371 protein-coding genes, 3 tRNA genes, 2 pseudogenes and 3 riboswitches (1 of these 379 only partly in view) are annotated in these 461,373 nt (G+C 42.1%); of the genes and pseudogenes, 196 read left to right on the top strand and 180 right to left on the bottom strand.

All coding sequences use genetic code 11. The features are described 5' to 3' along the window. Positions 1-245: 245 nt before the first annotated feature. The 3 genes from ACQ4LT_RS03095 to ACQ4LT_RS03105 are packed head-to-tail and all read left to right on the top strand — an operon-like array spanning position 246 to position 3,461. A complete protein-coding gene (locus tag ACQ4LT_RS03095; RefSeq protein ID WP_445664554.1) occupies positions 246-1,760 on the top strand; it encodes an acyl-CoA dehydrogenase family protein in 1,515 nt (504 codons plus the stop codon). A 34-nt stretch (positions 1,761-1,794) separates the two neighbouring features. Continuing rightward, complete coding sequence (locus ACQ4LT_RS03100; RefSeq protein ID WP_445664555.1) at positions 1,795-2,481, top strand: SIR2 family NAD-dependent protein deacylase; 687 nt, start codon at positions 1,795-1,797, stop codon at positions 2,479-2,481. A gap of 29 nt (positions 2,482-2,510) precedes the next feature. Further along, on the top strand, positions 2,511-3,461 hold the full coding sequence (locus ACQ4LT_RS03105; protein WP_445664556.1) for an SGNH/GDSL hydrolase family protein: 951 nt from the start codon (positions 2,511-2,513) through the stop codon (positions 3,459-3,461). Here ACQ4LT_RS03105 and ACQ4LT_RS03110 read toward each other — a convergent pair whose 3' ends face one another. Further along, positions 3,462-4,139, bottom strand: coding sequence for a hypothetical protein (locus tag ACQ4LT_RS03110; protein WP_445664557.1), 678 nt, complete (start codon positions 4,137-4,139; stop codon positions 3,462-3,464). Positions 4,140-4,211: 72 nt separating this feature from the next. Beyond that, positions 4,212-4,904, bottom strand: coding sequence for an SDR family NAD(P)-dependent oxidoreductase (locus tag ACQ4LT_RS03115; protein WP_445664558.1), 693 nt, complete (start codon positions 4,902-4,904; stop codon positions 4,212-4,214). Positions 4,905-5,089: 185 nt separating this feature from the next. On the opposite strand from ACQ4LT_RS03115, the gene hisC reads away from it, so the two are divergent. The 4 genes from hisC (at position 5,090) to ACQ4LT_RS03135 (ending at position 13,523) form a co-directional block, all read left to right on the top strand. After that, entirely contained in the window at positions 5,090-6,202 is a 1,113-nt protein-coding gene (gene hisC, locus ACQ4LT_RS03120) for a histidinol-phosphate transaminase (RefSeq protein ID WP_445664559.1), read from the top strand. A 37-nt stretch (positions 6,203-6,239) separates the two neighbouring features. Continuing rightward, positions 6,240-8,342, top strand: a complete 2,103-nt coding sequence (locus ACQ4LT_RS03125) for an alpha-ketoacid dehydrogenase subunit alpha/beta (protein ID WP_445664560.1) — start codon at positions 6,240-6,242, stop codon at positions 8,340-8,342. A gap of 199 nt (positions 8,343-8,541) precedes the next feature. Further along, positions 8,542-10,368 (top strand): histidine kinase dimerization/phosphoacceptor domain -containing protein, encoded by a 1,827-nt coding sequence (locus tag ACQ4LT_RS03130; protein WP_445664561.1) that lies wholly within the window; start codon positions 8,542-8,544, stop codon positions 10,366-10,368. Between the two features lie 92 nt (positions 10,369-10,460). After that, positions 10,461-13,523, top strand: a complete 3,063-nt coding sequence (locus ACQ4LT_RS03135; RefSeq protein WP_445664562.1) for a two-component regulator propeller domain-containing protein — start codon at positions 10,461-10,463, stop codon at positions 13,521-13,523. Positions 13,524-13,534: 11 nt separating this feature from the next. Here ACQ4LT_RS03135 and ACQ4LT_RS03140 read toward each other — a convergent pair whose 3' ends face one another. The 9 genes from ACQ4LT_RS03140 to ACQ4LT_RS03180 all read right to left on the bottom strand — a co-directional run bounded on the left by ACQ4LT_RS03140 (position 13,535) and on the right by ACQ4LT_RS03180 (position 21,904). Further along, positions 13,535-14,233 carry a DNA alkylation repair protein gene (locus ACQ4LT_RS03140; RefSeq protein WP_445664563.1) on the bottom strand — a complete coding sequence of 233 codons (699 nt, stop codon included), beginning with the start codon at positions 14,231-14,233 and terminating at the stop codon, positions 13,535-13,537. A gap of 15 nt (positions 14,234-14,248) precedes the next feature. Continuing rightward, positions 14,249-15,010 (bottom strand): enoyl-CoA hydratase/isomerase family protein, encoded by a 762-nt coding sequence (locus tag ACQ4LT_RS03145; protein ID WP_445664564.1) that lies wholly within the window; start codon positions 15,008-15,010, stop codon positions 14,249-14,251. Positions 15,011-15,136: 126 nt separating this feature from the next. Next, a complete protein-coding gene (locus tag ACQ4LT_RS03150; protein WP_445664565.1) occupies positions 15,137-15,472 on the bottom strand; it encodes an endonuclease domain-containing protein in 336 nt (111 codons plus the stop codon). A 97-nt stretch (positions 15,473-15,569) separates the two neighbouring features. Beyond that, on the bottom strand, positions 15,570-17,621 hold the full coding sequence (gene paaZ, locus ACQ4LT_RS03155; RefSeq protein ID WP_445664566.1) for a phenylacetic acid degradation bifunctional protein PaaZ: 2,052 nt from the start codon (positions 17,619-17,621) through the stop codon (positions 15,570-15,572). Between the two features lie 105 nt (positions 17,622-17,726). Further along, a complete protein-coding gene (locus tag ACQ4LT_RS03160; protein ID WP_445664567.1) occupies positions 17,727-18,326 on the bottom strand; it encodes an acyltransferase in 600 nt (199 codons plus the stop codon). 76 nt (positions 18,327-18,402) lie between these two features. Beyond that, positions 18,403-18,771, bottom strand: a complete 369-nt coding sequence (locus ACQ4LT_RS03165) for an endonuclease domain-containing protein (protein WP_445664568.1) — start codon at positions 18,769-18,771, stop codon at positions 18,403-18,405. 163 nt (positions 18,772-18,934) lie between these two features. Beyond that, positions 18,935-20,140 (bottom strand): 3-oxoadipyl-CoA thiolase, encoded by a 1,206-nt coding sequence (pcaF, locus tag ACQ4LT_RS03170; RefSeq protein WP_445664569.1) that lies wholly within the window; start codon positions 20,138-20,140, stop codon positions 18,935-18,937. A 79-nt stretch (positions 20,141-20,219) separates the two neighbouring features. Beyond that, positions 20,220-20,666, bottom strand: a complete 447-nt coding sequence (paaI, locus tag ACQ4LT_RS03175; protein WP_445664570.1) for a hydroxyphenylacetyl-CoA thioesterase PaaI — start codon at positions 20,664-20,666, stop codon at positions 20,220-20,222. Between the two features lie 74 nt (positions 20,667-20,740). Further along, positions 20,741-21,904: a 3-hydroxyacyl-CoA dehydrogenase NAD-binding domain-containing protein gene (locus tag ACQ4LT_RS03180; RefSeq protein ID WP_445664571.1), complete on the bottom strand. Its 1,164-nt coding sequence runs from the start codon at positions 21,902-21,904 to the stop codon at positions 20,741-20,743. 149 nt (positions 21,905-22,053) lie between these two features. Between ACQ4LT_RS03180 and ACQ4LT_RS03185 the strand changes: the two genes are divergently transcribed. Both ACQ4LT_RS03185 and ACQ4LT_RS03190 read left to right on the top strand, forming a co-directional pair. After that, complete coding sequence (locus ACQ4LT_RS03185) at positions 22,054-22,293, top strand: FitA-like ribbon-helix-helix domain-containing protein (protein WP_445664572.1); 240 nt, start codon at positions 22,054-22,056, stop codon at positions 22,291-22,293. After that, entirely contained in the window at positions 22,290-22,709 is a 420-nt protein-coding gene (locus ACQ4LT_RS03190) for a type II toxin-antitoxin system VapC family toxin (protein WP_445664573.1), read from the top strand. The genes ACQ4LT_RS03185 and ACQ4LT_RS03190 overlap by 4 nt, the downstream gene beginning before the upstream one ends. Here the strand turns inward: ACQ4LT_RS03190 and ACQ4LT_RS03195 are convergent, their stop codons facing one another. From ACQ4LT_RS03195 to paaA, 5 genes are all read right to left on the bottom strand, one after another. Next, positions 22,710-23,492, bottom strand: coding sequence for an enoyl-CoA hydratase-related protein (locus ACQ4LT_RS03195; protein ID WP_445664574.1), 783 nt, complete (start codon positions 23,490-23,492; stop codon positions 22,710-22,712). It lies immediately after the preceding gene. Positions 23,493-23,582: 90 nt separating this feature from the next. Next, entirely contained in the window at positions 23,583-24,092 is a 510-nt protein-coding gene (gene paaD, locus ACQ4LT_RS03200) for a 1,2-phenylacetyl-CoA epoxidase subunit PaaD (protein ID WP_445664575.1), read from the bottom strand. 34 nt (positions 24,093-24,126) lie between these two features. Next, positions 24,127-24,912, bottom strand: a complete 786-nt coding sequence (paaC, locus tag ACQ4LT_RS03205; protein ID WP_445664576.1) for a 1,2-phenylacetyl-CoA epoxidase subunit PaaC — start codon at positions 24,910-24,912, stop codon at positions 24,127-24,129. Further along, positions 24,909-25,226: a 1,2-phenylacetyl-CoA epoxidase subunit PaaB gene (gene paaB, locus ACQ4LT_RS03210; protein ID WP_445664577.1), complete on the bottom strand. Its 318-nt coding sequence runs from the start codon at positions 25,224-25,226 to the stop codon at positions 24,909-24,911. Before paaB ends, paaC begins: the two co-directional genes overlap by 4 nt. Positions 25,227-25,307: 81 nt before the next feature. Then, positions 25,308-26,252 carry a 1,2-phenylacetyl-CoA epoxidase subunit PaaA gene (gene paaA, locus ACQ4LT_RS03215; protein WP_445664578.1) on the bottom strand — a complete coding sequence of 315 codons (945 nt, stop codon included), beginning with the start codon at positions 26,250-26,252 and terminating at the stop codon, positions 25,308-25,310. Between the two features lie 201 nt (positions 26,253-26,453). On the opposite strand from paaA, the gene hppD reads away from it, so the two are divergent. The 3 genes from hppD to ACQ4LT_RS03230 all read left to right on the top strand — a co-directional run bounded on the left by hppD (position 26,454) and on the right by ACQ4LT_RS03230 (position 31,579). Beyond that, on the top strand, positions 26,454-27,602 hold the full coding sequence (gene hppD / locus ACQ4LT_RS03220) for a 4-hydroxyphenylpyruvate dioxygenase (protein WP_445664579.1): 1,149 nt from the start codon (positions 26,454-26,456) through the stop codon (positions 27,600-27,602). A 92-nt stretch (positions 27,603-27,694) separates the two neighbouring features. Next, positions 27,695-28,876, top strand: coding sequence for a homogentisate 1,2-dioxygenase (locus tag ACQ4LT_RS03225; RefSeq protein WP_445664580.1), 1,182 nt, complete (start codon positions 27,695-27,697; stop codon positions 28,874-28,876). Between the two features lie 468 nt (positions 28,877-29,344). Further along, positions 29,345-31,579 carry an IGHMBP2 family helicase gene (locus tag ACQ4LT_RS03230; protein ID WP_445664581.1) on the top strand — a complete coding sequence of 745 codons (2,235 nt, stop codon included), beginning with the start codon at positions 29,345-29,347 and terminating at the stop codon, positions 31,577-31,579. Positions 31,580-31,591: 12 nt separating this feature from the next. Here ACQ4LT_RS03230 and ACQ4LT_RS03235 read toward each other — a convergent pair whose 3' ends face one another. Together ACQ4LT_RS03235 and ACQ4LT_RS03240 are read right to left on the bottom strand one after the other, a co-directional pair. Then, a complete protein-coding gene (locus ACQ4LT_RS03235; RefSeq protein ID WP_445664582.1) occupies positions 31,592-33,283 on the bottom strand; it encodes a S8 family peptidase in 1,692 nt (563 codons plus the stop codon). 45 nt (positions 33,284-33,328) lie between these two features. After that, entirely contained in the window at positions 33,329-34,144 is an 816-nt protein-coding gene (locus ACQ4LT_RS03240; RefSeq protein WP_445664583.1) for a hypothetical protein, read from the bottom strand. A 267-nt stretch (positions 34,145-34,411) separates the two neighbouring features. On the opposite strand from ACQ4LT_RS03240, the gene ACQ4LT_RS03245 reads away from it, so the two are divergent. Then, positions 34,412-36,013 (top strand): sensor histidine kinase, encoded by a 1,602-nt coding sequence (locus tag ACQ4LT_RS03245; RefSeq protein WP_445664584.1) that lies wholly within the window; start codon positions 34,412-34,414, stop codon positions 36,011-36,013. An 18-nt stretch (positions 36,014-36,031) separates the two neighbouring features. Here the strand turns inward: ACQ4LT_RS03245 and ACQ4LT_RS03250 are convergent, their stop codons facing one another. Continuing rightward, positions 36,032-36,838, bottom strand: a complete 807-nt coding sequence (locus tag ACQ4LT_RS03250) for a protein-L-isoaspartate(D-aspartate) O-methyltransferase (protein ID WP_445664585.1) — start codon at positions 36,836-36,838, stop codon at positions 36,032-36,034. A gap of 137 nt (positions 36,839-36,975) precedes the next feature. On the opposite strand from ACQ4LT_RS03250, the gene ACQ4LT_RS03255 reads away from it, so the two are divergent. The 3 genes from ACQ4LT_RS03255 (at position 36,976) to ACQ4LT_RS03265 (ending at position 39,951) form a co-directional block, all read left to right on the top strand. Further along, the gene (locus ACQ4LT_RS03255) at positions 36,976-38,631 is read left to right on the top strand and encodes a class I adenylate-forming enzyme family protein (RefSeq protein WP_445664586.1); all 1,656 of its coding nucleotides are present in this window, start codon (positions 36,976-36,978) and stop codon (positions 38,629-38,631) included. 122 nt (positions 38,632-38,753) lie between these two features. Beyond that, a complete protein-coding gene (locus tag ACQ4LT_RS03260) occupies positions 38,754-39,086 on the top strand; it encodes a four helix bundle protein (protein ID WP_445665058.1) in 333 nt (110 codons plus the stop codon). A 148-nt stretch (positions 39,087-39,234) separates the two neighbouring features. Further along, complete coding sequence (locus ACQ4LT_RS03265) at positions 39,235-39,951, top strand: hypothetical protein (RefSeq protein WP_445664587.1); 717 nt, start codon at positions 39,235-39,237, stop codon at positions 39,949-39,951. Between the two features lie 50 nt (positions 39,952-40,001). Here ACQ4LT_RS03265 and ACQ4LT_RS03270 read toward each other — a convergent pair whose 3' ends face one another. Beyond that, complete coding sequence (locus tag ACQ4LT_RS03270) at positions 40,002-40,358, bottom strand: four helix bundle protein (RefSeq protein WP_445664588.1); 357 nt, start codon at positions 40,356-40,358, stop codon at positions 40,002-40,004. 125 nt (positions 40,359-40,483) lie between these two features. Further along, entirely contained in the window at positions 40,484-40,912 is a 429-nt protein-coding gene (locus ACQ4LT_RS03275; RefSeq protein ID WP_445664589.1) for a hotdog fold thioesterase, read from the bottom strand. A gap of 142 nt (positions 40,913-41,054) precedes the next feature. Here ACQ4LT_RS03275 and ACQ4LT_RS03280 point away from each other — a divergent pair, with 142 nt between their 5' ends. The 5 genes from ACQ4LT_RS03280 to ACQ4LT_RS03300 all read left to right on the top strand — a co-directional run bounded on the left by ACQ4LT_RS03280 (position 41,055) and on the right by ACQ4LT_RS03300 (position 47,905). Further along, the gene (locus tag ACQ4LT_RS03280) at positions 41,055-42,860 is read left to right on the top strand and encodes an AMP-dependent synthetase/ligase (protein WP_445664590.1); all 1,806 of its coding nucleotides are present in this window, start codon (positions 41,055-41,057) and stop codon (positions 42,858-42,860) included. A gap of 79 nt (positions 42,861-42,939) precedes the next feature. Continuing rightward, positions 42,940-45,312: a 3-hydroxyacyl-CoA dehydrogenase/enoyl-CoA hydratase family protein gene (locus ACQ4LT_RS03285; RefSeq protein WP_445664591.1), complete on the top strand. Its 2,373-nt coding sequence runs from the start codon at positions 42,940-42,942 to the stop codon at positions 45,310-45,312. 208 nt (positions 45,313-45,520) lie between these two features. Next, positions 45,521-45,760, top strand: coding sequence for a four helix bundle protein (locus ACQ4LT_RS03290; RefSeq protein WP_445664592.1), 240 nt, complete (start codon positions 45,521-45,523; stop codon positions 45,758-45,760). Between the two features lie 46 nt (positions 45,761-45,806). Beyond that, positions 45,807-46,994 carry an acetyl-CoA C-acyltransferase gene (locus tag ACQ4LT_RS03295; RefSeq protein WP_445664593.1) on the top strand — a complete coding sequence of 396 codons (1,188 nt, stop codon included), beginning with the start codon at positions 45,807-45,809 and terminating at the stop codon, positions 46,992-46,994. A gap of 50 nt (positions 46,995-47,044) precedes the next feature. Further along, positions 47,045-47,905, top strand: coding sequence for an SDR family oxidoreductase (locus ACQ4LT_RS03300; RefSeq protein ID WP_445664594.1), 861 nt, complete (start codon positions 47,045-47,047; stop codon positions 47,903-47,905). Here the strand turns inward: ACQ4LT_RS03300 and ACQ4LT_RS03305 are convergent. The 6 genes from ACQ4LT_RS03305 to ACQ4LT_RS03330 form a co-directional block, all read right to left on the bottom strand. After that, positions 47,902-48,753, bottom strand: coding sequence for a hypothetical protein (locus tag ACQ4LT_RS03305; RefSeq protein ID WP_445664595.1), 852 nt, complete (start codon positions 48,751-48,753; stop codon positions 47,902-47,904). The genes ACQ4LT_RS03300 and ACQ4LT_RS03305 overlap by 4 nt on opposite strands. A gap of 87 nt (positions 48,754-48,840) precedes the next feature. Next, positions 48,841-49,023: a PspC domain-containing protein gene (locus ACQ4LT_RS03310; RefSeq protein ID WP_322576555.1), complete on the bottom strand. Its 183-nt coding sequence runs from the start codon at positions 49,021-49,023 to the stop codon at positions 48,841-48,843. 53 nt (positions 49,024-49,076) lie between these two features. Next, positions 49,077-49,760: a CDP-alcohol phosphatidyltransferase family protein gene (locus ACQ4LT_RS03315; RefSeq protein WP_445664596.1), complete on the bottom strand. Its 684-nt coding sequence runs from the start codon at positions 49,758-49,760 to the stop codon at positions 49,077-49,079. Between the two features lie 131 nt (positions 49,761-49,891). Further along, positions 49,892-51,547, bottom strand: a complete 1,656-nt coding sequence (locus ACQ4LT_RS03320; protein ID WP_445664597.1) for a TonB family protein — start codon at positions 51,545-51,547, stop codon at positions 49,892-49,894. Next, positions 51,547-51,930, bottom strand: a complete 384-nt coding sequence (locus ACQ4LT_RS03325; RefSeq protein WP_445664598.1) for a BlaI/MecI/CopY family transcriptional regulator — start codon at positions 51,928-51,930, stop codon at positions 51,547-51,549. Before ACQ4LT_RS03325 ends, ACQ4LT_RS03320 begins: the two co-directional genes overlap by 1 nt. A gap of 108 nt (positions 51,931-52,038) precedes the next feature. Further along, positions 52,039-52,524 (bottom strand): TIGR00725 family protein, encoded by a 486-nt coding sequence (locus tag ACQ4LT_RS03330; RefSeq protein WP_445664599.1) that lies wholly within the window; start codon positions 52,522-52,524, stop codon positions 52,039-52,041. A gap of 77 nt (positions 52,525-52,601) precedes the next feature. Between ACQ4LT_RS03330 and ACQ4LT_RS03335 the strand changes: the two genes are divergently transcribed. From ACQ4LT_RS03335 to ACQ4LT_RS03345, 3 genes are read left to right on the top strand one after another with little or no spacing between them, the layout of a single operon-like run. Continuing rightward, a complete protein-coding gene (locus ACQ4LT_RS03335; protein WP_445664600.1) occupies positions 52,602-54,176 on the top strand; it encodes a cryptochrome/photolyase family protein in 1,575 nt (524 codons plus the stop codon). A 20-nt stretch (positions 54,177-54,196) separates the two neighbouring features. Next, positions 54,197-55,180: an aldo/keto reductase gene (locus tag ACQ4LT_RS03340; protein WP_445664601.1), complete on the top strand. Its 984-nt coding sequence runs from the start codon at positions 54,197-54,199 to the stop codon at positions 55,178-55,180. Positions 55,181-55,203: 23 nt separating this feature from the next. Beyond that, entirely contained in the window at positions 55,204-56,667 is a 1,464-nt protein-coding gene (locus tag ACQ4LT_RS03345; protein ID WP_445664602.1) for a hypothetical protein, read from the top strand. A gap of 217 nt (positions 56,668-56,884) precedes the next feature. Here ACQ4LT_RS03345 and ACQ4LT_RS03350 read toward each other — a convergent pair whose 3' ends face one another. From ACQ4LT_RS03350 to ACQ4LT_RS03400, 11 genes are all read right to left on the bottom strand, one after another. Then, positions 56,885-57,676, bottom strand: coding sequence for a purine-nucleoside phosphorylase (locus ACQ4LT_RS03350; RefSeq protein ID WP_445664603.1), 792 nt, complete (start codon positions 57,674-57,676; stop codon positions 56,885-56,887). Between the two features lie 2 nt (positions 57,677-57,678). Further along, the gene (locus tag ACQ4LT_RS03355; RefSeq protein ID WP_445664604.1) at positions 57,679-58,470 is read right to left on the bottom strand and encodes an MBL fold metallo-hydrolase; all 792 of its coding nucleotides are present in this window, start codon (positions 58,468-58,470) and stop codon (positions 57,679-57,681) included. 1 nt (position 58,471) lies between these two features. Next, complete coding sequence (locus ACQ4LT_RS03360; protein WP_445665059.1) at positions 58,472-59,458, bottom strand: PhoH family protein; 987 nt, start codon at positions 59,456-59,458, stop codon at positions 58,472-58,474. Between the two features lie 102 nt (positions 59,459-59,560). Then, positions 59,561-60,247, bottom strand: a complete 687-nt coding sequence (gene rpe, locus ACQ4LT_RS03365; protein ID WP_445664605.1) for a ribulose-phosphate 3-epimerase — start codon at positions 60,245-60,247, stop codon at positions 59,561-59,563. Between the two features lie 5 nt (positions 60,248-60,252). Then, a complete protein-coding gene (locus tag ACQ4LT_RS03370; protein ID WP_445664606.1) occupies positions 60,253-61,074 on the bottom strand; it encodes a PASTA domain-containing protein in 822 nt (273 codons plus the stop codon). 322 nt (positions 61,075-61,396) lie between these two features. Further along, positions 61,397-61,633 carry a hypothetical protein gene (locus ACQ4LT_RS03375; protein WP_445664607.1) on the bottom strand — a complete coding sequence of 79 codons (237 nt, stop codon included), beginning with the start codon at positions 61,631-61,633 and terminating at the stop codon, positions 61,397-61,399. A 239-nt stretch (positions 61,634-61,872) separates the two neighbouring features. Then, positions 61,873-62,982, bottom strand: a complete 1,110-nt coding sequence (gene porV, locus ACQ4LT_RS03380) for a type IX secretion system outer membrane channel protein PorV (protein ID WP_445664608.1) — start codon at positions 62,980-62,982, stop codon at positions 61,873-61,875. Positions 62,983-63,164: 182 nt separating this feature from the next. After that, entirely contained in the window at positions 63,165-64,346 is a 1,182-nt protein-coding gene (locus ACQ4LT_RS03385) for an acetyl-CoA C-acyltransferase (protein WP_445664609.1), read from the bottom strand. Positions 64,347-64,393: 47 nt separating this feature from the next. Continuing rightward, entirely contained in the window at positions 64,394-65,533 is a 1,140-nt protein-coding gene (locus tag ACQ4LT_RS03390) for a cystathionine gamma-synthase (protein ID WP_445664610.1), read from the bottom strand. Between the two features lie 12 nt (positions 65,534-65,545). Beyond that, entirely contained in the window at positions 65,546-66,766 is a 1,221-nt protein-coding gene (locus ACQ4LT_RS03395; protein ID WP_445664611.1) for a tetratricopeptide repeat protein, read from the bottom strand. Between the two features lie 41 nt (positions 66,767-66,807). Next, complete coding sequence (locus ACQ4LT_RS03400) at positions 66,808-68,136, bottom strand: tetratricopeptide repeat protein (RefSeq protein ID WP_445664612.1); 1,329 nt, start codon at positions 68,134-68,136, stop codon at positions 66,808-66,810. Positions 68,137-68,290: 154 nt separating this feature from the next. Here ACQ4LT_RS03400 and ACQ4LT_RS03405 point away from each other — a divergent pair, with 154 nt between their 5' ends. Beyond that, complete coding sequence (locus ACQ4LT_RS03405; protein ID WP_445664613.1) at positions 68,291-69,094, top strand: alpha/beta fold hydrolase; 804 nt, start codon at positions 68,291-68,293, stop codon at positions 69,092-69,094. Between the two features lie 13 nt (positions 69,095-69,107). Beyond that, entirely contained in the window at positions 69,108-69,485 is a 378-nt protein-coding gene (locus ACQ4LT_RS03410; RefSeq protein ID WP_445664614.1) for a RidA family protein, read from the top strand. Positions 69,486-69,546: 61 nt separating this feature from the next. Here ACQ4LT_RS03410 and ACQ4LT_RS03415 read toward each other — a convergent pair whose 3' ends face one another. The 4 genes from ACQ4LT_RS03415 to rplU form a co-directional block, all read right to left on the bottom strand. Continuing rightward, on the bottom strand, positions 69,547-71,481 hold the full coding sequence (locus ACQ4LT_RS03415; protein WP_445664615.1) for a M23 family metallopeptidase: 1,935 nt from the start codon (positions 71,479-71,481) through the stop codon (positions 69,547-69,549). 3 nt (positions 71,482-71,484) lie between these two features. Further along, positions 71,485-72,141 carry a fumarylacetoacetate hydrolase family protein gene (locus tag ACQ4LT_RS03420; protein ID WP_445664616.1) on the bottom strand — a complete coding sequence of 219 codons (657 nt, stop codon included), beginning with the start codon at positions 72,139-72,141 and terminating at the stop codon, positions 71,485-71,487. Positions 72,142-72,213: 72 nt separating this feature from the next. Next, entirely contained in the window at positions 72,214-72,471 is a 258-nt protein-coding gene (gene rpmA, locus ACQ4LT_RS03425; protein ID WP_445664617.1) for a 50S ribosomal protein L27, read from the bottom strand. 20 nt (positions 72,472-72,491) lie between these two features. Further along, complete coding sequence (gene rplU / locus ACQ4LT_RS03430) at positions 72,492-73,007, bottom strand: 50S ribosomal protein L21 (protein ID WP_445664618.1); 516 nt, start codon at positions 73,005-73,007, stop codon at positions 72,492-72,494. A gap of 154 nt (positions 73,008-73,161) precedes the next feature. Between rplU and ACQ4LT_RS03435 the strand changes: the two genes are divergently transcribed. Continuing rightward, a complete protein-coding gene (locus ACQ4LT_RS03435; protein ID WP_445664619.1) occupies positions 73,162-73,368 on the top strand; it encodes a hypothetical protein in 207 nt (68 codons plus the stop codon). A 24-nt stretch (positions 73,369-73,392) separates the two neighbouring features. Then, a complete protein-coding gene (locus tag ACQ4LT_RS03440; protein WP_445664620.1) occupies positions 73,393-75,453 on the top strand; it encodes a peptidylprolyl isomerase in 2,061 nt (686 codons plus the stop codon). On the opposite strand, the gene ACQ4LT_RS03445 is transcribed toward ACQ4LT_RS03440, so the two are convergent. Then, positions 75,433-76,053, bottom strand: a complete 621-nt coding sequence (locus ACQ4LT_RS03445) for a Dph6-related ATP pyrophosphatase (RefSeq protein WP_445664621.1) — start codon at positions 76,051-76,053, stop codon at positions 75,433-75,435. The two genes, ACQ4LT_RS03440 and ACQ4LT_RS03445, sit on opposite strands and share 21 nt — an antisense overlap. A gap of 152 nt (positions 76,054-76,205) precedes the next feature. Between ACQ4LT_RS03445 and ACQ4LT_RS03450 the strand changes: the two genes are divergently transcribed. Genes ACQ4LT_RS03450 through ACQ4LT_RS03460 form a run of 3 tightly spaced genes read left to right on the top strand, consistent with a single transcriptional unit; the run spans position 76,206 to position 78,355 of the window. Next, positions 76,206-77,414 carry a 2'-deoxycytidine 5'-triphosphate deaminase gene (locus ACQ4LT_RS03450; protein WP_445664622.1) on the top strand — a complete coding sequence of 403 codons (1,209 nt, stop codon included), beginning with the start codon at positions 76,206-76,208 and terminating at the stop codon, positions 77,412-77,414. A gap of 20 nt (positions 77,415-77,434) precedes the next feature. After that, positions 77,435-77,653 carry a hypothetical protein gene (locus tag ACQ4LT_RS03455; RefSeq protein WP_445664623.1) on the top strand — a complete coding sequence of 73 codons (219 nt, stop codon included), beginning with the start codon at positions 77,435-77,437 and terminating at the stop codon, positions 77,651-77,653. A gap of 3 nt (positions 77,654-77,656) precedes the next feature. Further along, positions 77,657-78,355, top strand: a complete 699-nt coding sequence (locus ACQ4LT_RS03460) for an RsmE family RNA methyltransferase (protein WP_445664624.1) — start codon at positions 77,657-77,659, stop codon at positions 78,353-78,355. A gap of 53 nt (positions 78,356-78,408) precedes the next feature. Here the strand turns inward: ACQ4LT_RS03460 and ACQ4LT_RS03465 are convergent, their stop codons facing one another. The 4 genes from ACQ4LT_RS03465 to ACQ4LT_RS03480 form a co-directional block, all read right to left on the bottom strand. Further along, a complete protein-coding gene (locus tag ACQ4LT_RS03465) occupies positions 78,409-80,295 on the bottom strand; it encodes a S41 family peptidase (RefSeq protein WP_445664625.1) in 1,887 nt (628 codons plus the stop codon). Between the two features lie 142 nt (positions 80,296-80,437). Beyond that, on the bottom strand, positions 80,438-81,889 hold the full coding sequence (hslU, locus tag ACQ4LT_RS03470) for an ATP-dependent protease ATPase subunit HslU (RefSeq protein ID WP_445664626.1): 1,452 nt from the start codon (positions 81,887-81,889) through the stop codon (positions 80,438-80,440). Then, on the bottom strand, positions 81,889-82,437 hold the full coding sequence (hslV, locus tag ACQ4LT_RS03475) for an ATP-dependent protease subunit HslV (protein WP_445664627.1): 549 nt from the start codon (positions 82,435-82,437) through the stop codon (positions 81,889-81,891). The genes hslU and hslV overlap by 1 nt, the downstream gene beginning before the upstream one ends. Positions 82,438-82,477: 40 nt before the next feature. Then, positions 82,478-84,250, bottom strand: coding sequence for an Rne/Rng family ribonuclease (locus ACQ4LT_RS03480; RefSeq protein ID WP_445664628.1), 1,773 nt, complete (start codon positions 84,248-84,250; stop codon positions 82,478-82,480). Positions 84,251-84,872: 622 nt separating this feature from the next. Between ACQ4LT_RS03480 and ACQ4LT_RS03485 the strand changes: the two genes are divergently transcribed. Next, positions 84,873-85,670: a DUF5694 domain-containing protein gene (locus ACQ4LT_RS03485; protein WP_445664629.1), complete on the top strand. Its 798-nt coding sequence runs from the start codon at positions 84,873-84,875 to the stop codon at positions 85,668-85,670. Positions 85,671-85,723: 53 nt separating this feature from the next. Here ACQ4LT_RS03485 and murA read toward each other — a convergent pair whose 3' ends face one another. From murA to ACQ4LT_RS03505, 4 genes are read right to left on the bottom strand one after another with little or no spacing between them, the layout of a single operon-like run. Next, positions 85,724-86,995 (bottom strand): UDP-N-acetylglucosamine 1-carboxyvinyltransferase, encoded by a 1,272-nt coding sequence (gene murA, locus ACQ4LT_RS03490; RefSeq protein WP_445664630.1) that lies wholly within the window; start codon positions 86,993-86,995, stop codon positions 85,724-85,726. Then, positions 86,988-87,497, bottom strand: a complete 510-nt coding sequence (locus ACQ4LT_RS03495) for an acetyl-CoA carboxylase biotin carboxyl carrier protein subunit (RefSeq protein ID WP_445664631.1) — start codon at positions 87,495-87,497, stop codon at positions 86,988-86,990. The genes murA and ACQ4LT_RS03495 overlap by 8 nt, the downstream gene beginning before the upstream one ends. 2 nt (positions 87,498-87,499) lie before the next feature. Beyond that, the gene (locus ACQ4LT_RS03500) at positions 87,500-87,769 is read right to left on the bottom strand and encodes a hypothetical protein (protein WP_445664632.1); all 270 of its coding nucleotides are present in this window, start codon (positions 87,767-87,769) and stop codon (positions 87,500-87,502) included. 56 nt (positions 87,770-87,825) lie between these two features. Continuing rightward, positions 87,826-88,374, bottom strand: a complete 549-nt coding sequence (locus ACQ4LT_RS03505) for a hypothetical protein (protein WP_445664633.1) — start codon at positions 88,372-88,374, stop codon at positions 87,826-87,828. Positions 88,375-88,481: 107 nt separating this feature from the next. Here ACQ4LT_RS03505 and ACQ4LT_RS03510 point away from each other — a divergent pair, with 107 nt between their 5' ends. From ACQ4LT_RS03510 to ACQ4LT_RS03525, 4 genes are all read left to right on the top strand, one after another. Beyond that, complete coding sequence (locus ACQ4LT_RS03510) at positions 88,482-89,300, top strand: DUF3108 domain-containing protein (protein ID WP_445664634.1); 819 nt, start codon at positions 88,482-88,484, stop codon at positions 89,298-89,300. A gap of 3 nt (positions 89,301-89,303) precedes the next feature. Further along, positions 89,304-89,747 (top strand): dUTP diphosphatase, encoded by a 444-nt coding sequence (dut, locus tag ACQ4LT_RS03515; RefSeq protein WP_445664635.1) that lies wholly within the window; start codon positions 89,304-89,306, stop codon positions 89,745-89,747. Between the two features lie 201 nt (positions 89,748-89,948). Then, on the top strand, positions 89,949-91,214 hold the full coding sequence (locus tag ACQ4LT_RS03520; RefSeq protein WP_445664636.1) for an MFS transporter: 1,266 nt from the start codon (positions 89,949-89,951) through the stop codon (positions 91,212-91,214). A gap of 163 nt (positions 91,215-91,377) precedes the next feature. Next, positions 91,378-92,646, top strand: coding sequence for a hypothetical protein (locus ACQ4LT_RS03525; RefSeq protein WP_445664637.1), 1,269 nt, complete (start codon positions 91,378-91,380; stop codon positions 92,644-92,646). A 470-nt stretch (positions 92,647-93,116) separates the two neighbouring features. On the opposite strand, the gene ACQ4LT_RS03530 is transcribed toward ACQ4LT_RS03525, so the two are convergent. The 3 genes from ACQ4LT_RS03530 to ACQ4LT_RS03540 form a co-directional block, all read right to left on the bottom strand. Then, positions 93,117-94,412 (bottom strand): PQQ-dependent sugar dehydrogenase, encoded by a 1,296-nt coding sequence (locus tag ACQ4LT_RS03530; protein ID WP_445664638.1) that lies wholly within the window; start codon positions 94,410-94,412, stop codon positions 93,117-93,119. A 263-nt stretch (positions 94,413-94,675) separates the two neighbouring features. Next, positions 94,676-97,027, bottom strand: a complete 2,352-nt coding sequence (locus ACQ4LT_RS03535; protein ID WP_445664639.1) for a DPP IV N-terminal domain-containing protein — start codon at positions 97,025-97,027, stop codon at positions 94,676-94,678. Positions 97,028-97,429: 402 nt separating this feature from the next. Further along, positions 97,430-97,957, bottom strand: coding sequence for a hypothetical protein (locus tag ACQ4LT_RS03540; RefSeq protein ID WP_445664640.1), 528 nt, complete (start codon positions 97,955-97,957; stop codon positions 97,430-97,432). 157 nt (positions 97,958-98,114) lie between these two features. Here ACQ4LT_RS03540 and ccsA point away from each other — a divergent pair, with 157 nt between their 5' ends. The 6 genes from ccsA (at position 98,115) to ACQ4LT_RS03570 (ending at position 102,997) form a co-directional block, all read left to right on the top strand. Next, positions 98,115-98,783: a cytochrome c biogenesis protein CcsA gene (gene ccsA, locus ACQ4LT_RS03545; RefSeq protein ID WP_445664641.1), complete on the top strand. Its 669-nt coding sequence runs from the start codon at positions 98,115-98,117 to the stop codon at positions 98,781-98,783. Further along, positions 98,780-99,052: a CcmD family protein gene (locus ACQ4LT_RS03550; protein WP_445664642.1), complete on the top strand. Its 273-nt coding sequence runs from the start codon at positions 98,780-98,782 to the stop codon at positions 99,050-99,052. Before ccsA ends, ACQ4LT_RS03550 begins: the two co-directional genes overlap by 4 nt. Beyond that, positions 99,049-99,447, top strand: a complete 399-nt coding sequence (locus tag ACQ4LT_RS03555; RefSeq protein ID WP_445664643.1) for a cytochrome c maturation protein CcmE domain-containing protein — start codon at positions 99,049-99,051, stop codon at positions 99,445-99,447. Before ACQ4LT_RS03550 ends, ACQ4LT_RS03555 begins: the two co-directional genes overlap by 4 nt. A gap of 10 nt (positions 99,448-99,457) precedes the next feature. Continuing rightward, positions 99,458-101,944 (top strand): heme lyase CcmF/NrfE family subunit, encoded by a 2,487-nt coding sequence (locus ACQ4LT_RS03560; protein WP_445664644.1) that lies wholly within the window; start codon positions 99,458-99,460, stop codon positions 101,942-101,944. Positions 101,945-102,103: 159 nt separating this feature from the next. Continuing rightward, on the top strand, positions 102,104-102,853 hold the full coding sequence (truA, locus tag ACQ4LT_RS03565; protein ID WP_445664645.1) for a tRNA pseudouridine(38-40) synthase TruA: 750 nt from the start codon (positions 102,104-102,106) through the stop codon (positions 102,851-102,853). Positions 102,854-102,925: 72 nt separating this feature from the next. Then, a tRNA-Asn gene (locus ACQ4LT_RS03570) sits at positions 102,926-102,997 on the top strand. A gap of 47 nt (positions 102,998-103,044) precedes the next feature. Here ACQ4LT_RS03570 and ACQ4LT_RS03575 read toward each other — a convergent pair. Beyond that, on the bottom strand, positions 103,045-103,305 hold the full coding sequence (locus tag ACQ4LT_RS03575; RefSeq protein ID WP_445664646.1) for an aldo/keto reductase: 261 nt from the start codon (positions 103,303-103,305) through the stop codon (positions 103,045-103,047). A gap of 111 nt (positions 103,306-103,416) precedes the next feature. Continuing rightward, a complete protein-coding gene (locus ACQ4LT_RS03580; RefSeq protein ID WP_445664647.1) occupies positions 103,417-104,367 on the bottom strand; it encodes an NADP-dependent oxidoreductase in 951 nt (316 codons plus the stop codon). Positions 104,368-104,700: 333 nt separating this feature from the next. Here ACQ4LT_RS03580 and ACQ4LT_RS03585 point away from each other — a divergent pair, with 333 nt between their 5' ends. Then, positions 104,701-105,450, top strand: coding sequence for an SDR family oxidoreductase (locus ACQ4LT_RS03585; RefSeq protein ID WP_445664648.1), 750 nt, complete (start codon positions 104,701-104,703; stop codon positions 105,448-105,450). 354 nt (positions 105,451-105,804) lie between these two features. Here the strand turns inward: ACQ4LT_RS03585 and ACQ4LT_RS03590 are convergent, their stop codons facing one another. Both ACQ4LT_RS03590 and ACQ4LT_RS03595 read right to left on the bottom strand, forming a co-directional pair. Then, positions 105,805-106,653: a universal stress protein gene (locus ACQ4LT_RS03590; RefSeq protein WP_445664649.1), complete on the bottom strand. Its 849-nt coding sequence runs from the start codon at positions 106,651-106,653 to the stop codon at positions 105,805-105,807. Positions 106,654-106,995: 342 nt separating this feature from the next. Next, entirely contained in the window at positions 106,996-107,847 is an 852-nt protein-coding gene (locus tag ACQ4LT_RS03595) for a universal stress protein (protein WP_445664650.1), read from the bottom strand. A 576-nt stretch (positions 107,848-108,423) separates the two neighbouring features. On the opposite strand from ACQ4LT_RS03595, the gene ACQ4LT_RS03600 reads away from it, so the two are divergent. The 4 genes from ACQ4LT_RS03600 (at position 108,424) to ACQ4LT_RS03615 (ending at position 112,312) form a co-directional block, all read left to right on the top strand. Further along, a complete protein-coding gene (locus ACQ4LT_RS03600; RefSeq protein WP_445664651.1) occupies positions 108,424-109,701 on the top strand; it encodes an NAD(P)/FAD-dependent oxidoreductase in 1,278 nt (425 codons plus the stop codon). Positions 109,702-109,721: 20 nt separating this feature from the next. After that, positions 109,722-110,171: a DNA-binding protein gene (locus ACQ4LT_RS03605; RefSeq protein WP_445664652.1), complete on the top strand. Its 450-nt coding sequence runs from the start codon at positions 109,722-109,724 to the stop codon at positions 110,169-110,171. 87 nt (positions 110,172-110,258) lie between these two features. Next, on the top strand, positions 110,259-110,759 hold the full coding sequence (locus ACQ4LT_RS03610; RefSeq protein ID WP_445664653.1) for a hypothetical protein: 501 nt from the start codon (positions 110,259-110,261) through the stop codon (positions 110,757-110,759). Between the two features lie 380 nt (positions 110,760-111,139). Beyond that, complete coding sequence (locus ACQ4LT_RS03615) at positions 111,140-112,312, top strand: ferredoxin reductase family protein (RefSeq protein ID WP_445665060.1); 1,173 nt, start codon at positions 111,140-111,142, stop codon at positions 112,310-112,312. 346 nt (positions 112,313-112,658) lie between these two features. Here the strand turns inward: ACQ4LT_RS03615 and ACQ4LT_RS03620 are convergent, their stop codons facing one another. After that, a complete protein-coding gene (locus ACQ4LT_RS03620) occupies positions 112,659-113,195 on the bottom strand; it encodes a YciE/YciF ferroxidase family protein (RefSeq protein ID WP_445664654.1) in 537 nt (178 codons plus the stop codon). Positions 113,196-113,411: 216 nt separating this feature from the next. Here ACQ4LT_RS03620 and ACQ4LT_RS03625 point away from each other — a divergent pair, with 216 nt between their 5' ends. The 7 genes from ACQ4LT_RS03625 (at position 113,412) to ACQ4LT_RS03655 (ending at position 122,525) form a co-directional block, all read left to right on the top strand. Then, positions 113,412-114,839, top strand: a complete 1,428-nt coding sequence (locus tag ACQ4LT_RS03625) for a PAS domain-containing sensor histidine kinase (RefSeq protein ID WP_445664655.1) — start codon at positions 113,412-113,414, stop codon at positions 114,837-114,839. A gap of 11 nt (positions 114,840-114,850) precedes the next feature. Then, on the top strand, positions 114,851-115,519 hold the full coding sequence (locus ACQ4LT_RS03630; protein WP_445664656.1) for a response regulator transcription factor: 669 nt from the start codon (positions 114,851-114,853) through the stop codon (positions 115,517-115,519). 292 nt (positions 115,520-115,811) lie between these two features. Continuing rightward, the gene (locus tag ACQ4LT_RS03635; protein WP_445664657.1) at positions 115,812-116,264 is read left to right on the top strand and encodes an Hsp20/alpha crystallin family protein; all 453 of its coding nucleotides are present in this window, start codon (positions 115,812-115,814) and stop codon (positions 116,262-116,264) included. Between the two features lie 101 nt (positions 116,265-116,365). Continuing rightward, a complete protein-coding gene (locus ACQ4LT_RS03640; protein ID WP_445664658.1) occupies positions 116,366-116,590 on the top strand; it encodes a YgaP family membrane protein in 225 nt (74 codons plus the stop codon). Next, the gene (locus ACQ4LT_RS03645) at positions 116,587-117,345 is read left to right on the top strand and encodes an SDR family oxidoreductase (protein WP_445665061.1); all 759 of its coding nucleotides are present in this window, start codon (positions 116,587-116,589) and stop codon (positions 117,343-117,345) included. Before ACQ4LT_RS03640 ends, ACQ4LT_RS03645 begins: the two co-directional genes overlap by 4 nt. Positions 117,346-117,373: 28 nt before the next feature. After that, entirely contained in the window at positions 117,374-119,782 is a 2,409-nt protein-coding gene (ppsA, locus tag ACQ4LT_RS03650; RefSeq protein ID WP_445664659.1) for a phosphoenolpyruvate synthase, read from the top strand. Positions 119,783-119,801: 19 nt separating this feature from the next. Further along, entirely contained in the window at positions 119,802-122,525 is a 2,724-nt protein-coding gene (locus ACQ4LT_RS03655) for a cation-translocating P-type ATPase (RefSeq protein ID WP_445664660.1), read from the top strand. Between the two features lie 343 nt (positions 122,526-122,868). Here ACQ4LT_RS03655 and ACQ4LT_RS03660 read toward each other — a convergent pair whose 3' ends face one another. Further along, a complete protein-coding gene (locus ACQ4LT_RS03660) occupies positions 122,869-124,101 on the bottom strand; it encodes a cation:proton antiporter (RefSeq protein WP_445664661.1) in 1,233 nt (410 codons plus the stop codon). A gap of 267 nt (positions 124,102-124,368) precedes the next feature. Here ACQ4LT_RS03660 and ACQ4LT_RS03665 point away from each other — a divergent pair, with 267 nt between their 5' ends. Continuing rightward, positions 124,369-125,349, top strand: a complete 981-nt coding sequence (locus tag ACQ4LT_RS03665; RefSeq protein ID WP_445664662.1) for a Gfo/Idh/MocA family protein — start codon at positions 124,369-124,371, stop codon at positions 125,347-125,349. Positions 125,350-125,480: 131 nt separating this feature from the next. Next, positions 125,481-127,238 (top strand): DNA polymerase/3'-5' exonuclease PolX, encoded by a 1,758-nt coding sequence (gene polX, locus ACQ4LT_RS03670; RefSeq protein WP_445664663.1) that lies wholly within the window; start codon positions 125,481-125,483, stop codon positions 127,236-127,238. 533 nt (positions 127,239-127,771) lie between these two features. Here polX and ACQ4LT_RS03675 read toward each other — a convergent pair. The 6 genes from ACQ4LT_RS03675 to ACQ4LT_RS03700 form a co-directional block, all read right to left on the bottom strand. Beyond that, on the bottom strand, positions 127,772-128,551 hold the full coding sequence (locus ACQ4LT_RS03675; protein ID WP_445664664.1) for a universal stress protein: 780 nt from the start codon (positions 128,549-128,551) through the stop codon (positions 127,772-127,774). Positions 128,552-128,903: 352 nt separating this feature from the next. Next, a complete protein-coding gene (locus tag ACQ4LT_RS03680) occupies positions 128,904-129,110 on the bottom strand; it encodes a dodecin family protein (RefSeq protein WP_445664665.1) in 207 nt (68 codons plus the stop codon). Between the two features lie 60 nt (positions 129,111-129,170). Continuing rightward, entirely contained in the window at positions 129,171-129,479 is a 309-nt protein-coding gene (locus ACQ4LT_RS03685) for a hypothetical protein (protein ID WP_445664666.1), read from the bottom strand. 277 nt (positions 129,480-129,756) lie between these two features. After that, on the bottom strand, positions 129,757-129,960 hold the full coding sequence (locus ACQ4LT_RS03690) for an amphi-Trp domain-containing protein (protein WP_445664667.1): 204 nt from the start codon (positions 129,958-129,960) through the stop codon (positions 129,757-129,759). Positions 129,961-130,017: 57 nt separating this feature from the next. Next, positions 130,018-131,694: a hypothetical protein gene (locus ACQ4LT_RS03695; protein ID WP_445664668.1), complete on the bottom strand. Its 1,677-nt coding sequence runs from the start codon at positions 131,692-131,694 to the stop codon at positions 130,018-130,020. 29 nt (positions 131,695-131,723) lie between these two features. Next, positions 131,724-132,899 (bottom strand): c-type cytochrome, encoded by a 1,176-nt coding sequence (locus ACQ4LT_RS03700; RefSeq protein WP_445664669.1) that lies wholly within the window; start codon positions 132,897-132,899, stop codon positions 131,724-131,726. 513 nt (positions 132,900-133,412) lie between these two features. On the opposite strand from ACQ4LT_RS03700, the gene ACQ4LT_RS03705 reads away from it, so the two are divergent. From ACQ4LT_RS03705 to ACQ4LT_RS03720, 4 genes are read left to right on the top strand one after another with little or no spacing between them, the layout of a single operon-like run. Beyond that, positions 133,413-134,915 (top strand): GNAT family N-acetyltransferase, encoded by a 1,503-nt coding sequence (locus tag ACQ4LT_RS03705; protein WP_445664670.1) that lies wholly within the window; start codon positions 133,413-133,415, stop codon positions 134,913-134,915. After that, the gene (locus ACQ4LT_RS03710) at positions 134,875-135,171 is read left to right on the top strand and encodes a hypothetical protein (protein WP_445664671.1); all 297 of its coding nucleotides are present in this window, start codon (positions 134,875-134,877) and stop codon (positions 135,169-135,171) included. Before ACQ4LT_RS03705 ends, ACQ4LT_RS03710 begins: the two co-directional genes overlap by 41 nt. Positions 135,172-135,182: 11 nt before the next feature. Further along, on the top strand, positions 135,183-135,797 hold the full coding sequence (locus ACQ4LT_RS03715; RefSeq protein ID WP_445664672.1) for a flavin reductase: 615 nt from the start codon (positions 135,183-135,185) through the stop codon (positions 135,795-135,797). A 10-nt stretch (positions 135,798-135,807) separates the two neighbouring features. Next, on the top strand, positions 135,808-136,968 hold the full coding sequence (locus ACQ4LT_RS03720) for a M20 family metallopeptidase (protein WP_445664673.1): 1,161 nt from the start codon (positions 135,808-135,810) through the stop codon (positions 136,966-136,968). 137 nt (positions 136,969-137,105) lie between these two features. Here the strand turns inward: ACQ4LT_RS03720 and ACQ4LT_RS03725 are convergent, their stop codons facing one another. The 14 genes from ACQ4LT_RS03725 to ACQ4LT_RS03790 form a co-directional block, all read right to left on the bottom strand. Next, positions 137,106-137,657 carry a hypothetical protein gene (locus ACQ4LT_RS03725; protein WP_445664674.1) on the bottom strand — a complete coding sequence of 184 codons (552 nt, stop codon included), beginning with the start codon at positions 137,655-137,657 and terminating at the stop codon, positions 137,106-137,108. Positions 137,658-137,808: 151 nt separating this feature from the next. Continuing rightward, complete coding sequence (locus ACQ4LT_RS03730; RefSeq protein WP_445664675.1) at positions 137,809-138,594, bottom strand: phosphorylase family protein; 786 nt, start codon at positions 138,592-138,594, stop codon at positions 137,809-137,811. Between the two features lie 296 nt (positions 138,595-138,890). Continuing rightward, the gene (locus tag ACQ4LT_RS03735; protein WP_445664676.1) at positions 138,891-139,517 is read right to left on the bottom strand and encodes a class I SAM-dependent methyltransferase; all 627 of its coding nucleotides are present in this window, start codon (positions 139,515-139,517) and stop codon (positions 138,891-138,893) included. A gap of 135 nt (positions 139,518-139,652) precedes the next feature. Continuing rightward, the gene (locus ACQ4LT_RS03740; protein ID WP_445664677.1) at positions 139,653-140,795 is read right to left on the bottom strand and encodes an NAD(P)/FAD-dependent oxidoreductase; all 1,143 of its coding nucleotides are present in this window, start codon (positions 140,793-140,795) and stop codon (positions 139,653-139,655) included. Between the two features lie 42 nt (positions 140,796-140,837). Then, on the bottom strand, positions 140,838-141,662 hold the full coding sequence (locus ACQ4LT_RS03745; protein WP_445664678.1) for a sterol desaturase family protein: 825 nt from the start codon (positions 141,660-141,662) through the stop codon (positions 140,838-140,840). 21 nt (positions 141,663-141,683) lie between these two features. Continuing rightward, entirely contained in the window at positions 141,684-142,031 is a 348-nt protein-coding gene (locus ACQ4LT_RS03750; RefSeq protein ID WP_445664679.1) for a DsrE/DsrF/TusD sulfur relay family protein, read from the bottom strand. A gap of 40 nt (positions 142,032-142,071) precedes the next feature. Then, on the bottom strand, positions 142,072-142,335 hold the full coding sequence (locus ACQ4LT_RS03755) for an SHOCT domain-containing protein (protein WP_445664680.1): 264 nt from the start codon (positions 142,333-142,335) through the stop codon (positions 142,072-142,074). A 70-nt stretch (positions 142,336-142,405) separates the two neighbouring features. Further along, positions 142,406-143,062 carry an ArsR/SmtB family transcription factor gene (locus ACQ4LT_RS03760; RefSeq protein ID WP_445664681.1) on the bottom strand — a complete coding sequence of 219 codons (657 nt, stop codon included), beginning with the start codon at positions 143,060-143,062 and terminating at the stop codon, positions 142,406-142,408. A 409-nt stretch (positions 143,063-143,471) separates the two neighbouring features. Then, a complete protein-coding gene (locus ACQ4LT_RS03765; protein ID WP_445664682.1) occupies positions 143,472-144,083 on the bottom strand; it encodes a Tll0287-like domain-containing protein in 612 nt (203 codons plus the stop codon). Between the two features lie 91 nt (positions 144,084-144,174). Continuing rightward, on the bottom strand, positions 144,175-144,552 hold the full coding sequence (locus tag ACQ4LT_RS03770; protein ID WP_445664683.1) for a hypothetical protein: 378 nt from the start codon (positions 144,550-144,552) through the stop codon (positions 144,175-144,177). Between the two features lie 687 nt (positions 144,553-145,239). Continuing rightward, positions 145,240-145,641: a TraR/DksA family transcriptional regulator gene (locus ACQ4LT_RS03775; protein WP_445664684.1), complete on the bottom strand. Its 402-nt coding sequence runs from the start codon at positions 145,639-145,641 to the stop codon at positions 145,240-145,242. Positions 145,642-145,982: 341 nt separating this feature from the next. Then, positions 145,983-146,082, bottom strand: a riboswitch (TPP riboswitch). Between the two features lie 313 nt (positions 146,083-146,395). After that, entirely contained in the window at positions 146,396-147,811 is a 1,416-nt protein-coding gene (locus tag ACQ4LT_RS03780; protein ID WP_445664685.1) for a nicotinate phosphoribosyltransferase, read from the bottom strand. Between the two features lie 11 nt (positions 147,812-147,822). After that, a complete protein-coding gene (locus ACQ4LT_RS03785; protein ID WP_445664686.1) occupies positions 147,823-148,434 on the bottom strand; it encodes a phosphoribosyltransferase in 612 nt (203 codons plus the stop codon). Positions 148,435-148,641: 207 nt separating this feature from the next. Beyond that, positions 148,642-149,790, bottom strand: coding sequence for a hypothetical protein (locus ACQ4LT_RS03790; RefSeq protein ID WP_445664687.1), 1,149 nt, complete (start codon positions 149,788-149,790; stop codon positions 148,642-148,644). A 464-nt stretch (positions 149,791-150,254) separates the two neighbouring features. Here ACQ4LT_RS03790 and ACQ4LT_RS03795 point away from each other — a divergent pair, with 464 nt between their 5' ends. The 4 genes from ACQ4LT_RS03795 (at position 150,255) to ACQ4LT_RS03810 (ending at position 163,416) form a co-directional block, all read left to right on the top strand. Then, on the top strand, positions 150,255-150,581 hold the full coding sequence (locus ACQ4LT_RS03795) for a DUF5335 family protein (protein WP_445664688.1): 327 nt from the start codon (positions 150,255-150,257) through the stop codon (positions 150,579-150,581). A gap of 12 nt (positions 150,582-150,593) precedes the next feature. Beyond that, positions 150,594-159,290: a GH36-type glycosyl hydrolase domain-containing protein gene (locus ACQ4LT_RS03800; protein ID WP_445664689.1), complete on the top strand. Its 8,697-nt coding sequence runs from the start codon at positions 150,594-150,596 to the stop codon at positions 159,288-159,290. 225 nt (positions 159,291-159,515) lie between these two features. Continuing rightward, positions 159,516-160,670, top strand: coding sequence for a chemotaxis protein CheB (locus ACQ4LT_RS03805; RefSeq protein ID WP_445664690.1), 1,155 nt, complete (start codon positions 159,516-159,518; stop codon positions 160,668-160,670). A 31-nt stretch (positions 160,671-160,701) separates the two neighbouring features. Continuing rightward, complete coding sequence (locus ACQ4LT_RS03810; protein ID WP_445664691.1) at positions 160,702-163,416, top strand: cation-translocating P-type ATPase; 2,715 nt, start codon at positions 160,702-160,704, stop codon at positions 163,414-163,416. Positions 163,417-163,822: 406 nt separating this feature from the next. Here the strand turns inward: ACQ4LT_RS03810 and ACQ4LT_RS03815 are convergent, their stop codons facing one another. From ACQ4LT_RS03815 to ACQ4LT_RS03825, 3 genes are all read right to left on the bottom strand, one after another. Beyond that, positions 163,823-164,038 carry a GDCCVxC domain-containing (seleno)protein gene (locus ACQ4LT_RS03815; protein WP_445664692.1) on the bottom strand — a complete coding sequence of 72 codons (216 nt, stop codon included), beginning with the start codon at positions 164,036-164,038 and terminating at the stop codon, positions 163,823-163,825. Beyond that, positions 164,035-164,496: a MerR family transcriptional regulator gene (locus tag ACQ4LT_RS03820; RefSeq protein WP_445664693.1), complete on the bottom strand. Its 462-nt coding sequence runs from the start codon at positions 164,494-164,496 to the stop codon at positions 164,035-164,037. The genes ACQ4LT_RS03815 and ACQ4LT_RS03820 overlap by 4 nt, the downstream gene beginning before the upstream one ends. 79 nt (positions 164,497-164,575) lie before the next feature. Continuing rightward, positions 164,576-164,722: a hypothetical protein gene (locus ACQ4LT_RS03825; RefSeq protein WP_445664694.1), complete on the bottom strand. Its 147-nt coding sequence runs from the start codon at positions 164,720-164,722 to the stop codon at positions 164,576-164,578. A 152-nt stretch (positions 164,723-164,874) separates the two neighbouring features. Between ACQ4LT_RS03825 and ACQ4LT_RS03830 the strand changes: the two genes are divergently transcribed. From ACQ4LT_RS03830 to ACQ4LT_RS03860, 7 genes and pseudogenes are all read left to right on the top strand, one after another. Next, entirely contained in the window at positions 164,875-165,306 is a 432-nt protein-coding gene (locus ACQ4LT_RS03830; protein ID WP_445664695.1) for a hypothetical protein, read from the top strand. Between the two features lie 58 nt (positions 165,307-165,364). Continuing rightward, positions 165,365-166,603, top strand: a complete 1,239-nt coding sequence (locus tag ACQ4LT_RS03835) for a TolC family protein (protein WP_445664696.1) — start codon at positions 165,365-165,367, stop codon at positions 166,601-166,603. Positions 166,604-166,608: 5 nt separating this feature from the next. Beyond that, a complete protein-coding gene (locus ACQ4LT_RS03840; RefSeq protein WP_445664697.1) occupies positions 166,609-167,175 on the top strand; it encodes a hypothetical protein in 567 nt (188 codons plus the stop codon). Positions 167,176-167,398: 223 nt separating this feature from the next. Beyond that, positions 167,399-169,066: an efflux RND transporter periplasmic adaptor subunit gene (locus tag ACQ4LT_RS03845; RefSeq protein ID WP_445664698.1), complete on the top strand. Its 1,668-nt coding sequence runs from the start codon at positions 167,399-167,401 to the stop codon at positions 169,064-169,066. Between the two features lie 253 nt (positions 169,067-169,319). Continuing rightward, positions 169,320-172,418 carry an efflux RND transporter permease subunit gene (locus tag ACQ4LT_RS03850; protein ID WP_445664699.1) on the top strand — a complete coding sequence of 1,033 codons (3,099 nt, stop codon included), beginning with the start codon at positions 169,320-169,322 and terminating at the stop codon, positions 172,416-172,418. A 141-nt stretch (positions 172,419-172,559) separates the two neighbouring features. Continuing rightward, complete coding sequence (locus tag ACQ4LT_RS03855) at positions 172,560-172,916, top strand: DUF3147 family protein (RefSeq protein WP_445664700.1); 357 nt, start codon at positions 172,560-172,562, stop codon at positions 172,914-172,916. Positions 172,917-173,116: 200 nt separating this feature from the next. Then, positions 173,117-173,307 (top strand): annotated as a pseudogene (locus ACQ4LT_RS03860) (efflux RND transporter permease subunit); the annotation flags it as partial. A gap of 91 nt (positions 173,308-173,398) precedes the next feature. On the opposite strand, the gene ACQ4LT_RS03865 reads toward ACQ4LT_RS03860, so the two are convergent. From ACQ4LT_RS03865 to ACQ4LT_RS03895, 7 genes are all read right to left on the bottom strand, one after another. Further along, a complete protein-coding gene (locus tag ACQ4LT_RS03865; protein WP_445664701.1) occupies positions 173,399-173,851 on the bottom strand; it encodes a nuclear transport factor 2 family protein in 453 nt (150 codons plus the stop codon). A gap of 33 nt (positions 173,852-173,884) precedes the next feature. Next, positions 173,885-174,955: a DUF2231 domain-containing protein gene (locus tag ACQ4LT_RS03870; RefSeq protein ID WP_445664702.1), complete on the bottom strand. Its 1,071-nt coding sequence runs from the start codon at positions 174,953-174,955 to the stop codon at positions 173,885-173,887. Positions 174,956-174,973: 18 nt separating this feature from the next. Further along, positions 174,974-176,182 carry a permease gene (locus ACQ4LT_RS03875; RefSeq protein WP_445664703.1) on the bottom strand — a complete coding sequence of 403 codons (1,209 nt, stop codon included), beginning with the start codon at positions 176,180-176,182 and terminating at the stop codon, positions 174,974-174,976. Positions 176,183-176,249: 67 nt separating this feature from the next. Continuing rightward, a complete protein-coding gene (locus tag ACQ4LT_RS03880; RefSeq protein WP_445664704.1) occupies positions 176,250-177,716 on the bottom strand; it encodes a multicopper oxidase family protein in 1,467 nt (488 codons plus the stop codon). A gap of 6 nt (positions 177,717-177,722) precedes the next feature. Next, positions 177,723-177,938 (bottom strand): SHOCT domain-containing protein, encoded by a 216-nt coding sequence (locus ACQ4LT_RS03885; protein ID WP_445664705.1) that lies wholly within the window; start codon positions 177,936-177,938, stop codon positions 177,723-177,725. Between the two features lie 50 nt (positions 177,939-177,988). Continuing rightward, complete coding sequence (locus tag ACQ4LT_RS03890) at positions 177,989-178,753, bottom strand: copper resistance protein B (RefSeq protein WP_445664706.1); 765 nt, start codon at positions 178,751-178,753, stop codon at positions 177,989-177,991. 57 nt (positions 178,754-178,810) lie between these two features. Continuing rightward, positions 178,811-180,610 carry a copper resistance system multicopper oxidase gene (locus tag ACQ4LT_RS03895; RefSeq protein WP_445664707.1) on the bottom strand — a complete coding sequence of 600 codons (1,800 nt, stop codon included), beginning with the start codon at positions 180,608-180,610 and terminating at the stop codon, positions 178,811-178,813. Positions 180,611-180,763: 153 nt separating this feature from the next. Between ACQ4LT_RS03895 and ACQ4LT_RS03900 the strand changes: the two genes are divergently transcribed. From ACQ4LT_RS03900 to ACQ4LT_RS03935, 8 genes are all read left to right on the top strand, one after another. After that, positions 180,764-181,486, top strand: a complete 723-nt coding sequence (locus ACQ4LT_RS03900) for a response regulator transcription factor (protein WP_445664708.1) — start codon at positions 180,764-180,766, stop codon at positions 181,484-181,486. A gap of 4 nt (positions 181,487-181,490) precedes the next feature. Next, positions 181,491-182,927 carry a sensor histidine kinase gene (locus ACQ4LT_RS03905; RefSeq protein WP_445664709.1) on the top strand — a complete coding sequence of 479 codons (1,437 nt, stop codon included), beginning with the start codon at positions 181,491-181,493 and terminating at the stop codon, positions 182,925-182,927. A gap of 185 nt (positions 182,928-183,112) precedes the next feature. Continuing rightward, entirely contained in the window at positions 183,113-183,856 is a 744-nt protein-coding gene (locus ACQ4LT_RS03910) for a cytochrome b/b6 domain-containing protein (protein WP_445664710.1), read from the top strand. Between the two features lie 11 nt (positions 183,857-183,867). Further along, a complete protein-coding gene (locus ACQ4LT_RS03915; protein ID WP_445664711.1) occupies positions 183,868-184,377 on the top strand; it encodes a helix-turn-helix transcriptional regulator in 510 nt (169 codons plus the stop codon). A gap of 87 nt (positions 184,378-184,464) precedes the next feature. Beyond that, on the top strand, positions 184,465-185,211 hold the full coding sequence (locus ACQ4LT_RS03920) for a Crp/Fnr family transcriptional regulator (protein WP_445664712.1): 747 nt from the start codon (positions 184,465-184,467) through the stop codon (positions 185,209-185,211). A gap of 163 nt (positions 185,212-185,374) precedes the next feature. Then, positions 185,375-185,980 (top strand): DUF6448 family protein, encoded by a 606-nt coding sequence (locus tag ACQ4LT_RS03925; protein ID WP_445664713.1) that lies wholly within the window; start codon positions 185,375-185,377, stop codon positions 185,978-185,980. Between the two features lie 38 nt (positions 185,981-186,018). Then, positions 186,019-186,234, top strand: coding sequence for a heavy-metal-associated domain-containing protein (locus ACQ4LT_RS03930; protein WP_445664714.1), 216 nt, complete (start codon positions 186,019-186,021; stop codon positions 186,232-186,234). A 14-nt stretch (positions 186,235-186,248) separates the two neighbouring features. Further along, the gene (locus tag ACQ4LT_RS03935; protein ID WP_445664715.1) at positions 186,249-188,213 is read left to right on the top strand and encodes a heavy metal translocating P-type ATPase; all 1,965 of its coding nucleotides are present in this window, start codon (positions 186,249-186,251) and stop codon (positions 188,211-188,213) included. A gap of 14 nt (positions 188,214-188,227) precedes the next feature. On the opposite strand, the gene ACQ4LT_RS03940 is transcribed toward ACQ4LT_RS03935, so the two are convergent. From ACQ4LT_RS03940 to ACQ4LT_RS03955, 4 genes are all read right to left on the bottom strand, one after another. Then, positions 188,228-188,854: a class I SAM-dependent methyltransferase gene (locus ACQ4LT_RS03940; RefSeq protein WP_445664716.1), complete on the bottom strand. Its 627-nt coding sequence runs from the start codon at positions 188,852-188,854 to the stop codon at positions 188,228-188,230. A gap of 29 nt (positions 188,855-188,883) precedes the next feature. Then, on the bottom strand, positions 188,884-189,108 hold the full coding sequence (locus tag ACQ4LT_RS03945) for an SHOCT domain-containing protein (RefSeq protein ID WP_445664717.1): 225 nt from the start codon (positions 189,106-189,108) through the stop codon (positions 188,884-188,886). A 35-nt stretch (positions 189,109-189,143) separates the two neighbouring features. Beyond that, positions 189,144-189,626 carry a hypothetical protein gene (locus ACQ4LT_RS03950; RefSeq protein ID WP_445664718.1) on the bottom strand — a complete coding sequence of 161 codons (483 nt, stop codon included), beginning with the start codon at positions 189,624-189,626 and terminating at the stop codon, positions 189,144-189,146. 123 nt (positions 189,627-189,749) lie between these two features. Further along, complete coding sequence (locus ACQ4LT_RS03955) at positions 189,750-190,034, bottom strand: P-II family nitrogen regulator (protein WP_445664719.1); 285 nt, start codon at positions 190,032-190,034, stop codon at positions 189,750-189,752. 346 nt (positions 190,035-190,380) lie between these two features. Here ACQ4LT_RS03955 and ACQ4LT_RS03960 point away from each other — a divergent pair, with 346 nt between their 5' ends. The 3 genes from ACQ4LT_RS03960 to ACQ4LT_RS03970 all read left to right on the top strand — a co-directional run bounded on the left by ACQ4LT_RS03960 (position 190,381) and on the right by ACQ4LT_RS03970 (position 194,439). Continuing rightward, positions 190,381-191,508, top strand: a complete 1,128-nt coding sequence (locus tag ACQ4LT_RS03960) for a sensor histidine kinase (protein ID WP_445664720.1) — start codon at positions 190,381-190,383, stop codon at positions 191,506-191,508. Between the two features lie 157 nt (positions 191,509-191,665). Next, positions 191,666-192,673 carry an ABC transporter substrate-binding protein gene (locus ACQ4LT_RS03965; RefSeq protein ID WP_445664721.1) on the top strand — a complete coding sequence of 336 codons (1,008 nt, stop codon included), beginning with the start codon at positions 191,666-191,668 and terminating at the stop codon, positions 192,671-192,673. Continuing rightward, positions 192,670-194,439, top strand: a complete 1,770-nt coding sequence (locus ACQ4LT_RS03970) for a sensor histidine kinase (protein WP_445664722.1) — start codon at positions 192,670-192,672, stop codon at positions 194,437-194,439. Before ACQ4LT_RS03965 ends, ACQ4LT_RS03970 begins: the two co-directional genes overlap by 4 nt. A gap of 27 nt (positions 194,440-194,466) precedes the next feature. Here the strand turns inward: ACQ4LT_RS03970 and ACQ4LT_RS03975 are convergent, their stop codons facing one another. Continuing rightward, positions 194,467-195,459: an ABC transporter substrate-binding protein gene (locus ACQ4LT_RS03975; protein ID WP_445664723.1), complete on the bottom strand. Its 993-nt coding sequence runs from the start codon at positions 195,457-195,459 to the stop codon at positions 194,467-194,469. A 309-nt stretch (positions 195,460-195,768) separates the two neighbouring features. On the opposite strand from ACQ4LT_RS03975, the gene ACQ4LT_RS03980 reads away from it, so the two are divergent. The 4 genes from ACQ4LT_RS03980 to ACQ4LT_RS03995 all read left to right on the top strand — a co-directional run bounded on the left by ACQ4LT_RS03980 (position 195,769) and on the right by ACQ4LT_RS03995 (position 201,740). Then, the gene (locus ACQ4LT_RS03980; RefSeq protein WP_445664724.1) at positions 195,769-196,176 is read left to right on the top strand and encodes a sensor histidine kinase; all 408 of its coding nucleotides are present in this window, start codon (positions 195,769-195,771) and stop codon (positions 196,174-196,176) included. A 138-nt stretch (positions 196,177-196,314) separates the two neighbouring features. Beyond that, positions 196,315-198,726 carry a choice-of-anchor B family protein gene (locus tag ACQ4LT_RS03985; protein ID WP_445664725.1) on the top strand — a complete coding sequence of 804 codons (2,412 nt, stop codon included), beginning with the start codon at positions 196,315-196,317 and terminating at the stop codon, positions 198,724-198,726. Positions 198,727-198,755: 29 nt separating this feature from the next. Next, positions 198,756-199,871, top strand: coding sequence for a beta-propeller fold lactonase family protein (locus ACQ4LT_RS03990; protein WP_445664726.1), 1,116 nt, complete (start codon positions 198,756-198,758; stop codon positions 199,869-199,871). Between the two features lie 63 nt (positions 199,872-199,934). After that, positions 199,935-201,740: an FG-GAP repeat domain-containing protein gene (locus ACQ4LT_RS03995; RefSeq protein WP_445664727.1), complete on the top strand. Its 1,806-nt coding sequence runs from the start codon at positions 199,935-199,937 to the stop codon at positions 201,738-201,740. Position 201,741: 1 nt separating this feature from the next. Here the strand turns inward: ACQ4LT_RS03995 and ACQ4LT_RS04000 are convergent, their stop codons facing one another. Then, on the bottom strand, positions 201,742-202,326 hold the full coding sequence (locus ACQ4LT_RS04000; RefSeq protein ID WP_445664728.1) for a DUF6940 family protein: 585 nt from the start codon (positions 202,324-202,326) through the stop codon (positions 201,742-201,744). 139 nt (positions 202,327-202,465) lie between these two features. Here ACQ4LT_RS04000 and ACQ4LT_RS04005 point away from each other — a divergent pair, with 139 nt between their 5' ends. Then, positions 202,466-202,837, top strand: a complete 372-nt coding sequence (locus tag ACQ4LT_RS04005) for an STAS domain-containing protein (RefSeq protein WP_445664729.1) — start codon at positions 202,466-202,468, stop codon at positions 202,835-202,837. A 139-nt stretch (positions 202,838-202,976) separates the two neighbouring features. On the opposite strand, the gene ACQ4LT_RS04010 is transcribed toward ACQ4LT_RS04005, so the two are convergent. From ACQ4LT_RS04010 to ACQ4LT_RS04030, 5 genes are all read right to left on the bottom strand, one after another. Next, positions 202,977-203,168 carry a histone H1 gene (locus tag ACQ4LT_RS04010; protein WP_445664730.1) on the bottom strand — a complete coding sequence of 64 codons (192 nt, stop codon included), beginning with the start codon at positions 203,166-203,168 and terminating at the stop codon, positions 202,977-202,979. 186 nt (positions 203,169-203,354) lie between these two features. Beyond that, positions 203,355-204,023 carry a hypothetical protein gene (locus tag ACQ4LT_RS04015; protein WP_445664731.1) on the bottom strand — a complete coding sequence of 223 codons (669 nt, stop codon included), beginning with the start codon at positions 204,021-204,023 and terminating at the stop codon, positions 203,355-203,357. Positions 204,024-204,038: 15 nt separating this feature from the next. After that, positions 204,039-204,746 (bottom strand): cytidine deaminase, encoded by a 708-nt coding sequence (locus ACQ4LT_RS04020; RefSeq protein WP_445664732.1) that lies wholly within the window; start codon positions 204,744-204,746, stop codon positions 204,039-204,041. Then, on the bottom strand, positions 204,746-207,718 hold the full coding sequence (locus ACQ4LT_RS04025; RefSeq protein ID WP_445664733.1) for a glycoside hydrolase family 3 N-terminal domain-containing protein: 2,973 nt from the start codon (positions 207,716-207,718) through the stop codon (positions 204,746-204,748). The genes ACQ4LT_RS04020 and ACQ4LT_RS04025 overlap by 1 nt, the downstream gene beginning before the upstream one ends. Before the next feature lie 98 nt (positions 207,719-207,816). Further along, the gene (locus ACQ4LT_RS04030) at positions 207,817-210,258 is read right to left on the bottom strand and encodes a penicillin acylase family protein (protein WP_445664734.1); all 2,442 of its coding nucleotides are present in this window, start codon (positions 210,256-210,258) and stop codon (positions 207,817-207,819) included. 216 nt (positions 210,259-210,474) lie between these two features. On the opposite strand from ACQ4LT_RS04030, the gene ACQ4LT_RS04035 reads away from it, so the two are divergent. After that, on the top strand, positions 210,475-211,329 hold the full coding sequence (locus ACQ4LT_RS04035; RefSeq protein WP_445664735.1) for a 3-hydroxyacyl-CoA dehydrogenase family protein: 855 nt from the start codon (positions 210,475-210,477) through the stop codon (positions 211,327-211,329). Positions 211,330-211,463: 134 nt separating this feature from the next. Here ACQ4LT_RS04035 and ACQ4LT_RS04040 read toward each other — a convergent pair whose 3' ends face one another. Continuing rightward, entirely contained in the window at positions 211,464-211,784 is a 321-nt protein-coding gene (locus ACQ4LT_RS04040; protein WP_445664736.1) for a hypothetical protein, read from the bottom strand. Between the two features lie 176 nt (positions 211,785-211,960). Between ACQ4LT_RS04040 and ACQ4LT_RS04045 the strand changes: the two genes are divergently transcribed. From ACQ4LT_RS04045 to ACQ4LT_RS04055, 3 genes are all read left to right on the top strand, one after another. Beyond that, positions 211,961-215,410, top strand: coding sequence for an amidohydrolase family protein (locus ACQ4LT_RS04045; RefSeq protein WP_445664737.1), 3,450 nt, complete (start codon positions 211,961-211,963; stop codon positions 215,408-215,410). Positions 215,411-215,504: 94 nt separating this feature from the next. Next, entirely contained in the window at positions 215,505-216,491 is a 987-nt protein-coding gene (locus tag ACQ4LT_RS04050) for a threonine ammonia-lyase (protein ID WP_445664738.1), read from the top strand. Positions 216,492-216,621: 130 nt separating this feature from the next. After that, positions 216,622-217,641 carry a threonine aldolase family protein gene (locus ACQ4LT_RS04055; RefSeq protein WP_445664739.1) on the top strand — a complete coding sequence of 340 codons (1,020 nt, stop codon included), beginning with the start codon at positions 216,622-216,624 and terminating at the stop codon, positions 217,639-217,641. Positions 217,642-217,651: 10 nt separating this feature from the next. On the opposite strand, the gene ACQ4LT_RS04060 is transcribed toward ACQ4LT_RS04055, so the two are convergent. Then, positions 217,652-218,095, bottom strand: coding sequence for a hypothetical protein (locus ACQ4LT_RS04060; protein WP_445664740.1), 444 nt, complete (start codon positions 218,093-218,095; stop codon positions 217,652-217,654). Positions 218,096-218,151: 56 nt separating this feature from the next. Continuing rightward, entirely contained in the window at positions 218,152-219,330 is a 1,179-nt protein-coding gene (locus ACQ4LT_RS04065; protein WP_445664741.1) for an aspartate aminotransferase family protein, read from the bottom strand. A 111-nt stretch (positions 219,331-219,441) separates the two neighbouring features. On the opposite strand from ACQ4LT_RS04065, the gene ACQ4LT_RS04070 reads away from it, so the two are divergent. After that, entirely contained in the window at positions 219,442-220,689 is a 1,248-nt protein-coding gene (locus ACQ4LT_RS04070) for a hypothetical protein (protein WP_445664742.1), read from the top strand. A gap of 1,168 nt (positions 220,690-221,857) precedes the next feature. On the opposite strand, the gene ACQ4LT_RS04075 is transcribed toward ACQ4LT_RS04070, so the two are convergent. Further along, positions 221,858-224,032, bottom strand: coding sequence for a Tex family protein (locus tag ACQ4LT_RS04075; protein WP_445664743.1), 2,175 nt, complete (start codon positions 224,030-224,032; stop codon positions 221,858-221,860). A 113-nt stretch (positions 224,033-224,145) separates the two neighbouring features. On the opposite strand from ACQ4LT_RS04075, the gene ACQ4LT_RS04080 reads away from it, so the two are divergent. Further along, complete coding sequence (locus ACQ4LT_RS04080; protein ID WP_445664744.1) at positions 224,146-224,919, top strand: inositol monophosphatase family protein; 774 nt, start codon at positions 224,146-224,148, stop codon at positions 224,917-224,919. A gap of 127 nt (positions 224,920-225,046) precedes the next feature. Here the strand turns inward: ACQ4LT_RS04080 and ACQ4LT_RS04085 are convergent, their stop codons facing one another. Further along, complete coding sequence (locus ACQ4LT_RS04085; RefSeq protein WP_445665062.1) at positions 225,047-226,051, bottom strand: alcohol dehydrogenase; 1,005 nt, start codon at positions 226,049-226,051, stop codon at positions 225,047-225,049. Positions 226,052-226,262: 211 nt separating this feature from the next. Here ACQ4LT_RS04085 and ACQ4LT_RS04090 point away from each other — a divergent pair, with 211 nt between their 5' ends. Further along, complete coding sequence (locus tag ACQ4LT_RS04090; RefSeq protein WP_445664745.1) at positions 226,263-228,599, top strand: hypothetical protein; 2,337 nt, start codon at positions 226,263-226,265, stop codon at positions 228,597-228,599. Between the two features lie 232 nt (positions 228,600-228,831). On the opposite strand, the gene ACQ4LT_RS04095 is transcribed toward ACQ4LT_RS04090, so the two are convergent. Together ACQ4LT_RS04095 and ACQ4LT_RS04100 are read right to left on the bottom strand one after the other, a co-directional pair. Further along, the gene (locus ACQ4LT_RS04095) at positions 228,832-230,133 is read right to left on the bottom strand and encodes an ABC transporter permease (protein WP_445664746.1); all 1,302 of its coding nucleotides are present in this window, start codon (positions 230,131-230,133) and stop codon (positions 228,832-228,834) included. 3 nt (positions 230,134-230,136) lie between these two features. Continuing rightward, complete coding sequence (locus ACQ4LT_RS04100) at positions 230,137-231,057, bottom strand: ABC transporter ATP-binding protein (protein ID WP_445664747.1); 921 nt, start codon at positions 231,055-231,057, stop codon at positions 230,137-230,139. Positions 231,058-231,220: 163 nt separating this feature from the next. On the opposite strand from ACQ4LT_RS04100, the gene ACQ4LT_RS04105 reads away from it, so the two are divergent. Both ACQ4LT_RS04105 and ACQ4LT_RS04110 read left to right on the top strand, forming a co-directional pair. Then, positions 231,221-232,660 carry a glycogen synthase gene (locus ACQ4LT_RS04105; protein WP_445664748.1) on the top strand — a complete coding sequence of 480 codons (1,440 nt, stop codon included), beginning with the start codon at positions 231,221-231,223 and terminating at the stop codon, positions 232,658-232,660. 24 nt (positions 232,661-232,684) lie between these two features. Next, positions 232,685-233,956 carry a glucose-1-phosphate adenylyltransferase gene (locus ACQ4LT_RS04110; protein WP_445664749.1) on the top strand — a complete coding sequence of 424 codons (1,272 nt, stop codon included), beginning with the start codon at positions 232,685-232,687 and terminating at the stop codon, positions 233,954-233,956. 226 nt (positions 233,957-234,182) lie between these two features. Here the strand turns inward: ACQ4LT_RS04110 and ACQ4LT_RS04115 are convergent, their stop codons facing one another. Together ACQ4LT_RS04115 and ACQ4LT_RS04120 are read right to left on the bottom strand one after the other, a co-directional pair. Beyond that, complete coding sequence (locus ACQ4LT_RS04115) at positions 234,183-234,893, bottom strand: ribonuclease H-like domain-containing protein (protein ID WP_445664750.1); 711 nt, start codon at positions 234,891-234,893, stop codon at positions 234,183-234,185. Between the two features lie 2 nt (positions 234,894-234,895). Continuing rightward, a complete protein-coding gene (locus ACQ4LT_RS04120) occupies positions 234,896-235,894 on the bottom strand; it encodes an asparaginase (protein ID WP_445664751.1) in 999 nt (332 codons plus the stop codon). A gap of 233 nt (positions 235,895-236,127) precedes the next feature. On the opposite strand from ACQ4LT_RS04120, the gene ACQ4LT_RS04125 reads away from it, so the two are divergent. After that, positions 236,128-238,254 (top strand): elongation factor G, encoded by a 2,127-nt coding sequence (locus ACQ4LT_RS04125; protein ID WP_445664752.1) that lies wholly within the window; start codon positions 236,128-236,130, stop codon positions 238,252-238,254. Positions 238,255-238,293: 39 nt separating this feature from the next. On the opposite strand, the gene ACQ4LT_RS04130 is transcribed toward ACQ4LT_RS04125, so the two are convergent. Genes ACQ4LT_RS04130 through ACQ4LT_RS04145 form a run of 4 tightly spaced genes read right to left on the bottom strand, consistent with a single transcriptional unit; the run spans position 238,294 to position 242,643 of the window. Next, on the bottom strand, positions 238,294-239,775 hold the full coding sequence (locus tag ACQ4LT_RS04130) for an OstA-like protein (RefSeq protein WP_445664753.1): 1,482 nt from the start codon (positions 239,773-239,775) through the stop codon (positions 238,294-238,296). Further along, positions 239,776-240,357: an LPS export ABC transporter periplasmic protein LptC gene (gene lptC / locus ACQ4LT_RS04135; RefSeq protein WP_445665063.1), complete on the bottom strand. Its 582-nt coding sequence runs from the start codon at positions 240,355-240,357 to the stop codon at positions 239,776-239,778. After that, complete coding sequence (gene upp, locus ACQ4LT_RS04140; RefSeq protein ID WP_445664754.1) at positions 240,326-240,961, bottom strand: uracil phosphoribosyltransferase; 636 nt, start codon at positions 240,959-240,961, stop codon at positions 240,326-240,328. The genes lptC and upp overlap by 32 nt, the downstream gene beginning before the upstream one ends. An 11-nt stretch (positions 240,962-240,972) precedes the next feature. Beyond that, a complete protein-coding gene (locus ACQ4LT_RS04145; protein WP_445664755.1) occupies positions 240,973-242,643 on the bottom strand; it encodes an alanine/glycine:cation symporter family protein in 1,671 nt (556 codons plus the stop codon). 218 nt (positions 242,644-242,861) lie between these two features. On the opposite strand from ACQ4LT_RS04145, the gene ACQ4LT_RS04150 reads away from it, so the two are divergent. Next, positions 242,862-243,161: an HU family DNA-binding protein gene (locus ACQ4LT_RS04150; protein WP_445664756.1), complete on the top strand. Its 300-nt coding sequence runs from the start codon at positions 242,862-242,864 to the stop codon at positions 243,159-243,161. 293 nt (positions 243,162-243,454) lie between these two features. Here the strand turns inward: ACQ4LT_RS04150 and ACQ4LT_RS04155 are convergent, their stop codons facing one another. Beyond that, positions 243,455-244,105, bottom strand: coding sequence for a hypothetical protein (locus ACQ4LT_RS04155; protein ID WP_445664757.1), 651 nt, complete (start codon positions 244,103-244,105; stop codon positions 243,455-243,457). Positions 244,106-244,163: 58 nt separating this feature from the next. Between ACQ4LT_RS04155 and ACQ4LT_RS04160 the strand changes: the two genes are divergently transcribed. The 6 genes from ACQ4LT_RS04160 (at position 244,164) to ACQ4LT_RS04185 (ending at position 257,739) form a co-directional block, all read left to right on the top strand. Continuing rightward, positions 244,164-245,756, top strand: a complete 1,593-nt coding sequence (locus ACQ4LT_RS04160; RefSeq protein ID WP_445664758.1) for an NFACT RNA binding domain-containing protein — start codon at positions 244,164-244,166, stop codon at positions 245,754-245,756. 2 nt (positions 245,757-245,758) lie between these two features. Next, positions 245,759-246,319: a shikimate kinase gene (locus tag ACQ4LT_RS04165; protein ID WP_445664759.1), complete on the top strand. Its 561-nt coding sequence runs from the start codon at positions 245,759-245,761 to the stop codon at positions 246,317-246,319. Then, positions 246,303-247,394, top strand: coding sequence for a 3-dehydroquinate synthase (aroB, locus tag ACQ4LT_RS04170; protein ID WP_445664760.1), 1,092 nt, complete (start codon positions 246,303-246,305; stop codon positions 247,392-247,394). Before ACQ4LT_RS04165 ends, aroB begins: the two co-directional genes overlap by 17 nt. Positions 247,395-247,407: 13 nt before the next feature. Then, complete coding sequence (locus ACQ4LT_RS04175; RefSeq protein ID WP_445664761.1) at positions 247,408-252,084, top strand: AsmA family protein; 4,677 nt, start codon at positions 247,408-247,410, stop codon at positions 252,082-252,084. A gap of 89 nt (positions 252,085-252,173) precedes the next feature. After that, positions 252,174-254,351: a ribonuclease R gene (gene rnr, locus ACQ4LT_RS04180; RefSeq protein ID WP_445664762.1), complete on the top strand. Its 2,178-nt coding sequence runs from the start codon at positions 252,174-252,176 to the stop codon at positions 254,349-254,351. Between the two features lie 19 nt (positions 254,352-254,370). Continuing rightward, positions 254,371-257,739 (top strand): peptidase MA family metallohydrolase, encoded by a 3,369-nt coding sequence (locus ACQ4LT_RS04185; protein WP_445664763.1) that lies wholly within the window; start codon positions 254,371-254,373, stop codon positions 257,737-257,739. A 101-nt stretch (positions 257,740-257,840) separates the two neighbouring features. Here the strand turns inward: ACQ4LT_RS04185 and ACQ4LT_RS04190 are convergent, their stop codons facing one another. Genes ACQ4LT_RS04190 through ACQ4LT_RS04205 form a run of 4 tightly spaced genes read right to left on the bottom strand, consistent with a single transcriptional unit; the run spans position 257,841 to position 261,833 of the window. Next, the gene (locus tag ACQ4LT_RS04190; protein ID WP_445664764.1) at positions 257,841-259,148 is read right to left on the bottom strand and encodes a type IX secretion system plug protein; all 1,308 of its coding nucleotides are present in this window, start codon (positions 259,146-259,148) and stop codon (positions 257,841-257,843) included. Then, a complete protein-coding gene (gene dapF / locus ACQ4LT_RS04195) occupies positions 259,120-259,956 on the bottom strand; it encodes a diaminopimelate epimerase (protein WP_445664765.1) in 837 nt (278 codons plus the stop codon). The genes ACQ4LT_RS04190 and dapF overlap by 29 nt, the downstream gene beginning before the upstream one ends. Then, positions 259,956-261,158 carry a DNA polymerase III subunit gene (locus ACQ4LT_RS04200; RefSeq protein WP_445664766.1) on the bottom strand — a complete coding sequence of 401 codons (1,203 nt, stop codon included), beginning with the start codon at positions 261,156-261,158 and terminating at the stop codon, positions 259,956-259,958. The genes dapF and ACQ4LT_RS04200 overlap by 1 nt, the downstream gene beginning before the upstream one ends. A gap of 6 nt (positions 261,159-261,164) precedes the next feature. After that, positions 261,165-261,833 carry a heme exporter protein CcmB gene (locus ACQ4LT_RS04205; protein WP_445664767.1) on the bottom strand — a complete coding sequence of 223 codons (669 nt, stop codon included), beginning with the start codon at positions 261,831-261,833 and terminating at the stop codon, positions 261,165-261,167. A 148-nt stretch (positions 261,834-261,981) separates the two neighbouring features. Here ACQ4LT_RS04205 and ACQ4LT_RS04210 point away from each other — a divergent pair, with 148 nt between their 5' ends. From ACQ4LT_RS04210 to folD, 4 genes are all read left to right on the top strand, one after another. Beyond that, positions 261,982-262,452, top strand: coding sequence for a PTS sugar transporter subunit IIA (locus ACQ4LT_RS04210; protein ID WP_445664768.1), 471 nt, complete (start codon positions 261,982-261,984; stop codon positions 262,450-262,452). 30 nt (positions 262,453-262,482) lie between these two features. Next, positions 262,483-263,952 carry a D-alanyl-D-alanine carboxypeptidase/D-alanyl-D-alanine endopeptidase gene (gene dacB / locus ACQ4LT_RS04215; RefSeq protein ID WP_445664769.1) on the top strand — a complete coding sequence of 490 codons (1,470 nt, stop codon included), beginning with the start codon at positions 262,483-262,485 and terminating at the stop codon, positions 263,950-263,952. Between the two features lie 7 nt (positions 263,953-263,959). Beyond that, positions 263,960-265,333, top strand: coding sequence for a sigma-54-dependent transcriptional regulator (locus tag ACQ4LT_RS04220; protein WP_445664770.1), 1,374 nt, complete (start codon positions 263,960-263,962; stop codon positions 265,331-265,333). 95 nt (positions 265,334-265,428) lie between these two features. Next, the gene (folD, locus tag ACQ4LT_RS04225; RefSeq protein ID WP_445664771.1) at positions 265,429-266,322 is read left to right on the top strand and encodes a bifunctional methylenetetrahydrofolate dehydrogenase/methenyltetrahydrofolate cyclohydrolase FolD; all 894 of its coding nucleotides are present in this window, start codon (positions 265,429-265,431) and stop codon (positions 266,320-266,322) included. Between the two features lie 85 nt (positions 266,323-266,407). Here the strand turns inward: folD and ACQ4LT_RS04230 are convergent, their stop codons facing one another. Continuing rightward, complete coding sequence (locus tag ACQ4LT_RS04230; protein WP_445664772.1) at positions 266,408-268,459, bottom strand: glycoside hydrolase family 97 protein; 2,052 nt, start codon at positions 268,457-268,459, stop codon at positions 266,408-266,410. Between the two features lie 262 nt (positions 268,460-268,721). Between ACQ4LT_RS04230 and ACQ4LT_RS04235 the strand changes: the two genes are divergently transcribed. Both ACQ4LT_RS04235 and guaB read left to right on the top strand, forming a co-directional pair. Beyond that, positions 268,722-269,051, top strand: coding sequence for a hypothetical protein (locus ACQ4LT_RS04235; protein ID WP_445664773.1), 330 nt, complete (start codon positions 268,722-268,724; stop codon positions 269,049-269,051). A gap of 146 nt (positions 269,052-269,197) precedes the next feature. Beyond that, positions 269,198-270,676 (top strand): IMP dehydrogenase, encoded by a 1,479-nt coding sequence (guaB, locus tag ACQ4LT_RS04240; RefSeq protein WP_445664774.1) that lies wholly within the window; start codon positions 269,198-269,200, stop codon positions 270,674-270,676. A 7-nt stretch (positions 270,677-270,683) separates the two neighbouring features. Here the strand turns inward: guaB and ACQ4LT_RS04245 are convergent, their stop codons facing one another. Beyond that, positions 270,684-271,766, bottom strand: a complete 1,083-nt coding sequence (locus ACQ4LT_RS04245) for an LptF/LptG family permease (protein WP_445664775.1) — start codon at positions 271,764-271,766, stop codon at positions 270,684-270,686. Next, positions 271,759-273,198 (bottom strand): LptF/LptG family permease, encoded by a 1,440-nt coding sequence (locus ACQ4LT_RS04250; RefSeq protein WP_445664776.1) that lies wholly within the window; start codon positions 273,196-273,198, stop codon positions 271,759-271,761. Before ACQ4LT_RS04250 ends, ACQ4LT_RS04245 begins: the two co-directional genes overlap by 8 nt. Before the next feature lie 295 nt (positions 273,199-273,493). Here ACQ4LT_RS04250 and sov point away from each other — a divergent pair, with 295 nt between their 5' ends. Beyond that, positions 273,494-280,657: a T9SS outer membrane translocon Sov/SprA gene (sov, locus tag ACQ4LT_RS04255; RefSeq protein ID WP_445665064.1), complete on the top strand. Its 7,164-nt coding sequence runs from the start codon at positions 273,494-273,496 to the stop codon at positions 280,655-280,657. Positions 280,658-280,759: 102 nt separating this feature from the next. Here sov and lnt read toward each other — a convergent pair whose 3' ends face one another. Together lnt and rsmI are read right to left on the bottom strand one after the other, a co-directional pair. After that, on the bottom strand, positions 280,760-282,337 hold the full coding sequence (gene lnt / locus ACQ4LT_RS04260) for an apolipoprotein N-acyltransferase (RefSeq protein ID WP_445664777.1): 1,578 nt from the start codon (positions 282,335-282,337) through the stop codon (positions 280,760-280,762). Continuing rightward, positions 282,334-283,017, bottom strand: a complete 684-nt coding sequence (gene rsmI / locus ACQ4LT_RS04265; protein WP_445664778.1) for a 16S rRNA (cytidine(1402)-2'-O)-methyltransferase — start codon at positions 283,015-283,017, stop codon at positions 282,334-282,336. The genes lnt and rsmI overlap by 4 nt, the downstream gene beginning before the upstream one ends. Before the next feature lie 206 nt (positions 283,018-283,223). Here rsmI and ACQ4LT_RS04270 point away from each other — a divergent pair, with 206 nt between their 5' ends. The 3 genes from ACQ4LT_RS04270 to dnaJ all read left to right on the top strand — a co-directional run bounded on the left by ACQ4LT_RS04270 (position 283,224) and on the right by dnaJ (position 285,582). After that, complete coding sequence (locus tag ACQ4LT_RS04270) at positions 283,224-283,616, top strand: VOC family protein (RefSeq protein ID WP_445664779.1); 393 nt, start codon at positions 283,224-283,226, stop codon at positions 283,614-283,616. Positions 283,617-283,798: 182 nt separating this feature from the next. Continuing rightward, positions 283,799-284,401 carry a nucleotide exchange factor GrpE gene (locus ACQ4LT_RS04275; RefSeq protein ID WP_445664780.1) on the top strand — a complete coding sequence of 201 codons (603 nt, stop codon included), beginning with the start codon at positions 283,799-283,801 and terminating at the stop codon, positions 284,399-284,401. Between the two features lie 26 nt (positions 284,402-284,427). Continuing rightward, complete coding sequence (gene dnaJ, locus ACQ4LT_RS04280; protein WP_445664781.1) at positions 284,428-285,582, top strand: molecular chaperone DnaJ; 1,155 nt, start codon at positions 284,428-284,430, stop codon at positions 285,580-285,582. Between the two features lie 125 nt (positions 285,583-285,707). Here the strand turns inward: dnaJ and ACQ4LT_RS04285 are convergent, their stop codons facing one another. From ACQ4LT_RS04285 to ACQ4LT_RS04315, 7 genes are all read right to left on the bottom strand, one after another. Then, positions 285,708-286,601, bottom strand: coding sequence for an ATP-grasp domain-containing protein (locus tag ACQ4LT_RS04285; RefSeq protein WP_445664782.1), 894 nt, complete (start codon positions 286,599-286,601; stop codon positions 285,708-285,710). A gap of 72 nt (positions 286,602-286,673) precedes the next feature. Further along, positions 286,674-287,288 carry a class I SAM-dependent methyltransferase gene (locus tag ACQ4LT_RS04290; RefSeq protein WP_445664783.1) on the bottom strand — a complete coding sequence of 205 codons (615 nt, stop codon included), beginning with the start codon at positions 287,286-287,288 and terminating at the stop codon, positions 286,674-286,676. 6 nt (positions 287,289-287,294) lie between these two features. Continuing rightward, on the bottom strand, positions 287,295-289,391 hold the full coding sequence (locus ACQ4LT_RS04295) for a heavy metal translocating P-type ATPase (protein ID WP_445664784.1): 2,097 nt from the start codon (positions 289,389-289,391) through the stop codon (positions 287,295-287,297). A gap of 7 nt (positions 289,392-289,398) precedes the next feature. Then, a complete protein-coding gene (locus ACQ4LT_RS04300; RefSeq protein WP_445664785.1) occupies positions 289,399-289,749 on the bottom strand; it encodes an ArsR/SmtB family transcription factor in 351 nt (116 codons plus the stop codon). A gap of 142 nt (positions 289,750-289,891) precedes the next feature. Next, complete coding sequence (locus ACQ4LT_RS04305) at positions 289,892-290,077, bottom strand: RNA recognition motif domain-containing protein (protein WP_445665065.1); 186 nt, start codon at positions 290,075-290,077, stop codon at positions 289,892-289,894. 252 nt (positions 290,078-290,329) lie between these two features. Continuing rightward, positions 290,330-290,818, bottom strand: a complete 489-nt coding sequence (locus tag ACQ4LT_RS04310) for a GNAT family N-acetyltransferase (protein ID WP_445664786.1) — start codon at positions 290,816-290,818, stop codon at positions 290,330-290,332. 27 nt (positions 290,819-290,845) lie between these two features. Further along, positions 290,846-291,355: a Fur family transcriptional regulator gene (locus tag ACQ4LT_RS04315; protein ID WP_445664787.1), complete on the bottom strand. Its 510-nt coding sequence runs from the start codon at positions 291,353-291,355 to the stop codon at positions 290,846-290,848. A gap of 189 nt (positions 291,356-291,544) precedes the next feature. Between ACQ4LT_RS04315 and ACQ4LT_RS04320 the strand changes: the two genes are divergently transcribed. Then, complete coding sequence (locus tag ACQ4LT_RS04320) at positions 291,545-293,419, top strand: AMP-dependent synthetase/ligase (protein ID WP_445664788.1); 1,875 nt, start codon at positions 291,545-291,547, stop codon at positions 293,417-293,419. Between the two features lie 155 nt (positions 293,420-293,574). Beyond that, entirely contained in the window at positions 293,575-293,922 is a 348-nt protein-coding gene (locus ACQ4LT_RS04325; RefSeq protein WP_445664789.1) for a hypothetical protein, read from the top strand. 5 nt (positions 293,923-293,927) lie between these two features. On the opposite strand, the gene ACQ4LT_RS04330 is transcribed toward ACQ4LT_RS04325, so the two are convergent. Beyond that, positions 293,928-294,488 (bottom strand): LOG family protein, encoded by a 561-nt coding sequence (locus ACQ4LT_RS04330; RefSeq protein WP_445664790.1) that lies wholly within the window; start codon positions 294,486-294,488, stop codon positions 293,928-293,930. Then, positions 294,485-295,648 (bottom strand): cysteine desulfurase family protein, encoded by a 1,164-nt coding sequence (locus tag ACQ4LT_RS04335; protein ID WP_445664791.1) that lies wholly within the window; start codon positions 295,646-295,648, stop codon positions 294,485-294,487. The genes ACQ4LT_RS04330 and ACQ4LT_RS04335 overlap by 4 nt, the downstream gene beginning before the upstream one ends. 156 nt (positions 295,649-295,804) lie before the next feature. Between ACQ4LT_RS04335 and ACQ4LT_RS04340 the strand changes: the two genes are divergently transcribed. The 3 genes from ACQ4LT_RS04340 to ACQ4LT_RS04350 all read left to right on the top strand — a co-directional run bounded on the left by ACQ4LT_RS04340 (position 295,805) and on the right by ACQ4LT_RS04350 (position 300,380). Then, a complete protein-coding gene (locus ACQ4LT_RS04340; protein ID WP_445664792.1) occupies positions 295,805-297,268 on the top strand; it encodes a hypothetical protein in 1,464 nt (487 codons plus the stop codon). 48 nt (positions 297,269-297,316) lie between these two features. Further along, the gene (locus ACQ4LT_RS04345) at positions 297,317-298,510 is read left to right on the top strand and encodes a phosphoglycerate kinase (protein WP_445664793.1); all 1,194 of its coding nucleotides are present in this window, start codon (positions 297,317-297,319) and stop codon (positions 298,508-298,510) included. 184 nt (positions 298,511-298,694) lie between these two features. Next, on the top strand, positions 298,695-300,380 hold the full coding sequence (locus ACQ4LT_RS04350; protein WP_445664794.1) for an acyl-CoA dehydrogenase family protein: 1,686 nt from the start codon (positions 298,695-298,697) through the stop codon (positions 300,378-300,380). Here ACQ4LT_RS04350 and ACQ4LT_RS04355 read toward each other — a convergent pair. Continuing rightward, the gene (locus tag ACQ4LT_RS04355) at positions 300,377-302,131 is read right to left on the bottom strand and encodes a DUF2207 domain-containing protein (protein WP_445664795.1); all 1,755 of its coding nucleotides are present in this window, start codon (positions 302,129-302,131) and stop codon (positions 300,377-300,379) included. The genes ACQ4LT_RS04350 and ACQ4LT_RS04355 overlap by 4 nt on opposite strands. Positions 302,132-302,322: 191 nt before the next feature. Here ACQ4LT_RS04355 and ACQ4LT_RS04360 point away from each other — a divergent pair, with 191 nt between their 5' ends. The 5 genes from ACQ4LT_RS04360 to ACQ4LT_RS04380 all read left to right on the top strand — a co-directional run bounded on the left by ACQ4LT_RS04360 (position 302,323) and on the right by ACQ4LT_RS04380 (position 308,808). Next, a complete protein-coding gene (locus ACQ4LT_RS04360) occupies positions 302,323-302,763 on the top strand; it encodes a single-stranded DNA-binding protein (RefSeq protein ID WP_445664796.1) in 441 nt (146 codons plus the stop codon). A 126-nt stretch (positions 302,764-302,889) separates the two neighbouring features. Further along, positions 302,890-304,260 carry a hemolysin family protein gene (locus tag ACQ4LT_RS04365; protein ID WP_445664797.1) on the top strand — a complete coding sequence of 457 codons (1,371 nt, stop codon included), beginning with the start codon at positions 302,890-302,892 and terminating at the stop codon, positions 304,258-304,260. A gap of 34 nt (positions 304,261-304,294) precedes the next feature. Next, positions 304,295-305,347 carry a UDP-N-acetylmuramate dehydrogenase gene (murB, locus tag ACQ4LT_RS04370; protein ID WP_445664798.1) on the top strand — a complete coding sequence of 351 codons (1,053 nt, stop codon included), beginning with the start codon at positions 304,295-304,297 and terminating at the stop codon, positions 305,345-305,347. Beyond that, positions 305,334-307,226 (top strand): DUF2779 domain-containing protein, encoded by a 1,893-nt coding sequence (locus ACQ4LT_RS04375; protein WP_445664799.1) that lies wholly within the window; start codon positions 305,334-305,336, stop codon positions 307,224-307,226. The genes murB and ACQ4LT_RS04375 overlap by 14 nt, the downstream gene beginning before the upstream one ends. A 91-nt stretch (positions 307,227-307,317) precedes the next feature. Next, positions 307,318-308,808: a M48 family metalloprotease gene (locus ACQ4LT_RS04380; RefSeq protein WP_445664800.1), complete on the top strand. Its 1,491-nt coding sequence runs from the start codon at positions 307,318-307,320 to the stop codon at positions 308,806-308,808. Positions 308,809-308,818: 10 nt separating this feature from the next. On the opposite strand, the gene ACQ4LT_RS04385 is transcribed toward ACQ4LT_RS04380, so the two are convergent. Genes ACQ4LT_RS04385 through ACQ4LT_RS04395 form a run of 3 tightly spaced genes read right to left on the bottom strand, consistent with a single transcriptional unit; the run spans position 308,819 to position 312,538 of the window. Next, positions 308,819-309,397 carry a hypothetical protein gene (locus ACQ4LT_RS04385; RefSeq protein ID WP_445664801.1) on the bottom strand — a complete coding sequence of 193 codons (579 nt, stop codon included), beginning with the start codon at positions 309,395-309,397 and terminating at the stop codon, positions 308,819-308,821. Next, a complete protein-coding gene (locus ACQ4LT_RS04390; RefSeq protein ID WP_445664802.1) occupies positions 309,397-310,854 on the bottom strand; it encodes an AGE family epimerase/isomerase in 1,458 nt (485 codons plus the stop codon). The genes ACQ4LT_RS04385 and ACQ4LT_RS04390 overlap by 1 nt, the downstream gene beginning before the upstream one ends. A gap of 19 nt (positions 310,855-310,873) precedes the next feature. Further along, complete coding sequence (locus ACQ4LT_RS04395; RefSeq protein ID WP_445664803.1) at positions 310,874-312,538, bottom strand: hypothetical protein; 1,665 nt, start codon at positions 312,536-312,538, stop codon at positions 310,874-310,876. A 186-nt stretch (positions 312,539-312,724) separates the two neighbouring features. Here ACQ4LT_RS04395 and purB point away from each other — a divergent pair, with 186 nt between their 5' ends. The 3 genes from purB (at position 312,725) to ACQ4LT_RS04410 (ending at position 316,350) form a co-directional block, all read left to right on the top strand. After that, on the top strand, positions 312,725-314,020 hold the full coding sequence (gene purB / locus ACQ4LT_RS04400) for an adenylosuccinate lyase (protein ID WP_445664804.1): 1,296 nt from the start codon (positions 312,725-312,727) through the stop codon (positions 314,018-314,020). A gap of 91 nt (positions 314,021-314,111) precedes the next feature. Further along, on the top strand, positions 314,112-315,113 hold the full coding sequence (locus tag ACQ4LT_RS04405; RefSeq protein WP_445664805.1) for a LuxE/PaaK family acyltransferase: 1,002 nt from the start codon (positions 314,112-314,114) through the stop codon (positions 315,111-315,113). Between the two features lie 157 nt (positions 315,114-315,270). Then, positions 315,271-316,350, top strand: coding sequence for an acyl-CoA reductase (locus ACQ4LT_RS04410; protein WP_445664806.1), 1,080 nt, complete (start codon positions 315,271-315,273; stop codon positions 316,348-316,350). A gap of 87 nt (positions 316,351-316,437) precedes the next feature. On the opposite strand, the gene ACQ4LT_RS04415 is transcribed toward ACQ4LT_RS04410, so the two are convergent. The 4 genes from ACQ4LT_RS04415 to ACQ4LT_RS04430 all read right to left on the bottom strand — a co-directional run bounded on the left by ACQ4LT_RS04415 (position 316,438) and on the right by ACQ4LT_RS04430 (position 322,230). Then, positions 316,438-319,680 carry a VPS10 domain-containing protein gene (locus tag ACQ4LT_RS04415; protein WP_445664807.1) on the bottom strand — a complete coding sequence of 1,081 codons (3,243 nt, stop codon included), beginning with the start codon at positions 319,678-319,680 and terminating at the stop codon, positions 316,438-316,440. Positions 319,681-319,972: 292 nt separating this feature from the next. Next, positions 319,973-321,034, bottom strand: a complete 1,062-nt coding sequence (locus tag ACQ4LT_RS04420) for a flavin monoamine oxidase family protein (RefSeq protein WP_445664808.1) — start codon at positions 321,032-321,034, stop codon at positions 319,973-319,975. Positions 321,035-321,131: 97 nt separating this feature from the next. After that, entirely contained in the window at positions 321,132-321,473 is a 342-nt protein-coding gene (locus ACQ4LT_RS04425; protein ID WP_445664809.1) for a hypothetical protein, read from the bottom strand. Between the two features lie 112 nt (positions 321,474-321,585). Continuing rightward, positions 321,586-322,230: a class I SAM-dependent methyltransferase gene (locus ACQ4LT_RS04430; protein ID WP_445664810.1), complete on the bottom strand. Its 645-nt coding sequence runs from the start codon at positions 322,228-322,230 to the stop codon at positions 321,586-321,588. A 182-nt stretch (positions 322,231-322,412) separates the two neighbouring features. On the opposite strand from ACQ4LT_RS04430, the gene ACQ4LT_RS04435 reads away from it, so the two are divergent. The 3 genes from ACQ4LT_RS04435 to ACQ4LT_RS04445 all read left to right on the top strand — a co-directional run bounded on the left by ACQ4LT_RS04435 (position 322,413) and on the right by ACQ4LT_RS04445 (position 328,125). Continuing rightward, complete coding sequence (locus ACQ4LT_RS04435; protein ID WP_445664811.1) at positions 322,413-324,152, top strand: Na/Pi cotransporter family protein; 1,740 nt, start codon at positions 322,413-322,415, stop codon at positions 324,150-324,152. 254 nt (positions 324,153-324,406) lie between these two features. Next, positions 324,407-327,007 (top strand): leucine--tRNA ligase, encoded by a 2,601-nt coding sequence (leuS, locus tag ACQ4LT_RS04440; protein WP_445664812.1) that lies wholly within the window; start codon positions 324,407-324,409, stop codon positions 327,005-327,007. Between the two features lie 176 nt (positions 327,008-327,183). Next, positions 327,184-328,125 (top strand): sodium:calcium antiporter, encoded by a 942-nt coding sequence (locus tag ACQ4LT_RS04445; protein ID WP_445664813.1) that lies wholly within the window; start codon positions 327,184-327,186, stop codon positions 328,123-328,125. Positions 328,126-328,244: 119 nt separating this feature from the next. Here the strand turns inward: ACQ4LT_RS04445 and ACQ4LT_RS04450 are convergent, their stop codons facing one another. From ACQ4LT_RS04450 to ACQ4LT_RS04475, 6 genes are all read right to left on the bottom strand, one after another. Then, complete coding sequence (locus tag ACQ4LT_RS04450) at positions 328,245-329,672, bottom strand: GH3 family domain-containing protein (RefSeq protein ID WP_445664814.1); 1,428 nt, start codon at positions 329,670-329,672, stop codon at positions 328,245-328,247. A 93-nt stretch (positions 329,673-329,765) separates the two neighbouring features. After that, complete coding sequence (locus tag ACQ4LT_RS04455) at positions 329,766-330,929, bottom strand: citrate/2-methylcitrate synthase (protein ID WP_445664815.1); 1,164 nt, start codon at positions 330,927-330,929, stop codon at positions 329,766-329,768. Between the two features lie 206 nt (positions 330,930-331,135). Beyond that, positions 331,136-331,912: a nucleoside triphosphate pyrophosphohydrolase gene (gene mazG, locus ACQ4LT_RS04460; protein ID WP_445664816.1), complete on the bottom strand. Its 777-nt coding sequence runs from the start codon at positions 331,910-331,912 to the stop codon at positions 331,136-331,138. 96 nt (positions 331,913-332,008) lie between these two features. After that, the gene (locus ACQ4LT_RS04465; RefSeq protein ID WP_445664817.1) at positions 332,009-333,280 is read right to left on the bottom strand and encodes an asparagine synthetase B; all 1,272 of its coding nucleotides are present in this window, start codon (positions 333,278-333,280) and stop codon (positions 332,009-332,011) included. Position 333,281: 1 nt separating this feature from the next. Next, complete coding sequence (locus tag ACQ4LT_RS04470; RefSeq protein WP_445664818.1) at positions 333,282-335,225, bottom strand: tetratricopeptide repeat protein; 1,944 nt, start codon at positions 335,223-335,225, stop codon at positions 333,282-333,284. A gap of 7 nt (positions 335,226-335,232) precedes the next feature. Continuing rightward, the gene (locus tag ACQ4LT_RS04475; protein WP_445664819.1) at positions 335,233-335,841 is read right to left on the bottom strand and encodes a Maf family protein; all 609 of its coding nucleotides are present in this window, start codon (positions 335,839-335,841) and stop codon (positions 335,233-335,235) included. Positions 335,842-336,108: 267 nt separating this feature from the next. Here ACQ4LT_RS04475 and ACQ4LT_RS04480 point away from each other — a divergent pair, with 267 nt between their 5' ends. From ACQ4LT_RS04480 to ACQ4LT_RS04505, 6 genes are all read left to right on the top strand, one after another. After that, positions 336,109-336,351: a hypothetical protein gene (locus tag ACQ4LT_RS04480; protein ID WP_445664820.1), complete on the top strand. Its 243-nt coding sequence runs from the start codon at positions 336,109-336,111 to the stop codon at positions 336,349-336,351. 20 nt (positions 336,352-336,371) lie between these two features. Next, the gene (locus tag ACQ4LT_RS04485; RefSeq protein WP_445664821.1) at positions 336,372-337,181 is read left to right on the top strand and encodes a DUF92 domain-containing protein; all 810 of its coding nucleotides are present in this window, start codon (positions 336,372-336,374) and stop codon (positions 337,179-337,181) included. Beyond that, positions 337,178-338,488: a dicarboxylate/amino acid:cation symporter gene (locus ACQ4LT_RS04490; RefSeq protein WP_445664822.1), complete on the top strand. Its 1,311-nt coding sequence runs from the start codon at positions 337,178-337,180 to the stop codon at positions 338,486-338,488. Before ACQ4LT_RS04485 ends, ACQ4LT_RS04490 begins: the two co-directional genes overlap by 4 nt. Positions 338,489-338,597: 109 nt before the next feature. Then, entirely contained in the window at positions 338,598-339,494 is an 897-nt protein-coding gene (locus ACQ4LT_RS04495; RefSeq protein ID WP_445664823.1) for a tetratricopeptide repeat protein, read from the top strand. A 126-nt stretch (positions 339,495-339,620) separates the two neighbouring features. Next, the gene (locus ACQ4LT_RS04500; RefSeq protein ID WP_445664824.1) at positions 339,621-342,608 is read left to right on the top strand and encodes a lamin tail domain-containing protein; all 2,988 of its coding nucleotides are present in this window, start codon (positions 339,621-339,623) and stop codon (positions 342,606-342,608) included. Between the two features lie 308 nt (positions 342,609-342,916). Beyond that, entirely contained in the window at positions 342,917-343,735 is an 819-nt protein-coding gene (locus tag ACQ4LT_RS04505; RefSeq protein WP_445664825.1) for an aldo/keto reductase, read from the top strand. Positions 343,736-343,798: 63 nt separating this feature from the next. On the opposite strand, the gene ACQ4LT_RS04510 is transcribed toward ACQ4LT_RS04505, so the two are convergent. The 5 genes from ACQ4LT_RS04510 to ACQ4LT_RS04530 all read right to left on the bottom strand — a co-directional run bounded on the left by ACQ4LT_RS04510 (position 343,799) and on the right by ACQ4LT_RS04530 (position 353,931). Beyond that, positions 343,799-344,530, bottom strand: coding sequence for an acyl-[acyl-carrier-protein] thioesterase (locus ACQ4LT_RS04510; RefSeq protein WP_445664826.1), 732 nt, complete (start codon positions 344,528-344,530; stop codon positions 343,799-343,801). Between the two features lie 122 nt (positions 344,531-344,652). Further along, complete coding sequence (locus ACQ4LT_RS04515; RefSeq protein WP_445664827.1) at positions 344,653-347,685, bottom strand: efflux RND transporter permease subunit; 3,033 nt, start codon at positions 347,683-347,685, stop codon at positions 344,653-344,655. A gap of 18 nt (positions 347,686-347,703) precedes the next feature. Further along, entirely contained in the window at positions 347,704-350,991 is a 3,288-nt protein-coding gene (locus tag ACQ4LT_RS04520) for an efflux RND transporter permease subunit (protein WP_445664828.1), read from the bottom strand. A gap of 37 nt (positions 350,992-351,028) precedes the next feature. Beyond that, positions 351,029-352,084: an efflux RND transporter periplasmic adaptor subunit gene (locus ACQ4LT_RS04525; protein WP_445664829.1), complete on the bottom strand. Its 1,056-nt coding sequence runs from the start codon at positions 352,082-352,084 to the stop codon at positions 351,029-351,031. 182 nt (positions 352,085-352,266) lie between these two features. Continuing rightward, the gene (locus tag ACQ4LT_RS04530; protein ID WP_445664830.1) at positions 352,267-353,931 is read right to left on the bottom strand and encodes an amidase; all 1,665 of its coding nucleotides are present in this window, start codon (positions 353,929-353,931) and stop codon (positions 352,267-352,269) included. Positions 353,932-354,100: 169 nt separating this feature from the next. After that, positions 354,101-354,319, top strand: a riboswitch (cobalamin riboswitch). A gap of 27 nt (positions 354,320-354,346) precedes the next feature. Here ACQ4LT_RS04530 and ACQ4LT_RS04535 point away from each other — a divergent pair. The 6 genes from ACQ4LT_RS04535 to ACQ4LT_RS04560 all read left to right on the top strand — a co-directional run bounded on the left by ACQ4LT_RS04535 (position 354,347) and on the right by ACQ4LT_RS04560 (position 365,285). Continuing rightward, positions 354,347-355,537: an ABC transporter substrate-binding protein gene (locus ACQ4LT_RS04535; protein WP_445664831.1), complete on the top strand. Its 1,191-nt coding sequence runs from the start codon at positions 354,347-354,349 to the stop codon at positions 355,535-355,537. Continuing rightward, a complete protein-coding gene (locus ACQ4LT_RS04540; protein ID WP_445664832.1) occupies positions 355,537-356,613 on the top strand; it encodes an iron chelate uptake ABC transporter family permease subunit in 1,077 nt (358 codons plus the stop codon). The genes ACQ4LT_RS04535 and ACQ4LT_RS04540 overlap by 1 nt, the downstream gene beginning before the upstream one ends. Beyond that, on the top strand, positions 356,613-357,650 hold the full coding sequence (locus ACQ4LT_RS04545; RefSeq protein WP_445664833.1) for an ABC transporter ATP-binding protein: 1,038 nt from the start codon (positions 356,613-356,615) through the stop codon (positions 357,648-357,650). Before ACQ4LT_RS04540 ends, ACQ4LT_RS04545 begins: the two co-directional genes overlap by 1 nt. Before the next feature lie 26 nt (positions 357,651-357,676). Further along, positions 357,677-357,912, top strand: a riboswitch (cobalamin riboswitch). A 127-nt stretch (positions 357,913-358,039) separates the two neighbouring features. After that, the gene (locus ACQ4LT_RS04550) at positions 358,040-360,241 is read left to right on the top strand and encodes a TonB-dependent receptor plug domain-containing protein (RefSeq protein WP_445664834.1); all 2,202 of its coding nucleotides are present in this window, start codon (positions 358,040-358,042) and stop codon (positions 360,239-360,241) included. Between the two features lie 388 nt (positions 360,242-360,629). Continuing rightward, positions 360,630-364,259 carry a vitamin B12-dependent ribonucleotide reductase gene (locus ACQ4LT_RS04555; protein ID WP_445664835.1) on the top strand — a complete coding sequence of 1,210 codons (3,630 nt, stop codon included), beginning with the start codon at positions 360,630-360,632 and terminating at the stop codon, positions 364,257-364,259. Positions 364,260-364,625: 366 nt separating this feature from the next. After that, positions 364,626-365,285: a BON domain-containing protein gene (locus ACQ4LT_RS04560; protein ID WP_445664836.1), complete on the top strand. Its 660-nt coding sequence runs from the start codon at positions 364,626-364,628 to the stop codon at positions 365,283-365,285. Positions 365,286-365,364: 79 nt separating this feature from the next. Here ACQ4LT_RS04560 and ACQ4LT_RS04565 read toward each other — a convergent pair whose 3' ends face one another. The 4 genes from ACQ4LT_RS04565 to ACQ4LT_RS04580 are packed head-to-tail and all read right to left on the bottom strand — an operon-like array spanning position 365,365 to position 370,206. Next, positions 365,365-366,198, bottom strand: a complete 834-nt coding sequence (locus ACQ4LT_RS04565) for a 1,4-dihydroxy-2-naphthoyl-CoA synthase (protein ID WP_445664837.1) — start codon at positions 366,196-366,198, stop codon at positions 365,365-365,367. Between the two features lie 42 nt (positions 366,199-366,240). After that, the gene (gene menH, locus ACQ4LT_RS04570; protein WP_445664838.1) at positions 366,241-367,056 is read right to left on the bottom strand and encodes a 2-succinyl-6-hydroxy-2,4-cyclohexadiene-1-carboxylate synthase; all 816 of its coding nucleotides are present in this window, start codon (positions 367,054-367,056) and stop codon (positions 366,241-366,243) included. Between the two features lie 2 nt (positions 367,057-367,058). Further along, complete coding sequence (gene menD, locus ACQ4LT_RS04575; protein WP_445664839.1) at positions 367,059-368,756, bottom strand: 2-succinyl-5-enolpyruvyl-6-hydroxy-3-cyclohexene-1-carboxylic-acid synthase; 1,698 nt, start codon at positions 368,754-368,756, stop codon at positions 367,059-367,061. After that, positions 368,749-370,206, bottom strand: a complete 1,458-nt coding sequence (locus tag ACQ4LT_RS04580; protein WP_445664840.1) for an isochorismate synthase — start codon at positions 370,204-370,206, stop codon at positions 368,749-368,751. The genes menD and ACQ4LT_RS04580 overlap by 8 nt, the downstream gene beginning before the upstream one ends. Positions 370,207-370,423: 217 nt before the next feature. Between ACQ4LT_RS04580 and ACQ4LT_RS04585 the strand changes: the two genes are divergently transcribed. After that, a complete protein-coding gene (locus ACQ4LT_RS04585; protein WP_445664841.1) occupies positions 370,424-370,972 on the top strand; it encodes a GNAT family N-acetyltransferase in 549 nt (182 codons plus the stop codon). A 24-nt stretch (positions 370,973-370,996) separates the two neighbouring features. Here the strand turns inward: ACQ4LT_RS04585 and ACQ4LT_RS04590 are convergent, their stop codons facing one another. Further along, the gene (locus ACQ4LT_RS04590) at positions 370,997-371,260 is read right to left on the bottom strand and encodes a DUF4290 domain-containing protein (protein ID WP_445664842.1); all 264 of its coding nucleotides are present in this window, start codon (positions 371,258-371,260) and stop codon (positions 370,997-370,999) included. 194 nt (positions 371,261-371,454) lie between these two features. On the opposite strand from ACQ4LT_RS04590, the pseudogene ACQ4LT_RS04595 reads away from it, so the two are divergent. The 15 genes and pseudogenes from ACQ4LT_RS04595 to ACQ4LT_RS04665 form a co-directional block, all read left to right on the top strand. Then, positions 371,455-372,435, top strand: a pseudogene (locus tag ACQ4LT_RS04595) (PLP-dependent cysteine synthase family protein); the annotation flags it as partial. 45 nt (positions 372,436-372,480) lie between these two features. Then, on the top strand, positions 372,481-372,804 hold the full coding sequence (locus tag ACQ4LT_RS04600; RefSeq protein WP_445664843.1) for a DUF3467 domain-containing protein: 324 nt from the start codon (positions 372,481-372,483) through the stop codon (positions 372,802-372,804). Positions 372,805-372,816: 12 nt separating this feature from the next. Further along, complete coding sequence (locus ACQ4LT_RS04605; RefSeq protein WP_445664844.1) at positions 372,817-373,671, top strand: peptidoglycan DD-metalloendopeptidase family protein; 855 nt, start codon at positions 372,817-372,819, stop codon at positions 373,669-373,671. 7 nt (positions 373,672-373,678) lie between these two features. Next, entirely contained in the window at positions 373,679-374,173 is a 495-nt protein-coding gene (locus ACQ4LT_RS04610) for a bactofilin family protein (RefSeq protein WP_445664845.1), read from the top strand. Further along, positions 374,170-374,382 carry an AtpZ/AtpI family protein gene (locus ACQ4LT_RS04615; RefSeq protein ID WP_445664846.1) on the top strand — a complete coding sequence of 71 codons (213 nt, stop codon included), beginning with the start codon at positions 374,170-374,172 and terminating at the stop codon, positions 374,380-374,382. Before ACQ4LT_RS04610 ends, ACQ4LT_RS04615 begins: the two co-directional genes overlap by 4 nt. Positions 374,383-374,785: 403 nt before the next feature. Continuing rightward, positions 374,786-375,820, top strand: coding sequence for a F0F1 ATP synthase subunit A (gene atpB, locus ACQ4LT_RS04620; protein ID WP_445664847.1), 1,035 nt, complete (start codon positions 374,786-374,788; stop codon positions 375,818-375,820). Between the two features lie 63 nt (positions 375,821-375,883). Beyond that, on the top strand, positions 375,884-376,102 hold the full coding sequence (gene atpE, locus ACQ4LT_RS04625; RefSeq protein WP_095604927.1) for an ATP synthase F0 subunit C: 219 nt from the start codon (positions 375,884-375,886) through the stop codon (positions 376,100-376,102). Positions 376,103-376,128: 26 nt separating this feature from the next. Next, positions 376,129-376,644 carry a F0F1 ATP synthase subunit B gene (gene atpF, locus ACQ4LT_RS04630; protein WP_445664848.1) on the top strand — a complete coding sequence of 172 codons (516 nt, stop codon included), beginning with the start codon at positions 376,129-376,131 and terminating at the stop codon, positions 376,642-376,644. A gap of 5 nt (positions 376,645-376,649) precedes the next feature. Next, a complete protein-coding gene (gene atpH, locus ACQ4LT_RS04635; RefSeq protein WP_445664849.1) occupies positions 376,650-377,195 on the top strand; it encodes an ATP synthase F1 subunit delta in 546 nt (181 codons plus the stop codon). 33 nt (positions 377,196-377,228) lie between these two features. Beyond that, a complete protein-coding gene (atpA, locus tag ACQ4LT_RS04640) occupies positions 377,229-378,854 on the top strand; it encodes a F0F1 ATP synthase subunit alpha (RefSeq protein WP_445664850.1) in 1,626 nt (541 codons plus the stop codon). A 3-nt stretch (positions 378,855-378,857) separates the two neighbouring features. Beyond that, a complete protein-coding gene (gene atpG, locus ACQ4LT_RS04645) occupies positions 378,858-379,745 on the top strand; it encodes an ATP synthase F1 subunit gamma (RefSeq protein ID WP_445664851.1) in 888 nt (295 codons plus the stop codon). An 18-nt stretch (positions 379,746-379,763) separates the two neighbouring features. Then, positions 379,764-379,850 (top strand) — tRNA-Ser (locus tag ACQ4LT_RS04650). Between the two features lie 95 nt (positions 379,851-379,945). Further along, entirely contained in the window at positions 379,946-381,334 is a 1,389-nt protein-coding gene (locus ACQ4LT_RS04655; RefSeq protein ID WP_445664852.1) for a TolC family protein, read from the top strand. 4 nt (positions 381,335-381,338) lie between these two features. Next, the gene (locus tag ACQ4LT_RS04660) at positions 381,339-381,950 is read left to right on the top strand and encodes an MlaC/ttg2D family ABC transporter substrate-binding protein (RefSeq protein ID WP_445664853.1); all 612 of its coding nucleotides are present in this window, start codon (positions 381,339-381,341) and stop codon (positions 381,948-381,950) included. A 52-nt stretch (positions 381,951-382,002) separates the two neighbouring features. Further along, positions 382,003-383,019: a hypothetical protein gene (locus tag ACQ4LT_RS04665; RefSeq protein ID WP_445664854.1), complete on the top strand. Its 1,017-nt coding sequence runs from the start codon at positions 382,003-382,005 to the stop codon at positions 383,017-383,019. Between the two features lie 13 nt (positions 383,020-383,032). On the opposite strand, the gene ACQ4LT_RS04670 is transcribed toward ACQ4LT_RS04665, so the two are convergent. Then, positions 383,033-383,926 carry a hypothetical protein gene (locus tag ACQ4LT_RS04670; protein WP_445664855.1) on the bottom strand — a complete coding sequence of 298 codons (894 nt, stop codon included), beginning with the start codon at positions 383,924-383,926 and terminating at the stop codon, positions 383,033-383,035. A 6-nt stretch (positions 383,927-383,932) separates the two neighbouring features. Further along, positions 383,933-384,292 (bottom strand): hypothetical protein, encoded by a 360-nt coding sequence (locus tag ACQ4LT_RS04675; protein WP_445664856.1) that lies wholly within the window; start codon positions 384,290-384,292, stop codon positions 383,933-383,935. A gap of 143 nt (positions 384,293-384,435) precedes the next feature. Here ACQ4LT_RS04675 and ACQ4LT_RS04680 point away from each other — a divergent pair, with 143 nt between their 5' ends. Then, positions 384,436-385,854 (top strand): capsule assembly Wzi family protein, encoded by a 1,419-nt coding sequence (locus tag ACQ4LT_RS04680; protein WP_445664857.1) that lies wholly within the window; start codon positions 384,436-384,438, stop codon positions 385,852-385,854. On the opposite strand, the gene ACQ4LT_RS04685 is transcribed toward ACQ4LT_RS04680, so the two are convergent. Both ACQ4LT_RS04685 and ACQ4LT_RS04690 read right to left on the bottom strand, forming a co-directional pair. After that, positions 385,851-386,861 carry a hypothetical protein gene (locus ACQ4LT_RS04685; protein WP_445664858.1) on the bottom strand — a complete coding sequence of 337 codons (1,011 nt, stop codon included), beginning with the start codon at positions 386,859-386,861 and terminating at the stop codon, positions 385,851-385,853. The genes ACQ4LT_RS04680 and ACQ4LT_RS04685 overlap by 4 nt on opposite strands. A gap of 29 nt (positions 386,862-386,890) precedes the next feature. After that, complete coding sequence (locus tag ACQ4LT_RS04690; RefSeq protein ID WP_445664859.1) at positions 386,891-387,676, bottom strand: glycosyltransferase family A protein; 786 nt, start codon at positions 387,674-387,676, stop codon at positions 386,891-386,893. A 315-nt stretch (positions 387,677-387,991) separates the two neighbouring features. On the opposite strand from ACQ4LT_RS04690, the gene ACQ4LT_RS04695 reads away from it, so the two are divergent. Both ACQ4LT_RS04695 and ACQ4LT_RS04700 read left to right on the top strand, forming a co-directional pair. Continuing rightward, positions 387,992-388,693 carry a DUF3047 domain-containing protein gene (locus ACQ4LT_RS04695; protein WP_445664860.1) on the top strand — a complete coding sequence of 234 codons (702 nt, stop codon included), beginning with the start codon at positions 387,992-387,994 and terminating at the stop codon, positions 388,691-388,693. A 76-nt stretch (positions 388,694-388,769) separates the two neighbouring features. Then, positions 388,770-391,274, top strand: coding sequence for an efflux RND transporter permease subunit (locus tag ACQ4LT_RS04700; RefSeq protein WP_445664861.1), 2,505 nt, complete (start codon positions 388,770-388,772; stop codon positions 391,272-391,274). A 103-nt stretch (positions 391,275-391,377) separates the two neighbouring features. On the opposite strand, the gene ACQ4LT_RS04705 is transcribed toward ACQ4LT_RS04700, so the two are convergent. Next, positions 391,378-392,892, bottom strand: coding sequence for a TrkH family potassium uptake protein (locus ACQ4LT_RS04705; RefSeq protein ID WP_445664862.1), 1,515 nt, complete (start codon positions 392,890-392,892; stop codon positions 391,378-391,380). Further along, positions 392,892-394,241: a Trk system potassium transporter TrkA gene (trkA, locus tag ACQ4LT_RS04710; RefSeq protein ID WP_445664863.1), complete on the bottom strand. Its 1,350-nt coding sequence runs from the start codon at positions 394,239-394,241 to the stop codon at positions 392,892-392,894. The genes ACQ4LT_RS04705 and trkA overlap by 1 nt, the downstream gene beginning before the upstream one ends. Positions 394,242-394,446: 205 nt before the next feature. Between trkA and ACQ4LT_RS04715 the strand changes: the two genes are divergently transcribed. The 5 genes from ACQ4LT_RS04715 (at position 394,447) to ACQ4LT_RS04735 (ending at position 401,938) form a co-directional block, all read left to right on the top strand. Beyond that, positions 394,447-395,808 carry an acyclic terpene utilization AtuA family protein gene (locus ACQ4LT_RS04715; RefSeq protein ID WP_445664864.1) on the top strand — a complete coding sequence of 454 codons (1,362 nt, stop codon included), beginning with the start codon at positions 394,447-394,449 and terminating at the stop codon, positions 395,806-395,808. An 88-nt stretch (positions 395,809-395,896) separates the two neighbouring features. Then, positions 395,897-396,931: an NAD(P)/FAD-dependent oxidoreductase gene (locus ACQ4LT_RS04720; RefSeq protein WP_445664865.1), complete on the top strand. Its 1,035-nt coding sequence runs from the start codon at positions 395,897-395,899 to the stop codon at positions 396,929-396,931. A 52-nt stretch (positions 396,932-396,983) separates the two neighbouring features. After that, a complete protein-coding gene (locus ACQ4LT_RS04725; RefSeq protein WP_445664866.1) occupies positions 396,984-398,786 on the top strand; it encodes an ABC transporter ATP-binding protein in 1,803 nt (600 codons plus the stop codon). An 85-nt stretch (positions 398,787-398,871) separates the two neighbouring features. After that, on the top strand, positions 398,872-400,140 hold the full coding sequence (gene rnz / locus ACQ4LT_RS04730; protein ID WP_445664867.1) for a ribonuclease Z: 1,269 nt from the start codon (positions 398,872-398,874) through the stop codon (positions 400,138-400,140). Between the two features lie 13 nt (positions 400,141-400,153). Then, a complete protein-coding gene (locus tag ACQ4LT_RS04735; protein ID WP_445664868.1) occupies positions 400,154-401,938 on the top strand; it encodes an ABC transporter ATP-binding protein in 1,785 nt (594 codons plus the stop codon). Positions 401,939-401,941: 3 nt separating this feature from the next. Here the strand turns inward: ACQ4LT_RS04735 and ACQ4LT_RS04740 are convergent, their stop codons facing one another. The 3 genes from ACQ4LT_RS04740 to ACQ4LT_RS04750 form a co-directional block, all read right to left on the bottom strand. Continuing rightward, positions 401,942-403,117: an aminotransferase class V-fold PLP-dependent enzyme gene (locus ACQ4LT_RS04740; protein ID WP_445664869.1), complete on the bottom strand. Its 1,176-nt coding sequence runs from the start codon at positions 403,115-403,117 to the stop codon at positions 401,942-401,944. A 151-nt stretch (positions 403,118-403,268) separates the two neighbouring features. Further along, on the bottom strand, positions 403,269-404,948 hold the full coding sequence (locus ACQ4LT_RS04745; RefSeq protein ID WP_445664870.1) for a DUF5343 domain-containing protein: 1,680 nt from the start codon (positions 404,946-404,948) through the stop codon (positions 403,269-403,271). A 118-nt stretch (positions 404,949-405,066) separates the two neighbouring features. Beyond that, positions 405,067-405,465, bottom strand: coding sequence for a response regulator (locus ACQ4LT_RS04750; protein ID WP_445664871.1), 399 nt, complete (start codon positions 405,463-405,465; stop codon positions 405,067-405,069). Between the two features lie 349 nt (positions 405,466-405,814). On the opposite strand from ACQ4LT_RS04750, the gene ACQ4LT_RS04755 reads away from it, so the two are divergent. From ACQ4LT_RS04755 to ACQ4LT_RS04770, 4 genes are all read left to right on the top strand, one after another. Further along, positions 405,815-406,231, top strand: coding sequence for a response regulator (locus tag ACQ4LT_RS04755; protein WP_445664872.1), 417 nt, complete (start codon positions 405,815-405,817; stop codon positions 406,229-406,231). A gap of 388 nt (positions 406,232-406,619) precedes the next feature. Beyond that, positions 406,620-406,704 (top strand) — tRNA-Leu (locus ACQ4LT_RS04760). Between the two features lie 33 nt (positions 406,705-406,737). Continuing rightward, a complete protein-coding gene (locus tag ACQ4LT_RS04765; RefSeq protein WP_445664873.1) occupies positions 406,738-407,214 on the top strand; it encodes a DUF411 domain-containing protein in 477 nt (158 codons plus the stop codon). A 27-nt stretch (positions 407,215-407,241) separates the two neighbouring features. Further along, positions 407,242-407,814: a TlpA disulfide reductase family protein gene (locus tag ACQ4LT_RS04770; protein ID WP_445664874.1), complete on the top strand. Its 573-nt coding sequence runs from the start codon at positions 407,242-407,244 to the stop codon at positions 407,812-407,814. 133 nt (positions 407,815-407,947) lie between these two features. Here ACQ4LT_RS04770 and ACQ4LT_RS04775 read toward each other — a convergent pair whose 3' ends face one another. From ACQ4LT_RS04775 to purK, 4 genes are all read right to left on the bottom strand, one after another. Beyond that, positions 407,948-408,307, bottom strand: coding sequence for a hypothetical protein (locus ACQ4LT_RS04775; RefSeq protein WP_445664875.1), 360 nt, complete (start codon positions 408,305-408,307; stop codon positions 407,948-407,950). Between the two features lie 10 nt (positions 408,308-408,317). Continuing rightward, positions 408,318-408,767: a hypothetical protein gene (locus tag ACQ4LT_RS04780; protein WP_445664876.1), complete on the bottom strand. Its 450-nt coding sequence runs from the start codon at positions 408,765-408,767 to the stop codon at positions 408,318-408,320. Between the two features lie 6 nt (positions 408,768-408,773). Beyond that, on the bottom strand, positions 408,774-409,265 hold the full coding sequence (purE, locus tag ACQ4LT_RS04785) for a 5-(carboxyamino)imidazole ribonucleotide mutase (RefSeq protein WP_445664877.1): 492 nt from the start codon (positions 409,263-409,265) through the stop codon (positions 408,774-408,776). Between the two features lie 84 nt (positions 409,266-409,349). After that, on the bottom strand, positions 409,350-410,510 hold the full coding sequence (purK, locus tag ACQ4LT_RS04790; protein WP_445664878.1) for a 5-(carboxyamino)imidazole ribonucleotide synthase: 1,161 nt from the start codon (positions 410,508-410,510) through the stop codon (positions 409,350-409,352). Between the two features lie 172 nt (positions 410,511-410,682). Between purK and prfA the strand changes: the two genes are divergently transcribed. Then, a complete protein-coding gene (gene prfA / locus ACQ4LT_RS04795; RefSeq protein ID WP_445664879.1) occupies positions 410,683-411,765 on the top strand; it encodes a peptide chain release factor 1 in 1,083 nt (360 codons plus the stop codon). A 64-nt stretch (positions 411,766-411,829) separates the two neighbouring features. On the opposite strand, the gene pckA is transcribed toward prfA, so the two are convergent. The 3 genes from pckA to ACQ4LT_RS04810 form a co-directional block, all read right to left on the bottom strand. Next, on the bottom strand, positions 411,830-413,428 hold the full coding sequence (gene pckA / locus ACQ4LT_RS04800; RefSeq protein WP_445664880.1) for a phosphoenolpyruvate carboxykinase (ATP): 1,599 nt from the start codon (positions 413,426-413,428) through the stop codon (positions 411,830-411,832). A gap of 529 nt (positions 413,429-413,957) precedes the next feature. Further along, positions 413,958-416,597: a protein kinase domain-containing protein gene (locus ACQ4LT_RS04805; protein WP_445664881.1), complete on the bottom strand. Its 2,640-nt coding sequence runs from the start codon at positions 416,595-416,597 to the stop codon at positions 413,958-413,960. 94 nt (positions 416,598-416,691) lie between these two features. Continuing rightward, positions 416,692-417,270: a sigma-70 family RNA polymerase sigma factor gene (locus ACQ4LT_RS04810; protein ID WP_445664882.1), complete on the bottom strand. Its 579-nt coding sequence runs from the start codon at positions 417,268-417,270 to the stop codon at positions 416,692-416,694. Between the two features lie 444 nt (positions 417,271-417,714). Here ACQ4LT_RS04810 and ACQ4LT_RS04815 point away from each other — a divergent pair, with 444 nt between their 5' ends. The 4 genes from ACQ4LT_RS04815 to ACQ4LT_RS04830 all read left to right on the top strand — a co-directional run bounded on the left by ACQ4LT_RS04815 (position 417,715) and on the right by ACQ4LT_RS04830 (position 423,781). Then, the gene (locus ACQ4LT_RS04815) at positions 417,715-419,433 is read left to right on the top strand and encodes a DUF1565 domain-containing protein (RefSeq protein ID WP_445664883.1); all 1,719 of its coding nucleotides are present in this window, start codon (positions 417,715-417,717) and stop codon (positions 419,431-419,433) included. A 125-nt stretch (positions 419,434-419,558) separates the two neighbouring features. Beyond that, positions 419,559-420,719, top strand: coding sequence for a DUF5050 domain-containing protein (locus ACQ4LT_RS04820; RefSeq protein ID WP_445664884.1), 1,161 nt, complete (start codon positions 419,559-419,561; stop codon positions 420,717-420,719). A 116-nt stretch (positions 420,720-420,835) separates the two neighbouring features. Then, positions 420,836-422,506, top strand: a complete 1,671-nt coding sequence (locus ACQ4LT_RS04825) for an IPT/TIG domain-containing protein (protein WP_445664885.1) — start codon at positions 420,836-420,838, stop codon at positions 422,504-422,506. A gap of 78 nt (positions 422,507-422,584) precedes the next feature. After that, complete coding sequence (locus ACQ4LT_RS04830; protein WP_445664886.1) at positions 422,585-423,781, top strand: DPP IV N-terminal domain-containing protein; 1,197 nt, start codon at positions 422,585-422,587, stop codon at positions 423,779-423,781. 409 nt (positions 423,782-424,190) lie between these two features. Here ACQ4LT_RS04830 and ACQ4LT_RS04835 read toward each other — a convergent pair whose 3' ends face one another. Continuing rightward, a complete protein-coding gene (locus ACQ4LT_RS04835; protein WP_445664887.1) occupies positions 424,191-424,739 on the bottom strand; it encodes a hypothetical protein in 549 nt (182 codons plus the stop codon). Between the two features lie 185 nt (positions 424,740-424,924). Here ACQ4LT_RS04835 and gatB point away from each other — a divergent pair, with 185 nt between their 5' ends. The 4 genes from gatB (at position 424,925) to purD (ending at position 429,971) form a co-directional block, all read left to right on the top strand. After that, complete coding sequence (gatB, locus tag ACQ4LT_RS04840; RefSeq protein ID WP_445664888.1) at positions 424,925-426,376, top strand: Asp-tRNA(Asn)/Glu-tRNA(Gln) amidotransferase subunit GatB; 1,452 nt, start codon at positions 424,925-424,927, stop codon at positions 426,374-426,376. Positions 426,377-426,418: 42 nt separating this feature from the next. Further along, positions 426,419-427,792: a TlpA family protein disulfide reductase gene (locus tag ACQ4LT_RS04845; protein WP_445664889.1), complete on the top strand. Its 1,374-nt coding sequence runs from the start codon at positions 426,419-426,421 to the stop codon at positions 427,790-427,792. Continuing rightward, positions 427,789-428,568 carry a triose-phosphate isomerase gene (tpiA, locus tag ACQ4LT_RS04850; protein ID WP_445664890.1) on the top strand — a complete coding sequence of 260 codons (780 nt, stop codon included), beginning with the start codon at positions 427,789-427,791 and terminating at the stop codon, positions 428,566-428,568. Before ACQ4LT_RS04845 ends, tpiA begins: the two co-directional genes overlap by 4 nt. Positions 428,569-428,690: 122 nt before the next feature. Continuing rightward, entirely contained in the window at positions 428,691-429,971 is a 1,281-nt protein-coding gene (purD, locus tag ACQ4LT_RS04855) for a phosphoribosylamine--glycine ligase (protein ID WP_445664891.1), read from the top strand. A 16-nt stretch (positions 429,972-429,987) separates the two neighbouring features. Here purD and ACQ4LT_RS04860 read toward each other — a convergent pair whose 3' ends face one another. From ACQ4LT_RS04860 to ACQ4LT_RS04870, 3 genes are read right to left on the bottom strand one after another with little or no spacing between them, the layout of a single operon-like run. Further along, the gene (locus ACQ4LT_RS04860; RefSeq protein ID WP_445664892.1) at positions 429,988-431,502 is read right to left on the bottom strand and encodes an AMP-binding protein; all 1,515 of its coding nucleotides are present in this window, start codon (positions 431,500-431,502) and stop codon (positions 429,988-429,990) included. Positions 431,503-431,504: 2 nt separating this feature from the next. Further along, entirely contained in the window at positions 431,505-432,578 is a 1,074-nt protein-coding gene (gene menC, locus ACQ4LT_RS04865) for an o-succinylbenzoate synthase (protein WP_445664893.1), read from the bottom strand. Continuing rightward, positions 432,575-433,471, bottom strand: coding sequence for a 1,4-dihydroxy-2-naphthoate polyprenyltransferase (locus tag ACQ4LT_RS04870; RefSeq protein ID WP_445664894.1), 897 nt, complete (start codon positions 433,469-433,471; stop codon positions 432,575-432,577). The genes menC and ACQ4LT_RS04870 overlap by 4 nt, the downstream gene beginning before the upstream one ends. Before the next feature lie 281 nt (positions 433,472-433,752). Between ACQ4LT_RS04870 and ACQ4LT_RS04875 the strand changes: the two genes are divergently transcribed. The 17 genes from ACQ4LT_RS04875 (at position 433,753) to ACQ4LT_RS04955 (ending at position 454,899) form a co-directional block, all read left to right on the top strand. Beyond that, positions 433,753-435,936: a glutamine synthetase III family protein gene (locus ACQ4LT_RS04875; protein ID WP_445664895.1), complete on the top strand. Its 2,184-nt coding sequence runs from the start codon at positions 433,753-433,755 to the stop codon at positions 435,934-435,936. Between the two features lie 189 nt (positions 435,937-436,125). After that, on the top strand, positions 436,126-437,454 hold the full coding sequence (locus ACQ4LT_RS04880) for an amidohydrolase (RefSeq protein WP_445664896.1): 1,329 nt from the start codon (positions 436,126-436,128) through the stop codon (positions 437,452-437,454). Between the two features lie 221 nt (positions 437,455-437,675). Further along, positions 437,676-438,305 (top strand): rhomboid family intramembrane serine protease, encoded by a 630-nt coding sequence (locus tag ACQ4LT_RS04885; RefSeq protein ID WP_445664897.1) that lies wholly within the window; start codon positions 437,676-437,678, stop codon positions 438,303-438,305. 59 nt (positions 438,306-438,364) lie between these two features. Then, the gene (locus ACQ4LT_RS04890; protein WP_445664898.1) at positions 438,365-439,231 is read left to right on the top strand and encodes a rhomboid family intramembrane serine protease; all 867 of its coding nucleotides are present in this window, start codon (positions 438,365-438,367) and stop codon (positions 439,229-439,231) included. A gap of 74 nt (positions 439,232-439,305) precedes the next feature. Further along, positions 439,306-440,565, top strand: a complete 1,260-nt coding sequence (gene ispG, locus ACQ4LT_RS04895; RefSeq protein WP_445664899.1) for a flavodoxin-dependent (E)-4-hydroxy-3-methylbut-2-enyl-diphosphate synthase — start codon at positions 439,306-439,308, stop codon at positions 440,563-440,565. Between the two features lie 23 nt (positions 440,566-440,588). Continuing rightward, entirely contained in the window at positions 440,589-441,221 is a 633-nt protein-coding gene (locus tag ACQ4LT_RS04900; protein ID WP_445664900.1) for a hypothetical protein, read from the top strand. A 63-nt stretch (positions 441,222-441,284) separates the two neighbouring features. Continuing rightward, entirely contained in the window at positions 441,285-442,055 is a 771-nt protein-coding gene (locus tag ACQ4LT_RS04905; protein WP_445664901.1) for a tetratricopeptide repeat protein, read from the top strand. Positions 442,056-442,147: 92 nt separating this feature from the next. Then, a complete protein-coding gene (gene pfkA / locus ACQ4LT_RS04910) occupies positions 442,148-443,122 on the top strand; it encodes a 6-phosphofructokinase (protein ID WP_445664902.1) in 975 nt (324 codons plus the stop codon). 22 nt (positions 443,123-443,144) lie between these two features. After that, on the top strand, positions 443,145-444,920 hold the full coding sequence (locus ACQ4LT_RS04915) for a glycoside hydrolase family 13 protein (protein ID WP_445664903.1): 1,776 nt from the start codon (positions 443,145-443,147) through the stop codon (positions 444,918-444,920). Positions 444,921-444,922: 2 nt separating this feature from the next. Next, the gene (locus ACQ4LT_RS04920; protein WP_445664904.1) at positions 444,923-445,471 is read left to right on the top strand and encodes a peroxiredoxin family protein; all 549 of its coding nucleotides are present in this window, start codon (positions 444,923-444,925) and stop codon (positions 445,469-445,471) included. Further along, entirely contained in the window at positions 445,455-446,333 is an 879-nt protein-coding gene (locus tag ACQ4LT_RS04925; RefSeq protein ID WP_445664905.1) for an aminotransferase class IV, read from the top strand. Before ACQ4LT_RS04920 ends, ACQ4LT_RS04925 begins: the two co-directional genes overlap by 17 nt. A 5-nt stretch (positions 446,334-446,338) precedes the next feature. Then, positions 446,339-447,619: an aminodeoxychorismate synthase component I gene (gene pabB, locus ACQ4LT_RS04930; protein ID WP_445664906.1), complete on the top strand. Its 1,281-nt coding sequence runs from the start codon at positions 446,339-446,341 to the stop codon at positions 447,617-447,619. A 159-nt stretch (positions 447,620-447,778) separates the two neighbouring features. After that, a complete protein-coding gene (locus ACQ4LT_RS04935) occupies positions 447,779-448,798 on the top strand; it encodes a LacI family DNA-binding transcriptional regulator (protein ID WP_445664907.1) in 1,020 nt (339 codons plus the stop codon). Positions 448,799-448,851: 53 nt separating this feature from the next. Then, positions 448,852-449,514, top strand: coding sequence for a beta-phosphoglucomutase (gene pgmB / locus ACQ4LT_RS04940; RefSeq protein WP_445664908.1), 663 nt, complete (start codon positions 448,852-448,854; stop codon positions 449,512-449,514). A gap of 38 nt (positions 449,515-449,552) precedes the next feature. Further along, entirely contained in the window at positions 449,553-451,874 is a 2,322-nt protein-coding gene (locus ACQ4LT_RS04945) for a family 65 glycosyl hydrolase domain-containing protein (RefSeq protein ID WP_445664909.1), read from the top strand. 32 nt (positions 451,875-451,906) lie between these two features. Beyond that, the gene (locus ACQ4LT_RS04950) at positions 451,907-453,289 is read left to right on the top strand and encodes an alpha-amylase family glycosyl hydrolase (protein WP_445664910.1); all 1,383 of its coding nucleotides are present in this window, start codon (positions 451,907-451,909) and stop codon (positions 453,287-453,289) included. 44 nt (positions 453,290-453,333) lie between these two features. Further along, positions 453,334-454,899 carry an MFS transporter gene (locus ACQ4LT_RS04955; protein WP_445664911.1) on the top strand — a complete coding sequence of 522 codons (1,566 nt, stop codon included), beginning with the start codon at positions 453,334-453,336 and terminating at the stop codon, positions 454,897-454,899. A 166-nt stretch (positions 454,900-455,065) separates the two neighbouring features. Here the strand turns inward: ACQ4LT_RS04955 and ACQ4LT_RS04960 are convergent, their stop codons facing one another. The 3 genes from ACQ4LT_RS04960 to ACQ4LT_RS04970 all read right to left on the bottom strand — a co-directional run. Further along, positions 455,066-456,928 carry a glycoside hydrolase family 13 protein gene (locus ACQ4LT_RS04960; RefSeq protein ID WP_445664912.1) on the bottom strand — a complete coding sequence of 621 codons (1,863 nt, stop codon included), beginning with the start codon at positions 456,926-456,928 and terminating at the stop codon, positions 455,066-455,068. A gap of 354 nt (positions 456,929-457,282) precedes the next feature. Beyond that, positions 457,283-460,168: an alpha-amylase family glycosyl hydrolase gene (locus ACQ4LT_RS04965; protein WP_445664913.1), complete on the bottom strand. Its 2,886-nt coding sequence runs from the start codon at positions 460,166-460,168 to the stop codon at positions 457,283-457,285. 74 nt (positions 460,169-460,242) lie between these two features. Beyond that, a protein-coding gene (locus ACQ4LT_RS04970; RefSeq protein ID WP_445664914.1) for an alpha-amylase family glycosyl hydrolase crosses the window boundary here: on the bottom strand, positions 460,243-461,373 show its 3' portion. It continues 267 nt past the right edge of the window; the window shows 1,131 of its 1,398 coding nt (coding positions 268-1,398); its start codon lies off the right edge, out of view; it ends in the stop codon at positions 460,243-460,245.

Raw genomic sequence — 461,373 nt, forward strand, 5'->3', positions numbered from 1 at the left:
TGACACCCGGCAGCGCCGATGGTACTTCCCGACTGGGAGGAAGCGTAGGTCCCCGCCCGCTCTTTTTTTTGTATAAGGTGATCCTCTCGGGGGTCACCTTTTTTATTTTAAAGTGTAAAATCAATGAATAAGACGCCTACTACGTTTTTACCAAGGAATATTATTCGGTATATTGAGATTTATAAGGACATTTCATTTAAAAGGGTAGAGGTGTTTTTTAACTCTCTCAAAATTTGTTAATGGCTATGGATTTTTCTGAATTTATCAATCAATATAAAAATAAGTTGCACAGTCTCTTCAATGTGCAAGGCGATATCGATGAATTAAGTTTAAGTCGTGGTTTGCCCGATGAAATTTTCAATGAAGTAATGGATTGCAAACCATTGAGTGTATTTATTCCTGAAGAGTATGGTGGGCGTGGAGCAGAAACACATGAAGCGTTGTCAATGTTAGAAGCCAGTTCGTATGAGTCGCTTCCGCTTTCATTGATGATGGGAATTAACGGAGCACTTTTTTTACAGCCGGTGGCAAATTACGGACGTGAAGAAATTAAACAACCTATATTTGATCGGTTCTTGCATGAGAATAATATGGGTGGATTAATGATTACGGAACCAGACTTTGGCTCTGATGCCTTACATATGGAGACGTCTTTTAAAAAGATTAAATCAGATGAGGGCGATGCATTTCAAGTTCGTGGAACTAAGCATTGGGCAGGCTTAACGGGAGCTGCTGATTTTTGGTTGATAACAGCTCGTAAAGAAGGTAATAACGGCGATTTAGGTCGCGATATTGGGTTCTTTATCCATGATAGTAAACGCGGAGGCATTGAAGTAGAAGAATATTACAAAAACTTAGGGCTGTACATGCTGCCATATGGCAGAAATAAGATTGATATTACGGTACCGGAGGAGTATAAATTACAGCCTAAGTCTATAGGTATTAAGATGATGCTGGATGTACTGCACCGGAGTCGTTTGCAATTTCCCGGAATGGGCATTGGTTTTTTGAAGCGATTAATGGATGAAGCTATTACGCACTGTAAAGAGCGCTATGTTGGCGGACAAAGTCTATTTAATTATGATCAGGTGAAGAAACGATTAAATAGGTTGCAATCTTCATTTACAGTCTGTTCTGCAATGTGTGCCTTTACCAGTGAAAATGTTCCGCTTACAAAAGATGTGTCGAACATGAGTCTTACGGCCAATACAATTAAGACCTATACTACGGATTTAATGCAGCAAGCAGCTCAATCTCTGTTACAGTTGACCGGAGCTAAGGGATATCGATTGGATCATATTGCCGGTCGAGCGTTTATTGATAGTCGCCCTTTCCAGATTTTCGAAGGATCTAATGATATTCTTTATCAGCAAATTTCAGAATCGGTATTGAAAAGTATGCGTAAAATGAAGTTTAAAAATCTTCATAAGTTTTTGAGTGAATTCAAGCTTACAGAACGTTCAGCTGATTATTTTTCTGATCTGTTGGATTTTAAAATTGATCACACGTTAGCTCAAGACCGGTTAGTTGAACTGGGAAAAATATTAAGTCGTGTAATTTCTCTTGAGTTTACACTACGTCTTGGTGACAAAGGTTTTAATAAAGATCTGATCAATAATGCTATAAATGTACTCAAAACAGATGTAGAAAGAATGGTGGCGTCTTTTGCTAACGAGAAAGTTCCGAGTGTTGTTGAGGATTATGAAGAGTCAAGTTCTTGGTTGGAATCTATTTTGCCCCAACAGGCTCATAGTCAATAATAAGCGTTCTGCCAATCCAATATAAACGCACGCTATGGAGAAGGTGATAGTTTTAACCGGTGCTGGCATGAGTGCCGATAGCGGATTGAAAACCTTCCGAGATTCTGATGGCCTTTGGGAAGGTCATGATATCCAAGAAGTGGCTACCCCACAGGCTTGGGAAAGAGACAAAGAACTTGTTTTAGAGTTTTATAATGAGCGTAGAAAGCAATTGCATGCCGTAGATCCCAATGCCGGGCACGAGGCTTTGGCTGAGTTAGAAGGGCAGTATGATGTGACGATCATTACACAAAATGTAGATGATTTGCATGAACGTGCTGGGTCATCCGATGTGGTTCATTTGCATGGTGAGCTCTCAAAGGTTCGCAGCGAGGAAGATCCATCACTGATATATGATATTGGTGGTGATGCCATTGAAGTTGGAGACACAGCCGAGGATGGAGCACAGTTAAGGCCTCATGTTGTTTGGTTTGGTGAACCTGTTCCGAATATGCGAAAAGCTGCGAATATAGTTCCTGAGGCCGATATATTAATTGTAATTGGTACTTCGCTTGTCGTATATCCCGCAGCGGGATTAGTCGACTTGGTAGATCAAAATATTCCCAAATATATTATTGATCCGGCCACTCCCGAGCTTCGAACGTTTAAAGGGTGGGAACATGTTCAAGCCCGTGCAGCGGAAGGGACGCCAAAGTTAGTTCATGATTTGATAGAGAATTAGAAAAGTAATTATCTGAGGTAACGTATTTTATGAGTGAGCACAAAGCAAGTAAAGAAGAGAAAGAAGTTTTAGAAAATTATTTATTACAATTTCTAAACCTGGAAAAACGGTATCCATTGCTTCCCGGCATTGAAAATGAAGAAGCTATGGCCGGATTAATGGGATTAGAAAAGGAGGAGCTAAAAGAGCTTCGTGATCGTTTTTCTTCTAATGCCAAAGAAGCTGCAATTGAGTTATTGGAAGATGGCGAAGTAGCGGAATGGATTGAAGATCTTCCCTTTGAACAAGGGGATACCATTGTTGCTATTGGAGATTCCCTGACTGATGATCTGCAAAGTTGGTTTAATATTTTTCAGCATGTTTTGGAAATTGGTCTCGAGGATGCCGACTTAAATTTTGTAAATAGTGGGGTATCATACAATACTTCTACCGATGCACTCAAACGGTTAAATCGTGATGTATTAGATCACGATCCGGACTGGGTAATTGTGGCGTTAGGTACGTTTGATGCGCAGCGCCTGCACGTATCGCCGGATCGTACATTGGTGCCACTGGCTGATTTCTGGGAAAATCTGAATACGATCGAAACAGTTGTCAATGAGGTGACAGATAATCCGCTTATTTGGCTTACTCCTCCGCCGGTTATTACCGAAATGCAGCAGCAGATGCGACTTTTCCATTTTGATTTGTTTGAGGAGGATTTGAGTCAGTATCGAGAAATATTGACGGGTAAAAAGGGATATATCGTGGATCCTCTTGGAGAACGGATGAAGGATAAAGATGACAGCGTAGAAGAACAGGAGGAGGAAGAACCCGGTCCGGCAGCGTGGAATTATTTGAGTGATGGATTACATCCGTCACTTTCGGGCCATTCCAATACCGTCAAAGAGCTTATCCGTTATTTGGCGCTGGCTAAAGAACCCGAAGAAGGAGCCCAGTTTGATACTCCTGATGATTATAATGCGGAAGTTGAGGATTAGTTAAAGATTGATCTTTAGTTCAACAACATTTAGAGAGGGTTCATAACTGGTACTAAAATGCTTGCTGGAAAGGTGTTTCTGTTCAATAAATTCAGGATTTACCATTCCTATTTGTATTGATTGGTCAGCATTGCTATAGGTTATAAGACCATTAACGTTTTGTTGTGGCTGAGAAATCGTAGAGGCCTGTAGGTTTGCAGGCCTTTCAGCAAGCATAAAGGTATCGATCAGTCCAAAGCCCATACCAATCCAAGCGCCGGCACCTGCTCCGTATTGTAATCCCTTTTCAATTCTTTCTTGCAGGATTAAGGTAACTGAGGATCCAACCAGCATCCCACCGACTGCTCCATAAACGGTATCGAGTAATACGAGGATTGATCGGTTCGTACCGTCATTAAATGTGCCTGAAATATAAAACTGTTGTCCTTTGTCAATTTGGGACATATCATAGACGCCCATTCCAATACCGTAAAGGGTTCCCGCGCCAAGTCCTACTTCAACAGGTCTAAAATTATTGGAGTTTTGAAGAGCCATCGTAGCTCCGCCGAGCAGAACACCATTCATTGCCCCGTTTAGAGTGCTGCTGCCTAATAGTTCAATGGACTGTGCTTTTACTTCGTTTTGAGATAATGTAAAACCGAAAATAATTATGAGTAGTAGTACGAAATGTTTTTTCACGACCCTTGATTGCTATATAATTAAAATTACAGCGTTAATGTAGAAAATATAGGCTAAGAATCCCATTCGCTATTATTCGGGATCTTCGAGTGCAACCGGAAGAATTTTTCCGTTATAAAATGCAGATTCCTCTATGGCAAAATTGGCAATATAGTTCCCCATTTCTTTTGCAGTTAAGGGAGCTTCAATGCCGGGGAAAGCTTCTTCAAGCATTTCGGTTTGTACCGCTCCAAGACAAAGGGCATTAGCTTTAATGTTTTTGTCTGATAACTCAACAGAAAGGCACTCCGTTAAGATGCTTAGTGCCCCCTTGGAGACACTGTAAGCCGCAAGCCCCGGAAATTTAGCGCTGCCCTGAAATCCTCCCATACTGCTTATATTTACAATATGAGCATCATTGCTAAATAAGGGGAGCATCTTTTTTGTTATGTGCACAGCGCTGATCAGATTACTTTCGAGTTGTGATCGCCAATCATCCAGAGTAAGCTCCTCGAACGATTTATTAATTAAAGCTCCTGCGTTGTTGATTAGAATATCAACGGTGTTAAAATCCTTTTTTAGTTGTGTTATAAGTTTGTCAACATCCTTTTGATTGGTAAGATCAGCAGGAATAGCAGAAATATCCAGATAAGAATTGGCCAACTCGTTTAATGGCTGTTCCGATCGGGCAACACCTACTGCATGATGCCCTTTATCAGCAAACTCTTTACAAATTTCGCGACCTATTCCACGACTCGCACCAGTAACAACAGCAACTTTTGACATAACAACAGTTTAATTTTTTAATGAATGTACAAATCCAAATTAGACCTTACAACGAAGATTTACTTTAAAAAGTTTTGACCTCATTGCGTTGTTAAAGTGACCTAATTTATTCATATTTATAGCCGAAAATTATGTGTACTTACTCCTGAATTGAAGTTTAAATTTCAGTTACAAATTTGGTAGTTATGGCTGATTCCAGTGAGCGTTCTTTAGTGCCAGTTAACATTCGCGATTTATCTCCCTATGTGGCAGGTAAAACCATTGCAGAAGTCGAGGAAGAATATCAACCGCCGCAAATATCCAAGCTGGCATCTAACGAAAATAGATTGGGATGCAGCCCTAATGTAAAGCATGAAGTTGTGAAGGCTATGCAGGAAATCCAAGACTATCCGGACCCGATTTCCCGGCAGCTTCGCGAAGTATTGGCAGAGCAGAATAATGTACAGCCGGAAAATATTATGATTGCAGCTGGATCTGAAAGTGTTATTGCAAATCTCTGTCGTACTTTTTTCTTGAATCATGAAGAAGCTATTACCGCCGACGCTACGTTCGTCGGTTTTTTTGTTCAGGCAAATATTCGAGGAGTTTCTATTAATAGGGTACCTGTAACCGACGACTATCGGTTTGATCTTGAAGCTGTGGCAGACTGCATCTCAGACCGGACAAAAATGATTTATATCGCCAATCCCAACAATCCCACCGGCACGTATATTACTGATTCAGAATTTGAGCGCTTCATGCGCAAGGTTCCGAGGGATGTTTTAGTGGTCATGGATGAGGCTTATTACGAATATGCAAAAGAGGTGGCAGATTATCCCCATTCGCTTGATTATGATTATGATAACGTGATTACCCTTCGCACTTTTTCGAAAGCCTACGGTCTGGCTGGGTTTCGAATTGGTTATGCTATTGCATCTGAGAAAATTATTAGCGAGATGATGAAAACAAAGTTGACCTTTGAACCGACAACTCCGGCACAGGCGGCGGCACTGGCGGCACTTGGGGATCAGCAGTTTCTAAAGAAGACGAAAGATGTAGTTGAAGAAGGAAAAAATAGGCTTTACCAGTTTTTTGAAAAACACCATGTTAATTATGTGCCGTCTATTTCGAATTCTGTGATGATGATTTTGCCCGATGAACAGCAGGCTATCGACTTTACCCAGGCTATGTTGGAAGAGGGTGTTATTTTGCGACGAATTAATGCTTTTGGATTACCGAACTGTGTGCGGATTACGATCGGACGAAAAAAGGAGATGAGCCATTTTGAGCGCAGTTTTAAAAAAGTGATGAACGCATAGAAATTATTAAAAATAAGCTGATAACAAATTAACAGTTATGCCGACTAAAAAAGAGCAACAGAAAGAAATGCCCGAAGTAATATCATCGATCGATTGGAATTGGCTGGCAAAGCTGATGTTGACCTCTCGAGCCATGGATGATAAAGAGGAAAATGAGCTTGTCCCCAACAAGGATGTCTTATATCAGTTTTCGGCCCGGGGACATGAACTCGGGCAGATTCTATTGGGATCCCAACTCACACATAAACATGATGCGGCCAGCGCCTACTATCGCTCGCGTCCTCTGATGCTCTCACTGGGATTAGACCTGGAGGATGCCATGGCAGCGCCTATGGGCAAGTCTGGCGGATATAGTGACGGCCGTGATATTGGTGTAGTTTGCAATAAGCCCGGTATCGATGGTCCTACAGTATTGCCGATGGCCGGCGATGTGGGATCACAGTACACCCCGGCCGTTGGCTGGGCTCAGGGTATTCAGTATCACCAGAACCAGCTGGATGTAGAAGAATATGAGCGAGCAATTTCTGTTGTTTTGGGCGGTGAAGGTTCGGTTGCTACCAATGGGTTTTGGTCAGCATTGACCATTGCTACAACCCAGGATTTACCCATGCTATTTTATATTGAGGACAATGGTTATGGGATTTCGGTTCCGGGTGAATTGCAAACACCGGGCGGTAACATTGCTAAAAACCTGTATTCTTTTAAAAATATCAGAATTTTTGATGGTGACGGAACTGATCCTGTGGAAGCAGCTGATCTTATCAGTCAATCGGTAAATTATGTGCGGGATAGAAAAGGACCGGCCTTAATTCACTTAACGATGCCTCGATTAAATGGTCATTCGTATCAGGATAACCAGGCATACAAACCTGATGAATTGATTGAAGAAGAACAGCAGGATGATCCGCTGGATCACCTAAAAACATTTTTGATTCCCGATCGGCTTTCTGGTGATGATTGGAAGGAACTGGGAAAACAGGCAGATGAAGATATTGAAGAAGCCGCTGAAGCAGCTTTGGCACGTCCCGAACCTGATCCCCGGAAAACAGAACGTTATGCTTTCTCAGAAACGGATGCCGACGGAAATGTAGATACTCAGCTTGTTGGTGGTTTGGCTCCATCAGAGCACTCTTTTCCCGAAAGTTCCGAAACCCCCAGTCCTGGGAAACAGCGAATTAATATTGTAGAAGCTATTCGAAAAACGTTGGATTATGAGCTTGAGACTAATCCCAAACTGATGGTCTTTGGGGAAGATGTAGGGGCAAAAGGAGGGGTCCATGCCGTGACGATGGGACTCCAAACCAAGCACGGTGAATCCCGTGTTTTTGATACCAGTCTTTCTGAAGAGGGGATCATCGGTCGTTCGGTAGGTTTGGCGTACTCCGGATTGATGCCTGTAGCCGAAATTCAGTTTCGCAAGTACGCCGATCCGGCCACCGAACAGCTTAATAATTGTGGAACAATCCGTTGGCGAACGGCGAATCAGTTTGCAGCGCCCATCGTGGTGCGCATGCCCGGCGGTTTTGCAAAATGTGGTGATCCCTGGCATAGCCTCAGCAACGAAGTCTTTTTTGCTCATGCTGTGGGGTGGCAAATTGTGATGCCCAGCAATGCGCAGGATGCTGCAGGACTGCTCCGATCCGCAATGCGAAGTAATAATCCTACCATCTTTTTTGAGCACCGTAATTTGCTGGATGCCAAGTATGCGCGTAAACCCTATCCGGGTGACGAGTTTGTAGTGCCAATTGGCAAAGCGAATAAATTACAGGAAGGAGAAGACCTTACTGTTGTAACGTGGGGTGCCATGTGTGAACAGGTGGAAATGGCTGTAAATGAAATGGATATTTCTGCTGATATCTTGGATCTTCGCTCCATCATGCCATGGGATAAAGAAGCTGTGTTGCAATCTGTCCAAAAGACCAATCGTTGTTTGATTGTTCATGAGGATACGAAGACGGCCGGCTTTGGTGCTGAAATAAGTGCTGTCCTTTCGCAAGAAGCATTTAAATATTTAGATGCTCCCATTGAACGGCTTACCATGCCTGATATTCCTGTACCATATAATGTTGAATTGATGGATGCAGTGTTACCAACATCCGAAAAGATTGTGGGTAAGATAAAAGCGTTGGTGGCTTTTTAGGATAACGATTTTCAACAATAGGGTAGATTAACTTCCTTTGAAATCTATTGCTGGTTAGTGTGGTGCGTTTGTTCGCTGCATGATACTATCAATGAATCAATTTATTGGGTGGGGTATATAGCAAGTTCAGTGACTTTGGCATATCTGCCCTTGTTGGATAATTATGTAAAATTGTGAGACAGTTAACTTTATAACTTTTATGAAGCTCAGTACGAAACTAATAGGCAGTTTTTCAATTGTAGTCCTTGTTGTAGGGGGTATTGGATTGACTGCTTCTTATTTTAATGATGCAGTTAAAGATCAGGTAACATTCGAAAGTGATAAAGCTATTCAGGAGGTTACCTTAGCCGGTGAATTGGGTTTACAGCTTTTTAAAAGCCTGACAAGAACACAATATTTGTTGGAGGATAGCTATCGCGAAACTCTCTCGATGGATTATAGCAGGAGCAATAGAACCAAGGAGGTTCAAATCGCAAAGATTGAAAAATCGCTTGGAGAGTTTGAGAAAAGCCTAAAAAAGTTGAAAATCCTGGTGAAGTCCAACCAGAAAAATATTTTTAACCCACCCAAAGACTCATCAAAAGTTCTTAGCCTGTTAAAAAAATTAGAAAAGAAATATAGAAATTATTCATCACTTCTTATCCAATTCCAAAACATCAGTACCGAAAACTACCAAGATCGTAAAGAGTTTTTTACGGTAACAATAGAGCCTTACTTTCGATCGAATTTATTGCCGGAAATTGATCGACTGCGAAATCACATCCAGCAAACCCACCAACAACAAATTGCCGGGTTAAATAGCCAGCTTGACAGGGTCGGCTATATATTGGTGATTGCCACCGGCATTGCTTTAATTGTTGCAATTGTTCTATCCCTGTTTATTTATCGATCGATAGCAAATCCTATTGCAAAGATTGCAGATGCAGCCCAGAGTGTAGGGAAGGGCAATTTGCAAAATCGGATCAATTATAACTCTAACGATGAGTTAGGACAGCTGAGTTCTACCTTTGATCAGATGGCGGAAAATCTCAGCAAGACGACGGTTTCACGCGACTACGTAGATAGCATTATAGAAGCTATGGCTGACCTGCTGGTTGTTACCAATAAAGATTTTAACATTACCCGTGTTAACTCAGCGGTATCTGATATCCTTGGATATACAGAGAATGATCTGTTAGGTAAATCGATTGATGCATTATTTAATGAGATGCCAGAAAATATTTTCACAAAACAAAATACGGATAGCAACAGAACATATACCGGTGAGCTAATAGGGAAAAGTAAGGATATTATTCCGGTTAGTATTTCCCGAGGTAAAATTAATGGCAAAGAGGAAGCGACAGAGGGGTATGTTTTTGTCGCCAGTGATATAAGTGCCGAAAAGGAAGCACAGAAGAAGATTAAACAGTCGCTAAAAGATAAGGAAGTGCTATTGGCCGAGGTGCATGATCGTGTAAAAAATAATTTGGCGGTAATTACCGGGATGTTACAAATGCAGATTTGGGAGGCTGAAAGTGATCTTGTCGTTTCTGCTCTTCAGCAGAGTAGGCTTCGTGTTCAGAGCATAGCACTTGTTCATGAAAAGCTATATCAGTCAGATAGTCTTTCTTTTATTGAATTTGATAAATATGTCCATGATTTACTTGAAAGTATACGTAGTACGTATTCAAATAAGAAATCAGATATAAAAATAACTACCGAGCTTGATAGGATCGTGTTGAATATTAATCAAGCTATTCCCTGTTCATTATTAATTAACGAACTGGTGGTAAACTCATTAAAACATGCATTTGAGGATGGGCAAGAGGGACATATTAAAGTTTTATTCAAAACGTTCGATAACAAAGTAGTTTTAACTGTAAAGGATAATGGGATAGGATTTCCTGAGAAAGGGGATCCGGAATCTTTAGGAATTACTTTGATTAAAACATTGGCTAAACAGTTAGAGGGAGCTGTTACTTTCAAAAATAAAAATGGTGCGGAAATTTCTGTATTATTTAAAGCAGAAAAAGTTTTGAATACTTAGTTCCTGGGTACTTATAAAGATGGTTAGCGAGAGTATGTAAATAACCGTACCTTCTTCTTGTAAAAAAAGATAGTTTGCTTTAGGTGTTTTTTATGGGATACAAAAGAAATTATGCCATTTGTGCATTTCTTAATTTACTACTCATACTGGTATTTGTATTGCCTGCCGAGGCTCAGCGATACAACTTCAAGTCTTATTCCGTAAATAATGGTCTTCCGCATTCCCAAGTACATGGATTGTTCCAAACTCATGACGGTTACTTATGGGCCGGAACCTATGGCGGGGGACTGGCTAAATTTGACGGTGAAGAGTTTACAACCTATACCACAGAAGATGGCCTTAAAGATAATAGTATTGAAATTATCTTTGAGGATAGTAATGAAAACCTATGGGTTACTACCTATCAGAGCGGTATAGCAAAAATGGAGGGCGATGAATTTATTTATCCTTTTGATAACAGCACCTTAGATACTGCTGATGTTTTTGCCGTTGATGAAATGAGGAATGGCGACTTGTGGATAGGTACTTATGATGCAGGGATATTCATTTACGATGGTTCAGAACTTAATCGGATAACTACTGAGGATGGATTAGTAAATAATTCTATCTGGGATTTCTGGGAAGCTGAAAATGGAGATATCTGGATTGCTACGAGTGGTGGAATTTCCATATTAAAGAACAACCAGCTTAAGGAGGGTAAAGAGTTCCAAAATTTCACTACTGAGGACGGTCTTAGCGGAAGTGAGATTTATCGTGTTATTCCCGACTCTGAAGGTAGTTTATGGTTTGCAACCAGTAATGGTATTACGGTGTGGGATGGATCCTCGTTTTCGACGATAACAGAATTAGCCGGTACAGAGCTTGGCTACATTTATGATATCATCTCTGCATCTGAGGGTAGTATATGGGTAGGAACATATTCAAAAGGGGTATTTGTATACTCTGACGGTACAGCGAAACATATTACGGAAAACAATGGATTAAGCAGCAACTATATTTATGATCTGTATGAGGATGACGATGGGAATGTCTGGATAGCTACTGATGAGGATGGTATCAATCGGTATGAGGGTGAAGCATTTACTTTTTACGGAACAGAATCAGGAGTTACATCACAAAAAATATATAGTTTACATGAAGATCGCGAGGGTAATATTTGGGTGGGAACATCCGAAGGGATATTTAATTTTAAAGATGGAAGTTTTAAGTCAATAGGTTTTCCGGAGGGCTATGAGAGTTCCAAAGAAGTCTGGGCTATTGAGGAGCTTGCCAATGGTGACCTCTTATTTTTAATGCCTGACAATGCCATTTATAGATATGATGGTAAAGATTTCAGCAATTATTCAGAAACTCATAATCTCGATTTATGGTTCACCTATGATTTGTATGTAGATCAGGATAATACATGTTGGGTTACTACAGAGTGGGGAGTATTTCAAATCGATAATGAAAAAGTTACTCATTATACAGCGGAAAATGGCTTGCCCTCTGATGTTGTTTACCAGGTCTATAAGCATAACGGGTATTTATGGTTTGCCACATATAGCGGTATTAGTAGGTTTGATGGCTCTTCTTTTAAAAATTATACGACTGCAGACGGAATAAATCACAGGTATATTTCTTTTATCACTTCAGATGGAAAAGGAAATTTGTGGTTGGGTACCGGGGGAGGAGTTAGTCTGTTGGATTTAGATGAAAATGGCGATGTAGTATCGATTGATAATTTCGGGAAAGAAATTGGGATGAAATCATTGACCACACAAGTTTTGTGGTTCGACGAATCAGGAACGCTTTGGCAAGGTACCAATGGCGGCATTCATCGTCTGGATGTTCCCGGTTATTGGGAGACGGGAAACATGGAATTGATGCACTATCGGTTGACTGATAATGGTATTGGTATTGAAACTAATCAAGGGGCTGTATTACCTATTGATGATAATCGAGTTCTCTTTGGTACAATGGAAGGAGTTCTGGAACTGGATCCGAATAAAATTGAAGAGCAAACAAAGGATTTGAATCTTCATATAACGAATGTCCAACGTAATTCGCAGGAAATTGAATGGGACCAGTATGTAGATTCCCTATCTTATAAATTTGGCAGACTTTTATTTCCTGAAGTCACTTTTCCCTATGGGCAACATACCTACTCTATTAATTATAAGGCCCCATTTTTTGGCAACACATCCAACGAAAAATTTCGATATAAACTGGAAGGTTTCGATGATGAATGGTCTGGACCGACCAGCTCTAAGACTGCAATATTTACCAATCTGGATCCGGGAGACTACAATTTTATTGTACAGGTAAAGGCTAATGACTCAGAATGGTCGCAAAATGAAGCTCATTACCAATTTGCAATAGCCCATCCTTTTTGGCAGACGTATTGGTTTTACGGTTTAATTGCTTTATCGACTATCGGTTTAATATATGGGTATATTAGATTTAGAGTAGGAAGCTTGGAGAAGCAAAGGCTCGAGGAACTTGTGGATGAACAAACTAAAGATTTACAGGAGGCCTTAGCTGAAAAGGAAGTACTCATTAAAGAAATACATCATCGGGTAAAAAATAACCTGGCAGTTATATCAGGATTACTGGAACTGCAAAGGGGTTATGCAGAGAATGATTTTGTAAACCGAGTTCTTTCGGAAAGTCAACGCCGTGTGCAGTCGATCTCAATGATACATGAAAAACTATATCAAAATGAGCGGCTGGCAGAAATAGATTTCGAAAAATATATTCGTGAGCTTGTAGATATTATAGCATATTCATTTAATTATACGGATAAAGAAATTGAGGTAGATATCGATATTGATGATTTTAAGCTGGGAGTCAGCCAAGGTATTCCTTGCGGTTTGATGCTCAATGAACTTGTCAGCAATTCCTACGAACATGCTTTTACAGATCAAGAAAATGGAAAAATAGAAATATCTGCTGAACACAAGCAGGAAGGCAAGATAAAACTTGTTGTAAAAGATGATGGAAAAGGATTACCCGAAGATTTCTCTATTGGGGAAAATGGATCATTGGGATTAACACTTATAGATACATTGAGTGGCCAGTTACAGGGAGAATACGTACTGGAGAATACCGAGAATGGAATGCAATTTATCCTCGAATTCGAAATGGAAGAGCCCCAGGAAAAAGTACCTGTATAAGCGGGAACTTTTTACTTTGATAAGTACTTCTGCCGATCAGATTCGGGCAATTTTTCAATAGCATATCGCAGCATTGTTCTTGGCATAAAACTAATGTGCTCATCCAGAAAACGTTTCAATACTTGTTCATTGCGTTTTCCGGTTTCACGCAGCATCCAACCGGTTGCTTTATGGATGAGATCGTGCTCATCTTCCAGCAGGAGTTTGGCTATAGCCAAAGTATCATCAAAATCGTCATTTTTGATAAAGTGAAAGGTGCTCAAGATGGCGATCCGCCGCTCCCATAAATTGTCAGACTTAGCCAGCTCGTATAAAATAGATCGATCCTTATCTGAGAGGTATGCACCTACGATATATTCTGCAGAGGTGTCTACCAGATCCCAATTGTTGATGTATTCGGTATTGTCCAGATAGAGGTCGGATACTTTTTTTAGCTCGTCTTTCTCTGCCTTTTTGGATTTGTTTACGAGGATAATTAACGCACAAAGGCGCTCCTCGTGATAATCGGAATGAAGCAACCGTTCAGTTTCCTCAAGAGAGAGTTGCTTAAATTTTCGCGCGACCTTGCGTACTTTGGGAACGCGGATACCCAGGAACCGGTCCCCTTCTCCGTATTCTCCGAAACCAGTTTTAAAAAACTGGGTAGAGCTTTCCGCTACTTCAGGATCTGCCATTTTCCTGAGGGCCTCCTGAACGTTGGTATGATCCATCTTTAAAATAAATTGTTAGGAGCTTTTAAACTCTTCGATAAAGTTTTTGGTAAAATCAGAAAGTACCAGCCGCCCACTTATTTCTGCTCGTTCTTCCAGTAGCTTATCCCAGTCTTCCGTTCCTTTCCAGAGCACTTTCTTCAATTCTTTCATCGCATCGGGACTGTAATCTGCGAGCTGTTTAGCCAATGCGTTCACTTTTTCATCCAGATCAAAGTGATTTTCGCAGACTTTTGAAAAGAGTCCATTTTCGCGAGCCCATTCGGCTGAGTTCCAGCTCGAGGCATCAACCGATAGTGTGCTAAACGCTGAGGTACCTACCTTGCGCTCAACGGCGGGCCCTACTACAAATGGACCGATACCCAATGCAAGCTCACTTAGCTTTATAGCGGCAGATTCGTGGGCTATGGTGTAATCTCCCGCGGATGCGATACCTACTCCTCCGCCTACCGTTTTGCCCTGTACACGGACGATAATAAGCTTTGGACACTGACGCATGGCATTGAGTACCAGTGCAAATCCCATAAAGAAATGTTTGCCTTCTTCGTAATCGTCGATGTTAATAAGTTCATCAAACGAAGCTCCGGCACAGAAGGCACCATCGCCCCGACTTTTTAAAACAAGTACATGAGCTTCGGGATTATTGCCCATTTCGATAATAGTATCAGCTAAATCCCGCAGCATTTGTCCCGGCAGGGAGTTTCCTTTTGGGTGGTAAAATTCAATGGTTCCGATGTTGTTTTGAATGTTGGTCGTAATTTCTCCGTTTTCAGGCATGATATCGAGCAAATATTTTTGTTAAAGTTTTGAAGTAAAAGAAATCGGTACTCAGGAGTCAGAATTCAGGATTATTCCACGGTAAATAACTTGATTTCCCCTCCGGGGAGGGGATTAAGGGGTGGGTTAATCTTTATGTTTTAAAACCCACTGTTCAATAACACGTAATACATTATCAATATCATTTAAAACTTCTTTTTCTGAAAACCTGAGAAACTGAACTCCAAATGATTCGAGTCTACGTTGTCTGGACAGATCATATTTCTGTTGATGGTCATGATACTCTCCATCAATTTCGATAGCAAGTTTCAGTTTTTTACAGTAGAAATCAACGATATAATGATCAATAGGTTTCTGCCTGTCGAAATCAAACTGGTGCATTTGTTTTCTTCGAAGATATTTCCAGAGCCTTTTTTCAGCAGGCGTACTTTTCTTTCGAAGTTCCCGGGCTTTCTCAACCAAGTGTGGAGCGTAGGGAATGATATCAAGTTTTTTTCTTGGTCATGACGAACCCACCTCTTGTTCTCCTCCCATGGAGGAGAGACTCTTTTATTATCTACTACTCTTCCTCAAAAATATCCATATCCAAGACTTCACGGCGTTTTATTAGCGTCAGAATTGTATATTCTGCTACCAATTCGTCATCTTGGTTTGTGACTTCGACATCCCAATAAATAATTCCAAACGGGAATTTATCCTTGGCCTTTTTCTGGCGGACGGTCTTCCGCTTTACAATCAGCTTCGCCTGGATGGTATCACCGGGCGCAACGGGATTAGTGAAACGGAGGTTTTCCAGTCCATAATTAAGTATTATAGGACCTTCATCAGGATGAACAAACAGTCCCGCTGCCCTTGAAAGCACAAAATAACCATGGGCTACAATTTCGCCGAATAGTGAGCGTTCGGCAGCCTCCGGATCGGTATGAGCATAGAATTCGTCGCCCGATAGGTCGGCAAATTGCTCAATATCCTCTTCAGTGACTGTGTGCGTGCCAGTTGTTCTTGCTTCGCCCACTTCCAGATCTTCAAAATATTGTTGGAAGGGGTGTGTTTCTGCCTCTTCGGTATCCGCACCTTTGATATATTGTTTCGTAATATTTTTTAGGGTTGTCGGTGATCCTTGCAAAGCCACCCGCTGCATATTGTGGATGACGGCACGTGCGCCCCCCAGTTCTTCTCCGCCTCCGGCATGACCGGGTCCGCCGTGTACCATATGCGGCATCGGCGAACCGTGTCCCGTTGACTCGTCGGCACAATCTCGGTTCACCACCATAAAACGTCCGTGATAAGGTGCACATCCCAGCGTAATTTCACGGGCAATATCGTCATCCGCCGTAAATAGTGAGCCTACCAAAGAGCCATCTGCTTTATTGGCCAACTTGATTGCTTCTTCGTTTGATTCGTAGGGCATTACCGTGGTCATCGGTCCAAAAGCCTCGACTTTATGCACTTCATCTACTTCCATTGGTTTATGGCACAGCAATACTTTGGGACTGGTAAATGCTCCTTCATGTTGTCCATTTCCATTTGTGTAAACCGACTCAGTTGTTTCCATCAGCGAAGAAACTTGTTCCTTAAACCGTTCAGCCTGCTCCGAGCTGGCCAGCGGACCCATTTTTGTTTCCTTTTGGGCGGGATCCCCAATAGAAGTCTTATCCAGTCGGTCTTTTAATGCATCAATCACATCATTCACGCGCTCTTTGGGGATGATCGTACGACGAATAGCCGTACATTTTTGTCCCGTTTTGACCGTTATTTCATCGGCCACTTCATCCACAAACAGATTGAACTCCTCCATGTCTGGAGTAACATCAGCGCCGAGAATCGAGCAGTTTAGTGAATCGGCCTCCAGGTTAAAACGCACATTGTTGGCGACAATATTGGGATGTGATTTGAGCTTTTGCCCCGTAGTAGCCGAGCCGGTAAAAGAAACGGAATCTTGGCTGGTAAGATGATCAAGCAGATCGCCCGGCACATCGGCGGCAATAAACTGGACTGCGCCATCGGGAAGCAAATTCGATTCCAGCATATCTTCAAAAACCTTATAGGCCAAGTACGAACCTGTGGGGGACGGTTTGATGATAGCTGGCATCCCGGAAATAATACAGGGGGCCAATTTTTCCAGCATTCCCCATACCGGAAAGTTAAAAGCGTTGATGTGTACGGCGACACCGTGACGAGGTACGCAGATATGCTGTCCTACAAACGTACCTTCACGCGAAAGCCGCTCGTGGTCTCCTTCTACGTGATAGGGTAGATCAGAAAGTTCAATACGTGACTTGCTGGACAGGGTAAACATACTGCCGATTCCGCCCTCGATATCGATCCATGAATCCTGTCGCGTAGCGCCGGTGTGGGTTGATAGCTCGTAATAATCTTCCTTTCGATCGAGCAGATACTGAGCCAAAAACTTGATTTTAAAAGCCCGTTCGTGAATGGACATTTTGCGAAGTTTTGGCCCGGCTTTTTTTCGTGCATATTCGCAAGCACCCTTGTAGTCCAGATCCGCTTCCAGCATCTGTGCTACCGGTTCGCCGGTTACTGCGCTAATGAGATCTTGTTCTTCACCTTCATTAACCCATTTTCCTTTGATATAGCTTCGTACTTTCATGGTGTTTGCATCTTATTTAAGTAGTCATCTCGACAACGGGAGAGATCTTTGTCTCACATAGAACAAAGATTTCTCGCTTACACTCGAAATGACATATCATTAAAGTTATTTCTTCTTAGCTTTTCCCCAAGTTTGATATTTTTCCGATTGACTTGGTCGGTCTTTAGGCTCCTCCCGAAGCGGTTCACATTCTTTCAGAGAATCATGAAGCTGTCCCGGTAATTGTTGATACAATTCCGTCCCCTTTGTTTTCCATTGAATCATCTCATCGGAAACATCTTTGACAATTTTCGCCGGATTACCAACCACCAGTTTTCGCTCGGGAATTTTCATCCCTTCCTTTAAAAATGACATGGCCCCGACAATACATTCATCTCCCAACTCCACATTATCCATTACTACGGAATTCATTCCTACAAGGCAGTTGCAGCCAATATGTCCTCCGTGAATAATGGCACCGTGACCGATATGGGCACTTTCTTCTAACACAACAGTTACCCCCGGAAACATGTGGATTGTACAATTTTCTTGTACGTTGCATCCGTCTTTAATTACGATCTTGCCCCAGTCGCCACGAATGGCTGCACCCGGAGCGATGTATACATCCTTGCCAATTACCACATTGCCCGTCACCGCAGCCTGCGGATGGACATAGGCGCTTTCATCAACTACCGGTTTATATCCTTCAAATTCGTAGATTGCCATTTTTGGTTTTAGTTAAGATTCGGATTTTCTATACAAGTGCCCCCTCCTTATGAAGGAGGGGACAGGGGTAGTTGAACTACCAGTAGTCTTCACGCTTCTTAAATATATTTGCTACATGTTGAACGACGCCATCCAAATTATCATAAACTTCTGAAGTAGGGATTCTGATTATTTCAATTCCTTTATCCCGAATAAAAGCATCTCGCTTTTTATCGTGCTCTTCTCCTTCCCGGGTGTAATGAGACTCACCGTCAACTTCAATGGCCAGTTTTAATTGAGGGCAGTAAAAGTCCACGACATAGCTGCCAACTCCGTATTGTCGTCGGATTTTATACCCTGTAATCTGTCTGCCCTTTAATTTACCCCAAAGGATAACTTCAGTTTCTGTCATATTATTTCGGAGGTGTCTTCTGATATTTTTACTATATTTAGGATTTAAAGACATAAGGCAACCTCCCCTTAATCCCCTCCTTGATAAGGAGGGGAAATATTTAGTTCGTAATTATACTATGTGTTATCATAATAGAACACTGATTTTGCGAATCTTACAGATTTTCGTTGATATAGTATCTGTGATTATCAATTAAATCTGCCTAATCCGCGTTCTGTTACACTTTTTCTAAAATGACAGCCATTCCTTGTCCTACACCGACACAGAGCGTGCAAAGCGCATATTGTTTATCCTGCTCATGAAGTTCAATGGATGCTGTTTGAAGCAATCGTGCGCCTGACATGCCCAACGGATGTCCCAAGGCAATGGCTCCACCGTGCGGATTCACGCGCGGGTCGTCATCATCAATGCCCAGCTCGCGTAGTACTGCCAGACTCTGGGCCGCAAATGCTTCGTTGAGTTCGATAATGCCCATATCATCGAGTGATAAATCGGCTCGTTTTAAAACTTTCTTGGAAGCTCCAACTGGACCCATGCCCATAATTCGTGGCTCTACTCCAACGACGGCCGAAGCGACAATTCGTGTCATCGGTTCTAAATCAAAATCTTTGATGGCATAATCTCCGGCGACCAGCATAGCGCAGGAACCGTCATTGATTCCACTGGCGTTTCCGGGAGTCACGGTTCCACCATCTCGAAAAACAGCCGGCAGTTTACTTAGAACTTCTGCCGTAGTATCAGGACGAACAAATTCATCTTTTTCAAAAATTTTAGGATCACTTTTGCGCTGTGGGATTTCCACCGGCATAATTTCTTTAGCCATTCGCCCACTTTCGGTAGCCTGACCAGCTTTCTGTTGCGACCATGCTGCAAACTTGTCCTGATCTTCGCGGCTTACGCCGTATTTCTCCACAATATTTTCGGCGGTTTCTCCCATTGCTTCACTGCCGTACTGCTCATCCATTTTGGGATTAACAAAACGCCATCCAAAAGTAGTGTCATGCATTTCGGTATTTCCGGAGTAGGGCGCTTCCCCTTTACCCAGAACCATTGGCCCGCGTGTCATATGTTCCATGCCACCCGTAATAAACAGGTCGCCTTCGCCCACTTTGATTGACTTATAGGCCTGGACAGCACTGCTCATTCCGGAAGCGCAGAGACGATTTACGGTTTCACCGGGCACAGAGGTTGGAAGTCCTGCCAGCAGCGCTGCCATCCGGGCTACGTTGCGATTGTCTTCACCCGCCTGATTGGCGCAGCCAAAAATGACATCCTCAATGCGTTCTGGATCAATAGTAGAATTTCGGTTCATTAATTCTTTGATGGTTAAGGCCGCCAGATCATCGGCCCGGATAGGAGATAACGATCCTCGATATTTACCGATGGGAGTTCGAATGGCATCAATAATATAAGCTTCTGACATAATTTTAGTCTTGAGTTTTAGGCCGTGAGTTACGAGTTAAAACCAATAGAAACTAATAAATTTGCTGAGGACTCAATACTCACGATTTGTTACTATTTTCCTTAAAATGATATTCTTGAGTTCTAAAAACGGTTCCACGAAAAAGTGCTATCTGCGCATCATCCTGATTGGTAATACTAATGTTATAGACACCAATGCGTCGTCCGATGCTTAGTTCATCTGTTTTGGCCGTAAGCGTATCCCCCGGCACTACTTTCTTCATGAAAGAAATGTTGTTTTCCATTGCTACTGCCACTCGTCCATAGCTATTAGAAGCAAACGCCAAGGCGCTGTCGGCCAGCGAAAAAGCAATTCCGCCATGTGAGACATTAAATCCATTGACCATTTCGTCTCGGACCGTCATTTCAAGCTTTGTATATCCCGGTGTAATATCGACGACTTTGATACCCAGCCATTGACTGAAGGCATCATCCGCCATCATTTTTTTTACTATTTTTTTTGCTAATTCTTCTTTTTGCATTGTCATATAGCTATCAGTCGTCAGCTTACAGCTTTAGTTTAATTATTTTCTGAAAGTTAAATGCTGACAGCTTTTTATTATCAATAAAACGTTTCTCCATTTCGCACTTTTCTCTTCAACAGCGGATTCGGCCGGTATCGATCTTCACGATATTCAGTCTGTAATTTACTGATTCGATCAAGCACTTCCTGCAAGCCAATCTCGTCGGCCCACTTCAGCAACCCTTTGGGATAATTAACACCCTTGGTCATGGCCAGATCCACATCCTCAACTGTAGCTACATTCATAAATATGGCGTCGGCTGCTTCATTGATAAGCATTGCCACAATACGATCTACTATTCTTTGACCAAGTTCTTTGTCTTTAGTTGGTTCGGGATTGTCAGTGTTATCACCGTAATCGTAAAATCCCTTTCCTGATTTTTTACCCAGCCAGCCAGCTTCAACCATCCGCTTTTGTGTAAAAGACGGCTTGAATCGTGGGTCGTAAAAGAATTCTTCAAAAACGGTTTCGGTTACTTTGTAATTGACATCATGACCGATGAAATCCATGAGTTCAAAGGGCCCCATTTTAAAACCGCCGATTTCTTTCATGGCCCAGTCGATAGTAGGTACGTCGCCGATACCTTCTTCATACATACGAATAGCTTCGCTGTAAAACGGTCGCGCTACTCGGTTAACAATAAAGCCGGGTGTATCCTTAGCTAATACGGTAGTTTTGTCCCAGTCGTCAATTTGTTGTCGAGCTGCTTTTTGGGTTTCGCCAGAAGTAGCAATACTTGGCACAATTTCTACCAACGGCATAATCGGTGCCGGATTGAAGAAGTGAATGCCCAGAAATCGTTTGGGTTTTTTAAGGGCTGATGAGATCGAAGCAATCGATAGGGAAGAGGTATTGGTTGCTAAAATACAATCGCGTGAAACAATGCCCTCCAAACGCTGAAAGACATCTTTTTTGATTTCTAAATCCTCTACAACAGCTTCGATGACTAAGCTGCATTCGTCATAATTAGTTAAATCTTCTACAAAGTGGATACGGTCCATAACGCCGTCCACTTCTTTCTGTGTCATGCGGTCTTTTTCGACTTGTCGCTGGAGAATTTTTCGAAGGGCATGCATGGCTTTGCCCAACTGATCGGGATAGGCATCATACAAATAAACTTTATGATTATTTTGGGATGCAATTTGGGCAATGCCTTGTCCCATCGTTCCCGCTCCCACTACACCAATAATCTCATCATTCATTTTTTGGATCTTTATTTTCAAATTCTTGCACTCTGAAAATAATGATTTCAATCCTAAAACCAACTTGTTTAAGAGCAGATAGGCCATTTGTTATATGCAAGTAAAAGTGATATCATGATGATATCGTCAATAGAAGAAAAGGTAATGCTATGAGTAAAAATGTATTAGTTAGAAATATTGATAAAGAAACGCTTAAAAAGCTGAAGAAGAAAGCTGCAGCCAACAATCGATCACTGCAGGAAGAGCTCAAAGAGCTTCTTGAAATGCATGCCGGTCCTGATATCGAAGAGGTTCGTCAGATGGTAAGAGAAAATTTGGAAAAGTATAGGAAGCAAGGTCGAAAATTTTCTGATAGCACCAAAGATATAAGTGAAGACAGAGAGCGATGAGCCTTGTTATTGACTGTTCGGTAGCAGCAAAGTGGCTTTTTCTCGAGGAGGGTTCATCGAAGGCTGAAAGTATTTTGAAAGAGTTGTCCTTCTTTTTTGTTCCGGATTTATTTGTTGTTGAGATTGATACTGTTATCTCAAAAAAAGTACGACAGCGGGAAATATCGAGTGAGGAAGCATTCCAGAAAATTGTTGAACGGAAAAAATTACCATATCAAACTTTGAATTATACTGATATTTCTAAATTAGCACTGGAAATATCAGTATCTCTACCTCTAACACTGTACGATGCAACCTACATTGCTACGGCCATTGAAAAGCATGCTGTAGTATATACTGCTGATCAACGATTGGTAAATAGTGTTTCAAAGTCCTCGCTTAACAAATACGTAGAAAGTATTTGGGATTTGGGTTAGTTACTTCCCTTGAAATTCCGGCTTTCGCTTTTCTAAAAAAGCTTGTACACCCTCGTGGTAATCATGAGTGTTACCGGCCTCGGTTTGCAGATCAGCTTCCAGCTCAAGATGCTCATCTAAATTGTTGGATAGGGATTGGTTGATAGCTTCTTTATAGAGCGCAAAACCTTTGGTAGGCATTTGTGCCAACTTTTGACAAATGGATTGAGCTTCATCCATCAACTGATCTGCTTCTACCGCTTTATAAATAAGGCCAATTTCTTCAGCTTTTTGGGGGGATATTTTCTCATCCAGCAAATACATGGCATTAGCTCTTTGCAGACCAACTAATCTCGGCAGAAAAAATGTACCGCCGCTGTCGGGAATGAGTCCGATTTTGCTGAATGATTGTACAAAAATGGCTTCGTTTGATGCGAGCACAATATCGCAGGCCAGTGCGATGTTAGCGCCGGCTCCCGCAGCGGTTCCATTTACGGCGCAGACAACCGGTTTGTCTAGCTCTCGAATGAGGTTGATGATGGGGTTATAGCTTTTTCGGACGGTGTCGCCGAGTTCATAATCTTGACCTTTATCGACGACTTCTGGAAGATTCTGACCCGCACAAAATGCTTTGCCGTTGCCTGTTAATAGTACACAACGTATGTCTTCATTTCGCGTTGCATCGGTAAGTTCCTCTTGGAGCTCTTTAGCCATAGGCTCAATAAAGCTATTGAGCTTATCAGGGCGATCTAAGGTAATAGTCAGAATCTTATTCTCAAGAGATGTAGAAATAAATTCACTCATAGATAAATATTTTAGGCCACAGATATGCACAGATTTTAACTATTGAAAATTACCCTTATTGGTTCTAATCTGTATAAATCAGTGGCTATTCTAAATACACTTAAAATGTTCAAAAGGCTCATCACAATCATGACAATAGTATTGCGATTTGCAGGCAGTAGAACCAAATTCGCTTTGTAGTTCGGTATTGGTTGAATCGCAGTAGGGACAGGAAATAACTCGGCTTGATCCCTTTAAATTTTTCAGAAAATCGTCATCTTTATCCGTCTTTCCGGGAGGAGCAATTCCGTACTCTTTCAATTTCTGTTTGGCTTCATCCGGCATCCAGTCTGTAGTCCAGGTTTCAGAAAAATCCTTGACAACTTCAAAATTCTGAATGCCGTTTACTTGCAGCGTTTTCTCAATTTCCTGCTCGATGGCTTTCATTGCCGGACATCCGGAATAGGTGGGAGTAATACGTACTATAACCTTGTTATCATCAATCGTAACTTCTCGAGCAATGCCAAGTTCAATGATAGACAATACCGGAATTTCGGGATCTTTTACCTCTGAAAGTAAGTCCCAGATATCTTCTTTACTATATGTTGTTACTGAAGCCATGACATTTTATTAACTAATAACCAATAACAAGAAATTACTCCCAATCCGCATCAGGATACGAGCGACGCAGGTGCTGCATTTCTGCCAGCAGGTGCCCAAGGTGTTCGGTATGTAATCCTTGGCGACTGCCTTCCACCATAAATTGATCCCAATCGGGAACTTCTAAGGTTGCTTCTTCAAGGGTATCGGTAACTAAATCTTTCCAGTCTGGTTTGAAGGTTGCGGTATCAGCAGCCAAATTTTCCTTATGCAGTAATTCGTCAACCTCATCCTGATGAAACAGTTCACCAATGTAAGTCCAGATGTCGTCAAAAGCATCCTGGATGCGCTCGTGACTTTCTTCTGTGCCATCGCCGAGTCGGAGTACCCATTCGCGGCTGTGCCGCAAGTGATATTTAACCTCCTTAAAATGCTTCTCAACCATGCCGCGGAACTGCTCATCTTCAACATCCGACAATAATTGGTATAAATAATAGCTGTAAGAAGAGAATAGAAATTGTCGAGCAATAGTAAATCCGAAATCACCTTTAGGCAGTTCAACCAGCTTTAAGTTCTTGTATTCGGGATCATTGCGGAAATAAACCAAATCGTCACGGTGGCGATCTTCCCCTTCGATTTCAACAGCGTATTCATAAAGATTGGCTGCGTGACCGATGTAATCCAATGCAATATTAGCCAGTGCAATATCCTCTTCGAGAATCGGACCGTGTCCGCACCATTCCGAAAGGCGATGGCCTAAGATAAGACGGTCATCGGCCAGACGTATGAGATATTCAAAAAGGGCTTCTTGTTTTGTTAATTCTTTGGTAGCTGTACTCATGATCGTCGTTTTGAAACTCGGGGTACACTGTAAAATTGGGGGTGGCGATATGGTTTGTCATCCGCAGGATCGAAAAAAGGTCCTTGGTCTTTTCCTTTGGATGCAACAATTTGATCACTGGGTACCACCCATATATTGACCGCTTCCTTACGGCGCGCATATACGTCACGGGCATTTTCCAGCGCTTTTTCTGCATCGGGAGCATGCAGGCTGCCGGCATGTTCATGAGGTTTGCCATCCCTGGGCTGGGTAAAGACCTCCCAAAGCGGCCATTGTGTGTCTTCGTTGTTATTTTTCTTATCGTTGTTGCTCATAATCTCTGTTTAATGTTGGATAATGAGTATTGAGTGGGAAGAGATTTCTCTTACGACTTCGGACTCACTACTCACAACTATTTATGATGCTTTTTCCTTACTCAATTTCTGTTTACGGGCATATTCTTCAGCTGCTTCACGGACCCATTTGCCATTTTCATGTGCTTCGCGACGTGTCTTCATGCGCTCCTTGTTCATGGGACCATTGCCTTTTACAACATTCCAAAACTCATCCCAGTCAATTTCACCAAACTCCCAGTGACCAGTTTCTTCATTGTATTCCAGATCATCATCAGGGATTTCAAGTCCTACTTCATGAGCTTCAGCGATATGACGATCAACGAAACTTTGACGAAGTTCGTCATTGGTTTTTGACTTTACACCCCATTTTATAAGCTCAGCACTATTGGGCGAATCCTCATCGTGTGGACCAAACATCATTAACGTTGGCCACCACCAGCGATTGACAGCGTCTTGGATCATCTCTTGTTGTTCAGGAGTACCATCGGCCATTGTAGCAACCATTTCATAGCCCTGCTTCTTGTGAAAACTTTCTTCTTTACAGATGCGAACCATGGCGCGCGAATAAGGTCCGTATGAACTGCGAGCCAGCATGGTTTGGTTGATGATCGCAGCCCCATCCACGAGCCAACCAATAACTGCCACATCGGCCCATGTAAGTGTAGGATAATTAAAAATGCTGGAATATTTTGCCTTGCCTTCCAGAAGCTGGTTGATGACTTCTTTTCTACTTGCCCCCAGCGTTTCAGTAGCGCTATAGAGATAAAGTCCGTGTCCCGCTTCATCCTGTACTTTAGAAAGCAAGATCATTTTTCGCCGAAGAGAAGGGGCACGGGTAATCCAGTTGCCTTCGGGCAGCATACCTACAACTTCGGAATGAGCATGTTGCGACATCATCCGGATAAGTTGTTGCCTGTAGCGATCCGGCATGTCGTCTTTGGGTTCAATCGTTTCGCCATTGTCGATGCGCTCTTGAAACGATTTCTGTTCGGATTGGTCACTCATAGCTGGTTAATTTGGTGAATTTTGTTGCATGAAGAACATATACATGAACATTAAATTAAACAAATACATTCAATAAAACCCATGGAACTCATTAATCTTATAAGTAAAATGGAAGAGTAATTAAATAATTTGAGACGTAATACGCTGGATACTATATTAACTTATGTTAAATATAATAAAACGAAAGAGGTAAGATACGGGATGGGGACACAAGAAGATCAATCCGCTACGTTAGAACGACCTGTTGAAGAAGAGTTTGATGACCATCTTGGACTTCAGGATGTTGACTTTGTAGAGCATTATGTAGGCAATGCCAAACAGGCCAGTCATTTTTATCAAACAGTTTTTGGATTTGAGCTTAAAGCGTACAGTGGATTGGAAACCGGAAATCGGGATCGGGCTTCTTATCTGTTGCAGCAGGGAAATATCCGCTTTTTAGTTACCTCGTCGCTTAATAGTAATTCACCAATTGCTGATCATATTGCCAATCATGGAGATGGCATCCGCGATATAGCCATGCATGTTGAAAATGTAGACCGTGCTTATAAAGAAACGGTCAAGCGCGGAGCCAAAGGTGTTGAGGAGCCTCAAGATCTGGAAGATGAGCATGGTACCATTCGCAAAGCCGCCATTGCTACTTATGGTGATACTCTCCACACATTGATTGATCGATCGAACTACGATGGAATATTCATGCCGGGTTTTGAACCTGCAGAATCACCTATCCAAAATATTGAGCCGGTAGGAGTCCAATATGTAGATCACTGTGTGGGAAATGTGGAGAAAGGAAAGATGAACGACTGGGTAGACTTCTATCGCGATGTAATGGGCTTTACACAGTATATCCATTTCGACGATGAGGATATTTCCACGGAATATTCGGCGCTGATGTCGAAAGTTATGGCCGGTGGGCGTGGTATGATCAAGTTTCCGATCAACGAGCCGGCTGATGGTAAGAAGAAATCCCAGATTGAAGAATTTCTTGATTTTTACGAAGGGCCCGGCGTTCAGCATATTGCATTGCTAACGGGAGATATCATCAAAACAGTGAAAGAGCTTAAGGGTCGTGGATTAGAGTTTTTACACGTGCCAACGACCTATTACGAAGAGCTGGAAAATCGCGTTGGAAAAATTGATGAACCCATTGATCAGCTGGAGGATTTAGGTATTCTCGTGGATCGCGATGATGAAGGGTACTTACTACAAATTTTTAGCAAGCCGGTTGTAGATCGACCTACCTTCTTTTTTGAGATTATTCAGCGTAAAGGAGCCCGCGGATTTGGGAAAGGGAATTTTAAAGCACTTTTTCAGGCTATTGAACGTGAGCAGGATAAACGAGGAAATCTTTAAAAACAGTCGAAAGTCCTGAGTTGTGAGTAAAAATTGGGTTACAAACTCATTACTTGAGACTTTCTACTTATGACTAAAACGAGGTGTTAGCCATGATTTATCATCAATTAGGAAAGATACCACAGAAACGGCATACGCAATTCCGTCGGCCCGATGGTGAACTTTATCAGGAGCATTTATTTGGTGCTGAGGGATTTCATGGTGTGTCATCGTTGATGTATCATCACAATCCACCAACAAAAACATTTAAAGTGGAAAAGGGGGAAGAGGTGAAGATTGAAAAATGGGATGAGGGCATGCTTCGGCATCATCACCTGCGAACTGCAAATCTTGAAGAAGGAGGCGATCCAGTAGTGGGACGTAAAGTACTTCTCTACAACAATGATGTACAGATCGGTGCTGTGCGTCCAACTGAATCCATGGATTACTTTTATAAAAATGGTGAGCACGATGAGCTGCTGTTTATCCACGAGGGGGAGGGATACGTGCAGACCATGTTCGGAAAGCTTGACTTCGGTTGGGGCGATTATATCTACATCCCGCGCGGCACGATTTATCAGATGGTTTTTGAGACTGAGAAAAATCGCATGCTCACAGTGGATTCGACGGGTCCGGTGGATATTCCTGATCGGTACTTGTCAGATCAAGGACAGTTCCTGGAAAACAGCCCGTATTGTGAGCGTGATATTCGTCGTCCTGAAGGACCAATTTTCGTGAATAAGGAGGGCGAATTTGAGGTTCGTATCAAAAAACAGGGACGATATACCTCGTATTGGTACGAGCATCATCCTTTTGATGTGGTGGGTTGGGATGGTTATTTGTATCCCTGGATTTTTAACATCAAGGATTTTGAGCCCATAACAGGACGAGTTCATCAGCCGCCCCCCGTGCATCAGACATTTGAGGGGAATAATTATGTGGTGTGCTCATTTTGTCCGCGTAAGTTCGACTATCATCCAAAATCCATTCCGGCGCCTTATGCTCATTCTAATGTTGACTCTGATGAGGTGCTATACTATGTGGAAGGCGATTTTATGAGTCGGAAAGGAGTAGAAGAAGCCAGCATTACGCAGCATCCCGGCGGCATTCCACACGGACCGCATCCTGGAAAGTACGAGGGAAGTATCGGCAAAGAGTCAACTGATGAATATGCTGTGATGGTTGATACTTTTCATCCACTGCATTTGACGACTGAAGCAAAGAAACTGGATGATGAAAGTTATCCCTATTCCTGGAATGAGGAAGTCGAGAAGAAGGAGGAAGCCGAAGAATAATTGCTTTTTAATTATCGAATGAGAAAAGCCTGTCAGGTGAAAGCTTGACGGGCTTTTTTATTGAGAAAACATTAAATAAGTTCATATACAAGTATAGGAAAGTCAGTAGGTTATCTGAGATATAGGCCAGTGTATATATTTCTATCTCAGGGAGAGTCTCGTGATGAAATAGAGTTTTGTAGTCAGGAATATCATTTAAAACAAGTGAGTTTTTATAGATGATTTAAATCTGATTATTCTCGTTTTGAAATTATACCTGTCCCTTTTACACCGTAGGATTGAAAAGCCCGGCATCAAATGGAATGATCAATTTCTTTTGATGCTTTTCGATATTTTACCGTCTTCTAAAGCCTGTGGATATATGCGTTTTATTTCATAAGTATTTTGGAATTCCTGTCACTTTTTTTTGTGTTTAGATGAAGCTAAATCAAACAAAAAGTCGAAGGTAAGCAGAGATTATAATAGGCTATGAGCAATATTTTAATCACTGAACTGAAAAATCAGGGTCCGGGTGATATTCTTGGTGCTATTGGTGGAGAAACGGATATCGATCCTGGAATTATCGGAAATATTGATATTAATGGTTCGAAAGCTTTAGTAGAGGTAAATGAGGGAAAAGCAGAAGAGCTGGCTAATCAACTGAATGGAAAAAAAGTAGGCCATTCCCGGGTATCGGTCCGGAATATAGAAGAGGAAGATTTTGAAGATATAGAAACCATATTTGATTATGTAAACCGATTTGAGCGATTGGTTGAGCTGGAGCGCGAAAAGGAAATGCGGGAGCATGAAGAAAGTATTCGTACCCTTTCCGGTGAGCAGCGAGAGGCTGAAGGAAAAGCTATTCTTCATTTGAGGGGCCGTGACGAAGGCAATGCGCTTGAAGGTAAATTGGTGAAATTTATGCGACAGTACAAAGGGGAATCGCTCCCGGAGACAGAAATAGCTGTTGGCGATCTGGTGATGATTTCGCGCAGAGATCCGTTGCTCAGCGACAATCCCACGGGTACGGTAGTGCAGAAAACCAACTATTCTGTGACCGTTGCTTTTGATCAACCCCGCAGCTTTATCTTTGGCAAAGGATTACGGATGGATCTATATGTTAATGATATTACCTATCAGCGTATGAAAGATGCATTGACGCGGGCGGAGGAAGCAACCGGACGACTGGCGGAACTTCGGAATATTATAGTGGGATTGGATTCGCCGGAAGAGCCAGAGAAAGCAGAGGTAGATGAGTGGTTCAATAAGGAGCTGAATGAATCCCAAAAAGAGGCAGTAGCCTACAGTTTGGGTGCCGAAGATGTGCATCTTATTCACGGACCGCCGGGTACCGGTAAGACAACAACAGCCATCGAAGTGATTGAACAGGCGGTGGCTGATGGACAAAAAGTACTTGCTACGGCGGCATCAAATATTGCCGTTGATAATATGCTGGATTTCCTACTGGATCGTGGGGTAAAAGCTGTTCGCGTAGGACATCCGGCGCGGGTAACGCCCCAGTTAAAAGACCATACTTTGGACAGCTTGATCGAGCAAAATGAAGAGTATCAAAAGTCGGAGGAGTTGCGCGCTCAGGCATTTGAGAAAAAAGAAGAGCAGGAGGAATTTACGCATCCATCTGGTAAATATCGACGAGGTATGAGTAATACCAAGATTAAAGAGCTTGCTGAAGAGGGACGCGGTTCGCGTGGAGTATCCGAAGATAAAATTCAGGAGATGGCCCGCTGGATTGAGCTACAGGACGAGATTGAAGAGCTTTTTGAAGAAGCAGATCAACTTCGGGAAGAGGCCGTTAATGAAATTCTGGAGACTAAACAGGTTATTTGCACAACGAACAGTACGGCAGGCAGTGAACTGGTAGAAAGTCGAGAATTTGATCTCGTTGTGATTGATGAAGCTACGCAGTCGACTGAACCGAGTTGCCTGATCCCTATTACACACGGCAAGAAGGTGGTAATGGCCGGTGATCATCGGCAATTACCTCCCACGGTGAAAAATCGGAAAGCTGCTGACAAAGGATTGGAAGACACCCTTTTTGAACGACTGGCTGAGAAGCATTCCAGCATTAAAAACATGCTGGAGGTACAGTATCGCATGCATGAGAACATTATGGCATTTTCAAATGAGCAATTCTATGATGGGATACTTTCTGCCGATGAAAGTGTAAAGGATCATACGCTTGAAGATTTCCAGCTGGATGTCAATTTGTTTGATAACAACCTGACGGAGATTCTTGATCCGCATGAACCGGTTATATTTGTGGATACGGCCGGACGCGATGCTGCGGAACGAATACGGCAGGGTTCAACATCCAAAGAAAATCCCGAGGAAGCTCTGCTGGTAGCACAGATGGCGGATAACTTACTGCGTTCAGGGATGCAGCCGGAGAATATCGCTGTTATTAGTCCGTATAAAGATCAGGTTGATTTGCTGGATCGTAAAATTGATACGGAAAACCTGGAGATAAAATCAGTGGATGGGTTCCAGGGACGAGAAAAAGAAGTGGTTATTATATCACTGACGAGAAGCAATAAAAATAGACGCATTGGTTTTCTTGAGGATGTCAGAAGGCTCAACGTATCGCTAACCCGAGCCAAACGAAAGCTTATTGTAGTGGGAGACAGTTCTACCATAGCATCCCATGAGATCTACGCCAATTTTATAGATTATGTGCGAGACAGAGGAAAAGTGATAGAGCTATAATTTTTCATACAATTATCTTTTACTCGTCTGCTCCGCTGCCCGCAATGCTTTGTAAACATTTACCACACCATCAGAAACAGATAACTCTGCAAATGCAGCCTGTTGGGCTTCCTGGGGATTGCCTTCGCTCGGTACAATTACTTGCTGATTAGGATATTGGGTGGTGTTTTCGAGAATAATTTGCCGAACTTGATTGGTAGTTAATTCTGGATAATAAGCCATAATCAACGCTGCAGTTCCTGCTACAACCGGAGATGCCATACTGGTTCCCTCCTGAAACTTGTATTCATTGTCAGGCATGGTGGAAAAAATATCCACGCCGGGAGCAAATAGGTCGACTGTTTGGTTTCCGTAATTGCTGAAGTTAGCGACAAACTCTTGGTTGGGTTTCCAGCTTGTTGCCCCCACACTGAGCCAAAGAGTGGCAGCAGAATCGCTTATGGCACTACTATATTTATCAGTGGGATAGTTTGCAGTTGTATCAGTATTTTGAGCACTGTTTCCCGCCCCGTGTACCATTAGCACATTGTTTTTATTGGCGTGAGCCACGGCTTTATCAACAATTTCTTTATAGGGTGAGTAGCTTTTTCCAAAGCTCATATTGATGATATCCGCTCCGTTATCGACGGCATAGCGGATGGCATTGGCCACGTCTTTGTCTCGCTCATCACCATTGGGGACGGCGCGAATCGCCATAATTCGTACGTTTATAGCAACGCCATTTACTCCGATTCCATTATCTCGTTCGGCTCCAATAATTCCGGCTACATGCGTTCCGTGAGAAGGATCGGGACCCGCTACATCGTTGTTACCATAATATCGCTCCGACTTGTCCTCGTAATCATCGCCCACAATACCGCGTGGATTGAAGTCAGGGTTATAGCCGTATTTTGCGAACTCATAAATCTGTTTTTTCTGATCAGCAATAAGCGTAGAGTCGATATCATTCTCCATCACATACAGCATCACATTTTTGGCAAAGTTCAGATCCTGGCTGGTGGGCTGTAGATTTTGGAGATCCTTATAGGAGTAAGAAGAGTCGGAAAAATGTTTATTTAAAATCTTCTCAGCTTCTGCCTTGCTCTGTTCTATGCTTTGAATATTTTTGTACTGTTGACTGAGTTCTCGGATTTTATCTTCATAATCCGATTTAATTTCGCGGTAATAGAGATATTCGTCTCTTTCTTCGGCAGTTAAAGAAGATGATTTCATCTGCCCATACTTTGCCTTCAGTTTTCGATAAAGACGGGTCAGTTCAAAGGTATCATGATTTACATTCTCTCCGTCCGCACCGCCAATGAAATTCCATCCATGTACATCATCAACATAGCCGTTGCCGTCGTCATCTTTTCCGTTGTTCGGCACTTCATCTTCATTGGTCCACATGACATCATCAAGATCCTCATGATCGGTATCCACTCCTCCATCTATAACAGCAACAGTGATTGTTTTCTGGGGGGATTTATCAGCCAATAATTCGTAGTAAGCCCTATCACTGCTGATGCCCCGGAATCGAGTGGTTTCTTGATCCCAGTGGTGCCATCCTTTGGGCGGTTCCAACATAGTTTCAAAATTTACTGAATCCGGAGCGGCTTCCTGTTCATATTGTTCAGTGGCTTTATCATCAGAAGCGGTTTGCTGTGTTGTAGAGCAGCTGTAAAAGGAAACAGCAAAAGCCAGTATGATTAAAAATCGCTTTTTCATATAGGTAATGGTTATAAAATTATGACAACTAAGTGTGATGTTTGTTTACAACGCTTCAACGTTTGAGATAAATCGGTCAGAAGCTTCCTGAAAAGCAGTATGAATAGCTTTATTCAGAGATTTCTTAAATTCAGTTCCCGCTTCGGAAGCATAAAAATCCGCATATTTTGTGATTCGGTCATCTTCCAATCCGTGATACATAACCAAATAATTGTTGACTAACTCATCCTCTAATTGCATCTGCAGGCGGTTGTTAAAATTATTGACAACACCGTCAATCTGTGTCTCACTTAAGCTGAGTTTACTGCTAATTATATCGGTGCCTATAACCAACGAGCGGAATAGGATGGTTTGAGATTCTATTTCAGATTCTTTTGCCGAGCTATGTTCAATAATGTCTTCGATAATTGAAACTCGCTCTTGAGACGGCTTGTTCTGGTCAAGTTCATATTTTGTGACAATCTGTTTGCGTATTCCCTGCACGGTATAAAAATCAGCCTCGGTATTTAGAATAGGTTTGATCGATTCTGATTCGAGAACAGCAAGAACTGAGTCGGAATAACTGTGGTTGAAGGTTTCTTTAAAACTTTTGTGAGCGGTCTTGGAAAGCGAATCAGCGTTATATGCTTTGCTAAAAAGTTTTATCAGCTGCTCATTCTTAGAAGCGGATATACCAAACGGATTCTGTGTGAATTGGCTTTTTAGCTCTTTGGGAAGTTCGTTTAAAGTTTGTTTGACAGGAAGTAAGTCCAAAATCCGATCACTGTCATTTTCATTTTTGACATTTGAAGAATTTTGAGCAAAGCCCCAAAAAGGAATTAAGAAGCAAAAAATAAAGATCGTTGACCGCATATATTTCATGGCTATTATCGTTTATAATAATGAGTAGAAGAGTAGACAAATTTTGAAAAATTCAAGCTAACAATAATTTTCAACGCTCAAAAGTTTCATATGATTTATTGATCATTAATTTTTTTTAATTGAGGCGCAATTTTTTTGTGTTCACAAAAAGTTATGATAGAATCAAGACAAGAATTGATAATTTAATAAGTGAGGGGTCAAATAAAGTTTTTTAAAAGGGGGTATTAGGGTATTCTGGCTAATTTTAAACATAAAAGGGTTATTTAGATGAAAGGAGAAAGAGGGAGTGGGAGAGATCAAAAAAAAGGGTATTGGCGTCCACTACCATTGGGCTATTTACTGGAAGAATATGGGCTGCTTAATAAAAAGGTAGGGCTATTACTGGTTTTATGGCTTGTATTATTTGTTCTCAGTTTTCTCTCCGTAATTTATTGGATTCCTTCAGACTGGGATACATTAGATAGTACCAGACAGGCCATTTCGCTGTTTTTATTGTTTTATCCTCCGCTTTTGATATCCAATTTATTGCTTTTTTGGTTGGGGTTTGAATGGGGCTTTATCCCTGCATATCTTTCAACTTTTATGGTAGCGCTGGCTTTTAATATGCCAATGCAGTGGTCTATATTATTTGGTATAGCCGTTGTTTTAGGGATGGGTATTTTTGCAGTCGTATATTACAGTACTCATTTTAATTATACCTTAAACAGTGTTACGCATTTTGCGTTTTTTGTGGGGGTTGCATTGGTAGCATCAATGGCTTCTTCTATGGGATCTTTGATATGGAGTCATGTGCAAGAATTGACAATTGAAGAGACACTTATTGCCTGGCAAAGTTGGTGGACTGGTACATTTCTTCAGCTCGTATTTATTAATGCTCCTATTCTTTTTTTAGTTGGCAATAGAGTAGAGCATGTTAAGGATAGATATTTTGATGTCCCCGAACGACCCGATATTTCACTGGGATGGGTGTATAGCGCTATTATATCTGTAGTGACCGTACTGGTTATTTTTATACTTTCTGCCGAGCAGTTGGGTACCCTGCGTATGGAGGAAGCACTAAGGAATACTTCCTCGAATTTTGCAAGTGAGATTTTAAGTGCTTCTCAGACGTTTGAATTAACAGCTTGGATTGCCATAGTGATTCTACTTGCTGCGGGATTAGGTGGAATTCGATTGGTTGAAGGGTGGAATAAAACACTTAAAGATCAGGTGCGGGTAAAGAGGTCATTAATAGCAGAAATCCACCACCGGGTCAAAAATAATATGCAGTTAGTTTCAGGACTTATTGAGCTTCAGCTTCAAAATACTGAAGATCAGGTTGTAGAAAATGAATTGCGAAAAAGTCACTCCCGTATTTATTCTATGGGTAAAGTTCATGAGCAGACCTATCAGCACGAAGATGCTGCCGATGTTAATGTTGATATGTATGTAGAGAGCATAGTTGAACAGATAGAAACAAATTTTGGAGAATTGAATGACGTCCGGGTCAAATTATTTTGTCCCCCTTTTAAACTGACGATCAGTCAGGCTGTGACATTTGGATTATTACTTAATGAGCTGCTTACTCTTGTATGCAGACATGAATACAAAAATAACAGTAAGGCTACCGAAATTTCTATAACAGTTGAAGAAAGTGATGAGGCTGTTAAAACTATATTTCAGGGCATTTCTTCACCTTTTGATATTGCGGTCTCTGGATCTCTGGACGAGATATTAATTAATAAACTTACCAAGCAGCTAAAAACTGAATTAAATAAGACAGAAAACCAGGGAAAATATACAATGTTAGCATTTACGTTTGACAAAAAAGACAGCCCATCGTATTTCACTTCCTGGGAGCCTTCCAAAAAACAACAAGTGAAAATTTAGAATAGTATTTAAGAAGAACTACTGGTTTTGACTTTTACCAGTCATAGGAACAAATCGTACCGGCATTTTTTGGTCCCTTTTTATTTTACCGTCTTTTGTTTTGGTAATTTTTGTTAAAACTTGGTTGTCATTAACGTTGCCAACCGGAGCTACCAATATCCCTTCCGGAGCCAGCTGATTGATTAACGGTTTTGGGATTTCCTCAGGGGCCGCTGTTAAAATAATCGCATCGAACGGCGCATGTTCTGGCCATCCTTTGTAGCCATCGCCAATTTTTGTTTGAATGGTATTATACCCCAGTATTTCAAACCGCTTAATTGCCTGATCAGCCAGTGGTTTTACAATTTCTATAGTATAAACATGCGGGGTAAGTTCAGATAAAATAGCCGCCTGATAGCCACTGCCCGTGCCAATTTCCAGGACCTTTTCACCGGGTTCAATATCGAGTAGGTCTGTCATGTAGGCCACGATTAAAGGCTGTGAAATGGTCTGGTCATGTCCGATTGGAAGTGGACGATTATCGTAGGCATGTTCCTGATAGTTTTTTGGAACAAAAAAGTGCCGGGGTACATGGCGCATGGCCTCCAGTACTTTTTGGTCATCTATAATACCCCGGTCTTCAATGCCTTGTTTGACCATCTCGTATCGTTCATCCTGGCGCTGATCAAAACGAGGTCGTTCCCATTGCACGGTATCAGTCGTTACAGTATCTACGACTTGTGGTGATGGTAAATTGTCAGCTGACTGAGGGATAGGGTTGTTGAATGTTAACCATATTCCGACAGCTGCTATTAGGAAAAGGAGAAAGCTATTTAGCGTTTTCATAAAAGTGGTTTTGGTTCGCATGTGTTATAAAAACATGCTTTTCATTACAGTTCGTTCAAAATAGGGAATGGATTTGCCTTTCCGCCCTTCAAAACCTAAAATTGAGCACAGATCAATGGTCAATAAATAGGTGTTTTATGGATTTTAAAGAACTTCAGCAAAAAATTGATTACGCGCGTAAAACCTCTAATCGGTTGCCTCCTTTGCCGGTTAAGGATATCCCCGAGTTGTTACAGCAACGCTCGGATAACGAAGACAACTATTTGACCTATATTGATGAAAATGATAATAGGACCGAGGTTGATTATGCTGAATTTTATCAGCATGTAATAAATTGTGCTCGGTTCATGCAGAGTCATGGACTTAGCCACGGTGATCGTATTGCTACAATCTCACATAATCACTGGCACACCGTTGTGCAATATTTTGCTGCTTGGCTATTGGGATTAGTAGTTGTACCAATCAATTTGGGCGAAGATGATGAGCGCATTGCATACATCCTTGAAAATGGCGAAGTAGAGCTCGCGTTTGTACGCACCGAATACCGGGAGCGATTTCGGGGAATTCTGGAATCGTACAAGTATTTGAAAAATGTTGAGTGGATTATCTGCGAAGGAGAGATCGAAAATTTTACCAGGGAGAAAGGAGAACTCGAAATTCCTGATGATTCTTTGGATAATTCCGAAGCCCTGATTGTATTCACATCCGGTACGACAGGTGCACCCAAGGGGGTGATGTTGAGCCAGCGTAATTTGCTTGAAGATGCCCGCAGTATTGCTGATTGGCACGATATCGATGAGCAAACGCGCATGATGTGCGTGCTTCCGATCCATCATGTAAATGGTACCGTGGTTACATTGATTACACCATTTTTTGCCAGCGGATCAACGGTTTTGAATCAAAAATTTAGGACCAGCCGGTTTTTTCCTATCATCAAAGAAGAGAGTGTCGATATTGTGAGTATGGTGCCCACCTTGCTACAGTATCTCAATAATCACTATACGGACGAGAATATCCCCGATACCTCAACCTTAAAGCATTTGATTTGCGGAGCGGGTCCGCTGACCGTTAAAGTGGCGAAAACTTTTGAAGAGCGCTTTGATATCCCCATAATTCACGGCTACGGACTTTCGGAAACTACTTGTTATTCCTGTTTTCTTCCCGTTGACCTGAATAAAGAGGAGCACAAAAAATGGATTGCTGATTATGGCTATCCAAGCATTGGCGTGCCTATTCCGGCGAATGAGATGGCAATTCACGACGAAGATGGTAATGAGCTGGAAGAAGAGGAGCGTGGCGAAATTGTGATCCGCGGGGCGAATGTGATGATCGAATATTATAATAACCGGGAGGCCAACGAAGAAACTTTTAAATATGGCTGGTTTCGCAGTGGAGATGAGGGATTTTATGTCAATGACGAGAAAGGACGTCCGTATTTTTTTATTACCGGACGGTTGAAAGAACTGATTATCCGTGGCGGCGTAAACCTGGCACCCCTTGAAATTGATGAGGTGATTAACAAAGCTCCGGGTGTAAAAGCGGGTATAGCCGTCGGATTTGAAAACGATTGGTATGGTGAGGAAGTGGGTGCCTATGTAGAACTTAAAGAAGGTGCAGAGGAAGATGAGGAAGCTATTTTGGAGTATTGCCGGGAGCATCTGCCATTTTCGAAGTCTCCCAAGGTTGTTGTTTTTGGGGATGAAATTCCGGTCACCTCAACGGGTAAGTATCAACGACGAAAAGTGAAGCACTATTTCGAGCAGTGGAAAGATGTGCAGTTTCGGAATGAATGATGGCATGGGGTTTGGTGCATAGAGAGTGGAGCGTGGGGACACATAAATAAACTTTAAATTCTATTTAAAATTTAAATTAAGAGAGGAAATCTATGAGTCAATTTCGATTTTAGGATTTTACTATATGGAAAAATGCAATAGAGCTGACAGATGAACTTTTCGATTTAGCAGATGCTTTAGAAGCTGATAAAAAGTTTAGGTTTGCTGAGCAGTTATGGGGTGCTGTTATGAGTATTACAAATAATATATCTGAAGGTGCAGGATCGACTTCGAAGAAAGATTTTGCTCGATTTCTTAGTTATTCCAGAAAATCGTGTTTTGAAACTGCAAATATTTTAATTCTCATGGAGAAACGAAATTATGTATCTCAAATAATTCTACAGATTAAACTTGATGAAATTGAGATCCTTAGTAAAATGATTACCAATTTTAAGAAGTCATTGGTCAAAAAATAGTGATAGGATTTAATGTTTTTTACTCTCTGCCCGATACCCCAAGCTCCCAGCCACTGCCCAAACAATAAAACTTGCTCCTCTCTTCGTTATTAATTAAAGTTGAGAAAAGGATATCATCTTCACTACGGTATAAAGGCAGGAGGTCACTATGGCTCATTCACTTGATCTTGATCTTTTTACACACCTTCAATCTGATTTTGAATCTCAGCAGTACAAAATATTAGCGGGACTCAAATCGATTTCGGATGATTTTCAGATGAATAAAATCTATCCGCATCTGAGTCATTTGGTAGAACTCTATACTACGCTGGATGATATCCTAAATCGGCTGCGGGACCTTCGGGATGAATTTCCAAAGCGTATAAAAAAGATCGACTTTGTGAATGAGGTTATTGAGCATGAAGTGGTCTTTGTGGATGGATCAGACTTGTCAAAGGTTGAAGATCTGATTGACTGGGGACTGCCATTAATTAAAGCAAAAATCGAAGAGGGAAAAACGATTTATGAGTTTGTAAATGATGAGATTAAGCTCGAAGAAGTCGGTATTATTCCCAATTACACGGATGAAGGATACTTTTTTGTTCCGGATAATGAGGAGTCGAAATTGTTGCTTTTCCAGTATGAGCTCACTGTTTTCGAAAGTTCACAGGATAAATATCGATCTCTGAAAACAGCTTTTCTGAGAGGGTTAGAGCAGGGAGGGGCGCATCGATCTCCTAATGCGATTAAGTTGGATCTCATTGATGAAAATAGAGAATTGCCTAACCCAGCTACCTTTGCTTTTAATACTGACTTGGACTTTCCGTTTCGGGAGACGATTTTTCCCGTCACTAAACGTAAATTATTGCAACAGCTTTATGAGTAGTATTGAGTAGTGAGATGTGAGTATTGAGATTATTTGGCGGCGGCTTTTTTTTACTCAGAAGTTAATTTTTTGGAGAAGGTAAATATCATCTTTTGGAGTTGCTCAATCTCATTTGATAGAACTTCACTTGTATCAGCAGGCAATAAATTTAAGCTTTTTGAAATGATTAGTTGAATTTCTAATTCGCAGTATGAGGCGTATGCAATACTTAAAAAGTGCTTAAAGTCTTTATTAGTATTTCGTCCCGCTCCTTCTGCAATGTTTGATCCTATAGATACAACACATCTTCGCAGTTGAGAAACTAACCCAAATTTTTCTTCAGTTGGAAATTTTGTAGCTACCTCGTAGATATGAGTTGCTAAAGAGATTGCCCGTTTCCAGATATCTAACTTTTTATATTGATGCATAATAGAAGGTTGAATTAATTTTGAGTCAAACTTACTAGTATGACCGCATAGTCAGATTATCCTTACAGGTTATTTTGAGAGGAAATTGTTATAGAGTTTCATATCTCAATACTCACTACTCAAAACTAAACATCTACAACTGCCAACGTACACCGAGATACGCACACTAATTTCTCATCCTCATTGAAAATCTTTGTTTCCCATACTTGGGTTTGACGTCCCTTGTGGATAGGTTTTGAAACGCCGTACACTGTTTCTCCTTTTTTTGCAGCACGTACATGATTGGCATTGATCTCAACTCCTACCGCTGTTTTCCCCTCTTCTTCAATATTTAGCCAGGCTCCGATGGACGCCAGTGTTTCGGCAAGAGCAACAGAAGCTCCTCCATGAAGCAATCCGAAGGGTTGAACGGTATTCTCATTGACCGGCATGGTGGCTTTTACCTCATCAGATTTAAATGAAGTGAAGGAGATACCGAGAGCGTCTCCCATATTTTTCTCAGAGACAGAGAGAAATTTTTTAACACGTTTTTCAATTTTAGGTTGGATATACATAAATGATTCTGTTACAATTGATTAGTGGATGTGAAGTTAATTATAATTTTGGAAGAAAAAATTTAAATAGGCTTTTAAATCATCTACAATCGTTTAAATTATTAAGTAAAGATTGTTATCAACAATTAAATAGAGTAGCGTTATGGCTTACGATCCGACAACTATTGTTTCAGAGATTGAAAAGGGTATAAAAAGGCATGATAAAGATGTATTTATTTCTACGAAACGAAATGGAGAATGGGTAGAAACGGGTAGAGAGGAGTTTCAGGAAAAAGTTCGTAATTTAGCACTGGGATTATATGAACTTGGGGTACGTGCGGGTGATAAGATAAGTCTCCATTCCGAAAACAGTGCCGAGTGGGTGATTTGTGACCAAGCGATCCTTTCTATTGGGGCGGTGAATGTGCCCATTTATACCACTCAACCGGGGGATCAGATCAAATATATTCTCGAAAATTCAGAGGCAAAAGTTCACATTGTTTCAAATGATGAACTTTTTGCTGACACGAAGCCAATTATTAAAGAGATAACGAATGTTAAAGCCATAATTTCCATTTTCGGTTCCAAGCATGAGAAGCTCAAAGAGTTTGATGATATTCTTGAAATGGGAGCGGAAAAGCACCAAGAAAATCCGGAGCTCTTTGAAGAGTTGCGATCGAAAATAGAACCAGATGATTTGGCTTCTCTGATTTATACGTCGGGTACTACTGGAGATCCCAAAGGAGTAATGCTTACGCACAATAACATTGCTTCGAACTTATTGGCATCACTGGAACGTGTACCGTTTGATGAAACCGTTCGGGAGCACGAAAAAATGTTGTCTTATCTGCCGCTATCACACGTGTTTGAGCGGATGATTACCTATATGTATCTGAGTATGGGATATCCTATTTACTACATCGAGGACGTTGATGAAATCCGCGACGATTTTGAGTATATAAAACCCTATTACTTTGCCACAGTGCCTCGGTTGCTCGAAAAAATTCATACGGGTATTAAGGTAAAGGGACAAGAAATGAGCGGACTTAAAAAGCAGCTTTATTACTGGGCGATAAATAGGGCAGAAGAATATGATCCCGAAAATCCGCCCAGTGGGTTGGAAGCTATAAAACACAAAATTGCCGACAAGTTGGTGTATTCAAAAATTCGCGACCTATTCGGTGGAAATCTTCTCGGTATGGTAAGCGGTGGCGCGGCTCTGTCACCCAATTTATTCCAATTTATGAATGCCTTGGGGCTCATTTGCATGCAGGGATACGGGCTTACAGAGACATCACCAGTGCTTTCGGTCAACGATAAAGACCACATGCGGGTAGGCAGTTCCGGAACACCGCTTTCCAATGTGGATATTAAAATCGCTGATGACGGGGAGATTCTTGCCAAAGGTCCTAATGTGATGGAAGGGTATTATAATAATCCGAAAAAAACTGAAGAAGTATTTAACGATGACGGCTGGTTTATGACCGGTGATGTAGGAAAGTTAGAGGATGATTACCTGTATATCACGGATCGTAAAAAGTCTGTTTTCAAGCTTTCTACAGGGAAATATGTTGCACCTCAAACTATCGAAAACCTACTCAGCGAAAGTGGATTTATCGATCAGGCGATGGTAGTCGGTTATCAACGAAAATTTTGCTCGGCCTTAATTGTCCCTGATTATGGAAATGCCAAAAAGTGGTTGAAGGGGCGTGGTAAATCCGTTTCGGATCCCGTAAATGAAGATCCTGAAGTTCAAAGACTTATACAGCGTGAAGTTGACAAAGTGAATAAGAAGCTTTCTCCTTGGGAAACAGTTAAGAAGTTTGTTCTGCTGGAGACTCCTTTCTCTATCGAGTCTGGTGAACTTACGCCCACCTTAAAGGTTAAACGTCCGGTCGTGAAAGAACGTTATGAAGATGAAATCGAATCGATGTACGAAGAGGAAGAGCGAAAGGAGGAAACTAACTAAATAGATAGTTCTCAGTTCCCGTCGACTTTGCGGGATTAATTTAGTAATCAAAAACTTATTACACAGAGCATAGATATTTATGTCCACAAGAAAATACAATATTCAGAAAGTAGCGGTACTTGGGTCAGGAACGATGGGGAGTCAGATTGCGGCACATTGCGTAAATGCCGGGATGGAAGTTTGGCTGCTCGACCTTAAAGATGAGGAGAGTGAGAATCCCAATCAGCAGGTACTGGATAACATTAAGAAACTTAAAGAAATGAATCCCTCGCCGCTGGGGTTACCAGAATATGCCGACCATATTAAGCCCGGAAATTTTACTGATGATCTGGATATCATCGAAGAAGTTGATTGGGTTTGCGAGGCCATTATTGAAAAGATGGACATTAAAAAAGATATGATGTCCAAAATTGAGGATGTCCGTACTGAAGGAACCATCGTCAGCTCTAATACCTCCGGTTTACCAATTAGTGAAATTAGTGAGGATTGTTCCGATGAATTTAAGGCGCACTTTCTGGGTACGCACTTTTTTAACCCACCCCGGTATATGAAGCTGCTGGAGGTAATCCCCACAAAATCGACTGCTGATGAGGTTGTTGAATATATGAGTTGTTTTTGTGAACGTGATTTGGGTAAAGGGGTGGTGCAGTGCAAGGATACGCCGAACTTTATTGCTAACCGCATCGGTATTTTTTCGATGGCCAGTATAATGCCGTACTTTTTTAACGGAGATTTTCGGGCTGAGGAGATCGATTATCTGCTGGGTACGCTCACCGGCTATTCCAAGGCGGCTACGTTTCGCACGGCCGATATGTCAGGCCTTGATGTGATTCACCATGTGGCTACGAATTTGTACCCGTCTATACCTGACGACGAACGGCGCGAAGTGTTCGATCTGCCCGATACTTTTGAGCAGATGGTGGAAGATGGAAAGCATGGCAATAAAGCGGGCGAAGGCTTTTATAAGAAAGTTCGTACAGATTCGGGTAAAGAGTACAAAGTTATTAACCCTAAAACTGGCGAATATGAATCGCAGATAGATCCCGAATTTGAAAGTGCTACCGAGGCCAAGAAGAAATTTGATACGCCCGAAGAACGACTCAAGTTTTTGGTCAATAGTGATACAGAAGTCGGGCAGTTCTTATGGAAAGTGCACTGTGATTTACTGTTATATTCTGCCAACCGGATACCTGAAATCAGCAACTCGGTGGAAGCTATCGATCGCGCGATGAAATGGGGCTTTAACTGGGAGCTTGGACCCTTCGAACGCTGGGATGCGATTGGTGTTAGAGAATCAGTGGAGCGTATGCAGGATCAAGGACTGAATGTACCGCAGAATGTTCTCGATATGCTCAATAGCGGACGGGATCAATTTTATGATAAAGAGAAAGGAACGGTCTATAATTTGGCAACCGGAGAAATCGAAGAGCTAAGTCCGCCTGCAAAAGGAGCTATTCAGGTTTCTACTTTGAAATCCAACAATAAGGAAGTGTTTGGTAATGATAGTGCCGGTTTGTACGATTTGGGGGATGGTATTGCCCTTTTTGAGTTTCGTACCCGTAAATATACCCTTGGATTTGAGCTCATTGAATCGTTGGATAAGGCCTGTGATATTGTGAAAAATAAATTTGATGCGCTGGTAATCAGTCATGATGGCGATAATTTCACTTATGGTGCCAACTTGATGGAAGCGATGGGTGCCTGGAAGGAAGGGGATAAAAAACGCGTCCGAAAGGCAGCGAAGAATTTTCAGGATGTTGCCGTTGGATTACGTTATCAGCCGTTTCCCGTGCTTGTGGCGCCATTTGGGCGATCACTCGGCGGTGGCGTTGAGTTTATCCTTCATGCGGATAAGGTAGTGGCTCATCATGAATTATATGCCGGACTTGTTGAAGTGGGCGTTGGACTGCTGCCAGCCGGTGGTGGGACTAAAGAGATGCTTTATCGAACAATGCAGCAGATTATCGATGATGAGCAGTCTGATCCGATGCCAAATATTAAGGAAAAGTTTAAAACCATTGGTATGGCTAAAGTATCTGACGGCGCGCCCAAGGCCAGAGAGTATGGGTATTTGCGCGATTCGGATTCCATCATTATGAATCGAGATCTACTGATAGCCGATGCTAAAGCAGAGGCCAAGCGAATGGCAGATGCCGGGTACTATCCACCCGAAAAACCAATGATTAAGGTGCTTGGAAATGAGGCTTTAAGTTCATTGAAGATGATGCTTCATATTATGCATGAGGCGAATTTTATTACCGATTACGACAAGGTGGTGGCTGAGAAAGTAGCTTTTGTGATGAGCGGCGGGGATCTCAGCGAGCCGCAGGAAGTACCAGAGGATTATATCTTGAGACTCGAACGCGAAGCCTTTATGGAACTGCTGGAGGACGAACGAACCCAAGCTCGAATCGAGCATATGCTTAAGAAAGGAAAACCACTTAGGAATTAGTTGTTTAGTAGAAAGTTAAAAGTAGAAAGTTTGTAAGTTGCTTCAGGTATAACAGTCTTACTTGTAAGTAAGCATAAAAATAAAAGACTGTTTGCTATGAATAATTTTAGAAATTTAGATGTTTGGAATAAAGCGGTAGAATTAGCGACTTATATATCAGATAACTGAAAGTTTTCCTAAAGCAGAAAAATATGGACTTATAAGTCAGATGAGAAGAAGTGCTGTTTCGATAAGTTCTAATATTGCAGAAGGTGCAGGCAGAGGTTCTAAGAAAGAGTTTAATCAGTTATTAAATATTTCCACCGGCTCCTGTTATGAATTGAAAACTCAACTCACTATTTCACAAAACTTAGATTTTCTGGATAAAGATGAATATGGAAAGATCAGAGATAAACTTGTTGAAATTCAAAAAATGATTTATGCATTGAGACAGAGTTTAACAACATGATTTTGCTATATTAAATACCAAACTTTCTACTTAATACCTTTGACATATGACTACCAAAGAACCCGTAATTGTTGCTGCTGCACGAACGCCAACCGGAAAAGCGAATAAGGGATCACTCCGATTCACTCCGCCGGATACATTGGGTGGAGAAGTAATCAAAAACCTGTTGGAACGAGCCCCAAATCTTCAGCCGGAACAGGTGGATGACGTAATCATGGGTTGTGCCTTTCCTGAAGCCGCGCAGGGACTTAATATAGCTCGTCAAGCTGCCGCTTTAGGTGGACTTCCACCTTCTGTCCCTGCCGCTACAATGAATCGTTTTTGCTCATCGGGACTGCAGACCATTGCTCAGGCCGCAGAACGTATTATGGTTGGCGGAGCTGATGTGATTATTGCCGGAGGTGTGGAGTCGATGTCGCTTGTACCCATGGGCGGATACGTATCGCGGCTAAATCCCGAATTAGTGGACAACTATCCAGAAATCTATATTAATATGGGGTTAACAGCTGAAAATGTAGCGGATAAATATGACGTAAGTCGCGAAGATCAGGATGCCTTTGCTTATCGCAGTCATCAGCGAGCGCTAAAGGGTTGGGATGAAGGCTATTTTGATGAACAAATTGTGCCCATTGAAGTCAAGGAAAAGAAAGTAACGGCCGATGGTAAGGTCGAAGAGACCGAATTTGTTTTTGATACGGACGAGGGGCCGCGGCGCGATACGTCAGAAGAAATTTTAGCAAAACTAAATCCCGCTTTTAAGCAGGGAGGTTCTGTGACAGCGGGAAATGCATCCCAGATGAATGATGCCGCTGCTGCGGTGATATTAATGAGTCGCGAAAGGGCAGAAGAACTTGAGCTCAAACCCATCGCAAAATTCCATGGCTTTTCGGTAGCCGGTGTGCCGCCCGAAATTATGGGCATCGGTCCGGTCGAAGCGGTGCCAAAAGTACTTAAACAGACTGGATTTGACTTAGATAATATTGATTTGGTTGAATTAAATGAAGCGTTTGCGGCACAGTCGTTAGCTGTAATTCGCGAACTTGGGCTGGATGAAGATATCGTTAATATCAATGGTGGAGCCATTGCAATGGGACATCCGCTTGGCTGTACCGGAGCGAAACTTTCGACACAAATTCTGCACGACCTTCAGCGGCTGGACAAGCAGTTCGGCATGGTGACTATGTGTGTGGGCGGAGGCATGGGTGCTGCCGGTATTTTTGAGAATCTAAATTAACTTTGCAATGCAAGGACTTACCATGGTAAGCCCTTGGAAAATATATCTTTATGTTTACATCTGATACGTTAGCAGATCAAACAATTTTAATTACAGGTGGTGGAAGTGGCCTAGGATTAGCTATGGCCAAGAAATTTGCTTCTTTTGGCAGCAACATCGCTATTTGTGGTCGGACTGAAGAAAAACTTAAAAATGCCGTCGAGGAAATTGAAGAAGCCGCTAATGATAGCACGGCAAAATACTACGTGGCTGATGTGCGCGATTATGATCGCATCGAAGAGATGACTGGAGAAATTGTATCCGACTTTGGAGAAATGACCGGACTTGTAAATAACGCAGCTGGGAACTTTTTGTCAGCCTCTGAAGATCTTTCTCCCGGTGGATTTAAAGCCGTAGTCGATATCGTATTGCATGGCTCGTTCAACTGTACGCATGTATTTGGCAACTATCTAATTGATGAAGAACGTGAAGGCAATATTTTAAATATGGTAACGACCTATTCAGAGGGTATAGGATCAGCGTTTGTGTTGCCATCCGCATGTGGAAAAGCGGGGGTGTTGGCTATGACACGATCACTGGCTTACGAATGGGCAACATACGGCATCCGATTAAATGCTATTGCGCCAGGACCGTTTCCCACCAAAGGAGCATGGGAGCGATTAGTTCCTGACGAAAGTGCTGAGCAAAAATTTCTGTCTAAAATTCCAGCGGGACGATATGGAGATAAAGAAGAGTTGGCCAATCTTGCCACGTTCTTGATGTCGGATATGGCTCCGTATATTACCGGAGAATGTGTGGTAATTGACGGAGGAGAACGTCTTTCTGCCGGACAGTTTAATTTTATTGACAAGTTGGGATCACGCGAAGAGCTGAAAGGATTCTTTAAGATGATGCACAAAAAAGAAGACTAAACACGGGTCAGCCTTTTTTTAATCTTATCGATCGTTTTGTTTAACTCCCATAGATGGTAGGCATTGTAAATTGTTTCGCGATTAAGTTGTATAGATTTCAGAAAGCTCAATGCTGCCAATTCGGCTGCTCTACTGGCATCGAAAGATTTACTGTTGAAAAATAGGTGGCCATCTTTATTTTCTTCTCCTAACCGCACGGTCTGTTCTAACACATCGCAATCCAAAATAAAATGATTGTTTGCAGCAAGCCGGTGATGGCGGGAGTTCGTTGCTGTTACATTGACGAAAATATTGGCTGTTGCGCCACTCTCAAAGCGTAATAGCATATGCAAGGCATATAAATGCTGTTCTGAAAGTTCAGCTGTTTTTAAGTCGATATGATGCACTGACCCATTAATCCACCGCAGGCAGAATGCAAGCTCATCAATCCAGTAATACTCAAAAGGATGGTCTGACTCTACAAATTTTGAATAATTTAGCTCCCGATTAATTTGCAGAAATGAAGGTTTTTCAATCTTTTTTGCCATCCATTTTGAAGCGGGAGCAAGGGTGGGCCAGTGTGAAAATTGTACAAGAACATTTGATTCCTCCGCCGCATGGTAAATTTTTTCAACCTGTTTGGTGTGGTTGGGGATAGGAGCAATTAAAAAAGTATGGTATCCCGCCTTTACTGCTGTGAGTAAGTGATCGAGATTTTTGGAGCGCTCATCCATTAGTAGGCACGCATCAACATCACCGATCTCAGAGAGTTTGCCGGCAATGACAACTTCTGAGACCGTGCGATGGGGACGCAAATGTTTTTCCCATGCAACAGCTCTGTCGGCTGGACCAACGATGCCTATTCTCATAACTGGATTATTAGTTAAAGTGAATAACTATCCATAATTATGAAATAGGGCTATAATTTCAAAACTGATTACACCATTCAAGGAAAGTTATTCCGGCATTACCAAAGCAAGGATAAAATAGAGGAGAACAGGGCTGCCCCATCCAAGAAAAGTGGTTATCACAAAAATAATTCTGACAATTGTAGGATCCCATCCCAAATATTCAGCAATGCCTCCACAGACACCGGTAATCATTTTATCAGTTCGAGACTTTTTTAAACGAGCTCCCATAAGCAATATCAGTTAATGGTTTTGTTGATCTTTGTGGAAATAATACGGTAGAGTTAGTGGGATGTTTCAGGTGATTTAATATTTACAAAAAAGGAAAGTCCAAAGTAATAGAACGGAAATAGAAATGAACTATAAATTAACCACGGTGGGGACTGATCAAAGTAATATAGTAATGCAATAAGTTGCAGGGTAAAGATACCGCCGAGGATTAAAGTAAAAGGACGCAAATATTTTGTCCGAGATGGATAAACAAACTTGACAGGCAAGAATGTTACGATTGCAAATAGTAGTAAAATTACAGAGGAAAAAGTTACAGGCAGTTCAAGTAAAAAAATATAGAATACTACAATATTCCAATAGGATGGGAAACCGAGAAAAAAGTGGTCTTCAGTTTTGGCCTTAGTATTGGAAAATCCAAAGATGCTCGCTATGGCACAAATCACCAGTACCCATGTGGGAATGTTCATTGTTGCAAAAATCCAGAGCAAGGGAGCAATGGTCCAGGTAATAAAATCAACGATGTTGTCCATTAGGGCACCGTCAATAGCTGGGGCATGTTCTTTTGTTTGAGTAAGTCGTGCGAGTGTTCCATCAACAGAATCGATGATGGCAGCCACAGCAAGTACCCAAACTGTTTCTTTATAAAACCCGTTATATGTTAAAATGAGTGCCCACAAGCCAAGCCCTGCACCTAAAGCAGTGAATAAATGGACCCCATACGCCGCTGCTTTTTTCACAAACAGTTTTTGTTATTAATGGTATCCTTCTTTTAATCACCCTTAATAAAATAAAAAAAGCGGAACCTATGAAGTCCCGCTTTTAATCGATCAGAAAAATGCAATGTTTTTACATCTTTAAAAATATTAGGTTATGAATCGTTATTATCTGTCGAAAGTTGAAAGGTAATAGGTAATGAGTATTGCACTCGAACGGGTTCGCCTTTAACTTTGCCGGGGGTAAAATCTGCTTGTCTGACAACACGCAATGCTTCTTGATCTAAGCTATCGTGAGCTCCTTTTATAATTGTTGGATTTTCAACATTCCCGTTTTTGTCAATAATAAATTGTACAATTACGCGTCCTTCAGCTCCCGCTTCGCGAGCTTCTTCGGGATAGTTGATCATTTTTTGTAGTGAGCCCAGTCCACCGACCAATTCGGGCATGTCTTCCACAGCAACGTAATAATCTCCGTCATCTGTTTTTGACGGCGTTGGAGGCGGCGATATAGCTTCATCCTTGAGATCAGTAAAGGCTTTATCCGGATTATTTACTTCCATCATAATTACGCCATCCTTGCCGGCATCACCGTATTTGTTTTTAGCTTCTTTTCCCTTAAGGATATCGACGGACTTTATATATTTGGGTTTTAAACGAGATAGTTTTTGTATTGATTCGTTATTTTTTGGCCACTGTTCGCCATTGATAATATATAAAGGTAACATAGAAGCATCAGGCGGGTTAGGAGAAGCCATTTGAGATTGTGTTTCTTCAAATTCACTTTTCGTAATGTTATCATCAGCGATATCAGTACAAGAGATGGTGAGTGTTAACAGCGACGCAGCGAAAAAAGTGATTAGAAAACTCGATCGAAAGTTCATAGATAGATTATTTTGGTTAGACATGATTTGAATACGCTTTTTAAGTGAAGAAGGATTAACGGCCATACTCAGCGCCAATTTTTGTTGATGATCTCGTTTAGCAAGTTCAAAGAGGAGAGAGGCATATTTCTTTTGGGAAAATTGCTTGTTGGCCAGAACCTCACTGTCGCATATTACCTCTCTGTATTCTTCCCGCGATGTGTAGAGATTATGGATTAGTGGATGAAACCAGAAGAGGGACTTTATAACTACGAGCAGACTGTTCAGGAGAAAATCACGATTTTTGATGTGTATCAGCTCATGCTGTACAGCCATGGCAAGTGAAGATTTTTGCTTTTTTAGATCAGCCGGAACAACAATCTTCGTGGTAAGCCATCCATAAGTAAATGGGATGTTTGTATTGTCAGAGTAGGCAATTAATGTGTTTCGGCACCTGTTACTTGCGGATGGGAGATCTTTCATCAGGCCTTTGTCACTTGCAAGTGGAGAAAAATCTAAGTCTTGCTCCATATTTCTAAGTTGAACAAAATCCAAAATAAGTTTAAAGAAAAGTACGGCTGCAGCTAACAAAACGAACGTGCTAGCAGCTCCTATCCAAAAATTTGGATTACTCAATCCACTTAGTACAGAAGGTTCTGCAGCAGTTCTGGATACAGCTATCGGATTTTGAACAACAATAAACATGCCTTTATTTGCTACTTGTGTGGCACTGCTGATAAAATCCACCAGGTAAGCTCCCAGTACTCCGAGTGGAAGCACTAAGAGAAGCGCTGTGCGGCTGTGATACTGATAGATAGGTTGGAGCGATTCACTTTTGTGCAAAAATAACGCAATGGGAGCGGCTACTAAGGTCCAAACTACCACCGGAAGCCAAAAATGCTCGATCAGTTGGTCGCCAAACGATTGAAGTAGGTTTACGAATTCCATTATTGATTAACCTCCATGTTATCGATCATAGATTTAATTTCATTAAGGTCCTTCGATGTCAAGTCATCACTGTTAACTAACGCTTGCACTAGCTCTTTGGGGGATCCCTTAAAAGCTTTTTCCATTAAATTGTTGATAAGGTTTGAACGGACGGACTCAGGTTTTTGGGCAGGGCTGTAGACGTATGTAACACCTTCTTTACGATATTTGAGCAAGTCCTTCTCGGCCAGATTTTTCATGACAGTCATGATGGTGGTATACGCCACTTCTCTGTCTTCTAAAATCCGCTTACGAACTTGTTTTACCGTAGCTTCGCCCATGTCCCAAACATGATTGAGTACTTCCATTTCAGTTTCTCCAAGTGGAGTCAGTGATTTTTTCATCTTCTTATTGTTGAATTAAGATTGAAAATGCTGTTGACCGTTACGTCCTAATCAGTTAATACTAATATAGTAGTATTAATCTTTTTGTCAAATTGGAAAGCAAATTATCTAAATATGTTGACGAATTTGGTCAGTAGCATTTTGTGGAGAAGAGGCTACTTTAGGCTTAGGATATGAAAACTCATCCAAGAGTTTTGTTACGTTTCCGGAAGGATTCAACAGGATTACGGGTTTCTTCGCTTTAAGAGCAAGCATAATTTCAGAGGTGGTTCCTGCACCGGTTCCACAAGCTACGATCGCATCCGATGAAAGTACATTTATATTGTTTCGTGCACTGCCCATTCCGGTAGCTATAGCAATATCAAGATGTTTTGAAGCATCTGACTTATCTTTTGAAGGGAGTATGCCTACCGTCAGCCCACCTGCTTCCTGGGCTCCTTTTGAAGCAGCATCCATTACGCCCACATTTCTTCCGCCTGTTAATAGAATCCAATTCTGTTCGGCAATTAATTTTCCAAGTTCACAGGTGTTATTTATATCTTCTTGGGATGCACCTTCGCCGGGACCCATAACGCCGATAATTGGTTTTGTCATAGCATATAGACTTTATTGGAACTTAGTTGTGATTAAATATATTGATATAACTCATTCAATAAATACAATTCTGATAGATGTCATTTAGGCCTTATTTAAAAGAAGTTGATAGTCGCATACATAACCTTGACCCGGATGATTTTGGTGAAGCAATTTTTGTATTGCATGATCAGCTAAACTTGTCGGTTTGGCCGGATTGGATATGCGAAGAAAAGCCCCTGTTAATATTTATAGAGGCGAAAGCAAAAGGCGACTCATTACCTTATCATAAAAAGAAATTGACCTCTGTGCTCAGTTCAATGCGTCACTTTGCGATCGAATGCTACGAGAAAGATTACCCTGTTTATTATCACCCTACGGAGGGAGGTTTTGATGGAGGGTTAGCCGAGATTTTAACCGAGTATTCTGATCTCTATACTACTTTTATGACACCATCGGAGTGGGGTATTCGAAAAAGGCTACGTAATCTAAAAAAACAATTTGGGGATCGCATTACAGAAGTACCCAATAGGTTCTTTTTTGCTGATACTGATCAGTGGAAAGAGAATATTGGGCCTGGATATCGCATGGAATATTTTTACCGGGATATGCGCAGGAAAACCGGTTATTTAATGAATGGTAATGATCCTGAAGGAGGAGAATGGAACTATGATGAGGATAATCAGGAATCGCTGCCTAAAGATTATTCTATTCCCGAGATAACAACCTTTGAACCGGATGCAATTACCAAAGAGGTTATCAATCTTGTAGCAGAATGCCATCAGAATCATTTTGGTAAGCTTGAAGGATTCCAATATGCAGTAACCAGGGAGCAGGCTCTTCAACTGCTTGATGAATTTATCGAAGAGCGGTTGACCGATTTTGGTCCCTATGAAGATGCCATGGCCACGGATGAACCAACGCTTTTCCATACTGCCTTATCACTTTACTTAAACAATGGATTGTTACTGCCATGGGAAATTTGTGAACGGGCAATTGAAGCTTATGAGGATGGAAAGGCCCCCGTCAATTCGGTTGAGGGATTAGTTCGGCAAATATTGGGATGGCGGGAATTCGTCCGAATCTATTATGAAGCCATGATGCCGGAGGTTCGGGAGGCTAACTTCATGGATTTCGAAGAGCAGTTGCCTGAACTATTTTGGTCGGGTGATACAAAAATGCACTGCATGCAGCAGAGCTTAAAACCGGTTATTGAGCATGGATATTCACATCATATACAGCGACTGATGGTGTTAAGTAATTTCAGTAATCTTACAAAAACTGATCCGCGTAAGCTTAATAAATGGTTCTGGTTTGCCTATGTGGATGCCTATGAATGGGTAGTTTTACCCAATGTGTTAGGGATGGCAACGTTTGCTGATGGAGGTATTCTTGCCTCAAAGCCATATGTTAGCAGCGGGAATTATATTAACAAGATGAGCAATTATTGTAGGTCATGTGAATACAGTGTTACTAAGAAGACGGGTGAAGGAGCTTGTCCATTTAATTATTTGTATTGGAATTTTGTAAATGAGCAGCGTGAAGCTTTTGAGACAAGTGGCCGCAATAGTTTTATGGTGAATATGTACAACAAAAAATCGGACGAGAATAAAGAAGCGATAGAAGAATCGACCAATCAGTTTTTAAATCGATTAGATCGTTATTCATATTAACTTTAAAATCATTATTAAATATGAAATTTACGAAAGTAAGTGATTTAAATTTTAATATTTCGAGAATTACGCTGGGAACATGGGCTATTGGCGGCTGGATGTGGGGTGGATCCGACGACCAGCTGGCGGTAGATACGGTGATAGAAGCCCTTGAAAAAGGGGTAACGACTATTGATACCGCTCCGGTATATGGATTTGGTAAGAGCGAAGAATTGGTCGGGCAGGCTGTGCAGGAGTTTGGTAATCGGGATGAGATTCAGATTGCTACAAAATTTGGGCTGGAATGGGATAATGGTGGCAATATACAACGGAATTCAACCCGGGAACGGATTTTAAAAGAAGTAAACGATTCGCTTAAAAGACTGCAAACCGACTATATTGATATTTATCAAGTGCACTGGCCGGATTTGGATACGGATTTTGTTGAGACGGCTAAAACCTTGCAAGAGTTGTTGGAAGAAGGAAAAATTCGAGCTATTGGGGTATCTAATTTTTCTCCGGAACAGATGGATAGATTCCAGGAAACGGCGCCTATTCATGTTTGTCAGCCACCATATAACTTATTTGAGCGTGGCATTGAAACGGATATAATCCCTTATTGCAAAGAAAATGATATTACGCTGTTAACGTACGGTGCGCTTTGTCGCGGATTGCTATCCGGAAAGATGAGCAAGGATCGCACGTTCAACGAAGGGGACATGCGACGTAATGCAGATCCTAAATTTCAGGGAGAAACGTTTGAAAATCATTTACAAGCTGTTGAGAAGTTACAAGAATATGCTGATAGTAACTTCAGTAAAGAAGTTATTCACTTGGCGGTCCGCTGGATATTAGATAAAGGCGTTGACTCGGCTATCTGGGGCGCCCGAAAACCGGAACAAGTCACATTTGAGAACGTATTCGGATGGGAGCTCACCGATCAAGAGGTTCAAGAAATTGAGCAGATTGTTGGACAGACCGTTGAAAATCCGGTAAGTCCTGCTTTTATGGCTCCGCCTGAGTAACGATTAATATTTAGGAATCTGTTATGAAAAATATCAACAGCAGGCGTGTTTTTAAGCGAAACGAACAGGAGCTAAATCCCGGTGGTGATTATGTACTGTATTGGATGCAGATAAATCGTCGCTTTCAATACAATTACGCGCTGGAATATGCTATTGGGTGGGCGAATAAGTTAGAGAAGCCGCTGTTGATTTACGAAGGATTGAGTTGCGATTATCCGTGGGCTTCTGATCGTTTTCACCATTTTTTGATGGAGGGGATGGAGGAGCATCTGAAGATTGCAAGGGAAAAGGACCTGAATTATTATTCATATCTGGAAGTTGAATCGGGAGCCGGTAAGGGATTACTGTATGAGTTAGCTCAAAATGCCTGTACTGTTATTTCGGATGAATTCCCGGTGTATATCATCCGTGAGCATAACGAAAAAGTCGGTCCCAAATCAGAGGTTCCCTATATTACTGTAGATTCTAATGGCATTATTCCATTGGGATTAACGGATAAAGCGCCCTATAACGCCTACTTTTTCCGGAAAATAATGCAGCGCAATTTTATCGAATGTTATACGCATCCACCTAAGAAAAATCCGTTGGATGATTTGGAAAATAGGGATACTGTTTCTTTGGGGGATGACTTTCTGGAAAAGTATCCGCCGTCGGATAAAAAGCTTAATAACCGAGAATCATTTATCAGCTCGTTGTCTATTAATCACGAAGTCGGCAAGATTGACTTGCAAGGAACACGTCAGGCGGGCCTTGGCAAACTGGGACAGTTTATCCAATATGGTTTATCAAAATATGATGAAAATCGAAATGATCCTGATATCAATGCTACTAGTGGATTGAGTCCGTGGCTGCATTTTGGCAAGATATCAGAATACGAAATAGTTGATGCAGTGCTCGATCATCAACCCAAAGGATGGGATTTGGATAATATCACCTTTAACAAGGGATCTACGGGCGGATTTTTTAACGGTGATCCCAATGTAGATGCCTTTTTGGATGAAGTGATAACGTGGCGTGAAGTTGGTTTTCATTTCGCGCATCATGAGTCTGATTACGATCAGTATGAAACATTGCCGGATTGGGCGTTGAAGACGCTTGAAAAACACAAAGATGATCCCCGAGAATACCTTTATGAGCTGGAAGAGTTTGCTCAGTCTCAAACGCATGATGAGATCTGGAATGCTGCCCAGACGCAGCTCAGGGTGGAGGGAGTGATACATAATTATTTGCGCATGCTTTGGGGTAAGAAGGTGCTGGAATGGACGCCCAATCCCGAAGTTGCGCTGGCTTATCTGATTGAATTAAATAATCGCTATGCTATTGACGGACGTGATCCAAACAGCTATTCAGGTATCTTTTGGATTTTCGGTCGCTTTGATCGTGCTTGGCAGGAGCGTCCCATTTATGGCAAGGTGCGCTATATGACAAGCGATTCTACGCGCAAAAAATTAAAGCTTAATCAGTATCTGAATAAATATGGTAGCTAGGAGTCATTAGATATGTAGAGCTCTTACGCCTAAGATATTGTATTATCCTGAACTTGTTTCAGGATCTTAAACATTATATTTCGCAGCAGAGCTACGAAACAAGATTAAAATTTAGTACAGGTTCTATCTGTTTTAAATCTGTGTAGAAAGATCGGGACGATAAATTGAAACAAAGGAATGTGATTACTACGGCTGGATGAGTCAACACCTATTGGAACTATAATTTTTCAATAAGGGCTTTAACCAGTTTTGCGAAATCCTCTTTTCGGGCATCGGCAGCTATTTTCACTTCTTCGTGATCGAGTTTTTCACCAGTTACACCGGTTGACATATTTGTTATCAGTGAAATAGCCGTGCTTTTCAGATTGAGACGGGCGGCCTCAAAAAGTTCGGTGGCTGTGGACATTCCTACAGCATCCGCGCCCATTTTTCGGAAGGAGCGAATCTCAGCTTTGGTTTCATAATTAGGTCCGGTAACGTACATATAATTACCAAGTTGTGTAACAAGGCCGAGCTGTGCAGCAATATTACGAACTTTAGGAACCCATTGATGGTGTTGGTACCGATGCCTTTGATTGCCCAGCGGAGATATTGCTAAATTATTACGTATTACGCTCTCGATGACCATTAAGTCCCCAACTGAAAAAGAGGTATTAATGGCTCCGGCAGCATTGGAAACTATAAGTTTGTTTGCTCCAAGGTGATTAGCAATATATACCGGCGTAGCAGTTTCCTCGAAAGAAAAGCCTTCGTAGTGATGAAACCGTCCCGAAAACGCCATCATTGAACGTCCATCGATTTCTCCGAAAATTAATTCGCCGGCATGTCCCTCGACAGAAGAAACCGGCATTCCGGGGATGTTATGGTAAGAAATTGTTGATGGGCTTTGGATTTGATCGGCGAAACCGCCCAATCCTGATCCCAAAATTACCGCTGCTTCGATATTATTGGGAAGGTCCTGTTTATCAAGAAAGCTGAAAATATCGTTGGTAAAATCAGGTAATGACATTATTAAATAGCTTCAATTTTGTATCCTTGTTGCTCTTCATAGTCGATTAAATTAAAAAGGGAATGGTGCGAATCGTGGTATCCCATTACCGTGTATTGTTCTTCATAGGCTTTTTGGGTTAGTGCTTTCCGCGCTTTCATACTTTGATCCGCATCAAAATCATATTTTGCTGCAAAATTTCGATTTACTTCGCCGCGGGTGGCTAAGACATCACCGGCCATCAGATATTTTTGGTGACCATCATCAAAAAGTAACACTTGCGAAAATTCGGTATGACCTCCGATTTTTTCAACTTTTACTTCAGAATAGGGCTGGTCTTCCTCGTCCAGAAATTGGAGGTTTGCTTTTGCATCTAAAAAATGAACAAACTCTGTTTTCTCATCGTCGTAATACTGATCCATACCCATCACTTTCTGCCACCCCTTTTTAGATACCCATACATTTGCTTCGGGGAAAGTGAGCTCCCAATAGCCCGATGACCGTCCTGCAAGTCCGCCTATGTGATCGTAGTGTAGATGGCTGGCAAAGATATCGGTGATGTCGTATTCTGTTAGTTCTAACTCTTCGAGATTTTTCTTTATGATATCGGTGTTGGTATCTTCACCAAAATCGCCGATTCCAACATCAAAAAGAATGTTTTTGTCACCCGACCGAATCAAAAAGGGATTGAGTGAAATTTTTAGGGCACCCTTGGCAGGGGAGGCATCTCGATCAATTCGGTTAAATTTTTTATCTAGGCCAACGCTAAAGGTTCCTTCGTAAAGAGGGTGGGCAATGAGCTTTTTTGTCGCCATTTTACGATTTTTTATTCTTTTTGCTTTCGTATTTGTCGTAAGCTTCGATAATATCACGTACTAATTTATGGCGAACGACATCGTTTTCATCCAAATAAACAAACGAAATACCATCAATATCCTTAAGAATTTTTTGGATGGAGATGAGCCCCGATTTTTGTTTGTGGGGTAGATCGGTTTGAGTAATATCTCCGGTGATGATGGCTTTACTATTATACCCAATACGTGTTAAAAACATCTTCATCTGCATATTGGTAGTATTTTGAGCTTCATCCAAAATTACAAATGCGTTGTTGAGCGTTCGTCCACGCATGTAAGCCAAGGGTGCAATTTCGATGCTGTTTTTAGCCAGATGAAGTTCCAATCGATCATATTCAATCATATCTTCCAGTGCATCATATAATGGACGCAAATAGGGATCGATTTTTTCGCGCAGATCGCCGGGTAGAAATCCAAGTGTTTCGCCAGCTTCAACGGCGGGACGTGCCAGCACAATTTTTTTGACCTTTTGTTCTTTAAGAGCTCGTACAGCCAGGGCTACCGAGGTATAAGTTTTACCCGTTCCCGCAGGACCAATTGTGAATACAATATCATTGGTGTTGGTAGCTTTGACAATCTCTTTTTGTCCTGGTGTTCTAGCTGTAACAGCATCGCCCGTATGGGTGTTGAGAATAAAATCACCCGAAATTCGGGTATCGTGCAGTGGATTAGGCTTTTCACTTTCGTGGTCGCTGTGCTTTAGAGCAAGAACTGTTTCGAGATCACTCTCAGTAAGATCCTCATTGCGCGCAGCCATGCGTTCCAGTTCACTGAAAATCTCCAACAGTTCTTTACAATCTTCTTCTGGGCCCGATATTTTTATAGTATTACCGCGAGCTGTAATCTTAGAATCAGGATAAGCCTCCTCAATTTTTTTCAGATATTCGTCCTGAAAACCTAAAATCAGGACGGGCTCTACATCATTTATTTGATAGGTTTCTTCGCTAATGGTCGATTGATCTGCGATAAATGGCCTCTACTTTAATTAGAAATCTGAAAGCCTAAAATAAGGAAATAGTATGAATTTATTGTAAATCAGCTAAAAGCTATTTTAAGCAATTGTTCCTTTGCCCATTTTTGCTTTCTGTGTCAGGTTTTCAATTCGTTTCGGGATATTTTTGGCTTTAAATACAGCACTTCCGGCTACAAGAACATCGGCACCGTATTGAGTGACTTTCTGGATATTATCAAGATTTACGCCACCATCCACTTCGATAAGAAAACCGGCACCGTATTCATCACGCATAGCGCTCATTTTTTGCAAGCGGCGATAGGTATTTTCGATAAAGGATTGTCCACCAAAGCCGGGATTTACGCTCATCAGAAGAACTAAATCTATATCATTAATAACAGGTTCAACTGTTTGCAAGGGGGTAGCAGGATTTAAGGCAACTCCTGCAATAATTCCCTGATTGTGAATGTTTTGAATAGTACGATGCAAATGGGGACAGGCCTCTTGGTGTACTGTTATCTGATCGGCGCCTGCATCTGCAAAACGTTCGATATATTGATCTGGATTTTCAATCATCAAATGAACATCTAGGAAGGCATCAGTACAACTCCCCGCTGCTTCTACTAATTTGGGACCGTAGCTGATGTTGGGAACAAAATGGCCATCCATAATATCACAGTGTAACCATTGAATATCAGCTTGATTACACTGGTCGATCTCTTCGCCAAGACGCGTATAGTCGGATGCTAAAATTGAGGGGGCTAAAATAGGTAATGTAAAATCCATATCAATTAATTGTTGTTTTCTTCTGGTGAGGATACGTTTGAGGTGTCAATAACGGCTCCGGATTCATCTTCTTCTTTTACTTCAAATCGTTCAGAAACAATAAGTTTTAGTGTTTCTCCTTCGGTGACTTGATCTTTTTGTGGCTCGTAATTGATGATGACATTGGGATCAAACTCTTTACTTGGTTGAAATCGTATTTCACCAATACGCAACCCTACTTTCTGTAATTTCTGTTGCGCTTCAGAAAGTCGCAGGCCCTTAATATTTGGGACATCTACCATTTTTTCACCAAGTCCGTCACTTACCGCTAAATCAACCATAGTACCTTTGGGCACAACTTTTTCGGCCGGTACCGACTGGCGTAGCACAACATTTTTAAATCGGGATGATTCGTAGCTGATGGTGCCTACCCGCAGCCCGTAATTTTCCAGTTGGATACGAGCATTACGGAGTGATAGATCTACTACCTTCGGGACTTGAACGGTGGGGTTCGCTTCTGTATTAACAGTTAGATAGACTTTGCGGTTAGGTTTTACAATTTCTGCTGCTGCCGGCATTTGGTCGATCACATAATCAGCTGGATAAGCTGAATTGGAGCGGCGTTCGGAAACTTCGTATCGCAGCCCGTAAGAAGTAAGGCGTTTTTGGGCTTCATCTAACGAAACCTGAGTAATATCGGGTACGGTAACGCCTTCGTTATAGTTGGTATAGGCGGGCATAATTACAAAATCGAGCAGTGTCAGAAACAGTGCTCCGATAACAATTAAACCACCTAATCCCAGGTAGAATATTTTATTTGTGAGTAATGATTTTATTTGTGACCACATATATTTTTTAAAATATGATTCTTTGGATATTACTTAAAAATGTAATTTTAGTGCAAAGATACGATGCTGATTTAAAAGATTTGTTTCCGTTTCAAATTTTGGGGTTTCAATTTTGACTGTTGAATAGGGATCAAAGGTTGATACAATATGATTTAATTTCAGAAACGAAGCCATGTTTCCATCTAAGCGATAGCTGTCATTAAAATTTATGGCCATGCATGATCAAAGTAGGAATTTATCCGGCATTCCGCTACCGTCCCAGTTTAGCTTGTATTAAGCTATAAAATGATTCCGGCCCGGGCGGCTGTACTGATAATATTTGCTAATAGTGATATTGTTGTGAACTGGAGCTGGGTATAATATGCGAAAAATTATTACCAATATGTTTTGGGTAAACAAACGGGATATTACGTTCTACATTGCGCAGTGGTTCAATATTTACTTTCGACCAGTCGCTGTTGAAATTGTAATCAGCGGTTTTTTCGATATGTTCTCTAAGATTATCAATAGTTATTTTCTGTGTATTTTTCGCTTTTTGAGTAGTTGTGCTGCACATCATTATTCCCCAAAAGGATACCTGATCGTCTTATTTTTTTAATCATGGTTGGGGAGATCAAAATCAAATGTTAATCCAAAATTGAAATAAAGCCTCGTTATAATTTGCAAACTGTTTAGATTGTTCCCTTTGGGTGTTAAAAGGTGTTATGAAGTCCAAATAATAAGAGCATGCTAACAAATAGCATGCTCTTATCTAAACAAGTAATTGTATAAAATATCATGAACCCACAGCTGCTCGGGTTAGAAATTTAAGAGCAAACCAAAGCGGGTTGTATTGGCAAGAGGATGGTTTTCAGCTCCGAGTGTGTTAATATAGCTAAAATCCACTCCTATAAACTTGTATCGAATTCCGGCCCCCAAGGTCATATATTGTCGATCACCGTTGTTGGGATCTTCATAATAGTATCCGCCTCGTACGGCAAATAGATCGTTATACCAATATTCGGTTCCTACAGCATACATAAGTTGTTGGGGTAGTGAGAGTGTCACTTCTCCTGCTCCGGTATTGCGGCTAAAGCTGCCCCAGGATGAGAAAAGGGAACTGATAACTCCTTTAGGTTCCCCATCAGAATCAAGGCGTGCCATCACCTTCGAGATATCGTTGGCAATCGTTAATTTGTGGATGCCGTCCTTATCAAGATTGGTATTGAATGCCCATCCAATACGGAACATCGTTGGGAGGGGATCCTTTTGAGCGTTATCGGTATAGTTTATGCCAGGACCGATGTTCGAGATATTTAATCCCGCATTTACATTGGCATCGTTCCCGATAAATTTAAAATTATTTGATTTATACATGGCTGATAAATCTACGCCAAAACTCGAACCCGGATTTATTTGAGGAAGATTGGGATTTGCGTAACTATCAGCCAAACTGCTGTATATAAAACGTAACCCGGTGCCAACAGACCAATTTTTATTTAGCTGAAGACCGTATGCTAAACCTATTGCTAACTCATAACTATTGAATCTACCTTGGTTTAACCCATCTCGATCCACTCGTTGTTGTTCACCTAAGTTGAGGTATGTTATATGTCCGCCAAAAGTACCGATATTTTTGACGTGATATTTGCCTCCCAAGTAATCATAAAATAGATCGGCATTGAACTGTGGCAACCACTCACTATGCGTAAAGTTGATTTGGTTTCCTGTTTGGAAAGCAAGTCCGGCGGGATTCCAAAAGACGGCTGAAGCATTATCAGCAATGGCAACACCGGTATTGCCCATTCCTGCAGCGCGGGAATCGGGTTCGATCTGTAAAAATGGCACTGAAGTAATGCCAACCTGGGCATAGGATAAACTGGTCAAAACCAGTAGAAGGGCAAAAGTAGATAATACTTTCTTAATCATAATAAAATCGGTTGATAGAGTACATTCAGGGGTAACAGAAAACAGTAAGTTATATTATAGTAGTACTATTGTTCTAAGAACGTATTTTTGTTAATTATCTTAATACTAAAGTTATCAGAATAAATGAAAAATAAAAAAGCAGGATGAAATAGTTCATCCTGCTTTTGGGTTCTTAAAGGATTCTAATTAAGCATCTCCAGAACCATGGCTGATGCTCCACCGCCACCGTTACAAATGCCTGCACATCCATAACGTCCTTTTGTACGCTTGAGAGCGTGCAGGAGCGTTACAATAATACGTGCTCCCGAGCAGCCGATAGGGTGACCAATACTGACTGCTCCACCATGAATGTTTACTTTTTCCGGATCGAGCTCTAAAATCTGCTCATTAGCCAGCGATACCACTGAAAATGCCTCATTAATTTCAAAAAGATCAATCTCATCTTTTTCAAGGTTGGCTCTTTTCATAGCTTTAGGCATTGCATCGGCAGGTGCCGTGGTAAACCATTCGGGCTTTTTGGCTGCGCTGGCCTGACTTATAATGCGAGCCAGCGGAGTAAATCCAAGTTCTTCAGCTTTTTCTTCACTCATCAAAAGAACTGCTGCAGCTCCGTCATTAATACTGCTGGCGTTAGCAGGAGTAACGGTACCATCTTTTTGAAAAACAGGATTGAGCTTCGGGACTTTGTCATAATTGATCCGCTTAAGCTCTTCGTCCATTTTAACCTTGGATACATTGCCCTTGCGATCTTTTACTTTCATCTCGATGATTTCGTCATCAAAATAACCTTCTTCGTGAGCTTTAATAGCTCGTTTGTAAGAAGTGATGGCAAACTCATCTTGTTCTTCGCGGCTGATATTACATTCTTTTGCACAAATTTCTGCCGCATTGCCCATATGAAAATCATTATAAACATCCCACAGGCCATCTCTGATGATTCCGTCTTGGGCTTCGGCATGTCCCAACTTAGATCCAAACCGGTGTTTGTTTAGATAGTAGGGAACATTACTCATGCTTTCCATACCACCGGCAACCATTATATCAGCTTCTTCGAGCTGAATTTGATTGGCGGCAATCATGATAGCTTTCATTCCTGAGGCACAGACCTTGTTAATGGCCGTTGCGGGAGTAAGCTCAGAGAGACCAGCTTTTAGGGCGGCCTGTCGCGCGGGAGCCTGACCAACGCCGGCTGTGAGCACGTTTCCAAATACCACTTCTTGAATCTGTCTGGGTTTAACACCGGAAGATTTCATTAACTCTGTAATCGTAGCAGACCCTAATTCAGGTGCTGAAAATGAGGATAAGCTTCCGCCGAAAGAACCCACTGGCGTTCGTTTAGCATCAACAATAACTACATTGCGCATAATTTAATCTGTTTTGAGGTTATACATTTTGTTCATATATCTGGAATCTATTCAAAAGCCTGTTCCAGGTCGTCTATAAGATCGTCAGCATCTTCAATACCTACCGATAGTCGGATTAACGAATCTTTGAGTCCCGCCTTTTCTCGAACTTTTTTAGGAATCGATCCGTGGGTCATTGAAGCGGGATGGCTGATTAATGATTCAACACCTCCAAGGCTTTCAGCTAACGTAAAAACCGTTGTTCTGCTCATAAATTCCTGAGCTTTTTCCATAGAGTCATCCTTCAAGGAGAATGAAACCATACCGCCAAAGTCACTCATCTGTTTTTTTGCAATTTCGTGTTGCTGATGGCTCTTTAATCCGGGATAAATAACTTCTTCAACATCCGGGTGATCATCCAAAAAGGAAGCAACTTTTTTTGCATTATCCACTGATTGCTGCACGCGTACCGATAGCGTTTTTATGCCTCGTAAAGTCAGATAGCAATCCATCGGACCGGGAACGGCTCCCGTAGTTTTCACTTGAAAACGAAGTTGTTCCATGATGGCCTCGTTAGACGTGGCAACAGCTCCACCAATGACATCAGAATGGCCCCCCAAATATTTGGTAGTCGAGTGGAGTACCATATCTGCTCCCAACTCAAGCGGCTGCTGTAAGTAAGGAGAGGCGAATGTGTTATCAACCAGTGATAAGATATTCTGTTTTTTTGCAAAGTCTGTGAGTCCTTCAATATCTACTACGCGTAATAGGGGATTGGTTGGCGTTTCAATCCAGAGTAGCTTGGCATCGTCGGTGGCAGCTTCTTTGACATTGTCAATATCCGTCATATCTACAAAGGTAAAGTCGATGCCATATGGAGCAAATACTTCGGTAAACAGTCGGTAGGTACCGCCGTAAAGATCGTTCGAGGCAATAATTTGATCTCCGGGGCGAAACATTTTGAGAACTGCATCCATTGCAGCACAACCGCTGGCAAAGCAGGCACATTCATCGGCATTTTCCAATCCGGCAATAAGTTTTTCAAGAGCTGTGCGAGTAGGATTGCCCACTCGAGCGTAATCATAACCTTTGTGTACGTTAGGCGCTTCTTGTGCGTAGGTTGATGTTTGGAAGATTGGGGGCATTACAGCTCCAGAAGTTTCTTCCGGTTCTTGTCCTGCGTGAATTGTTTTGGTATTGAATTTCATTACTAAAATATATTATAGATTAGCTTTTGCATTCTCTGCTTCCTGCTCCATTCCTAAAATAGAATAAGCCTGAAAAAGTTTCTGCCAGATTTCTTGATTCTGCTGGTCTTGTTCTACGAGGTTTTCAAAAAGAGGAACAGAAGCTGATACATATTGCTTGATTTCCTCTTGTAGTTGCTCTTGGTATTCATCCGATACCAATGGAACAAGCTTTTGATATTGCGATGCACTATTGTAGTAAAAAGTAGCTGTGCGTTCCTGAATATCGAGATTTCCGGGATTTGCCTCAGCAATCTGATTAAACTGTTCTTCTGCCTTGCTTAATAGGGTATCTACACTGTCAAAAGCTGTTTCGTTAAATGAATCACCGTTTTTTAGGGCGGCAGCAACAGAATCAAGTTTTGACTTTCCCAGAAAATATAATTCGGTAGCCAATGATTGACCGTAAATTAAATTCTGTGGTTCGTTCTTGATTAATCGTTCCAGCAGTGCTATTGCTTTCTGATGGTCTCCTGCATTAATATAAGCGTTTGAGAGCCCGTGCAATAGATTTAGATTTTTATCTGAGAATGATTCGGCCTGTTCATAAACTCTTATTGCTTTTCGGGGATTGTTATTTTCGAGATATAAATAAGCCAGTTGTTCTAAAAGAAGAGCTGGTGGATTATCAATTTTTTGCTGGGCCTTTTCTAAGGTTTTAATCGCTTGTTGCGGCTGTTGACTTTTGTACAATGCACGGGCCTTCATTTTGTAAGAAATAGCACTATCGGGAATGACAATAGTTGCATTATTGAAATGAGCAACAGCTTTATCGTAGTTGGGCTGTTGTATATTTTCTCCCTGTAACCATTTAACGCCCTTATTGTGTTCTAAACTCCAGGTTATCTTAAGCAAGTTGCTTACTTTATTCTCTGGGTTTGGGGCATTATTATATAATTCTGATGCTCGGTCCAAAACCTGACGAGCATTTGTATATGGGGATACTCGTTCAGAGGGGTTTTCCTTCTTTTGGGCAAGCCTTGTGAGGAGGTTACCCTTTTGGAAGTATAAATCAGCTTGCCCCGGATTTGAGGAAATATCCTCATCCAGAGATTTTATTTGTTGTTGGATCTGCCGTTCAGAAAGGGGTTCAGTTGTCGTAGATTCTTGGTTCGCAGATTGTAATGTAGAGCAACTAATAAAGAACCCGAATGCAAGCACAAAGCTTGCTATTCGGGTAATGTGGTAAATCATAAAAGTAAGTAAATTAGTTAATGCGAGTAAGTAGATAGTTATTAACTGTCCATGCCCGCTTCTTTCATTGCTTCTTCAGCTTTTTCATCCATACCTAAGAAGGTGTAAATCTGGAATAGACTTCTCCAGTAATTTTCATTCTCCGGATCAAGTTCGACAGCTTTTTCGTAATACTTCATAGCTTGGCGAATGTCCTTTTTACCTTGTTCATCAAACTTAGCCGCCTTTTTATTATCAGAAGTTCTGTTACGACGATCGAAATGAGTTTTGGCTCGGTTTTGATAAATAACACCCAGTGTTTCATAGGCAGCTGGATCATCAGGGTTAATTTCCAGAGCTTTTTTAATTTCTTTCTCAGCACGGTTAGTGAGTTCTTCTTTTTCAGCTAACAGTTTTTCATTTTCATTGCTGAGTTCATTGATTTGACTTTTAATTTCTTCTTTTTTGGAAGAATTAGCCTGATTAAACTTTTTCTGTAACTCCATGATTTCTTGAGAGTTGGTACCCGTCGAATCTTGCAGTTCCAGAGCCTGTTGATAAATTTTCGTACCCATCACTAAGCGATATTTGGGGTTGTCAGGATCTTGCTGAACAAGTTCATTAAGCGTAGCAATTGCTTTTTCTTGTTTTCCTGCTCTGCTATAAGCATCAGCAAGGTTTGTAACAATAGGTTTGCTTTCGGGGAATCGTTCTTTTCCTCTTTCAAAGACTTCAACAACCTTTTCATCATTTCCTAAGTTGAAGTGATAATTCCCTAAGTGCAGGTAATCAACGGTATCAATCTCTGATTCGGAAATCATGTTCATGTACTTCTCCTTGGCAGAAACCGCTTCTTCAAATTCTTTGTTTCTGGCTGATATTTGAGCATAAACATTCCAGGAACTAGCACTGTCTGGTTGTAGATTGGTTGCATTTCTCAGATGCCCCATGGATAGCTTCATCGGGTTTTCGACTGTGCTTCTAACGCTGTCGTTTGTAGCAAGGTCAACGCCTCGTTGAAACTCGGTCTGCCATAAGGCAACCTTTACGCCGGATATGTTATTGATTTCACCGGGTACATTTTCAGAGGTATCAGCAACGCTTTTAGCTGTTTCAAAAGCCTCATTCATTCGTTTATAGTAGTCAGCACGCTCTGTGGGATCGTCTTGAGATCTGGCAAGTTCACCCAATGCAACGGCTTTATAATAATATCCCAGGGGATCGCCCGGATATTGCTCAATGGACTTTTCTGCTGAAGCGATAGCGGCTTCAAAATCTTGAGTTTTAAGATTACTTTGTGCTTCGTCGGCTAACGGATTTGAAGATCCGCATCCTATCAAAATTGCCGCGAGCAATGCTACAAGTAGATGAGGTAATTTTTTAATAAACATGGTTTCTGATTGCTATAAATTCAATGTTATTAGAATATCCGTTCGTGATTTCAGAAAGTAATCATATATAGTCCTTTCTGCAATATTTATGCATAATTTTATTATATTATGCACTTAAAAAAATAACAGTCTATTAACCCAGATATCAATTTATATGTTCGGCAGCAGTCATTTCGAAAGTCATCATTATAACGATTTTGAATATCTCAAAATTTCAAAGGGAACAGAGGATTCTGCTAATCTGGTTTTTTTGCATGGTATGTTTGGGGGATTAAGTAACTATGATGCGTTGGTTGAATATATAGATGACTATAATATTTATGTGCCAGCTATTCCTCTCTATGAGTTTAAGGCCAGAAAGCTGACGTTTACGAATATGGCCAAATGGCTGCACTCTTTTATGGAGGCTTTGGAAATTGATAACCCTATCCTGTTAGGCAATTCTATGGGTGGACATTTGGCTCTCGAGTATACCGTGCAGCACCCAGAGAATGTGGCGGGATTGATTTTAACCGGAAGTTCTGGATTGCAGGAAAGAGATTTTGGATCCACATTTCCTCGCCGTAACGACCGTGATTATGTGCGAAAGCAGGCGGCAATTACATTTTATGATGATGACTTTGTGACTGAAGAACTTATGGATGAAATCATGGAGGTAATCAATGATCGATCAAATTTGTTGAATGTGCTGGCTATTGCTCGAGAGACGCACGAGTATAGCATGGAAGATTACTTGCCGGAGATCGATCAGGAAGTTCTGTTGATTTGGGGTAAACAAGATGAAATTACGCCCCCGAAAGTTGCTGAAGAGTTTCATAAAGCATTGCCCAATTCTCGACTTAAATGGATTGATGAATGTGGTCATGCTCCCATGATGGAACATCCCGAAAAGTTTGCTTTTCATCTGAATGAGTTTTTGAGCGAATTGAAAAATAAAAGTACAACTACAATAAAATAACATTTACAGAATCATGAAGAAGATAATTCATACTTCAAAAGCACCGGAAGCTATAGGTCCATACAGTCAGGCTGTCGTTCATGACGATTTGGTATATTGTTCAGGACAAATAGGATTGGATCCCGATAGCATGGAGTTTGTGGGAGATGATGTTAGTTCTCAGGCTAAACAAGTCATGAAAAATTTAAAAGCCGTTTTGGATGAAGCCGGATCTGGTTTTGACAAAGTTATTAAGTGCAGCATTTTTCTGGATGACATGGATAACTTTGGAACGGTTAATGAAATTTACGGCAATTATTTTGAGAATGATCCACCAGCACGGGAAACCGTTGCAGTTAAAACGTTACCCAAAAACTGCAAGGTTGAGATTGGCTGTATTGCACATCTTTAATTATCAGGATTGTTTTATTAAAGAGTGGGGAGAAGCTGTACATCAGTTTCTCCCTATTTTTTTACTTCCTATTTTCTAATTCAAAAATCTGTTTTGCTTTGTTTCCCATCTTATCGAAGGCTATAACTTTAACTTTTATAGATGAAGAGGGAACAAAATTGGGATGGTAGTAAACAAAGCGATCATTCTCGGGCTCAAATTCTGCAATTCCCTGATTTCCATTAGCGAATATTTTTGACTTGGAATAATCAATGCCGGAAAGATTATCCACAACATCTATATAAATAACCCATTTGTCATCGGGCCGCTGCCGTATACGTGGATTTTTTATTTGAGGAGCTGTTTGATCCTTTTTCAAAGAAAAGTGACCAAGGGTTTCGGCTTTGCCAATGATATGAGAGGTCGTAAAATTTGTAGGAATTAATTCCCATTCCTTATCCTCTTGGTCAAAACGATAAAACGAGAGTTTGGAGGTATCGGTTAACGCGCTATCGCGAGAGGTGTAAAATGGATATTCTTCCTTAACCGGATAGGCGTTTGGGATGAAATCAACAGTTAAGGAGTCTTTGGTAAAATTATTTACATACATACCCACCGAAACGGTATCATAAAACGTTTGTTTGGGAAATATGGCAAAGTGTTTTTGATCAGCGGAGGAGATAAAAGAGGTGGATTGTGGAGTAATTCGGTAGAGTTGTAGTGGACCCGAATTCGGTGTATTGACGAAGAATGACTTTTGGCCTTCTACATTAACTACAATACCGTTGGCATATTCAATAAATTGTTCTTCATCAGTCAAACCAATTGTGGTGTGTTCATATTGGTCATATGGAATGGTAACCCAATCCGAAAACCAGTTCCACTGATTGGGAGAAATAGTACTGATATTTGAGCTACGATTCCTGAATGATCGATGATTTTGTTTTTGTTGCTGGTCTTCAGGGATGTTAAGTGTGAGTTTAGCTGTAGAAGTATTATTGTAATAATCTTTCGCCGTTATCGTAACTTGATGTATTCCTACCGGTAAATTTAGAATACCTTTTTGACTGTTGGTTTTATAAAATGGGAGGGAGTTCCCATCTGCTATATAAAGTCGCTGAAATCCCTTGTCTGTATTTTTTAAAAGAGGATGTACCCGATCAATGAACATCTGGTGAGTTTCGCTGTACGAAAAGCTGTCTACCTTGGAAGTGAAAAACTCTTCGCCGTTTATATTAAGACTGAGCTCATAAACAGCATAACTGTTATGAACATTATCGGACTGGTCAAAAGCATTCAGGCCTAAACCAATAGGTCCTTTGGCTGATATAGTACCAAAGCTGTATATTCCGTGTTCGAGCTTTGCTCTTTTGGTATATATGGCATTTTCTCCTTCAACATTGGATCTGGGACTAAGTGGTTCCACAGAAAGTCCTCTAATTTGCGGCGGAATATTATCTTTAACGGATAAATTTGTCAACAGGGGATTAAATGGTTTGTGTGAAGGAGTTCGAAGTTCAAAATGAAGATGGGGTGGACCAATACCTGATGCGCCACTGTATCCGATGAGATCACCCTGTTTGACTTCAATATTTCGCCATCCCCAGAATTTCTCAATTTCAAATTGGTAGTTCTCGGCAAACCGAACAGAATCAGCCAGCTGTTGCAGCTTATCATTAAAAGAGAGTAGGTGAGCATATACCGAATAGGAGCCATCGTCGTGTTTTAAATAGATGACTTTGCCGTAGCCTCTTGGACCAATGGCAACGCGATCAACAATACCATCTCGAGTGGCATAAACTTCATATCCTTTTTGTCCCCAGGTTTTGATATCCAGGGCAGCATGAAAGTGTGCTGCTCGTGTTTCTCCAAAAGTGGAAGAAAGATATCGGCTGGCTTCAGTTGGCCACACATAGTGTGCTCGGGTTGGATCAAAGTTATCCGACTCCTGTGCTGATAATGGATGAGTAGCAATCCCTATAAAGAAAGTAATGAAAAGTAGAAGGCGAATATTCATTGTTTAAGCTACAGTTATAGAAAGTGTTGCCAGTCCATTGTTTAAAGAAGCTTCTATTTTGTCTCCTTTGGTTATAGATGATACTCCTTTGGGCGTGCCGGTTAAAATGATATCGCCGGGTTGCAGGGTAAAAATAGTCGATAAATAGTGGATTAGATCAGCCACAGTAAAAATCATCAGCTTGGTACTGTCCGATTGACGAACTTCGTTATTTACTGAAATTTGTAAATCCAGATTTTGGGGATCTTCGATCCGATCTTTTTCGATGAACGTACTCAGTGGGGCGAATGTATCAAATCCCTTGGCAACGGTCCACGGATGTCCTTTTTCTTTGGCCTTTTGTTGAATATCGCGAGCGGTTACATCAATACCAATACCATAACCGCCAACATGTTTTAAAGCTTCATCCTTTGGAATATTTTTGCCAGCCCTATCAATAGCAACTGCCAACTCTACTTCGTGATGGACATCTTCGCTTTGGGGAGGGATCTGAATTTTACCACCATCAAAAATGATGCTGCTGGTCGGTTTTAGGAAAACAAGCGGCTGAGTTGGGACTTCATTGTTGAGTTCTTTGGCGTGCTCAACATAGTTGCGACCGATGCAAAAGATATTACGAAATTGTAGGTGGGGCAGGCCCGGGATATTATTCTTTTTCATAGAGAGTAATATAAAAAAAGCCTTGGTTTCTTTAGAAACCAAGGCTTAAAAAATTTGGTAAAAAAAATGCTGTTATGAAACAGGATCAACACTTACATATTTACGTCCACCTGAGCGAACGCGGAAGGTAACCTCTCCGGCAGCTTTGGCAAAGAGCGTGTCATCGCCGCCACGGCCTACATTATCGCCGGGGTGGAACTTAGTACCACGCTGACGTACGATAATATGACCGGCTTTAACAACTTCTCCGCCGTATTTCTTAACTCCAAGTCGTTTCGAAATCGAATCACGACCGTTCTTTGTAGATCCTTGTCCTTTCTTATGCGCCATAACAATCTAAAATTTCTGAATTATCCTTCTTGCTTACTGTCCCATGCATCCAAAACGGTAACCCGCTCTTCATCATCGGGAACAAATCCTTTGAGATCTTCAAGATCAGTATTTCGGATATGACTGATGGCCTCTTTGGCCGTCATATCAGTAGATACTTGTCCTGTATCTTCAGACTCAGAAGTATCTTTTGCTTTTTCAGCTTTTTTCTTACTTCCACTGCCGGAAGTAGAAATACTGTTAATCTCGATTTGGGACATCGGTTGGCGGTGTCCGCGCTTAACTTGATATCCCTTGCGACGTTTCTTCTTAAAAACGGTAACCTTGTCGGCTTTTACATTATCAAGCAAAGTGGCTTCAACAGCAGTGCCTTCAACAACAGGTTGACCTACTGTTACATTACCGTCGTCATTTGTTAATAAAACTTCATCAAAAGTAAGCTTTTGATCGGTTTCATCACTTTGTTTGTCAACAAACAGGACATCGCCTTCTGAAACGCGATATTGATGTCCACCTATCTTTACTACTGCGTACATCTAATTGTGTAATTTTATGTTGTAAATTCTTTTGGCTACAGAATGCCAAATATAAGCTTTTCGAAGCTTAAAGCAAAGCTAAAAATCTTATGAATTATAGTCGTTAAAATTGTATTATTGTCAATGCATCACAACCAACAAAAAAGAAATTGTTATGGAGAAGGACTTACCCGATTTGCACGAACAAGCTTTTATGTTTAAAAATGAGAAACGCTTTCAGCATGACGGCGGACGAGCATGGATTAAGGATTCGCAACTTCACGAAGCTCGCAAAGATGGGAATGGTAAATTGAAGACCATTCACTCAGAAAAGGATGCCGATCGCGTTGAAGAAGCTGAGGATCACAAGCCTTCTCTTTAATCTTTTGCAATTCAATTATTGAAAATGAAATATGTCCGTCTTCGATCTTGGATAGTGTTAATAACCCTGGGAATCGGTGTTATTATACTATTCAGTTATTCGACCGGTGGATCGGGACCCTATAAAAGTGTAAATCCCATTACAGATTCACTGCTTACTGCAACCTATCTGGATTTGTATGAAGCTGTTACACAGCGGGATGCAGAAGCCCTCGAGCCGTTTTTATCTCATCAACATCCCCAAGTACGAAAGCAAGCATGGCGGGCGTTTGCCAACACTTCAGTAGATTCTGTTGACCAATTCATTAATCTCGCTAAAGAACAGAATTCTGATGCTTCTTGGTTTGGAATAAGCAAGCACGAACTTGCCGAAAATGAGCTGAGAGAGCTCGAACAAAGCTGGATAGAAGATGCCGAATTGCGTTCGGGAATTTCCAGAGTGCTTGGCCAGCAGGGAGATGGACAGACCCTTTCCTTTTTTATCAATCAACTGGATAAAAATTTAGCGGATAGTGAATATCAGACTGCGCTGGCAGTGGGACGCTTAGTTCAACAATTTGATATAACTCAGGATCGGCAAATCCGGGTTATGCAAAAGGCATTTGACACAGAAAACTATGAAACTACCCGCGCTTATTTGTATGGATGGTATCGTGGCGATGAATCTGAATTAACTGCTGCTGCACAGGATACGCTATTTGATCGATGGCAGCTGATGGGCATTGGGATAAGTCGGGATGTCGATCAATATATGAATAAGATTCTTCCTGAGCGTACGACTCATACCATGACCATTTTCTATAATGGTGAGCAGATGCTGGACCATGAAATCCAGCTGGCATATGAGTTGGCTACATCTATCGGTAAAGTGTCTCTGAATGATAAACATTCGTTGGCGGCTAAAATTTTATTGACGAACGACAATCCGCATGTTCAGGTGCGAACGCTGCAAAGTTTGCATGGAAATATCGAAGAGGGGGATGATCTGTATCAATACATTCATGATGAAATGCTAACGGATGAACGTTTAGCTGATGCTGTTTGGTTGCAGGCGTTAGCGGAGGTTCAACAAGTAGATGCTCAGATTGTAAAAGAGTACCAAAGCCGGCTTGCAACTATTCCTGAAGAAAATGCCTATTTATGGCCCGAGGTGTTGGGAATTTATCGGCAATATGAATCCCCTAAAAATTACCTGAAGCGTATTGAGGATTTAGTAAGTGAGGGTGAGCAATTGCCGACAATGTATGCGCTGCAAAGTTTAGGAAGTTTTGTGCAGGATATCCAGGATATAGGAGAGCATAGGCAGCAAATTCGAAATATTGTTTTTGATGCACTCGATTTGGGTGATCGAGGCGTGACCTATATGGCAGGTTCGTTATTGGAGAATGAATCCCTTTTTAAATCCGAAGATTTTGACCGTATAAATGGTAGTTTATCAGCTTTTTCACTACCCGGTGATATCGAAGTTTATCAGACCTTTGGCTCGTTGTATAAAGAACGATTTGAAGAACAGGCCAAGTCGGTTATCGATTCACTTGCTTCTAAAAATTATGTACCCCTGAATCGCTCGTTGGCCGATGCCGGATGGGATGTTGAGGTGCCGGAAGATTCAAAAACTGAATTTCGTTTACCTGACTGGGATCGACTTTGGGAGCTGGGGCCCAATCCCACACTGCTTATGGAGACAGAGAAAGGGAGGATCCATATTGAGATGAATACGCTTAGTGCTCCCGCTACGGTGTCAATGATCGACAGCTTGAATAGTGCGGAACATTATGACGACGTACCGTTTCATCGTGTGATTCCCAATTTTGTAATACAGGGCGGGGATATTGAACGACAGGATGGTTTCGGCGGTCCCGATTTTGTGATTCCCACCGAGGCATCAGAAAAAGAATTTGCACGTGGTGCGGTAGGTATTGCCAGCGCAGGTACCGATACTGAAGGCAGTCAGTATTTTATGATGCATCAATGGAAGCCGCATCTAAATGGAAGTTATACGCGTTTTGGCAAAGTTACTGACGGGATGGATGTAGTGGATAGCATTGTGCAAGGTGATAAAGTGTTATCGACTACCTGGTATTAGCGGTTGATTATCCAGTGTTTCGGGGTCTTTGAATATGACTTTGGTATGAAATTCTCCGTTTTCGCCCATAGGATCTATTTCATTAAGGCGCTGAAGCTGCATGACCAATTTTTGATCGAAGGATTCTCCTTTTTTTAGCAGTGACTGGAAGTCTTCTTTTACTGCGCTAATTTTTATTTCTATCGGTTTCAGAAGTAATATGGGGAGCAGGTCGTTCAGGTCTTTTTTCCATATTGGAAAAATACAAGAATAGCCCATTTCGCCGAACGCTTCTTCGCGCCACTGCCGAATATCTTCTAAATACCAGTCGCCAAAAATGAGATTTTCGATGGGTTGCTCTAATTCATTCAGGGCATTTTCAATCCGTTCTAAATAAGTCTCATTGGGGCAGTTAGAGGGAAGGCCTACAGAGATTAAATCTAAACCAAGATGATCTGTCTGTTCCTCTATATCGGAAAGCGGAATGTTTTGATGAGGCACAATGTCGTTGGACTCATCATAGGTTGTAAGCAGTTTTAGATCTGCCTCGGGGTATGATTCCCTGAAAAAGTGAAGAGCCAAGTAGGCATCTTTGCCGCCGCTCCAAAAAAGAATATTCATTCTGTCTGTATAAAATTGATTAGAGAATCAGTGTTTGGAATTAAAGTAAGATCGATTCTGAATTCTGATCACTGAATTCCTATATTAGGGCGCAAGTTCAGATGCCATAAGATACAAATATTCATTAACGTTTTAATTTAAGATAAGTTTTGATGAGCAGCGAGATCCAAAAAGTACATCTGCGAACCAAAGGCATACTACCCGTTCAAAAATTGCGTGTATTGGCCAATGCGGGTATTATTTCTCATGCTGATGGATATCCGTTGAAGGATGATCAGTTTCAGCCTAACTCAATTGATTTGCGTTTAGGAGAAAAGGCTTACCGGGTGAGATGCAGTTTTTTGCCCGAGGATGAGTCGGTAAACCAGAAGCTGGACAAACTTAGCCAGTACGAGTTCTCGATTACTGACGGTGCTATCCTGGAACCTAATTGTGTGTACATCATTCCACTGCTCGAAGAGTTGCATTTGCCGTCCCATATCTCACCACAGAAAACATTGTTTAATGGGAATGAAAACGGAGTAGATTACCAGATTGTATCCGGAGAGCATCTTTCCGCCAAAGCCAATCCCAAAAGTACAACAGGCCGGCTCGATGTGTTTACACGTGTAATTACGGATTATTCTCACCGTTTTGAAGAAATACGATCAGGTTATAAAGGGAGAATGTATTTGGAGGTTGTTCCCAAGTCTTTTCCAATAAAGATTAAAACAGGACACCGGTTGAATCAGCTGCGAATTCGCCACGGTTATACTGTGCTTTCTGATCAGGATATTTTGCGAACGCATAGTTCCGACCCGCTGCTCTTTACTGAGAGCGGAGATCCGGTTGACGTAGATGAACTAAAAGTTAATAATGGGCTCTTTCTGAGTGTAAACTTACATGCCAAAGAAGGAAAAATTGTAGGGTATAAGGCCAAAAAGCACCGCGATTATATCGATCTCGATAACATTGACTACTATGACGTTTCGGAATTTTGGGAGCCCATTTACCACCAACCTGATGATCACCTTATTTTAGAACCGGAGGCATTTTACATCTTCGCTTCTAAAGAGCGTTGTCGTATTCCCGAATATTTGGCCGCCGAAATGATTGCTTATGATACGGGATCAGGGGAGCTGCGTACGCATTATGCTGGCTTTTTTGACAGTGGTTTTGGCGGACGTGTAGAGGATAAAGGAGCACGAGCTGTGCTCGAAGTGCGTTCACATGATGTACCTTTTTTGATTGAAGATGGACAAACATTTTGTAGCATGAAATTTGAACCGAATACCGAAGTTCCTGATTTTGTGTACGGTGATGACATCGAAAGTAATTACCAAGGACAAGAACTTCGTTTAGGAAAACATTTTAAACAATAGTGGTTAAGCGTTGATTTATTATGGCTCCAAATAACGTAACAGAGTGTATTTGTCACGACCGGGAGTTTATCGAGATAAAGCAGTATGCCAATCAAAATAATGTGACGTCACTTGATGAGCTTCAGAACCAGAATTATTGTAGCAACAGCTGTGGACTTTGTGCTCCATATGTAGAAATTGTTTTGGAAACTGGTCAGACTGAGTTTGTGCCGGGAGAACCGTTTCGAAAAAAGCGATAAGCGATGAATAATTTTTATGCACCACCGTCGCAGATAAATAATGGATTTGCCGAGCTACTGGACCAGGAGGCGATTCATGCCTCTAAGGTGATGAGGGCTCGGGAAGGGGATACGTTAACGATTGTAGACGGAGTAGGCGGGTGTTATGAGGGAATTATCCGCCGGATTACAAAGAAGTCGGTGCAAGTAGAAATTAAAGATGAGGAGCACCGGTCCCGTTCGAAGCCAGAACTTGTTTTAGGGATGGGAATCATTAAGAAAAGAGATCGATTGGAATTTGCTGTGGAGAAAGCTATTGAGTTGGGGGCAGCTCAAATATGCCTATTTCGAAGTGAGCATACTATTAAAGAAAATGTGCGAATGGACCGGTTGGAATCCTTGGCTATTTCGGCTATGAAACAGAGTCTGCAATCACACCTTTGTAATGTAGAGGTCTACCATTCGTTGGATATGATGCTTGATACTGTTTCAGTTGATAATATGTTGGTTGCCCACGAAAAAGTTGACGAAACCAACGGAGATATTGACTACAAAAGTGTTCGTAACTCTGAGAGAACACTGTTATTGGTTGGACCGGAGGGAGGTTTTTCGGAAACTGAAATTAGTAATCTTACAGATAAGGGGGGAGAGTTGGTATCACTTGGTCCCAATAGATTGCGTGCAGAAACGGCGGCAATAGCCTTTATGAGTCAGTTTTTATAAAAAAAAGCCCGACTCATCGAGCCGGGCTTGCTACATTTCGCTTGATAAAGCGTTTAGTAACGATCAGTCGAAGGCGTTGTATGCGTGGCCGCATATTCCTCCAGCTTCGCTACTTCATGCCACATTTTCATTGCTTTATCAATGGTTTCGTCAAGCTTGTTTCTTACGGGATAATATTTTTTAAGTCCCCATACTTGTCGCGCCAACTCCGCTTTTATGAGTCCGCGAGGCATCCATTCGATTTCTTCTAAATGTCCTTGAGGTACGAATAGAGTATCAGATTTAAAGTCAGGTTTTGATAAGGTATCGGTTACAACCATATTCTTCTCTTTAAGACGGCTAAAAACCTGATCCATCTGTTCTTCCGACCATTCGAACTCTTTGTTAAAGCGATCATAGTTGTCCTCCCATTTCTGTCGGAACTCATCTCCATTTTCATCCAAATAGTCGCGAACGAAATTAAATCCCACCCGATTACGAAGCATATAGTTAGCTACAATTTTGGATTGTGCTGTATCGGGTTGAACAATATGATCGGGAACAATTCCACCGCCGCCGTAAACCGTTCGTCCGGCATCAGTAGTGTATTTCAGGGAGTCGGGAACATCGGATACAAATTCCATGGCATCACCCTTGGCATCGACCCCACGCTGATAGATTTCATAGGCGTATTCCTCACCACCTTTTTTGTTATATGGTTTCTGTATCAGCCGTCCAGAGGGAGTATAATACTTGGATATGGTAACACGAATTTTACTGGAATCAACCAGTTCGTATTGCTGCTGCACCAATCCCTTGCCAAATGTACGTCGCCCTACAATCCATCCGCGATCGTGATCCTGAACAGCACCACTTACAATTTCACTTGCCGAGGCTGATCCCTCATCAACAAGAATCATGAGCGGTTTGTCCTTGAAGAAACCATCACGGCGCGAGTAATAGGCCGAGGTAAATCGGGTATGGCGGCTTTTTGTTGAAACAATTTTTGTGCCTTGGGGAAAGAATTCCTCTGTAATGGCAACGGCCTGACTAAGATAACCACCGGGGTTCCCTCTCAGATCTAACAACAGGCGTTCCATACCCTTATCCTGGAGGTTTTTCATAGCCTCCATAAATTCTTGATGCGTAGTTTGGATAAACTTATCCATTTTGATATAGCCGGTCTTTTCGTCCATCATATAAGCGGCACCGATGGAGTAAAGGGGGATATCATCGCGGACGATGGTAAACTCGATTGGATCTTTTACATTTGGTCGTTTGATCGTGACATCGACCTCAGAGCCTTTAGGGCCGCGAAGAGTATTGCGTACATCTTCATTAGAAAAGCCTATCGCACTTTCGCCATCAATTTTGATGATACGATCTCCGGAACGAATGCCCAGCGCGTCGCTGGGGCCCCCGGCAATAGCTGTAATTACGGTAATTGTATCTTGAATTACGTTAAACTGAACACCAATACCTTGAAATTTGCCTGAAAATTCATCGTCGATATTCTCACTAAGTGATGGCTCGATATAAACCGAGTGCGGATCCAATCCCTTAAACATGGATTCCAAGGCATCTTCAGTACGCTCAGTCATATCTTCATCAGGATAGTTATTGGTGACATAAAGATATGCCTGCTCAAACTTGTCGACCGATTCGCCAAGGTTTTTGATTTGTAAATCCTTAAAAGTAGTATCAGCCGGAGTATTTTCAAGATTTGCCGTACTGTCTGATAGATTTTTCACCAGCCCTTTTACACTGTTTTTATACAACTGGGTTACATCAACTTCATCAACATAATTGTCGACTATTCGTCGTTGTGTTTGGACATATTTTTTGATGTTCTTTTGCAGCGTATCATTTCCAGGAACAACAGATTCAACGCCGGCAAACCAGAAAGAGGATAGTACAAATAGGGTTACTATGTTGGGGATGATAAACTTTTTCATGCTCATGGTGCAAAAGATATTGGTGATTATATTGCAGAAATTACTTCTTGGATATACTGCGTAAGAAACAACCTATTAAAATAGGCAAATGAGTATTTGGTATTTAACTTGTAAGTAGTTGATTAATTTGATTTTTGTCAACGTGCAATTAAAGAATATATTGACTTAGATCTTTATCCTTAACAAGATCATCAAGTTGTTTGTTCACATAGTCTTTGTCGATCGTAATATCGCCGGAGCTAATATCATCGGGGACTGCAAATAACAGCTCATCCAACAGTGATGACAAAATAGTATGAAGCCTTCGCGCACCGATATTTTCTACGCGATCGTTTACCTGAGCGGCAATAGAAGCAACTTCTTTAAGGGCATCTTCGGTAAACTCAATATCCACGCCTTCGGATTTTAACATAGCTTGATATTGTTTTGTTAACGCATTTTTTGGTTGCGTTAGAATATCAAAGAAATCCTCTTCAGTAAGGGAGTTAAGCTCTACCCGAATAGGGAAACGTCCCTGTAATTCCGGAATAAGATCGGAAGGCTTGGAGACGTGAAAAGCTCCTGAGCCAATAAACAGCATATGATCGGTTTTCACCATACCATGCTTGGTAGAAACATTGCTACCTTCAACAATAGGAAGCATATCGCGTTGTACGCCCTGGCGACTTACATCGGGTCCGCCGCCGCCACCACCTTTGCTATTATTGGATGATTCGGCCACTTTGTCAATTTCATCAATAAAGATGATGCCTTGTTTCTGTACGCGTTCAAGCCCTTCTTGTACAGCTGATTCGTGATCAATCAGCTTCTCCGCTTCTTCTTCCAGCAGTATTTCGCGGGCTTCTTCAATCGTTACCTTTCGGTTAGTTTTTTTCTGTCCACCTAAATTGCCGAGCATATCCTGCAGGTTGATACCCATTTCATCCATGCCACCCTGCGGACCAAAAACTTGCATCATTGGCGAACGGCTGGACTTTTGAACCTCAATCTCAATTTCACGCTCATCAAGTTCGCCGTTGCGTAGCTTTTCGCGAAATTTTTTGCGTGTGCGTTCATTCAGCTCCTCATCAGAAGCGCTTTGTGGATTAAAATCCTGATCACTTGAATTGGCATCAAATCCGGGTGAACTGTTATTACTATTACCTTTGTTTTTCTTTACAGGAGGGATGAGGATATCTAAAATGCGTTCTTCGACGATCTCACGGGCTTCTTCTTCCACACGATCGCGCATTTCGGTTTTTACCATGTCGATGGCTATATCTGCCAGGTCGCGAATCATCGATTCTACATCGCGCCCCACATAGCCGACTTCGGTAAATTTACTTGCTTCAACTTTGATAAAAGGAGCTTCTGCGAGCTTTGCCAGTCGACGAGCAATTTCTGTTTTACCAACGCCGGTAGGGCCAATCAATAAAATATTATTGGGCAGTATTTCATCTCTGATTTCCTCATCAGCATTCATGCGTCGCCAGCGGTTTCGCAAGGCAATGGAAACCGACCGTTTGGCGTCGTCCTGACCAACAATATATTTATTTAATTCTGCTACAACTTGTTGTGGTGTAAGGTTTTTCTGTGTAACTGTCTTTTGTAAAGTACTCATCAATCTTCAATTTCTAATATACTCAGGTTATGATTCGTATAGATACAGATATCTGCCGCAATATCGAGTGCTCTTTGCACTATCTCATGGGCTGATAAATCGGGGGCACTCTCCTTTAATGCCCGAGCAGCAGCAAGTGCATAACTTCCGCCGCTGCCGATAGCTAAAATTTGATCATCGGGTTCTATAACATCACCCTGACCCGAAATCAGCAGAGCCTGATCTTTACTCATTACGACTAAAAGAGCTTCAAGTTTTCGTAAAAATTTATCTTGTCGCCACTCTTTAGCCATCTCAACGGCGGCGCGTTTCAAATTACCGTTATACTGTTTCAGCTTCTCCTCATATTTCTCAAAAAGAGTAAAGGCATCAGCTGTAGAACCGGCGAAGCCTGCAGCAATTTTTCCTTCATAGAGGTGTCGCACTTTGTTAACGGTAGCTTTCATCACTGTATTTTCCATGGTTGCCTGTCCGTCGCCGCCCAGGGCAGCTTCTCCGTTGTGAATAATGCCTAATACAGTTGTTGCTTTTATTTCAGGTAAACTCATTAAATTCTGTTCTGTTTCAATTCTCTTTAGTATTCATCAGTTAGGAATCAGATTTGTAGTACTTCGACTTTGAACTATCTCCAGAACGGGATGGACGCGGCTTTCGTTTATCTCGTTTTCGACGTCCTCCCGAATTAGATCCACTTTCTTTTTTGTAATAATCCAAGTCGCCTCTACCCGGACGGTCATCCAGATCATCCAAATCATTTGTTTCGTTTGCAATAAGCTCATCGATGTTGTTCTCCTGCATAACTACATCTGTAATATCGATGTCGGATCCCGCGATGGTAGCTTTATATTCATTTAGAGAAATAGAATCATCGCCAACGAGCGTAATTTTCAGCCAGTAGCGGAACATCCATTTTCGACGAATGCTAAGCAATCCTTTTTCAAGGTACGCTTTGAGATACGGATTGATATAAATATCAACGGCGCGATAATCAGTCGTAGTACGGAACTTACTTAACCATGCATCCAGATCAGCAATAATGGTATTCTTGGTAACTACGCTGCCTGATCCACCACAAGTAGGGCATACTTTAGATACTGAATTAACTACACTTGGCCGGATACGCTGACGCGTAATTTGTACCAGTCCGAAATCGCTCATACCAATTACATTGGTCTTGGCGGGATCCTTCTTGAATTCTTTCTTAAGCTCGTCGTAAATCTTTTTGCGATTTTTATCATTGCGCAGATCAATAAAGTCAACAACAATAATTCCACCAATATCACGCAGACGAAGCTGTTTTGCTACTTCGCGAGCTGCTTCAAGGTTCGTTTTTAGCGAGTTATCTTCCTGCTTCTCCTTAGCGGCGTAGGGACCAGAGTTCACATCTACAACATACATTGCTTCGGTCTGTTCAAATATCAGATAACCGCCGGATGGCATGCGTACACGCGGACTAAAGATGGAATCCACATCTTTGGCAATTTTCATGAAATCGAAGATGTGTTCACGCCCATTATATAGTTCTACATTGGGAAGCATCTGGGGAGCAACCTGGCTTACATACGACTTGATCTTTTTGTGCATGTCCGGATCGTCAACGAGCACGCGGTCATACTGCTTGGCGAAAAGGTCACGGACCAAACTTTCGGTCATATCAAGATCTTTGTAAAGAAGCTCAGGGGGCTCAGCCGTTTCAAGTCGCTCCAGAATGCGTTCCCATTTCTTGAGCACATCGCGCATATCATCTTCAATAGATTGCTCATCTTGTCCCTTGGCAACCGTTCGAATGATAACACCAAATCCATCGGGAACCATTGAGCTTACGATACTCTTAAGGCGGCGACGTTCTTTGTAGTTATTTATTTTGCGGGATACGGCTACATAATCACCCATGGGAATGAGCACGAGAAAACGTCCCGCTACGGTGATATCTGTAGAGATACGGGGACCTTTGGAACCAATTGGTTCTTTAACAATTTGAACCAACAGTTTTTGACCGGGATTTAAAATTTTGCCCGCCCAGTTCTGTTTTTCGTAATTGGATATTTGATTGAAGTCCGTCTTTTTAAGCTCTTTGCGCACATTCTTATGAATGGCGTCGCGTCCGTTGAGCATCTGAACATATTCTTTCAGATGGTCGCCGGCGTCAGAAAAGTGCAAAAAAGCGTCCTTCGGAGTACCCATGTCAATAAAAGCTGCACGGATACCGCTCATCACCTTGTGGACCTTCGCCAGGTAGATATTACCTACCGTACGCTGGTTTTCATCAGATTCTATAAAAAGTTGGGCAAGTTCGCCGTTTTCCAGCAGAGCTATCCGGGTCTGCTTTCCCGAAGCGTGAATAATGATTTGATTTTTCATTGAAATATTCTTCTTTCACGCAGTTGCTGGCCTCCGGACGTATAATCCTGATCAGTAAATCAAAAACTTTCATAATAATAACAGTCTTACAGTTCGTTCGTCTTAGCGGGATTTCAGCAACCGCTAAATTAAAATTCCTGTTAGGAGAAAAATTTGGTTGTGTAATTTGGTCGTATTCAGAGGAGGATATATCTTGCAGAAAGTGATCACAAGAAATCAGCGAGTTCATAAACTTCGCCACATTCTTCAAAAAGATGTTCAAATGCTTTCGAAAAGTGAATAAAACCTTAAATAGTGCTTGTGAATAAATAATATGCTGCAAAAGGTAAACCTAAACTTTTTTAAATCTCTGAATACTTGGTACAAAGTATCACACTAATATACAAGTAGTTTTGCTATTATGTAAACGGTAAATTTTGTAGTAGAGTTCGCGAAGCGCCCTTAATCATGAGGTATGAAAAGGAGAATCAGATGGCTACAAATAGAATATTCTTAACATTTTTGTTTTTCATTCGTACGGATAACACACTTTTTTAAAAAAGAAAAACTCTACAGAATGATTTCAACGCTGAAATTTCTGACTTTGCTTAATAGATCTAAGTTATTAGTTATTTTAATATCATTGCTCACTATCTCTGTATTGCCGATGCAGGCGCAAGATCGGGAACCAATCAAAGTGATGTTTTTGGGAACTACTCACCTCGATAATCCTGGCAGGGATGCGATAAATATGGACGTCCCTGACGTACTTACAGATCAAAAGCAAAAAGAGTTGGAGAGTATTCGGGATGTCTTGGCTGAGTTTAATCCCAATAAAGTTGCCTTGGAAGTTCAAAGGAAGCATCAGTCTGGTTTTGATTCCTTGTACCAAAAGTTCCGTGCTGGCAAACTTGATACGTTTTCAACGGGGGATTTTGTATCCAGGCGCAGCGAACAGTACCAGATTGGATTCAAGTTGGCAGATCGACTGGACCATGATCATGTTTATGCAATTGATCATTATATACCTATGAAAATGGGTAAAATGATGGAGTTCGCCCAAAAATATCAGCCCGAATTCTTAGAATATTTTGAAGAGTACAAAAGTAGTCACCATATAATGATGAAAGACAGTTTGTTACAAAACGGAACCTTGCTTGAGCTCTATCAATACATGAATACCGAGCAAAGTGTAAAGAAGTATCACGAACCTTATGTGCGGTCCCTATCATTGGCAAATGACAGCTCTTTCGTCGGGGCCGATGTAACGGCCGATTATCATCGGAGAAACTTGCGCATTTTTGCTAACCTGATGAAAATTGCCGAACCGGGCGACCGCATTTTTATGATGTTTGGTGCCGGACATTCGCCCTTTATACGTCCACTGCTCAAAGATTCGCCACGCATCGAATTTGTTGATCCGATGGATTACTTGGAGTGAAAGTGAAGGATAGTGTATCTGGTTACGTAGATATTTCGCTACGTAACTAATAATTATTCTTTCTGCTGGGTACGCGTGATCTTAGCACCAACATTGGTAAGCTTCTCCTCCAGATCCTCATAACCGCGATCAAGGTGGTATATACGTAGCACATCGGTTTCTCCTTCGGCGACCATTCCAGCCAAAACCAAACTTACGCTGGCACGCAGATCCGTACTCATCACCGAGGCCCCTTTAAGCTTCGTTTTTCCGCTGATATGTGCCGTGTTTCCATTGACATCAATATCTGCCCCCAGTCGTACCAGTTCGGGCACATAGCTAAACCGATCATCGTAAATGGTATCCGTCACTTTTGATTCACCCTTTGCCTGCGTCATCATCGTGGCCCATTGTGCTTGTAAGTCGGTAGGGAAGCCTGGATATACTTTCGTTTTGATAGATGTTGGATTAAGCTGTTCAGGCGCTTTAATATGAATGGAATCGGCATTAATACTCATCTCAGCACCAATTTTATTAAACGTCTCTGGAAAATGACCAAGATCGTCTACATCCACATTCGTCAATGTTACATTGGATTGCGGGTGCATAGCTGCGGCGATCATAAAAGTACCGGTCTCAATTCTGTCAGAAGCATTGCGGGCGGTAATACCCTGCAGGCTGTCGACTTTTCGGATCGTTAGGGTACGTGTGCCAATTCCCTCAATATCTGCGCCCATTTCTGCCAGCTTTTCGCAAAGCAGAACTACATCGGGTTCCTTGGCAGCATTTTTTATCGTAAATTCTTTAGCACGAAGCACTGCTGCCAGCACTAAATTTACAGTCGCTCCAACACTGCTGGGCTCCAGGGTAAATGTACCCCCTTCCAATTCTTCGGGAGCGTTGGCGATTACATATCCCTCGTCGAGTTGTATATTAGCCCCCATTTTGCGCATGCCATCAAGGTGCAGGTCAACGGGACGCGGTCCCCACGCGCAGCCACCGGGCAGTGATACTTTGGCTTCCCCGTATTTACCGAGCAGGGCGCCAAGCATATAGAATGAAGCCCGCATCTTTCGAACGAGATCGTAGGGGGCTTCGTAATGATTTAAGTTTTTAGGGTCGATGGTGAGAATCCCTTGATCCTCATCAAAATCTACGCGGCAGCCCGTTACGCGAATAACATTGTTAAAAGTATAGATGTCGCGCAGTTTGGGGATGTTGGTAATAGTTGTCGGCGAATCACCTAAAATGGCCGCTGCCATAAGGGGGAGGGCCGCATTTTTTGATCCGCTGATTGGAATAGTGCCTTGGAGAGGGGTAGGTCCTTCAATTACAAATTTATCCACTTGCTTCGATTTCTAAGATTAGAGCGTCTTTTTCGAGTGAGTCTCCCTGTTCAACAGCGATAGATGATATTACCCCTTTGATGGGAGCTTTGAGTTCGTTTTCCATTTTCATGGCTTCAAGAATAGCAACAGGATCGCCGAGTTCTACTTCGTCACCTTCGTCGACGAGTACTTCCAGGATTTTACCGGGCATGGGGGCATTTAGTTCGCCTTCGCCAATTTCGCCGGCCGTTTTGAAACCCATGCGATCCAGTAACAGATCCTGCTCATTGCGAACATCCACCGTGTGCCAGTTGCCATTCAGGGTAAAAGTAACGTTATGCTTATCGTACGATACATTATCGATTTTATAGAGTTTTGTTCCCATCCGGAGCAGGTAACGCCCGTTGTCCTGACGGTGAAACTCGTAGGACTGTTCGTCGTCATCAAAGATAACCTCGTTGGCATCCTCTATAATTTCCAGCTCGGTTATGTTATCGTCTAATATGGCTTCAAATTTCATAATCAGTTCGATTTAATTTCTGTAAGGCCCTTGCTTGTAGCTTGAAAAGTAAAATCCTGCAGGTTATCAGTATCATAAAAACTGGTGAGGGCAATTTTATTGCCGCTACGTTCATAGGCTTCCACAAAACCAAAACTTAACAGGTTGATCAGGTCGTCGCGCAGCTCCCCCTGCAATAATCCCGTTTCTTCCAAAATATCTTGGAATTTTTCCGGGAAGATGAGTCGTTCGAGAACTCTTTTTTCGGTTTTGGTTATTTTATGCTTGCCCATAGTGTTTCTGTTTTTGAGAGAGCTTGAAAATAGGAGGGAGATCGCTTTTTAACAACTTACTCTGCACCAATTTTTATATCGCCGTAAGTAATCACATTTAAATTCCCATCGAGGATGCGAATACGGTATAACCCGTTGGCTTGACTTCCGCCCGATTTTCCGGATATTTCTTCTCCGTTTAATCGGATTGGTGTTACGAGAGATGGTGATGTGATATCATCACGAACTGCTAATAGAGTTTTTCCGGCATCTGAAGGATGTTCAAAGGAGTAGACTTTTATACGGTCAAGATTATCAATTTTACTGAGGTAAATATTGATTGTTAGTTCCTGATTAAAACCCATGGGATTCGGATAGGGAGGTTCAAAACTTGATATTCCCGTACCGATATTAATGAATCCTCGGTACATAGGACTAATGCGCCAGTCATCGGGATCATTATCTGTGATTTCTCCTTCCGTTGGAGTTACCGTATAATCGTTTGGAGCAGATAATGATTGGTTCTCAAATTCCCGCTGATCGTCACTTTTTGAGCATCCTGCAACAAACAGGAATCCCGCTAAAAACAAAACAGTCAGATATGGAAAAAATCTATTGGAAAACATGAACGAAATTCCTGTAAGATACTTTTAATAATATTTCAATTTCACCTATATAATAGGGAACTTTGGACGCTTATTTAAAACAAAATTAAGACTTTATTTTGAGGCTAATGAAGCAGTTGGGAATTACTGGATTTTTTGTCATCTGTATGTTTGCAGGCATGGTATTTCCATCGGCGATACAGGCACAGGATTCACTGTTAACTTACGATCACCCCGACAGGCCGCCCGCTATGGAAGAATTGTTGGAGTGGAAGGAGGTGTTTACCTACAAAGTAAAGTTTGGCTTTTTTAAGCTCGGGGAAGTAAAAACAACAATCATTAAGGATACTACTTATCAGGGAGAGAAAATATGGTGGCTGCGCACAGTTATAACATCAAATTCGGGGATCCCTTTTGTCGGGGAAGAAGAAAATCACTATAACACTTTTATGGTAGAGACCGACAGTACGCCTTATACAACACTTTATTGGCGGGATAATCTGGATGAGAATGAGTTTGAGGCAGAGGTATATGAGTTTGATTACGAAAACGAGAAGGTGTACGTCTCGGAGAATATGACTCCCGTTGACACGCTGGCATTGACTGAGCCTTCAAGTTCGGGTCAGCTTATCTTCTATTATTCCCGGTTGTTTGCAGGCACTAATAAGGATTATCGTCTGCCGGTATATTTAGAGCGTGAAAAGGGATATATCAACGCGACGAACAGTACCAAGATTGAGATGCGTGATTACGATGCTTTTGAGGATCCGGTAAAGACCTACTTTAGTGAAGGGGATGCCAATATTGACGGGCCGTTCGGATTTCGCGGAAAATATAAGGCATGGTATATCGCTGACGATTTGCGGGTGCCTGCCGAAGCTCATGCCAAGGTTTGGCTGGGTAATGTTAAAGTGCAACTTATTGATTATAAAAAAGAACGCAGATAACCAATGCAGATACAGTTTAAGAAATTACCTCATGCAGAAGATTTACCGCTTCCTTCGTACGAATCAGAATTTGCGGCGGGAATGGATATTCGTGCAGCTCTTGAAAAACCGATTACTCTGCAGCCCGGCGAACGGCAGCTTATTCCATCGGGCTTAAAAATGGCCATGCCGCAGGGATATGAGGCGCAAATGCGTCCCCGGAGTGGATTAGCTTACCGTAATGGTATCACCATGTTGAATACGCCCGGAACTATTGATGCGGATTATCGTGGTGAGCTTAAAATGCTGACGATAAATCTGGGAGATGAGAAATTTACCATTAATCACGGAGACCGCATCGCCCAAATGGTCATTGCGCCTGTTATTCAGGCGGAAGTAGATGAAGTTGAAATCCTTTCAGAAACCGAGCGCGGCGACGGCGGCTTTGGCAGTACGGGAGTGAAGTGATTATTAGTTTATGCCATATAAAACTAATAACAGATAACTAAGGGTTTGCTGGATAAGATAATTTTCATGTTAAAAGTCTGGCGTTCGTATCGCCTGAAGATAAATAATCAGGCTAAAAATAGCTTTCGGAAGCTCACTTGAAATGAGCTTTAATTACCATAGACCACAGTTCTTTGTGGATAATTAATTTGTCTTACAATTTTGCTCGATAAGATACGTCCTTATATAGATTTAGTATCCAACAACCAAGACTATCGCCGGTTGTGGCTTAGCCAGATTATATCCAATTTTGGAGATTGGTTTGGCATACTGGCTGTATATGCGCTTATCACCAAGTATTCCGACTCCGAATTTTTGTTGGGATTGATTATCGTTGTCAAGATGATGAGCCTGGCCACCTTTTCACCCTTTGCCGGATACATTACGGATCGTTTTGACCGGCGTCATTTAATGATTCTTTGCGATATGCTGCGGGGAGTTATTGTTTTGGGACTGTTGCTCGTAGTATCATACGAGACCTTGTGGTTAGCCTATGTACTTACTGCATTGCAAATGATGCTATCGGCTATTTTTGAACCTGCCAAAACCTCATCTATTCCCAATGTCACCACAGAAAAAGAGCTGGTGGATGCAAATGTGTTATCAGCTGCAAGCTGGAGCATTATTTTTACCATCGGCATGGGTATTGGGGGACTGGCAACAGCCGGACTGGGCACGGACTTGGTGTTTATCATAAATGCAATCAGCTATGTGTTATCTGCATGGTTTATCTATCGCGCTGTAATTCCGCAAAAGAAAATGGATGCAGCCGAGCGCAAGCGAACCCGGAATCCACTGACGGGAATAAGAGAAGGCTTTCAGTACCTGTTTCGCACGCATAAAGTATTGCGTCCCACGCTGGCTAAAGGATGTTTTACTATGTTTCTGGGTGCGCTGACTTATATGCTTATTTTGGTTTCTGAGGATGTACTGATGATGGGCAGTGTCGGACTCGGACTGCTTTATTCAGCCCGGGGTATGGGAACCGGTATTGGTCCTGTCATCGGGCGACGTATTTTTAATCAGGAAAGTGACTGGGTACGGGCGATGGGATTTTGTATGATCTTTGCGGGCCTGATGTATTCAGTTGTTGGGTTGACGACCAGCTTAGGTATAATGTTGCTCTTTGTCTTTATAGCACACGCAGCCTCCGGAGCCAACTGGGTGATGAGTACAGTGTTGTTGCAGCGTCGCACGCCTGATACTTTTCGCGGTCGGATTTTTAGTACCGAATGGTTGCTTTTTACACTTGGGCAATCGGCCTCGGTAATGGTAGCCTCATGGATTTTAGAAAATGATTTGCTGACTATTCAACAGGCGATGGTAGTATTTGCGTTGGGGCTTTTCGTAACGGGAATTGTTTGGCACTTTACGATATCAGAGCAAGAACAGCTGTATCAGGAGAGAAAAAAAGAACTGAGAAATTAAAACATATACTTTTTCAATTTACGGAAGCACTTCGGAATCAATATGTCAGGTTTTATTTATCGCAGGTATAATGGGAGAATGGTCCGTTTTTGTATATATTAAAAAAAATTAATATTCACCTCTTCGGGAAGTTCCCATTTGCAAAACAAATATCATATTTACTATGGATGTTTTTAAAAGAAATCTATTTCTTTGGTTTTCATTAGTTTCTGTTGTACTGGTATTTACAGCTTGTTCTGAATCAAACGATAGCAGCGCTCCCTATGAAGTTATTAATGATGACTCCGAACTTGAAAAGCGCTATACTGAAAAGAATTCAACTATAAATATTGATTCAACGGATGGGAGTGGCTACAAAAGCAGATATAAACAGAAAAAGGCCAAATTTTCTTTAACGCTTACCGCTGAACTGAGTGCTCCTTCTGTTGGAACGGATGGCATTCAGGCAACGATGGTTAGTATTAATGGTAATAGCTCTCGTGCTACCGTCAGCTATAATAAACAGGGCTCATCGTACCAGGGTAGTATTGATGTACTACAGGTTACTTCCGGAAATGCGAAATCTATGCGTATTCGCTCGAGCGTAGAGTTTTTCGATTCCGATGTAAATGCCGTGTTTGCTGGTGACAACAGGGTATGGGGAGCACTGGCAACTGAAAACCCAGAATTGTCAAACAGCAGTGATCGGTCTGCGCTCCAGGGATTTGCGTTTAGTGGGTTTGATATTGAAGCTATTGATGACCTTTCTGTTTCGTTACCGAGTTTTGCGGCCAACGCTGTAAAAGAATATGACAATCGGATTTTTGCTACCAGCGGTACCGATGGCGGACTTTCGGTTTATAGCCAAGATTTAAGCGAAGAACTTAATTACACGGAACTGCGCGATGCTCGCTGGGTTGATGTTAACGGTGATTATCTGGTTGTTCTACTGGGAGATTCCAACGATGACGGAAAAGGCGAAATTGTAGTAATGAATCCAAATACGTATGACATTCAAAACCGCTATCCATTTGTGGGAGCCAGTACGCCCGAGGCAAAAAATACAGTAGAGGTCATTGAGCACCTTGCCTTTATTGCCGCCGGGGTGGAAGGGATGAAAGTGATGGATCTTACTACCGGAGAAATTGTTGCTGAAATACCGCGCCCGGATCCGTCCGAGCTGGGAATAAGTGATCAGCGAGTGATGACCAATGCCGTTTCTGTGGATGAGGATAAGATTTTTATTTCAAATGGGGAGGCAGGTGTTTACGTGGCAGAAGCAGATCAAAACATTGATCGTTATAATCCCGGAGAGCAGCTTAATATCACTGTGCTTGGAAAGCTTACATTTGATGATCTGGAATCCGTCAATCATGTAAGCTACCGTTCAAAAATACTGGTTGTAGCTGCTGGAGCGGGCGGAGCAAAAATTGTGCGACTGGACGCCAAGTGACTTTTTCTTGAAGAATATAAAATGCTCGGCACTCCTGAGGTGCCGAGCATTTATTATTAATTCTACCTACTCACCCCATCAATTGCTATTATCTTCGGGGATGTTGTAACTGGTTTTACCCGGTCTGTAATCGCCTAACTAATGGTCGGCAAAATAGCACCAGGGAAGCCATTCGAAATTGGTGGAATAATTCTCCAAACGATGTCGCTGCCCGGATAGCATCATCGTCCCCTTTACTTTGTACAGAACCTAAGATCTTAACTAAAACCGTGAAGCTGGCAGGCTATTGTTTTCCCCTCGAAGGGAGAGAGGTGTACAGTTTAGTTATAAATTATGAGCTGCAGATGTTAGGTTTGAATTTCTTTATCCTCTGCTTGCAATTCTTACAAGTGTAAGTGTTTAAAAAAACAAACCCTCAGGATTTTGCAGAACCTGAGGGTTTGATAATTGATTAAATTAATAAGTAAATATTAGTTCCCGGTATAGACGATGCGCCATACTTTTCCTTCGACCGAATCAGAAATATAAAGGGATCCGTCCGGTCCTATTGCTAATCCCATTGGTCGGTGATCGGCATCATTTGGGGATTCTATTTCTTGGGTTCCTGCAAAGCCACTGGCAAATGTCTCATGCTCACCGGCTGGTTTTTCTCCATCAAAAGGAAGAAAAGAAACTCTGTATCCTTCCTGCATTTTGGGAGCTCTATTCCAAGACCCGTGAAAGGCAATAAAAGCCCCGCTGCGGTATTTTTCCGGAAATTGGTCTCCGTTATAGAAGAGTAAGTCGTTAGGGGCCCAGTGAGCAGAAAAAGCGTAAATCGGTTCTTCAAAATCTTCGGCTCGCCCTGTTTCTTCACCGTCGCCGCCGTATTCCGGAGCTAAAACCCGTTTTTCCTGAAAATGATCATAATAGGAATAAGGCCATCCGAAATTATCACCATCTTCGATAGCAAAGAACTCTTCAGCAGGAAGTTGGGCGTTTTCTTCTTCATCAAAAAGATCTGGCCAAAGTGCATTTAGTTGGTCACGTCCGTGTTGAACAGCATAGAGTTTCTCCACTGAGTTATTCCAGTCGAGTGCCACAGCATTGCGGATACCTGTTGCATAACGATGACCATCTTGTCGTTGATTCTGGCCGGATTCATCTGCTGAAAATTGCCAGATTCCTCCATGCCGTTCCAGCTGTGGACAGGGATCCTGTCCTGGTGATCCGGGGGTTCGCATTTCTTCTTGACAGGCATTAGAAGGGCCTCCGATGTTTACATAAATATTCCCCGCTTGGTCAAATGTAAATGACTTGGCGGCGTGTTGATTCTGCTCTGGCAGGCTTGTTACAATGGTTTCGGGTTTTTCATCGGGAACGAGCCCTTCATTGGGAAGGGGATATCTGAAAACTTCCAGATCAGAGCTTCGATAGAGATAGCCGTCGCGAATATCTACGCCGGTACCTGTATATTCCCCGAAATATTCAGTTTGATCGGCTATCCCATCTCCGCTGGTATCACGCAGAGCCGCGATGCCACCTTCTTGTTGTTTTTTACTCAGCGCCACGTAAATATCACCGTTATCACGAACGGTAATATGACGAGCTGGTCCAACATCTTCAGCGACAACAACGGCCTGGAAGCCGTCGGGCAGCTCCAACCCCCCGTTATTATCATCAAAAGCAAGTTCAGGCTGACTGCCCGAAGTGTTGGGCTCTGCGGTACAGGACATCAGCGCTAAACTTATCCCTAAAATAATTCCAATATGAGCTAATTTATGCATGAGTTACCCTAATTTTATTTTAATAAATAGTTTGTTTCAGCTTATTGATACGCTAACTAAAATTTAAAGAGCATCCAAAACATTCCGTTAGAAACGTATTCTCCAGAAAGTCGTTGGTATTATCTGACATAAGTAGACCATACATTGGAGAAGAGATAAATAGTAACGAACGAAATATCTACACGAATTAGGATATATAATAATAAACCCCTCCAAGATTTCACGCATCTTGGAGGGGTTTGTAGAAAGATTGGGGGACTCTTTTAATCTTCGGGAATATTGTAATCAATTTTATTGGGGCGATAAACACCTAACAGATGTTCGGCGAAATAGCGCCAGCGGAGGCGTTCGAAATAGGGGGAGTAATCCCTAAAACCATGTCGCTGACCGGGCAGCATCATAAAGTCGAACTTTTTGCCATTTTTAATTAATGCATTGGCCAATCGGATGGTATTAGCCGGGTGCACATTGTTGTCGATGGTACCGTGGACCAACAAAAGATGTCCTTCAAGATTTTGTGCAAGATCAATATTTGTTTCAATTTCCGACTGGAAGTCAGTTTCCGTTTTAACTGAATCGGATGAGGTGCTGTCGGCCTCTACTTCTTTTTCCACACCCTTAACGCCGTGATGGATTTCGCTCCACCATATATTATAGATATTGTTATCATGATTCCCGGCCGAAGATACGGCGACGTCATAAAAATCAGGATACGTAAACAGTGCCGCTGTACTCATAAAGCCACCGCCGGAATGTCCGTATATGCCTACTTTGTCTAAGTCGATAAAAGAGTGACGGGCCGCCAGTTGCTCTAATCCATATTTGTTGTCCTTGAGTGGATAATCACGTAAATCACCGTATCCATAATTATGGTAATACTTACTTCGGATAGGGCTTCCGCCGCGTTGTCCCATAGCTACGACCACAAACCCAAGCTGCGCCAGGGCCGTTTCATCGACGTGGCTAAAGCCAATAGGAAAGGGTTCGACTTGGGGACCGGGATAAACATAGGTGATGATTGGATAGCTTTTGGTGGAGTCGAAGTCGAATGGTTTCCACATGACGCCGTAAATATCGGTAGCATCATCGCCTGCTTTAACTTTAAATTTTTCCGGAGCTTGCCATCCGGCTTCACGCAGCCTGCTTACATCCGTTTGTTCAAGTTGAGTTATGATGTCTCCATCTCCATTTCGAACAACAGATTGTGTTGGCAGATCAACGCGTGAATAATTATCGACAAAGTAATTGCCGTTGTCAGAGGAACTAATTTCATGGGTTGCATTTTCGGGCGTGAGTCGCTCCATGTCAGAGCCATCAAAATTGACTTTGTAAAGCTGTGAATAGTAAGGATTCATATCGGCTTCACGGCCGTAGCCTTCGAAATAGAGGGTCTGCTCGGTAGTATCGATTTTTGCAATATCACCGGCAACAAAATATCCGTCGGTAATCTTGTTTTTGAGATTCCCATTTTTATCATAGCGATAAAACTGTCCCCAACCGGTACGTTCCGACCACCATATGTATTCTTCGCCCTCATTAATAATGGCCAGGTTAGCCAGCATTACATTAAAATAGGGATTACTTTCTTCGCTAAAGAGGACTTCAGTTTCGCCGGTATTAGTATTTGATTTTAAAACGTCGATCTTATTCCATTCGCGATTTCGACGCAACATATATAAATAGTCAGAGCCTGTTCCGGTGTAGATACCTCCGTTGTTAAAAAAAGCACCGCCAATGGCTTCGTCTTTCCAATCCTTTCGATCAGTATTAAGTTTAACTCCATTGGTTTTACTGAGCGTATCTGCTTTAAATGTCCATATTTCGTCTTGAGGTACGTTTTCTTCACCGGGCATGGGATATTTATAGGTTTCGAGCTCCGGACGTTCTTTTAGAGAGTTAATAACCCAAAGTTCCTCAACATCTCTTTGGTCAGTACGTTTGGCGTAAAGCTTATTGGAATCTTCGAACCATTCAGCCACCGATCGTAATTTCTTGTTACTGGTAGTATCACCGGCTTCGGCCTGAAAACTGTACCACCGTTCGCCGTCATCAGTAAGCTGATATTCGGTGCTGTCGGGGTCATCAGCTTTCAATAAATAGAGGTCGTGATTTTTTGCATAGGCAATCCAGCTGCTGTCGGGAGAGTAGGTTGCCCAGCGTTTATTGGATTCCTCTTTAAGCGAATCGCCCTTGATAAGTTCGTTATTTTCGAGCTTGTATTTAAAGTTAATGCTGTCGACGTGAAAGGTGAATAAGCCATTTTTCACGTTATATTCAAATTCGTTGAGCTCCAGTTTTTTGTGATTGAACGTCTTGCTAAAGTTTTCTGACAGTTGTGCGGCCATTTTTTTACGATCAAAAAGGGAACGTTTTTCTCCTTCTTCGGCATCTACAAAATACCAGTGTGTACCGGATGGATTTTCGTAGCTATACCAAAAGCGATCCTGATCCTCAATCCACTGGGGATTTACTTGGGTATCACCGGTCATTTTTTCCATACGATCTTCGGTGAATTGCTCGGCTGCCTCAAAGTTGGCTTGTTGGGCAAAAGCTCCAGTTGCAAAAGATAGGATGAATAGAAATAGTAACAGCGTTCGAGATAGATGTGTGAACATAGCTTTATTTGTACCTGTATTTTATTTTCGATCAATATTTATAAAAAGAAACTACTAATGCTAAATGTGAGGCCGTAAAAGAAAGTAAAAAGAAGGTGTCTACCCGGATTAAAATGCAAAGTATAGGAATGAGAGTAACGAATAGGTTATGGTAGAGATGAGGTTACCAGTACAAGTCAACTATAAGCAATGGTTATCCTGCATGATATTAATGTTATTCCTCCTGTCCTCCTTTTCCCGCCGAATGGCTCGGGGCAGGGAAGGAGGAACTTTTATAATGCTTTTAGAGTAAATAAATGAAATCCCTCTTGGCGAATAGGAATTTAGGGAGATTGGAAGAACATATATTCTTGGGTTTCAAATATTTTACGAATGAAACTATGGCCTTATGTAGTTTAATTTCTACTCAAAATGTTTTTTCTCTTTTTTGAAATCCTTATCTGACACGAGTCCCTGTTGCCACAGTCCCGTCAGGTAATCCATACGTTCCATTGTCCCAGGATCGCGATCAGGCTGTTCCGGCTTCGTACTTTCTTTCTTCTTTTGGCGCTCCTTTTGGATAGATATTGCTTTTTCAAGCATATCCTTTAAAACGAACGGATCAGCTATGCCGCGAAGGGTCATTGAGGTAGCCGTAGTTTCAAGCTTAATATCTCCAATGGAAGCTTTCTTTTGTAGCCAGCTCTGTTGTACAGAAACACTTTCGATATTTATCAGATCAATATTACGCTGGTATTTGTCATCGCGCGACGAAATCTGCGTGTCGCTAAAAGTATAGCTGTATTTTTTTTGTCTCTTGTAAATCCAGTAGAGTCCCAGTAGGCCAACTCCAAAAAGGGGGATAAATAATACCGAAAGGGTATATCCGAGTAAATGGTTTTTCCAGCTGGGCTGCAGTGTGATGGTTTTATCTGAAGTTTGATCGGCCATAATAGTTGAGCTTAATACCAGTTTATTGATCTGTTGTAAACTTAGTTAAAATTCTGGAAAGACTAAGGTGAAAAGACTAATTTTTCCAAAACAGATTTCGTATATTATCAGGCTTTCATAATCATCCGTCTCGTATTGAGGCAAGTTTTTTTTATTCATGAGACTAAAACCCTGGAAATATATTGTCGCTGTCTGGATGACCGTTGTTATCAGTGTCGGTTTTCTGATCCCCATTCCGGACATCCCTATTCTTAAAGAATCGGCGCGCAACCTGTTTTTGCATGTGCCCATGTGGCTTACCATGTCGGTCTGCTTTGCAGCGGGACTCTATTACAGTATTCGGTATTTGAACAACCCGATCATGAAGTTTGATCACAAAGCGGAAACCGCAACGCAGGTAGGACTCATTTTTGGTATTTGTGGATTGCTAACCGGATCCATTTGGGCGCGTTTTACATGGGGAACATGGTGGACATTTGCTGAACCGCGGATGAACCTTTCGGCATTGGGAATGATGATTTATGTAGCTTACTTTGTGCTGCGCACCGCTTTCGACAATCCCGAAAAAAGAGCTAAGATCGCGGCGGTATTTAACGTATTTGCTGCCACTACCATCCCATTTTTGCTGTATATCATTCCGCGCCAGTTGCCAAGTCTGCATCCGGGCGCAGATGGGAATCCTGCTTTCAGTGAGATTACGGCCCCTGAGCTGCGATATATTTTCTATCCTGCGGTAATTGGTTTTATTGGGTTGGCCGTTTGGCTGAACAATATTCTGAATCGCTACAAAACTGTAAAGTATTTAACTGATCAACAACGAACATGAATTTTTTACCAACTCAGGCACAAGAAGATACTGTTGCTGCCGTTGATACATTGACAGAGAGTTACTCCCAAAAGTGGGATGGTACTTCCGGATTGGATGAGGCAAGTCCGTTAATTCAAACGGTGGCCTCGTACGACCTTATTTTTATTGTATTGGGCGTTAGTCTTATTATTTGGTTTGTGCTTCTGTTTTTTATTATCAGGGTAGATAAAAAAGTGAGTAAACTGGAAGAAGAAATTGAAAAATCAAACGTAGAAGGAACTTCATGAAACCTAAACTGATCATTGGAATAATTGCTATAGTCGGATTTACATCACTGCTAATGTACAATTTTGGAAACAGCATTAGCACGTACGTAAATTTTGAACAGGCTGCCGGAATGGAAGGGGCCCACGTGGTAGGCAAGTGGGATGACTCTCAAGAGTATGGGTTTTCTATGGAGACCAAGCAGTTCTCTTTTTATATGGAAGATAAGGCCGGCAATGTTCATCGGGTGGTGTATCCCAAGCCTAAACCCAATAATTTCGAAGAGGCCGATCAGCTGGTTGTAATCGGTGAGATGCAAAACGGTGTTTTTTATGCCAACGATATGTTGATGAAATGTCCCTCGAAATATAACAATACCGATGGAGCTGAATTTGAAAGAGCAACGGCCTCAAAATAGTTAACATTTCATGATTGGATTTTTAGGAGACCTTTTTATCAACGCCGCATTTGTGAGTGCGATACTGGCGGCTATTGGATATTTTATATACGCCCAGAACGATACTTATAAGCACTTTAAAATATCGAATTGGCTATTCGGCTTACAGGGATTCTTCCTGTTGATTGCATCGGGATTACTGCTCTATGTTATTCTTACCCACCAGTTCAATTTTTATTACGTCTATAATTATACCAGCAGTGACCTGCAGCTCAAATACCTGATATCTGCCTTTTGGGGTGGTCAGGAAGGTAGTTTTATGCTCTGGATTTTGTTCTCCATCCTGATAGGGCTGGGCCTGATGAAATGGACTCGTGAGCCTTATCGCGGGCCGGTGCTCTTTTTCCTGACCCTCACACAGATTTTCTTACTGTCGATGGTATCTGGTATTTCTGTTGGCGATTTCCAGCTGGGCGCCTCCCCATTTCGTTCGTTGGCCGAGGCTATGCCCAACGCTCCGTTCTTGCAATCCAATCCCGATTTTGTACCGAAGGACGGTAAAGGGTTGAACGATCTGCTCAAAAGTCCCTGGATGATGATTCATCCCCCCATCTTATTTGTGGGATTTGCGATGATGACGGTGCCGTACTGTTTTGCGATGGCTGCCTTGTGGAAGCGTAAATACAATGAATGGGTAGATCCCGCACTGCCGTGGACACTGGGTGCCAATGTAGCACTGTTAACAGCTATTTTCTTGGGCGGATATTGGGCATATGTCACGCTTTCATTCGGCGGATACTGGGCTTGGGATCCTGTTGAAAATGCTTCGTTTGTACCGTGGCTGTTGGGTACCGCAGGTATTCATACGATGATTATACAGCGCAAGAGCTCGACTTCGCAAAAGGCCTCCATCATTTTTGCGATTTTGGCCTACGTAGCTATTGTGTACGAAACCTTTTTGACGCGTTCGGGAATTCTGTCCGACTCTTCGGTGCATAGCTTTGTTGATCTTGGACTATATAATCAGCTCGTGGCATTCATGGCGGCTGTTACTATCATTGGGTTGGGTCTATTTTTCTATCGATATAAAGAATTGCCATCCCAAGAAAAAGAGTCCAAATTTTTAAGCCGCGAGTTTATGACGTTTGCCGGAGCCATGATGCTTTTTCTGATTGGGCTTGTCATTATTCTGGGAACGAGTTCACCGATTATCGGGCGCCTGTTTGTGGAAAATCCTACGCCTCCCGAAGTCAGCTTTTACAACGAATGGACGATGCCGCTGGCTATCATTACCGCTATCATGACCGTGTTGGGGCAGTATTTATTCTGGAAACGTCAAGATGCAGAATCACTGGCCGCTGATCTTTTATGGCCGGTTGCTGTAACTTGCGTTGCAACATTGGGTACAATCATAATAGGAGATGTTCGCAATATCTATTATATGGTTTATCTATTGGCGGCATGGTTTGCTGTAATTGGTAACTCCGTGATTATGTATCGCTTGGTTCGTCAAAAACCGATACTTATTGGCGGAACACTTAGTCATATTGGTTTTGGAGTGCTTCTGTTGGGGATATTGGCTTCATCTGCTTATAACGAAATGTTGTTAGACGAATCCGTGAAAAAATATAATGCAGCCATTGAACGAGGAGAGGTAACTGATGAGCAAGGATTTCAGAAGACGCAGAAGGTGGACTTTCTGGAACTGAAGCTCAATCAGCCAAAAGTTATAGATGACCGTTATAAAGTTACCTACGAGGGATATACTCTTAAAAATCAGGAACGTCCGGGACAACAGGAGTATCGCATTAAATTTGAACCTGCCGATGGGGAAGGAGAACAGTTTGTGTTGAACCCCCAGGTATATCCGATGTTGTCATCGTCTTCGCAATCTGATATTCAATGGTCGGTTGATCCCGATGTACGTACGGGATTAATGAGTGATATATATTTATACGTTGCAGGAAGTTCATTTGTAGAACGACGAAATGAAGAGGCTAAAGAAGCTGCAGCAAAGAAAAGGGGCAATGCATCAACAGAAGAAGATTCCATTCAGGTGCAAGAAGTAAGCATTGGCCGTGGAGAAACTATAAAAGTGGGAGAATTTGATCTTACTTTTAACGACTATGTTGAAGTGGATAATCAACAGTTGAAAGACAGTACGATAGTAGCTATCCGGGCCAATCTCGAGTTAACACAGCGTGGGAGTGATTCGTCGGTACCACTCCGACCGTTGTTTTCTATTTACGTGCAAGAGGGAGAAAACTGGACCTATGCTCCGCCTATTGCCATACCCGGTTATGATGATGCGAGCATACAGTTTACGAGTGTAGATCCCTCAAACGGCGGTATTGACCTTAAAATACGGGGTATTGATACCCAGGTCGAAGAGCAATGGGTGCTACTCGTTGCCGAAGAAAAACCGTTTATATCTGTCGTGTGGTTGGGTACGTTTTTACTGATGGCTGGATTTAGCATTTCTATTTTCCGACATTGGGATAGAGAACGACAAAAATAAGCTTAACTATGCGTCGGCATATGGGATGTTTCCTTTCATCAATGGTTGACGTGTATTGCGGCTATCACAGAAAATTTATGATAATAGCTGGAATTCTAAATAACATTTTTGAAATTTTTAGTAGGATTTGATGTCAATCTAAAACTGGGGTTTTAGCTAATGCCGCAATATAAAATTTCGATAGAATTTGAGGGTACTCGGTATAGCGGCTGGCAAAAACAGCCAAACAGTAATACTGTTGAGGAGGAGATTGAATCTGGATTGTCGCGTATTTTGCCACAGCCGGTGGATGTAATCGGGCAGGGGCGTACCGACAGCGGGGTGCATGCCGAGGAGCAAGTCGCTCATTTTTACCATTCCGACGAGCTTGATCCGGATAAAGTGCTGTATGCACTCTTGGGGGTACTACCACACGATATTGCAGTTTGGAATATGCAAGAAGTGGCTGATGATTTCCATGCCCGATTTGATGCGACGGCGCGTCGCTATCGATATCAAATAATTCGCCGACCGGCTCCACTATTGCGATCCTTCTCCGAAATGGTGCTCGATGATCTGGATCTGGATGCGATGCATCATTGCGCACAAAAGATAAAGGGAACGCACAACTTTGACAGTTTCACAAAGCCGGATAACGAAAACCCGGATTCTGTTTGTAACGTGGTGCATTCATCATTTGCTGAAGATGAGTATCTGCTCTGTTATCATATCGAAGCCAACCGCTTTGTCCGCCACATGGTTCGCAGACTGGTAGGTACAATGATTGAGGTAGGGAAAGGAAAGCGAAAAGTAGAAAACTTTGTAGATATGATTGAAAAACCCAGCAAACAAAAAAACGGTCACGGTGCTGCTGCACAGGGACTTATTCTCGAAAAAGTTAAGTACGAAAAAAGCCAAAAAAATTCTTGACTTGAGTTACCTTAATCTATTATATTTGTGCTCTCTTTGAAACGGTTGAAAGATTTTCAAAAGGAGATATATTCCTCGGTAGCTCAGCGGCAGAGCAATCGGCTGTTAACCGATGGGTCGTAGGTTCGAATCCTACCCGGGGAGCTTTAAAGAAAAGAAGAACTAATCAGTTATAGCTGGTTAGTCCTTCTTTATTTTGTGGTATTTTGCTTCCGGCTGATTGTTAGGATCTCCCCCAAAGTCCCACGGACTTTTGTAGCGATAATAAGCTTTTCGCGATAAGACCCAGATTTTAATGCTATTGCCCCAGAATTGCTTCTGATTGACCAAAAGGAGTAGATATTGGCGGTATCAATAAAATGGATTCCCGAGCCAACTGCTTTTTTGATAAGTTTATCGGCTTGGTCTTGTTGATCGATGGCTTTCCAGTATGCTTCACCGCCGAAGGTCATGGTTCCGAAACAAGTAGTCCCGCATTTTCCAGTAAATTGTGCTTCATAATACTTATAACACTTTTAATGAGTAATAATTTATATGTAATCAAAATTCCTTGCTCAGTTCTTTTAAGGAGTAATAACGGTTTTTCCCCGGGTATGTAGCGACTCAATCTCTTGCATTGCTGTTGGCACCTCATCTAAATCGAAGGTTTTGGAAACGGGAACCTTTATTTTGCCCTCATCAGCCAGCTGTTGTATGTGCTTTAGCTGCTTGGCATTGGGCTCAACAAATACGTACTGAAATTCAATATCGTCCGGTATTTCCGGATCACTGTTGGTAATAGATATTAACTGCCCGCCACTTTTTAAGGTGTTAATACTTTGTTCCAACGAATTACCGCGCGAACAGTGGAAAATAAAATCTACGCCATCGGGAGCCACCTCTTTGACCGCTTCACCTACATTACTGACGCTGTAATCAATGGTTTCATCGGCACCGAGCTCTTTCATATAATCCTGATTTTTATCACTCGCAACGCCAATGACTTTCGCCCCAATCGTTTTAGCCAGCTGTATAGCCATCGTGCCAACACCACCGGAACCACCCAGGATTAGTAGCGTATCACCCTCTTTAAGATTCCCAAATTGAAATAGCGACTGGTATGCCGTCAATCCTACCAAAGGAATTCCACCGGATGCCTCTATCGAAATCTGTTGCGGTCGTTTAGCCAGATAACTTTCAGGAATAGATACGTACTCGGCAAAGGTTCCGTCCTGGACGGTGGGGCGACGAGCATAAGCATACACTTCGTCTCCCTTTTCAAATCGACGGGCGGCATAACCACGTTCTTTAACTACCCCCGCCATGTCCCAGCCCGGAATAGCGGGAAACTCTGCCGGGATAACCTCATTGAGCATTCCCCGAGCTACGGCGGCATCTACAGGATTTACCCCTGCTGCTTTCACGCGGACGAGGACTTCGCCTTCCCCGGGCTCAGGTCGCTTTATCGTTCCGGTTTTAATGTGATCCAGTTCTCCAAATTCTTCAAAATAAGATGCCTTCATTTGTGTGCTCATAAATACAAGTTGTGTTAAATATCCTTTAAATGATTGTGTAATGCCGAACGTCAAATAGCAAAGATACGTTTCGAAATACCTCTTGTTGATAGCATTATTGCTCACACCGTAGTTGATGGATTAAGCCATGAAAAAATCCTAAATATTGCTAATTACTTTATGATCGGGCAGGGATTCCCTTACAATAGCGTAATAAAATATGCGCTATTGTTCTAACATTGATGAAGATGGAACGGAATGGTTGAATTCCGTAGCAGATGAAGAATATAATAGCATCAACTAATAAATGTACTTTTTGAAATTCTAAATAGAATCAAAAATCAAACTAATATTATGAGTAACAACAATATTGAAGGAAAAGTCGTCGTCATTACCGGAGCAAGCAGCGGATTTGGAGAAGTTACCGCTCGTCATCTTTCAGAGCAGGGAGCTGCTGTAGCGCTCGGTGCGCGACGGACCAATCGAATAGAATCATTAGCAAAAGAAATAAATAATAATGGTGGCAAAGCCATTGCAGCAACCACCGACGTCACCGAACGTGATCAGGTAAAAAATCTGGTGGACCAGGCCGTAGAGGAATTCGGGCGCTTAGACGTTATGATTAATAACGCCGGAGTAATGCCACAAACACCGCTTGAAAATCTTAGGATTGATGAGTGGGATCAGACGGTTGACGTCAATATAAAAGGCGTCCTTTATGGAATCGCAGCAGCCCTTCCTTATATGAAGGAGCAAAAGAGCGGACACATTATTAACGTTTCTTCTGTTGCCGGCCATAAAGTAGGTCCTGGAAGTGTAGTGTATTCAGCAACAAAACATGCTGTTCGAACTATTTCAGAAGGCTTACGCCAGGAGGTTAAACCCTATAATCTACGAACAACTATTATCTCTCCGGGTGCCGTAGATACCGAACTGCCTTCCAGTGTTGGAGATCCTGATGTCGCTCCGCAAATCGAAGACTTCTATGATGAGTATGCCATCCCTGCTGATTCCTTTGCGCGAACGGTTGCTTTTGCCATCAGTCAGCCGGAGGAGATGGATGTAAACGAAATACTATACCGGCCTACAAGCCAAGAGCTGTAACATACTGTAAAGGTATCCTGACAGGTTGCCGAAAGTAATTTATATCGCAACCTGTCAGGAATTTTAATTTAATTAAAATAATACGTTTCTATTTCTTTATATTTTTCCTACAAATTTCTCTTCCGGCAAATCTCTTTTTTAAGATATTTCATCTTCCAATCGTTCTATATTTTTTTAAACTCTTGCTCGGTATATGAATGATTCTCAATCTTTATTTTGATTGTAATGTTAACCGTCTTTTAAGTAAAATCCTCGTCTAATTTGTAATTCCGAGGTTATGGATAAAATTGACTTTTGAGGATTTGATTGGAAGATTTATCTATTTTTTCCTGTTGTTGGCTTTGTAAAAAAGTACTATTGAATGTTTCTATCACCACTCAATACCATTAAGGGTATTTTGGAATAAAAAGCCATTTCTTTGGAATGATTTCTTTCTGCCAGTTTTTTCCAAAATGTTTTCTTATATCTGACCATCACTAATAATGAAGTGGAATGGTCGGCTAAATAATCAGTGGCCCCCGTAAAGAAATCATATTCTTGGATAGAGTAGAAATCGATTTTGTTGAAGTCGGTTTGACTTTTAACAAGATCCCGAAATCCTCTGAATTTGATTTCACTTTCCATGCTTTGTTCTTCGTCAACGTGAAGCACGTCAATTGCAGAATCAAATATTTTTGCTAAATCAACAGTTTGTAATAAGGCCCCAAGATCACCCTCCTTAAAATCAGTAGCAAAAGTAATCTTGTCGAATTGATCGAGAGAACTACCGTTTGGTATAGCCAGTACCGGTACCTCGGATTTAGTGATGATACTGGTGGTAACGCTGCCCAATAAAACATTGCGATTACCTGTGGCACCTTTGGTTCCCATCACAATTAGGTCAGGTTTTTGTGCCGTTATTTGATCAAGCAGATTTGTAGTTGGTAATCCGGATTGCAGGATGGTCGATATATTTAAATTCTTGTACTTGTCATCCTCTTTCAGCTTGGATATCAGTTGATCAAAAAGGTGAGATGTGCCTTGAATGTTTTCTTCTTTTGCTGCCTCAAAACTGGGCGCAAAATCCATAGTATCTTGATTTGCGTGAAACATTGTGAGTTTTGCACCGGTTTGCCTGGCAATTTCAGCAGCAAAAGGTAATGCCCGCTCGGCGTTCTTAGAGAAATCAGTTGGATAGAAGATATGATCAATTGAAAAATCCATAATGATAGCTTAATTATTTTGTGATATTATCTTCTCTTATTTAAGCACATTACATTTTTAATGTTGTAGTGAAATTATTTTGATATATGTAGGGGTTTTTCGCACTTGGATATTCGATTAAGTGAAATTGGGTTTTGTAAATTAAGAATAAGTGAGGCATCTGAAGATTTAAATCCTCCCTTATTTTCTCAGATTTATATACATTTAGTTGCATTTATAGAATGCATGTCTACCCAATTCGAGTCATTTTTCTGAGCAATTTCCTTGCATAAGTAAAGACATTTTGTGCAGGGTCAGAAAAGTCAGTTGGATCAGGGATCTCTTTTATATTATCTAATATGATTAGCTATTACCGCTATTGATAAATTCCGAGCCTGGTAATACCAGAAGCGGTACTTCTGTATAATAGCTCATCTCCTTCGATTCTTGTTTGGGTAACGGCGGAAAAGATTTGTCGTAATGCACCATTACAAGAAGTGAAATATTATCATTTTCTATCTTATTGATGATTGCTTCAAAAAAGGATTCGGATTCAGCAGCTTCAAATTCAATGTTAGGATAACTGTTTTGTTCCGTGACCATTTCCTGGAATCCGCGGAACATGATTTCGGCTTTGAGATCTTTTTTACCAGATGAATGGAAAATATTGATTTTAGAATCGTACAGCTCAGCCAATCCAGTTACAAATTGCAGGGCTTCTAAATCGCCATCGTTGTAATCGGTGGCAAAAACAACTTTTTGAAAGCCGTCGTAGGAAGATTCTTTGGGTACCGCTAATACAGGTACTTTTGAGCGCTGTACAACATCAGCCGTGGTACTGCCCCAAAAAAATCTTCCCAATCCTGTTCGTCCCTTAGCTCCCATAACTATCAGGTCGATATCTTGGTTTTTTACCTCTTCCATAATAGTATATATAGCCCGGCCCGTTTGGATATAAGTTTCTATTGTAATCTCTTCATACTTTTCATCTTCTTTGATCTCATCCATCATGGTATCAAATAGCTTTTTTACCCTCTCATTGAGACTATTTTTTACTTCTTCAATCATGGGCGCAAAATCATAAGGTTCCTCAATTGAATGCATTATATGCAGAGTTGCACCGCTGTTGAGAGCTGTTTCCAGGGCAAAATCCCGGGCATTATAGCTATTCTCAGAAAAATCAGTTGCGAATAAAATATTGTTAATGGCAGTCATAATTGATCCCTTTTTTAATATGGTTAATAGGTTGTAAGAAAATCACTCAGGGAAAAATTGTTGTAGTGATATGTTATCCATCGGTGTAGGGATATATTGGTATTCCATATATTCTATTGGCTTCAATGCGTATTTGTTAATTTTCATCATATATAATATAGTTTGACTCCTTTTTGTAAACCTTATAAAGGTTATTACCAATATTTAAGATATTCGAACATCATGATTTAGGTATTGTATATTCATAATCTGTGAGGGGAAATCCTGTATGAAATCGTCTGCTGGTTTTACCTATATGATCCTACCTTATTTAACTACAGAAAAAGTAGTAGCCATAACCGCATAAGTTGGAACGGCTTTTTCTACAATTATTACCGGCTTATTAATTGCCTACTTAAAAAGGAGAGAATGATGAGAGGAATATTACCTTTTTCGTACAGCAGCTGGTATGTAGGATGATGCCCTACATCTTTGTGAGGTTATTTAACTACATCAAAGTTAGGATTACACGCTTCATGAGAACCAATAAAAAATTCCGATCATGCTACAAATAACATTAAACAAATTTTGAAAACCATGGCTGCAAAACCTCATGTTCTCGTTTTGGGATGTAACTTCGCAGGATTGACCACCGCTCGTTACATCCGCGAATTTGCCGGTGATAAAGTAACAATGACCTGTATCGACCGGAAGCCATATCTATCTTTTATTCCGAATATTCCCATAGAAGTATGGAACAATAATAATCCGGCCGCGGAACTCCATATGCCATTTATGAAATTTCTCGAAAGAGATAATATTCGATTTATTCAGGGAGATATTCGTGATATTGATGTCATTCAAAAGAATGTATCATTTATACCTGCCGAGCGTTCAGGATCCCCGAGTGAAAATATGAGTTACGATTACCTTGTTATCGCACTGGGCAATCACCTCGCATTTGATAAGATTAAAGGATTTGCTGAGCACGGACATACGTTTACGGATACTTTTTATGGGGATGAAATCCGCCGTCATTTGCATGATGGCGGATATAAAGGTGGGCCTGTGGCCATTGGTTCTGATCTCTTTGTTCAGGGGAAAAGTGAGAAGTTGCCTAACGATCTGCCTGTGGCAGAAGCTGCCTGTGAGGGTCCCCCGGTAGAAGTGGCATTTTCTCTGGCCGATTGGCTTGAAAAACGGGGACAGGGCGGAGCTGAAAATATTACGCTGTTTACCCCTGCTGAAGTAATTGCCGAAGATGCCGGAGAAGAGATCCTCGACGAGTTGTTGCCTATGATGCAGGATATGGGGTATGGATATAAAGCCAACACCAGAGGAATAGAAGAGATCCACGAAGATGGTATAGAATTCAAAGATGGCAGTAGCGTAGAAGCAGAGTTAAAAATTATTTTCCCCAATTGGGAGGCACATGAATTTCTTAAGGAATTACCCATCTCGGATGACCAGGGATTTATTGTAACAGATCTGTATATGCGAAATCCCGACTATCCGGAGGTTTTTGCCGTGGGCGATGCAGCCTCAATAACAGTACCAAAGCTTGGATCACTGGGACATATGGAAGCCGAAGTATTGGCCCGGGTGATCGGTAAAGAAGTAGGCAACTACAGCCCGGATGATGAAATAGATCCTTTAGAATTTGAGCTGATGTGTATGGGTGATATGGGTGGAAATAAAGGATTCTACATGCATACCGACGAATGGTGGGGCGGAGATACAAGTATCCTGAAAATGGGATATACTCCTCATATGCTAAAGATGGGTTTTAAATCGATGTATTACACGCTGGGTGGAAAAATACCTTCCTGGGGTTTACCAGCCTCAGAATTTATTGCAGATCGCACAGTAATTTAAACTTTTAACAACCCACTATTATGAATACACAAGAAGTTATCAAAAATTTGAAGTTAGTGGGAGGAAGCCTCGCTTTACTAACAGCAGCTGGAATTGCTTATGGAATATCCAGAGGATTGAAATATCGAAAACGATATGAAAGAGATTTTGATCCTGATAAAGTTGAAGAACTTAAAGGTGAGGTCCTGGAGATTTCCCCAGACAGCGAAAAGCATGACGAGACACGGGGCAAGATTCTTATGCTGGAAACCGAAAATGGAAAGATTATTCCCGTTCATCTTGGTCCGGAGTGGTTCCTCAGCAACCAGCAAAATAAAATCAAAGAAGGGTACAAAATTACCGTAATTGGATCACTTGTAAAGTATCATAATAATGATGTTATGATTGCGGCACAGATTCAGTATGGTGATAACAAGTTGATTCTGAGAGATGAAAGCGGATTTCCCAGATGGCAAGGATGGGTAGAATAAAAGTCATAAAGTTTGACAGAATTCTGGCTACATAAATAACAGGTTAAACCGACTATTATAATTAATAATTAAAAACGTATAAGTATTATGGATGCTGCACACTTACATTTGCTAACGAATCATATTCCAATACTACTGACATTTCTTTCTGTTGCCATGCTGGTATGGGCATTAATCAGTAAAAACAGCGAGCACTATAAAATTGCGTTCATAGGATTTATAATTGCCGCTTTGGCAATGTTCGTTGTGTTTGAATCCGGTGAGGATGCAGAAGAAACCGTAGAAGAAATAGAGGAGGTGACTCATGATTCTATAGAAGATCATGAAGAGGCGGCTGATATATCTTGGTGGCTTACTATGTTGATGGGTATCGGTGGAATTGTAGGGTTATATATGAATAAGAAGAAAGCCAAAGGATTTAAGGCTTTTGTCTGGATTTTGCTGGCTTTTGCATTGTTGAATGCGGGATATCTTGCATATACAGGAAATCTTGGAGGACATATACGTCATACTGAAATATCTGATGACCAACAGACCAGCTCTGTAATTCCAGAAGCACCTGATGCTGATTACCGGACTATGTCATGACTGTCATTCTAAGAGAGCTTTATAAAACCAGTGTTACCCTGCATTTATTTCAGGGTCTGTAGCACTGGGTGTGTTAAGGCTTTTAAAGAGCGAGTGTTTATAGATGTTGAAAGAGATACTGAGATAAGCTGAGCACAGTAGTTCAGTATTACATTGGTGGTTTCGCAAAGCAAAGAAGCTGCTTAAAAAAATTTAGTCTATGCATTAGAATAAATGGTAAGGATCATTTAGATAATATTTAATTATTTAACAGAGGAAGTATCATTAATAAGAAAAAAATTGGGCCCTGGATATTCTGGCTGATTCCGCTACTGGCTATCCCACTTTGGTTAACAGCCTATCCTGAGACAACGTTTAAGCAAAGTGGCAAAGGATTTTTTATCTATTCCAGTCAGCTCTTTGCTCTTACCGGCTTCGCTTTTTTTGCGATCACATTTATACTGTCGGCGCGAATCAAATGGCTGGAATCCTATTTTGGTGGATTGGATAAAATGTATCATACCCATCATCGAATGGCCAAGGTTGCTTTTGTATTGCTGTTAATCCATCCCATTCTACTGTCAATCAGGTGGATACCGCAGGATATCGGCAAGGCATTCTGGTATTATTTTCCAGTGCACCGTCGGTTAGCAGTTGATTTTGGCAGTTGGGCATTGTGGGGGCTGATTATTTTGATGCTGCTGACACTGGTGATTAAACTCCCGTATGACAAGTGGAAGTTAACACACAAATTTATGGGTGGTGTTTTTATTCTTGGGGTCATTCATTTGTTTACACTTGAGGATCTGGCAGCTGCCAGTCCTTTATTATTTCTGTATCTGGTTATTTTATCCGTTGCGGCAATAGTAGCATGGGTTTATAAATCATTCCTGCTGGAATTTGTACTGCCAAAGCCCCGGTTTAAGGTTGCGAATGTAGATCGGTTGAGTGATCAAGTTATGGAAATAGAGTTACAAGCAGAAGAGAGTATAACTTTTACACCCGGTCAGTTTTATTTTTTCAGCTTTATTGCCCCGGATATTACACGCGAAACACATCCATTTACGGTCTGTAGTGCACCAGGACGAAAAAGAATAAAAATAATGGTAAAGGCTCTTGGGGATTACACCCAGAATCTTCATAAAAATTTAGATATCGATGCAATAGCATTGCTTGAAGGTCCCTACGGTCGGTTCGACTACAGGCAAGAATCAAAAAGCCAGGTGTGGATAGCCGGAGGCGTAGGAATTGCACCCTTTCTGAGTTGGGTCAGAAATTTAAAAGAACAGGAATCTGATATTGAGGCAGATTTGTACTACTGTGTAAACAGTAAAAAAGAGGCAGTGTATTTGAATGAGTTCAAAGAATTCGAGGAGCAATTTACCGGATTCAATATTCATCTGGTTTGTGCCGACCGGGAAGGCTTTTTGGATGCTCGTGATATTCCGGACGTGAAGCAGAAAGCCGTTTACATCTGTGGTCCCCGGCAGATGAGACAGAAATTATTAAAGGAATTCAAAATAATGGATGTGCCCAAGGAGAACATTCACTACGAAGACTTTGATTTCTTTTAGGGTTGATATTTACTCCCTCTTCTGAGTGGGTAAAGGTTATGTGTGATGAAGTTGATAATTTTAAACTAATTGCTTTGCTCTTGGGAGACTACCGCGACGAGTAAGATGCACAGATGAAGATATCTCCTGAAAATGAAAGCAGGGACGGTGATATTTATAACATATGCCTTTGCCCCTTCAATTCTCGTTCTGAGGGAGTTGTACTCCCGTTTAAAAGGTCAATAAGGTCGGTGGTACAACCACCTCCCAACAAATCAGTGAGTTCTGCAAAGGCCCCTAACAGGATATTTTAGTTTTATACTATACAATAGAACTATTTTGCCGTTTTCTACAGTTGTAAAGCTGATTATTTTTCAGACTTCTCTACAATATTAGTCCATTTAGCATCCGGATTAATCCGATCTTGGGCAAGGTCACTTAATCCCATATCGGCTCTTTTTTCTTCTCTCAGCGTTTCAAGCAGGAGTTCGGCAATATCGTGTTGTTCATGAGCTTTGGCATAGGCTATAGCAGTGCCATAACCGGCTATTTCGTAATGGTTGATATGCTGGATTGCTGTGACCAGTGCAGCATCGCGAACTTCTGGATTTTTACAGCGTTCGGTTAGTTTAAGAGCTTCATCAATGATGCCTTTTATGCCATCACATGTTTCCCCGGTAGGCTTTTCATTGAGTATCTTGAAGACTTCTTCAATTCTTTCCAGTTGCCTTTTAGTTTCTCGGCGGTGCATCTGGATGATTTCGTCCAGTTCAAAGGCGGTGACCTGTTCATCTGCTTTGAGGAGGTAGTTGAGCTGTTGGCGTTCTCCGTCATACAGGTCGCGCAGTTGTTCAAGCATAAGATCGTACAAGTCTAAGATCTCTTGTTTTGTTTTAGTTTCCATAATAGATGGATTATTTAATTTAATGATTCACTTCAAATATCTATCCTTTTTATACTAAGTTACCAGAGAGAAAAACAACAAAAGAGTGTAGGAAATATTCCTACAAAAGTGTGGGGGTAAAATGTAGGGCAGGGGCGATAAAAAAATAGTATGATAGGAATAGAATAGTTCCCTAAATTATTCGATAAAGGAATTTTTAATTATATAAGTGGCGATATGAACAAGATGGCCTTTAATGCAGACCTTTCCAGAAAGGATCTTGAAACCATACTGGATAACCTGCCAAGATTAGTGATGTTAATCGATCAGGATGGGACTATTCTGTACTGGAATGGGGGAGGTGAAAAGGTGTTCGGATATAAAGCAGAAGAAGTTGAAGGTAAACCGGTATGGTCCCTCTATCCAGATCGGGGTTCGGATGAATTTGAGGAAGAATTAGCCCTTTTAAAAAAGGGAAAAAGTATATCATTCGAAGTAGAAGGTCATCATAAGAATAATTCAAGTATCTGGCTGGATGTAAAGAGGGTTATGATAGAAAATAGTCAGGGAGAATCTATTATTCTGGGTACGGCAAGTGATATCAGTACGCAAAAAAAAGTGGAGTTCGAGTTATCCGAAAGTCAGGCTCGTACCGAAGCCATTTTGGAAACGGCCGTAGAGGGCATTATAACAATCGATAAAAAGGGAACTATTCAAGGTTTCAACAAGGCAGCGGAAGAGATGTTTGGATATTCCGCGGAAGAAGTTATGGGCGAAAATGTCAATATTTTGATGCCATCGCCTTATAACGAAGAGCATGATCAGTATATAGAAAATTATCTTGAGACCGGCGAAAAGAAAATTATTGGCATTGGCAGAGAGGTTCGGGGGAAAAGAAAAGACGGTTCTATATTTCCGATTGAACTGGCGGTTAATGAAGTCAGATTTGGCGATGAGGTTATCTTCACTGGTTTGATTAAGGATATAAGCAATCGGAGGCAATTGGAAAATGAGATATTAAAAATAGCGGAAGAAGAACGAATTAATTTAGGGCAAGAGCTACATGACAGCCTGGGACAAATGCTTTCCGGTATTGGCATGATCAGCCGAAACCTTGCTCGCAAGTTTAAAGCAAATGGATTACCGGCTGCGGATGAAATAGTGGAAATTGCAGATATGATAAAAGAGGCCGACGAGCAAGCCCGTCAGCTGGCCCACGGATTGGCTCATATTGAGCTTGAAAATGAGGGATTGGAAGTTGCTATCCATCGGTTATGTGAACGACTCCAAAGTTATTACGGTATTCAGTGTACATGTGAACTGTCTGATTTACTTGAAAACGAAACGAAATCCGTTTCGCTGCATTTGTATCGAATAGTACAAGAGGCTCTTAATAATGCTATAAATCATGGAAAAGCTGATCATATTTCGGTCAGTTTTGAAGCAAATGAAAATCATCTGCAACTGATTGTGGAAGACGACGGGATAGGTTTCTCGAAATCGGAGAGTATTGAAAATGAAAAGGGAATGGGTATAAAAACAATGCGTTATCGCGCCCATACCCTGGGAGGCAATTTAAGAATTAACAGAACATCGGATGGATGGACACAAGTAGTGTGCAGGATTCCTTTAAATAATTTACAACAAGAACAAATAACAAAATAGGTATAATAGTTATGGCTGATGATTATAAGCAAAATATTATTGTTATTGATGATCACCCGATGATGCGTAAAGGGTTAAGTGAGACATTAAATGCTGAACATGGCTTTGAGGTGATAGATCAATTTGAACGGGCTGAAGAAGTGTTGGAGAAATATGATGATCTTTCCCCCGATCTGGCGGTTATAGATATTTCTCTGCCCGGTATGAGTGGGTTAGAGCTGCTCAAACATTTGGTCTCACGAGATTCTGATTTAAAGGTACTGATTGTTTCGCGTCATGAAGAAAACCTTTATGCTAAACGTGTGTTGCGTGCAGGGGCTAAGGGATATATCATGAAACAGGAGGCCGGAGAAGTGTTGGTTAAAGCTGTTAGAAAAATATTAAACGGGGGTATTTACGTAAGTGATGAGGTCAGTGAAAAGTTGCTGTTGGGAATGGCACAGGGACGCGATGATATTTCAGAGTCTCCCCTTGAGCAGCTTAGTGACCGGGAGTTAGAGGTGTTTGAATTTACCGGCAAGGGGAAAACTACCCGTGATATTGCCGAAAAACTTCATTTGTCAGTTAAGACGGTAGAATCGTATCGGGCACGTATAAAAACCAAGCTTAACCTGGATAATGCCACAGAGCTTATGAGGCATGCGGTAAAATGGGTGGAAGGCGAAAAAAAGCAGAAATAAAGATTTAGATCTCGACTAAAGGTTTTCTGTCTGACTTCCGGATATTGAAAATTAGGTTCCGGTTCTTATCTATTAGAATAACAATCCTTTTCTATTAGCACCATATCTCTAATTTGAATCTGTACTTTTTAAGTAGTGATGTAGGGAAATCCACTAAAAGCTCTTCTTCCAATATCCTACAGATAGCTTGAGACTCTCACCGAGTAATAAGATTTCTCAGGTTGGTTTTATTGGTACTGTACACTAAAAGATAGGCATCCTGCTTATCTCTAATTTTAAAAGGTATAGTATTATGAAAGCACCAACCAAATATTCAGAATTGTCACCGCTGGAAGCTATTCGAAGAGATCTGGATCGCATCTTTGATGAGATTTCTCCCCTTTCAAAAATGCGAAGCAGTAATGGTGGAAATGGTATGGAATTATGGGCACCTGATACTGATGTGAGTGAAACTGATAGTGCTTATATGGTGAGCGTTGACTTGCCCGGTCTTAGTAAAGAGGATGTCGAGGTTAGTTATAGCGACAATCGATTAACCATCAGTGGCAAACGAAAGTATGAGGAGAAAGAAGAAGAGGAGGATTTCCTCCGCAAAGAGCGATATCACGGCACTTTCACTCGATCTTTTACACTACCCTCAGAAGTCAAAGCAGATGATATAAAAGCTAATTTTAAAGACGGTGTATTATCTGTGAGGATTCCCAAAAGTGAAGTTAAAAAATCCAAGCAGATAAGTATCGAATAATTAATATAGCGTATTCTTAAAAAAAGACAGAACCGGCTGAAAATGCCGGATCTGTCTTTAAATTAAAGTAACCGGCATAACACAATTATTTATAGAATATTATGAGGTACAACATAGGCAGAATTGACCGAGCACTTCGTGTGATATTGGCACTTATAATCATGGCAATTGGGTTTTACTATCAAAGCCTTTGGGGTACGATTGGTATCATCCCTCTGATATCGGGAATAACCGGCTTTTGTCCACTTTATTCCATTTTTGGCATTTCGACGTGTGATTATCAGACAGTAGCTGACAAGAAAAAACCTTCAGACTCAAAAAGATAGATACTATGAACAATAAAGTAGCATTAGTGACAGGTGCAGCATCCGGCATAGGCAGGGCTACCGCTGTGTTATTTGCTGAAAAAAATGCGAATGTGGCAATAAGTGACGTTGATGAAGAAGGTTTGCGAAAAACGGCTGACTTAGTCAAAGAGCAGGAGGGAGAAGTCTTATCCATCACCGCAGATATTTCTAAGGCCGATGAAGTTGAGAATATGATCAATAAAACAGTAGATCATTTGGGTCGGTTAGACTATGCCTGCAATAATGCAGGGATAGAAGGACCTATGACTACTACTGTGGAATATACCGAAGAGGACTGGGACCGGGTTTTGAATATAAACCTGAAAGGTCAGTGGCTATGTATGAAATATGAAATTCCCGCTATGCCGGAAAATGGCGGCTCTATTGTTAATATCTCTTCGATATTGGGAAAAGTAGGTTTTGCGGGTGCACCGGCGTATACGGCTGCCAAGCATGGTCTTATAGGTCTTACGAAAACTGCAGCATTAGAGTATTCCGAACAAGGCATACGTATTAATGCCGTTTGCCCTGGTTTTATTGAAACCCCGATGCTTGACCGGGCAGGAATCACCACGGACAAAGAAACCAAAAAACAAACAGAATCACTGCACCCCATAGGAAGACTGGGGGAGTCGGAAGAAGTGGCCGAAGCTATCGTCTGGATTGCTTCTGATAAAGCATCTTTTATCAGCGGTGATTCTCTTATGGTTGATGGGGGTTATATAGCCCGATAAAAAAGATTAAAAATATACAGGTGTAACTATGAATGATCAGCAGACAGACTTAATACGATGGTTCGATGATATAGGAATGGAAGATGTTGAAATCGTTGGCGGCAAAAATGCTTCCCTCGGAGAGATGTCCCATAATTTGGGATCGATGGGCATTAATATTCCAGATGGGTTTGCAACTACTTCAGCAGCCTATTGGAAGTTTATAAAAGAGAATAAACTGGAGGAACCTATCCGTGAAGAGTTGGAAAAATATGAGGACGACTCCCAAAATCTGGAAAATACCGGTCACCAGATTCGTGAATTTATCCGAAATGGTGTTTTCCCTATTTCGGTAGCGGAATCTATCCGTGAGGCGTATGATGAGCTGTGCAGGAAGAATGAAATTGAAAATATTTCGGTAGCTGTAAGGAGTAGTGCCACTGCCGAAGACCTGCCCACTGCCAGTTTTGCCGGCTTACAGGAAACATTTTTAAATGTTAGGGGCAAGGAACAGCTCATTGAGATGTGCAAGGAATGTTATGCCTCACTATTTACAGACAGGGCTATATCTTATCGCTATGACAAGGGATTTGACCACATGGATATTGCTCTTTCGATAGGAGTACAGCGCATGATTCGAGCCGATAAAGCGGGGGCTGGCGTTATGTTTACGATCGATACGGAAACGGGGTTCCCGGATGTGGTTTTGATAAATGCAGCCTGGGGTCTTGGTGAAAATATCGTACAGGGCACCATCAATCCCGATCAGTATCTCGTTTTTAAACCGCTGCTTGATAAAGAGGGTTTAGTACCTATTCTGGAAAAGAAGCTGGGCAGTAAAAAGCAGAAAATGGTTTACGCTTCCAGCGATTCAGGTAGAACTGTTAATGAGCAAACGACTCCAGAAGAACAACACTCTTTTGTGTTAAGCGACGATGAAATAATACAGCTGTCTAAGTGGGCGAAAAGTATTGAAGAACATTACGAAAAGCCTATGGATATCGAGTGGGTTAAGGATGATAAAACTGATGATCTTTTCATTGTTCAGGCCAGGCCGGAGACGGTGCATGCTAATGTAGCAAAGAATGAATTCCACTCTTATCGGCTTGCTAAAAAAGATGAGAAACCAGTATTGAAAGGTATCAGTATAGGCAGCAGCGTGGTTCATGGAAAAGTACGTAAGGTAGAGCATATCAGCGAACTTGATAAGCTCGAAGAAGATAGCATACTGGTAACACAAATGACCGAACCGGATTGGGTACCGGCACTTAAAAATATCAGGGGTGTTATCACAGACTCCGGAGGACGTACTTGCCACGCAGCCATTGTAAGTCGTGAAATGGGTATCCCGGCTATTGTCGGTACCAAAGAAGGTACAAAAGTACTGAGAGAGGGTAAAGAGATTACCCTATCGTGCGCCGGGGGTGATGAAGGGCTGGTATTCGACGGACACCTTGAATATGAAGAAGATACCATAGACTTAGGTGAGCTGCCGGAAACGAAGACCGATATCATGATTAACCTGGCGACGCCAGAGTCAGCCTTCAAATGGTGGCGCTTGCCGGTAAAGGGTATCGGGCTGGCGCGGATGGAGTTTATTATTGGTAACCATATTAAAATCCACCCGAAGGCCCTTATAAACTTTGACAAGATTATCTCGGAATCGGACCGAGAAAAGATTAGAAAAATCACTCAGCGCTATAAAGACAAAAGAGAGTTCTTTGTGGATAAATTGGCTGCAGGTATAGCTAAGATTACTGCTTCGCAGTATCCCGAGCCTGTGATTGTGAGAACCAGCGACTTTAAGACTAACGAATATGCCGATTTAATCGGGGGCAAAGAGTTTGAGCCTGATGAAGAAAACCCTATGCTGGGATGGAGAGGTGCTTCTCGTTACTATTCGGAAGGGTACAGAGAAGGTTTTGCCCTGGAATGCCAGGCTATTAAAAAAGTGAGAGAAGAAATCGGTCTGGAAAACCTGATTGTTATGATTCCATTTTGCAGAACAACCGATGAGGCCGACAAGGTGCTTGAAGAGATGGAGAAAAACGGGCTGAAGAGAGGAGATCATAATTTGAAAGTTTATATGATGTGTGAGATTCCGGCTAACATTATTCTTGCAGAACAATTTGCCGAGAAGTTTGACGGTTTTTCTATCGGTTCCAACGATTTAACCCAGCTGGTGCTTGGGGTTGATCGCGATTCTACCGAATTGAACTACCTCTTTGATGAAAATAATGAGGCGGTAAAAACTTTTATACGCCAGGTCATTGAAAAAGCACATAACGTTAGTTGTCCCGTTGGTTTCTGCGGACAAGCTCCAAGTGACGATTCTAATTATGCGGCTTTTCTGGTGGAATGTGGCATCGACTCTATTTCGTTGAATCCCGATAGCGTTGTAGAAACATTGAAAAAAGTTAAAGGCGCTGAAGAAAAAACAAAAGTGACTTTAACTTAATGTATGAGGATGTTGAAGCATGGGGAGAGAAAAAACGGTGGTAGCAGACGGGCGAAAAGTTTCAGAAAATCCTTGGTATACCCTTACTGCACAAGAAGTTATTAAAACGATTGATAGTTCTTTGCAAAAGGGACTGGATTCCAAAGAAGCTGAAAAGCGGTTTAAATATTTTGGTGCCAATGAAATTGAGACCGAAGCTGGTTTAACCCGTTGGCAAATCTTGTTGCATCAATTTAAGGATCCGCTGATTTATATTCTATTAGCTGCTGCATTTGTTACATTTGTGCTCCAGGATTACATCGATTCTGGAGTAATTGCGGCCGTTGTATTACTAAATGCCTTGATCGGGTATATTCAGGAAAGCAAGGCAGAAAGTGCAATACAATCACTTTCAAAACTCTCAGCTCCCAGAGCGCATGTTATTCGCGATGGCCGTGAAATTGAAATTCCCAGCCGAAAGTTGGTACCGGGGGATATTGTATTGCTCAGTTCGGGTGGTCGGGTTTCAGCTGATATGCGGATCATCTATTCTAAAGGATTAGAGGTTGACGAGTCGGCCCTTACTGGAGAATCGAGCGTTATACGGAAAGAGAGTAAGGTTATTGAAGGGGAAAACCTGATGCCGGCTGATCAAAGAAACATGGCATTTGCCGGAACTATTGTTACACAGGGCCGAGCAAAAGCAGTTGTGGTGCGTACAGGAATCTCTACCGAGTTGGGGGAAATTGCTGCTACGGTTAAGGAGATAGGTGTAACAAAAACGCCCTTGCAGGAAAAGGTAGATAAATTAGGAAAATATATCGGATATCTTATCCTCGGATTTGCATTCCTGATTGCTGTGATCGGGATTTTATATAAAATGAATCCCTCAGAAATATTTATCACTGTTGTGGCGATGGCGGTGTCTGCCATTCCGGAAGGACTACCGGTGGTGCTTACGGTAACATTGGCAATAGGTGTACGACGAATGGCTGACAGGCGTGCTATCATCCGATCATTACCGGCTGTAGAAACCCTTGGAAGTACAACGGTAATAGGATCAGACAAGACCGGGACACTTACAAAAAATCAGATGACAGTGCGTAAAATTTGGGCTGATGATCGGATATATGAAACGACCAAGGCCGGTTATCAGCTTCAGGGGAATATTGTAGAAGATGATCATGAAATAGAGCCGTCGGTTAGGACAGGACTTTATCAAACGCTTCTGGCGGGCACGCTTGCGAATGAAGCTAATGTTGAAGCTATAGAGGCTGAAGATCCTCAGGGAGATCCCACTGAAATAGCGCTTCACGTATCTGCCTATAAAGGTGGTGTACCTCTTACGAATATCCGATTGGATATGGAAGAGATTGATATGCTGCCTTTTGAGCCGGAGCGGAAATATATGGCTACCTTGAATAAAGGTGCAGATGGTCAAGTGGTATTCTTAAAAGGAGCTCCCGAATCTATTATGGAGCGGTGTGAACAACAATTGATAGATGGGGAGTTGGTACCTGTTGATCGTGAAAAAGTACGAGCTGTGGCAACAGAGATGGCCGGGGAAGGACTTCGCGTTTTGGCGATGGCATATCGTCGCATAGAAATTAAAAACTTAGATGATGAATCTCTTTTTGAAGATGGTTTGATTCTGGCTGGATTGCAGGGCATGGAAGATCCTATTCGTCCCGAGGTATTGGAAGCAATTGATACCGCTCAAAAATCGGGTATTCGCGTAGTGATGATAACCGGTGATCATATTGATACGGCAGTTTCCATAGGCCGTCAGCTGGGGCTTGATCCCGAGAAAGTGGGAGCCCTGGAAGGGAAAATGCTGGATCAGCTTTCGGATAAGGAGCTGGAACTCCAGCTTTCAGATATCAATATCTTTGCGCGTGTTACTCCTGAGCATAAGTTCCGAATAGTGGATCGGCTCAAGAGTTTGGGTAATATTGTGGCGGTTACGGGAGATGGCGTGAATGATGCCCCGGCATTGCGGGCAGCACATTTGGGAGTTGCCATGGGGAAAAGCGGAACAGATGTAGCTCGTGAGGCCTCGGATATTGTGCTGTCTGATGATAATTTTGCTACTATTACCGCAGCAATTGAAGAGGGTAGGATCATTTTTTCCAACATACGAAAAGTGACATTTTTTCTCCTTTCTACAGCTGTTGGGGAATTGATCGTGATTCTGGCTGCTGTTCTGATGAATTGGCCCTTGCCTTTTGTTGCTGTTCAGATTCTTTGGATAAATCTTGTTACCAATGGACTTCAGGATATTGCACTTGCCTTTGAGCCTGGCGAACCGGGCATTCTAAAACGTAAACCCCGAAGCCCGAAAGAAGGTATCTTAACTCGTTGGTTGGTTGAACGGCTTGGTGGCGTAGGTCTGGTGCTGGCAACAGGAACTTTAGGGATGTTTTGGTGGACTTTTGAGCAAACTGGAGATTTGGATATGGCCCGAACAGTGGCAATGACACAGATGGTGGTATTCCAATTTTTTCACGTGCTGAACTGTCGATCTTTGGATAGGAGTATTTTTCAGATTGATTTCTTTTCCAATAAGTTTCTGTTCGTCAGTTTATTGTCGGCTATACTTGCACATCTGGCTGTACTGCACGTGGGATTCATGCAGATTATTTTCCGCACGATGCCGTTGGATGGCAATCAGTGGTTGCTAATTATTGGGATTGGATTTATGGTAATAGTTGGTGGAGAGATCGATAAAGTTATCAACAGATGGCGCAAAAAATTTATTGGCTGAGTAAAATTGAACTTTGAGGAGGTGGCCAATACTTATTGGTTTATGGGCAGTGAAGACCAGTTCAAAGTAAGAGCTTATGAATGGAGCGCAAGTTATCGATCACATGCAAGAGGATATGCGGAATGATGGTTTTTCTGTTGACTGCTGCGGCAATGGCAAACGTTGTGCTGACTATAAGCTGGTAAACTCTCAGGGCTGGATTTGTGAATCTGGGTGGAAAGCATTAAAACTGAGTAAGATTAGCGAACAGATTAAGGATGAAAATTTCTTGTTGCAATCAGGTTGCGCTAAGAAAATAAACCTGTATTTTTTCGTTTTTAACCCTTTGCCAAAGAGTCCGAGTTTAAAGTTGGTTCTCATTGTGTATTTCCCCGGCTTTTTGTAGCGAATATTTGGCTGCCAGAGGACCAATTATTTCGTTCAAAATCACCGATCCCATTACCACCGCCAGCAGTATGTCATAAAATACTGAAAATGCCTCATATTGATTGAGTAAAAGGACTAAGCCGATAACTATGCCGCCTTGGGGGATAAGTCCACCGGCGGTATATTTCTTTATTTTAGGCTCTGACTTTACAATAGCGGCACCCAGGTAACTCCCAGAATACTTCCCAACCATCCTTAGCAGTACAAAAAGGAGAATGGGCAAAAGAGCCTGCGGAATCATTTGGACATTTAGCTGGAGGCCACTGAGCACAAAAAAGAACAAGAAAATGAGCTCTTCGGTATATCTTTCTATGGTTTCAAAAACCAGTTTATGGTTTTCACTGGTATTGACTACGATCATGCCCATTACCATACAGGCCAGAAGCTCATCCATTTCCATGAAAGCGGCAGTCCCGTAGCATATCGCAATCAGAGAAAAAGTTATGATAATCCAGTTACCCTCGCCCTTAATTTTGTTATTGTAGTTCAAGAAAATCTTCATAATGAGGGCTATAACGAGCCCCACGAGTATGCCGCCACCGATATGATGCAGGGCAAAGTAAAGACTATGCTGAAGGTTTCCGGTTTCTTGCAGCAAAAAAGAAGAGACAGCAATGCCCAGACTGAAAACGAATATGCCGAGGGCATCGTCAATGGCAGCTACTCCCAAAATGGTATCTTTTACAATGCCTTCGACCTTATATTGATGGATGACAGCCAGTGTTGCGGTTGGATCGGTAGGGCTGGCCAGCGCCGCAAGTAGTAGGGAAAAGGCTAAAATTACGGAAAGGTCGGTAAAAGGCAGATACCAAGAGAATATAAGGCCGGACAGGTAAAAGATGCCTACTATTAATACTAAGGGAACTATACTTGCCATCAAAGTGATGCCGAAGATGTCTTTTTCCCGTTTCTTGATTTTTGACCACTTTAGTTCCCCGCCTACCTCAAAGGTTATGAAGGCAAGGCTGATAGAAAGTAGAGGTTTTGTGTTAACAATGAAATCAGGAGAAATCCAATCCATGGTGTTCGGACTGAATAGAATGCCGGTGAAGATGTATCCTATAACTTTGGGTATACCAATTGTTTCACAGAACCTGCCCGCAAAATATCCGACCACTATCAGAAAACCTATGACAAGTAATGTATTCATCAGACTTCGGTATTTCTCTTGTTAAGGCGGTGCATTATAATACCAACCCGTTACGTTTCGGGGTAGAGCACCGAGATGAGATATTGTGCTTTATCTTGTTGTGTTACTAAGGAATAAATGTGTTGTGATTGCTTAATAAAGACCTATATAAAATGATGAGAAGAATAAGTTACGGTTATATTTTCCTCATTGTAGTGCTCTTTTTCCCCACAGTGTCATCTATTTCATCTGTTTATATTAATATAAACCACAATAAATAATAAAATTATGGATAAAATTCGATGGGGCGTACTTGGAACTGCAAATATTGCGGTTGAAAAAGTAATTCCGGCGATAAAAGAGGATAAACATTCATTAATTGAAGCTATCAGTTCTCGGAGTAAAGAAAAGGCCGAAAGAACAGCTAAAAAGCTAAGTATCCCCAAATTTTATGGGTCCTATGACGAGTTGCTGGATGATTCGGACATCGATGCCGTATATATTCCACTGCCCAATCACCTTCATTTACCTTGGTCAGTTAAGGCACTGGAAGCAGGCAAACATGTGCTTTGTGAAAAACCGATAGCAATGGATGCTGATGAGACTGAAAAATTGCTGAGTGTTGCAGAAAAATATCCCGATCTGAAGGTTATGGAAGCATTCATGTACCGCCATCATCCACAATGGGAAAAGGCTTATGAGCTTGTTCATAATAGAGAAATTGGTAATCTGCAGACTATAGAAATATTTTTTTCCTATTATAATACCGATCCGGATGATATTCGAAATCAGGTAGAGACGGGCGGCGGGGCACTGATGGATATTGGCTGTTATGCGATCTCTCTTTCACGCTTTCTATTCGAAAGAGAACCGACTGATATTCATTCTCGAATGAAGAAAGACGACGATCTGAAAGTCGATTATCTGACTTCGGCGATCATGGATTTTCAGAAAGGCACCGCTACATTTACCTGCTCTACACAGTCTTCATCACATCAGCATGTGCATATTTGCGGTACGGAGGGACGCATTTTTATGCCTCTTCCTTTTAGTCCACCTATAGATCGTTCGAGTCGAATCTTTCTGCATAGCGGCTCGGATGAGAAGGTTATGAAATTTCCGGTTGAGAATCAGTTTGTGATTCAGAGCGAGCTGTTCGCCAAGGCAATTTTGTATGATCGGGAAGTGCCGATATCACTGGAGGATTCTCATGCTAATATGAAAGCAATTGATATGGTTCGGCGTAGTGCCATTTCACGGGAACACTAACCATTTTGCTACATCATAATTAAGCTAAAAATAAAAATTTATCAGAGTAAAAAGGAACAAGGAATTAAATGCATGAAATGGTAGTAATATCCAAGGCCTATGAGAAAGGAAAATGAAATAACGAAGAAGTCATGAATAAAATCAATAAAGAGCTTGCAGAAATATTTGATGAGATGGCCAAAATATACCGGTTTAAAGGCAGTAAGGATCGGTTCCGAGTAAGGGCTTATGAAAACGCAGCGCAAGTTATTGATCACATGCAAGAGGATATCCGGAATTATATGCAGAACGATCAGCTCGTGGAAGTGAAGGGTATTGGAGAGAGCATAGCCAAAAAGATTCGCGAATATATTGAAACAGGAAAAATTACCAAGTATGAAGAACTTAAAAAGAGTGTGCCGTCAGATTTTGTGGATCTGGTGGATGTGCAGGGCATCGGTCCCAAAACATTGGAAAAGCTACATAAAGAACTGGACGTTGAAACGAAAAGTGATTTAAAAGAAGCTTTGGAAAGTGGAAAGGTAGAAGATTTAAAGGGGTTTGGCGAAAAATCCGTTCAAAATTTAATAGAGGGCCTTCAGGAAAAAGAAAAAGCAGAACAGCGTATTCTTTTGGCAGAGGCATTGGAAATTTCCGAAATGATAAAAGATGAGCTTGAAGAGCAGGGAGATATCAAAAAAATGGAAATTGCCGGGAGCATCCGAAGGAGAAAAGAGACAATCGGAGATATTGATATACTGGCAACAGCTGATCCTGAAAAATGGGAGGACATAGCTGATTTCTTTACCTCTCTTGATTCGGTTAAAAACGTTCTTGCCGAGGGGGAAACTAAATCGAGCGTAGAAGTCGAATATCATGATCGGCAAGTCGACCTGCGGCTCATTGAGAAAGAATCCTGGGGGGCGGCATTGCTGTATTTTACTGGCTCGAAAGAGCATAACATCCATCTTAGAAAGATGGCAAAAGATAAGGGATTTAAAATAAGTGAATACGGAATGTTTGCTATAGAGGATGACGAAAAAGTAGCCGGGCAAACAGAAGAGGAGATGTATAATAAGTTGGGTATGCAGTGGATTCCACCGGAAATGAGGGGAAATAATGGGGAGATCGAACTCGCGCAAAAGGGAGATATTCCCGAGCTTATAGAGAATGATCAGGTTAAAGGCGACATGCATTTTCATTCCGACTGGTCGGACGGTGCGAATACAATTGAAGAGTTGGCTCAACATCTATCTGAGCATTATTCATACGAATATGCGGTTATTTCCGACCACTCAAAATCTGCCCGAATTGCCGGTGGGCTTACGGAGGAAGAACTCGAAGAACAGTTCGAAGCTATTGATAAGGCTAACAAAGTAATTGGATGCTCTCTCCTTAAGAAAGGAGTAGAGGTTGATATCTTAGCGGATGGCTCGTTGGATCTTGATGATAAGCTACTCGAAAAGATGGAGTGGATAACAGCCTCGATCCACAGTCGATTTAATCAAGATAACACCGATCGCATACTGAAAGCCTGTGAAAATCCATTTGTCAATGCCATTGGGCATCCCATGGGTCGTCTGATCGGGAAGCGGAAGGAATATCCTATTGATCTGGATAAAATTGTCGAAAAATCTAAAGAGACGGGTACTGCGCTGGAAATTAATGCCCAGCCTGAGCGAATGGACTTAAATAGTGATGCAATAAGAGTGGTGCGGGAGTCAGGAGTGATGCTTGCAATAGGAACTGATAGCCATGACTTGGCCAGTTTTCGATATATGAACCTGGGGAGCAGTCTGGCTCGCAGGGGATGGTGTACTACAGACAATATTTTAAACACCAGATCGTGGAAGGAAATAGAGAAATTTGTTGAAAAAAAGCGAGAGAGATTGGTTGACCGTAATTATTAACGAAATAATGTAGAATTACAGGATAGGTTCTTAGTAATATTTTTCTAACCGGGGTTTAAGTACAGCTTAAATTTGGTGAGAAAAAATAGACTGCGAAATTTTTCATTGGCATGGTGGGTGAGTTGTATTCATCTCGTTGATTTGCTCCGCTGCTCAACTTTTATATTGAGCTGAGTATTCGTCTCGAGTTAGAACACTGAGAGCAGATAATACTCTTGCTATATTTCTTAGTTACTGTCCTAAAAGGCTATGCGCTGGCAGGGTATTGAAAAGAATGATTTGTTGAACACTTTCATTTCGCTTACCTCTCTGCATATGGGAGATGAGAGCATAACACTAATCATTTCCGCTAATGAAATTATACTGGTTGCTATATGTAATACTTTAATTAAAGGAGGAATATTTACTTTTTTTATCGGTTTCAAGAAAGCATGGAAACTGCTATTGCTTTGCCTTGTTATTGTAGCTTCAGCCGTACCTGCTTTGTTGATATGATTATTTCAATATCTCTCAGACAAATCAATTCTTGTTCTCTATTCCCCATTGTTCAAAATGAGCAGAGGAATATTTGAATAGAATCCTATCTGTTTGGTATGATCTTTCTCTATAATTTTCTGGATGAAAGACTTCTTATATTTAGTTAAAATTGCTAAGCTTATGCTATGTTCGTCTACGTAATCTGAAAATCCCTTTAAAAAGGATTCGTGGGCAACACGGGCAAAGGTCAATTTTTCATAATCAATTTGTTCGTTGGCCGTTTCTTTGAAGGCACGGAAACTTAGATTTGGATTATCCTCTTCTTCTTGGGAAACATGAAGGACATGAATTTCTGAGTTAAATTTTTGAGCCCAATGAACAGCTTCCTTAAGAGCAGATAAATCACCGGTATGATAGTCTGTTGTAAAAACTATTTGCTTAAGATTTTTGATGTTAGATTGTTCGGGAATAGTCATGACCGGAACCGGCGAATCTGAAATAATCTTTGACGTTGTGCTGCCAAACAATATTCTGGCTCCGGAACGCCCCTTGTTGCCCATCACAACGAGATCTGCTGACGTTTCGCTGATCTGTTTAAGAATTGACGGACCCGGATTTCCTATTTCTACGAGGGTTCTTATATCCAGATCTGCGAACCGTTCATCATTGATCTGTTTATTTAACCTCTCCATTGAAATATAAGTGTATGCACTACCTACCGTATGCATTATAAATATACAGGCATTAAATTTTTTTGCGATTTTTGCGGCAAAAGAGAGGGCATTCTTAGCGCATTGTGAAAAGTCAGTGGGAACAAGAATGTTTTCAATATTCATAAATGATGTGAGAAATTTGCTTAATTTCTAATCTTTTCTGTTAAAACTCGACTTGAAGGATGATGTTAATGGACCTAATAAAATAGGGGAATATCTATTGGCAGCTTGCTACGATTGTAATTCATAACATTGTTGTTAAGAGGTGAATTTAAAATATTGCCTATGACGGGCTGATTACCACATGTTTTGTCAGTAATACGGATTTCGTATTTAATTTAAGCCAACAAGTTCTTCATATTCTTATTTTTCAGCGTAGTCTTCAACTTGGTCATCAACTAATAAAAGCCCCCTTCTCATATTTTAAGAGAGGGGGCTTTTATCAATGTCAAAAAGGCTTTTCTAACAGCTGCTGTCAGCCATTATCTTCAAGTACAAAAGTTACCTTTGCGTTAACCCGATAGCTGGCCAACTTATTGTTTTCGACTTTGGCCTGAATATCTTTTATGTAAATGTTTTTTATGTTTTCTATAGTTTTAGAAGCCTCCTTTCTTACATTTTCTACTGCTTCTTCTATCGTTTTTCCTTCTCCCAGCACTTCAATTACTTTAGCTAATGACATATTTACCTCTTTTTCTATTAATGGGTTTTTGCTCAAATTTTTATTTTGGATCTTGATTTCTCAGTCTATTTCCAATTCATCCTTAAGTGACTCAAGGCTCTTTCTGGAATTTTGCCACAACTTTTCAAGATCTTTTTTTATCGAATCAAAAGTCTCTGAACTGCTTTCTTCAATCTTGCTGAGTTCTTCCTTTAATTTAGAGCGTACTTCCTGAAGATTTTCAATTTTATCACTGTATTCACTTTTTAATTCGTCAAACCGATCATCTATTTCTTCTTCAACTTTTTCCAAGTCTTGGTCCCATTCTTTAAGTTTGTTGGAAAGATTTTCGATGTATTCTTCTCTTTTAGACTCTTTAGTATTTTTCATAATGATATTTCTTTAATTTAATTTTTAGATTGTTAGAAGATCCAGTTTTAATTCTAAAATTTTACTTCTGGTAAAATGTGTGTTCCGGTAAATTGAATTAGGAGAATTTATTCCTGTCTAAAATCCATTCATTTTTCTTCTTTGTTGACTTTAAAATCTATATCTGTGACTCTAATTATTCACAGGTCAGACACTAAATACTTGTCGGGAAATGTACTACATCACTTTTATTGCCAGGGTAAAATGCTTGTGAAACGTTATAAAAAGGAAAGGTTTTTTACTCCTCCCATTTTAACTCAATCTCTGCGCTGGTAGCTGTAACATCGGGTTTAGTGCGACGGTCTACATCTATATTTGGAATTACATTTTCGGGCCGATCCAGCTTGCAATCATCTGAAAACGTAATATGGCCTTGCCTGATATTTCCCACTATTTTTTCGAGAAAATCAGCTATTTTATTTAAGCTTTGTTTTTGTTCCATATAGTATCTTTACTCATAATTGGTATCTTTTTATTTATATTGATTGTTAGAATTTTACTATTCCATTGTGATTTTAGTGCCCGCTAATACGACTGAAGAATTACTGGACATTGAGTCATAATAGCCTACAAAGCGATTCGTTTCCGGAGCGTTATAAGCATCAAGATTCTGCGCCCAGCGGTAGGCAATGGGTTGGTAATGTAATTCGACATTGATTTGCAAAGGACCTTCTATATCTTCCAAATTTATGCGGTATCGAAGGCGATCAGTTCCGCCAATAAAATCTTTATCATCGAATGCCCGTCCTTGCACCGCAATATCTTCATCGGCCGTAGTTTTGTCGAAACCGTCGGGCAGAATTCTGTTATCTTTGATGAACCGTATAGCAGATAATAATCCGGTTGTTATTTCATCATTCGGATCAGCCATAATTGCTTCATAAATCTGCACTTGGTTTTCGCTCGTAATTTCTGAATAATGTTGCTCATATTTCCCGTCGTTCTCATCATTGTCATTGCCAACAATTGAACCATCAGGGCGAATAGCTCCAGATTCAAAAATGATATTGCCGTCTTGATTTGCAATGGAAAAATGAATCCAGACACGCCGGGAGGGATAGGCCGTTGGCAATTTGTGCCCTGCCAGGTTGTTGATGGCAACATCAACTACAGCCTGATTGCTGTCTATATTAGCGTTTACTATTGAAAGTTGAGCAGACTTTGTCTGTAGGTGATCAACGGTACGATTGATCGCAGCATCCATTTCCTGAGGCAGCGCCTGTACTCCCAGTTCATCACGATATCGATTGAGCATACGCATCATAAAAAAGTTACCACCGCGGAAAGAGTGCCGGGAAACATTTTCACGGGGCTGCCCCCATACCGAAGAAATGGCCGTACTGTCTTGTACTTCTGGCATATGACAGGATTGACAGCTTTGATTATCAACAAAACTACTGTGTTGCCATTCCAAATAGGGTACCTGTTCGGGAAGCTCCCCAATAACTTCACCTTCAGAGTTTAGTGTATGGGTGTATAGGGTATGACAGGTGGCACATAGCTCGGACTGTTGAATATGTTTGGATTTGATTTGCTCAAAGCCGGATGAGGAGTGCATAATAGTAGAACGTCCGGTATCCACAGGGTAGGGGCCATATATTTCCCGTTTTCCCATCGGGTTGAGAGTATCAATGACAAATCCTCCCACAAAACTTTCACGTTCACCAAAATTTTTGTCAGTTATCTGATGACAAGTAGTACATGATACACCATCAATAGCCAATTTATTTTGTTGGGCTACTGCTTTATTTGCCGGAAGATTCGCGAATACCTCTGTCATTTGTCCGTTTGCATTACCTTGGTAGTGAGCCATTGGCATATGACAGGTAGAGCATTCATTTTCAATAAATTTCTGGGATTCGGGATGATCCATAACCTCACGGCGAACAGCTGCATGCCAGTACGGATCGCGGGCTGAGTTAGCCATCATGGAAGCACGCCAGCTTGACCCGAAAGAAATATCTTCTCCTGAGGGAGTGATCATATTGTTATGACAGCTCATACAATTGTCAGCGGACTTGAAAAGAAGATGATTTGCTATGGTTATGTCCATGCCGTGAACCTGGGGAACAGGAATAGATTCCGATTCACCGAAATTGATACTTAGCCCCAGAAAAATTACCAGTGCCGGGAGTGTTAGGATAAAAATTAGATGCTTATTTATATGTTTCGTCATCTGTAATCTCCTTTTAGTTGAACTATTTTTTACCAGCCTTCAAAGAAGCCGCCGTCAAACCAGTCCCAGAGAATGTATACCATAAACTGGGAATCTCTTGCGGGATCATCCGCCGGAATTCGTACACCGATATTTAGCATGATATGCTGCCTTGTATTAAGTGTTACCTGCATTTGTGGTACGATATCCCAATGAGTAGCGGTACCCGATTCAAATTCTCGTGATCCCACTACTTCAACCATGGGCGACCACGTTCGTCCCCATGGATTAGGATTAAAACTTTTGCCGATCGCTGCCCGCCAAAATGCCTCATCTCCGGCCTCTCGAATCAGCGGAAGTTCAAGGCCCGTCTGTGCATGGAAAAATCCGTTGGCCGGCAATAGCTGTCCAAATGAAGCAAAAGGTTCCAGAACGGTTGTTCCTTTTCCCAATCCCGATCCGGTATCACCGGTAGGAAAAATTACTTCTCCGGTAAGGCTAAGGATTGTTCCGCTATCATAGTTGTGAAATAGTGCTCGTTTAACTCCTACAGCCATATCGCCCAGATGTCCCCCTGTCCAATTGCCGCCGGGCTGTTGGCGGTATCCAAATGGGACAACTATTTCGACTTGGTTACGCGCCCCAAAACGTTGTTCATACACAATTTCATTATTAACAGCACCTTCGTTTTCCACATCAATTGACGTGGTGAATACCGCTTCGTCTTCGGGATAAGCTTTTTCAGTAAGCAGTGGGCGGGGCATATTGAGTTCTCCACGGGGCCAGTTATCATCCGTACAGAAACTTCTAATATGATTCAGGATTTTTTGTAGATCTTTCTCTGGCAGAGCTTCGCCGAATGCAGGCATCTGGGTAGAAAATCCTCTTGTTGGACCACCCTGATGGGCTACTGCTAACCAGTCGCCGTTGGGCTCACGGCTGGCAAAATTACATTTAGTAAAGTCGGCGGGTTGGGCCTGTAATCCAAGCTGATCTTTTGGAGTACCTTTCCCGTTAGCACCGTGGCAGGTAGCACACGCTTTATTATAAAGTTGTTTGCCGGATAAATTTGTTGAGATTGTATCAACCCATGCATTATTTTCGAATTTGGTATCATATCTCGACGTGCTATCATATTGATAGGAATTGGTAATAGCTGTTAAAGCAAATAAAACCAAGGTGATGGAAATGGAAAATAACGATTGGTACTTCGTATAGATTTTCATGGAATACCTGCCTGTTTATTTGAAAAACAGTTTCTTATAGGTAGTAAACGAATTGCTGGTCAGAATAAAAGAGATGTAAAACCATTCTTTTTTGTAAGGTAAATTCCCACAATTCGAAATATCTTTTTATCTCGCTGTGCTGCTCTGTTGCAGAGCGTTGTATAGCTTCGTCCCGGAGCAGAGCGCCGGGACGAGATGTAGAATTAGTCTCGTTGAGCCGTTCTGCTGCTCAACGCTAAAAGCTAAGTCTTTGTCTTGGGATAGAACTACGAGACGTATATTATGCTTTGTCTTGTTGGGTTGCTCTGCGACACCACAAGCATGGAGTTTGCTGAATACATACCGAGGTAGAGCAATATACGAGATGAATACAGTTTTTTAATTCGTTAAAATTAGGGCATCTCCCTACAAAACTATTTTGGGAAAATTTATAATATATTTTAAATGGGAATGAAGTATGAACAACTTTCAATGTGATAAATAAGCGGATACTGCTTTTAATTACGAGTAGTTATGGATGCTAAATTTGAAATAGCAACAGATGAACAGATCATAAATCCAGTGTGTGATTTTACATACAGCTGGGGAGTGAACTGTGGATTGTCAAAGGGAGAAGCTCTTCGCTTTTCTGTTGCAGTAAGTGAGCTTATTACAGATGTTATTCTTTTTGCCTTTCCTGGAGATAGTAAAGAAAATTTTGAAATAGAGTTTTATCACACATTCTCCAACGTAGAAATTGTAGTTAGCGAAATGGGAGAACCATTTGATCCGGATCGCCATACTTATGACTTCCAAAAAGCGCTTGATGAAGATGATTTTGATGGAGCGGGCTTTTTGCTCATGCGATCCTTTAGCGACGATTTTTCTTTCATCAATAAAGGCAAGGAGGGCAAGGAATTCAGGCTGGCTAAGAATATTCAAATCCATGATATAGATGAGCTGTTACAGCAGTCCGCAGATCAACGAGAGGTAGAATTAAGAAATAAGGGAGATCAAAATTCTCGTGTAAACATTGAGGAGTTTACTATTAATCGTATTAAACCTACCGATGCGGAAGATATCTCAAAACTTTTTTATCGTACGTATGGATATTCTTATAACAAAGAAGATCTGTATTTGCCCAAAAAGATTGAAGAGTCAGTACTGGCAAAAGATAAGCTCGGGGTTATTGCTCGAAAAAAAGATGGAGAAGCTATTGGATTTTTTAGCGTAATTCCCAAAGATAACTCCGATATTGCAGAAGTTGGTGAAGCTGTTGTTTCTCCCAAATATCGCAGAAATGGGGTAATGAGTTCGATGATGGACCGAATTATTGAAATTGCGAAATCCCACGAGTTAACCATGTTGTTGGGTGAGGCTGTTACTCTCCATCCCGTAAGCCAAAAGGTGAATAACAAATTTGGATATAAAACAACGGCTATACAACTGGCTTCTATGGTAAATGTGAAGTACAAAGGTTTTGATGAAGAATATCCCCAGCCGATATCTATGGCTCTGGACTTTCTTCCGATCAGCCAGCCTCCGAAAAAAGCAGTTTATCTGCCGGAAAAGTACAGTGAGATTATTCTTGAAACGTATATTGAATTGGGGATGGATGTTGAGCTAAAGGAATCGGGGGCCTATCATTTGGCTGATAAATCAGATATTGATCTGGAAATTGACTATTCCAGTTCCTCATCACTCATAATTGTCAAGAGATATGGAAAGGATTTCTTTACCGTACTCTCTGATATGGTTAGCAGTCTCGAGGAGAAATCACCCAAAACGATATTGCTGGATTTACCCCTTAAAAATAGGGCTACTCCTGAGCAATTTTTAAATATAACGTCCTTGAATTTTATCTACTGTGGATTATTGCCACAATTTCATTTTGATACCGATTTTCTTCGACTGCAGAAAGTGTACTCTGCAATCGATTTTAGTATTATTGATATTTATTCGGAATTTGGCCAAAAAATAAAATCATTTATTGCTGATGAATACCATATCCACTCAGAAGAAAGGCAAAAAACTTGAAATAATCGTGCAGGGCGATTTCAATTTGCGGACTAAAAAGAAGATATTAAGTCGCCTTAGTCCGGCCATTGACAAGCTGGTTATAAACTTGATTAGTAGTGAACGTATTGATAGTGAGGGTGTTATATTTTTACACCGATGGCTGCAAAAGGGAAATGAATTACAACTTATTGAACCCCCGGCTATCTTCTTCGAAATACTGGAAATTTTAAATATAGATAGCTCGTGGGACTTCGAAAAAATCATAGCTGAATAAATATATAGCATATGCCTAATCAATCTTCTTCACCAATGATCGACATTTCGGATGATCCGGATATATGGACCCGCTTTTTTATGGTTCATGCTCTGCTCATTATTGGCAGCCGGGAAAAAGACGGTAGTTATAATATGGCTCCAAAACATATGGCTATGCCGCTGGGCATAGGACCTTATTTAGGTTTTATGGGTACGCCCCGTAAAACAACCTATCAGAATATCGAACGCGAAAAAGAGTTTACGGTTAGTTTTCCACAACCCGATCAGCTTGTGCAAACTAGCCTGGCAGCTTCTCCCCGTGAAGATGATGATAGTAAACCGGTTATTGATGCCATCTCCACGGTAGAAGCCGAAAAAATAGACGGAGCGTTTATGGAAAATTCCTATTTACAGCTGGAGTGTACGCTCCATGACATCATGGGAAAATTTGGGGAGTGGGAAATGATAGTTGGGAAAATTGTTGCAGCCTATGTACACAAAGATGCACTACGGCGTCAGGGGGATGACGCCGATAATGGCAGGTTGATTGCCGAATCACCGTTGTTAGCTTATTTGCATCCCGGTAGATTTAGTACCATCAAGAAAAGCACTACCTTTCCTTTACCGAAAGATTTTAAAGCATAACAGAGTTGGCATGACAGAATTAGGTCGGGAGTTACATGATTTTTTCAGGGAAAAGAAAATGGATTTTATAGATCTGCTTCAATCACTTGTCAAGCAGGAAACACCATCTAATGCCCCCTCTTCTTTCGATGAAATATTAGATATTTTATCCAATAATTTTCAAGACCTGGGTTTTGATGTACAGCATATAGAAGGCCAGCAGACTGCGGGACAACTGCTTTGTAAACCTGAGAATTTTAGCCCTGAGACTTCAACCCAGCTTGTACTCGGGCATATTGATACAGTCTGGAATATTGGAACGCTAAATGAGATGCCTTTTGCCGTTAATGGAAATGAGGCTGTCGGACCCGGGATATTTGATATGAAAGCGGGCATCTGTATGATGATTTTTGCAATGAAAGCTATCAGGAAGCTGAATAAAGGACTTGAGGTAGCACCTGTTTTTTTGATTACTACTGACGAAGAAATCGGTAGCGGGGAATCCAAAGATCTTATTTTTGAACAGGCTAAAGAGGCTGAACGAACTTACGTGCTGGAGCCATCTCTTGGGCCGGAGGGTAAAATTAAGACCCAACGTAAAGGCATTGGTCATTTCGAAATCATTATAAAAGGTCAGCCTTCGCATGCGGGACTCGATCCTGAAAAAGGCGTAAGTGCGATTGTCGGCTTGTCAAATGTTGTTCAGCAGCTTGTAGAGCTCAATGAGCCGGAAAAGGGCATAAGCGTAAATGTGGGTACAATCGAGGGAGGTGAGCGGGCTAATGTTGTGGCTGCGAAAAGCAAAGCTGTAGTTGATGTACGAGTACCTACCAAGGAAGACGGTAAGGAGATAAAAAAGAGGATTTATAACATTGAACCTAATCTCGAGGGTATTGAAATTACAGTGACTGGCGATATAGGTCGCCCCCCGCTTGAAAAAAGTGAAGCTAATCAAAAGTTGTGGGAGATAACAAAATCTTTGGGTGCAGATTTGGACCTGGATTTACAGGAGGGTATGTCAGGTGGTGGTTCCGACGGTAACTTTACAAATCTTTATTCACCAACTATTGATGGGCTTGGTGCGGTGGGGGAAGGAGCCCACGCCTATCACGAAAAAATATTCTTGCAAGAGACGCTAAAACGTGCTGAGCTTTTAACTCTTTTACTGTTGCATCCTTCACTGGAATTTTAGCTGTGGGAGATTTCATATATTAATAAAAGACAAACTGTAAAAAGTAGGTTCCCAGCTACCGGTTTTACTCAATTGGATTAGTAATCGGATTTAGACGGTGAGCGTTTACAAATAGGTCGTCTCAATAGTTTTTTTATTTACATCTGCCCATTGGCAATCATCCAGTGATGAAGCTGATGATGAGCGCCTTCAGCCAATAACCCTATATATCCCAGGGCACGGATTTTTTCCACTTCAGAGTTGTTTTCAGTAGTACAGGTAATAACCCATTTGTTTTTATCCTGTTTGGCGACCATTGTCCATCCTTTTTCCTCTTTTATCATGGCGGGATGCATGCTAAATAATCTTTTGAGCGCTTCGCCGGCACGTTCTGTTTTGGGTCGAACCTGAACTTCTATGCCGTTTGCAACAGGCTTTTGTTCAATGATGGCTACTTCTTCGGTAAATGCTTTCATATCAAGCAGATGTTGACGCAATGCTTCCAAATCAACCTTTGACCAATCAGTATCTGGGTTGGTCTCTAGTTTTTGTACTACTTCCTGGATAGTTCCAAAGATATCATTACCGGGCATTGAAAGGGGCGTATCACTTTTATCCATCTGATGTTGGCCGTGAACCGTTCCTGCCATACAAAATATGATTAACGTTATAACCCATTTAGTTGAAAAATCATTAGTTCGATTGCTCATTGTTATCATTGGTTTTAGTTAAAGTTCGAAAATTATGAAGTCATAAAATGTTTGTCGGAGTTGCTTTTTACGTTCAATAAATCACTTTCACTTTTTGTCCGCTTTTTTGATCACTCAACTGTTTGGAGTACAAGTACTGGGTTTTTCTAAACTAGGGATCTATTCTATACATGACCTCTTTGATAAGATTCAGGGAATCAATGCTACCGTTTTCTACTCCCTTCTCAAAGTCACCGGCCTCTTGGGCCATGGTGTTGGTCAAGTGAGCAAAACAGACCACCGGTTGCTGTTTAGCCTTTGCAAAAGCATACAGTGCCGCTGCTTCCATTTCAACAGCTGTTATTCCTTTTTCTTCTGCTCCACGAATAGCGGATTGGATCTCTCGGTATGGAGCGTCGGTCGTCCAGCTTTGGCCTATACCCACTGAGAATTCCGGGTCGGATTGCAGGCCTTGAAGGTTATCTAATATCTCCCGATTAAGATGCGCTGGTTCTTCGGGAGGAAGATAGTGATAGCTGGTTCCCTCATCTCGCAGGGCTTGGTCAATCAGTATAAACTGCTCGCCTCCGGGCGGCGAAGCGATCGTGCCGGCTGAGGTTATACTGATTAAAAGTTGGCAGCCACTGGCAAACATTTGTTCAGCAACCAATACGGCAAAGGAAGCGCCCACGGCCTCTCCGATAATACCAACGATCTGGTTGTTGAGTTCAAACTCATGCATTGTTGTATGATAGCCTGCCCAACATTTGTTCATAGAAGCTCTGCCACTTTTATTCAAGTAGGATACGATATCACCATCAGGATCGAGTATGCAGACTTCGGGAATATTACATTCAGGCAATCCTTTTTGGCGACGGGCCTCCCGCAACAGGTTTTCGGGTTTGAATACGGACTCTTCTGTATAGTCCTGCTTGTTCAGTAAGTAACTTCCTTCCATACTACTATGAATACTGATTGATTAAAGTGTTACCGGCATTTGGATGGTAAATAGATTACCAAGATCGGGATTTGATTGATCTTCACGAAATTCATAGTTGGCTGAAAGGCACGTGTTGCCAACAAAGTAATAACTGGCTCCGATGGTCCATTTCGTAAAATGGTCATCATCTAATAAAGTATTGCGGCCATTAAATTTATATTGGGTAAGAGTTTGTACATTTGTGTTACTATAGTACGAATTAAGTTAGCGTTGGTCTATTCAATAATGAAAAGTTTAGTCGTTCAATGCATGTCTTAATTGAGTACGGCTTTTATTGCCACAAATCCTCCTTCGCCGTATCCTGGTTGCGGCTCTTTTGGTTCTTCTTCTGAGGCGGTAATGAGTGTTTGCCAATATTCAAAGGAGCCGAATCCGGCTTCGGATAATATCTCGGTGATTTCATCGACGGAATAAAACTTGGCTTCTTTGTAAAAAGGGTTTTGGGCTTTTTCCTGCTGGTATTGTTGGCCCAACGGGCTTTCTTTGTCGATCATACCGATGATCAGCTCCCCTTCCGGTTTCAGTACCCTTTTTATCTCGCTGAGCGCTTGGTTCATATCGTCCAGAAAACACACCACGGTTACCATGACGACGAAGCCGAACGTGTTGCTGGGGAAGGGCATATTTTCCGCTTTGGCAATAAGTGTTTTGGTGCCCCGCTGTTCGGCGATCCGAGCCATATTCTCGGATGGATCTATCCCACGATCAATCGCACATGCTTTTGCAAAACGCCCCGTGCCAATGCCCACTTCAAGACCGTATTTGTTGTAGGGAACCACCTTGTCAAGAGCCTCAAGTTCCGACTCGAACAACACCGGATGCTCATCAAACCACTCGTCATATCGCTCGGTATGTTTGTCAAAAATGTCTACGTTGCTCATAAATGGTATCAAGATTTAATTTAACCAGATTAATTGGCTCCTTATTTTTGGAAATCGTCTTAGTCCTTAACTCCTGCCCTCGTAATTCATTATATAGTTAAGAAAGTATCTTATTGAAAAAAATACTATCGTTTATTAGAAATATTTGAACCACCAGTATTTTTCGAACCATATTTTTGCCCAGTGCCACCACATGCCGGGATTTTTCATTGTAACGTCAGGCTCTGGGTCTGCATAAAAATTCCCGCTGGCAAATCCAGCTTTGCCACTACCGGTTTCAAGAAAACATTGTCCTTCCCCGCTGAATTTTATTAATGATCCTTCTTCATTGATATCGGTTGCAATGTTGTGAGCCACCGTTTCGGCCTGCTTGTGAGCAAATACGCCTGCTTTAGGTAGCGATTTCCCTGCTGGCAGCGTTACGCCCGTGGCATCTCCAATCGCATATACCCCCTCATAATCGGTGGTCATCATCTCATTATCGTTTAGTGCTATCCATCCGCTTTCGCCCACTAGATTTGTTTCTCTGATTACTTGAGGGCAACGATGTTCAGGGACATAGGCCAGTAAATCTGGGGTTGTTTCAGTGCCGTTATCGAACCGCAAGGTCTTCTTATCAGAAATTCCTGACCATTGATGCTCGGGGAAATATTTAATGCCTTTGTGTTCTACAAGATTTTGCACGTTCTCTGAGACTTCCTCTCCGGCCACTCCCATCGGGTCCGCCTCAGGAGTATACAGCTCTACCTCCGCGGAGATATCATTTTGTTGTAGATAATCGTTAATCAACAAGGCTGCTTCATAAGGGGCTGCCGGACATTTAAAGGGTTTCGCAGACACAAGAACAACAACCTTTCCTCCTTCAAATTGGCTTAACGCTCTCCAAAATGATTTTGCCCCTTCCAGGGTATAGAAATTATGCCCTGTTTGTTTCAGGGAAGGAGAATCCGTCAGCTCTGCCCCGAGAGAGATGATCATGTAGTTGCCGGAATAGGTGGTCTCGTTGACCGTCACCATTTTTCGATCGGGATCAATGTTAGTAATCTCTCCGTTGACAAATTCGATCCCTTTTTGTTGCAATCGGTTTAGGTCACGGGTGACTTTTTGTGGTTTACGCTTACCTACCATCAACCAAAGCAGCGAAGGGGCATACAGATGCTGTGGTTGCTTGTCAAACATCACAATCCGGTGATTATCATTCAGGTTTTCCCGTAGCTCGGTTGCTGCGACGACTCCTCCAAGTCCACCACCGAGTACTAAAATAGTCTTGTTTTTCATAAAAAGTTATCAGTTTGTTTTGCCTAAAAATTATTAATGACGTTAGTTTTCTTTTTGTTTGAGTGGGGTTTTTATCATTCCACGTATGGTCTGGTCTTCATCCTGATCAAATTCGTCGAGTCCAATCCTGATATTTTTAGGTTCAGGGTTTTGGCGGAATGTTTTAGCAAGGCGATCCCAAAATGAGAACAACGAGCTATAATTGGAGTCGGTTTCCGGCTGCCACCGCGAATGGTGCACCCGGTGCATATTGGGAGTAACAATGATTGATCGAAGGTAGCGGTCAAATTTTTCCGGCAGACCAATATTGGCGTGATGAAATTGAACCACAGCGAACATGAGCGTTTCATAAAGCACTAGTTCCCAGAGGTAGACGCCGAAGAATGCAATCAATGGTATTCTGAATAGGGAAGAGAAGAAAATCTCTCCCAGATGAAACCGACTGGCGGTGGTTACATCCATTTCTGGATCAGAATGATGAACGCGATGGAAACGCCAGAAAAAGGAAATCTCGTGATTGATCCGGTGCCAGGCATACATCCAAAAATCCAGCAAAAGTACGGCTCCAATTCCGTGGATCCACAGAGGCATTGGGGTGGAAGATTCCAGCCAATGTAACATTCCAAATCCATTTTCTGCTGCCCAAACAGAGGCAATCATCCACAGGCCGACAAACACCACACTGACGAGTAGTGCATTAATGGCACCAATTACTAAATTGCGGAATGCATGGATGCCTCGGATTTTAAAGGAGTTATTAAACCAGGCATAAAAGGGTTGGACGCTTTCCCACATAAACAAAAGAACCAGCCCGGCTCCCATGAGTATGAGCTGCGTTTGTTGGAGTTGCTGAAGAAGCGATTCCATAGTATTAGTGCTGTTTATGATTTAAAAAGTGAGCACTTTATCACTTTTAGAAATCCATTCAGATAGTTCGGGCATTGAGCCTATTTCGGCTCCTTTGACAAATTCAGCGTCCTTGATGCCCCGGGCCGCGGCGCAGCTTCCACAGATTTTAACTTTTGCGCCCTTGGCAACCGAAAGCTTTAACATGCGTTCAATGTTATAGTATCCGTCGGGCGTATCCTGACCAGCCAAAGCGCAGGTCGCGGCATCAGCCATCAAAAAGATGCGAACGTTAACGTTATCCTTGCCCAGTTGATTGGCAATACGCATGGCGTTGTATGCCTTTTCGGTTCCGTAGGGGGCGTCGTTGATAATGATTAGTACAGTCATGGGTAGACTTATTTGATAGGTTTTTTTAAATGCGAGTTACTTATTCAGTAATTTCGTCTTTCATTCGGCGATACTGGTCTTCATCTATTTCGCCACGGGCATATCGCTTTTTCAGTATTTCTAGAGACGATTCGCCAGTGTGACTGGTTGGGGATTCACCACCTTTCCGAACCAGAAACCAGATCAGAGTTACGATCAAACCAAGGACCAACAGCCAAAAAACCATCATCAGCCCTATGCCGAAACCACCCCAGCCATCCATCATATGTTGAGGTCCATTCATTTGCAGAAGTATAGAATTCAAACCTGTCATAATAATTACCTTTTATGTTTTAACATTATACATGTAGAACTTGCCATAGCTAACATCTAATTTATTCAGCGGAAAGATTCTGTAACATCCACTCGGGATAGCCTTCTTCCAACCGTTTTGATTCGAAGCCGTGCTGTTTGAGTAGTTCTACAGCATCATCAGCCATAGCACACAACGGTCCCCGGCAATAGGCAACAATCTGCTTGTCTTTGGGTAGATCTTTCATCCGTTCTTCCAATTCTTTGGTCGGGATAGAGATAGCACCAGGAATATGTCCTTCTTTATATTCCTCGTCGGGCCGGACGTCTAATACCAACACTTCGTTATCTTCCATGCGCTGGTGCAAATCTTCCAGCGAAACAGTTTCCAGGCTTTGGCGGTCATTGCGGAAATCGCGAATTAACCGTTGTATTTCCGCGTTTTGGGTAAACCCAAATTCCCGCAAAGACTTCCATACTTCGTAAACCTTGGAATTTGTAAGAGAGTAGTAGTTATACTTCCCCTTTTTTTCTGCTTTAGCCAGACGCGCCTTCTTTAAGACCTGCAGGTGCTGCGAGGCATTGGCAATACTGAGTCGGGTATTTTCCGCAATATATTCTACCGAGCAGGGACCCTGTGCCAACAGTTCAATAACTTCAAGCCGATGGGAATTTGCCATGGCCTTTGTTATCGTTGCCAGTTCCGTATAAATATTGGTTTTAAAATCTCTGACATCCATAACAAACGTGGTTTTAGATTATCGAATAGAAAAATAACCAATAACATTATAACATTCAATATAATTATTGAATGTTATTTGATTGTCAGAGTATAGATACCTAAAAAGCTTTTAGATCGGTGTATTGATTTAGCAGATCGGCGGTTTTAGTTTAAACAGTTCAGCAAATTTATTCCCGTAAAATCAGTCGGGAGTTTTTCATTTGAGATTATTGCTGGGAAAAGTGGAGCAAAATATTATTCCCGCGGTTGCACTTATTTCAATTACTTGTGCCATTTTATTGATGCGTAATATTCGGGAGTCGGATTAAATCTCATAAAAAGATTCCATTGATACTGCTGAGGCTGCTCAAAACGTTGATTTCTGTGCCAGCATAGTATATCCAGACAAAAAGAGTTTGGTCTGTTTATTATTCTTGGCCTTCTGAAAAGGATGCTTTTGGAAAATCAATACTCCAGATGCCGCGTAATTCTCCCATTTCAAAATCGGTGGCTTTATCCTTGGGATATAGTTTTTGGATGGTTTCGAAATCTGACATCCTAATATCCGTTCCCGGGTCACCGTGACAGTTCAGGCAAAGCTGGTTGGTAATACGGATAGGGGCATGAAAGGAAATTGTGTTCTCATGGGCATAGGTTGTCGGTTTCAAGTCCTCGTTTTCTTTAATCTTTCGAAGATACTTTTCTATGGTTTTCATTTCGAGAGAATCGGCACGGTTGACAGGATTTCTGGGCTGATGAGATGCGCGACGAAGTTCTATCCCGTAGTGTGCAGAAAGGGAATCAGTGAGGGGCATTGCTTCAACATTGCAAAATTCTAAGGCATACCCTATACCGCCCTCTTTCATAGCCTGTTTTAGATTACTACTCAATGTTTTAAAAGCAACCTGTGATATTTTTTGGCCCTCTTCAATTACAACTAAGGTATCAATAGGTGCTGTATTATTTTCCATCGACTGGTTATCAGATTGGTGCCCGCAGCCTATTAAAAGCACAAAGAAGGTAAGAATTACAAATCGCATAGATTTTTTTTATTAAATATTTATCTGCATACTATAAAATCTAATAGAGATGAACGACAGTAAAATGACGACAAACGTGTGGTCGAATTCCTTACATTTCCCAGATTTGGTCCACGGATAAGTTATTTTTTTCACACCATTCTCTTACCCTATCTTTATGGCCATATTTTGTTACGAAAACAAAATCAGCATCCCACTGTTGATCGCCGAGATTGATTAATTTGCGAATGAAATGTTTGTTTTTATCCATAACTAATGGGTTACCATCAATGAATTCGAAATAATAGGTTACTTCATTTTTACTGGCAACGAAAGGAGGGGTGTAATCTTCTTTTCCCAAAATATTATGATGAATTTTGGGGCTAGGATATTCTGGATGTTTTTCTATCTGGATCTCTGAAAAATCGAGATGTTTAAGTACGCGTTCCAGTTTATCAAAAAGTTCCTCTTTGACAGATTCATTTATCATAGTTATTACTTTTTGTATACAAAACAAAGGTCTACTAAAGACGAATAGAATTAATATGATAAGAAAAAAGCTGGCAATTGCACTATAAAATTTCGGTTATTGTAAGGTTCTAATTGAGTCAATCTGTCGGGTAAAATACGAAGTATAACCTAAAAACCACTTCAAACATAGTTAGTTATCCCTTAGGTCAAACCCAAGCTGTATAATCTATTATATTTTGTTCGTAAAAATAATCTTTACCAACAGTTTAAATTTTAGTCACAAGTGGAGCGGTGATCATTTAGTTTATTGTCTGGGATCTGGTGGATGGCTTAATCTTTGAGTTATTGGTAAAAAAGTCCGGACTGCCAATTTAAGGTAATATTTGATGGGGATACCAAGCTTGGTGGATTAATGATCCTAAACATCGGCGATTTCCAGAATGTGCGCCATGTTTTTGCTCCCTCTCATTTATACCCTTGCTTTATTATTTCATCATAGATGGTTTCATTAACCTCACGAAGATGATATGTGCGGTAGTATGGATACACATATTCAGTTAAGGTAAATCGAGGCTATAGCTGAAGGAACAGCAACATATGAAAAAAGCTGCTGTATTTGCATACAGCAGCTTAATACTCTTTATCGTTTTCCGTGAAATTTTTCTTTCGGTATATGATGATAAGCTTTAAGTATTTGGAAAAATTATCATTTCTTATCGAGCCCTTGTTTTTTTGCCTCTATACTATGCCGGGTGTGAGGGACTGCTTCCAGCCTCTCTTTTGAAATTGGTTTACCGGTTGACTGACAGATGCCATAAGTACCATTTTCGATACGTTCAAGAGCATCATCAATTTCTCCTATAAATTTTTTGGTCCGTTCAAGCAATTGATAGTTCATCTCTTGGTCTTCCATTTCTGTTCCTACATCGCCCTGATGATGGGTTAATGAGGAGTAGTCAGCGTCATCAGATTCATTTGAATCAGATATACTACTTTTAATTTTATCTGCCTGTTCTCGGGCTTCTTGCCGTTTTTCTAAAAGAAGTTTCTTAAAATGTTGTAGCTCCTGTTCATTAAAAGGCGATTGCTCTATTTTGGATTGTTCCATGATATATCCTCCTTATCTTAGAATTTCTTTATTAATACCGATTAAGCTGGGTATAGGGTATAGTAGATTATCCTAATATAATGTAGTGCTAATACTTACATATGCTTATATGTATTAGTTTATAGGTTTAATGTTATAATATTTGTGATTTTTGCACGTCTATTACAAGATAGCAGGACTACCTATTTTATTATAAATCTAAAAAACTTGATAGAATATGATATTTATACAAAACATCGGTAATAGATGTTTCCATAGAAAAGTTGCGAAACTTTTACAGTGATAGTTTATAAATGAAAAGCCCTTACAAATTAATGCAAGGGCTAATCATTCTCTCTGGTAATAAAAGCCGTTGGTTTCCTTGCGTCCGAATTACCGGATTCAAGTTCAAGGGGTTTAATCTCAGTCCCGAAACAAATCGGAACACCCTCAACCTTCGGCTTATTGTTAGTCACCTCTCGGTGATCAACGAAAACCTGAGCACACTCTTTATATTTCTTCGGTTAAAGAAGTATATCGAGAAGTCGGAGGTATATTTCAAGACTTATCTACCGTTGTACCAAAGTACATCAGTAAACTGTGCTCTTTTGAAGTCAATATGTCAAAGTCTCTATTAGTAATATAAGCTTAACGAGTCCTCCCAAATGTGAGGGAAACTCCTGTTGAGCATGTGGGGATTTCATCTTCGAAAGATTCTATTAATGTCAAAAAAGTTAATCAGGAGCAATTACTTTTTTTAGAACTTTATATGGATTTATCTCGGAATTTTATCTTTAAGTTGCTTTACCAACTGGTCTCGTTTTTGTTTTAATGATTTGCTTAATCCAATCTTATAAAGATGGGGATTCTCAAATCTTTTGTACTCCTTTGGAAGTTTATCCAATCGTTTTCGACTATATTTCTTGATTTCATTAAGAGATTTTGATTCCGTTACTCGTCTTCCATCTTCCATCACTTTATGTAGCAATGGTTCTTTTTTAAAATTGCTGATGTCGAGCGACTTTTTAGAATCTGAAGGATGAACAATAGCGTTAATATCTTGTTCTTCGGCAAGAGCTACGGCATCGGCTCCATAAAAAGTACCATCTTCTTTTAGTATGCGATACACCTGTTTTTTGCCCGGCAGATTGATCTTTTCCGGGGTTTCAGAAAGTTTAATCCTTGGCTTCTTATTGGCGTAGCTCAGTTTGTATACGCCATCTAAAGCAGCATCCGGGCGGCCGGTTACCAAGCTTGTTCCTACTCCAAAAAGATCGATGGGAGCTTGTTGATTGAGCAGACTTTTGATTACGTGTTCATCCAACTGGTTTGATGCAGCAATCTTCACATAATTGAGCCCTGCATCATCCAGCATCTCGCGAGATTTTTTGGCCAGCCACGCCAGGTCACCACTGTCCAGTCGAATGCCTTTGAGTCTATTACCCCGTTCTTCCATCTCTTTTGCTACTTTAATAGCATTGGGAACGCCGCTCCTTAGGGTATCATAGGTATCTACCAGCAGTACACAGTCTTTTGTTCGTACTTCCGCAAAGTCGCGAAAGGATGATATTTCATCGTCATAACGTTGAACGAAGGAGTGAGCCATTGTTCCCGAAACCGGAATTTGATAGTCACGTCCCGATCGTACATTGCTGGTAGCATCAAAACCGCCGATTATTGCTGCCCGGCTGGCATTATATCCGCCAAGACCGGGTGCTCTTCGCAGGCCAAAATCAACCAGTTTGCGATCTCCTGCAGCCAATCGCATACGGCTGGCTTTGGTAGCGATAAGTGATTGGTAGTTTAAAATATTCAGGATGAGTGTCTCCAGAATTTGAGCTTCTATGATCGGACCTTCAACACTTAAGATCGGCCGATTGGGGAATACAAGATCTCCTTCGCGGGGGGCATAAACAGTACCTGTAAAACGAAACTCTTTAAGGTATTCAAGAAATTCCGGGTCCATTCCTTCCCCTTCAAGGAATTCTATATCTTTTTCGTCAAACTGTAGCTGTTCCACGGTTTGTAGCAGATCTTCGAGACCGGCCAAAATAGCATATCCGCCTTCGAAAGGAAGCTTTCGGAAAAAGTAATCAAATATGGCCGTCTCGTTTTTTAAACCTTTGTGAAAATAAACCTGGGCCATGGTTAATTCATACTGATCGGTATAAGTTGCGGTATAGTCTAACATAAGATTAGTTTTTAACGATAGTTTTCCTTTAGCTGCATGATTTTTTCAAGCAATTGTTCATCTATTTCGAGATCGTATTTGTTAGCCAGATGCTTGTGGATTATCTCTTCGGATTGATCCAGCATATTATCCTTTTCCAGAAATTCCAATATATCCTCTGTTGCAGCCCACTGATATATCAACCATTTCCATTTTTTCAGCTTTTTAGCGGTAAAATCCGCATTAAATATAGTGTGAGATTTTTCATGTAAAACGGCAGTTTTCAAGAGTGAAGGTTCTATGGATTGGACATGATCAACCGCAGCTTTCATCGTTTCTCCAGAATCATTTACATCGTCGATCAAAAGGACATTTTGCTTTTTGATATCCCCACTGACAGGATCGATAATTTTGGCTTCTTCCATTTTCTCTGCGCCCTCTTGGTAATGTTTTATTTGCAGGGATGTTAGGCGATTGATATTTAAGAAATCACAAATTAAACGGGCCGGAAGCGCTCCACCGCGAGCGATAGCTACGACAATATCAAATGATATCCCACTATTCATGATGTTTTGGGCAAGTTCATGGGTAGTCTTATATACCTCATCAAGCGAAACAATTCTTGCAGTAAAGTCTTCTTTCATAGCTAAAATATTTAATTTTCATCCGTATGATTATCGAAATAAAAACCATCATAAATTGTAAGGGAGATCATTATTATTAATAAATGTATCTCCGGAGAATAGGAGAGAAGTATGTTTTCATTGATATTACTGTGTGTTTTACTAAACAGAAAGCGGATGATTAATTGTATAACGTAAAAAGGGTAAGGTGTTCAAACAGCCGGTTAATTATTCGGGATTTCTATTGGGAGATTTTTGCTGAATGAAGAGGTTCCTTCTCATCCAGATATAGTATGCCAGGCTTCCCAGACCAAAGAACAAGAGTAGGGCATGGATGAACCAACCGATGAAGGGAAGATTGACAAGTATAGCAACAACAATCATCCCGAGAGCAAATCCCCAGTAATAAGTGGAAGTGGTTGTTTCATCTTGAAAATAGCTGATGCTCATGACTCCCAAGATCATGGCTACCAGTAGATAACTGACAAACAAGGCCATACCATAGAATACAGTAAGAATAATCGAAAGTGGTATAGTAAGTACTAAGACTGAGAGTAGTAAAATGGCCAAGGGCATTACAATAAATGTGAGTAGTCCTATACCGGTATTTTTAAAAAATCCCTCAGTAGAAAAGCGGTATAGGTCGGAAGAGGTTTGTTGAAAAAGTCGTATGAGCACTAACCCAGTTATCAAAAATGAAAGATACAATCCGACTTTGAAGAGAATAATGGGCCAAAAACTGGGCTCATTAATTGTGATACTTAAGTTATTGGGAATGTGTCCCAGGTTTTCTCTGTACACTTGTTCGTCACTAGTGATGTCAGTGCCATATTCGGCCCGGTAATCCGATCCAAATGTAAAATTGTGGCCAAAAAGCTGTGTTTTGTTAGTAACGGCACCATTTAAGTCCATATTATCCGCGGATGCCATTAATTTTCCGTGTATTGTTCCGCCATGAAATAGAAATGAGGCGGCAGCAATATGGGCATTTCCCTTAATTCGGGCATTATCCGTTATTCGAATTTCGCGCCCTGCAACAAAAATATCTCCGTTTATTACACCGTCGATGACAATTGTTTCACCTACCCCCATCAGTAAATCACCAATTGTACCACGCACCGTTATACGGCGGCCAGCCAGTATGGCATCGTCTGATATGATCCCGTCAATATTTAAGAGTTCTGCTGCGGAAAAGAGGTCGTTTCCCAGCCATCCATAAATTTCAAGAGTTTGTCCGGCGGCCATTAGTTGGGTTTGAATAGAATCCGTTTCGGAAACACGTATAAGTTCTCCGCTCTTGTACACACTCCCTTGGGCTATCACTAAACTATGAGATAATAATGTGACTAAAATTATAGCTAATAATTTTTTCATCATCTTTTCTTTTTGATGGTTTTGTATGTGATAAAATGATATCAAGCAATTATTAAATAATAGTAATTATTGAGTATCATTTTGTGGAAGAGATTCGGGTTATGATGTAAGTAAATCCCTGATACCTGTAGTTGTTTTTAAAGAAGAAAAAAATCCAGCTCGTGCACTGCTTTGCTTATTGCTTTGTTTGGGTTTGTGGGAGGGAGTACAAAAAGATTCCCATATGATCTAAATCAATAGTAATAGTGCGAAGCGCTCATTATTTGTGGCATCATTGCGTTGTTCGACTCCGAAGGGGAGACTCACAATTTATTCTCGTGAGTAGCGGGAACTTTGAATATCATTAATTGTTGAACAGCCTTCAACATGTAGGGAATTTACCTTCATCAAGAGCAGGAAACCGCCCTATACATCTTATGACAATATATAGCATTATTGGAGCTAATATTTAATAAAAGGCTATCATTATGCCCATCAGAGAAATTGAAAAAGAAGAATGGCAGAATTATTTCGACGCATTTTCTAAAAAATACTTAAAAGACGAAGAACCGGAATACGTCGAGATTACAGTACTGGATGATTCTGCCGGAGCACAACTGGAATCGCATTGGATGCCGTTAAGGGGTATTACTTTTGATGATAAGAATGATCTGTTGGAGATTGAGCTGGATAAATTAAAACGATTAATACGCCATCCCGAAAAAATATATGTGGATGAAGCCGATAATGGTTGGCTGCTGAGTTTAGAGGTAGTTCAACGTGACGGTACCAAAGATATCATTGAAACGCGATAATAGGTTTCAATTATGGCTAACCAAACCTCTTTAAAGTTCCACCCGGATTTACTGAATAAGGATGCAAAAGAACTGGCGCGCAGACATACTTTTACCCATCAGGATAAAGATATTTTACCAGTAAGACCCCAGCTTAATGAAGCAAAAGAAGAACTTACTGAGGCATACAGGACTTTGGCTACGTCCGTTAAACAAAATAAGGATATTACCCCTGCGGCTGAATGGTTGATTGACAATTTTTACATCATCCAGGAACAGATTGTACAAGTTGAAAATGATTTCCCTATCGGTTTTCAGCGCAATATCCCTCATTTAAGTTCCGGTTCTAACAAAGGTATGCCCCGGGTTTATGGTCTGGTACAGAACCTGGTGGTCCATACTGACGGTAAAGTTGATATCGAAAATATCACAAGGTATACCCAGAGCTATCAAGAAGAATTGCCACTGAAAGTAGGAGAGCTTTGGGCAATACCTATTATGGTACGATTTGTGTTAATACGCCAATTAGCAATAAAAGCGAATCGTGTTCTTAAACGGCGTGATATCCGAACAGATATTCAGGAGTTTATCACCTCGTTATTAGAGGAAGATTCTGATGAGCCGGGATGGGTGTTGCGCCGGGTTATTGACTGGATGGATACCCGTACTGATTCTTATGATGAACGGTTGCTATATGTAGAGCTTGCCCACCAGCTGCAAGGGGCCGGTCTTATATCAGAAGAAGAGAAAAAGTGGTTTAAGTACCAACTGCAATCATTTGGGACGACCCTTGATGAGGCACTCAGAGATGAAGCACAGCGGCAGTCAAAATTACAGGTTAGTATTAGAAATGCTGTTGTATCGATGCGGGAAGTCTCTGAAACCGAATGGCAGGATTTTGTTGAAGAGTGCTCTATTGTTGATCAGATTCTCCGGTTGGACCCAATGGGAAGTTTTACGGAAATAGATTCAGGAACCAAAGATCAGTACCGCAGTACAATAGAACGACTGGCCCGCCGCTCAGAATATTCAGAAAAAGAAGTCGCAGAAGAAGTCCTTTTACTTACCGAGCGTCATGCGGATAGCTCTACCCAAAATACCAATGATATTTTTCAGGATTACTCGGTGTTGAAAAAGCATGTTGGCTATTACCTGCTCGGGGAAGGTTATGATGAGTTGACACAGCGTATCGAATATAACATGCCTTTGAGTGAGCGAATTCGGGGCAAGCTGGAAGAAACGGCCGGCTACTATATTAGTTTTATTACCGCATTTACCCTTCTGCTACTGGCTATTCTGTGGGTAGCTACCGACGCCATCAGTTCTTCAATATTTGTATCTATAAGCGTCTTGCTGGTAGGATTTTTTCCCGCACTTGAACTATCAATTTCAGCAATCAACCGCTTCTTTGTGTTTTGGCTTCCGCCACGAATATTGCCCAAGATGGAAATCGAGGAGAATATACCGGACCGTGACCGCACGATGGTGGTGGTGCCAACCCTTGTGAGCTCACCGGAGGATGTGGAACGTCAGCTGGAAAAGTTAGAGATTACATCGCTGGCAAATCCTGATCCCGGATTGCAATTTGTACTATTATCCGATTTTGCCGACGCTGACCAAGAGAAAATGCCCGGAGATAAGGCCATACTTGAAAAGGCCAAAAATATGGTTGATGTATTGAATAAAAAATATTCTTCCCGTTATGGAGATAAGTTTTTTGTATTGCACCGCCGTAGGAAATGGAATCCTTCGGAAGAAAAGTGGATGGGCTGGGAGCGTAAACGGGGGAAACTGGAACAGTTAAACAAACTGTTTTGCAATTCGTCTGAAGATCCGTCATTCACATATATTTTTGGAGATTTTGTGGATTCAATCAAGGAGACTCCGGTCCGATTTGTCCTGACGCTGGACGCTGATACACGTACTCCACCTGAGAGTGTTATCGACTTGGTGCGCGTTGCATCACATCCCCTGAATCGGGCGTGGTACAACGAGGAAAAGGATCGTATCACTAAGGGATACGGTATTATTCAACCCCGGATATCTATTGCCCCAGATGCTGCAAATAAGTCAACTTTCGCGCGAATATTTTCCGGTAATGTTGGTATTGACCCTTATACGACTGCTGTATCTGATATTTATCAGGATCTGTTTGGAGAGGGAATTTATACAGGCAAGGGAATTTATGATGTTCGTGCTTTTCATACAGTGCTTAATGATCGATTCCCGGAGAATAGGATACTTTCTCACGATTTGATTGAAAGTAATTATGTGCGTGCAGCGCTGAGTACGGATATCGAACTGTTTGATGAATATCCCACGAATTATGCCAGTTACTGCAAAAGAAATCATCGGTGGACACGTGGCGACTGGCAGATTGCAAGCTGGATATTTGGGAAAGCACCTGGTCCTGAGGAAAATAAAGAGAATCCTATTAATCTTTTGTCGCGATGGAAAATTTTTGATAATCTTCGCCGGTCGCTCAACCCCTTGTTTTTATCTTTTATTTTTGTTGCCGGATGGTTCTGGCTGCCGGGTTCGGCATTAATCTGGACGCTTGCAGCCTTTGGCATTCTTGCTTTTCCGATTTATGTGAGTTTTTCGACTGATATAATGAATCGCCCAACGCGTATTCAATGGAAATTATATTTCGAAAAGGTACGGTCTAATCTAAAAATTAATACTATCCAGGCTGTATCAACGCTGGCTGTTTTACCCCATCAAGCTATGCTACACCTGGATGCTATTGGGCGCACACTTTGGCGATTGCATGTGTCAAATAAACAGTTATTGGAATGGACATCAGCATCTCAGGCTGAGAAAATGAGTTCAAATAATCTCAGTTCTTATTTTCGTTCAATGTGGGTGTCGGTTGTGTTGGGAGCGGGTGTTTTATTGACAGCAATACTGATTAATCCGACAGATCTCTTGATTGTCATTCCGTTTTCTTTGCTGTGGATGAGTTCGCCATATTTTGCCTGGTATTTCAGTGCTGTTGATAGAAAGAAGAAAAGTGAACTTTCGGAAGACGATGAAATAACCCTTAGAACATATGTCCGGCGCACCTGGTTTTATTTTGAGCGATTGGTTAATGAAGAATACTCTTGGCTCCCCCCTGATAATGACCAAGAGGATCCATCGCTTCCACCTGTTGCTCGTACGTCTCCGACGAATATTGGATTGACACTGGTATCAACACTGGCGGCCTATGAAATGGGCTATATTACTATTAGCGAGTTTTTGACGCGATTGGAAAAAACGTTGACCTCACTGGTTCAACTGGATCGATATAAAGGACATTTTTATAACTGGTACGAAATACGGCTGGGAGAGGTATTAAGTCCCAAATATGTATCGACGGTTGACTCGGGTAATCTTGCTGCCGGTCTAATAGTTATAAAACAGGCAGTTAACCAACTCATGGAAAAAGATAATCCCAACAGTGCTTTTTGGGATGGATTAAGAGATACTATTGAAACTCTGAGATCTATAATGGACGAAGTTAATGCAGAAGCAGATAATTCTGATCAGCTTTGTACAGAAGTAGGAACCTGCCTGGATAGAATCTCAGACAAGTTAAATGGGGACCCACCCACAACTATTTCCGGAAGTCTCAATTTATTAGATGAGCTGAAAGTATTTGCCCGTAATCTATGCGGAAGAAATATTATGCAGCTTCGGAGCTCATTGGGTGATGAGCGCGTGGACGACCTACTTTATTGGTTGGAAAGCCCATTTCGGCAAATTAAAAGTTATAGAGATGAATTAAAACAGTTTAAGAATTCGCCTCTCGACGATGCCCTGCAAGTTTCTCCGAAACAGCGCTTGAACAATGTTCAGCAGTCGGTAAAGAATACCGGTGGATATAAACTTTTGAAAAGATGGGAAGACCAAATCCGTTCTATTAGTAAAATCAGTGAGCGGCTGGTTTCTGATATGGATTTTAGCTTTCTGTATAACAAAAAAAGAGGGTTGTTCAGTATCGGATATAATGTGGAAAAAGCAGAGCTTGATGAGGGTACGTATGACTTGCTGGCCAGCGAAGCCCGTATTGCATCAATAATAGCCATCGCCAAGGGTGATGTGTCTTCAGAGCATTGGTTTCGGTTGGGGCGGCGTTTAACCAGTCGTAACGGGCATGAGTTTTTACTCTCTTGGGGAGGAACCACGTTTGAATACCTGATGCCTCACTTATTTACAAGATCATATCCGAACACCCTGTTAAATCATACATACGGTCATATTGTAGACCTGCAACGAGAGTACGCTGAAAAGTTTGACCGTCCCTGGGGGTTTTCTGAAAGTGCTTACAACAGCCTTAATATGGATTTGAATTATCAGTATCGAGCTTTTGGAGTTCCCGGCTTGGGATTGAAACGAGGGCTGGCTGAGGAGTTTGTTGTAGCTCCGTATGCCTCCGTTTTATCATTAATGACAGATCCCAAGGCATCGTTAAATAATCTGGACGAATTAAAACAGATTGGAGCTTTGGGACTAAAGGGATTCTATGATGCAGTTGATTTTACGCCAGATCATCTTGCTGAATCAGAGCCATATAAGGTAGTAAAAACATACATGGCGCATCATAATGGCATGAGTCTTCTTGCCCTTTTAAATGTATTAAATGATTGGTCTGTACAGCACTATTTTCATTCCGATCCCAAGATAAAAGCCTGTGAACTGTTGCTGCAGGAACGCATTCCCCGGGGTATTCCCGTCAAAGAACCGTATCCGATAGATGTAGAGATGGAGCCGGGTGAGCAGCACAGCATAACATATACTGTTGACCACGCAGGAATAAAAGATCTCGATAACACCCCTCCACGGGTTCATCTGCTCTCAAATGGAAGTTTTCATTCTTTTGTAAGTCATGCCGGTACTGGGAGTTCTCGTTATGAAAATACTCGGCTAACCGGCTGGAAATCCGATCCTACGGAAGATCCGCTGGGCCAGTTTATTTATATTAAAGATCGCGAAACAGGAGAGTTCTGGTCGGCCTTTCATCAGCCTGTTAAACGAAAACCGGATCGATACGATACTTGGTTTCACAATGGTAAAATACAGACTTCAAGGGTAGACGAATGGATTGAAACGACTACCGAGATATGTGTCTCACCTGAAAATCCTATAGAGCTTAGAAAAATTACGCTCACGAACTATGCAGAACAAGAACGGAGCCTCGAGCTTACCAGTTATGCCGAAATTGTTCTTAATGGGCCCGAAGATCATAAATCCCATCCGGCTTTTTCGAAACTATTTGTACAGACTGATTACTTGCCCGAACATCACGGTATACTTGCCTGGCGCAGACCCCGCAGCGCTGATGAAGATGCAAAATGGATGGTACATATGGTGGCCAGTCACGATCTGGAAAACCTGACCGAACCGTTACAGTTTGAAACGGAACGCTCAAATTTTATTGGTCGGGGGCGATCGTTAATGAATCCGCAGGCGATGGATTCTAATTATAAACTAAGTGGATCAATAGGAAATGTGTTGGACCCAATATTAAGCCTGCGTCGGATGGTTACACTGAAACCAGGAGAAAAGATAGAGATTACGTTTGGTACCGGCTGGGCTGATTCCCGGGAAGAAGCTGAAGATTTGGCTGATAGGTTTGACAATCCACATGCCGTTGAACGGGCTTTCGAGCTGTCTTCCATTTATAACACCGTTGAATTGGAGCATATAGGAATTAGTGGCGACCGGTACCAGTATTTCCAAAAGCTGGCAGGGTATATGTTATACAACGATTCTCGTTTTAGGGCAGAATCGGAAGTACTTTTGCGCAACCGACGCCAGCAGTCCGGCCTGTGGTCTTATGGAATTTCGGGTGATAATCCGATTATTGTTTTCCGGATCAGGCAGTCTGATCAACTAAAGTCACTAAAAAAATTGTTAAAAGGACATCTTTTTTGGAAGCATCGGGGATTGCAGACCGATCTGGTTATTATTAATGATCACCCGCCCAGCTATGCCGACGAGCTACAGGAAGGAATTCAACAAGCGGTTGAAGCTTCCCACAGCAGTCACCAGGGGCACGGAGAGGGTGATGTATTTGTATTACGTTCTGATCGCCTCTCTGATGAGGATTTAACTCTTGTACTAACAGTAGCTTCAATAGTTTTGAGGGGAACCCTTCCTGAAATCAATGTTTTTAATAATAGTGATGAAGAAGTCAGTTCGTTTGAGAAAGGGGGTAAAACCAAGACTTATAAACAGGCTGAAATAGGGGAAGAGGTAACCAAAAAGAATATTGCGGATGAAGAAGCTCTCCAATTTTTTAATGGTTATGGTGGTTTTTCAGATGATGGTAGTGAGTATCGCATCATTATTAGGATCGATTCCGAGAATGAGACGGCCCGGCTTCCTCCTGCTCCCTGGGTTAATATTATTGCCAATAGTTCATTTGGATTTTTAGCTACCGAAAGTGGGGCAGGTTATACCTGGAGCCAAAATAGCCGGGAAAACAAACTGACGTCTTGGTCAAATGATCCGGTGCTCGATCCGTCTGCGGAAGCATTTTATATACGAGATGAAGAAAATAAAAGATATTGGTCACCCACACCGGGGCCGGTACCTGGACAAAACAGTTATGAGATTTCTCATGGATTTGGATATACCAGATATGAACACACATCCTACAGCTTAAAATCAGAGCTAGTCCAATTTGTCCCGAAGGATGATCCGGTTAAAATATCCAGGTTGAAAATAAGAAATAGGAGTAATAGAAAACGGCGGATATCGGTGTTTAGCTACCATGAATGGGTGTTGGGAATCAATCGCGAAGATTCTGCTCCTTTTATAATTCAGGAGGCAGATGAAAACAGCGATGCCATTTATACCCGGAACTATTATAATAATGAGTTTTCGGATCGAATTGCTTTTGCCTCTTGCGCGGGAGTATCTAAAAAAGGGGCGGAAGTATCGTTTACCACCGACCGGCAGTTCTTTATCGGTCGAAATTGCTCACTGGAAAAGCCAGAAGCCGTGGCAGATCGGGAAAAACTTGACGAAGAGGTTAATACAGGTGGTGATCCCTGTGCTGCTTTTCAAATCGTACTGGTATTAGAACCAGGAGAAGAAATTGAGTGCAGTATACTGATGGGAGAAACCGCTAATAGAAATAAAGCAGAAAAGCTGGTTCAAGAATATCAAAAGCATGAACAGGTTGAAGAGGCGTTCCATGAAATAACTGAATTTTGGAGAGAGCGATTGACTCGCATCCAAGTAGAAACTCCGGACTCTTCCCTTAATAGGATAATGAACGGCTGGCTGATGTATCAGAATATTGCTTGCCGGATGTTATCGCGGACTGGTTTTTATCAGGCCGGTGGTGCGTTTGGATTCCGTGATCAGCTTCAGGATGCAATGGCTGCTTTGTATGTGGATCCGCAAATGACCCGGGGGCAAATTCTGCTGCATGCCTCACGGCAGTTCCCGGAGGGTGATGTGCAACATTGGTGGCATCCGCCGACAGGCAGAGGCGTCCGTTCAAAAATAACCGATGACAGACTTTGGCTGCCGTATGTTGTGGACTTTTATATAGAGTCGACAGGAGATAAGGATATTTTGGAGGAGAGGGTTCCGTACCTTGAAGCCCGCAAGCTGGAAGAACATGAGCATGAGGTATATCTGCAGCCACAGGAATCGAATAAGAAGGGTTCTCTGTATGAACATTGTATAAGGGCGATTGACGTAACAATGGAAACCGGGGAACACGGTCTGCCGCTGATTGGCACTGGTGACTGGAACGACGGTATGAACCGGGTGGGAGCTCAAGGAAAGGGAGAGAGCGTATGGCTGGGATTTTTTCTCCATATCATCCTGCAAAAGTTTGCGAAATACAGCAAAAAGAGAGGGGATAAAGAACGGGCTGAACGATACGAAGAGGAGGCTCAAAGGCTTGCAAAACATCTCAATAAAGAGGGATGGGACGGTGAGTGGTACATTCGGGCTTTTTATGATGATGGTTCGCCGCTGGGTTCTGCTCAAAATGATGAGGGTCGTATAGATGCCATTTCCCAATCGTGGTCGGTCATTTCGGGAGTGGCTCCCAAAAAGAAGAGGCATCAGGCGCTTGCCGCTTTGGAAAAGCATCTGGTTTCGAAAGAGGATCGTTTAATTCGATTGTTAACTCCACCGTTTGATCAAACCGATCAAAATCCGGGATATATAAAGGGATATATACCTGGTGTTCGCGAAAACGGTGGGCAATATACACACGCTGCTGTTTGGGCAATAAAAGCATTTGCTGAAAGCGGATTTGGGAATAAGGCCGTTGAATGCCTGCATATGATAAACCCGGTAAACCATGCATTAAATCCAGAGCAGGTAGCGAAATATAAGGTAGAGCCTTATGTGGTTGCGGCCGATGTTTATGGTGAACCTCCGCTTACCGGCCGGGGCGGATGGACTTGGTACACGGGATCGGCCGGCTGGATGTACCGGGTAGCCCTGGAGTCGATATTGGGTATTCGAATTAAAGAGCATACGTTGATTATTCAGCCGGTGATTTCATCAGAGTGGGATTCCTATAATATTGAGTGGAGGATGAATGATGGGAAAACCGTTTACCATATGGAAATTAGTAATCCTGATGAGTTGCAATCCGGAGGACTTGAAGGTACAGTCGATGGAGAGCCAGTAAGTTTTCCAAATGGCAAAGCGAAGATAAGATTGAAAAGCGATGGACAAGAACATAGCATTAAATTACAGTTAATTCGTTAACTGGTTTGACTTAATCTGAGAGTAAAATTTGGGTTTGAATCAAGGATGATATCATTCTTTGATTTACTCTATTCAGCTGTAGTAGAAAATCCCACATCCTTCACCTTAAGAACCGTACAAAAAGCAGGAATTTAAAGTAGTATTATTATTGAAAGTTATAATTAGGATGATTGTAGTATCGTAGCTTTGAGGAAGAAAAGGCAGCGATATAAAAAGGAGTTAGTTATGGAAGAAATTAACGTATTGGTTGTAGATGAGCATATTTTAGTTCGCCGGGCTATTGTAGGTATTCTGAATAAGGAGACCAATGTAATCGTCAAGGTTTGTGGAGATAAAAGTAAATGTGAGAAGATGGTCCAAAATGAGAACCCTGATGTGATTTTATTTGATATTGAGAGTTCGAAATCAGATGGGTATTCAATTTTTAATACTCTGCGGGTACGATTTCCCAAGCTTCCAATTGTGGTGATAAGCTCTCGTTCAGAGAACGGGGCACGGTCGGCTTTATATGCTTTGCGTAACGGAGCAGTTAATGTTCTTACGACCCCCAAAAATAATAATGCTCTTTTACTTTCCGGGTGTCATCTTGAAAAACGGCTTCCACTAATAATTAAAGGTGCTGCTCAAACGATTAGCAGAAATACCGTTGACAGATGGCTCGTAGAAAAGACAACCCGAAAGCAAAAAGATGCTGAGGAGAAAAAACAGAGACGCAATATTCGTGAAGGATCGGTTAAATTGGTAGTGATAGGAGGTGATATGGGAGGACCGAAAGCACTGAATACTATTTTAAAAGATCTTCCTTCTGATTTTCCTGTTCCAATTGTTGCCGTTCAACATTTTCCCAAATTTTATACTCATGCTTTGGCTCAAAAATTGAGGAAAAATTCAAAGCTTTCTGTTTGTGAAGCTGTTGATGGTGCTGAGCTAATGCCCGGAACAGTTTGGCTTGCTCCTGGCGGTCACCATTGTGAAATCCAACAGAATGGAAATAGATCTTTTTTGAAAGTTCACCGTGGTCCCAGAGAAAATGAATCTCGTCCTTCTATTGATGTGCTTTTTAGATCGGCCGCAAGAATACATGGTTCAAGAGTAATGGGGGTGATTTTGAGCGGAAATGGATCTGATGGTTTGGCCGGTGCCAAGGTTATACAGGACAAGGGTGGAGTGATCTTGGTACAAGATCCGGGAAGTGCGATGGTTGATGATCTACCATTATCTGTGATAAGAGAAGGTGAGATAGACAACTATTATCCCGCTGAGCAGATTGCCAATGAGCTTGTAAAGCATATTGCAATGACCAGGAAAAGTAAAAAGACAGCAAGTTTTTATAATTACAATCTTTATAAAAGAGAACCCGAATACTTCAAGTCAGTTTGATAGTCTGATGAATTAATATCCCAAAGAAATAATGAATAGACGGACTCCAATTACTTCTCCTGAAAAGGCATGGGCTGCTGATTTTGAGGATGTTTTAAATGATTTGCAAAGCAGACGAGAGAAAGGCCTTACTCGGGCTGAAGTAAAAAAACGGCTTGAAAAATTTGGCGCCAATCAGTTAAGAAAACATGAGAGAAAGAGTATATGGCAGATACTGGTTGATCAGTTTAAAAGCCTAATCATCCTATTGTTGGCCGTAGCTGCGGCCGTTTCCTTTCTCTATAATGAAATATTGGAAGGTTGGGCCATTACCGTGGTTATTGTCATCAATACGGCTATAGGATTTTTTACTGAACTGCGTGCCGTTCGGTCTATGGAAGCACTCTATAAGCTCGGAAGGGTGGAGACGAGGGTACGCAGAAACGGGGAGATTATAAAAATTGATGCCCGTAATCTGGTTCCCGGTGACATCATTCTTTTTGAAGGGGGCGATGTAATTACGGCCGATATTCGCATAATTGAGGCCTCGAAACTGCAGGCGGATGAGTCTCCTCTTACCGGTGAAAGCATGCCGGTGGGTAAAGAGGCGGAACCTGTAGAAAAAGATACGGTATTAGGTGATCGAACATCGATGCTTTATAAGGGGACTTCTATAACCCGGGGGTCAGGCGAAGGAGTTGTTGTGTCAACCGGACAGGAAACGGAATTAGGGCATATCTCTTCGCTGGTTGAAGACGCAGAAGAGGAACAAACCCCCCTCGAAGAACGCCTTGATAAACTTGGTTATCGGTTGCTTGTATTAACATTAGTTATAACCGTCCTTATTTCTATAAGTGGAATTTTGTCGGGTAAAGAGACTTTTCTGATGATTCAAACCGGTATCGCCCTTGCTGTGGCTGCCATTCCCGAGGGGCTTCCCATTGTAGCGACTATAGCACTGGCTAAAGGCATGCGTATTATGGCTCGGAAAAATGCTCTAATCAACCGACTCTCCTCGGTTGAAACGCTGGGTGCCACTGAAACTATTTTTTCAGATAAGACCGGTACACTTACCGAAAATAAAATGAGTGTCACCCGTTTGCTTTTATCAGAACGGGAGCTTGATGCGGAATCCGGATTTTTTGAGAAAAATGGCGAAGACAAGGACGCCAAACTGGCATTGGAAACGGGGGTATTTTGTAATAACGCTACCTATTCTGATGATCAGGATGAAAGTAGCGGAGATCCTCTGGAAGTAGCGCTTTTGGAAGCAGGTCATTTGGCCGGGATAGAGCAAAAAGAGCTTCTGGAGCAATATCCGGAAGCTCGGGAAGAGGCTTTTGACCCAGAGGTGAAAATGATGGCAACCTGGAATGAGGTTGAACAGGACCGGTATCGTATCTCGGTAAAAGGGGCTCCGGACACGGTCTTGGATCATTGCAAATCATATTTGCGAAATGGAGAACAACTTTCGTTATCCGAAGAAGAAAGATCCAAGTGGGAAACGATTAATGAGGAACTTGCTGCAGATGGATTGCGGGTTATAGCCTTGGCATATCGCTATACCGATACGACCGAAGGCAATCCCTATGAAAACTTGGTGTTTGTCGGAATGGTAGGATTGTTGGATCCACCGCGTAAAGATGTAAGATCTGCTATTGAAGCATGTAAAGAGGCAGGTATCCGGGTAGTGATGGTGACGGGAGATCAGCCGCAGACGGCAGAATTTATTGCAAAATCAGTTGGCTTAGTTACAGAAGAACATACTGAGCTTATTCACGGACAGGATCTGCCTTCCCCGAAAAAACTGGAAGCCTCCCGAAAGAATACTCAGCAAATTATGGGAGCGAATATTTTTGCCCGTATCAGTCCCAAACAAAAACTTGATCTTATTGAGCTGTATCAAAAAAATGGACATGTTGTAGGTATGACGGGCGATGGAGTGAATGATGCACCAGCCCTTAAAAAAGCAGATATCGGAATAGCTATGGGGCAGCGCGGAACACAGGTAGCCCGTGAAGCCTCGCATATGGTTCTGACCGATGATGCTTTTTCTACTATTGTTACCGCTATTAAACAGGGACGCGTCATCTTCGATAACATCCGGAAGTTTGTCATCTATCTTCTGAGCGGCAACGTCGGGGAAATTCTGGCGGTCGCTATTGCCTCATTCCTTAGCATTCAGGTGGGCGGCGTGGAGGTGCTTCCGCTGCTTCCGCTCCAGATTCTGTATCTAAATCTGCTGAACGACGTGTTTCCGGCACTTGCGCTCGGCATTGGGCCAGGTAATCCGGTGGTGATGCGTCAACCCCCGCGCGGTGCCGACGAGCCGATTATTACACGTTTTCATTGGGGCGAAATCGGGGGCTACGGCGCGCTCATTGGCGCTACTATTCTGGGCGTGTTTTTCTGGTCGATCTACGGCACCTCGATGGGCCCCGAAGAGGTCGTGACGACCACCTTTCTATCCCTGTCGATTGCGCGCCTCTTGCATGTCTTTAACATGCGGCGTCCAGAGTCTGGTTTCTTCCGAAACGAGATTACGCAAAATCGGTGGGTTTGGGCGGCGCTTGGGCTTGATGTGGGACTATTACTTTTGGCTGTTTATTGGACTCCGCTGGCTGGCGTACTTAAGGTGACTGCACCTAATGCGACAATGTGGATGTTCGTGGCTGTGGGCAGCATCATCCCGCTTATTGGTGGACAGATTTATTTGGCATATCGCAAACGCACGGCTAATTCGAGTCGTTCTGAGGCTTCTTCGTAAATTTCCCCGAGAAAGAAAAGTGGAAAGGAGCGGACTTGCTGCACTTCTTTTTTAATCCTCTCTTACTGTTTACCATATTATAAGTGTTCCTTGTCCTTCGGATCTGACGTGAATAGAGTTTTTTCATGCACGTAGGCCAGTCCTAATAATTAGATGAACAAATACTAACTTCAAGATATTGTATTTGTATAAATAGCTATAATTATTGATTACCAGAGCTGTTCTGGACTCATTGGAGCATTTATCTCTGTTCTTTTTCTGCTTTTTGGGTTTTCGGTAAACAGAGTTATCCGTTCCGTTTTTTTTCGTATTTTAAGGACTCGCGTAGAGCTTAAAGAAAAGAAGGACTAATCAGCTATAGTTGGTTAGTTTTTTCATTTTGTGATAGCTTGCTTCCGACTGATTGTTAGTGATTTTCTTTTTGAACCGGCGGGCAGGGACTACTTCCATACGAACAAAAAACGCAGCAATCCCTTTGTTTCGGTTTTAATACCTCTCCGCAATTTGGGCATTCCCAAAAATATTGGCAGGAGTCCGCTGGCATTTCTTCTGTGGATTGATGATCACATTTCGGGCAGGTGATTGTTGACTGAAGGATTACTTGGTGGTTAGTGTTACTCATTGTCGTAGTTCTCGGCCGGTTTTATTTTCTCCTTCCAGCGCTTTCAGTATTGGACAATCAGCAATAGGGCGTCCTTCTGAACAGGAATCAATGAGATCAACAAGGGTGTCTTGTATTTGACTGAGGTCCTTAATTTTTTGGGTAACGTCCTGATATTTTTGCCGGGCCTCTTCCTTGATTTCTGAACAGGAAGTTTCCTTATCTAGGCGTAGTTCTAATAATTCTTTGATTTCACTGAGGGTAAAACCAAGCTCTTGTGCCCGCTTGATGAATTTGATTTGATCGATATGCCGCTGGGTGAAGATACGGTAGCCCGACCGCCTTCGATCAGGTGTGGGAATAAGCTCTCTTTCCTCGTAGTAGCGGACGGTCTCTTTGTTTACATCCGCACGTTTAGCTACTTCTCCTATTTTATAGGTGGTGATTCCGTCATATTTTTCATCCATATTTTTAATCATATATGTCACCTATTTGTCACAAATCGAATGGTTAAATATTGTGAGCATTCAGGGTAGAACCCCTGGATGCTCATTAGCCTTATTTTTTCTTCACCATAGTTTTACCGCAGCAACAGGTCGGGTTTTGCGTTCCCGAGCAATTGCTGGGTGCACCTTTGGTTACGGTGATTTCGCATCCGCAACTTTTATCGGGACACTGATAAACTTCTCCTTTTTGTAGGGGCATAACAACTGTTGGTTTAAATTAAGAGTCCAATTCACCTGTAATATAAGGCCTGTACCATGGTCGAGAGTCAAGTAATAACTTCATTATATATATTATAATATCGATCTTCATATAAGTTTTGGTATAAACAAACCATATAAGTATCATTTTACGTGTTTAATAATAGTATACATAATGGCAGTGGATTTTTGGCCTACCTAATTGTGGTGGGAAGCCTTTTCTGTATTGTTTTTGGGCAGGGGCTTCATATTCATTCAATTTCCCTGCATTTTGAGGATCATGTTGATGTCCATGCTCATGTTCACGCACATGAAAGCACAGAAGAAGATTCTGAAGGAAGTGGTGGGACCGATGGGCATCAACATGAAGTAAGTACCTCAGATATTATTGGTACACTAACTACTTCAACACCTATTGAAATAGATGTACAGGCTGCAACGTATATTTTCGTAGCGCCTGTTATCCATACTATTGAAAATAATATAGGTGCTACTCCTACACTCTTCGACTTACCGCCACCGAGGCCGGTAGCCAATCAATATCATCTCTTCTCTTTTTCCCTCCGTGGCCCTCCTATAGCCTGATTTACCTTTATTAGGAATTTCTTTACTAACTGTATACTCAAATTACTATTTGATTATCATGTCCAAATATCTTCATTGGACTTTTGTGCTAATACTATTTCCAGCACTGGTTCATGCACAATCAACTTCTATCTCACTTGATGAAACCGTAGAGCTTTTTAAGCAGAATAGCCTCCAGCAAGAGTTGGCAAGATATAAGCAGCTGCGCAAGCAGGGAGAAGTGGTACAGTACAAATCGTATCCCAATCCGGAAGTCAGTATTAACCGGGAACAGCTCAATGCCGGAACCATCGATTACCAGGAAACAACCTACATGTTGTCTCAGCCTATTGAGCTGTTGGGGCAGCCCTTTCTGCGCAACCGGAGTGCTTCCAAATCACGGGAAGCAGCCGATCTTGAGTTTGAATATGACCGGTTGCAATTGGTGACGCAGGTAAAATCGCTATACGTCGCATACTGGCAGCTGTCGGAGAAACTGGACGTCTATAACCATGCGCTGGAAATTATTCAGAAGGCGCGGGAATCAGCGATGACGCGACAAGAGGAGGGTACATTTTCTGGATTGCAGGTACAGCGATTTAATGTAGAACTTAGCCGATACAGAAAACAGCGCGACGAGGTTAAGCTGAATCTGCAACAAACTGAGAACCGGTTAGCCAGCTATATTTTTGCCAATGGGGATTCGGAAACTGAAATTCAACCCTCAGATAGCCTAACGGTAACTCCTATTGCTCTGCAAGAGGAAACTCTTATTCAGTACGCTTTCGAAAATCGTAAAGACTTGAAAGCCTTGAAGCAACGATCGGATGCTTCAAAGCTACGGCATAAAGTAGAAAAGCGGGATCGTCTGCCCGATCTGAATGTAAATATCGGGTATAAAGAACAATCAGATGGAGCAGAAGGATTTGTTATCGGTGGCTCTATCAAGGTACCAATCTTTAGTCAGAATCGCGGAAATGTGATAGTGGCAAAAGCCCAAAGCCACTCCCGAGAAACTGAGCTAACACTTAAACGACAAGAGGTACGCAATCAAGTGGAAACGGCCTACAGTCGTGTTCAGCTTGTTATGGACCAATGGCAATCCATGCAAGAAAACAGGGTTCAAATATCTATGCTGGAAGCGGCACGTGCTGCTTACCAAGAGGGGCGGTACTCCCTTGTTGAGCTGCTCGATGCCACCCAGGCTTACGTAGACGGGCAGACGATGATCTATAAAACTATTAGCGATTACAACCAAGCACTTTTTAAACTGAACTTGCAATCTGCAGGACGAATTTTTAACGCCCAAAATAACTAATTACCATGAAACGCTTACTTCTTATTCTATCAATCGCAGCAGGATTAACTATAACTGGATGTGGCTCGGATGATTCAGAACACAGCCATGGCGAAGGGAGTGACCATAGCCACGAAACCGAACAGCATGCCCAAGATGGGGTGAATACAGATCACCAGCATGAAGCTGAGGAAGAACCTGAACACTCTGAGAATGAAGAGGACCATTCCCACTCCGGTGAAAAGGCACATACGCATGAAGGAGAAGAGTCCGACATGATGTTGCGACTCGATGAAACCTACGATGAAGTCCGAAAGGGCGTCCGCCTGACCTTGTCTTATAGCAGTGAATCCAGCTCTTTTAGTGGCACGTTAGAAAATAGCACTCAAGATGCGTTGCCACCGGTATCAGTTGGAGTTGAATTGTCAAACGGAACGGAACTTGGCCCCACCACCCCAGTTGATCTTGATCCTGGAGAAAGCCAGTCCATTGAATTGGATGCAGCCGGTGAGGCATTCGACAGCTGGAGTGCCTACTCCGAAATGGGAAAAGACGGACATAGCCATGGTGAAGATGGCGATCATGAACACTAATGAAATGCATGTTTCTGGCAAAATAACACAAGATACGGATATGGGCACCATAAGCCCCCCGTAGGGCTTGCTTTACGAAACCTTGCGTGTAGTATCGGTGCCGAGAGTAACGAGGCGGGGTGGGCTCCAAAGCTGATAATTTAGTATGATAACCAAAAATATTGTTGACATCACACCATGGGCCGGTGAAAAGCATAAATCTAACTTCAAATATCGAAGACCAATGAAACGCTTAATCATACTCTTATTAATAACCACCGGGCTTTTGATTGTCGGGTGCAGTTCCGGCGATGAAAGCCACAGCCATGGCGAGGGAGCCGACCATAGCCATCAGCAGCCGGCCGAGCAAACCCAACAAGAACATACACACGAAGATGGTGAAGACCAGCATCAACACGGTCAGGAAACCACTTCGCAAAGTAGCAGTTCTCAGCGTGAGGGCAGTGGAGCGGTGACCCAATGGACCAACGAAACCGAACTCTTTATGGAGTATCCGGAAATCATCGTCGGCCGGGAAGCCACTTTTGCAGTTCATCTGACCCGACTTTCTGATTTCAGCCCTATTGCCAACTCTGAGGTGTACTTTACGTTCCGCTCGGAGAACGGCACTGAGATATCGAGAAGGGAAACGGAGGTGCAGACGGCTGGTATTTACGGTCCTGATATTACGTTCCAGCAGGCCGGTCGTTATGATCTAACCATCGAAATTTACGGGATGGTTAACGATACAATTCAAGTTACTGATATTCCGGTCTATAATTCGGTTGATGAGATTCCTCAAACCCACGCCGAGGAAGATCCCAACCTGATTACATTTTTAAAAGAACAGCAGTGGGATATTCCGTTTGGTACGCAGGAAGTACAACGAAGAACACTTACTCAAACGGTAGATGCCACCGGCGAAATCATGGCCGCACAAAATAGTCAGGCGGTTGTTTCTGCTCCTTTTTCTGGCATTATCCTTTCCAGCCAAAATGGGAACTTGCCAGTCGTAGGCGAGCAACTGCAAAAAGGCGCCTCACTGGCGGTGTTGAATCCGGCCATTCAATCAGGGGAAGGCGACAATTATGCCCAGCAATTCATCAATGCACAATCGGAGCTGGAACTGGCCAAATCTGATTTAGAACGCTCCAAGCGTCTCTATGAAAAGGAAGCAATCCCGCAGAGAGAGCTCCAGAAAGCCCGTATTGCGTATCGTCAGGCGTTGACGCGATACCAAACGATCAGTGAGGTTATTCAAATTGATACTGCAAACATTGATGGCTACGGGGATTCCTCGCAATTGTATCGTTTTGAATTGAAAGCTCCTATTAATGGCACAATCGTTGAATCATATATTACGCCCGGTATGCAGGTCAAGTCCGGTCAGCCGCTGTACCGTATGGCGGATGCCTCCAAGGTGTGGCTCAAGGCGAATGTTCCTGCATCCCAGCAAAGCCGTATTGCTAATGCCGGCCAGGCAGCTTTTCGGGTGCAGGGCGATGACCGTCTATATAAAGTTAGTGAGTTGGGCGGACGTTTAATCAGCCGGACCAACAGCGTCGATCCACAGAGTCGGACATTGTCCTTGATTTATGAGCTTGATAATACCCAAAATGGACTTCCATTGGGGATATTTTCTACGGTGCATATTAATACCGATACCAAAGAGAATGTGTTGACGATCCCGCAGTCGGCATTAATTGAAGAAGAAGGGAACTATAATGTGTATGTGCATGTCTCCGGGGAATCCTTCAGAAAGCAACGGGTTACGACAGGTATTGAACATCGCGGATGGGTGGAGATCACCTCCGGGCTGGATGGTGGAGAGCATGTGGTAACTGAGAATGCTTACCAGGTGAAACTGGCTTCGCTTTCCTCGGAAGCTCCTGCTCACGGACACACTCACTAACCCGGCTTTCTTACTAATATTTTTATAATAAATGATGTGACTTTTATTGTCTATTAAGCTGATTTCAAGCGTATGAGACTTCGAAAAAAAATCCCTGTTTTTTTGCTGCGAAATTTGTCCTTCAGCTACGTTGAAGCTAAAAAAGGCTTGCTCAATGTACCCATGTATATTTCCGCCGCTATTTTATCTTCGCCTTGCTGACAAACAAATTTCTTGATAAGAAAACTGGGTTAATCCAAAAGAATATACTGATATGTTAGATGCAATTATTAAAGGATCGCTGAAAAACCGGCTTTTTGTGATCATCGGTTCTCTGGCTTTGCTTATCGCCGGAATCTATGTAGTCATCAAAATGCCCGTGGACGTGTTCCCCGATTTGACGGCTCCTACTGTTACGGTGATGACCGAAGCCCATGGGATGGCCCCGGAGGAAGTGGAACAGCTGGTAACCCTACCGATTGAAACAGCTACCAACGGTGCCAGTGGCGTGCGGCGGGTGCGGTCGGCTACCTCAAAAGGATTTTCTATTGTCTGGGTGGAATTTGAATGGGGTACCGATATCTACAAAGCTCGTCAAATCGTTAACGAAAAACTCTCGTTGGTAAGCAGTCGCTTGCCGGAAGAGGTGCCTCCACCGGTGATGGCGCCTATTTCCTCTATTATGGGTGAAATTATGCTGGTGAGTGTAGAGAGTGACCAACATTCGGAACTGGAGATACGGACTGCTTCTGACTGGGAGATCCGACGACGTCTGCTTGCTATTAACGGTGTGGCACAAGTAGTTCCTATTGGCGGCGGACTAAAGCAGTACCAGGTCCGCGTCGATCCGGATAAACTAAAAGCCTACGACGTAACTTTGGACCAGGTGACCGAGACGGTTGAGACTTCAAACAAAAACTTTTCGGGAGGCTTTTTCCAAGAATATAGTCAGCAATATACCATCCGTGGTATTGGTCGGACCCATTCACTGGAAGATATCAAGCAATCAGTGGTGACTGAACGCAATAATCAATCGATTACTGTGGGCGATATAGCCGAAGTAAAAATTGACGCTGCCCAAAAGATAGGTGATGCTTCTGTTAATGTGGATCAAGCTGTGATTATCTCCATCAAGAAACAACCGGATACCAACACCCTTGAGCTAACGAAACGCGTGGATGAGGCACTGGCCCAAATTGAGCAAAATCTGCCCGAGGGGTTTACAATTAACACCCATATTTTTCGGCAGGCAGACTTTATCAACCTCGCTATTGAAAATGTGATTGAAGCGCTGCGGGATGGAGCTATTTTGGTTGTGATTATTTTGCTTCTTTTTCTGGCTAATATCCGTACCACGATGATCTCCCTAACGGCCATACCGCTGGCGTTGATTACATCCGTATTTGTACTCGATTTCTTCGATATAACCATTAATACGATGACGCTTGGGGGAATGGCCATTGCTATTGGGGTGATCGTGGATGATGCGATCATCGATGTGGAAAACGTGTTCAGGCGGCTTCGGGAGAACGCCAAGCTTCCGGAGTCGGAACAAAAATCAGCCATGCAGGTGGTCTTTGAGGGATCCAAAGAGATACGAACCTCCATCATTAATGCCACGCTGATTATCATGATTGTCTTTATTCCACTTTTCTTTTTAAGTGGGCTGCAGGGCCGCATGCTGAAACCCCTGGGACTGTCCTATATCGTATCTATCGGTGCCTCCCTGGTTATCGCCATGACCGTAACTCCGGTGCTGTGTTACTACTTGTTGCCGGGCCAAGCGGCAAAAGGCAAGCTCGAAGAAAGCTGGTTTACTAAGAAACTTAAATCCGGTTACGATCGTGTGCTGGATAGCGTTCTTCGTTATAAGAAAAGCGTGCTGACCGGCACCTTGGTTTTGTTTTTGGGTACGCTGCTTGTAGTGCCGTACCTGGGAAGTTCTTTTCTGCCGGAATTTAATGAAGGCACGCTGGTCATCAGCGCGGTTACTATCCCCGGTACCGGGCTTGATGAATCCAATGAAATAGGACAGCGAATCGAAAAGATATTGCTGGATCACCCGGCCGTCACCAGTACGGCACGACGGACGGGCCGAGCGGAACTTTCCGAGCATGCGCAGGGTGTTAACGCCTCGGAAATTAATGTTGATTTGGATATCCCTGAGAACAGGACCAAGGAGGAAGTTCTCGAAGAACTGCGTTCTGATTTGAGCGTAGTTTCCGGGACCAATATCACGATCGGTCAGCCACTTGGCCACCGCATTGACCACATGCTCTCGGGAACGCGTGCTAATATTGCTGTAAAGATCTTCGGCTCCGACCTGTACCGGCTGCGAACGTTGGCTGAGGAGGTACGTGGGCAAATGGAAGATGTGGATGGTGTGGTTGATCTTGCCGTGGAGCAGCAGCAGAACGTACCGCAAATTCAGATTCGACCCGACCGCAGTGCACTGGCGCGATATGGAATGACTATAGGTGATCTGTCTGAAAAGATAGATGTGGCTTTTGCCGGTGAAACGGTCTCGCAAATTATCGAAGGGGACCGTCTGTTTGACCTGATGGTTCGCTATGATGAGGAGCATCGCGGTAGCATTAAGACCCTGAAAAATGCTGAATTTACCCTCGAGGATGGAACAGTCGTTCCGCTTTCGGAGCTGGGCAGTATAAAATCGCGCAGTGGTCCCAACACCATTAGCCGCGAAAATGTGCAGCGTAAAATTGTGGTTTCGGCCAACGTGGCAGGGCGCGACCTACGCAGTACCGTGAATGCTATCAGTGCTAACATATCTGAGAATATAAACTTTCCACAAGGGTACTTTGTGGAATATGGCGGACAGTTTGAAAGTCAGGCGCAGGCGACACGTACTATATCGCTGCTTAGTATCGTGGCCATTTTGCTCATTTATTTGCTATTGTATTTGGAGTTCAGCTCCCTAAAAACAGCTTTGCTGGTGATGATGAACCTTCCCTTTGCCCTTATCGGCGGCATTGTTATCGTATGGTTCACCAGCGGCATTGTATCCATTGCTTCCCTGGTTGGGTTTATTACCCTATTCGGCATTGCTACCCGAAATGGGATTCTAATGGTTTCCCACTACCAGTACTTGCGATGGGAGGAAGACAAATCTTTTATGCAGGCCATCCGCCAGGGTGCCATGGAGCGACTCAATCCGATCTTGATGACCGCACTCACCGCTGGACTTGCGCTTATCCCGCTTGCGCTGGCCGCCGGTGAACCCGGAAACGAAATACAATCGCCGATGGCGCAAGTAATTCTGGGTGGGTTGATTAGCTCTACGTTGCTTAACATGATAGTAATTCCAGCATTGCTCGCACAGTTTGAGAAAAATGATTCTGTAGCGTTGTCCTAAACGTGTTACCTACAGGAATCGGGGAAGCTAACCACGATGTCATACAATCATGATACTCCCCGAGGCTGTTACTGCTTGACCGCAGTAACAGCCTTTTTATTATCTTGTATAACAACACCTATACTGTAAAAGACTAAAATTATGAAATTCCTCATTCTAAAATACGCGGTAACGGCCTTTATCATTGTCTTGGTTTCAGAAGTAGCGAAGAGAACCGATCGGTTGGGAGCGCTCCTGGCTTCTCTTCCCTTTGTTACAATTATGGTAATGATCTGGCTCTATATCGAAGGTCAGGGAGACGAGAGAATCAGCAATCACGCCTTTTATACCTTCTGGTATGTTATTCCTACGCTGCCGATGTTTCTGGCCATGCCGATGTTATTAAAGAATGGTATAAACTTTTGGTGGTCGCTTTCCATTTGTGTAGGTATTACCATTGTTTGCTTTATTATTACGGCGTTCATTGCGAAAAATTTTGGTGTGACACTCCTTCCATAGTATTTGGTCATGTCTCTTGTGTTGCCATCTTTGCTTCGCATAGGTTGGTCATTTTGGATAAGTCTGGCAACTTCGGCAGAGGGCACCGCAGTGGTATAATCACGATTGCATCATTGGTTGTTCGGTATCGCCACCCGAAACGGTGTTCTGATGGTCTCCTATTAGGAAAAAGACAAGGATTTTATAGAAGCCGCAAATAAGGGGCAATGGAGCGGATGAATCCAATTTTAATGACGGCTCTTACAGCTGGATTGGCTCTCATACCCCTTGCCTTGGCAGTCGGAGAACCTGGCAATGGCCGCTGGCACAAGTTGTTATTGGTGGTCTGATTAGTTCTACACTGTTAACCTTAGTGGTGATTCCAGCACTTTTAACTCAATTTGAAAAATAACGAATAAGAACGTAAGCCAAATTGCAATAATATTTGTGAAGGAACTATCTTATCCGACCAAATAATACATGGAAGATATGTGAACTAACGATCAGCTTCGACTGGTAGAGGACCAGTGCAGTGCGGTAATTTTCCAATTGCCATCTGCTTTTTGAAGGACAGCCAGTTCCAGGCTGTTGAGATCCAACTTTCTATCACTGTACGTACCCCAAGTGTGTGTTTGCGTTGATACCCAAGCTGTATTGCCTTTGATTGTAACAGTTCGGGAATCAACTTCTCGATTCATGGCCCTAAGGAATTTTCCATCTGAATGGAAATGATGAGACAGGTATTGTTCCTTTATTTCAATATTCCCACCTTCAAGAATTCGAGCGGAATCAGACAACAGATCTTCTGCTTTGGACACGTTGTTTTCCACAATGGTCTGATGAAATGAATTAAGTGTATCTATTACGGCTTTTTCTTGTGAGGCCTGCTGCCCGTAAGAAAGGGTGGTTCCCAGCAACACGAGTAATGCTGTTAAAAATGGTTTCCAAATATTCATAGCAATAATAATATGGATTAAGTTTTTATGGAATTAATTGAGTTCTGTTAAAGAAATGCTATCGATAAATATAATTCCGTTTCCATCGATCTTAAGCCCCACACTTCCAGCTTCTGGGGCAGCTCCATGACCGTGAACGGCCATCTCTTTGTTGATGTAGGCCCGGAAGTGCGTACCATTTCCAACGGTGCGGATAAACAGCATACCGGAGGATGAGTAGGGTTCTTCAGCAAAGACTTCTCTTTCTCCATTGCTAACCCGTCCCTGGGATATGGTGCCGTCAGAAGATAAGGTCACAAAGTCATAGTTTTGGCCATCCTGCACGTGGTTGACGAGTGAAACCTGTCCATTGAACTCAGACAAATCCAAGTAGTAATCGACCTGTACATTTTGAACAGTACGTTCTTCCACAAAGAAGTTGGATGTTGAATCCACGGTAAGCTTTAGCAGATAGTTATCTTCATTTTGGATAATTACAGGCTGCAGGTCTTGGACGGATCCCTCCAGCCAGCGAAAACGAGAAAGTAGTGTACTTACGTCATTGGGACCGATCTCCCACGACCAGTTGCCGCTGTCGGTGACCTCGAACGTAGTATTAGCCTCCGTAGAAAGGCTATCGCCGGGAGTCGTCGTTTTTTCTTGTTGAAGCAGTTGTCCCGTTCCCGCTCCATACCCAAATACCAGTTCAGCTCCGTGGTCACCGGTTTCATATAATAGGAAGACCCCGGGCAGGGCAAGAATGAATACTGCTACTTTGATGCTTTTTCGATCAAATGTTTTATACCAGTGGAGACCCATTCGCAGGACAACGTATCCTATAAAAAACCAGACGGTCCAGAGGGCCCAGCCGGAATGACTATTTAACACGTTTTGTGCCTCCGATGGCAGAAAAACGCTGTCGGCCGCCCAGGTTCCGGAGTAGTAGGCTGCAATAGCTGAAATCGCTCCAATTCCATATAACAGGGTAGATTTAAGATCGTCCCACCAATCGTCTGGCAGAAAGAAGTTTAGCAGGTCCATCAATACTGCCAGCAGCAGAATGGCGATGGGAAAATGAACAAGAATCGGATGAATGTTGGGAGCCCATTCGGGAATCAGTTCCATAGACAGAGGTTCTTTAGTTTAGAATAGTTGGGTGAAAACGAATGCCGATAACCCCAGAACATTAATAATAATAAATATGGTAACAGCAATGTTCTTAATCTTGCCACCACTTTCCATATCCATCATTTTCATCTCGTGGGTTTGCATGTACTTCTTATGCAACCATATCAGTGCTCCGGCGATCCAGACGAAGACCAGATTCATCCAGAAGGTGTAGTCGATTTTAAACTGCGTGATCTCCGATACGACCCGCCGGCTTTCCGGGATAATGTCCAGAAATGAGAATATACCGTTCAGGATCAAAGCCGTGAGAACAATACTGACAAACATTATCCCAGCAATATATAATGCCACACGCCATCCGTAGTATTTGGCGTTAATATGTACCAGCGGTGGTACCATTAAATCAGAGTAAATGAAGCCCATGATTCCGGCAAAGAGCACGCCATTTTGATTGAGAACCGTAGCCAGGGGAATATTACCCATAGAGCCAATAAAGGCAGCGGCTGCTACAAAAGGAGCCACAAGGGCATTCTCCAGGGTCACCAGCCAGCCGGGCAGGTGCTGAGCATCAGCAAGGAAAAGGGTGGTCCAGAATGACTCAGGAACCAGTACGGCCACAAATCCGGCGATAGTAAATCCAATCAGGATATCTTCCCAGGCCATTTTCCAGTCATTGACGAATTTATGTCCAACCAGCTGCCAACCTTCTTTACTTTTGATGCGTTTTTTCCAATCAAAATCTTCCGTCAGGCCATCGTCTTCCTGTTCTACTTTTTGGCGGGCCGCTTGCAGCCAGCTTTCCGGATAGGTCCATTTGATGAGCAGGCTGCTAATGGCAATGAGCACGAGTCCGCCAACAAGTTCAGCGGCAAGGAATTGCCATCCTAAAAAGATTAGAATGAGAATACCGAGTTCAATCACCAGGTTGGTAGAGGCGAACATAAAAGCTACCGCTGCGATAAAATGGGCTCCTTTTTTGACCAGGGAACGAGCCGCTGCCAGTGCAGCAAACGAGCAAGAAGAGGAAGCAGCGCCAAAGAAAGTGGAAAGAGAAATACTTTTAACATCAGCCTCACCCATATATTTAGTGAGCTCTTTTTTGGGGACAAAGGCCTGAATCATTCCGCTGACAAAATAGCCAAGTATAAATGCCCAGCCGGACTTCCAGAAAAACCCGAGTGTTGTTTTTGCTGATTCACCAAAAGATTGGAAAAAGGTTTCCATTTCGAGTTAGTAGTATGATTTTAAGATTGTGAATTCTAAATGGTGGTTGGTACCAACCTTTCGTTCCCTAAGTGATTTCTAAGTTCGCCATCATACCCGCATCTTCGTGTTCAAGATTATGACAGTGAAATACATATAATCCTTTGGGAGCGTTAAATCTCATAATAACACGAACTCGTTCTCCCGGCATCACCAGGACAGTATCTTTCCATCCGGTTTCGGTTGGGATGAGATCTCGGTTTCCGCTGCGGCTTAGTACCTTAAATTGCACCACATGAATATGCATGGGATGAGGGACTGCTGAATTGTTGATGAACTCCCAAATCTCTGTATCTCCCTGGGTTACTTCTTCATCAACGCGAAGCATTTCAAATAAACGGCCGTTTATGGTGTGACCGGTCATCATCTCCATATTTAATTCTATTCTTCGGGTGCGTACAGCGTCATCTTCGGTAGGGAAATTAATCTCAGAGAGTTGTCGGGGAAGATTTACTGGAGTAGACGAGTCAGCCTCGTTGCCTATTTGAAACTCCATCAATGGGAATTCGCTGCCTTGTTCCGGACCGCCTCCTCCCATCATTTGGGACATATTTCCCATCATTCCACCGTTTGATGGCACTGAGAATGTCTTACTAATTAATTCTGCAGATTTTTCGCTGAATCCATTAGAGAAGTCAACCAGTATATCAGCACGTTCTCCGGGAGCCAGCAAAAGTTCGGTGGTTTCAACGGGCTGAGGTAAAAGTCCGCCATCGGAACCAATCACGGTGAACGATTGTCCGTTGCGGAAAGCAATGTTATAGATTCGGGCATTTGATCCATTAAGTAATCGCAACCGGTAGGGGCGGGGCTGTACTTCGTGATAAGGATTGGGCACTCCGTTCACCAAGATATGGTCACCCAAATAGCCGGTCATCATGCGCTCCGGCATAGAGGGATCATAGTAGATATTACCGGAATCGTCTATTTTGCGGTCCTGAATGACCAGCGGCAGTTCATAATCCCCTGAAGGTAAGTTTAACGCCTGCTCTTCATCATCCGCTACGATAAAAAATCCAGCTAATCCCCTATAAACTTGCGGACCTGTGATTTTGTGTGGATGCGGATGATACCAATACGTTCCGGCTCGCTGATTAATTGTAAAATCATAGGAATAACTTCCTTCCGAAATAACATCCTTGGGATGACCGTCCATGTCAGGAGGTACGATCATACCATGCCAGTGGATAATGCTTTCCTGCCCAATGTCATTATGGAATTGAACCTGAAATCGCTCTCCTCTTTTTATGCGAACAGTCGGACCCGGCAGGATCCCGTTAAACTGAAAACTATTTAATGTATATTGTTCAGCAATCGTAAGGTTACTGCGAGAAGCCCTCAGTTTATCACTATTCAAGGTATCGGGTAGTTGTAGCGGATAGCGATAGATATCCGAATAATTAGTACCGGCATTCATACAGGAGGTGATAACAGAGGGAGCCAATAAGAAACCAGTACTGGCTCCTGTATATTTTAAGAAGGTTTTACGATCCATTATCCACTATTTAAGTAATTCCTTTTTCCGTTTGTTAAACTCATCTTCATCAATTTCACCATTGGCATACCGACGTTTAAGGATCTCCATGGGTGTTTCTTTTTTCTGATTGTTTTGACCGGAGTTCTTTAGAGCTCGAATGACAAACACGACCAGCACAATAATTATGAACCACCAGAAAAACATCATCCACCCACCTCCAAAGAAATTAAAATCATGCATAAGACTCTCAATATGTTAGTTGGTATTAGTTAAAGTAATAGAATAAACCACTAAAACCACATGCGAAGGCCGCCAAGCAGACTAAAGTTGCTGACATGTCCGCCCCCGGCGCGAGCCATATCGGCGGTTTCGCCCAGCTTACGCTCCCAGTTGATGCCGATGTAGGGGGCAAATTCCCGCGCGAACTCATAGCGAAGACGGAAGCCGAGTCCGATGTTATTGAATCCGGATCCGACGCCCCACTCGGGAACATCCTGCAGGGCAACACTGGTTTCGAAAACGGGCTGACCGATCAGTCGCTGGGTAAACAGCAGATCATATTCGGCTTCCACAGAGGCCGACAGATCGCCGTCTTCACTGACGAACATACCGCCATCCACATGAAAAAAGTAAGGGGCCATGCCTTGTAGGCCAATCACCGCAAAGCCTCTGGATTTGTTGCCGCCCCCTTCATAGGCCAGATCGTAACGGATTCCGCCCTGAATATCTAAATAGGGAGTGAGCGCGCGGCTATATAAGCCCTGAAATTCCATTTCGGCTTCGCTCTCGGTGGTCAATGCTTCGCCGTGCGACTTAAACCAGAATTTGTTGAGGTCCTTACCTACGTACCCCTGAACTTCCCACATCAGGGGATTTACCCCACTTACGCTGCGATATTCCAGCTTTTCAGCAATCAGGTAGACGTAAGTTTTATCACCCATCATCAAGTCATTGCTGAACTCGGGGGCCTTTTGGGCAAATGCGGAACTGGCCGCTATTACAGTAATAATAAAAGCTGTTAGAATGAATGTTGCTATGCGTTTTATCATAGTCATTGTTATGCAAATTTGTATGTCAGATAAAATTCGTTTGTAAAAGTTCGTTGGCGCTCCTTATGAATAATCCTGTCCATAGATGCTACCGTCTTCATCAGCGACCTGGACCACGCGGAACATCCCGCGTTCCATGTGATAGAGGATGTGGCAGTGGAACGCCCAGCGCCCTTTGTCGCGCGGGGTGACAAGGGCCGAAATCCGTTGGGCCGGTTGCACGAGCAGGGTATGCTGCCGGGGGTTGTACTGCCCGTTTCCGTTTTCCAGCTCCATCCACATGCCGTGCAGGTGAATCGGGTGTTCCATCATGGTGTCGTTGACCAGCGTCAGCCGCAGCCGTTCGTTGTGGGTAAATTCGATCGGTCCATCCACCTCGTGAAACTGCTCGCCGTCGAACGACCACATGTAGCGTTCCATGTTGCCGGTCAGGTGCAGCTCCACTTCGCGCTGGGCATCACGTTTGTCTTTATTAGGACGCAGGCTCCTGAGATCATTATACACCAGCACCTTTCGTCCATCATTACCCAACCCTATGCCCGGCTCATCCAGCCGGTCAAACTGGTTTTGAGCAATAGCAGCTGCCCCTATACCATGCTTGTCGGGACCGTGTTTGACGGGCTCTGTGCCGTTGCCGGACATATCCATATTCCCGTTATTCATACCACCATGGTCCATGCCTTCCATATCATCTTCTTCCATATCCATGCTACCCATTGACATCATCATACCCATATCTCTCATATCGCGTTTGGGACGGGGCCGTAGGTCGGGCACTGGAGCTTCCATTCCTTCCCGAGGTGCCAAGGTGCCACGCGCATAGCCGCTGCGGTCCAGGGACTCGGCAAAAATAGTGTAGGGTTTTTCTTCTTTGGGTTCGACGATGACATCAAAAGTTTCGGCAATTCCAATGCGGAATTCCTCAATAGGGACCGGCTCTACATTTTGGCCGTCGGCTTGTACCACCGTCATTTCCAGGCCGGGAATGCGAACGTCAAACGCCGTAGTACCTGCCGAGGCGTTGATAAATCGCAGCCGAACTTTTTCTCCTTTCTTGAATAAGGCATTCCAGTTAGAGTCGGGGCCACGACCGTTCATCAGATAGGTGTACGTGGCACCGGTGACGTCCAGCAGGTCGGTGGCGCTCATGCGCATCTTACCAAACATTGTATAGTCTTTAATCGTGTCGCCAAAACCGTTCTTTTTGACATCACTAATGAATTCTCCGAGGTCCCGCTTCTGGTAGTTATAGTAGCCTTCCATTTTGATGTTGTTTGCCATCACGTCATGGGGATCCTCGAAAGTCCAGTCAGAGAGTACAACGGGGTATTCGCGGTCATAGTCGACCGGATCCTCATCGGCCGGATCAATAACCAGCGGCCCGTAGTGGCCGAGCTGTTCCTGCAGGCCGGAGTGACTGTGATACCAATAGGTCCCATTCTGCCGCACCGGGTACCGGTATTCAAAGGTTTCACCGGGGGCAATACCGTCAAAACTTACGCCGGGCACGCCATCCATCTGAAAAGGCAGCAGGATTCCATGCCAGTGAATGGAGGTGGAATCCTCAAGCTCATTGGTTACCCGGAGCAATACATCCTGCCCTTCTTGCAAGCGGATCAAGGGACCGGGAACCGTGCCATTGATGCCGATGGCATCGCCTTGCTTTCCGTCGACCTTGTGGGGCATTTTGCCAATCGTCAGATCGATGACATTGTCAGGTCCTTTGGGCGTGAGCACTTCTCGATCACCAAACCCGGCAAAAGCGTAGGTCGGCAAAACGGTACTTATGCCGGCCATGGCCGCCATGGAAGCGGTGTATCGCAGAAATTTTCGGCGGCTTATGCTGTTATTATCGTCACTCATAACTGGTTGTTTGTCTCTTTATTCAGTATTAGAAAAAATTATTTCAACATAGTCCCGAAATATAACAGGGAAACCTTAAATTAAGCTTAAAACATTATTGGTCAGCATCTTTTATCTTAAGACCGTTTTGTTAATAGTAAGGAAATCTGTGGTATGTGGATATTTTTAGTTGAAGATGAAAAGCAGCTTGCTAGTTCCCTTAAGCGGGGACTTGAAGAGGAGGGCCACGTGGTTGAGGTCATGCATGATGGAGAAGAGGCCGAACTGCAGGGGCTGGTGAATGATTATGATATGGTTATCCTGGACTGGCGGCTGCCCCATCGTGATGGCAAGCAAATTCTGGAGCATTGGCGCGGGGAAGACCGTACCTTTCCGGTTCTTATGCTGACGGCGCTCGGGGACCTGGATCACAAAGTGTCGGGACTTGATGCGGGAGCCGACGATTACATGGGCAAGCCCTTTTCGTTTGAAGAACTTCTGGCCCGCGTTCGGGCGTTGGGACGACGTTCCTCGGAGATGCAGAATGATGAAGCGGTTTCCGTTGGGCCAATTGAATTGGATTCTCGCAGACACTGGGTAAAAGTCTGTGATATTGAGCGATCGCTTCGGCCCAAAGAATTTATTTTGTTGGAACTGTTGCTGAGCGAGCCGGAAACGGTTTTTTCTAAGACCCAATTGGCAGAGCGCGTTTGGGGGTCGGCCTATCATGTGAGTGATAATACCATTGAGGCCACGATTTCAACACTGCGCCAGAAGCTGGCCGATTCGTTTGAAGAGTGCGAGGAAGCGTATTTGGAAGACCACTCCCAAGTAATCGAAACCATCCGAGGCGCAGGATATCGACTTAATAGTGAGCTAATAAAGGAAAATAAGTAGAATTGTGAGCAAGCTAACTGGCTTTTTCGATCGACTTTCTATCTCTAAAAAACTCGCATTTTGGTATGGGTTGAGTCTCTTCGTGATGCTCAGCCTGTTTGGATACTTCCTGTACGAGACTTTTCATAATTCTATTCATCATAACTATGATCGCCATCTGCGGTTCGAGGCTGAGCAGTTGCTTCCCCATATTGATACCGACGGGGATACACTGGCTATTGACTTGTCAGGATATAGTCGTAATGCAGCGCTTAAAAGCGGCGTTGAGTACGGAACCTATGTAAGATTATACAATCAGGAAGGGCAGCTTATATACAAAAGCCCAAACTTTACTGACGTCAACCGGCCACTGAAAACGGAGCCCCCTGATGCAGTGGAAGAATATTCCTTTAGCAACCAGTGGCAAGACCTGCCAGCACGGACGCTTTTTTATCCGATACGAGACTCTAATAAAGAATTTTGCGGATGGCTTGAAATTACCGGTTTTGAATGGATGCTGCACGAAGAACTGAGTCGCTTTAGACAATATCTGGCGGTTCTGATTGCAATAAGTGTGGCCTTTTCGATTCTTGGGGGATACTGGCTATCACGAAAAGCGTTAACGCCGGTAGCCTCTATCAATGAAGCAGCCAAATCGATTACAGCCACAGACTTGGATAAACGCATCCCCGTAAATTATCAGGTTCGAGATGAGCTTACGGATCTGGCAGAAACGTTTAATATAATGCTTAATCGGTTGCAAAAAGGATTTGAGCGGGAAAAGCGCTTCACTTCTGATGCCGCTCACGAATTGATGACGCCGTTGTCATCCTTACAAAGCGATGCGGAAATTATGCTGAGGAAGCCTCGATCCAAGGAAGAGTATCGAGAAACTATTCAGCGAATGCTAACAGAAACACGCCGCATGAGTGAGATGGTGCATCTGTTGCTTCAGTTGTCAAGAGTAGAATCGGTACATCGTTCTCAACCAGAAACCATTAATATAAGCCGCATTACAGAAGCGGTGGTGAGCAAACACCAGGAATATGCCGAGGGGAAGAACGTTAAAATCCAAACGCAGATTGATCCCGACCTACAGGTTCGGGCGCATGTAGCTTATATCGAGGAGGTTGTCAATAACCTATTGGAAAATGCCCTGAAATATACGCCCAATGGTGGATCTATAGACTTACAGCTTCAGCGATCCAGTGGGAAAGCAGTTTTACACCTAACCGATACGGGCATTGGATTTGATCAGGAAACGAAAAAGCATTTGTTTGAGCGTTTTTATCGGGCTAATAACCAGGATGTTCAGGAAAGTTCAGGAAGTGGTCTGGGATTGTCTTTGGTGAAAGCCATTGTCGAGCTGTACGATGGAAAGATTCGGGCATATAGCAATGGCCAAGGAGAGGGGAGCACGTTTGTCGTGGAGTTGCCACTTGTTAAAGAGAAAAGAACGTAGATTCTATTGAGTTAATAAGTAATACAAGCTTCTTCTCGGTTTTTGCCAATTCATGCACAGTACTATTCCTTTTTTGTTCTGATATTAAAATAAAGAGTGTTTTATACATCATTTGTTTGATGCGCAGTTAAGGTGAATTCAGAATATTGAGAAAGAAATCAATATTCACTTTATGGAGAATTATCATGAAAAAGACTTCTGTTTACGATTGGCCCACGAGACTCTTTCACTGGCTTTTTGCTTTGCTATTTTTGGCGGCTTTTATTATTGCCGAAACAGTTGATGATGACAGCTCGCTTTTCTCTTATCATATGCTGGCCGGATTGACGATTGCTTTTTTGTTAGCATTCAGAATAATCTGGGGTTTTATAGGCACCACCTACGCCCGTTTTTCATCCTTTAAATTAAAACCAGCAGAATTATTCCAATATGTTAAAGACGCTGTTATCACAAGAACGAAACGATATTTGGGTCATAATCCGGCTTCCAGTTATGCCACTATAATTATGTTTATAAGCGCTATTGGGTTAGCAGTTACAGGTATATTAATGACATCGGGCTCCGAAACAGATTTATATGAAGAGACCCATGAGATTTTAGCTAATGTATTCCTGATTGCAGTTATTGTTCACTTAGTGGGCATTGTTTTTCATCATTTTAAGCATAAGGATGCGTTATGGTCGAGCATGATGGATGGTAAAAAGAAGGCCCTGCCGGACAAAGTTGGCATTAGCAATATTAAGCCGGCAGCTGGTATATTATTTATTATTATTACTTTATTATGGGTTGGTTATCTGGGAGCTCAGTACGATAGAAATACCCAATCGCTGGATTTGTTTGGCACGGAACTAACACTTGGTGAGGAAGAGCACGAATCAGTATCAGCTTTCGAAGACGAAGATCACGAACAGGAGAATGATGATGACTAATAACTAAACAGATGAATAACAAAGAACGGTGGGCCATTGGTGCAATCCTTTTTATAATAGCAGTTTTGGCATCTGTAGATATCTATAACGATTATTTTGAAGGGGTTGAAACATGGCATATTTCTATTGAAGCTATTGTAGCATTTGTGGCATTGGCAGGAGTTTTTTATTTGATTAGAGGGCGATTTAGGCTACAACGCACGTTGGCCAGAGAGCAACAGTTTTCGAAGGACCTTCAAGTTGAGGCCCAGAAATGGAAGCGCGTATCAAAAAAATATATGGAAGGTCTGAGCGTCGAGATTGATAATCAGTTAGACCGCTGGGGACTGACCAAAGCAGAAAAAGATGTCACGTTTTTATTGTTAAAAGGGCTTAGTAATAAAGAAATAGCTGAGGTCAGGGGTACGAGCGTACAAACTGTTCGGACCCAGACCAATGCAATATATAGGAAGTCTGGCCTGTCGGGTCGTTCTGAGTTGTCAGCCTTTTTTCTTGAAGATTTGTTGCTCCCCAAACAGTAATACTATCATTTTTTTTGATTCAATATTGAGATTAAAGATAAAATAGTATCTTTATAAACGTTTGATTAACGTCTTAGGAATTTATGTATGTCTGATAAAAAAACGACACCTTTAACCAGCCCATCAATTGAAGAACACCATTGCACTGTTGATTTGCGATTGGAAAAGCTGGAGATGGTTCCTTTTTTTCGGGATTTAAACGATGAGGACCTCCGAACGGTTAATGAAAAGTTTACAGCCAAACATTATAGCGAAGGAGAAACTATTTACCGGCAGGGCGAACGGGCTACGATGTTACGGGTTGTCGTGGCTGGAAACATTAAACTGGTTTCCCATACTATGGATGGAACCGATGTGCTACTTGATATGCTAAAGCCTGGAGAATTTTTCGGAAGTCCAACTGCTAAGAGTGGGGACGTCTATGTAGAGACGGCTCAAACTCAAACCAATGCATGTATTCTATCTATTCGGTTAGCCGATTTTCGTAAAATAATGGATACTTATCCAACAGTTTCTGTATCGGTGTTAGATATAACAACTGATAAACTGAACGATTCAAGAGAGCGTATTCGATATTTGTCTACTTTGCCCGTTAAAAAACGCATTGCTCATATTCTTGTGATGCTTGCTAATAAATTCGGAGAAAAGGATAAACGGGGGCTTCTAATACAGCTACCCCTTTCCAGAAAAGATTTAGCCGACATGGCGGGGACCTCCTCCGAAACGGCAAGCAGGATTATGAGCCAGTTTCAGCAAGATGATCTCATTACCTCTGGAAGGCAGTGGGTAGCAATCAATGATAAGCCTGAACTATTGCGGATATCGGCAGAGTAGTGAAAAAAATATAGCTTTTTACTCTCTATCTATTCCTTTGCTCAATAATAATCTGTTCCTCTTTTAAAATTAATAACACTAAAGTGAGCCAGCTCATTTTAGTGCACCAGCCTGTCTATTACCTTTTGATTGAATTCAAAATACAACACCAAAAGGTATCATTATGAAGTTCTTATTATCACAATCCAAAAAACTATACACATCTTTTTTAACCATTCTACTTGTTTTCGGGTTTTCCTTTAGTAGCCAGGCGCATTGCGACCGGGTTAATGGACCAGTTGCAGTAGCAGCGCAGGAAGCATTAGAAACAGCAGATGTATCTAAAGTACTTATCTGGGTAGGAGAACAACAGGTAAAAGAACTCAAATCCAAGTTTGAGCAAAGCCTGGAAGTCTATAATAAAGATGAGGAATCTCAACACCTGGCAGAACGGTATTTTATGGAGACGACGGTGAGATTACACCGCGAAGCAGAAGGAATGCCGTTTACAGGTTTAAAGCCAGCACAACCTAATTCAAAAGATATCCAAACCGCAGAAACGGCACTGGAATCCGGAAAAATTTCTCCAGTTACGAACTTGTTGACACAAGAAATCGAAGATAAGACATCCGAGTTACTTACTGATGCGATGAAGGCTAAAAAGCAGAAGAATGATAGCATAGAAGCTGGCCGTGAATGGGTTGATGCCTATGTGAAATATATCGTCTATGTCCACAGCCTCTATCAAAAAATTCAGGCAGGACCGGCTCATGGTGTAGGCAATAACTAACACCTTGTTAACCCCAATTTATTTAATAGGAGTGCATTATGAAAACCACTTTACGAAGCGATGATCTTAGTTGTCCCACCTGCGTAAGTAATATCGAATCTAATTTAAATCAGAAAAAAGGTGTCACGAAAGCCAATGTTCATTTTAGTACTGGCCGTATTGAGGTAGAGCATGATCCTGATGAAATATCCGGAGATGAACTGATAGAAGCTGTCCGGCAATCAGGATATGAGGCGAAAGTATCTCAATTCTAAAACAAGATAAAGCTATGCAGTTTGTTCAAAACTTCTACAATTCATTACTGAATCCATCAAAACGTAAGAAAATCTTGCTGATTATCAGCGGCTCACTCATTGTAACCGGGTGGGTCGCCGGATCGGTATTTAGTTCTGCAATTCTATTCAACTTGTTGATGATTCTCTCGGCTCTGATTGCTGGCTTCGAAATTGGCCAACGGGCTTGGCAGGGGCTCCGAAATCGTCATACCAATATTGAGTTACTGGTGACTATTGCTGCCATTGGCGGACTTGCCATTGGAGTCTATTGGGAAGCTGCAGCAGTGACGTTTCTTTTTCTGCTTGGCGGATGGTTGGAAGCGCGAACCATGCATAAAACCCGAAGTACGCTTCGTCAGCTGATTAATATGGCGCCCGATACAGCTACTGTAATTGAAAATGACAGCAGAAAAGAAATACCAGCACGAGAGGTTGAGCCAGATATGCTGGTGCTGGTTAAACCCGGTTCAAAAATTCCGGTGGACGGGGTGGTAGAGTCAGGGGTATCGGCCGTTGATGAAAGTGCTATAACCGGTGAGCCCATTCCGGCTGAGAAGAATGCTGGAACAGAAGTATATGCCGGGACGATGAATAAAAATGGACGTCTTTACGTGCGAGCAGCGAAAGCCGGGGCTGAAACGACGTTGGCTAAAATCATTCGCCGGGTTGAAGAAGCGCAGGAAGAAAAGGCCCCAACGCAACGCTTTATTGAACGATTTGCCCAGTGGTATACGCCGGGAATTATAGGATTAAGTATTGGATCCTTTCTGTTTACTTGGGATCTGGAGTTAGCTCTGACCTTATTGGTGATCGGATGTCCGGGAGCACTGGTTATTTCGACGCCGATTTCTATTATTTCGGGTATTGGTCGGGCTGCCAAGAAGGGAATCCTCATTAAGGGAGGCGAATATTTGGAGAATGCCGGAAAAATATCAGCCGTTGCCTTTGATAAGACGGGCACATTAACCAAGGGAACCCCTCGGATAACTGATTTAGTTGTGGTTCGATCTTCTGAAGTGATGGCAGGTTTAGGACCGGACCGACAGGAGTTACCTGGAGTGGAAACGCTGGCTATTACCGATCAGAAAGCTGATGAAATGAGGGATGAATTTCAGCAGCTCATGTATTGGGCAGCTGTAGCTGAAACGGATTCTGAACATCCCTTGGCTAAAGCGATCCTTTCAAAAGCCAAACAAACAGGTTCAATACCTGAACCAGAACACTTTGAATCGCATACAGGATTAGGTGTTGAGGCTGTTTATAATGATAATCAGATATTAGTGGGCAAGCAGGAATTTTTGCAGAAAAGGAATATTCCTATTGATGAAAATCTTGAACAAGAGTTTACTGGGTTAACAAAAAAAGGACGTACGGTCGTTTTAGTGGCACGCAATGGCCGCTTGCTCGGGGGGATTGGTATAGCGGATCAAATACGTTCTGAGGCCCCTGAAATGGTACACAGGCTCAGGGAAACGGGCATTGATCGGATTATTATGCTTACCGGGGATTCAAAATCAACGGCCCGTGCTATTGCCGATGAGGTGGGAATAGAAGAGATTTATGCGGGAATATTGCCAGAAGAAAAAAATAACTTGATCAAAAAAATGAAAAAGGAAGGCGATCAGGTGGCAATGGTTGGAGATGGTATCAACGATGCTCCGGCATTGGCTTCGGCTGATATAGGCATCGCTATGGGTGCAGCAGGGACAGACGTGGCCATTGAGACAGCGGATATCGCCTTAATGGCGGATGAGTTGATGAATATTCCCGAAGCATTGTGGATATCTAAGCTAACACTCCGCAATATTTATCAAAATGTGGCGATGGCATTATTTACGGTTGGGGCATTGCTTGCGGGAGTTTTTATGGGTTCGGTACATATGGCAGCAGGCATGCTAATACATGAGCTTTCTGTCATGCTGGTTATATTAAATGGCATGCGACTGCGGTGGATTTAATTTGTTATTGATGTTTAGCTGGTCGCCTCTATCATTCGAACAATGCCATTTGAAGTCATATCTTGCACCTGATTTATTTTCCATCCGGCAATTTTTACGTTTTCTACCGTTGTTCGGGCAATATGAACTCCCGTCAAATAATGAATTGGAGCATCCAGTTTCTCCATCACTGTTGACAACGATTTGTTTTTTGATAACATGTGTTCCAATAGATATAGCTTACCCCCGGGTTTCGTAACACGGAGGGCTTCTTTAAGGCCAAGAACGGGATCAGGGACCGAGCAAAAGACAAAGGTAGATACAACCTCATCAAAGGTATCATCGGGAAAATCCATTTGCTGGGCATCCATCTGTTTAAGTGTAATACGGGGTTGTTGCTTTTTTGGCAACTGATGCTTTGCCCGTTTTAGCATGCCCGGGGAAAGGTCAATTCCTGTTACTTGGATATCTTCGGGATAGTAGGGGATATTTTTACCTGTTCCCACTCCGATTTCAAGCACTTTTGGTCCCTTTGTTTGATCCCAGAGGTCTTTTCGCCAGCTCTTGAAAAGAAGCTGTTCGATCGGCCATTCCATAACATTATATAGTGGTGCAATTAAATCGTACCGGCTACGCGTATGTTGTTTTCCTCTCTGGGCCATATATAGTTTAAAACTGTCAGAATTAACTGCTACGGGTTATAATCTTCCTCAATAATTCGTTTCCGTTCTTGATATTCTTCTTTTTCAATTTCACCCCGGGCAAATCTTTTTTTCAAGATATCCAGCGGATCTTCACGGGAATGCGAAGTAGAGTAGCGATAGGGTAAAATATTGAATACGGTTAGTAATATGATCAGTGTTATTATAATCCACCAGACCCAGTGCATTCCGATGAAGTGATGGTCGTAAAACATGTTCCTGATTTTTTGTAGTCAATATTATGGCATCATTAATTATGATGCTGTTGTCCTTTACTCCCTTTTTTTGACTCTTTATTCATCATTCCTTTTTGATCCATCATATTTCCCTGCATCATCTGCATACACATCATGTGCATTTTCATCATAGAGGAATCGCCAGCCATTTCCATCATTTTGGAGTGATTCATTTCTTTATTCTCCATCATGGATTGCATCATGTTCATATGTTTTTGCATGCGTTCTTTCATTTGGGGATCATTCATCATTTTTTGCATATTTCCTTTCATTTCTGAACGATCCATATTCTTGGATTTCATCATGTGTTGCATCATTTTCTTGCGCATTTCGGGATTTTGCGCCATATGTTCCATCATCATGGCACGCATGGTGGAGTCTTGCATCATCTCTTTCATCTGCTGTTTCTTTTTACTCATATCACCTTGTTTTTGCTGAGCAAAAGTTGTTCCGGCAATTAATAGAGCAATCGAGAGTGTAAGAATTAAACGTTTCATAGTAGACACCTTAAATTTTAAAATGATTTGATTAATAGTATTTGAACTCATCTGCTCCCAATATAACAAGGGTTTACTTAAAGTAACCTTAAATTTTCACTGTTAATTGAGAGTTTTTTAACCTTATGCGCTGTATCGTATACGGGTTGCTTGTTTAGTTGGTGTGAGAGGAATGATACCGTCTCCTTTACAACCGGTATGCCTATTTTTGCGTATCGTTTGAACAATTGATTCAATATTTTTTTGAACTGTAACTATTTCCATTTTTGCTTGGAAGTGAACATTTTTTGTTCGCATTATTAGAATTTGAATATATATTACGCAGTTTGGCAGCTTATTTTGTACTGATTCCTTTTGTAAAAAACCTGTTTCTAATTGTGTATTGGTTATGTAAGGTACTTCAATCATAATCGAAAAGTTCAATATTGTTTTTAACTGTAGCTGTAGTTATGGGGATTAACTCATCACGAAGGGGAGTAGCTGGCAATGCTAATTAAGGAAACACCAGATTTAATTAATAAACAGTTGTTGGGCTGGGTATGAATCGTTATTGACTGGCATATAGGCTATATTGTCGTTGCCAAACCGGTGCTTTTAGAGTCTTGTGCTCAACGATTTAGGATCATTTTAAAATGATACAACCCTTCTCAAACTTTAATCATAAAGTAGGATCTGAGAATGGGTTGGTTAGTAGAATATTTTTAGGATTAATATTTAGCCAAAAGGAATTTATCACTTAATATTTCGATTTACTATGCAATCACTCCAATCAGAAATTCAGCAAAGACTTAGTCAATCGATTCAAAAACTGGAATCGAAGGAGAATCTTTCCTTAAAGCAGCAACAGGAAATTTTGGGAGAGCTAAAGGAGACAAAGAATTATTTCCAAACGCTTTCCAAATGGGTCGATTCAGCGCAAAAAATATCAGATTTTGGCTCCTGGGAGCATTACCATCAAAAAGATGAACTTATTTGGTCTGAAGAAACATATCATATATTGGGATTTGAGCCCTATTCCGTTACTCCTTCCTATGAATTATTTATTGATTGTATTCATCCCAAAGATCGAGAGCAGATAGAGGAGGCTTATAAAGAGTCAATAAAAAACGAAGAACCGTATCATGAAGTCTACCGGGTACAGATAGATGACACCATAAAATATATCGAAGCCCATGCCGAGCATTTTTATGATGAATCCGGAAGCCCGGAGCTTTCCATTGGGACAAATCAAAATGTCACCGAAAGGGAGTTAGAGAAAAAGCAACTTTCAGAATCATTAGATAGCCAACATACTCTTTTGCAGGAAATCCATCATCGGGTAAAAAACAACTTGGCGGTTGTTGCCGGTATGTTACAGCTTGAATGGCTCCAACATGATGATCCGGCTATGATTAATACCCTGCAAGATAGTATCAATCGCATTAAGACCATTGCTGGTATTCATCAGCAGTTGTATAAGTCAGATCGTTTTGAAGACGTAGCATTAGGAGAGAATATTAAAAATTTGGCTACTGAATTAATTAGTAGTATGAAAACCGACACCGAAATTCAGTTGGAGAGTGACTGCGATACGGTCTATTTGGATGTGAGCCAAACATTACCTTGCTCCTTAATTGCTAATGAGGTTGTTACTAATGCCATCAAACATGCTTTTGAGGGACGAAAGACCGGTCTTATTACTCTCCAGGTAAAAGACAATAGTGGGAATATTAAATTACGAATCAGTGATAACGGTGTGGGTCTCCCTGATGATTTTGAAGATCGCAAAGGATCCCTTGGCATGAACCTTATTGATACACTTAGCAGTCAATTGGATGGTGAATACACTTTTAACTCTACAGACCAAGGGACAGAGTTTAATTTAGTGTTTTCGAGTAATTAATATATTTCACATAACACCATCCTAATTTTTTTGTACTATACATAAAAATAAACTTCATTTATATGGCGCAATTACATTTGTAGTTGTATTTGCTAAGGTTTGGCCGTCAGATTGATAGCAGTACCATAAATGAAATCACCCTCAAAATGTAATCCATATGCGTTATCTGGTTACGGTATTATTACTATTATTCATCATTGGAGGATGCCAGAAACAGGATAATACAACCAAAACTCTTACCGATGTTCGTATTGGTATTAACAAATCATTTTTAGGGGAAACAGCTACCTTTGTAGCCAGGGAGCAAGGATTTTTCAAAAAGCACGGCTTGGATGTTTCTTTTAAAAACAACAATTCCGGGCGGCAATCTATCAGGGATTTGTTAAGGGAGAAGGTAGATATAGCACATGTTGCTGAAACACCTGTGGTATACGCTCTTTTTGATACCTCATATATTGAGGGAGCAAATAGGTCTTCTTTTCAAATCTTTGGTGACATGATTTATACGAATGAGATCCAGCATATCATAGCACGTAAGGATCACGGCATTAAAAACCCAAATGACTTGGAAAATAAGAAAATAGGAATTTATCAAGGAACTCAGCTTGAGTACTTTCTGGATTCATTTTTATTAGAGCAAAAGATTTCTGTCGATAACCTGGAAGTTGTAAATATGGAGCCAAGTTCACAGGTAAAGGCCATCTTAGATGGTGATATCGACGTGTCGGTAACTTGGGAGCCTTATGCCACTTATATTCAACAACAGCTGGGCGACCGAGCTGTAAAACTTGAGCCGGAACTTACCTATTCAACATTATGGTTGGCGGTTGCCCTTGACGGTTTTGCCGAAAAGAAACCGGATGTCTTGGTTTCGTATCTGCAGGCCATCAGGGAGGCACAGGCTTATATCAAAGACCATCCAAAGAACGTACAACAACTTTTGGCCCAAGAAACAGGCGTTCCCATTGAAGTAATAGAACCTATTTGGGGTGAGATTGACTATCAGCTGTCATTAAGTGAACGTATGTTGACACTCTTGGAAGATCAGATGCGGTGGATAAAAAGAAAGAACAACGTGGCTGTCAATAATTTTGATTTCACGAGAATCATCAATTTTGAGCCGATGCGTAACGTGTATCCGAATGGTATAACGGTTATACAATGACGATAAAATCACGCTTAAATATTATTGCACTGTTGGCAATAGGAGCATTTTTTATCCTATTTGCCTTCCTATTTTATACGACTGTGCAAATAAATAATCAGCTTGATACTCTCGAAAGAGTTAACAGCTTTGCTAAAACAGCCTCAGAACTGAACATTATTACCGAGCAATACTTGGCGTATAAAGAAACACGGTATCTGGATACTTGGAATAATTTGTACGAGGAACTACAAGAAGCCAGTACTGAAATGAAGGATTTTCCAAATCGAAAGGTCGTTTCAAATTCGCTTCCTGCTATAAAGCGAGCTTTTGCCTTAATCCGAAAAGTGAAGGATAACCCTGAATATTATCAAAATAGCGAGAACCAGGAGATCCTTTTAGAACGAGCTCGGGCCCGTATTAGATCGGATATTCAATTGTTGCTTTCCATCTCCAATAGATTGGAAGAAAGCCGGAGAAAGCAGATACGGGATCTTCAAAACGATCAGCGATTCGAGCTATTTATCCTGATTCCGATTATTGGATTTATTGTTTACCTGATTGTTGGCGTTCGGAAACGAATTATTAATTCACTGACATCACTTCTTGAAGGCACACAATTAATTGGAGAAGGAAATCTTGGAAGTCGAATTGCAATTGAAGGAACGGATGAGCACAGCCAGCTGGCTGACGAATTTAACGCTATGGCTCAAAAGTTGAGTGATCACATAAAAAAAGAAAAACAACTCCGGGAAAAAGCAGAAGAGAATCAAAAAAGATGGGCAACATTAGTTGAACAAGATCCCAGCCTGATTGTCATCCATATTGAAGGCGAAGTACAATTTATAAACTCGGGAGGGGTCGATATTATTGGAGCACAAAGCTCCGAAGAGCTTATCGGCAAGTCAATTTTTCAATTTATTGAAGAAGCTCAAATAGATCAGGCCATTGATCAAGTAAAAGAAGTACAAGAAGAAGGTAAGAAAACACCCCCCACGGTCTATAAGGTAAAAAGGTTGGATGGGGGACATCGATATCTACAGGTTCAGGCAATGCCTATTAAGTACGAAGAAGAACAGGCTGTACAACTCGTTGGCATAGATATTACCGGCTATGTTACTTATGAAGAAGAATTGCAGGAATCATTAGAAGAAAAATCTGTTTTATTGCAAGAAATTCATCATCGAGTAAAAAATAATTTAGCTATTATTTCGGGAATGATGGAATTGCAGGCAATGGAGAGCACTAATGAAACTCTAAGAAATAAACTGAGCGACAGTCAGCTGAGAATTCAGTCTATGGCGTTGGTCCATGAGTTACTCTATGAGAGTGATAATTTTTCAAAACTTAATTTTAAGGAACATGTTAATCAGTTGGTGGAAACGATAGTACAAACCATAAATACCGAGACCTCAGTTAAAGTCGATTATGAGCTGGAAAACGTAATGCTCAATATCAATCAAGCTGTTCCCTGTGCTTTAATCATTAATGAATTGATAACCAATGCTTTGAAACATGCGTTTGTAAATGTTAAGAAGGGAAAAATATCTATTTCCCTTAAAGAAAGGGATGAGATGGTCTATTTAAATATTTCAGATAATGGCGTTGGACTGCCGGAAAATATTAGCTTTTCTAATGCAAACACCCTGGGAATGCGCATTGTACAATCACTCGTCCAGCAGCTTGAAGCTTCTATGGATGTTACTTCCGGAGATAAGGGGACCAAGTTATCGATCACCTTTAAAAATACGCAAGTTAAGGGAATTGGAGGTCATCATCTTAATTAGATGTAAATTGATGTACAGGTTATCAGTCTATCGTATAATTGATATTCCTTGCGGATAAACCTTTTCCATTGCTTTTAAATAGATGGCATCCTCAATATTTATCGGATTAGATCTTTTCTTGACACGCTTATTTTCTCGTAACCATCGATGTTGATCTTCTAATAAGATGAGCATTTGCTCTCCCAAGGAAAGATCATATGTAATGGAGCCCCATATATTTTGAATTACCTGTTGTGAGGAATTGGTTTTACGAGCCAACATTTTTTGTGCTTCTTGCTGATTATTTTGGATATATCTCTGCGCTTTTTTTATAGCCGTCAAATATGCCACGAGATCCTCTTTATTATGATCGATATATGAGGCAGAAGTTACCGCTAACCACAGCGTTGAATGATCTATCATTGTATCGAGCGAATGTACTTTGGACCCCATTTCTGCTAACATTTTTGAGGCATGAGGTTCCCAGCTAACAACGGCATCAACTTTTCCTTCTTTTAAAGCATTTAACTGTTCTGATACATCAATATTTACTTTTGTAATTAAACTATCCTTAATATTGTGCTCTAACAGGAATGTATCTAAAAAGAACTCGGACGTAGTACCTTTATAAAATCCAATTTTTTTATTGATTAGATCATTGGCACTATTAATATCACTATCTTTTCGGGCGATAATTTTTTGGATGTTATTGACGTGAATCATATTGGCAAAGATTTTAAGGCTGATATCTTTGCCTGTTTTATACTCTTCTGATCCCGCTAAGGCATAAACGATGGGCAGTTCGGCGACATGAGCAATATCAAGGTCTCCATTGAACAACGCTTGTAATGATTTCTTTCCTGCTGAGTTTGGGTGTGATACGACTTTTAGCCCCTGATCTTCAAAAAGACCCTTTGATTGAGCGATATAAAAAGCTGTTTCACCAAAAAAGGGAGTCGTACCTACATGTATTTCTGTTAGGGAGTTACTACATGAAAATAAAAATAAGGACAATAGAATAGTTGCTAAATACTTGTGCATATAAATATATGTTTTTAATAAAGCTTGGAGAGCTAACTTACTATGTTCACACTTTCTATATATAGAGAGTCATGCTTTCGCTATTGCAATTGAATAAAAATTATATGCAATACCAACCTTATTCTAATATGAAAAAATTAGTTAAGAATGGATTAACCAATTTGCGAATAGAGCAGGAACTTGCTGAATTGGGTGGCTATCGGTGGGATTTGAAAACAACTCTCTGCAGTGGTCTCCCAAAGTGTACGATATCTATGATATTGACGATGTGGCTCAGAAACCTTCTTTAATGAGCTTTCATTTGATAGTTTGGTAGAACAAATTACTTCATCGGTCAAAGAGGTGTATGATATAGCAGATAATAATGATATCAGTTTTGACATCGATATTGATGCTATAAATTTGAACCTCAATCAAGCAGTTCCATGTGGGGTTATTATTAACGAGTTGGTTACAAACGAATATAAGCACGCCTTTCCAGATCATCAGGATGGCAGGATAGAAATTAGTGGATATAAGAAAGATTCAAACGTCACTTTTATGATTAAAGATAGCGGAAGGGGATTGCCGGACGACTTTTCGATTGATGAGCAAAGTTCACTTGGCTTTACGCTGGTTAACACACTTATTGATCAGCTTGGAGGCACGCTCAACATTCAGTCCGATGATGGAGCGACATTCATTTTTTCGTTTGAGCAGGAAAATATTCGTGGGTAGGGAGCTCCATGAGTAGTAATTGATGGAGGAAGAAAGAAGGGTTTTACTTTAATGCTTTTTTACTTTTCGATTTTGATTGTCACCAAGTTTTTTAATAATTAAGAATGCAATTCAAACAAGTTTTAAACCATGATCCCAATGAAACGTTTACTGATATTCTTTTTTGCTCTTTTTCTTTCATTAACTTTTAATTCGGCGGATGCCCAGACCACAAGTTCAGGTGAAGTAGAAAGCATGGCAGGTTTTGCCCGGGCTGTTTCGGTGAATGACGGATCGGTTTTTATCGGTGAGGCAGCTAATCCACATCAGCCGGGAGTCGTATATATTTACCAGCGTGCTGATAATGAATGGTCCCAACAGTTTAAGCTTTCAGCATCGGACGGGGAAATTGGTAACGGTTTTGGCGCCTCACTAACAACCGACGGAGATGCAGTTCTTATCGGTGCGCCGGCACGCGATGATGAACGAGGGGCGGGTTATTTGTTTACAAAGTCCGGAGATGGTTCCTGGAGCCAGACGGTTCAATTGGCGCTGTCGGATACAAGCAAAAAGGGCAGCTTGGGTACCAGTGTAGCGCTTGGCGGTGATCTTGCCTTTCTGGGTGCACCCGGAGAAGCAGACGGCAGCGGGGCTGTATATGTATTTCAAAAAACAGAATCAGGAACATGGAGCCAGCAGCAGCGTTTGGCCAATCCCGATACGGCGGAGGGCATTGGATTTGGATCAGCTCTTGAAGTGGAAGGATCAAAACTACTTGTTGGAGCCCCGGAAGAAGGTGGAGCAGTACACGTTTATCGATCCGGTGATGAAGGATCGTGGAAAAAGGAAGCTACCCTGAGTAGTGACCAGGCAGCTGATAATGCACGGTTTGGCTCAACATTGGGAGTTTTGAATGATAAGCTCCTTGTAGGAGCACCACGTAATGCTTCAGGATCTGGAGCTGTGTTTGTTTACGAGCGTAATGCTGACAATGGTTCTTGGAATGCGACGGGCAAATTAGTGGCTTTTGATAGTCAGCCACGCTACGGCTTTGGTTCTTCGCTGGCCATAGCCAATGGCAAGCTTTGGGTAGGTACGCCCGGTGCCGATGATAGAAAAGGAGCCTTGTATCAGTTTAAACAGAATAAAGACAGCAGTGAATGGGTCGGCGTCAGTAAGATAGGCGGACCTGATCGTAAACCGGGTGTCCAGTTTGCAAGTACTATTGCTGTTGATAAAGGTGTTGCTGTGGCCGGACTTACCGGTGCCGATTACGGAGCGGGAACGGCTGCTATTTTACAAATGGATGATGCCGGAAACTGGTCGGTAGCTTCAACGGTAGTCAGCGAAAGTAGTTCTGTTCTTAAACCCATTACCGGTAACAAAGTGAATTGTAGTGATGGCAGTGCCTCGCATTTTGGCTGCAGCAATGTAAATCTTCTTTCTTTCCTCCCCATTGAAGAGATAGGTGGCGAACGCGGCGTCCGTATGAATGACATTTGGGGATGGACCGATCCCAAAACCGGAAAAGAGTATGCACTGGTCGGACGCATAAACGGAACTTCTTTTGTGGATGTCAGTGATCCGACAAATCCTGTTTATGTAGCTAACTTACCCATGACCGAAGGTTCACGAGCAAATGCCTGGCGTGATATTAAGGTTTATAAAAATCATGCATATGTAGTGGCTGATAATGCCGGGGAACATGGAATTCAAGTGGTGGATCTAACCAAGTTGAGAGATTTTGAAGGTTCACCAATGACTCTGAAAGAGGATACCGTTTATGACAAGGTTCACAGCGTCCACAATATTGTAATTAATAAGGATACTGGTTTTGCCTATGCTGTGGGTAGCAGCGGCGGCGGACAAACCTGCGGCGGGGGATTACATATGGTTAATATTCAGGACCCTAAGAATCCTACTTTTGCCGGCTGTTTTGCGGATCCGTCAACCGGACGAAGCGGAACGGGATACACTCACGATGCGCAGTGTGTAACATATAAAGGTCCCGACAAAGAGTATCAGGGAGAAGAGATTTGTATCGGAGCCAACGAAACCGCAATCAGTTTTGCCAATGTTTCGGATAAAGAAAATCCACAAGCACTTTCAACAGTTTCATATCCCGATTATGCTTATGTACACCAGGGATGGTTGACGGAAGATCAGCGCTATTTTTTCCAGAATGATGAGCTGGATGAGCTAACCGGTAATGTGGATCATACCCGTACACTTATCTGGGATGTATCTGATTTGGATGATCCGCAATTTGTTGATGAATATCTGTTCGATAACTCTGCTTCGGATCACAACTTATACATCAAAGGCAATACGATGTATCAGTCGAACTATGTGAGCGGACTGCAAGTAGTTGATATCAGCGATCCCGAGGATCCTAAGAAAATCGGATACTTTGATACCGAGCCTTTTGGAGAAGATGAGCCCGGTTTTGCTGGAACGTGGAGCAATTATCCGTATTTTGAAAGTGATATCATTATTATGACCAGCTCCACGGAAGGACTGTTTATCTTGGAAAATGAAGATCAACCTGTAAGTCCGGCAAGCGCGCAATAATTTTCATCTAATTCGATAGTTATTTAACAATGCGAAATTGGATAAGTTTTTTACTGAGAACTCTATTTATTACGCTGTTCTTTGTGGGGTTTTCCGCTACATCACTTGTTGGACAAGGTGATCAGAGCGGGGAACAGTCGGTTGATGATGTACAAAATCAGCGGATCTATGTCTGTAACCAGGGAGAAGCAACGTTATCCGTAATCGATGTTGAAAGCAATGAAATTGTAGAGAGCATTGATCTGCAGGAGTTGGGTTTCTCAGCCAATGCGAAGCCGCACCACACCGTTGCCGAACCGGATGGTTCATACTGGTATGTGACGCTGATTGGTGAAAATCGAGTACTAAAATTCAACCGGGATAACAAGCTGGTCGGTCAGGTCGAATTGGAAGTGCCCGGTTTGCTATCATTGCATCCTACCCGTGATCAATTGATTGTCGGACGATCGATGAGTGCCGTAAATCCCCCGCAAAGCATCGGGATTATCAATCGATCAGATATGACGCTGCAGAAAGAAATTCGCACCTTTTTTGCACGTCCCCACGCGCTGACAGTCACACCCAATGGAGAGTGGACTTTTATTGCCAGTCTGGCTGAAAATCAGATCCTCTCACTTAATAACGAAACTGAAGAAACGGAGCTGACTACGGTGGATGAAGACACGCATGTATTTGTTGACTTCGCTATATCACCGGATGGGAATACCATGGTTGTAACGGGACAGATTTCAGGCAAACTATTAATTTTTGATGTTTCGAATCCCGAAACACCTAAATTGACTGATAGCATTGATGTGAATGCACAGCCCTGGCACCCGGTGTTTTCTCCTGACGGTAAGTACGTCTATTTTGGTAATAAGGAGGCTCATACCGTTACCGTGGTTGATATGAAATCGCGTTCGGTAGATACCGTTTTTGAAGGAAATGGGTTAGCTCAACCGCACGGAAGTGCAATGTCAGCCGATGGCAAATACCTCTATATCTCCAATAATAATCGAAAGGGAACGTTTGATTCAGAAGGCACATCAGCATCAGGCGACCCCAACGGGACTATTACCGTGATTAATACCGAAACGAATAAGATTGAGGAAGTGATTGAGGTTGGCGCCTACCCATCCGGAATAGGGACCAATGCCCGTTGGTAGACTCAGAGCAATCTTTTGTGCCAGAAGCTGACGGCTAAATTCAACTTAATTGACAAAGAAATAATGTCTGCTCGATTTTTATGTTTTGCACTCGTATCCATTGCTATACTGATAGGTGGTTGTAGCGGATCGGGGGTATTGAGTCAGGAGGGAGAATCTGGGAAATTCCAAAAAACGGTTGCTCCATTTGCGGTTTATGATAGCACAGGAACTGCTATACAGCATCCTTTTTTAGGCGGATTTAATGCCCCTCGTCCACAGTTTGTAGATATAAACGGTGATGACGATCCCGATCTTTTTCTGCAGGAGAATTCGAACGATCTCATGTTTTTTGAGAATGAAGACTCGGAGCTGCGTTGGCAAACCGACCGTTTTCACGATCTGGATATCGGGGAATGGTATCGGTTTGCGGATCTGGATCAGGACGGGGATATGGATCTGCTGGCCGAACAGCCGTACAGCTATATTCGTTATTATCGCAATGATGGCACTTCCGACCAGCCCGATTTCACCTTAGTGACTGATACCCTCAAAGATGTTAAAGGAGAACCTATCTTTTCGGATCGGCAGAACATCCCTAATGTTACTGATATCGACTGCGATGGGAATCTGGATCTGTTTATAGGACGATTGGACGGAACCATTACACACTACGAATCGGTAGGGCGTGATGAGCGTGGAGTACCCCAATTTGAGCTGGTTAGCAGGAAATTTGAGGGGATTGAGATCGTCAAAGAAGTAGGTACCATGCACGGGGCCAATACGCTTACGTTTGTAGATATTGATGATGACGGCGACCAAGATCTTTTCTGGGGTGACTTTTTTGAGCCCAGTCTTTTGCTTATTGAGAATAGGGGATCGTGCAGCAATCCCGGACTACAGGGGGAGCCACAGCCGTTTCCGTCGTCTAACCCCGTAGAGTCCAGCGGATATAATGCCCCCACTTTTGCCGACTGGGGACAGGACGGTAAAAAGGATCTCCTAATTGGGGTATTGGGTGGAGCCTATAATGCAAGTCGGACGCTGGCTGAGAATCTCTATTTCTATAAGCAGAACGATAACGGACGATTTAACCGGCAAAGCAAACAGTTTTTGAACGGTATTGATATTGGAAATGAAAGCATCCCTGCAGCCGGTGATATCGATGGCGATGATGATGTCGATCTGCTGTTGGCAAATAAAATTGATCCCGGTGGAAGTAAATCATCGATTGTGTATACATTTGAAAATCGCGGTACAAAAGAAGACCCATCATTGCATAAGTCTGGAACGCTGAATCTGTCGAATGCCTATCATTATGCACCGGCATTGGGTGATCTTAACGGCGATGGCCTTGATGATTTGCTGTTGGGAACCTGGAAAGGACGAGTCGCTTACTATGAGAATTCCGGAGATGGATTTGAGAAAGTGGACGAATCGTTTGTAGAGCTGGAGCGGGGCAGTAACAGTGCACCTGCACTTGCTGATATAGATAATGACGGTGACCTCGATCTTTTTGTGGGAGAATCGGGTGGAAAAATCCATTTTTATCGGAATAATGGAACAGCCGAGAATCCCAATTTTGTTCTCGAAAAAGATTCGTTTACCAATGTTAAAGTTGCCCATCGGAGTACTCCCACGTTACATGATATCGACGCCGATGGCGATCTGGATCTGTTTATCGGAAGCAAAACCGAGGGGTTTGTATTTTATCGGAATACAGGTACAGAAAATAAGGCTGCGTTTAAAAAAGAGTCGCTCCCGATTTCTATTACGGCACCGCGATTGGCTGCACCTCAGTTTATTGATTTTGATGGTGATGGTTCCGCAGACTTCATTTCAGGCGGTCGCGGTGGCGGACTCATTTACTACCAGTGGAGCGGGCAATAAATTAACCCGTCGAGATATAGGGCTTATGCCGGTAGTATTTGGGATTTGAATCCAGCCGAATATGAAGCCATGCTACTCCACCGCCAGCGGTATTAAGCCAAATTGGTTGATTCGAAATAAGGTCATTGGTTACGCTTCCCACTGTTTGCCAAAACGCCAGCTGTTGCTCTTCGGGGGCATTCACAGTAAAAACGCCAATATGCGAATAGTTTAGCTGTTGGTCAGCGGGGGTGGGGGCAATTAATTTGGCATCCCCACCCAGATTATCAAAGACAACGACTTTTTTATCGAACTGAAAATATTGTCGAAATGGTCCGGGATCGGGAGGCAAGTCAATGCCGGGAGTGCGACTGACTACAAACTCAAAGGGTTGATCCAATGAATCTTTGGTAACAGGCGGCGTTTCCCAGTGATAGGCGCGAAAGGGTATGTTTGTTAACAGATCTATAAAAAACAGGCGGAATTCTTCTGCTGGTTGTGCCAATAGATCTAAATATTTTGCATAGCTCAGCTGATATTCGTGTCGGTAAAGCCGGTACTTGTAGGATTTGTCTTTTGCAATAGTTGTTTTTTCGAACCCGAACATGGTACTAATTTATGAGTGGGATTGTCAGATATTAAACCAATTTTAGTTTTATCGATCAAATTCACATACTTAGCTAAGTCTTGTATATTATGAGTTCTGAATTTAATTTGAGGAACAACTTAAAAAGAAAAACCAGCTTATGAATTATTCGATAAACGAGCGTTATAACTGTATTGTAGTAGAGTTTAGTGGTAACCTTATGGGAGGTCCGGATGCTAATAAATTTAACGAAGATCTGCATGATTTGATTGACGAGGACAAAAAAGAAGTAGTAGCAGACTTAAGTAACGTCAAGTTTATGAATTCCTCGGGGTTGGGAATTTTGATTGGCGGACTTACTACCATGCGCAATGCGGGCGGCGACTTGCGTATTGCCGGAGCCGATCAACGGATTGAAAGTTTATTAATGGTCACTAAGCTGATAACCGTATTCAACAGTTATAGAACGGTTGAAGAGGCTGTTGAATCATTTGAAAAAGAGCCGATAGGAGAAGAAGGCGAAGAGGAATAAAATTGATAAAATATTTCGGTTGTTTAGGTGCCGCAGGGTAAATTCTTGCGGCATTTTTATCTGATAATATCTATGCTTATCAAATAAAAAAGGCCGCTGAAAAGCGGCCTTTAGAAATTAAATAAGTGGATTGACCGAATTAAATTTCGTCAACTTTTCCAGTGTTTTTCCACTCTTGAATTTCCATTCGAATATCTTGCGCTTTCTTCTTCATAGCTTGAAGAGTTTTACGAGCGCGCGTACCTGCAGCTTTATTTCCCTTGTTGTAAAACTTATTAATGTCAGGTTCCAGTTCATCTAACAATTCACTCATTTCATCGTATCGGCTCATTATATGACTCCGTTTGATTAGTATTAATAATTAAAAAATTCGCTCGATGTGTATCCTTTTAATACATCGAATGGTCGAATCTATGTATATGGAACTGTTGTGTCAAGTAAAAAAGCCCATTTTAATTGATTAAATGGACTTTTTTCCAAAAATGTGGTGATTTACAATCGATCTACGGGAAATAAATCAATTTTTGCTGCTGTTGATGGTAATAGTTTGCTCTAAATTTGGCAATTGATTAAAATCCCGGGCTGTTGCAAGTCTTACGGGATGGTTAAAATTATTGAATTCATCCGGAATCTGATGTTCTCTAAACTCGGAATCCATTGTATCCCATCTTGGATCTGTTTCTGTTTTTCTATCCGTAAATATTTCCGATTCGTCGGACTTGGAAAAGAGAAATAGTTCATCGGCCTGTAATTCTTCGTATAAAAAAGTGGCAAAGTGTGGCAGAGATAGTGGTTCAATTTTATTTTCATCAGCGTTTTGAACCAGGGTGGAGAGTAGTAATACTGATTGGCTGGGTAGTGTATCCAAAAAGGAATGATCGAGCGTGAGCGTCCCATTTTGCTGGGTTATCAGGTTCCGCTGATAGGGATTAAGACCAATTGCAGATACCCCCTCATCAGCAAAAAGGGCAACCAGCCGATTGTTGAGATCTTTGATACTACGGATGGTTGCTTCATCTCGCATTACACCGGTTTGGATGATGCGCTCGGTGTATTCACTATCGGAATGAATAATAATGGAACGCAGATCGGAGTTACCTTGCTGTTGCGAAAGCGAACGGGCCAGGCTGGTTAGAAAAACGCCGTTATCTAAATGATCATAATCGATTGATGCAATATATTTCATATAAAATTGAGAGAATTATCTGTTCGAAAGTGATGAAGAACTAAAACTATGAGGAAGAAGATCTTCGCTAAAGTGAATGGATTCGGAATCGTCGGCATGATGCAGGTGAATTTGTTTCTTTGGCAGGTGTTCGATAATAACCTGTCGACAAGCACCGCAGGGACTACTGAATTCTCCTTTGCGGGTGTGTATTTCAAGGCTGATTAAATTCTCACTGCTAAAAGTTAGCGCTTTTGCAATAGCAACGCGCTCGGCGCAAAGTCCCATATTCCATGAAGTACATTCAATATTTACTCCCGTAAAATATCCCTGTTCTGTTTCTACTATCGCCGAAACCGGAAAATCCGACTCCCCGACCACAGCCAGATCCAGCAGTTGTTTAAGTTTTTTCCTCTTGTTGATATCGGAATCTAAAACCGGGTTATCGAAGGTAATATTTTGCAACTTGTCTTTGTCCAGGGGATAGGCAGTAAACCCGAATTCTTTTTCCCAGCTCGGAATCATAGATACATTTATTTCATCCGTAAAAAGATCAGCGGGCTGATGTCCTTCGCTGAGGCAGTAAAAAAGGGCATTCTGTGTAGCGCTAATACTCAGGGGATAACAAATATTTTCGATACGTACACCGGGGAACCACTTGCCGCTTTTGCTGCGAACAACGGCAACCGAAGCCTTTTTGGAATAGGGTACGTAATTTTGATCGTAAAGGTCGTTGATATCCACTACTCTATGATTGATGAAACAACCGCATCCGCAACTTTTGCTCGTATAGTGCTGATATTTTCACCGTATGATCGATACGGATACGTTCGATTTGTTAAAATGATAATTGCCAGATCGCGCTCGGGATCAATCCAGTAGCTGGTACCGGTAAAACCGAGGTGACCAAACGTTTTTTCACTGGTCAGGGATCCAGCCGTACTGTTTTTTCCGCTTTTTCGGTCAAATCCATAGCCCCGATTGGAATGTTTTGCTTGTCGCTTAGTAAATTTCTCTATAGTTGAGGGTTCCAGGTAACGACGTCCGGCATACCAGCCATCATTAAGTAGCATCTGGCAAAAAATGGCCAGATCTTTTCCACTCGAAAATAATCCCGCATGACCGGCAACGCCATTTAGGAAATAGGCCCGTTCATCATGTACCTCGGCACGGATCGTAGTATCCCGGTAGACTGTGTCAATTTCGGTAGGCGGAATGCGGGTTGTCAGGTGATTGCCAACCTGCTTGGGATTAAAGAAGGTAGACGACATTCCCAGAGGATAGTAGAACTTTTCCCGCACATATTGATCAAGCGGCTTGCCGGAAACTTGCTCAACAATTTCTGCGAGCAGAATAAATCCGAGATCACTGTATCGATAATCGCTACCCGTCTTATACGTCAGAGGCTCGGTTTTAATAGCTTCAATGATTTCTTCTTCAGATTTAAGGGAGTCAACATACACTCGAAAAGGGGGAAGGCCCGAATTGTGCAGCAAAAAGTTTGCTATAGTGATATTCTTTTTTTTGCCCTCCGAAAATTCAGGGATATATTTTCCAATCTTATCTTTGAGGCTGATTTTTCCTTCCTCAACCAGCTTCATTACAGCGACTGTAGTAGCCGTAACTTTTGTGAGTGAAGCCAGGTCATAAACCGCATCTTCTTTAATCGGGTTGAGCTTTTCGTATGTTTCATATCCAAATCCTTTTTGATAGGCAATATTTCCATCCTTAACGACAGTAACTACTCCGCCGGGAAAAGTGGAATCAAATATCGCCTCATTCATGATACGATCGATGTTGCGAAGGGAATCACGGGACAATCCCGATACTTCGGGTTCGTCGTAACGCACTGCTGTTTGTGGCAGATATAATCCATGGTTGATAGAATACAGGCCAGGAATACTGATGGGAAGTCGCCCGCTTATTTCCGATCCGCCAAACAGGGCCGGTACGGTACTTTTAACCTGACCGCCATTGGCCGACCACGCCAAAAGCTGTACATCAGTATCCGGCAGATCCTGAACCACGTATGGATTTCCAAAAGCGGTTAAAATAGAGGGCTTATTCTTAGTTAGCTTTTTTAAGAATGATAATTGCTCACTATCGAGTTGCACTTTTTCGCCCGACTTAACGTATATAAACGAGCCGATGATGATAAGATCCGCTTTGCGGGCATCTTCGATCATCTCCTGTTTTTCTTCTTTGCTTGTCCGTCGGTCTAACAGGTGAGCACTAATATCGGGATGGTAATCCCTGAGTTGTGAAACAAAAGAGGAACCGGTATACCCGCTTTTGCCATCCGATACAGACACAACCATTACTTTGGGATATTCGGATGCCCGTATCGGAAGAATATCATTATTGTTTTTGAGCAGTGTCAGTGATTTTCGGCTGATTTCATCAGCAATTAGGCGATTCTTTCGAGTGTTGATATTGGCGCTGAGAGATTCAATATCAACTTCTCTATTTTCAAAGAGCCCTTGCTGTTTTTTCCACTTGAGAAGTTTGCGCACGGAATTATCAATGCGTTTCTCTGAGATCTTGCCCGTACCAACAGCTTGTTCAATTTCGTGAAGAGCCGTCAGCTCATCGGGACTTAGAAGCATAAGATCAACACCGGCTTTAAGCGCTTGAATGACTGCCTGACCGGGAGAAAAATGGGAGGAGATGCCCTGCATTTCCAGTCCGTCACTGACGACGAGTCCATCAAAGTTTAGGCTGTCAGCTAAAATGCGATTAAGAACCGAGGGATCCATCGTAGCGGGTAGTGAGGAGTCGGGACTGAGGGCGGGGAATGAAATATGGGCACTCATAACGCTTTTTAAGCCATTGTTGATGGCCGACCGGAATGGTACGAGCTCAACAGAATCGAGGCGGGCAAAATCGTACTCAATGACAGGTAGCGACAGGTGAGAGTCGATGTCCGTATCACCGTGACCGGGAAAATGTTTCGCTGTCGGGAGGACGTTTTCTGATTCTGCACCTTCAATAAATTTATTGCCAAATTTTGAGACAATATCGGGATCGCCTGAAAAGGATCGTACATTAATGACCGGATTTAGGGGATTGTTGTTTACATCCAGTACCGGAGCAAAAATCTGATTTACCCCCAGAGCCGTGGCTTCTTGTGCGGTAACTTTACCCATCCAGTAAGCGTAATCAGGTTTTTGTGTGGCCGCAATGCCCATGGCAGGTACAAATCTAGTAGTACCATCAATGCGCATGGCGGCGCCGTATTCCATATCCTGGGTAACCCAAAGCGGGAGTTTTGAGGCCCGCTGTAGTTTATTGGTTAAAATTGCCTGACCATATACCGTTCCGTTAAAGAAAACGACCCCGCCAATATGATAATTTTGTATCTGGCGTAAAAGTTTTTGGTAGGTCTCGCTGTCGTTACTTTTGTAATACCCATAGGCGCGAACGAAAAACAGCTGTCCAATCTTTTCTTTCAGCGACATCTCGGCCAGCAATGAATCCACATTCACGGAATCCGCAATCTGTTTGGGTTGATCGGCCGTTGCTGAGGCCTCTTCCGGCTTGAGATTTTGCTCCGTAATTGTATTTAGCACACTTTTTTGCTGAATGCTCCCAACCGGCGATGATTTTGAAGTCGTTTTTTGGGAAGCGGAGCATGATTGTGTTGAGAAAAGTAAGACCGCACTGGATATAACCAGTAGTAATATGTTTTTAAGAGAAATTTTAAAATGTGTAGTCATGGATTTTCAAAGATGATATATACTGATACTAAATTGATGATAACATAGCTGAATGCCGATGCGGAATCAACATTGTCGAGACACCTAATTAATTAAAATCATTCGTCTTCAGGTATAAAGCTCATAGTCTTAAACTGATTTTCATCAAAAAAAGTACTGTCCTGATATAAAAATTTATATTGGCCGTTGAGCCAGCTTTCGGTTTGGTCTCCATAATACTGTGAAAGGGGATTTCCCGATTGACCGGTAGGATTGATAGACCAGGTTTTACTAAGATCAGAAAAGTCAATAATGCGTCGAATTGAAGGTCCCAGAACCATTTCGTAGGGATTATTCCAACTGTACTCTCCATTATTGATACTCATACCATGTCCGCTTACGGGATGGGGACCATTGTTGAGCAAGTTATTGACGATCAGTTGTAACGCTTGTGGGGCGTTGGGATCTTCGGCGGCTTCACCAAAAAGCTGGGGCTTAAAGGTAATGGTGTGTAGCTGTTCCCATCGCCACTCAAAGGGTTCGTCACCATAGTTTTGCTTCAGAAAATCAATAGCTTCCCCCATACTTTTCCTGATCATACCGTTTCGAGTTTCGGTAGTACCTTTGGTACTCACATCATCAAAAAAGGTACTGCCGTTCCGTAGAAAGTGGTTTAAAGTACGGATGGGCATCGAAGAGAATCGTACAAAATTCTGATAACCAGTTTCACCCATTTCATCAACAAAAGTATTTTCAGCGAGATGGAGTAAAAAGACATCCATGATAGAGGCGGCTGTTTCTGATTTATCATAGCTATAATCCCAGTTCTCCAAGTACGAAATAGCAGTCTCGAATTGCTGCTGATCGCTGTTTTTTAAAACTGGAAGAATGAGCTGCGAGAGATCTTTTGAAAACCTGGAATAGGTGTCGTTCTGCATCTGCTGGAACAGCTGGGGGGAAAGCTGTTCGTTTTCTGTCAAGTATTGCTCGATTCGACTGATGCGGGAATCCGGTTCCCAATACATCGAAATATAGTAAGGATAATCGTTGCTGACGGGAGAAGTATTGGCATTGGCAACCCAGCCGCGTTCGGGATTAATGACTGTTGGCAGCTGTTCATCCGGTACATAGCCCTGCCAGTCGTGTTCGGTATTCCAGCCTTTTCTTAGCAAGATTGGATTTTTATCCCGGATGGGAATGTTCGCCATTGATAGCTGGGCAATGTTGCCGGCTTTATCGGCATAGATGAAATTTTGTGCCGGTACTTTAAAGTTATAGGCCCCTTCCTGAAACTCATCAAAAGATTGCGCCCAGTTCATGGTTAACAATGCTTCAATTTCATTGGTTACCTCATAGCCGGTCCACTGCATAGAAATAACACGATCTTTCGTGTACTGCTGTTCGGGATATATATCAGAGATTACCGGGCCGTGATTGGTAAGCTTGCGGGTAAACAGCGTATCATCAGCTCCTTTTATTTTTATGACCTCTTTTTGGATTTCAAACTCATCATAAACCGCTTCGTTTGCAAGCGAATCGATAACGTATTCGTTGGGATTTTCGGGATTTATAGCTTCCGCAAAAAAGTCGGTGTCGTCGAGCATAATGTTTGTCAATGACCAAGCCAGATGATCATTTTGGCCTAAAATAACGATGGGTGCACCGGCAAGCGTAGCGCCTGAAAGATTTCTGCCGTTGACATTCAAGTGCGTTTCGTACCATTTGCCGGGCATATTCAATCCCAGGTGAGGATCACCTGCTAAAAGAGGCGCTTCGGTGGATGATTTTTCAGCGCTGATCGCCCAGGCATTACTGCCTACGTGCGAGCCCTGACGGCCCATAATTTTATTTAAACGTTCATTTTTTTCGACCAGCGGCATTAGCGTTTGAGCCCAGCTGGAGTCAGTCGTTCGATTTGATGAAAGAAATCGGTTGTCGGGCAGCAGTTGTGAAAACTTCTCTTCAGAAAGGTGTTCAGCGAAATAAGCATAATTAAGTTCTGATTTCCAGGCTAAGTTTAGTTCCCAGGCCATCATTCGTGCAAGGGCGATAGAATGCGTGGGGGTCCATGGAATGGGATCCATATCGGCCAGCGTAAATTGTATAGGCAGACTTCTGGGATTATTTTTGACATAGGAGTTCACTCCGGCTGAATAAGCTTGAAGTAAATTTTGGGTAGAGTCGGAGATGGTAGGAGCAATTTGTTGAGCTATTTCCCAAAAACCAAGGGTACGCTGCAGTTTATCGTAGGGAAGGAGGTCTTTTCCCAAAAACTCGGCAAATCGTCCTTCGGCTGCCATCTGGCTTAAAGTCATCTGCCAAAGCCGATCCTGGGCGTGGACGTATCCCAGAGCGTAATAGAGGTCGTGCTTATTGTCAGCATAAATATGGGGTACGCCGTGAGCATCCCAGTGTATATCAACCTGTTGATTAATTTTGGAGTGCTCTTGTGTAGCTTGATAGTTGGGCAGTGGACGATAGAATGTCCAGTAGATGCCCAAGCTACCGATCCCGACAGTTAAGATGAGTAGAAAAAGGACAATGCGTAAAAATTTCTTCATAAGTAGCGTAAAATAATTTTATACAGTCAGGAATGTAGCAAACATACCAATTAATGAGTAACCGGAAAAAGGGGATATCCCATTAGATTAATGCAGAATTAGACTTACTTAATAATGAATATTATTTAACGGGATAGAATCGTTGAAAATGCCTCAGAAAATTGATACTCTCTCTCATCAATAACCAACAACAAATTGCAATAAATGTTTAGTGATATGGATATTAAAAAAGTAGCAGTCATTGGCGGTGGTACCATGGGCAATGGCATTTGCCATGTCTTTGCCATGAATGGCATTCCGGTAAATTTGGTGGAGATGAATCAAGAGCTGGCAGAAGAGGCGTTGGCAACCATCGATAAAAACCTGGAGCGTATGGTTAAAAAGGAGAAGATCGATGCGGAGCAGAAAGTACAGACACTCGAAAATATTGAAACACATACCGAGACGAACGAGGCAGTCAAAGATGTGGATTTAGTTGTTGAGGCTGTGCCAGAGAATTTTGAACTCAAGAAGAAAGTATTTGCTGAAGTAGATAAAGCAGCGCCGAAGAAGACGATATTAGCATCCAATACCTCTTCGATCTCTATTACAAAGTTGGCCGCAACGACTTCGCGTCCCGAGCGATTTATTGGAATGCACTTTTTTAATCCCGTACCGATAATGAAATTGGTAGAAGTAGTGCGCGGACTTGATACCGATTCGGATGTCGTAGAAATGATCGAAGAGACGGCCGAGCTGTTAGGAAAGAACCCTGTAGAAGTGGCTGATTATCCGGGCTTTGTATCCAACCGTGTACTGATGCCGATGATCAACGAGGCGATCTATTGCGTATATGAAGGTGTGGCTGAACCCGAAGACGTAGATCAGGTGATGAAGCTTGGAATGGCGCATCCGATGGGACCGCTGCGACTGGCTGATTTTATCGGTCTGGATGTCTGTCTGGATATTTTAAATGTGCTTTACGAAGGATTCAAAGATCCCAAATATCGACCGTGTCCGCTGCTTGTTAAGATGGTGGATGCCGGCAAACTTGGGGATAAATCAGGAGAAGGATTTTATAAGCACGATTAGGGATTTATGGTATGTTGAACTTGTTTTAGTATATGTAATTCCTTTTCAAACCCGCAGGGTTTTCTTTCAGATAAGATGATGGATTAAATTCTATTAAGCTTTTTATAGAGAAACCCTGCGGGTTTTTATCTATCCTACCAAAACTTCCAAGAGTTGATATAGTGTTTAAGCCGATTGGTGAAATGCTTGCCTTGGAACCATCCAAAAACAAAGCATAAGATCAGGAGCGTATAAACCAAAACCGTGGTTAAACTGCTGGCAATTGTCGTTACGGCGTGATAACCGGAAAACATATAAATGGCTCCCAGTCCTACACCGGGAAACATCCAGAAGGCTACAATGTTAATTAGGGCAAATCCAAGAAAAGCGCCAAATAGGGCGTGGGTTATCCGTTCAGTTACTGTGGGAACCCGTTCATGATTTCGCTCATCGATTTTTAGATTGTTCTCACTCAATAGCAGTAGATTTATATAGGGTGAAAAGAGAAGTTTCGAAAAGTTATTGATAAATGAAAGAATCTCTTTGTAGTATTCTATTTTCAGTGAAGTGTAAAAAGATATTTCCCGTTTCCATTTTTATCATATTCTTGTTATTTGTTGAGGTCTAAACTTTTATTGAAAAAGGGATCTCTATGAAAATTTTTAAACCACTTCTTTTCATTGCCTTTTGCACGCTGATCAGTATTTCGAATAGTCAGGCAGAAGGCTTCGAAACTACAAATTTAAACCTAAGTTCACTTTCGGCCTTACAGTCTGATACGACTGATACCGCTACGACAAAAGAGACAGATCTGCCGCTTGATGCGGAACGCCTTATCAACATAAGTACCTCGGAAGGAACCTGGATATCGGTGGATGTGAGTCCGGACGGTCAGCAAATTGCTTTTGATCTGCTGGGTGATATCTACACCATGCCTTTTGAGGGCGGTGAAGCTGAGCAGCTTACCGACGGAATGGCCTTTGATGCGCATCCGAGATATAGTCCCGATGGTAAAGATCTGCTGTTTACCTCCGATCGAGACGGATCGGATGAGGTTTGGTACATGAATTTGGAGACTGAAGGGCTGCATCAGGTTACCAAGGGTAAGGACAATCGGTATCCTTCTGCTGAGTGGACATCAGATGGTGACTATATTATTGCGGCTAAAGGTGGATTGACCAACAAACTATGGATGTACCACAAAGATGGGGGAAGTGGCGTGCAACTTATTGATGAGCCCGAGAATTTAAGAACTATTGATCCGGCTGTAAGTCCCAATGGACGCTTTATTTACTATTCTCAGCGTATGGGAGCCTGGAGTTATAATGCACAGCTTCCACAGTTTCAGGTGGGGGTCTACGACCGCGAAAATGGAGAAACGAGTACAATTACATCCCGATACGGCTCAGCTTTTACTCCTGTTATATCACCTGATGGTAAGTGGCTGGTCTACGGATCTCGATATGAAGATCAAACGGGCTTGGTGATTCGTAACCGTGACAATGGTGATGAACGCTGGTTGGCCTATCCGGTGCAGCGGGATGATCAGGAATCTCGCGCCACGATGGGTGTTTATCCAGGGATGTCATTCACTCCGGATAGTGAGGAGCTGGTAGCCTATTACGGTGGAAAAATATGGAGAATCCCTATTGATGGCGGCGAAGCAAAAGAGATTCCGTTTGAAGTTGATACCGAAATAGAACTTGGCCCTCGTCTGGATTTTGACTATCCCATCAGTGATGATCAAGAGGCTATTGCAACCCAAATTAGAGACGCCGTGCCGTCACCGGATGGAGATCAGCTGACGTTTACAGTGATGAATAAATTGTATGTTATGGACTTTCCCGATGGTACTCCGCGTCGCGTTACGGATATGGATGTTACCGAGGCGCATCCCACGTGGTCGCCCGACGGTCGATGGATTGCTTTTTCAACCTGGGATGAAGATGAAGGAGGACACTTATATAAAGTCAGGCCAAACGGACAAAATCTCCAGAAACTTACCGAGCAGGCAGCTGTTTACGGAAGCCCTGCATGGTCGTACAATAGCGATCGAATTGTTTTCCTGAAAGGTGCCGCCGAAGATTATCACGACGGACTCGGGCCGGGTGCTTATTTTGGTTCTCTTGATGAAATTTCATGGATTCCAGCCGATGGAGGAGAGGCAACATTGGTTGCCAAGGCCGATGGACGAACCAATCCCCATTTTGTTAAAAATAACGATCGTATTTATCTCAATGATGATAATACGCTGGTTTCGATTCGATGGGATGGTACCGACGAGAAAGAGTATGTAGAGATGACCGGTATTACAACGGCTGGATTTGGTAATCAAAATGGCATACCGCACCAGGAGCGTATTCTTCATCCTGTTTCAGCCAAAGAGAATAATCCCCCAAGTGAGGCCTCACTGATTACGATGGCCCCGGAAGGGGATCAGGCGCTGGCGCAGATCAATAATGAGATTTATGTAGCTACGGTACCGAAGGTCGGTGATAAAATCGAAATATCAGTTGCTGATCCTGATAATGCTCAGTTTCCCGCGCGAAAGCTGACTGAAATCGGCGGTCAGTTTCCACACTGGGATACGGGCGGGCGTAAGGTGCACTGGTCGATCGGGAATGGACATTTTGTGTATGATCTGGATGAGGCCAAAGCTTTTGAAGACAGCGTGAAAGCGGCTCAAAAAGCAGAGGAAGAGCAGGAGAAAGAAGCTGCAGAGAATGAGGAAAAATCCGAAGAGAAAGAACAAAAAGATGAGAAGGAAAAAGAGGATGAGCCCGAAAAATACAGCCCGGAAGAATATCCAATTGAAGTAACTTACGAGCAGGATATTCCCGAAGGGGTCGCACTTCTGCGGGGAGCTCGTATCATCACGATGGATGGCGATGAGGTTATTGAAAAAGGAGACATTCTGATCGAAGATAATCGCATTAAAGAAGTGGGAAAGACTGGAACTCTTAATGCTCCTCAAGATGCCGAAGTGATTGACGTTTCTGGCAAAACCATTATACCCGGATTAGTGGATACGCATGCTCATATGTGGCCGACCTGGGGCATCCACAAAAATGAGATCTGGAATTACTGGGCCAATCTTGCCTATGGTGTAACTACAACACGGGATCCGCAGACCTCTACCACGGATGTACTTTCGTATAGCGATATGGTAAATGCCGGAAAAATGCTTGGACCGCGCGTGTATTCAACTGGACCGGGGCTCGGATACTGGGCATATGATATCCGTGATCTCGATCATGCCAAGGATGTAATGCGGCAATACAGCGAGTACTATCATACCAAGTATATCAAGATGTATATCGCGGGGAATCGTCAGCAGCGCCAATGGATTCTGATGGCCGCGAAAGATCAGAAGATTCTGCCTACAACCGAAGGTGCGCTGGACTGGAAGATCAACCTAAACCAGCTTATTGACGGTTATCCCGGACATGAACACAATTTTCCGGTGTATCCGATTTATGATGAAGTGGTTGATGTTGTCGCTGAATCCAAGATGGCGGTAACACCCACGCTGTTGGTTACGTACGGCGGACCGTGGGCCGAGGAATGGTTCTATGCCAATGAGGAGCCGTATAAGGATCCCAAGCTTTCGTTTTTTACTCCTTATGCAGAGCTGGCATCGAAGGCACGGCGACGAGGGTTCTGGGCTACTAAGGATGAACACGCTTTTTACAAGCACGCAGAGTTTATGAAAGATCTTGTGAATGCTGGAGGCTGGGGCGGTATTGGAAGTCACGGTCAGCTGGAGGGACTCGGTTACCACTGGGAGCTGTGGTCGGTACATTCCGGCGGCATGACTAATCATAACGCTCTGAAAGTGGCTACCATACTTGGAGCAAAGTCATTGGGCTTAGATCAAGATGTGGGATCCATCGAAGAAGGTAAGTTGGCAGATTTGGTTATTTTGGATGAAAATCCACTGGATGAAATCCGTAATACCAACACGGTCCGCTGGGTAATGAAAAACGGCCGCTTGTATAATGGTGAAACACTTGATGAAATTTATCCGCGTAAACGCAAAGCCCCTGAGCGTTGGTGGGGCAATGATAAACCCGCAGGAGGGTTACCCGGTATAAAAGAGTAATTTATTAGGACTGTCAAATACCCGGCATCTTTGATCTGTCAGGTATTTGACAGACATCAAGGTTTATTTAAAACTGATAAAAAATTATTCAGCTATGGAAACGATTAAAGTTCCAACTCCGAGACAGGTTGAACGGGCACGAGAAAAACTGGGTGACAAAGTTCGTCGGACGCCCGTTTGGCAGTGGAAAAGCGATGTCAAAGATCAGCTGTTAAGTGCAAAAACAAATGTGTTTTTAAAGTTGGAGCTCTTTCAGTATGCCGGCAGTTTTAAACCGCGCGGCGCGCTGATGAATATGCTGGATCTTACAGAAGAGCAGCTCAAAAATGGAGTCACCGCCGTGAGTGCCGGCAATCATGCTATTGCTGTTGCTTATGCAGCCAAATCCCTTGGCACAACGGCCAAGGTGGTCATGCCTAAAACCGCGAATTCATTTCGGGTGGAAAAATGTAAATCACACGGTGCTACCGTTGAGCTGGTAGATGATGTACATGAGGCTTTTCAACGGGTTAAGGAGATCGAAAAAGAAGAAAATCGAGCATTTATCCATCCCTTCGAAGGTGAACAAACCGCGCTGGGTACCGCAACGGTGGGACTCGAGTTTGCCCAGGATGTACCTGAATTGGATGCCGTTATTGTACCTATTGGCGGCGGAGGATTATGTGCGGGTATTGCTGCAGCAGTTAAACAGATAATTTCTGATTGCAAGGTATATGGGGTAGAGCCGGTGGGAGCTGATAGCATGAGTAAAAGTCTTAAAGCAGGAGAACCGGTCGAAATTGATGAAGTCGATACCATTGCCGATAGCCTTGGGGCGCCGCATGCAGCTCCCTATAGCTTTGGGCTGTGTCAGCGTTTTGTAGATGAAGTTATTACCATAACTGATTTGAAGATGGCACAAACTATGCGCATGATGTTTGAGGAACTGAAGCTGGCTGTAGAACCGGCCGGTGCCTCGGCCTTGGCGGCAGCAACAGGACCGCTTTCGGATGAGGTCATGAATAAAAATGTGGGAATTATCGTCTGTGGCACCAACATTGATACTGAGAGTTTCTACAGCATATTGGAAAAAACGAAGTGAGATGAACTACCCAAAAGTTCTTTTATTACTTTTAAGGTGGTAAGAATCTTAATATAAGCCAAAGAAACTAATGAATATATCATTCCACTTAGTCCCAAGGGGATGAGTACAATACAAATATAAAAAAAGGATGATTGACCTACGAAGCGATACCGTAACCAAACCTACTCCCGAAATGCGACAGGTAATGGCCGAGGCCGAAGTGGGGGATGATGTATTTGGAGAAGATCCCACGGTAAATGGTCTTGAGAAGAAGATTGCTGACATGTTCGGTTTTGAAGCCGGACTTTTTACACCCAGTGGCACGATGGCTAATCAGTTAGCCGTCAATATACTAACCGATCAGGGTGATGAAGTAATCATCGAGGAAACAGGACATATTTTTAACTATGAATCTACTGCGGCTTCGCATCTCTCATCAGTATTACTCCGACCGTTGCAAGGAACGAAGGGTAAACTCTCAGCGGATCAGTTAAAGGATGTCATCCGCGGACAAAATGAATGGGAGCCCCGAACGAAAGTTGTCGCGTTAGAGAACTCAACCAATAAAGGCGGGGGATGCTGCTATACCGAACAAGAACTGGCGGCAATAAGCTCATTTGCCACTCAAAATGATTTGTCAGTTCATCTTGACGGTGCTCGGATATGGAACGCCATAACAGCGACACAAACAGAGCCGACATTTTACAGTCGTGTTGCTGATACGATGTCGGTTTGCTTTAGTAAAGGACTCGGTGCGCCGGTGGGGTCGATGATTCTTTCATCCCAAGAAAATATTACTGAGGCACGGCGCATGCGTAAAATGTGGGGCGGGGGAATGCGTCAAATTGGATTATTAGCCGCCGCCGCTGATTATGCTGTCGAAAATCATCTGCCAAAGTTAAAAGATGATCATCGCAGGGCTCGGGAATTGGCAGAAGTTATCAGTGAATGTTCCGAACTTTCGATAGATTTGGATTCAGTAGAAACCAATATTTTGATCTTTGATGTTAAAAATATATCCGCCAAACAAGCCATTGAAAAGCTGGATGAGCATGGAATACGGGTTGTCCCATTTGGACCTCAAACGCTTCGTGCTACCTTTCATTTTCAGATTACGGATAAAGATCTCAGCAAAGTAAAAAGCGTTTTTGAACAATTATTTGATTGATCCCAATATATTACTGTCGCTTTTCATTGTTTTGGTACGATTGGAACAGCGGATTATCACGTCCCACAATTTGCAGGTTATTGAAATCACGAACACCTAGATGTAGTCGAATATAAGGGCTTACGGCTCTTAGAAAGTGCCAATAGGCACTTTTCTCCATTTCTTTTCGGTACTCTTTCATGAATTGATCCAACTCTTTTTGTGCTTCAAGAGGAGCTTGATAATACTGCGAGGATGAAGGCACATCATAAGTACCCATATCGGTAAGTGCTCCGCCCGAGACCGATCGGTTGTACTGCTGGTCGAGCTGGATGGGAGCGTTAGCTTCATCTTCTTGTTCAATGGTAACACGTGATGTGTCGGTTTCCTGCGAGAAGCTCTGCTTATATACGCCCAGCAGTAGAAAGCCACTGGTCAGAACTACGATTAAAAAGCGATACAAAGACATCCCCATATGTTGCATATTTGATTTTCACTAACTATAACAAAAAAGTTGCCATTTTGTTTTCCTTATGGGGATGTTTTTTTAATTGCTGAGATCAATACCTCTGCTAAGGTTGATAAACCTTCTTCGTTGATTACCAAAGGTGGCACTAATCGCATGACGTTTCCTTGTGTGCAGTTTGATAGCACGTTCTGATGCATCATTTCTTCTACAACCTCGCGCCCTTCAAAAGAAAGCTCTACGCCAATCATAAGCCCCCGCCCGCGAATATCAACTATTTCGGAAATATCGGTGCTTAGGTCTTCAATTTTATGTTTGAGGAAATTGCCTTTTTTAGCGGCCTGTTCCGTCAGGTTTTCATCAAGGACGGTATTTAATGCTGCCAGTGAAGCGACACAAGCCAGTGGATTTCCTCCATAGGTGCTACCGTGATCTCCATAACTCATCGTTTCTGCAACGTTATCAGAGCAGACCATCGCTCCGATCGGGAAACCTCCACCCATTGCTTTGGCCATCCCAATGATATCAGGTTGAACCCCATAATGCTCAAAGCCAAACATTTTACCGGTGCGTGCAACACCGGTTTGTACTTCATCAACAATTAAAAGAGCATTATGTTGATCGCAAAGCTCCTGAATAGTATCCATAAATTCTTGTGATGCTACATGAAGTCCACCCGAGCCCTGTATGGGTTCGATGACAATCCCAAGCGTGTCGGCATCGAAATTTTGCTTCAACGCATCTACATCATTCAACGGAATCTGCTGAAAACCGCTTAAAAGCGGGTCATAGCCCTCCGAATATTTATCCATACCCATAGATATAGTCCCCATCGTACGTCCGTGAAATGCATTGCTAACGGTTAACATCGGACCTTTTTTCTGATGAGCCTGCCCGTATTTGCGGGCCGCTTTAAGACAGGCTTCCATTGCTTCTCCGCCACTGTTACATATAAAACCCTTATCCAGACCCGAAATTTTGGATAATAATTCGAGCAATTGAGCCTGTGATTTACTGTAATAGAAGTTGGAAATATGCATCAGTTCTCCAACCTGTTTGCGTACTGCTTCCACAACATTGGGATGACAGTGCCCCAAACTATTGACTGCAATACCGGCCAGGGCATCGAGATATTTGTTGTTTTCGTCATCCCAAACATAGGCACCATTCCCTTTTGTTAATGTAACCGGATAACGGTTATAAACGGGGATATGATACTGTTCGGTAAGCTGCTGATAATTCATAAAAATTGGTTAATGTTGTAGATATTTAAAAATTGAAACAATGAAACGCTTTATACGAAGTAATAAAGCTTCGAAAAATAAGATCAATAGTAATAAAAATTTACCGAAACTATGAATAAAGTGGGTTTGCTTAGCGTTTTAATCCTAATCTTATTTACAGGAGTATCACAGGTTTTTGGTCAGGATAAAAGAGACAAAGAATCTTCAATATCGTTGAAAGAAGTATTGCAAGAAAATCGATATGAGTTATCCTTAGAAAATGACAAACTCAAGGGAGAGGGAGGGAAGTGGCTTATCCAGAAATCAAAGCAGGCTTCGGTCGTAACCATAGGAGAGATGCATGCCACAAAGGAAATTCCGAAATTGATACAGTCTCTGATTACAAGCCTGGATCAAAAAAATAAGTTTGATCACTTGGCTCTGGAAGCAAGTCCGTGGACGGTCGAAAGAATGACAGACAGTCTTAAGAAAGGTAAAGAAGTTTATAATAGTCTTATTGAGGAATACCCAAATGCTATTCCCTTTTATAATTTTAAGGCTGAACGGGATCTGGTTTACGAATTTGTCGAGCACAGCAATACAAAAGAACCAGTATGGGGATTAGATCAGGTATTTGCCTTTACTACGGGTATGGCTTTTGATCGACTTGAAGCATTAGCGCCGGATTCAGTAACTCACAATTTAGTTCAGGAAGTACGCGGGGAAACTGGGGCTGTTGATGATCCGCGTCTTAAAAAGTTACCTGACGGTATTCCTAATCCGATTTCTATTTATGTTCCTGCGAAAATTGAGAAGTTGAAACCCCATTTTGAGGATATACCTGAAGCTCAGCAGATATTGACAGAGCTGATTAAAAGCATAGAGATATATCGACTTAACGATGATGATAATTATACGTCGAACCAGGTGCGGGCAAAATATCTGCGGAAAAACTTATGGAGATTCTTTCAAAATTCTTCTGCAGAAAATCCGCGATTAATGATTAAGATTGGAGCCCGACATGCGTACCGAGGGATGACTCCAAACAATGCATTGGATGTGGGAAACTTGGCGGTATCACTTGCTGAATCTATGGATGGAGAGGCGCTAAATATTGCGGTGTTGTGTGGGCAAAATTCTAAAAATACGACCTTCCCGGCGCGTAGTGTGGAGTGTCAAAATCCTTACCTAAATGATGAGTTTCGTTCGCTTATAAAAGAGCAACCAACCTTGTTTGATTTCTCCTCTTTACATGCAAAAATGCATGACGGGAAACTAAATATTTCGGAAGATTTGGAAGTTTTTTTATGGGCATTTGATGCCGCCATTTTTATCCCAAATACCAAGCCTGCAGAACCTATAGTTTCACCGGTCAATTAGATAGCGAATAGCGGTAAGTTTCATTCATTTTTTTGAACAGATTTTTGGTATGAATCGATGGACAAAAGGGTGGAGGTGAAGAACATTTTTCTATTGAATATTTGAGTTAAAACTGTTCCGATAATGGAGTGGAAGCTGGAAGGTACTAAGGGGGGTATTTGAAGTGGATCGTGTCATTAGGAATGAAATTTACTCATTAAACTTATCTCATTGGGGAGTAATGTTAAGGTGAAGCATGTTTATAAATTAGCAGAATAGAAAAGTATATTTTGAAGAAATTTTAGTCGGAATTTCTTTTTTGAGGAACGGTGTGGCAATTTGGCATATAAAATGAGCAAATTGAAAAGAGAGTGGTAGAAGAATCAATACCGTATTGGCTTGCAATAACTTAGGGCAATTAATGTAACTTGATTTATTATTTCCGCCATAACACGCAAAGAAGCGATAAAACAAAATTGTCAAGAGTGGTGATATTTCAATTGTATATAAATATTAAATATTGCCTTATAGGTAGTTATGACAAAAACCTATAAAATACTTTAAGTATGGTTCGGTGTTAATATCGTGCGGGACTTAAATTATTTAGGTGGAAAATATGTGGTTTATAGAAGATTAGTTTGCTGATATAATATTTTGTGCGGTAAATTTAATGATATCAAGGGTTTATGAGGTAATAATAGCGGGTTTGATTATCGGATTTGTATCGATAATATCCCCCTAAATAATTTAAGTTTAAGCCTTATAGTAGCTGGGAGACAATTTTTCAGTACAATAGTTAATAATTATAAATATATGAATAGCAGTAAAATAGAATAAATAGTTAATGTGAAATTTATTTAAAAATGCAGAAACACCTCTTTGTTAGTTACAGTAAATTCTAAATCTACAGTTCAGAGCCTCTTTTCTGTAGTAGGATTTTTAATTTTTTTCGGGAGTTTAGGCGGAAAATTTTATTTAGATAAAGGAAATGGATAGGTATCTGCAGACAATATTTTGTTGTATCGGGGAGAGGAATTTCCAATACAAAATAAAAACTTGGCGAAAAATAAGGGGCTAAAACAGTTAGCAAATAAACGACTATTTAGTCCCTATAATGAATTGATTTAAGTGCTGATGGAGAACTCGATTTATACCCCAAATTAGCTAAAAATTTAAGTCTACAATTAGACTAATCTACGAGCGATAATCCAATACGTCCACGCTCCAGATCAAGCGATACAATTTTGAGTTTGAGGATATCTCCAACCGCCACAATATCGTGTGGATCTTCCACCTTTCGATCGGCCATTTCAGAGATGTGTAGCAGTCCGTCTTGCTTCACTCCGATATCCACAAAAGCACCGAAGTCAACGACGTTGCGAACGGTACCTTCGAGCACCTGACCTTCACTCAAATCTTCCATCTTCATAATATCATTTCGGAGCACAGGCTTGGGCAGAGATTCTCGAGGATCTCGTCCCGGTTTCTGCAGATTTTCGATAATCAGTTCGAGAGTCGGAACCCCAACGCCAATCTGATCGGCAACTTTCTGCTTGTCAATATTTTGGAGTTTTTCTGCAATTGTTTCTGTCTGCTCGTTCAGCTTTTCCAAATTGATGTTAAAAAGATTACAGAGCTTTTCGGTTGCCTCATAGCTTTCCGGGTGAATTGCGGTGTTGTCGAGCGGGTTGCCAGATTCGGGAATGCGCATGAATCCCGCCGCCTGCTGGAAGCGAAATTCCCCAACTCCTTTAATATCCTTTATTTGCTCGCGATTTGAGAACGTTCCTTCGGTTTCCCGATGTTCTACTATACGTTTGGCTACTCGGCTGCTTAGACCGGAAATATGGGACAATAACGGAGCACTTGCCGTATTTAGGTTCACGCCCACCTGATTTACGCAGCTTTCAACGACATCATCGAGCGATTGGGCAAGCTGATTTTGATTCACATCATGCTGATACAATCCCACGCCAATCGATTTCGGATCGATTTTTACGAGCTCGGCCAGCGGATCCTGTACGCGTCGGGCAATAGAGATATTGCCCCGCTGAGGAGCATCCAAATTCGGAAATTCTTCGGCAGCTACCTTAGATGCTGAATAGACCGAAGCCCCTGCTTCATTGACAATCATATAGTTGAGTTCTTCATCGGGGTGTTTCTCTTTTCGTTTCTGTATGAAGTTGGCCACAATTTGCTCGGTTTCTCTGCTGGCGGTTCCGTTGCCGATTGCAATAAGATTTACATCGTATTTGTCAATAAGCTTATCAAAAACTTCCTCTGCTTCAGCTACTTTCTTTTGCGGCGGAGTGGGATAAGTGGTTGCTCCCTCAAGGTACTTTCCGGTCTCGTCCACTACGGCCACCTTGCAACCGCTCCGATACGCGGGGTCGATGCCCATGACTACCTTGTGGTCAAGCGGTGGCTGCATGAGTAAATTTGATAGATTGGTAGCAAAGGTTTCGATGGCGTGCTGGTCAGCCTTTTCGGTCAGATTGTTACGGAGCTCGCGTTCCAGTGAAGGAAATAGCAGTCGTTTATAGGCATCTTCCACCGCATCCTGGATTTTTGGGACAAAAATACTTCTGTCATTTTTGATGACCACATCGTCAATATTTTCGAGCGTGATCTCATCCCATAACTCCACGTTCACAAACAGCACATTTTCGCGCTCCCCGCGATTGATCGCCAATATCTGGTACGGTTTCAGGTGTTTGGCCTTTTGAGAAAATTCGTAGTAGTCCTCAAAATTGGTGCGTTCTTCTACAGCGGGATTTTTCTCAGTCTTAATTACGGCATGCTCTTGAAAGATATCGCGCAGTTTCTCCCGCACGTCGGCCGACTCATTAATCCATTCGGCGACGACATCAAGGGCACCATCCATGGCATCCTCCGCGGATTTAACTTCCTGCTCTTCATCAACAAATTTGGCAGCGTACTCCATGGGATCGCCTTGTTCAATTTCTTGCTCCCAGATAAGCTCAGCCAGTGGTTCCAATCCTTTTTCCTTGGCCATATCGCCCTTGGTGCGGCGCTTCGGCTTGTAGGGCAGGTAGAGATCCTCCAGCGTATTCAGATCAGTACATGATTTGATTTTTTCTTCCAGCTCGTCAGTGAGCTTATCCTGCTCGTCAATAGTCTTGAGAATAGTTTTCTTGCGATCTTCGAGCGTGCGGTGGAATTCCAGTTTGTCACGCACGTTACGGATATCTTCCTCATCGAGTCCGCCGGTGGCCTCCTGACGATAACGGGCCAAAAAGGGAACAGTGGCCCCGTCATCCAAAAAGTCAGCAACGCTTTTAACCTGCTTGGATTTAAGATTTAATTCCTGTGCTATACTGCTAAAAATCTGTGAATCGGTCATGTGAAATTAGATAAAACCTATTTAGAAATACTAATTCTGCAGAATTCTGAATTCCGAATTCTGAATTCTATATTTGAGCTGCTAAAATAATCACCCTAAGAGTTTAAGTACACATGAAATTTGATTTAGATACTGTACACGAGGCGGCCATTGAAATTGCGAAAAAGGGCGGTGATCGTACGCTCAACTATTTTAATAAATCCTTTGATGTGGAGCGCAAGTCGGACGATTCTCCGGTAACAGTTGCGGATCGGGAAGTAGAAACGATTATGCGAGAGGAGATCATAAGCCGGTTTCCTAAGCACGGAATTGTGGGAGAAGAGCATGACGATCATAATCCCGAGAGCAGTGTGCAGTGGATTTTGGATCCCATCGACGGAACAAAGTCGTTTATTCACGGTGTACCACTGTATACCACGCTGATTGGAGTGGTTATTGATAGAGAGCCGGTGATCGGCATTATTTACGCTCCGGCGCTGGATGAATTCTGTGAAGCGGCGAAAGATAAAGGAACGCGTTTGAATGGAGAGAGATGCAGCGTGCGTTCTTGTGATGATCTGTCCGAGGCCAGTTTTATGAGCACGGATGTATATACTTCGGCCGAGTTTGGTTATGGGGAGGTATTTGATGCGTTGGTCGAAAAAACGCGTATTCATCGTACCTGGGGGGATGCATACGGACACATGCTCGTGGCAACGGGAAGGGCGGACTTGATGTTTGATCCGGTGTTAAATATTTGGGATGCGGCTCCTTTGTTAACCGTTCTCCAAGAGTCAGGGGGTATATTTTGTGATACGGAGGGTGATGAGACGATAGAATCAGGAAATGGTTTTTCCTGCAGCCGGGAGTTATTGCCGGAAGTATTAGAGGTGTTTGAGAATAATTAGAATTAAACCCTGTGGGTTTGGATCTAAAGTTGCGAAGGAGTTGTACTCCTAAGCAAAATAAAACTCGTTCCGCAGCAGAGCTACGGAACGAGTTTGTACTAAAACACTGTGGATTTGAAGATCGATATCACATTTCCAAAACCACGCGAAACCGTGCCTCATTATTGATCATCCGATCGTAAGCTTCGTTAGCTTCCTCAAGGGGATAGGTTTCGATGGTAGGCGTGATATCTGTTAGCGCACTAAAGTCAAGCGTGTCTTCGGAATCTTTAGCTGTGCCGCTGGGCCATCCGCGAACAGATTTTCGTCCCATAATTAGTTGAAACGGACTTACTTCGACCGGCTCACCGGTGGCAGCTACAATCATCAGCGTGCCGTCGGTACCAAGCCCGTCAATGACCGATGTAATGGCATCACTGTTGGGAGCGGTGGCCAAAATAACTTTTGCTCCGCCCAGTTTTTGAAGTTCTTCGGCGGCATCGGTGGCTTCGGTGTCAACAAAGTGATCGGCGCCCAACCCATAAGCCAAGTCACGTTTATCGGTGCCACGGGACAGGGCTACAACTTCACATCCGAATTTATGTGCGTACTGCACAGCTAAGTGACCGAGTCCGCCAATGCCTTGAACAGCCACCAAATCACCTGGGTTTAGATCGCTGTTGCGCAGAGCATTAAAAGTGGTGATGCCGGCACAAAGCAGGGGCGCCGCTTCCGCAGAATTGAGTGATTCGGGGACATCGGCAAGTGCATTTTGCGGAGCTGTCATATACTCGGCATAGCCGCCGTCAAAGCTGAGTCCCGTTACCTGGGCATTCTCACAGTTAATGAAATCACCCTTGCGGCAGGCTTCGCATTGGTGGCAATGTCCGCCATGCCAGCCTACCCCAACGCGCTGACCCTCGTTCCATTCCGAGACGTTGCCGCCGACTGATTCTATTGTTCCAATTACTTCGTGTCCCGGCACGCGCGGATATTCAATACCCGGCATGGTTCCGTCTTTCACAAAGGCATCGCTGTGACAGATACCGCAGGCTTGTACTTTGATTAATACTTCATCTGCAGAGGGAGTAGGAATGTCTTTCTCTACGAGTTCAAAATCCGACTCCGGTTCTGATACTTGCATTGCTTTCATCTTACCCATGAGAAAAAAATATTTTAGTGTTAAACTTTTTGCACACCTGTTTAACAGAAATGAATGGCTTATCATTTACGGCTTACGGAACAAATTAAAAAAGCTTCACTTAGATTTATCGGAAAGTATAAGACTCCTTATATTCCTGCGTTACAATATTGTGTGACTAAAAATTAGAAGTGAATTTTAAATACTTAATGTGATATTGCTCATGCGTAGAAATCGTATTGATTCCTTTCCTCGTGTTCTCTTTTTAGCTGGTTTTATGATTTTGATGATCCTGGTGTCTGCTGATTTGAAGGCACAGTCATTTGATCATGAACCTTATCCAAAATTGGATTTCAACTTTGTCAGCTTAGAACTCAGTTTGGGAGTCCAGCCACAAAACTTGCGTATTGATGGAGAGGCGAAATATCAGGTTGAGGCAAATATAAGTGGAGCCGATACGCTCACACTTTATGCTTCTCATCTGGATATCAGTAACGTTTCGGTGAATGGGGAAGCAGCGGACTTTTCGCTCCAAAATGATTCTCTGTTTATTCCCGTAGATGATTCTACAGAAGCGGGATCGCAGTATGATGTCAATATCCGGTATTCAGGTCGTCCGCAGTTTGGTGTATTACAAAATCACAATGAAACGATGTGGACCTCTCTGCTTCCACGGGGACACCGCCACTGGGTTCCGATTGTGGATCATCCACAGGTGACGTTGAAAACGACATTGAATATTTCTGTTCCATCAGGTGTACAGGTTTGGGCGACGGGAGAAAAAGTAGAAGAAGAGGTGCTTTCAGTGGATGCCATGCGTTATGAGTTTGCGTCACAAAAAGAGGTGCCGACCTCCAGTTTGGCTTTTGCAATCGGAGGCTTTGAGAACCAATCCACCAGTTACGGTGAAAAGAAAATCAATCTGGCAGTTGAGAAATCACTGGGCAGTGAAATCGATCCGCAAAAAGTACTACAGGATGCACAAGATTATCTGGGGTCGGTAGAGGGAAAGTTGCAGCGCCAATATCCTTTTGAACAGTTGCATGTTGTGGTGCTGGAAGATCACAATGGAGAGACAAAATCGTGGGGCGCATCGACCATATTTTTGTATAAAAATCGTGGAGATTTAAATACCCAATTGATGCGCGGCATAATCGGACAGTGGTTTGGGGTGCATCAGCGTGAGCGAGAGTGGAAGGAGGCTGATGCCATTACATTGAGCCAAACGTTGTTGTTCCAGGAGTTGATGTCAGATAGTAGGACGTTAAGCAGTAAAGATCAGCCGCAAGGGTTTGCCCATTCGTTGTATTCGCAGTTTGGACCGGAGCGCTGGAATAGCTGGCAAAATGGTATTAGAGAGTGGCAAGATGAATCCGTAAAAGCATTTATGCGGGATTCGATAAGTAAAATGCTGGATCTTGGAGGGGTGATCAGCTGGGATGAGTATGCGGATTTTTGGTACGACCATATTGGTCAACCGCTATTTGAACGACCTCAATTTTCTTTTGATACCGCGGAATCTTCATCCCAAACAGATTCTGTAGCTTATGAAGTTTATTATGATTTCAATGAGGCGGAGGGAGAGCTTAAACTGCGATTTGAGGCCACAAAGGGTTATTTCGGAGAACTTACGACGATAGAAGCGCGTGAGGTATATCCGGGAAAAGTGGATGCTTCGGAAGTGACATTTACCGGTAAGGAGGATTCCATTGTGCTGCAGGTACAGCCGACGATTAATACCCTACAATTGTCTTCTGAAGATTATCCTACATTGACGCTCGATGAGTTTAAGCCGTCCTCATTTTTGATTAATGAGCTTCGCAACGGAGAAACGGTCGAGGAACGTGCGGAAGCGGCACGTAAGCTGGGATATCACAGTGATAATCCCGATCTGCAATTGGCCATTCAGGACTTTATGAAACGGGATCTGGAACCCGAGGTAGAGGCGGGACTGCTGCTTTCCATGGCGGATATCACGGATGGTGCATCCGGTACTGAACAAGTATTTTTAGATGCGTTGAAGAGTGACCATGAAGTTATTCGTGAGGCGGGATTAATGGCACTGCAAAATTATCCTCAGAATAGTACGGTCATTAATACGGTACAAGCAGTCGGTCAACGAGCTGATAAGCTGCAAATGTTCAAAAAAGCTACGGAAATATTGACGGTTGTGATGGCTGAGGAGTCGTTCAGCGGATTTGTGGAGTCGGTTGTTAAGGCAGATACGGTGGGACATCGATCAATCTTTGCTATCAAGCAGCTGGCCAATGTAGGGAAAACTGAAGATGCTGTAGAACAGGCCAATTTGTTTACAGAAAGTCAATATTCGTATGATATCCGGAGTGCAGCGTTGCAGATTTTAATTCAGCATGATCATGCGGCTTCTGATTGGTTAAGTCGGGGGCAAGAGTTACTCCAAGAGGCAGATCCGCGCATCCGATTCTTGGTAATACGGGGAATGGAACAGAATATAAATGATGAAATCCGGCAGTTTCTAATGGATTACAGGCAAGATGAATATGATGCTCGTATTCATCAAAAAATAAAGGATATTCTTTAAGGTGTGATTATGATAAAATCCTTTTAACTTCTCGTACCAATGTTATGTATAATCACATAGATAGTGACTGAATTGGGCCACAGAGAACGTTTCGCAGTGGAGCCCGCCTTCGCCGAAACTTTTCAGCAGAAAGTAAAAATTGTAATAAATGGCTACGTGCAGGCAGGCTACGGAACGAGAATGTAAATGGTTTTACTCGATACTGATCACTCCCTACTCATCACTAAATTTATCACTGACGAACCCATTTCATGAGCTCTTTCCAATTGGTACTTTTGCCATAGCTGAGTATACCTACGCTGTAGATTTTAGCACTCAGCCACATTGTTCCAATAAAGGTGCCAATCATCAATAAAATTGAGAGTCCAATTTGCCAGAAGGGGACATCCGTAATAGCGATACGGGTAATCATCACTATAGGCGTGCAGAAAGGTATTAATGAGCCAATAACTGAAAGCGTGCCATCGGGATTGTTCATGGTTTGGAACATGATCATATAGGCCACAAAAATAGGAACCATGACAGGAAACATATACTGTTGGGTGTCGGCTTCAGAGTCCACGGCGGAGCCAATAGCCGCAAAAATGGAAGCGTAAATCAGGTATCCAAGGATAAAAAAGATAGCAAAGTAGATGATCAGCGAAGTTTCAATGGTAGGAATCGAAAACATCTCGGGATTGATGCCTTGTGAGGTTTGAGCTGTTTGGGCTGTCTCGGGCATGTTTGACATTTGCTCGCTGAGAAATATTCCGGCTAAAGGTCCTGCTGCCGCGGCAAGTCCCAGCAGAGAAGCCACCCAAAAAGTCATTTGGGTGAGAGCCAAGGCTCCTATACCCGCCAACTTTCCGAAAAGAAGCTCGATGGGTTTTACTGAGGATGCAATAACTTCAATAATGCGATTGGTTTTTTCTTCGATTACACTTCGGGTAATCAGGCCGCCATATCCCGAAATTGCCCCAAAAATGATGGCTCCCATGATAAGACCAACAATGGTTAAAAAGCCTGTATCATCTTCTGTTTCTTCGCCTGTTTCGGTAAGTTTTGTTGTTGTTAGGGTAATATCACTCTCATAAATTTTTTGAACATCTTCTGATACATTGGCCCGTGCGAGCCGCTCATTACGGATAACTTCGCGTAAATCAGTACGCAGGGTATTTTGCAGTTTGAGTCCGCCACTGCCACTGGATACAAATTCCGGATCTTTTTGTCCCTCAATATGAGTCTCATCAAGAATGATAAATCCATCAATTTCTTCGTGTTGGATTAATGCTTGCAAAGAATCTTCGGCAAGATGAGATAAGTTTTTATATCGTTTGGGAGCTATTTCCTGCAGGCGGGGATAAAGAACTTCGGTTTTGTCGGCTATGCCGATGGTCTGTTCGGTATCGGAATCCCACACGGAAATACCCACTACAATTCCAAAAAAGGCAACCATCCCAAGTGGAATTAAAACGGTAGCAAGGATAAAAGCTTTAGAACGGATGCGGGTCATATATTCCCGCTTAAGTACGAGTAAAATTTGACGCAAACTCATGAATTAGCTCAATTCTTTTGGATTAATATTATCTTCGCCAACGGTGGAGATAAAGATTTCGGTAAGCGAGGGTTCGACCCGTTCAAACTTATAAATTTCAGCGTGATCAATCGCTTTTTTGAGAATCTCCTGCATGGATTGCCCGTCGAGTATCCGGATTTCGGCATAATTAGCCGATCGATTGTTAATCCGTACTTGTTGCAGTTCATCCAGAAAAGCATCGTTACCTTCAAATTCTATATTGATGGTGTTTTTACCATAACGTTGTTTTATCTCGCGCAGATTGCCGTTCAACACGGCCTTACCATTATTAAATAGGCAGATATCGTCACACATCTGTTCGACTTGTTCCATTCGGTGCGTTGAAAATAGAATGGTATTACCGTTGTCGCGCAGATCGATGACAATATCTTTAAGCATTTCACTGTTGATGGGATCAAGACCACTGAACGGTTCATCAAAGATATAGATGTCGGGATTATGTGCGATTGTAGCGATAAACTGAATTTTTTGGGACATTCCCTTGGAGAGCTCACCAACCTTTTTATCGAACCAGTCGGTTGCTTCAAAGCGATCGAGCCAGTAGCGAATTTTCTTTTTGGCTTCCTCGTGTGATAATCCCTTGAGTTGTGCCAGATAAATGAGTTGTTCGCCCACTTTCATTTTTTTGTACAGTCCGCGCTCTTCGGGCATGTAGCCAATCATGCTCTGCGTCTTTGAACTTACGGGGTAACCGTTAATAGTTACGGTACCACTGTCGGCAATAAGGATGTGGTTAATAATACGGATAGCTGTTGTTTTACCGGCGCCATTCGGACCGAGCAACCCAAAAATGCGTCCTCGGGGAATTTCAAAACTCACATTATTAACGGCTTGGGTATCGCCAAAAGATTTTGAAATATTATTTACTTCAATTACAGCCATATATACGATTGATGATTATTTTTGACTGAAAGTAGGATAAAGTTATCGATAAAGAAAGATTTTGATTGAAGCATAAAGTTTTGATTATTTCAACGTAATTTAAATGCAGTAAAATGTTACTCAACAAAGAGTATTACTGCCTGTTTATAACTCTATTTCAAAAATGAAAATATTCCATTTAAGTGCCGAATGTTATCCCGTTGCGAAAGTGGGTGGATTAGCCGATGTGGTTGGGGCGCTGCCAAAGTATCTCAACAAAGAAATAGCCGAGGCGTCGGTAGTGATGCCCAAGTATGCCAATGAGTGGATGGAAGAACATACTTTTGAAACGGTGTTGCACGGCAGTGCACCACTGGGAGATTGGCAGTTTGAGTTTTCGATCGAACGAGAAACCGAAGGTACGTTGGGGTTTCCATTGTATGTGGTAGACATTCCCGGTCGATTCGATCGCCGCGGTATTTATACCGATGCTGATACGGGCAATAGTTACTGGGATGATTTTGAGCGTTTTGCCAGTTTTCAAATTGCTGTGTTAGACTGGTTTAACGGGATGAAGGAAAAGCCCGATTTGCTGCATTGCCACGACCACCATACCGGGCTGGTGCCTTTTATGCTCACCGAGTGTTATCGTTATAATGATCTGAATCATATTCCTACAGTACTTACGGTGCATAATGCAGAATATCACGGTGCGTATGATCGAGGGAAAGCTCATTTGTTACCCAACTTTGATGACCAGAACTTTGGCTTGCTTGATTGGGATGGCGAATTGAACTGTTTGGCTGCCGGACTTAAAACCTGCTGGCAGATTACTACGGTTTCCGAATCGTATATGAAGGAGCTATCGTATAACAGTAATGGCCTGGAATGGCTGTTTCAAAACGAGGAACAGAAGTCGCGTGGTATAATCAACGGGATTGATACCAATGTCTGGGATCCCAATAAGGACCCAATGATTGCGCATTCATTTAACAAGCGCAAAATGGCAGCCGGTAAGCGAAAAAATAAGAAGGTACTTTGCGAAGAATTCGGTCTGGATCCGCAGCATCCAACGATATCATTTATTGGCCGGCTGGTTCACGAAAAGGGGGCTGATCTGTTGCCCGATCTTTTCCGTTCATTTTTGGAATCCGAGCAGTCCGTTAATTTTATTGTGTTGGGCACTGGTGATCGCGAGCTACATCATCAGTTTGAATCGATGAGTAACCGTTTTATCGGTTATTTTGATGCTACTTTAGATTATAACGAATCATTGGCGCATCAGATTTATGCCGGTAGCGACTTTATGATTATGCCGTCGCGCGTAGAACCATGCGGACTCAATCAAATGTACTGCATGCGCTATGGAACCGTACCTATTGTACGTAATGTTGGTGGCTTGAAAGATACTGTAGTTGATATTAGCAGAGATGACGGTTATGGAATTACCTTCAACGATTTTACCTTTCATGCAGCGCAGGATGCAGTACAACGAGCAATCGAGCTGTTTAAAGATGGACGAAAAATGGCGGGCATTCGAAAAAGAATTATGAATCTTGATTTTTCTTGGAATGCCTCGGCCAAAGAATATATTAAAATGTATACCGAGCTGATTGAACAATAGTCAATTTACAGATAAACAATATTTATGCGTAGAAAAGTAATTGCGGTTATTTTAGGTGGTGGACAGGGGACTCGATTATTTCCATTAACCAAGATGCGATCAAAGCCTGCAGTACCGGTGGCTGGTAAGTACCGGCTGGTGGATATTCCTATTTCGAACTGTATTAACTCTGGTGTTCGTCGCATATATGTGCTTACACAATTTAATTCTGCCTCACTAAATCGGCATATCAAAAACTCCTATAATTTTGATGTGTTCAGCAGAGGTTTTGTAGATATTTTAGCAGCTGAGCAGACTCCTGAGAGTAAAAATTGGTATCAAGGCACTGCTGATGCAGTTCGTCAGTCCATTCATCACATGGAAAACCACAGCCACGAGCATGTGCTTATTTTATCCGGAGATCAGCTCTATCAGATGGACTATCGTAAGATGATGAAAAAGCACGAAGATAATGATGCCGATATTACCATTGGTACCATTCCCGTAGTTGCTGAAGATGCGACAGGATTTGGTATCATGAAAACAAATAAAGAAGGCTTTATCGAAAGCTTTGTTGAAAAACCGGACTTTGATGATCTTGACCAATGGAAGTCAAATACCCCGGAGAAATTTAAAAAGGATGGTCGAGTATATTTAGCTTCAATGGGGATTTACATCTTTAAAAAAGATATTCTCAACGACTTATTCGCTGAGTACGAAGACGCTACCGATTTTGGTAAAGAGATTATTCCTGAGGCGATTAAAGAGGATTATCAGGTACAAAGTTATGAGTTTGACGGCTATTGGACCGATATCGGAACGATAAAGTCATTCTTTGAAGCAAACTTGGCACTTACCGATGATCTTCCGGAATTTAATCTGTATGATAACGAAGATTTTATTTATACCCATGCCCGCATGCTTCCCGCATCTAAACTGTCGGGAACTACTTTTGACCATTCGGTATTGGCCGAAGGTTGCATAGTTGAAGCCAGTCGTATTGAGCGATCGGTCATTGGTATCCGATCACGAATAGGTAAGGGAACCACAATCGAACATTCTATTATTATGGGTAACGATTTCTTCCAGTCGCAGAAAGAGATCGAGCAAAGCACGGATGATAATCCTCCCATGGGTATTGGCCAGCGCTGTTTTATCAGCAACGCCATTATCGATAAGAATGTTAAAATTGGAGATGACGTACGAATTGCCGGTGGAGATCATCTCGAAGACGGAGAATACGAAAACTATCACGTTGTAGATGGTATCGTGATTATCCCAAAAGGGGAGGTCATTGAAGACGGGACGAAGATATAGTCATGAGTAGTGAGTGATGAGTAATAAGACAAACTTTTTAACTCAATACTTTTCTCATTTCGTGACTCTGCTGCGAAACGATATAAATCCTTAACAAAGTATCTTCAAAGATCTCGATCCGCAGCTTTTGCTGCAGATTTTTTATTCTCGTAGTCTATCTACTTCCTAAGAAAAAATTCCACTCGAAGGCTGTAAATTTGATATCGGATGGAAAAATGGGAAGAGCTTATTCCCCCTCCTGAATTTCTTTGAGCTTATTCATCGCACGGTCGTTGAGATTATCGAATAACTCCTTGTCTATATCCCCGACAGTATATTTCAGGTGTAGCCAAACGACGTAGGTTGCCATCACATCTTCGTAGCAATAGTGCTCGATTTCAGCCAGCTTATCCTCGCGGAACATTTTTAAAACTTCATTGCCTTCACCGGTCTGCTTAAAGGGGATATTGATAAGATAGCCTAAGTGCTTGAGCTTCGGCCAAGAGCTGGCCCCGTAATTGCTAAACTCATCAAGGAGGTCAACATTGTCGTTGCTGTAGCGATATTTGATATCGTAATGATTGAGACGCTTGGGCATCTGTAGTCCGTGTTTAAGGGCACGATAGGTAAGTAGTGGAAGATCAAAACCGCGCCCGTTGTGATGCACCAATCCAAAATCCTTATAGGTGCTGAGGGCGTCAAAAATTTTTTCCAGTCCCTCTTTTTCATCAGTGCCGTGCCAGCTCACTTTTTGTTTGGGCATACCGTTATTCTCAATCCATAGGCCTACCCACGAAATCATTTTGTGGTACATCGGCGGTAGAAACCCCGATGAGTTGCGCGCCAAATCTTCGCTGGCCTGTATCAGTAATTCATCATCATTGGTTTCGGGGTTTTCGATAACTTGTCGGACAAATTCAAAATCGGGGATGGTTTCAACATCAAAAACAAAAAACATAATTACTCCGTTATTTCTCCAACTAAATTCCTGTTAAACTGCTCGGCTACTGTTTTATTATCGTCATGCTTGGCAAGAAGATACATTATTTTTGTAAGGGTTGCTTCGGTTGTCATATCTTTGGCGCTGAGGGCTCCCAGTTTCAGTGCTTCGCGTCCGCTTTCATAATTGTTAAGCTCCACTGCATCATAGGCCGCCTGTGAAGTGATAATTAACAGAATGTCATTTTGAAGACATTTTTTGAAGAAAGGGAGTAGGCCTTGTTCTCCGTGAATGGGAAAGTTTCCGCTTCCAAATGCCTCGACGATGAGTGCTCGATTATCACCGAAATTAATTTGGCTAAGAAAATCGGGATTCAAATTGGGATAGATCTTCAGGAGAAAAACCTGATCCGAAAAATTTGTGGCTACTTCCAGCGGTTTTGAAGGAGCGTGCACGTGATCACGAATTTCAATATTGAGTCCGATTTCTGCCAGGGGCGGGTAATTGGGGGAGGCAAAGGCATCAAAATCTCCGATACTCATTTTGGTTGCTCGATTGCCCCGGTAGACAAAATCATTGAAACAGATCGCTACTTCGGGCAAAGGCATTGTGGCTATCTCAATAGCATTGACCAGGTTGCGTCGGGCGTCGCTGCGGATATTACTCATGGGTACCTGACTTCCGGTTAGGATGATCGGTTTATCCAACCCCTGTAAAGCAAATGACAGCGCCGATGCTGTATAAGCCATGGTATCGGTGCCGTGCAGAACCACAAAACCGTCGTAATCCTCATAATTGTTGCGGATGAAATCAGCTATTGCTGCCCAGTGCCTCTTGTTTATGTCGGAACTGTCCTCAAAAAAGAGCCGCTCCATTTTTATGTCAGCAATTTTTGAAAGTTCGGGAATGGCCTGGTACATCAGCTCGGTCCACTTTTGGGGATTCAGCGTTGGCTTTTGGCCGTCGCTGGCATCCATGGCAATAGTACCGCCCGTTTGGATAAGTAAAATACTTTTCATCAATGATATCTGGTTTAAATTAAATCCGCAGCTAATGTTACCAAATTTAGCGCAAAGTATTGAGTTCAAATCTTTTTTTGCCTTACTTGTCTAAAGACAATCCAACGCACCGGAGTGATCAATGGTTGAAATAACTGTATTACATGTCAGCTTTTCTAAAATTTATCGCTTTTATGGTATAGTTACAGAGCGCTTTGGTGCTTTTTCCTTCATCCCTAAAACGGAGGTAGCCTATGAATGTTTACAAACCATTAAAAATCAGAAACGTTGTACTGTTGGGACATGCCGGATCGGGTAAAACTACGCTGGCAGAAACGATGTTATTTGAATCTGGGAATAAAGAAAGGCGCGGTTCCATTGAACAGAAAAATACTTCATCGGATTATCATGAGGTTGAGCACGAAAAGGGTAAATCCGTGTTTTCGAGTCTGTTAAATCTGGATTGGAGAGGCAGTAAAATAAATCTAATAGATACGCCGGGTACGGCCGATTATATAGGAGAAGTTGTTGGGCCGTTACGAGTAGCCGACACGGCAATATTTGCGTTAAATGCCGAATACGGTGTGGAAGTGGGTACCGAACTACATTGGAAATTTACGGAGAAGTATAATATTCCATCGCTTATTATTGTGAATAAACCGGATAACGAATACTCTGATTTCCAGAAGGCAGTGGATATGGCTAAGGAACGATTCGGCCGCGGTGTGGTTGTTGTGCAGTATCCCTTCAGCGAAGGCGAAGATTTCCATGCGATTATTGATGTTTTGAAAATGACGATGTACGAATTTCCGGAGGATGGGGGCAAGCCCGACAAATTGCCAATTCCGGATTCGCATAAATCACAGGCTGAGCTGCTTCATAATGAATTGGTAGAGGCAGTGGCAGAAAATGATGAAACGCTCTTGGATTTGTACCTGGAGCAGGGAGAACTTACGGAAAGCCAGATGCGAAAAGGGCTTCATCAATCGTTGTTGAATCGGGATATATTTCCACTGTTCTGCTGCTGTGCCAAACGAAATATGGGTACCGGCCGCGTCATGGGATTTTTGGGAAATGTGGCTCCCAATCCGCTTGAAGCCAATCCTCCGAAATCTATGGATGGCGAAGAAGTTGAGCCGGATACGGATGGTGATCCGCTGATGTTTGTATGGAAGAACAGTTCGGAATCGCACGTAGGAGATATGCTCTATTTTAAATCCTACGGCGGGACTGTAAAACCGGGGCAGGATCTTGTCAATCACTCAACGGGAAGCGGTGTGCGTCTGTCCGGACTCTACTGGGTGAATGGTAATAAGCGCGGGGAGGCTAATAAGGTACTGACTGGAGATTTAGCAGCAGCTGTAAAATTGAAGAATACCGGGGTTAATGATACGTTGCATCCCAAAGGCGGGGAAGTAGAGATTGAACCTATTTATTTTCCTGATCCTATAATACGTACGGCTATCAAGCTAAAGCATGAGGGAGAGGAAGATAAGCTGGGCAACGCTTTGCATCAGCTGCAGCGCGAAGATCCCTCGATGCAGGTTGAGCACAGCCAGGAGTTAAAACAGGTAATTGTTCACGGGCAGGGAGAAGAGCATCTGGCAGTGATCAAATATGCGCTAAAAACGCGCTTTAATATCGAATTGGAATACGTTCAGCCCAAAATTCCGTATCGTGAGACGATTACCAAAGCTGTTCGGACGGAGTATAAACATAAAAAGCAGTCGGGCGGAGCGGGACAATATGCTGCTGTGTCGATGCTGATGGAACCGTTGAAGGATAACATGCCCGAACACGATGATCTGAAGGTACGCGATACGCAGGAAATAGATCTGGAGTGGGGCGGCAAACTTATCTTTCGAAATTGTATTGTGGGTGGTGTGATAGATAATCGTTTTATGCCGGCTATCCTGAAGGGTATCATGGAGAAGATGGAAGCCGGTCCGCTGAGCAACTGTCGTGTTCGGGATCTGCGTATTTCGGTGTATGATGGCGATATGCACTCGGTGGATTCTAATGATGCGGCATTCCGCACTGCGGCGCTCATGGCTTTCAGGGAGGGATTTCTGGATGCAAAACCCAAGTTAATGGAACCTATTTATACTATTGAGGTTACGGTGCCGGCTGACTATATGGGAGATGTGATGAGTGATATCAGCACGCGGCGTGGACAGATTATGGGAATGGATTCGGAGGGATCTATCCAGAAAATAAAAGCCCAGGTTCCACTCGAGGAGCTCGATCACTACGCTACCCGGCTTAAATCCATAACTCAGGGCAGTGCCCGATATAGTCGGGAGTTTTCACACTATGATCAGGTGCCACATGATATTCAACAGCGCGTAATGGAAGAAACAATGCAGATGCAGGAGGCTTAACTGCAAGTAAGTGGGGTTCATCTCTGAGATAATCTCCACTTATAAATTCAACCACTTGCTGCCGGGATGATTTTCTTTGAGGTGTTGGATAAATCGGCGCGGTAATTTAAAAAAGAGCTCTTTGGGAATCGGTGGAAAGCGCCGCTGCATTTTTTTCTCCGGCTGTTGAGGCCGCTGTTTAGGATTCCAGCTAAAGCCATCGAGGCGACGGTTTTTGGTCTGCTCACTTTCCGGCAGATATGAGCCATTGACGGCACCAATGGCTTTCATCCTTGCAAGTTCTCCATCCTCAAAAAAGATTCGAATATTTGGTGCCGATAAATCCACGGCTCCGTCGGGTTCATCCTGATCATTTTTGGTAAAGCGGAGCAGCTTGGAATTTCCAAAAACATAAATTTCACTTAATGATCCATCGTTAAAATCAGCGTGGAGAGTATCACCCGTAATTTGATTTAAGCGATTGATGGAGGTGTCTTGCTGTACCGAAAAGGGCCTCGGGTGAGAAATTAAACTGTCAATATCGCCATTTATAATTTTAGCTCTGATATAAGGCCCCGATAGTTGCACCTGCTTATGCCATGATTTTGCATTGGACCAGAGTTCAAAGGTTTCGGTGCTGTCGGTATATTTTGAGGTGTCCGAAACGGATGAAAAAGAAGGAGACCAGATGCGTACGCTGTCGTATCCAAATACGATAGTCGTAGTATCGGTTGGCGTACGCTGTTCCTTTGATAAAATGGTTTTTGCCCTTATGTGCGTCGTATCAGCTTGTGTGGTGTCAGCCGTATCCTGCTGAAAACTTTTGAGCCATGCATCGCCTTTAAGGAGTCTTCGTCCTGTAGAATCGGCTTCCAGGTACTGTCCCTTGATCATAGAGTCGTTTTCGCGATCGTCCCCAAAAATATCGCCGTAGAGTTCGTAATACTTTGTTTCTCGGTTGCTAAACAGAGAGTCGCCTTCGAGGTATTGAAGAGAATCGGATAGCTGTACTTTTCCATAGAATTTAGCACTGTCGGGTTCACGATAGTAAAATCCTGAATCTGCGACTAAGGTACCTCGTTGATCTTCGAGCCGAATTTCGTCAAGAAAATTGGCCACTTTGGTCGTAAAGCGATAATCAACGCTGTTTCCAAAGAGGGTGGTGCTATCCGCTTCAATAATAACTCGTCCACGCAGTTGACTAAAATCAATGTTGGTGTAGTATCTCAGCGTGTCGGCCCAAATTTTTTCGGTCTCTGTATTAATTTGAATGTTGCCGAAAGCGCGGATCTCATTTTTATTGACAAACTGGTAGGCACTGTCGCAGTACATCTCCATATTTTCACTTTGCAGATGTACATCACCCAGAATTTTTTGTACTCGTTCGCCTTCGTACTGCCCACCTTGAATACTATCAGCTTCTAAGATGTTTACCTGATTTTGTGCTTGAGCATCCAGATTCCATCCAATCAATTGAACTGCTAAGAATGATAGTAGCAGAATGATAATTTTTGGTGATATCCGGATGGTATTGTGGCTCATTTAATCAACGATTACGCGTCCTTTAGGTTCCTTGATTGTATAGTCTACCAAGTCGGTATCGCCCTCGAAACCGGTGCCAGCAATGCTGTCGGTAGGCGTTTTAATAATAACAAATTTAGGCGTGCTGATGTTATTTGTGGATTGATTCCATTCCAAATATTCCGAGTCGAGATGGCGATTATCTCTTGTTTCTACCTGTACGTCTCCAAAAAGTTCAAATATCGTATCCTCAGGCTTATATACGGCCCTGTTTGAAAATACTTTTGTTTTTACAGCTCCTACAGAGTCAAACACGTGAACAGTAACCGGACCTTTAATCCGAGTTTCGTTTTTATCGTCATTAGAATAAGTGGCCGCATAAGATCCCCACAGTCGGACCTTCTTTTGTCCATCTTCCATAATCTCCATATCCATATCCCAGGTTTCGGTGGATGAGGTAAGGGAATCTCTTAGGGCTTCGTTAACCTGTTTCGATTCCTCTTGCGAAAGGTCTCCACACGCAGAAATCCCCACTATTATCAGCAAGCATAAGAAAAGGGAAAAAAGGTTGTTATGTTGTTCCAAAATATCGGTCACCTGCATCACCTAATCCGGGTACGATAAAGGCATCGTCATTAAGTTTTTCATCGATAGCAGCCGTAATGGCATGTACGTTGGGATGTTCTTCTTCAAGTTTTTGTAAACCCTCTGGAGCACAAATTAACGATACAAAACGAAGATGTTGTGCGCCTTTATCCTCTAAAAATGAAAGGGCATCGTGGGCGCTCCCCCCGGTTGCCAGCATCGGGTCTACGACAAGCACCATATCATCTTCAACGCCATCGGGAATATTCGAATAGTAATCTTCCGGCTGGTGCGTTGTTTCATTACGTTCCATGCCCAAGTGACCAACCCGCGCGTCTGGAATAAATTGAAGCAAGGCGTCGGAAAGACTAAGTCCCGCACGTAGTATTGGTACTACCATCACCCCTTGATCAATATCATAGCCGGTTGTTTTCTGGATGGGTGTTTCAACCTCGAATGTAGTTTGGGGAAGTTCTTTAAGCGCATGATAGGCCAGAATCATAGCTATACGCTTAATGGCCGCCCGAAATTCAGAAATATTGGTGTTAACATCCCGCAGGATTGTCAAATCGCGGTTCACTACGGGATGTTTAACAAGCGTTACGTTTTTGAAATCAGACATAATAGTTGTGGTTATACATCTGGGTTTTCAAAGTATTTTTGAGTGATCTTGTAGGCAACTCCTGACAGAGCAAATAGTGCAATAATGTTGAAGAAGGCCATAAGACCCAGCATCACATCACCAAATGCCCAAATGGTCGTGAGTGTGACAACAGCACCGAAGAAGTGCATACCAACAAAAGCGAGGCGGTACCAGAAAATAGATTCAAAGCCGAACAGGTATTGTGCCGCACGGTCGCCGTAGTAACTCCAGCTGATGGAGGTTGAGATTGCAAACAACAGCACTGCAAACGTCACTAAATATCCACCCCCGGGCATAATGGGCGCTAATCCCCGTTCAAAAGCAGCTGCTGTTAATGGAGCTCCGTTTTGTACAACCCCTCCATGAAGATTGCTCAATTGAGTATCATCAGAAGAATATACAGCAACTCCTCGATAGCCGTCATTGTTCTGTCGTGGCGATAATTCAATACGACCACTAAATGGAGTGGTATACGCTTCATCAGCAAACATCGTATCAACAGGAGCTTCGTAGTGCGTCATTTCTCCGTTGGTTGGCAATCCATCTTCGAAATAAAGTACGGGTGCATCTCCGGCTTGTTCTGTGTTATCAGTAGTTTCGGTATACGTGTAGGAGACAGTATCTGCAGTGGGATCGATAGATGATTTGTGTTGCATATCCCAGGCACCGGTAGAAATAATTACCAAGCCGGTCATCGTACAGATGATAAGCGTATCAATAAAAGGCTCGAGTAGTGCAACAACACCTTCGCGAACAGGTTGGTCGGTCTTAGCGGCCGAGTGAGCAATAGGGGCTGATCCCTGTCCCGCCTCGTTAGAGAATAATCCTCGCTGTACACCATAGCTCAATGTAAATATCAGGGCTCCGGAGCCGACGCCCAGTGCACCGGCTGTTGGGTTAAAAGCGTTACTGACAATAGCTATAAATGAAGGGATTACAGCATCGTAGTGGATCAGCAGAATTACCAGTGCACCTAATACGTAGAGAATGCCCATAAACGGGACCAGGCGTGATGTCACTTTTCCGATTCGCTTAATACCTCCAAGAACTACGGCTGCGACTAAACTCGCTGTAACAAGTCCCGTAATCCAAACGGGAATTTGAAAGTCCGTTTTCATAACATCAGCAACGGTATTGGCCTGTACGGCATTACCGGTAAGAAATGCACAAATAGCAGCAGTAACTGCAAATGATACTGCCAGCCATTTCCAGTTTTTTCCAAGTCCTTTCTCAATATAATACATAGGGCCGCCGGAGACTGTGCCATCGGGGTTGGTGCCGCGATATTCTTGAGCAAGGGTCACCTCAGTAAATTTTATCGCCATTCCAAAAACGGCAGTAACCCACATCCAGAATAATGCCCCCGGTCCACCGTAGTGAATAGCAAGGGCTACGCCGGCAATATTACCAATTCCTACCGTTGCTGACAGGGCGGTGGTAAGAGCTTGGAAGTGATTAATGTCTCCTTCATCTTCAGGATCATCATAAAAGCCGGTTACTACTTTAAGTCCGTGACCGAATCTTCTAATTTGAATAAAGCCTAAACGTACTGTTATGTAGATTCCGAAGGCCAATAATATGACGACCATGGCGGGCATGGCTTCGGGAGTGTTCCAGATGAGATCTACAAGCCAGCTAATAATTTGATCAAATGTCTCCATATGTTATTAAATATTCTTGGGTTATATTTGAGAACCAATCAAGCGGAAGGTATAAAAAGATTTTCGAATTTTTTAAGTTTAATTGATAATCTGCTATGACAAACCATTAAAAAACGTTAAAATAATATAAATAAATCAGATCGGATTAATATTTCAAAGTGCTTATATTTAACAAGAGTTGTAGTAGTTAATTGTGATTACAATAAAGGTGAGGAGTTATGACTAAAGCAGACATTGTTGATGTAATTGCATCTTCAACAGGGCTTACAAAAGTTGAAACCGAGGCTGTCGTCAACGGTTTTATGGAAACCGTTATTGATGCAATGAAGAGAGGCGAACATATAGAGTTGAGGGGCTTTGGAACGTTTAAAGTGGTTAAGCGAGCTGAGCGGGTAGCCCGCAATCCGAAGACAAATGAAGAGGTTATTGTTCCGGAACAGTATGTGCCGGTCCTAAAAATGTCTAAGGATTTTAAAGAGGCAGTCAACGAATCTATAATGGAGGATGAGGGTGAATAAGCATCGTTAATTTTCAACCCAAATTTTCAGGTTTTATTTGTGCGATATGCGTATCTTGCCAAGTTATTTCTATTATCCCGGATACCTGTTGGTATCAATGAATAAAAAATTAGGTGACTGTTATGCCAAGTGGAAAGAAAAGAAAGCGTTCAAAAATTGCTAAGCACAAGCGTAAAAAGCGATTGCGCAAAAATCGACACAAAAGGAAATAGTGTTGAGATAAGAATTTATAAAAAAAGCTTTCAGGAGTTCTGAAAGCTTTTTTTATTTAATTAAGTTTTGATCGCCCCCTTTTACGCAGCTTGCGATTCCAGTGTTTGGTCGGCAATTCGCAACACACGGTTTGCTTTTACCAACAGCTCTTGCAAGCTACGACTTACAAAATCATGAACATCATTAAGGCTGTTCATATCTTCCAGCGTGTATTGGAAATAGGATATTAAGTTAACTGCGGATAGATACTTCTCGCTTTCAGATCCTTCAACCTCGATATGCCAACGGGTGATGATATCATCATCGGCCAACAGTTCGTTGACCTCTTGACTTATTTGCTCCATCCACTGGCTGGCATCTTCTAACCGATGGTGCCCGTTATTAGCTGCTAACGTAGGGTTCGGAGCTTTTTCATCAAATAGCCAAGTAATTTCAATATCGATAGCTGGTGAAATGGAGGTACTCACCATGTTATCTTCCTGCAAAAAAGGATGTTCTTCCATGCCTTGAAGTTGTTTGGCTAATACTGTTTCACGAAATCGATCCCAGTCGAAATTTATTGATAATGCTTTTAGAAAATCAGATTTAGGTTTGAGATCAAATTCAATTTCCAGTCCCGTTGCATTTATTCTATCTTCATTCCAAGTGCGAAAGGTATTAATTGTGAAGTCTCTCTTATGTAAGTCACTTTCTATCCGGTTCACTACAGAGTTGAATATCGGATATGTCATTATTTCAATCTATTAAGTTCAAAATTTTACGTTTCAGTTAGAATCGTCTCTATAAAGCATGAATAACTTTTACACGCTAATATATTTAAACCGTGAGATAAAAGAAAAAATAGAGAATGCATTATTTAGCTTTGCGATTTCTCCCCACAAAGATGTACTCCATATATACATTGATCGAGACGGTGAAACTTCGCGACTGATATTTAGTGCAAATCCGAGAGAGACAGCCCTGTTTTTGGATTTCTATCGTCCGCCCAAGAAAAGTAATGTAATTGATTTCTTTGAGTCTCTTGAAGGCGAAAAGATTATCGATATGAAATTGGCAGATAAAGATCGGTTGGTATCCATCTATTTTGAGAATGGACAGCATCTGCTTTTTAAGCTTTTCAGTGGAAATCCCAACGTGTTTTTGGTTGAGGATGATGTAATTATAGATGCTTTTAAAAATCCAGATGAAGTAACAGGAGAGGCCCCTCCCAGACCAGAAGCTCCCACATTTCTGGAGGAAGTAAGTCCCCGCCGATCAGCCAAAAACCAGATGACAGAGGTGAATCCGCTTCTACCGCGCAACTTGTTGCCGTACTTGATTGAGGAGCATGATGTTGATAAGATGTCTCCTGAACAGGTAAGGGAGTTTACAGATGAGGTTACTCAGGCATTGTTGGATGATCCGCATCCCAGAGTGCTAAAGACGGGCGACTTCTGTCTCTGGTCGAAAGAGTGGCTGGATATTCCCAGCGAAAAAGAGTGTCACGAGGTCAATGATTGCGTTGCTTTTGCCTATAAAAATGCGGTTCATCTGCGTCGCCTGCATGAAAATAAAGAGGATATCCTTCAGTTTTTAGAGCGAAGTAAATCTCAAAAAGAAAGTTTAATAATACAGCTTCAGCAGGCCGAGAAAAGTCTAAAGCGGGCTGAAGAGTATGAGAAATACGGTCATTTGTTGATGGCGCATGCCCATGAACAGCTTACAGAGGGGACCACCGAAATTACGATCGAGGATTTTTATGAGAATAATGAGGAAATTACGATCCCGCTGAAAGAGGACAAGTCAATAGCTGACAATGCCGAGTATTATTACGAAAAGTCGAAAGATGCTAAGAAATCGTATCAAAATGCCAGGCAGCGTCTGCCAAAAGTTAAAAAGGAACTTGAACAGGTTGAGCAGTTGTTAGATGAAATTGAAGAAATTGATCACTTACCAGATTTGAATAGTTGGGTAAAAGATAATAAACAGAAGCTTGAAGATTTCGGTTTTGGTAGTGGTGATGACAAGCAGGCGACATCCCCCTTTAGAAAATTCAAGGAAGGAAAGTTTGAGATCTGGATTGGCAAGAGTGCCAAAAGTAACGATCAACTTACCAGTCATGCCCATAAAGAGGATATCTGGCTGCATGCCCGGGGCGTGGGGGGATCACATGTGGTTATTCGGATGGGAAATCGCAAGGATTATCCGCCGCAGCAGGTATTATTGAAAGCGGCCAGCTATGCGGCTTATTTTTCGAAGGCGCGTGGCATGAAATCCGCTCCTGTTATGTATACCAAGGTAAAATATGTCCGCAAGCCCAAGGGTGCTGCCCCGGGGGCAGTGGTAATAGAACGTGATGAACAGGTAGAAATGGTACCTCCAATGAAACCTCAAAGTGTATAACCATGATTTCGAATTTACCTGAACGTATTTTTTTATGCGGATTTATGGGCGCCGGGAAATCGGTAATAGGCAAGAAATTAGCCAAGAAGTTGGAATTATCGTTTTTAGATCTGGATGATAAGATCGAATTGGAAACAGGACAATCGATTCCCAAAATTTTTGAGGAATCCGGCGAATCAGCTTTTCGGGTTGCTGAGCGACGTGCGCTGTTGGAAGTGATCAGAAAGTTCAACGGGGTGGTGTCACTTGGCGGGGGCAGCTTGCAAAATCAGCATATGGTTGACCACGTTAAATTAAATGGATTGCTTATATTTATAGAAACGCCGATTTCTGTTATCTTAGATCGCATATCACAGGACAAAAACCGGCCGCTACTTTGGGATGAGCAGGGAAATCTCAAGAGTGAAAAACAGCTAAAAAATGAATTAACGGCTTTGTATGAAAAACGTTTACCATTATATAAGCAAGCGGCGATACAAGTTAAAAATGACGGAAGGAAAAACGTTGAGGAAATTGTAGAAACATTATTAAAAAAGATTAGAAACCATGTCGAATATTATTAATGTTGACATTTCGCTGGATCAAGAGTATCAAATTTTTATTGGCCAGCAATTGGCTCAATCCTTTAAAGCGTATTGTGAGGCCCACTACAGTCAGAATAGCATTTTTGTTCTAATCGATGAAAACGTTAACCGATTGCATGGGGAAAAGGTAGCAAAGCTGGTCAGCGATTTTGAGAATACTCACATTATTGAAATTCCTGAAGGGGAAACTTCAAAGTCAGTCAGGAAATGGAACAATATCATAAATAAGGTATTAGAAATAGGGATAGAGCGATCGACGCCAATATTAGCTGTAGGAGGTGGAGTTACTGGTGATCTTGCAGGATTTGTTGCTGCAACGGTGTTGCGGGGCGTACCGCTTATTCATATGCCAACCACGCTGTTGGCGATGGTGGATAGTTCGATTGGTGGCAAAACGGGCGTTAATCATGCTACAGGTAAAAACCTTATTGGCAGTTTTTATCAGCCTGATGCCGTGTTTTCGGATATCGCATTTCTGCAGACGCTCGAACAAAAGGAGTGGGTTACGGGGATGGCAGAAATATTAAAATATGCTGCTATCCGAAACCCCCAGCTGTTTGAAGTGATAGAAGAGCTGATTCATCAGCCCTTAACGCCAAAGAAGCGCTGGGTTGGGGTTGTTGAGGAAAGTGCCCGAATTAAAGCTGATATTGTGCAGGAAGACACTCTTGAGGCGGGTAAGCGAGCATATTTAAATTTCGGACATACTTTTGGTCACGCCCTTGAGAAGGTCTCGGGCTATGGAGAAATTACTCATGGAGAGGCTGTTTTCGCAGGAATGATTGCGGCCTGTCATTTTTCGCAAGAGCTGGGACATCTCGTAAGCGATGTACGTTTTTCTCCTTTTCTATCGTTGTATAAAAAACAGATGTCGTCGTTGACGGCAAATACCGAAGAACTTTTAGAAGCGATGAAAACCGATAAAAAAGTAAAAGATAATACTATTCGTTTAGTGTTGTTGAATAAATGGGGATCGCCGTATCTTTATAGCTGTGAAGATTATTCGTTACTCCGAAAAAGTTGGAGCTACACCTTGGATAAATTTAATACATAAATGTTGAGCATACGTGTTTTATCGCTGGTTATATAAAAGCTGGAAATACTTCTGGAGAATAGTCTTTGTACTATTGCTTACAGCTGTTGTCCTTTCGGGTATTATCATTGGTATTTTACAGCTTGATGTAACAAAAAACTATCTGGCGGACCGGATAGAGCAGCAGGTGGAACAAACATATAAAGCAGAACTCAATATTGGGGATGTCGATGGTTTTCTGCCTTTCCAAATGAGTTTGTACGATGTTACTTTGCTGCGCAGTGACGAGTCCGAGGCTGATACATTAGTATCGGTTAAGCAAGTTGACAGCGAAATTGATGTTTGGGAGTTGCTTCAAAATAAGCTGACGATTGTTGGCTTTTCTTTGCAGTCTCCCGAAGTTAATCTCCGATCAGATAAAAACGGCAGACTGGTATTGCTTGAACACAGGTCGGAAGCTAAAAAGCGCCAGCGCTCAGATGGAGATCCCTGGTTGAGTAGAATTGAAATTATTGCTCCCAATGTGAGTATCGAAAGTGGTTACGTTTATCTGGAAACTGAAGCGGACAGGCATCAAATTGGGAACCTTCCGTCTTCATTTTCGCTGACCAATATTAATGCCTCGCTTTTTGTGGATTGGAGCGAAATGCAACGGTATTTGGATATCGAATCATTTTTTGCCGAGTCTGACAACTTGCAGGTCGAACGTATTTCTGCATCAGGACAGCTCTACAATGATCACCGGTTCCTGGAGTTTAATTCTTTTTATTTAACGTTGGGCAGTTCACGATTTGTTTTTAATGGTGAGGTCGATGGTGTAAATCTCTTAGAGCCCAATGTTACTAAACAGCTTAAAGCAGCTCGCTATGATCTGGATGTGCGTTCTGAGAAAATCGATCTAAAAGATATCTCAGATCTTGTGGCTAACACACCGGATCTCGAAAAACCACTAAGCTTGGATTTTAGGACAGAGGGGTCTGCTGATTCCCTTTGGATAGATCGTGCCGAGCTGGGAATCGGCGAAAGTTACGTGAAATTGAATGGAATTATTAAAAATGTAATTGATCGGCAAAAGTTATCATATGAACTTCGTTTCGAAGGATTGAACCTGCGAAATGAAGATCTTGCCCAGTTGTTAGATTCGCTGGCTATTCCCAATAACGAAGAGCTCCAAAGTCTGGCCATTTCTGGTCAGGCCAACGGTAGTTTGCAAAATATTAAGGGTGATTTTTCTGTATCGAGTACACTTGGAACGCTTGAAATTGAGGGTGAGACACAGCTTGTTGAGCCTTTTAGTTACAAGGGAACTTTAGTTGGAAAAGAACTGGATATAGCCCCTTTCTTTGCAGAGCGCGTTGATACTACTGCTCTTAATTTTGATGCCCGGCTGGAAGGAAAAAGGTTTAACCTGGATAAAGCAGTATCTGATCTGAGTGTAACATTTACAAATAGCAGAGTAGGTCGCCATCAATTTGAGCGGTTAGCTCTATCCTCAAACCTGGACAACAAAGTTTGGAATCAAGAATATGAGTATCACAATAATGATCAGTTGCTACAGGGGTCTTCATCAATAAACTTCAATGATGAGGATCGAACGTTAGCCATAAGAGGAAATGGCCAAAATGTAAACCTGGCTAATTTTTTTACCGAAAATAAGGTGGCACAGACCGCGCTTAATTTTGATTATAGTGTGGAGGTTCAGGGATTTGAACCCAACCACATTCAGGGCAAAGCAAACCTTGATGTAGCCCCATCAGTTATGAATGACGATACGGTACGCGCCCATCAGCTTTATATGGATTTAAATTCGCCGGATGCGTCAACGCGGAAGTTCCGACTTACCAGTTCCCTGCTTGATCTGAATATAAGCGGTGAGGTTACACCGGCTGACGTGATTTCACAGACAAGGTTTTGGGGCTCATATCTTAAAAACAGGTTTGACTCCGAAATAGGGATGACCCAACCGATCCTTGCTGACTCTTTAAATGGCTCCCCACAAGATAAGAACGTGGTTGTGGATGGGAGTTTGCGGACAAAGGATTTGGGATTACTTAAAAAATATTTTCCTCAATTCCCTGCTCTTTATTCGGAATCAGATGTTACTTTTAATGTAAATACAGATGGAAGGCGACTGCTTTTATCGGCGGAGATGGTATCGGATACTCTCTCTTACAATAATTTTAATTTTCAGAACACCAATACTCAATTTACCGCCAGTTTCAGAAGCGATCGTACGTTCAGCGAGTTTTCATCGGTTGATTGGGAAGCCAATATCTCAAAAATGGAAACGGAATCGGTCGATTTAGATTCAACAGTTTTTGATCTGTCTGTAAAACAAGATTCCATTTATTTTACTCAGCATGTAGGGGCTATATCCGACGATGCGCAATTTGATATGACTCTTCAATCAAATATTACTGATTCGGTTATTACCGTATCGGTAGAAGATTTTTTTGTAGGCAATAATCAGTATGCATGGATCAACGAACGGAATCCCAAATTACAATATTTTCGAAGTGGAGAAATAGATTTTGATGATTTTAGCTTTCAGAATAAAAATGAATATTTCAGATTGCAGGGCACGTTAAGTTCCAATCGTAGTGATTCATTGACATATACGTTGCACGATATAAACTTGAAGCGAATTTCTAATCTGATTAAAGGAAAAGTGGACTTTGCTGGCGTATTGAACGGTAGCTTGGTCACAAAGTCGTTTACACATCAACCTACTATACAGGGAGATTTAAATATAAATCGGTTTCGAATGAATAACCGTATAGTTGGGGATGTACGTTTTAATAGTAAATATAATCCCGATAAGCAGCGGTTTGATACCCGAATTGATATTTTAACTGACAGTACAAAATACGAGGATTATCTTGCATCAAATGATGGGATAGGTCAAGATATTCGATTGGATGGATATGTTGTAACGCCCGACCCAACGGCCCGACAGGATACAGTTTACCATTTTAATGCGGATTTTGATCAGATTGATCTGTGGTTCTTAGCGGTAATAGCTGACAATGTCTTCGCCGAGGTCGAGGGCCAGGCTTCGGGAACGGGCCATATTACCGGTAATTTAGAGGATTACGATTTTCAGTCCCAATTTGAAATTGAAAACGTATTTGCCCGCCCAGAGTTTATGAATACCAACTATTTTTTAAGCGGTCCGGTACAATTTAATAAGGATGAAGGTGTGGTGCTTGACTCGCTGAATGTGATGGATACCAAAGGGGGAACGGGCACGATCTGGGGGACGGTGGATCTTAATGATTTTGATCCTATTACCTATCTCGATTTAGCACTGAATATGAACCGTTTGCAATTTCTTAATAACAAAATGGATCCCGATGTACCATTTTATGGCAATGTATCAGGTACGGGGCTTGTAAGGCTTTCAGGATCCAATACTGATATGTATATGCGGACGGAAGGCCCCGTAGAGATCACCAGCGATTCTGAAGTTTCTATTCCGCTTCTTGAAGAGACAGAGCTGCAGGAGAGCGGAAAGTTTATCCGGTTTGTAGATTCTTTTGATGAGGTATATAAAAAGGCAGAGTCTCCTGTTAAACGTACAGTACGAGAATCTGAAAGAGCAGAGGAAGCATTGGAGCAAGCCCTTGAAGAGATGACTTTCACTGAGCGTTTTGATCTGGATCTGCGCTTTAACGCATCGGAAAATCTAAGTGTTAATCTTATCTTTGATCCCGTTACCGGAGAAGTGCTTACCGCACAGGGGACCGGACAGCTCCGTATCACGATGCAGGATCAGGACGTACAGATGTTTGGACAATACAACATAAATGGCGGGAACTATCAGTTTGTAACCGGAGAGATTATCAGTCGGCGTCTCCAATTGGAGCCCGGTGGTACTATTGTATGGGAAGGACCGCCCGATAATGCCCGTTTGGATATTAGTGCGGTTTATAATGCTCGACCCAATGTCTCAACATTGCTAAACGAGGATGATCTGAACGGTCAAAATGGGGGCCAACAGGTACCGGTGGATCTTATTGTAGAAATTAACGGAACACTTAATAGTGTTGAAAATAATTACTATTTTAGGCTTCCTTCTACAATGGAGCTTTCCTCAAATTCAACTTTGCAGTATACACTTAACCAAATTAATCGAGACGAGCAGCAAAAGTTGCTGCAAGCCACCAGTATACTTTTTACGGGGCAATTTATCCCGACACAAGGTGTAGGGACGGGCACGGCAATGCTAAGCCAGAATCTGACGCGTGGATCTACGTATGTAAATCCATTTTTGTCTAATCAGGTAAGTTCGCTACTGTCGAATCAAATAAATACGTTACTAAATAGTGATGTAAGCCGTCTGGATATTGATTTTAACTTGAATGCTTATAATGAAGTGGATTTAGGTATCGCTTTGCGATTGTATAATGATCGTTTGATCTTTCGACGTGAAGGGCAAATAACCGGAGGCGGGCCACAAAGTACGCCGGGTGATCGTATTGGTGATTTAAATGCTACATATCGGATTAGAAAAGGATTGTCGTTGACAGCATTTCACCGGCAAGATCAAGCATTGAGTAATGTGCAGGCAAGTTCGCAAGTTGGTGATGTAACCCCGTATGTGGATGGATTAGGGATTGAATCGCAGGTACAGTTTAATACCTGGAATAAATTAATAAATCGAATCAAAGGGATTTTTGGGATGAATGAAGATTCTGCAAACAATGAATAGTGAATTTGTGTTGCTTGAATGAAGTCAGTTTGGAAAAAGAAGGAAGTAAGAAAATTTTAAAAAGTTTTATTCTAATAATTAATAATTAAATGAAGAAAAGTAAGAAAGAAACGTTTGAAGATATTATTCTCAATATTTTGAAAAATAATCCGGAGGCACACCTGCCATTCGATGTTTTGCAGAATATTTTAAGAGTCGATGGTAAGAAAGATAATCAGCATCTTAAAGATGCTATTAACAGTTTATACGACCGCAATTTAATAGTAAAGCGTAAGGGCGGAGCAGTACAGCTTTCTCCCAATGGCAGTGACAGCGATAGTGGTAAGAAAGACCGAAATACCGTAATTGGCAAAATGGATATCAGCCGGCGTGGTACAGGCTACCTGATTGCTGAAGGATTTGAGGAAGATATCCGAGTATCATCGAAACATCTTGGTACGGCTCTGCAGGATGACACCGTTAAAGTAAAGCTATCAGGAAAAAAGGGTAGAAAAAGTCGCCAGGAAGGAAAAGTTGTTGAGATTGTAGAGCGCGGGCGAAGTATATTTGTTGGGATACTCAAAAAGCAAGGGAAGCAGAATTATATTATAGAGCCTGATGAAAAATCGGCTCATACCGATTTCTTTGTGCTACCCAATAACGTTGGTGAAGCCCAACCCGGTGAAAAAGTGGTTTTTGAGCTGGTAGACTGGGTGCATCCTAAGTCACTCCCGGAAGCGAAAATTGTGGAAGTCCTTGGCAAAGAAGGAACAAATGATGCTAACGTACTTTCGATATTAGCAGAAAATCAAATTAAGGCAGGATTCCCCGAGGAAGTTGAAGAATATGCCGCAGATATCAATCGGGAAATCACCGAGAAGGAAATCGAGCGTCGCCGTGATATGCGTGATGAGGTTGTGCTTACGATTGATCCCGATACGGCTAAAGATTTTGATGACGGCTTGAGTATTAAAAAGCTTGATAACGGCAATTACTACCTGGGCGTACACATTGCTGATGTAACTCATTATATGCCGCGAAATACAGTGCTCGACGATGAGGCCGAACATCGTGCTACCAGTGTATACTTGGTGGATCGCGTAATCCCCATGCTGCCGGAAGTTCTGAGTAATGATGTCTGTAGTTTGAATCCGCGGGAAGATAAACTGGCTTTCAGCTGTTTTATGGAAATTACTCCTAATGGAAAGCGAGTAGATTATTCTATTGAAGAAACGGTCATTCATTCCAATAAACGTTTGACCTACGAACAGGCCCAGGAAATTATTGATGGAAAAGACAGTGAGTATGCAAATGAAATCCGTACTGCTGCTAATTTAGCACAGGTTCTTTTGGATAAACGATTTCGAGAGGGCAGCATTAATTTTGAAACGCCCGAACCTAAATTTGTACTGGATGAAAACGGTAAGCCTATTGATGTAAAACTTAAAGAACGATTGTTTGCTCACCGGCTTATTGAGGAGTGTATGCTAATGGCCAATCGCACGGTTGCCAAGTATATAGATGATCTGCGAAAACAATCCAATAAAGAGGAGTCAAAGGACCTGTATCCGTTTTTATATCGCATCCACGATCAGCCGGATCTTGATAAGCTCAAGAATATTGAGGAAAATGTGAAGCCGATAGGGATCAACTTCCATATTGACAGCCCGACGGTGAGTTCTAAAGCTATTAATGTCTTATTGGATCAGATTGAGGATACTTCGCTGGAACTGACAATTAATGACTTAATGCTACGTGCAATGTCGAAAGCAGAATACAGTCCCGATAATATTGGTCACTTTGGATTGGGCTTTGAAAATTACGCACACTTTACCAGTCCTATTCGGCGTTATCCCGATGTGCTGGTGCATCGCTTATTGAAAAGCTATTTAGCTGGAAAGCCCAGTTATTCATACAATGAACTTAAACAGCTGGGATCGCATTGTAGTGAAAGAGAACGGTCTGCTATTGAGGCTGAACGTGATTCTGTTAAGTTGAAGCAGGTCGAATACCTGAGTGAACACTTGGGAGAAGACTTTGACGGCGTTATTAGCGGTGTTATGGACGGTGGTATTTTTGTCGATTTAAAAGACATCCACTGTGAAGGGATGGTACGTGTTAGTGATCTTGATGATGATTATTATGAATATGATGAAAAGCAGCATTGCCTGATTGGTAGAAATCACGGTAAAAAATATCAATTAGGAAAAGAAATTCGTGTTAAAGTCGTTAGAACAGATATAAAAGCACGACAAATAGATCTAAAACTGGTAGATGACGGCAGCTAATTAAAATGCGTATCCACATATGAAATTATCTCAACTTCTTCGGCAATTTTTGGTAGTCCTTTTCCTTACCGCTTTTGTTGGTGGGATGGTACAAGAGGCGCAGGCCCAATACTTTTCGTTTGGAAAGAACAGGGTACAGTACAACGACTTCAATTGGCGGTATATACAGTCAGAGCATTTCGATGTGTACTATTATCAGACAAAGAATTATGATCTGGCTAATTTTACGGTCTACTCTCTGGAGTCGGCCTACAGGCAGTTGAGTGAGGATTTTGATCATGAAATTGCCGATCGTATCCAGGTAATTATATATGATTCTCATAACGATTTTTCTCAGACTAATGTAGTGCCATTGCCGGTAGATACTGAAGGAATTGGCGGTGTAACAGATGCGTATAAAAACCGGATCACAATGCCATTTACCGGTGATTATTCTAAATTTAGGAGTACGCTGCACCACGAGCTTGAACATGCTGTTATCAACGATATGTTCTATGGGGGCAATGTGCAATCTCGGTTGAGTGGAAATGCCCTTCAAATTCCGCTGTGGTATAACGAGGGAATGGCTGAGTATACCTCTCTTGGTTGGGATACAAATACTGATATGTGGATACGTGATGCTACAATTAATAATTATCTTCCTCCTATCCGCCGGCTTGGTGGGTATTTTGCCTATCGTGGAGGACAGTCGGTTTGGAACTATATCGCCGAGGAATATGGTCGCCCAAAAATTACCGAAATTATGCAGACCCTGCATAATCAGCGGAATCTGGAAGTGACGATAAACAGAACGCTGGGATTAAGTTTGGAAGAGCTGTCGGAGCGTTGGCAGGACTTTTACCGAAAACGGTATCTGCCGGAAGTTGCCAATCGCGAAGATATTAACTCATTTGCGGAGTTGTTAACTGAGCGTGATAGATCACAAAGTTATGATACCAGTCCTGCTGTTTCACCTCAAGGTGATAAAATAGCGATGATTACTAATGAGCGGGGCTATTTTGATGTTGTAGTGATCAGTGCTATTACCGGAGATAAAATTAAGACGCTCATAAAAGGGGAGGATAATGTTAACTTTGAAGAACTTAATATTCTTAACCCAAATCTGACGTGGTCGCCGGATGGTCAAAAAATCGCATTGTCCAGTAAGTCCAAAGGATCCGACAACTTGGCCATTGTCGATTATGAAACCGGCAAGGTCAGGATGGTTCAGTTTCCTAAGATAGATGCTATCGGTTCAGTTGCCTGGTCTCCGGATGGCAATAAAATTGCTTTTGATGGTAATATCGGCCCCAATCAGGATATTTATGTGTACAACTTGCAAACGCAGGAGTTTAGCAATGTAACCAATGATGTGTTTTCGGATTATGAGCCTGCCTGGGCCGACGATTCTGAAACGATCTATTTTGTTTCGCATCGAGGCAATCAGGTCCGTTTGAATAATGTGCAGAATACTTCTCGCTTGTTGATGGATGAAGATCTATATACTTCTGATATTTATTCTGTAAAGATTGGTTCTTCAACAGCACAACGACTTACAAAGACTCCCAATTGGAATGAAAAACAACCGGCAACAAGCAGAGATGGTAAGCTTTTTTACATCTCCGATGAAAATGGTATCCCGAACATTTATTTGATGGATCTTAAGGATCGTACCTCTTCACCGGTTACCGATTTGCAGACCGGCGTTATGCAGATATCGATCAGTGCTGATGCCAGCCGACTGGCTGTAAACTCTATAAATGATGGTAATCTGGATATATTTATGGTTCAGTCGCCACTAACGCGGGTTAAGGATCAGCCGCTGGAACCCAATGAGTGGGCCAAAAGAAGAGCTGAAGAACCTATTGGTGAACGCGTGCCAGCTACTAAATACGTACGCAAAATGTTGACGACCCAACCTGTGGATTCAACCAGTTTGACTGAAGCTGTTGCTTCTAAAATTGATCTTGAACCAAAAGGGGCGTATGTAGATACCAGTGCTACCCCGCCAGATACTACCACACAGGCTACTACCGAAGAGGAACAAGAAGAAACAGATAGTTTTGATTTTCGGAATTACGTGTTTGATTCTTCGATAGAAGAAGACACAGCTTTTGTTGCTGAATATATGGATGAGGCGAAATTTAATCTTGAAGGTAATCAAACCGATGATGGGCGATATATTCCCCGAGAATATCGATTGCGTTTTAGCACAGATATTATTTATGCAGGTGGTAACTTTTCTACGGCTTACGGAACGTATGGTATAACTCAGATTCAGTTTAGTGATCTGCTGGGGAACCATCAGATCTCGTTTGGCACGAATCTAAATTTGGACTTACGTAATAGTACGTACTTTTTGCAATATGCCTACTTGGAAAACAGGGCTGATTGGCAATTTACGTTCTTCCACAACGCCAGCAACTTCCAGGATTTTTCTGGTCAACTTTACCGATTCAGATCATATGGCGGTGGTATAAATATGCGGTACCCGTTCGATAAATTTCGTCGTATTGACGTGGGCCTGTCGGGTATTGGAATAGCACAGGACTATAGTATTGCTTATGCAGATACCAGCCAAAATGAGACGGCGGCTTTTGCATATCCCCAAATCATTTACACCAGCGATAAAACGCTACCCGGATATACGACTCCTATAGGAGGATCTCGTTACGCTTTAAGTGTTACAGGTAGTCCGCCCATTACAAATGAAACCCTGCAATTTGCATCTGTAATCGGTGATTATCGAAAGTACTTTAATTTAGGGTCAGGCTACTCCATAGCTCTGCGTGGTTCGGGAGCAGCTTCGTTTGGAAGAGATTCACAGACATTCTTTATGGGCGGTATGCTGGGATGGATAAACGCCAAATACTCGGGGCGTAGTATTCCAACAGATCGGTTGGGAGATACATTTTTTACCCAACCTGCACTTCCACTCAGGGGGCATCCGTATAATGCTATCTATGGAGATAGATTTACCTTGGCTAATGCGGAGTTTAGGTTTCCGCTATTTGCCGCTATTTTACCCGGACCAATACCGATATTGCCGCTTTATAACTTAAACGGCGTTGCTTTCTTTGATGCTGGTATGGCTTGGGGACAGGATGTTGTGTTTGAGTATTATCAGCAAACTTTACCTACTAATCCACAGCCTGCCAGGCAAGAAGCGGTTTTGAATGATGAAGACCTTGACTTTAGAGTCAGTAAAAGATCCCAGCGTCAAATTGATACCGGTAACGGTACGTTTAATGTACCGGTTAATGATGGTGATATCTTGATGGGGGCCGGATTTGGTCTGCGTACTATCGTCTTTGGATTTCCGCTCCGTTACGATGTAGGTTGGCCATATTATCGTGATGGCTTTGGAAATGATCCGATTCACTATATTACGATTGGCGTAGACTTTTAAGCAAGCTCATCAGCCTGATGGGTTACCCATCAGGCTAACTTTAGTTTCTTTTTTAGGCTACATCAACCATGTGTTAAGAATAGTTTTTGTGATTCAGGGATTTATCGTTTTATAACCCGATCTGTTTTTAGCAGCCGATCAAAGTTTTGGTCGGGATCCTTAAAATAGATGAAGGTTAAATACTCCTGCTGAGCCGATAAAAATCCCTGATCCAAGGCAAGATCATCCACCTGATTGTTTTTTACAATTACGTATTTGTAAGCATAGATCCCTTGTTTAATTAACGCTCGTCCCGTCCACATCTGTTTTTCGGAATCAAACCTCATCCTGTTGAGGTCATTGATCATCCAATTGTTGAAGTGGCCCACGATATAAATTTCCGATGAGGGCGAAATACTGTCATCTGCTTGCAGTCTGAATTCCACTTGCGCATAGTTACTATTGCGATCATCATCAGGAACACCCTTGTTGACAGCTGCTTTGGACCGATTTGGAGTGGTATCCAGGTTTTGAACATCCCTGCGTAAAATAACTCTGGGCGGCGTAACACCGGGTTGATGTTCCAGAATCTGTTGTGCATTAACGTCAAAGTTTTGAAGATCCAGGTGCTTGAATTCGTAATTTCCAACAAAAGCATTATCGCGTTCAATATAGCCTCGTAGCTGACCTGGCGTGATGGTATCGAGAAATTCGACTTGTTTTGTTCGTCCCCAGAACTGGTTTGGAACAAATGACATGGATAAATCAAATTGAGGATATGCTACAAAATCAGGATAACTATAGGTGCTAAAAAGCTGATCAAGGGGACGACCATCGTTGCGCTGGGCAAAAAGTCGATCTACCGTTGTTTCTATTTGTCCCTCGTTTTCGGTCACAAAAAATGGCATAGAAAATAGCAGGCTATTATCATCAGCCGAATATACTTTGATGAGATAATTTCCACTTACGGCGGGCTGGAGCTCATTATTCGGGAAAGAAAATTCTACATGGTGATAGGAGGGACGCTGTACAAAACTGATTTTAGACGATTGAATGGTAGTTGCGGAGAAGCTGTCGAGATAGGTATTTGGTCCAATGCCGCTTCGGTTCCAGTTTTTATCGTAATGATCTACCGTTACTCGAAACCGTCGGTTTTGCGTTCCCAAATAATCAAAGGAAAGCAGAAGCTTTTGGGTGGTATTAAGTTCCATAATCGGAGCCTGCCCCGGTTGCCCTTTGGGATGGAGGTGAATACTTTGAATATCATGTGGCGGGGCTTTTTGTTGGTCAAGTACAAATGTTCCTTCCAAATGACTTTCTGATGGCGAAGACTGTTGTTTTTGTGAGGGACTTGAGATAGCACATCCCACAACAATAAATGCCAGTAGAATTGGGATAAGTTTACTGTAAAAAAGTGCCTTTAAATACAAAATGGGCGGGGCCTTCGAGTTTAATATTAGTATATTTGCTTGATTCGGGCAAAAATGAAAAGTGCACCGATAATGTGCCCCCTTTGGTTTCAACCGAATATTTCTGGGTCGAGGTACTACTATCTTGCAGGTGATGCCAGACAAGAGCAGAGGCGATGGCTCCGGTTCCGCATGCCAGCGTTAAATCTTCTACCCCTCGCTCGTATGTTTGGAGTTTAAGTGTATTTGAATCGGTACCAAAGATAAAATTAACGTTTGTTCCTTTCGGCTCAAAGTGTTTATGGTGTCGAAGTTTTCTTCCTTCAGTGGCGAGCTGTTCCTCATGTTCCAGTGTGGTTTCGGCAACTTCTTTTACCACATGTTCGGTACCGGTATAGATAGCATATAGGGTTTCTTCACCAATAATTTTTTCATTGACTGATGCTTCCATCGGAAAAGAAATAATAGCTGAATCGGAATCCAGAACATCAGCCTCATAAATATTATTATGCACATTAAACTGGTGCTGTTTGTCAAATCCCAAGGAGTGAGCAAACAACGCTATGCATCGGGCCCCATTGCCGCACATGCCGGCGTCACTGCCGTCAGGATTTCGATAAAACATTGTATAGTCGATATTACTATGCTCTGGAGGGAACAATGCTAAAATACCGTCGGAACCTACGCCAAACTTGCGGTCACATATATTGGGAGCCAGCGAAATCAGCTCATCTTTGGTAAATGATTTTGAACGGTTATCAAGTACGACAAAGTCGTTGCCTGCCGCCTGCATTTTTGTGAATGGTATGTCGTGGTTAGGTGTATCCATTATTCAGCGAAAGCAGGTAAATGTTTCCAGGAATCTTGTTTGTTGATGACGGGGTCATTTCCACGCATCAGGCTTGAAAATCGAAATGCTAACGAGGTAAAAATAAGTTTTGGCTGTACGTTTCGATAAACCATTGGCTTACATTTATTAACCTGTTCGATCATTTCCTCAAGTCGCGCATCGGTCATTGTCTCACAGAATTTTTGAATAACATCAAGTTGGTCAGCATTGGTAATTAGTTCTTTTTTTTCTGTAGATCTGTAGACCAGCAAATCACGGAGAAAAACTTCCATTACATTCAGGATAGCAATTTGCCCCTCAAGATTCTCCTGACTCTGCCAGTCTTGAGCTGCTTGCGTAATATTAACAGCATCCTGCGAATATGAGTATCGTAAATAATCGATAATTACTTCGCGTGTACTTTTGAGGGTATCAACATCAAAAAAGCGGGTCATCGCATAGTTACCGCCCGAAACACGTGCCAGATACGCAGCCTCGTTCTTATCTACGCCATCTTGTTCAATAAGAGCCTGTTCAATCTCTTTTGTTTTTAGAGGTGATAGCTGAATGTGTTGACAGCGTGAAATGATAGTGGGAAGCAGTGCTTCGGTATTATCGGTTGTAAGCAGAAAAATGAGATCTTCAGCCGGCTCCTCAAGCAGTTTTAAAAAGGAGTTGGCTGCTTCTTTTTTCATGCTCTCAATCCCGGTCATGATGATAACCGTTTTTTGCCCTTCATTGGGTTTATAATAAGCAGCAGGCCGAACCTCTTCTCTGAAATAATCGATAGGATAAAAAGCGCGCTTGTTCTTAGTGCTTTCTTCGTTGGTCAGTGATGGGCGCAGACTAAAGTCTACAATTTCGTAGGGATCTTCGCGCAGGAGCTCCAGACGTTCCCGCAACTCTTCAACTGATACATCTGTAGGTACCGGCAAAAATACATGGATATCAGGGTGAGTAAACCACGATGATTTCTTCGAAAAAGCTTGATCGCCCAAATCTGTTAGATGATCAACGCCGTTTATAAGTTCTGCAAAAGCAAGAGCGAAAGCGGTTTTGCCAATGCCCGGGGGGCCCGAAAAGAGGTAGGAGTGACTAATGCGTCCCGAGTGGATGATGCGCTTTATTTGCTCGCGGGCAAAATCTTGTCCTACCAGGCGACGATCACCAAAATTAAATGTAAGGTCTTTATAGTCAATCATGGTGTTTTATTCTTCAAAAATATAATCAAAAAGTAAAATTCCTGCCGTAATAGTTACGCCGGCATAACCTACCAGAGCCCAAAAATCATTGAGATAGTTTTCGGTAAATCCATCGATAAGTGCCGCCTTGGTTGTTCGCACAAGAATAAGAATTAACGGGAAAAATAACGGTATGCTAAGGACTGAAAAAATTGCTCCTTTTCGGTCGGCCTGCGAGACAATGGCACCAAGCATGGTAGATACCCCGGATAATCCCGCGGTGCCGAAAAGTAGTACTAAAATAAATGCGAGCAGATCGGCGATAGGCATCCCCAGCAGAAATATATAAAGTAAAAAGGTAACTATATTTACTGCGAGAGTGAACAGAAAATTATAGCACAGCTTTCCTACAAAAACTTCTGAGGCATTGCTATGGATGCGGAGCAGGTCAAAGGTTTTGCGATCTGTTTCCATCACAAAAGAACGCGAAAGGCTCGACAGTGCGGCGAAGAGAATCACAATCCAAACGAGGGCACTTTTAGGAGTAGGAGCCAGCTGCTCAGCATTTAGAGCAAACAGAATGAGCAATAAGGCGGCACCCACAAACGCCAGAACGGTGTTAATGGCATACCTTGAGCGAAGTTCAGTTTGTAAATCCTTGGCTAATACTGCCGATATTCCTTGTAAAAAATCCATCAGCAAAGTTTACAAAATTTGTACCCAACAATTAAACTGGAATACCAAAATAGGGATTATAAATTGAAGGAGTATTTAAGTTGTAACAGAAGAAAAACGATGAGTATATTTGAACTGCATATGAAATACATAATTTAGATTTTTCCGCATGAATATTTTCAGCTTATTGAATGAGAAAACTGTTTTACCAAATCTGAAAGCCAAAGATAAAGCTGAGATATTGGGCAAAATGATATCCTCTTTAGAGGATATGGTATCTGATGAAGAACTTGAAGAAATAAGAGAGGCTGTATTTGAGCGCGAACGGATCATGTCTACAGGAGTTGGCAAAGGGTTGGCAATTCCGCATGGTAAAGGATCAGGAATTACCCAAACTTATGCAGCCTTTGCCATCTTAAAAGAACCGGTTGATTATGAAGCTATTGACAGTGAGCCCGTGAATATGGTTTTTCTGTTGGTTGGCCCACAAGCCAGTAATAACCTACATATAAAGATGTTGAGTCGCATCTCAAGGCTGATGAATAATAGTGAGTTTAGAGAACAGCTGCGTAACTGTTCAACAGCGGAAGAAATTATTGAAGCGTTTAAGAAAGAAGAGCATGTTTCGTTGAATGGCTAAAACTTGTACAAAGCAATTAAGCTGAGATTTATGTCTCAAAAAAAATCTATTTGTCTGGGTGCGGGAGCACTTTTTGCACTTTTATTTACAGTCAGTACCGTTCAGGCACAACAGGTTATCTTTTCGCCTGAGATAGTTAATATCATAGAAAATAGTCGAACCAATGATGCTTTTTGGTCAGTCATTGTTCGTGATACAACGGGAAAAATTTTAGAAGGATATAATTTTGAGAAGCTGGTGCGTCCTGCATCAAACTTAAAGCTATTGACATCTGCAGCAATTTTAGATGAATTGGGGCCCGATTATCAATTTCGAACAAAAATGTACGGTATTGGTAAACAGGTGGATGACACCTGGCAGGGCGATATACTTATTCGTGGCGTCGGAGATCCATCTATAAGTGGACGTTTTTATCGGGATGACCGTTTTCATGTGTTTGACAAGTTTTTCTCGGCGCTCTATGACAGGGGTATTCGAAAAATTGACGGCAATTTGATTGGTAATGATGCCTTTTTTGATCAGCAGCCGTATCCTAAGGGATGGAGCTGGGAAGATCTTTCATTTTATTATAGTGTGGAGATTAGTGCATTATCATTTAATAATAATGCCGTAGATCTGACTGTCTATGCCAGGGGAGATGTGGGCGAAAAGCCGGAGATCGAGTGGTTTCCGTTTGATACAGATTATGTAAACTTTATTAATAATCAGGTAATTACACCTGCTGATACAGAATATGATGAGTTTTATCGCCGAAAGTCCGGTACCAATACTATCGTATTGGGTAGTAAATTACCTAAGGGGTATGTAGAAAAGGAGTCGCTTTCGATTGAGGATGCACCGCTCTTTTTTTTGGATACCTTTAGAAAGTATCTCGAAGATGGAAATATTGAACTTAGCGGTGGAATTATCGTAGATAGTAAACCGCAAGACTGGAATGAGGATAGATACCAACAGTTAGCCGAGCATGTATCAGTACCTCTGGATTCGATGTTTCTACAATTGAATAAAGAGAGTGATAATTTTTATGCCGAAATGCTGCTTAAAACCGCTGCTGCCGAGCACTTTGATGCTGCGGGAAGTACGGAGTTGGGCATAAGTCTTGTAAAAGATTTTGCTAAATCCATGAAGATGGATACTACAAATATCGAAATCGAGGATGCGTCCGGCATGGCGGCTTCAACGCTGTTAAAAACGGAAGATTTGAACCAGCTGTTGGTAGAGATGAGAAATCATCCGCACTTTGATGTTTATAAGAAGAGTTTACCCGTAGCGGGACAGGATGGCTCGTTGAAAAATCGGTTTACAAATTCGCCTCTTAAGGGGGAAGTGTTTGGGAAAACGGGGTATGTTTCTGGCGTACGCAGCTTAAGTGGCTATATGGAAAGTATTTCAGGTGAGCCATTAATATTTTCGGTAGTGACAAATAACTATACCGAAAAAACGTCTTATGTTGACACCATTCACGAACAGATTTTAGAAAGTATTTACGTAAAATATTAAGCACCCGATGTCTGATAAAAAACCAACCATTTTAATAACGGATGACGAAAAGAGCATCCGGAATTCACTACGAGATATCCTCGAATTTGAGGATTATGCTGTGCTTGAAGCAGAAAGTGGTGAGGAGGTTTTTGATCTTCTGGATGAAAATAGAGTAGATCTAATGCTGCTGGATATTAAAATGCACGGCATGGACGGAATTGAAATCCTGTCGAAATTGAAGGATGAGAATTACCAGTTTCCGGTAATTATGATTTCTGGTCACGGCAATATTGAGATTGCCGTAGAGGCGACAAAAAAGGGGGCTTTTGATTTTATTGAGAAACCCCCGGATTTAAACCGGCTGTTGGTGAGTGTACGCAACGCGCTGGATCAGCATCGCCTGTCTGAAGAAAACAGGTCAATAAAATCACGCCTTCCAAAGGTTCCCAAAATAATTGGCGAAAGCGATGCGATTAAGAAGATCAAGAGGACGATCAACAAGGTGGCGCAGACGAGTTCCAGGGTGATGATTACTGGTGAAAATGGAACGGGTAAAGAGCTTGTGGCTCGTTGGATTCACGAAAAAAGTGATCGTAGTAGTGAACCCTTTGTGGATGTGAACTGTGCGGCCATTCCCGCTGATCTGTTGGAGAGTGAGCTGTTTGGTCACGAAAAAGGAGCGTTTACTGGGGCTAGCAGCCAGCGCATTGGCAAGTTTGAGCAAGCCGATGGTGGAACGCTTTTTTTGGATGAGGTTGGGGATATGAGTCCCGATGCTCAGGCTAAAGTTTTGCGGGCTCTGCAGGAAAATGCTATTGTCCGCGTTGGGGGTACAGAAAAAATTTCGGTTGATGTCCGCGTAATTTCGGCAACGAACAAGGATCTTTTAGATGAAATAGAAACCGGTGGATTCCGCGAGGATTTATATCACCGGTTGAATGTGATTCCCATCCATGTACCACCGTTAAGAAAACGACGCGAAGATATTCCGCTGTTGGCCGAAGATTGGCTTCATAAATTAGCCGAAAAAGATATCATGTTTTCTGGGATCAATTTTACGGATGATGCACTGGAGCAACTTAAAAAACAAAATTGGTCTGGAAATGTTCGTGAGCTCCAGAATGGTATTGAGCGGTTAGGATTGTTGGCTGATGATTCTGAAATAAGCAAAGAAGATGTACAAGAGCTAACGCTTTCCAGGGGCAAAAAAAGTGATACATTTGCAGATTTGGCTGATAAAGTAGAGACTTTTCAGAAGTTTAAGGAGTCGGCCGAACAGTTATTTCTGATTCGGAAACTGGAGGAAAACAACTGGAATATTTCCCGAACAGCCGAAGCAATAGATATTCAGCGCAGCCACATGTACAACAAAATGAAAAAGTATGATATAGAGCGTTGATAATACGCAATGCAAATATGCATATTTCTTGCCGGGATACACCTTGTAGCGAATATTGAATAAATTATAATTTTAGTATTTAATAACGATTACTGATGTCAGCGAATATAATAGACGGTAAAAAAGTTGCACAACTAACCCGAGACGAAGTCCGAAAGGACGTGGAGGATTGGATAGAAGCGGGTAACCGTCCGCCATTTCTACAAGTGGTGCTTGTTGGAAATAATCCCGCTTCGGATGTCTATGTAGGGGCGAAAACCAAGGCCTGCAAAGAAGTGGGGATTGAAACTGGTACCATGCGCCTGCCTGATACGGTATCCGCGAAAGCCTTGAAGCAGACTATTCATGAGTTAAACAACGATGATTCGGTCGATGGTATTTTGGTTCAGTTACCGCTACCTAATCATTTATCTGCACACGATGTTATTGAATCTATAGATTACCGAAAAGATGTTGATGGTTTTCACCCCATGAATGTTGGACGTCTAACAGTGGGAGAGCCCAGCTTTCGATCTTGTACACCTGCCGGTATTATCGAACTGTTTAAACATTATAGTATCCCAACCAAAGGGAAACATGCAGTAGTAGTTGGTGCCAGCAATATTGTAGGGCGGCCAATTTCAATCTTGTTGAATAAAGAAAGCGGGGAGCAGGGGAAGGCTACGACAACCGTTTGCCACAAGTTTACCAAAGACTTGACCAAGCATACTATTGATGCAGATATTCTGGTTGTGGCTGCGGGACAACCAGAACTTATCAAAGGAGAGATGGTCAAGGAAGGGGTGGTTGTTATAGATGTTGGGATTAATCGGGTAGCAGATGAAACTAAGGAAAAGGGCTATACCTTGGTTGGCGATTGTGATTTTGAAAGTGTGAAAGAAAAGGCCAGCTGGATTACACCTGTGCCCGGTGGGGTAGGACCGATGACGGTAGCTATGCTGATGAAAAATACACTGCTTGCCGCTAAAAATTCTATTTATCCTGAATGAAGTACTTTTTTATAAAGAAATAGCAAACCTCCACTAAACTAAAGAAATTAGTGGGGCTTGTTTAATCAATTAATTTGGATTAGAGTCACATAGCCTCAAAACTGATGGCGGTCCCTCCCCCCGGGGCCATCCAGAGCTCAAGTACCGTATCGCTGTCAACTTCTTGCGTATTGATTTCATAGTCAGTCGGATTTTCTTCCCAATGCGCATTTTCTCCGTCTTTGTAAATCGTCGCATTGTACGTTTTTCCGTCATCCAAAAAATCCAGGGGTACTTCTACTGTTCGCTCATTTTCATCTGTCACTGCTCCCAAAAACCAAGTACTATTACCTTTTTCTTTTCGGGCAGTCACTACATAATCACCAATTTTGGCATCTAAAACGTGTGAAGCATCCCAGTCTACAGCTACATCGCGAATGAACTGGAACATGGGGTGGAAATCTCCGTCATCCGTCAAATAGTTTTCGGGTAGATCCGCCGCCATCTGCATGGGACTGTACAGCACGACATAGAGCGCCAGTTGGTTTGCTAAGGTAGACTTGACCTGTTCCCCATCCGAATATTCATCAAAAGAGATATCAAAAATACCGGGTGTATAATCGATGGGACCACTAAGCACACGTGTGAAGGGTAGAATAGTCGTATGCCCAGGTGGCATACCTTCACTCCAGGCGTTGTATTCCATGCCGCGCACGCCTTCACGGGTCATCATATTGGGATAGGTTCTACGCAGACCGGTTCCTTTAATAGGTTCATGAGCATTTATTCCAATCTGATATTCGGCTGCCTTTTCTACTACTTTTCGGTAGTGGCGAACCATCCATTGCCCGTGATGATATTCGCCTTTTGGAATAATACCACCGGCATAGCCCGTTTTAACATGATGAATACCCAGATCGTGATAGAGCTGGAAAGCCGTATCGAGCCTGGTTTCGTAATGGGCGGCCTGCCCCGATGTTTCATGATGACCGATCAACGCTACATTATTTGTCTTGGCATAATCAACCACTTCTTGCAAATCAAAATCAGGATAGGGCGTAGTAAAGTCGAAAAAGCCCACCGAGTCGGCGCCCCAGTACTCCCAGCCGGTATTCCAGCCTTCGACCAAAAAACCTTTTATATCGGCTCGGTTGTTAAAATCGATGTATCTTTTGGCATTCTCGGTAGTAGCTCCATGTTTAGAACCGCCCTGATCTTCGAATGAACCTTCCGCAGCCTCTTTGAGTCTCCAATTAGATTTTCCGATATGCATTTCCCACCAAATGCCAGTATATTTCATCGGCTCTATCCATGATGTGTCGTCCAGCTTATTGGGTTCATTTAGGTTTTGGAGTAAAAATGATTCCGCAAGAGCTCCGGGGGATTTGCTAACCTGAATAGTTCTCCACGGAGTAGAAAAAGGGGTTTTGGTTTTTACTTTAGTACCATCGGCCCAAGGCACGAGTTCACTAACCAGCTTAAGATCTTCAGTTACCCCCAGCGTCATTCCGGCATAATCGGTCAAATTTGCTTCGTGAAAGCTTAGATATACTCCATCTTCTGTTTTCATCGTGATGGGAGTATTGGCCGCGTTGAAGTTGTCAATCTGACGATCAACACGTTCGTTTTCGCCGGCAAATTCTGAAGCATCAATGTCACTTACCTTTGTTTGCTTGTAATTATACTCGTAGCTGTCGTAGTCGGCAGGAATCCACCAGCTGGTGTGGTCACCGGTAAGCGCGAATTCTGTTTGTTCATTCATAATAAACAGACTGTCGTCCATCGATTTCTGGGCGGGAAATTCATATCGAAATCCAATCCCATCATTAAAAACTCTGAATCGCAGTTTTACTACGCGCTCTCGATCATCCGTTTCTTTGAGTGATACCAATAACTCGTTGTAGTGGTTACTGACTTCCTTTTGTTCGCCCCAAACCGGTTGCCAGGTTTCATCAACAGACCTTCGTTCAATGCTTGATATTTGCAGACCCTCTTTTAAAGGAGGGAGTTTTTGAAATTCAAATCCCAGGCCTGAGGTGTCAATAACCTGTTCTTGGCCATATTGCACAGTGTATTGGGGGTTCCCGGAATCAGAAAGAGAGAATGTGACCGAGAGGTTTCCATCCGGAGAAGAAACAGTTGATAATTTATTCATCATATCGCAACCAAAAATTAAAAGAGAAGTAATAATTGCGATTGAAAGCGCTTTCAAAAAATGCATCATAAGTAAACAGTTGGTGTAAGAGTAACTTTTAACAGGTTTTAAAATTCATGGTTTTGGGATAAAAAACAACTCCCTGGCAAAAGAAAATTGCAGCTAAATATGCACTTGGTAATTTTATTTAAATAGGGGTGACATACTGATGTCACTCATGATTATTAGGTTAGAACTGAAGATCAATTAAACCTAAAAAGTCATTATGAATACCGCGATTAAAACAACACAAAAAAGTCTTGGTACTAATTTAGAACCCGTTCTCCGTAAGGTTTTAAAAGAGGCAGAGAAAGAGCATCGTGAGCTTCAGGAAATGTTTAAACTAATGGGATGGGGGGATATTCCCGATGCTCTTAAGTTGGAAGTCAAGGATGATGTATCGGCTATGGTTAATGAGTTGAAGGGGCAATATTCCAGCTGTGATCCCTATGTAGATCGTCGCCGCCAGCGTGTGGTTTACTGGATTGAAAATTATCGCGAGGGTCTTTGCTCGCTGGATACGGCTATCGATGCGCTGCATATAAAAAGTTTATGAGTATTTAAAAGGGAGGCGCTTGGTTCGCAAGTGGTTGTGGGTGATTCTGATTAACGAATTTTTAGAGAATTCTGTTAAGCAGGTCGCCCACATTTTTTTTATCTTTGCCCAAACTGGAACCACAATACTTGCAGATCTTTTTTACCATGGAAAATTCCTCTCCTTTCGACCGAATTTCACGTCAGGGTTTAACCTATGATGATTTACTCTTGGTCCCCGGTCATTCTGAAGTTGTTCCCCGCGATGTAGATACAAGCGTAGATTTAACTTCTGAACTTACGCTCAATATACCCGTCATCAGTGCGGCTATGGATACCGTATCGGAGTACCGGTTGGCTATTGCTCTTGCGCGCGAAGGTGGAATTGCCATGCTACACAAGAACATGTCGATTGAGGATCAGGCCGACCAGGTACGCATGGTAAAGCGCAGTGAAAGTGGGATGATTGTTGATCCGATTACATTGGGTAAGGATGAAACCGTGCGCAAAGCGCGTGGACTTATGAAGAAACATAAGATCGGTGGAATCCCTATTGTAAAAGATGACAATACGCTCATCGGTATTGTCACGAACAGGGATTTACGATTTGAGCACTATGTGGATAAGAAACTCAGTACTATCATGACGACCGAGAATCTTATCACGGCGCGCGAAGGTACCACACTTGAAGAGGCGGAAAAACTATTGCAGGAACATAAGGTTGAGAAATTGCCTATTGTGGATGATGATATGAAACTGGTGGGACTCATCACTTTTAAAGATATCGAGAAGAAGATGAATTTTCCCAACGCCTGTAAGGATGATATGGGACGTCTGCGCGTGGGAGCTGCGGTTGGTGTTACAGCGGATACATTGGATCGCGTTGAGGCATTAGTTAATTCCAGCGTAGATGTCATCACTATTGATACTGCGCACGGGCATTCACAGGGTGTGTTGAATATGGTAAAAGAGGTTAAAAAAGAGTATCCCGACCTGAATCTTATTGCCGGCAATATCGCAACCAAGTCAGCTGCAAAAGCACTTGTTGATGCTGGAGCAGATGTCCTAAAAGTGGGGGTTGGACCGGGATCTATCTGTACCACGCGTGTGGTAACCGGTGTTGGAGTGCCGCAAATGAGTGCAGTGATGGAAGTTGCCGAATATGCTCACGATGCTGGCGTTAGTGTTATTGCCGATGGCGGAATCAAGCAAACGGGAGATATTCCAAAAGCGCTGGCCGGTGGAGCCCACGCGGTTATGATGGGGTCGATGTTTGCAGGTGTTGATGAGGCGCCTGGTGAGACGGTTATCTATGAATCACGCAAGTACAAGTCGTACCGTGGGATGGGAAGCTTGGGAGCGATGGAACAAGGATCGAAGGACCGGTACTTCCAGGACGTTGAGGATAATATTAATAAGCTTGTGCCCGAAGGTATTGAAGGACGTGTTCCATATAAAGGATATCTAAGCGAAGTTGTCCATCAAATGACTGGCGGACTGCGTGCTGCCATGGGTTACTGTGGAGCGCCTGATATTGCAAGCTTGCAGCAGGCTGAGTTCGTACAGATTTCTGCGGCAGCTTATAAGGAAAGTCATCCTCATACGGTGGAAATTACCAAGGAAGCTCCAAACTATTCGGTAAGCTAATTTGAGATTATTTCCGAGCGTTGACAAGGATACTCACTCCAATAACCAGAAAAATAAGGTGAGGGAGTGTGGCTGCCAGCATGGGATCAAGTTCTCCCTGTCCGCCGAATGGTTCAATCACTTTCATCATCACCAGGTATAGAAAGCTTACAGCCAGACCGGCCGCGATATAGAATCCTTTGCCACCTTCCCGCCGAACCGAAGCCAGAGCAAATCCGACGATCGTCACAACAATAATCGAAAAGGGATAGGCATATCGCCCGTAGAGCTGAACTTTGGGCAACTCGACGCCTCCAGCGCCACTGCGCTCGATGGATTGAATATAACTTTGAGCTTCGGGATAAGTGAGCTGATAGATATCCGATGTTTTACGGGTCAGATCCCGTGGATAGATATTCAGCGTTGTATCCATAGAATCAACATGTACTTCGGAATATCCCATTTCGGTAAAGGTTTGTTTTCGTACATTTTCAAGCTTCCAGTGTTGTTTTTCTTCTTGCCAAATCATGCGCTGGATAAATAGCTTTTCGCTGATACTGTCGCCCTCAAAATTTATAACATCTACTCGATATCCGGTACCTTTATCTTGATTAAAATAATTTATTTTAAAGATGGAGTTTTCGGATTCCTGCCGAAAAATGCGATTTGTATCCACTTTATCCGATTTGCCGGACAGATATTCAGATTCAAAGGCAATGCGTGTTTCATTGGCATTGGGAATTACATAGGCATCCAGATAACTCATGATGGCTGTCATTAAAAAGGCGAAAGCCAGATACGGTAAAATAAGCCGGTATAGACTAACGCCGGCTGCTTTTAGGGCGGTAATTTCAAGTCGTTCAGCCATTTGTCCCGTTAAGTATAGGCAGGCAATAAATACGGCAACAGGTATAATTAAGCGGGCTATTTCTGGAATGTAATTGAGATAATACACCCCAAATATTTGGGCGAAGGTGGCTCCCTTATCGGTAAAATCTTCACTGTTTTCTGAAAAATCGATAACGATAAAAATGAATATCAGCACTATCATCACAAATAATGTGATGGTCAACATCCTAAAAAAGATATAGCGGTCAATTTTTTTAGTCACGATACTTCCACAGTTTTGAAAATTTAAAAGGAGTGCTAATGCTGATTACCATAATAAGTCCTACGGCACCGAGCACAATATCTGATAGCCACATGCCGGTAAAAGGTGAAATAAACAGGCGGTCAGCCATTTTTTCGCCCTGAATAATAGAGATCCAGTAGAATGTTAGGAATACTGTACCAATAAGAGCTGCGTATCCCAGGTTCCCTTTCTTGGTATACATGCCGATGGGAGCGCCAAGAAGGACAAATACGATACAGGCAATGGGTATGGAAAACTTTTTATGGATTTCAACCAGGTATTGCGCGATTTTTTCGAGCCGCCATTCGGTATCTGATACAACTTCTTCCATAAAGGATTTATAATTTCGCAGTTTCATCAAACCGATATCGTGGAGCCTTAATTGATTAGATTTTGATTGTAATTGTTGCAGTACCAGATACTGACTTTCATAAGGCGAATCTGTAGTATCGGACTCTGATTGCCTTGATTTGAATGTTTTGTTTTTACCGGTATTAAGTTTGGTAAGGGTAGGATAAATGTAGTTCTTATTTTTTAAGATGTGCTTTTTTTGTTGTTTAATTTGATTATTCAGGGAATCGATAACGCTACTCATGGCCTGTACATTCATGGTACGGTCGTTTCGGGAACGATCAGCAGGGTTGGAGCGGGAGAAGGCTAAATCTGAGAGGTCAAAGCTGATACGATACCTATCAAATTTGGTCTCCTCAAATACGTCGACCAGTTTTCCCTTTTGCCTGCGATCAAGTTTTCGAAGTATCGATCCGTTATTCAGAAAAAGAGTGAGTGTTTGTCCTTTTTGTTTACTTGTGAGTCGTCCCTTTTTGGCTTTTATGTAGGCTTCTTTACGATTACGGGTAGGATGTTGGTATATAGTAACATCACGAAGGGAATCAGATTCGTTGGTTATCTCTTTGACTAAAAAGGTATAATTGTCGATCCCTTCGTAAAATTCATTTTCTTTTAGATCAAAGCCAGGTTTTTTTAGACGGATATCAATAAAAAGAGATCGAGCTCGTTGATTGGCATCGGGTAGAATATCATTGGAAAACCACATCAGAAAAACGGAAAGTAGGATGGATGCAACCAAAACGGGATTTATAACATGGATGGGATTGATGCCTGCGGCGCGGATAGCTGTTAGTTCATTTAATTCCGTAATTTTACCATATGCCATCAGCGAAGCTACCAGTACCGCCATTGGCACAGCAAGTACTACCATGGAAGCCAGGTTTGTAATAATAAGCTCTAAAATAACCCATAGCGGTAATCCTTTGCCAATAAGCAGATCAATATAAAGAATTAGAAATTGCATAAGCAGCAGGAACATCAGTGTACAGAAACAGAAGATGAAGGGACCTATATGCCGCTTAAGAATATCTAATTGTAATTTGTTGGGTAGTAATCGCATATTGTTGATTGATTTAGGAAGCCTAAAATTAGGTCTATATGGGTTCTTTACAAAATGGATATTTATTATGACTACAAATCCAGAGTTTGTATTTTTATGGAAAGCAGGAATCCATTATAATTCTGCTGAGTGCATGGGGACACGGTCATTTCAATAAAAATAAGGAGCTGTATATACAGGATCGCTACCATAGGTTTACTGATTGAAATAATATGTAAATATATTCTACAACGGTTTCGTGCAGCTCAAAGCATTTAATTTTTCAACGTTTGTTTTACTTTTTTGCTTGGCAGCTATGGTGGCAGGTCCCGAGCAGAGTATGGGTCAGGCCGGACAGGACTCACTTCGTGTAACGCCTGTGCAGCCTGACACATTGCCTCGGTTGCATAAACTTCCCTCCATCTCGCATCCCTTCCCGGATGTACCTCCCAAGCTTTTTTATATACAACTACCCCAAGAAGAGACCTATGTGCAGCGCGATTCCCTGGGATCATATAGCAGTCAACGGTTGTTATATAAGATACCGGTTGCCTCCAGTTTTCATATGAGCTTTGAGCAGTATGCAAAAGAGTCTAAGCGGCGTCATCTGAAAAATAATTGGCAGATGCTTATACAAGAGCAACGAACAGAGAATCAGCGCCAACAGGGTTTGCTTGATTTTAATCTTGATATACCGGGTGGAGAGGAGTCCACTTTTACAACCATTTTTGGAAAGCCGGAAGTCAACTTGAGTATTAACGGAACGGCTAATATGAATGTGGGGGCCTCTATTCAAAAGACTGAAAATCCCAAAATTCCGGAAGATCAACGCCGGCAGATAGACCCTACTTTTGAACAAAGTTTGAAGCTGAATATTCAGGGTACGATTGGTGATAAGCTTTCTATCCAAACCGATTGGGATACCGAACGCGATTTTGACTTTATGAACCGCCTGAACATTGTTTATGATGGGTATGAGGATGAGATATTGCAGCGCCTGGAATTGGGGAACGTGTCTATGCAAACAGGCAACTCGCTGATCCGAGGCGGTAGTGCTCTTTTCGGTGTTAAATCTGTTGCTCAAATTGGGTCGCTGAAATTAACGTCAGTGCTATCTCAGCAGGAGGGGGATAGCAAAACAGAAACAATAACTGGGGGAGCACAAGAGCAGAAAATTTCTATTCGTCCGGGCGATTATGAATCCGACAAACACTTTTTTCTTGATTTCTTTACCCGCCAGGAGTTTGAAGATAATGTCTCCAATCCACAGCAGCAGGGACAGGCTTTACAGCTCACGGAAATTAATGTGTGGGTACTTCGCGAGTCTTCGCAGTCACAGGAGGGGGAACGACAGGCTATTGCACTTGGGGACTTAGGTGTAGTACAAAATCCGGACAGTACGTATTCACCACCTGATGAAGATCAGGATGTATTTGATGAGACGACTTTGGATCAATATCGGGATCCCTCCAAAGGAATTTCAGCAGAAAGTTTTGGGGTTGAGTCCACGTCATTTGTTGAAGGATATTTTGTTCCATTAGAGGAGGGAGCTGATTATAGTTTAGATCGAAATCTGGGATATATATCTATAAAACGGAATTTGGGTTCACGGCAAGCATTGGCCGTTTCTTTTAAATATCGTGATTCCGAGACAGGCAAAACGGTAAGTGTGGGGGATATGGGCCAAGGCGGTAATGATCGCATGTATTTAAAGTTATTACGCCCACAAACAGTGACGACCTCAAATATTTTGTGGGATTTGATGATGAAAAATGTGTACTCATTGGGAGCGAATAATTTAACACAGGATGGATTAGATCTGGACATCAAATATACCGAACAAAATGTCCCCAGCAGTTCGTTACCACAGCGCGATCAAATTTTATTGCAGGATTTAGGACTCGATCGGGTTGACCAGCAGGGAGCGTTGAATCCTGATAATAAAATTGATTTTAGTACAATGGTATTGGAACCGTCTACCGGTACCCTTATTTTTCCTTATTTGGAACCCTTTGGCTCACGCATTGAACAATTGCTTATAGAATCCGGGACCCCGCCTGATCGTGTAAGTGACCTTACCTTTGATGAGCTGTATAATGAGAAAAGGGTAAATGCGAACCAAAGTTCAAAAAATAGCTTTTATCGTATTCAGGGAAGTTCAAAGGGAAGCATTTCCTCCAGTTATTCGCTTGGATATTCGTTGGTTGAAGGTTCAGTTAAAGTATTTGCTAACGGACGCGAGCTACAGGAAGGAACCGATTATGTCGTCGATTATTCGATCGGAAGTATCACAATATTAAATGATCAGTATCTTCGACGCGGGCAGGAAATTAAAATTGAATACGAAAATAATCAGCTTACACAGATAGGTAAAAAGAGCTTTACCGGATTAAGAGCAGAGTATCAGTTTACGGATAATATATCGCTGGGAAGTACCTATTTTAATCTTAAAGAGCGTCCGCTGCAGGATAAAATTCGTATTGGTGATGAACCGGTAAATAACTCGGTTGTGGGAGTCGATGCTAATGCTCATTTTGATACTCCGTGGCTTACCCGACTGATTGATCAGGTACCCTTGTTGCAGACCAAAGAAAGTTCAAGCTTCACGGTAAGTGGGGAATTTGCTCATCTGCGTCCGGGCGTATCCCAGACAAGTGCGGTGAATGATGCGATTGAAAACGATCGCTTATTTGAAGATGAAGAAAACGGCCTTTCGTTTATTGATGATTTTGAAGGCTCAGATATTGGGTTGAGTTTTACGAATCCAAGCCGGTGGAATCTTGCGGCAGCACCTGCGGCCGTACCGGGTTATGGACCGGATGAGATGTTTTTTGAAGATAATCCGTCAGAGAATCCATCGACAAATATTGCTGACAAAATTGCTCGATCCGATCTTCGCGGGACTTTTTCTTGGTACAGCATCCCACAAAATATTGACCAAATTTTGGGAGGAGTTAATTTTACTCCCGAAACTGAGCAAGTCAGGATGACGGATGTGTTTCCTAACCGGGATGTGCTTACCGAAGAAAATTTCATCAGTACCCTGGATGTCTATTTTGATCCCACCAAGCGAGGGCCGTATAACTACAACGAAAATTTGCGAACACTACTTGAAGATGAGCCAGAGCGTACCTGGAGTGGGATGACAACTACGTTGCCTTCGGGTCAGGAAGACCTGACGCAAAATAACATTGAGTTTCTCGAATTCTGGATGCAGACTGTATTACCTAACGGCCAGTCTCCATCTGCCCAAGACCTGCAGGATTATGAAGGCAAGATTTATATTGATATTGGCGTGGTATCGGAAGATGTGGTTCCCAACTTTAAAACTAATACCGAGGATGGATTGGTTCGCCGTCCCCAGGATTTACAAGAAGATAATATTAGTGGACAGTCGCGGTCGTATATTCCCACACCGTTGCCGGCTCCGGAGGGACAGTTTTCGAATGATACGCGTGAATTGTCAGATGTTGGACTTGATGGTGCTCCAAACGAAGGTGGAGTTGACAATAAGAATGAGCAAAATCTATTCTCAGGATTTCTTGAGGAGATGGCTTCGGTGTATGGGGCTTCAAGTGAGCAATATCAGCAGATTGAAGATGATCCCTCAAACGATGATTACGTGTATTATGGAGAGAGTGAGGCGGGAAATGGTGATCTCCAAGAACGTTTTTTGCGCATGTATGGCTATCATGATGGGAATACCCCGCCAAACGAGGGAGAAAAGCGGGCCGTAACGAATAAGCCCGATACTGAGGGGTTGATTACTCCATCCATTGTTGAGCAGAACAACGCTTATTTCCAGTATGAAATTGACTGGAATCCCGCCGACTTTTCTGAGTTAGAGCCGGGATCGGAGGGTACTTTTATTGTGGATAAAGTAGACGGTCCGAATCAGGAAGACCGATGGTACCAGGTACGGCTGCCACTGGAAGAGTGGGTACGTAAAGTGGGAGGAATCGAAAACTTCCAAAACATTTCGTATATCAGGGTTTGGCTATCAGGGTATGAAAAACCATTTACCCTGCGTTTTGCTACGTTTGAGTTGGTGGGTAGTCAATGGCGTCCGGCCCAAAATGTTCATCAGCAGCAGGGTACAACACAGGGGGAGTTCAATATTTCATCCGTAAACATCGAGGAAAACAGCCAGCGGAGTCCTATTCCATATCGCCAGCCCGAGGGGGCAATTCGAGCTGTGAATCGCGATCGTCAGCGACAGACCATTGCCAACGAGCAGTCGATCACCATGAATGTGAAAAATCTGGGACCTGGTGAGCTGAAAATGATGAAGCGCGTATATCCCGGGGGATTGAATATGATTAACTACTCCAATGTGCGAATGTTTGTACATGGTGAGGGATATGATAATCGTGATCATGCAGAGCTGGTCGTCCGCTTTGGTACAGATCTGACCAACAACTATTATGAGTATCGCCAACCTATCTCACCCTCCGATCCGAATTATCCCTACAGTACCAAACAGCTGAGTGAAATGAGTGAGGCCGAGCGTGAGATGGAGGCGGAGGAAGTCTGGCTCTACGAAGAGAACAGCATGAATATTTTAATGCGGGCTTTTAATGAGTTAAAACAGTTGCGCGACCAACAAGGGGTCGAAAATAATACGGTTTTTGAGCGCGGTGATTTGTTGCAGGAAGCACCTTCGGGCGCGGTTATTGCTGTTAAAGGAAATCCATCACTCGACAGAGTGGGAGAAATTGGAATGGGAATCCAAAACCCTTTTGATCCGCAAAATCCTGATGCCGGTGGAATTGCTTCTTTGGATGGACAGTTTTGGTTTAATGAGCTTCGCGTATCGGGTTTTGATAATAAATCGGGGTGGGCGGCTAATGCCAAAGCCGAAATGAAATTAGCAGATTTTGCTACGATGAACGCAAATTTTAATAGAGAAACGGATGGCTTCGGAGCTCTTAATTCCCGATTGGGGCAGCGCCGTATGTCAAACGTGCAGGCGTATGATCTCAATTCAACCGTGAATATGCATAAATTTATCCCCGATCGCTTTGGCTGGAATATTCCAGTATCACTCTCTACGCGTCGCTCATCATCGACACCCCGGTATTTGCCCAATCAGGGTGATGTTCGGCTCTCGGAATTTGAAAACGCAGTGCAAGCCCGCGATGATATTTCTGAATCTGAGAAACAACGAATTATTGATCAGCGTATTGGGGAAAGCCAGACAGTAACTGAGAGTTATTCCATCAATGTATCCAATTTGTCAAAGTCGAGATCGCAATCAAGTCTGGCCGAATATACGCTCGATAAAACAACGTTAAATTATGTTTATAATGTTACGGAACGAAGAAACCCACAGTACCAGCGACAGGATAACTGGAATTACAGCGGTTCGGTACGGTACAATTACAGTTTTCCACAAACAAAGGTATTTCGACCATTGGGATTTTTAGGAAATGTGCCGTTAATACATCCATTTGCGGGAATACAGTTGGGATATACGCCGGCTTCTATCAACGCCTCGTTTGGTATGGATCGGGAATACGACGAGCAGCTCCGAAGGATTACCGGTCTTGATTTGGAAAATGCGCTGCAGCAATCCCACAGCTTTACATACGACACCGAATTTGGCCTTGGATATAATATCACCCCGAGCATTAAAACAACTTTTCGTTCTCGCACCGTGTTTGATTTATCACGAGCAGGAATTGAAGAGGCCGATCCGGGTAATCCCATAGCTGATTCTACTCAATATTCGGTACGTCCCTCTTTTGATGTACTCAGTGATCATGTTTTTGACACCCTGTCATCCAGGCGAAGCAACTATCAGGAGTCGTATACCGCCGGCTGGCAGCCTAAGTTAAACAGGGTAAGTGCTTTGGATTGGATTAACTATTCAGCCAATTACAGTGGAGGATATCAGTGGAGAAACAGTCCGCGGGGATCAGACTTGGGGGCAAATGTATCGAATAATTTTTCGCTGAACCAGACGCTGGATTTCAATATTCGAAGTCTGCTGAGCGGTATGGAATGGTATCGGAATCTGCAAAACAATAGAGAGAGAAATAATACTTTTTCGGCTGATACGACTGAAGGGTTGACTGAAGAGCAGTTGGGCAAAACCCTTGGTAGTATTGGAAAAAAAGCTGCGGGGGCAATATTGAGTATTCAGTCTATGGACTTTTCTTTTAATATTTCTCAGAGTTCGCTGCAACGTGGATATGCAGGTACGTCGCCCCTGTATGATATGTTCGGACGTAGCGGCAGGGAATATTCTCCCCCATTCTCGTATCGTACGGGATTTGTAAATGAAATTGGGCTTGATCGATTGATTAATAATCCGAGTGAAACGTCGTCACTACAGCTCCCTTCAAATCATAATTTAACCGATGATATTACCGTGCGGTCGCGGTTTCAACCCTTTAAGAATTTAAGCATCGACTTGTCTTGGAACTCGAAGTGGAATGAAACGAATACCAAATCAATTACCATAGATCCCAATCAAAATCGTAGTACAGTACGTTCGCAGAATGGCTCTATTTCTTCAAGCATCTGGGCTTTTGGCAGCGGTTATGAGGACTTTTTCAGGAAACAGTTAAGTACTGCTTTTGATGATATTGGTGATAACACCGTTATTACTGATTCTACCGGCAATAGCGATGGACGATCAGTGTTGGGACGAACGGCTCTTCAGGAGGACTTCAGACAGTCATATCTCACCTTTAGCCAGGGAGCCATTGGCGATCGTAATTTTACACCCTTTCCGTTGCCCGGATGGCGTATCACGTGGACAGGATTAGAAAAGTTTATTCCCTACTTTGGCGATTTGATGTCACGGGCATCTCTATCGCATAATTATAGCGGTACCTACCGTCTGGGATGGGTTTTTAATGCCGATCAAAGTTTGCTTCCAGATATTTCACTGGGTGCCTATTCTGTTACCAATCGTAGACCCGAGTTTGAGCCCAGCAGTATTAATATCGAGAAGCGATTTAGTCCGCTTGTGGGATTAAATTTGACCTGGAAATCGAACTTGCGGACCAATATCCAATATGAACAGAGTAAAGTAACCAGCTTGGCGCTTTCGAACTCCACAGTGATTGAGCGTATGTCCAAGGGGCTTAAACTCACCTTCGCCTATACCATCCGTAATTTCAAAATTCCGTTTTTCAAGCGCTTGGATAATGCTGTAGATATTACGCTGAATGGGAGCTATATCGAAGACGAGGAGAAGAAATTCGAGCTTGACTCCGATATTGACGAGGCCCTTACCGCCGGGCCTGATGAGATTATCAAAGATCCCGATCGGGCTGAGTTCTCAAGTACGGTTACCGGTGGACAGGCGCGTATCAACGGGTCGGCCGTTATTGGATACCAGTTTTCACAGATGATACAGGCCAATTTTGAATACAATTATAGTAAGCTGGTTCCCAAAACATCAGGAGTGTACGGCCGAACTGATCACGACATCCGGTTCAATATTGTAGTCTCCATTCGTTCTAATTAGACAGGATTCGTAATTACAAGTTTAGTAAAGCTGAATTTATGGCTATGAAATGGAAAAGATCCCCTAAAATTTGGAAACTTAGCGGATCTGAGTAATAATATTTTAAAGTGAATATTCTTTCTTGTTCCAAAGTGAAAACCCTATTCCGAAAATCGAGAGCGTTATCATTAAATAGGGTAGCCAATCTCCGAAACGAGTATATAATGTTTGGGATGTAAGTACCGGTACTTCATAATTAAATGCAGTTGTTTTCCAGTAGGACGTTTCCACTTTGATGGAGCCGTCCGGCGCGATGATGCCCGAAATACCATTGTTAGCGCTACGAACAATCCATCGGTCAAATTCGATGGCACGTAGCCGTGCGTAAGCAAAATGCTGCTCGTGTCCGCTGGTGTTGCCCCACCAGCCATCGTTAGTGATGATCGTCAGATAGCCCGATCCTTCTCGCACATAGTTGCGGATCCAGCTTGGATAAACTGAATCGTAACATATAAGTGCCGGGGTTGCCGTGCCATTTACTAAAAACTGATCGGGACGATGCCCCTTACCGTAGCCCTGAATTTGATTCCAATTAACCCACCTAAAAACATCGATGGTATTTAAAAAGTGGACGAATGGAATGCGTTCTACGATGGGTACCAAATTGTGTTTGCGGTACGCCTCCATTTCTTTATTGGGATAGAAGCCGAGTGCTGCATTAAACGGCAGATATGAACCACGTTGATCTTCGTAGGTGAGGGCAGGGATATCATTCTCAAAGAATTCAAAAAAGGTAGCCCCGGTAATGAGTGTGGCATCCTGTTTATCAGCATAATTTTTAAGTTGCTTTTTTGTCCGGTCCGAAAAATTTCGATACCCATTGATGTTTAAAATTTGATTCTGCACGGCATTTTCCGGCCAGACGATTAGCTGGGTTTGTTCGGTGATTACAGAGTCAGTCAGTGACAGAAGGTGATCGTTGGCTTCTTGGGCACTGTCAAATCCACCGTTGGGTTCGTAAGAGTCAAAGTTGGGTTGGACAACGACCACTTCATGGGTTCGTTCGGGTTCAGTTTCGCTTTCAAAAGCGGAAATTGAAATGGACCAAGCAGGAAATATCAGCAGTATCGAAACAAGTGCAATTTTTGTGGATTGCTTGGGCTTTTGCAGCTGCTGGTATGCAAGTGCCGTGGCAAAAATCACCCAGAATGAGATGCCCCAGTAGCCGGTTACCGAGATGTATTGTACTAATTGTGGCATATTGGCCCATGCATTTCCAACCGCGAGCCATGGCCAGGCCAGATCCCACTGGTGGTGCAGAAATTCGTAAGATAGCCAAAAGGCCGTTTGCAGCAGGGCGATAAGCCAGGGACTCAGTTTTTGTCGCTGTACTTTATACTGTAGCATCACGGGGATGGTCATTACCGCGGCATTGGCCAGAATTGCAGCAATTCCACCGGCTACCGTCGCCATCACCAGCCAGTAGGTGGTAATAATATTCCAAATGAGAAATGCCGGATAGACTTTGTAAGCTGCTTCGCGGGCGGAATCGGAAAGGTCAATAATGCGGAAGACCAGCAGGAATGCCGGGAAGATAAGAAAGGACAGAGGTACCGGGGGGTAGCTTAACCCCAGTAGGATTCCCGAAGTAATGCTTAGCGTCCAGCTGCTATTCCAAAATTGTTGGATTGAGTATTTCATTCGCTGTAATCTTTTGGAGCAATAATAACGACTATTTCTCCTTTAATTTCATCCCGTAGCTGAAAAGTATCATACACCGATTTTATTGATCCGCGAACCACTTCCTCAAACTTTTTAGTAAGTTCGCGGCAGACTGCCATCATACGCTGGTCGCCCATATATTTACGCAGTTCTTCGAGTAGTTTCATCAGGCGATGAGGACTTTCATACAACACAATGCTGCGCTGTTCATCTACCAGTTGTTTGAGCTGTTTCTGACGTCCCTTTTTCTGTGGAAGAAAACCTTCGAACACATATTTGTCGCACGGTAATCCACTGGCAACAAGAGCGGTTGTAGCAGCATCAGGACCGGGAATCACGGAGACCGAATGTCCGGCCTGATGAGCAGCACGAACAGCTAAAAATCCTGGATCGGAAATACCGGGCATACCTGCATCAGAGATGATGGCTACATTTTGTCGTGCATCTAAAATATTGAGCAAGTGTTCTACCTTTTGATGTTCGTTATGGGCATGAAAGGCAAAGGTATTTGCCTCTATCCCCATTTTTTTCAACAGCACGCCTGAGGTTCGCGTATCTTCACAGGCGATATAGGAAACCGATTTAAGTGTTTTTATAGCTCTCTCGGAGATGTCCTCGAGATTTCCAATGGGTGTTGCAACAATATAGAGGGTACTCAACAGTTGTCGGGTTTTAGGGTTTTCAGTTTTAAAATCCCACCAAAAGTAACAAAAACTTATTAACTATATCGACTGTCTATGATAATTAGACAGGCTGAAATTGAGGCGGAAAAAGACTATACTTAGCTGCGTTGGAAAATGAATAATAATTGAGAATTTTCTTTATCAACACTTTTAGAATTTATTAATAAATAGATAAAATTATTATGGCAGATTTTAGTCCATCAGGTATTAATCACATCACCATTCGAGTAAATGATATTGAGCGTGCAGAAGAGTTTTACGGGGATATTCTGGGATTTGATCTCCTTCGCAAAATGGGAAAGAGCATGGCGGTGTATCAGGTTGGCGAAGAGGATACGCTGGTGTTGGTTGAGGCAGAAACAAGCTATGATCCGGAATCAAGGGACTACCGCGTAGATCATTTTGGATTTTTCTTGGATTCGGAGGAAGAGGTTGACGAGATGGCAGATTATTTCCGTGAAAAAGAAGTCTCTATTTTAAGTGGACCGGCAAACCGCAAGCGGGGACGATTTGTATTTATATCCGATCCCGACGGAAATATGCTGGAGTTTTTCTACGAAGAAGATGACGAATAATTGTTGTGTTGGTGCGTTAGATATTAATACAAAAAGCTGACACTCTGAATCTTTCCTTTTATTGGGAAATAGAACTTCCGTAACTTTGTCAGCAGATTTAGAGGTATAGGGTGATGGCATGTTATTTGCATTCTTGCACCCTAAAGAACAAAAATAGAATTTAATTGTTAATTTAGTTTCACATGAGCGAATCCAAAGAAAATATAACTGAAGAACAGGCGGCCGAAAAAGAGCAGTCGGCTGAGCAACAAAATGAGAAAACTGAGGAGCTATATTCTCAGTACGAAGATTTTGAAGCAGATGAGCTGCGTGAATTGCTTGTTGCACGCGATCAGAGAGTACAGCAATTAGAAGAGGAACTTGCTGAAGCAAAAGATAACCACTTGCGAAAAGCCGCTGAGTTGGAGAATTATCGCAAGCGAGTACAGCGGGAGCGTTCGCAGGTTTATGAAACGGCTAAAGCTAATGCGCTGGAAGATTTTCTGGAGATCAACGATGATCTGCAGCGTACGCTGAAGGCGGCTGAAGAGCTCGAGGTTAATGATACTCTGATGGATGGTGTAAATCTTGTAGCCAGTAAATTTAAAGAAGTGCTTAATACATACGGTGTGGAACGCATTGATGAAGAAGGCGTTCCGTTTGATGTAGATCTGCACGATGCTATGATGAGGCAAAAGCCCCAAGATGACAGTATTGGCAGTGATGTTGTTCTCAATGTTGTGGAGAGCGGTTATCGTATGGGTGATCGTACCATCCGTCACGCAAAAGTAATTGTAAGCGAATAAATTTATAAGGTTAGTTAGTTCAACACATGTCTAAATTAGACTATTACGACGTACTCGGCGTAAGCAAAGATGCATCTGATGATGAAATTAAAAAAGCCTATCGAAAGAAAGCGATGAAGTTTCATCCGGATCGTAATTCTGATGATCCGGAAGCTGAACGAAAATTCAAGGAAGCTTCAGAAGCCTACGAAGTGCTGGGGGACGAGCAAAAACGTCAACGGTACGACCAATTTGGCCATCGCGGTGTAAATGGCGGTGGATTTGGAGGCGGTGCCGGTGGATTCGAAGATGTCGGCTTTGAAGATATTTTTAGCCGATTCAGCGATATCTTTGGCGGTGATTTTGGGGGCGGACGCGGTCGTTCGCGCGGACGTCGCTCTTCGGGTCAGCCCGGTTCGGATATGAAGTTGCGCATTGAGCTTTCACTTGAAGAAATTGCCTTTGGCACTGAGAAGAAGTTAAAGGTTAAAAAGCATATCAAATGTGATGAGTGTAATGGTACCGGTGCGGAATCGGAAGAAGATTTTGAGATGTGCGGTACTTGTAATGGTACAGGCGAAGTGCGACAGGTTCGCAAAACGATGCTCGGCCAAATGGTAAATGTGCAGCCGTGTCCCGATTGCCGTGGCGAAGGTCGTATTATTCGCAATAAATGTTCGAAATGTAATGGTGAAGGTCGCTACCGAGGTGAGAAGACTGTTAAAGTAAATGTCCCCTCGGGCGTATCCGAAGGCAATTATATAACCCTGCGTGGAAAAGGAAATGCCGGTAAGCGCGGCGGTGAAGCGGGATCATTAGTTGTATTGATCGAAGAAAAAGAGCACGAGCATTTTGAGCGCGACGGCAACGATATTTATTATGATCTGGTACTGAGCGTTCCCGACGCAATCCTGGGTACCGAAGTACAGGTACCGACGCTCAAAGGCAAAGCAAAAATAAATATTGAAGCAGGTATTCAACCAGGCAAGTTGTTGCGAATGAGCGAGAAAGGCATTCATGGACTTAATCGCTCAGGTATTGGAGATCAATATGTGAGAGTGAATGTATATATGCCTGAAGATCTCTCCGATGAAGAGCGCGAACACGTAGAGGCGCTGAGAGGTAATGAGCATTTCAAGGCATCAAATAAAGAAGATGACGGCAAAGGATTCTTCTCTAAGATAAAAGATGTGTTTACGTAGTGTGTTTTAGTAGTAAGTTATGAGTATTAAGTAGTGAGTTGAAAATCTACGAATAAACTTACTAAAAATTGTTTCCGATTTGCTCCATTTATTCTGGTCACACTGCTCTGTAGTGTGACCTTTTTTTATTTTTGATCTTGGATAGAGAGCTTTTGGGTCATCCATTTATCAAAAGCCTTTGCAAACCGCTTGGGCGATTCCGGATCCATGTTGAAGTAGAGTGATGGCTCGATGAGTTCAAGCTCCATCAGTGCAAAGGTGTTGTCGGGGGTCCGGACGTAATCGGCGCGGGTATAGAGCGGTTCGGGTTCAATCATATCACGCATTGTGCGGGCGGTTTTGAGGAGATGCTTTTCGGGTTCTACTTTTTTAAGTCTACCCCCGTGTTCTTCTTGTACGCGAAAGTCGTCGTTCTTGGGGGTTTTTAGAATGGTATGGCTGTAGGTATCTCCAAAAAAGAAAACCGAAAATTCCCCCTCCTCCGTGATATTGTTCATAAATGGTTGCGCTAAAAAGGGACGATCTTTGAACACGGATTTCAGATCGTCAACAAAAATGCCATAGTTCGATTTATGAATACGGAACGTGTTATCAGCTCCGGCACTAATAGTCGGTTTTATAACGATCTCTTCTGATTTTAAATCAGTAAAAACAGAAGGGAATAGATCTGTATTAAACTTCTGATACCACAGGCTTGGGACGATCTTAATGCCGCGAGATTCCAGATCGCGAAGATAGGTTTTATCAATATTCCATTTGACGATTTTAAGACTGTTTTCGAGCACTGCATCCGATTGTTCGATCTCGGCCAGCACATCTAAAAAAGCCTGGGGTTCCTTTTGATAATCCCAGGGACTGCGAATGATGACGGCATCATAGCTATTCCAATTTATATCATTGCTACGCCAAGAAATCTCCTCAGCATGCCATCCTAACTCTTTGAGTGGCTCAAGAAGCAGATGATCATAGACTTCAAAATCATCGAGGTTGTCCATCGAAAGAAAGGCGCAACGTTTCATCGTACTAATAAATATTTGAAATTTAGTTCGCGCTAAAGATAGGATTCGATTTAAACAGCACCAAGTTGATTTCTATTTAACTCCTTCGACAAACATAAACTTCCAGTATCGCCAGTTCCAGCTGTGTGATGTTTGGATATTAAATTTGGTACCGGTCATCATTTGCTGTAGTTCAGGTAGCGAACGAGTATTTATAAATTCTGTATTTGTCCAATTTATAAACTGGTTACAAATCCGAAAGAAACCTTCTCGATTCCAATCCAAAATATAGAGTTTGCCGCTTGGCTTCAGGATGTTATAAAACTGATTTAAAACCTGCTGCTGTTTTTCATAAAAGTGAAAAGAATTCAAGCAGATAATTTTGGTAAAATAATTTTGCGGATATGAGAGATCTTGTACTTTCTGATTATCAAAGCTGATTGAGGATTTTCCGGACAGCCGTTGGCGGGCTATTGCAAGCATTTTATCCGAGGGATCATTAACTACAAAACGGTCAAAAGAATAATTTTGGTCGATAAGCTTTTGAGTAAGTAATCCAGTACCGCCGCTGGGATCTAAAATGATATCTGACGGATCAACTTCAATATAGTTGAGTAGTCTTTGGTGGGTGTGGTCGAGATATTTTTGCCATCTTTGCCCATATTTTTGTGCTTTACGATTATAGCGGTTGATGGTTGAATCGGCCAAAGCAACTTAATTTTTTATCAATCGTGATGAATTAAGCAATATACCCACATCCGGTAGTGACTGCGCGGCCGCGGCTAAAACGGGAGGGAGGATGCCGAATGCCGCAAGGGAAAGTCCCACTAAATTATAAGCGGTTGTGAATCCAAAATTCCACTTAATAATGTTCATTGTTTTGTTGGCGGATGTAAAAAGGGCGGGGACCAGGTTCCAGTCATCGCGCATTAGGGTTATGTCTGCCGTTTCGATGGCGACATCGGTACCGGTTGTACCCATAGCAATACCCACATCGGCTTGAGCGAGGGCAGGGGCATCATTGACGCCATCACCGATCATCACTACCGTTCGACCCTTAGATTGATATTGTTTTACAATATCGATTTTGTTTTCAGGTAACAGTTCAGCTCTGAAATCGATATTTAACTTCTTTGCCAAATGACGAGCGGTTTCAGTGTTATCTCCAGTCAAAAGTTCAACAGCACTAAACGAATGTTGTTCGCGGAGATTTTTAAGAGCAGTGCCTGCTTCAGAGCGTTCAGTGTCTTGGGCAGCAAGCAGACCAATGGGCAGCCCATCTTTTTGTACGATGATAGCTGTTTTGCCTTCTTCTTTAATTTTGTTGATAGTTTTTTGGACATTTTTCTTGTCGTTTTCAAGCAAACGCTCATTCCCAACGGTCACAGTGTGATCATCAAATGAAGCACGAACGCCATTTGCTGTAATCTCTTCAAAATTCTCCGGCTTAGAGAGGGTCAGGTGACGTTTTTGAGCTGCTTCAACAACGGCTTTACCGAGTGGATGATCAGAATACTGCTCGGCACTGGCAGCCATGATGAGCAGTTCGCCCTCAGTAGTTCCATTGAGTGGAGTGATGTCCGAAATTTCGGGTCGGCCAAAAGTAAGAGTCCCGGTTTTATCAATTAGTAAAACATCAGCTCGGGCAAGGGCTTCAATATATTTTCCGCCTTTGATAAGCACGCCGCGTTTGGCATTGGATCCCACCGAAGCCAGCAGGGCTACGGGGGTAGCAAGAGCAAAAGCGCAGGCACAGGCCACTACCATAACGGCAACAGTTGCCATTAGGTCGCCGCTGATGAGATAGGTCAATATGGCAATGAGAGATACTACCGGCAGATACCAGGCCGAAAACTTATCGGCGTAACGCTGTACAGCCCCTTTTCGGGATTCGGCTTCTTCCACCATATTGATAATTTTACCAAAGGTGGTATCACTTCCGACTGCTTCGGCTCGCAGGGTTAAAAAACCACCCTGTGCTATGGTAGATGCAAAAACATTGGATCCTTCTGCCTTTTCAACTGGCATTGATTCACCGGTAATAGGTGATTCATCAATGGTAGCCTGTCCGTCGATTACAGTACCATCGACGGGGATTTTACCACCGGGACGGACGAGGATTTTATCTCCCTGATTTACTTGGTCAATGGGAATTTCTTGCTCAGTACCGTCCCGTAATACAGTAGCGGTCTCCGGTGCGTGTTTTGTCAGTGAGCGAAGAGAATCCCGAGCCTTTTCGGTGGTGTAGCTTTCGATGTAATCGCCGGTACGCATAAAAAATACGACAATGCCACCCGTTACCCATTCTCCGGCTGCCAAAGCCGTAAGTGATCCCAGAGCCATTAAAGCGTGTGGGGTGACGAGTCCCTTTTTAGCGGCTACAACAACCTGTTTAAAGACGGGATATCCCATTAAGAGTACGAGAGAAGTACCGGCCCAGAATGGAACCCACTGCGTTAATGTTTCAAAAAGTCCCAGCCATTCACCGGCTATAACTACCAGTAAGATTGCCCCGAAAACGAGCCCGAATAATCGAAAAGATTTTTGTGCTTTTTCTTTGAGAGATGGGTCGCCGTACTCCCCTTTATTATTTTCTTCATCAGGAATATGATAGCCAATGTCCTCGACGGCTTTTTTAAAGATCTGGAGATCAGGATGGTCGGTTTTTGTCTGAATTTTAGCTTTCTCGGCTGAAAGGAAGACTTCCGCAGACTCTACTTCCTCAAGCTGTTCAAGTGCGCTTTTTACATTATTAGCACAGCCCGAGCAATCCATGCCCTTAACTGTGAGTTGAATTTCTTTCTTACTCATTGTTTACTTATTCATTTGTTGATTCGTATCGCGTGCAATCGTAGACCCCTTCGGCAACTTCTGAGAGAAGTTGTTCGGACTTCTGCAGGATCGTTGTTATGCGTGTATCACTAAGTCTATAATAGATATAACGTCCGTCTCGTTCTTTTTTAACCAAGTCGCAATCAGCAAGACAGCGCAAGTGATTTGAAACATTTGGTTGAGAAAGTCCGGTAATTTCAACTAATTCTCCCACACTTCTCTTTCCGTTGCGAAGTACTTCAATGACCATCAGTCGCGATGGATCTGCAAAGCCGCGAAATAACTTCGCTTTTATTTGAATGGCTTGTTCATCGATCAATAACTGTTCAGTATCCATAATATATTAATATATCATTATATGATGATATAAAATACAAATTTCAGATACCAATTGGAACTCCCTATCAATAGTGAGATGGCTACTAGGCACAAAAGTCCCGAAAGAATTCCGGGGCTTTTAATGAATTAAAAGGTAAAACTTATCGTTGGTTGCCAGCTTTTTCTTTGGGACGCGCTTTGTTCACTTTAACAGTTCGGCCATTGATTTCGGCTCCATCGAGCTCATCGATAGCAGCTTGGGCTTCGTTGTCATTTTCCATTTCTACGAACCCAAATCCTTTTGAGCGACCGTTTCCACGGTCCTTAATCACCGTGGCAGAAATAATTTAAATATAGCTTGTCACAAAGCCTATTAGAATTTTATGGATATATTTGATGGGGCTTCGGCGAGGGGGCTGTGGAACCAGATTTAATATATTACGATTCTGTGTAAATACTGCGTTTCGCAGCAGAGCTACGGAATGAGAAAAACGATGGTTATTATGTCATCCTAATCTTGTTTTAGGATCTAAATAGGTTTGTTAATATTGATATAAGTTGACAGTTGGTGAACTTGATAGTTTTGAAAATGAGTATTATTAAAGCTTCCGATACATATAAAGATGATCTCGATACTCATCATCGAAATGAAGGGCATGCGGAATGCGCCCAGCTTCGGTGAAGTCAAACTTTTGGAGGAGAGCAATACTGGGTTTATTTCCACTAACTAAAATAGATACTGCAAGTCGGTAATTGGAGTTCCGGCAAAATTGAAGGGCATACTCCATGAGCTCAGTAGCAATACCCTGGTCGTGATGATCATAATCCACATAGTAGCTTATTTCAACCACTTCATTCAATGCCTGTCGGTCAGAGCGATAAGGTGAGACAGAAAGCCAGCCAAGCACGGTATCACCATCCAGATAAACAAAAACAGGGTGGGTATTCTTGGGATGATTATTGAGCCATTCTCTACGCTGTTTTAGAGAAACTGGCTGGGTATGGGCCGTACGTAATCCATCTGCTACCGCCTGATTGTAGATAGTATTTATGGCTTTAAGATGTTCAGGCTCGGCCCGGATAATCATCAATTAAGAAATAAGATCAGTATGTAACTATGAGTTAACTTTTGATTTCTTTTTGCCTACTTGCTCTTGCTGACGTTTTTCGCAGGCTTCGGTATCTTGGCAAGTACCGAAAAAGTGGAGAGAGTGACCCGTAATATTGAACTTGTGGATTTTTTCCATCATCGTTTTGATCTCCTGAATACGGGGATCGCAAAATTCTAAGACCGTCCCGCACTTTTTGCAAATAATATGATCGTGCTGTTGGTAGGCATAAGCACGTTCATAATAATATTGATTTTCACCGAACTGCTGGCGCTGAACCAATCCGCATTCTACTAAAAGATCAAGCGTATTATATACCGTTGCTCGGGAGACGCGGGTACCACCTTCTTTCATATTGAAAAAGATATCATCGGCATCAAAATGTCCGTCGGCACGGTAAATTTCTTCCAAAACCATGAACCGCTCCGGGGTTTGCCGTTGGTTGTGCTCCTTTAGGTATGAGCTGAAAATCTCCTTAACTAAATCAATTGTTTCTTCACTTGCCGGATGAGCCATAAAAAGAGGGTCAAATTTTTCTTTTAATATAAGGAATTGGACTTCCTAAAAAAATTCAATCGTTATGTCTGAAACGAATAGGAAAACCCGGAATGCTGACCTGTGCTGAATTTTCAATTCAGAATGTTATATTCGAGCATTACAAATAGTTTGTGATCAGGGTTTTTAACCGTAACTAATTTTAGTTTTATGCCTACAGTTGTAGCTTTTGAAACGTTGACTGAGCTGTTCCTTAATTTATCCAAAAAATATAAGGGAACTGAAAAGACGGCTTTTGCACGAAAGCCGCAAACGGATGAGCCTTATGAAACGATCACATGGGATCAAGTTCATGAAGATACACATACGCTGGCTGCTTATATGGTTACACATGGTATTGAAGCCGGGGACCGAGTAGCTATCCTTAGCGAGAACCGCTACGAGTGGGCTGTTGTTGATTTGGCTTTACAACTAATTGGGGCTGTTAATGTATCCATTTATACCTCATTGCCACCCAAACAGTGTGAATATATTTTGAAGGATTCGGGAGCAAAAATGTTTTTTATCTCCACGGGTATTCAGCTTAAAAAGGCACGCGAAGTGTTTGATAATTGTGAGGATTTGAATCGGGTGATTGCCTTCGATGAACCCAACATCTCGAGCTATTTGGATGATGAGTATGTATCACTTTTTGATAAGGTGATGGTTGAGGGAATGAAGGAATTGCCCAAACAGAAAGATGAAATTGCTCGTCGCAGTAAGACAATCGAGCCAGAAGATCTGGCAACACTCATTTACACTTCGGGAACAACCGGCAAGCCAAAGGGAGTTATGCTGACTCATCGAAATATCGTCAGTAATATTAAGGCTGCTCATCAACAGATTGAAATTATGGATGATGATCGTTGCCTTTCCTTTTTGCCGCTTTGTCACTCTTTTGAGCGTACGGCGGGTTATTACGCGATGATGGCCGGCGGTGCAGAAATTTATTATGCTGAAAGTGTGGATACGGTGGCAAAAAACATGACAGAAGCCCATCCCACCATTATTATGAGTGTGCCACGACTGTTTGAAAAGATCTATAATCTTGTTGCTAAAAGCGTGGAAGAGGGGAGTGCTGTTAAGCAGAAAATTTTCAATTGGGCCCAGAAAGTAGGTCGTAAGTATGCTGACGGTGAACGCGGACTTGTATCTGTGCAGAAAAAACTGGCCGATAAGCTGGTTTTTGATAAGTTAAAAGAACGTACCGGTGGACGTATTCGCTTTTTTGTTTCGGGTGGAGCTGCTTTACCGGCAGAGATTGGCCATTTCTTTATGGGAGCAGGGCTCCATATCATTGAGGGCTATGGATTAACAGAAACATCACCCGTTATGTGTTGTAATACCTACGGCGATGAACAGATGGGTACGGTTGGTAAGGTGTTACCCGGTGTAACCGTTGCTATTCAGCGGCTGGAGGACAGTGAAATTATTACTGAGATCAGCGGTGAAGATTACCCGACGGATCAGGATTCTGAGCAGGGAGAAATTTTGTGCAAAGGTCCCAATGTGATGGAGGGATACTGGAAAAATAAAGAAGCAACTCGTGAAATGATCGATGATGACGGTTATTTGCATACCGGTGATGTGGGTAAATTTGTGGATGGGAAGCTGCAGATTACCGATCGTATCAAGCATATGATCGTAAATGCCGGCGGCAAAAATATTTATCCGGGACCGATTGAGGATCTGTTTAAAACCAGCAAATGGATTGATCAGCTGGTGGTAGTTGGGGAACGTCAGCCCTATATGGCTGCCTTGATAGTACCGGATTTCGAGGCGCTTGAAGCTCATGCTGAGGAGGAGGGCATTGAATATGATTCTATCGAGGATCTGATTCAAAAAGATGAGATTCAGAAAATTTATAACAAAGAGGTGCGAAGCTACTCTAAAGATCTGGCTTCCCATGAAAAGATCAGAGATTTCCGCATTGTGTCTAATGAATTTACGGTTGAGTCGGGTGAGTTAACCCCTACTTTGAAAATTAAGCGCCGTATTGTTGAGGATAAATACGGTCATCTTATTGATGACATTTTCTCCAACTAAGCTGGTTATTAATGTTGTACGAGCTCTTTCGTTGGATTCACATTCTTTCATACCTAATATGGCTGTGTGCATTTGCTGGGAGCCTGGTATACGGATTTAGGATATATAAAGCGAAAGGTGCATCCACTACATATAAATTGATACAAACCGAGCGGATGCTGACAAAGTGGGGAACTATGGTTGGCGCGGGAGGAATAATAATTTCCGGATGGGTACTGTCGAGTATTTCACAAGGTCCGCAGTGGGGATGGTTCGATGTTCAGCTTTATCCCTGGCTGGCATTGAAACAACTGCTTTTTATAATCATTCTTCTGTTGATTGCTATCGATCTTAGCAAAAGTAGGGCACTTGCGAAGCGGCTACAATCAGATGATCCCAATCCAGAAAAGCTCTCCGTAAAAATGTGGAGTGCTGCGTACCGTTTTTCTATTGGCGTATATATTCTCGTCATTATCAGTACCTTATTGGGATGGTATAAACCGGGACTGACAACCTTTGGTTAGTCCTATTAGATTAATTGGTCATGAAACGGAAGATGATCTAAGCATTCTTCGATGGTGTTTCCGGTTTTTAGCAGTGTTCTATTATCTTCAGTAATGAAATTACTTTTCACCGCCTCATCGATAAACTCGATCAACTTATCGTAGTACCCATCAATATTGAATATAATGACTGTTTTATCGTGGATGCCAAGTTGAAGCCAGGTAATGGCTTCCATCAGCTCTTCGAAAGTTCCAAAGCCACCGGGCAGGGCAATAAATGCATCCGAAAGTTCGGCCATCATTGCTTTTCGTTCGTGCATGGTATCAGTAATATGCAGGGCTGTAAGATTTTCGTGGGCGACCTCCATATCATACAAATGCTGGGGAATAACACCGTGAACTTGTCCGCCGCGAGAAAGAGTGGCATTGGCGATCTCATTCATTAATCCCACTGAACCGCCGCCATACACCAACCCAATCTCGTAGGATGCCAAGGCATGTCCCAATGCTTTGGTTTGAGGAATAAAGGACGAATTATTACCGGTTTTTGATCCGCAATAAACGCAAACTCGCTTTTTAAAACTCATGCTTTAACAGATTTCATCATTCGTTCTACGACTACTTCTAACTTTTCTACAAAGTAATCGATTTCTTCTGCGGTATTTTGTTTGCCAAGGCTTACACGGATACTTGAGTTTGCTGTCTTCTGATCCAAGCCGATACCCTCAAGTACATGAGAAGGTTCCATAGCGCCGGAAGTACAGGCCGATCCGTTAGAACAGCAGATACCTTCCACATCGAGGTTCAGTAGCAGCATTTCACCGTCAAGGCCATCTCCGTTAGGATCTAAGAAAGAAATATTGATGATATGGGGGACTCCGTTTTCGGTATCGCCGTTAATTTGATAGCGATCACCGAATGTTTTATCAAGTCCGTTAACAAGCTGCTTGCGCAGTTTGATAAAATGCTTGCGATGGTCATCCATCTCTTTTTGAGCCAGCTCCATTGCTTTAGCCAAGCCAATAATTCCGGGTACGTTCAGCGTACCGCCCCGTCGCCGTCGTTCTTGGGAGCCGCCGTGCATCCAGGGCAGCCAGGGGGTGGCGTGACGCATATACATCACGCCAATACCTTTAGGGCCATAGATTTTATGTCCGCTGATACTCAAAAAATCAAGTCCGAGCTCATCTACGTCCACCGGAATTTTACCAACGCTTTGAACGGTATCAGAGTGGAAAGGAATATCATGCTCCTCGCAAACTTGGCTGATTTCTTTAAGCGGATTGATGGATCCAATTTCATTATTGACATGCATCAGCGAAACCATCGCTGTATTCTCGTTGATTGCTTCCTCTACTTTCTCCGCAGTAATAATACCTTTGGAGTTTGGTTCCAGGTACACCGGTTTAGCACCCTGACGTTTTAAAGCCTCAGCGGTATGCAACACCGCATGGTGTTCAAGTGGAGAGGTAATGACTTCTGTTTTGCCCGTAGCATTAACAACGCCTTTTATGGCACTGTTATCACTTTCTGTACCGCCGCTGGTAAAAATAATTTCGGCCGGCTCGGCCCCGATCATTTCGGCAATATTTTCTCTCGCTTCCTCAACAGCTACTTTGGCATTGTTACCCAATCCATGGGGAGAATTGGCATTTCCATAGTGTTCAGTAAAGTACGGGGTCATTGTTTCAAGTACACGCTCATCCACCGGTGTAGTAGCGGCGTGATCGAAATAAACGGTATCCATATCTCTTTTTTAGCGTTGGAATTTATTGGTCAAAGATATTTAATTTTGGATAGAAAAACAGGGTTTGACTGTACTCATAGTTTACAGTACCATAGAAATATCTGAACATCCTCTTTGTTAGAATAATTGAGCAATATTAAATATCGACTATCATCAATGGACAAACTTTTTTCTCCCAGAATAGTAATTTTGAGTGTTTTTGTATTCATTTTTCAGCTTTCTCCTTTTCATACTGCCAATGGACAGGATTCTACCTCAACGGCAACACTATTGGGATGGGAGCAGCGGATCCGAAATTTTATGCTGGATCGCTCTCACAATCACGGGGGCACGCATTTTAATCGGGGACTGTTTCGCGAGCATCTTAACGAAATGAGCCCCGAACATAACCTGGATCTAATTACGTATCGATATACATTATTTCAGGATTATGATTTTGAACAAGCTCAGAATGCATATCGAATGTCGACAGGCAGTTTAAATGCTACAGACTTTGCAGTTGAAAATACGATTAAAAGTGATCTCACTATTAATAGTAAGAATCAGATTTCTATTAATGGGTATCATGCAGAAAACATCCGTGCAAACCGATTTTTATTTCATCTCGGCTATACTCGGAATCTTACCGGCAAGCATTATTTGGGAGTAAGCCATACTCTGAGCCAGGTTAAAGCCGATCTTGACGCCACTTTTTTCTATCGGTACGGAAACTTTGATGACGGTATGGTTGAAGTGAGTGCAAGTATTTTGGATTGGGGCAGTAATATTGTTCAGGATTTGGCTAAAGACAGCCGAAACAAGTGGAACAAACGATACGAGGTTACTCATCAGTATTCCAACAGTCCGGAACTGTTTTCGGTGAAGTATACGAGTTCGCAATCCAACAGGTTTAAGGTTGAGCTAATGGGGGGCTTGCAAACATATTCGCGAAAGAGAGTAGAGGTACATGCAGATACCAGTAACTATATTGATGAAGAGTGGGCACATTATTTAGGAGGATTAGTTGAATATGATCACCCGCTTTTTACCGTTGGATTAACATATCAGCGAACCTTTTCAAAATTAAAAAGAAAGCCCACATTGAATTCTAACTATGACCTTAATTTTAGCAACTGGCAGATTACTAATCAGTTGGGCCTTTATGCCACCGGTAGAATTAAATCATTTGTTTTGGAACAATGGCTGGGGTATGGACATGATATTGATCGCTTGCAGGGAGAAAAGGTGCCCGGAGATTTAAGGAGACACCGTTTTGAGCGCGTTCCGTTCGATTATCTGGAGAACCCCATTAGTGTTAAAAGCAGGGTGTTTTATGATCCTGCTAAGGCAGGGCTGAGGACCGGATTGGAATTTCATGCTGAGTGCAGTCGACCACAGGGAGAAAAAGCATCTAACGGGGTACGTAGTTTTGATTTCAGAAGAACATACAGCATTGTCAGGGATTATAACGCCCGTTTTACTTACTCGATTGGTTATCGGTTTAGCCCTCATTTTTATTTGCTTGCCGGTATTTCATATGATATTGATAAAGATCAACAGTCCGGACGAGGAACACCAAAAGCAATAGGTGATACCACATGGTTCGATGGTGGGTTTGGACGGCTTTCAATAAGCTGGTAAATTCAGCTATGAAATTATTAGTTAATCAGTTTAAAATTATAGCTACTTATGGATAAGATGACGCTCGAGGATGTACAAATTGAAGGTAAGAAGGTATTAATGCGTGTGGACTTTAACGTACCGATTAAAGATGGAGAAATTGGCGATGACAATCGCATGGTACAGGCACTGCCGTCTATAAATTATGTTACTGAAAACGGTGGTAAACTTATCCTGATGAGCCATCTTGGACGACCCGGTGGAGAGATTGACAAGTCATTGAGCCTAAAACCGGTAGCCAAGCACCTGCAGACGCTGGTCGATACAAAAGTACACTTTGCCGCGGATTGCATTGGAGAGAAGGCGAAAAATGCTATCGATCAGGCCGAAGATGGGGAGATTGTCCTAATGGAAAACGTTCGTTTTCATAAGGGAGAAAAAGCTAATGATGAAGAGTTTTGTAAGCAATTAGCCGAGCATGGCGACCTGTTTTGTAATGATGCGTTTGGAAGCAGCCACCGTTCGCATTCTTCGGTAGCTGGCGTTACTCGTTTTCTGCAGCCGGCTGTGTCGGGATATCTATTGGAAAAAGAGATTAAGTACCTGAATAATTCGATTAATAATCCCAGCCGACCATTTGTTGCAATCCTGGGGGGAGCTAAAGTATCTGATAAGATTGGGGTGATTGAAAATCTACTGGACAAAGTGGACAGCATTCTCGTTGGGGGCGGCATGACCTACACGTTTTATAAAGCAAAAGGACTACCCATTGGTGATTCATTGGTTGAAGATGATAAAGTTGACTTAGCCAAAGAATTGATGCAGAAAGCCGATGAAAAGGGTGTCAATTTTGTACTACCTGTGGATTCGGTTGCGGCAAAAGAGTTTAAAAATGATGCCGAGCACAAAGTTGTTGACGAGGATGGTATTGAAGACGGCTGGATGGGCGTTGATATTGGCCCACAGACCACTATTGCGTTCGGGAATATCATCAAAAATGCAAAGACGGTGGTCTGGAATGGTCCCATGGGCGTTTTTGAGATGGAAAATTATGCGGATGGAACCAATGCAGTTGCTGAAGCTCTTGCCAAATCAACGAAACTTGGTGGAACGACGATTATTGGCGGTGGTGACTCGGCATCAGCTATTAAACAGGCCGGTCTTGAAGAAGCTGTTTCCCATGTTTCTACCGGTGGTGGCGCCAGTCTGATGTTCCTCGAAGGCAAAGATCTGCCCGGTGTGGTTGCACTGACGGATAAATAAGTTTTAGACTGAGGTTCTCCACACTTCCACAATAGTACCCATTTTTTGAGAAGTTACTGTGTCATCCTGAACTTGTTTCAGGATCTGACTTTTGATTTTTGAGGACGGGATAAATTCTCGTCCTTTTTTTATTTATACTTCTTTTTGTTAATCCGTTCTAAAATTCTAAATGGAGAGGTTCATCATGTCGCATCCTAAAAACCAAGTGCTTACCGATGATTACAACGTCAGCCAGAATTTTTATGAGTCTGACTTGATTCTCCGTGATTATGTTAGCCGACATTTTTCTAACCAAGCCCAAGAATTCTTGGATGGCAAATTAGATCAGTTAGGACAAGCAGCGGCAACTGATATGGATGAGCTTTCACAAAAGGCGGATAAAAATGGTCCGGTGTTAAAAAAGCGCAATAAGTTCGGTGAGGGTGTTGACGAGATCGATTTTCACCCTGCCTATTGGGAGCTGATGGACATTGCCGCCGAATCAGAGATGTTTTATTTGAAATATCATCCCGATAATAGGGGAAATTTTATTGGGAGTCGGCATCAAATGGGTTTTGCTCTCGGACAGTTGTATGCGATGAGCGAGTTGGGACAATACTGTCCACATTGCATGACCGATGGTGCAGCCTATTTAGTTGAACGGTTTGCCGATAGGGAGGACAAAAAGCGGCTTTTGCCAAAATTGGGAGCAAAAGAGGGAAATGAGCTTTATTCGGGTGCCATGTTTTTGACTGAGAAGTCCGGGGGCTCGGATGTGGGCGCCAATTTGTGTACGGCCGAAAAGGTAGAGGGAGGTCGTTACCGGTTAAATGGTGAAAAATGGTTTTGTAGTAACGTCAATGGGGATGTGATTATGGCACTGGCCAGAACAGGATCAGTAGAAAAGGGCACCCGTGGACTCTCGCTTTTTCTGGTAGAAAGGGAGTTACCCAATGGAGTGCGTAACCCGATGGAGATTATTCGATTGAAAGATAAATTGGGCGTACGGTCGATGGCTACAGGTGAAGTTCGTTTTCAGGATACCGTGGGAAAGCGATTGGGAGATGAGGGAGAAGGATTCAAAATAATGGCTCAGATGATTAACATTTCCCGAAATTATAACTCCGTGGCTGCTTTGGCTGGTAATCGTCGGGCCATTGTTGAAGCATGGCAGTATCTGAATCATCGAAAAACTTTTGGAAAGCAAGCTGTAGAGCATGCGCTCATAAGAGAAAAATTTCTGGAGCTGGGATCAAAATATCTGGCTGATTTTCTGCTGGTTTGGCGTGGATTGCAAGCGATGGATACCGCCGAAAAGGGGGACGAAGAAGAACAACATCTGTTGCGAATAATTACACCCATGGCCAAGTGGTGGTCGGCAGAGAGTGCCGTTTACAGCGTCCGTGAATGCATGGAGCTAATGGGCGGTAATGGCTATATCGAGGATTTTGTGATGCCCAAATTACTTCGGGATATCAATGTATTGCCCATATGGGAGGGGTCGGGAAATATTATTGTGTTGGATATGCTTCGTGCCACGAGGAAATCCCGCGGACTGGATATCATTTTTGAGATGATTGAAAAGGCGGCGGATCAATCTTCAGAACACGGTGGATTTATGGAAGAGAAACTGACAGAAATTAAAACAATTTGGCAGGATATTCGTGCGTTGAATGATCGTGATAGGTTAGAGGCCTCTGCAAAACCTTTGTTTAAGGAGTTAATCAGACTCTTCCAAATGGCGTTGCTTGCAGATGAGAAACGATCAGGGGGCAACGAGCGGTATGATATTGCACTCGATTACTTGGCAGATACTTTTGATAGCACACCAAGTACACACGATCCGTTGGATATTGACCAGATTGAAACGCTGATTGGCTGGGAGTATTAGCCTGCACTTGCTGAAGCACCGCCACCCGCAGCGCTGGCAGAAGCTCCCGTACCTCCGGATGTACCGGGGAAAGAAGTTGTACCCGTAGCCCCAAGCGTGGAAAAACTACTGGCAACGCTTGCTACAGAGCTGGTATTTGTGCTGAAAGCAATCCAGGCAATTACAGGTACAGCATCAGTATTTGTAGCGATGATGTTTTCGAGCTCTTTTTCTCCCAGACCGAAAGCCAGTCCATAGATAGAATGTTTATCTAACTTATCGGATGAGATACTGTGTTCCTTGGCATTTTTAAGTCCTTCTTTGTAGTTGCTCCATTGGTGATATACTTCTTCTCCTTTGGGAGTGCGTCGAATGATCAGGAAAGAAAATATCAGCGCAAATAGGGTAACAAAAAGGGCTATGAATCCAACCGGACCTGCATAAATGAGTACCGGGATGCTTGCTATAACAAGTAATGATTGCACTGCGATATTCCAGTAGCAGCCGGTGTAGCTTTCTTCATCAATCCAGTTTTGGCTAAATGCGTACTCTTTAAAGCTGTTTTTCCACTTGGCAAACCATGAGGATACCTCAGAATTAGTTCCCTCAAAGATCTTATGCAATTGCTGGTGATCATCTTCGAGGCGTCGTTCAACAAAAGTGATAATTTGTTTTTCCCATTCTTGTAATTCTTGATGATTTACTTGTTTTTCTGTTCGCTCGATAGAAAACGTGGGTTTGTCATCCGCTAAAAAACCTTCTTCGGGAGGTTCCTCCTGAATTTTGAAATAACCTTTTCGGGCCAAATCAAGAACTGTAGCCATGAGCAAGTTGCTGGTTATGTTTCGCCCTTGTAGAAGCCAGCCAATAGCTGCCGGTTGAATTTGTCCCGGTGCCATAATTGTTTCTGTGGATGAAAAGCGAGAGGTAGAATGTCGCTTTCCATATTTTTGATAGAAAAAATAAAATCCTCCAATACTAAGCAGAATGATAAGATAGTTCAGTGTTTCCCAAAGATTAGAGAGATACTTCTGGCGTTCTATCTTTTGATTGCGTTTCTTTTGGTATGTCTGCTCCTCTTTCTGCGCCTGAGCAAGTGAGAAATGGTTATCGGTAGTAGATACTTGGGACTCATTTAGAACTGCCGTGGGAAATATGGCTCTGACTTTGGCAAATTCGTCATCATCGATATTGGAAGCATTGACTGTAAACGCCCCGGTTGACTTTTGTAGATTAAATTGTCCTTTGGGACCCCTTGTCCAGCCGTATAGCGAGTCAGTTGAAACTGATTTGGGGAGTTGGATACTAATATTTAGTTGACTGGTAGACTTGTCCCTCTCATCTGATAAATAATTCCAGAAAAATTGCGACCATGCAGATCCGATTGTTAATGCTCCCTGTAAAGTGTACGATACCGTAAATGTTCGTTTTTCATCCTCCGCTGAATAGTACCACGTTAATTTAATGGACTCATCATTTTTTGCTACGCTAAACGTTCCGGGAGATTCCGTATTTTTATTGATATACGAATTCCCATTTTCCTGAACCTGGATATTCGTAATAGCTGAAAAACCCTGTCGTGGGATTTGATACTCTGCCCAAGAAAAAGATCCATCGAAAACGTACGTCAGGTGTTCGGTAACGTGAATAGTGCCATCTTCGTTGATGGTTATTTCAACTCGAACATCAGGGATTTCATACGACTTTGCAGAAGTAGAAAGAAAACTACTTCCAATTAGTATGATCGAGAGTATGAGGGTTCTAATCCACATGACAAAAGTTAAGCTATAATGATCTTTAAATTTGTTTCTGTAGCATTTTGAGAATTAATAAAATAAAGATAATATTTTTACCTATTTAATAAATAGGTAAGGGTAATGCTAAGAATTTTTTCTGTAAGGATTTCCTCCGAAATATATCTTACCTTTAGAACGAAACGATAAAAAATAAATGAGGAAATATTATGAGTTCACTCAACAAAGCAATGATTATTGGCCGGTTAGGTCAAGATCCTGATGTGCGCTATACGCAGTCGAATACAGCCGTTGCAAACTTATCAGTTGCAACATCTGAACGTTATAAGGATAAACAGGGCGAATGGAAAGAAAACACCGAATGGCACCGCGTGGTGGCATGGGGACGATTGGCCGAAATTTGCCAAGAGTATCTAACGAAGGGATCACAGGTCTATATTGAAGGTCCTATCCAAACACGAAAGTGGGAAGATAAAGAAGGACAAACGCGATATTCTACCGAAATTAAGGCGTTAACAATGACCATGCTTGACAGCAAAGGTGACCGTGAAGGAGAAGTACCTCCCAAACCGGATAACTCTCAACCGGTATCGAGCAATGTCGACTTAAATGAAGATTTTGACGATATTGACGACGACTTACCATTTTAGTGGTATCCAATCCATATTTAGCATACATTTAAAAGCGGCGGGGAAATTCCTTGCCGCTTTTACTTTTCTTGCACTGCATGACTACAGTCAATAGCTTTAAGAAAATTCAAAATTAAAGATAGGTAGTTGGACGACCCGAGTAGTTTACTGTTTATTTTCGATTTTATTTCCCAGCAAGGGGAATCTGTTCTTATCGATTCTGTAATAGATCCCGTAGCGCTTACGATACAGATTGTCGTAATTGTATTAGGGCTTCTTTTTTCTGCCCTTTTTTCGGGCGCTGAGGTGGCCTTTTTCTCTGTTATCAATCAACAGGATCTGCTAACCGATCGTGATACAGAGGGTTCAAAGGATCGCCAGATTACCAAGATGCTGGCATATCCGCGACGATTATTGGCTACAATTCTGATTTGCAATACCTTTGCCAATATTGTGGCCTCAGTACTGGCTGCCGTGGTAGCCGGAAATATCGTTGCCTATTATGGGCTTTCAGAAGTTTTGATCTACACGTTGGAAGTGGTGGTCTTAACGTTCATGATTTTAATTCTCAGCGAAATTACGCCCAAGGTTATCGCCATAAATAATCCTCTGAAAAGTGTACGGCAGATAAGCTCTTTTATTTACGTGTTATTTAAGCTACTTACGCCGCTTTCCAGTCTTATTGCTAATAGCACGCTCAGTTTGGAAGAACGGCTGCCCAAGCCCGACAGCAAGATGACTTCAGAAGATATAATGACTATGGCCGAGGTGAGTGAACAGGAGGGATCCATTAGAAGTGACGAGCGGGAGATTATTGAAAATGTGATCGAATTTGGTACGACCACGGTCCGCGAGATAATGACATCACGCGTTAATATTGTTGCTATTTCTACCGATAACTCCCTTAATGAAGTATTGCAGCTTATCCGTGAAAAAGGGCTTTCGCGCATGCCGATCTATGAGAACGATCTGGATAATATTTTGGGGGTAATTCACTCTAAAGATGTTCTGCCTTATATTAACTCGGATATTGAACGAACGACGATTAATTGGCGTACCATTGCGCGAAAGGCACTGTTTGTTCCTTCTACAAAAAAGGTAGATGACCTGCTTCGCGATTTTCAGCAGGAAAAAACGCATATTGCTATTGTGGTAGATGAATACGGCGGTACGGAAGGACTAATTACGCTGGATGATATTCTGGAGGAGATTGTTGGGGAAATATCTGACGAATATGATGATGTGGAAGAAAGTCTCTACACGAAATTTAAGAGTGGCGTATATATTTTTGATGCCAAGATCGACCTCGATGATATGGAGGATATCCTGGATATTGAGCTCACGGCTGAAGATGATGAATATGAGACACTCGGTGGACTCGTTTATCATCTTACGGAGCGTATTCCCAACGTAGGGGAACGTGTCTATTATGAGGGGTTGGAGCTTACAATCCACTCTGTAAAAAACAACCGCGTGAAAAAGCTTCGTGTCAAAGTTCAGGAGCGACCTAAATCATGAAAAATATTTCCAAGAAAATAGCATAGCTATATAAATGAGCACCGCTTTTGAATCACTTGTGGAAACCGATGTTGATTTGCAACCCTATAATACGCTGAATATTTCTGCGAGGGCACGTTATTTTGCGTCGGTAGAATCGGAATCTTACCTGAAGGAAATATTACGACATCCCAAGGCAGAGGGACTCAGGATTGTGGTGTTGGGCAGTGGCAGTAACGTCCTTTTTGCAGGTGATTTTGACGGATTGGTCCTGCATATCCAGATAAAGGGACGAGAGGTAATTAAAGAAACCGATGAACATGTCTGGCTAAAAATTGGTGCGGGTGAAAATTGGCATCAGACCGTGAAATACTGCGTTGAAAAGGGATGGGGAGGAATTGAAAACCTATCGCTGATTCCGGGGACAGTAGGTGCGGCTCCCATTCAAAATATAGGTGCGTATGGCGTTGAGCTTGAGGAAGTTTTTGAGTGGTTGGAAGCCGTAGATATTGAGGGAAGAGAAACCTGCCGATATGAAAAGGAGGACTGCGAATTTGGCTATCGCGACAGCATTTTTAAAGGGGAGCTGAAGGGCATTGTGATTGTCACCAATGTGGTTTTGAAACTTTCTAAAAATCCGGAGCTAAATACTTCGTACGGAGCCATACAAACAGAGCTTGAGAAGCAAAATATTGATTACCCAACCATTCGAGACATCAGTGATATTGTAATTGATATCAGAAAAAGCAAGCTACCCGATCCCGATTTGCTTGGCAATGCCGGGAGCTTCTTTAAGAACCCCACTGTGAAGAATGAGGTTTATGAACGTATTAAAGAGGAGTATCCCCAAGCACCGGGCTACGATATGGGAAATCAGAAAATCAAAGTTCCTGCTGGCTGGCTGATTGAAGAGGCCGGCTGGAAAGGCAAAGTAGTGGGAAATACCGGGACCTATAAGCAACAAGCGCTGGTAATTGTAAATTACGGAGGAGCTACGGGGAGAGAGGTTTTGAACTTGGCTGAACGGATTAAAAAATCGGTTAAAGAGCAGTTTGGTATTGCTCTTGTTCCTGAAGTTAATATTGTGAGTTCGGATGGCAAGGTTTAACGATCGCGATAAGTATTTAACCAGGCATCTCTTTGGTGCCGGTTTGGAATGTCCGGTCAAGCTGGATTATTACCGGCAGAATTATCCCCAAAACCAGCAGTCGCGACCTTTTATTGAGCATGCTATTTACAATAAAAGGTTGCTTACGGCTTTAGCTCGATCCATTTATCCCAATGGAGTTCTTGTAGACGGCCAACAGATCAAAAATGCAGCTGACAAAACCTACCAATTATTGCAACAGGATGAGGCTGTACTTTTTGATGCTATTTTTGAGCATCAACAGATGATGGCTCGATTGCCAATTATTCATAAATATGGCGATCAGCTGACGGTCTTTTATGTCCGTACCAAGGCTTTTGATTCCCGCAAACACAGAATTACAGACACCAAAGGGTTTATCAATAGTAAATGGGAAAAGTATATTCTGGATTTGGCCTACCAGGTATACTTAATTCAGAACAGTTATCCTGATCTGGATATTCAAGCGATGCTGGTGATGCCGGAGAAATCGAGCAGTGCATATACCGATAATCTGCCTCTGTTTTTACATCCTTTAGATAACGGTTCCAAAGTGCAATCTATTGATGCTTCTAATCAGGAGTTGTTGGCCAAACTGGATGTAACAGAGGTGGTTGAAAAATTATTGAATCAACCAAGCTTTGCTGAAAACTATCTTCCAAAGCCTACCTTAAAAGAGACGTTGAATTATTTTACTACGGTGTATTTTGGGAAAGAAAAACCCGATACCGAAGTTGGTCAAAAGTGCAAAAACTGTGAATTTCGTATTGAGCCAGACAGAGCAAGAAAAGGAGAAAAAAGTGGATTCGACGAATGTTGGTCCCCGGTGATGTCAGGAAAAAGTCCCTCTGATAATCATATTTTTGATTTAATTGGTCCGGGCACAAATCGGCGGCTTGCCAACAAGAATTATGATCAGAAAGATATTCCCGCTGACACTATTTTCAGTTTGGAAAGTGTCATCAAGTCGGAGGGACGAATTTCCCAGGAGATGCGTCAGGCGCTGCAGATTCGCAAGAGTAAGGATGAGGATGTACCCGGGGAGATTATCCGACCTGTATTATTTGAGGAGCTAAATAGATGGCAGTTTCCATTGCACTTCCTCGATTTTGAGGCAGGAAATTATGCAGTTCCAGTCCGTAAAAATCGCCGGCCGTACCATTTGGTTGTTTTCCAGTTTTCATGTCACACGCTGTATCGAGACGGGTCTTGGAAGCATCGCGAGTGGATTGATGATTTCCAGAGTGGATATCCCAATTATGAACTGGTTCGCAAGTTGAAACAAATTCCGGATATCGAAGAGGGTACTATCGTACAGTATTCCAACTTTGAGCGGAATGCCCTAAAAACGGTCCGCTCGGAGCTGCTCCATGAACAAGATGAAATCGTTGATGCCAATCAGCTTGCTAACTGGTTAGAACAGATTATCAATCGCCACGATTCTTCACATTCACATCCACCTTATATCGCGGATTTAAGTCGCTTGGTAAAGAACTTTTACTACAATAGGGAGATGGAGAGTTCGCTGAGTATAAAGGATGTGCTCCGATCGGTTATGAGCTATAGTACTTATTTGAATGAGATTTACACAAAACCTTATTCGAGCGACAATTTTGATCAAATTATTTGGTGGCAGTCCGACGGACAGGGTGGAGCACGAAATCCCTATTCTGTTTTAACGGAGACCGGGGATTCGCCTATTCGGCGTGGTACTGAGGCTATGGTAGTGTATGGTAAAATGATTGCACAGGAGTTGGACCCCGAAAGGCATAAAGCCTATCAAAATGCCCTTCTTAAATATTGTGAGCTTGATACTTTGGCTATGATGATGATATTCCAGCATTGGAAGCAAAAAATGTGAGAAAAAAGATAATTAATGCAACGTGGGACTATCTTGGGAATAATTATCTTTATATTATTATGATTCTATCAAATAATTTATCCGATTTGTTATGAAAATGTCTTTTATCAAACATATTACGCTTTTTTGTATCGTTGCTGTGTTTGTGAGTTCTTGTGTGGTACAGAGAAGTGCGGTGACGGGATCAAAACGAGCGTATGGGTACAGTTGGGAAAAAGAAGTTCAAATCGGAAAAGAAGCTGACCAGCAGATTCAGCAGCAGTATGGGGTGTACGATGATGAAGAATTGCTGAATTATGTGGAAAATGTAGGACAGGAGGTCCTTTCTGTAAGTCACATGCGTCGCGAAGATACGGATCAAAAATACCGTAAAACTGAATTTTATTTCCGGGTTTTGAATAGTCCTGTGGTGAATGCCTTTGCACTGCCGGGTGGCTATGTGTATGTCACGAGGGGATTGTTGGCTCACCTTGAAAATGAAGCGCAATTAGCAGTGGTATTGGGCCACGAAATTGCGCATATAGCTGCTCGACATGCATCCCAGCGGGCATTTGAGCAACAAATGGGACAGCTTGCGCTTATTGGCGGTGCCGTGGCCGGCGAAGAACTTTTAGGGGTTCCGGGGCAAAGTGTGCTACAGTTAGGAAGCCAGGCTGCCCAGCTTTTATTTTTAAGCTACAGTCGTGATGATGAGCGGGAATCGGATAATCTTGGCGTAGAATATGCGGCTATGAAAAACTATGAGGCGGCAGACGGAGCTGGCTTTTTTAGTGCTCTGGAGCGCATTTCTGATCAGTCCGGACAGGGAATACCTACATGGCAATCGTCACATCCCGATCCTTCGGAGCGTGCTACGCGTATTCCGGAATTGGCACAAGAATGGCAGCAAAAAGGATATGAACAGAATATCGAGAATACTGATGAATATATGAATGTGATTGATGGGATGATTTATGGAAAAAATCCTCGCGAAGGATTTACTAAAGATGGCAATTTTTATCATCCGGATTTAAAATTTCAGTTTGATTATCCCGACAATTGGAAGATTATCAATCAGCCTACATTGGTAGCAGCGGTTAATGAAAATCAGGACGCCATTTCTCTAATGAAAATTGACAGTGAAGCCGATTCGCCAGAAACGTCGGTAAGGAACTATGTGACTCAGGAGGGTTTTACGGTACAGTCGCAGCAGTCCACCCAGAAAAATGGATTGAATGGCTACCGGGCGTTGGCTACGGCAATGACTGAAGAAGGAACAGAATATCGATTCTTGGTATATGCCGTATCTTATGACAGCAATATCTATCGGTTTACGAATTATAGTCTGGCTGATAAGTTTGAAAACTACCGCCCAAATTTTGAGCAAACCAGCTATTCTTTTGCAGAGCTTACCGATCAGGATAAGCTGAATCGAAAGCCCCTTCGCTTGCAAACACAAAAAGTGGATCGATCGCAGTCCTTCTCGATGTTTGTGGATAATTTACCAATGGATATTACAGCTGAAGATGTGGCGATTCTTAATCAGGTTGAAGCCGATGCCAGTATTGAACAGGGGAGCTGGATTAAAATTCCTATGCAATAGAGTAATTTGTTTAATCTTCAGAGAATATAATATCGAGCCATTTAACTTCTTGTATTCCTGGCTTGAGGTGGCGAACAGACATCTCAATATGTTCTGTAATTTTTTTATCGCCGGATATAGATTGTGCTCGCGGAAAGATGAGCTTACCCATGCTATATTTTCTTATTTGCTCAGGATCGGATTGAATTGCGGTATGTAAATTTTGTAAATGATCCGATGTATATTTTGCGTGGGGTAAAACGTAAAGTGCTCGAATATTCAGGGAACTACTTGAAGAAGGATTTATTTTTATCGCAATATAATTTTCTCTGATATCTTGTCCCGCAAATTTTTCGGTCGATAGGCTGCTGAAGATGAGACTGGTAAACTCATTCTGTTCATCTGAAATCAAGTGTCCCGAATCCAGTTTGTTCCAACTGTTTTCGGTACCGGGATTTTCTCGCAATAATACTTCAGTATTGGAATCCAGATTATTCCCAAAAATTACCAGGTCAAACTTCGAAGGTTCTTCAATAGGGTTTTGTGCGCTTCCTATCGATGCAAATAGCAGACATGCAAAAAGTGCGAATATATTTTTAAAATCTATCATTATTCTATAGTAATTTTTATTGAACCTTTGGACTTGTCGGGAATTGCTATGCAAGTATCATTTGGGTCAGAGATGATTTGTGAATTCCCGTTTATGCTAACTTCTGTAACTTGGGTATTTAAATCAGTAACAGGCAGGGGACAGAGTGGTGCATCGTCGCTGTCGGTATCCCAATGAAAATAGAGCGTTACTGGTTGTTCTTGTACCCATAAATTCAGGTATAAATAGTTTAACAGGGAATGTTCCACCGCATGATAGGAGGTTTTGGTACGCACGGCTTTATCGCCGCGGTTGATAGAGCCGTTCAAGTTCGCTGACAGCGTGGTTCCGCCGTACTGTTCATCCACGAATGCTGTGTTCCAAAATGATGCTCCGCTTTTAAAATATTCCAGACTCTTATCATTATGGCCATAATGATACATTGGGAGTTCGAGCATATTGCCATAGGCCTGTATCCACCAGTTTGTGGTTTTGGAATATTTATTCGGATTCGTCAATGCCATTTTGTGAAACCATGCGCCGTTTTCCCGAAAAGCATGGTTGTGTAAATTATCGTATAGGTTTTCAGCTTTTTTCTTATAAGAAGGATCTCCGGTGATGGCATAAAGCCTGAGCCATATCCAGACAACTTCGATATTATGGCCGATATCAATCTTTTCTTCTTTTTTGTTATCAGTTAAAGGGTTCCACTCTGGATCAAATTTTTCCCTGATCCAGCCCAATTTCTGATCTTGCATATGTTTGCTGACCAACGACATTAGCTGCTTAGTTTCTTCCAGGTAGTCTTGGTCTTGAGTAGCAGCATAAAGATAGAGCAAATAACCGGAAACAGGAGCGACCTGCGGAGTAAATACTTTGTTGTCGTTGGTTACCTTCCATGTTCTGTCCAGCCGGCGATAATACCCACCATTTTCGTCATCCCATGCGTGCTCTTTCAACAAAGAGCGGGTTTCCCGGATATATTCCATTGCCTCTTGATCGTGCGTAACCATATAATACATTGCCAGGCCGGTGACGGCATAGATATTCATAAAGAGATCTTTTTTGCTGTCTACAGCTTTGCCTTTGGGATTGATAGCATAATGCCATCCGCCATAATCTTCATCCCAACCGTGATTGATGAGATACTCAAAAAGTTTATCCGCTTTATTGAGATAGTGTGGTTCTCCACTCATCATATAGGCAGCCGAATAGCTAAATAAGTGACGACTAAGCATACCGGGATATTTTAGGTTCCTGTCATACGGATTCCACTGACGATCCATGAATGCACGAAACTGCCCGTCGGTCGAGTCAATTCCGTTTTCAATCCAGGCAGACATAACGGTTTCAAGGCCCTGGGATTTCCAGAATTCACCGTTCAATAAATCGGGATGATCGGGCTGGGCCGAACATGACAAGATTGATAACAGAAATATCAGTATGCTCGCGATAAAAATTTGTACGGATCTTTCCACAATACTATTCTTGTTTTTGTTATTCTGATGAGTATTGGGTGTCGAGCCAGTGACGAAATGATTCAGCCCCGCCATACGGTTGTTCTCCTCTGACAGTACCGGTAAAAACGGTATCGCTATTTAATGTAAACGGTACGGGGCGAATATATGAGCCCAGGCTATTGATGGATACCCACCGCGATTGCTGTTCAATAAGTTCGGTGACTTTCTGTTCGGTTACAAAATGCCGTGTCTGGTAATAGGGCATAGCATAAACGGCCGTTAATTCTGAACCGTCACTCTCATCAGTAGACTCAATTTTAATTTCCAGTTTTTTTGACGAGTCAAGCGTATCACTGTTCAGGAATTTTTGGCGAGAGAGTCCGCGAAAAATAACTGCGTGCCACTTTTCATTATAGGAATACATGTATTGTTCCCTGGTGTCTTCTTCATATCCATCCTTATCCTGCTGGGGATTGATATAACCAATAAATTCCCACTGTTCCTCAGATGAGGTTTTGGGTTTCATCAAAACGGCATGCTCAACGTGGTCAAAATCATGACCATAAATCCATAGATCGAAGGCTTTGTCCGGTTCTAATTGGTCTGTGGCTTCAAGCATCCGTAGGTAAGAATAGCTGAACCGATCACGGGAGGTGCCGTACAAAGATCCCGCCGGGCCAATTTTCCCCCAGTTATTGGGTACAAACGGATTAAAAGAAACATCGATATTGGCCGGTGTTCCTTTACCATCATTATTGTCGCGAACGACATTGGTAGCTGCGTAATTTGGCCAATACCACCCAATGCCATCGGGGTTACCTTCCAGCATGGCTTCTACATTAGTATCAATTTGGCGCTGACTGGGCGTATATCCCAGTTTAATGGTGTGTGCCTGTCCCAATTGGTAGGCTTCGATGTCATATTCTTTGGCTACTTCTTTGGTGTGCCGGACGACATCCGTTATATATTTGTCAGTGGCTTCCTGTCCATATCCCCGATTGAAATATCCGCGATAGACATCCGAGTAGATGAAGTCGGGTGCAGTTCCCAGCGAATCGGTGCTTTTCATGAACGATTCGATATAGGAATAACGTCCGGCCATCTCCGGTGATGCATTATGAGGATGATGAAGGAATATGCCTACTTCGGCTTCTGGAAATTCTTCTTTGAAAGCATCATAGAGCAGCGAAAAAGCTTTTGGGGCATATTGTGAGAACTGGTGAAAGATGGTCTCATAATCCTTGTTTTGAGGATCGCGGTCAAAAGCACCCAGCGGAGCCTCATCAAAAATAGAAATTCGGGCAAAGTCGGGATAATAGGATTTATAAGTGCGGGCCAATTTACGAAAACGATTCAGTGTGGATTTTCTTTTTTCCGGATCTTCAACAAACTCTTTAATTGTTATGCCATTATCCGGTCCAATTTCGATCCATGTTTTTGAAATACCTTCTTTTTGAGTGTATCGAAGAAATCGTTCCAGATCAGCCACGGTATTGGCACCGGATTCATAGGGAATGATGCTATGCCGGTCGGCGAAAGCAAGCATCGATTCGTACATTCTGGGATCCTCATCGATGAGATGATTTGATCCCATCCACATAAAGATATCGGTCTCATCAGATTGTTCAGTAGAATCTGTACATCCGATTGATCCCAATACTAGTATTGTAACTATGAAATTGATGAGATATCTACTGATCATAAAGAGCTTTTGTCTAATTTCAGGTAGCGGTTAATTTCTCTACAAAATAAAAGATGCAGGCAGGAATGCCAGCATGGCATTTTTGGCTAAGTTCAAATTATTTGAATCATTCGTTCCTTACTTTTACCAATATTTCCAATATCTTTGGGCATCATAGAAATCAAAATTTAGTGGATACCATATTTCATGATTGAGCGATATTCCCGTAAGGAGATGGCCGATATCTGGTCGCTGGAAAATCAATTTCAAGCCTGGTTGGAGGTTGAATTAGCAGCCTGTAACGCGTGGAGCAAGCTGGGAAAAATTCCCAAAGAAGATGTTGATAAGCTTTACGAAAATGCCTCATTTGATGTTGATCGGATTAAAGAGATCGAAAAGGAAACTCGTCACGATGTAGTGGCGTTTACGCGGTCGGTTTCAGAGTCGCTCGGGGAAGAAAAGAAATGGGTGCACTATGGACTTACTTCCACTGATGTAGTTGATACAGCCAACGGTTATCGACTGAAGCAGGCCAATAAAATCCTGCGAAAAGATATTCAGAATATTATTGATGTACTGGCTGAGAAGGCTAAAAAGCATAAATATACCGTGATGATGGGACGTACTCACGGGGTTCACGCCGAGCCTACGACATTCGGACTCAAATGCGCGCTCTGGTATGCTGAGATGAAGCGCAATCTGGAGCGGTTCGAAAAAGCGGCGAAGAATGTAGAGTTCGGAAAAATGAGCGGTTCTGTTGGGACCTTTGCCAACATTCCGCCGGAAGTAGAAGAATCCGTTTGTGAAGAATTGGGACTTACACCGGCACCGATCTCAACGCAAACCCTGCAACGCGATCGTCATGCTGATTACATCTCAACGCTGGCGCTTATCGGATCAACGATGGAAAAGATGGCCGTAGAAATTCGTCATTTGCAGCGCAGCGAAGTTCGGGAGGCTGAGGAGTTTTTCAGAAAGGGACAGAAGGGCTCATCCTCAATGCCGCACAAACGGAATCCGGTGAGCTCAGAGAATATTTCAGGCTGTTCGCGTGTACTCCGCGGATATATGATGTCAGCTTACGAAAATATTCCCCTCTGGCACGAGCGCGATATATCTCATTCGTCAGTTGAACGTATTATCCTGCCCGATGCTACTATTTTACTGGATTACATGCTCAATCGTTTCTCTGGTGTGGTCGAAAAGCTGACGATCTTTGAAGATAATATGCACGATAATATCTATAAGACATTTGGATTGACGTTTTCCCAGCGCGTACTGCATAAACTAATTGATACCGGCATGTCGCGTGAAAAAGCCTACGATACCGTGCAGCCGCTGGCAATGCAGGCCTGGGAAGAGAAAACGATGTTCCGTGATCTGGTAGAAGCCGATGAGACGGTACAGGAAAACCTCACTGAAGAAGAAATTGAAGAAGCTTTTGATTTGGATCATCACACCCGAAATGTCGAGCGGATTTTTGAAAGGGTTGGGTTAGAATAGAGCCGGATATAGTAGATTAACAGAGATCTTCTCAATAATTTAGGGTAAAACTTTGTGCAGCTCAGTGGTAGAATAAAATATTTGTTGTTAGATGAATAATTGGTCGGAGCTTATTTTTTTAGAGGATCTTTCGTTTAAGGAGAAAGCTAAACAGGTTTTCGAATACCAGTTCGAGAATAATGCTGTCTATCATCGTTATTGTGAAGTATTGAATACGAATTCCGAGATTCTGAAAGGAGTTCAAGATGACATATCAGCTATTCCACTACTACCTATCAAAGCGTTCAAAGATGCTGTGGTTACTACGCATTCCGAAGAAAATGCCGACCTTATTTTTAAAAGTAGCGGCACCTCCGATATGCGGCGGAGTATCCACCGGGTCCATGATTCTGAACTTTATGATCAATCGTTGTTAAAAGGCTTTCGTCATTTTTACAATCTCGATAATGCCGTAATATGGGGCTATCCGCCCGGTTATGCGGATAATCCGCATTCGTCACTGATCTATATGATTCAGAAGCTTATTGACCAGGATAACAGTGGCTTAAGCCGTTTTTTACCACTTGGTGAGCCGGTGAATCCTGGTGCTATTAAAGAAGTACAGCGACAGGGGAAACAGCTGATAATATTTGGGGCCGCCTTTGGGCTGTTGGATTTGTTGGAGATTGATGATATCAATTTACCATCTAACAGTATTGTAATTGAGACAGGAGGAATGAAAACACATCGCAGAGAAATATCGCGCAGTGAATTACACCGACGACTGGCAAAAGGATTTGGACTGGACGGCAGTCGTATTCATTCTGAGTACGGTATGGCAGAGCTTTTAAGTCAGGCGTATGCTCCGGGAAAATGGTTTTCCACCGTCCCCTGGATGCAGGTTACCATCCGTAATCCCGAGAATCTGAATGAAATTCTGCCGCCCTATGAAGAAGGATTAATTGGCGTAATTGATTTGGCGAATGTTCACAGCTGTTCCTTTTTGCTGACTGGTGATAAAGGTGTGATGGATAAAGACGGGCGTTTTCAGGTGCTTGGACGCTGGAATCCCAAAAATCTGCGCGGCTGTAATTTTTTGATTGATGAAGATTAGGATAGAACCATAGATTTTCACGGATTATTTTAATCCCTGTAAGACGAATTTAAAATTCATTTATTTTGACAAACCCTGCGGGTCTTTCAAAGGGTTGCAATTAAATACTTAGGAATTCATCTGTGAGACCCGCAGGGTTTTAAGAAATATTTTACTTATGACCGACATCCAAAAACGCATAGATACCTTAATTGAAGCTGCTGAAAACTGGTTGTGGGATGATAATATATATCTCAAAGATGCCATCAACCGCACGGTGCGGGAGAGTTATTTCAGTTTTGAGGATGTCAATTATGCTATTGAGGCTATAAAAGAGAGTATCAGTAAATCAGCAATAGAGGAGTGGGCTGCGCAGGCCGAATTAAATGATGAGCGGAATGCATCACCCCAAAACGTACTTTGTCTGCACGCTGGAAATTTACCCCTTGTTGGTTTTCAGGATGCATTTGCCACGCTGTTGAGTGGTGCTCGTTATACAGGAAAAGTTTCCCGGAAAGATCCGTATTTGCTACCGACGTTTTTGAATGAAGTTAAGAAGACGGATTTATGGTCCGACCGTGATGTACAGTGGACCCACCGCCTGGATGATTTTGAGGGAATGCCACATGACACAATTATTTTTGCGGGATCAGAATCATCCGTACCGGGTGTAAAAAACTCCATTCAAAAGTTGGATTTAGCCAAGCCCGATGCCCGGTTTTTGATTCGCACGGCTCATTTTTCGATGGCTTATCTCGATAGAAAAGATGAGCAGATCCTGCAAGCATTGACGGAGGCTATATTTCGATATGATGGGAAAGGATGTAGATCGGTGGCTATTGTAGTTTCACCTTTTTCACTGACTAAACTTAAAGCGGGAATAACAAATCAGGCAAAAAGTTTTTGGCTCGAAAATCCTCAGCACGAATACCCATCCCCAAGACTTAAGCAGCAGTTTGCCTATAACGAAGCTGTTGAACGTCCGCAGTTATGGTTGGAGTACTTTTTACTGCAGGAAGGGGGCTTGGAGCTGGATCAGAATTTTGTCTGTTATTGGGTGCAGGGTGATGAATCCAAACTGGAAGAGTTAGCTAAAACCTACAGTGAACAGCTACAGAGTATTTACATAACAGACTCCGAGATTGATTTACCTGATTGGGAATTGGAAGTAGAGCATTTATCGAATGCTCAGAAGCCAGCTATTGATTGGAGACCCGATGGGGTGGATACTTTGGAGTGGTTGGTAGAAGGAGAATAGGCTTCAGAATATTTTATACCATATATTATTAAAGCAAAAGGGACGCCGAAGCGTCCCTTTGATTATTAAATGATATGTGATTTATAATTAGCTATCCTCGATAGGAGGTGCTCCGGCGTTTTGAACCGCTTTTTCAAGTTCGGGCATCACGTTTTTAACAAATTGGTTGAGATTATTCTGAATCTTATCCAGCTCACTTTTTCCGGCTTCTACCGTTTTAACATGCATGGGAGTAGGACCGTAGGTTGATGACAGTGCATTGTATCCTACATATAATCTCGAACTCGGTGTAGGTTTTTTGATGCGTTCACCAATCTCCTGTTTTGCTTCGGATCCCTCCATCTGCTCTTTGAGATTAAGCAGTTGAATACGTGCTTCATGCAGGCGTTTGACCAGAGCCGTATCTTCTTCGGAAGCTCTGGAGAGTGCTTTTTGCATGGCATTAACACGGCTGATCTGCTTATCAAGCTTGTTGGAGGTTTTTGTCAGATCCTGTTGGAAAGTTTCCAGATCTTTGCGAAACTCATTAATTGTTTTATTGGAAGCGCGTTCTAGCGTACCTTTGCGCAGCGGTTTAACTTCAAAAGAGACAGGCTTCGATAGCTGGGTAACCTCTCCACGAACCTTCTTAGAGAGGGTGGCGGTATAGGTTCCGGGCGTTGCCATGAAACCTCCACCATAATAACCGCCTTCTTCAGCTTCCAGCTCAACCACATCTTTAGAAGGGTAACGCAGGTCCCAATTTACGCGATGGAACCCAGCTGTGGTAGGTGCGCTATCAATTTTCCGAACTACATTTCCATTATTATCTCTAATGGTAAGGATGATACTCGGACCTTCCTCTCTTTTTTGGGCCTCTATACTGTCCCAGCCAGGGAAAGGCACATCTTCGCCCTCGTCAAGTGCTTCTTCTTGTTCTTGACGTTGTTGTTCTAAGGATTTTAGTCCGTCTTTCAGATAGTAGGTAAAATTAGCACCAAAAGGTGGATTTTCGGCTGTATAGAAGTTTGAACCAAGATCTTCCACCTCTGTATCCGGACGGTACCAATAAGCATCCTGGGCGTCAAATAATTTCGCTTCCTGATTTAACATCTGTGGACTTACATGCCGCAGAGGGGTATAATCGTCGAGGATAAATATTCCTCGTCCGAATGATCCTGCAACCAGGTCGTCTTTTTGTCGCTGGATAACCATATCCCGAATCGCAATGGTAGGCATACCACTTTCAAGCTTGACCCATTCTTCTCCACCGTCCACAGTAAAGAAAACGCCGAACTCAGTTGCTGTAAACATTAAGTTTTTATTGACATCATCCTGTACCAGTCTCCAAACCACGTGATCATCGGGAAGGTCTCCGCTGATAAGCTCCCACGATTGTCCACGATCGGTACTTTTAATGATGTACGGACTCATATCTCCGTACTTGTGATTATCTATTGCAACATACACCGTATTGGCATCAAATAGATCGGCTTTAATATCATTGACAAAGGCCGTATTAGGTATACCATCTATATTGCCAAGTTCAATTTCGCGCCAGCTTTCTCCACCATTTTCGGTCACCTGAAGAAGGCCGTCATCGGTACCGGCATAGATCAAACCTTCTTGCTGGGGCGATTCTGCCAGTGAAGTAATGGTATTGTAGTCTGACATGGCATTTACATCCCATGCATTATCCCAGCTTCGTTGCTTACCCATGATAGGGAAGGTGATCCGTTCCTGGTCCCCTTTGGTGAGATCTCCTGAAATGGCAGTCCAGCTGTTTCCTCGATTTTTGGAAACCCATACCTTGTGTGATGCAAAAAGGATCTTGGTCGGATTATGCGGACTTATCTCAACGGGAGAATCCCAGTTAAATCGCTGATAATTCTCTTCTTCATCCGATTGAGGCTGAATCAGAACAGCATCTCCGGTTCGTTTATCCACTCGATGTAAAACCCCTTGTTGGTACTCTCCATAAAAGATATTTGGATTACCGGGCTCGGTAGCACCGTCGTGTCCGTCAGCTCCTAATGTTTTTTTCCAGTCGCGATTGGCAATACCACTTTCATTATCGGTACGTGATGGCCCCATTTGAGAGCCGTTATCCTGAGTACCGCCGTATACATTGTAGAAAGGTTTGGCGTTGTCAACATAAATTTTATGGAATTGGGTAATGGGTAAATTGCGGACCATGTTCCAGTTTTCACCAAGATCATTGCTTTCATAAAGTCCGCCGTCGGAACCCATCAGCAAGTACTCAGGTTCATCCTTTTTAAATGCTAAAGCGTGATTATCAACGTGTTTATCGTTGTCCATCTCACGGAAGTTATCACCATGATCAGTAGATATTTCTGTTTCTACATCCATCAGGTAGAGTGTGCCGAACTGGTGGGGTGAAGCATAAAGCTCTTGATAATAGTGCGGACCTGTTCCGCCTCCAACGGCGTCTGACATTTTTTTCCAGGATTCACCGCGGTCTTCAGATTTGTAAACGCCTCCTTTTGTGCGGTTCAGCTCAACAGCCGCATATACAATATCCGGTTTTTGGGGAGAGATATCCATTCCAATTTTACCGACATTATCTGGAATACCGTTTTGTAATTCCTTCCAGGTTTCTCCACCGTCGGTGCTTTTATGGATTCCTGATCCCGGTCCACCGCCTACATATATGGGAACAATTCGCTGCCGTTGCCAGGTTGCGGCATACAACCTATCGGGGTTACGTGGATCCAGTTCGATGTCTGTGACCCCGGTCCATTCGTTGCCCCCTAATTTTTTCTCCCAGTTTTGGCCGCCATCTGTAGATTTATACAAACCACGCTGGCCGCCTTTATCCCACAAAGGGCCTTGGGCTGCTACCCAGATGATGTCAGAGTTTTTAGGATGAACGATAATCTTCGAAATATGCTCGGAGTCTTTGAGTCCCATATTCTCCCAGCTTTGGCCCCCGTCGGTACTTTTATAGACCCCGTCGCCGTAGCCTACATGCCGGCCTCCAACGTTTTCGCCGGTTCCTACCCAGACCGTGTTCGGGTTGTTGGGATCAATAGTTACACTTCCGATAGAGTAGGAAGATTGGTTGTCAAAAATAGGATCCCAGGTTACACCGTCATTGGTGGTTTTCCAGACTCCTCCGGATCCTACTGCGACATACCATGTATTGGAATCATTAGGATGAATGGCAATGTCGGCAATGCGGCCGGAAAATAAAGCTGGACCAATGTTGCGGAATTCGAGTCCACTATAATTGGCTTCAGAAACACTTTTTGCATTGTCTTGTGCCGCAAGCGGAGTTCCGCCCAGCACAAAAAAGATGAGTAATAGGAGAGAGCTGAGTTTTACTTTCATACTGATATGTATAATTAAGGAAATGATGATTTAAGACTATAAAATTTTTGAACATATAGTTCAAATAGTTAAAAGTTTATTTACAATTTATAGGAGTATTTACTTTAATGGATCTCTGAAAAATGTTCTTTTTTTAAACTAATTTCTATTCACGAATAAACAATATGATTTTATTCAAGGCAATTTGAATCAATTATATAAGCTTGAGAAGACCATTGCCCAATGTCTCCTTATTAACACAACTAATAGAAATTAATGGGATAGATACGGTAGAATGGCTAATAAACTACGTTTAAACTTTTTCTATTATTTGGTCAATAGTTCGTTGTGCACTTTCTACAGCACCGTCCATATAGCCCGGGAAAGAGTTTGCTGTTTCTGATCCCGATATAAATAGCTGATTATCCCAATAGGGCTTTTGAAATATGGGGTTTCCGTTGTTTTGATGAGGAACTATATGGTTGTCATATTTTGCAAAGCTGTATGTTTCATCCTTCCATAGCGTTTCGTGATAGGAGCAGTAGCTGTCGGCTTTATCTCCATAAAATCGCCGCAATTGTTTAAGTACTAATTCCTTACGGTCGTTTTGGGATACGGAGTGATAGGCCTCGTTCATAAATCCCTTCAGTGCATATCGGGATTGGTGCTCATCGGAATGATCGTACATCTCGTTTACGGGACCTACATTGCTAAAGATGGTACCACTGGAGTTAGGTTTTCTCCAGAACGGTTCTTGAAAAGTCAGGGCTACTTTGATGGATTCGGCCATCCAGGTGTGCGTTTGATGGGCCGTTTTATGAAGCCCGTTGGGCAATTTTGGAGTGAAAGCAACAGAATCCATAAGCAGCTTGGGCGGTAGCGTATTAATGATTGTATCAGCTTTAAATAAATCGTTATTGGTTTCCACTTCCAGCTTGTTGCTATTTTTTCGGATGGATGTTACAGCTTGATCCAACAAAACTTGGTTATCATCCGGGTAATTTGCCAGTGAGTTGATGAGGTTATCACTACCGCCTTCGATACGGTAGCTGGGCTCTTCGTTGGGCGGAAGATCAACAAGTTGTGGGGGCGAAACTGACATGGGCTCGTAATATCCCTTATCACCCATAAACTGTTCGGTGATGCCGATATTTAATTCATCCAGAAGATCCAGCAAGTGATGGTGCTTTTTACCCAGCCAGGTGGCACCCATTTCAATAGGAGCTTTGCCATCTTTGCGCAGGGTATGAATACGTCCCCCGAGTCGATTACGTGCTTCGAGTATCGTTGTTGTAATTCCTTCTTTGGCAAGCAGATAAGCTGATGTTAAACCGCAAAGTCCGCCGCCAATAATGATAATATTTTTAGAATCCATAATTTATTTTTGGGTTTCAGTCAGAATAGAAAAAATCATTACTCAGTTTTTTAGGTGATTAAACAGAGTAGCTCCGGCCATAATATTTTGGCTTAGGTTAATTCGATTCTTGCCTTCCAAAAACAATGGTGACCAAAAGAATAGTATCTTCTTTTACGCTGTATGAGAAGGGTTGGGCCTCTTTTAAATAGAGCCAGTCATCTTTGGTAAGAGTTTCTGCTGTAGTGTCGATGTGAAATAAAATTTCTCCCTTCAGGCACAAGACAGATATTTCGCTGTCAATAGAATGCTGTTCAACAACTTTTCCTTTGTGCAGAGCCATGCGAATAACTTCCATTTGGTCGGTCTTAACTAAGGCATAAGTGTTATCCACGTCCAGTTCTTCGCGTAGTGTTTGCAGGTTGATACGATCACCTGATTTTACGTGTCCGTAGCTCATAGTCAACCTCCGTTCGTTTGGTGGGAATTGATATAAACAATCTACTTAGAAATACCGAACGGATAAAGAAATATAGGGTTAGGTTGAGGAATTTATTCTTAGCTGGAAAATATCAGGAATTTCCATTTGGTTTTTGCATTACTACGTAGATATCTCTTCCCGAACCCTCTTCTGAGTTGATAACAGAAAATCCCGCTTTGTGGAGTTCTTCTACTATAGTTTCGGCTGTTACCCCATGCTGACTCCCGGATGATCTTCCTTGGGGATCAGCTTCAGATCCGCGAGGTTCGAAATCAATAATGGTCAAGCGTCCGCCGGGTTTAAGGGATTTAAACAGGCTGGCGTTAAAGGTTTCTGGACTTGTGATATGATGGTAAACGCGTCGCAAAAATATGGCGTCACAGCACTGCTCGGGGAGGTTTGTTTTATCGGGGTGTCCTTCGATAACAGATATATTATCGAAGTTGGAATTGTGGACCTTTTCTTTTAGCTCCTCAAGTCTGTCGGCTCCCAGTTCAGTGCTGTAAATAGTACCTTCAGCACCGATATGCTTGGCAATCGCCAGGGTTTGGTCGCCGTCGCCCGCTCCGATATCAGCGACGGTCGATCCACTTTCGATTTCAAGAGTTTCAATAAGCCAGTCTACGTCTGATTGATTACCCGGAGCTTGGGCACAGGAAATGGAGACGGTTGCCAGAAGCACCAGAAAAATAGTAGATATATGCTTTCCAAACTTGTTGAAACTGAAGAATATCATTATTTGCGAAGTTTGATCTGCCTTATAAAAGTAGTATAAAGCAATGTGTTGTTTAATACTAATGGGATTGATTTCTGTTCTTTTATTTCTGTTAAAAAATGCTGATATCTGTTATATTTACCCGCGCTGTTTTTCGGGATGCAATCCCATTTAATTTAGATTAGCATATAAACAAACGAATAATGACGTATACGTTTTGGGATTTTCTGCAGCTTATCGGGGCATTGGGAATTTTCATCTACGGCATGAAGGTTTTTAGTGATGGCCTTCAGAAAGTTGCAGGTAATAAGCTTCGGGCTATTCTCAAAGGAATGACTAGCACTCGGTTTCGGGGTATTCTCACCGGGTTTGCTACTACATCAATTACACAATCATCATCTACCACAACGGTGATGGTGGTGAGCTTTGTGAATGCCGGTTTGATTACTTTTATGGAATCCACAGGGGTTATAATGGGAGCCAATATAGGCACAACGGTTACCGCCTGGATGATCTCTATTTTTGGGTTTAAGATGCAAATCACCTCGGTTGCCATGATGTTAATCGGTGTCTTTTTTCCTTTCATCTTTTTCGGCCGCGAGAAGCTGCGCAACCTTGCCGAAGCGATGATCGGATTCGGTATTCTGTTTATTGGTCTTGATTTTATTAAAAATGGGGTGCCTAATATTCAGGAGAATCCAGAGATGTTTATGTTTTTGGATCAGTTTACGGAGTTTGGCTTTGCGTCCATCGTTATTTTTGTAATTGCCGGTACAATACTCACCCTGGTTACCCAGTCATCCTCAGCAGCTATGGCAATTACCCTTGTTATGTTATTTGAGGGATGGATTGATTTCCCAATAGCAGCCGCGATGGTATTGGGTGAAAATATTGGAACTACAGTAACTGCGAATATTGCCGCTGTGGTAGGGAATGTGTATGCCAAACGGGCCGCCCGTTTTCACTTCGTCTTTAATATGTTTGGAGTGATCTGGATGATGATTTTAATTGATCCGTTTTTATTGGGGGTTGACTCTTTGATGAGCTATTTTGTGCCTGGGTCAGGGTCGATTCTTCATGCAACAAGCGAAATTGGGCGTGCTAATGCCACGCTGGCCCTTTCACTGTTCCATTCGGTGTTTAATGTGCTTAATGTGTTATTGCTGGTTGGTTTTGTGCCTTATATTGTCCGAATTATTGAAAAATATCAGAAAGAAAAAGAGGATACGCAGCACCGGTTACAGTATATCTCTTCGGGTATGATGTCTTCTCCCGAGTTGTCGATGTCGCAAGCGCATAAAGAAATTCAATTATTCGCTAAGTTGATTGAAAAAATGCACTTTAGCATGCAAGGATTGTTGTTTAACAAACAGAACCGGCAGGATCAATTCTTAGATAAGATTGAAAAAAGGGAGGGGATAACAGATAATATTGAATTGGAAATTGCTGAGTACCTCACTAAGATTTCCAGTTATAACCTCACCGAAGATGCTACACGTCGCATACGAGGAATGCACAGCATGATTAATGATCTTGAGCGTGTAGCGGATATCTATTTCCAGATGTCTAAAACTTTTGAGCGAATGCAAAATGAGGGAAGAGAACTCCCCGATCCTGCAATGAAAAAATTAAATGAGCTGCTTGATTTAGTACACGATGCCGTTCGAAATGTCCGAGAAAATCTGGACAAAGATAATGGAGAAATTGATCTCGATAAATCTATTGCAATCGAAGATGCTATTGATGATTGTCGCGATGATTTATTAGAGTTCCACTACGCCCAGCTTGAAAAAAATACCTACTCAAATGAGGTGGGATTTGTATTCTTGGATTATCTGAATCGATTGGAGAAAATTGGTGATCATCTCTTTAACGTAAATGAAGCTCTTGCAGGTGTTAAGGTGAAGGCTGCCTATGAAAGAGTGATTGAGGAGAGGGGATAATACTTTCTTCAAACCAGTCCAAATTTTGCTTATTTTTGGCGACTAATGGATTGGGCAGATTATTATTGAATAATTGAATATCAACAATCATGTCATTCTGAACTTGTTTCAGCATCTGGAATTAGGAAATGGGTGAAGCAGATCCTGAACTAAATTCAGGATGACATATAGCAGTTAAAGAAATTTTGTTGCAATTGCGTTATCCATGTTCTATTACTCAATCAACCAATAATAAATTTATAAGCAGTAACTGAATGAGCTCGTATAAGCCAGAAGATATTGAATCCAAGTGGCAGGAATATTGGCAGAAAAATAAGACTTTTAAAACACCGGAAGATCACGACAAGCCCAAGTACTATGTACTGGATATGTTTCCCTATCCCAGTGGATCGGGGTTGCACGTGGGTCATCCCGAAGGATATACGGCTACCGATATCCTGGCGCGTTACAAACGGATGAACGGTTTTAATGTCTTACATCCTATTGGTTGGGACGCTTTTGGATTGCCTGCCGAGCAGTATGCCGTTAAGACCGGTACTCATCCCAGGGAAACAACCCAGAAAAATGTAAACCGCTTTCGTGAGCAGCTGCAGGATTTGGGATTTAGTTACGACTGGGATCGTGAAGTTAATACCACCGATCCGGATTATTACAAATGGACACAGTGGATTTTTCTGAAGCTCTATGAGAAAGGTTTGGCATACGAAGATGATGTACCTGTAAACTGGTGCCCCGAGTTGGGAACTGTGTTGGCCAACGAAGAAGTGATCGACGGCAAGAGTGAAGTTGGTGGCTTTCCCGTAGTGAAAAAACCGATGCGTCAGTGGGTTCTAAAAATTACCGAATATGCTGATCGTTTGCTTGAGGGACTTGATGATCTGGATTGGCCGGAATCTACGAAAAAGATGCAGCGCGACTGGATTGGTAAATCCATCGGGGCCAATATTGATTTTGAGGTGGCTAATTATGATGAAGAGATTAGGGTATTTACTACGCGTCCCGATACTATTTTTGGTGCTACGTATATGGTATTGGCGCCTGAGCACGATTTAGTGGATAAAATTACGACCGATAATCAGAAAGAAGCGGTTGAAGCCTATCAGGAAGAAGCGGCGCGAAAGTCTGATCTGGAGCGTACGGAGCTTAGTGATCAGAAAACAGGGGTCTTTACAGGAGCCAGTGCAATTAATCCTGCTACGGGAGGAAAAATTCCGATTCTGGTTGCTGATTATGTGTTGGTAACCTATGGAACCGGAGCGATTATGGCTGTGCCGGGACATGATGACCGTGACTGGGAGTTTGCCCAAAAATTTGATCTGGATATTGTCGAAGTGGTCAAGGGAGGAGATATATCTGAAGAGGCTTATACCGACACCGAAGAGGGGACGATTGTTAACTCTGAGAATGATGATATTTCACTGAATGGATTGCCTGTTGATGAGGCTATAGAAGAAATTACAGATTGGCTCGAGGATATTGGTCAAGGAGAAAAAGCTGTTAACTATAAACTGCGCGACTGGCTATTCTCGCGTCAGCGTTACTGGGGGGAACCGTTTCCTATCATTCACGTGGACGGGGAACCTAAACCGGTGAGAGAAGATGATCTACCGGTAACGTTGCCCGAACTGGATGATTTTGAACCCACTGAGGACGGGGAGCCGCCATTGGCTAAAGCGACTGACTGGGTCAACACCGAAGATCCAGAAACCGGGAAGCCGGCCAAGCGCGAAACGAATACGATGCCGCAGTGGGCGGGTTCGTGCTGGTATTATCTACGCTATTGCAGCCCCGAATTTGATGAAGGACCCGTAGATCCCGATGAAGAAAATTATTGGATGCCAGTAGATATGTATGTGGGCGGTGCCGAACACAGTGTGTTGCACCTTTTATATGCACGATTCTGGCACAAGGTACTGTATGATTGCGGCGTGGTTTCCACAAAAGAACCCTTCCAGCGGTTGGTACACCAGGGGATGATTCTTGGTGAAGTAGAATTTACCGGTTTTAAGAAAGATGGTAACTGGATTTCTGCTGATGCGGCTGATGAGATTGAGGACGTAGAGCGTGTGAAGCTGAGTGAAGATCAGGTTGAGAAGCAAGGAGATGATTTTGTGATTAAAGACACGGAAATCACCGTGGATGCTAAGGCGCACAAGATGTCGAAATCGCGCGGTAACGTTGTAAATCCCGATGATATCGTTGAGGAGTACGGTGCGGATTCTATGCGACTATATGAAATGTTTATGGGACCCTTAGAGCAGGTAAAACCATGGAGCACCCAAGATGTGGATGGTGTTTATCGCTTTTTGGGGCGCGTCTGGCGGCTGATGATTGATGAAGACAGTGGAGAGTTAAATGATTTAGTAAGAGATACTGATCCTTCTAAAGAGCAGCTTAAAGCATTGCATAAATGCATCCAGAAAGTAACGGGGGATGTTGAGGATCTTTCCTTTAATACGGCAATCTCAGCAATGATGATTTTCATAAACGAGGCGAATAAGTGGGATGAACATCCGAAATCAATTTTGGAACAGTTTATTAAATTGCTTTCTCCCTTTGCGCCTCATATTGCCGAAGAGTTATGGAATAAACTCGGCCATGATGAGAGTATTACCTATGCAGACTGGCCGGAATTTAATGAGGAGTATCTGATTTCTGATACACAATTATATCCTATTCAGGTGAATGGAAAAGTACGGGGTGAAATTCACGTACCGCGAGAGAAGGCCAAGGATAAGGAGTTTGTTCTTTCTGAGGCAAAATCAGAGGAAAACGTCAAAAAATACCTTGAGGATGGAGATCTTGTGAAAGAGATTTTTGTTCCGGAACGTATTGTAAATCTGGTAGTGAAGTAGGACCAAGTATTCAGATAATTTGATTTATGTAAAAAGGCTGGTGGTTTTGTAGATTACCAGCCTTTTCTATGTTAGTTTATCAAATTATGAACAACAGGTTGGTTCGGAATTTTCCTTTTTAAATCAGGAATTTTTTTTCAAAGAAAATAGAAATCTAAAAGAACTATTAGCGTATTGTGATATTTCCGACATTGGTTTTTATTGCCGGATTACTGATGATCGTCTATTTTTCTGAAAAGTTAGTAGAGGCAACGGTCGGTACATCCGTTAGATTCGGAATTTCTACTTTTTTAATTAGCGTAATTGTAATTGGATTTGATCCCGAAAACCTGGGGTTGGGAGTAGTGGCATCTTATGAGGGTGTTACCGGTATTGCGGTTGGCACGATTATAGGATCGGCAATGGTTGCAGTGGCTTTGGCGCTTGGGATTACGGCGATTATTGCCCCGATGAAATTTGGGCAAGTCCCGATGCAGATCCCGCTTATGATGGTTGTTGCCGTTGTATTGTTTGGAGTACTTAGTTTTGACGGACAACTGTCTCGTTTCGACGGGATTATTTTATTGATGGGATACTGCACCGCTGTCTGGTATTTGATTTATCTGGCACGAAAAGGATTAGATGTTCGTCCCACCGGTGAGGCTGCCGAGGTTGTAGAGGAGGGCACAGAATTAAGCCGGTGGCAATCGATTGCGATGTTAGTAGGGTCGTTGGTAGCGATTATAGTTGGGAGTGAATGGGTAGTATGGGGATCCCGAGAACTTATGGATGGATTCGGATTCTCTGATACCTTATTTGGAATAACAATTGTTGCACTTTTAGTTAGCATCGAGGAGGTCGCCAGGGAGCTACCCGCGGCGTTGAAAGGACGTCCTGAAATTACATTTGGGAATGTGGTGGGATCTGTGCTGGCGTTCTTCTTGTGCAATGCCGGAGTCATTGCGTTAGTTCGTCCGGTGCCTATAAGTTTCGAAGTATTTAACTTTTATCTGCCAATATCACTGGGAGCGGTATTGTTTGTAGCGTTGTTAATGATTCGAAAATCTATTTCTCGGTGGAGTGGAGTTGTATTAGTTTTGATATATCTGTTGTTTTTTATTCGAGGATATCTATGGTAGATTTTCGATAAAAAGAATACGTTCTTCATGTCAAAATAGAAGGGGACTGATGCAGGTTAAATGGGGAAATCTTTCTTTGTAAAAAAAAATTAATCTTGTGATAGTTGGGAAAAGGATTCTTACTTGAAAAAGGCAATATCTTGTTCATCCCGCAAAATAGAAGGCAATTTACCTTGTGCTTTATCTTTCCCTTTGCTGGCCAGCCAGTTGTTAATTTGCTGTTGAGAGATGGAATAAACTTTGGGAAGGCCAAGGGCATCGCTTTCTCTGCGGATAGCATAGTGGCGATTAATTTTAGATACTTCTTGATCAATTTTTTGGGCAAGTCGGTCTAAGGTATCGCGGTGAAGCTGTTCTTGGGTACGAATAAACCAAAAGTGCTGAGGTGCTGATGCTCCCTTCTGAAGGGTGGCCCCAATTGTAAAATTGCCGATTTCAATATCCATTTCTTCTGAAATATTTTGCAATGCTTCCTCTGCTTCATAGGCGTACAGTGCTTCACCGTAATCATCGAGCATTTCGCTTACACGTCCCCTTACCTTAATTCGAGGTGGATCGGTCTTTGTGAATTCTACGATATCATTTAGAGCATAACGCCAAAGACCGGAATTAGTGGTCACCAGCATAGCGTAAGGGGTGTTAGTTTCGACCTCCCATAGTGGAATAGTGTTCTGAATAACCATGGACTCTTGATCGGGGAGGGGATTGGGGATAAACTCGTAGAAAATGCCGTTATCAGCTACAAGTTTCATGTCTGTTTTGGTCAGATCATCAGTGAAAGAGAAATAGCCTTCTGAAGCCCCATAGGTCTCAATAAAATCGACATCTGGTTTGTTTAGTAGATTCTCGATATGCGGCTTATAGTTGGCCAATTTTACGCCTCCACAGACCAAAAGTGAAAGATTGGGCCAAACTTCCTTAATATTTTTGGCTCCGGTCTCATCAAGAACGCGTTTAAACATCGTTAGAATCCAGCTGGGTACAGCTGTAATTACGCGGACATCACTATTGATAGCCTCAGTTACAGTTTGGTTTACTTTTTCATTAAAAGGGAGCTGGCTGAGCTTAGTTGGCGAGATGATTTGGAACGGCGATAACCACCAAGGGGCATTATGTGCAGTATAGGCACTAATTTCACCGATTTGATAGTTCTCTCTATGTTCAAGGGTACCGGGAATGCTAATATGTTTGCCCCACAGATCTAAAATATTAGGTCGCTGGGCAATATAACTGCGAACAACTTTGCGCATGAAAGACCGATCAGCGTCCAGGCGCTCTTTTGTTAATGGCAGATGTTTACCCTCACCAGATGTACCTGCAGAAACGGCAAACTTATCAACTTTTCCGGGCCAGAATATATCTTGCTCCCCCTGTTTTAGTTCCTCTATTTCAGATTGAATATTTTCATAAAAAGAGATCGGGAGGCGGTCAGTAAAATCCTGGAATCCTTTTATCGATTTAAAGTCATATTCTTGGCCAAAATTGGTATGTTTGGCAGATTTTACTAAATCTGATAGCTGCTTTTGTTGAATGTCTTTCAATTTCAAAGCGATAATAGGTTAGCTAAAACGTTTTTTGTAAAATAAAAAAAGCCCCGGAATATCGGGGCTTTAAATTTTTAATGGTGGTCAATCAAAAACTTATCGGTTTTCAACGGAAACCCACTCTTTATTCTTTTCGCCGACATAAAGTGCACGTGGACGAACAAGACGATTGTTTTCGGCTTGCTCGATGTAGTGTCCTGTCCAGCCAGAAACACGGCTCATGGCGAAAATACAGGTGAAGAGGTCAGGCTTTATCCCCATTGAGTAATATACCGTAGCTGAGAAGAAATCAACATTGGGATCGATATCCTTTTCATCCTTCATCGTTTTGAGGATAGCTTCCGACCATTCGTAAAGATTTTCGTGGCCGGTCTCTTCGGATAGTTCTTTTGACATTCCACGTAGAATTCGAGCTCGTGGATCCATCGTTTTGTAGACGCGATGACCAAAGCCCATAATTTTTTCTTTGCGTTCTAATCGCCCGTGTACATATTCAACAGGATCAGCATCTTTTTCTTCAATATCCATTAGCATATTCATAACCTGCTGATTGGCTCCACCATGCAACGGCCCCTTAAGGGCACCGATAGCACCTGTTACTGAGGAATACATATCTGATTCGGTTGAACAGATAGCCCGGTTAGTAAAAGTTGAGGCATTCATGCCGTGCTCAGCGTGCAAAATAAGACAGAGATCCATAGTCTGCTCAGCCTTTTCACCCGGCTCTTCATCATTGAGCATGTAAAGGAAATTATAAGCCGTACTCTTTTCATTAAGAGGGGGTACAATATTTTTGTCATTTCGAGCACGATCAAAAGCGGCAATGATAGTTGGAATTTTAGCGGTGATAGAAATCGCCTGATTCAGGCGAAACTCTTTGTCATCCTCTGTTTGCACTTTATGGAAGTCACCGAGCATAGAAACAGCTGTTCGAAGCACGGCCATAGGCTCAGCGTTATTGGAAGTGCTTTTAATATAATTTAAAACCGGCTCAGGTAGTTCTCTATTGTTTTGCAGCTTAGTATTCAGCTCATTTAGCTCTTCCTGATTGGGTAGATGATCATTCCATAAAAGAAAGCAAACTTCTTCAAAGCTCGCATTTTCAGCCAACGTATCAATGTCGTATCCGGCATAGATAAGTTCTCCTTTTTCGCCATCGATAAAACTTTTGTTACTGCTAAAGGCGACAATGCCTGCAAGGCCTTTATTTATGTGCGGATACTGACTTAAATCAATTTCTGTATTTGTACTCTCAGCCATTCTATACTCCGAAATTTTGGATTGAATATATACTTTTTGTTGCGGTTAAATGTAATAAAAACAGATCTAAAAATCAGGGATAAGTTAAACGTTATCAATCAATAAACCCGATTAACTAATTGAACAACGAAAGTTAGGTTAACAGCGTTTACCTATAGGCATTTAATTTAATACTTTTTAGTCTTAAAAAGAAAATTAGCTGATGGCTATTTTGTTTTTTTGGCTTGATTCCAATGTTTGTCCATATCCTCCAGCGTAGCATCAGATAGCGTTTTATTCTCTTGGTCGAGTTGTTCTTCGATGTATTGGAATCGCTGGATGAATTTTTTATTTGTTGATCGCAGGCTGTCTTCGGCATTGAGATCAAAAAAGCGCCCGGCATTTACTAAAGAAAAAAGCAGATCGCCGAACTCTTCCCGACTTTTTTCGGAATCGCCTTCTTCTAATACTTCTTTAAATTCTTGGAGCTCTTCTTCGATTTTTTCCAAAACCTGCGAGAACTCGGGCCAGTCGAATCCCACATTCGCTGCTTTTTCCTGCATGCGCTGAGCCCGGATGAGGGCAGGGAGCTGTTTGGGTATGCCTTCTAACACAGATTTTTTTCCTTCTTTCATTTTGATGCTTTCCCAGTTTTCGGCTACCTGTTTTTCGTCTTTGGCAACTTCATCCCCAAAAACATGCGGGTGTCGGCGAATAAGTTTTTCCTGAATGGAATAGATGACATCGCTGATAGCGAATATATCCGTTTGCTCGGCCATACGGCTATGGAAGACGACGTGCAGCAAAACATCGCCCAGCTCTTTTTCGAGCTCTTCGAAATCCTCATTGTCAATGGCTTCAACGGCTTCGTAGGCTTCTTCAATCAGATTATCCTTAATACTTTGGTGGGTTTGTTTGCGATCCCAGGGGCATTCGTCGCGGAGAATTTGTACGATCTCAACAAGGTCATTAAAATTTCGGGTAGGTTTTCTGCTGTCTGCCATTTTTTTAATGAGGTTAAAAGTTAGAAGATTGAAGTTGGATTAGCTTCATTTGTACAATAAGCCCAAATTTCTAACATCCAACTTCTGATTTCTACATTACGTTTTACGTTTTTTCTTTTTAGCGGCGGGGAACAGGATGTTATTTAAAATCAACCGGTAGCCGGGACTGCTGGTATGTAAACTCAGATCGGTTGGTGGATCGTTGACACGGTGCGTATAATCTTCGGGATCGTGACCGGCATAAAAGGTAAAGGTCCCCTGTCCGTAATTGCCGTGGATATATTTGACCATATCGCGACCGGGACTTTCACCTAAAATGACAACCGATTCTTTAATTTTATCTTTCTGGAACGCTGTTGTTTGCCCGTAAAAACCGCGAATGCTGCTAACGTGGTTTTGGGTAAGCATGGTTGGGACAGGATCCCACTTGGCCGAAAATTCAAAAAGTGTAAAAAAGTCGATTGATTGATCTATTTCGTCAATTTGTACAGGGACATCAATATTTGCATGCTCGTATTCAGCGGGGTCGGAACTGAGTACAAAATCAGTAAAGGCCAGGGTGTTATCAAAGTTAAGTTTCTGTTGGGCTTTGGGATCCATGGGATCGCCATCAAACTGTGTGGGAACAATGTCAACATCTTGTGCTGCCAGGGCAATATCGAAGGTATCGGTGCCCGAGCACATCGCAAACATAAATCCACCGTTACCCACATACTCTTTAATTTTAGCTGCTACTGCTTTTTTCTCGTTGCTTACCTTGTTGAAGCCCAACTCTTTGGCCATAGCCTCCATTTCGCGTACCTGCCTAATGTACCACGGCTGATTGCGCGATGAGATCCAGAACTTTCCATATTGACCGGTAAAATCTTCGTGATGCAGGTGCAACCAATCGTATTTTGAAAGCTTTCCATTCAACACTTCGGGATCCCAAACCTTGTCGAATTCAACTTCGGCATAGGTGAGCGCCAGGGTAACGGCATCATCCCAGGGTAGTGCTTGTTTGGGGGTATATACCGCAATTTTAGGGGCTTTATCGAGCTGTATGACGGAAGTATTGGCATCGGGTTGTTCTACTTGGCTAATAATTTGAGCAGCGCCGGAATTTGATATCACCTCAAATTTTACATTTCTAAGACGAGACTTTTTGACCAGCTCTTCGGAATAGTTTGTCATAAAACTACCTCCTTTATAATTGAGCAGCCACTGTGATGAGTTACCATCCTGCAGGTTGTTGAAAATGATTCCATACGCTTTAAGGTGGTTGGTCTGAGAGGCATCCATTGGAATAAAGAGCTTGTCCTGAGCCAATCCCGGCAGGCTTGAAAAAAGAATGAATATCAGTGATATCAAAAGGGAACGTAGCATCATATTAGACCTGTATTTCTTCAAGTTCCTGAATACGGTCACGTGCGAATGTAGCATAAAATCCATTGGGAAATTGCAGTAAAAGTTTTTCGTAAAGGGGTAATAATTGATCTACCGTTTGTGGAATTTTAATGTCTTTATTGCCAAGAAGTTGATTTTGTTTAGCCGGTGACTGTGACTGTCCTAAATTTATATCACTGTTTGTTATAAGCTGGTCGGCTATTCTCGTTTTTGCCCACATAAGTTGTTCTTGAAGGGCAGAATTACTTCCCTGAGTCTCTAAATAAGTGGATAGGGCACGATATATAAAAGCGGCATTTTGTTTCTTTTTTTCAGTCGTTATTTCAAGCAGAGCGTATCCGATTAATGGATTGTAGCGGTCTTTTTGAAATAGTTGCTCCAGGATAGCGATACTTTGCTGTTGTTCGCCGCGTGAAAGATATTCAATAAGATTGGCGAAAGGCTCAATTTTTGCCCCAGTGCTATCGGCTTGTAATCCTTTTTGAATCCACAGCCGAAGCTTAACGGCATCGTTGGCATAATAAGAAGTGGTCTGCCGTTCGAGTGCGTCTAGTTGGATTTTGGCAAATTCATAGTCGCCGGCAAAAAAGTCTGTCAATGCCAGGTAATAGCGATTTTTTTCGGCCAGATTTCCAATACGTTCCTGTTTATTACTTTTTGAAAACGAAAGCCGAGCGCGGGTATATTCTTCGTCGTAAAGAAATAGTCGTCCTTTTATATATGCTTGTTTAGCTCTTTTTTGTTTTTTACCGGATATATTTTTTAGCTCATCCAGATATATTTCAGCTTCCTCAGGAGCATGGAGAACATCCAGCGAGAGTTCGCTTAGCTTAGTCAATACCTGATCCATGCGATGATAATCGGGGGTGTTAGAACGAATGGTATTAAGCGTAGAAAAAGCTTTTTGATAAAGAGAGGAAGGTTTTGAAGTGAGATCCAGATTATTGTTTTCAAGATATTTTGCCCATTGCATATATACGTTGGCCAATTCTTCGCGGCTTCTGTTTGCCAGAGATGCTACATTATTATCTATGTAATAGGAGTATGCTTTTTCGGCAAGCTTGAATTTTTGCTCAGCCAGTAATTTCGAGCCAATATTATACAGGCTATAGGTAAGAGTGGTTGATTCCCGTTCAATATTTTTTGCTGTAGCTACTGCTCGTTCAAAAAGATTGCGCTCCATCAGTAGCCAAATTTCCAGCTGTTGAAGATTATTATAGCTGGGATGAGAAGGAGAGAGTTCATCTAAAAAGTCGGAAATTTCGAGGATCGCTATATCATAAATATAATCATCCCGAAAGCGCATAAGACGACGCTGTACAAAACCCAGTCGATCTGGATTTTGTTGCACTAAATCCAGAAATTCGCGCATCGCCTGTTCATAGTTGCCCGCTTGCATGTATGTTTCTCCCAATTCTGAGGAGATCAGATTTGATTGTCCTGACAATGATTGCAACTCCTTATAAATATCAATTGCCTTTTTGTACTCTTTACGATCGCTGGCCGTGCGGGCAACGCTCAAATATACTTGCTGATTGTCCGGGTGGTCTTTAAGAATATCGTTCCAGATCTGTATCCCACGCTTAATGTTACTGCTGATGTGATATAATTCTCCTAAGCGGATCTTTGCTTGTGGACGGTGTCTGCCATTCTGAACAGCTTGTTTAGTTATTGCAATTGCTTTCTCATACTCCTTGAGATTGATGAGGCTCTCGGTAAGCTTACTTAGGTACAGGTAGCGGTGTGGTTCTTTGTTATACAGCTGTTCAAACTGCTTGGCCGCTTCTTCGTATTTTTGCTCTTTCAGCAGTTGGTCAGCATTAAAATAGCTTTCATTTTGTTGGGCAAATCCCTGTTGATGGCATAGTATTCCCGCTGATAGGAAAACTAAAAGCAGGGTGCTTTCTATAGGGGATTTAAGATTCATCGGAATGCTAATAAATTTTTTGTTGTGACAGGAACTCCGGTGCAAATGATGTTATCGCATTATAAAAGCTGTGAAGCGGAAATCCTACAACATTGTAATAATCGCCCTCTATTGCTTCCACAAAGAGGGCACCGTGCGGATCTTGAATTCCATATGCTCCGGCTTTATCCATTGGGTTTGCCGTTGCTACATAAGCGCTAATCAATTTTGGATTTATGTCTCCGAATATAACTTTCGTTGTCTCGACAAACGTGGTGCTATCAGTTAGGTTATTTGATGCGTCCGTTTTTAACAAAGAGACTCCTGTTAATACCTCATGCGAGTGTCCGCTTAGCCGTTGCAGCATTGTCTTGGCCTCAGATAGGGTGGTCGGTTTTTCAAGAATTTCATTATTATAGGTCACAATCGTATCAGCACCGATAATAAGTGCATTGCTATAATCGGGAGCTACAGTTCTTGCTTTTCGGTCGGCAAGTGTTTGTACAATTTGGCTGGGGGACCAATGGGATTCATAATCTTCGTTAACTTCGCTGGAATGAACTTCAAACGGGACACCTATTTTTTGCAGAAGCTTTTTCCGTCGGGGGCTCCCGGATGCAAGGATAATAGTTTCCAAAATGTAATGGGTAGTTTGATTAAAGAATTAAATCAATATTTCCATATTAAAAAAAGAGGATACATCTTAAATTAGTAATATAAAATAAGAACTATCGGCTAAAATGAGGTTTCGAGATTGGTCACGGCAAACCCTACTCCCACAGTATTTTTGTAGCTCAATAAATCAATCGTTACTTTAGCCGCTGTATTGTGATGAAAGAAAATAGATATTCTTTCGTTACATTGTTCATTCATTGTCAACGTATTTTAAAAATATTTATTCACAATGGGATCACAAAAACACGGACGCAGTAGTTCTAAGCAACCGATGATTTTCGATGCCTGGAATTATAAAGTTCTTGCATTCGGACTGTTACTGGTTATTGTTGGTTTTTCTGCAATGTATCTCGAAAATGAAGTAGAAGGTTTCATATCACTTTATGTTTCTCCGATTGTAATTATGAGTGGTTATGCAGCCGTTATTGTCGCTATCCTTAAACACGATCGGGGCTCCTCAAAAACATCCTGACAATTTTTTGACTTGGGCTGATGGATCGCAAGCTGAATGCTTTATTTCTTTTTATAGCGGTTGTCGTATTTATTACTGCTGCTAATACCACTCAACAGTGGAATATACTGCTGGGCGTATTGTTAGCTACTCTTTTTTCTTTAGCAGCTTTTGCTTTCCGTGGCCTGTCACTTGATGGTATGTTTTCAGCTATAGTTATTGGTACGTTTGTCTTTGGACTTGGAGGATGGGAGTTGGCCGTAGTATTATTGCTGTTTTTTTTAAGCAGTGTTGTTATTTCAGATCGATCAAAACGGCGCGAAGAAAATATTTCGCAAAGTGTTAGAAGAGATGGGTTACAAGTTTGGGCAAATGGATTTTGGCTGGTTACTTTTGTGGTTTCTGCCACCGTTTTTAATGCTCCGATATTTTTGGTTGGAGCTATAGCTGTAATTGCTACAGCTACAGCCGATACGTGGGCTACAGAGCTGGGCAGCAGAGCTCCAGACAGCACCTATCTGATTACAACCTTTAAACAGGTGAAACCCGGGACGGATGGGGGAGTGAGTATCAAAGGAACAACAGCAGCTCTTTTTGCTTCTGTAATGATTGCTGCTGTTAGTGTTTACGTTTTTTCACTTGATTTTTCCGTTTTTATACTCATATTTGGAGCTGCTGTTTTGGGATGTATTATTGATTCGTATCTTGGTGCTCTTTTTCAACAGAATAAACGTTCAGTAACGCTCTCGATTATCAATATAGAAATTGATTTTTCGAATAATTTGGTGAATGCAATTTCGACGGGTATCGGCGGCTTACTGGCAATAATTTCAAAACTGTTTTTGGCATGAAAAAAGCATGGTATAAACGACTACATTGGCAAATAATTATTGGACTTGGACTGGGGTTAATTTGGGGTTTGGTGGCCAGTGTTGGGGGCTTCTCTGGTTTTACGGTTGACTATATACAACCCTTCGGTACCATATTCATAAATCTGTTGAAACTCATTGCTGTACCACTCATTTTAGCCTCGCTTATCGTCGGGGTAACCAGCCTGAACGATATTGCCAAGCTTTCGAGAATGGGTGGAAAAACTATTGGTATCTATCTTGTTACCACTATGTTGGCCATTACCATTGGATTAACAGTAGTAAATGTTATTCAGCCCGGAAATTACCTGCCGGTTGAGACCCAGGAGCAACTGATGGCAGGATATCAGGATAATATTGAAGGAGCTGATCAATCTGCCCAGGAAGTAATGGATCGAAGTCCAATGACTTTTTTAGTGGATATTGTTCCTGAAAACTTTTTCAAGGCGGCTTCTGACAATGGTAATATGCTTCAGGTTGTTTTTGTAGCTCTTCTAATGGGGATTGGCCTCATGCAGATCCCATCCGAGAAAAGTAAGTCACTGGTTAACTTTTTTGATTCGCTGAATGAAGTAATCATTAAAATAGTAGACTTGATAATGAAAGTGGCGCCCTATGGCGTTTTTGCTCTGATGGCGGGGGTGATTGTAGATCTTGCCGGGGATGATATTGGTCAGGCGCTGGATCTGCTTGGAGCTCTGTTCTGGTATACCTTTGTGGTGATATTGGGATTATTTTTACACTTAATGATTGTGTATTCCGGCCTGTTTAAGCTCTTTAGCAAGATGAAGTTGCGTGACTTTTTCAAAGCCATCCGTCCCGCTATGCTTTTGGGATTCAGTACCAGCTCCAGTGCAGCTACGTTGCCTGTGACGATGGAACGCGTCGAAAAGAATGTAGGCGTGGATGAAGAAGTCTCCAGTTTTGTATTGCCCATAGGCGCTACGATTAATATGGATGGAACCAGTCTTTATCAAGCAGTAGCGGCAGTATTTATTGCGCAGGCATTGGGGATGGATTTAGGAATTGCTCAGCAGATAACGATTGTACTTACTGCTACATTGGCATCTATAGGTTCGGCGGGCGTGCCCGGTGCGGGAATTATAATGCTGGTTATTGTTTTACAGGCCATACAGGTTCCGGTCGAAGGTATTGCTCTTATCTTGGGAGTTGACAGAATTCTGGATATGTGCAGAACGGCGGTGAATATAACCGGTGATGCCGCGGTTTCTGTGGCTGTTGCTCATACTGAAGGTTTGCTGGGCGAAATGCATCTTGAAGATGATTAGAGATGTTTTGAACGTTTTTCACTTAATGCAATGTTAAAGCCACGATAGCTTGTACTAAAATCTCCAGTTTCTTTTGTAGGTATGATATAAAAACCGAAAGTCCGAGCGTATGAAAGCATTCAGCCTGTCGTGGCTTTTAATTCTATGTAGTATTCCCATGTATTTGTCTGCAACGGCAACAATTGCACAGACAGATACAACCAGTTATGAGCAAAAATTAGAGGATGGGATTGATGCTTTTTATCGCACTAACTGGACCGAAGCCGGTGCTATATTTAGAGAGCTCCAACAGGAACAGCCTCATGATTCCAGGGCGTTTTTTTTTGAGGCAATGATTCCTTTCTGGGAATATTATTTTGGCGACCGTTCAAAAAAAGCTGCTGAACAATTTTTATCCCAATCTCAGCATGCAATTGAAGTCAGTCAGAATCAGCTAAATAAAAATTCCAGTGATACCACTATGGTATTAATGCTCAGCGGTCTGTATGGGTATCGGAGTTTGGTGGCAGCTGCAGAAAAGAATTATAAAGAGGCTCTGCAAAGTGGAATGAAGGGCTTTAAATATACGCGTCAGTTATTGGCACTTGATGCCGATGATCCCAAAGCATTAATTGGTAAGGGTATGTTTTATTATATGGTGGGCAGTGTACCCAATGGATTGAAATGGGTTACCAATATGATAGGGATCTCGGCCGATATGGAGGAGGGATTTGATGCATTGGAACAAGCGGCAAAGTTGGATAGTTATGTTAGGAATGATGCTCAAATGATTCTGGCATATTTGTATGAACGGGAACAACAGAATAAAAAAGCGTTGAAGCATTTAGAAGAATTATGTGGTCGTTATCCCGAAAATATCATATTCCAATATAATAGAGCGCGTCTATTGGAAAAGATAAACCAGTTTGCTCTGGCACGCGAAAAATATCAGATGGTTGTTACAATGGATACTGACACACTGGATATTTTAAAGCAGAAAAGTAAAAGCAGATTACAGAAATTGTAATCTATTTATTTAAAAAATGTATGACTCTAAATACAGAGCTCTATTTTTTTGATAAAGATTGCGAAAAACACGTAATTAATTAATGAGTAAAATTATATTAATTGTCCATTTTCTAATAAATAGTGTATGGGAATAGGGCTACTGAGTAAGTCTTTTTTTAAAACATTTTTTGTATTTGCACTTCTTTTGGGCTTTGCCCTGCAGGAGGGGTATAGCCAGTCTTCAGGAGACATTGCTGTTGTGGGCTTTAATTCTGATGGAGATGATGACTTTGCAATAACTACTTTTGTTGATATTCCATCCGGGACAACCATTTATTTTTCCGATCGCTCTTGGGATGGGGATACTGAAAGTTTTAGTGGTAGTGAAGGAATATATTCTTATACGGTACCATCTGGAGGTTTTAACGCTGGAAGTGTAATTACAATTAATCCTAATTCCGAAACAGCTTCAGACGGCGGAGCGGTTTCTCATATATCAGGCACTTTTAACTTAACGAATGGAGGCGACGAGTTATACTTTTATTTAAGTTCGGCTGACGATAATTCCAGAGATACTCCCTCTACTTTTTTGTTTGCTGTTACTAATGATAATACCTGGAATAACAATGAATTAAAAAATACAGGATTAGTTAATGGTACTACAGCTCTTTCTGGTATTGGAGATGGCATAAATGATAATGGAGAATATATTGGTAGAAGGGAAGGGCCTGTTTCAATTCTGAAGGAAGAAATTCGAAAAGTTGAAGATAACTGGTCAACTACAGATGGTTCGGGTGATCAAAGTATATCTTTTGATAAATCTTCTTTTTCATTAATTCACCTTCCCACTGTTGCGTTTACTACATCAGCTGTAGAAATGTCCGAGAATAGTGGTACTGCAGAACTTACGGTAGAATTGGTGGAGTCCAATACCACAGCTGTAGATGTAGACGTAACTTTTTTAAGTGGTTCCAGTACTGCCACAAATGGTGAGGATTTTTATGATGAGACAGGAAGAAAATTCAATACAAGAACTATTAGTTTTGAAAATAGTGAAGGGGATGGTACGACAAAAAATATTACGTTGAACGTAGAAAATGATAGTGAGCTCGAGGACTCCGAAAAGGCCATTTTTCAGCTTCAAAATATTTCTGATGGTTCTATCATCGGTCCGGATGTATTGACGCTTACCATTGTGGATGATGATGCACCTGATATTGTAATTAATGAAGTATATGCCGATCCTACAGATGGAAGTGGTGCCAGAGATGCTGGCGATGATCAATTTATTGAATTTGTAAATAATCAAGGTTCTGATTTAGATATTAGCGGATGGAAAGTTTTTAATGAATCCGGGTTGAAGCACACGTTCCCTGACGGTACTGTTTTTCCAGCCAATCGCGCTTTCATTCTTTTCGGAGGTGATGAGGTAAATCCTAAGGGAAACTATGGGGGCGCATTGATTGAAGGCAGTAATGAATCCGCAACACTAAGTTTGGATAACGACGGTGATACTATAAGACTTGAAGATTCGAAAGGTAATGAAGTAATCAGTCTGGATTATTCTTCTGCAAATAATGACCAATCAATTGTCAGAAATCCTGAGATTGTGGGTGATTTTGTAGATCATTCTACTGTTAGTGATAATGATGCATTGTTTTCTCCTGGTACTAAAGCAGATGGAAAGGCCTTTGGCTCTAAGTATGCGATAGGCATGCGCGGTTCGGCGGGATGGCGAATGATTTCAACGCCTACCGATAATACTTCTTTTGCTGATCTATTCAGTAACCTGCAGATGCAGGGGATTCCGGGTTCAGATGATCCTTCAGGTACCCTCACCTTAGCTGGTTGGTCTGAGGAGGAAATGTCATTTACAGCGCCTTCTGATATGTCAAATACTATGTCCCCCGGGAAAGGATATATCGTGTATATATTTGAAGGTGAGGAGTTTAATACTTCGGGTATACAAGGTGGTGGCCCGAAAGTCATCAGTACCAATGGAGATGAAAACAGTAGTAGGATAAATGTGACAGTCTCGGCAAATAATACCGACGGAGAAAATGGAATAGATGGTGCTGAAGGCTGGAACCTATTGGGAAATCCATTTGGGACAGATCTTTCTGTTGGAGCCTTAATTGAAGCCCTGGAAGATATTGATCCAGTGGTGAATGCGAATATATATGTCTGGGATCACGATGCAGATGGTGGAAATGGTAAATATATTACGTTATCTGATGGTGATTTAATTGCTCCTTTTCAGGCATTTTTTGTTCGATTTACCAATGAAGTGGATGATCAAACATTCACTTTTGATAAGAGTGCATTAGAAGCAGATACCGAGACTGAATTTTACAAGAATAACGCCGAGAATTCTTTTGTTTTTGATGTACAATTGCATGGAGAAGAGTATTTTGATACCTATACTCTTGAATTCAATGAGAATGGCACTGTAGATTTAGATCGTTTCGATGCCTATAAGTTGTTGTCTCTGAATCCCAACTCAATCAATCTATTTAGCACCCATGGTAATACGCGCTTGCAGAAAAGTGTATTGCCTGAAGATTTGGAGGGTAATTTAGAAATTCCTCTTTCTTTTAAGGCTAATGGTCGCACGAATTTAACCTTCCGATGGGAGAAAATTGACAAGCTCCCCAATAAATGGGATGTGATGCTTATCGATAAGGAAACAGATAGAGAAATTGATTTGCGCACTGCTCAAGAATATCGGTTCACAATTTTATCAGGTGAACCAAAAGAGACTATTGAGAATAAGAAGCTTTTAAATAAAAGAAAAGCCAGCGAAAAAGATCCTCGGTTTGTACTTTCCGTGAATCCAAATTCAGAAATCTCAAATGTAGAAGATCTTCCCGAATCTGTTAAGTTGAAGCCTAATTATCCTAATCCATTTAATCCTACGACTACTATTCCATACGAAATTACTGAGGATGCGGAAGTGAAACTGACAATCTGGAATATGATTGGTCAAAAAGTGGCAACGCTGGTTGATGGCCCGGTAGATGCGGGTGAACACGAAGAAACATGGAATGCTACTAATATGCCCAGCGGTATTTATATTGCGCGATTCCAGGTGGGCAGTGAAGTATTTACCCGGAAAATGACTTTAATTAAGTAAAATGAGAAAATATGTAAGGCTTTTAAAACAGCTTTTTTAGTATTTGTTATTTTCTTAATTGAATAATTATTTGTTATATCTAATTTATATTATGACATAGTTTGGATTGCTTTCAAAGAGGATCCTTGATGATAGACTGGAATTTTTGCAGCTGATAGGCAGTACATATGCTATAAAAAATTATATAATAAAGAATAGATTTTTTGATCTAACCTACTTTCTCTATTTTCAGTGAATCATACAGTATATTAAACTGTTGAAAAAGTGACTTTAATTCTAACAATAATGGAGTACTCCTTTTAACACAAATGCAATATAAAAATATTCAGGGTCTTGAAGTGCCCGAAATTGGTCTTGGAACATACAAACTTCACGACAGAGAGTGTTCACAAATAGTACGGAAAGCGCTTGATATCGGCTATCGACATATTGATACTGCACAAATGTATAAAAATGAGCAGGCGATAGCTGAGGCACTAAACGTTTCAAATGTTCCTCGCGAAGATATCTTTCTAAGTACAAAAATTTGGCATACGAATCTCGAAGCTGATGATGTGCTTCAATCTACAGAGGAGACGCTGCGACAGTTAGATACTCCATATGTAGATTTGCTTATGATTCACTGGCCTAATGATCAGTATGATCTGCGTGCCACGATTGAATCTATGCTGGTGCTTCGTGACCAGGGAAAAGCGATGAATATTGGTGTCAGTAATTTTCCCTTGCACCTGCTTAAAAAAGTGAAGGAAGAGATTCGTGCTCCAATATTTTGTAATCAGGTTGAATTTCATCCTTTTATAGATCAGCTTGATTTACTGGATTATGGTATCGAAAATGATATTATGATTACGGCATACAGTCCATTGGCACAGGGCAAGGTGATGGAGAATGAAGAGCTGCAAGAAATTGCTGAAAAGTATGATAAATCTCCCGCCCAAATTTCTCTTCGCTGGTTGATTGAACAGGAAAATGTTGTTGCTATTCCAAAAGCTTCAAGCGAAGAACATCTGCGCGAAAACTTTGATGTCTTCGATTTCTTTCTCGAAGACGAAGATTTTGAACGTATTGATCAGCTTGAAAAATCAATGCGTCTCGTAAATCCAAGTTTTGCTCCCGATTGGGGATAATATTCTACTGAGCGAAATATAAATTATTCTGAGTGCCCGATACTTTTAGAGTGTCGGGCATTTTTAATTGGAAATGGCTTTGGCTAAAATTTTATTGTCTGATGCCCTTCGAATTTGATGATGGAAATATTGGGTGTTCGAGTTAGCAGAATGCTTTTTAACTTCTGCAATATCAGTATCTCCCAAAACCGATTCTGCTACAAATTGTATGTCAATTTCATTGACTGAAGAATCGTCTGGTAAACATGAAAGGGCCCATTCGATAAAACGCACATTATTTACGTGTCGATTGAGATCAAGATCTGTTTGTCGAACTTCAAATCGCTGTGAATAGTCCGCTTCATCTAATTCAGAAAAATTGGCATCAGTGACAGGAAGGACGTGATCGGTATTATCAGGAGCCATCTCAAGGATCTTTTGGGGGATACGAGCGGGGCGACGACTCTGGATATTCATGATGAGCCAATAGCTTAAAGATCTGCCGATAATATTATTGTCTTTACCCATAATTAAAAAATCTCGGTGAGCGCGTAGCCCATCGCCACTGGAGGGCCAGGTTTTTATTGTAATCGTTTCTCTCCAATCGGGGAAACTATCCATTTTCACATGAAGTCGATGTAATACCCAGGTAAGTTCATTTTTTTGCAGATCAGTAATGTCAAATTCGAGTTCGCGGGCATGATTTCCGGCAACTTCCTGAAGTAAGTTACAGATGGCGGGCAGTGTGGCCTGTTGATTAAAGTCAATTTCTGATGCCCTTATTTTAAAGGTTTCCTGAAAAGTTATCTCGCTCACTGTACTACTTTTAATTAAAAAAAGGAAGGTAAACAATCTGTTGGGTATCTGAAATAAAAGAAATCCCCGATACTTCTAAAGCACCGGGGATATTACCTGCAACTCGGAGTATTGTTACAGGATTATTTGCTTCGCCCTATTTGCCAGACTCTATTTCCCCATAATTTCACATCATCGAGGATGAGATAGATAGCCGGTAAAATGATAAGAGTAACCACAGTAGAAAAAGTAAGTCCGCCGACAATAGCTCGTGCCATGGGGAAGTAGGGTGGACCATCACCGCCAATTTGTGTAGTACCAAAGCAGAGCGGAACCAGCCCAAGTACGGTCGTCCCGGCGGTCATCAAAATAGGACGCATACGATCTTTACAGCCCTGTATGATGGCTCCAAATCTGGATGATCCCATCTCTCTCAGCTGGTGAATGTGATCTATCAAAACAATTCCGTTGTTGACCACTATACCCATCAGAATGAGAATGCCAATCATCGCCATAAATGAGAAGGTCGTCCCAGTGATAAAGAAAAACCAAAAGACTCCAACGATTCCAAAAAATATGGAGGTAATAATGCTGGAGGGAAATAGAACCGATTCGAAAAGCGAAGCCATTACCAGGTAGATCAAAAACATCGCTAACAATATATTAACAATCATTTCGTCCATTGCTTCCTGATCCTGCTGAAAACTACGGCCTTTACTCCATCCATAGCCTGAAGGATAATTAATTTGATTCAAAACAGGGAAGATCCGTTCTTGGGCCTTATCCATTGTTATGCCGTCAAGATTGATTGTGATTCCCAATGATGTTTGTCGATCTTCTCGCTGTATCGTTCTCGGACTGCGATCCATTTTATAATCGGCCAGTGATGCCAGCTGTACCGATTCCCCATTGCCAACACTTATCGGCAATTGCATAAGGTCTTCGATTGTTTTTCGATCAGACTCCTGAATAGCCAGAACGACATCTGTTTCTCCGTGTTCGCCACGGACTCGGCGTAAATTCATTCCTCGCATGGAATTAGAAACCAGGTTGGCCACTTGTTGTGAGGAGACCCCCATATTTCGCGCTCGTTCTCTATTCACTTGAACTTGAACTTCTTCGGTCCCGGTTTCGGCCTCTGATCGAACATCGGCAAGCCCCGGTACGTCTTGTAAGCGTCGCTCAACCTCCTCAGCAAGATCTGCAAGCACTTCCGTAGATTCACCAATTACAAAGACACGTAGTTGTTCACCACCGGTACGGTCTTGGTATTCAAAAGAGGGGTCGCCGATGGCAACTTTTGGCATTTGTTTTTCGATTTCTTCTTTGATGATGGTAACATCTTTTTGAGCATCGTCCTCATCCGTCAAGAGGATGGTTGAAGTTGCAGATCCAGTTTCGAAATAAGAGTATACTGCGTCAATTTCGAGGTCTTTTTTATTGGCATAAAGAAATTCTTCAATATGGGTTACGGATTCTTCAACCGTTTCGAGGGTATAGGTGTCATTGAGATTGTAATGTAATCGGAGTTCCCGAGATTCTGAGGATCCAAACATTTCTATATTAACGGCATTCATCGGTATGGCAACGCTTAAAAGTATGCCCATTATGAGGGCTACTGACAGGTATCTGCGCTTGAGTAACCAGCTGAGCATGTCCCCATACCAATTTTGCAGGCTATCAACCCAATCTGTTTGTTTTTTCTTTTCGGGTGGTGCTATTTTGGATGTCAGCAGGGGAATAACTGTGAGTGAAATCAAGAGTGATGCCGTAAGCGCCAAAATAATCGTAATGGCAACATGATAAAGCTGAATGGCGATCATTGAATCTTCACTGATAATGTTGGGCAGGAATACAATAATTGTTGTTAATGTACCTGCAGTAACAGCCATCCCCACCTGTTTGACGCCACGTTTTACGGCCTCAATTTTGTCATCCATCAAATTTTGGTTGCGATGGATGTTTTCAGTTACTACCACCGCATTATCAACCAGCATACCCACGGCCAGCATTAGTCCCATCATGGAAAGAATATTGAGCGAAAGTTCCATAAAGTATAGCAAACCAAGGGTAACAATCAGCGAAAAAGGGACAGCCAGGGCTACAATTAGAGTTGTACTGATGCGTCGCAAAAACAGGTAAAGGATGACGACAGAAAATAGGGCCCCTAAAAGTCCGGCTTTAAATAGTTCGGTAAGCGAACTGATTATTCCGGTGGCTTGGTTATGCATTTCAAAAATATTGATGCCCCTCATTTCGGGCAGCTTATTGACTTCATCAATTTCAGCTATTACTCGATCGCCAACTTCCACTGTGTTGGCACCGGACTCTTTAAAGACATCCAGACCAATGGCATATTTTTGGTCAAGGTGACGACCGTAATCGCGTTCGGGACTACCATAGCCAACTGTTGCAATATCTCTTAGTCTTAGATTGTCGGGTCCGACAACGAGATTGGCAAATTCTGCGGGTTTGGTAAGTTCTCCGGTTGGACGTACCAGATAGCGTTTACTGGCATCTTCAACTTTTCCTGCGGTTACCGAAAAGTTACTTTGCCGTAACCTTTGAGCAAGCTCATTAAGATTAATATTGTGTGATTTGAGTCGCTCGGGGATCAGCTCAATTCTGATTTGTCTTTGTTCAACTCCGTAAAGATCTACTTGGGCTACTCCCTGTATGCGTTCGATACGCTGTTTGAGGTTGCGATTTAACAGTTCATAGGCGTTTGACAGGTCACGGTCACTTGAAATCCGCAGGTTCATCATCGGATTATCTTGCGCGGAGAATTTATTGATGGTAAAACGTTCTAAATCGTCCGGAAGTTGATTTCGAATACCATCAATTTTTTCTTTGAGCTCCATCGCTTTAAGGCTGATATCCGATCCCATCTTAAACTGTACAAAGATACCGGCCTGATTTTCACTGGATGTTGAGCTTATCCGTTCGATACCGCTAATGGTAGCAATAGCTTCTTCGATTGGCCGGGTAATATTGTGATCGATTTCTTCGGGGGTAGAATTTTGATAGGGAACAGAAACATATGCTCCCGGAAAGGAGATATCGGGAAAATATTCCAGCGGCACCATCCGGCTGGCAATGATTCCGATAATCACAAAGCTGATAAAAATCATCATTGTAGTTACCGGCCGTCGCAACGAAAGATCAGTGAATTTCATAATAGCAGTTCCTCCGTTTTATTTATTTGATTGTTCGATTGCCGGTTGCTTCTTATACACTTTGCGATCCATAATTGCATACATCGTTGGTATAACGATGAGAGTTAATAGGGTCGAGATGATGAGACCGGCGATGACGGTGATGGCCATCGGAGCTCTTAGCTCGGCGCCATCCCCGAATCCGATAGCTAACGGGAGCAGTCCAAGCGTAGTTGTCAGCGTCGTCATAATAATAGGACGAAGACGCGATTTTCCACCCTCAAGGATAGCCTTGATTTTATTCATCCCTCGCTCGCGGTACTGGTTAATTAGATCTACCAATACAATAGCATTGTTTACCACAATGCCGGCCAGCAAAATTAATCCGATAAATACGACGACGCTGATTGTTGACCCGGTAATCCACAAACCGAGAATAGCACCAACCAGTGCCAGTGGAATGGTGAATAGGATGATAAAGGGATGAAGAAGCGACTCAAACTGTGAAGCCATCACCAGGTAAACCAGAAATACTGCCAGGGAGAGGGCAAAAAGGAGTGATCGGAATGAATCTGCCATCTCTTCGTTTTGACCGGTTACTTGCGCCTGTATTCCCATTGGTATTGTTGTTTCATTGATGATAGTACGAATTTCATCTGCAGCGGTGGCAAGGTCACCGTAGTTTAAATTAGCTGATATAATTGCAACGCGCTGTTGCGCTGCCCGACGGATTTCGCTCGGTCCGGTGGCAACTTCTACATTTGCAATGCTCGATAATGGGACCGAAGATCCGCTGTTTGGGTTGACAATAATATTTTGAATATCCTTGATTGATGAGCGATCCTGTTTTTTAGCACGGACCAGCACATCAACTTTTTGATCCCGCCAGGAATAGCGTGTTGCAACATCTCCCCGCACTTTACTGACGATGAGATCGGCAACTTCATGCACCTGCAGGCCAAGATATGCTGCCTTTGGACGATCAAAGGTGATTTGGATTTCGGGACTGCCCTGCTCCATGGTAGATTTTACGTCGGCAAAGCGTCCATTTGAGGACAATTTATCGAGAATATGATCACTGACCTTTTTCAGATCATCCAAGTTATAACCGGATATTTCGACTTCAACCGGAGTTTTAAACGTAAACAGAGCGGGTCGCGAAAACTTGTAGTTTAAGCCCGGAATCCGCTGTAAATCGGTCCGCAGCTCATCCATAGTACTCTCCTCCAAAGATCGCCCCGCACCGCTGGTTAGGGTAACATTCAGTTCCCCCCAGTTTTCGCCTCCCTGGTTGGGATTGGCATCCATCTGATTACCGGTTCCTGCCACGGCAAAAGTGGTTCGAATAGGATCAATATCACGAGCGGCTTGCTGGACATTTTGGAGGGCGCGGTCGGTTTGCTCAATAGGGGTTCCCGGGGGCAGATTGAACTCTACGTTAAATTCTCCCTGTGAAAGAGAGGGGATAAGTTCCATCCCCAATTGTGGTACCAGCATAAGCGATCCCAAGAGACTCAGAAAGGCAAAAGCAATAACCACGAAGCGGTGGCGTAATGACCATCGCAAAACATCAGGATATTTATCTTCCAGCGAGTCAAACCACTTTTCAAAAGCGTTTAATATAGGATTTAAAACAAACATCGCTCCCTTGCTTATGATGCTGATGACTTTGGAACTACCTTTAACGATATAACTTGGGATGGTTTCAAAAGTGAAGATTCGTGCTGTACGCATCCATCGGCCTACTTTTGTTTTAGGCTCTTTCAGTTTTGGCTTTTCAACTTCTGACTTTTCTCGTCCCGCTAAAGATGAAAGCATCGGGATTAATGTAATTGCTACAACTAATGAGGCAAGGAGAGAGAACGTTACCGTAAGCGCCTGATCGCGGAAAAGTTGCCCCGCTATACCGTGGACAAAAACAAGTGGAAAGAATACGGCAATGGTTGTGAGCGTAGAAGCAACTACAGCCATACCTACTTCTCCCGCGCCATCACTGGCAGCTTTTAGAGGATTTTTGCCCATTTCGCGGTGACGTGCAATATTTTCAAGTACCACAATAGAGTTATCAACGAGTAAACCGATGCCCAGTGCTATACCGCCCAGTGACATGATATTTAGGGTGATATCATTACCGTACATCAGGTTAAAAGTGGCAATGACCGAGACCGGTATGGACAGAGAAATAATAACGGTTGCCCAGAGGTTGCGAAGAAATAGGTACAGGATAATAATGGCTAAAATCCCGCCGATGATTCCGGCATCAACAACTTCGCTCACCGCAGAAGAAATAAAAGTAGATTGATCAAATACCTTAGTCATTTCCATCCCTTCGGGAAGACGATCAGAGAGATTCTCCATCTGAGCTTCTACATTATTGGCGACATTGACCGTATTGGCATCGCCCTCTTTATATATAGCTATTTCTACTGCTTCCTGACCGTTGAGCCGGGTGATAGCTTCCCGCTCTTTATAGCCTTGGCTTATTTCGGCAAGGTCTTTTAAATAAACGGGATTACCATCCTGACTGCTAACGACAACATCTTTGATATTCTCGACAGATTGAAACTGGTTGAGCGTCCGCACGAGATATTGTTGCGTACCTTCTTCCAGCCGTCCCCCGGATAGGTTTACATTCTCAGCCCCGAGCACTTGTGTGATCTGGTCGATCGAAATTCCAAGGTGCGACATCCGATCCTGATTAACAGCCACCTCAATTTCTTCTTCTAATCCACCGCTTATTTTAATGGAAGCAACCCCAAGTGCAGATTGCAAATCCTTCTTTATCTGTTCATCGGCGTATCGACGCAGTTGTTTGAGTTTGCTTATTCGTGCAATTGATTCCTCTTCCTGATAACTCGCATAATCAACGTTTTGGGGCTGGTCTGGGTCTTTATCCTTTATATAAAAAGCATATCGCATAATGGGATCCAGGGAGGGATCAAAACGAAGGATAACCGGGCGATCTACCTCCAGCGGTAGCTGTAAGGCATCGAGCTTTTCGCGCACGTCGATACTGGCGAAATCCATATCGGTACCCCAGGCAAATTCCAGCGTAACATCAGATTGCCCGGATCGAGAAATGGACCGTACTTGCTGTACATTCTTTACGACGCCCAGGGCTTCCTCAATAGGCTTACTTACCAGATTTTCAACCTCGGCGGGAGCAGCACCTTCAAAATCGGTTCGTACTGTCAGCGTAGGATAGCTGAGTTCCGGCAGCAGGTTAATATTCAATCGGCTGAGTGAAACCATCCCAAAAAGGATAATACCTATGGTAAACATGGCAATGGTTACCTTGCGGCGGATGGAAAAGTCAATCAATTTCATAGTGTATTCCCTTTAGATAATGATAAGCTAATGTTAGTTATAAGGATACGATATCAACCAAAGCGCTATCCTGAAGACTACTTTGTCCAATAGTGACTACGGTATCAGACGGTGCTAAACCATCAAGCACTTCGATATTATCTCCGTCGGAATAGCCGGTATTTATGTCCCTTCGGTGAGCCAGATTGTTTTTGATAACATATACACTGCTCATACCATCTTCCTCAATAACAGCACTCTTGGGTATCATGAGGGTATTTTGATGGGTGTCGTATACGATGCGTACGCGCCCGAACATCCCGGGTTTTAGCTGTTTTGATTCATCCCGAATGAATACGGTAACTTCAAAAGTACCCGTTTGGGGATCCACCGTCGGACTTACACGCAGCACCTTGCCTTCAAAAGTTTCGTCCTTAATGGCATCGACCTGGAGCAGGGCTTGTTGACCCTTCTGGATTTTCGACATTTCGTGTTCCGGAACTTTTAGAACAGCCAGAATAGGATCGAAATCAGTAATTTCAAATACCTCCTGATCGGTGTTAATCATGTTGCCAACTTTGATAAGTCGATCCGAGATAACTCCGCTAATAGGAGCTCGAATTTTTGAGTTCTTAATCTTTAGTTGTGCTAATTCGTATTCCGATTTTTGAGCTTGGTACTCATACTTGGCGTTCTCAAACTCCTGGGCACTGATAAGATTTTTCTTAAATAGCTCTTTTTTTCTATTCAGCTCATTTAACAGGCGATCCATCGTAGCTTTGGCCCGCTCAGCCTCTAATTCCAGCTGTTCATCTTCCAATTGGGCAAGTACCTCTTCGGCATTTACAAAGTCGCCTTCCTCGACCTTAATTTCTGTTATCATGCCTCGAACTTTCGATACTACCGTTGATTTATTTTCAGCTTCAAGTGTGGCTGTGCTTGAATAATAAGCTGAAATATCGCCGTTTGTGGTTTTGGCAATTTCAACCGGAATAGCAGAAGTGGAATCTTCGTCACTCACATTTTTTGACTGTGATTCTGAACTACAAGAACTGGCAGCAATCGACAGGCAAAATAGTGACCCTAAAACAACCCAATTTGTTAACGTCTTCATGTATTTTTTTCTGATTTTGAAAGATTTCCAATTAAGAACGATCTGTTTTGCATTACGGACAGTTCAGAAAAAATGTTACGGAGTTTTTTAAGAGAGAAGCCGTTGTTATATATCAGAAATAAAAAAGGCTGCATGTAATTTACACGCAGCCAAAAGAGAAGAATGTTTTACCTCTACCTAATTTATTGAGTAAACATTTTGGGATGTTTGGTATGAAAATCTGTGGCCTGTTGATATTCTTGCGCAACACCTAAAATTAGTCCCTCATCAAATAGTTCACCAATAAAAGTGATACTTGTGGGTTGTCCCTCATCCGTAAAACCATTGGGAACAATGACAGAAGGATGTCCCGTTAAATTAGTTAGCAAGAGGTTATTATCCCCGTAGGTGGGAGATAGGTACATATCTACTTGCTGCATTACCGAATCCATTTTTTGGATAAGTACCTGTCGGGCGCGGTTTGCTTGAATATATTCCACAGCCGGGATAAAGCGTGCGGATCTAAATAGGTTTGGCCAGGCTGATTTTCCTTGTCGAACCATCTCATCATCTTTGTTGCTAAGGGTGAGCTGATCAAAGGCGGCTGCCCCTTCTGCTGTTAAAATAAAACTGAGATCTAAGACAGGGTAATCCGGTAGCTCAATGGGAACGAGTTCTGCCCCAAGCTCTTTGAGTTTTGCCAGTGTAAGACTGTCTCGCTGCCGATTATCATAATCACTTTTAAATGCAGATTCCAGATATCCGATTTTTAAATCAGTGACATCAACATCTGATTTGTAATTAAAGGGAAGATCAAACACTGTTTGGTCTTTTCCATCCGGACCGTGCATAGCATGAAAAACGAGAGCGGCGTCTTTAACAGAACGAGTAATGGGACCAACTTTATCCATGCTCCAGCTTAATGCCATAGCGCCGTGACGGCTTACGCGTCCAAAGGTAGGGCGCAGCCCGGTTGTTCCGGTTCGGTTGGATGGAGAAATAATAGAACCCCATGTTTCGGTTCCGATAGCAAAGGGAAAGAGTCCGGCTGATGTACCCGCTGCCGAACCTGCGGACGATCCGCTGGATCCCTGTTCAAGATTCCACGGATTGCGGGTTTTGCCATCAAACCAAACGTCACCATAGGCCAAAGCACCCAAGGTTGTTTTTGCTATTAAAACTGCACCAGCTTCTTCCAGCTTTTTAGCGACTGTTGCGGTTTCGTTGATTCGTTGGTCTTTGTAAGGGGTAGCTCCCCAGGTGGTTTTGTATCCTTCAACAGCAAATAAATCTTTTAGCCCATATGGAATTCCGTGCAACGGTCCTCGATAGGTTCCATTAGCAAGTTCCTGATCCATCTTTTTGGCTTGCTTTAGAGCCATTTCTTCAGTGACAGTAACGATAGCCTCGAGCGTATCGTCGTATTGATTAATGCGATCAAGAAAGAATTTTGTGAGTTCAACAGAGGATATCTTCTGTTGTTTAATTAATGATGCGAGCTCTTCAACGGTATAAAAAGCGAGATCAGATCGCTTTTTTGGGATTTTAACATCCTCCGGTAAATTCCAATTGTTCGGTTGTTCTGTTTTGTTGATCGTTTTGCCCGGTGGAATAGGATTGAAATTCAGCGCCGGCGGAACACTGTTATCTAGTTTTAGGTCTCGGATGCTTTGATATGATTCTCTATTGTTTTCAAGTTCAGTAATCATTGAATCCCGTTCTGCCGGGGTAAAGTCGATCCCGATTAATTTCGAGGCTTCGGAAATAACTTGTGGTGTGATGTCATCATCCAAAAAATGGACGGAAGTGAAAGCCAGTAAAAATCCAAGGAATAAGCCTAAAGAAAGCGCGCCAAATCGTTTGATCATAACAGTTATTAGATTAGTGAAAAGTTAGAATGGTAATATAAAAGAGTGATACAGAAATGGAAGCCGTATTACATGCTTTAATCTTTTGATATGAGCTCTTCATCAAGTTTATTCAAAATTGGCTTATCAATATTAATACCGTTATTATCACATGCAGAATATAATTTTTACTTACTGATTCAATACAGGTCTGTATTTCGTTTGAGATACAGTTAAAACGGGAATCCGGTGCTCCCAAATATTTTGAGGAAAGTCCGGAGCAGTCCCCGCTGCTGTAAGCTCCAACAGCTTTTGATCCTTCATAAACCACTGTCCTGAGAAGTGTAGGGACGGGAAGGTTGTCGAAAGTGGAGTAAGCCAGAAGACCTGCCGGTATTGATGACGGAAACAAGCTTTCGGAGGAAAAGCTAAATCCATGAAACGAACACGCTTACGATTTTTTTTCAGACCTATACTTTTTGGGGGATGGTTGATTTCATCTCTTTTGATTGGTGGATGTGGACCTGAAAAAGATGCCGATCCCCAATCTCATTCAAAGAACTTTGAACAGGTACAATTCGCTGATTCTGTGCATGCGGAATATGCGGAAGGATTTCAGATTACCTATCACGAAAACTATAAATTGTTGGAGATTCTAAAGCCCTTTCAGGATCAGGTAGACACCCTTCGATATTCGTTGGTACCGCGCAACATTGCCAATGAAGTAGAGGTTGAGAATACGAGGGAGATTCCTATCCCCATAAACAATCTTTTAGCAACTTCTACGACGCATATTGGATTGGCAAAAATGCTTGATGCGACGGATATCATTACCGGCATGGTAGGGGCAGATTATGTTTACAGCGAGGATATTCGAAACAGGTTGGAGAAAGGTGAACTGGTGAGCCTGCCGCAAGGAGAACTGAACAAGGAAAAAATATTGTCGATGGATCCCGATTTGCTGATGATTTCCGGCGGACAGTCCTCACAGTTCGATAATGTAAAGATTTTGATGGATTCCGATATTGATGTGATGGTCAACTCGGAATGGCTGGAAACAACTCCGCTCGGCAAGGCGGAATGGGTCAAAGTTCTGGCTGCACTGCTGAATAAAGAGAGCTTGGCCAATGAGAAATTTAGCGCGGTAGCAAAACAGTATAATCGTCTTAAGTTTAAAGTGAGTGGCGTAAATGATAAACCATTGGTTATCAATAATATGCCTTATAAAGGAGCCTGGTTTGTGTCGGGCGGAGAAAGCTTTACTGCTCAGTTTTTGAGAGATGCCGGGGCCGATTACCCTTGGTTTAGTTCTGATGAGACCGGAGGATTGCGAAAGAGTTTTGAAGTGATTTATGAAATTGGATTACAGGCAGATATTTGGATCAATCCCGGTGCGGCAAACTCAAAAGAGGATATCTTGGCAAAAGATTCTCGATTTAAGGACTTCAAACCGTTTCAAACAGGTCAAATATATAATAACAATAAGCGAATGAGTTCCTCTGGTGGTAATGATTTTTGGGAGTCAGGTGTGGTCCATCCCGAAATAATACTGGCTGACCTCATTAAAATCTTCCATCCGCAGCTGTTGCCCGATCACCAGTTCCATTACTATCAGAAAATTGATTGATGACGAATCAAACTGCAGACATAACGCCGCGGCATAAGACGGGGATTCGTCCGCTTTATTTTGGAGTGTTGATTGTCAGTCTTGCAATACTTTTGCTGGTAAATTTAGCATTGGGATCGGTAGATATTCCCCTGGGAGATATTGTTCAAATTTTGGTTGGGCGAGAAGCTGCCAGCGATGCTTGGAATAAAATTATAATTAACATCCGTATTCCACGGGCCGTAACGGCTGTTTTAGCAGGCAGTGCGTTATCAGTAGGTGGATTGCTTATGCAAACGCTGTTTCGCAATCCGCTGGCCGGCCCGTCGGTGCTGGGTATTACCGCAGGAGCAAGCCTCGGTGTAGCCATTGTAATGTTGGCTGGCGGAACCATTACCAGTATTTTTGCTATTCAGCAACTGTCAGCATTCGGTAGTTGGGTTATTGTGATTGCCGCCAGTTTGGGTTCGGCTGCTGTGCTATTATTGATCCTCCTTATTTCTATCAAAGTTCGCGACAACGTAACACTGTTAATTATCGGATTGATGATTGGGAACCTGACGATTGCGCTGGTTAGTATTTGGCAGTATTTTAGCCGACCTGAGCAGATTCAGGACTATCTCATTTGGACGTTTGGTAGCCTTGGCGGGGTACCACTTGATCAGCTGTGGATATTGGCCGTGGTAACACTCGTTGGGGGCGGAATTGCGATGGCACTTTCAAAACCGTTGAATGGATTATTATTGGGAGAAAATTATGCCCGAAGTATGGGGCTGTCGGTTTCTGGTTCTCGTATCTGGATTATTGTGAGTACCAGTTTGTTGGCAGGAGGAATCACCGCTTTTTGTGGACCTATTGGATTTGTGGGCATCGCCGTCCCTCATCTAACTCGATCATTGATGGGGACCAATGATCACCGTGTGTTAATTCCCGCCACCTTACTGATGGGGGCTATCTTATTGCTTGCGTGTGATATTGTTGCGCAAGTGCCGGGATCAACAACTACGCTGCCCATTAGTGCCGTTACCTCTATGGTAGGATCGCCCGTTGTTATCTGGGTAATCATCCAGCGTAAAAACTTGCAGGCTTCATTTTGATGAGCAAACAGTCATCTATCATATCGACCAAGGAATTGGATATTGGGTTTTCTGCAAAAGGGCGGAGGAAGTCGCCTACGGTTGTGGCCTCTGATATAAATGTAGTGCTGCAGGGCGGACAGGTTGTATGTCTGTTAGGTCCCAATGGATCAGGGAAATCTACTTTGATTCGAACGTTGGCTGATCTGCATAACCCATTGGGTGGAGAGGTGTTACTTAATGGCAAGAATTTAAATCAACTTGCGGTAAAAGAAATTGCGCAAAAAGTAAGTACCGTTTTGACCGACCGTATTACGATAGGGAATATCAGCGTTTATGAGCTGGTGGCCTTTGGACGGTCGCCCTATACCGGCTGGTTTGGATCACTCAACAAGAAAGATGAAGAGATTGTGGAATGGGCTATTGCTTCGGCTGGGATTGAGCAGTTTGTCGATAGGGATGTGTTGCATCTTAGTGATGGAGAACGGCAAAAGGTGATGATTGCCCGGGCGCTGGCCCAGGATACGTCTGCCGTATTACTCGACGAGCCTACAGCCCATCTGGATCTACCGAACCGGGTAGAAATTATTCGGTTACTGCGAAAGCTGGCTCATGAGACCCAAAAAGGTATTTTGTTGTCTACTCATGAATTGGATCTGGCCCTAAAAGCGGCCGATACCTTGTGGCTTATCAGCCGTGAAGGGAAAGTGATAACGGGAACGCCGGAAGATCTTGTTTTGGATGGGACCTTTGAATCCGTTTTTGAAAAAGATAGCTTCGATTTTGATCGTAGCACCGGCTCCTTTACGCTGCATAATCCAAATAAAGAGGCGATTTATTTGACCGGTGATGCTGTACCGACTTTTTGGACGCGGCGCGCACTTGAGCGCGAGGGATATAAGGTAGTCGAAAATAACGGAACACCTCTTCAGGTTGAAGCTCGTTCAAAACAAAAAGCGTTTGAGTGGAAAATTATTTCAGAAGAGAAAGAACATTGTTATACATCCATAAATGATCTGTTAGGTGGATTGAGAAAAAATAAGAAATTGCACCAATAGGTTTTGATTTATTCGACGCACCTCGTATTTTCGGCTCGTGCATTGGTTCCCATCTTCGAAATATTTTTGGGATGGGATTAAAAGGGAATCCGGTGCTCCCGATTAGATTTCGGGAAAATCCGGAGCATTCCCCGATGCTGTGAGTTCCATAAGCTTTTGATCTTTCTTGAACCACTGTTTCTCTCGGTTTTAACCGGGATGGGACGGGAAGGTTGTCAAAGGCGGAACAAGCCAGAAGACCTGCCAACGCACAGCATTCGTAGCTTTCGGGAGAAAAGCGAAGAGTAAATATCGTTTCTGACTATCAGAGCGTATTTATACCTTCCAAGTTTGATACCCAAAGGTACGAGTGATGAATAAATCATCATTTGTAACCTAAATACTAAATTATGACCACAACTAAACGATTACTTTCAGGGCTGTGTGCCTTGACGGCTCTTCTTTGGATAACCACGCCAACGCTGGCTCAGCAAAGCGATATAGAATCCGACAGCACAATTTATGAGCTGGACGAAATTATAATTAGTGCCAGTAAATACGAACAGTCCCCGCAGTCGGTGGGGCGCAATGTTACTGTTATTTCGCAGAAGGATATTCAAAATGCTGTTTATACAAATGTCAGTGGGTTATTGGCACAACAACAGAGTGTGCATATGATTGGAGCGGGGCAAACGCCCGGCTCGCTGCAGCAGGGATTTATCCGTAACGCCAATTCCAATCATTCAGTTGTAATGATTGACGGCGTTCGAATCAGCGACCCCTCTACCAATAATAATTCTATTGATCTTTCGGAGCTTTCGCTTACTGGTATAAAGCGAATCGAGATTGTCCGGGGATCACACAGTACGCTTTACGGCTCTTCAGCTATTGGTGGAGTTGTTAATATTATTACAAAAAAGAAGGGCGCAGAAGGATTTAACGTAAACGCAAAAACCAAACACGGACGATTTGGCAAAGGCACTTATTCCACCACGAATAGTCTTTTTGCTAATTATACCACAGATAGTGGCTGGTACGCGAATTTAGGTGCCAACTTTCAACTTACTAATGGATTGGATGCAACTATTGATACGCTATCCAGCACCAATACTTTTAATCCACAAGATCAAGATGATTTTAATAAACTTGATTTGGTGGGTAAGCTTGGTTATTCAACTGATCAATATGATTTGTATGCATCTTATCGACGTGTCGATCAGCGCAGTGATGTCGATCAGGGTGCTTATCAGGATGATAGTAATGCCTATACGGAATTTGAGCGTGACCTGTTTAATTTTGGGGGCGGTATGGAATTATCAGATCAGGTAGCTATAGGATTCCAGGGCGCCTACTCAGATCTAAACAGAGATTTCGTAAATGATTCATCACTTGTAAGTCCCAGCGGTACGTATGATGGGATTTATACAGAATTAAATGCCGAGGGTTCACTCTGGGAAAATGAATTGAAGGCCGTTATAGACGGGAATCATGTTCGATTTGTTGCCGGCGTTTCCGCCTCACGGCAAACAATGTCTACCCGAAATTATACTTATAGCCGGTCGCAATTTGGAGTATATGAATCGACAACCGACTTGGATTCGTTAGGCCTAAAGGAAATTATCTACAACGGGTATGCCCAGTCCAATCTTAATGGAGGATTAATTGCCGATCAGTTAGAGTCATTCACATTAGGATTAGGAGGACGACTGGTCCATCATGATGAGTTTGGCTCTCACTTTACTTATGAGATAAATCCTAAACTTCAGGTTACAGAGTCCACGCTTTTATACGGTGCTGTTACCAGTGGATTTAATGCCCCTTCACTTTATCAACTTTATTCGCCGTCACAAGGTGCGGGTAGTTATACAAACCGTGGTAACGAAAACCTGGATCCCGAATCATCGATATCCTATGAGGTTGGATGGAAGCAGGATGTTGGCAATCAGTTTTCTTTTGAACTCTCTGCTTTTAAAACAGTAGTAACCGATGTAATCGAATATGTGTACTTGTGGAACGGCGATACCGCGATCGAAAATTTAAGTGCAAGCTTTCCTGATTCGGACTACCTCGGTGATACGTATATTAATGCTTCCGAGCAGCAGGTTTCAGGGCTTGAAGCGTCGGCCTCAGCCAGAGTAACACCCAAGCTTAGCCTACAAGGAAATATATCGCTTATCAGATCTACAGTAACGTTTTCACCGGATGATATTGATCCGGCTTATACCGGAGGAAATCACGTGCAAATATATGAGAGTGGAGCATATGTAACCGAAGAAAAAGAGATTGATGGCTTAACCCGACGTCCATCGGTCAATGCCTTTATCAGCGCATCGTATTTAGCTACTGATAAACTGCGATTCAAGGTGGATTCCAGATTTGTTGGATCCAGAGATGATGTTTATTACAGTGCAAGCTTGGGACCGTATGGAGCCCTTGATCGTAATAATATTTCGGGTTATAACGTAACTAATGCTACGGTGAGTTATTCGATTATGGATAATCTATCTGCGTTATTAAAAGTTGAGAATCTTTTTGATACCAATTACCAAGAGATTAACGGGTATAATACCCGGGGCCGTGGGTACTTTATCAAGTTGCAGTATCAGTTATAGAATCAAAATTACACAAATGATTTTGGCCTCCTTTCATGATTTCTGATGAGAGGAGGCCTTTTTATTGGGATAAATTGAAATTTATAGTACAGTAATAGATGGGACTTTTGAAAGTATTTTCAGGTTGAGTTTTGACCCTCATTTACAAACTTGTTAAAAGTTATCCACAATTTTTCTTATAGCGGATAAAAAAGTCTGCAATTTCCCTGTCAAATTCTGTGATCTATTGTGGATAACTTATGCATTTTGTGGAAAAGTTTTGAGCTTTTTGGCTTGTTCCATAGTGGCATTCCTTTATATTTAATTAGAAGAAAACGAGATGATTCAGTGCTTTTTCAGAGCCTACCATTTAAGTCAAAAACTATTAAAGTAAACCGGAGTTAGTTTTATGAAATTTACACGATCTTATACACAAGAGGAGTGGGACAATCCATTTGGAGATATGAATTTTGAGAGCCGGAGGTCGGAGATAAAAAATCCCGATGGATCGACCGTATTTTTAATGGAAGAGTTGATTGTACCTGAAACTTGGTCGCAGGTATCTACTGATGTTATTGCTCAAAAATATTTTCGCAAGGCGGGCGTCCCCCAGATTACAAAGAAAGTAAAAGAAAAAGGGGTGCCAGAATGGCTGCAGCGTTCCGAAGCCGATGAGAAGGCGATGAAAAAAGAAGGTATTGATGAAGATGATTATTATGGTGGGGAGTACGACAGTCGCCAGGTATTTCATCGTCTTGCAGGTTGCTGGACGTATTGGGGATGGAAACATGATTATTTTGATTCTGAAAAAGCTGCGAAGGTTTTTTATGACGAGCTTAGTTATATGCTGGCCAATCAGATGGCGGCCCCAAACAGTCCCCAATGGTTTAATACCGGTTTGCATTGGGCGTATGGGATTAATGGTCCGGCGCAAGGTCACTACTATGTAGATGGAAAAACAGGAGAATTGACCGAATCTGATGATGCCTATTCACATCCGCAGCCGCATGCTTGTTTTATCCAGAGTATTGATGATAACCTCGTTAATGAGGGCGGAATTATGGATCTTTGGGTCCGTGAAGCGCGTCTGTTTAAGTACGGATCCGGAACAGGGAGTAACTTCTCGAAAATCCGCGGTGAAGGAGAGCCGTTGAGCGGTGGCGGAAAATCATCCGGATTAATGAGTTTTCTGAAAATTGGGGATAAAGCAGCCGGCGCGATTAAATCGGGCGGTACCACACGGCGCGCAGCCAAGATGGTAACGCTGGATCTTGATCATCCCGATATTGAAGAATATGTAAATTGGAAAGTCCGGGAAGAGCAAAAAGTTGCTTCTATGGTTGCCGGATCCAAAATTCTGGAAAAGCATCTTAAGAAAATTATCAAGCTCTGCAATAAGCCGGTAGAAATTGACGGGCGTACGTTCAATGGTGCAGTCAGTCGTGATCCCGTGAAAAACAAAGAGCTCGGCAGAGCCATTAAGGAAGCGAAGCAAGATCAGGTACCACTTAATTATATTGAGCGTGTTGTACAGCTGGCCGCGCAAGGGTATACCGATCTGGAATTTGATACCTATGATACAGATTGGGATTCCGAGGCGTATCGTACGGTAAGTGGACAAAATTCAAACAACTCTGTTCGTATTCCCAATAAGTTTATGCGAGCCGTCAAAAATGATGACGAATGGAATCTTTATTGGAGAACGGAGAAGCGGAAGGCTGCTGAAGAAGGACGCGAGCCCGAGCCTCATAAAACAATGCCGGCTCGTGAGCTTTGGGATCAGATCTCAAATGCTGCTTGGGCATGCGCCGATCCGGGAGCCCAATATCACGATACCATTAATGAGTGGCACACGTGCCCTAATGACGGCCCGATAAACGGAAGTAATCCGTGTTCAGAATATATGTTCCTCGATAATACGGCCTGTAATCTGGCCTCGTTGAACTTGATGAAGTATTTTAAGACGGACGAGTGCAAGGAATTTGATGTTGAGTCTCTACGTAACGCTTCTCGTTTGTGGACGGTTGTGCTGGAGATTTCCGTACTGATGGCGCAGTTCCCATCCGAAGAGATCGCAGACCTATCGTACAAGTATCGTACGCTCGGACTTGGATTTGCCAACTTAGGTGCAGCACTGATGGTGCAAGGCGTGCCGTATGACAGTGATGAAGGATGCGCTATTGCCGGTGGATTGATGAGCATCATCCATATGAATGCTTATAAGACAAGTGCCGAAATGGCTAAAGAGCTTGGACCTTTTGAGCGATTCGAGGCCAATAAAGAACCGATGCTGAAAGTTGTTCGAAATCATAAACGTGCGGCTTATAATGTGGATCCCGATGAGTACGAGGATCTGACTGTTAAGCCGATGGGTATTGATGCAAATGAATGTCCCGATAACCTTCTTAAGGCTGCTCGTGAAGATTCCGACGAAGCCGTTAAAATGGGAGAGAAGCATGGCTATCGCAATGCACAAGTTACCGTAATTGCGCCAACCGGAACGATTGGTCTGGTGATGGATTGCGATACAACGGGAATAGAGCCTGATTTTGCGCTTGTTAAGTTCAAGAAACTTGCCGGTGGCGGACACTTTAAGATCATTAATCAATGTGTGCCGAAAGCACTGGAGAATCTTGGATACAGTCCCAAGGAGCGTGAGGAAATTATTAACTATGCCAAAGGTCATGGCTCGCTGGATGGCTGTCCCCATATTAATGAGGAAAGTCTCCGCGAAAAAGGGTTCGATGACAAACAGCTTGAAGCGATTGAAGAAGCGCTGCCAAGCAGTTTTGAAATCAAGTTTGCCTTTAACCAGTGGACGCTGGGCGAAGACTTCTGTAAAGAAGAGCTCGGTCTTTCTGATGAACAGCTGGCGAATCCTCAGTTTGATATCCTCAAGCATCTTGGATACTCCAAAGAGGAGATTCAGGAGGCCAACGATTATGTCTGTGGTACGATGACAGTTGAAGGGGCTCCACACTTGAAAGATGAGCATCTGCCGGTCTTTGACTGCGCCAACCGCTGTGGACGCATCGGTACGCGATACATTAAGCCAGGTGGACACATCCGCATGATGGCCGCCGCGCAACCGTTTGTTTCGGGGGCAATTTCGAAGACGATTAACCTACCGAATGAAGCTACGGTTGAAGACTTTAAGGATGCGTACATGCAATCCTGGGAGCTGATGCTGAAGGCAAATGCCTTGTATCGTGATGGTTCCAAGCTAAGTCAGCCGCTGAATAGCCTCAGCGATGTCTTTGAGGATCTGGACGAAGAAGATCTCGATGAAGAAACAAGGGCAGAGCAAGACAAGGTTGTCGAAACAGCCGAGCGGATTGTTCATAAATATGTGGCTGAGCGTAAACGCTTACCCAGTCGCCGAAATGGTTATACCCAGAAGGTGAAGATTGGTGGACAGAGCGTGTACTTGCGAACCGGTGAATATGAAAATGGTCAGCTCGGTGAAATCTTTCTTGATATGCATCGAGAAGGAGCTGCATTCCGAAGTCTGACAAATTGCTTTGCCATTGCTATCTCACTTGGCTTGCAGCACGGTGTACCGCTCGAAGAATTCGTGGATGCCTTTACCTTTACCAAGTTCGAGCCAAGCGGAACGGTCAGTGGAAGTCCACATGTAAAAATGACGACTTCGGTAATCGACTATATTTTCCGTGAATTAGCAGTGACCTATCTCGGTCGCGATGATTTGGCTCATGTTCCGGCGGAAGAGGTAATGACCCGTAAAATGCGCCCTTCTGAAGAGGAAAAACAGGCCAAAGAAAAAGCTGATAAGGTAGATAGTAAGCAACAATCTGATAGCAGTGACAGTTCAGATCAACCGGAAACCGTGGTAGAATCACAGCCGACGAAGCAGGCACAAGCCGCTGCTGATGACGATAGTTATCAAAGCGACTACGAAAAGGCCAAGGAGCTGGGTTATACCGGCGACTCTTGTCCCGAGTGCGGTAGTATGACGATGGTCCGTAATGGAACCTGTCAGAAGTGCATTACCTGTGGATCAACCACCGGTTGTTCATAAAAAACTGTCAAGACTAAATACCTTAATTTCAAAAGCCCGCTGCGTTACGTAGCGGGCTTTTTTTATTCGCTATAAAACAGGATAGTGTTATGCTGAATTTATTTCAGCATCTGTTTAAGACGTTTGAAATGTGGAGCCAGAAACGAGTATCACTTTAGCAAGGTGTTTTATTACAGATCCTGGGCGACGCGATAGTCGAAAAGTTTAATTTGAGATTAGCCTTAAAGGAATTTTCTAAGCCTACTAAAGCCAATTTAAAAATAAAATAGATATAAGAATATATATAAAGATATATTTCGAAATTTATTTAATATAAAAATTGTTAAATAATGTAAACTGAAAACAAAAGTAAAAATTTACATTACTATGAGTACAGATGAACAAATAAAAGTTGATATAACTAAACAATTACAATGGGATGCCAGAATCGATGCGTCAGATATCAGCATAACCGTTGATAGTGGAAGTGTGGATCTTAAGGGAAGTGTACCCTCTATAACTGCAAAAACCGCAGCTTATAATGATGCCCACTTAGTAGATGGAGTTGTCTCAGTTAATAATAACATTAAAGTTGAATTCCCAGAGTCCAAGACGGTTCCCTCAGATTCTGAAATCCGGGAAAATGCGATCAGGTCACTAAGCTTTGATAGTGATCTCGAATCGTACAAAATTGATGTGGATGTTGATCAAGGATGGATAACTCTGGAAGGAACCGTGAATGCTTATTGGGAAAAAGTAGCTGCTGAAAACGACGTCTCTGACATCAATGGAGTTATTGAGGTTTCCAATAATCTAGGTGTTGTACCAACTGAAAATTACATCGATGAAAATATAGCGGAAGACATTGTAAATGCGTTAGAACGCAATGTTCACGTGAATGCGGATGATATCGATGTTAGAGTAGAAGATGGTGTAGTTACACTTGACGGAACAGTTAGAACGATGATTGCCAAAAATGCAGCTTTTGATGCCGCGTTGTATACGCCGGGTGTTGTCACCATAAATAATAGAATTATCGTTAACTAATTTTGACTTAACTTAAATTTAAAGCCTGCCCTTTGAGGGGCAGGCTTTTTGTTTTAAGAAAATGTGAAGTGTTAATAATCTATCCGATCCACGGATAATCATCCCAGTTTGGTTTGCGCTTTTCGAGAAAGGCATCGCGTCCTTCAGCGGCCTCGTCGGTCATATAGACCAGGCGCGTAGCTTCACCGGAGAACACCTGCTGACCAACCATGCCGTCATCCACAAGATTAAAGGCATACTTTATCATACGGATTGCTGTGGGACTTTTCTCAAGGATTTCCTGCGCCCATTGGTAGGCCGTTTCTTCGAGCTCATCGTGAGGAACAACGGCATTCACCATACCCATATCATAAGCCTCCTGAGCAGAATAGTTACGACCTAAGAAAAAGATTTCGCGCGCCTTCTTTTGTCCCACTTGTCGGGCCAACAGGGCAGAGCCGAATCCACCGTCAAAGCTGGCTACATCGGCATCAGTTTGCTTAAAAATGGCGTGCTCTTTACTGGCGATAGTGAGATCACAGACCACATGCAGGCTGTGACCGCCGCCCACGGCCCAGCCGGGAACGACACAAATAACAACTTTGCCCATGAAGCGGATGAGACGCTGTAAATCCAATACATTTAACCGGGGTGTTCCGGCATCATCTTTATATCCGGCTTTGCCGCGCACGTTCTGATCGCCGCCGGAGCAGAATGCCCATTTCCCATCTTTCGGAGAAGGACCTTCGCCCGTAAGAAGGACTACGCCGATGTTTGAGTCCTCACGCACATCCAGAAAAGCATCCTGTAATTCAAAAAGGGTTTTGGGACGAAAGGCATTGCGGATTTCCGGTCGGTTGATGGCAATACGCGCTACGCCATTTGATTTCTTAAATGTGATATCTTCGTATTCGTTGACGGTTTTCCAGTTCATGGTAGTAGTGAGTATTGAGTAATAAGTATTAAGAAATCCTGTTTATAAATTTTTCAAAAATTCATTCACCCTGTTAGATAACAATGTTGGGTTGTCAAGATGGACACGATGTCCTGCCTCAATAGACGAAAAGGTAGCATTTGGAAGTTGCTCTGCCAAATATTGATTGATCCTCTGGTATTTTTCATCGGCCGATCCCGCCAGCAAGAGCACGGGTAAATCCAACGCTGGTAGTTTTTTGCAAACGGGGGACATGCTTCCGGTTCCGAATCCGTATAAGGAAGTTTCCAGGGCATCAGGAGATTGTTTGAGCTGTATCTGTTGATATTTTCGGGCAAGAGATTTATCCACAGGTATGGACGATTTGAACAGATCGAGTGTGCTCCAATCTGCTAAAAATTGTTCAAAGTCTTCTTTGATTTGTCGGGCTCTCGTCGCATCTACCTTTTGTCGCTCCTTCCTTTTTTGAGGATCTGAAATGCCGCAATTCGTGCTTTCCAAAATCAATCCATTAAACAGTGATGGATTGTTTAAAGCCGTTTTCAGTGCTAATCGTCCGCCCATGCTATAGCCGTACAAAAAGAGTGGAGAGAGATTTTTTGTCTGAATGATACCGACAATATCCTCAATTTGATTGCCCTCATTATAACGTGATAGATCGGTAGGTTTGGAAGATGTTCCGTGTCCGAGCAAGTCTACAGTTATGGGGTTACAGGATTTGCAAAGATCATTGATAAGGTGATCAAAAACGCGATGATCGCCCATAAAACCGTGCAGCATCAATAGCCAAGGAAGACTTTGATCTCGCTGATGTGCCTGTACCGCATATTCTTGATTATTGACTGAAATACGTTCCATGATCAGAAACTCCAGAGTTGAGTTCGCAATTCCATGGAGGCGTCAGCATCGGTTTGACATTCAATGACAGACAGTCCTTTGTTTTTAGCTGTTATAGATGTAAGATCCATTTTCTTAAGATCAGAGAGCGAATTTATCAAATAATGTGGAATGTTATAAGCGCTGACAAGCGTACTGATATCAGCGTTTTGAGGGGTTTTAAAATAGGGCTCAAAATGTTGTTTGTTGTCATGGATAGGCAGCATCCTGAAAATGGAGCCCCCGCCATTATTGATAACAACCACAACTAAGGATTGAACTAAATTTTTATGATTCAGCAGAGCATTGGTGTCGTGTAAAAAGGCTAAATCACCGGTAAAAAGTACGCCCGGCTTTTGTAATCCTTTAGCAACTCCCATCGCTGTTGAAGTAAGGCCGTCGATGCCGCTGGCTCCACGATTTAAAAATAAGGGAGTATTTGTCGAATGTTTTCCAAACAAATTAATATCCCGGGCGGGAAAAGAATTGGAAACGACTATGAAGTGATCGTCCGGAATTTGTGGTGTTAAATGATGATATACGCTGCCATCAGTTAATTCTAAGTGTCGCTTAATTGTTTTTTGATAATATTTGGCAAATTCATTTTTGGTTTGCTTCCAACTTTGTATCCAGTTTGGGCCGGTCTCAGTTGAGACATTTTTTAAATGAATTTTCTGTCCCATCCAGGAAACGCGTTCCATGTCCGAAAAAGTTGCATCTTGCCAGGCATCCGTACTTGCAAAATGAAAATGGTGTTTGGGATTCCATTCTTCCAAAGCAAATGTCAGGCTTTTGCTGGTCGGCTGAAATCCAAAACGTAAAATTACGTCCGGTTCGAGTTGATTGCGTCTATCCTCATTGCGTAAAAATCCTGTAAATCCACGAATGATATTCGAACTGTCAATGGAAGATTCGGTCAGGACAGGAGCGCCAAGTTGGTCAGCAAGTTTAGAGATGGAATCCATATCATCAGAGGGCGCTGTGGGACCGATAATAATGAGCGGTTTTTTGGCTGATGAGAGTGTTTCTTGTAGTGAGCTGCTTAAGCTGAGAGCAGTAGAAGGGTTTCTATTGCCAACAGCTGGATTTGGCAGATCTTGATTTTCTTCTTGGATTTGATCCAACTTATTTTCCGTGGGTTCTAAGGGTTTACGGAATGGAAAGTTCAAGTGCACAGGTCCCCGTTTTTCTCGGGATATAGATACCGATTGCTGTGCCAGCATTTTCAGTCGTTGTAGATCTTTTGCATCAGATTTAGGTTCGCCAACCTCATGGAAAAAGACTGGGTAATCCCCAAAAATTTTAAGCTGATCGATAGCTTGATTGGCCCCGGTGACCCGCAGATGTGGGGGACGATCGGCAGTGGCTAAAATTATGGGCACGCCCGATAGTCGAGCCTCAATGACGGCTGGGTAATAATTGGCTAAAGCTGTTCCGGAGGTACAAATTAAAACGGCCGGGATATTAGTAGCTTTGCCGATACCCAGCGCTGTAAAAGCCGCGGATCGCTCATCCAATATAACATGCTTTTCGAAGTGTGGATTTGAAGCAGCTGCCAGTGTTAGAGGGGTAGAGCGGGAGCCGGGAGACAGCACTATATCTTTAATGCCGTACTTGTAAAGTGCTTGGAAAAAGGTATTGGTCCACTGTATGGCTACATTACCTTGGTGTTGATCAGTCATATTGCAGGGCCGAAAGCATTGGCTTTAACTTAAGATTCGTTTCTTCCCATTCGGTCGCTGGATCAGAATCCTTAACAATGCCGCATCCTGCAAATAGGTGTGCATGATTTTTGGTACACAAAGCACTGCGGATAGCAACAGCAAATTCCATATTTCCCTTGCTGTTTATCCATCCAATGGGTCCGGCATATCTTCCGCGGTTAAAATGCTCAAGATCTTTAATATAGGGAGCTGCTTTCTGCCAAGGATACCCGCCCACGGCTGGCGTCGGATGCAGTTGCCCAAGCACTTCTAATATATTTGATTCCTCATTTAATTGTGCCCGGATAGGGGTATAGAGGTGCTGGACGTTCGATAACTTTTTTATTTCAGGCGTGTTATTTCGGTTTAATTCTTTTACAAAAGGTTCCAGACGTTCTTCTATATCCTGAACTACAAAATTATGTTCGTCCTGGTCTTTACCATTGCCCGATAGTTGCTTCTCTAAGAAAGCATCCTCCGTAGCTGTGTTTCCTCTTGCTATGCTACCCGCCAATGCTTCGGTGAGGAGTAATTTATTCCGGGCAGATATAAGCCGCTCAGGAGTGGATCCTAAAAAGGTGTTTCCGGATGGTTTGTGGATGAGAAAGTTGTAACAGTTTGTATATTGTTTGCGGAGGTTGTTAACAACTTGAGTTGGGGAAATTTCTGTACTTCTGGGTACTTTGATACTACGTGCTAAAACGATTTTTTCAAAGGCATTTTTACTGATGAGATCTTTAGCCTCATTAACAGAATCAGACCATTTCTGATAATCTGATTTTTGCTTTGGAAGGGGCGTAGTTGAGTTTTCTCCATTATGATGAGGATTCTGGGCCGAGTTTTTTTGCTCTAATGTAGCATTAAGGTGTTCAAGCTGAGCAGTGATATGATTATTCAGCTCATTAGCTGTACTAAATGTATTTAGATCAACGGCAAATGTAGCCAGTGTAAATTTTCCATCTTTGATAACCATCCATTTTGGAAGGGTAAACAAAGCCGGGGGAAAGTCCTCCCAGAGCTTGTCATTATTTTGGTCAAAAAAGGTAAACCCGCCAAGTAAAAACAGTCCTGAATAGGGATGAGAGATTGCTGAAAATTCAGTTGTATTTTGTCGAACCGTTTTAACCTTGTTATTGATCTCGTTAAAGCGATTGGCACCGGTGGCCGTAATAGATGTAATTTTATCTCCCGCAGCGATAGCAAATTCGTCATTTGGCTTTTCCCAGTAATACTGAAAGGTGTTCTCTTTCCAGCACATCTCCAAGTAAGCCAGGGGATCAATGGATTGTATTGGAAAGCTGAATGTGGCGTATCGCGAAGTGGGGCTTTGGAAAAGATTATCTAAAAAATCATTTAACTCTGATTTATTAAAGCGAGTAACTGCAGGTGGTAGATGTTCTTTTACATCTGATAGAGGATCGTTATTCATGGAATAATTATACTTTTTCAATATCAGCTTTCATAAGTTTCAATATAAATTGAAAATTGATATTTCCATAATGATAATCGACTCTTTTCAAAATCCACTTTTATTGAAAGTGCTTTTCACTAAAACGGGAAAATAAGTTTGAATGTCTATGTTAAGATTAAAAAAATCCAGCCGATAATACTTGAGTGTAGGTTAATATTATTATATACAGCCGCCCATGGTAGAAATCAAGGAGTTTGACCTTCAGAATGTATCTGTTCATTACAAATGGAATAATGATGAGAAACTAAACCATTACGATTCTGATTATCCGCATCAGCATGAAAGTTTTGAGACGTTTCTAAAACGGATTAAGTCGGTCTTGGATGAGCGGAACGAAACGAGTGAGTTGTCTGAGATTCATTTATCCGAAAACGATAAGCTTATCGGTATTGTAGATATTCACGGCATCGATAAATACAACAAGCGTTGTTTCGTGAACTGTACTATCGGTGATTGTAAGTATGCTGAAAAAGGATATGAAGCTGAAGCCTTAAAAATTGTGTTGGATTACTGTTTTAATGAGAAGGGGATGCACAAAGTTGGAACAGCAGCTTTCGATTTTAATACTTCTTGGATAGAAAGTGTTGAAAAGTTTGGTTTCGAGCAAGAAGGGCAACTGCGAGAGCACGTCATCAAAAATGATGCGTACTGTGATAAACTCATTTTTAGTCTGCTGGAAAAGGATTTTCAATCCAACCAGGTAGAAGCTGCTGTTACGGTATAGTGGTTTGTGCAACTATTTTGCATCTTAACTATTCTCGGAATCGTAGGGGTTATAAATGCCAAATTCAGTAGGATCGTAATCAGATAATTCAAAAAAGTGATCCCAGGCTGCTTTGCTTTTCCCGTCTTCATCAACCCAGTTAGGGTGACTTTGTTTTATGAGCCCTACTGCACGCTCAGCATATTCCATCCGTTCTTCTTCATCTTCAATACGCGGCAGTGAATCAATCATTCGGTCGAGATTGTATCCGCAGTCAAAATCTTTCGGCTTTTTCTGTTCTACAAACATATATAGTTTTCTTAAACGTTAATTTTTCAGGAAGATAACAGAGTTGTTCCTTCGAATAAAGAACTTTTTATACTTATCAGTCTTGCCATTAGTGTAATTTAAATCTTTTTTCGAGTAGACAACACAAAATTCCTATATTCCGACGCTTACATTTTTTAACTTTTATTGAAATAGCAACCATACGAACATTTAAAATGTATTACAATTCCATATTAGAAACCATTGGCAATACACCATTGGTAAAACTAAATGAGGTAGCAAAAGAATTTGAAGGAACTATACTGGCTAAGGTCGAATATTTTAATCCCGGACAAAGTGTAAAAGACCGGATCGGGCTTAAAATGATTGAAGATGCCGAGGAGAAAGGCCTTATAGAACCGGGAGGAACCATTATTGAGGGAACCTCTGGAAATACTGGTATGGGATTGGCGCTTGCGGCCACTATTAAAGGGTACGATTGTATTTTTACGACAACGGACAAACAAAGTAAGTCTAAAATAGATTTGTTGCGTGCTTTGGGAGCCGAAGTTAAAGTTTGTCCTACGGATGTGGAACCCGACGATCCGCGCAGTTATTATTCTGTTGCTAAACGACTAAGCGAAGAAATCCCCAATTCGTATTATCCTAATCAATACGATAATCCCAGTAATACCCAGGCTCATTACGAGACCACTGGTCCTGAAATATGGGAGCAAACCGAAGGCAACGTAACGCACTATGTCGCGGGAATGGGTACCGGTGGAACTGTATCGGGTACCTCAAAATATCTAAAGGAACAGAATGCTGATATTAAAACGATTGGTGTTGACAGCGTGGGTTCGGTTTACAAACATTATTTTGAAACGGGAGAATTTGATAAGGATGAAATTCAACCCTATTTGACAGAGGGGATAGGAGAAGATATTATCCCCGAAAATATGGATTTTGATCTTTTGGATGAGGTTATGCAGGTGAACGATAAAAATGCCTTTCAGATGACGCGCAAGCTGGCCAAGAAAGAAGGACTGTTTGTTGGCGGATCGTGCGGTGCTGCTGTATATGGAGCTCTTGAATATGCCCGGCAGAATGATTTCGATAAAGATGATACTATGGTGATTATCTTGCCGGATAGCGGCACGCGTTATGTTTCAAAGGTTTATAATGATGAGTGGATGGACGATCACGGATTTTTAGATTCTGATGAGTAACAAACGGCAAATTTAATTTGTAATCAGTTTATTATGGCCGATCAAACAAAAGATTTTGAGCAGGGACAGATTCAAATTGAGCTACCTGAAGAAGAAGCCTCTGGCACGTATTCTAATTTGGTAATGATATCGCATTCACCTTCTGAGTTCATTCTCGATTTTATTTCAGTTATGCCGGGTGCACCCAAAGCAAAAGTGGTAAAACGAATGGTGCTTACCCCAGATCATGCCAAGCGATTAATGAATGCACTTTCTGAAAATATTAAGCGCTACGAGAATGAAAATGGACCGATATCAAATAACAACGATGAAATAGATGTTCCATTTAACTATCGCGGACCAACGCCCGAAGCGTAAACCAGATGTTCCATGTTCGAATTTCTAAAACGGTTATTTAAAAACCAGGATCAGGATCTGACTTTCGTTATTTTTGATGATGATCCAGAATCTTCCACATCCTATAATTTTAAACCTTCGAGGTTGTGGAACCTGTTTTATATTTCATTGTTAACCGTTACCATTATTGTGCTGTTGCTTGTTATGTTTACCCCTATCAGTGGTTTATTGTATAACCAGCATGATGCGCAGCTACGTGATCGGGTTATTGAGGTATCCCAAAAAGTACAGGCTCTCAAAGATTCCTTGGAAGCACGTGATACGCAGCTGGCAGAGATGCAGCAGGTTATTGCTACCGGGGATGATACTGCTTTTGCTGTTAACGAAGGGAGTTCCGTTGCAATGCAATCGGCAAATCAAAAAAGATCGGAACTTGACTTTACATCTGAAGTAAGTAATAGGGGAATGTTGTCACAAAACGAGATAATTTTCTCAAATATATTTAAGCAGGCACCTGAATTCCCAACAGATTACCCTGTGAATGGCACATTTACCCGAGGATTTAATTCTGAAAATGGACATTACGGTATTGATATTGCTACAAAACAGGGTACATCATTTAAAGCAATAGCCGATGGAGCTGTTATTAATCAGAATTGGACGATTAATTATGGGTATGTGCTGCATGTACAACATAGTAATGGTATCATTACGGTATATAAGCATGCGGCAAGCGTTTCTAAATCTATCGGGGATATTGTTTTAAAAGGTGATATTTTGGGAACAACCGGTGATGTGGGCGTATTTAGCTCCGGTCCTCATTTGCATCTGGAAATTTGGAAAAATGGAGTACCCCAAAATCCGAATACGTATTTAATAAAATCTTAAGAAGTTTATGTTTAATAACAATAAGAAAGACAAGGAATCCATGAGTTCTAATAAAACAGGTAAGAATTTACCCTCAGTAAACATGATCAGTGAAGGCACCGAACTTAAAGGTACCTTGGAAACAAAAAATGATATCCGTATTGCTGGCACCTTGGATGGCGAGGCAAAAGCGGAAGGTAAGATTATTGTTTCATCAACGGGTAAGGTTGAAGGTAATATTGAAGCAGTTGATGCGGATATTGCCGGTAATGTCGATGGAGAAGTACGAGTTACCAACAAGCTTATTCTTCGCAAATCAGCTACTATCGAAGGGGATATTTATACCAAAACGATTCTGGCAGAAGAAGGATCTCAGATAAACGGATCTTTCCATATGAGCGAAAACATAAAAGACGAGATCAAGAAGAACGGGTTATCTTCAAAATTGGGAGATTCAAAGTCAAATGATGATAAGTCAGATAATTCTGCTAACCAAGGAAAATCAAAGGTCAAGAAAGATTGACGAACAATAAAAAGTCGACTGACTATTTAGAATATGTTTCTTTGGGGGGAGAAATAGCAGCAGCGCTGTTGGTTCCTATTTTATTGGGATACTGGTTGGACAGTTATTTCGATACGAGTCCATGGCTGCTGTTAGTCGGTTGTCTTATCGGGATTGTTAATATTTTTATCCTCATCTTTAAGTTGAATGATCGATTGAGTTCAAAATGAAATAGGGGAGTTGGTGGATCAGCAGGTACGAAATTTGGCGCACAAATTTTTATGGAAGAATCTTGTTGCCTTTCTGATCATATTGGGAATTACTTCTCTTATAGGGCAACAATATTACTTGGCGATTAGTACTGGTTTTTTGCTGAGTTTTCTTTTTGTTGCCAGTAATTTTTTTGTCATAAAACGAATTAAGACGGAAAAAAGCTCAAAATTTATTACCCGGTTTTACATATCTCTGGGGGTCCGATTTCTCTTGGTTTTAATGGCTTTGGTGGTAATCTTGAAGACCATAAAAATTAATCAAATTTACTTTACAGTTAGCTTCATAATTTCTTATATTTTCCACTCTGTAATCGAGATTATTTCAATCAACAAACTACTTGAAACTGATAATTAGAATTTAATGCTAAGGGCCTGCCGCCGACTGTTCGTTACACTCTTACTAATTCTCTTCTTTACCCCATTAACAAATGCCTCGGATAAAGCCGCACAGGATTCCGAAGGTGCTCCTATTGATGTTGTAGGAAAAGTTGTTGACCACCACGAGTTGGCGGTCTTGGGATATCATGTGCCATTACCTCGTATCTTTCTTGTTGAAGGTGACTGGTATTTATATAGTAGTACTGAGAGTGCAATTGAATCTGGTGATTTTGTTGAAAAAGATGGCGCGCTGATGCCCGCCAATGGTGCAGAGATTACGGTTGATTTTTCTATTACTTCCCACTTAATGTATGTGTGGTTCGGGCTGATATTAACAGTTTGGATAACTATTGCAATGGCGCGTAAGTACAAACAGGGAGTGGGACGTAAAACAGAGCCGCAGGGATGGTTTCAGAATTTGTTTGAGATCGTTTTTGTTTTCGTGCGCGATGATATTGCAAAGAAAAATATCCCGGATAATAAATATCAGAAATTTGTTCCCTACCTATTTACTGTATTTATTGGGATATCATTCATGAATCTTTTTGGTTTGTTACCGTGGGGAGCAACAGCAACCGCTGATATTACAGTTACCGGGGTATTGGCAGCATTTACATTTTTTATTACCCAATGGAATGGTTCTAAGGATCACTGGGAGCATGTGTTTTGGTTTCCCGGCGTTCCGGGCTGGATGCGTATCATTTTAACACCTATTGAAATTATTGGATTGTTTACCAAGCCATTTGCGTTGGCAGTACGTCTGTTTGCAAACATGCTCTCCGGTAAGATTATGATTATTTGTATTCTGGGATTAATTTTTATCTTCACTGATATTTTTGGAGCCGCTGCCGGAGTTGGTATGAGTTTGTTTTCTGTGCCACTTACTGTTGCACTCTATGCACTTAAGGCTTTTGTGGGTGTTTTGCAGGCATACATTTTTACACTTCTTTCGGCAGTATTTATTGGGATGGCGGCCGAAGAGCATGCGCATGATGAAGGAATTGAAGCGCACGCATAACAACAATTTATTTTTATCACATAATCTAAACCTAAACTTAAAACTAAAACAACAGGTAAAAATATGGGTTTATTAGCAGCAGGAATCGGAGCAGGAATAGTAGCAGTTGGTGCTGGAATTGGTATCGGTATGATTGGTAAAAGCTCGGTTGAAAGCATAGCTCGTCAACCTGAAGCATCTGATGATATTCGTGGCGCTATGATCTTGACCGCTGCTCTTATTGAGGGTGTAGCACTTATCGGCGCTATTGTATGTATTCTTCTGGCTCTCGGAATCGGTTAATAATAATAATTATTTAATCATAAACTATGATGCTATTTTTAGCAGGCGGAGGAGGAATACTTTCCTTTAGTAGCGGTTTCGCTATTTGGGTAGCTATTTCGCTGATATTATTTCTTGTCCTAATGAATAAATATGCGGTGCCATTAATTATGGACGCGCTCCAGGAGCGCGAAAACCGTATTAAGGATTCGTTAGAATCAGCTGAGCAGGCATTAGCACGTGCTGAAAAGATTTCTGAGGATAACGAAAAAGCATTGCGTGAAGCCGAGAAAAAGGCAAAGGAAATCCGCAAAGAGGCTATCGAAGAAGCCGAAATGCTCCGTGCAGAACGTATCGAAAAATCCAAGGAAGAGGCCGAACAAATTCTTGAACAGGCCCGTGAAACAATTGAGCAGGAAAAGAAGCGTGCTATGATGGAGCTTCGCGATGAGGTGGCACGTTTAGCCGTACAATCGGCTTCGAAGATTATTGATTCTGAATTGGATGAGGAAAAGAATAATAAGCTGGTTGAAAGCTTTATAAAAGACATCTCAAAAAACTAAGGTAGATGCCTACAACAAAAGCAGCCCGAAGATATGCGACCGCCCTTCTTGAGTTAGCCAAAGAGCGGGATGAGGTCGATGAATTATTAAGTGATATCGAGTACATTCATAATACATTGGAGGGATCGCGAGAATTGGTTCTCTTTTTACAAAATCCTGTCATCAATTTTGATGACAAGACACAGGCTTTGCAGAAGATCTTTTTTGATGAGCTTGAAGAACCAACAAAGTTGTTTTTAAAGCTTTTATCTCGCAAAGATCGCATAAATCTGTTAGATCAGGTTACCGAGGCTTTTATTGAGAAATATAAAGAGTATGCCGGCATTATTACTGTGGAAGTGTTTGTTGCCCGGGAGTTAAATAGTGAACAGCAGGAGCTGCTTCACAAGAACCTGGAGCAAAAGACACAAAAGAAAGTGGATATGAATATCACCGTTGATGAAGAGTTAAAAGGTGGTATGGCTATCCGTATTGAAGACACAGTAATAGACGGGACGGTTAAACACAAGCTTAAGGAGCTTGAAGAGTCGTTACTGACAACTGTAGAATAGAAATTAAAGACGATTTAAATAACATTTGAACCAATGAGTCAAGTTAGACCAGACGAAGTTTCAGCAATATTACGCAAACAATTATCCGGCTTTGATAGTAAAGCTGACACCTATGATGTGGGAACAGTCCTCGAGGTAGGGGACGGTATTGCCCGCGTATACGGGTTGTCAAAGGTACAAGCCGGTGAACTTGTTGATTTGCCTGATTCGATAGATGAAGACGGCAACTCCATTCGTGGAATGGTATTAAACCTTGAGGAAGACAACGTTGGTGTGGTTCTTTTTGGTCAAACCAGCGCTGTTGAAGAGGGTGATACTGTTAAACGAACAAAAGACATTGCTTCGATTAATGTAGGAGACGGACTTCTCGGTCGAGTTATCGATCCATTAGGTCGACCTCTTGACGGTAAGGGACCTATTTCAGGAGAAACCATTCGAATTCCGCTTGAGCGTAAAGCTCCCGGTGTAATTTATCGTGAACCGGTAAAAGAGCCGCTGCAAACAGGAATTAAAGCTATTGACTCATTAATTCCCATTGGTCGGGGACAGCGTGAGCTAATTATTGGTGACCGCCAAACGGGTAAAACATCTGTTGCGGTTGATACAATTATCAACCAGAAAGAAACACAAGACACCGATAAGCCGGTACATTGTATTTATGTGGCTGTCGGTCAAAAAGGATCTACGGTTGCGGGTATTGCAAAAGCGTTAGAAGATAATGACGCTATTGACTACTCAACTATTGTATCTGCTCCGGCAAGTGTATCTGCTCCAATGCGTTATATTGCACCATTTGCAGGCGCAGCTATCGGGGAATATTTTCGTGATACGGGCCGTCATGCCTTGGTAGTTTTTGATGACTTATCAAAACAGGCTGTTGCATATCGTGAGCTATCGCTGTTGCTCAAACGACCTCCCGGACGTGAGGCATATCCCGGTGATGTATTTTATCTGCATAGTCGTCTGCTCGAGCGTGCTGCAAAGATTATCGATGATGATAAAATTGCAAAGCAGATGAATAATGTGCCCGAACAGTTGAGGCCAAAGATGAAAGGCGGAGGATCATTAACTGCACTTCCTATTATTGAAACGCAGGCCGGTGACGTATCTGCATACATTCCAACGAATGTAATTTCTATTACTGATGGACAGATATTCCTTGATACGGATCTGTTTAATTCTGGAGTACGTCCCGCTATTGACGTTGGTACTTCGGTATCGCGTGTAGGTGGTTCTGCCCAGGTTAAGTCGATGAAAAAATTGTCGGGTACTATGAAGCTTGACTTGGCTCAGTATCGAGAGCTCGAAGCTTTTGCTAAGTTCGGTTCTGATCTTGATCCCGCTACGCAGCGACAATTAAAACGCGGTGAGCGTACTGTTGAACTCTTGAAACAGGATATTTATCAACCACGACCGGTTGAAGATCAAATAGCACTGCTCAAAATTAACAGTGAAGGTCTTCTTGATGAGCTGGATGTTGATCAAATTCAAGAATTTGAGGAAGAGTACATTGAGACCGTCCACGTTAAATTTGACGATGAGATGGCTGAGCTTGCAAAGTCAGGTACACTGGATGACGAATTTGGTGATAAGTTAATGGATGTTGCCAAAACGGTAATTGATCAACTTAATGCTGCACAAGAAGAAGAGGAAGCATAATTCATGGCTAATCTTCGCGATATACGAAACCGGATAGAATCGATTAAAAATACGCAGCAGATTACGCGTGCCATGAAGATGGTGGCTGCTGCTAAGTTGCGCAAAGCACAAGATCGCATTATCGAAACGCGTCCCTATGCTTCTAAAATGAAAGAAATAGTGGGACGTCTGGTCAAAAATTCCAGTGAAGATAATGTTCTGCTACGCACTCCTGAATCGACAGATAATGTTTTATTTATTGTTCTTGGTTCCGACCGTGGTCTTTGTGGGGCATTTAATAACAACTTGTTTAAAGTTGTTGAGGCTACGATTAGCGAAGAATACAGTGAGTACCATGAAAGTGGTAACTTATCGTTAATGTGTATCGGCCGGCAGACAATCAAATATTTCGGGAAACGTAATTATAATGTAGTAGCGGAATACCCCGGATTTTGGGATGATATTGTTTTTAATAAAGCAACTGAGATTATGAAATCAGTTGTTGATGATTTTAAATCGGGGACCTTCGATGAAGTTAAAGTGGTCTATAATGAATTTAAATCAGTAATTTCTCAAAACAGGATAGTAGAATCTGTCTTACCAATTGATCCGGCAACATTGGTTGATGAGGAAGAAGATATTTCGTCTACAGAATATATTTTTGAACCGGATGTAGAGAATATTCTACAAAGCCTGTTACCTGTGCACTTGAATTTACAGCTTTGGAGAGCTATTCTGGAATCGAATGCTGCCGAACAGGGTGCGCGGATGACAGCGATGGATAATGCTACAGAAAATGCTCAGGAAATGAAGGAAGATCTTGAACTTGAGTATAACAGGGCACGACAGAGCGCAATTACGACCGAAATTTCTGAAATAATTTCGGGTGCTCAGGCTCTTGAAGAAGCATAAATAGCTTATTTGGCAGATGGAGGGATGGCAGAGCGGTTGAATGCACCGGTCTTGAAAACCGGCAGGCCCTTATGGGTCTCGGGGGTTCGAATCCCTCTCCCTCCGCTCTTAAGAAAGCCCCTTCCTGTTGGGAGGGGCTTTTTATTTAAATAAATGTGCGGAATATTCGTTGGCAGATATAATATTTCTACACTAACATTATGACCATGAAAAAATACATATCAGCATTACTTTTTCTGTCTTTATCGCTTCCTATGATTTCTGTAGGGCAAGATACCGTGAAAGTATCGCTTGAATCATTTATTGAGCGTGGGATTGAAAATTCCGGCCAGATTGAATACGAACAGAAAAAGGTAGCACTTGCAAACAATCAAATTAATCAGGCACAGGCTAAACGTTACCTTCCAAAGTTTGAACTAAGTACTCAGCATGGTATTGTTCCAGGCGTAATAAGTCAGACTAATTTACCTGAAGATCAGTATTATCTCGATCCAAATCTCGAAAACGATTGGCAAAACTGGGCTGTATTTACCCGAGCAGAGGTGTCTGCCATTCAACCTATTTTTGCTTGGGGAGCTCTTAAAAATGCTGTAAAAGCGGCAAAGTCTGCTGCTGTTGCTGCTCAAAAACAGTTTGAAAAGGAAAAGGCAAGTCTGCGCCTTCGTCTGTTTGAACTGTACCAAAGCTATTTATTGACGAACGAAATTTTGGTATTACTTGATGAGGCTCAAAATCAGATTGATAAAATAGAGCAAAAAATTGAAGAAAGGCAGGAGGAGGGAGTTGCTGATTTTGATGAATCTGATTTATTCAAATTTGAGGTCTTTAAGTCGGAGTTTGGCATCCGGGCAGCCGAAGTACGAGAGGAAGCGGAAATGACGCAGCGCATTTGGAATTATATACTTAATGCCGAAGAAAATACGGTTTATATGCCCGACAGTAACTTTTTAGATCCCGTTGCAGAAGAGCTCAGAGAAATAGATTATTATCGGTCATATGCTCTTGCCAACCGATCTGAGATTGATGCTATCGAAGCAGGTATTGATGCCGCTGAATATGGTATGAAAGCACAAAGACAAAAGAATTATCCATCGGTATTTATTGGGTTAACAGGGAGTTATGCAAACACCCCTAACCGTCCGCGGCAGAGCAATCCTTTTATTATTAATAATTCAAACTACGCTTCGGGTTCATTCGGACTTGGTATCCGACAAAATCTTGATTTCTTGAGTATTCAGGCGGATATCGAAAAAGGCAGAATCCAGTATCGTCAGGCAAAATATTTAAAGGACGCCGCCGTTGATGGTATAGTTGTAGAAATTAATCAGGCGTATAAAGAGACCTCACTCTCTAAAGTAAAAGTTGATAAGACGGACGAGGCGCATGTAACAAGTAAAAAATGGCTGCGTCAGGAACAACTTGACTACGATTTTGGTATGGGAGATACCAAGGACTTGGTTGACGCAATGAAAAAGGAGCTGGAACTTCGGGTCAAGCTGAAACGTGAGATTTTTAATTTCAATAATAATATTGCTGAATTATATCGCAAATCCGGCTTGCCAATTTTAGAACTTTCGAATCAGAATTAATACAATGACTTTTTTTAATAAACTTACTATAGTATTTATATCAATTCTTTTCGGATTTGTGTTAATGAATCCTATAACCAGTTTTGCACAATTAGACAGTTCCACCGTACGTAATTTACTGGAAGAACGAGATGATGAAATAAAAGATTTGCTTGGCCCAAAAGGCACAGAATACACCCAGGAACAGCGTGACAGGTTAAAAGATATTATTAACGGTATTATTGATTACCGTGCTATGGCACAGCAGGCTTTGCAAGCCACTTATGATACCTTGTCCGAGGAGAGACGAGACGAGTTTGTCGATTTATTTTCGACAATTATTCGTGACCAGTCGCTGAATAAGCTGGATATATATCGTGCAGAGGTAAAATACGAGCAAATAAATGTAGAGGACAGTTCTGCAACAGTTAAAACATTAGCTCAGCTTGAGAAGGTGCGAACCCCAGTTAGCTATGAAATGAAATATGATGGACAAAGTGATCAATGGGTTGTCACAGATATGATCATTGATGATGTTTCAACAGCCGGATCTTACCAGCGCCAATTTCAAAATGTGATTCGTAAGAAAGGATACGATTCCCTCTTGGAAACTCTCCGTAAGAGAGCTGCTAAATAAGTTTAATAAAATGGCATGATCCCTTTATATTCGTAGAAACTAATCTATTTTTATGCTTAAATCAGTACAACAGAAACGATTAGCACCCGAAGGATACGTATATGCCACTTACGGACATCCACGTTACTTAAAGCATGCGGTAGCTTCGGTGGTTTCATTGCGTAGATATGATGAGGATCGTCCCGTTGCGTTGGCATGTACAGAAAAGCATGAAAATATTCTCGAAGAGCACGGTCTAGCGGGCATTTTTGACCATATACATATTTTACCCGAAGAGAATGCTTCTATTGTCGGATTTAAGCACCATTTGCATAAATTCATGTTTTTCGAGAAAAATATTTTTCTCGACAGTGATATCATTTGGTGCAAAGATCCCGAAAATTTGTGGAAGTCTTTTGAACCTTATCCATTTACCGTAACGGGAACACAAATTTCTGATAATTTCTTTGGGGGACCCAAGAATATTGGTATTGTCGCTGATATTTTGCTTCGACGTAGAAAGCGTACGCTGGACCATTTTGGACTTACCTATCTGAGTCGTGTACAAACGGGAATGGTATATGCCCAAGATTATAATTTGACTAAGAAAGTGTCTGAGCTGGCTCAGAAAATGCTGGATCGAAAAGATGAAACTCATTTCCGTAGTCGCACCTTAGAGCAGGGCCGCAGTGAAGAATCCTGTGAATGGAGTATGGCTATGGCTATGTCAAAACTGGATTTGCCTGTATACCCATGGCTGCAGGGTCATACCAGTCCGCAATTGGACTATATTTCGGATTTAACGTCCCACGATGCTGATTTCGAGTATGTGGTTTGCAAATACTATAGTGACCGTTTTGTGTACAGTTTTCGTGGCTTAAAAAGCAACCTACTTCGTAAGTTGTTGGTTAATATTTTTTCACTCATACCCGGAAAAGGCGATTACCTAAAAACAACCCCATACTGCCTGCACTTTGGATGGTATCATCAAAAACAGCCGTTTTTTGAGTTTTCCGAGCGCACATGGAATCGGCTGGTAAAGAATTATAGGCCTAAGACTGAAAAGAAGAAGCGATTTCGGGAGAGTTAAATCATCAGTATTTTTAAAGTAAATTAGAGACTAATTCGCTATTTGTTAGTTGCATATTTCGATCACCTATCTTATTAAATAGCTTATACCATGGAAATCCTACGATGGTAAGCTCTACCATATAAGACATAAAAAAGATATTCATTGAATAGTAAATACCAATATGCATTCCGATAAGCATTATAATTATATAGGGGCGTAATTTTTTCCACCAGACTAAAAAAGCGAGAAACTCGGTGACTATTCCAACAGTTAAGATTAAAGTGGCAATTAATCTACTTTGCATAGCCAGCTCCTGGATCATGCTATAGGTAAAACTCCCTTGAGCTGAAAGTGCATCTGTGTTTTTTTCAGCAATCCAAAGCCACAAATGATTACCATCCACCCAAGTAATACCAGTACCAACAAGTTTACTAATTGATGCAGAAGTATATCCTAAACCCAAAAAGAAGATGAGGAAACCGTAAGCAAAGGTTAGTGCTTTATAATTTTTTTTAAAAAAGAAAAATCCGAGTGCTAATCCCAGCAAACTGAAGCCAACCAAGTTGGAGCTATGGGGTATTTCACCGAGGGAAAATCGGGCAACATATTGCAGGTGTAACAACAGAAAAGCTACAATATACAGCCAGCTAAATTTACGATAGAGAAAAGGAATAGCTACACAAAGCGTTAACAAGCCTGCATTTATAAGAGGTACGGCATTACCAAAAAAAATATCGATGGGAATATAATTAGCCAATCCCAATGGAAGTACTACATCACTTATACGCAGGATGTAAAGCCCCCATTCCCAGGCATAAATGATGGTATATGATACCGTAAAAAGTTCAAAAATTCGTAAAAATAACTTTACTCCAAAAGATTCTGGTCGATTAAATGTAAATAGGTTTTTAAATAGTGATTGCATCTATGCTTAAAGTTTTGGGTTAGTAGCTGTCGTATCAGCAGAGAGCAAAAAAAGGGGGGTAGCTTTTACTATTACTGAGTCTTCTTTGGTCAAATATCCACTTACTTTTGTAACCATCCAATACTCATCTTCAATAGTTTTAATATCTAACAGGTCTCTTAAGGCTTGTACCCGCCGCTCATTCCAATTACTTGTTTTAGACACAAAGTTAGAGTAATCAATAGTATCGATACCGTAATTTGAAAGACCAACGATCCGGTTGCGGATCTCTTCGCGACTTGTTGTGTTCCAAAGATCGGGTTTATTGGGATTTTCAATGCGTTGGACTAATGCACGATCCCATGGATTGCCTGCTTTTGAAAACATGGGGAAAATACTAAATGGCCAAAACTCACCTTTATGGGTACTTACTAATAAAATGTTTATGATTAATACCCCAAGTAGGATTTTTTTATATTTGCCGTAGCTTTTCATGGACCAAAATAAAAACTTAAAGTTCCAACCTTATTGTGAAAGATTATTTATTGTCTTTAGTGCCTGTATTAGCTTTTTTGTTATTGGGATTATTCCAACCTCAAAGGACAAATGGCCAAGATAAGAATTTTAATTATTCATTTGAGAGTCAATTTTTTGCGGGAACAAAAGATGAATTACCATTTTGGTTACACACTAATAAAAATGGTATAGTAGATCAAAATAGTCCAAACTTTATTAATTCTTTAAGCATAGAAAGTGATATCTATGAAAAAGGTTCTTTAACAGTTACGGCCAATAGCGACGTAGTATTTCGGCTTTCTGAACAAGAAAGTATACATTTTACAGAACTCAACTTATATACCGAGTATAGGGATTTTTATTTGACTATTGGTCGTATGCATCAGCCCATCGGGCTCAATAATCACGATATTTCTGTAGGGTCAATGATGGTCAGTAACAATGCTACGCCCATTCCGAGAGTAGCTGTAGGAAATCATTCATTTTCTGACGTACCGTTTACCGATGGAATAGTGCAATATAAGGGATTATACTCTCATGGATGGTTTAGAGACGACCGATATGTTGATAATCCTTATTTGCATCAAAAATATCTGTATTTAAATATTAATATAGAAAAATTTTCTGGTACCGGAGGGATAATTCACAATGCATTTTGGGGAGGAGAGCACCCATCATATGGAAGGCTTCCCCAATCTTTTAATGACTATATTCGCGTTGTTACAGCTGTTGGCGCTGATGAAGATAGCAACGCTCCTGGTGGTGAAGTAAGTAATGTAATTGGAAATTCTTTGGCCGCTTATGAGTTTAAGGCTGAATACGATTTTAAAAGATTTGAAGTCTCGGCAACGAGATTGTTTTATCTTGAAGATGGTGTGTCCAGAAGATTTCGAAGTCCTTGGGATGGTACTTGGAGTTTAAATATAATAATGGATGATCCTTCTTCTTTTATTTCTGGTTTTACCTATGAGCATATCAATACCAAACAGCAAGATGCTAAGCCTGGACAAGAAATTGGCAGAGCAAGTTATTATAATCACTTCATTTATCGCTCTGGTTGGGCACACTACGAGCAGATCTTAGGGTTGCCATTATTTAATTACAATACCGAGACTAATAGGATCGATAACAACATTATTATTGGTCATCATATTGGCATGAAGGGGAATCTCACAGAAAATATTAAATACAAGCTATTAGGAACTTATACCAGGAATTATGGTACGGGAGTAGGAAAAGCACCACGAGGAATAATTGATTTTGAGGAGCGTAGAGAAGATCAGTATTCTTTTTTGATGGAAACCGAATATCAGCTTTCAGCGAATGAAAATATCCAGATACTGTTTTCTGCAGCTATAGATACAGGGACTTTTAGATCCGAATCTCTAGGTGCAATGCTTGGAATAAGATGGAAGAATGCTCTTTCGTTTTAAGCTTCTTGATCAAAATCTGAAGGCCGAATCCCAAGTGTAGAACTTTTTCCAAGCTTTTCTTGCCAGGTGTAGTATAGATAAAATATTAAGTTGAGTATTTTTCCTAACATATCATGTACCAAGAAAATACCTGATACAGCAGCAACTGGTGCATTTAGCAGTTTTGCCACCTCAATATTAGTACCTGCGGCCACCAATTCGTGACTGGGGATAAAGGGTATACGGCTAATTAAAATATTGATGCTTAAAAAGGTAAACCATACTTCGATGCTAACATCGGGAAGAACAATATGCCACTGAAAAATTTGCGCTGCGTACAGAATTATCATACGAAAAGAATGTATGAGAAAAACTTTAATAGTAATACCTAAGGGCATGGCAAATAAATATCTGCGAAAACGATATATTACACCGATAAAGATCGCCAATAGTAATCCACCTATAGCATAATCGAGATAATTCACAGCTTCCATAAATTCGGTATTGAAGATATAGTCCATTGCCCGGATTTGTCCGCTGAAAATAAGCACTGCCAATAATCCGATTGCAACAAAGGTAGATGCTGCTGAGGATATGATGTTCATATCTCGGATATCTTTGAACACCTGTTTGTTAGAAACAGATAGTGACTTTGTACCCCAATTCATAAGTACAATTTCACCGGAATATCCCATAACATCCTTATTAAAAATTCGCTTCTTAATAAAAATGGGTACACTTTTGAGATAGGGGATTCCCCAGCAAATTTTGTATGCTAATGCTTCGGCAAAAGGGAGTAGGAAGTAGATGAATAGAAATAGCAGGTAAAATAAAGGATTGGTAGGAAGAGCAGCCCATATTTTACTCCATCCGATATCTGTCAGTTGGTAGGCAATTAGCCCAATAATGATAAGCTGAAAAAAATGGGTCAGATATTTCAGGACCTTTTGACCCTTTTCAGAATCTTTAAATGTCTTGAACTTTTGCCTAAAGCGCTTGAATCTTTTTTTAAGGGCTTCTTTCATCATTAATAAATGAGTTGATACAGCTTTTCTATTTACAAAAGCCCAAATTTCTTGGAATCTTCTAAGAACATTTCAAATGATTCCTGTTCCTTTTCAGACAAATTAAATTTCGGATGATCAAAAAGTCGACCCTTTAATTTAGCATGCCACATATATTGCAACCAGCTTTTGGGAGTATTTTTGAGGCGTCTCAAAAAGTGCTTTCTGCCGGATACATTAGTACCGTGGAAAACACGTACAAAAAGATATGAATACGACAAATCAAGCTGTTTATATCTTTTTTGCTTTCTCCACTTGTTTAAGTAGACGGTATCTTCTTCTCGAGGAAGACTTGGATAGCGAATACTGTCATCACGTCGGTGCATGATAGAACTTGGAGATCCATCGGGCAATAAGCCGATATAGGGATGTTTCATGAACTCATCTGTATCGATATGAAAAATATTTCCTGTTAAACAACATGCGTCATAGCCTTCTTTAAGAGTATTTAGCTCTATTTTAATCCGGTCGGGATGAAACCAGTCATCATCATCCCAGCAAATCAAAAAATCACCATTTGCATGCTCTAAGGATATATTTCTAAGATCACCTAAAATATTATCAGGAGATGGCTCAATCCGGACGTAGGTCACCTCGTCTGCGCTAAAATCAGTTAGAAGGTCATCTACGGTTTCAACCCCGTTATCAATTACTACCACTTCTTTGTTGTTGTGGCTTTGTTGTTTATAAGAATAAAGCGATCTGCGTAATAAGTGTTTTCGATCGGCTGTAACAACTAGGCAACTGACCTTATCATCATTTTGTGAAGTGGAATCCATAAATTATGGGAACAGTATTAGAATGGCTAAAAACAGTTTGAATTTTGGCCTAATATAGACAAAATTTGCAAGATTTTTAACCTTTGGCATTCATTAACTTTATCAGATGTTTACATAGATATCGTAAATTTAATTCAAATAACTGATAAAAATGAACGTTGATAAGGTACCATTTGTATTGCTCACAAATCGTGAGGAAAGCTATTATTTTTCAGATTTCCATAAAGGTATTATTAAATGCAAAAGTTAAAGTTTACAGATTGCGTTAAATTTAGTTTTGTAATTAGTTTGTTCTTACTCGGTTGTTCTTATTCAATGTTTGCGCAATCTCAGAGTATTCATAAACTTGATAATGGGACAGTACTGATCGATAACTTTGAAAATGACCCAGTAGGTGAGCTTCCCCACCGATGGTATGATCGGGATGGAAATAAAAAATTGATAAATTATCCCCAAGACTTTTCAGAGCATTATTTATACAAGATTCGAAATAACAATGCTAATAATTTTTTGAGATACCAGGGAGTTACGGCCAAACATATTAGTTTCCCCTTAATCAACGAAAATAAAGATAACATCTACAACATCAACCTGTACGAGACTCCGATACTCTCGTGGAAAGTGCGGGCTCATAAACTTCCTGAAGGCGCAAATGAGAAAACAAGCGATAGAAATGATTCGGTAGCAAGTATTTATGTTGTCTTTGGTATGGGGCGGGTAGCACTGGTGAAAAAAGTTCCCAAATCGATCCGCTATACATGGAGTACCACATTGCCGGAAGGGGAGACCGGATCAAAACTATTTGGCAATCAACAGATAATTGTTGTTAACTCGGGTAAAGAAGATACCGGAGAATGGATTACCTTTGAGCGAAACCTTGTGAAAGATTATCGACGTATGTTTGGGGATGATCCGCCTAAGAATCCAATAGCCATCTTGATACTTAGCGACGGTGACAGTACAAATAGTTATGTTAAGGCTGATTACGACGATATCATGTTGAAACCAGAGAAGTAATCTCACCTATTCATTGTAGATATGTTTATAAAATGATTAACTTCATCGCTTCTCAAAAAATAATGCATTTGTTTTAATGGAAAAGATTCTCCATTTCTTTCGTCCCCTTATAAAATTTAACGCCTCGCATCCATTTTGGGTACTGGGAATTGCCATATTATTTGCCGTACTGATGGGCAATTATGCACTGCAGCTAAAGATTGATACTAATCTGGCCAACCTACTTCCTGATAAAAATCCCCATGTGGTAGCACTTGATGAATTGCAGAACACTGTAGGTGGTGAAACGGCGATGGAAGTGGCTGTAAAGTCGCCGAGTTTTGAAGATAATAAGCGTTTTATTGAAGATCTGATCCGCGAAAGTTTGAAGCTCTATGATGATGAGGGAGATAGATACTTTTTTAAACGATCTCAGTTTCGCAAAGAGACTGACTTTTTAGAGAATAATGCCCTTTATTTTGCTACACCCAATGAGTTGACTGATATTAAATCATATCTGCGAGATGAAATCCAAAAGGCTAAAGAAGATGCCAATCCTTTTCTGGTGAATTTTGACGAGGAGGAAGAGGAATCCTCAGAAGTGGAAGGGTTTGAGCAGAGCTATGATGCATTGATTCCCTCCGAATATCCCATTAGTGCCGATAGTACCATTGCTGTTTTTAAGTTGTATCCGACTGGCTCCAAAAGCAATTTAAGCTATCTGCGACGGATGTTTGCCTCTTACGATTCGTTGCTAACCGAGATGAATCCTCAGCAATATAATGCTGAAATGGAGGTGGAGTACGGGGGACGCCTGAAGCGGCATCTCTCTGAAATAGATTCCATCATGAGCGATGTTTTTAACAGTTTCGCCTCGGGCATTTCAAGCGTGTTGCTGTTGGTAATGTTCTATTTCTCATTTAAAAAATATATCAACTATCGTAGAGGGGAAGAAGAGGGTAAGGAGCGTGGTTTTTGGGAGCATCTGCTGCGGCTTCCGGTACCAATTTTAGTGATTGGTATCCCGCTGGTAATCAGTTTGGCCTGGACCTTCGGGATCACCTATTTCGTGCTCGGCACTCTCAATACAATGACGTCTGTACTCTTTGTTATTTTATTTGGGATGGGTATAGACTATGGAATCCACTATTATGCAAGATATATTGAGTTCCGTTCCGATGGAAAACCCATCATGGATTCGCTCATAGAAACCTATGAAAATACGGGTTCAGCCATTTTAGTAAGTGGACTCACAACGGCTTTTTCGTTGTTTATACTGGTTCTGGCACAGTTCAGAGGATTTTCTGAATTTGGCTTTATTGCAGGTTCAGGAATTATCCTGGCGCTTGTGAGTATGCTCTTCATGATTCCTCCGCTGCTGGTTATTTTTGAACGATTCAACTGGATTTTATTTAACGCAAGTGAAGTATCCAGTGATCGGTCAGGAAGCTTAATGCATCGCTTTCCGTTTGCCCGTTCGATTGTTGTAATGGGATTACTCATATCGGTTGGTGTGACATTGAACTATCAGCACCTGAAGTTTCAGTACGATTTTGGAGAACTGGAACCGGAGTTTCCGGAATATGCCGAATTTAATGAATTGGAGAACCAGGTTTCCAGCTCAGATAAACGAAATCCCGCTTATATTCTGGCTGATAATGAGAAGCAGGTTATTAAGATTTTAGAAAAGCTGCGTCACCGGATGGAGACCGATACTAAAAGTCCTACTATATTGGATGTTGAGGCGCTGCCTGAACGATTTCCTCCTTCTGATACTGCAGCCAAAACGAAACTCCAAGAGATTGCCGAAGTTCGCGAACTACTAAAGGATCCGTTTCTCGTTGATCAGGAGGACGAACAGCTGGATAAACTTCGAAGGGCTTCCCAGACTACAGAAAAGCTGAATATAAATCAGGTGCCAGACTATTTTAAAAGTCAGTTTGTGACTCAAGATGGAGATATTGGCAATTTTGTAATGGTATATCCCAGCGTGGGATTGTCGGACGGAGAAAAATCCATAGCTTTTAAAAATGATGTGGGCAAAGTAGAGCTTGATAGCGGGGAGGTATTCTATGCCGCCAGCACTTCAATTATTGCAGCCGAAATGCTGGAGCTTATGCGCGAGGAGAGTCCATATATGGTGGGGGCTACCTTTCTAATGGTATTTATCTTGATGTTGGTAGCTTTCCGATCATTTAGATGGGCTATTATAGCAATGCTTCCGCTGTTAGTGGGATTACTGTTACTGTTTGGCATCATGATGCTGACAGGCATGAATTTCAACTTCTACAATTTGGTGGTTCTACCAGCAATTTTAGGGATTGGCGAAGATAATGGGGTCCATTTGGCCAGTCGCTATCGCGAAGAGGGCAAGAACAGGATGTGGGATGTCCTCTCAAGCACGGGCCAGCATGTAACGGTAGGATCCTTAACAACGATGCTTGGATTTTCGGGATTGCTTTTTACCAATCATCCCGGCTTGCAATCGCTGGGAATGATGGCCGTTATTGGCATTGGGATGACGCTTGTTGCGGCACTTACCTTTCTACCCGCGCTTATACAGTGGCTTGAAGATACCGACTGGATTCATTTTAAGGATTAGAGATTTTATTTATTGGAAATAATTGCTGACTCAAACTTCTGATTTCCAACTTCCAGCTTTTTTAACTTCTAATTTCTATCATCTAACTTTTAACAACTAATTATCACTGTTTCCAAAAGGTAGGAGTAAAGATCAGCAGAACCGTGAAAATTTCGAGCCGACCAATCATCATCATAAGAATTAATACCCATTTGCCAATTATAGGAATTTGGGCATAGTTATCTGTTGGGCCAAATTCGCCCCAGCCCGGACCGATATTTCCCAGACAGGCGATACTTGCTCCAATGGCCGATTGCATATCATATCCCATTGAAGCCATGATGAGTGCACCAATACCGAAGACGATAAGATAGAGGACAAAAAAACTTAACACCGTACGTTGGATGTTATAGTCAATAGTTTTATCACCTATGCGGATGGGCAGGATAGCTTTGGGATGAACAATCTGTTTTATTTCGCGGAATGAGTTTCGGATGATAATCATCCAGCGAATCATTTTTACGCCACCGCCTGTTGAGCCCGCACATCCCCCGGTAAAGAAAAGCAGAAATAAAAAGAATGCTCCAAAGGAATGCCATAATTCATAATCGGCTGTACCAAAGCCCGTAGTAGTTATTATAGCTACTGCTTGAAAGGATCCATATTGAATTGCTCCGCCAATATCATATCCGTCAAAAAGCCAAAGCGAACCGCTTATTGTGATTATAGAAATTGCAGTAATAAGAGCATAAAATCTGGTTTCGCGATTGTTAAAAAATGAGTCAACATTGCCTCGTATCAGGCGAAAGTGCATGGCAAAGTTGATACCCGCCAAGAACATAAAGAGGGTAATAACGGCATCGATATAGACTGAATCGAAGGCGGCAATGCTCCCGTTTTTGGTAGAGAAACCCCCTGTGGCAAGAGTAGCAAAAGCGTGATTGATGGCTTGAAACCAATCCATTGATGGATGAACCCAAAGCAGCAGAAATTCAATACCGGTGAATGCTACATAAACGCCCCAAAGGAGTTTAGCGGTTTCCTGAACGCGAGGGGTAAGTTTATCAGTGGTGGGACCGGGAGATTCTGCTTGAAAAAGCTGCATTCCGCCAACACCCAGCAAGGGTAGAATAGCCAGTGTTAAAACGATGATACCCATACCCCCAAGCCAATGGGCAAGTGATCGCCAGAAAAGCATGCTTTGCGGTAACGATTCTATTTGAGGATTGACAAATCCCCAGCTGGTAGTTCCGCCTAAAATTGTTGCCCCGGTGGTGGTGAGACCGCTCATTGTTTCAAAGACAGCATCAGTATAGCTGGGCAAGATCCCAGAAATTACAAAGGGCAGGGCCCCTACAAAAGAGAGAAAGAGCCAGGTTAAACTAACCACTAAAAAGCCTTCCCGTATTCGTAACTCTTCATCAGTACGAAAGAGGTAATAGAGTATTCCGCCTGTCACAAAAGCAATAGAGGCTGAATATAGGAACGTATGCCAGACCTCTTCATCATACACAAAAGCGATGATCATGGGCAAAAGCAGCGCAAATCCCAAGAAAAAGATGAAAGCTCCCAGAATGCCAAAGACCGTTGATAAATTAAATTGCGCACGAGTTATGTTATCGAGATAGGTTTTGGCCATTATTGAAATAGTGAGGTTACTTTCTCGATTGCTTCGTACAGACAAAATATAATAACACGATCCTGAGCCTGAATTTGTGATTCGCCCGTTGCTATCCTTGTGGTACCATTACTTAAAATGCCGCCGATAACGCATCCTTCTGGAAAATTAATTTTATGAATTGGCTTTTTAGTAACCTTTGATTTGGGTGCTGCCTGTAGCTCAATAACTTCTGCTTTAATACCCTGTAAAGCAGTAACAGAAATGACACGTCCGCCGCGCACATGTCGATGGATTTCATTTGAAGCAGCCGACTTTTTGTTAATGGCGGCATCGAGTCCAATAGTTTGACTGAGGGGGATATAATCCGATTTTGAAACCAGCGCTACGGTCTTTGTTACTTCGAGATGTTTTGCCATAAGACACGATATAATATTGGATTCCTCATCGTCGGTAACAGAGATAAAGGCATCCGTGTCCGTAATACCCTCGGTTGCCAGTAGATCGGGATCAGTAGGGTTCCCGTTTAGTACGAGAATGTCTTTAAACTCTTTAGCGAGCTCTTGTGCCGTGTCAAAATCGGGTTCAATAAGTTTTATATTCCATTTTTTATCTTCCTGGCAGAGAATACGAGCAATCATAGCCCCGATGGGGGTACCGCCTGCAATCATCACTCGGTCAATTCGTATATCCGGCTTACCGGTTGTTTCTATTACTTCTGGGATGGTTTCGGTTTTGGCCAGAATAAATACATGATCAAGGGCCTGGATAGAAACCTTACCGCTGGGAATGATAGTAAGTCCCTTGCGTGAAATAGCAACAACGCGAAAAGTAATATGGGGGTATTCTTGAGCATATTGATGAAGTGTTTTTCCAACAAGCGGTGATTGTTTGCCAATACGAAGGCCAATCATCTGCATTTTTCCATCCGCAAGGGTCACCAAATCGTTAGCAGATGCGCGTTTTATAAGACGAACAATTTCGTGTGCTGCACTTAGTTCAGGATGAATAACTACATCAATACCTAAGTCGGTAGGTTTAAGAGGGGCGTTGGGACGAGAAAGCTCATCACTGCGGACTCGGGCAATAACTTTTTCAGCTCCCAGCCTTTTACTCATCATAGAGGCAATCATATTAACCTCGTCAATACTGGTTACGGCAATTAAAATATCAGCATCTTTGACTCCCGTATCTACAAGGTCTTTTGCCGAAGTCGCATTTCCTTCATGGGTTAGTACATCCAGGTTATTTGATACTTTGTCCAGACATTTCGGATCGCGATCAAGTACAGTAACATCGTGTTTCTCTTTCGACAGTACGCTGGCAAGGTCATAACCAATTTCACCGGCACCAATGATAACTATTTTCAAATCTGATTCCTCCCAATTTTAAAAAGTATGCTAAAAGTCATAAAGTGATATCCAAATTGCAACATGTTATGGATTATTATCTGAATTAAATTTCATTAACTAAAATCTATAATCGATGTATTTGAAATGACATATTATTTTTATAGTGTTGGAGCAACTCTTATCTTCACATTAGATATAAATTCAACTAAAAAAATTACCGACCGTGAAAGACTCGATCAGGATTGCATCAGGGCAAGGCTTTTGGGGAGATCTTCCAAACGCACCTATAAATCAAGTACGTAAGGGACCTATTGACTATTTGGTAATGGACTATCTTGCCGAGGTGACTATGTCTATTATGCAAAAGCAGAAGTTACGCAATCCTGATTATGGGTATGCTCGGGATTTTGTAGGAGTTGTGAGTGAAATTCTTCCTGACATTGCAGAAAAAGGTATAAAAGTTATTTCCAATGCAGGTGGAGTAAACCCGGAAGCGTGTAAAGAGCAAATCCTTGAAGCTATTGGGGAACAGGGATATAAGGATATCAAAGTAGCGGTAGTCGACGGTGATAATATTCTGGATAATCTCGATGTACTTATTGAGGACGGGCATCCCCTAAATAATATGGAGACCGGCGAACCTATTACTACAGTTAAGGATGAGCTGCTTAGTGCCAATGTCTATTTTGGATCGCGTCCAATTGTAGAAGCATTAAATAAGGGGGCTGATATTGTGGTTACGGGACGTGTAACGGATACCGGGTTAACGCTGGCCCCGATGATACACGAGTTTGACTGGTCGTTTGATGATTACGATAAAATGTCGGCCGGGACCATTGCAGGACACATAATAGAGTGTGGTGGTCAGGTATCTGGCGGTAATTTTACGGACTGGGAAAAAATTGATGATTTTGTAGATATCGGATTTCCCATTATTGAAGGTAATCCCGACGGTAGTTTTTATGTAACTAAACATGAAGGAACCGGTGGTCTAATTAGTGAGCAAACTGTAAAAGAGCAGTTGCTCTACGAAATTGGCGATCCGACCGAATATATTACCCCAGATTGTATTGCCGACTTTACATCTGTGAATCTTGAAGAAGCCGGACAGAATCGTGTTAAGGTATCAGGAATAAAAGGTCGACCGGAAACCGATACGTATAAAATTTCAGCCAGTTATAATGATGGGTATAAGTTGTCATCGACACTGGTGTATTCTTGGCCGGGAGCTTTAAAAAAGGCAAAAAGGGCCGGTGAAATATTACAGGGCCGGGCAGATGCATTGGGCCTTGAATACGACGATTTCAGGGTAGAATACATTGGCATAAATGGGTGTAGTGAGCAACCTATTACCGATAAGCAGTTGGAGAATGAACAGGAAGAAGTGCAGATGCGTGTGTCGCTTTCCGGAAGCAGTAAAGACGATTTAAATCGTTTCGGAAAAGAAGTTGCCCCCCTTATTTTAACCGGACCAAGTGGGGTCACGGGTTTTGCGGGTGGACGTCCCAAAGCAAGCGGTATTGTAGCTTATTGGCCGGCTCTTTTAGATAAGGGAGCGGTTTCTCCAAGGGTTCGTATCTTTTAGATTTATCGTTAATTAACTTAGAATTTTGCTGTAATATTTTGGATTTTACAGCACTGAAAATTAAACAGTAAAAAAGAGTACCTCATAAATGGTTATTGGAATTATTGGCGCAAGTATTTCGGGACTTATTGCCGGCAAGCGGTTGGCTGAAGCCGGACATGATGTTACAATTATTGAGAAAAGTCGCTCTCTTGGTGGACGACTCAAGACAGTGGAGCTCGATAATTTGAATTTGGATGTTGGACTTACTCATTTTGATGTAAGTACGAATACCTTTGGTTCTTTTGTAAAAAAGCAGGTAGAGAAGGGAGCGATACAAAAATGGACGAAAGATTTCGGTCTTTACGATGGGATAGAGCTTTTTGATGTTGATCCGAATTCTGATTCCCGCCAACAATATACAGGTACAAATGGCCTGCAGTCATTAGCTGAAAGTATGAGCCGCTGGGTGGATATCAAATCCGAAGAAAAGGCTGGTGGATTAACGTATATTGGTCCGGATCGCAGTAAAAAACGTTCTTGGATGATCAATTTAACCGATGTCAGCGTCTTCGAATGTGATGCTGTTATTATTGCCACTTCTGCTGTTGATGCTTACGGGGTACTGCAAACGGCACAAAATAAAACAGAAACACGTCGAATCATTCGGCATATTGATGAAATACGCTACGAAGGTTGTTTCTCATTGGCGGCGACCTATGATAACCAAGAGGTACCAGACTGGAAAGGTATTGAATGTGAAAAGAGTGCTATAAAATGGATTAGCAATGAGTCTTCGAAGTTAGATACAAACCAAACGGCTCTTGTGATACAGTCAACCCCAGAATTTTATCGTAAACACGCACAAAAAAGCGAGGAAGAGATAAAAGAACTACTGTTTGAAGAGGTTTCAGATATAATTGGATCATGGGCCCGTCGCCCCCAATCTACTTATATAGAGAACTGGAAGTATTTTAAAACGAAAAACCCTATTAATGAATATTTTATGGAGTTGGAACTCGAAGACGCTCCACTCGCGTTAATAGGTGACTACTTAGGTGGTTCTTCTCTGGAAAATGCCTTTGTATCAGGATATAACCTGTCAGAGTATTGGAAAAAGAAATATACTGAAGTTACTGCATAACAATTATTGTTTAATAATCTGAGAGAGTCAGATAAAAAATAGGAAGGTCCCCGTGGGGTCGCTGCGAAAGCTCAATCAATATTTTAAAAAATATAAGGGAACCATAATTCTGGGTTCTCTTTTCCTAACCGCTTCAAATTTCTTTTTGATTTGGATACCGGTATATCTGCGTCGTACCGTGGACGAAGTATCCAGCATTAATATTGAAAAATCTCCCGAGTCTTTTGACACAATTTTTGAAGTGCTTTTTACCAGCAGTGCAAGTTGGATATTGGCTAAAAACGCACTGTTACTTGTTGGAGCTGTTCTTCTTTCAGGATTGCTATTATTTGCCACCCGTCAAACCCTTATTGTAGCTTCACGCAAGATTGAATTTGATCTTCGTAACGATATTTTTGATAAACTGCTAAAGCTGCCCCAGCGTTTTTATAGTAATTACGACTCCGGGGAAGTCTATGTTCGCGCCACGGAAGATGTATCGAAGGTGCGCGAATATTTTGGTCCGGCCTATATGTACACTATCAATACATTAACGCGCATGGGATTTATCATCACAATGATGATTATTGTAAGTCCTGAATTGACAATGTGGGCTCTGCTGCCGCTTCCTTTTCTGTCTGCATTTGCCTATTGGGTAAGTGGTTATATCAACGATTATTCGCGGATTATACAGGAGCAGTACTCAACGATTGCGGGACGAGCTAAAGAATCGTTTTCCAGTATCCGGTTGATAAAAGCTTATAATCGCGAAGATTATGAGATGCAACGCTTTGAGGATGAAAGCGAATCGTATCGTAAGAAAAAGTTGCGGCTCGATCTTGTTGAATCACTTTTCCATCCCACACTAAACTTATTAATTGGATTGTCTGTTGTAATCGTTGTTTGGAAGGCGGGGCAGCTGGTTATTGGAGGTCAGCTTACGGTTGGGAATATTCTGGAATTTATCGTGTATGTAGCATACTTAACGTGGCCGGTGGCTTCATTGGGATATACCGTAAATCGTTTCCAACAGTCAATGGCATCATGGAAAAGAATCGATCAGGTATTGACCGAAGATGTGAAAATTGAAGACAAAGCGCATACCGATCAGGAAATAGATCAGATAAAAGGAGCAATAGAATTTAAGAATGTGTCCTTTAAATACCCCGGGGCCGAGGAATATGCATTAAAAAATGTAAATTTAAAAGTGGAAGCAGGTCAAAATGCAGCAATTGTAGGACGAACGGGAAGCGGAAAAACAACGTTGATAGAGTTGGTGCCACGCTCGTTTGATGTTACAGAAGGAGAGATTTTGATAGATGGTAAAAACATTGAATCCATTCCACTGCAATTACTTAGAGAAAGTATTGGACTTGTTCCACAGGATACATTTTTGTTCTCTGATACCATCGGAGAAAACATTGCGTTTGGTACGAATAATGCTACCCAGGAAGAAATTGAAGAAGCCGCTGAAAAGGCTCAGGTGCGCGACAATATTTTGGAATTTGACAAAAAATTTGAGACCATATTAGGAGAAAGAGGCATAACCTTGTCGGGCGGGCAAAAACAAAGAACCGCCATCGCGAGGGCCTTAATTCGAGATCCTAAAATCATAATACTCGATGATTCGTTAAGTGCAGTAGATACTAAAACTGAAGAGGCCATTCTACAACATCTCAGAAGAGAACTTAAAGGAAGGACAACCTTAATGATAAGCCATCGGATCTCAACGATTAAAGATGCAGATATCATATACTATCTTGAAGATGGAACTGTTGTAGAACAGGGAACTCACGAAGAGTTACTCAAAAAAGAAGGTCGTTATTCAGTGATGTACAACAAGCAGCTCATCGAACAGGAGTTGGCTGAAATTTAACGAACACATAATAAATAGAATCAAAAATGAACAAAGGTTGATTGTTTGATCGCAATCTAATCTAAAAATTTAAAGAGGTATTACAATGATTATTGTACCATTAGGTGTTGGATCTGCGACCCCCACAGCTACACGTCACCTTTCATCAGTAGCTGTATGGAGAGAAGGCAGTGTTTACTTATTTGATTGCGGAGAAAATGCACAAATGAGGATGCTGCAAGGAGGCTTAAAACGTTCACAAATAGACTGTATCTTTATCTCCCATTTTGATACAGATCACTTTTCGGGGCTCATTGGCTTACTTTCGACGCTTCAGCTTCAGCGTAGAGACAGAGAGTTAACCATTGTTGGTCCGGAAGGGATAAAGAAATTTGTGGAATGGAATTTTGATTTTGCCAATATAGATCTCAATTATCCGCTCAACTTTGTAGAAGTTGAAGAGGGGTTTGAAGAAGAACGTGTTGTTGATGAAGATGAATTTTATGTTGAGGCACGTCCCTTGAACCATACTAAGTTTTGTATGGGATTTCGCTTCCAAGAAAAAGATAAACCCGGAAAAGTTGATGCCGAAAAAGCACAAGAACAGGGCATTAGCGAAGATTGGCAATACAAAGAATTGAAGGCTGGGAATGACGTTGAACTGGATGACGGCACTGTTGTAAAATCAGCAGATATTGTTGGACATCCGCGGCCCGGTGATAGCTTCGCTTATGTTACGGATACCAAATATTGCCCGAACTCAGTAAAGTTGGCAATGAATACGAATGTGCTTTTCCACGAAGCAACTTTTAGCGAAAGTCTTTCTGAGAAAGCGGAAGAAACGGGACATTCTACGGCCCAAGATGCTGCGCGTGTAGCAAATGAAGCTAAAACAAAGCTGTTAGTGATCACGCACTTTTCGGCTCGTTATACCAATGAATATGTATTACTTCGCGAAGCCCGGGATGATTTCTTCCCAACATGGGTTGCTACTGAATTGCGCCCGATCTTTACCGATCCGGCTCATGAAAAGGGTATCATCCAACCGAAGGTTTATCTGAAGGAGATTAACCAAAATAAAAATAAAGACAACAATAACAGTGGGGGATCCTCTTCGGGTAATAAGAAGAGCCGTAGTAGGAAGAAGAAAAAACGGTTTCGAAAACGGAAGAACTATTCGGGAAAAGATAAGAAATCCCGAAATAAGTACAGTAAAAGCAACGACAGTGATTCCGGCAAAAAAAGAAAGCGAAGAAGTAAAAGCAGTAGCAAGAAAAATAATAACAAGAATAATAATGGTGGTAACAATGGTGATCAGCGTCAGCCTAAGCAGATTACCCCGCGTACCCCATTCGATGATTTCGACCGTTTCTAAATAAATTCTTAGCGTGAGCAATTCAACAACTGATAAAGCCGTCGATTCGGATCTTCTTCGGCGGCTTTATCAATTTATTCGACCTTATCGATGGTATGTGTTGCTGGGCATTGCACTAACTCTAAGTGCGGCCTTCATGGGAACGGTACGTCCTAAGCTTACGCAAATTGCTGTAGATGAGTACATTCGCAATAACGATTATCAGGGATTGCTCTGGATTGTTTTACTGCTTATTGGTGCTCTGGTCAGTGAGTTTTTATTGCTCGTTGCTAATACTTATTTGACCCGCTGGTTTGGACAGGGGACCTTGTTCAATTTACGTAATGCGGTGTTTCAAAAGATACAGTCGTTGCATGTACAGTTCTTTGATAGAAATCCCATTGGTCGTCTAATTACCCGAACCACCAGCGACATCGAAGCGCTGAGTGATCTGTTAAGTGATGGGGTAGTCAATATCATTGGGGATATGTTTCGGATCTTCTTCATTCTGTACTTTATGTTCAGTATGAGTTGGGAGCTTTCGCTGGTTGCGATCTCAGTGTTGCCCATCTTGTTTTATGCTACCTTTGTTTTTAAAGCAAAAGTCCGGGTTTCATTTCTTAACGTACGTGATCAGATATCCCGTCTTAATTCTTTTGTTCAGGAACATATTAACGGTATGGCTATCGTTCAGCTCTTTAATAAGGAGGAACGGGAACGGGAGAAGTTTAAAGATATCAATGCTGCTCATCGCGATGCGTACATCGAAACGATTTTTTACTTCGCTATCTTTTGGCCGCTGGTGGAAATTATTGCCAGCTTAGCTATGGCTTTGGTGATTTGGTATGGTGGCGGTCGTGCGTTGATGGGACAGGTCACATTTGGAATATTGCTGGCCTTTATACAGTACGTGCGGGATTTCTTTCGACCCATACAGGGACTTTCAGAAAAGTTTAATACTCTCCAGTCGGCTTTGGCCTCGTCAGAGCGTATTTTTAATGTATTGGATACTGAAAATAAGATCGCCGATCCTGAAGAACCTGAACACATTGAGGAGGTAAAAGGTGAAATCGAATTTGATAATGTTTGGTTCAGTTATAACAAAGAAGAAACCGTGTTAAAGGATGTTTCTTTTAAGGCCCAGCCGGGAAAAACAATTGCCTTTGTAGGGGCAACCGGTGCCGGAAAGTCTACGATTATAAATTTGTTGCTTCGTTATTACGATATTAATGAGGGATCTATAAAAATTGATGGAAAAGATATAAGAGATCTGACTTTGCAAGAATTGCGTTCAAATTTCGCGTTAGTATTACAGGATAATGCACTTTTTTCTGGCAGTATTATGAATAATATTACGCTTGGGAATCCTGAAATATCCAAAGAAGAAGTTATTGCGACTTCCAGAGAAATTGGAGCTGATACCTTTATTAATAAATTACCCAACGGATATAATTATGAGCTCAGCGAACGGGGCCAATCTATTTCAATGGGGCAGCGGCAACTCATCTGTTTTATTCGGGCAATGGTCTATGATCCCAATATTTTAATTCTTGATGAGGCAACATCCAGCGTAGACTCTGAGACAGAAGAGACGGTGAATAAAGCCTTCAAGAAATTAATGGAAGGTCGAACATCCATTGTCATTGCTCACCGCTTATCAACCATACAGGGGGCCGACAAAATATTGGTCATGCACAAAGGAGAGATCAGGGAGCGCGGAACTCACCAGCAGCTCATCGAAAAGGAAGAGGGTATCTATCGCAAACTCTATGAATTGCAATATAAAGATGAGTTACTTCCGACGGTAAAATCAGAGTAGAGATTACTGCTTTGTAACATTTTTAACAGCATTACAAAACTGCTCGATTTCACTTTCAGTATTGTAATAATGGACTGATGCCCTGACAAGATTAGAGAGATTTCTTTCCTGCATATCTAATAGCGTACTGTTTTTGGATGAAGTACTAACGTTAATTCCCTTTTTAGAAAGATTTTTCTTTACTTCTTGGGCTGATATAGAATCAACAGTAAAAGTTATAATTCCTCCTTTGATTTCTCCGATATCATGAACAGTAACGCCGGGCAATTCCGCCAGTTGCCAGCGCAGTTTTTCTGCCAACTTGGTTACGCGTTTCCAGATTGTGTTGATCCCAATATCATTGGCATATTCTACAGCCTTTTGTAAGCCCATAATTCCCGCATAGTTCATTTCCCAATTTTCAAATCTTCGTGCATCGTTACGGATTTTGTACTCTTGTTCTGATGTCCATTTGGCAGCATGTAAATCAATAAAAGGAGGGAGGAGGTTTTCTATTTGATCCCTTTTAACGTATAAAAATCCAGTACCACGCGGTCCGCGCAAGTATTTGCGTCCTGTTGCCGAAAGCATATCACAACCGATCTTTTTCACATCTACAGGATATTGGCCGACCGATTGACATGCATCCACCAAATACGAACAGTCGTACTTTTGGGCAATATCACCAATTTTTTCAACGGGATTAACGAGTCCGCTGTTAGTAGGAATGTGGGTGATGCTAATTAGTTTGACGTTTTTATCCATCATTTTTTTGAGTGAAGTTACCGACGTTTGACCATGCTCGTCGTTGGGAATAACCTCAATTTGGATATCCACTTTTTCTTTAAGTCGTAAATAGGAAAGGTAATTGCTTGCATATTCAGATTTTGAGGTAAGAATTCTATCTCCATCACTGAAATAAATCGAGAAGAATGCCATATTCCATGCTGCAGTCGCATTTTCAAGCAGGGCAATTTCATCGGGATAAGCGTTGATAAATTTTCCGATAGTAGAATAGGTCTGTTCTATAGATTTCCTGTTTTTATCAGCTGTTTCGTATCCTCCATATTGGGATTCTTTGCTCAGGTAATTTATGACATTTTTCGTGACAACTCTTGGCATTAATGAAGCCCCGGCATTATTGAAGTGGATCACATTTTTAGTACCTGGGGTATCGTCTCTCAATGTATTAATATTCATGCCAGAATATAGTTCTGTTGATCTAATTTTCTATTAGCGCTGAACCTATTTTTCAAAAGAGCAAAGGAAGGATAATTCAAAATGACCACAAATAAAAAAAGGCGATGCATGTGAATATACATCGCCTTCGAACAAAATGAGCTCTGAACTTTTAGTTACCAAATCGCTTAAGAAACTCATCATAAGCCTGTAATGCAGCTTCATCTTCACCCATTTCATCGAGTGTTTCAGCCCGGATAATCATGGCTTTCTGCAGATACTCTTGATGTTTTTCAGAGTCCTTGAATCTGCTGATAAGCTTCGAACTGGCATCCAGCATCATAGAAGTATCATTCTTATCAAGAATCAGGTCGAAACGTCTACAATGAATTTCGTCGAGCTTTTCTTTCATTAGCAATTCAGAATTAGAATCTAATCTATCAATAATGCTGTTGTAAAGTGGCAACAGCTGATCAGAAGGGGCATCTTTATTTTCTAATATATTAGCTTTGAAAAGCATAGCTCGTGAAGCCTGCTGATAAAATTCTTTGTTATTTGAATCTTTGAACCGATTAATAACAGAGTTTAAAGCAGGAAGGGCTTCATCATTTTTACCGAGTTTTAATAGGGCTATTGCTCGACGAATAACAGCACGTTCTACCGCATTTTCAAAATCAATATTTTCTTGGTTATCGTACCGATCAATAATTTCTTCAAGTGTAGGAACGAGCTCCTCCCATCGCTTCATCTTGTGAAGCAGATCAGATTTACGAAGCAACGCTTTTTGTACGAATTGATGTTCTTTGGTTACATTTTGCATAGCCTTAGTTGGTTTCGTTGCTTGAGATAATGGTAATTCCAAATCAAAGGGATCGATGTCTGTATTTTCTTTTTCTTGATTAGGTTTGGAAGAGTCAGATTCGTATTCCTGACCTGACTGTTCGTCAATATCAAAATTTAGATTGTCCTCATCTTCTGAATTACCACTATTATCTATCTCTTTGGAATTTTCTTCTTCTATTTCTTCAAGAGTATCAGAGAGTTCTTCAGGTTCTGTACTTTGCCCGTTTTCCTCTGCTGATTCAGTGGACATTTCGGTTTCCTCCTCTATGCTTTCGACAAATTTCTGAATAGGTGGATCATCTGACTGGTTTTTGGTATCCGAAGAGTTTGGTGAATGGTTCTCCGGTGCCTCAGAAGAATTATTTTTAGAATCGGAAGTTTCAAAATCATTCAAAAAATCATCAATGTTATTGTCACTTATCTCTTCTTTTTTGACTTGTTGATTATTTTTGTCACTGTCGGTATGAGTATCAACATTACCACTCCCATTATTGCCACTGCTTTTCTTAGATGCTTCAACAGCTGTAACTTCGGCCGCAACTTTCTGATTTTCTATTTCTCCATTTAAGACAGCATCAATAGTGGATACCCCCACATAAGAGACAATCTTTTCAAACGTTCCCGAAATGTATTTAATGATCAGATCCGTTTTTTTGTCCTTAAAATATTGTTCAAAGACTTCTTTAATTTTTTCGGGCGGACGCTTATAAATTTTGGGATGTTGATCGAAAATATCCTCGTAAGCAGTAACAAGTCCTTTGGCTAACGCTATTTTAGTGGTTTCAGGATTTTGAAACTCCTCAAAGTACTTGTCGGGTCTACCATCATTATCGATGATAGAAAAATCCTTTAAAATCCGTATAACCAACAGATCATTGGGATCTGAATATGAAAGGCGTTCTAAAAGATCGCTGTTAACTACGATGTCATCAGCATCGTAATTAACTAATGTTTCGATAATTGGCGCGAAGTTCTTTGTGTTTACTAAAAAAGCTTCAGATACCTTCATAGCATGAATAGTTAGTTTTGTGTGAACTGTATTTTCTAAAATTCACAGCAGAACCACTAATTAAAAAGTATTAATAAAAGCTTTGTAGAGTTGGAATTTAGTGATGATAAAAAAAGAATTATAACGAAGCATTGATAAATGCTTTATCAAAGGCGCTTTCTAAGCTTTCTTTTGATAATGGTTTTGTTAGATAGGCCACATAATCTGTTTCTTTGGCTCGTTTCTGGTGTTCCGGATCCTCAGAAGCAGTGATATAGATCAACTTTACCTCGCGGTGTTTATTAATCTCTTTTGCTGCCTCAATTCCATCTACGTCATCAGCAAGATTAATATCCATTAAAATAATATCAACGGCCCCAATTCGAAGTGCCGATTCAATAGCTTGAGAACCTTTAGAGCTGGAACCGATAACTGTATGTCCCATCTGATTAATAATACGCTCAAGAACTATCTGTTGAATACTATCATCTTCTACAATCAGCACTTTTTTTGATTGTAACTTTGTGTCTTGGGCCATAAATATTTAAAAACTATTGCAAATTGGAGTGATATTTATTTGTGTAAGTATCCGAAATTCGAACTGATTTTACAATTAGAAGCATAAAGTTTTTACTTATGGATGCTAACTAATTAAGTAGTAAATTTATTAATAAATAGATATTTAGTTAAAGGTAAAAGATAGAATACCTGTAATTAAAATAGGGAGATGGTGAATGTTAATGCGGCTTTTAAAGCATTAGAAAATATTTAATTAATAAAACTTAAACGACACGGAGTTTTAAAAAGTCTATTTTAGAATCAGTTAATTTTATGGCAGTCAATATAGATTTAAAGTTTAACCGATTACCCTAATTGTTAAGAAGTTGATGAAGCGTGCTAAGATATTTATTGTAGATGATTCTCCCATCCAGCTAATATTATTGGAAAAAGTTTTGCAAAAGGAGGGATTTGCTGTTAAGGCTTTCAGCAATGGACCCGACTTGATTGAAGGAATTTCGCTTGAGAGGCCCGACTTGATTATTTCTGATATCCATATGCCGGAACTCAACGGGTTTGAACTGATTGAAGAGGTCAGAAGTTTTCCGAAAGGAGGGGGCATTCCATGCTTTTTGGTTTCCTCAAAAGCTGATACCGTGATCCGTCAAAAGGTAGATGCCATAGGGGCTGATGGTTTTATAAAGAAACCTTTTGATTTTCAGTCGTTTATAGCCGTGATAAAAGATCTTTTAATAGAGGGTAAACAGGGCGAACCGAGGAGACTTGCTAAAAATAGTAAGCTATAATAATACACTTTTGTTCTTTTTCTTCATTTTATACAATTGAAGATTAAAATAAATCCTTTTGATGATGAAATAAGCTTGTTTAAGCATCTCCTCGAAAGAGAAACACCTTTCTATAACCAGAAAGAATTATGATACTATCATTTTTGCCTTAGCAATTCCAAGAAGATAGGGTTGGAATCATTGCTCTAATAATTGAAAGTGTTTGATATTTAACAGTTATTTTTTAGAGCAGATATCTCTCATCTTTTTTTGCCGAATAGTCGGTAAATATAGCATATATTTATCTAATTTTAGACTAAAAAAGGGAGTAATAGCCCAATCGCAAAAAAGTAAAAATTTGGTTGTAGAAATATACGCGTATCTCTTATATTCAGTTTCTCTGGTAAATGCCTGAGTGGCGGAATTGGTAGACGCGCCGGATTCAAAATCCGGTGGCCATTGCGGTCGTAGGGGTTCGAGTCCCCTCTCAGGTACTTTTCACTTCTTAAACGGCAAATAATTTTCTTATGAAGCCCCAAAAATTTTTTTCGTACGCTGCACTCATTATTCTTATTGCCGGTGGCGCCATCTGGTATATCGTTGATGACTACTATGAACGTCAAGACAATAGTTCAGCGGCTGATGTTGTGATGTACAAAAATGAAGGTTGCGAATGCTGTGATAAATGGGCTGTTTATATGCAGAGTAATGGATATAGTGTTAAATCAGTAAACTCGCATAATCTGTACGGTGTTAAAGTCGATCAAGGGGTGCCGCAAAATATGGGAGCTTGTCATACAGCAGTAGTTGGTGATTATGTGGTAGAGGGACACGTGCCGGCCGAGGATATCCAACGTTTGTTAACAGAAAAGCCCGAGGCACGCGGTCTTGTGGTACCGGGCATGCCCGGCAGTTCTCCGGGGATGAATACCAAGCTTAATGAGCCTTATAAGGTTTATTTGCTCATGAATGACGGCAGTACCGAAGTGTTTGCCCAGCACTAGACCAGTTAAGAGAATAAAGCTCTGATTATGAAGAAGTCATTCTATTATTACGGATTGCTACTATTTGTATCTGCTTTTTTGCTTTTTGGATGTGACTCAGAAAATAAATCCAAAAAAGAAGGGCCAACCCAGCCGCTTGAGCAGCTTGATCCCAGTTCGGCTACATTATATCCTGCTCAGCGCGAAGCGAAAGCTCGTGATTTTGAGGTTACGTTAATTAATGATAAGACGTTTAAACTATCAGATTACGAAGGACAGGTGGTTCTATTGAATATTTGGGCAACCTGGTGTGCACCGTGCCGCGAAGAGACCCCTGATCTACAGGAGCTCTATGAAAAATATAAGGATGAGGGTTTTATGATTTTGGGCGTATCTATTGATGAGCAGGGAGAGTCGGTAGTGCGACCCTTTATCGAAAAATATGAAGTATCGTATCCGATTGTGATTGATGACGGTACTATCATGGATAAGTACGGTCCTACGATGGGTATTCCAACAACGTACGTCATCAATAAGAAAGGAAATTTGGAATATTTTGCTGTTGGTGCGCTTACGAATAAAGAGCTTGAACCCAGAATAAAAACCCTTTTGTCAGAATAATACTGCGTGGTAACTATCGGTGAGAAATATTACCAGTGGACGAGAGAGGCATATTATTTTTTGCTCTTGAGTTAGATATGAAGACAAAAACCTTCTATGGAACCTACGTTAATTTGATGTTTTCAGTAGCTAATTAAGAATCTTGTTGTGATTTGCCGTGGTCTTTGGCTGGTAAATGACCAGTATAGGAGATACTCTGATCGATAAATTTTTGAAGAGCTTTTGTATGAGAATACACCTTTTCTTCAATCATGACAAAATCATCATATAGCCCTTTATCCGGTAAATACATCCTGATGCCGGGACGATCTATAAGTGACGAGGCTAAACGCTCTCCAATTCGTGCTACAAGCAGATCTTTAAAAATACCCAGACACATATTTCCGTTAATAAGATAGCCGACCCCACCGCCTTCCTTTCTTTTTTCCAGCTCTTCATTTGCAATCAAATGGTGATCCAGTAAATCTTCCAGCTTTTCATTGTACTCAGCCACAGCAGTTGGATTAATTGAGAATATTATTTATTCGCTTAAGATGGTTTACTAACACTTTATCTTCAAGATTATCAATTTTGTGATTGATATCCAACGGTACAGAAGCATTGGAATCTTGTAGCGATCTTTTATAAAGAATTAGTGCCTGACCCATTGATTTTTGAGAACGCTCAAATGATTCCTTATGTAGTAGTTTGCCTTGTTCAATAAGGAGATCTGCAACTGCTAAAGCTAATTCAGACTGATAGGTGTTATCATCCGTAAAAAGCTCAAGTGTTTCCTCAAAGTCAAGCTGGTGGAATGTCTTGGGATGATCTTTGGTAAGTTTGGTTAATGCATTTTGGATTTCTTCTATTGCCTCCTCATACTTATTTTGATTCTTTTTAAAAATAATCTGCTGCAGCAATTGGGTGAGAATTTGAATCTGCCGCATTAAGAAGTCCTGTTCATGCAGATGCATAACAACCTATTTCAAATTCTGTGTTTTTGCTCGCGAAGCTTCGGCCATCTCTTTGTGATAATCAGATAATTTGTTAGCCAGTTCGTTGTTTCCGGTGCTAAGCATGCGAATGGCAAGGAGGGCAGCATTACCTGCTTTTCCAATAGCAACCGTAGCTACGGGTACTCCGGGTGGCATTTGAACGATTGAATAGAGACTGTCCAGTCCGCTTAGCGTGCTTGTTTTAACGGGAACACCAATAACAGGAAGTGTCGTATGAGCGGCCGTCATTCCGGGTAGATGTGCCGCACCACCGGCTCCTGCAATAATTACTTGAATACCCCGTTCCCGGGCAGATTTACCGTATTGGGCCATATCATCAGGAGTGCGGTGGGCAGAAACCACCTTTTTCTCGTAGGAGATATCAAATTCATCTAAAATATCGCAGGCAGCCTTCATTGTAGGCCAGTCACTATCGCTGCCCATAATTACGCCAACTTTCGGATTTTTGGTACTCATGTAGTTTAACAAGTTTTAGTTTCAACTTTTATTTAAATCGAATATAGAATTTAGAACCCAGAAGTAAGAATTATATTAAAGCGGTTAAATTCTTATTTCCCGGGTTGCCTTTTGAGCTTTTTTGTAAGTAGATTTCATATCGTCACCAAGTAACGTGTAATGCGCCATTTTTCGTCCCACCCGGCTGTCGAGTTTGCCGTAAACGTGAAGGTGTCCGTCTCTTTTTGCCAGTGCCTCTAATGCATTATCAACTTGGGCATCACGTTCATCAGTACCTAATAAGTTGATCATGGCTATGGCAGGTGCACGCAATTCGGGTGAACCGAGTGGAAGGCCCATTACAGCGCGAACGTGATTTTCAAATTGGGATGTAACGCAGCCTTCAATAGTATAGTGACCCGAATTATGGGGACGCGGAGCAGATTCGTTTAGCAGTAGATCTCCATCTTCCGTCAGGAAAAACTCGTAGGCAAAAATGCCCTTTCCATCGATAGCTTCCGTAGCTTTTACAGCCATTTCTTGGGCTTTTTGTTGGATAGACTGAGAAACAGGGGCTGGAGATTTAACTCCTACACAGATATGATTTTCTTGTACGGTTTCGCAGCAGGGATAAACCACATGACCAGTCTCATTTCGGGCAACCTGCACTGCCAGTTCATGTGTGAAATCGACAAATGCTTCTGCTACGATATCGTGATTATCATGGCCGCCCAAGTTATTAAATGCTTTTTTTGCTTCTTCGATATTACTAACGGTCTTATTTCCGTAGCCATCATATCCGCCTTTAGATGATTTGAGCACATACGGCCAGCCGTAGTTTTGTCCGAACTCTTTTAGGTCGGTTACCGTTTTGACAAGCTTATAGGGAGTAACTGGAATACCGGCGTTTTCGAAAGTGCGCTTTTCAATCAGTTTATTTTCGATTTTTGCGAATGTACCAGGGGAGGGGAATATATTGGTGCCGCTTTGTTTTTGGGCTTTCCGAAGAATTGCAGAATCAATAAATTCATTTTCGAGCGTAAGGACGCTACACTTTTTGGCAAAGTTGGCAAGATCATCTGCAGAATCGTAGGAGCCGGTCATTGAATCCGGAGTCATAAATTGTACGGGTTCGCGTTCATCCCGATCAGAAAAAACAGCAACTTGAATGCCATATCGAAATGCCTGTAATCCCGACATTCGGGCTAATTGTCCTGCACCAAGAAAGCCGATTTTGAAACTTGCCGATAAAGAATTTTTATCCATCAATCTGTTGTTTTAGTAATTCTAAATTTGTTACGAACTTAATAATAATTCAGTTGGGAATTAAGAAAAGGGATCCTGTAATGTTGAAAACATTATCTATTCTTAATTTTGCGGAAAGTATCGTATTTTAATGGCCATAAAATAGAAAAAATCTTCCAAAAGAAGCAGATACATGGATATTGAAGCAAAGTTAGAACAGGTAAGAGAACGATTTGAAGAAGTGACAGCGGCAATGAGCGATCCGTCGGTGTATGATGATCCGGATCGTTATACCGAGCTTACCAAAGAGCACAGCGATTTGAAGGAATTGGTGGATTTGTATGACAAATGGAAAGAAACTAAAAACCAGATTGCGGGTAATAAGGAGCTGATTGAAGAGGGAGATGACGAAGAAATTACGGAGATGGCTGAGCTTGAGCTGGAAGAGCTCAAACCAAAGCTGGAAAAGATAGAGGAAGCCATCAAGTTTAAGTTGATTCCCAAAGATCCCGATGATTCCAAGAATGTGATTGTTGAATTACGTGCCGGTACCGGCGGGGATGAAGCGGCTATTTTTGCGGGCGATCTTTTTGATATGTATCGCCGTTATGCCGATAAAAAAGGATGGAAACTGAATTTACTGAGCTTGAGTGAGTCAAATAAAGGCGGTTATAAAGAACTTACGTTTGGATTGGAGGGCGATGAAGTATATGCAAAAATGAAATATGAAAGCGGTGTACATCGCGTGCAAAGAGTGCCAGAAACCGAGACGCAGGGCCGTGTTCATACTTCCGCTGCCACAGTTGCGGTACTGCCCGAAGCTGAGGAAGTGGATATAGATGTAAATATGTCGGATATCCGGGTAGATACTTTTCGCGCCAGCGGGGCGGGAGGACAGCATGTAAACAAGACCGATTCGGCCGTACGTCTTACTCACGAACCCAGTGGAGTTGTGGTGGAGTGCCAGCAAGAGCGATCGCAACATCAGAACAAGGAGAAAGCAATGAAGATGTTGCGTTCAAAACTGTATGAAAAAGAGGAAGAAAAACTACGCAAGGAGCGTGAAGAAGAACGGAATAGTCAGATTTCAACGGGAGATCGAAGTGCTAAAATTCGAACGTATAACTTCCCGCAAAGCAGATTGACGGATCATCGCATTAATCTAACACTCTATAATCTCGAAGATATCATGAAAGGGGAGATTGAGGAGGTTATAGAAGCCCTGCGTGTACAGGATAATCTTGATAAGTTGAATGCAGTGATGGAGGAAGGATAATTACAGTTAGCGGTAAGCAGTAAGCAGTCAGTTGTAAACTGCCTACTGCCACCGGCAAACTGTTTTAAACTTTAGGTCCTGCTTTGATCAGTTCTTTGCTTGCCTCATCTTTGAATTGGGTGAAGTTTTCAGCAAACATGGTTGCCAATTCTTCTGCTTTTTTATCATAGGCATCCTCGTTACTCCAAGTATTTCGTGGAGTAAGTATCTTTGAAGGAATGCCATCCACTTCATTTGGAATAGCCAACCCGAATACCGGATCGATATCAAAAGTGGCATCGTCGAGGTTACCTTCAAGAGCTTCGCTCAACATTTGGCGGGTATGTCCCAGCTTCATGCGGTGTCCTTCGCCGTACGGTCCTCCAGTCCAGCCGGTATTGATTAACCATACAGTGGAGTTATGTTTTCGGATCTTACCGGCCAATAATTCTGCATATACCGTAGGATGCAGTGGCATAAAGGGTGCTCCAAAACAAGCTGAAAATGTTGCCTGAGGCTCGGTTACACCACGTTCTGTTCCCGCTACCTTCGCAGTGTATCCGCTGATAAAGTGATACATTGCCTGTTCAGGTGTCAACTTAGATATTGGAGGGAGTACTCCAAAAGCATCACATGTTAAGAAGATGACATTGCTTGGATGATTTCCTTGTCCGTCATCGGTGGCATTGGGAATGTAATCGATGGGATACGAGCAGCGTGTGTTTTGGGTATAGCTGGTGTCGTCAAAATCCGGTTCCCGATTTTCACGGAGAACAACATTTTCGAGGATAGTGCCCGGCATTTTTGTGGTTGCATAAATGAGCGGTTCCCCTTCTTCAGAGAGATTGATGGTTTTAGCATAGCATCCGCCTTCGATATTAAAAACACCGTCTTCACTCCATCCGTGCTCATCATCGCCGATAAGAATGCGGCTTTGATCAGATGACAGGGTCGTTTTCCCGGTTCCGGACAGCCCAAAGAATACCGCGGTGTCTCCGTCTTGGCTCATATTGGCCGAGCAGTGCATGGCCATTACATTTTGCTTGGGAAGCAGGTAGTTCATTACAGAAAAGATACCTTTTTTTACTTCCCCGGAATATAGTGTACCGCCGATAAGGATAATCTCCTTGTCAAAATTTACGAGTACAAATGCTTCGCTTCGGGTTCCATCCTCATCCGGATCAGCTTTAAAGTTGGGAGCCGCCAACACGGTAAAATCTGGTTCATGTTCTTTGAGTTGATCATTCGTAGGACGAATAAACATGTTGTGGGAAAAGAGTCCGTGATAAGCTGCTTCGCTTACCACCCGTACATTTAGTTGATACTTCTCATCAGCACCTGCGTAACAGTCTTTAACATAGATTTTTTTGTCCTGCAGGTAATCGGTTACTTTGTCAAAAAGATTTTCAAAAACTTCTTCATCTGTAGGTTGGTTAATTTCGCCCCAGTCGATATCGTCGTGTATCGAAGGTTGATCAACAATAAACTTGTCTTGTGGAGATCGCCCGGTATATTTACCGGTTAGTACGCGTAGCGCATAATCTTTTGTTAAAACAGCCTCTCCATTTTCAATTGCCTCTTCGTACAATTCGGGGGGCGTGAGGTTCCAAATAGTCTCTTCGTTATTTTCTAACCCTAAGTAATCGAGTCCGATTTTGCTTCGGGGATGTGAATGCTTACTCATTGAAAAGTGATTTTAGATTCCTTTAGCGTTTTTATTATTACAGCTCGAAAATATAAAATTGACAGTTATCATCGCCGCCAATTTCAGATGCTAAGTATAAGGATTTTTATGATGAATGTGTTGTACCTTTATAGAATATGAATTCTTTGATGACCGTAAGCGCTTACAGCCTAAAATAAAAAAGATACTATTAAATGGTTTCTTAATTAATTATAGAAAAGATGTCTGTTCTAAACTAAATAAAGTATATCCGTTAAATAGGCATGGGTAAATATATAACGAGTAAGATTAGAAAATTTTAGAGACGAATTTTTGGGCTTAACAGATTAAAAATGTCACTTTTAGTACTGCTTAAAGTTTGATAAGTATTCTGAAGAGATTTTTCAGATATTGTTGCATAATTTATAGACGAATTTTATCGAAATTAGTATTTGGTTTATTTATCTACTATAGTATAATTTATGTTAACTTATACTTTGGTTTGGGAGGTAAAAGAGTTTTGAGTATTTACAGTCATTAAACTGAGAATTCAGTTAGCAGATATAGTTGAGGTGGGTTTTAATTTATTTGCACACTCATCTAAAAGTTTTTTAATTGCTTGTAATTCTTCATCACTTTGTTCGTTATGCTTTTTAATTTCAAGTGTTTCTTCCAAAAGAGGATAAGCTTTTTTATAGTTATTTCTCCCCATTTCCATCTTCGCATAACTAATCAACATTTCTCCTAATTGTGGATGCTTATCTCCCAAGCCTCTTCTCAAGAAAACAATCGACTTAGAATAGTATTCAGCGGCCTTATCCAGATCTTCTAACCCCTTATAAATATTTGTATAAGTTGCGTTAAAATGGGCTTTGAAAGTAACGTTTGATGGGTAATTGTTGTTTATTATCTCAATAGCTATATCAGCTTTCTTCTGGGCTTTTAAAAACTCTTTCATCTTTATCAAAACTTCAGCTTGTCCCCGAATGGTATAAGCATATTTCCAATGATCTGCTCCAAAAGACTCTTTTAATATAGCCCCGGCCTCTTGTGCATATTTTAGAGCTTGATCAAAGTTGCCTAAATTCCGATTAATAATAGAAAGTCCCCAAAGAGTAGATGCAGTTAAATTGTGATTAGGTCCGAGAGTATTATTTCGAATTTCATAGGCGCGATTACTGTATTTTAAAGCTTTGTTATACTGACCTAAAGAGATGTATACGTTGCCAATATTATGATATATGGTTCCAACCTCTGGATTGTTTGCTCCATATGCCTCCAGTCTGTATTTGAGAGCTTTTTTATAGATCGGCAATGCCTCCTTTTGTTTTCCTAAGTTTTTAAGAGTGATGGCTTTGTAGTTAAAGTAATCGCTTTTTTCTATGATTGCTTCTCTATCATCACCAAAAGTGCCTGGATCTAACTTATCAAGTATCTTTAATGCCTCTTGGTAATCTTTTTGTTCTGTGTAGAGGTTAACTAAATTGTACTTTAAGGTACGGTATTCATATGTATTGGTAAGGTTATTAACTTTAAACAAAGAATCGCCTGTTTGAAATGCTCGTAGCGCTTTTTCAAAATTGCCGGCTTGATAAGCAATTTGTCCATAAATGGTAGGAATATCGACCGTATTGATATTGTGGTTCTCCACAGAATCCGTTATCAAAACAAAAGCTTGGCTACTTAATTGTCGGGCGGATTCAATTTCAGAAAGCTTTACCTGTACCTGGGCAATTACACCAAGTATTGTTGCGCGATTAACCGGACTTAATTGTTGTTTATTTAGGTTTGCTATACCGGCATCAATAACTGTACTTACCGGTATATCTTCACCGGATGTACGTTCAGGTAAATTGCTATCAAACAAGTCAATCATAAATTTGGAAACTTGTTCAGCACGTGTTGCCTGACGTTCTGCCCGTTGGGCTTGGAGCTTTGCCTGATTTCTTTCTTGGGCAATCTGCCAGGTATAAAATCCAGTAAGTCCGATGAGGAATAGGAGAACTCCTGCAGCAACAGCAATTCCTTGTTTATGGCGTTTAAAAAACTTTTGGCTGCGATAGCGGAAAGAGTCTTCATGCGCTGTAACTGGAATACCTTTTTGGTAATTTTTTAGGTCTTCCAGGAATTCATTAGCCATACGGTAACGATGTTCAGACTCTTTGCGGATAGCTTTCAAAGTGATAGCATCTAAATCTCCTTGAATCCGCTTTTTAATTTTAGAATCAGAAACTTTGGTACTGGGCCTGGTAGGAGCCTGTTTTAAAATAATCTGTTCGGCTTGGTATGTGGTGCAATCATCTAAATAAAAGGGGGGCTTATTTGATAGGAGTTCATAAAAAATGATACCCAATGAATACAAATCCGTTGCCGTGGTAATCTTGGTTTGTTTGATCTGCTCGGGTGCAGCATATTTTGGCGTTAGGATTCGTGAGCCTGTCTGGGTGAGGGCGATGTCATCCTCATCTTGCAATAGTTTGGAGATCCCAAAGTCAAGAATTTTAACCTTACCGCTTTCATCAACTAAAATATTATCTGGTTTTAGATCTCTGTGTATCACAAGATTTTCATGAGCATATCGAACCGCTTGTAACACCTGTTTAAACAGATCTATACGCTCTTTAATCGAAGAATTGTGAGTACGGCAGTATTCGGTAAGAGGTACTCCACAAACATATTCCATAATGATATAGGGAGCTCCTTCTGCTGTAACACCACCATCGTAAAGTTGGGCAATTCCTGGATGTTTTAGGCCGGCTAAAATGCGTTGTTCTCTACGAAACCGCTGGATATTCGCCTCAGTAGCCTGTCCCTCACGTATTATTTTGATAGCAACTTGGTGATCAAAATTGTCATCGCTCCGGTCTGCCAAATACACCAGCCCCATACCTCCTTGGCCGATTTTTTTCTTGATTGTATAAGATCCAACTTGTCGGCCAACAAAGTCCTGATTCGTACTAAGGGATTCTAAGCCTTCAGAAACATCATTATAGAATTCATGTTTATACTCATTAAGATCTGTTAGCCACCCTTCTGAATCAAAAATAGACTCAATTAATTGGGTAACCTCACTTTTCAAGTTTTGATCATGACCACATGTTTTTTCTATATATGCCTGTCGTTGTTCAGCAGGGAGGTCAAGGATTTCGTCAACAATTTGTTCAACTTTTTCCCACCTTAAATCACCCATGATGTTAACCAGTTTCGTTAGTTATTTTATCGAGGAGCAGTCTTTTAAATCTGTCTCGTAAAGGTATACGAACTGAATGGTCGAATCAGCTCATTTACTCTACTTCAAATCTTTGCTTTAATTTATTGTAGAGCCATCCACGTGCCTTCATCCAATCTCTTTTTACGGTACTTTCAGATATGTCGAGGGCATTGGCCGTTTCAGTGATAGTCATCTCCCCAAAAAAACGCATTTCAACTACTCTCACCAGCCTTTCATTTAGTGTTTCCAGCTCATTTAATGCATCGTCGATATTTATAAATTCTTCCGCCTTTTGTTTTTGGGCGCTTAAAATGCCATCAATATAGGTCAGGTCTTTGTTTTGGCCACCCCGTTTTTGGGCGTGTTTTTTTCTTGCATGGTCAATCAGAATTTGTCGCATGCATCGCGATGCTATCGCTAAAAAATGGGATTTGTCACTGAATTCGATCTGGGTCTGATCAATCATTTTAAGATAGGCTTCATGCACCAACTCCGTTTTTGAAAGCGTGTGATCCGGGCTTTGGCGAATCATATGAGAGTGGGCCATCCGATGTAACTTTTTGTAGATCAGAGGATATATTTTGTCAAAAACCCCATCTTCTCCTTTCCTAAGACGTACAAGTAGCTGTGTAACTTCTGAACCGGTACTCATTTTGTCTGTAGTGTAATTTGTTGATTACCAAAATAGGAGGCATCCTGATATTTATGCCTCATTTTTTTTTCTCCAAATGAATTAGCCTGTTGCAATTAACATAAATTATTTATCACACGCCAGTTTATTAATACATCCTATTTATCTGTTAAAACAGTATTCATGATTCAATCAAAAAAAATAGATCTATTTGAGCTCTTTGGCTTTTTTCTGTCGTATGTATTAATGGTTAGCAATAATCTTAAATAATTTAAAAAGAGAGTTATGATAAAACTTGGTAAAATAGTTTTTGGAAATGTTGATTAATCCAATTTGCTGACCAAATTAACCTATCTTTCATTTTTTTGTTCAAAAAATTGCACCTGTATGACCTGTTTTTAAATTCGGTTTCGTAATTAATAATAGCAGCTCTAACACAAATACCGAATTTAAAAATTTGAGAAAATGATTAATAAAGCTACACTATTTAGTATAGTTATTTCGATAATGCTCTTTTTTGGGTGCAGTGATAACAGCACTGGTCCTGACAATACCAATGATGGAGATAATCCGCCTGCAGCAAGTGCAACAGCTGATGCAGGAAGCGATTCAGATGAAATTGTGGGATTTGAAATAACAGCAGATGGATCCGGTTCAAGTGGCAGTAGCAACGTAAGCTATTCTTGGACTATTAGCAGTCAACCTGCTAATAGTAGTACCTCACTGACTGATGCAGAGACCGAGACGCCCACCTTTATACCCGATCTACCCGGAGAATATACTTTACAGCTTGAGGTGACATCCGATGGAGAAAGTGATACTGATGAAGTCACGTTTTCTGCTATTGCAAAACGTCTGTTTGTGAATGCTAATAATGGCACTGACGGAGATATCGATGGATATATTCAAGACAGCCCCTTAAAAACAATTACGAAGGCACTGTCTGTTTACGATCAAAATGAGGATGATGCCTTCTTGGATATTGATACGATACGTGTTGCTGAAGGATTATACGATCAGGCCAATGGTGAAAGCTTCCCATTAAGCTATTCCGGTAACCTAATTGTAAAAGGAGATCAGGAAGTAGATCGAAACAATATCCATATCCTAAGTCCTGACGTCGATCGTGATCCTGCAATATACGTTGGAGAGGGTGTGACACTACGACACTTAAAAATTGAAAACGGCTATACCGGAGGCACTTTTAATGGTGATCCGGATGCCGTATTTGTGACAAGTGGAACAGACCTCGAAACCTCTCGAGTTATTCTGGAGGATCTAACGTTGACCACAAATAATGAGAATGGGTATATCATTTCTACCGGTTCAAACATTCGGGTCGATTTTAGGGACTTTGAGGGCGCACGCAACACAATTGATGGTAAAAATATAGGCTATGCTTACAGCAACCGATTTAATACCTCGAACGTAAACCTAAATGTATCCAGCACGGATGTAATTAATATCGGAGACGGTGGTGCTTTTCATGTCGATGATGTTAATAATTTGAGCCTGACAGTTGCCAACAGCACTATTCGACCAAGTGTGGGGAAAGTAAATGACTATGCTTTTGATCTGGAAGACGAGGTTGATCTTCTGCTCGAAAACACTACAATAAGTAGTAGCGACGGATCCGAAACAGGAGGGCGTTTTAAATATGGGATAGTAATGGACAATGCCCAACCCAATACTAATATCGAGGTTCTCAACTCAACTATTCAGTACACACAGTGGTCGGCAATTCTGATGAGGGATGCTGTTGTTAAAGTTACCGATAGTTTCATCGAAGGAGTGCTTACACATAAAACTGATGTGAATTTAGCATATGATGCTATCAGGCAGCTCGACGGTACGTTAGTAGTACGCGGTACCACTTTTAAAGATATCAACACCAGCGCAATAGACATTGGTGGGCCTAATTTACCTAATGACAATAACTTTTATGTGGATTTGGGTACGGACCAGGACCCAGGGAATAATACATTTCAGAATGTTATGGGCTGGGATATACAGGTATCACGCAGTGGAGAAGTAGAGACCGAAATACCGGCATTGGGCAATAGCTGGTCTAATGGTGGCACCCCAAGGTGTCGGCAAAATGTTAGTGATTATGACCTTGGAGAAATCTATGTGAACGATCAGGGTGGTAGCCTCCGCTATAGTGCATCCGGAGTATGTAACTAAGCATAATTAATCATCTAATGATGATCTGCCCGTATCGGTTTGAAAGTCGGTGCGGGATTTTTTTGAGCTGATTGTTATGCTGAATTCGTATTTGATAATGAACCAACAATAAAAAACTCATTGTTATGTATAGACGAACGCTACTATTTGTTCTAATCACAGCTGTTACTATCTCTTGCGGAGGGGATGGAGGGCCAACGGGTACAGAACCAACAACCGGTGCTGTCAAAGTTACTGTGAGTACTACTGGGACAGATATGGATGCTGATGGATACGAAGTTGCTGTAGGCAGTAAAATTTCAAGCATCAATGCTTCCGGCAGTACTATTATCTCAGGCCTTTCTGAGGGTAACATAAATGTGGAACTCTCGGGTATGGCGGGCAATTGTAGCATAAATGGCGATAACCCGAGAACTGTAAAAGTTGTTTTGGGAGATACTACCACTACCTCTTTTGATATCGATTGCCAAGCGGTAGCTGACGGACAAATTGCCTTTGTTAGTGACCGAGATGGGGATTATGAGGTATATTTAATGAATACAAACGGTTCTTCGCCAATCAAGTTAACCGACAACAGTAACTTTGAATATAATCCGGTAATTTCTCACGATGGCACCAAGATTGCCTTTATCAGTGATCGTGGCGGTTCCTGCTGTGCGCTGTATGTGATGGGAGCTGATGGCTCTGATGTTCAGGAAATTAGGCCGGATGTTAATGTATTTTCTACTAGTTGGTCTCCGGATGATTCAAAATTGGCATTTGCGAGTAATCCTGGAAATGGTACTGAAATTTATACCATTAATACTGATGGCAGTGGAGAGATGCGCCTTACTAATAATAGCGTCAACGACTACTATACCGATTGGTCCCCGGATGGTTCCAAGATTTTGTATAGTGGCGACACTGCCGGAGGCACTGAAGAACTCTACACAATGAACTCCGACGGCACCGATCAACAGCAGCTGACCCAGAACACCGATAACGATCTTAGTGCTCGCTGGTCGCCAGATGGATCCAAGATTGCTTTTGTTAGCAACCGTTCTGGGAATAATGAGATCTATACAATGAACCCCGACGGGACGGACGTTCAGCAGATAACGAATGACCCGGGCAGTGACTTTTTTCCAACTTGGTCACCGGACGGCACCGAAATTGCTTTTCTGTCCAGCCGCAACGGGAATGATGAAATATTCAAAATCAATGCTGACGGTTCTGGCACACCAGTTAACCTGTCAGCCAATTCGGATAGCGATACAATGCCTCATTGGAGCCCGATCGGCAATTAAAATGGAGAGTAATCGTCCCTTAGTGGGTTAGTGTATGTCATTCAGGGCTTCTTTATAAGCCAATTTCTTATTCAAACACGCTTTTATAGAAAATAATCAATAAAAAAACTACTGCCATGTTCCGACAAACGTTCCTGTTCATTCTTCTAATAGCCTTTATAATATCTTGCAGCAATAGTAGTAGTTCTAATCCTGACCCTGATATTACCCGTATTCAGCCGACCAGCGGTCCTCCGGGCACAGCCGTAATCATATCAGGTAGCGGGTTTTCGGCCCAGGTTTCTGGAAATGAGGTTGAGTTTAATGGTACTGCGGCTACCGTTACAGATGCCAGTGAGTCTAAACTGACAGCGACGGTCCCCAATGGAGCTACCAGTGGAGCAGTAAGTGTTACGGTGGGACAGGCTACAGCTACCGGCCCAAATTTTACGGTGGAAGCGGCAGCTCCGGGCATAAGTGCTGTTGATCCGGACAGTGGTGTTGTGGGCACAGAAGTAACTATCACAGGCATGAATTTTAGTGCTACTGCTTCTGAAAATACTATTGTTTTCAATGGCACAAATGCAACAGTTAAAAATGCCAGTGAAACGGAATTAGTGACAGAGGTTCCACAGGGAGCAACGGATGGTCCGATTGAAGTGACTGTTAACCAAAAGTCAGCAACCGGTCCCAATTTTGATGTCATCACAGACGGTACCTTACAGGTAATTACTGGAACAACAGGGTCAGATCTGGATAGTGATGGATACGCTGTTGTGTTGGATGGAGATAACGGAACATCCATTGGCATCAATGACACACTTTATTTTAATGACTTGGAATCTGAAAGCTATCAGCTTGAGCTAACGGACATTGCTAATAATTGTAGCCTGAGCGGATCCAATCCAAGGACAGAAGACATTACGGCCGGGGATACAACTTCAACAACTTTCCAAACAACGTGTTCAGCCCTACAGAAAGAAGAAAAGATTGTATTTGACAGGAGGACACCCAGTGGATTTGAGATCTTTATTATGAATCCGGATGGTTCAAATGAGCAACAGCTGACTGATAATTCCGTTTATGATGGTCATCCTGTAATATCTCATGACGGTACAAAGATTGCCTTTTACAGCGAGCGTATAAATAGTGATGGAGATCTATTCATCATGAATACCGATGGAAGTAATATACAGCGTCTTACGACAGACGCAGCAAACGATCCATCTTATTACAGCTGGTCACCGGATGACAGTCAGATTGTATTTAGAGATATCAGAGACGGTGATACCGAGATTTATACTATCAATGCAGATGGCACCGGATTGAATCAGCTTACTGACAACACCTCTGATGATAACGTTGCAAGCTGGTCGCCAAGTGGAAATACAATTGCATTTGTCAGAAGGTATGGTTCTTCAAACAGCAAGTATAATATATTTACTATAGACCCTGACGGCAGCAATGAGACCCAGGTTACTGATGATTCAAATATTTATGGTAGTATTTCATACTCACCTGATGGGAGTAAATTTGCAGTTACGGGTAGAATTAATAACAACAGCTCTCAGCTTTATGTTATTGATACTGACGGGACAAATGCTATTGAATTAACAAATGAGTCAGATTGCTGCGCGGTAAGTAGTCCCAGCTGGTCTCCGGATGGTACACAAATTGTGTTAGGGATTAGGAGGAATAATACCAATCAACTTTATACTGTAAAGGCTGACGGCAGTAATACTCCTGTTAGAATTTCAAATAGTGGCAGCGATGAAGGTCGTCCTCATTGGGGTATCGTTAATCAATAGTGTTGTGTCATTTTTTTGAGCTGATTGCTATGCTGAATTCGTATTTGATAATAAACCAGTAATAAAAAACTCATTGTCATGTATAGACGAACTTTACTATTTATTCTAATCACAGCATTTACTATCTCTTGCGGAGGGGATGGAGGGCCGACAGGCACAGAACCCGATCCGGAACCTACAACCGGTGCTATTGAGGTAATTACTTCAACCAACGGTCCTGACCAAGATTCTGATGGCTATAACCTTAGTACAGGAGGCAGCAGCAAAGATGTCGCAGCGAATGATACTCTATATTTAACTGATCTCGAGGAAGACACTTATTCGGTAGAACTTTCGGGTATGGCCTCTAACTGCGACGTGACTGGCAACAATCCCCGCAGCATTTCTGTTTCTGCAGGGGATACTACAGCGACTTCCTTTGATGTAGAATGCAAGGAGGTTCTGAAAAATCAGATTGTATTCATTAGTGATCGAACTGGTTCCAGGGAACTTTATGTGATGAATGATGACGGCTCATCCCAGGAACGGCTGACGACTGGCGGCGGTTCAAAAACTGCTCCGGCCATATCGCCAGATGGTACGCGTATCGCCTATGCGAGGGGTTCTCATGTATACGTTATAAATGCTGATGGATCGGATGACAAAGCGCTGTCGACGGGTACCGAGGGAGTAAGTAACGGGAACACAGTTCCATCATGGTCACCGGATGGTTCAAAATTGGCATTTCTTTCGGACAGGGATGGAAATCTTGAGGTTTATACGATGAATGCCGATGGTACCAACCAAGTGAATATTAGTCGTAATGATTCAATCGACTATATGTCTACTTTTTCTTGGTCCCCAGACGGCAGTAAGATTTTATTTTCCAGTGATCGCGGGAGTGGAAATGATTTCGAAGTTTATATTGCAAATACAGACGGTACCGGCATAATTCAGTTAACAGATAATACCTTTTTCGATAGTATTGCGAGTTGGTCACCCGACGGTTCTAAAATTGCTTTCACTAGTAACCGCGACTCTAATATCAGTGATGCTAATGGTTTTGAAATATATATAATGAACGCCGATGGGACCGGAGTAACCCGTCTTACCAATAATTCGTCTTACGATTCAGGGTCGGTATGGTCGCCGGATGGAGATGAAATAGCTTTTATAACCGGTCGGGATAACAATTATGAAATCTATAAAATGGATGTCGATGGAACGGGGCCGGTTGTGAATTTATCCGCAAACCCGGCGTTCGATGTGGCACCTTTCTGGAGTTTAGTAAAATGACGCAGACCGTTTCATATGCTACGTGTCGGTCGCTTTTCAGGAATCCGGCACGTTGTATTTTAACGATGGTGCAAGTAATTGCAGAGTAAAGTACTCTTCTTAATTATTTCCAACTTTGGATTAATTGATTAAAATTGGAATTAATAATATTGATTTGTCACTTTTTTGTTTCGTCTTTCGCAATAATACTAATGAGAAAGAAAGTTTCATCAAGAGATGATTTGTAAGAGAGAGGAGTGGCAAGTGTATGGTGTAATGTGCTTTTCCTCGGTATCTTAGGTAGAGATACTTTGAGGGGATAGGAGAGACGTCGATGAACGGATTACAAGGTGGAAGGCAGTGAGTGAAAGCTTACTGCCTATTCTTTTTTATTGGGTAAAAAAAGTTGGAATGTTCGAAAATTATTTTATCACAGATTAAAATAGGTCGCTTGTTCTCTTGGAATTTGGATATTCGGATTTCGGTTGCTGATAAAGCGCATAATGTCAGCTATATCGTCCACCTTTAGTGTAATTGCTGCGGATTGATCTCCAAGTAGTTTATAAAAAGAAGTATCGTCTTTTTTCTTGTAGAGCAGGTGATAATTGGTAGAGAAATCGAACAGGGCTTCATCGGCATTGCGCGGATTATGCGGGGCAAATTGAAGGTGTTGAATATGATCAACGGGAATCTGCAGGGTATCGGTTTTTACATCTCCCTTTTTGATATCGATGATGAGTGTGTCATCATCAATATAGAGAATAAAATGATATAGCGGTTCTGATAATTTGATAATACCGGCAAAGCTAATTCCAAAAAGTCCCAGTGCCAGCAGCTGCCTGATATTAAAAGGATACCAGTCCATCGTCACAAAAGAACCTACCAGCAGGTATGTGCCTAAAGCGGTAGCAACCAGAATGATTAATCCCCATAAAAGGTGGTTGCTTTCTTCGAATACATGCAGTTCTTTATGTCTCATTGTAATTGCGTTACGATGTACCGATTTTATATCAGAATGATTAATAAAAGTCCCAGACGTTTAATATCTTTCGCCATCAAAATGAGTTCAAAGTTAACTTAGGTTATAACGTTATTCCTGAAGTTGTTTCAGGGGGACACAGTATTTTTACAATTTTCCAAAAAGAGTAATATAAATTAGAAATAATGAGCAGTTCGTCTAAGGATAATTACGAAGCAGTCATAGGGCTTGAAGTGCACGCCCAGCTATTAACAGAAAGTAAGGCTTTTGCCCCGGTTTCAACAGAATTTGGCGGATCGCCCAATACGCAGGTTTCACCGCTTTGTTTGGGGCATCCCGGAACGCTGCCGGTACTCAACGAAAACCTGGTGCGTTATATCATTAAGATGGGTTTGGCTACCAACTGCGATATTGCCCGCAAATCAATATTTGCTCGTAAAAATTATTTTTATCCGGATCTTCCCAAAGGATACCAGATTTCGCAATATGATACACCCATTTGTCACGACGGACATATTAATATAACGACGGATGAAGTGGATAAAAAGATCGGCATTACACGTATCCACATGGAAGAAGATGCCGGAAAATCTATTCACGATCAGGATCCGTTTCATACGTTGATCGATCTAAATCGAGCGGGCGTTCCGCTTATTGAGATTGTATCGGAACCGGACATCCGATCAGCCAAAGAGGCATACGAGTATTTGAAGCGTATCAAGCAGATTGTTCAGTATTTGGAAATCTGTGACGGAAATATGGAAGAAGGGAGCCTGCGTTGTGATGCTAATGTCTCGGTTCGACCAAAAGGACGAGAAAAGTTTGGGACGCGAACGGAGCTCAAAAATATGAACTCGTTCCGTAATGTGGAGCGAGCAATAGATTTCGAAATTGAGCGACAGATTGACCTCATCGAGTCAGGCGGCGAAGTTGTACAAGAGACCTTGCTCTGGGATGCCAACAAGATGGAGACCCGGATGATGCGTTCTAAGGAAGAAGCTCATGATTATCGCTACTTCCCCGAGCCCGATATTCCGCCGGTGGTAGTAACCGACGAAATGCTCGAAGATATCAAGGAAGAGCTGCCGGAGATGCCCGATGTGCGCAAGCAACGCTTTATGGAAGAGTTTGATATGAGTGATGATGATGCGCAAACGTTGACTGAAGATCGGTATCTGGCAGATTTCTATGAGGATGTGCTGCTTCATGCAGGCAACCCAAAAGCAGTTTCCAATTTGATTTTAACAGAGGTGTTGCGCACGTTAAACGATCGCAGTATAGGCATTAAGAAATTTCCTATATCTGCGAAACGGTTGGCCGGACTGGTGCAGCTGAGGGAGGATGATAAAATTAATTCGTCAGCAATGACTGAAATTTATGATGCTATGCTTGAGGAGGAAAAATCAGCCGAAGAGCTGGCGAAAGAAATGAATTTAGTTCAGGTTTCAGATACCGACTTCCTAGAACCTATCGTTGATGAAGTTATTGAACAACATCCTGATGAAGTAGAGCGCTATAGAGATGGTAAAAAGGGATTAATTGGCTTTTTTATAGGACAGGTTATGCAACGTTCGCAAGGTAAGGCTAATCCGGAAATGGTACGTGAGATGATTTCGGACCGTCTGGATCAGGAGTAATGAAGTTGTTATAAAATAAAACGTTTTATCTCAGTAAAATATATGCTAACCAAATTAAAGTATTTTTTTATTGTTCTGGTTGTTGGGGTAATCAGTTGGGGATGTTCAAGTGAGCCAGAATCCAAAACGGCACATATCTCAGGTAATTTTACCGTTTCAGATTCTATAGATACCAGCGGAGATTATTCGGGTATTGGATTCACCATCATCAAAAAAGATTCTGCCAATACGGATGCCGATACTCTTTTCCATGCGGTAACCGATTCTAATGGCAGTTTTTCGGGAATGGCAACATTCCAGGAAAAACGTCGCTACCCGTTAATTATTAGTCGAAATAATAGCAACTTAGCCCGGGGCGGTGTTATATTGGCCAAGGATGATTCTGTTTTTATTACGGGCCAATTACCCAATGTCAGGGAAACACTAAAGATTTCCTCTCGCGAGCATGATGCGCTGGAAACATATCAACGGTTAGGTAAGAATTTTCGCCGGGTAATGCAGCTGGCACGGGCCGGACAGCTTAAAGGAGATACTCTGCGCGATGAGCTCCAAAAATGGACTAATTTGTATTGGGATGTTTATGAGGAAAAAGAGGGGACTTTTGCATCTAATTTTGCTGCTAGGGAAGCGATAAAAATCCTGGAAAGTTTTGATAAACCCCAAATGATGAATCGCATCCGTATTGTTGATGATCACGACGATTTAAGCGACCTTGGAGCTACATTTGGTAAACGGTATATGGCAGAGAACAATGGGCTCGATTCGGCGTTGGTCTATCTGGATTCGTTATCACAAATAACAGAATCACCAAATAGCTCGAAACGTATTGCGCGTGAGAAAATAAAACTACTTTACGACAGTGCTCGAGTAGATCAGGCGCAGCAGGAATTAAGTGCTTTTAAAGAAAATTATCCCGAAGATTCAACGAGTAACTGGGTTGAATCGATGAGTTATGATATAAACTACCTGTCGCCGGGTGATACCATTCCCAAATTTCAGTTTTCGCAAAATGGTAAGATTATTAGCCGGGATTCACTTTCCGGAACTCCCTATATTCTTGAAATTACGCGGCTTAGTAATCGATTGTATCAGCAACAGTTCGACCGGACGGTTGTGATTCACGGTATTTATAAAAACTATGGTTTGGAGATTGTAACATTGCCTCTTGATGAAAGCCAAGTTACGGTTGACGCCTTTTTTGAAGAACGTGTTAAACCGTGGCCGGTAGCAGATGCACAGGCCTTTGATCGTGAAGAACTGCTGGAAAAATTCAATATCCGTTTGATACCTACGCGCTTTCTCGTGGATAAGGATGGACAAATTATCAGAAAGTACGTAGGCAATGAGTTTGAAGATGTAATTCAAGGTATTCAGAAAATTATTAATAAAAATAACAACGAGGAACCTGCATCATGAGACGATTTTTAATTGCCGGAAACTGGAAAATGAATTGTGGACCCAAGGAGACATCAACTCTCCTGCAGGATATAAAAAATATTATTGACGACATGCCCGAAGCTGTTGATGGATTGGTATGTCCGCCAACCATTTCGCTAACTACGGCCTCGGTTGAATTACAGGATATAGGAGGCCTTTCCTTGGGAGCTCAAGATGTTCATTCTGAAGATAATGGTGCTTTTACGGGTGAAGTAAGTACCGAAATGCTCAATGAGGTAAATTGTGAGTATGTAATTCTGGGACATTCTGAACGCCGCCAATATTTTGGTGAGACAGACAAAACAGTAAATGCCAAAGTTAACAAAGCATTGAATGACGGATTGAAACCGGTTATTTGTGTTGGCGAATCCTTGGAACAGCGTAAAGCAAATGAACATAAATTGCGCGTTGAGAAACAGGTGCAAGCTGCTTTAATCGGTGTTGAAGACGAAGATATTTCTAACGTTGTAATTGCTTATGAACCCATTTGGGCAATCGGAACCGGAGAAACAGCAACTCCTGATCAAGCACAGGAGATGCATAAGATGATTCGGGAGGTAATAGCAGATCTTTATTCGGATGACGCCGCAAACCAGATTCGAATTTTATATGGTGGTAGTATGAAGCCACATAATGCCGAAGAACTTCTGGAGCAGCCTGATGTTGACGGTGGCCTTATTGGCGGGGCATCACTTAAGGCGGATAGTTTTACGGATATTATCCATATTGCCAATGAGCTTTCAAAAAGTAATTAGGTATTAAAATGTCAGAGTTTCCTAACTTCAACAATTCGTACTTAGACACTTTAGCAATTAAATACTTCTCCTCAACAGGGAAAAGGTTATAATCTTTTTGAATCATTAATAGCTAATAATTTATGAATGTATTACTACTGGGCAGTGGCGGACGCGAACATGCAATGGCGTGGAGTATAGCCAAATCAGATCAACTGGATGAGCTATTTATTGCCCCGGGGAATCCAGGTACGGCTCAGGTAGGTACCAATGTGGATTTTAACCTGTCAGATTTTGAAGCCATCCTTACCTTTATTGAAGAAAATGATATCGAGTTAACGGTCGTAGGACCGGAAAAACCACTGGTAGATGGTGTTACTGATTTTCTGGAAGATAAAGGGCATAAGGTTTTTGGTCCATCCAAGATAGCGGCAAAACTTGAAGGTAGTAAAAAGTTTGCCAACGAATTTATGAAGGAGAACCGAATTCCTACAGCTGATTTCCAAACCTATTCACGCGATGAGTTTGATAAAGCGCTGAAAGTAATCAAAAGCAAGGACGAATATCCTATTGTCTTGAAAGCTGACGGTTTGGCCGGTGGGAAGGGGGTGTTTATTTGTGAATCGGCCGAGGAGGTTGAAAAACGAATGAATGAGTTGAAAGAAGATGAGCGCTTTGAGGATGCAGCTCAAAAGCTGGTTGTCGAAGAATTTTTGAGAGGGGATGAAGCCTCAGTATTCGTTATATCAGATGGTAAAACTGCCAAAATTTTACACTATGCCCAAGATCATAAACGCATTGGAGAAGGCGATACCGGTCTGAATACGGGTGGTATGGGGGCCTATTGTCCTACTCCCGTGATAGGTAATCGCATGCTTCAACGTGTGGAAAAAGAGATTATACTACCTACAATATCGGCTATGTTGCTGGATGAAAATCCGTATAAAGGTATCCTGTATTGTGGATTGATGATCACAGAGGAGGGCCCTAAAGTCGTTGAATTTAACTGTCGACTGGGCGACCCGGAAGCACAAGCAATATTACCTTCGTTGCGATCTGACTTTTTGGAGCTGATGAAGGCTGCCGTTAATGAGCAGTTGAATACCAAAGAGGTTAAAATTGATGAAAAGTATCGTTGCTGTGTTGTTATGGCATCGGAAGGATATCCGCTGGATTACGAAAAGGGAAAAGAGATTACAGGCATAGATGATGTTGCTGAAGATGCTCTCGTTTTTCATGCCGGGACCAAGGCTGAAAATAGTAAAATATATAGCGATGGGGGACGTGTTCTGAGTGTGGTTGGTGCCGGGGATTCTCTGCAGGATTCTATTAAAAATACGTACAAAGAAGTGAAAAAAATTGATTTTGAAAATAAATATTACCGATCAGATATTGGTACAAAAGGGCTGAAATTCATCGGTTAAGAGGGGAAGATTTGTATTACGATTTTTCCTCTTGTTCAGTGTAGTTTAAAAACAATTCAGATAATTTGCTGCGGATAATTTTATCTGTTCTTGTTTTTGGAAGCTCATCTACCTTAATAATTTTTTTGGGTATTTTATAATCAGCAAGGCTTTGTTTTAACTCCTCTTTAATAGAAGGGGGGTTGATTGGCTTTCCATTTTTTGTAACTACAAGGGCTACAACTTTTTGTCCCCATTCTTTATCTGTTATTCCAAATACCGCAGATTCTGTAATATTAGTTAGTCCGTTGAGCTTAGATTCAACTTCGAAAGGTGATACATTTTCTCCTCCTGTTATGATTCGATCGGAACGACGAGAGTCAATAAAGAGCTGATTTTTGGCATTAAAGTATCCAAAATCACCCGTTCTAAACCATCCATTCGCATCAAAATAATCCTTGTTATCCAGATTTAAATATCCATCAAAAACCTGGGGGCCTTTAATCCATATTTCACCCGTTGTGTTAACGCTGACAGCTTTGTTCTTCTCATCTCGAATTTGAATCTTATTCGGTTTAAGGACGGTCCCCACACTTTTTAATGGACCATACGTGCCGCTGGGTTTAAGGATGGGATTCGCTGCAATTTGTGCACAGGTTTCGGTCATGCCGTAGCTCGGAACCAGTGGAATGCCTTTATTTCTGCACTCTTTGATGAAGTCTGTATTAATGGGGCCGCCACCAAGCAAGATGGCCTTGAAATTTTGATGGACAAAAAAACCGGATCGCTCCAACAAGCGTTTGAGCATTGTTGGGACTAATGATGCTGCCTGGAAAAGCTTATTCTCGGTTAAAAAAGTAGTAATCATTTTTGGATGGAAACTTTTCATCCGGAAAATAGCAGATCCATAGAGGAGGGATCGCAAAATAATTGAAATACCTCCAATATGATTTAATGGCAAACAGAGTAACCAGAAATGGTTTTTGCGAGGTTTAAAGTTTTCGGCTGAAGCTTTTGCTGCAAAAAGCATCTGGCGGCGTTTGAGCGGGACAATTTTTGGTATTCCGGTAGTAGTTCCGGAAGTAAAAAAATACCCGAAAATATTATCAGGTTCGGTCGTTGGAGTATAATTTTCAGCCTCAAAGCCGAGTACTACATCAATTTCAAGGGATCGCGTTAAATCAAGCTGTTTGATATCTATGGCATCGGGATGATCAATTTTTGGTTGCAGTTCTTGATTAACAAAAACTAATCCGGGATCAACCTGTTCAATTTGACGATTGAGCTCATCCGAAGTAGCTTTTGTATCAAATGAAGCAATAGGAATACCAAGATTCCAACATGCGGCAATTGCAAAAATAAGGGTATCGGAAGAGGGGGCAAGAAATCCTATTGGTTTCTCAAAGTTGTGATCAAAATCAAACAGAAATTGCAGAAAAAAGCGTTCAAATTGCTTGAGGTCCCCATAAGAGTGCAAACCAAAGCTGGAGCCTAAGAAAAGGTCATCTTCTCTGGGCGCTGAAAATGTTGGTATTTCATCTGAATTAACCACCGCTAAAAAAGTTTTGTGAAAAGCTGCTGTTGATCAAAATTGATCGTTGGTAAACATCGGGAAGATAGATTAACCGATCCCTCTGTAATAAAATTTGTTTCAGAGGATATATCTTGGGCGAATAAAATGCCAGTTGAGAGTCCATGCGCTGTGCTTGGTGATCCCAATCCCGCTGCTATTAAACTTGTAAAATATCGACCAACACCACTTTCAAGGCTGGTCGTAACTACAATTTTATTATTGTGAGTGTTTGCAATCCGTTTTGTTTCAATGTTTTTCTGGAAACTGCCTACAACCATCGGCTTCATAATAAGGTATTTTGTAAAGGGAAGTAAGTTTGGCCAGAAAGAATGTTGGGTCGTTGATTCGTCCAAAGCAAAAGGCAGAGAAGTTTTTTGAGATAGTTGCTCGATATTTACCGGAGTGATCTTATTTAGCGGTTCTTCACAATATTCTAAATCCAGTTTTTCAAGCTGCTTGCAATGATGGGCCGCTTGATTCAGATCCCAGGCCTGATTAGCATCAACTCTGATGGTTAGATCGGGATACTTATTTCTGATCTTGCGGAGGAACTGGAGTTCTTTCTCGAAGTGGAGCCCGATTTTGCATTTGACGGTATTGAATCCTGATTCAATTTTATCTGCTACATCTTTTAGGATGTTATCACCTTGTAGCGAAATCAAAGTGTTAACGTCTATTTTTGAAGATGCATCCGGAAATAAATAAGAGAGCAGGGGTTGTTCATTTTTACGGGCTTCAATTTGGTAAGCAAGAGCATCCAGGCCAAATTGGAGAGAGGGAGGGATATTGGCATTCTTATAAAATTTTTGAAGCTTCTTAACTGGATTTGAACTATTTAGCGTTTCGTTGATTTTTTCTTTATAGGCAGTTAGAAGTTTTTGGACGGATTTGTGGGATTCGGTAGAAAATCCGGGCAAGGGCGCTGCTTCTCCATAAAATTGCTGTTTATCTGTTTCGTATGATAAAATAAATCCCTTACGATACTGAAACGTTTGACTGCTTGTTTGCAGCGGTTTAGAAAACGGGAGCTTGTATGAGTAGCCGGCTAATTTCATAAATAGTCCATAATGATTCCGATACTAAACAAGATTCCATAAAAGGTCATGAAACGAGCGGTATGTTCCAACACTTTATTGAACTTATGTTTATCATCCCAGAACCATACTTTATATAGTTGTGCAAATCCGTAGGGACTAATCATAAACGGAAGGAATATGATTGGATCATAGCCTAATTGAAAATAAAAGTGAGGGGGTATGGCTAATGCCAGCAATAACATCAGCAGGTATTCCCAGCGGAGAGCATCTTCTCCTAAAAGAACACCGAGCGTGTTTTTCCCGGCATTCCTGTCCTGTTCAACATCGCGCAGGTTATTGATAACTAAAATATTTGTTGCCAGTGCTCCTACGGCCAGCGATGCCCAAAAAGAAGCGTTACCCCATTCCAAAGCATTAACATAATAGGTGCCCATAACGGCAACGATCCCGAAAAAAATGAACACAAAAATATCTCCGAGTCCATTATAACCGAGTGGAAAAGGGCCACCGGTGTAAAGGATCCCAAAAATGAGGGAGGCTACGCCAATCCAGAAGATAGCCCAGCCGGCATGCCACACGAGATATAGTCCCAAAAGAAAAGCCAACCCCATGGTAATGATGGTGGCATTGCGCATAGCTTCGGCAGAAATAAACCCCTTTGCAGTGGCGCGTTCAAAGCCGATACGTTCGTCGGTATCGGCTCCTTTTTTGAAGTCAAAATAATCGTTGGCAAAGTTGGTACCTATTTGAATAAGAAAAGCACACAGCAGGGCAACGATTGTAGTATGCCATAACAGTAGCTGATCGTGATAGGCTAAGGAGGCGCCAACGCAAACAGGAACAAAAGCAGCGGGCAGGGTTTGTGGACGCGCAGCCTTGATCCAAATGCTCAGCATATTCGAATTGCTCATGTGTAAATTGAAGGAAAAGTTGTGGAAAAAGTTTGACTCCAATTATAGCAATAAATTTCTCGCTTAAAAAAACAAGCTATTTTCAATATGAGGTAAATTAATTTAACTAAGAATAGCAATAAGACTATTTTAAGTTAAAAATATTAAATAAATAATTAATATTACCTTTTAAAATAATATGTTAATAAAAATTTAATTAAATAATTTGTGTAATAATCTAACTATCAATTATATTTAGGACAGTTTAAAATTCTAACAAATTACTTACATCTATTACTCCAATGACAAAAGCAATGCGACGATACGATCCTTTGGCGGCTGCTCGAAACTGGTCGCCGAAATCTAATGGCGAAGAACGAGAGGCAATGAACATTCCCGAGATATTCGGTAAAAATACCTTTCAGCAGGAAGACCTGGAAGAACGACTTCCCGAAGCTATTTGGAAAGATCTGGAAAAAACAATTGAAGAGGGGGAGCAGCTTAATTCGGAAGTGGCTGATGCTGTTGCTGTGGCCATGAAAGATTGGGCTACTGAAAAGGGTGCTACTCACTTTACGCACTGGTTTCAGCCGTTGACAGGATTAACTGCTGAAAAGCATGACAGTTTTATTACTCCCAACCAGGGAGGGGGAGCGATTGCCGAATTTTCGGGATCAGATCTAATACAAGGGGAACCGGATGCTTCCAGCTTCCCAAGCGGCGGATTGCGCCAGACGTTTGAAGCCCGTGGTTATACCGCCTGGGATCCTACATCACCCGCCTTTATTATGGAGAATGATAATGGCTGTTATCTGTGTATACCTACTGCTTTTGCTTCATGGTCCGGCGAAGCGCTCGATCACAAAACACCTATTTTGCGGTCGAATGAATGCCTCGATAAACAAACAAAAAGAGCACTTAAGCTTTTCGATGTTGATGCCAAGAGAGTTACTTCTACCGTTGGCTGTGAGCAGGAGTATTTCTTAATTGATCAGGAGTTTTTCTATCGTCGTCCTGATTTAATGACGTCCGGCAGAACGCTTGTTGGGGCCAAGCCTCCGCGTGGGCAAGAGCTTGATGATCATTATTTTGGCACTATCCAAGAGCGGGTGTTGTCGTTTATGCTTGAAGCCGAGAAAGAACTCTATAAGCTCGGTATTCCGGTTAAAACACGCCATAATGAAGTAGCACCGGGACAGTTTGAAATTGCACCTATTTTTGAAACATGTAATATTGCAGCTGATCATCAGCAGTTGATGATGATTACGCTAAAACGGATAGCCCGCAACTTTGGATTTGAATGCCTGCTGCATGAAAAGCCTTTTGACGGAGTAAATGGGAGCGGCAAGCACCTTAATTGGTCGCTAAGTACCAGCGAAGGGATGAATCTGCTTGAACCGGGTGACAATCCGCATGATAATATGCAGTTTCTGTTTTTCTTTACTGCTATTTTAAAAGCTGTTTATGAACATCAGGATCTGCTTCGTATCAGTATTGCACATGCGGGTAATGATCATCGTCTTGGAGCTAATGAAGCTCCTCCGGCAATTATTTCTGCGTATATCGGTGACCAGTTGGCAGATGTGATTGATCAGCTGCTTAACGGCGGGGCGAAGGAATCCAAACAGGGTGGCCTGCTGGGATTGGGAACTCCTGTACTGCCTTCGTTGCCCAAGCACGCTGGCGATCGGAATCGAACATCACCATTCGCTTTTACCGGCAACAAGTTTGAATTTCGTGCCGTAGGTTCAAGTCAGTCCATTTCGTTTCCCATTGTTGTATTAAACACCATTGTGGCTGATGCCATCGATAAACTTTGTACTGATCTTGAAGAGAAAGTTGAAGATGGTGAATCTTTGGAAAAATCGCTGGGAGAAGTGATTCGAGAAGCTCTTTCCGATTCCAAGGATATTATTTTCAACGGTGACGGATACTCAGAGGAGTGGGAAAAAGAAGCAGAAGATCGCGGGTTACTTAACCTTCCCACTACTATGGATGCGCTGCCTAAATTAACAGACGATAAAAATATCAGGCTGTTTGAGAAGCATAAGGTGTTGAATGAACGCGAGATATACTCACGCCAGGAAATCTGGGCCGAGCAGTATTTAACAACGCTCAATATTGAGGCGGATACAACTGAGTCGATGGCAAAAACGATGATTTATCCGGCTGCGGTGCGATATATGAATGAGCTTGCAGATAATGTAGAGCGTATTGATGATCTCGGGCTCGAAAATCGAGGATCACTCGAGATGCTTAAAAAGGTAAATCAGGGACTAAATGATCTTAATGATGCCTTGGAGGAGCTTCGAGAGATTGTTCTTCAAGATGATGGAGAATCGGTCTTGGAGAGTGCTACTTATGTGAAGGATAACGTACGACCGGCAATGGTAAAGATCCGCGATTCGGTCGACTATCTGGAGCGCCATGTAGCAGATGACTACTGGCCGTTACCCATTTATCGAGAGATGCTGTTTGTTAAATAACAGCATTGATAAACGGTTAATTATTCGAACCCTCAGGGTATCCAAATCCCTGGGGGTTTTATATTTGGTAGTCATTGTATGTTTATACGCATAGATTTTTACCAGGAGAATGGTTTTGTTTTTTGCAGATCTGCAATTATTTCAACAAAATGAGAAAGATTGATAACTGCGGCTTTTAATTATGATATTATGGACAGAATAGGAACTGGATTACTTATTGCAGTACTGTTATTGGGATTACAATGGCCGGCAATGGCACAGCAAGAAGGTTCCCGGGAACTGCATAAACAGATTAACGAACAGACTGAAGAAATCTTTGAACAGGTGGTAGAATGGCGACGTCATTTTCATCAAAATCCGGAGCTTTCAAATAGGGAAGAGGAGACCGCTAAATATATTGCAGATTATTTGCGTAATCTTGGAATGAAAGTTGAAACCGGGGTTGCGCATACCGGAGTAGTCGGAGTTTTAGAAGGAGGAAAAGAGGGACCAGTAGTGGGTTTGCGAGCTGATATTGATGCTCTTCCGGTTAAGGAACGGGCCGATGTACCCTTTAAATCAACGAAAACGACAACCTATCTCGGAAAAGAAGTGGGCGTGAGTCATGCCTGTGGACATGACACCCATATTGCTATGCTGATGGGTGCGGCAAAGATTCTTACCGATATGAAAGAAGATCTGAAAGGCACTGTAAAATTTATTTTTCAGCCGGCCGAAGAAGGAGCCCCTCCGGGTGAGGAGGGTGGAGCTGAATTAATGGTGAAGGAAGGAGTGTTGGAAAATCTTGATGTGGATGTAATCTTTGGTCAGCACATCAATTCACAAACCGAAGTGGGAAAAATTCGGTATCGTCCCAAAGGGACGATGGCAGCCTCCGATCGGTTTGTAATTACCGTAAAAGGAGAACAGACACATGGATCTACGCCGTGGACCGGGGTTGATCCCATTGTAACTTCGGCAAAAATTATCGAAGGATTGCAATCTATAATTAGCCGTCAAACAGAACTGACTAAAGCTGCAGCGGTAATCTCAGTTGGAAAAATAGAGGCCGGAGTTCGCAATAATATTATCCCGGAAGAAGCGGAGATGATAGGTACCATTCGCACACTTGATACCGAGATGCAGGATATCATCCACCAAAAAATACGTCATGTTGCAACTAAGACGGCAGAAAGCATGGGAGCAACTGCTGAGGTTGAAATTGAAGAAGGATATCCGGTGACGTATAACGATCCGGATCTTACCGAGCAGATGCTACCGACACTGCAGGATATTGCCGGTTCAGAAGATGTTATTTTATCGGATGCCATTACCGGGGCCGAAGATTTTTCATTCTTTCAAAAAGAAGTCCCAGGTTTATATTGGTTTGTAGGAGGTATGCCTAAAGGGATGGATCCTGCTGAGGCCGCTCCTCATCATACGCCTGACTTTTATATTGCAGAAGAAGGAATGAAGCTGGGCGTAAAATCAATGGTGGGGCTTACTGTTGATTATATGAATCAATATGGCAATCAGTAATTGGAAAATTTAGCTCGGTACCATTTCCAGAAGGGGGTGAAAAATACTTCCGACCTAACGTTCAGCGGTATTAATATTCATTGTCGTGTTAATCACTTCTGGATTAATACAACAAAAGGGTTCTGAATTCGTATCTAATGTGAGTGGTAGAAGCTATTAGAATTGACGATAAGGAACCGTATATTCCACCAAAATAAATTGCTAATAAATATTATTTATTCTTGAATTATCAATCCCCGCAATATAGTCCCAATACGCAATTTTCAATATTTCCTCCGGCAGTTAAACATCTGTTGATTGTCAACTTACTGGCATTTGTAGCGTTAAGTACCCCCGTAGTTTCAGAGTATTTGTTTACCTATGGGGCTCTTTGGCCTATTGGATCCGGACGTTTTGGTGTTTGGCAGTTGGTATCTTACATGTTTCTACATGCCGGCTTTGGACATATCTTTTTTAACTTGTTTGCCCTGTGGATGTTTGGGCAGGCTATCGAAAACTTCTGGGGGACCAATCGGTTTGTAATATATTACTTTTTAACCGGTATCGGTGCGGCTTTGCTGCATATGCTGATCGGCGGAGGTGGTGCGCCTACATTGGGTGCTTCGGGAGCCGTTTACGGTATCCTTTTGGCATTTGGGATGATGTTTCCCAATCGGCCAATTATGCTTCTATTCCCGCCTATCCCTATAAAAGCTAAGTATTTTGTAGCTATTTTTGGAGCTATTGAACTCATCAGCGGATTAACCAGGTCTAACTCCGGGGTAGCACATTTTGCCCACTTAGGAGGGATGCTTGTAGGCTTTATCCTAATAAAATATTGGGGATTAAAAAGTGAGGAATCTTACTACTAACAGGAAATTTTCGTTTACTTTATTAAATATAGTAACGCTATTAATTGCCAACTACCAATATGTATAACGACTCTTTCGGTAACTCAGTAAAGCGCGGTTATTGGGGATTGCCGGTGGCAATTCGTGTGATTATTACGATCAATGTAGCCGTTTTTATCATTCAGACGCTGCTGAGCATCTTTAGTCCCGCCTATAGCAATTTATTTGTTGATGCATTTGCCTTTTATCCAGAATGGCAGACGGCGCTTTTTCAGCCATGGAGAGCGATTACCTATATGTTTTTTCATGGCGGTGCTTTTCATCTGCTTTTTAATATGCTTTGGCTCTGGTGGCTGGGACGTTCGGTTGAGGAATCGATGGGGCCTCGGACATTTTCAGTAATCTTCTTTGGTGCTGGTATTGGTGGGGCATTATTCAATATTATTGCGGCTCCGGTATTGGGATTTAATCCCGTAATTGGCGCTTCGGGAGCGGTTTATGGCATTATGGTTGCCTTTGCGATGTTGTATCCTACCATGCCCATTATGCTTATTTTCTTTCCGCCTATACAGGCGCGCTATGTGATAGCGGGACTTATTGCCATTGATGCACTGTTTCTGGGTTCATCGGACGGAACAGCCCGTATTGTCCACTTGGCCGGGGCGGGAATTGGTTATTTGCTAATGAAATATCATCGCCAGGGGAACGATCTTAGTCGCTGGGTGTTACCTATTGAACAACTTTGGTATCGATTGAAGGGGACCTATCAGAAGAAAAAATCTCGTCCCAAAAATAAGAATATGCATTCTGTTTCTGATGTGGAAGTTATTGAAGAAACGGATCAGTCTGAGCTTGATGCCATCTTGGAGAAGATTTCTCAAAAAGGATATGATGGTCTGACCGATGAGGAGAAGCAAAAACTCTTTGAGCTCAGTAATGAGAATTAATTCCAAAAATTTGAATGATTTTTACCGTACCTGTGGTTAATTAGGGTACGATCAGAAAAAGAAACAAAGATATTATGTCTCACATTAAACGACGAGATTCTATTCAAGTAATGGTTGGCAATGTACCGGTAGGCGGTGGTGCGCCTATTGTGGTGCAATCGATGACGAACACCGATACGTCGGATGTTGATGCTACGGTAGAACAGATTAAGCACTTGCATAGAGAAGGATCGGAGATCGTTCGTGTTACTGTAAATAATGACGCTGCGGCAAAAGCCGTACCTAAAATTAAGGAAAAACTGCTTGCGGATGATGTAACGGTTCCTATTGTTGGTGATTTTCATTACAACGGTCACAAGCTGCTGGTCGATTATCCCGAGGCAGGACAAGCCCTGTCGAAATTTCGCATCAATCCCGGTAATACTGGTACTAAAACGCGGGATGAGAACTTTTGTACTATTGTAGAGCAGGCGATAAAACATGGTAAGCCGGTTCGAATTGGCGTTAACTGGGGTTCACTGGATCAGAAATTATTAGCCAAGAAAATGGATGCCAACAGTGAGCTCGAAAATCCGAAGTCCTCTAAACAGGTAATGCTGGATACGATGGTCGAAAGCGCACGGCGTTCTGCCGAGCTGGCTGAAAGCGTGGGACTTGCATCCAACAAGATTATCATCAGCTGTAAAATGTCTCATGTTCAGGACGTCGTACATGTGTACGAACGTATTGCTGAACTGCTCGACTATCCGCTGCATGTGGGTCTCACAGAAGCGGGCATGGGTATGAAAGGAACCGTGTCCAGTACGGCTGCGCTGTCGGTATTACTGCAACAGGGTATAGGAGATACCATTCGTGTTTCGCTGACGCCTAAACCGGGTGGAGATCGGGCTAAGGAAGTCCGAATTTGTCAGCAGATTCTGCAATCGCTCGGTATTCGTAACTTTGTGCCGCAAGTTACCGCATGTCCTGGTTGTGGACGTACAAATAGTACTTATTTCCAAGAGCTTGCGGATGAAATTCAAGACTATCTTCGTGAAATGATGCCGATCTGGCGCGATGTCTACCCCGGAGTTGAAAAGATGAATGTTGCGGTTATGGGATGCGTGGTAAACGGTCCCGGTGAATCGCGGAATGCCAATATTGGTATTTCTCTGCCGGGTACCTTTGAAGAACCTAAAGCTCCGGTTTATATGGATGGTGATCATTATACAACCCTTCGCGGTGACGGCATTGGCGAAGAGTTTCGAAATATCCTTGATGATTACGTAATGCGGAATTATGGAAGCTCAAATGGAGAAGAAGAGAATGAAGTGGTTGAAGAAGGTGCTTCATAGAAAATTACTATTAATGTGCTGCCATGGTAAAAAATAAGTTCTTTTACTTGTTCATTATTCTTGCTGTATCTGTAAGTTCTATTTCATGTTCTAAGGAGAAAGAACAAAAAGTTGATGAACGATATCTTGATTCACAAGAATATTCGGCTTTTAAAAAGAATACAGATCAAGAGTTAAAAAAGAGTAGTAATTCGGAAAATTTAGCGGATGATTTAGTTGAAATATCGGATTGTAGTTCGGTTTCTAACTTAGAACCTTCTTTTTCACTTGATTGGGATGTGTTGAAAGAGTTAAAAACAAAAGCAGATCCATGTAATTTAGGGGAAGAAGATCAACGATTAACACTGGTGGGGGAACAATTATTGCAGCCGCAGACCGTGCGTTGGTTTTTATTGGAGAATCAATCAGCTTATCGAAACGCAGAAGTCATTGTTGCTACTTTTAATAATGAGCAACTGCGAAGCTTTACCACCGTGGGAATGTACGAAAAGATACCGGCTCACAATATTCGGACTAATATCACGGTAAATAGTAAAGGGAATACGATGTTAATCCGATCGGAAACAATTCGTAATATCAAGTATCCGGTGGAGCAAAAAAACACCATTACGGCCGAATATACAATTAATGCTAAGGGTCGTATCAATGAGTTGTAACAAATATATTATCCCGCTGTATTCAGTATTCAATTAACAATAGCTTTGATATAATTTTACGTTATGAGTTTATTTAAAAAAGGTATAACCGCTACTCTTACTATTTTTATTTTTCCAATGCTGCTTTTTGCCCAGCAAGATCTTGTGGATAAAAAACAGCGTGCCGACTCCCTTTATGAATCTTTTCAGGAAAAAGAGGCACTGAAATTGTACCGCAATATTTTGGAAGAAGAACCTGAAAATTACAAGGCACTGTGGCGGGGCAGCTTCTTGTATTCGCGGGTTGGTAATAGGCTTAATGACGAGGATGACCAGAAAGAATATTTTAACCGGGGTATTGATCTTGCCAAACGTGCTCTTGAAGTGGATTCTACCGATGCCCAATCCCATTTTGTGATGTCGGTGGCCTTGGGACGTAAAGCACTTATTTCTGGGGCTCGTGAACGAGTTGCTGCTTCACGTGCTATTAAAAAGCACGTTGATAAGGCTTTAGAATATGATGAAAATCACGCGGGAGCTTGGCATGTACTCGGTCGTTGGCATTTCAAGGTAGCTAACTTGAGCTGGGTTGAACGAGCTGCGGCCAATACGCTATTTGGCGGTATCCCAGGGGATGCAAGTAATCAAAAAGCTGCAGACGCTATCCAAAAAGCCATTGATCTTAATGACAATAATATTCTGTATTACTATGACCTTGCTAAAGTATATGAAGAGATGGGACATGATCAGCAAGCTGTGGCGGTTTGCGAAAGTGCGGTAGAGCTTGAGAGCCGGACGCCCGATGATCCCATGCTAAAAGAACAATGCAGAAAACTTATTTTTGATCTGCAATAATCGTTATGTTAGGCGATTGAAAATGGATATTTGGTAGTTTGGCACATCAAATTAGTTAAGAATTTCAATTCTACAGGAATTTACAGTAAATAATGGAACGAATAGGTGTATTAACATCCGGTGGAGATGCGCCGGGCATGAATGCCGCCATACGTGCGGTTGTACGAACTTGTGTGTACTACAATATAACACCCTATGGTATTTACCAGGGCTATGAGGGATTGATCCAGGATGAGATCCAGAAAATGGATGCCGGGTCGGTAAAGCATATCATACATCAGGGGGGCACAATTTTAAAATCTGCTCGCAGTCTCGATTTTAAAACGGAAGAAGGTATGCAAAAGGCTTGGGAAAATATCCAGAAGCATGACCTTGACAGCCTTGTGGTAATCGGCGGGGACGGAACCTTTACCGGTGCCATGGAATTTGGTGAGAAGTTTGATTTCCCCATTGTGGGAATTCCGGGAACAATTGATAACGATATTTATGGCACTGACTTTACTGTGGGCTTTGATACGGCCGTAAATACAGTAGTTGAAGCGGTAGATAAAATTCGTGATACGGCCACTTCGCATAACCGACTTTTTTTTATTGAGGTAATGGGACGTGATGCCGGATTTATAGCAGTATATTCGGGTATAGCAGCTGGTTCTGAAGAGATCCTGATTCCCGAAGAAGATCGGGGTGTTGAAAAACTGTTTGAGTCATTGGCAAGAACTTCAAAACGAAATAAGTCATCGCGACTTGTTATTGTTGCCGAAGGAGATAATAACGGTAGTGTCTATGACTTGGAAGATAAAGTAAAAGAGGAGTTTGGTGATCGCTACGAGACCAAAGTAACTATATTGGGACACGTCCAGCGGGGCGGACGACCAAGCTGCGCTGATCGTGTACTGGCAAGCCGGCTTGGTATCACTGCTATTGAGGCGTTGCGAGATGGAAAACGAGATATCATGGTTGGTATTCGTGATCGGAAAATTCGTTACACCGATTTTGAAAAGGCGACCAAACAAAATCCAAAAATGGATAAAGAACTGCTCCGTACCGCTGATATAATTTCTATTTAAAACGTTGTGCTGATTTAATGTAATGGAACAACCTCCCGATCATACATCAAACAATGGAAATTCTGTTGATACCTCTTATCATGCACCGGAGTGGGCCAAACATGTAATTTGGTATCAAATTTTCCCTGAGCGTTTTTGTAATGGGGATCCTTCCAACGATCCTACGCGTGAAAGAGTTGGCGGACCTAAAGGGTGGAAAATTTCATCTTGGACCGACGACTGGTATGAACAGACTGATTGGGAGCAATCATTGGGAGATTCGTTTCGTAATGGCGTTTTTAAGCGACGTTACGGTGGTGATTTGCAGGGTATCATTGACAAACTGGATTATCTGCAGGAGTTAGGAATTGGAGGAATTTATCTAAATCCTGTTTTTGATGCGGTATCTCTCCATAAGTACGATACCAGTAACTATCACCATATCGATCGCTTTTTTGGACCTGATCCCGAGGGCGATGTGGAAATTATGAAGCAGGAAGACCCGGCAGATCCTGATACGTGGCAGTGGACATCTGCGGATAAGCTGTTTTTAAAACTGGTTGAAGAGATCCATAAACGGGAGATGAGAATCATAATAGATGGAGTTTTTAACCATACTGGAACCGATTTCTGGGCTTTTAGGGATGTAGAGAAGAACCAGTCCAAATCCCAGTACAAAAACTGGTACTCTATTAACTCGTTTGCGGATGGTAAGGGTCAAAAATTTGATTACGACGGTTGGTGGGGCGTAAAAAGTTTACCTGAACTAAAAGAGGTTGACGGCACGCTGGTAAAGCCTGTTCGGGAGCATATTTTTGCTATTACGCGTCGATGGATGGATCCGGATGGAGATGGTGATCCCTCGGACGGTATCGATGGTTGGCGGCTGGATGTCCCGGAGGAAGTCGGGCAAAAGTTTTGGAAAGAATGGAATGCTTTGGTTCGAAATATTAACCCCAATGCGTATACCGTAGGAGAAATATGGACGGATAAAGGCAGCCAATGGGTTAATGGTGAGCTCTTTACTGCGGCAATGAATTATCCGTTTACAGAAGCGGTACAGGATTACATGATTGATCAATCGTTGTCGGCTTCTGATTTTATGAAACGACTGCGATCAGTCAGGGAAAAATTGCCGGATAGAGCCGAGCTAGTACAGCAAAATTTGATGGATAGTCATGATACTCCACGTCTGGCATCGATGATTGTGAATCCCGGTCGTGAATTTGATACCCAAACCAAGCCCAAGGAAGGGTTCGACGTGCGCAAACCGATGCCCAAAGAACGTCGCCTGCAAAGGCTTATTGCGTTATTTCAATATACTTATGTTGGTGCACCAATGATCTTTTACGGCACGGAAGCTGGCATGTGGGGGGCTGACGATCCCGATGACCGGAAACCGATGGTATGGCCTGAGTTTGATTATGAGCCTGAGGCTACCCATCCGCTGGGCAAAGAACGCCCTGTTGATGAAAATACTTTTGATGAGGGATTGTTTAACTGGTATAAGAAATTAGGTGCGATCAGGAATAAGCATTTAGCACTGCAAAAAGGAGAGTTTCAGGAACTGCTTATCGAAAATGATGCAAATGTATTTGCTTTTGCCCGTTTTCTAAATAAGAATATGTTTTGTTTGGTAGCTGTAAACCGATCAGATCAGACAAAAAAAATAAGAATACCGCTTGACCAATTTGAAGTTGAAGAGGGGAAACATCTTGAAAATATTATTACCGGAAATCGTGCTGAGGTAGCAAATAGCAAAACAGCAATTACACTGCCGCCCATTTCCGGTGCGGTGTTATCCCCCGAAGAGAACTAATTATGCGTATAGATCCCAAATATTTTAATACTTTTTTGCTCATTGTTGCGGTCGTGGCCGCTTCCTTGATTGCCTATTTTATTGTCAGCAATCGCACGGCTGAAAAATCTAAATTTAAACAGCGCATGTTTTCGCAGGATTCTCTTCAAACCATCTGGTGGAATAATGTGCAGTCAGACGATAGTGTAAAAGTAGCTGATTTTGAAGGAGCATATGTAGTGCTGGATTTATGGTCAAACTGGTCAGATGCTTCACTTAATTCGCATACCGAGCTGGCAAAAATCAAGCAGCAATATCCTGATAAAGTGCAGGTTTTGGCAGCTGCTGTGGGGCTTCGAAAGCAGGAGGTGGAGAATTATATCGAGAAGCATCAGTTTCCTTTTCATTTTGTAGCAGGTTCAAAACAGTTTTCTGAGTTTAATATGCCCGGATTACCCGTTCAATTTGTGTATGATCAACAACTTGATCTTAGGCATGTATTTTTGGGATATTCGGATGACCGTCAATACGATAGCTTACGGGTTCTTATAAAAAATGGAAACCACCACTAACTGGCTTATTTTTGATGGAAAGATTACGCCGGCTGATCAGCCGGTTGTACCTGTGGTTTCTCGGGGACTAATGTATGGAGATGGTGTTTTCGAGACTTTAAGAGCCTATCATGGTAAAACCCTTCTCTTTGAAGATCATATTGCTCGTTTACATTCCGGAATGAAAGTGTTAGGAATGGAGGCAGAGTCCGATTTAGAAATTGAAGCACTCAAAGGGCAGCTGTGGAAATTGTTAGAAAAGAAACAGCTACTTGATACTAATGCAATTTTTCGTTTACAGGTATGGAGAGATGGTCAGCGGGGTTATCATCCGCAAGATGATAGTAGCATACATTATTCCATAACTGTCTCGGCCTGTCCTGAGAGTTTTCCTCCTCCCACATTGTCTACTGTCGATCAAAGACGTATTCCTTCCCAGTCGATGCCATCTTCAGCAAAGTTTACGAACGGGATTAACTATATCCTGGCGGCCCAGGAAGCCGCTGAAAGGGGAGGAGATGATGCCCTGATGCAAACGATTGACGAATTTATATCAGAGACAACCATTGCGAATATTTTTTGGATTAAGGGGGATACCATTTTTACGCCCGACGAAGAATGTGATCTTATTCCGGGAATCACCCGAAAAATTATCTTGGGTATGATAAAAGAAAGTAATCGCTGGGAGTGTCGAGAAGGGAAATATTCGCTTGATCATCTTTTGGATGCCAATGCCGTGTGGATATGCAACTCAGTCCGGGAGGTTTTAGCTGTAGAAACAATTGACGATAAAAAATTTGATGTTGATCATCCTGCTATAGATGAATTGCAAAATCGATATACACAATTTCGTCGAGATAACGCAAAACTATTAAAACGGTAATTGGGATGGCTGATCTACTTACATTAACACAGTATTTTGCTTCCCGGGGTGATGTGATTTTGCTGCATTCACAGTCTAAAGATCATCCTTCATCCCGGATATCGTATTTAGCAGCACAACCTGAGGCAATTATTAAGGCGGATGGCGATCAAATTGCTGAATCCGTAGGCGATGAAGAACAAGAGTATCACCAAAATCCATGGCAAGCATTACAGGAATTTCGAAATCGAGTGGATAACTGGTTATTTGGCTATTTAGGATATGATTTAAAAAATCATATTGAGCAGTTAGATTCCTCCAATTCTGATCCGGTGGGAGCCCCGGATATGTATTTTATGGTGCCCGGATTTTTGCTGCGGTACGATCATAAATTCGAAAAGCAGGAGCTGATTGTAGGGGATATGCCAACAGATGTTGAAGTTAATCAAGAAATTTTTCCCGAAAGAGAATGTGAACTTGAACGTTTGCAGCCCCAGACAAGCCGGCAACGTTATATTCAAAAAATAAGAAAGTCACAGCTTCTGATTACAGAGGGAGATTTTTATGAAATTAATCTCTCGCATCAGATGAAAGCCTCCTTTAAAGGTTCAGCACTGCATTTGTATCAAGAGATGCGCGAAATAGGTCCCGTACCTTTTGGAAGCTTTTTACAATTTAATGATCTTTCGATTTGCTGTCAGTCACCGGAACGGTTTCTACGTAAGGAAGGAAGCACCGTTTATTCACAGCCGATAAAAGGGACATCAAAACGGGGTCTTTCCACTGATGAAGATGAGCTATTGAAGAAAGAGTTGATTTCATCAGAGAAAGAGCAGGCCGAGAATCTGATGATCGTTGATTTGGTTCGGAATGACTTAAGTCGAATTGCGCAAAAGGGGACCGTAAAAGTCCCTGAGCTTTTTGCTATTCAATCATTTGGGACGGTGCATCAGATGGTATCTACTGTTACAGCCGATGCGGAGGAGGATGATCCGGTTAATATCCTCCGAGCCTGTTTCCCGATGGGATCGATGACAGGGGCCCCGAAAATAAGTGCTATGAAATCCATTGAAGAACTTGAGGATTATAAGAGGGGGATTTACTCCGGAGCAATTGGATATCTAACTCCGGCCGGTGATTTTGATTTTAATGTGGTTATTAGAACAGCGATCATCAAAAATAACTATTTGTATTACGCGGTAGGAGGTGCAATTACCGGTGATTCTAATCCCCGGAAAGAGTGGGAGGAAACCCAAATTAAAGCTCGCGCGCTCTTACATGTATTTGAGAACATTGAAAAAGAGTAATCACTTTTAAGAAATATCCTTATATGGCTTTGAAGGCTTATTTTGGGGGTATAAATGAGAAGTTGCGAAATTCTTTAAATTAGTTATTATTAGAAATGTAAGCCCTTACATTTTTATATAAACTGTCATTCTAACCAGGATATTTAGAGGGATAAACAATTGGCTGGAAGTACAATATATGACATTGCAAAAAAAGCGGGAGTAAGTATAGCTACTGTTTCACGCGTTGTTAATAACAGTGATGGAATTGCGGATAAAACAAGAGAGAAAGTATTAAAAGTGGCTGATGAACTGGGATATTATCCGCAGGCCTACGCACAGGGACTTGCGCGCAAGAAAAAGAACATAATTATGGTGGTGGTGCCAGTGTTATCCAACTACTTTTTTATGGAGGTATTGGCAGGCATCCAGGATGAGATATCGAAGTACAATTATGATCTGAATATTTTTAATGTGCAGAGCAATGGGAAAGATAACATGTTTCCCCAGGTGAAAAATATTATCAAGCGTCAGTGGGCCGATGGATATCTTTTCATTTCAACACATTTGCGGGATACCGAACTCGAGCAACTGCAAGATTATGATATGCCGATCACCCTCATCGATGAGTCTTATCCGGGGATGGATTCTGTTTCCGTGGATAATGAAGAAGGAATTGAAAAAGCCATGAACTATTTCCTGGAAAATGGGATGACCCGCATTGCGATAATCAGTGCCATGAAGACCTCTAAACCCGGGAGACAGCGTATCGAGGGGTATAAAAAGGCACTTAACGAAGCGGGCGTTGCTGTTGAGGAAGATCTTATTGTAACGGGAGATTCTATGTATCGCGATGGCTTTTCGGAACAGAATGGATATGAGGCGATGCTTAAACTGTTAGAGTTGTCGAAACCGCCTCAGGCCTGTTTTTGTACTTCCGATATACAGGCGGTTGGAGCTATGAAAGCGATGGAAGAAAAAGGGATGGAGATACCCATTATAGGCTATGATGATATAACGATTTCGAATTATATTGGCTTATCAACCATTCGTCAGCCAATGTATGATATGGGTACGCTGGCGACTAAAAAGCTGATGAATAGAATGAAGAATAGAGAGGCAGAGCCTGAGCACAAAGTTTTTGCGCCTGAGCTCATTCTGCGCTCTTCTACAGAAAAAGAAATAAAAGAAGAAGTCTGATAAATACTTATATCTGCTGGTTAAGAAAGAGAATTTTAATTTTTATATGATTTATGCTCAAACCTGACGCATGTATTTTTGACTTAGACGGCGTTATTGTTGAAACGTCTGATGCTCATTTCAAAGCTTGGCGGCGACTTGCTGAATCTCTGGGAATTTCATTTGGCGAAGAATTTAATGAACAGCTCAAAGGCGTAAGCCGACGAAAATCAATTGAAAAGATTTTAGCTCTTGATGGCCGTAAATTGCCCGAGGAGGAGATCCAACGGCTTATGGATAAAAAGAATGGCTGGTATCAGGATGCCATCGCCGAATTAGCACCTGATGATATCCTGGAAGGCGTGCCCGAATTTTTAGAAGTATTGCAAGAAATGGAGATTCCGATAGGAATCGGATCATCCAGTAAAAATGCCCAGTATATTATTGATTATCTGCAGCTCAATGATACCTTTGAAGTTATTATTGATGGGACGAAAGTAGAAAATACGAAACCCGACCCTGAAGTATTCCTGAAAGGAGCAAAAGCATTGAATTCCGATCCGTCAAAGACGATCGTCTTTGAAGATGCTGCTTCGGGAGTTGAGGCAGCCAATAATGGTAGATTTATTAGTGTGGGTGTTGGTTCCGAAGAGTATCTGGGGGATGCGGATCTGGTTATCCCCGATTTTATTGGTTTGACGCCTGAAAAGTTATTCAAAAAACTTAGCGACAAGTAACGGATAAGTAACAAGACTTTGATCTAAAATTACGATTTATGGATAAGTATCTGGAAACTGACAAATGGAAAATTATTGAAAAAGGTTTTGATCCGGAGCGCCAGCGCTCTTCAGAAAGTATTTTCAGTATTGGCAACGGACATATGGGTCAGCGGGCCAATTTTGAAGAGCATTACAGTGGTGATTCGCTTCAGGGAAGCTATATCGGAGGTATCTATTACCCCGATCCCACAAAAGTAGGGTGGTGGAAAAACGGTTATCCCGACTATTTTGCTAAAGTCCTCAACGCTGTCAACTGGATTGGTATTGATGTCTATATTAATGGTGAACAGTTGGATCTGGCAGAATGTACGGTTATAGATTTTACCCGCACTTTGGATATGAAGCTAGGATTATTGCAGCGTAGCTTTGTGGCTGAGCTGAAAAATGGCAATAAAATTGCGATAGAAGCATGCCGATTTGTGAGCATGGAACGGACCGAAGTTGGAGCAATAGAATATAAGATCAAGGCGCTGAATTTTTCCGGGACAGTTACTCTTACTCCCTATATCAATGGGGAAGTGTATAACGAAGACGCAAATTATGATGAGATTTTCTGGGATGAGGTAGCGCAGGATTCCTTTGAAGATGGTGGCGTGGTAACAACGCAAACGAAAAAGCTTGATTTCTATGTTGCGGCGGCGATGAAAAATGTCATCCAAAAAAATGGAGAGTCACCGGATCTTGATATAACTTCTTCTGTTTCTTCGATGTATGTTGATCAATCGTATAAAATTCCCGTCGAAGAAAATGACGAAGTTCAACTTCATAAATATGCCGTAGTTGCTTCTTCTTTGAACCATGATCGTAAGCGCTTACATTCCCATGCTAAGCAAACAGTAGCCGATATAGCGAGGGTAGGGTATCAGCATTTAGAGAAGGAACATACCGATTGCTGGAACAATATTTGGCAGGGTAGCGATGTGCATATTGAAGGTGATAAAGAAGCACAACAGGGCATTCGATTCAATATTTTTCAGCTGTACCAAACGTATACTGGTGAAGATGAGCGCTTGAATATTGGCCCCAAAGGTTTTACCGGCGAAAAATATGGTGGTTGTACATACTGGGATACTGAAGCGTATTGTTTGCCGTTTTATTTGAATACAGCTCCCGATGAAGTAGCTCGACAACTGCTACGGTACCGCTATCGACATCTGCCCAAGGCGATCGAAAATGCTGAAAAACTCGGATTTACTGATGGAGCTGCACTGTATCCCATGGTCACGATGAACGGGGAGGAGTGTCATAATGAATGGGAAATTACATTTGAGGAAGTTCATCGTAATGGAGCCATCGCTTATGCCATTTATAATTACATTCGTCATACGGGAGACGAATCGTACCTCAAAGAAGCCGGGCTCGAGGTATTAATTGCTATTTCAAGATTTTGGAGTCAGCGGTTTAACTTTTCCGAAAAGCGTCAGCAGTATGTGATGCTGGGCGTGACCGGTCCCAATGAGTACGAGAATAATATCAATAACAACTGGTACACCTCGTACATCGCCTGCTGGTGTATGCGTTATACGATGGAAGCAATTGATAAAGTTCGCGAAGAAGCTCCTGACCGGTTTGAGGAGATCCGGAAAAAAACTTCATACAAAGATGCAGAAACCGAGCGCTGGAAAGATATTTTAAATCGTGTTTATCTTGGTGAAAATGAAAAATTAGGTATTTTTCTACAGCAGGATAACTACCTGGATAAAGTCCAGCGTACAGCCAGTGAGTTGGATAAGAGCGAACGTCCCATTAATCAGTTCTGGTCGTGGGATCGCATTCTGCGTTCCTGTTTTATCAAGCAGGGTGATGTAGTACAGGGACTCTACTTTTTTGAAGATCATTTTGATGAGGATACCATTCGCCGAAATTTTGATTTTTACGAGCCCCGAACGGTTCATGAATCATCGCTTTCTCCCTGTATTCACGCGATACTTGCCTCAAAGCTCGGTTATGATGACAAGGCTTACCAGCTGTATTTGCGTACGGCACGCCTCGATCTCGACGATTATAACAAGGAGGTGCACCAGGGATTACATATCACCAGTATGGCGGGCACGTGGATGTCGATTGTAGAGGGATTTGCAGGAAAACGTGCCAAAGAGGGACAGCTTCATTTTTCACCATCACTGCCGGAAGAATGGAAGGCCTACTCGTTTAAGATTTTGCACAAGGGTAATCGGCTTAAAGTTCGAGTTGAATCGGAAAAGATTATTATAACCTGTGAGAAGGGCAGTGGGTCAACATGTTATGTTTATGGGGATAAATATGAGGTTTCTAAAGACCAGGAAGTTGTAATATCGGAACCTGTACTGAGTAAATAATATTTTACAAAATCAACTAAAATTATACCGCAATGAATAATCGTTCACCGTTTTATACCAGAATACTTCCGCTCGTTTTACTGCTGTCTGCATCGTTACTGACGTTGGGATGCACTGAATCGATAGAAGAGGATGTTCAGGCTCGGGATCATATTGAACATCCCGAGTGGTCGAAAAGTGCCAACATGTATGAGGTTAATATCCGCCAATATACCGAGGAGGGTACTTTCAAAGCCTTTGAGGAGCATCTGCCGCGACTAAAGGAAATGGGCGTTGATATTCTTTGGCTGATGCCCATCCATCCCATTGGAGAAGAGAAGCGCAAAGGAGAGCTTGGGAGCTATTACTCTATTAAGGATTACAAAGCGGTCAATCCCAATTTTGGGACGATGCAGGATTTTAAGGATCTGGTTGAGGCGACTCATGAACATGATATGAAGCTCTTTTTAGATTGGGTACCTAATCATACGGCATGGGATCATCCGTGGACTGAAGAACATCCTGAGTACTATATGAAGGATTCCACGGGCGCGATTACCTACGAAGCTGACTGGACCGATATTGCTCAGCTAAATTACGAAAACAAGGAGCTCTGGGATAAGATGATCGACCGTATGAAGTTCTGGATCGATGAAACTAATATCGACGGCTATCGCGTGGATCACGCGGGGCATGATATTCCGTTGGATTTCTGGAAGAAGGCGATTCCCGAGGTCAATGAGTCAAAAGAAGATTTCTTCTGGCTGGCCGAGTGGAATACGCCCGACATGCATCCTTGGTTTGACGCGACATACACTTGGGAATATTTTCATCTCTCAACAGAGATAGCCCGGGGCGATACTACTGTTGGTACGATTACCGAGTATATGGCCCAAGAACAGGAGCGCTTTCCAGCTCATGCTTATCGACTCTATTTTACTTCCAATCACGATGAAAATTCTTGGAACGGGACAGACGAGGAACTATTCGGTGATAATTTCGAAAACTTTGCTGTGATGGCTGCCACTATTGATGGTATGTCGTTGATCTATAGTGGACAGGAGACTGCTCTCGATAAGCGGCTCGAGTTTTTTGAAAGAGATCCCATCGAGTGGGACGGATTTGAATACGAGGATTTTTACCGAACCTTGTTTGAGTTAAAAGATCGCAATGAAGCCCTCTGGAATGGTCAATATGGAGGTGACTTTGTTGCTGTACCTACCGAATCATCGGGACAAACATATGCTTATAAACGCGTAAAAGGTGATGATGAGGTTTTCGTGATCCTTAATTTCGAAGATAGCGAGCAGGATATTTCTTTCCCTAATCTGGACAATTCGGTTGACTATACTGATGTGTTTAGCGGAGAAAATATTACAGTGGACAGTGAGGGAGTGACGCTTGAAGCTCATAGCTATTTGGTACTTGAAAAGTAATTTCGATTACAAATACTCTAACCTTATACCCGAAAAGTGATGCTATGAATAAGAACAGTGAAAAGCCGAGACTAAGTTTTTGGGAAATATGGAATATGAGTTTTGGATTTCTGGGCATCCAGTTTGGTTTTGCTCTCCAAAACGCAAACGTCAGCCGAATCTTCGAAACGCTTGGGGCCAGCGTTGATGATATTCCCATTCTCTGGATTGCCGCGCCCGTTACAGGCCTGGTGGTACAGCCGATTATTGGTCATCTTAGTGACAAAACCTGGAATAGTCTCGGTCGACGAAGACCGTATTTCCTGTTTGGGGCCATTTTTGCATCGATAGCACTAATTATAATGCCCAATTCGTCCGTTCTCTGGGTGGCCGCCGGTATGCTTTGGATAATGGATGCTTCGATCAATATTTCGATGGAGCCTTTTCGTGCATTTGTGGGCGATATGCTTCCTGCTGAACAGCATACCAAAGGTTTTGCCATGCAAACCTTCTTTATTGGCACCGGGGCGGTGATAGCATCGGCGTTACCTTATATTATGACCAACTGGGTGGGTTTGGCAAATACCGCAGCTCCCGGTGAAATTCCGCCGGCGGTACAGTGGTCGTTTTATATCGGGGCTGCAACCTTTCTGGGAGCTGTTTTGTGGACCGTTTGGACTACCGAAGAGTATCCGCCCGAGGAGTTGGAGCGTTATTCAGAAAACGAGCCGGGAGAAGGTTCACTTATTGACGCTGCAAAAAAGGGAGAAGTTGATACAGGAAACGCCAAGCGTAAATTTACCATAGGTTCCATTTTAATTGCTGCCGGACTTGCATTAACCTACTATATTTATGGCGCCAACTTTGAGCAGGAGTTCTACATATTCAGTATTGGTGTATCCGTATTCGGATTGGTTATGGCTGTGGCTGGCTTTATGCAAAAATATCTAGATAAAGATGAGCATGGGCTCGTTGTGGTTGTTTCAGATTTCTTGAGTATGCCTAAGACCATGGTACAACTTTCGGCTGTTCAGTTCTTTTCTTGGTTTGCTCTCTTTGCCATGTGGATCTATACCACCGCAGCCGTAACTTCTCATGTATATGGTACAAGCGATACTACCTCGGTCCTTTACAATGAGGGAGCCGATTGGGTGGGAATCTTATTTGCTATCTACAATGGGTTTGCGGCTATTATTGCATTTGCTTTGCCGTATTTTGCAAAGCTGACAAGTCGCAAAATTGTACATGCGGTGTCTCTGCTGATTGGAGGAATAAGTCTTGCAAGTATTTATTTGATAAGTGATCCCATGATGCTCATTCTACCCATGTTGGGCATCGGTGTTGCCTGGGGCAGTATCCTGGCGATGCCGTATGCTATACTTTCAGGCGCTATTCCCGCCAAGAAGATGGGGGTATATATGGGACTTTTTAACTTTTTTATTGTAATTCCTCAAATTGTGGCGGCCAGTATTTTAGGAACGATGCTCCGAAACCTCTTCAACGGGGAAGCAATTTTTGCCCTCATAGCAGGAGGGGGAGCGATGGCCTTTGCCGCCCTTATGATGATTTTTGTGGATGATAAAGCTGCTCAGGAAATGAATGATCCAAAAGCTGTAGAACCGGCAGAGTAACTGATTGTTAGCCCATTTGACAGCAGCTGTATTTCATGTTGGGTAGATTTCTTATAATGATAAGTTAACAGCACATAAAAATGCCCTGCACTTTCAAAGTGTAGGGCATTTTTTATTGAAGTAAAATATCCTTGGGATTTGAGCGGAGCTTCACTCTGTTCTATGTTTACTCCAACTCCAGAATTAATACCGACCGTGACGGAATTTTAAGGTCATTCAGTTGATATGTTTTATCTGTTATAATATCAGTTCCTGTGGTAAAGCCATCTAACCGTTCGTAATAGTAATCCTTATTTAACGATATAGACTCTTTGCTCTTATTGAAAGCTACCATCACTGATTTTTGTTCGTTGTATCGGAAGTATACATAAACGCCATCATGTTTGGGGGCGTACTGCATCAGTTCACCGCTATGAATAACGGGATTACCTTTCCGCCAGTTGACCAACTTTTTTACAAATGTCTGGGCTTCTTTCTGTTTGTCGGATAACCCTTTTCCCGTAAATCCGTTCTTTTTATCATTTTCCCATCCGCCGGGAAAGTCTTCGCGAATTTGCCCGTGATCGTGTTCCTTTTCGTTACTCATCAATAGCTCGGTACCGTAATAAAATTGGGGAATACCGCGCATGGTCATGATATAGGCCAATCCCATTTTATACAGGTCGAAGTTCTGATTTACCTGTCGATAAAAACGATCCATATCGTGATTATCGGGAAAGATCACCATGTTTAAGGGGTTGGGATAAGCATAATCGAAGCTTAATGTCTCATAGAGATCAACGAAGCCGCTGCCCCAGCTTTCTTCACTTGTGAGAGCATCGACAAGGGTAGTTTGAATGGGAAAATCCATTAAGCTGGGCAGACATGAACTGAAATTATCGGGCTTATCATTGCCACGCTGCCATTTTGATAATACCAATGGATCAACCGACCATTCTTCGCCCACAATATTAAAGTTGGGATATTCTTCCATAATACGGCATGTCCATTCGGCCATAAATTCCTGTCCGGCGTAGGGATGAGTATCGTGACGAATGCCCCGGAGTCCTGCGTATTCAATCCACCACAGGCTGTTGTAGATCAGGTAATCGGCCAGCAGGGGGTTATCTTGATTCAGGTCCGGCATCGATTTGACAAACCATCCGTCCGTCATTCTTTTTTTGTCGATGTCAGCAGCATAGGGATCATGCAGTGTCGTTCGCCGATGATTAGTCTGCTGATAATTATCAGGATAATGTACCCAATCGTCCGTGGGTAGGTCATCCATCCACCAGTGGTTAGAACCCGAATGGTTCATGATCATATCCATGATTAGCTTGATGCCTCGTTTTTCGGCTTCCTCACTCAGTTTTTTATAGAGCTCATTACTTCCGTACCGTGGATCCACCTTATAATAATCGGTAGTGGCATAACCGTGATACGAGGAGCTTTCCATCGCATTTTCTTTTACGGGATTGAGCCAGATAGCCGTAAAACCCATCTCATCAATGTAATCGAGATGTTCAATAATTCCTTGGATATCTCCACCGTGACGCCCGTAGTCATCATCTCTGTCGAGGCTATCAGCATATCCAGCTACGCTGTCATTGCCGGGATTTCCATTGGCAAAGCGATCGGGAGTAATGAGATACATAACATCTGAGGAGTTAAAGCCTTCTCGTTGAGCAGAATTTTGCTCGCGTTCCTTAAGTTCATAAGTATACTTTAATTCCTGATCTCCATCTCTTGAAAGTATGATATCAAACTTTCCAGGATCTGTATCTTTTGAGATATCCAAATAGACAAACAGATAGTTATCGTTTTCAACTTTTTGGATACGTTTGATGGTCACCCCTTTATAATCAACGGCAGGAGAGAGTTCCCCAATATCATCACCGTAGATCATAACCTGAAGTTCGGCGTTTTCCATCCCTACCCACCAGTGGAGGGGTTCTACGCGCTCAATGGCGTAATCTTGGGCACTGAGGGAGAAGGTTAGTAAGATTACTAGAATCAAGGATAGTTTTAATGAGCGAAAAAAAAGCTTCATGATTTTTGGGAGTTGTTAATTATCGTTGTAGAATATTGAAATAAATGTAATGATTAAAATTAGTACTTAGATTTTTTTTCACCCCTTGAGGGGAGTAGAGGTCATCCCAGAAGTCCGTAGATGGCATTTGAACAAATTAATATTAATCAATCTCCCTAAATCCCTCTTCGCCCACCGAATAACTCGGGACACGCAAGAGGATTTTATTGAAGTCATAAAATGGGGGGTTAGATTTCCTCCTTGGAGAAGGAGGTTAGGAGGATTGAATAATTATTATTCTACCATCTAATAATTTTTAAGTTATTGTTGTTATTCGCCAGCCTCGGGGAGGGGTGAATGAGCACCTTTCGATAATTATTTTATCATCATCATCTTTTTGGATTCAATTTCGTCTCCGGCATGAATTCGATAAATATATAGTCCTGAGGACAGAGTAGAGAGATCAACGGAGATTTCTTTACCGGATCCGGCTGTCTGCTGTCCTAAATTTTTCTCAAGAACCTTTTGACCCAAAATATTAAAAACTTCCAGGTGTACTTCGGCATCTTCGGGCAAATCGTAGGGGATCGTCGTAGTTGGGTTAAACGGATTGGGGTAATTTTGATGTAACTTTAATTCATCAACGGACTCACTGTCTTGGTCACCATTTTTATTCTCAAAAGAAACGGGATTACCTGACGGGGTCTTAAACTTTTCAGTGGTGTAGATATGAAATTCACCTGCCTTCATCGTTATTGTTGTATCGGTATTATTTACCGACAGCGTATCCCCGGAAAAGAAATCGTACCAGTCACCGGATTGAGTAAATTGGGGTTGCAGATCGTTATTGGTAACACCAAAATTACCCGCAATAGTCACTTTCAATTCCGGATGGCTGATCGTAATGCGTTTGGTGGCATCATTTACATCCATTGTAACTTCGGAGGTTTCAGAGGTAAAAGCTTCGTGCGAATTGCGAAGGCGGATGAGCGCTTTATAGGTGTCATAGAGTTTTTTACGTTCCTCATCCTCATAGTAATCCCAACGAATGGGTTTTGGAGCTGTCCGGCAGCCGTTGCTGATAGAACCATCTTCGCAGCGATTAATACTAAAATCATATCCCAGCTCCCCGAACTGCCATAACATTTTAGGTCCCGGAACGGTGAAGAAAAAAGCAGACGATAGTTTGACTCGATTCAGTGCCGTGTTTAATTCAGTGATATCATAGGAGCCGCTGCTATTACTATTGCCGTAATTAAGATTTTCATACATAAGACGGGGTTCGTCGTGGCTTTCCATATAACCCACTAAGTTGGGTTGGCTCCAGTTGCGTTCTTGGTGATAAATTCCCGAGAAATCACTTTCGCCATTATCATTATACGCCATTGAGGCCTGTTTGTAATTGTAATGCATATTCCCCCAAAGCAGCATACCGTATTTGGACAATTCCTGTTCTTCGCTGTTTTCGGTAAGATGTTCAAGAATTACATAGGAAGAGTCATCAACGGCCCATTGCTGATCGGCCATTCGTTTTAGCAGTCCGATGCGATCTTCATCGCGAGCCCAGCCATCTCCGGAATTTTGAGTAAAGCCCTTGGTGAAATCAAAACGGTAGCCGTCGGCATTAAACTCCTCCAGCCAGTAGCGCGTTACACGGTCCACATAGTACTTAGTGGCTGCCGCTTCATGATTGAAATCATATCCCCAGGAATATGTTTGATTGGGAGATTGGACATTTAGATACGGGTTCTCGGTGGTTGGTTGCCCATAGTCACCTTCGTTCCACAGCCGCACCAGTGGCGATTGTCCATATACGTGATTTAACACAATATCTAAAATGACCACCATACCGCGGGAGTGGGCCTCGTCTATAAACTTCTTGAGATCATCAGCGGGACCGTAGTACTTGTCGGTAGCAAAAAGGAAGGCCGAATTATATCCCCAGCTGATGTTGCCTTCAAACTCCATCACGGGCATCAGTTCAATAGCATTAACGCCCAGCCGATCGAGGTAGTCGAGGGTGTCGGTTAGAGTTTGGTAATCGTGATTTTCGACAAAGTCCCGAACCAGTAACTCGTACACAACCAGTTCATCTTTATCAGGGCGATCGTAGTTATCGTGCTGCCACTGGTACTCCGTTTTACCGGGCTGCAAAACGCCCACCGCAAAATCCGTTTGGTCACCGGGGTAGGGCTCTAAATTCGGATAGGTTTCTTGGCTGATATACTGGTCATCGGGTTGTAATACCTTTTCGGAGTAGGGATCAGCCACCCGTACTTCTCCATCAACAAAATATTGAAAGCCATATTCTTCACCCGACATTAATCCGTCTTGATCATCAATTTCGATCCAGAAGTAACTGCTGTCGGCATTCACAGTCTCTTTATTCATAAAGTAATTGGGATCAATTTCCCAATTTGTAAAATCTCCAATTACGTATACAAACTCTTTATTAGGTGCAAAAAGCGACAGCCGAACCGTATTTGCGTCCACATAGGTGATACCGTCTTGCAATCCCTGGGGACGTGCCTGCTCGGTTATTTCAGGATTTACAACCAATTGCTGGGACACTTGGTCAGTATTGGTCCCATCAGTTCCTTCAAGGCGGACTTCAAAGTTACCGGCATTTTGAGCAGGATAATCATACTGAATAGAATTATTTTTGACCTGTGCAACCTGCTGATTGTCTACAAAAAGCGTAAGCTGTTCGCTGCCTGTGTTGGTTGAGGCTATGCCCTCAATAGTAACCGTATTGTTTTTTGAGGTAAATGCGGGATTATCGGTAGGGGAGGTTATACTTACATTAAATTTGTTTTGATAGACTTCAGCAAAGATATCTTCGCCGCCCGTGGCTTTTCCCTCTTGGGATCCGTCGCTGCTTCTGAATACAAAAGCCATTTGTTCGATTGTTTCTCCTTCCGGTACGCCATAATATTCGCGGATAGAAGGGGTGATATCCAGGGTATAGAGATCGGGATTGTTGGCATCGCGTTCCATTTTTGCTTTTGGAATATTTTCATCCCAGTCGGCCACTACGTATTTCCAGTCAGTGTTGTCAGTACTTTCATCGGTAATAACGCCGGTGTGGGCATAGACATCCCCCGTATAGTCTTCCAGACCGCCCGTACCTTCGGTAGCATCAAAAGTAATGGTTACCGACTGATCCGCTTTGGGAAATTCGGGATCGGTGGTGATTACTTGCCCCTGGGCTGTAATAAATAGTCCCAGTAAAAAGAGGAGTAATGTAGCAATACGTCGCATAAAAAAAGGAGTTAATAAAAAAGCCCACCCATCAATGGGATGAGTGGGTATATATCGGCATTTTGGTTACAAATTTACTTCTCTAACACTAAATAATCCCAAGAAGTCATTTCAATAGGATCACCATTAATAGTAAACTCAGATTGTGCAAAAATATCTGTATAGGTGGTTGACTCGATATCTTGTAAAGTAACGGTTTGACTCTGGTCACTTAGATTCAGAATAACCATGACTTCATTTTCTTCATTTGTACGTCGAAAGGCAAAGACATCGCTGTTATTGGTAGTTACTCGTTCATAACCTCCACCGCTATCTCCATTCCACAAGGCGGAATTATTTTGATTAAGCTGAAGAAGCTTAGTATAAAATTCTTCAAGTTCATAACCACTCCATTCGATTTGATCTTTTTGGAAGAATGCAAGTTCTTCGTCTATTCTTGCTTCTTGACCATTGTATAATAATGGCATTCCATTGAGGGTACTAGCTAATACAGCCATCGTTTCTAGAGCAGGACCATAACGATCAACTGCTGAATTTTCCCATGAATTTATGTCGTGATTGCTTGTGTAATACATTCGATAATCAGAATTATCAAACTGATCTTGCTCGTTTAACATGTATGTATGAATTGCATTGGGACCAGCATTACCATCAGCAATTTGATGAGTTAGATTGGGAAAACTCCAAGCGTAGGTCATATCGAAAGCATGTTCATGGAATTCAGGGCCTTCTGCTTCAGCAAGTAGAAAGATGGGCTTTATTTCATTAAGATCATGTCTTACTCGATTCCAGAACTCCATGGGTACACCGCTGGCAAAATCTGCACGAAAACCATCGATATTAAACTCTTCAACCCAGTAACTCATTTCATCAACCATTTCATCACGCATGTCTTCTATATTATAATTTAGCTCAATTACATCAGACCAATCTTGCGGAGTAACAAAATCCCCGTTTTCATCCTTTGTATACCAGTCAGGATTAGATTCAGTCCATATATGATCCCACGCGGTGTGATTAGCTACCCAGTCTAAGATAATTTTCATGTCATGGTTATGGGCTGTTTGAACCAGTTCTCGAAGATCTTCCTTAGAACCAAATTCGGGATTAACTTCTCCGTAATCTTGCACAGAGTAATAACTACCGAGTTCACCTAGCCTGTTCTCTTCACCAATGGGATGAATAGGCATTAACCACAAAACTTC

The sequence above is a fragment of the Fodinibius sp. AD559 genome (assembly GCF_052712805.1).

What these genes read in the sequence shown, in the direction of transcription:
- polX (WP_445664663.1), top strand. Translation starts at nt 125,481, where the DNA reads ATGAATAAAATCAATAAAGAGCTTGCAGAAATATTTGATGAGATGGCC.
- tpiA (WP_445664890.1), top strand. Translation starts at nt 427,789, where the DNA reads ATGAGACGATTTTTAATTGCCGGAAACTGGAAAATGAATTGTGGACCC.
- ACQ4LT_RS03585 (WP_445664648.1), top strand. Translation starts at nt 104,701, where the DNA reads ATGAGTAACAACAATATTGAAGGAAAAGTCGTCGTCATTACCGGAGCA.
- ACQ4LT_RS03555 (WP_445664643.1), top strand. Translation starts at nt 99,049, where the DNA reads ATGAAACCTAAACTGATCATTGGAATAATTGCTATAGTCGGATTTACA.
- atpH (WP_445664849.1), top strand. Translation starts at nt 376,650, where the DNA reads ATGCCTACAACAAAAGCAGCCCGAAGATATGCGACCGCCCTTCTTGAG.
- ACQ4LT_RS03720 (WP_445664673.1), top strand. Translation starts at nt 135,808, where the DNA reads ATGACAGAATTAGGTCGGGAGTTACATGATTTTTTCAGGGAAAAGAAA.
- menH (WP_445664838.1), bottom strand. Translation starts at nt 367,056, where the DNA reads ATGGAACGTATTTCAGTCAATAATCAAGAATATGCGGTACAGGCACAT.
- atpA (WP_445664850.1), top strand. Translation starts at nt 377,229, where the DNA reads ATGAGTCAAGTTAGACCAGACGAAGTTTCAGCAATATTACGCAAACAA.
- ACQ4LT_RS03895 (WP_445664707.1), bottom strand. Translation starts at nt 180,610, where the DNA reads ATGAGTGACGATAATAACAGCATAAGCCGCCGAAAATTTCTGCGATAC.
- ACQ4LT_RS04805 (WP_445664881.1), bottom strand. Translation starts at nt 416,597, where the DNA reads ATGGGTGATTTAAGGTGGGAAAAAGTTGAACAAATTGTTGACGAAATC.
- ACQ4LT_RS03815 (WP_445664692.1), bottom strand. Translation starts at nt 164,038, where the DNA reads ATGAGTAACACTAACCACCAAGTAATCCTTCAGTCAACAATCACCTGC.
- ACQ4LT_RS04350 (WP_445664794.1), top strand. Translation starts at nt 298,695, where the DNA reads ATGTCGCATCCTAAAAACCAAGTGCTTACCGATGATTACAACGTCAGC.
- rpe (WP_445664605.1), bottom strand. Translation starts at nt 60,247, where the DNA reads ATGGATTTTACATTACCTATTTTAGCCCCCTCAATTTTAGCATCCGAC.
- ACQ4LT_RS03635 (WP_445664657.1), top strand. Translation starts at nt 115,812, where the DNA reads ATGAAAGCACCAACCAAATATTCAGAATTGTCACCGCTGGAAGCTATT.
- ACQ4LT_RS03780 (WP_445664685.1), bottom strand. Translation starts at nt 147,811, where the DNA reads ATGTTAGACTATACCGCAACTTATACCGATCAGTATGAATTAACCATG.
- rnr (WP_445664762.1), top strand. Translation starts at nt 252,174, where the DNA reads ATGAAGAAAAGTAAGAAAGAAACGTTTGAAGATATTATTCTCAATATT.
- ACQ4LT_RS04315 (WP_445664787.1), bottom strand. Translation starts at nt 291,355, where the DNA reads ATGGCTCATCCGGCAAGTGAAGAAACAATTGATTTAGTTAAGGAGATT.
- ACQ4LT_RS04675 (WP_445664856.1), bottom strand. Translation starts at nt 384,292, where the DNA reads ATGTTTTCAAAAGCAGGCAATCCATGGGATCGTGCATTAGTCCAACGC.
- ACQ4LT_RS04695 (WP_445664860.1), top strand. Translation starts at nt 387,992, where the DNA reads ATGTTTGCGCAATCTCAGAGTATTCATAAACTTGATAATGGGACAGTA.
- ACQ4LT_RS04765 (WP_445664873.1), top strand. Translation starts at nt 406,738, where the DNA reads ATGAAGCCCCAAAAATTTTTTTCGTACGCTGCACTCATTATTCTTATT.
- ACQ4LT_RS03355 (WP_445664604.1), bottom strand. Translation starts at nt 58,470, where the DNA reads ATGGCGACAAAAAAGCTCATTGCCCACCCTCTTTACGAAGGAACCTTT.
- ACQ4LT_RS04085 (WP_445665062.1), bottom strand. Translation starts at nt 226,051, where the DNA reads ATGAAAGCAATGCAAGTATCAGAACCGGAGTCGGATTTTGAACTCGTA.
- ACQ4LT_RS04380 (WP_445664800.1), top strand. Translation starts at nt 307,318, where the DNA reads ATGAAAATGTCTTTTATCAAACATATTACGCTTTTTTGTATCGTTGCT.
- ACQ4LT_RS03300 (WP_445664594.1), top strand. Translation starts at nt 47,045, where the DNA reads ATGTTTACATCTGATACGTTAGCAGATCAAACAATTTTAATTACAGGT.
- ACQ4LT_RS03660 (WP_445664661.1), bottom strand. Translation starts at nt 124,101, where the DNA reads ATGAATACATTACTTGTCATAGGTTTTCTGATAGTGGTCGGATATTTT.
- ACQ4LT_RS03735 (WP_445664676.1), bottom strand. Translation starts at nt 139,517, where the DNA reads ATGAGCAACGTAGACATTTTTGACAAACATACCGAGCGATATGACGAG.
- ACQ4LT_RS03540 (WP_445664640.1), bottom strand. Translation starts at nt 97,957, where the DNA reads ATGGCCGATCAAACTTCAGATAAAACCATCACACTGCAGCCCAGCTGG.
- ACQ4LT_RS03625 (WP_445664655.1), top strand. Translation starts at nt 113,412, where the DNA reads ATGAACAAGATGGCCTTTAATGCAGACCTTTCCAGAAAGGATCTTGAA.
- ACQ4LT_RS04110 (WP_445664749.1), top strand. Translation starts at nt 232,685, where the DNA reads ATGCGTAGAAAAGTAATTGCGGTTATTTTAGGTGGTGGACAGGGGACT.
- ACQ4LT_RS04150 (WP_445664756.1), top strand. Translation starts at nt 242,862, where the DNA reads ATGACTAAAGCAGACATTGTTGATGTAATTGCATCTTCAACAGGGCTT.
- ACQ4LT_RS04565 (WP_445664837.1), bottom strand. Translation starts at nt 366,198, where the DNA reads ATGAACTGGAAAACCGTCAACGAATACGAAGATATCACATTTAAGAAA.
- ACQ4LT_RS03190 (WP_445664573.1), top strand. Translation starts at nt 22,290, where the DNA reads ATGAGCCTTGTTATTGACTGTTCGGTAGCAGCAAAGTGGCTTTTTCTC.
- rpmA (WP_445664617.1), bottom strand. Translation starts at nt 72,471, where the DNA reads ATGGCGCATAAGAAAGGACAAGGATCTACAAAGAACGGTCGTGATTCG.
- ACQ4LT_RS03740 (WP_445664677.1), bottom strand. Translation starts at nt 140,795, where the DNA reads ATGAAAAACAAGACTATTTTAGTACTCGGTGGTGGACTTGGAGGAGTC.
- ACQ4LT_RS04965 (WP_445664913.1), bottom strand. Translation starts at nt 460,168, where the DNA reads ATGCGACGTATTGCTACATTACTCCTCTTTTTACTGGGACTATTTATT.
- ACQ4LT_RS03850 (WP_445664699.1), top strand. Translation starts at nt 169,320, where the DNA reads ATGTTAGATGCAATTATTAAAGGATCGCTGAAAAACCGGCTTTTTGTG.
- ACQ4LT_RS03985 (WP_445664725.1), top strand. Translation starts at nt 196,315, where the DNA reads ATGAAACGTTTACTGATATTCTTTTTTGCTCTTTTTCTTTCATTAACT.
- ACQ4LT_RS03945 (WP_445664717.1), bottom strand. Translation starts at nt 189,108, where the DNA reads ATGTTTTACGACCATCACTTCATCGGAATGCACTGGGTCTGGTGGATT.
- ACQ4LT_RS04345 (WP_445664793.1), top strand. Translation starts at nt 297,317, where the DNA reads ATGGATAAGATGACGCTCGAGGATGTACAAATTGAAGGTAAGAAGGTA.
- ACQ4LT_RS03370 (WP_445664606.1), bottom strand. Translation starts at nt 61,074, where the DNA reads ATGTGGTCACAAATAAAATCATTACTCACAAATAAAATATTCTACCTG.
- ACQ4LT_RS04815 (WP_445664883.1), top strand. Translation starts at nt 417,715, where the DNA reads ATGATTAATAAAGCTACACTATTTAGTATAGTTATTTCGATAATGCTC.
- ACQ4LT_RS03640 (WP_445664658.1), top strand. Translation starts at nt 116,366, where the DNA reads ATGAGGTACAACATAGGCAGAATTGACCGAGCACTTCGTGTGATATTG.
- ACQ4LT_RS04125 (WP_445664752.1), top strand. Translation starts at nt 236,128, where the DNA reads ATGAATGTTTACAAACCATTAAAAATCAGAAACGTTGTACTGTTGGGA.
- ACQ4LT_RS04495 (WP_445664823.1), top strand. Translation starts at nt 338,598, where the DNA reads ATGAAAGCATTCAGCCTGTCGTGGCTTTTAATTCTATGTAGTATTCCC.
- ppsA (WP_445664659.1), top strand. Translation starts at nt 117,374, where the DNA reads ATGAATGATCAGCAGACAGACTTAATACGATGGTTCGATGATATAGGA.
- ACQ4LT_RS03390 (WP_445664610.1), bottom strand. Translation starts at nt 65,533, where the DNA reads ATGAAATTCAATACCAAAACAATTCACGCAGGACAAGAACCGGAAGAA.
- ACQ4LT_RS04560 (WP_445664836.1), top strand. Translation starts at nt 364,626, where the DNA reads ATGAGTACAGATGAACAAATAAAAGTTGATATAACTAAACAATTACAA.
- ACQ4LT_RS03715 (WP_445664672.1), top strand. Translation starts at nt 135,183, where the DNA reads ATGCCTAATCAATCTTCTTCACCAATGATCGACATTTCGGATGATCCG.
- ACQ4LT_RS03590 (WP_445664649.1), bottom strand. Translation starts at nt 106,653, where the DNA reads ATGGATTTTTCAATTGATCATATCTTCTATCCAACTGATTTCTCTAAG.
- pfkA (WP_445664902.1), top strand. Translation starts at nt 442,148, where the DNA reads ATGGAACGAATAGGTGTATTAACATCCGGTGGAGATGCGCCGGGCATG.
- ACQ4LT_RS04555 (WP_445664835.1), top strand. Translation starts at nt 360,630, where the DNA reads ATGAAATTTACACGATCTTATACACAAGAGGAGTGGGACAATCCATTT.
- ACQ4LT_RS04075 (WP_445664743.1), bottom strand. Translation starts at nt 224,032, where the DNA reads ATGACCGATTCACAGATTTTTAGCAGTATAGCACAGGAATTAAATCTT.
- ACQ4LT_RS04250 (WP_445664776.1), bottom strand. Translation starts at nt 273,198, where the DNA reads ATGCGATTACTACCCAACAAATTACAATTAGATATTCTTAAGCGGCAT.
- ACQ4LT_RS03840 (WP_445664697.1), top strand. Translation starts at nt 166,609, where the DNA reads ATGAAACGCTTACTTCTTATTCTATCAATCGCAGCAGGATTAACTATA.
- ACQ4LT_RS04465 (WP_445664817.1), bottom strand. Translation starts at nt 333,280, where the DNA reads ATGATGCTACGTTCCCTTTTGATATCACTGATATTCATTCTTTTTTCA.
- ACQ4LT_RS04705 (WP_445664862.1), bottom strand. Translation starts at nt 392,892, where the DNA reads ATGGCCAAAACCTATCTCGATAACATAACTCGTGCGCAATTTAATTTA.
- ACQ4LT_RS04605 (WP_445664844.1), top strand. Translation starts at nt 372,817, where the DNA reads ATGTTCGAATTTCTAAAACGGTTATTTAAAAACCAGGATCAGGATCTG.
- ACQ4LT_RS03965 (WP_445664721.1), top strand. Translation starts at nt 191,666, where the DNA reads ATGCGTTATCTGGTTACGGTATTATTACTATTATTCATCATTGGAGGA.
- ACQ4LT_RS03685 (WP_445664666.1), bottom strand. Translation starts at nt 129,479, where the DNA reads ATGAAAAATACTAAAGAGTCTAAAAGAGAAGAATACATCGAAAATCTT.
- ACQ4LT_RS03910 (WP_445664710.1), top strand. Translation starts at nt 183,113, where the DNA reads ATGAAAAAGACTTCTGTTTACGATTGGCCCACGAGACTCTTTCACTGG.
- ACQ4LT_RS04905 (WP_445664901.1), top strand. Translation starts at nt 441,285, where the DNA reads ATGAGTTTATTTAAAAAAGGTATAACCGCTACTCTTACTATTTTTATT.
- ACQ4LT_RS03385 (WP_445664609.1), bottom strand. Translation starts at nt 64,346, where the DNA reads ATGCGCAATGTAGTTATTGTTGATGCTAAACGAACGCCAGTGGGTTCT.
- lptC (WP_445665063.1), bottom strand. Translation starts at nt 240,357, where the DNA reads ATGCAGGTGACCGATATTTTGGAACAACATAACAACCTTTTTTCCCTT.
- ACQ4LT_RS04185 (WP_445664763.1), top strand. Translation starts at nt 254,371, where the DNA reads ATGAAATTATCTCAACTTCTTCGGCAATTTTTGGTAGTCCTTTTCCTT.
- ACQ4LT_RS04890 (WP_445664898.1), top strand. Translation starts at nt 438,365, where the DNA reads ATGTATAACGACTCTTTCGGTAACTCAGTAAAGCGCGGTTATTGGGGA.
- aroB (WP_445664760.1), top strand. Translation starts at nt 246,303, where the DNA reads ATGTCGAATATTATTAATGTTGACATTTCGCTGGATCAAGAGTATCAA.
- ACQ4LT_RS04600 (WP_445664843.1), top strand. Translation starts at nt 372,481, where the DNA reads ATGGCCGATCAAACAAAAGATTTTGAGCAGGGACAGATTCAAATTGAG.
- ACQ4LT_RS03395 (WP_445664611.1), bottom strand. Translation starts at nt 66,766, where the DNA reads ATGATTTACCACATTACCCGAATAGCAAGCTTTGTGCTTGCATTCGGG.
- ACQ4LT_RS03845 (WP_445664698.1), top strand. Translation starts at nt 167,399, where the DNA reads ATGAAACGCTTAATCATACTCTTATTAATAACCACCGGGCTTTTGATT.
- ACQ4LT_RS04030 (WP_445664734.1), bottom strand. Translation starts at nt 210,258, where the DNA reads ATGAAGAAATTTTTACGCATTGTCCTTTTTCTACTCATCTTAACTGTC.
- ACQ4LT_RS03790 (WP_445664687.1), bottom strand. Translation starts at nt 149,790, where the DNA reads ATGATGAAAAAATTATTAGCTATAATTTTAGTCACATTATTATCTCAT.
- menD (WP_445664839.1), bottom strand. Translation starts at nt 368,756, where the DNA reads ATGACTGATCAACACCAAGGTAATGTAGCCATACAGTGGACCAATACC.
- ACQ4LT_RS03855 (WP_445664700.1), top strand. Translation starts at nt 172,560, where the DNA reads ATGAAATTCCTCATTCTAAAATACGCGGTAACGGCCTTTATCATTGTC.
- ACQ4LT_RS03535 (WP_445664639.1), bottom strand. Translation starts at nt 97,027, where the DNA reads ATGTTCACACATCTATCTCGAACGCTGTTACTATTTCTATTCATCCTA.
- ACQ4LT_RS03505 (WP_445664633.1), bottom strand. Translation starts at nt 88,374, where the DNA reads ATGTTTTCCAATAGATTTTTTCCATATCTGACTGTTTTGTTTTTAGCG.
- ACQ4LT_RS04820 (WP_445664884.1), top strand. Translation starts at nt 419,559, where the DNA reads ATGTATAGACGAACGCTACTATTTGTTCTAATCACAGCTGTTACTATC.
- ACQ4LT_RS04320 (WP_445664788.1), top strand. Translation starts at nt 291,545, where the DNA reads ATGCCTACAGTTGTAGCTTTTGAAACGTTGACTGAGCTGTTCCTTAAT.
- ACQ4LT_RS03940 (WP_445664716.1), bottom strand. Translation starts at nt 188,854, where the DNA reads ATGGCCCAGAGAGGAAAACAACATACGCGTAGCCGGTACGATTTAATT.
- ACQ4LT_RS03820 (WP_445664693.1), bottom strand. Translation starts at nt 164,496, where the DNA reads ATGATTAAAAATATGGATGAAAAATATGACGGAATCACCACCTATAAA.
- ACQ4LT_RS04690 (WP_445664859.1), bottom strand. Translation starts at nt 387,676, where the DNA reads ATGGATTCCACTTCACAAAATGATGATAAGGTCAGTTGCCTAGTTGTT.
- ACQ4LT_RS03725 (WP_445664674.1), bottom strand. Translation starts at nt 137,657, where the DNA reads ATGAGCAATCGAACTAATGATTTTTCAACTAAATGGGTTATAACGTTA.
- ACQ4LT_RS04095 (WP_445664746.1), bottom strand. Translation starts at nt 230,133, where the DNA reads ATGAGTTTGCGTCAAATTTTACTCGTACTTAAGCGGGAATATATGACC.
- ACQ4LT_RS04830 (WP_445664886.1), top strand. Translation starts at nt 422,585, where the DNA reads ATGTATAGACGAACTTTACTATTTATTCTAATCACAGCATTTACTATC.
- ACQ4LT_RS03935 (WP_445664715.1), top strand. Translation starts at nt 186,249, where the DNA reads ATGCAGTTTGTTCAAAACTTCTACAATTCATTACTGAATCCATCAAAA.
- ACQ4LT_RS03805 (WP_445664690.1), top strand. Translation starts at nt 159,516, where the DNA reads ATGGAAGAAATTAACGTATTGGTTGTAGATGAGCATATTTTAGTTCGC.
- ACQ4LT_RS03265 (WP_445664587.1), top strand. Translation starts at nt 39,235, where the DNA reads ATGGCTCATTCACTTGATCTTGATCTTTTTACACACCTTCAATCTGAT.
- ACQ4LT_RS03560 (WP_445664644.1), top strand. Translation starts at nt 99,458, where the DNA reads ATGATTGGATTTTTAGGAGACCTTTTTATCAACGCCGCATTTGTGAGT.
- ACQ4LT_RS03870 (WP_445664702.1), bottom strand. Translation starts at nt 174,955, where the DNA reads ATGGAACTGATTCCCGAATGGGCTCCCAACATTCATCCGATTCTTGTT.
- ACQ4LT_RS04870 (WP_445664894.1), bottom strand. Translation starts at nt 433,471, where the DNA reads ATGAGCAATTCGAATATGCTGAGCATTTGGATCAAGGCTGCGCGTCCA.
- ACQ4LT_RS04145 (WP_445664755.1), bottom strand. Translation starts at nt 242,643, where the DNA reads ATGGAGACATTTGATCAAATTATTAGCTGGCTTGTAGATCTCATCTGG.
- ACQ4LT_RS04455 (WP_445664815.1), bottom strand. Translation starts at nt 330,929, where the DNA reads ATGGCTGAGAGTACAAATACAGAAATTGATTTAAGTCAGTATCCGCAC.
- ACQ4LT_RS03960 (WP_445664720.1), top strand. Translation starts at nt 190,381, where the DNA reads ATGCAATCACTCCAATCAGAAATTCAGCAAAGACTTAGTCAATCGATT.
- ACQ4LT_RS03630 (WP_445664656.1), top strand. Translation starts at nt 114,851, where the DNA reads ATGGCTGATGATTATAAGCAAAATATTATTGTTATTGATGATCACCCG.
- ACQ4LT_RS03990 (WP_445664726.1), top strand. Translation starts at nt 198,756, where the DNA reads ATGCGAAATTGGATAAGTTTTTTACTGAGAACTCTATTTATTACGCTG.
- upp (WP_445664754.1), bottom strand. Translation starts at nt 240,961, where the DNA reads ATGTCTGATTTCAAAAACGTAACGCTTGTTAAACATCCCGTAGTGAAC.
- ACQ4LT_RS03950 (WP_445664718.1), bottom strand. Translation starts at nt 189,626, where the DNA reads ATGAAACGTTTAATTCTTACACTCTCGATTGCTCTATTAATTGCCGGA.
- ACQ4LT_RS03655 (WP_445664660.1), top strand. Translation starts at nt 119,802, where the DNA reads ATGGGGAGAGAAAAAACGGTGGTAGCAGACGGGCGAAAAGTTTCAGAA.
- ACQ4LT_RS03290 (WP_445664592.1), top strand. Translation starts at nt 45,521, where the DNA reads ATGAGAAGAAGTGCTGTTTCGATAAGTTCTAATATTGCAGAAGGTGCA.
- ACQ4LT_RS03810 (WP_445664691.1), top strand. Translation starts at nt 160,702, where the DNA reads ATGAATAGACGGACTCCAATTACTTCTCCTGAAAAGGCATGGGCTGCT.
- ACQ4LT_RS04945 (WP_445664909.1), top strand. Translation starts at nt 449,553, where the DNA reads ATGGATAAGTATCTGGAAACTGACAAATGGAAAATTATTGAAAAAGGT.
- ACQ4LT_RS03525 (WP_445664637.1), top strand. Translation starts at nt 91,378, where the DNA reads ATGGATGTTTTTAAAAGAAATCTATTTCTTTGGTTTTCATTAGTTTCT.
- ACQ4LT_RS03230 (WP_445664581.1), top strand. Translation starts at nt 29,345, where the DNA reads ATGAGCAATATTTTAATCACTGAACTGAAAAATCAGGGTCCGGGTGAT.
- hisC (WP_445664559.1), top strand. Translation starts at nt 5,090, where the DNA reads ATGGCTGATTCCAGTGAGCGTTCTTTAGTGCCAGTTAACATTCGCGAT.
- ACQ4LT_RS04035 (WP_445664735.1), top strand. Translation starts at nt 210,475, where the DNA reads ATGGATATTAAAAAAGTAGCAGTCATTGGCGGTGGTACCATGGGCAAT.
- ACQ4LT_RS04010 (WP_445664730.1), bottom strand. Translation starts at nt 203,168, where the DNA reads ATGAGCCGATACGATGAAATGAGTGAATTGTTAGATGAACTGGAACCT.
- ACQ4LT_RS04520 (WP_445664828.1), bottom strand. Translation starts at nt 350,991, where the DNA reads ATGAAATTGATTGACTTTTCCATCCGCCGCAAGGTAACCATTGCCATG.
- ACQ4LT_RS04720 (WP_445664865.1), top strand. Translation starts at nt 395,897, where the DNA reads ATGGTTATTGGAATTATTGGCGCAAGTATTTCGGGACTTATTGCCGGC.
- pckA (WP_445664880.1), bottom strand. Translation starts at nt 413,428, where the DNA reads ATGAGTAAGCATTCACATCCCCGAAGCAAAATCGGACTCGATTACTTA.
- ispG (WP_445664899.1), top strand. Translation starts at nt 439,306, where the DNA reads ATGTCTCACATTAAACGACGAGATTCTATTCAAGTAATGGTTGGCAAT.
- ACQ4LT_RS04355 (WP_445664795.1), bottom strand. Translation starts at nt 302,131, where the DNA reads ATGTGGATTAGAACCCTCATACTCTCGATCATACTAATTGGAAGTAGT.
- ACQ4LT_RS03785 (WP_445664686.1), bottom strand. Translation starts at nt 148,434, where the DNA reads ATGAAAGAAGACTTTACTGCAAGAATTGTTTCGCTTGATGAGGTATAT.
- ACQ4LT_RS03320 (WP_445664597.1), bottom strand. Translation starts at nt 51,547, where the DNA reads ATGGAATTCGTAAACCTACTTCAATCGTTTGGCGACCAACTGATCGAG.
- ACQ4LT_RS03235 (WP_445664582.1), bottom strand. Translation starts at nt 33,283, where the DNA reads ATGAAAAAGCGATTTTTAATCATACTGGCTTTTGCTGTTTCCTTTTAC.
- ACQ4LT_RS03145 (WP_445664564.1), bottom strand. Translation starts at nt 15,010, where the DNA reads ATGCCTGAAAACGGAGAAATTACGACCAACATTCAAAACAACATCGGA.
- ACQ4LT_RS04480 (WP_445664820.1), top strand. Translation starts at nt 336,109, where the DNA reads ATGGGATCACAAAAACACGGACGCAGTAGTTCTAAGCAACCGATGATT.
- ACQ4LT_RS04780 (WP_445664876.1), bottom strand. Translation starts at nt 408,767, where the DNA reads ATGCATCTGCATGAACAGGACTTCTTAATGCGGCAGATTCAAATTCTC.
- ACQ4LT_RS03865 (WP_445664701.1), bottom strand. Translation starts at nt 173,851, where the DNA reads ATGAATATTTGGAAACCATTTTTAACAGCATTACTCGTGTTGCTGGGA.
- ACQ4LT_RS04700 (WP_445664861.1), top strand. Translation starts at nt 388,770, where the DNA reads ATGGAAAAGATTCTCCATTTCTTTCGTCCCCTTATAAAATTTAACGCC.
- paaI (WP_445664570.1), bottom strand. Translation starts at nt 20,666, where the DNA reads ATGACAATGCAAAAAGAAGAATTAGCAAAAAAAATAGTAAAAAAAATG.
- ACQ4LT_RS04200 (WP_445664766.1), bottom strand. Translation starts at nt 261,158, where the DNA reads ATGATTGACTATAAAGACCTTACATTTAATTTTGGTGATCGTCGCCTG.
- ACQ4LT_RS04065 (WP_445664741.1), bottom strand. Translation starts at nt 219,330, where the DNA reads ATGAATTATCAGCAGCTTACCGAACAGTATCATATCCCCGTTTATAAC.
- ACQ4LT_RS04900 (WP_445664900.1), top strand. Translation starts at nt 440,589, where the DNA reads ATGGTAAAAAATAAGTTCTTTTACTTGTTCATTATTCTTGCTGTATCT.
- ACQ4LT_RS04740 (WP_445664869.1), bottom strand. Translation starts at nt 403,117, where the DNA reads ATGAATATTAATACATTGAGAGACGATACCCCAGGTACTAAAAATGTG.
- ACQ4LT_RS03115 (WP_445664558.1), bottom strand. Translation starts at nt 4,904, where the DNA reads ATGTCAAAAGTTGCTGTTGTTACTGGTGCGAGTCGTGGAATAGGTCGC.
- ACQ4LT_RS04405 (WP_445664805.1), top strand. Translation starts at nt 314,112, where the DNA reads ATGAATAATTGGTCGGAGCTTATTTTTTTAGAGGATCTTTCGTTTAAG.
- ACQ4LT_RS04470 (WP_445664818.1), bottom strand. Translation starts at nt 335,225, where the DNA reads ATGAATCTTAAATCCCCTATAGAAAGCACCCTGCTTTTAGTTTTCCTA.
- ACQ4LT_RS03095 (WP_445664554.1), top strand. Translation starts at nt 246, where the DNA reads ATGGATTTTTCTGAATTTATCAATCAATATAAAAATAAGTTGCACAGT.
- ACQ4LT_RS04270 (WP_445664779.1), top strand. Translation starts at nt 283,224, where the DNA reads ATGGCAGATTTTAGTCCATCAGGTATTAATCACATCACCATTCGAGTA.
- ACQ4LT_RS03465 (WP_445664625.1), bottom strand. Translation starts at nt 80,295, where the DNA reads ATGAGCATGAAAAAGTTTATCATCCCCAACATAGTAACCCTATTTGTA.
- ACQ4LT_RS03700 (WP_445664669.1), bottom strand. Translation starts at nt 132,899, where the DNA reads ATGAAAATCTATACGAAGTACCAATCGTTATTTTCCATTTCCATCACC.
- ACQ4LT_RS03680 (WP_445664665.1), bottom strand. Translation starts at nt 129,110, where the DNA reads ATGTCATTAGCTAAAGTAATTGAAGTGCTGGGAGAAGGAAAAACGATA.
- atpF (WP_445664848.1), top strand. Translation starts at nt 376,129, where the DNA reads ATGATGCTATTTTTAGCAGGCGGAGGAGGAATACTTTCCTTTAGTAGC.
- ACQ4LT_RS03495 (WP_445664631.1), bottom strand. Translation starts at nt 87,497, where the DNA reads ATGAAATTTGAAGCCATATTAGACGATAACATAACCGAGCTGGAAATT.
- ACQ4LT_RS04420 (WP_445664808.1), bottom strand. Translation starts at nt 321,034, where the DNA reads ATGGATTCTAAAAATATTATCATTATTGGCGGCGGACTTTGCGGTTTA.
- ACQ4LT_RS04000 (WP_445664728.1), bottom strand. Translation starts at nt 202,326, where the DNA reads ATGTTCGGGTTCGAAAAAACAACTATTGCAAAAGACAAATCCTACAAG.
- ACQ4LT_RS04590 (WP_445664842.1), bottom strand. Translation starts at nt 371,260, where the DNA reads ATGTTTGTAGAACAGAAAAAGCCGAAAGATTTTGACTGCGGATACAAT.
- ACQ4LT_RS03455 (WP_445664623.1), top strand. Translation starts at nt 77,435, where the DNA reads ATGGCTCCAAATAACGTAACAGAGTGTATTTGTCACGACCGGGAGTTT.
- ACQ4LT_RS03165 (WP_445664568.1), bottom strand. Translation starts at nt 18,771, where the DNA reads ATGTCTTTAAATCCTAAATATAGTAAAAATATCAGAAGACACCTCCGA.
- ACQ4LT_RS03460 (WP_445664624.1), top strand. Translation starts at nt 77,657, where the DNA reads ATGAATAATTTTTATGCACCACCGTCGCAGATAAATAATGGATTTGCC.
- ACQ4LT_RS03915 (WP_445664711.1), top strand. Translation starts at nt 183,868, where the DNA reads ATGAATAACAAAGAACGGTGGGCCATTGGTGCAATCCTTTTTATAATA.
- ACQ4LT_RS04105 (WP_445664748.1), top strand. Translation starts at nt 231,221, where the DNA reads ATGAAAATATTCCATTTAAGTGCCGAATGTTATCCCGTTGCGAAAGTG.
- purB (WP_445664804.1), top strand. Translation starts at nt 312,725, where the DNA reads ATGATTGAGCGATATTCCCGTAAGGAGATGGCCGATATCTGGTCGCTG.
- gatB (WP_445664888.1), top strand. Translation starts at nt 424,925, where the DNA reads ATGAGCAGTTCGTCTAAGGATAATTACGAAGCAGTCATAGGGCTTGAA.
- ACQ4LT_RS04585 (WP_445664841.1), top strand. Translation starts at nt 370,424, where the DNA reads ATGGTAGAAATCAAGGAGTTTGACCTTCAGAATGTATCTGTTCATTAC.
- ACQ4LT_RS03620 (WP_445664654.1), bottom strand. Translation starts at nt 113,195, where the DNA reads ATGGAAACTAAAACAAAACAAGAGATCTTAGACTTGTACGATCTTATG.
- ACQ4LT_RS03775 (WP_445664684.1), bottom strand. Translation starts at nt 145,641, where the DNA reads ATGGAACAATCCAAAATAGAGCAATCGCCTTTTAATGAACAGGAGCTA.
- ACQ4LT_RS03350 (WP_445664603.1), bottom strand. Translation starts at nt 57,676, where the DNA reads ATGTCATTACCTGATTTTACCAACGATATTTTCAGCTTTCTTGATAAA.
- paaB (WP_445664577.1), bottom strand. Translation starts at nt 25,226, where the DNA reads ATGAGCAACAACGATAAGAAAAATAACAACGAAGACACACAATGGCCG.
- ACQ4LT_RS03375 (WP_445664607.1), bottom strand. Translation starts at nt 61,633, where the DNA reads ATGATGTGCAGCACAACTACTCAAAAAGCGAAAAATACACAGAAAATA.
- ACQ4LT_RS03340 (WP_445664601.1), top strand. Translation starts at nt 54,197, where the DNA reads ATGAAATTTACGAAAGTAAGTGATTTAAATTTTAATATTTCGAGAATT.
- ACQ4LT_RS04655 (WP_445664852.1), top strand. Translation starts at nt 379,946, where the DNA reads ATGACCATGAAAAAATACATATCAGCATTACTTTTTCTGTCTTTATCG.
- ACQ4LT_RS03285 (WP_445664591.1), top strand. Translation starts at nt 42,940, where the DNA reads ATGTCCACAAGAAAATACAATATTCAGAAAGTAGCGGTACTTGGGTCA.
- ACQ4LT_RS03930 (WP_445664714.1), top strand. Translation starts at nt 186,019, where the DNA reads ATGAAAACCACTTTACGAAGCGATGATCTTAGTTGTCCCACCTGCGTA.
- ACQ4LT_RS03955 (WP_445664719.1), bottom strand. Translation starts at nt 190,034, where the DNA reads ATGATTGAAGTACCTTACATAACCAATACACAATTAGAAACAGGTTTT.
- pgmB (WP_445664908.1), top strand. Translation starts at nt 448,852, where the DNA reads ATGCTCAAACCTGACGCATGTATTTTTGACTTAGACGGCGTTATTGTT.
- ACQ4LT_RS03920 (WP_445664712.1), top strand. Translation starts at nt 184,465, where the DNA reads ATGTCTGATAAAAAAACGACACCTTTAACCAGCCCATCAATTGAAGAA.
- ACQ4LT_RS04535 (WP_445664831.1), top strand. Translation starts at nt 354,347, where the DNA reads ATGAAACGAACACGCTTACGATTTTTTTTCAGACCTATACTTTTTGGG.
- rnz (WP_445664867.1), top strand. Translation starts at nt 398,872, where the DNA reads ATGATTATTGTACCATTAGGTGTTGGATCTGCGACCCCCACAGCTACA.
- atpG (WP_445664851.1), top strand. Translation starts at nt 378,858, where the DNA reads ATGGCTAATCTTCGCGATATACGAAACCGGATAGAATCGATTAAAAAT.
- truA (WP_445664645.1), top strand. Translation starts at nt 102,104, where the DNA reads ATGCCGCAATATAAAATTTCGATAGAATTTGAGGGTACTCGGTATAGC.
- ACQ4LT_RS03450 (WP_445664622.1), top strand. Translation starts at nt 76,206, where the DNA reads ATGAGCAGCGAGATCCAAAAAGTACATCTGCGAACCAAAGGCATACTA.
- ACQ4LT_RS03765 (WP_445664682.1), bottom strand. Translation starts at nt 144,083, where the DNA reads ATGCGATTTGTAATTCTTACCTTCTTTGTGCTTTTAATAGGCTGCGGG.
- ACQ4LT_RS04080 (WP_445664744.1), top strand. Translation starts at nt 224,146, where the DNA reads ATGAAATTTGATTTAGATACTGTACACGAGGCGGCCATTGAAATTGCG.
- ACQ4LT_RS03695 (WP_445664668.1), bottom strand. Translation starts at nt 131,694, where the DNA reads ATGACGAAACATATAAATAAGCATCTAATTTTTATCCTAACACTCCCG.
- ACQ4LT_RS04415 (WP_445664807.1), bottom strand. Translation starts at nt 319,680, where the DNA reads ATGAAAGTAAAACTCAGCTCTCTCCTATTACTCATCTTTTTTGTGCTG.
- ACQ4LT_RS03195 (WP_445664574.1), bottom strand. Translation starts at nt 23,492, where the DNA reads ATGAGTGAATTTATTTCTACATCTCTTGAGAATAAGATTCTGACTATT.
- ccsA (WP_445664641.1), top strand. Translation starts at nt 98,115, where the DNA reads ATGAGACTAAAACCCTGGAAATATATTGTCGCTGTCTGGATGACCGTT.
- paaC (WP_445664576.1), bottom strand. Translation starts at nt 24,912, where the DNA reads ATGAGTACAGCTACCAAAGAATTAACAAAACAAGAAGCCCTTTTTGAA.
- ACQ4LT_RS04835 (WP_445664887.1), bottom strand. Translation starts at nt 424,739, where the DNA reads ATGAGACATAAAGAACTGCATGTATTCGAAGAAAGCAACCACCTTTTA.
- sov (WP_445665064.1), top strand. Translation starts at nt 273,494, where the DNA reads ATGGTGGCAGGTCCCGAGCAGAGTATGGGTCAGGCCGGACAGGACTCA.
- ACQ4LT_RS04055 (WP_445664739.1), top strand. Translation starts at nt 216,622, where the DNA reads ATGATTGACCTACGAAGCGATACCGTAACCAAACCTACTCCCGAAATG.
- purD (WP_445664891.1), top strand. Translation starts at nt 428,691, where the DNA reads ATGAATGTATTACTACTGGGCAGTGGCGGACGCGAACATGCAATGGCG.
- ACQ4LT_RS03305 (WP_445664595.1), bottom strand. Translation starts at nt 48,753, where the DNA reads ATGAGAATAGGCATCGTTGGTCCAGCCGACAGAGCTGTTGCATGGGAA.
- dut (WP_445664635.1), top strand. Translation starts at nt 89,304, where the DNA reads ATGCAGATACAGTTTAAGAAATTACCTCATGCAGAAGATTTACCGCTT.
- ACQ4LT_RS03800 (WP_445664689.1), top strand. Translation starts at nt 150,594, where the DNA reads ATGGCTAACCAAACCTCTTTAAAGTTCCACCCGGATTTACTGAATAAG.
- pcaF (WP_445664569.1), bottom strand. Translation starts at nt 20,140, where the DNA reads ATGTCAGAAGCTTATATTATTGATGCCATTCGAACTCCCATCGGTAAA.
- ACQ4LT_RS03510 (WP_445664634.1), top strand. Translation starts at nt 88,482, where the DNA reads ATGAAGCAGTTGGGAATTACTGGATTTTTTGTCATCTGTATGTTTGCA.
- ACQ4LT_RS03600 (WP_445664651.1), top strand. Translation starts at nt 108,424, where the DNA reads ATGGCTGCAAAACCTCATGTTCTCGTTTTGGGATGTAACTTCGCAGGA.
- ACQ4LT_RS03480 (WP_445664628.1), bottom strand. Translation starts at nt 84,250, where the DNA reads ATGAAAAATCAAATCATTATTCACGCTTCGGGAAAGCAGACCCGGATA.
- ACQ4LT_RS03405 (WP_445664613.1), top strand. Translation starts at nt 68,291, where the DNA reads ATGTTCGGCAGCAGTCATTTCGAAAGTCATCATTATAACGATTTTGAA.
- ACQ4LT_RS04955 (WP_445664911.1), top strand. Translation starts at nt 453,334, where the DNA reads ATGAATAAGAACAGTGAAAAGCCGAGACTAAGTTTTTGGGAAATATGG.
- ACQ4LT_RS03185 (WP_445664572.1), top strand. Translation starts at nt 22,054, where the DNA reads ATGAGTAAAAATGTATTAGTTAGAAATATTGATAAAGAAACGCTTAAA.
- ACQ4LT_RS04485 (WP_445664821.1), top strand. Translation starts at nt 336,372, where the DNA reads ATGGATCGCAAGCTGAATGCTTTATTTCTTTTTATAGCGGTTGTCGTA.
- ACQ4LT_RS04670 (WP_445664855.1), bottom strand. Translation starts at nt 383,926, where the DNA reads ATGCAATCACTATTTAAAAACCTATTTACATTTAATCGACCAGAATCT.
- hslU (WP_445664626.1), bottom strand. Translation starts at nt 81,889, where the DNA reads ATGAGTACTTTACAAAAGACAGTTACACAGAAAAACCTTACACCACAA.
- ACQ4LT_RS04960 (WP_445664912.1), bottom strand. Translation starts at nt 456,928, where the DNA reads ATGAAGCTTTTTTTTCGCTCATTAAAACTATCCTTGATTCTAGTAATC.
- dapF (WP_445664765.1), bottom strand. Translation starts at nt 259,956, where the DNA reads ATGGATACACCTAACCACGACATACCATTCACAAAAATGCAGGCGGCA.
- paaZ (WP_445664566.1), bottom strand. Translation starts at nt 17,621, where the DNA reads ATGAAAGTACGAAGCTATATCAAAGGAAAATGGGTTAATGAAGGTGAA.
- ACQ4LT_RS04660 (WP_445664853.1), top strand. Translation starts at nt 381,339, where the DNA reads ATGACTTTTTTTAATAAACTTACTATAGTATTTATATCAATTCTTTTC.
- ACQ4LT_RS03410 (WP_445664614.1), top strand. Translation starts at nt 69,108, where the DNA reads ATGAAGAAGATAATTCATACTTCAAAAGCACCGGAAGCTATAGGTCCA.
- ACQ4LT_RS04025 (WP_445664733.1), bottom strand. Translation starts at nt 207,718, where the DNA reads ATGACTACACATTTTAAAATTTCTCTTAAAAACATATTACTACTGGTT.
- ACQ4LT_RS03610 (WP_445664653.1), top strand. Translation starts at nt 110,259, where the DNA reads ATGGATGCTGCACACTTACATTTGCTAACGAATCATATTCCAATACTA.
- ACQ4LT_RS03760 (WP_445664681.1), bottom strand. Translation starts at nt 143,062, where the DNA reads ATGGATGTCAGAGATTTTAAAACCAATATTTATACGGAACTGGCAACG.
- ACQ4LT_RS03310 (WP_322576555.1), bottom strand. Translation starts at nt 49,023, where the DNA reads ATGGGAGCTCGTTTAAAAAAGTCTCGAACTGATAAAATGATTACCGGT.
- ACQ4LT_RS04325 (WP_445664789.1), top strand. Translation starts at nt 293,575, where the DNA reads ATGCTGACAAAGTGGGGAACTATGGTTGGCGCGGGAGGAATAATAATT.
- ACQ4LT_RS04220 (WP_445664770.1), top strand. Translation starts at nt 263,960, where the DNA reads ATGTCTGATAAAAAACCAACCATTTTAATAACGGATGACGAAAAGAGC.
- paaD (WP_445664575.1), bottom strand. Translation starts at nt 24,092, where the DNA reads ATGGCTTCAGTAACAACATATAGTAAAGAAGATATCTGGGACTTACTT.
- rplU (WP_445664618.1), bottom strand. Translation starts at nt 73,007, where the DNA reads ATGTACGCAGTAGTAAAGATAGGTGGACATCAATATCGCGTTTCAGAA.
- ACQ4LT_RS03440 (WP_445664620.1), top strand. Translation starts at nt 73,393, where the DNA reads ATGAAATATGTCCGTCTTCGATCTTGGATAGTGTTAATAACCCTGGGA.
- ACQ4LT_RS04950 (WP_445664910.1), top strand. Translation starts at nt 451,907, where the DNA reads ATGAATAATCGTTCACCGTTTTATACCAGAATACTTCCGCTCGTTTTA.
- atpE (WP_095604927.1), top strand. Translation starts at nt 375,884, where the DNA reads ATGGGTTTATTAGCAGCAGGAATCGGAGCAGGAATAGTAGCAGTTGGT.
- hppD (WP_445664579.1), top strand. Translation starts at nt 26,454, where the DNA reads ATGGGGACACAAGAAGATCAATCCGCTACGTTAGAACGACCTGTTGAA.
- mazG (WP_445664816.1), bottom strand. Translation starts at nt 331,912, where the DNA reads ATGGCAGACAGCAGAAAACCTACCCGAAATTTTAATGACCTTGTTGAG.
- ACQ4LT_RS03100 (WP_445664555.1), top strand. Translation starts at nt 1,795, where the DNA reads ATGGAGAAGGTGATAGTTTTAACCGGTGCTGGCATGAGTGCCGATAGC.
- ACQ4LT_RS04540 (WP_445664832.1), top strand. Translation starts at nt 355,537, where the DNA reads ATGACGAATCAAACTGCAGACATAACGCCGCGGCATAAGACGGGGATT.
- ACQ4LT_RS04925 (WP_445664905.1), top strand. Translation starts at nt 445,455, where the DNA reads ATGGAAACCACCACTAACTGGCTTATTTTTGATGGAAAGATTACGCCG.
- ACQ4LT_RS04120 (WP_445664751.1), bottom strand. Translation starts at nt 235,894, where the DNA reads ATGAAAAGTATTTTACTTATCCAAACGGGCGGTACTATTGCCATGGAT.
- pabB (WP_445664906.1), top strand. Translation starts at nt 446,339, where the DNA reads ATGGCTGATCTACTTACATTAACACAGTATTTTGCTTCCCGGGGTGAT.
- ACQ4LT_RS04235 (WP_445664773.1), top strand. Translation starts at nt 268,722, where the DNA reads ATGAATACCGCGATTAAAACAACACAAAAAAGTCTTGGTACTAATTTA.
- ACQ4LT_RS03690 (WP_445664667.1), bottom strand. Translation starts at nt 129,960, where the DNA reads ATGGAACAAAAACAAAGCTTAAATAAAATAGCTGATTTTCTCGAAAAA.
- dacB (WP_445664769.1), top strand. Translation starts at nt 262,483, where the DNA reads ATGTCTCAAAAAAAATCTATTTGTCTGGGTGCGGGAGCACTTTTTGCA.
- ACQ4LT_RS04050 (WP_445664738.1), top strand. Translation starts at nt 215,505, where the DNA reads ATGGAAACGATTAAAGTTCCAACTCCGAGACAGGTTGAACGGGCACGA.
- paaA (WP_445664578.1), bottom strand. Translation starts at nt 26,252, where the DNA reads ATGAGTGACCAATCCGAACAGAAATCGTTTCAAGAGCGCATCGACAAT.
- ACQ4LT_RS04580 (WP_445664840.1), bottom strand. Translation starts at nt 370,206, where the DNA reads ATGAATAACGATCCTCTATCAGATGTAAAAGAACATCTACCACCTGCA.
- ACQ4LT_RS03580 (WP_445664647.1), bottom strand. Translation starts at nt 104,367, where the DNA reads ATGAGCACACAAATGAAGGCATCTTATTTTGAAGAATTTGGAGAACTG.
- ACQ4LT_RS04880 (WP_445664896.1), top strand. Translation starts at nt 436,126, where the DNA reads ATGGACAGAATAGGAACTGGATTACTTATTGCAGTACTGTTATTGGGA.
- ACQ4LT_RS03605 (WP_445664652.1), top strand. Translation starts at nt 109,722, where the DNA reads ATGAATACACAAGAAGTTATCAAAAATTTGAAGTTAGTGGGAGGAAGC.
- ACQ4LT_RS03345 (WP_445664602.1), top strand. Translation starts at nt 55,204, where the DNA reads ATGAAAAATATCAACAGCAGGCGTGTTTTTAAGCGAAACGAACAGGAG.
- ACQ4LT_RS04335 (WP_445664791.1), bottom strand. Translation starts at nt 295,648, where the DNA reads ATGGATACCGTTTATTTCGATCACGCCGCTACTACACCGGTGGATGAG.
- ACQ4LT_RS03890 (WP_445664706.1), bottom strand. Translation starts at nt 178,753, where the DNA reads ATGACTATGATAAAACGCATAGCAACATTCATTCTAACAGCTTTTATT.
- ACQ4LT_RS04755 (WP_445664872.1), top strand. Translation starts at nt 405,815, where the DNA reads ATGAAGCGTGCTAAGATATTTATTGTAGATGATTCTCCCATCCAGCTA.
- ACQ4LT_RS03975 (WP_445664723.1), bottom strand. Translation starts at nt 195,459, where the DNA reads ATGCACAAGTATTTAGCAACTATTCTATTGTCCTTATTTTTATTTTCA.
- ACQ4LT_RS04915 (WP_445664903.1), top strand. Translation starts at nt 443,145, where the DNA reads ATGGAACAACCTCCCGATCATACATCAAACAATGGAAATTCTGTTGAT.
- ACQ4LT_RS03435 (WP_445664619.1), top strand. Translation starts at nt 73,162, where the DNA reads ATGGAGAAGGACTTACCCGATTTGCACGAACAAGCTTTTATGTTTAAA.
- ACQ4LT_RS03825 (WP_445664694.1), bottom strand. Translation starts at nt 164,722, where the DNA reads ATGCCCCTACAAAAAGGAGAAGTTTATCAGTGTCCCGATAAAAGTTGC.
- ACQ4LT_RS03710 (WP_445664671.1), top strand. Translation starts at nt 134,875, where the DNA reads ATGAATACCATATCCACTCAGAAGAAAGGCAAAAAACTTGAAATAATC.
- ACQ4LT_RS04500 (WP_445664824.1), top strand. Translation starts at nt 339,621, where the DNA reads ATGGGAATAGGGCTACTGAGTAAGTCTTTTTTTAAAACATTTTTTGTA.
- ACQ4LT_RS04685 (WP_445664858.1), bottom strand. Translation starts at nt 386,861, where the DNA reads ATGATGAAAGAAGCCCTTAAAAAAAGATTCAAGCGCTTTAGGCAAAAG.
- ACQ4LT_RS04165 (WP_445664759.1), top strand. Translation starts at nt 245,759, where the DNA reads ATGATTTCGAATTTACCTGAACGTATTTTTTTATGCGGATTTATGGGC.
- ACQ4LT_RS04285 (WP_445664782.1), bottom strand. Translation starts at nt 286,601, where the DNA reads ATGAAACGTTGCGCCTTTCTTTCGATGGACAACCTCGATGATTTTGAA.
- ACQ4LT_RS03835 (WP_445664696.1), top strand. Translation starts at nt 165,365, where the DNA reads ATGTCCAAATATCTTCATTGGACTTTTGTGCTAATACTATTTCCAGCA.
- ACQ4LT_RS03420 (WP_445664616.1), bottom strand. Translation starts at nt 72,141, where the DNA reads ATGAAAAAGAATAATATCCCGGGCCTGCCCCACCTACAATTTCGTAAT.
- ACQ4LT_RS04770 (WP_445664874.1), top strand. Translation starts at nt 407,242, where the DNA reads ATGAAGAAGTCATTCTATTATTACGGATTGCTACTATTTGTATCTGCT.
- ACQ4LT_RS03255 (WP_445664586.1), top strand. Translation starts at nt 36,976, where the DNA reads ATGGATTTTAAAGAACTTCAGCAAAAAATTGATTACGCGCGTAAAACC.
- ACQ4LT_RS03675 (WP_445664664.1), bottom strand. Translation starts at nt 128,551, where the DNA reads ATGAATATTGAAAACATTCTTGTTCCCACTGACTTTTCACAATGCGCT.
- ACQ4LT_RS03705 (WP_445664670.1), top strand. Translation starts at nt 133,413, where the DNA reads ATGGATGCTAAATTTGAAATAGCAACAGATGAACAGATCATAAATCCA.
- ACQ4LT_RS03730 (WP_445664675.1), bottom strand. Translation starts at nt 138,594, where the DNA reads ATGGAAGGAAGTTACTTACTGAACAAGCAGGACTATACAGAAGAGTCC.
- ACQ4LT_RS04060 (WP_445664740.1), bottom strand. Translation starts at nt 218,095, where the DNA reads ATGGGGATGTCTTTGTATCGCTTTTTAATCGTAGTTCTGACCAGTGGC.
- ACQ4LT_RS04275 (WP_445664780.1), top strand. Translation starts at nt 283,799, where the DNA reads ATGAGCGAATCCAAAGAAAATATAACTGAAGAACAGGCGGCCGAAAAA.
- guaB (WP_445664774.1), top strand. Translation starts at nt 269,198, where the DNA reads ATGGAAAATTCCTCTCCTTTCGACCGAATTTCACGTCAGGGTTTAACC.
- ACQ4LT_RS03445 (WP_445664621.1), bottom strand. Translation starts at nt 76,053, where the DNA reads ATGAATATTCTTTTTTGGAGCGGCGGCAAAGATGCCTACTTGGCTCTT.
- ACQ4LT_RS04230 (WP_445664772.1), bottom strand. Translation starts at nt 268,459, where the DNA reads ATGATGAATAAATTATCAACTGTTTCTTCTCCGGATGGAAACCTCTCG.
- ACQ4LT_RS03160 (WP_445664567.1), bottom strand. Translation starts at nt 18,326, where the DNA reads ATGGCAATCTACGAATTTGAAGGATATAAACCGGTAGTTGATGAAAGC.
- ACQ4LT_RS04340 (WP_445664792.1), top strand. Translation starts at nt 295,805, where the DNA reads ATGGACAAACTTTTTTCTCCCAGAATAGTAATTTTGAGTGTTTTTGTA.
- ACQ4LT_RS04205 (WP_445664767.1), bottom strand. Translation starts at nt 261,833, where the DNA reads ATGGATTTTTTACAAGGAATATCGGCAGTATTAGCCAAGGATTTACAA.
- ACQ4LT_RS03130 (WP_445664561.1), top strand. Translation starts at nt 8,542, where the DNA reads ATGAAGCTCAGTACGAAACTAATAGGCAGTTTTTCAATTGTAGTCCTT.
- ACQ4LT_RS04330 (WP_445664790.1), bottom strand. Translation starts at nt 294,488, where the DNA reads ATGAGTTTTAAAAAGCGAGTTTGCGTTTATTGCGGATCAAAAACCGGT.
- ACQ4LT_RS03595 (WP_445664650.1), bottom strand. Translation starts at nt 107,847, where the DNA reads ATGACTGCCATTAACAATATTTTATTCGCAACTGATTTTTCTGAGAAT.
- ACQ4LT_RS04825 (WP_445664885.1), top strand. Translation starts at nt 420,836, where the DNA reads ATGTTCCGACAAACGTTCCTGTTCATTCTTCTAATAGCCTTTATAATA.
- ACQ4LT_RS04385 (WP_445664801.1), bottom strand. Translation starts at nt 309,397, where the DNA reads ATGATAGATTTTAAAAATATATTCGCACTTTTTGCATGTCTGCTATTT.
- ACQ4LT_RS04375 (WP_445664799.1), top strand. Translation starts at nt 305,334, where the DNA reads ATGGCAAGGTTTAACGATCGCGATAAGTATTTAACCAGGCATCTCTTT.
- ACQ4LT_RS03240 (WP_445664583.1), bottom strand. Translation starts at nt 34,144, where the DNA reads ATGAAATATATGCGGTCAACGATCTTTATTTTTTGCTTCTTAATTCCT.
- ACQ4LT_RS04610 (WP_445664845.1), top strand. Translation starts at nt 373,679, where the DNA reads ATGTTTAATAACAATAAGAAAGACAAGGAATCCATGAGTTCTAATAAA.
- ACQ4LT_RS03335 (WP_445664600.1), top strand. Translation starts at nt 52,602, where the DNA reads ATGTCATTTAGGCCTTATTTAAAAGAAGTTGATAGTCGCATACATAAC.
- ACQ4LT_RS04750 (WP_445664871.1), bottom strand. Translation starts at nt 405,465, where the DNA reads ATGGCCCAAGACACAAAGTTACAATCAAAAAAAGTGCTGATTGTAGAA.
- purK (WP_445664878.1), bottom strand. Translation starts at nt 410,510, where the DNA reads ATGGATAAAAATTCTTTATCGGCAAGTTTCAAAATCGGCTTTCTTGGT.
- ACQ4LT_RS04920 (WP_445664904.1), top strand. Translation starts at nt 444,923, where the DNA reads ATGCGTATAGATCCCAAATATTTTAATACTTTTTTGCTCATTGTTGCG.
- ACQ4LT_RS03575 (WP_445664646.1), bottom strand. Translation starts at nt 103,305, where the DNA reads ATGACCTTCGGCGGTGAAGCATACTGGAAAGCCATCGATCAACAAGAC.
- ACQ4LT_RS04115 (WP_445664750.1), bottom strand. Translation starts at nt 234,893, where the DNA reads ATGTTTTTTGTTTTTGATGTTGAAACCATCCCCGATTTTGAATTTGTC.
- ACQ4LT_RS03105 (WP_445664556.1), top strand. Translation starts at nt 2,511, where the DNA reads ATGAGTGAGCACAAAGCAAGTAAAGAAGAGAAAGAAGTTTTAGAAAAT.
- ACQ4LT_RS03180 (WP_445664571.1), bottom strand. Translation starts at nt 21,904, where the DNA reads ATGAATGATGAGATTATTGGTGTAGTGGGAGCGGGAACGATGGGACAA.
- ACQ4LT_RS03330 (WP_445664599.1), bottom strand. Translation starts at nt 52,524, where the DNA reads ATGACAAAACCAATTATCGGCGTTATGGGTCCCGGCGAAGGTGCATCC.
- ACQ4LT_RS03880 (WP_445664704.1), bottom strand. Translation starts at nt 177,716, where the DNA reads ATGGATCGTAAAACCTTCTTAAAATATACAGGAGCCAGTACTGGTTTC.
- ACQ4LT_RS03135 (WP_445664562.1), top strand. Translation starts at nt 10,461, where the DNA reads ATGGGATACAAAAGAAATTATGCCATTTGTGCATTTCTTAATTTACTA.
- ACQ4LT_RS04745 (WP_445664870.1), bottom strand. Translation starts at nt 404,948, where the DNA reads ATGAAGGTATCTGAAGCTTTTTTAGTAAACACAAAGAACTTCGCGCCA.
- ACQ4LT_RS04090 (WP_445664745.1), top strand. Translation starts at nt 226,263, where the DNA reads ATGCGTAGAAATCGTATTGATTCCTTTCCTCGTGTTCTCTTTTTAGCT.
- ACQ4LT_RS04545 (WP_445664833.1), top strand. Translation starts at nt 356,613, where the DNA reads ATGAGCAAACAGTCATCTATCATATCGACCAAGGAATTGGATATTGGG.
- ACQ4LT_RS04665 (WP_445664854.1), top strand. Translation starts at nt 382,003, where the DNA reads ATGCTTAAATCAGTACAACAGAAACGATTAGCACCCGAAGGATACGTA.
- ACQ4LT_RS03745 (WP_445664678.1), bottom strand. Translation starts at nt 141,662, where the DNA reads ATGGAATCGCTTCTTCAGCAACTCCAACAAACGCAGCTCATACTCATG.
- ACQ4LT_RS03140 (WP_445664563.1), bottom strand. Translation starts at nt 14,233, where the DNA reads ATGGATCATACCAACGTTCAGGAGGCCCTCAGGAAAATGGCAGATCCT.
- ACQ4LT_RS04310 (WP_445664786.1), bottom strand. Translation starts at nt 290,818, where the DNA reads ATGATTATCCGGGCCGAGCCTGAACATCTTAAAGCCATAAATACTATC.
- ACQ4LT_RS03275 (WP_445664589.1), bottom strand. Translation starts at nt 40,912, where the DNA reads ATGTATATCCAACCTAAAATTGAAAAACGTGTTAAAAAATTTCTCTCT.
- ACQ4LT_RS03270 (WP_445664588.1), bottom strand. Translation starts at nt 40,358, where the DNA reads ATGCATCAATATAAAAAGTTAGATATCTGGAAACGGGCAATCTCTTTA.
- ACQ4LT_RS04430 (WP_445664810.1), bottom strand. Translation starts at nt 322,230, where the DNA reads ATGATATTCTTCAGTTTCAACAAGTTTGGAAAGCATATATCTACTATT.
- ACQ4LT_RS04875 (WP_445664895.1), top strand. Translation starts at nt 433,753, where the DNA reads ATGACAAAAGCAATGCGACGATACGATCCTTTGGCGGCTGCTCGAAAC.
- ACQ4LT_RS04015 (WP_445664731.1), bottom strand. Translation starts at nt 204,023, where the DNA reads ATGAAATATATTGCATCAATCGATTATGATCATTTAGATAACGGCGTT.
- ACQ4LT_RS03995 (WP_445664727.1), top strand. Translation starts at nt 199,935, where the DNA reads ATGTCTGCTCGATTTTTATGTTTTGCACTCGTATCCATTGCTATACTG.
- ACQ4LT_RS03550 (WP_445664642.1), top strand. Translation starts at nt 98,780, where the DNA reads ATGAATTTTTTACCAACTCAGGCACAAGAAGATACTGTTGCTGCCGTT.
- ACQ4LT_RS04295 (WP_445664784.1), bottom strand. Translation starts at nt 289,391, where the DNA reads ATGAGTAAGAAAGAAATTCAACTCACAGTTAAGGGCATGGATTGCTCG.
- ACQ4LT_RS03665 (WP_445664662.1), top strand. Translation starts at nt 124,369, where the DNA reads ATGGATAAAATTCGATGGGGCGTACTTGGAACTGCAAATATTGCGGTT.
- ACQ4LT_RS03245 (WP_445664584.1), top strand. Translation starts at nt 34,412, where the DNA reads ATGAAAGGAGAAAGAGGGAGTGGGAGAGATCAAAAAAAAGGGTATTGG.
- ACQ4LT_RS04360 (WP_445664796.1), top strand. Translation starts at nt 302,323, where the DNA reads ATGAGTTCACTCAACAAAGCAATGATTATTGGCCGGTTAGGTCAAGAT.
- ACQ4LT_RS04845 (WP_445664889.1), top strand. Translation starts at nt 426,419, where the DNA reads ATGCTAACCAAATTAAAGTATTTTTTTATTGTTCTGGTTGTTGGGGTA.
- ACQ4LT_RS04160 (WP_445664758.1), top strand. Translation starts at nt 244,164, where the DNA reads ATGAATAACTTTTACACGCTAATATATTTAAACCGTGAGATAAAAGAA.
- ACQ4LT_RS04425 (WP_445664809.1), bottom strand. Translation starts at nt 321,473, where the DNA reads ATGAGCTACGGACACGTAAAATCAGGTGATCGTATCAACCTGCAAACA.
- ACQ4LT_RS03970 (WP_445664722.1), top strand. Translation starts at nt 192,670, where the DNA reads ATGACGATAAAATCACGCTTAAATATTATTGCACTGTTGGCAATAGGA.
- ACQ4LT_RS03925 (WP_445664713.1), top strand. Translation starts at nt 185,375, where the DNA reads ATGAAGTTCTTATTATCACAATCCAAAAAACTATACACATCTTTTTTA.
- ACQ4LT_RS04155 (WP_445664757.1), bottom strand. Translation starts at nt 244,105, where the DNA reads ATGACATATCCGATATTCAACTCTGTAGTGAACCGGATAGAAAGTGAC.
- ACQ4LT_RS03325 (WP_445664598.1), bottom strand. Translation starts at nt 51,930, where the DNA reads ATGAAAAAATCACTGACTCCACTTGGAGAAACTGAAATGGAAGTACTC.
- ACQ4LT_RS04070 (WP_445664742.1), top strand. Translation starts at nt 219,442, where the DNA reads ATGAATAAAGTGGGTTTGCTTAGCGTTTTAATCCTAATCTTATTTACA.
- ACQ4LT_RS04005 (WP_445664729.1), top strand. Translation starts at nt 202,466, where the DNA reads ATGAATTATTCGATAAACGAGCGTTATAACTGTATTGTAGTAGAGTTT.
- ACQ4LT_RS03250 (WP_445664585.1), bottom strand. Translation starts at nt 36,838, where the DNA reads ATGAAAACGCTAAATAGCTTTCTCCTTTTCCTAATAGCAGCTGTCGGA.
- folD (WP_445664771.1), top strand. Translation starts at nt 265,429, where the DNA reads ATGTCAGCGAATATAATAGACGGTAAAAAAGTTGCACAACTAACCCGA.
- ACQ4LT_RS03415 (WP_445664615.1), bottom strand. Translation starts at nt 71,481, where the DNA reads ATGAATATTCGCCTTCTACTTTTCATTACTTTCTTTATAGGGATTGCT.
- leuS (WP_445664812.1), top strand. Translation starts at nt 324,407, where the DNA reads ATGAGCTCGTATAAGCCAGAAGATATTGAATCCAAGTGGCAGGAATAT.
- ACQ4LT_RS03750 (WP_445664679.1), bottom strand. Translation starts at nt 142,031, where the DNA reads ATGACTGTACTAATCATTATCAACGACGCCCCCTACGGAACCGAAAAG.
- atpB (WP_445664847.1), top strand. Translation starts at nt 374,786, where the DNA reads ATGCTAAGGGCCTGCCGCCGACTGTTCGTTACACTCTTACTAATTCTC.
- hslV (WP_445664627.1), bottom strand. Translation starts at nt 82,437, where the DNA reads ATGAGTTTACCTGAAATAAAAGCAACAACTGTATTAGGCATTATTCAC.
- ACQ4LT_RS03125 (WP_445664560.1), top strand. Translation starts at nt 6,240, where the DNA reads ATGCCGACTAAAAAAGAGCAACAGAAAGAAATGCCCGAAGTAATATCA.
- porV (WP_445664608.1), bottom strand. Translation starts at nt 62,982, where the DNA reads ATGATTAAGAAAGTATTATCTACTTTTGCCCTTCTACTGGTTTTGACC.
- lnt (WP_445664777.1), bottom strand. Translation starts at nt 282,337, where the DNA reads ATGAAATACTCAATCCAACAATTTTGGAATAGCAGCTGGACGCTAAGC.
- ACQ4LT_RS03500 (WP_445664632.1), bottom strand. Translation starts at nt 87,769, where the DNA reads ATGGGCAAGCATAAAATAACCAAAACCGAAAAAAGAGTTCTCGAACGA.
- ACQ4LT_RS04435 (WP_445664811.1), top strand. Translation starts at nt 322,413, where the DNA reads ATGACGTATACGTTTTGGGATTTTCTGCAGCTTATCGGGGCATTGGGA.
- ACQ4LT_RS03875 (WP_445664703.1), bottom strand. Translation starts at nt 176,182, where the DNA reads ATGGAAACCTTTTTCCAATCTTTTGGTGAATCAGCAAAAACAACACTC.
- ACQ4LT_RS04045 (WP_445664737.1), top strand. Translation starts at nt 211,961, where the DNA reads ATGAAAATTTTTAAACCACTTCTTTTCATTGCCTTTTGCACGCTGATC.
- ACQ4LT_RS04395 (WP_445664803.1), bottom strand. Translation starts at nt 312,538, where the DNA reads ATGATCAGTAGATATCTCATCAATTTCATAGTTACAATACTAGTATTG.
- ACQ4LT_RS04810 (WP_445664882.1), bottom strand. Translation starts at nt 417,270, where the DNA reads ATGAGTACCGGTTCAGAAGTTACACAGCTACTTGTACGTCTTAGGAAA.
- ACQ4LT_RS04530 (WP_445664830.1), bottom strand. Translation starts at nt 353,931, where the DNA reads ATGATCAAACGATTTGGCGCGCTTTCTTTAGGCTTATTCCTTGGATTT.
- ACQ4LT_RS04515 (WP_445664827.1), bottom strand. Translation starts at nt 347,685, where the DNA reads ATGAAATTCACTGATCTTTCGTTGCGACGGCCGGTAACTACAATGATG.
- ACQ4LT_RS04490 (WP_445664822.1), top strand. Translation starts at nt 337,178, where the DNA reads ATGAAAAAAGCATGGTATAAACGACTACATTGGCAAATAATTATTGGA.
- ACQ4LT_RS03225 (WP_445664580.1), top strand. Translation starts at nt 27,695, where the DNA reads ATGATTTATCATCAATTAGGAAAGATACCACAGAAACGGCATACGCAA.
- murB (WP_445664798.1), top strand. Translation starts at nt 304,295, where the DNA reads ATGAGCACCGCTTTTGAATCACTTGTGGAAACCGATGTTGATTTGCAA.
- ACQ4LT_RS03770 (WP_445664683.1), bottom strand. Translation starts at nt 144,552, where the DNA reads ATGATAAATGAATCTGTCAAAGAGGAACTTTTTGATAAACTGGAACGC.
- ACQ4LT_RS04130 (WP_445664753.1), bottom strand. Translation starts at nt 239,775, where the DNA reads ATGAGCCACAATACCATCCGGATATCACCAAAAATTATCATTCTGCTA.
- ACQ4LT_RS03900 (WP_445664708.1), top strand. Translation starts at nt 180,764, where the DNA reads ATGTGGATATTTTTAGTTGAAGATGAAAAGCAGCTTGCTAGTTCCCTT.
- ACQ4LT_RS04210 (WP_445664768.1), top strand. Translation starts at nt 261,982, where the DNA reads ATGAATATTTTCAGCTTATTGAATGAGAAAACTGTTTTACCAAATCTG.
- ACQ4LT_RS03795 (WP_445664688.1), top strand. Translation starts at nt 150,255, where the DNA reads ATGCCCATCAGAGAAATTGAAAAAGAAGAATGGCAGAATTATTTCGAC.
- ACQ4LT_RS04410 (WP_445664806.1), top strand. Translation starts at nt 315,271, where the DNA reads ATGACCGACATCCAAAAACGCATAGATACCTTAATTGAAGCTGCTGAA.
- ACQ4LT_RS03530 (WP_445664638.1), bottom strand. Translation starts at nt 94,412, where the DNA reads ATGCATAAATTAGCTCATATTGGAATTATTTTAGGGATAAGTTTAGCG.
- ACQ4LT_RS04505 (WP_445664825.1), top strand. Translation starts at nt 342,917, where the DNA reads ATGCAATATAAAAATATTCAGGGTCTTGAAGTGCCCGAAATTGGTCTT.
- ACQ4LT_RS04300 (WP_445664785.1), bottom strand. Translation starts at nt 289,749, where the DNA reads ATGGATACTGAACAGTTATTGATCGATGAACAAGCCATTCAAATAAAA.
- menC (WP_445664893.1), bottom strand. Translation starts at nt 432,578, where the DNA reads ATGAAATTAGCCGGCTACTCATACAAGCTCCCGTTTTCTAAACCGCTG.
- ACQ4LT_RS03295 (WP_445664593.1), top strand. Translation starts at nt 45,807, where the DNA reads ATGACTACCAAAGAACCCGTAATTGTTGCTGCTGCACGAACGCCAACC.
- dnaJ (WP_445664781.1), top strand. Translation starts at nt 284,428, where the DNA reads ATGTCTAAATTAGACTATTACGACGTACTCGGCGTAAGCAAAGATGCA.
- purE (WP_445664877.1), bottom strand. Translation starts at nt 409,265, where the DNA reads ATGAGTACCAAAAATCCGAAAGTTGGCGTAATTATGGGCAGCGATAGT.
- prfA (WP_445664879.1), top strand. Translation starts at nt 410,683, where the DNA reads ATGGATATTGAAGCAAAGTTAGAACAGGTAAGAGAACGATTTGAAGAA.
- ACQ4LT_RS04100 (WP_445664747.1), bottom strand. Translation starts at nt 231,057, where the DNA reads ATGGCTGTAATTGAAGTAAATAATATTTCAAAATCTTTTGGCGATACC.
- ACQ4LT_RS03885 (WP_445664705.1), bottom strand. Translation starts at nt 177,938, where the DNA reads ATGCATGATTTTAATTTCTTTGGAGGTGGGTGGATGATGTTTTTCTGG.
- ACQ4LT_RS04550 (WP_445664834.1), top strand. Translation starts at nt 358,040, where the DNA reads ATGACCACAACTAAACGATTACTTTCAGGGCTGTGTGCCTTGACGGCT.
- ACQ4LT_RS03280 (WP_445664590.1), top strand. Translation starts at nt 41,055, where the DNA reads ATGGCTTACGATCCGACAACTATTGTTTCAGAGATTGAAAAGGGTATA.
- ACQ4LT_RS04525 (WP_445664829.1), bottom strand. Translation starts at nt 352,084, where the DNA reads ATGAAGACGTTAACAAATTGGGTTGTTTTAGGGTCACTATTTTGCCTG.
- ACQ4LT_RS03400 (WP_445664612.1), bottom strand. Translation starts at nt 68,136, where the DNA reads ATGTTTATTAAAAAATTACCTCATCTACTTGTAGCATTGCTCGCGGCA.